Source organism: Methylophilus sp. DMC16 (genome assembly GCF_056314045.1).
Map to the genome: position 1 here is coordinate 170,967 of NZ_JBQUZC010000002.1, position 461,373 is coordinate 632,339.

At 51.8% G+C, this 461,373-nt stretch carries 424 protein-coding genes, 5 tRNA genes, 1 CRISPR repeat array and 4 riboswitches (2 of these 434 running past the window's edge); of the genes, 191 read left to right on the forward strand and 238 right to left on the reverse strand.

Features of this window, described 5'->3' with window-relative positions; all coding sequences use genetic code 11:
* The 5 genes from ACT53D_RS08995 to ACT53D_RS09015 all read right to left on the reverse strand — a co-directional run.
* Positions 1 to 404, reverse strand: partial view of a glutathione S-transferase N-terminal domain-containing protein gene (locus tag ACT53D_RS08995; RefSeq protein ID WP_194748746.1) — the 5' portion only. Its footprint begins 196 nt before the window's first position; the window shows 404 of its 600 coding nt (coding positions 1–404); the start codon lies at positions 402 to 404; its stop codon lies off the left edge, out of view.
* 65 nt (positions 405 to 469) lie between these two features.
* Entirely contained in the window at positions 470 to 1,180 is a 711-nt protein-coding gene (locus ACT53D_RS09000) for a cytochrome c1 (protein WP_313985429.1), read from the reverse strand.
* Positions 1,180 to 2,466: a cytochrome b gene (locus tag ACT53D_RS09005; protein ID WP_275357632.1), complete on the reverse strand. Its 1,287-nt coding sequence runs from the start codon at positions 2,464 to 2,466 to the stop codon at positions 1,180 to 1,182. The genes ACT53D_RS09000 and ACT53D_RS09005 overlap by 1 nt, the downstream gene beginning before the upstream one ends.
* A 5-nt stretch (positions 2,467 to 2,471) precedes the next feature.
* On the reverse strand, positions 2,472 to 3,092 hold the full coding sequence (gene petA, locus ACT53D_RS09010; protein WP_194748749.1) for a ubiquinol-cytochrome c reductase iron-sulfur subunit: 621 nt from the start codon (positions 3,090 to 3,092) through the stop codon (positions 2,472 to 2,474).
* 116 nt (positions 3,093 to 3,208) lie between these two features.
* Positions 3,209 to 3,955, reverse strand: coding sequence for a Nif3-like dinuclear metal center hexameric protein (locus tag ACT53D_RS09015; RefSeq protein ID WP_379074595.1), 747 nt, complete (start codon positions 3,953 to 3,955; stop codon positions 3,209 to 3,211).
* 67 nt (positions 3,956 to 4,022) lie between these two features.
* On the opposite strand from ACT53D_RS09015, the gene ACT53D_RS09020 reads away from it, so the two are divergent.
* Positions 4,023 to 5,180, forward strand: a complete 1,158-nt coding sequence (locus ACT53D_RS09020; RefSeq protein ID WP_194748751.1) for a S1C family serine protease — start codon at positions 4,023 to 4,025, stop codon at positions 5,178 to 5,180.
* Positions 5,181 to 5,193: 13 nt separating this feature from the next.
* Here ACT53D_RS09020 and tatC read toward each other — a convergent pair whose 3' ends face one another.
* The 28 genes from tatC to ACT53D_RS09160 all read right to left on the reverse strand — a co-directional run bounded on the left by tatC (position 5,194) and on the right by ACT53D_RS09160 (position 26,541).
* Positions 5,194 to 5,931 carry a twin-arginine translocase subunit TatC gene (gene tatC, locus ACT53D_RS09025; RefSeq protein ID WP_194748752.1) on the reverse strand — a complete coding sequence of 246 codons (738 nt, stop codon included), beginning with the start codon at positions 5,929 to 5,931 and terminating at the stop codon, positions 5,194 to 5,196.
* Between the two features lie 31 nt (positions 5,932 to 5,962).
* Positions 5,963 to 6,484, reverse strand: coding sequence for a Sec-independent protein translocase protein TatB (gene tatB, locus ACT53D_RS09030; RefSeq protein ID WP_194748753.1), 522 nt, complete (start codon positions 6,482 to 6,484; stop codon positions 5,963 to 5,965).
* Positions 6,485 to 6,497: 13 nt separating this feature from the next.
* Entirely contained in the window at positions 6,498 to 6,680 is a 183-nt protein-coding gene (tatA, locus tag ACT53D_RS09035; RefSeq protein ID WP_194748754.1) for a Sec-independent protein translocase subunit TatA, read from the reverse strand.
* 25 nt (positions 6,681 to 6,705) lie between these two features.
* On the reverse strand, positions 6,706 to 7,035 hold the full coding sequence (locus ACT53D_RS09040) for a histidine triad nucleotide-binding protein (RefSeq protein WP_194748755.1): 330 nt from the start codon (positions 7,033 to 7,035) through the stop codon (positions 6,706 to 6,708).
* The gene (locus tag ACT53D_RS09045) at positions 7,032 to 7,352 is read right to left on the reverse strand and encodes a phosphoribosyl-ATP diphosphatase (protein ID WP_194748756.1); all 321 of its coding nucleotides are present in this window, start codon (positions 7,350 to 7,352) and stop codon (positions 7,032 to 7,034) included. The genes ACT53D_RS09040 and ACT53D_RS09045 overlap by 4 nt, the downstream gene beginning before the upstream one ends.
* Positions 7,345 to 7,728 (reverse strand): phosphoribosyl-AMP cyclohydrolase, encoded by a 384-nt coding sequence (gene hisI, locus ACT53D_RS09050; protein ID WP_194748757.1) that lies wholly within the window; start codon positions 7,726 to 7,728, stop codon positions 7,345 to 7,347. Before hisI ends, ACT53D_RS09045 begins: the two co-directional genes overlap by 8 nt.
* On the reverse strand, positions 7,725 to 8,489 hold the full coding sequence (gene hisF, locus ACT53D_RS09055; protein WP_338655434.1) for an imidazole glycerol phosphate synthase subunit HisF: 765 nt from the start codon (positions 8,487 to 8,489) through the stop codon (positions 7,725 to 7,727). The genes hisI and hisF overlap by 4 nt, the downstream gene beginning before the upstream one ends.
* Positions 8,490 to 8,491: 2 nt before the next feature.
* Positions 8,492 to 9,235 (reverse strand): 1-(5-phosphoribosyl)-5-[(5-phosphoribosylamino)methylideneamino]imidazole-4-carboxamide isomerase, encoded by a 744-nt coding sequence (gene hisA / locus ACT53D_RS09060; protein WP_379074587.1) that lies wholly within the window; start codon positions 9,233 to 9,235, stop codon positions 8,492 to 8,494.
* 53 nt (positions 9,236 to 9,288) lie between these two features.
* Positions 9,289 to 9,933, reverse strand: a complete 645-nt coding sequence (gene hisH / locus ACT53D_RS09065; protein WP_338657607.1) for an imidazole glycerol phosphate synthase subunit HisH — start codon at positions 9,931 to 9,933, stop codon at positions 9,289 to 9,291.
* Between the two features lie 14 nt (positions 9,934 to 9,947).
* Complete coding sequence (gene hisB, locus ACT53D_RS09070; protein ID WP_194748760.1) at positions 9,948 to 10,538, reverse strand: imidazoleglycerol-phosphate dehydratase HisB; 591 nt, start codon at positions 10,536 to 10,538, stop codon at positions 9,948 to 9,950.
* A gap of 152 nt (positions 10,539 to 10,690) precedes the next feature.
* On the reverse strand, positions 10,691 to 11,575 hold the full coding sequence (gene hxlA / locus ACT53D_RS09075; protein WP_194748761.1) for a 3-hexulose-6-phosphate synthase: 885 nt from the start codon (positions 11,573 to 11,575) through the stop codon (positions 10,691 to 10,693).
* A gap of 216 nt (positions 11,576 to 11,791) precedes the next feature.
* Complete coding sequence (hisC, locus tag ACT53D_RS09080; protein WP_379074582.1) at positions 11,792 to 12,856, reverse strand: histidinol-phosphate transaminase; 1,065 nt, start codon at positions 12,854 to 12,856, stop codon at positions 11,792 to 11,794.
* A gap of 9 nt (positions 12,857 to 12,865) precedes the next feature.
* Positions 12,866 to 14,161 carry a histidinol dehydrogenase gene (hisD, locus tag ACT53D_RS09085; RefSeq protein WP_476156276.1) on the reverse strand — a complete coding sequence of 432 codons (1,296 nt, stop codon included), beginning with the start codon at positions 14,159 to 14,161 and terminating at the stop codon, positions 12,866 to 12,868.
* Between the two features lie 13 nt (positions 14,162 to 14,174).
* The gene (hisG, locus tag ACT53D_RS09090; RefSeq protein WP_275357652.1) at positions 14,175 to 14,816 is read right to left on the reverse strand and encodes an ATP phosphoribosyltransferase; all 642 of its coding nucleotides are present in this window, start codon (positions 14,814 to 14,816) and stop codon (positions 14,175 to 14,177) included.
* A gap of 2 nt (positions 14,817 to 14,818) precedes the next feature.
* Positions 14,819 to 16,084, reverse strand: coding sequence for a UDP-N-acetylglucosamine 1-carboxyvinyltransferase (gene murA, locus ACT53D_RS09095; RefSeq protein ID WP_275357654.1), 1,266 nt, complete (start codon positions 16,082 to 16,084; stop codon positions 14,819 to 14,821).
* A gap of 2 nt (positions 16,085 to 16,086) precedes the next feature.
* On the reverse strand, positions 16,087 to 16,395 hold the full coding sequence (grxD, locus tag ACT53D_RS09100; RefSeq protein ID WP_194748765.1) for a Grx4 family monothiol glutaredoxin: 309 nt from the start codon (positions 16,393 to 16,395) through the stop codon (positions 16,087 to 16,089).
* A 30-nt stretch (positions 16,396 to 16,425) separates the two neighbouring features.
* On the reverse strand, positions 16,426 to 16,671 hold the full coding sequence (locus ACT53D_RS09105; protein ID WP_194748766.1) for a BolA family protein: 246 nt from the start codon (positions 16,669 to 16,671) through the stop codon (positions 16,426 to 16,428).
* Between the two features lie 54 nt (positions 16,672 to 16,725).
* Positions 16,726 to 17,532 carry an ABC transporter permease gene (locus ACT53D_RS09110; RefSeq protein ID WP_194748767.1) on the reverse strand — a complete coding sequence of 269 codons (807 nt, stop codon included), beginning with the start codon at positions 17,530 to 17,532 and terminating at the stop codon, positions 16,726 to 16,728.
* Positions 17,529 to 18,443, reverse strand: a complete 915-nt coding sequence (locus ACT53D_RS09115) for an ABC transporter ATP-binding protein (protein ID WP_476155754.1) — start codon at positions 18,441 to 18,443, stop codon at positions 17,529 to 17,531. Before ACT53D_RS09115 ends, ACT53D_RS09110 begins: the two co-directional genes overlap by 4 nt.
* Before the next feature lie 75 nt (positions 18,444 to 18,518).
* A complete protein-coding gene (locus tag ACT53D_RS09120) occupies positions 18,519 to 18,812 on the reverse strand; it encodes an STAS domain-containing protein (RefSeq protein ID WP_476155756.1) in 294 nt (97 codons plus the stop codon).
* A 31-nt stretch (positions 18,813 to 18,843) separates the two neighbouring features.
* Positions 18,844 to 19,446, reverse strand: a complete 603-nt coding sequence (locus ACT53D_RS09125; protein ID WP_194748769.1) for an MlaC/ttg2D family ABC transporter substrate-binding protein — start codon at positions 19,444 to 19,446, stop codon at positions 18,844 to 18,846.
* 24 nt (positions 19,447 to 19,470) lie between these two features.
* Positions 19,471 to 20,016, reverse strand: coding sequence for an outer membrane lipid asymmetry maintenance protein MlaD (mlaD, locus tag ACT53D_RS09130; RefSeq protein ID WP_275357661.1), 546 nt, complete (start codon positions 20,014 to 20,016; stop codon positions 19,471 to 19,473).
* Between the two features lie 34 nt (positions 20,017 to 20,050).
* Positions 20,051 to 20,845 carry a lipid asymmetry maintenance ABC transporter permease subunit MlaE gene (gene mlaE, locus ACT53D_RS09135; RefSeq protein ID WP_194748771.1) on the reverse strand — a complete coding sequence of 265 codons (795 nt, stop codon included), beginning with the start codon at positions 20,843 to 20,845 and terminating at the stop codon, positions 20,051 to 20,053.
* On the reverse strand, positions 20,845 to 21,648 hold the full coding sequence (locus tag ACT53D_RS09140; RefSeq protein WP_194748772.1) for an ABC transporter ATP-binding protein: 804 nt from the start codon (positions 21,646 to 21,648) through the stop codon (positions 20,845 to 20,847). Before ACT53D_RS09140 ends, mlaE begins: the two co-directional genes overlap by 1 nt.
* A 129-nt stretch (positions 21,649 to 21,777) precedes the next feature.
* Entirely contained in the window at positions 21,778 to 22,416 is a 639-nt protein-coding gene (locus ACT53D_RS09145; protein WP_476155759.1) for a type II secretion system protein, read from the reverse strand.
* Positions 22,417 to 22,620: 204 nt separating this feature from the next.
* Positions 22,621 to 23,763 (reverse strand): c-type cytochrome biogenesis protein CcsB, encoded by a 1,143-nt coding sequence (ccsB, locus tag ACT53D_RS09150; protein WP_476155761.1) that lies wholly within the window; start codon positions 23,761 to 23,763, stop codon positions 22,621 to 22,623.
* Positions 23,764 to 23,787: 24 nt separating this feature from the next.
* Positions 23,788 to 25,707, reverse strand: coding sequence for a cytochrome c biogenesis protein ResB (locus ACT53D_RS09155; RefSeq protein WP_476155763.1), 1,920 nt, complete (start codon positions 25,705 to 25,707; stop codon positions 23,788 to 23,790).
* Positions 25,708 to 25,911: 204 nt separating this feature from the next.
* Complete coding sequence (locus tag ACT53D_RS09160) at positions 25,912 to 26,541, reverse strand: c-type cytochrome (protein ID WP_379074558.1); 630 nt, start codon at positions 26,539 to 26,541, stop codon at positions 25,912 to 25,914.
* Between the two features lie 110 nt (positions 26,542 to 26,651).
* Here ACT53D_RS09160 and yihA point away from each other — a divergent pair, with 110 nt between their 5' ends.
* Entirely contained in the window at positions 26,652 to 27,287 is a 636-nt protein-coding gene (gene yihA, locus ACT53D_RS09165) for a ribosome biogenesis GTP-binding protein YihA/YsxC (protein WP_313985370.1), read from the forward strand.
* 36 nt (positions 27,288 to 27,323) lie between these two features.
* Here yihA and trmB read toward each other — a convergent pair whose 3' ends face one another.
* Complete coding sequence (gene trmB / locus ACT53D_RS09170) at positions 27,324 to 28,034, reverse strand: tRNA (guanosine(46)-N7)-methyltransferase TrmB (RefSeq protein ID WP_379074554.1); 711 nt, start codon at positions 28,032 to 28,034, stop codon at positions 27,324 to 27,326.
* 172 nt (positions 28,035 to 28,206) lie between these two features.
* On the reverse strand, positions 28,207 to 29,376 hold the full coding sequence (locus ACT53D_RS09175; protein ID WP_194748779.1) for a class I SAM-dependent methyltransferase: 1,170 nt from the start codon (positions 29,374 to 29,376) through the stop codon (positions 28,207 to 28,209).
* Positions 29,377 to 29,416: 40 nt separating this feature from the next.
* Here ACT53D_RS09175 and ACT53D_RS09180 point away from each other — a divergent pair, with 40 nt between their 5' ends.
* From ACT53D_RS09180 to topA, 4 genes are all read left to right on the forward strand, one after another.
* On the forward strand, positions 29,417 to 30,169 hold the full coding sequence (locus ACT53D_RS09180) for a pteridine reductase (RefSeq protein WP_476155766.1): 753 nt from the start codon (positions 29,417 to 29,419) through the stop codon (positions 30,167 to 30,169).
* Between the two features lie 7 nt (positions 30,170 to 30,176).
* Complete coding sequence (locus ACT53D_RS09185) at positions 30,177 to 30,497, forward strand: hypothetical protein (RefSeq protein WP_476155768.1); 321 nt, start codon at positions 30,177 to 30,179, stop codon at positions 30,495 to 30,497.
* Positions 30,498 to 30,565: 68 nt separating this feature from the next.
* Positions 30,566 to 31,507, forward strand: coding sequence for a tRNA 2-thiocytidine(32) synthetase TtcA (gene ttcA / locus ACT53D_RS09190; protein ID WP_476155770.1), 942 nt, complete (start codon positions 30,566 to 30,568; stop codon positions 31,505 to 31,507).
* A 111-nt stretch (positions 31,508 to 31,618) separates the two neighbouring features.
* Complete coding sequence (gene topA, locus ACT53D_RS09195; protein ID WP_194748783.1) at positions 31,619 to 34,171, forward strand: type I DNA topoisomerase; 2,553 nt, start codon at positions 31,619 to 31,621, stop codon at positions 34,169 to 34,171.
* A gap of 49 nt (positions 34,172 to 34,220) precedes the next feature.
* Here the strand turns inward: topA and ACT53D_RS09200 are convergent, their stop codons facing one another.
* Positions 34,221 to 35,474: an HD-GYP domain-containing protein gene (locus ACT53D_RS09200; protein ID WP_476155773.1), complete on the reverse strand. Its 1,254-nt coding sequence runs from the start codon at positions 35,472 to 35,474 to the stop codon at positions 34,221 to 34,223.
* 113 nt (positions 35,475 to 35,587) lie between these two features.
* Positions 35,588 to 36,751 (reverse strand): methionine adenosyltransferase, encoded by a 1,164-nt coding sequence (gene metK, locus ACT53D_RS09205; RefSeq protein WP_379074541.1) that lies wholly within the window; start codon positions 36,749 to 36,751, stop codon positions 35,588 to 35,590.
* Positions 36,752 to 36,917: 166 nt separating this feature from the next.
* On the opposite strand from metK, the gene dapF reads away from it, so the two are divergent.
* The 4 genes from dapF (at position 36,918) to ACT53D_RS09225 (ending at position 40,272) form a co-directional block, all read left to right on the forward strand.
* Positions 36,918 to 37,748 (forward strand): diaminopimelate epimerase, encoded by an 831-nt coding sequence (gene dapF / locus ACT53D_RS09210; protein ID WP_194748786.1) that lies wholly within the window; start codon positions 36,918 to 36,920, stop codon positions 37,746 to 37,748.
* Between the two features lie 33 nt (positions 37,749 to 37,781).
* Positions 37,782 to 38,435 (forward strand): DUF484 family protein, encoded by a 654-nt coding sequence (locus ACT53D_RS09215; RefSeq protein WP_194748787.1) that lies wholly within the window; start codon positions 37,782 to 37,784, stop codon positions 38,433 to 38,435.
* Positions 38,436 to 38,624: 189 nt separating this feature from the next.
* Positions 38,625 to 39,506 carry a tyrosine recombinase XerC gene (xerC, locus tag ACT53D_RS09220; RefSeq protein WP_194748788.1) on the forward strand — a complete coding sequence of 294 codons (882 nt, stop codon included), beginning with the start codon at positions 38,625 to 38,627 and terminating at the stop codon, positions 39,504 to 39,506.
* Positions 39,507 to 39,690: 184 nt separating this feature from the next.
* The gene (locus ACT53D_RS09225) at positions 39,691 to 40,272 is read left to right on the forward strand and encodes a superoxide dismutase (protein ID WP_194748789.1); all 582 of its coding nucleotides are present in this window, start codon (positions 39,691 to 39,693) and stop codon (positions 40,270 to 40,272) included.
* A 192-nt stretch (positions 40,273 to 40,464) separates the two neighbouring features.
* Here the strand turns inward: ACT53D_RS09225 and ACT53D_RS09230 are convergent, their stop codons facing one another.
* The 12 genes from ACT53D_RS09230 to ACT53D_RS09285 all read right to left on the reverse strand — a co-directional run bounded on the left by ACT53D_RS09230 (position 40,465) and on the right by ACT53D_RS09285 (position 54,175).
* A complete protein-coding gene (locus ACT53D_RS09230) occupies positions 40,465 to 41,490 on the reverse strand; it encodes a Rieske 2Fe-2S domain-containing protein (RefSeq protein WP_476155776.1) in 1,026 nt (341 codons plus the stop codon).
* Positions 41,487 to 42,632 (reverse strand): hypothetical protein, encoded by a 1,146-nt coding sequence (locus ACT53D_RS09235; RefSeq protein ID WP_476155778.1) that lies wholly within the window; start codon positions 42,630 to 42,632, stop codon positions 41,487 to 41,489. The genes ACT53D_RS09230 and ACT53D_RS09235 overlap by 4 nt, the downstream gene beginning before the upstream one ends.
* A 24-nt stretch (positions 42,633 to 42,656) precedes the next feature.
* On the reverse strand, positions 42,657 to 43,811 hold the full coding sequence (locus tag ACT53D_RS09240; protein ID WP_476155780.1) for an ATP-grasp domain-containing protein: 1,155 nt from the start codon (positions 43,809 to 43,811) through the stop codon (positions 42,657 to 42,659).
* Positions 43,808 to 45,106 carry a F390 synthetase-related protein gene (locus ACT53D_RS09245; protein ID WP_476155782.1) on the reverse strand — a complete coding sequence of 433 codons (1,299 nt, stop codon included), beginning with the start codon at positions 45,104 to 45,106 and terminating at the stop codon, positions 43,808 to 43,810. Before ACT53D_RS09245 ends, ACT53D_RS09240 begins: the two co-directional genes overlap by 4 nt.
* Positions 45,103 to 45,909, reverse strand: coding sequence for an MBL fold metallo-hydrolase (locus tag ACT53D_RS09250; protein ID WP_476155784.1), 807 nt, complete (start codon positions 45,907 to 45,909; stop codon positions 45,103 to 45,105). Before ACT53D_RS09250 ends, ACT53D_RS09245 begins: the two co-directional genes overlap by 4 nt.
* Positions 45,902 to 46,912 carry an NAD-dependent epimerase/dehydratase family protein gene (locus tag ACT53D_RS09255; protein WP_476155786.1) on the reverse strand — a complete coding sequence of 337 codons (1,011 nt, stop codon included), beginning with the start codon at positions 46,910 to 46,912 and terminating at the stop codon, positions 45,902 to 45,904. Before ACT53D_RS09255 ends, ACT53D_RS09250 begins: the two co-directional genes overlap by 8 nt.
* Positions 46,912 to 47,892: a 3-oxoacyl-[acyl-carrier-protein] synthase III C-terminal domain-containing protein gene (locus ACT53D_RS09260; protein ID WP_476155788.1), complete on the reverse strand. Its 981-nt coding sequence runs from the start codon at positions 47,890 to 47,892 to the stop codon at positions 46,912 to 46,914. Before ACT53D_RS09260 ends, ACT53D_RS09255 begins: the two co-directional genes overlap by 1 nt.
* Positions 47,893 to 47,912: 20 nt before the next feature.
* Positions 47,913 to 48,221, reverse strand: coding sequence for an ArsR/SmtB family transcription factor (locus ACT53D_RS09265; RefSeq protein WP_476155790.1), 309 nt, complete (start codon positions 48,219 to 48,221; stop codon positions 47,913 to 47,915).
* A gap of 198 nt (positions 48,222 to 48,419) precedes the next feature.
* Positions 48,420 to 50,219, reverse strand: coding sequence for a hypothetical protein (locus ACT53D_RS09270; RefSeq protein ID WP_476155792.1), 1,800 nt, complete (start codon positions 50,217 to 50,219; stop codon positions 48,420 to 48,422).
* Positions 50,219 to 52,639, reverse strand: a complete 2,421-nt coding sequence (locus tag ACT53D_RS09275; RefSeq protein ID WP_476155794.1) for a TonB-dependent siderophore receptor — start codon at positions 52,637 to 52,639, stop codon at positions 50,219 to 50,221. Before ACT53D_RS09275 ends, ACT53D_RS09270 begins: the two co-directional genes overlap by 1 nt.
* Before the next feature lie 76 nt (positions 52,640 to 52,715).
* On the reverse strand, positions 52,716 to 53,675 hold the full coding sequence (locus ACT53D_RS09280; RefSeq protein ID WP_476155796.1) for a FecR domain-containing protein: 960 nt from the start codon (positions 53,673 to 53,675) through the stop codon (positions 52,716 to 52,718).
* Between the two features lie 2 nt (positions 53,676 to 53,677).
* Entirely contained in the window at positions 53,678 to 54,175 is a 498-nt protein-coding gene (locus tag ACT53D_RS09285; protein WP_476155798.1) for a sigma-70 family RNA polymerase sigma factor, read from the reverse strand.
* Between the two features lie 765 nt (positions 54,176 to 54,940).
* A riboswitch (guanidine-I (ykkC/yxkD leader) is annotated at positions 54,941 to 55,038 on the forward strand.
* A gap of 57 nt (positions 55,039 to 55,095) precedes the next feature.
* Between ACT53D_RS09285 and ACT53D_RS09290 the strand changes: the two genes are divergently transcribed.
* The 11 genes from ACT53D_RS09290 (at position 55,096) to eutC (ending at position 69,151) form a co-directional block, all read left to right on the forward strand.
* A complete protein-coding gene (locus ACT53D_RS09290; protein WP_476155800.1) occupies positions 55,096 to 56,157 on the forward strand; it encodes a putative urea ABC transporter substrate-binding protein in 1,062 nt (353 codons plus the stop codon).
* 98 nt (positions 56,158 to 56,255) lie between these two features.
* Positions 56,256 to 56,984, forward strand: coding sequence for an ABC transporter permease (locus ACT53D_RS09295; protein WP_476155802.1), 729 nt, complete (start codon positions 56,256 to 56,258; stop codon positions 56,982 to 56,984).
* Positions 56,981 to 57,763 (forward strand): ABC transporter ATP-binding protein, encoded by a 783-nt coding sequence (locus ACT53D_RS09300; protein WP_194748792.1) that lies wholly within the window; start codon positions 56,981 to 56,983, stop codon positions 57,761 to 57,763. Before ACT53D_RS09295 ends, ACT53D_RS09300 begins: the two co-directional genes overlap by 4 nt.
* 11 nt (positions 57,764 to 57,774) lie before the next feature.
* Complete coding sequence (locus ACT53D_RS09305) at positions 57,775 to 58,503, forward strand: urea amidolyase associated protein UAAP1 (protein ID WP_194748793.1); 729 nt, start codon at positions 57,775 to 57,777, stop codon at positions 58,501 to 58,503.
* Positions 58,504 to 58,516: 13 nt separating this feature from the next.
* A complete protein-coding gene (locus ACT53D_RS09310; RefSeq protein ID WP_476144516.1) occupies positions 58,517 to 59,152 on the forward strand; it encodes an urea amidolyase associated protein UAAP2 in 636 nt (211 codons plus the stop codon).
* A gap of 211 nt (positions 59,153 to 59,363) precedes the next feature.
* Positions 59,364 to 62,963 carry an urea carboxylase gene (gene uca / locus ACT53D_RS09315; RefSeq protein WP_476155804.1) on the forward strand — a complete coding sequence of 1,200 codons (3,600 nt, stop codon included), beginning with the start codon at positions 59,364 to 59,366 and terminating at the stop codon, positions 62,961 to 62,963.
* 11 nt (positions 62,964 to 62,974) lie between these two features.
* Positions 62,975 to 64,777 carry an allophanate hydrolase gene (atzF, locus tag ACT53D_RS09320; RefSeq protein ID WP_476155806.1) on the forward strand — a complete coding sequence of 601 codons (1,803 nt, stop codon included), beginning with the start codon at positions 62,975 to 62,977 and terminating at the stop codon, positions 64,775 to 64,777.
* A 169-nt stretch (positions 64,778 to 64,946) separates the two neighbouring features.
* Positions 64,947 to 65,264 carry a DMT family transporter gene (locus ACT53D_RS09325; RefSeq protein WP_476155808.1) on the forward strand — a complete coding sequence of 106 codons (318 nt, stop codon included), beginning with the start codon at positions 64,947 to 64,949 and terminating at the stop codon, positions 65,262 to 65,264.
* Between the two features lie 274 nt (positions 65,265 to 65,538).
* Positions 65,539 to 66,885, forward strand: a complete 1,347-nt coding sequence (gene eat / locus ACT53D_RS09330) for an ethanolamine permease (protein ID WP_476155810.1) — start codon at positions 65,539 to 65,541, stop codon at positions 66,883 to 66,885.
* Between the two features lie 66 nt (positions 66,886 to 66,951).
* The gene (locus ACT53D_RS09335) at positions 66,952 to 68,349 is read left to right on the forward strand and encodes an ethanolamine ammonia-lyase subunit EutB (protein ID WP_476155812.1); all 1,398 of its coding nucleotides are present in this window, start codon (positions 66,952 to 66,954) and stop codon (positions 68,347 to 68,349) included.
* Between the two features lies 1 nt (position 68,350).
* Complete coding sequence (eutC, locus tag ACT53D_RS09340) at positions 68,351 to 69,151, forward strand: ethanolamine ammonia-lyase subunit EutC (RefSeq protein WP_476155814.1); 801 nt, start codon at positions 68,351 to 68,353, stop codon at positions 69,149 to 69,151.
* 15 nt (positions 69,152 to 69,166) lie between these two features.
* On the opposite strand, the gene ACT53D_RS09345 is transcribed toward eutC, so the two are convergent.
* On the reverse strand, positions 69,167 to 70,153 hold the full coding sequence (locus tag ACT53D_RS09345; protein WP_476155816.1) for a helix-turn-helix domain-containing protein: 987 nt from the start codon (positions 70,151 to 70,153) through the stop codon (positions 69,167 to 69,169).
* A gap of 385 nt (positions 70,154 to 70,538) precedes the next feature.
* Between ACT53D_RS09345 and ACT53D_RS09350 the strand changes: the two genes are divergently transcribed.
* Entirely contained in the window at positions 70,539 to 71,423 is an 885-nt protein-coding gene (locus ACT53D_RS09350) for a TorF family putative porin (RefSeq protein WP_476155818.1), read from the forward strand.
* 164 nt (positions 71,424 to 71,587) lie between these two features.
* Here the strand turns inward: ACT53D_RS09350 and ACT53D_RS09355 are convergent, their stop codons facing one another.
* Positions 71,588 to 75,277, reverse strand: a complete 3,690-nt coding sequence (locus tag ACT53D_RS09355) for an EAL domain-containing protein (RefSeq protein ID WP_476155820.1) — start codon at positions 75,275 to 75,277, stop codon at positions 71,588 to 71,590.
* A 277-nt stretch (positions 75,278 to 75,554) separates the two neighbouring features.
* Between ACT53D_RS09355 and xth the strand changes: the two genes are divergently transcribed.
* On the forward strand, positions 75,555 to 76,331 hold the full coding sequence (gene xth, locus ACT53D_RS09360) for an exodeoxyribonuclease III (RefSeq protein ID WP_476155822.1): 777 nt from the start codon (positions 75,555 to 75,557) through the stop codon (positions 76,329 to 76,331).
* Here xth and ACT53D_RS09365 read toward each other — a convergent pair.
* The 3 genes from ACT53D_RS09365 to ACT53D_RS09375 are packed head-to-tail and all read right to left on the reverse strand — an operon-like array spanning position 76,328 to position 79,209.
* Positions 76,328 to 77,281 (reverse strand): hypothetical protein, encoded by a 954-nt coding sequence (locus ACT53D_RS09365; protein WP_476155824.1) that lies wholly within the window; start codon positions 77,279 to 77,281, stop codon positions 76,328 to 76,330. The two genes, xth and ACT53D_RS09365, sit on opposite strands and share 4 nt — an antisense overlap.
* Before the next feature lie 12 nt (positions 77,282 to 77,293).
* Complete coding sequence (locus ACT53D_RS09370; protein WP_476155826.1) at positions 77,294 to 77,722, reverse strand: DNA polymerase III subunit chi; 429 nt, start codon at positions 77,720 to 77,722, stop codon at positions 77,294 to 77,296.
* Positions 77,723 to 77,727: 5 nt separating this feature from the next.
* Positions 77,728 to 79,209 (reverse strand): leucyl aminopeptidase, encoded by a 1,482-nt coding sequence (locus ACT53D_RS09375; protein WP_194748807.1) that lies wholly within the window; start codon positions 79,207 to 79,209, stop codon positions 77,728 to 77,730.
* Positions 79,210 to 79,297: 88 nt separating this feature from the next.
* On the opposite strand from ACT53D_RS09375, the gene lptF reads away from it, so the two are divergent.
* On the forward strand, positions 79,298 to 80,407 hold the full coding sequence (lptF, locus tag ACT53D_RS09380) for an LPS export ABC transporter permease LptF (protein ID WP_194748808.1): 1,110 nt from the start codon (positions 79,298 to 79,300) through the stop codon (positions 80,405 to 80,407).
* Positions 80,404 to 81,498: an LPS export ABC transporter permease LptG gene (gene lptG, locus ACT53D_RS09385; RefSeq protein WP_194748809.1), complete on the forward strand. Its 1,095-nt coding sequence runs from the start codon at positions 80,404 to 80,406 to the stop codon at positions 81,496 to 81,498. The genes lptF and lptG overlap by 4 nt, the downstream gene beginning before the upstream one ends.
* A gap of 18 nt (positions 81,499 to 81,516) precedes the next feature.
* On the opposite strand, the gene ACT53D_RS09390 is transcribed toward lptG, so the two are convergent.
* The 3 genes from ACT53D_RS09390 to ACT53D_RS09400 all read right to left on the reverse strand — a co-directional run bounded on the left by ACT53D_RS09390 (position 81,517) and on the right by ACT53D_RS09400 (position 83,033).
* Positions 81,517 to 81,918 carry an RDD family protein gene (locus ACT53D_RS09390; RefSeq protein ID WP_476155828.1) on the reverse strand — a complete coding sequence of 134 codons (402 nt, stop codon included), beginning with the start codon at positions 81,916 to 81,918 and terminating at the stop codon, positions 81,517 to 81,519.
* 84 nt (positions 81,919 to 82,002) lie between these two features.
* Positions 82,003 to 82,545 carry a formaldehyde-activating enzyme gene (fae, locus tag ACT53D_RS09395; RefSeq protein ID WP_476155830.1) on the reverse strand — a complete coding sequence of 181 codons (543 nt, stop codon included), beginning with the start codon at positions 82,543 to 82,545 and terminating at the stop codon, positions 82,003 to 82,005.
* 47 nt (positions 82,546 to 82,592) lie between these two features.
* A complete protein-coding gene (locus ACT53D_RS09400; RefSeq protein WP_338655489.1) occupies positions 82,593 to 83,033 on the reverse strand; it encodes a GNAT family N-acetyltransferase in 441 nt (146 codons plus the stop codon).
* An 84-nt stretch (positions 83,034 to 83,117) separates the two neighbouring features.
* On the opposite strand from ACT53D_RS09400, the gene ACT53D_RS09405 reads away from it, so the two are divergent.
* The gene (locus ACT53D_RS09405) at positions 83,118 to 83,498 is read left to right on the forward strand and encodes a DoxX family membrane protein (RefSeq protein ID WP_194748817.1); all 381 of its coding nucleotides are present in this window, start codon (positions 83,118 to 83,120) and stop codon (positions 83,496 to 83,498) included.
* Between the two features lie 39 nt (positions 83,499 to 83,537).
* On the opposite strand, the gene ACT53D_RS09410 is transcribed toward ACT53D_RS09405, so the two are convergent.
* From ACT53D_RS09410 to def, 7 genes are all read right to left on the reverse strand, one after another.
* Positions 83,538 to 84,800, reverse strand: coding sequence for a sigma-54-dependent transcriptional regulator (locus ACT53D_RS09410; protein WP_194748818.1), 1,263 nt, complete (start codon positions 84,798 to 84,800; stop codon positions 83,538 to 83,540).
* Between the two features lie 9 nt (positions 84,801 to 84,809).
* Complete coding sequence (locus tag ACT53D_RS09415; RefSeq protein ID WP_194748819.1) at positions 84,810 to 86,972, reverse strand: sensor histidine kinase; 2,163 nt, start codon at positions 86,970 to 86,972, stop codon at positions 84,810 to 84,812.
* 4 nt (positions 86,973 to 86,976) lie between these two features.
* Positions 86,977 to 87,552: a DUF4390 domain-containing protein gene (locus ACT53D_RS09420; protein WP_194748820.1), complete on the reverse strand. Its 576-nt coding sequence runs from the start codon at positions 87,550 to 87,552 to the stop codon at positions 86,977 to 86,979.
* On the reverse strand, positions 87,530 to 88,819 hold the full coding sequence (gene rsmB / locus ACT53D_RS09425) for a 16S rRNA (cytosine(967)-C(5))-methyltransferase RsmB (RefSeq protein ID WP_476155834.1): 1,290 nt from the start codon (positions 88,817 to 88,819) through the stop codon (positions 87,530 to 87,532). The genes ACT53D_RS09420 and rsmB overlap by 23 nt, the downstream gene beginning before the upstream one ends.
* A 119-nt stretch (positions 88,820 to 88,938) precedes the next feature.
* On the reverse strand, positions 88,939 to 89,808 hold the full coding sequence (gene htpX, locus ACT53D_RS09430) for a zinc metalloprotease HtpX (RefSeq protein WP_194748822.1): 870 nt from the start codon (positions 89,806 to 89,808) through the stop codon (positions 88,939 to 88,941).
* Between the two features lie 84 nt (positions 89,809 to 89,892).
* Entirely contained in the window at positions 89,893 to 90,813 is a 921-nt protein-coding gene (gene fmt, locus ACT53D_RS09435) for a methionyl-tRNA formyltransferase (RefSeq protein WP_476155836.1), read from the reverse strand.
* Positions 90,814 to 90,827: 14 nt separating this feature from the next.
* Positions 90,828 to 91,343, reverse strand: a complete 516-nt coding sequence (def, locus tag ACT53D_RS09440; protein ID WP_194748824.1) for a peptide deformylase — start codon at positions 91,341 to 91,343, stop codon at positions 90,828 to 90,830.
* A 166-nt stretch (positions 91,344 to 91,509) separates the two neighbouring features.
* On the opposite strand from def, the gene ACT53D_RS09445 reads away from it, so the two are divergent.
* The 3 genes from ACT53D_RS09445 (at position 91,510) to ACT53D_RS09455 (ending at position 94,217) form a co-directional block, all read left to right on the forward strand.
* The gene (locus ACT53D_RS09445; protein ID WP_476155838.1) at positions 91,510 to 92,547 is read left to right on the forward strand and encodes a LysM peptidoglycan-binding domain-containing protein; all 1,038 of its coding nucleotides are present in this window, start codon (positions 91,510 to 91,512) and stop codon (positions 92,545 to 92,547) included.
* Between the two features lie 11 nt (positions 92,548 to 92,558).
* Complete coding sequence (gene dprA / locus ACT53D_RS09450) at positions 92,559 to 93,671, forward strand: DNA-processing protein DprA (protein WP_194748826.1); 1,113 nt, start codon at positions 92,559 to 92,561, stop codon at positions 93,669 to 93,671.
* 78 nt (positions 93,672 to 93,749) lie between these two features.
* A complete protein-coding gene (locus tag ACT53D_RS09455) occupies positions 93,750 to 94,217 on the forward strand; it encodes a Smg family protein (RefSeq protein ID WP_275357717.1) in 468 nt (155 codons plus the stop codon).
* A 71-nt stretch (positions 94,218 to 94,288) separates the two neighbouring features.
* Here the strand turns inward: ACT53D_RS09455 and metF are convergent, their stop codons facing one another.
* The 3 genes from metF to ahcY form a co-directional block, all read right to left on the reverse strand.
* Positions 94,289 to 95,116, reverse strand: coding sequence for a methylenetetrahydrofolate reductase [NAD(P)H] (gene metF, locus ACT53D_RS09460; RefSeq protein WP_476155841.1), 828 nt, complete (start codon positions 95,114 to 95,116; stop codon positions 94,289 to 94,291).
* A 58-nt stretch (positions 95,117 to 95,174) separates the two neighbouring features.
* A complete protein-coding gene (locus ACT53D_RS09465) occupies positions 95,175 to 95,525 on the reverse strand; it encodes a phage holin family protein (RefSeq protein ID WP_194748829.1) in 351 nt (116 codons plus the stop codon).
* A 102-nt stretch (positions 95,526 to 95,627) separates the two neighbouring features.
* A complete protein-coding gene (gene ahcY / locus ACT53D_RS09470) occupies positions 95,628 to 97,037 on the reverse strand; it encodes an adenosylhomocysteinase (protein ID WP_476155843.1) in 1,410 nt (469 codons plus the stop codon).
* Positions 97,038 to 97,130: 93 nt separating this feature from the next.
* Positions 97,131 to 97,213: riboswitch (S-adenosyl-L-homocysteine riboswitch) on the reverse strand.
* 226 nt (positions 97,214 to 97,439) lie between these two features.
* Between ahcY and ACT53D_RS09475 the strand changes: the two genes are divergently transcribed.
* Entirely contained in the window at positions 97,440 to 97,589 is a 150-nt protein-coding gene (locus ACT53D_RS09475) for a hypothetical protein (RefSeq protein WP_194749138.1), read from the forward strand.
* A gap of 83 nt (positions 97,590 to 97,672) precedes the next feature.
* On the opposite strand, the gene ACT53D_RS09480 is transcribed toward ACT53D_RS09475, so the two are convergent.
* The 5 genes from ACT53D_RS09480 to ACT53D_RS09500 all read right to left on the reverse strand — a co-directional run bounded on the left by ACT53D_RS09480 (position 97,673) and on the right by ACT53D_RS09500 (position 103,217).
* Positions 97,673 to 98,680, reverse strand: coding sequence for a S1 family peptidase (locus ACT53D_RS09480; RefSeq protein ID WP_476155845.1), 1,008 nt, complete (start codon positions 98,678 to 98,680; stop codon positions 97,673 to 97,675).
* A gap of 367 nt (positions 98,681 to 99,047) precedes the next feature.
* Positions 99,048 to 100,622, reverse strand: a complete 1,575-nt coding sequence (locus ACT53D_RS09485) for an FAD-binding domain-containing protein (RefSeq protein ID WP_338655514.1) — start codon at positions 100,620 to 100,622, stop codon at positions 99,048 to 99,050.
* Complete coding sequence (locus ACT53D_RS09490) at positions 100,609 to 101,487, reverse strand: alpha/beta hydrolase (RefSeq protein ID WP_476155847.1); 879 nt, start codon at positions 101,485 to 101,487, stop codon at positions 100,609 to 100,611. The genes ACT53D_RS09485 and ACT53D_RS09490 overlap by 14 nt, the downstream gene beginning before the upstream one ends.
* A gap of 58 nt (positions 101,488 to 101,545) precedes the next feature.
* The gene (locus ACT53D_RS09495; RefSeq protein ID WP_476155849.1) at positions 101,546 to 102,718 is read right to left on the reverse strand and encodes a GGDEF domain-containing protein; all 1,173 of its coding nucleotides are present in this window, start codon (positions 102,716 to 102,718) and stop codon (positions 101,546 to 101,548) included.
* A 34-nt stretch (positions 102,719 to 102,752) separates the two neighbouring features.
* Positions 102,753 to 103,217: an EVE domain-containing protein gene (locus ACT53D_RS09500; protein WP_194748834.1), complete on the reverse strand. Its 465-nt coding sequence runs from the start codon at positions 103,215 to 103,217 to the stop codon at positions 102,753 to 102,755.
* Positions 103,218 to 103,285: 68 nt separating this feature from the next.
* On the opposite strand from ACT53D_RS09500, the gene ACT53D_RS09505 reads away from it, so the two are divergent.
* Positions 103,286 to 103,645 carry a DUF2237 family protein gene (locus ACT53D_RS09505; protein ID WP_275357727.1) on the forward strand — a complete coding sequence of 120 codons (360 nt, stop codon included), beginning with the start codon at positions 103,286 to 103,288 and terminating at the stop codon, positions 103,643 to 103,645.
* A 283-nt stretch (positions 103,646 to 103,928) separates the two neighbouring features.
* Here ACT53D_RS09505 and ACT53D_RS09510 read toward each other — a convergent pair whose 3' ends face one another.
* A complete protein-coding gene (locus ACT53D_RS09510) occupies positions 103,929 to 104,231 on the reverse strand; it encodes a cell division protein ZapA (RefSeq protein ID WP_194748836.1) in 303 nt (100 codons plus the stop codon).
* A gap of 2 nt (positions 104,232 to 104,233) precedes the next feature.
* Positions 104,234 to 104,470: a hypothetical protein gene (locus tag ACT53D_RS09515; RefSeq protein WP_194748837.1), complete on the reverse strand. Its 237-nt coding sequence runs from the start codon at positions 104,468 to 104,470 to the stop codon at positions 104,234 to 104,236.
* A gap of 90 nt (positions 104,471 to 104,560) precedes the next feature.
* A riboswitch (cobalamin riboswitch) is annotated at positions 104,561 to 104,772 on the forward strand.
* Positions 104,773 to 104,909: 137 nt separating this feature from the next.
* Here ACT53D_RS09515 and ACT53D_RS09520 point away from each other — a divergent pair.
* From ACT53D_RS09520 to ACT53D_RS09565, 10 genes are all read left to right on the forward strand, one after another.
* Positions 104,910 to 106,841 (forward strand): TonB-dependent receptor, encoded by a 1,932-nt coding sequence (locus ACT53D_RS09520; protein WP_476155852.1) that lies wholly within the window; start codon positions 104,910 to 104,912, stop codon positions 106,839 to 106,841.
* A gap of 69 nt (positions 106,842 to 106,910) precedes the next feature.
* On the forward strand, positions 106,911 to 108,782 hold the full coding sequence (locus tag ACT53D_RS09525; RefSeq protein WP_476155854.1) for a TonB-dependent receptor domain-containing protein: 1,872 nt from the start codon (positions 106,911 to 106,913) through the stop codon (positions 108,780 to 108,782).
* 87 nt (positions 108,783 to 108,869) lie between these two features.
* Positions 108,870 to 109,439: a hypothetical protein gene (locus ACT53D_RS09530; RefSeq protein ID WP_476155856.1), complete on the forward strand. Its 570-nt coding sequence runs from the start codon at positions 108,870 to 108,872 to the stop codon at positions 109,437 to 109,439.
* A 12-nt stretch (positions 109,440 to 109,451) separates the two neighbouring features.
* Positions 109,452 to 110,057 (forward strand): cob(I)yrinic acid a,c-diamide adenosyltransferase, encoded by a 606-nt coding sequence (gene cobO / locus ACT53D_RS09535; protein WP_194748840.1) that lies wholly within the window; start codon positions 109,452 to 109,454, stop codon positions 110,055 to 110,057.
* A complete protein-coding gene (locus ACT53D_RS09540; RefSeq protein WP_476155858.1) occupies positions 110,057 to 111,358 on the forward strand; it encodes a cobyrinate a,c-diamide synthase in 1,302 nt (433 codons plus the stop codon). The genes cobO and ACT53D_RS09540 overlap by 1 nt, the downstream gene beginning before the upstream one ends.
* Positions 111,355 to 112,029 (forward strand): 5,6-dimethylbenzimidazole synthase, encoded by a 675-nt coding sequence (bluB, locus tag ACT53D_RS09545; protein ID WP_476155860.1) that lies wholly within the window; start codon positions 111,355 to 111,357, stop codon positions 112,027 to 112,029. The genes ACT53D_RS09540 and bluB overlap by 4 nt, the downstream gene beginning before the upstream one ends.
* Positions 112,026 to 112,829 carry a cobalamin-binding protein gene (locus tag ACT53D_RS09550; protein ID WP_476155862.1) on the forward strand — a complete coding sequence of 268 codons (804 nt, stop codon included), beginning with the start codon at positions 112,026 to 112,028 and terminating at the stop codon, positions 112,827 to 112,829. Before bluB ends, ACT53D_RS09550 begins: the two co-directional genes overlap by 4 nt.
* Positions 112,826 to 113,350, forward strand: a complete 525-nt coding sequence (gene cobU / locus ACT53D_RS09555) for a bifunctional adenosylcobinamide kinase/adenosylcobinamide-phosphate guanylyltransferase (protein ID WP_476155864.1) — start codon at positions 112,826 to 112,828, stop codon at positions 113,348 to 113,350. Before ACT53D_RS09550 ends, cobU begins: the two co-directional genes overlap by 4 nt.
* Positions 113,351 to 113,364: 14 nt before the next feature.
* Positions 113,365 to 114,180, forward strand: a complete 816-nt coding sequence (locus ACT53D_RS09560) for a DUF4198 domain-containing protein (RefSeq protein ID WP_476155866.1) — start codon at positions 113,365 to 113,367, stop codon at positions 114,178 to 114,180.
* 33 nt (positions 114,181 to 114,213) lie between these two features.
* On the forward strand, positions 114,214 to 114,432 hold the full coding sequence (locus ACT53D_RS09565; RefSeq protein WP_476155868.1) for an RNA-binding S4 domain-containing protein: 219 nt from the start codon (positions 114,214 to 114,216) through the stop codon (positions 114,430 to 114,432).
* Here ACT53D_RS09565 and ACT53D_RS09570 read toward each other — a convergent pair.
* The gene (locus tag ACT53D_RS09570) at positions 114,429 to 115,880 is read right to left on the reverse strand and encodes a cobyric acid synthase (RefSeq protein ID WP_476155870.1); all 1,452 of its coding nucleotides are present in this window, start codon (positions 115,878 to 115,880) and stop codon (positions 114,429 to 114,431) included. The two genes, ACT53D_RS09565 and ACT53D_RS09570, sit on opposite strands and share 4 nt — an antisense overlap.
* 2 nt (positions 115,881 to 115,882) lie before the next feature.
* Here ACT53D_RS09570 and cbiB point away from each other — a divergent pair, with 2 nt between their 5' ends.
* On the forward strand, positions 115,883 to 116,836 hold the full coding sequence (cbiB, locus tag ACT53D_RS09575) for an adenosylcobinamide-phosphate synthase CbiB (RefSeq protein ID WP_379074363.1): 954 nt from the start codon (positions 115,883 to 115,885) through the stop codon (positions 116,834 to 116,836).
* Positions 116,829 to 117,809 carry a threonine-phosphate decarboxylase CobD gene (gene cobD / locus ACT53D_RS09580; RefSeq protein ID WP_476155872.1) on the forward strand — a complete coding sequence of 327 codons (981 nt, stop codon included), beginning with the start codon at positions 116,829 to 116,831 and terminating at the stop codon, positions 117,807 to 117,809. Before cbiB ends, cobD begins: the two co-directional genes overlap by 8 nt.
* Here the strand turns inward: cobD and ACT53D_RS09585 are convergent.
* Both ACT53D_RS09585 and ACT53D_RS09590 read right to left on the reverse strand, forming a co-directional pair.
* Positions 117,795 to 118,436 carry an FMN-binding negative transcriptional regulator gene (locus tag ACT53D_RS09585; protein WP_476155874.1) on the reverse strand — a complete coding sequence of 214 codons (642 nt, stop codon included), beginning with the start codon at positions 118,434 to 118,436 and terminating at the stop codon, positions 117,795 to 117,797. The genes cobD and ACT53D_RS09585 overlap by 15 nt on opposite strands.
* Entirely contained in the window at positions 118,423 to 118,707 is a 285-nt protein-coding gene (locus tag ACT53D_RS09590; protein ID WP_476155876.1) for a hypothetical protein, read from the reverse strand. Before ACT53D_RS09590 ends, ACT53D_RS09585 begins: the two co-directional genes overlap by 14 nt.
* A 105-nt stretch (positions 118,708 to 118,812) precedes the next feature.
* On the opposite strand from ACT53D_RS09590, the gene ACT53D_RS09595 reads away from it, so the two are divergent.
* Positions 118,813 to 120,237 carry an aminotransferase-like domain-containing protein gene (locus ACT53D_RS09595; protein ID WP_476155878.1) on the forward strand — a complete coding sequence of 475 codons (1,425 nt, stop codon included), beginning with the start codon at positions 118,813 to 118,815 and terminating at the stop codon, positions 120,235 to 120,237.
* Between the two features lie 66 nt (positions 120,238 to 120,303).
* Positions 120,304 to 121,923: a CRISPR direct-repeat array (repeat unit 36 nt; unit sequence GTTCCGATACCCCACCATCGGAATGCCTGATAAGAT).
* Between the two features lie 40 nt (positions 121,924 to 121,963).
* On the opposite strand, the gene cas2 is transcribed toward ACT53D_RS09595, so the two are convergent.
* The 7 genes from cas2 to ACT53D_RS09630 all read right to left on the reverse strand — a co-directional run bounded on the left by cas2 (position 121,964) and on the right by ACT53D_RS09630 (position 130,643).
* Entirely contained in the window at positions 121,964 to 122,296 is a 333-nt protein-coding gene (cas2, locus tag ACT53D_RS09600) for a CRISPR-associated endonuclease Cas2 (RefSeq protein ID WP_476155880.1), read from the reverse strand.
* Positions 122,287 to 123,204 carry a type II CRISPR-associated endonuclease Cas1 gene (gene cas1 / locus ACT53D_RS09605; protein WP_338655556.1) on the reverse strand — a complete coding sequence of 306 codons (918 nt, stop codon included), beginning with the start codon at positions 123,202 to 123,204 and terminating at the stop codon, positions 122,287 to 122,289. Before cas1 ends, cas2 begins: the two co-directional genes overlap by 10 nt.
* A 2-nt stretch (positions 123,205 to 123,206) precedes the next feature.
* The gene (gene cas9, locus ACT53D_RS09610; RefSeq protein ID WP_338655558.1) at positions 123,207 to 126,506 is read right to left on the reverse strand and encodes a type II CRISPR RNA-guided endonuclease Cas9; all 3,300 of its coding nucleotides are present in this window, start codon (positions 126,504 to 126,506) and stop codon (positions 123,207 to 123,209) included.
* Between the two features lie 137 nt (positions 126,507 to 126,643).
* On the reverse strand, positions 126,644 to 127,225 hold the full coding sequence (gene cobC, locus ACT53D_RS09615; RefSeq protein WP_338655560.1) for an alpha-ribazole phosphatase: 582 nt from the start codon (positions 127,223 to 127,225) through the stop codon (positions 126,644 to 126,646).
* The gene (locus ACT53D_RS09620) at positions 127,222 to 128,013 is read right to left on the reverse strand and encodes an adenosylcobinamide-GDP ribazoletransferase (RefSeq protein ID WP_338655562.1); all 792 of its coding nucleotides are present in this window, start codon (positions 128,011 to 128,013) and stop codon (positions 127,222 to 127,224) included. The genes cobC and ACT53D_RS09620 overlap by 4 nt, the downstream gene beginning before the upstream one ends.
* Positions 128,010 to 129,056, reverse strand: a complete 1,047-nt coding sequence (cobT, locus tag ACT53D_RS09625) for a nicotinate-nucleotide--dimethylbenzimidazole phosphoribosyltransferase (RefSeq protein ID WP_476155883.1) — start codon at positions 129,054 to 129,056, stop codon at positions 128,010 to 128,012. The genes ACT53D_RS09620 and cobT overlap by 4 nt, the downstream gene beginning before the upstream one ends.
* Before the next feature lie 126 nt (positions 129,057 to 129,182).
* Positions 129,183 to 130,643, reverse strand: coding sequence for a DegQ family serine endoprotease (locus ACT53D_RS09630; protein WP_476144610.1), 1,461 nt, complete (start codon positions 130,641 to 130,643; stop codon positions 129,183 to 129,185).
* A gap of 247 nt (positions 130,644 to 130,890) precedes the next feature.
* Between ACT53D_RS09630 and ACT53D_RS09635 the strand changes: the two genes are divergently transcribed.
* Positions 130,891 to 132,000, forward strand: coding sequence for an HPP family protein (locus tag ACT53D_RS09635; RefSeq protein WP_476155885.1), 1,110 nt, complete (start codon positions 130,891 to 130,893; stop codon positions 131,998 to 132,000).
* On the opposite strand, the gene ACT53D_RS09640 is transcribed toward ACT53D_RS09635, so the two are convergent.
* On the reverse strand, positions 131,997 to 132,455 hold the full coding sequence (locus ACT53D_RS09640; protein WP_275357768.1) for a DUF2721 domain-containing protein: 459 nt from the start codon (positions 132,453 to 132,455) through the stop codon (positions 131,997 to 131,999). The genes ACT53D_RS09635 and ACT53D_RS09640 overlap by 4 nt on opposite strands.
* 292 nt (positions 132,456 to 132,747) lie before the next feature.
* On the opposite strand from ACT53D_RS09640, the gene ACT53D_RS09645 reads away from it, so the two are divergent.
* Complete coding sequence (locus ACT53D_RS09645) at positions 132,748 to 135,330, forward strand: chemotaxis protein CheW (protein ID WP_476155887.1); 2,583 nt, start codon at positions 132,748 to 132,750, stop codon at positions 135,328 to 135,330.
* Entirely contained in the window at positions 135,330 to 137,489 is a 2,160-nt protein-coding gene (locus ACT53D_RS09650; protein ID WP_228518846.1) for a sensor domain-containing protein, read from the forward strand. Before ACT53D_RS09645 ends, ACT53D_RS09650 begins: the two co-directional genes overlap by 1 nt.
* Positions 137,490 to 137,520: 31 nt before the next feature.
* Here the strand turns inward: ACT53D_RS09650 and sbmA are convergent, their stop codons facing one another.
* On the reverse strand, positions 137,521 to 138,753 hold the full coding sequence (gene sbmA, locus ACT53D_RS09655) for a peptide antibiotic transporter SbmA (RefSeq protein ID WP_476155890.1): 1,233 nt from the start codon (positions 138,751 to 138,753) through the stop codon (positions 137,521 to 137,523).
* 199 nt (positions 138,754 to 138,952) lie between these two features.
* The gene (locus ACT53D_RS09660; protein WP_476155892.1) at positions 138,953 to 139,327 is read right to left on the reverse strand and encodes a hypothetical protein; all 375 of its coding nucleotides are present in this window, start codon (positions 139,325 to 139,327) and stop codon (positions 138,953 to 138,955) included.
* Between the two features lie 200 nt (positions 139,328 to 139,527).
* On the opposite strand from ACT53D_RS09660, the gene ACT53D_RS09665 reads away from it, so the two are divergent.
* Entirely contained in the window at positions 139,528 to 140,544 is a 1,017-nt protein-coding gene (locus ACT53D_RS09665) for a trypsin-like peptidase domain-containing protein (RefSeq protein ID WP_476155894.1), read from the forward strand.
* 29 nt (positions 140,545 to 140,573) lie between these two features.
* On the opposite strand, the gene ACT53D_RS09670 is transcribed toward ACT53D_RS09665, so the two are convergent.
* The gene (locus tag ACT53D_RS09670; protein WP_194748867.1) at positions 140,574 to 141,008 is read right to left on the reverse strand and encodes a DUF3429 domain-containing protein; all 435 of its coding nucleotides are present in this window, start codon (positions 141,006 to 141,008) and stop codon (positions 140,574 to 140,576) included.
* A gap of 147 nt (positions 141,009 to 141,155) precedes the next feature.
* Between ACT53D_RS09670 and ACT53D_RS09675 the strand changes: the two genes are divergently transcribed.
* Positions 141,156 to 141,950 carry a MipA/OmpV family protein gene (locus ACT53D_RS09675; protein ID WP_476155896.1) on the forward strand — a complete coding sequence of 265 codons (795 nt, stop codon included), beginning with the start codon at positions 141,156 to 141,158 and terminating at the stop codon, positions 141,948 to 141,950.
* 38 nt (positions 141,951 to 141,988) lie between these two features.
* On the opposite strand, the gene ACT53D_RS09680 is transcribed toward ACT53D_RS09675, so the two are convergent.
* The gene (locus ACT53D_RS09680) at positions 141,989 to 142,909 is read right to left on the reverse strand and encodes a CE1 family esterase (protein ID WP_476155898.1); all 921 of its coding nucleotides are present in this window, start codon (positions 142,907 to 142,909) and stop codon (positions 141,989 to 141,991) included.
* A gap of 126 nt (positions 142,910 to 143,035) precedes the next feature.
* Here ACT53D_RS09680 and ACT53D_RS09685 point away from each other — a divergent pair, with 126 nt between their 5' ends.
* The gene (locus ACT53D_RS09685) at positions 143,036 to 143,635 is read left to right on the forward strand and encodes a nucleotidyltransferase family protein (RefSeq protein WP_476155900.1); all 600 of its coding nucleotides are present in this window, start codon (positions 143,036 to 143,038) and stop codon (positions 143,633 to 143,635) included.
* Here ACT53D_RS09685 and ACT53D_RS09690 read toward each other — a convergent pair whose 3' ends face one another.
* Genes ACT53D_RS09690 through ACT53D_RS09700 form a run of 3 tightly spaced genes read right to left on the reverse strand, consistent with a single transcriptional unit; the run spans position 143,636 to position 147,254 of the window.
* Positions 143,636 to 144,619: an XdhC family protein gene (locus ACT53D_RS09690; protein WP_476155902.1), complete on the reverse strand. Its 984-nt coding sequence runs from the start codon at positions 144,617 to 144,619 to the stop codon at positions 143,636 to 143,638.
* A 5-nt stretch (positions 144,620 to 144,624) separates the two neighbouring features.
* A complete protein-coding gene (locus ACT53D_RS09695) occupies positions 144,625 to 146,787 on the reverse strand; it encodes a xanthine dehydrogenase family protein molybdopterin-binding subunit (protein WP_476155904.1) in 2,163 nt (720 codons plus the stop codon).
* A gap of 11 nt (positions 146,788 to 146,798) precedes the next feature.
* Positions 146,799 to 147,254: a (2Fe-2S)-binding protein gene (locus ACT53D_RS09700; protein WP_194748873.1), complete on the reverse strand. Its 456-nt coding sequence runs from the start codon at positions 147,252 to 147,254 to the stop codon at positions 146,799 to 146,801.
* Positions 147,255 to 147,619: 365 nt separating this feature from the next.
* Between ACT53D_RS09700 and ACT53D_RS09705 the strand changes: the two genes are divergently transcribed.
* Positions 147,620 to 148,627 (forward strand): zinc-dependent alcohol dehydrogenase family protein, encoded by a 1,008-nt coding sequence (locus tag ACT53D_RS09705; protein WP_476155906.1) that lies wholly within the window; start codon positions 147,620 to 147,622, stop codon positions 148,625 to 148,627.
* Here the strand turns inward: ACT53D_RS09705 and ACT53D_RS09710 are convergent.
* The gene (locus tag ACT53D_RS09710) at positions 148,624 to 149,613 is read right to left on the reverse strand and encodes an AraC-like ligand-binding domain-containing protein (protein ID WP_476155908.1); all 990 of its coding nucleotides are present in this window, start codon (positions 149,611 to 149,613) and stop codon (positions 148,624 to 148,626) included. The genes ACT53D_RS09705 and ACT53D_RS09710 overlap by 4 nt on opposite strands.
* Before the next feature lie 153 nt (positions 149,614 to 149,766).
* On the opposite strand from ACT53D_RS09710, the gene ACT53D_RS09715 reads away from it, so the two are divergent.
* Positions 149,767 to 150,207: a hypothetical protein gene (locus ACT53D_RS09715; protein ID WP_476155910.1), complete on the forward strand. Its 441-nt coding sequence runs from the start codon at positions 149,767 to 149,769 to the stop codon at positions 150,205 to 150,207.
* On the opposite strand, the gene ACT53D_RS09720 is transcribed toward ACT53D_RS09715, so the two are convergent.
* Genes ACT53D_RS09720 through ACT53D_RS09730 form a run of 3 tightly spaced genes read right to left on the reverse strand, consistent with a single transcriptional unit; the run spans position 150,204 to position 152,846 of the window.
* Positions 150,204 to 150,383 (reverse strand): YgaP family membrane protein, encoded by a 180-nt coding sequence (locus tag ACT53D_RS09720; RefSeq protein WP_476144629.1) that lies wholly within the window; start codon positions 150,381 to 150,383, stop codon positions 150,204 to 150,206. The two genes, ACT53D_RS09715 and ACT53D_RS09720, sit on opposite strands and share 4 nt — an antisense overlap.
* A gap of 34 nt (positions 150,384 to 150,417) precedes the next feature.
* Positions 150,418 to 152,145 (reverse strand): SulP family inorganic anion transporter, encoded by a 1,728-nt coding sequence (locus ACT53D_RS09725; RefSeq protein ID WP_476144630.1) that lies wholly within the window; start codon positions 152,143 to 152,145, stop codon positions 150,418 to 150,420.
* Positions 152,142 to 152,846: an MBL fold metallo-hydrolase gene (locus ACT53D_RS09730; protein ID WP_476144632.1), complete on the reverse strand. Its 705-nt coding sequence runs from the start codon at positions 152,844 to 152,846 to the stop codon at positions 152,142 to 152,144. The genes ACT53D_RS09725 and ACT53D_RS09730 overlap by 4 nt, the downstream gene beginning before the upstream one ends.
* 174 nt (positions 152,847 to 153,020) lie before the next feature.
* Between ACT53D_RS09730 and ACT53D_RS09735 the strand changes: the two genes are divergently transcribed.
* A complete protein-coding gene (locus tag ACT53D_RS09735; protein ID WP_476144633.1) occupies positions 153,021 to 154,385 on the forward strand; it encodes a sigma-54 interaction domain-containing protein in 1,365 nt (454 codons plus the stop codon).
* Positions 154,386 to 154,390: 5 nt separating this feature from the next.
* On the opposite strand, the gene ACT53D_RS09740 is transcribed toward ACT53D_RS09735, so the two are convergent.
* From ACT53D_RS09740 to ACT53D_RS09755, 4 genes are all read right to left on the reverse strand, one after another.
* On the reverse strand, positions 154,391 to 154,810 hold the full coding sequence (locus ACT53D_RS09740; RefSeq protein WP_275357792.1) for a DUF6691 family protein: 420 nt from the start codon (positions 154,808 to 154,810) through the stop codon (positions 154,391 to 154,393).
* Between the two features lie 7 nt (positions 154,811 to 154,817).
* Complete coding sequence (locus ACT53D_RS09745) at positions 154,818 to 155,243, reverse strand: YeeE/YedE family protein (RefSeq protein ID WP_476155912.1); 426 nt, start codon at positions 155,241 to 155,243, stop codon at positions 154,818 to 154,820.
* Positions 155,244 to 155,301: 58 nt separating this feature from the next.
* Positions 155,302 to 155,523 (reverse strand): hypothetical protein, encoded by a 222-nt coding sequence (locus tag ACT53D_RS09750; protein ID WP_194748882.1) that lies wholly within the window; start codon positions 155,521 to 155,523, stop codon positions 155,302 to 155,304.
* A gap of 219 nt (positions 155,524 to 155,742) precedes the next feature.
* Positions 155,743 to 157,323, reverse strand: coding sequence for a Na+/H+ antiporter (locus tag ACT53D_RS09755; protein WP_476155914.1), 1,581 nt, complete (start codon positions 157,321 to 157,323; stop codon positions 155,743 to 155,745).
* Between the two features lie 281 nt (positions 157,324 to 157,604).
* Between ACT53D_RS09755 and ACT53D_RS09760 the strand changes: the two genes are divergently transcribed.
* Positions 157,605 to 157,844 carry a hypothetical protein gene (locus ACT53D_RS09760; RefSeq protein ID WP_476155916.1) on the forward strand — a complete coding sequence of 80 codons (240 nt, stop codon included), beginning with the start codon at positions 157,605 to 157,607 and terminating at the stop codon, positions 157,842 to 157,844.
* Between the two features lie 6 nt (positions 157,845 to 157,850).
* The gene (locus ACT53D_RS09765) at positions 157,851 to 158,165 is read left to right on the forward strand and encodes a KTSC domain-containing protein (RefSeq protein ID WP_476155918.1); all 315 of its coding nucleotides are present in this window, start codon (positions 157,851 to 157,853) and stop codon (positions 158,163 to 158,165) included.
* On the opposite strand, the gene ACT53D_RS09770 is transcribed toward ACT53D_RS09765, so the two are convergent.
* The 5 genes from ACT53D_RS09770 to ACT53D_RS09790 form a co-directional block, all read right to left on the reverse strand.
* On the reverse strand, positions 158,141 to 159,367 hold the full coding sequence (locus ACT53D_RS09770) for an MFS transporter (RefSeq protein WP_476155920.1): 1,227 nt from the start codon (positions 159,365 to 159,367) through the stop codon (positions 158,141 to 158,143). The two genes, ACT53D_RS09765 and ACT53D_RS09770, sit on opposite strands and share 25 nt — an antisense overlap.
* A gap of 10 nt (positions 159,368 to 159,377) precedes the next feature.
* Positions 159,378 to 159,725, reverse strand: coding sequence for a DMT family protein (locus ACT53D_RS09775; RefSeq protein WP_194748886.1), 348 nt, complete (start codon positions 159,723 to 159,725; stop codon positions 159,378 to 159,380).
* 145 nt (positions 159,726 to 159,870) lie between these two features.
* Positions 159,871 to 160,713 carry a hypothetical protein gene (locus tag ACT53D_RS09780; RefSeq protein ID WP_476155922.1) on the reverse strand — a complete coding sequence of 281 codons (843 nt, stop codon included), beginning with the start codon at positions 160,711 to 160,713 and terminating at the stop codon, positions 159,871 to 159,873.
* Positions 160,714 to 160,870: 157 nt separating this feature from the next.
* A complete protein-coding gene (locus ACT53D_RS09785; RefSeq protein WP_476155924.1) occupies positions 160,871 to 162,220 on the reverse strand; it encodes a sigma-54-dependent transcriptional regulator in 1,350 nt (449 codons plus the stop codon).
* On the reverse strand, positions 162,205 to 163,551 hold the full coding sequence (locus tag ACT53D_RS09790) for a sensor histidine kinase (protein ID WP_476155926.1): 1,347 nt from the start codon (positions 163,549 to 163,551) through the stop codon (positions 162,205 to 162,207). Before ACT53D_RS09790 ends, ACT53D_RS09785 begins: the two co-directional genes overlap by 16 nt.
* 226 nt (positions 163,552 to 163,777) lie before the next feature.
* On the opposite strand from ACT53D_RS09790, the gene ACT53D_RS09795 reads away from it, so the two are divergent.
* Positions 163,778 to 165,163: a DUF1800 domain-containing protein gene (locus ACT53D_RS09795; RefSeq protein ID WP_476155928.1), complete on the forward strand. Its 1,386-nt coding sequence runs from the start codon at positions 163,778 to 163,780 to the stop codon at positions 165,161 to 165,163.
* 2 nt (positions 165,164 to 165,165) lie between these two features.
* Positions 165,166 to 166,314, forward strand: coding sequence for a DUF1501 domain-containing protein (locus ACT53D_RS09800; RefSeq protein WP_476155930.1), 1,149 nt, complete (start codon positions 165,166 to 165,168; stop codon positions 166,312 to 166,314).
* On the opposite strand, the gene ACT53D_RS09805 is transcribed toward ACT53D_RS09800, so the two are convergent.
* Entirely contained in the window at positions 166,260 to 166,817 is a 558-nt protein-coding gene (locus ACT53D_RS09805) for a YgjP-like metallopeptidase domain-containing protein (RefSeq protein ID WP_379074253.1), read from the reverse strand. The genes ACT53D_RS09800 and ACT53D_RS09805 overlap by 55 nt on opposite strands.
* 43 nt (positions 166,818 to 166,860) lie before the next feature.
* Positions 166,861 to 167,127: a hypothetical protein gene (locus ACT53D_RS09810; RefSeq protein WP_379074250.1), complete on the reverse strand. Its 267-nt coding sequence runs from the start codon at positions 167,125 to 167,127 to the stop codon at positions 166,861 to 166,863.
* Between the two features lie 309 nt (positions 167,128 to 167,436).
* Between ACT53D_RS09810 and ACT53D_RS09815 the strand changes: the two genes are divergently transcribed.
* From ACT53D_RS09815 to ACT53D_RS09860, 10 genes are all read left to right on the forward strand, one after another.
* Positions 167,437 to 169,329 (forward strand): sensor domain-containing diguanylate cyclase, encoded by a 1,893-nt coding sequence (locus ACT53D_RS09815; protein ID WP_379074247.1) that lies wholly within the window; start codon positions 167,437 to 167,439, stop codon positions 169,327 to 169,329.
* 235 nt (positions 169,330 to 169,564) lie between these two features.
* Entirely contained in the window at positions 169,565 to 171,076 is a 1,512-nt protein-coding gene (locus tag ACT53D_RS09820; protein ID WP_379074245.1) for a sensor histidine kinase, read from the forward strand.
* 10 nt (positions 171,077 to 171,086) lie between these two features.
* On the forward strand, positions 171,087 to 171,491 hold the full coding sequence (locus ACT53D_RS09825) for a response regulator (protein ID WP_275357820.1): 405 nt from the start codon (positions 171,087 to 171,089) through the stop codon (positions 171,489 to 171,491).
* 2 nt (positions 171,492 to 171,493) lie between these two features.
* Positions 171,494 to 173,248, forward strand: a complete 1,755-nt coding sequence (locus ACT53D_RS09830; RefSeq protein ID WP_476144648.1) for a putative bifunctional diguanylate cyclase/phosphodiesterase — start codon at positions 171,494 to 171,496, stop codon at positions 173,246 to 173,248.
* A 157-nt stretch (positions 173,249 to 173,405) separates the two neighbouring features.
* Complete coding sequence (locus tag ACT53D_RS09835) at positions 173,406 to 173,585, forward strand: hypothetical protein (RefSeq protein ID WP_275357824.1); 180 nt, start codon at positions 173,406 to 173,408, stop codon at positions 173,583 to 173,585.
* A gap of 84 nt (positions 173,586 to 173,669) precedes the next feature.
* A complete protein-coding gene (locus ACT53D_RS09840) occupies positions 173,670 to 174,884 on the forward strand; it encodes a DUF2252 domain-containing protein (RefSeq protein ID WP_476155934.1) in 1,215 nt (404 codons plus the stop codon).
* A 213-nt stretch (positions 174,885 to 175,097) separates the two neighbouring features.
* Positions 175,098 to 175,586, forward strand: coding sequence for a BLUF domain-containing protein (locus tag ACT53D_RS09845; protein WP_275357828.1), 489 nt, complete (start codon positions 175,098 to 175,100; stop codon positions 175,584 to 175,586).
* A 335-nt stretch (positions 175,587 to 175,921) separates the two neighbouring features.
* Entirely contained in the window at positions 175,922 to 178,246 is a 2,325-nt protein-coding gene (locus tag ACT53D_RS09850; RefSeq protein ID WP_476155936.1) for an FdhF/YdeP family oxidoreductase, read from the forward strand.
* Positions 178,236 to 178,598, forward strand: coding sequence for a hypothetical protein (locus tag ACT53D_RS09855; protein ID WP_476155938.1), 363 nt, complete (start codon positions 178,236 to 178,238; stop codon positions 178,596 to 178,598). The genes ACT53D_RS09850 and ACT53D_RS09855 overlap by 11 nt, the downstream gene beginning before the upstream one ends.
* 141 nt (positions 178,599 to 178,739) lie before the next feature.
* On the forward strand, positions 178,740 to 180,173 hold the full coding sequence (locus tag ACT53D_RS09860; RefSeq protein WP_476155940.1) for an aminotransferase-like domain-containing protein: 1,434 nt from the start codon (positions 178,740 to 178,742) through the stop codon (positions 180,171 to 180,173).
* A gap of 52 nt (positions 180,174 to 180,225) precedes the next feature.
* Here ACT53D_RS09860 and ACT53D_RS09865 read toward each other — a convergent pair whose 3' ends face one another.
* From ACT53D_RS09865 to ACT53D_RS09875, 3 genes are all read right to left on the reverse strand, one after another.
* The gene (locus ACT53D_RS09865; protein ID WP_476155942.1) at positions 180,226 to 180,678 is read right to left on the reverse strand and encodes a DoxX family protein; all 453 of its coding nucleotides are present in this window, start codon (positions 180,676 to 180,678) and stop codon (positions 180,226 to 180,228) included.
* Complete coding sequence (gene bufB, locus ACT53D_RS09870; RefSeq protein ID WP_476155944.1) at positions 180,662 to 182,392, reverse strand: MNIO family bufferin maturase; 1,731 nt, start codon at positions 182,390 to 182,392, stop codon at positions 180,662 to 180,664. Before bufB ends, ACT53D_RS09865 begins: the two co-directional genes overlap by 17 nt.
* A gap of 72 nt (positions 182,393 to 182,464) precedes the next feature.
* The gene (locus tag ACT53D_RS09875; RefSeq protein WP_476155946.1) at positions 182,465 to 182,734 is read right to left on the reverse strand and encodes a hypothetical protein; all 270 of its coding nucleotides are present in this window, start codon (positions 182,732 to 182,734) and stop codon (positions 182,465 to 182,467) included.
* Positions 182,735 to 182,945: 211 nt separating this feature from the next.
* Here ACT53D_RS09875 and ACT53D_RS09880 point away from each other — a divergent pair, with 211 nt between their 5' ends.
* The 3 genes from ACT53D_RS09880 to ACT53D_RS09890 all read left to right on the forward strand — a co-directional run bounded on the left by ACT53D_RS09880 (position 182,946) and on the right by ACT53D_RS09890 (position 185,656).
* The gene (locus tag ACT53D_RS09880; protein ID WP_476155948.1) at positions 182,946 to 183,809 is read left to right on the forward strand and encodes a bestrophin family protein; all 864 of its coding nucleotides are present in this window, start codon (positions 182,946 to 182,948) and stop codon (positions 183,807 to 183,809) included.
* A 134-nt stretch (positions 183,810 to 183,943) separates the two neighbouring features.
* A complete protein-coding gene (locus ACT53D_RS09885; RefSeq protein ID WP_379074210.1) occupies positions 183,944 to 185,272 on the forward strand; it encodes a chloride channel protein in 1,329 nt (442 codons plus the stop codon).
* Between the two features lie 147 nt (positions 185,273 to 185,419).
* Entirely contained in the window at positions 185,420 to 185,656 is a 237-nt protein-coding gene (locus tag ACT53D_RS09890) for a DUF2789 domain-containing protein (RefSeq protein WP_194748910.1), read from the forward strand.
* Positions 185,657 to 185,721: 65 nt separating this feature from the next.
* On the opposite strand, the gene ACT53D_RS09895 is transcribed toward ACT53D_RS09890, so the two are convergent.
* The 3 genes from ACT53D_RS09895 to ACT53D_RS09905 are packed head-to-tail and all read right to left on the reverse strand — an operon-like array spanning position 185,722 to position 191,332.
* Positions 185,722 to 188,799 carry an efflux RND transporter permease subunit gene (locus ACT53D_RS09895; RefSeq protein ID WP_476155951.1) on the reverse strand — a complete coding sequence of 1,026 codons (3,078 nt, stop codon included), beginning with the start codon at positions 188,797 to 188,799 and terminating at the stop codon, positions 185,722 to 185,724.
* Complete coding sequence (locus ACT53D_RS09900) at positions 188,796 to 189,947, reverse strand: efflux RND transporter periplasmic adaptor subunit (RefSeq protein ID WP_476155953.1); 1,152 nt, start codon at positions 189,945 to 189,947, stop codon at positions 188,796 to 188,798. The genes ACT53D_RS09895 and ACT53D_RS09900 overlap by 4 nt, the downstream gene beginning before the upstream one ends.
* The gene (locus ACT53D_RS09905; RefSeq protein WP_476155955.1) at positions 189,944 to 191,332 is read right to left on the reverse strand and encodes a TolC family protein; all 1,389 of its coding nucleotides are present in this window, start codon (positions 191,330 to 191,332) and stop codon (positions 189,944 to 189,946) included. Before ACT53D_RS09905 ends, ACT53D_RS09900 begins: the two co-directional genes overlap by 4 nt.
* A gap of 218 nt (positions 191,333 to 191,550) precedes the next feature.
* On the opposite strand from ACT53D_RS09905, the gene ACT53D_RS09910 reads away from it, so the two are divergent.
* The 6 genes from ACT53D_RS09910 (at position 191,551) to ACT53D_RS09935 (ending at position 198,244) form a co-directional block, all read left to right on the forward strand.
* Positions 191,551 to 192,459, forward strand: a complete 909-nt coding sequence (locus ACT53D_RS09910) for a hypothetical protein (RefSeq protein WP_476155957.1) — start codon at positions 191,551 to 191,553, stop codon at positions 192,457 to 192,459.
* 202 nt (positions 192,460 to 192,661) lie between these two features.
* Positions 192,662 to 194,767 carry a 5-histidylcysteine sulfoxide synthase gene (ovoA, locus tag ACT53D_RS09915; RefSeq protein ID WP_476155959.1) on the forward strand — a complete coding sequence of 702 codons (2,106 nt, stop codon included), beginning with the start codon at positions 192,662 to 192,664 and terminating at the stop codon, positions 194,765 to 194,767.
* The gene (locus ACT53D_RS09920; protein ID WP_476155961.1) at positions 194,749 to 195,984 is read left to right on the forward strand and encodes a MalY/PatB family protein; all 1,236 of its coding nucleotides are present in this window, start codon (positions 194,749 to 194,751) and stop codon (positions 195,982 to 195,984) included. The genes ovoA and ACT53D_RS09920 overlap by 19 nt, the downstream gene beginning before the upstream one ends.
* Positions 195,985 to 196,015: 31 nt before the next feature.
* On the forward strand, positions 196,016 to 196,765 hold the full coding sequence (locus ACT53D_RS09925; RefSeq protein WP_476155963.1) for a tetratricopeptide repeat protein: 750 nt from the start codon (positions 196,016 to 196,018) through the stop codon (positions 196,763 to 196,765).
* A gap of 13 nt (positions 196,766 to 196,778) precedes the next feature.
* Positions 196,779 to 197,870: an ADP-ribosylglycohydrolase family protein gene (locus ACT53D_RS09930; protein WP_476155965.1), complete on the forward strand. Its 1,092-nt coding sequence runs from the start codon at positions 196,779 to 196,781 to the stop codon at positions 197,868 to 197,870.
* Positions 197,871 to 197,929: 59 nt separating this feature from the next.
* A complete protein-coding gene (locus ACT53D_RS09935; RefSeq protein ID WP_476155967.1) occupies positions 197,930 to 198,244 on the forward strand; it encodes a hypothetical protein in 315 nt (104 codons plus the stop codon).
* Positions 198,245 to 198,333: 89 nt separating this feature from the next.
* Here ACT53D_RS09935 and vapB read toward each other — a convergent pair whose 3' ends face one another.
* From vapB to ACT53D_RS09950, 3 genes are all read right to left on the reverse strand, one after another.
* Positions 198,334 to 198,534 (reverse strand): type II toxin-antitoxin system VapB family antitoxin, encoded by a 201-nt coding sequence (gene vapB / locus ACT53D_RS09940; protein ID WP_049637567.1) that lies wholly within the window; start codon positions 198,532 to 198,534, stop codon positions 198,334 to 198,336.
* A gap of 177 nt (positions 198,535 to 198,711) precedes the next feature.
* On the reverse strand, positions 198,712 to 199,122 hold the full coding sequence (locus ACT53D_RS09945) for a putative toxin-antitoxin system toxin component, PIN family (RefSeq protein WP_476155969.1): 411 nt from the start codon (positions 199,120 to 199,122) through the stop codon (positions 198,712 to 198,714).
* Positions 199,115 to 199,363, reverse strand: coding sequence for a type II toxin-antitoxin system Phd/YefM family antitoxin (locus ACT53D_RS09950; protein ID WP_194748922.1), 249 nt, complete (start codon positions 199,361 to 199,363; stop codon positions 199,115 to 199,117). Before ACT53D_RS09950 ends, ACT53D_RS09945 begins: the two co-directional genes overlap by 8 nt.
* Positions 199,364 to 199,526: 163 nt before the next feature.
* Between ACT53D_RS09950 and ACT53D_RS09955 the strand changes: the two genes are divergently transcribed.
* Positions 199,527 to 200,303: a DUF1223 domain-containing protein gene (locus tag ACT53D_RS09955; RefSeq protein ID WP_476155972.1), complete on the forward strand. Its 777-nt coding sequence runs from the start codon at positions 199,527 to 199,529 to the stop codon at positions 200,301 to 200,303.
* A gap of 16 nt (positions 200,304 to 200,319) precedes the next feature.
* Here ACT53D_RS09955 and ACT53D_RS09960 read toward each other — a convergent pair whose 3' ends face one another.
* The 9 genes from ACT53D_RS09960 to ACT53D_RS10000 all read right to left on the reverse strand — a co-directional run bounded on the left by ACT53D_RS09960 (position 200,320) and on the right by ACT53D_RS10000 (position 208,519).
* A complete protein-coding gene (locus tag ACT53D_RS09960) occupies positions 200,320 to 200,904 on the reverse strand; it encodes a hypothetical protein (protein ID WP_476155974.1) in 585 nt (194 codons plus the stop codon).
* 190 nt (positions 200,905 to 201,094) lie between these two features.
* On the reverse strand, positions 201,095 to 201,991 hold the full coding sequence (locus tag ACT53D_RS09965) for a hypothetical protein (RefSeq protein ID WP_476155976.1): 897 nt from the start codon (positions 201,989 to 201,991) through the stop codon (positions 201,095 to 201,097).
* A gap of 358 nt (positions 201,992 to 202,349) precedes the next feature.
* On the reverse strand, positions 202,350 to 203,210 hold the full coding sequence (locus tag ACT53D_RS09970; protein WP_476155978.1) for a hypothetical protein: 861 nt from the start codon (positions 203,208 to 203,210) through the stop codon (positions 202,350 to 202,352).
* Between the two features lie 32 nt (positions 203,211 to 203,242).
* On the reverse strand, positions 203,243 to 203,617 hold the full coding sequence (locus ACT53D_RS09975; RefSeq protein WP_476155980.1) for a lysozyme inhibitor LprI family protein: 375 nt from the start codon (positions 203,615 to 203,617) through the stop codon (positions 203,243 to 203,245).
* Between the two features lie 274 nt (positions 203,618 to 203,891).
* Positions 203,892 to 204,113 carry a DUF2188 domain-containing protein gene (locus ACT53D_RS09980; protein ID WP_476155982.1) on the reverse strand — a complete coding sequence of 74 codons (222 nt, stop codon included), beginning with the start codon at positions 204,111 to 204,113 and terminating at the stop codon, positions 203,892 to 203,894.
* Positions 204,114 to 204,449: 336 nt separating this feature from the next.
* Positions 204,450 to 205,004, reverse strand: coding sequence for an ImmA/IrrE family metallo-endopeptidase (locus tag ACT53D_RS09985; protein WP_476155984.1), 555 nt, complete (start codon positions 205,002 to 205,004; stop codon positions 204,450 to 204,452).
* A gap of 2 nt (positions 205,005 to 205,006) precedes the next feature.
* Positions 205,007 to 205,360, reverse strand: a complete 354-nt coding sequence (locus ACT53D_RS09990; protein ID WP_476155986.1) for a helix-turn-helix domain-containing protein — start codon at positions 205,358 to 205,360, stop codon at positions 205,007 to 205,009.
* Positions 205,361 to 205,470: 110 nt separating this feature from the next.
* Positions 205,471 to 206,163, reverse strand: a complete 693-nt coding sequence (locus ACT53D_RS09995) for a TSCPD domain-containing protein (protein ID WP_049637539.1) — start codon at positions 206,161 to 206,163, stop codon at positions 205,471 to 205,473.
* A gap of 190 nt (positions 206,164 to 206,353) precedes the next feature.
* Positions 206,354 to 208,519, reverse strand: a complete 2,166-nt coding sequence (locus ACT53D_RS10000; RefSeq protein ID WP_476155988.1) for an adenosylcobalamin-dependent ribonucleoside-diphosphate reductase — start codon at positions 208,517 to 208,519, stop codon at positions 206,354 to 206,356.
* 414 nt (positions 208,520 to 208,933) lie between these two features.
* On the opposite strand from ACT53D_RS10000, the gene waaA reads away from it, so the two are divergent.
* Positions 208,934 to 210,199, forward strand: coding sequence for a lipid IV(A) 3-deoxy-D-manno-octulosonic acid transferase (gene waaA / locus ACT53D_RS10005; protein ID WP_476156277.1), 1,266 nt, complete (start codon positions 208,934 to 208,936; stop codon positions 210,197 to 210,199).
* A gap of 788 nt (positions 210,200 to 210,987) precedes the next feature.
* Here the strand turns inward: waaA and metH are convergent.
* The gene (gene metH, locus ACT53D_RS10010; RefSeq protein WP_476155990.1) at positions 210,988 to 214,776 is read right to left on the reverse strand and encodes a methionine synthase; all 3,789 of its coding nucleotides are present in this window, start codon (positions 214,774 to 214,776) and stop codon (positions 210,988 to 210,990) included.
* Positions 214,777 to 214,991: 215 nt separating this feature from the next.
* Between metH and ACT53D_RS10015 the strand changes: the two genes are divergently transcribed.
* The 6 genes from ACT53D_RS10015 to ACT53D_RS10040 all read left to right on the forward strand — a co-directional run bounded on the left by ACT53D_RS10015 (position 214,992) and on the right by ACT53D_RS10040 (position 222,610).
* Positions 214,992 to 215,360, forward strand: a complete 369-nt coding sequence (locus ACT53D_RS10015; protein WP_194748945.1) for a CidA/LrgA family protein — start codon at positions 214,992 to 214,994, stop codon at positions 215,358 to 215,360.
* Positions 215,353 to 216,093 (forward strand): LrgB family protein, encoded by a 741-nt coding sequence (locus tag ACT53D_RS10020; RefSeq protein WP_194748946.1) that lies wholly within the window; start codon positions 215,353 to 215,355, stop codon positions 216,091 to 216,093. Before ACT53D_RS10015 ends, ACT53D_RS10020 begins: the two co-directional genes overlap by 8 nt.
* A 240-nt stretch (positions 216,094 to 216,333) precedes the next feature.
* The gene (locus tag ACT53D_RS10025; protein WP_313984976.1) at positions 216,334 to 216,669 is read left to right on the forward strand and encodes a hypothetical protein; all 336 of its coding nucleotides are present in this window, start codon (positions 216,334 to 216,336) and stop codon (positions 216,667 to 216,669) included.
* Positions 216,670 to 216,888: 219 nt separating this feature from the next.
* Positions 216,889 to 217,971 carry an efflux RND transporter periplasmic adaptor subunit gene (locus ACT53D_RS10030; RefSeq protein WP_275357881.1) on the forward strand — a complete coding sequence of 361 codons (1,083 nt, stop codon included), beginning with the start codon at positions 216,889 to 216,891 and terminating at the stop codon, positions 217,969 to 217,971.
* Between the two features lie 21 nt (positions 217,972 to 217,992).
* Complete coding sequence (locus ACT53D_RS10035; protein WP_476155994.1) at positions 217,993 to 221,181, forward strand: efflux RND transporter permease subunit; 3,189 nt, start codon at positions 217,993 to 217,995, stop codon at positions 221,179 to 221,181.
* Positions 221,171 to 222,610, forward strand: a complete 1,440-nt coding sequence (locus ACT53D_RS10040) for a TolC family protein (RefSeq protein ID WP_228518856.1) — start codon at positions 221,171 to 221,173, stop codon at positions 222,608 to 222,610. Before ACT53D_RS10035 ends, ACT53D_RS10040 begins: the two co-directional genes overlap by 11 nt.
* A 499-nt stretch (positions 222,611 to 223,109) precedes the next feature.
* Here the strand turns inward: ACT53D_RS10040 and ACT53D_RS10045 are convergent, their stop codons facing one another.
* The 3 genes from ACT53D_RS10045 to ACT53D_RS10055 form a co-directional block, all read right to left on the reverse strand.
* Positions 223,110 to 223,691, reverse strand: a complete 582-nt coding sequence (locus ACT53D_RS10045) for a hypothetical protein (protein WP_275357884.1) — start codon at positions 223,689 to 223,691, stop codon at positions 223,110 to 223,112.
* Positions 223,692 to 223,828: 137 nt separating this feature from the next.
* On the reverse strand, positions 223,829 to 224,188 hold the full coding sequence (locus tag ACT53D_RS10050; protein WP_476155997.1) for a DUF4186 domain-containing protein: 360 nt from the start codon (positions 224,186 to 224,188) through the stop codon (positions 223,829 to 223,831).
* A 16-nt stretch (positions 224,189 to 224,204) separates the two neighbouring features.
* Positions 224,205 to 225,437, reverse strand: a complete 1,233-nt coding sequence (locus tag ACT53D_RS10055) for an MFS transporter (RefSeq protein WP_476155999.1) — start codon at positions 225,435 to 225,437, stop codon at positions 224,205 to 224,207.
* 252 nt (positions 225,438 to 225,689) lie between these two features.
* On the opposite strand from ACT53D_RS10055, the gene ACT53D_RS10060 reads away from it, so the two are divergent.
* The 14 genes from ACT53D_RS10060 (at position 225,690) to ACT53D_RS10125 (ending at position 238,237) form a co-directional block, all read left to right on the forward strand.
* Positions 225,690 to 226,277, forward strand: a complete 588-nt coding sequence (locus ACT53D_RS10060; protein WP_379074137.1) for a hypothetical protein — start codon at positions 225,690 to 225,692, stop codon at positions 226,275 to 226,277.
* A gap of 27 nt (positions 226,278 to 226,304) precedes the next feature.
* On the forward strand, positions 226,305 to 227,213 hold the full coding sequence (locus ACT53D_RS10065) for a hypothetical protein (protein ID WP_476156001.1): 909 nt from the start codon (positions 226,305 to 226,307) through the stop codon (positions 227,211 to 227,213).
* 15 nt (positions 227,214 to 227,228) lie between these two features.
* Positions 227,229 to 227,867, forward strand: a complete 639-nt coding sequence (gene alkB, locus ACT53D_RS10070) for a DNA oxidative demethylase AlkB (RefSeq protein WP_476156003.1) — start codon at positions 227,229 to 227,231, stop codon at positions 227,865 to 227,867.
* A 185-nt stretch (positions 227,868 to 228,052) separates the two neighbouring features.
* Positions 228,053 to 228,379 (forward strand): ribosome hibernation-promoting factor, HPF/YfiA family, encoded by a 327-nt coding sequence (hpf, locus tag ACT53D_RS10075; protein WP_194748955.1) that lies wholly within the window; start codon positions 228,053 to 228,055, stop codon positions 228,377 to 228,379.
* Positions 228,380 to 228,511: 132 nt separating this feature from the next.
* Complete coding sequence (hprK, locus tag ACT53D_RS10080; protein ID WP_194748956.1) at positions 228,512 to 229,462, forward strand: HPr(Ser) kinase/phosphatase; 951 nt, start codon at positions 228,512 to 228,514, stop codon at positions 229,460 to 229,462.
* Between the two features lie 19 nt (positions 229,463 to 229,481).
* On the forward strand, positions 229,482 to 230,363 hold the full coding sequence (gene rapZ / locus ACT53D_RS10085; protein WP_338655754.1) for an RNase adapter RapZ: 882 nt from the start codon (positions 229,482 to 229,484) through the stop codon (positions 230,361 to 230,363).
* Between the two features lie 21 nt (positions 230,364 to 230,384).
* A complete protein-coding gene (locus ACT53D_RS10090) occupies positions 230,385 to 230,792 on the forward strand; it encodes a PTS sugar transporter subunit IIA (RefSeq protein WP_194748958.1) in 408 nt (135 codons plus the stop codon).
* An 11-nt stretch (positions 230,793 to 230,803) separates the two neighbouring features.
* The gene (locus ACT53D_RS10095) at positions 230,804 to 231,073 is read left to right on the forward strand and encodes an HPr family phosphocarrier protein (RefSeq protein ID WP_275357897.1); all 270 of its coding nucleotides are present in this window, start codon (positions 230,804 to 230,806) and stop codon (positions 231,071 to 231,073) included.
* Complete coding sequence (ptsP, locus tag ACT53D_RS10100) at positions 231,074 to 232,825, forward strand: phosphoenolpyruvate--protein phosphotransferase (protein WP_476156005.1); 1,752 nt, start codon at positions 231,074 to 231,076, stop codon at positions 232,823 to 232,825.
* Positions 232,826 to 232,951: 126 nt separating this feature from the next.
* Positions 232,952 to 234,982 (forward strand): M3 family metallopeptidase, encoded by a 2,031-nt coding sequence (locus ACT53D_RS10105; protein ID WP_476156007.1) that lies wholly within the window; start codon positions 232,952 to 232,954, stop codon positions 234,980 to 234,982.
* Positions 234,983 to 235,068: 86 nt separating this feature from the next.
* Positions 235,069 to 235,377: a hypothetical protein gene (locus tag ACT53D_RS10110; protein WP_313984937.1), complete on the forward strand. Its 309-nt coding sequence runs from the start codon at positions 235,069 to 235,071 to the stop codon at positions 235,375 to 235,377.
* A 198-nt stretch (positions 235,378 to 235,575) separates the two neighbouring features.
* Positions 235,576 to 236,823, forward strand: coding sequence for a hypothetical protein (locus ACT53D_RS10115; RefSeq protein ID WP_194748963.1), 1,248 nt, complete (start codon positions 235,576 to 235,578; stop codon positions 236,821 to 236,823).
* A 72-nt stretch (positions 236,824 to 236,895) separates the two neighbouring features.
* Positions 236,896 to 237,552, forward strand: coding sequence for a thiopurine S-methyltransferase (gene tmpT / locus ACT53D_RS10120; RefSeq protein ID WP_476156009.1), 657 nt, complete (start codon positions 236,896 to 236,898; stop codon positions 237,550 to 237,552).
* A 73-nt stretch (positions 237,553 to 237,625) separates the two neighbouring features.
* Positions 237,626 to 238,237 carry an XAC2610-related protein gene (locus tag ACT53D_RS10125; protein ID WP_476156011.1) on the forward strand — a complete coding sequence of 204 codons (612 nt, stop codon included), beginning with the start codon at positions 237,626 to 237,628 and terminating at the stop codon, positions 238,235 to 238,237.
* 14 nt (positions 238,238 to 238,251) lie between these two features.
* On the opposite strand, the gene ACT53D_RS10130 is transcribed toward ACT53D_RS10125, so the two are convergent.
* The 6 genes from ACT53D_RS10130 to ACT53D_RS10155 form a co-directional block, all read right to left on the reverse strand.
* A complete protein-coding gene (locus ACT53D_RS10130) occupies positions 238,252 to 238,911 on the reverse strand; it encodes an HAD family hydrolase (protein WP_476156013.1) in 660 nt (219 codons plus the stop codon).
* Positions 238,912 to 238,977: 66 nt separating this feature from the next.
* A complete protein-coding gene (locus ACT53D_RS10135; protein ID WP_338655763.1) occupies positions 238,978 to 239,868 on the reverse strand; it encodes a transglutaminase family protein in 891 nt (296 codons plus the stop codon).
* Between the two features lie 8 nt (positions 239,869 to 239,876).
* Positions 239,877 to 242,417 (reverse strand): circularly permuted type 2 ATP-grasp protein, encoded by a 2,541-nt coding sequence (locus tag ACT53D_RS10140; protein WP_476156015.1) that lies wholly within the window; start codon positions 242,415 to 242,417, stop codon positions 239,877 to 239,879.
* 75 nt (positions 242,418 to 242,492) lie between these two features.
* Positions 242,493 to 245,783 (reverse strand): transglutaminase family protein, encoded by a 3,291-nt coding sequence (locus ACT53D_RS10145; RefSeq protein ID WP_476156017.1) that lies wholly within the window; start codon positions 245,781 to 245,783, stop codon positions 242,493 to 242,495.
* 107 nt (positions 245,784 to 245,890) lie between these two features.
* Positions 245,891 to 246,736, reverse strand: coding sequence for an SPFH domain-containing protein (locus tag ACT53D_RS10150; protein ID WP_194748970.1), 846 nt, complete (start codon positions 246,734 to 246,736; stop codon positions 245,891 to 245,893).
* 27 nt (positions 246,737 to 246,763) lie between these two features.
* Entirely contained in the window at positions 246,764 to 247,210 is a 447-nt protein-coding gene (locus tag ACT53D_RS10155) for an NfeD family protein (RefSeq protein WP_476156019.1), read from the reverse strand.
* A gap of 82 nt (positions 247,211 to 247,292) precedes the next feature.
* Here ACT53D_RS10155 and ACT53D_RS10160 point away from each other — a divergent pair, with 82 nt between their 5' ends.
* Entirely contained in the window at positions 247,293 to 248,546 is a 1,254-nt protein-coding gene (locus ACT53D_RS10160) for an FAD-binding domain-containing protein (RefSeq protein ID WP_476156021.1), read from the forward strand.
* 73 nt (positions 248,547 to 248,619) lie between these two features.
* On the opposite strand, the gene ACT53D_RS10165 is transcribed toward ACT53D_RS10160, so the two are convergent.
* Complete coding sequence (locus ACT53D_RS10165; protein WP_476156023.1) at positions 248,620 to 250,131, reverse strand: esterase-like activity of phytase family protein; 1,512 nt, start codon at positions 250,129 to 250,131, stop codon at positions 248,620 to 248,622.
* A gap of 126 nt (positions 250,132 to 250,257) precedes the next feature.
* On the opposite strand from ACT53D_RS10165, the gene ACT53D_RS10170 reads away from it, so the two are divergent.
* Both ACT53D_RS10170 and ACT53D_RS10175 read left to right on the forward strand, forming a co-directional pair.
* Complete coding sequence (locus ACT53D_RS10170; protein WP_476156025.1) at positions 250,258 to 253,212, forward strand: valine--tRNA ligase; 2,955 nt, start codon at positions 250,258 to 250,260, stop codon at positions 253,210 to 253,212.
* A gap of 187 nt (positions 253,213 to 253,399) precedes the next feature.
* Entirely contained in the window at positions 253,400 to 253,609 is a 210-nt protein-coding gene (locus ACT53D_RS10175) for a (2Fe-2S)-binding protein (RefSeq protein WP_194748975.1), read from the forward strand.
* Here ACT53D_RS10175 and ACT53D_RS10180 read toward each other — a convergent pair.
* From ACT53D_RS10180 to ACT53D_RS10240, 13 genes are all read right to left on the reverse strand, one after another.
* Positions 253,588 to 254,349 carry a HesA/MoeB/ThiF family protein gene (locus tag ACT53D_RS10180; protein ID WP_476156027.1) on the reverse strand — a complete coding sequence of 254 codons (762 nt, stop codon included), beginning with the start codon at positions 254,347 to 254,349 and terminating at the stop codon, positions 253,588 to 253,590. The two genes, ACT53D_RS10175 and ACT53D_RS10180, sit on opposite strands and share 22 nt — an antisense overlap.
* Before the next feature lie 15 nt (positions 254,350 to 254,364).
* Entirely contained in the window at positions 254,365 to 255,081 is a 717-nt protein-coding gene (locus tag ACT53D_RS10185) for a type II secretion system protein (protein ID WP_476156029.1), read from the reverse strand.
* Between the two features lie 5 nt (positions 255,082 to 255,086).
* Positions 255,087 to 256,271 carry a hypothetical protein gene (locus tag ACT53D_RS10190; RefSeq protein WP_476156031.1) on the reverse strand — a complete coding sequence of 395 codons (1,185 nt, stop codon included), beginning with the start codon at positions 256,269 to 256,271 and terminating at the stop codon, positions 255,087 to 255,089.
* On the reverse strand, positions 256,268 to 256,888 hold the full coding sequence (locus tag ACT53D_RS10195; protein WP_476156033.1) for a hypothetical protein: 621 nt from the start codon (positions 256,886 to 256,888) through the stop codon (positions 256,268 to 256,270). Before ACT53D_RS10195 ends, ACT53D_RS10190 begins: the two co-directional genes overlap by 4 nt.
* Entirely contained in the window at positions 256,885 to 258,375 is a 1,491-nt protein-coding gene (locus ACT53D_RS10200; RefSeq protein WP_476156035.1) for a hypothetical protein, read from the reverse strand. Before ACT53D_RS10200 ends, ACT53D_RS10195 begins: the two co-directional genes overlap by 4 nt.
* Positions 258,376 to 258,377: 2 nt before the next feature.
* Positions 258,378 to 259,577, reverse strand: coding sequence for a type II secretion system F family protein (locus ACT53D_RS10205; RefSeq protein WP_379074092.1), 1,200 nt, complete (start codon positions 259,575 to 259,577; stop codon positions 258,378 to 258,380).
* 4 nt (positions 259,578 to 259,581) lie between these two features.
* The gene (locus ACT53D_RS10210; protein WP_379074090.1) at positions 259,582 to 261,276 is read right to left on the reverse strand and encodes a GspE/PulE family protein; all 1,695 of its coding nucleotides are present in this window, start codon (positions 261,274 to 261,276) and stop codon (positions 259,582 to 259,584) included.
* A 17-nt stretch (positions 261,277 to 261,293) separates the two neighbouring features.
* Positions 261,294 to 262,004 (reverse strand): tetratricopeptide repeat protein, encoded by a 711-nt coding sequence (locus ACT53D_RS10215; RefSeq protein ID WP_379074088.1) that lies wholly within the window; start codon positions 262,002 to 262,004, stop codon positions 261,294 to 261,296.
* Positions 262,001 to 263,923 carry a type II secretion system protein GspD gene (locus tag ACT53D_RS10220; RefSeq protein WP_379074086.1) on the reverse strand — a complete coding sequence of 641 codons (1,923 nt, stop codon included), beginning with the start codon at positions 263,921 to 263,923 and terminating at the stop codon, positions 262,001 to 262,003. The genes ACT53D_RS10215 and ACT53D_RS10220 overlap by 4 nt, the downstream gene beginning before the upstream one ends.
* 109 nt (positions 263,924 to 264,032) lie before the next feature.
* Positions 264,033 to 265,007, reverse strand: a complete 975-nt coding sequence (locus ACT53D_RS10225) for a GGDEF domain-containing protein (protein ID WP_194749129.1) — start codon at positions 265,005 to 265,007, stop codon at positions 264,033 to 264,035.
* A 142-nt stretch (positions 265,008 to 265,149) separates the two neighbouring features.
* Positions 265,150 to 265,225 (reverse strand) — tRNA-His (locus tag ACT53D_RS10230).
* 25 nt (positions 265,226 to 265,250) lie between these two features.
* Positions 265,251 to 265,327: transfer RNA gene (locus ACT53D_RS10235), tRNA-Arg, on the reverse strand.
* 40 nt (positions 265,328 to 265,367) lie between these two features.
* A tRNA-Pro gene (locus ACT53D_RS10240) sits at positions 265,368 to 265,444 on the reverse strand.
* A gap of 83 nt (positions 265,445 to 265,527) precedes the next feature.
* Between ACT53D_RS10240 and folD the strand changes: the two genes are divergently transcribed.
* Entirely contained in the window at positions 265,528 to 266,385 is an 858-nt protein-coding gene (gene folD, locus ACT53D_RS10245; RefSeq protein ID WP_338655789.1) for a bifunctional methylenetetrahydrofolate dehydrogenase/methenyltetrahydrofolate cyclohydrolase FolD, read from the forward strand.
* Between the two features lie 142 nt (positions 266,386 to 266,527).
* Entirely contained in the window at positions 266,528 to 266,950 is a 423-nt protein-coding gene (gene dksA, locus ACT53D_RS10250; RefSeq protein ID WP_018986915.1) for an RNA polymerase-binding protein DksA, read from the forward strand.
* Between the two features lie 86 nt (positions 266,951 to 267,036).
* Here dksA and ACT53D_RS10255 read toward each other — a convergent pair whose 3' ends face one another.
* From ACT53D_RS10255 to ACT53D_RS10290, 8 genes are all read right to left on the reverse strand, one after another.
* Positions 267,037 to 268,164: a deoxyguanosinetriphosphate triphosphohydrolase gene (locus ACT53D_RS10255; RefSeq protein WP_338655791.1), complete on the reverse strand. Its 1,128-nt coding sequence runs from the start codon at positions 268,162 to 268,164 to the stop codon at positions 267,037 to 267,039.
* A 12-nt stretch (positions 268,165 to 268,176) separates the two neighbouring features.
* The gene (aroB, locus tag ACT53D_RS10260) at positions 268,177 to 269,256 is read right to left on the reverse strand and encodes a 3-dehydroquinate synthase (protein WP_476156040.1); all 1,080 of its coding nucleotides are present in this window, start codon (positions 269,254 to 269,256) and stop codon (positions 268,177 to 268,179) included.
* Positions 269,244 to 269,786, reverse strand: a complete 543-nt coding sequence (locus ACT53D_RS10265; protein WP_476156042.1) for a shikimate kinase — start codon at positions 269,784 to 269,786, stop codon at positions 269,244 to 269,246. Before ACT53D_RS10265 ends, aroB begins: the two co-directional genes overlap by 13 nt.
* A gap of 81 nt (positions 269,787 to 269,867) precedes the next feature.
* Positions 269,868 to 272,120 (reverse strand): type IV pilus secretin PilQ, encoded by a 2,253-nt coding sequence (locus tag ACT53D_RS10270; RefSeq protein WP_379074080.1) that lies wholly within the window; start codon positions 272,118 to 272,120, stop codon positions 269,868 to 269,870.
* Entirely contained in the window at positions 272,117 to 272,647 is a 531-nt protein-coding gene (locus ACT53D_RS10275) for a pilus assembly protein PilP (RefSeq protein WP_476156044.1), read from the reverse strand. Before ACT53D_RS10275 ends, ACT53D_RS10270 begins: the two co-directional genes overlap by 4 nt.
* Positions 272,644 to 273,288, reverse strand: coding sequence for a type IV pilus inner membrane component PilO (locus ACT53D_RS10280; protein WP_194748990.1), 645 nt, complete (start codon positions 273,286 to 273,288; stop codon positions 272,644 to 272,646). The genes ACT53D_RS10275 and ACT53D_RS10280 overlap by 4 nt, the downstream gene beginning before the upstream one ends.
* A 6-nt stretch (positions 273,289 to 273,294) precedes the next feature.
* The gene (locus ACT53D_RS10285) at positions 273,295 to 273,885 is read right to left on the reverse strand and encodes a PilN domain-containing protein (RefSeq protein ID WP_194748991.1); all 591 of its coding nucleotides are present in this window, start codon (positions 273,883 to 273,885) and stop codon (positions 273,295 to 273,297) included.
* Complete coding sequence (locus tag ACT53D_RS10290; RefSeq protein WP_194748992.1) at positions 273,882 to 274,955, reverse strand: pilus assembly protein PilM; 1,074 nt, start codon at positions 274,953 to 274,955, stop codon at positions 273,882 to 273,884. Before ACT53D_RS10290 ends, ACT53D_RS10285 begins: the two co-directional genes overlap by 4 nt.
* Before the next feature lie 210 nt (positions 274,956 to 275,165).
* On the opposite strand from ACT53D_RS10290, the gene ACT53D_RS10295 reads away from it, so the two are divergent.
* Together ACT53D_RS10295 and ACT53D_RS10300 are read left to right on the forward strand one after the other, a co-directional pair.
* Positions 275,166 to 277,586 carry a penicillin-binding protein 1A gene (locus ACT53D_RS10295; RefSeq protein ID WP_476156047.1) on the forward strand — a complete coding sequence of 807 codons (2,421 nt, stop codon included), beginning with the start codon at positions 275,166 to 275,168 and terminating at the stop codon, positions 277,584 to 277,586.
* 26 nt (positions 277,587 to 277,612) lie between these two features.
* Positions 277,613 to 278,248, forward strand: coding sequence for a hypothetical protein (locus ACT53D_RS10300; protein WP_194748994.1), 636 nt, complete (start codon positions 277,613 to 277,615; stop codon positions 278,246 to 278,248).
* 631 nt (positions 278,249 to 278,879) lie between these two features.
* On the opposite strand, the gene ACT53D_RS10305 is transcribed toward ACT53D_RS10300, so the two are convergent.
* From ACT53D_RS10305 to ACT53D_RS10330, 6 genes are all read right to left on the reverse strand, one after another.
* Positions 278,880 to 280,622 (reverse strand): TolC family protein, encoded by a 1,743-nt coding sequence (locus ACT53D_RS10305; protein ID WP_476156049.1) that lies wholly within the window; start codon positions 280,620 to 280,622, stop codon positions 278,880 to 278,882.
* An 8-nt stretch (positions 280,623 to 280,630) separates the two neighbouring features.
* The gene (locus tag ACT53D_RS10310) at positions 280,631 to 281,944 is read right to left on the reverse strand and encodes an HlyD family secretion protein (protein WP_194748996.1); all 1,314 of its coding nucleotides are present in this window, start codon (positions 281,942 to 281,944) and stop codon (positions 280,631 to 280,633) included.
* Positions 281,937 to 283,619 (reverse strand): peptidase domain-containing ABC transporter, encoded by a 1,683-nt coding sequence (locus ACT53D_RS10315; RefSeq protein WP_476156051.1) that lies wholly within the window; start codon positions 283,617 to 283,619, stop codon positions 281,937 to 281,939. The genes ACT53D_RS10310 and ACT53D_RS10315 overlap by 8 nt, the downstream gene beginning before the upstream one ends.
* Before the next feature lie 108 nt (positions 283,620 to 283,727).
* Positions 283,728 to 285,131 carry an ammonium transporter gene (locus ACT53D_RS10320; RefSeq protein WP_476156053.1) on the reverse strand — a complete coding sequence of 468 codons (1,404 nt, stop codon included), beginning with the start codon at positions 285,129 to 285,131 and terminating at the stop codon, positions 283,728 to 283,730.
* Positions 285,132 to 285,146: 15 nt separating this feature from the next.
* The gene (gene glnK / locus ACT53D_RS10325) at positions 285,147 to 285,485 is read right to left on the reverse strand and encodes a P-II family nitrogen regulator (protein ID WP_018986930.1); all 339 of its coding nucleotides are present in this window, start codon (positions 285,483 to 285,485) and stop codon (positions 285,147 to 285,149) included.
* 60 nt (positions 285,486 to 285,545) lie between these two features.
* Positions 285,546 to 286,526 carry a TorF family putative porin gene (locus tag ACT53D_RS10330; RefSeq protein WP_476156055.1) on the reverse strand — a complete coding sequence of 327 codons (981 nt, stop codon included), beginning with the start codon at positions 286,524 to 286,526 and terminating at the stop codon, positions 285,546 to 285,548.
* Positions 286,527 to 286,783: 257 nt separating this feature from the next.
* Between ACT53D_RS10330 and ACT53D_RS10335 the strand changes: the two genes are divergently transcribed.
* The 3 genes from ACT53D_RS10335 to ACT53D_RS10345 are packed head-to-tail and all read left to right on the forward strand — an operon-like array spanning position 286,784 to position 289,094.
* Positions 286,784 to 287,032 (forward strand): accessory factor UbiK family protein, encoded by a 249-nt coding sequence (locus ACT53D_RS10335; RefSeq protein ID WP_194749000.1) that lies wholly within the window; start codon positions 286,784 to 286,786, stop codon positions 287,030 to 287,032.
* A gap of 45 nt (positions 287,033 to 287,077) precedes the next feature.
* Positions 287,078 to 288,577: a YifB family Mg chelatase-like AAA ATPase gene (locus tag ACT53D_RS10340; RefSeq protein ID WP_476156058.1), complete on the forward strand. Its 1,500-nt coding sequence runs from the start codon at positions 287,078 to 287,080 to the stop codon at positions 288,575 to 288,577.
* A 13-nt stretch (positions 288,578 to 288,590) separates the two neighbouring features.
* Positions 288,591 to 289,094 carry a DUF1993 domain-containing protein gene (locus tag ACT53D_RS10345; protein WP_476144728.1) on the forward strand — a complete coding sequence of 168 codons (504 nt, stop codon included), beginning with the start codon at positions 288,591 to 288,593 and terminating at the stop codon, positions 289,092 to 289,094.
* A 4-nt stretch (positions 289,095 to 289,098) separates the two neighbouring features.
* Here ACT53D_RS10345 and ACT53D_RS10350 read toward each other — a convergent pair whose 3' ends face one another.
* Entirely contained in the window at positions 289,099 to 289,506 is a 408-nt protein-coding gene (locus ACT53D_RS10350) for a hypothetical protein (RefSeq protein ID WP_476156060.1), read from the reverse strand.
* A 205-nt stretch (positions 289,507 to 289,711) separates the two neighbouring features.
* Between ACT53D_RS10350 and ACT53D_RS10355 the strand changes: the two genes are divergently transcribed.
* Positions 289,712 to 289,870, forward strand: a complete 159-nt coding sequence (locus tag ACT53D_RS10355) for a hypothetical protein (RefSeq protein WP_194749004.1) — start codon at positions 289,712 to 289,714, stop codon at positions 289,868 to 289,870.
* Positions 289,871 to 289,928: 58 nt separating this feature from the next.
* On the forward strand, positions 289,929 to 290,129 hold the full coding sequence (locus ACT53D_RS10360; RefSeq protein ID WP_476156062.1) for a hypothetical protein: 201 nt from the start codon (positions 289,929 to 289,931) through the stop codon (positions 290,127 to 290,129).
* A 72-nt stretch (positions 290,130 to 290,201) separates the two neighbouring features.
* Here ACT53D_RS10360 and ACT53D_RS10365 read toward each other — a convergent pair whose 3' ends face one another.
* The 6 genes from ACT53D_RS10365 to ACT53D_RS10390 all read right to left on the reverse strand — a co-directional run bounded on the left by ACT53D_RS10365 (position 290,202) and on the right by ACT53D_RS10390 (position 297,474).
* Positions 290,202 to 294,239, reverse strand: a complete 4,038-nt coding sequence (locus ACT53D_RS10365) for a pilus assembly protein (protein ID WP_476156064.1) — start codon at positions 294,237 to 294,239, stop codon at positions 290,202 to 290,204.
* Positions 294,240 to 294,314: 75 nt separating this feature from the next.
* Positions 294,315 to 295,010 carry a pilus assembly PilX family protein gene (locus ACT53D_RS10370; protein WP_379074054.1) on the reverse strand — a complete coding sequence of 232 codons (696 nt, stop codon included), beginning with the start codon at positions 295,008 to 295,010 and terminating at the stop codon, positions 294,315 to 294,317.
* Entirely contained in the window at positions 295,000 to 296,139 is a 1,140-nt protein-coding gene (locus ACT53D_RS10375; RefSeq protein WP_476156066.1) for a PilW family protein, read from the reverse strand. The genes ACT53D_RS10370 and ACT53D_RS10375 overlap by 11 nt, the downstream gene beginning before the upstream one ends.
* A 14-nt stretch (positions 296,140 to 296,153) precedes the next feature.
* Positions 296,154 to 296,558, reverse strand: coding sequence for a type IV pilus modification PilV family protein (locus tag ACT53D_RS10380; protein WP_194749008.1), 405 nt, complete (start codon positions 296,556 to 296,558; stop codon positions 296,154 to 296,156).
* Positions 296,552 to 297,064, reverse strand: a complete 513-nt coding sequence (locus ACT53D_RS10385) for a GspH/FimT family pseudopilin (RefSeq protein ID WP_194749009.1) — start codon at positions 297,062 to 297,064, stop codon at positions 296,552 to 296,554. The genes ACT53D_RS10380 and ACT53D_RS10385 overlap by 7 nt, the downstream gene beginning before the upstream one ends.
* On the reverse strand, positions 297,064 to 297,474 hold the full coding sequence (locus ACT53D_RS10390; RefSeq protein WP_194749010.1) for a type IV pilin protein: 411 nt from the start codon (positions 297,472 to 297,474) through the stop codon (positions 297,064 to 297,066). The genes ACT53D_RS10385 and ACT53D_RS10390 overlap by 1 nt, the downstream gene beginning before the upstream one ends.
* Positions 297,475 to 297,656: 182 nt before the next feature.
* On the opposite strand from ACT53D_RS10390, the gene lptM reads away from it, so the two are divergent.
* Positions 297,657 to 297,797 (forward strand): LPS translocon maturation chaperone LptM, encoded by a 141-nt coding sequence (gene lptM / locus ACT53D_RS10395; RefSeq protein WP_379074049.1) that lies wholly within the window; start codon positions 297,657 to 297,659, stop codon positions 297,795 to 297,797.
* Complete coding sequence (gene lysA / locus ACT53D_RS10400) at positions 297,794 to 299,038, forward strand: diaminopimelate decarboxylase (protein WP_476156069.1); 1,245 nt, start codon at positions 297,794 to 297,796, stop codon at positions 299,036 to 299,038. The genes lptM and lysA overlap by 4 nt, the downstream gene beginning before the upstream one ends.
* Before the next feature lie 90 nt (positions 299,039 to 299,128).
* Here lysA and purU read toward each other — a convergent pair whose 3' ends face one another.
* Complete coding sequence (purU, locus tag ACT53D_RS10405) at positions 299,129 to 299,983, reverse strand: formyltetrahydrofolate deformylase (RefSeq protein ID WP_379074045.1); 855 nt, start codon at positions 299,981 to 299,983, stop codon at positions 299,129 to 299,131.
* 117 nt (positions 299,984 to 300,100) lie between these two features.
* On the opposite strand from purU, the gene ispH reads away from it, so the two are divergent.
* Together ispH and ACT53D_RS10415 are read left to right on the forward strand one after the other, a co-directional pair.
* Positions 300,101 to 301,063: a 4-hydroxy-3-methylbut-2-enyl diphosphate reductase gene (gene ispH / locus ACT53D_RS10410; protein ID WP_476156278.1), complete on the forward strand. Its 963-nt coding sequence runs from the start codon at positions 300,101 to 300,103 to the stop codon at positions 301,061 to 301,063.
* A 65-nt stretch (positions 301,064 to 301,128) separates the two neighbouring features.
* A tRNA-Thr gene (locus ACT53D_RS10415) sits at positions 301,129 to 301,204 on the forward strand.
* A gap of 296 nt (positions 301,205 to 301,500) precedes the next feature.
* On the opposite strand, the gene ACT53D_RS10420 is transcribed toward ACT53D_RS10415, so the two are convergent.
* Genes ACT53D_RS10420 through ACT53D_RS10430 form a run of 3 tightly spaced genes read right to left on the reverse strand, consistent with a single transcriptional unit; the run spans position 301,501 to position 307,093 of the window.
* Positions 301,501 to 304,596, reverse strand: coding sequence for an efflux RND transporter permease subunit (locus ACT53D_RS10420; RefSeq protein WP_476156071.1), 3,096 nt, complete (start codon positions 304,594 to 304,596; stop codon positions 301,501 to 301,503).
* 3 nt (positions 304,597 to 304,599) lie between these two features.
* Positions 304,600 to 305,760: an efflux RND transporter periplasmic adaptor subunit gene (locus ACT53D_RS10425; RefSeq protein ID WP_228518865.1), complete on the reverse strand. Its 1,161-nt coding sequence runs from the start codon at positions 305,758 to 305,760 to the stop codon at positions 304,600 to 304,602.
* A gap of 4 nt (positions 305,761 to 305,764) precedes the next feature.
* Positions 305,765 to 307,093 (reverse strand): TolC family protein, encoded by a 1,329-nt coding sequence (locus ACT53D_RS10430; protein WP_194749014.1) that lies wholly within the window; start codon positions 307,091 to 307,093, stop codon positions 305,765 to 305,767.
* A gap of 177 nt (positions 307,094 to 307,270) precedes the next feature.
* Between ACT53D_RS10430 and nudB the strand changes: the two genes are divergently transcribed.
* From nudB to ACT53D_RS10445, 3 genes are all read left to right on the forward strand, one after another.
* Positions 307,271 to 307,726 carry a dihydroneopterin triphosphate diphosphatase gene (gene nudB / locus ACT53D_RS10435; RefSeq protein WP_194749015.1) on the forward strand — a complete coding sequence of 152 codons (456 nt, stop codon included), beginning with the start codon at positions 307,271 to 307,273 and terminating at the stop codon, positions 307,724 to 307,726.
* 75 nt (positions 307,727 to 307,801) lie between these two features.
* The gene (gene nadA / locus ACT53D_RS10440; protein ID WP_379074037.1) at positions 307,802 to 308,899 is read left to right on the forward strand and encodes a quinolinate synthase NadA; all 1,098 of its coding nucleotides are present in this window, start codon (positions 307,802 to 307,804) and stop codon (positions 308,897 to 308,899) included.
* Positions 308,899 to 309,327, forward strand: coding sequence for an HIT family protein (locus ACT53D_RS10445; protein ID WP_476156074.1), 429 nt, complete (start codon positions 308,899 to 308,901; stop codon positions 309,325 to 309,327). The genes nadA and ACT53D_RS10445 overlap by 1 nt, the downstream gene beginning before the upstream one ends.
* Before the next feature lie 102 nt (positions 309,328 to 309,429).
* On the opposite strand, the gene ACT53D_RS10450 is transcribed toward ACT53D_RS10445, so the two are convergent.
* The 4 genes from ACT53D_RS10450 to ACT53D_RS10465 are packed head-to-tail and all read right to left on the reverse strand — an operon-like array spanning position 309,430 to position 315,820.
* A complete protein-coding gene (locus ACT53D_RS10450) occupies positions 309,430 to 312,501 on the reverse strand; it encodes an efflux RND transporter permease subunit (RefSeq protein WP_476156076.1) in 3,072 nt (1,023 codons plus the stop codon).
* Positions 312,498 to 313,691, reverse strand: a complete 1,194-nt coding sequence (locus tag ACT53D_RS10455) for an efflux RND transporter periplasmic adaptor subunit (RefSeq protein ID WP_476156078.1) — start codon at positions 313,689 to 313,691, stop codon at positions 312,498 to 312,500. The genes ACT53D_RS10450 and ACT53D_RS10455 overlap by 4 nt, the downstream gene beginning before the upstream one ends.
* Positions 313,692 to 313,697: 6 nt before the next feature.
* Complete coding sequence (locus ACT53D_RS10460) at positions 313,698 to 315,164, reverse strand: efflux transporter outer membrane subunit (RefSeq protein WP_476156080.1); 1,467 nt, start codon at positions 315,162 to 315,164, stop codon at positions 313,698 to 313,700.
* Positions 315,161 to 315,820 carry a TetR/AcrR family transcriptional regulator gene (locus ACT53D_RS10465; protein WP_476156082.1) on the reverse strand — a complete coding sequence of 220 codons (660 nt, stop codon included), beginning with the start codon at positions 315,818 to 315,820 and terminating at the stop codon, positions 315,161 to 315,163. Before ACT53D_RS10465 ends, ACT53D_RS10460 begins: the two co-directional genes overlap by 4 nt.
* Before the next feature lie 165 nt (positions 315,821 to 315,985).
* On the opposite strand from ACT53D_RS10465, the gene ACT53D_RS10470 reads away from it, so the two are divergent.
* Positions 315,986 to 316,519, forward strand: coding sequence for a YaeQ family protein (locus ACT53D_RS10470; protein ID WP_476156084.1), 534 nt, complete (start codon positions 315,986 to 315,988; stop codon positions 316,517 to 316,519).
* A 120-nt stretch (positions 316,520 to 316,639) separates the two neighbouring features.
* Here ACT53D_RS10470 and ACT53D_RS10475 read toward each other — a convergent pair whose 3' ends face one another.
* From ACT53D_RS10475 to thiC, 5 genes are all read right to left on the reverse strand, one after another.
* On the reverse strand, positions 316,640 to 316,927 hold the full coding sequence (locus ACT53D_RS10475) for a hypothetical protein (RefSeq protein ID WP_194749024.1): 288 nt from the start codon (positions 316,925 to 316,927) through the stop codon (positions 316,640 to 316,642).
* 97 nt (positions 316,928 to 317,024) lie between these two features.
* Positions 317,025 to 317,288: a hypothetical protein gene (locus ACT53D_RS10480; protein WP_476156086.1), complete on the reverse strand. Its 264-nt coding sequence runs from the start codon at positions 317,286 to 317,288 to the stop codon at positions 317,025 to 317,027.
* A 236-nt stretch (positions 317,289 to 317,524) separates the two neighbouring features.
* The gene (locus ACT53D_RS10485) at positions 317,525 to 318,040 is read right to left on the reverse strand and encodes a hypothetical protein (protein WP_379074026.1); all 516 of its coding nucleotides are present in this window, start codon (positions 318,038 to 318,040) and stop codon (positions 317,525 to 317,527) included.
* Positions 318,041 to 318,150: 110 nt separating this feature from the next.
* Positions 318,151 to 319,806: a hypothetical protein gene (locus tag ACT53D_RS10490; protein WP_476156088.1), complete on the reverse strand. Its 1,656-nt coding sequence runs from the start codon at positions 319,804 to 319,806 to the stop codon at positions 318,151 to 318,153.
* Positions 319,807 to 319,965: 159 nt separating this feature from the next.
* Complete coding sequence (thiC, locus tag ACT53D_RS10495) at positions 319,966 to 321,846, reverse strand: phosphomethylpyrimidine synthase ThiC (RefSeq protein ID WP_476156090.1); 1,881 nt, start codon at positions 321,844 to 321,846, stop codon at positions 319,966 to 319,968.
* 27 nt (positions 321,847 to 321,873) lie between these two features.
* Positions 321,874 to 321,986, reverse strand: a riboswitch (TPP riboswitch).
* 149 nt (positions 321,987 to 322,135) lie between these two features.
* On the opposite strand from thiC, the gene ACT53D_RS10500 reads away from it, so the two are divergent.
* Positions 322,136 to 322,543 (forward strand): hypothetical protein, encoded by a 408-nt coding sequence (locus ACT53D_RS10500; protein ID WP_275357352.1) that lies wholly within the window; start codon positions 322,136 to 322,138, stop codon positions 322,541 to 322,543.
* Between the two features lie 342 nt (positions 322,544 to 322,885).
* Here the strand turns inward: ACT53D_RS10500 and gatB are convergent, their stop codons facing one another.
* The 3 genes from gatB to gatC are packed head-to-tail and all read right to left on the reverse strand — an operon-like array spanning position 322,886 to position 326,158.
* Complete coding sequence (gatB, locus tag ACT53D_RS10505; protein WP_476156092.1) at positions 322,886 to 324,331, reverse strand: Asp-tRNA(Asn)/Glu-tRNA(Gln) amidotransferase subunit GatB; 1,446 nt, start codon at positions 324,329 to 324,331, stop codon at positions 322,886 to 322,888.
* Position 324,332: 1 nt separating this feature from the next.
* Positions 324,333 to 325,823: an Asp-tRNA(Asn)/Glu-tRNA(Gln) amidotransferase subunit GatA gene (gene gatA / locus ACT53D_RS10510; protein WP_476156094.1), complete on the reverse strand. Its 1,491-nt coding sequence runs from the start codon at positions 325,821 to 325,823 to the stop codon at positions 324,333 to 324,335.
* Between the two features lie 47 nt (positions 325,824 to 325,870).
* Positions 325,871 to 326,158, reverse strand: a complete 288-nt coding sequence (gene gatC / locus ACT53D_RS10515; protein ID WP_194749033.1) for an Asp-tRNA(Asn)/Glu-tRNA(Gln) amidotransferase subunit GatC — start codon at positions 326,156 to 326,158, stop codon at positions 325,871 to 325,873.
* A gap of 128 nt (positions 326,159 to 326,286) precedes the next feature.
* Here gatC and ACT53D_RS10520 point away from each other — a divergent pair, with 128 nt between their 5' ends.
* The 13 genes from ACT53D_RS10520 (at position 326,287) to ACT53D_RS10580 (ending at position 339,840) form a co-directional block, all read left to right on the forward strand.
* A complete protein-coding gene (locus tag ACT53D_RS10520) occupies positions 326,287 to 327,330 on the forward strand; it encodes a rod shape-determining protein (protein WP_194749035.1) in 1,044 nt (347 codons plus the stop codon).
* A 29-nt stretch (positions 327,331 to 327,359) separates the two neighbouring features.
* A complete protein-coding gene (gene mreC, locus ACT53D_RS10525; RefSeq protein ID WP_313984473.1) occupies positions 327,360 to 328,469 on the forward strand; it encodes a rod shape-determining protein MreC in 1,110 nt (369 codons plus the stop codon).
* Positions 328,466 to 328,942, forward strand: a complete 477-nt coding sequence (mreD, locus tag ACT53D_RS10530) for a rod shape-determining protein MreD (RefSeq protein ID WP_194749038.1) — start codon at positions 328,466 to 328,468, stop codon at positions 328,940 to 328,942. Before mreC ends, mreD begins: the two co-directional genes overlap by 4 nt.
* Before the next feature lie 4 nt (positions 328,943 to 328,946).
* Positions 328,947 to 330,881 carry a penicillin-binding protein 2 gene (mrdA, locus tag ACT53D_RS10535; protein WP_275357360.1) on the forward strand — a complete coding sequence of 645 codons (1,935 nt, stop codon included), beginning with the start codon at positions 328,947 to 328,949 and terminating at the stop codon, positions 330,879 to 330,881.
* Positions 330,874 to 331,971, forward strand: coding sequence for a rod shape-determining protein RodA (gene rodA, locus ACT53D_RS10540; RefSeq protein ID WP_194749041.1), 1,098 nt, complete (start codon positions 330,874 to 330,876; stop codon positions 331,969 to 331,971). The genes mrdA and rodA overlap by 8 nt, the downstream gene beginning before the upstream one ends.
* A gap of 28 nt (positions 331,972 to 331,999) precedes the next feature.
* Positions 332,000 to 333,004 carry a septal ring lytic transglycosylase RlpA family protein gene (locus ACT53D_RS10545; protein ID WP_379074014.1) on the forward strand — a complete coding sequence of 335 codons (1,005 nt, stop codon included), beginning with the start codon at positions 332,000 to 332,002 and terminating at the stop codon, positions 333,002 to 333,004.
* Positions 333,005 to 333,089: 85 nt separating this feature from the next.
* On the forward strand, positions 333,090 to 334,187 hold the full coding sequence (locus ACT53D_RS10550; protein WP_476144942.1) for a D-alanyl-D-alanine carboxypeptidase family protein: 1,098 nt from the start codon (positions 333,090 to 333,092) through the stop codon (positions 334,185 to 334,187).
* Positions 334,188 to 334,228: 41 nt separating this feature from the next.
* Positions 334,229 to 334,516, forward strand: a complete 288-nt coding sequence (locus ACT53D_RS10555; protein WP_194749045.1) for an HP0495 family protein — start codon at positions 334,229 to 334,231, stop codon at positions 334,514 to 334,516.
* 13 nt (positions 334,517 to 334,529) lie between these two features.
* A complete protein-coding gene (lipB, locus tag ACT53D_RS10560; RefSeq protein WP_194749046.1) occupies positions 334,530 to 335,144 on the forward strand; it encodes a lipoyl(octanoyl) transferase LipB in 615 nt (204 codons plus the stop codon).
* Positions 335,134 to 336,117 (forward strand): lipoyl synthase, encoded by a 984-nt coding sequence (gene lipA / locus ACT53D_RS10565; protein WP_194749047.1) that lies wholly within the window; start codon positions 335,134 to 335,136, stop codon positions 336,115 to 336,117. Before lipB ends, lipA begins: the two co-directional genes overlap by 11 nt.
* Positions 336,118 to 336,175: 58 nt before the next feature.
* Positions 336,176 to 337,501: a glutamate--cysteine ligase gene (gene gshA / locus ACT53D_RS10570; protein ID WP_476156098.1), complete on the forward strand. Its 1,326-nt coding sequence runs from the start codon at positions 336,176 to 336,178 to the stop codon at positions 337,499 to 337,501.
* A 12-nt stretch (positions 337,502 to 337,513) separates the two neighbouring features.
* Complete coding sequence (gene gshB / locus ACT53D_RS10575) at positions 337,514 to 338,449, forward strand: glutathione synthase (RefSeq protein ID WP_476156100.1); 936 nt, start codon at positions 337,514 to 337,516, stop codon at positions 338,447 to 338,449.
* 119 nt (positions 338,450 to 338,568) lie between these two features.
* Positions 338,569 to 339,840 (forward strand): D-amino acid dehydrogenase, encoded by a 1,272-nt coding sequence (locus tag ACT53D_RS10580; protein ID WP_476156102.1) that lies wholly within the window; start codon positions 338,569 to 338,571, stop codon positions 339,838 to 339,840.
* Between the two features lie 65 nt (positions 339,841 to 339,905).
* On the opposite strand, the gene ACT53D_RS10585 is transcribed toward ACT53D_RS10580, so the two are convergent.
* A complete protein-coding gene (locus ACT53D_RS10585; RefSeq protein ID WP_379074007.1) occupies positions 339,906 to 340,826 on the reverse strand; it encodes a bestrophin family protein in 921 nt (306 codons plus the stop codon).
* Positions 340,827 to 341,020: 194 nt separating this feature from the next.
* Here ACT53D_RS10585 and msrB point away from each other — a divergent pair, with 194 nt between their 5' ends.
* Positions 341,021 to 341,467 carry a peptide-methionine (R)-S-oxide reductase MsrB gene (gene msrB / locus ACT53D_RS10590; RefSeq protein ID WP_379074005.1) on the forward strand — a complete coding sequence of 149 codons (447 nt, stop codon included), beginning with the start codon at positions 341,021 to 341,023 and terminating at the stop codon, positions 341,465 to 341,467.
* A gap of 87 nt (positions 341,468 to 341,554) precedes the next feature.
* On the opposite strand, the gene ACT53D_RS10595 is transcribed toward msrB, so the two are convergent.
* From ACT53D_RS10595 to ACT53D_RS10615, 5 genes are all read right to left on the reverse strand, one after another.
* A complete protein-coding gene (locus tag ACT53D_RS10595) occupies positions 341,555 to 342,547 on the reverse strand; it encodes a catalase family peroxidase (RefSeq protein ID WP_476156105.1) in 993 nt (330 codons plus the stop codon).
* A gap of 85 nt (positions 342,548 to 342,632) precedes the next feature.
* Positions 342,633 to 343,085, reverse strand: a complete 453-nt coding sequence (locus ACT53D_RS10600; RefSeq protein ID WP_476156107.1) for a MarR family winged helix-turn-helix transcriptional regulator — start codon at positions 343,083 to 343,085, stop codon at positions 342,633 to 342,635.
* A 263-nt stretch (positions 343,086 to 343,348) separates the two neighbouring features.
* Positions 343,349 to 345,808 carry a bifunctional diguanylate cyclase/phosphodiesterase gene (locus ACT53D_RS10605; protein WP_476156109.1) on the reverse strand — a complete coding sequence of 820 codons (2,460 nt, stop codon included), beginning with the start codon at positions 345,806 to 345,808 and terminating at the stop codon, positions 343,349 to 343,351.
* Positions 345,809 to 345,820: 12 nt separating this feature from the next.
* Complete coding sequence (locus ACT53D_RS10610; RefSeq protein WP_194749061.1) at positions 345,821 to 346,408, reverse strand: methylamine utilization protein; 588 nt, start codon at positions 346,406 to 346,408, stop codon at positions 345,821 to 345,823.
* A 19-nt stretch (positions 346,409 to 346,427) separates the two neighbouring features.
* On the reverse strand, positions 346,428 to 346,850 hold the full coding sequence (locus ACT53D_RS10615) for a group I truncated hemoglobin (RefSeq protein WP_476156111.1): 423 nt from the start codon (positions 346,848 to 346,850) through the stop codon (positions 346,428 to 346,430).
* 207 nt (positions 346,851 to 347,057) lie between these two features.
* On the opposite strand from ACT53D_RS10615, the gene ACT53D_RS10620 reads away from it, so the two are divergent.
* A complete protein-coding gene (locus ACT53D_RS10620) occupies positions 347,058 to 347,879 on the forward strand; it encodes a DUF3034 family protein (protein ID WP_313985771.1) in 822 nt (273 codons plus the stop codon).
* 16 nt (positions 347,880 to 347,895) lie between these two features.
* Here the strand turns inward: ACT53D_RS10620 and ACT53D_RS10625 are convergent, their stop codons facing one another.
* The 9 genes from ACT53D_RS10625 to ACT53D_RS10665 form a co-directional block, all read right to left on the reverse strand.
* On the reverse strand, positions 347,896 to 348,639 hold the full coding sequence (locus ACT53D_RS10625; RefSeq protein ID WP_476156113.1) for a hypothetical protein: 744 nt from the start codon (positions 348,637 to 348,639) through the stop codon (positions 347,896 to 347,898).
* A 138-nt stretch (positions 348,640 to 348,777) separates the two neighbouring features.
* Complete coding sequence (gene pqqA, locus ACT53D_RS10630) at positions 348,778 to 348,849, reverse strand: pyrroloquinoline quinone precursor peptide PqqA (protein WP_081624291.1); 72 nt, start codon at positions 348,847 to 348,849, stop codon at positions 348,778 to 348,780.
* 140 nt (positions 348,850 to 348,989) lie between these two features.
* Positions 348,990 to 351,224: a lipopolysaccharide kinase InaA family protein gene (locus tag ACT53D_RS10635; RefSeq protein WP_476156115.1), complete on the reverse strand. Its 2,235-nt coding sequence runs from the start codon at positions 351,222 to 351,224 to the stop codon at positions 348,990 to 348,992.
* A gap of 9 nt (positions 351,225 to 351,233) precedes the next feature.
* Entirely contained in the window at positions 351,234 to 353,222 is a 1,989-nt protein-coding gene (locus tag ACT53D_RS10640) for an LTA synthase family protein (protein ID WP_313984518.1), read from the reverse strand.
* A gap of 91 nt (positions 353,223 to 353,313) precedes the next feature.
* The gene (locus tag ACT53D_RS10645) at positions 353,314 to 353,682 is read right to left on the reverse strand and encodes a hypothetical protein (protein WP_194749066.1); all 369 of its coding nucleotides are present in this window, start codon (positions 353,680 to 353,682) and stop codon (positions 353,314 to 353,316) included.
* A 193-nt stretch (positions 353,683 to 353,875) separates the two neighbouring features.
* Positions 353,876 to 355,483: a hypothetical protein gene (locus ACT53D_RS10650; protein WP_476156117.1), complete on the reverse strand. Its 1,608-nt coding sequence runs from the start codon at positions 355,481 to 355,483 to the stop codon at positions 353,876 to 353,878.
* Between the two features lies 1 nt (position 355,484).
* On the reverse strand, positions 355,485 to 356,807 hold the full coding sequence (locus ACT53D_RS10655) for an MFS transporter (protein WP_476156119.1): 1,323 nt from the start codon (positions 356,805 to 356,807) through the stop codon (positions 355,485 to 355,487).
* The gene (aas, locus tag ACT53D_RS10660) at positions 356,804 to 358,939 is read right to left on the reverse strand and encodes a bifunctional acyl-ACP--phospholipid O-acyltransferase/long-chain-fatty-acid--ACP ligase (protein WP_476156121.1); all 2,136 of its coding nucleotides are present in this window, start codon (positions 358,937 to 358,939) and stop codon (positions 356,804 to 356,806) included. Before aas ends, ACT53D_RS10655 begins: the two co-directional genes overlap by 4 nt.
* Positions 358,940 to 358,956: 17 nt before the next feature.
* A complete protein-coding gene (locus ACT53D_RS10665) occupies positions 358,957 to 359,262 on the reverse strand; it encodes an ArsR/SmtB family transcription factor (RefSeq protein WP_476156123.1) in 306 nt (101 codons plus the stop codon).
* A gap of 161 nt (positions 359,263 to 359,423) precedes the next feature.
* Here ACT53D_RS10665 and ACT53D_RS10670 point away from each other — a divergent pair, with 161 nt between their 5' ends.
* The gene (locus ACT53D_RS10670) at positions 359,424 to 360,089 is read left to right on the forward strand and encodes a hypothetical protein (protein WP_476156125.1); all 666 of its coding nucleotides are present in this window, start codon (positions 359,424 to 359,426) and stop codon (positions 360,087 to 360,089) included.
* 3 nt (positions 360,090 to 360,092) lie between these two features.
* Here ACT53D_RS10670 and ACT53D_RS10675 read toward each other — a convergent pair whose 3' ends face one another.
* Complete coding sequence (locus tag ACT53D_RS10675; protein WP_476156127.1) at positions 360,093 to 360,848, reverse strand: uroporphyrinogen-III synthase; 756 nt, start codon at positions 360,846 to 360,848, stop codon at positions 360,093 to 360,095.
* Positions 360,845 to 361,780 (reverse strand): hydroxymethylbilane synthase, encoded by a 936-nt coding sequence (gene hemC, locus ACT53D_RS10680; protein ID WP_194749137.1) that lies wholly within the window; start codon positions 361,778 to 361,780, stop codon positions 360,845 to 360,847. Before hemC ends, ACT53D_RS10675 begins: the two co-directional genes overlap by 4 nt.
* 201 nt (positions 361,781 to 361,981) lie before the next feature.
* Here hemC and ACT53D_RS10685 point away from each other — a divergent pair, with 201 nt between their 5' ends.
* On the forward strand, positions 361,982 to 362,653 hold the full coding sequence (locus tag ACT53D_RS10685) for a mechanosensitive ion channel family protein (protein WP_194749073.1): 672 nt from the start codon (positions 361,982 to 361,984) through the stop codon (positions 362,651 to 362,653).
* A gap of 17 nt (positions 362,654 to 362,670) precedes the next feature.
* On the opposite strand, the gene ACT53D_RS10690 is transcribed toward ACT53D_RS10685, so the two are convergent.
* Together ACT53D_RS10690 and ACT53D_RS10695 are read right to left on the reverse strand one after the other, a co-directional pair.
* Entirely contained in the window at positions 362,671 to 363,417 is a 747-nt protein-coding gene (locus ACT53D_RS10690; protein WP_194749074.1) for a LytR/AlgR family response regulator transcription factor, read from the reverse strand.
* On the reverse strand, positions 363,410 to 364,429 hold the full coding sequence (locus tag ACT53D_RS10695) for a sensor histidine kinase (RefSeq protein WP_476156130.1): 1,020 nt from the start codon (positions 364,427 to 364,429) through the stop codon (positions 363,410 to 363,412). Before ACT53D_RS10695 ends, ACT53D_RS10690 begins: the two co-directional genes overlap by 8 nt.
* Positions 364,430 to 364,519: 90 nt before the next feature.
* Here ACT53D_RS10695 and argH point away from each other — a divergent pair, with 90 nt between their 5' ends.
* Together argH and ACT53D_RS10705 are read left to right on the forward strand one after the other, a co-directional pair.
* A complete protein-coding gene (gene argH, locus ACT53D_RS10700) occupies positions 364,520 to 365,938 on the forward strand; it encodes an argininosuccinate lyase (RefSeq protein WP_313984538.1) in 1,419 nt (472 codons plus the stop codon).
* 62 nt (positions 365,939 to 366,000) lie between these two features.
* Positions 366,001 to 366,672: a hypothetical protein gene (locus tag ACT53D_RS10705; RefSeq protein ID WP_313985775.1), complete on the forward strand. Its 672-nt coding sequence runs from the start codon at positions 366,001 to 366,003 to the stop codon at positions 366,670 to 366,672.
* 710 nt (positions 366,673 to 367,382) lie between these two features.
* Here the strand turns inward: ACT53D_RS10705 and hemW are convergent.
* The 3 genes from hemW to ACT53D_RS10720 are packed head-to-tail and all read right to left on the reverse strand — an operon-like array spanning position 367,383 to position 371,850.
* Positions 367,383 to 368,591: a radical SAM family heme chaperone HemW gene (gene hemW / locus ACT53D_RS10710; protein WP_194749620.1), complete on the reverse strand. Its 1,209-nt coding sequence runs from the start codon at positions 368,589 to 368,591 to the stop codon at positions 367,383 to 367,385.
* Positions 368,592 to 368,629: 38 nt separating this feature from the next.
* Positions 368,630 to 371,143: an ABC transporter permease gene (locus ACT53D_RS10715; RefSeq protein WP_476156133.1), complete on the reverse strand. Its 2,514-nt coding sequence runs from the start codon at positions 371,141 to 371,143 to the stop codon at positions 368,630 to 368,632.
* Complete coding sequence (locus ACT53D_RS10720) at positions 371,143 to 371,850, reverse strand: ABC transporter ATP-binding protein (protein WP_476156135.1); 708 nt, start codon at positions 371,848 to 371,850, stop codon at positions 371,143 to 371,145. The genes ACT53D_RS10715 and ACT53D_RS10720 overlap by 1 nt, the downstream gene beginning before the upstream one ends.
* Positions 371,851 to 371,852: 2 nt before the next feature.
* On the opposite strand from ACT53D_RS10720, the gene ACT53D_RS10725 reads away from it, so the two are divergent.
* Complete coding sequence (locus ACT53D_RS10725; protein ID WP_476156137.1) at positions 371,853 to 372,512, forward strand: arylesterase; 660 nt, start codon at positions 371,853 to 371,855, stop codon at positions 372,510 to 372,512.
* Positions 372,513 to 372,592: 80 nt separating this feature from the next.
* Here the strand turns inward: ACT53D_RS10725 and ACT53D_RS10730 are convergent, their stop codons facing one another.
* From ACT53D_RS10730 to ACT53D_RS10775, 10 genes are all read right to left on the reverse strand, one after another.
* Positions 372,593 to 374,200: a hypothetical protein gene (locus tag ACT53D_RS10730; protein ID WP_476156139.1), complete on the reverse strand. Its 1,608-nt coding sequence runs from the start codon at positions 374,198 to 374,200 to the stop codon at positions 372,593 to 372,595.
* A complete protein-coding gene (locus ACT53D_RS10735; protein WP_476156141.1) occupies positions 374,197 to 374,901 on the reverse strand; it encodes a hypothetical protein in 705 nt (234 codons plus the stop codon). The genes ACT53D_RS10730 and ACT53D_RS10735 overlap by 4 nt, the downstream gene beginning before the upstream one ends.
* Before the next feature lie 55 nt (positions 374,902 to 374,956).
* A complete protein-coding gene (locus ACT53D_RS10740; protein WP_476156143.1) occupies positions 374,957 to 375,265 on the reverse strand; it encodes an XRE family transcriptional regulator in 309 nt (102 codons plus the stop codon).
* Positions 375,249 to 375,623 (reverse strand): type II toxin-antitoxin system RelE/ParE family toxin, encoded by a 375-nt coding sequence (locus ACT53D_RS10745; protein WP_124552470.1) that lies wholly within the window; start codon positions 375,621 to 375,623, stop codon positions 375,249 to 375,251. Before ACT53D_RS10745 ends, ACT53D_RS10740 begins: the two co-directional genes overlap by 17 nt.
* Before the next feature lie 153 nt (positions 375,624 to 375,776).
* Positions 375,777 to 377,603, reverse strand: coding sequence for a DNA helicase RecQ (recQ, locus tag ACT53D_RS10750; RefSeq protein ID WP_476156146.1), 1,827 nt, complete (start codon positions 377,601 to 377,603; stop codon positions 375,777 to 375,779).
* A 9-nt stretch (positions 377,604 to 377,612) separates the two neighbouring features.
* A complete protein-coding gene (locus ACT53D_RS10755; protein WP_275357407.1) occupies positions 377,613 to 377,828 on the reverse strand; it encodes a hypothetical protein in 216 nt (71 codons plus the stop codon).
* A 25-nt stretch (positions 377,829 to 377,853) separates the two neighbouring features.
* Positions 377,854 to 378,477, reverse strand: a complete 624-nt coding sequence (rdgB, locus tag ACT53D_RS10760; RefSeq protein ID WP_476144825.1) for an RdgB/HAM1 family non-canonical purine NTP pyrophosphatase — start codon at positions 378,475 to 378,477, stop codon at positions 377,854 to 377,856.
* Position 378,478: 1 nt separating this feature from the next.
* Positions 378,479 to 379,198 (reverse strand): ribonuclease PH, encoded by a 720-nt coding sequence (gene rph, locus ACT53D_RS10765; protein ID WP_275357409.1) that lies wholly within the window; start codon positions 379,196 to 379,198, stop codon positions 378,479 to 378,481.
* 12 nt (positions 379,199 to 379,210) lie between these two features.
* Positions 379,211 to 380,128, reverse strand: coding sequence for a PP2C family protein-serine/threonine phosphatase (locus ACT53D_RS10770; protein WP_313984570.1), 918 nt, complete (start codon positions 380,126 to 380,128; stop codon positions 379,211 to 379,213).
* A 10-nt stretch (positions 380,129 to 380,138) separates the two neighbouring features.
* Entirely contained in the window at positions 380,139 to 381,074 is a 936-nt protein-coding gene (locus ACT53D_RS10775; protein WP_275357412.1) for a serine/threonine protein kinase, read from the reverse strand.
* Positions 381,075 to 381,219: 145 nt separating this feature from the next.
* On the opposite strand from ACT53D_RS10775, the gene ACT53D_RS10780 reads away from it, so the two are divergent.
* The 9 genes from ACT53D_RS10780 to recG all read left to right on the forward strand — a co-directional run bounded on the left by ACT53D_RS10780 (position 381,220) and on the right by recG (position 391,605).
* Positions 381,220 to 382,113 carry a YicC/YloC family endoribonuclease gene (locus tag ACT53D_RS10780; RefSeq protein ID WP_476156148.1) on the forward strand — a complete coding sequence of 298 codons (894 nt, stop codon included), beginning with the start codon at positions 381,220 to 381,222 and terminating at the stop codon, positions 382,111 to 382,113.
* Between the two features lie 182 nt (positions 382,114 to 382,295).
* The gene (locus ACT53D_RS10785; protein ID WP_476156150.1) at positions 382,296 to 383,789 is read left to right on the forward strand and encodes a circularly permuted type 2 ATP-grasp protein; all 1,494 of its coding nucleotides are present in this window, start codon (positions 382,296 to 382,298) and stop codon (positions 383,787 to 383,789) included.
* Positions 383,783 to 384,727, forward strand: a complete 945-nt coding sequence (locus ACT53D_RS10790) for an alpha-E domain-containing protein (protein WP_275357416.1) — start codon at positions 383,783 to 383,785, stop codon at positions 384,725 to 384,727. Before ACT53D_RS10785 ends, ACT53D_RS10790 begins: the two co-directional genes overlap by 7 nt.
* Positions 384,728 to 384,808: 81 nt before the next feature.
* Positions 384,809 to 385,645: a transglutaminase family protein gene (locus ACT53D_RS10795; protein ID WP_476156152.1), complete on the forward strand. Its 837-nt coding sequence runs from the start codon at positions 384,809 to 384,811 to the stop codon at positions 385,643 to 385,645.
* Positions 385,646 to 385,697: 52 nt separating this feature from the next.
* Positions 385,698 to 386,432 carry a proteasome-type protease gene (locus ACT53D_RS10800; protein WP_379073957.1) on the forward strand — a complete coding sequence of 245 codons (735 nt, stop codon included), beginning with the start codon at positions 385,698 to 385,700 and terminating at the stop codon, positions 386,430 to 386,432.
* Positions 386,432 to 387,043, forward strand: coding sequence for a guanylate kinase (gmk, locus tag ACT53D_RS10805; RefSeq protein WP_194749699.1), 612 nt, complete (start codon positions 386,432 to 386,434; stop codon positions 387,041 to 387,043). Before ACT53D_RS10800 ends, gmk begins: the two co-directional genes overlap by 1 nt.
* A 44-nt stretch (positions 387,044 to 387,087) precedes the next feature.
* Positions 387,088 to 387,303: a DNA-directed RNA polymerase subunit omega gene (gene rpoZ / locus ACT53D_RS10810; protein WP_194749635.1), complete on the forward strand. Its 216-nt coding sequence runs from the start codon at positions 387,088 to 387,090 to the stop codon at positions 387,301 to 387,303.
* 6 nt (positions 387,304 to 387,309) lie between these two features.
* Positions 387,310 to 389,526 carry a RelA/SpoT family protein gene (locus ACT53D_RS10815; protein ID WP_194749636.1) on the forward strand — a complete coding sequence of 739 codons (2,217 nt, stop codon included), beginning with the start codon at positions 387,310 to 387,312 and terminating at the stop codon, positions 389,524 to 389,526.
* Positions 389,527 to 389,541: 15 nt separating this feature from the next.
* Positions 389,542 to 391,605, forward strand: a complete 2,064-nt coding sequence (recG, locus tag ACT53D_RS10820; RefSeq protein WP_476156155.1) for an ATP-dependent DNA helicase RecG — start codon at positions 389,542 to 389,544, stop codon at positions 391,603 to 391,605.
* Here recG and ACT53D_RS10825 read toward each other — a convergent pair.
* Together ACT53D_RS10825 and ACT53D_RS10830 are read right to left on the reverse strand one after the other, a co-directional pair.
* Positions 391,602 to 393,578, reverse strand: a complete 1,977-nt coding sequence (locus tag ACT53D_RS10825; protein ID WP_379073952.1) for a putative bifunctional diguanylate cyclase/phosphodiesterase — start codon at positions 393,576 to 393,578, stop codon at positions 391,602 to 391,604. The two genes, recG and ACT53D_RS10825, sit on opposite strands and share 4 nt — an antisense overlap.
* A 271-nt stretch (positions 393,579 to 393,849) precedes the next feature.
* Complete coding sequence (locus ACT53D_RS10830) at positions 393,850 to 394,740, reverse strand: LysR family transcriptional regulator (protein WP_379073950.1); 891 nt, start codon at positions 394,738 to 394,740, stop codon at positions 393,850 to 393,852.
* A gap of 114 nt (positions 394,741 to 394,854) precedes the next feature.
* Between ACT53D_RS10830 and ACT53D_RS10835 the strand changes: the two genes are divergently transcribed.
* From ACT53D_RS10835 to ACT53D_RS10850, 4 genes are all read left to right on the forward strand, one after another.
* Positions 394,855 to 395,715 (forward strand): pirin family protein, encoded by an 861-nt coding sequence (locus tag ACT53D_RS10835; protein WP_313984601.1) that lies wholly within the window; start codon positions 394,855 to 394,857, stop codon positions 395,713 to 395,715.
* A gap of 100 nt (positions 395,716 to 395,815) precedes the next feature.
* A complete protein-coding gene (ycaC, locus tag ACT53D_RS10840; protein ID WP_338655925.1) occupies positions 395,816 to 396,448 on the forward strand; it encodes an isochorismate family cysteine hydrolase YcaC in 633 nt (210 codons plus the stop codon).
* A gap of 265 nt (positions 396,449 to 396,713) precedes the next feature.
* Positions 396,714 to 396,866, forward strand: a complete 153-nt coding sequence (locus ACT53D_RS10845) for a hypothetical protein (RefSeq protein WP_313984608.1) — start codon at positions 396,714 to 396,716, stop codon at positions 396,864 to 396,866.
* Positions 396,867 to 396,950: 84 nt separating this feature from the next.
* On the forward strand, positions 396,951 to 398,060 hold the full coding sequence (locus ACT53D_RS10850) for a catalase family protein (protein ID WP_379073947.1): 1,110 nt from the start codon (positions 396,951 to 396,953) through the stop codon (positions 398,058 to 398,060).
* A gap of 7 nt (positions 398,061 to 398,067) precedes the next feature.
* Here ACT53D_RS10850 and ACT53D_RS10855 read toward each other — a convergent pair whose 3' ends face one another.
* The 7 genes from ACT53D_RS10855 to ACT53D_RS10885 form a co-directional block, all read right to left on the reverse strand.
* A complete protein-coding gene (locus tag ACT53D_RS10855) occupies positions 398,068 to 398,379 on the reverse strand; it encodes a thioredoxin family protein (protein WP_379073945.1) in 312 nt (103 codons plus the stop codon).
* 5 nt (positions 398,380 to 398,384) lie between these two features.
* The gene (locus ACT53D_RS10860; protein WP_379073943.1) at positions 398,385 to 399,860 is read right to left on the reverse strand and encodes a type I restriction-modification system subunit M; all 1,476 of its coding nucleotides are present in this window, start codon (positions 399,858 to 399,860) and stop codon (positions 398,385 to 398,387) included.
* A gap of 151 nt (positions 399,861 to 400,011) precedes the next feature.
* On the reverse strand, positions 400,012 to 401,217 hold the full coding sequence (locus ACT53D_RS10865; protein ID WP_379073941.1) for an ATP-binding protein: 1,206 nt from the start codon (positions 401,215 to 401,217) through the stop codon (positions 400,012 to 400,014).
* A 199-nt stretch (positions 401,218 to 401,416) separates the two neighbouring features.
* On the reverse strand, positions 401,417 to 403,657 hold the full coding sequence (locus ACT53D_RS10870) for a restriction endonuclease subunit S (protein ID WP_476156160.1): 2,241 nt from the start codon (positions 403,655 to 403,657) through the stop codon (positions 401,417 to 401,419).
* Complete coding sequence (locus ACT53D_RS10875; protein ID WP_476156162.1) at positions 403,657 to 406,440, reverse strand: type I restriction endonuclease subunit R; 2,784 nt, start codon at positions 406,438 to 406,440, stop codon at positions 403,657 to 403,659. Before ACT53D_RS10875 ends, ACT53D_RS10870 begins: the two co-directional genes overlap by 1 nt.
* Before the next feature lie 80 nt (positions 406,441 to 406,520).
* A complete protein-coding gene (locus tag ACT53D_RS10880) occupies positions 406,521 to 406,982 on the reverse strand; it encodes a YiiD C-terminal domain-containing protein (RefSeq protein WP_379073935.1) in 462 nt (153 codons plus the stop codon).
* 29 nt (positions 406,983 to 407,011) lie between these two features.
* Positions 407,012 to 407,926: a LysR family transcriptional regulator gene (locus tag ACT53D_RS10885; protein ID WP_379073933.1), complete on the reverse strand. Its 915-nt coding sequence runs from the start codon at positions 407,924 to 407,926 to the stop codon at positions 407,012 to 407,014.
* A 133-nt stretch (positions 407,927 to 408,059) separates the two neighbouring features.
* Between ACT53D_RS10885 and ACT53D_RS10890 the strand changes: the two genes are divergently transcribed.
* Together ACT53D_RS10890 and ACT53D_RS10895 are read left to right on the forward strand one after the other, a co-directional pair.
* Positions 408,060 to 408,809, forward strand: coding sequence for a glucose 1-dehydrogenase (locus tag ACT53D_RS10890; protein WP_379073931.1), 750 nt, complete (start codon positions 408,060 to 408,062; stop codon positions 408,807 to 408,809).
* Positions 408,810 to 408,867: 58 nt separating this feature from the next.
* Entirely contained in the window at positions 408,868 to 409,602 is a 735-nt protein-coding gene (locus tag ACT53D_RS10895; RefSeq protein WP_476156165.1) for an alpha/beta hydrolase fold domain-containing protein, read from the forward strand.
* Positions 409,603 to 409,627: 25 nt separating this feature from the next.
* Here ACT53D_RS10895 and ACT53D_RS10900 read toward each other — a convergent pair whose 3' ends face one another.
* Entirely contained in the window at positions 409,628 to 409,999 is a 372-nt protein-coding gene (locus ACT53D_RS10900) for a hypothetical protein (RefSeq protein ID WP_338655913.1), read from the reverse strand.
* Positions 410,000 to 410,161: 162 nt separating this feature from the next.
* Here ACT53D_RS10900 and ACT53D_RS10905 point away from each other — a divergent pair, with 162 nt between their 5' ends.
* Positions 410,162 to 411,934: a monovalent cation:proton antiporter-2 (CPA2) family protein gene (locus ACT53D_RS10905; RefSeq protein WP_476156167.1), complete on the forward strand. Its 1,773-nt coding sequence runs from the start codon at positions 410,162 to 410,164 to the stop codon at positions 411,932 to 411,934.
* A gap of 94 nt (positions 411,935 to 412,028) precedes the next feature.
* Here ACT53D_RS10905 and gyrB read toward each other — a convergent pair whose 3' ends face one another.
* From gyrB to dnaA, 3 genes are all read right to left on the reverse strand, one after another.
* Positions 412,029 to 414,434 carry a DNA topoisomerase (ATP-hydrolyzing) subunit B gene (gene gyrB, locus ACT53D_RS10910; protein ID WP_194749655.1) on the reverse strand — a complete coding sequence of 802 codons (2,406 nt, stop codon included), beginning with the start codon at positions 414,432 to 414,434 and terminating at the stop codon, positions 412,029 to 412,031.
* 82 nt (positions 414,435 to 414,516) lie between these two features.
* The gene (dnaN, locus tag ACT53D_RS10915) at positions 414,517 to 415,620 is read right to left on the reverse strand and encodes a DNA polymerase III subunit beta (RefSeq protein ID WP_194749656.1); all 1,104 of its coding nucleotides are present in this window, start codon (positions 415,618 to 415,620) and stop codon (positions 414,517 to 414,519) included.
* A gap of 248 nt (positions 415,621 to 415,868) precedes the next feature.
* The gene (dnaA, locus tag ACT53D_RS10920) at positions 415,869 to 417,284 is read right to left on the reverse strand and encodes a chromosomal replication initiator protein DnaA (protein WP_476156170.1); all 1,416 of its coding nucleotides are present in this window, start codon (positions 417,282 to 417,284) and stop codon (positions 415,869 to 415,871) included.
* A 327-nt stretch (positions 417,285 to 417,611) separates the two neighbouring features.
* Between dnaA and rpmH the strand changes: the two genes are divergently transcribed.
* From rpmH to mnmE, 5 genes are read left to right on the forward strand one after another with little or no spacing between them, the layout of a single operon-like run.
* On the forward strand, positions 417,612 to 417,746 hold the full coding sequence (gene rpmH, locus ACT53D_RS10925; RefSeq protein ID WP_018987191.1) for a 50S ribosomal protein L34: 135 nt from the start codon (positions 417,612 to 417,614) through the stop codon (positions 417,744 to 417,746).
* Positions 417,747 to 417,777: 31 nt separating this feature from the next.
* Complete coding sequence (gene rnpA, locus ACT53D_RS10930) at positions 417,778 to 418,128, forward strand: ribonuclease P protein component (protein ID WP_476144805.1); 351 nt, start codon at positions 417,778 to 417,780, stop codon at positions 418,126 to 418,128.
* A 13-nt stretch (positions 418,129 to 418,141) separates the two neighbouring features.
* Complete coding sequence (yidD, locus tag ACT53D_RS10935) at positions 418,142 to 418,351, forward strand: membrane protein insertion efficiency factor YidD (protein WP_194749703.1); 210 nt, start codon at positions 418,142 to 418,144, stop codon at positions 418,349 to 418,351.
* Between the two features lie 17 nt (positions 418,352 to 418,368).
* Entirely contained in the window at positions 418,369 to 419,970 is a 1,602-nt protein-coding gene (gene yidC / locus ACT53D_RS10940) for a membrane protein insertase YidC (RefSeq protein WP_476156172.1), read from the forward strand.
* Entirely contained in the window at positions 419,960 to 421,315 is a 1,356-nt protein-coding gene (gene mnmE / locus ACT53D_RS10945; protein ID WP_476156174.1) for a tRNA uridine-5-carboxymethylaminomethyl(34) synthesis GTPase MnmE, read from the forward strand. The genes yidC and mnmE overlap by 11 nt, the downstream gene beginning before the upstream one ends.
* Before the next feature lie 9 nt (positions 421,316 to 421,324).
* Here the strand turns inward: mnmE and ACT53D_RS10950 are convergent, their stop codons facing one another.
* Together ACT53D_RS10950 and cycA are read right to left on the reverse strand one after the other, a co-directional pair.
* Positions 421,325 to 421,909, reverse strand: coding sequence for a cytochrome b/b6 domain-containing protein (locus tag ACT53D_RS10950; protein ID WP_194749661.1), 585 nt, complete (start codon positions 421,907 to 421,909; stop codon positions 421,325 to 421,327).
* A gap of 4 nt (positions 421,910 to 421,913) precedes the next feature.
* On the reverse strand, positions 421,914 to 422,348 hold the full coding sequence (gene cycA / locus ACT53D_RS10955) for a cytochrome c'' (RefSeq protein ID WP_194749662.1): 435 nt from the start codon (positions 422,346 to 422,348) through the stop codon (positions 421,914 to 421,916).
* A 210-nt stretch (positions 422,349 to 422,558) separates the two neighbouring features.
* On the opposite strand from cycA, the gene mnmG reads away from it, so the two are divergent.
* The 19 genes from mnmG to ACT53D_RS11050 all read left to right on the forward strand — a co-directional run bounded on the left by mnmG (position 422,559) and on the right by ACT53D_RS11050 (position 442,027).
* Positions 422,559 to 424,496 (forward strand): tRNA uridine-5-carboxymethylaminomethyl(34) synthesis enzyme MnmG, encoded by a 1,938-nt coding sequence (gene mnmG / locus ACT53D_RS10960; protein ID WP_313985784.1) that lies wholly within the window; start codon positions 422,559 to 422,561, stop codon positions 424,494 to 424,496.
* Positions 424,496 to 425,119, forward strand: coding sequence for a 16S rRNA (guanine(527)-N(7))-methyltransferase RsmG (gene rsmG / locus ACT53D_RS10965; RefSeq protein ID WP_476144799.1), 624 nt, complete (start codon positions 424,496 to 424,498; stop codon positions 425,117 to 425,119). The genes mnmG and rsmG overlap by 1 nt, the downstream gene beginning before the upstream one ends.
* Complete coding sequence (locus ACT53D_RS10970; protein ID WP_228518953.1) at positions 425,119 to 425,880, forward strand: ParA family protein; 762 nt, start codon at positions 425,119 to 425,121, stop codon at positions 425,878 to 425,880. The genes rsmG and ACT53D_RS10970 overlap by 1 nt, the downstream gene beginning before the upstream one ends.
* A gap of 48 nt (positions 425,881 to 425,928) precedes the next feature.
* Positions 425,929 to 426,789, forward strand: coding sequence for a ParB/RepB/Spo0J family partition protein (locus ACT53D_RS10975; RefSeq protein ID WP_476156176.1), 861 nt, complete (start codon positions 425,929 to 425,931; stop codon positions 426,787 to 426,789).
* A 148-nt stretch (positions 426,790 to 426,937) separates the two neighbouring features.
* Positions 426,938 to 427,330 (forward strand): ATP synthase subunit I, encoded by a 393-nt coding sequence (locus ACT53D_RS10980; protein ID WP_476156178.1) that lies wholly within the window; start codon positions 426,938 to 426,940, stop codon positions 427,328 to 427,330.
* Positions 427,331 to 427,359: 29 nt separating this feature from the next.
* Positions 427,360 to 428,196, forward strand: coding sequence for a F0F1 ATP synthase subunit A (atpB, locus tag ACT53D_RS10985; protein WP_124552423.1), 837 nt, complete (start codon positions 427,360 to 427,362; stop codon positions 428,194 to 428,196).
* Positions 428,197 to 428,243: 47 nt separating this feature from the next.
* The gene (gene atpE, locus ACT53D_RS10990) at positions 428,244 to 428,510 is read left to right on the forward strand and encodes a F0F1 ATP synthase subunit C (protein ID WP_018987204.1); all 267 of its coding nucleotides are present in this window, start codon (positions 428,244 to 428,246) and stop codon (positions 428,508 to 428,510) included.
* A gap of 79 nt (positions 428,511 to 428,589) precedes the next feature.
* Positions 428,590 to 429,060: a F0F1 ATP synthase subunit B gene (locus ACT53D_RS10995; protein ID WP_194749667.1), complete on the forward strand. Its 471-nt coding sequence runs from the start codon at positions 428,590 to 428,592 to the stop codon at positions 429,058 to 429,060.
* A gap of 17 nt (positions 429,061 to 429,077) precedes the next feature.
* Positions 429,078 to 429,614: a F0F1 ATP synthase subunit delta gene (locus tag ACT53D_RS11000; protein ID WP_194749668.1), complete on the forward strand. Its 537-nt coding sequence runs from the start codon at positions 429,078 to 429,080 to the stop codon at positions 429,612 to 429,614.
* A 16-nt stretch (positions 429,615 to 429,630) separates the two neighbouring features.
* Positions 429,631 to 431,172 carry a F0F1 ATP synthase subunit alpha gene (gene atpA / locus ACT53D_RS11005; RefSeq protein WP_194749669.1) on the forward strand — a complete coding sequence of 514 codons (1,542 nt, stop codon included), beginning with the start codon at positions 429,631 to 429,633 and terminating at the stop codon, positions 431,170 to 431,172.
* Between the two features lie 29 nt (positions 431,173 to 431,201).
* A complete protein-coding gene (gene atpG, locus ACT53D_RS11010; protein WP_275357504.1) occupies positions 431,202 to 432,071 on the forward strand; it encodes a F0F1 ATP synthase subunit gamma in 870 nt (289 codons plus the stop codon).
* Between the two features lie 67 nt (positions 432,072 to 432,138).
* Positions 432,139 to 433,575, forward strand: coding sequence for a F0F1 ATP synthase subunit beta (atpD, locus tag ACT53D_RS11015; protein ID WP_194749671.1), 1,437 nt, complete (start codon positions 432,139 to 432,141; stop codon positions 433,573 to 433,575).
* A 68-nt stretch (positions 433,576 to 433,643) separates the two neighbouring features.
* Positions 433,644 to 434,069 carry a F0F1 ATP synthase subunit epsilon gene (locus ACT53D_RS11020; protein ID WP_194749672.1) on the forward strand — a complete coding sequence of 142 codons (426 nt, stop codon included), beginning with the start codon at positions 433,644 to 433,646 and terminating at the stop codon, positions 434,067 to 434,069.
* Between the two features lie 97 nt (positions 434,070 to 434,166).
* On the forward strand, positions 434,167 to 435,537 hold the full coding sequence (glmU, locus tag ACT53D_RS11025) for a bifunctional UDP-N-acetylglucosamine diphosphorylase/glucosamine-1-phosphate N-acetyltransferase GlmU (RefSeq protein ID WP_476156181.1): 1,371 nt from the start codon (positions 434,167 to 434,169) through the stop codon (positions 435,535 to 435,537).
* 4 nt (positions 435,538 to 435,541) lie between these two features.
* Positions 435,542 to 437,377: a glutamine--fructose-6-phosphate transaminase (isomerizing) gene (gene glmS / locus ACT53D_RS11030; protein ID WP_476144793.1), complete on the forward strand. Its 1,836-nt coding sequence runs from the start codon at positions 435,542 to 435,544 to the stop codon at positions 437,375 to 437,377.
* Between the two features lie 102 nt (positions 437,378 to 437,479).
* The gene (locus tag ACT53D_RS11035; RefSeq protein WP_275357511.1) at positions 437,480 to 438,700 is read left to right on the forward strand and encodes an EAL and HDOD domain-containing protein; all 1,221 of its coding nucleotides are present in this window, start codon (positions 437,480 to 437,482) and stop codon (positions 438,698 to 438,700) included.
* 115 nt (positions 438,701 to 438,815) lie between these two features.
* Positions 438,816 to 439,280, forward strand: a complete 465-nt coding sequence (locus tag ACT53D_RS11040) for an Hsp20 family protein (RefSeq protein WP_275357513.1) — start codon at positions 438,816 to 438,818, stop codon at positions 439,278 to 439,280.
* Between the two features lie 225 nt (positions 439,281 to 439,505).
* Entirely contained in the window at positions 439,506 to 441,170 is a 1,665-nt protein-coding gene (gene ettA, locus ACT53D_RS11045; RefSeq protein ID WP_476156184.1) for an energy-dependent translational throttle protein EttA, read from the forward strand.
* Positions 441,171 to 441,262: 92 nt separating this feature from the next.
* Positions 441,263 to 442,027 carry an arylamine N-acetyltransferase family protein gene (locus tag ACT53D_RS11050; RefSeq protein WP_476156186.1) on the forward strand — a complete coding sequence of 255 codons (765 nt, stop codon included), beginning with the start codon at positions 441,263 to 441,265 and terminating at the stop codon, positions 442,025 to 442,027.
* Positions 442,028 to 442,081: 54 nt separating this feature from the next.
* Here ACT53D_RS11050 and ACT53D_RS11055 read toward each other — a convergent pair whose 3' ends face one another.
* Both ACT53D_RS11055 and ACT53D_RS11060 read right to left on the reverse strand, forming a co-directional pair.
* Entirely contained in the window at positions 442,082 to 442,303 is a 222-nt protein-coding gene (locus ACT53D_RS11055; protein ID WP_313984704.1) for a hypothetical protein, read from the reverse strand.
* 97 nt (positions 442,304 to 442,400) lie between these two features.
* The gene (locus ACT53D_RS11060; RefSeq protein ID WP_194749706.1) at positions 442,401 to 443,225 is read right to left on the reverse strand and encodes an SDR family oxidoreductase; all 825 of its coding nucleotides are present in this window, start codon (positions 443,223 to 443,225) and stop codon (positions 442,401 to 442,403) included.
* Between the two features lie 59 nt (positions 443,226 to 443,284).
* On the opposite strand from ACT53D_RS11060, the gene ACT53D_RS11065 reads away from it, so the two are divergent.
* Both ACT53D_RS11065 and ACT53D_RS11070 read left to right on the forward strand, forming a co-directional pair.
* Positions 443,285 to 443,659, forward strand: a complete 375-nt coding sequence (locus ACT53D_RS11065) for a DUF6394 family protein (protein ID WP_194749680.1) — start codon at positions 443,285 to 443,287, stop codon at positions 443,657 to 443,659.
* A gap of 13 nt (positions 443,660 to 443,672) precedes the next feature.
* Positions 443,673 to 445,364, forward strand: coding sequence for a potassium channel family protein (locus tag ACT53D_RS11070; RefSeq protein ID WP_476156189.1), 1,692 nt, complete (start codon positions 443,673 to 443,675; stop codon positions 445,362 to 445,364).
* A 40-nt stretch (positions 445,365 to 445,404) separates the two neighbouring features.
* Here the strand turns inward: ACT53D_RS11070 and ACT53D_RS11075 are convergent, their stop codons facing one another.
* The 3 genes from ACT53D_RS11075 to argS form a co-directional block, all read right to left on the reverse strand.
* Complete coding sequence (locus ACT53D_RS11075; protein WP_194749682.1) at positions 445,405 to 446,049, reverse strand: thiol:disulfide interchange protein DsbA/DsbL; 645 nt, start codon at positions 446,047 to 446,049, stop codon at positions 445,405 to 445,407.
* 66 nt (positions 446,050 to 446,115) lie between these two features.
* A complete protein-coding gene (locus ACT53D_RS11080; protein WP_275357522.1) occupies positions 446,116 to 446,709 on the reverse strand; it encodes an SPOR domain-containing protein in 594 nt (197 codons plus the stop codon).
* A 40-nt stretch (positions 446,710 to 446,749) separates the two neighbouring features.
* Positions 446,750 to 448,408 (reverse strand): arginine--tRNA ligase, encoded by a 1,659-nt coding sequence (gene argS, locus ACT53D_RS11085; RefSeq protein WP_313984719.1) that lies wholly within the window; start codon positions 448,406 to 448,408, stop codon positions 446,750 to 446,752.
* Positions 448,409 to 448,467: 59 nt separating this feature from the next.
* Here argS and ACT53D_RS11090 point away from each other — a divergent pair, with 59 nt between their 5' ends.
* The 10 genes from ACT53D_RS11090 to ACT53D_RS11135 form a co-directional block, all read left to right on the forward strand.
* A complete protein-coding gene (locus tag ACT53D_RS11090) occupies positions 448,468 to 450,735 on the forward strand; it encodes a primosomal protein N' (RefSeq protein WP_476156192.1) in 2,268 nt (755 codons plus the stop codon).
* A gap of 138 nt (positions 450,736 to 450,873) precedes the next feature.
* The gene (locus ACT53D_RS11095; protein WP_476156194.1) at positions 450,874 to 452,583 is read left to right on the forward strand and encodes a ShlB/FhaC/HecB family hemolysin secretion/activation protein; all 1,710 of its coding nucleotides are present in this window, start codon (positions 450,874 to 450,876) and stop codon (positions 452,581 to 452,583) included.
* 200 nt (positions 452,584 to 452,783) lie between these two features.
* Positions 452,784 to 455,837 (forward strand): two-partner secretion domain-containing protein, encoded by a 3,054-nt coding sequence (locus tag ACT53D_RS11100; protein WP_476156196.1) that lies wholly within the window; start codon positions 452,784 to 452,786, stop codon positions 455,835 to 455,837.
* A gap of 104 nt (positions 455,838 to 455,941) precedes the next feature.
* Positions 455,942 to 456,015: transfer RNA gene (locus ACT53D_RS11105), tRNA-Gly, on the forward strand.
* 11 nt (positions 456,016 to 456,026) lie between these two features.
* On the forward strand, positions 456,027 to 456,884 hold the full coding sequence (gene thiD, locus ACT53D_RS11110) for a bifunctional hydroxymethylpyrimidine kinase/phosphomethylpyrimidine kinase (protein WP_313984730.1): 858 nt from the start codon (positions 456,027 to 456,029) through the stop codon (positions 456,882 to 456,884).
* Entirely contained in the window at positions 456,868 to 457,494 is a 627-nt protein-coding gene (thiE, locus tag ACT53D_RS11115) for a thiamine phosphate synthase (protein ID WP_476156198.1), read from the forward strand. Before thiD ends, thiE begins: the two co-directional genes overlap by 17 nt.
* 70 nt (positions 457,495 to 457,564) lie before the next feature.
* Positions 457,565 to 458,935 carry a UDP-N-acetylmuramate:L-alanyl-gamma-D-glutamyl-meso-diaminopimelate ligase gene (mpl, locus tag ACT53D_RS11120; RefSeq protein WP_476156200.1) on the forward strand — a complete coding sequence of 457 codons (1,371 nt, stop codon included), beginning with the start codon at positions 457,565 to 457,567 and terminating at the stop codon, positions 458,933 to 458,935.
* Positions 458,936 to 458,950: 15 nt separating this feature from the next.
* On the forward strand, positions 458,951 to 459,904 hold the full coding sequence (locus ACT53D_RS11125; protein ID WP_275357535.1) for an energy transducer TonB: 954 nt from the start codon (positions 458,951 to 458,953) through the stop codon (positions 459,902 to 459,904).
* A gap of 31 nt (positions 459,905 to 459,935) precedes the next feature.
* The gene (locus tag ACT53D_RS11130) at positions 459,936 to 460,250 is read left to right on the forward strand and encodes a (2Fe-2S) ferredoxin domain-containing protein (RefSeq protein ID WP_476156202.1); all 315 of its coding nucleotides are present in this window, start codon (positions 459,936 to 459,938) and stop codon (positions 460,248 to 460,250) included.
* Positions 460,251 to 460,262: 12 nt separating this feature from the next.
* Positions 460,263 to 461,373, forward strand: partial view of a biosynthetic peptidoglycan transglycosylase gene (locus ACT53D_RS11135; protein ID WP_476156204.1) — the 5' portion only. The gene runs 173 nt beyond the window's last position; only the first 1,111 of its 1,284 coding nucleotides appear in the window; the start codon lies at positions 460,263 to 460,265; its stop codon lies beyond the right edge, outside the window.

Below are 461,373 nucleotides of genomic sequence, written 5' to 3' on the forward strand. Positions count from 1 at the left end.
CCAAAAATCGGCACCAACTGCGTCAGGTTATCGCGAATGACCTTGCGTGCACGATCCGCGGTTTCCTGATTATCAGATTCAACATCCTTGATATGACTGAACAAGTCTTTTTCAAAGTTATACAAGAACAGTCTTGCACGTGCGCGCATGACCGGGTCAGCTGGCATAAGCTGAGGATGCGGAAAACGCTCATCGATATACTCATTGATGATATTGGCTTCTGACAAGACCAGGTCACGCTCGACCAACACCGGCACTTCACCATACGGATTCAAAATGGCCAGATCTTCAGTTTTATTGGTCAAGTCCACATCAATGACTTCAAAGTCCATGCCCTTCTCGAACAGCACGATACGGCAACGGTGACTGTAAGGATCAACGGTACCCGAATACAATCTCATCATAATTTATTTTCCCTATAAAAAAAGACACCAAGGCCTCACGCCTTGGTGTCAGACTTGGTTGGCAATTAGCGAATATCTTTCCAGTATTCGGCTTTGATTTTTTTCACCAAGAAGAACAATCCTGACAGGAACAGCAACACTGCCACCCCAATCCACAAACGGGATTGTTTGGCTGGCTCTGCCATAAATGCGAGGAAGTTAGTCAGATCACCGACAAACTGGTCATACTCTTGCGGATTGAGCTTACCGGCTTTGTCCAGTTTAAGGGCGTGTGTTTCGTGATCGAGCACTTGCACGCCTTGCAACTCATATAGCACATGCGGCATGGCTACCTTGTCAAACACCAGGTTATTCCAGCCAGTGGGACGTGACTCATCCTTGTAAAAGCTGCGCAGATAGGCATACACCCAATCCGCACCACGCGCACGCACTTCAACGCTCAAATCAGGCGGTGCAGCACCAAACCATTTTTTCGCATCTTTAGGATTCATGCTAATGCGCATGGTTTCGCCCACCTTCTCACCGGCAAACAACAGATTGTCTTTAATCTCTTTGTCGGTCAGGCCAATGTCCTGCAAGCGGTTGTAACGCATGTAGTTGGCGCTGTGGCAATTCAGACAGTAATTTACAAAGATCTTGGCACCACGCTGCAATGACGCTTTATCCGTCATCTTGATTGGCGCCTTGACATCAATATGCACCTCATTTGCAAACGCCATCACTGACGCCAAGAGGGCCAGACCTGCAAAGGCCTGCAAAAACAATTTTTTCATCATTAGTATGTCACCCTTTCTGGCACAGGCTTGGTTTGATCTTTTTTGGTATACCAAGGCATCAAGACAAAGAATGCAAAGTACACCACTGAACAAATACGAGCCAACACAGTCGCGCGGTCTGCACGACCCATCCATGGTCCAAATTGACCCCAGACATCACCTGGCACGGTTCCCAGATAACCCAGGATCACGAAGCTGATCACAAAAGCAGCCAACCAGCGTTTGTACAACTTGCCACGGTAACGAATAGACTTCACCGGACTCTTGTCCAACCACGGCAAGAACGCAAAGGCCACGACTGACAAGCCCATGGCTACCACACCAGGGAATTGCGAGATACCGATAGGCGGCACTGCACGCAAAATGGAGTAGTAAGGCGTGAAATACCAGACTGGCGCAATATGCGGCGGTGTTTTCAAAGGATCTGCCGGAATAAAGTTATTCGCTTCGAGGAAGTAACCACCCATTTCAGGCATAAAGAACACAATCGCAAAAAACACCATCAGGAAGACAACTACACCCACCAGATCTTTCACAGAGTAGTAAGGGTGAAATGGAATGCCATCCAATGGAATACCGGTTGCCTTGTCTTTATAGGCCTTGATTTCAACGCCATCAGGGTTGTTAGAGCCCACTTCATGCAAAGCCACGATATGCACAGCAACCAGCCCCAGCAACACCAGCGGTAAGGCGATCACGTGGAAAGCAAAGAAACGGTTCAGGGTAGCATCGGAAACCAGATAGTCACCACGCAACCACTCAGACAAGTCAGGACCAATAAACGGCACAGTTGAGAACAGGTTCACAATCACCTGCGCACCCCAGTAAGACATTTGACCCCATGGCAGCAGGTAGCCAAAGAACGCTTCGCCCATCAGCACCAGGAAAATGCCCACACCAAACAACCAGATCAACTCACGCGGCGTGCGATAAGATCCGTAAATCAGGCCACGGAACATATGCAAATAGACCACCACAAAGAACATGGAGGCGCCGGTCGAGTGCATGTAACGGATAATGTTGCCGCCAAATACGTCCCGCATGATGTATTCCACCGAAGCAAAGGCCAACTCGGCATCCGGCTTGTAGTTCATGGTCAGAAAAATACCGGTGACAATTTGCAGCACCAGCACCAGCAAAGCCAATGATCCGAAGAAATACCAGAAGTTGAAATTTTTCGGTGCGTAATACTCGGTAAGGTGTCCCTTGATGGTACTGGTCAGCGGGAATCTGGCATCAAACCAGCCCAGTAAACCAGTGGCAGTTGTTTTTTTAGTCGTTGCCATGATAGTTAAGCCTCCGCCTTTTTGTCATCGCCAATCAGCAAGGTCGTGTCAGTCAGATATTGATGCGGCGGCACCAGCAGATTTTTTGGTGCCGGAGAGCCTTTGAACACACGGCCAGCCAAGTCAAATTTAGAGCCGTGGCAAGGACAGACAAAACCACCATCCCAGTCTGCTGTCATTGCAAAGTTGTCGTTTGGTGAACAACCCAGATGCGTACAGGTCCCCAACATGACCCCGAACTCTGGCTTGATAGAACGATCCTTGTTTTTACAATACTCAGGCTGTTGCGGCACCTCCAGATTCGGATCCGACAACTGGTCATCATGCTTGACCAACTTATCCAGCATTTCTGGCGTACGACGCACGATCCACACCGGTTGACCACGCCATTCAGCCGTCATTTTCTCGCCCGGCTTCAACTTGCTGATATCCACCTCGACAGGTGCGCCCGCCGCTTTGGCACGTTCACTTGGCAGCATGCTACCAACAAACGGTACCGCTACCGCAGCAACCCCAACAGCCCCGGTGGCGGCAGTCGCTTTCACCAAAAAATCGCGTTTTTGCAAATCCACCTCAGATGGCTGGCAAAACGACAAACAGTTGTTGTCAATTTTGTTTTCTGACATTGGCTTCCTTAATCTACCCTTTTGAGGTAACAGTGAGTATAAAACTTGAGTCGCGATTATACATTTTTCGCAGAAACAAGCCAAATTTATTTCAATAAGTCATTGATATTAATCAATTAAACAGGGTTACCCAACTCAACATAAACATGCTCCAAGCCATGCGTTTGTGCAAGCCACTGCCCAAGCGCCTGGACGCCATAACGCTCAGTGGCATGATGCCCGGCACTGAGGTAAGCCGTGCCTGATTCGCAGACGGTATGCCAGGTTTGCTCGGAGACTTCACCACTGATAAACAGGTCCATGCCAGCAGTGACCGCCTGTTGAATATAAGATTGGGCAGCGCCAGTACACCAGGAGACAGTGTGTACTAACTTATCAGGGGCCCCAAGCACTTGTGGCTGCCGCCCCAATCGTTGGGCAACATGCTCTGCCACCTGCGCCAGCGACATCGGTTGCGGCAAGGTGGTCACAGGCAGCATATTCTTATCATCGAGATAGCGTGTCACCGGCCAGCCGAACACCTGTCCCAGTTGCACATTGTTTCCCACCTGCGGATGTGCATCCAGCGGCAGGTGATACGCCAGCAGGCTGATATCATGTGTGAGCAAGCGCTTGAGGCGCTGACGCTTGAGCCCAGTCACCTCTGCTGGCTCGCCACGCCAGAAATAGCCATGATGCACTAGAATCGCATCCGCATTGGCGGCAATGGCCGCCTCAATCAGCGCCTGACTGGCAGTCACGCCACTGATAATGCGCCGCACTTGGGGCCGCCCCTCCACCTGCAAGCCGTTGGGGCAATAGTCCTGGAATTTGCTTACTTGCAAAAAATTAGCCAATTCACTAACAAGAAGATTCAATTCCATCTCTGAGTCTCATATACTAGTCGTTGTTAAAGACATTCACTTATTGCACATTTCTCTTTTGGCATCTATGCGACATCTCTGGTCTATCTTCTCACAAGCAGTCACCGTTTGTCTGGGCATTTTGTTTGTCTTAAAACTTTTTTATCCCACCCTGCTCACGCAACCCGTGAACAAAACCCTGGTGATCAAGGAAACGGCCGCCACTAGCCAGGCCATGGTCGCGAAGTCCGGCTACCGCAATGCCGTGAGCAAGGCCATGCCCTCAGTGGTGAATATTTTCACCACTGCCCGCATGAGCCAAGATCCACACCGCGCATTGAAGAATGACCCATTGTTTCGTCATTTTTTCGGTGATGAAATTGAAGAAGAGGATGAACAACCTGAAAACAGCCTCGGTAGCGGCGTGATTGTCAGTGCCGATGGCCTGATCCTGACCAATAACCATGTGATTAGCTCAGCCGATCAAATTGAAGTTGCGCTTAGCGATGGCAGCAAGTCCTCAGCCACAGTGGTCGGTACCGATCCCGAGACCGACCTGGCCGTGCTCAAAATAGACCGCAAACAACTCCCTGCCATCACATTCAGCAATAGTGACCAGATGAAGGTAGGGGATGTCGTCCTGGCGATTGGCAACCCGTTTGGCGTTGGACAAACCGTGACCCAAGGCATTATTAGCGCACTGGGACGCAACCATCTGGGCATCAATACATTTGAGAACTTTATTCAAACCGATGCCTCCATTAACCCTGGCAACTCCGGTGGCGCGCTGATCGACGTCAACGGCAACCTGATAGGCATCAATAGTGCCATTTATTCCCGCAATGGCGGCAGCATGGGGATAGGCTTTGCTATTCCGGTCAGCATCGCCAAACAGGTCATGGAACAAATTACTTTTAATGGGTCGGTGACGCGTGGCTGGATAGGCATAGAAGCGCAAGACATTACGCCAGAACTCGCGGAATCCTTTAACCTCAAGAACGTCAATGGCTCCTTGATTGCTGGTGTGTTGTTAGACAGTCCGGCTGATCGCGCCGGCTTGCGTCCTGGCGACATCCTCATTGCCATCGACAACAAACCTGTGTCTGACAGCCAGGCAATGCTAAATATAATCGCCATGCTCAAGCCACGTGACAAGGCAACATTGGCAATCTTGCGCGCAGGCAAGAAAATGGAGATCAGTCTGATCGTAGGTAAGCGCCCACTACCAAGCAAAGTAGCGCAATAAATAGAAAATGGAATTAAGTCGGCGTAGCACTGTCCGCTGGCGATTGCGGTAACCAGCGTACCACCAGCAGGCCCAGTTCATAGAGTAACCACAACGGGATGGCCAGCATGCATTGGGAGACAATGTCCGGGGGCGTAAAAATGGCGCCCAACACAAAAGCGCCTACGATTACATAAGAGCGCGCCTCCTTGAGTTGCGCCAAAGTCACCCACCCCATCAATGATAACAATATGACGGCGATGGGCACTTCAAACGCAAAACCAAACGCCAGAAACATGCCGATGACAAAGTCCAGATACTCAGCAATATCGGTCATCACCGCGACACCTGCTGGTGCGCTACCCACCAGAAAGCCAAACACAACCGGGAACACGGCAAAATAGGCAAAGGCCATGCCCATAAAGAATAACCCGATGGCCGCTGCAAGCAGGGGCCGAATCAATCGTTTTTCATGTGCGTATAACCCCGGTGCGATAAATGCCCAGCACTGATAAATCATCCATGGCAACGCGATTAAAAAAGCTGCCATCATGGTCACTTTCATCGGCACGAAGAAGGGCGTGGTGACTGCTGTCGCTATCATTTGCGCCCCTTGCGGCAACTTTGCCAGCAAGGGTGCCGCCAGCAAATGATAAATGCGATCAGCAAACGGAAATAAAGCCACAAAAATGACCAGCCAACCCGCAACCGCACGCAACAAACGGTTACGCAGCTCAATCAGGTGGGAAATAAAACTTTCAGTAGGCGTCATAATTTATAAAGCGCGATCAAACAACAAACGCTTAGAGGATGGGTTCATTCGGTGGCGTATCGTTTGCCGTCTTCGCCGCCTGCCGTGCGCGGCGCTGTCTCGGCTTTGCCGCAGGGGCTTCTGCAAATAACTCGGCTTGTGGCGCTGGCGCAGATTCAGAAACCACCAATGCGCTAGGCACTGCTGCTTCAGCAGGCTGCTCATCGTTCACCGGTGATGACTTGCGTTGACGTGGTTTGCGTGACGGTTTAACCGGCTCAACAACCTTCTCTGGCTGGACACTGGTTTCGGCGATCGAATTCTCAGGCAAAATATGCTGTGCCGCATCGTCATATACCGACTGCAAGCCCGATTTTACTTCGTCTTGCAGTTGTTGCAACTCGGCAAACCTGGCTTCACGATTAACCTCATCTTTTACCTGGCTGACAAAGCGTTGCATGCGCCCAAAAAAAGCGCCCGCAGTGCGGGCGACTTTAGGCAGTTTTTCCGGCCCGATCACCACCAAGGCAACCAGCGCAATCACCAGTAATTCTGAAAACGAAATATCAAACACAATCGGTCAGTACTCACTTACTTTTGTCAGAAATCTCATCAGGCTTAGAACCTTCTTTGCCGTCATTCATTGCTTTTTTAAACTCATTGACCGCGCCACCTACATCACCGCCAATATTACGCAGCTTTTTGGTACCAAACACCAGCACCACGATCAGTAACACGATCAGCCAATGCCATAAACTGAATGAACCCATTGCAATCTCCTTAACGCGTCAACTTTTAAGCGGCAGGCCCGCCACCAAAGACATGCAGATGGATATGGAACACTTCCTGGCCACCCTCACGCCCGACATTCATCACTGTTTTATAGCCAACCAACCCTTGCTCAGCAGCCAGCTTGGCACCCAGCAACATCATTTTACCAAGGAGCGCCTGATGCTCAGCAGTACATTCTTTAAGCGTTTCAATATGTGCTTTGGGGACAATCAGAAAATGCACCCGCGCCAGTGGCCGAATATCATGAAATGCGATGACCTCGTCATCTTCATACAGCAATTTCGCCGGAATAGTGCCAGCAACAATTTTACAAAAAATGCAGTCTGCACTCATTCTTTTCTGCTCGCTTTCTCAACGATGCCCGACAGCCCTTCACGCCGCGCAAGCTCATTAAGCACATCCTGCGCCTGCAAGCCGGCATGACTTAACATCACCAGGGTATGAAACCATAAATCGGCGGTTTCATAAATCAGCTCTTCCTTGTTGCCGCCTTTGGCCGCAATCACTGTTTCCGTCGCTTCTTCACCCACTTTTTTGAGGATGCTGTCCATGCCTTTGGCATAGAGTTTGGCGACATAGGAGCTGGCCGGATCGGCACTTTTACGCGCTTCCAGCAACTCAGACAAGCGGCTTAATACGTCATCACTCATGGTAAATCGCTTTCGGATCTTTGAGCACAGGCTCTACAGTCACCCAGGTATCGCCCTGTAATTGCTGAAAGAAACAGTTATGCCTACCTGTGTGACAGGCGATGCCACCCAATTGTTCGACCGTGATCAGCACGACATCATTATCGCAATCGAGACGAATGTCGTGCACGATTTGCGTGTGCCCAGACTCTTCACCTTTATGCCACAGTTTGTTGCGCGAGCGCGAATAGTAAACCGCATGACCAGAGTCCCTAGTCAATTGCAAGGCTTCGCGGTTCATCCAGGCAAACATGAGAATTTTACCTGTGTCTTTTTCCTGGGCGATGACCGGCACCAAGCCTTCTGCCGTCCAGGCCACTTGCTCCAGCCAGCTCATCGCACTTCTATCCCATGTTCACGCATATAGTCTTTCGCTTGCTGCACAGTGAATTCACCATAGTGAAAAATACTGGCAGCCAGAACAGCGTCGGCGCCACCAACGGTGACACCCTCCACCAGATGTTGTAGATTCCCCACGCCGCCGGAAGCAATCAATGGCACATCCACTGCTTCGCTGATCGCTTTGTTGAGCGGGTTATTAAATCCGATTTTGGTCCCATCGCGGTCCATGCTGGTGACCAGCAACTCACCGGCCCCCAGACTCACCATCTTTTGCGCCCATTTGACGGCATCGAGACCGGTCGGATTACGCCCGCCATGGGTGAACACTTCCCACTCAAACGGCTGGTTATCCACTTTTTTGGCATCAATCGCAACCACTATACATTGCGAACCAAAACGACCGGCAGCATCTTCAACCACTTGCGGATTAACCACGGCAGTGGTGTTGATGCTTACTTTATCGGCCCCCGCATTCAGCAGCCGACGCACATCTTCAACCTTGCGCACGCCGCCACCGACGGTTAACGGGATAAAGATCTGCTCGGCCACACGCTCAATAATGTGCAGAATCAAGTCACGATTGTCTGAGCTGGCGGTAATATCCAGAAACGTCAGTTCGTCCGCGCCCTGGTCGTTGTAGCGCTGTGCGATTTCCACCGGATCGCCTGCATCGCGCAATTCCAGAAAGTTCACGCCTTTGACGACACGACCGTCAGTCACATCCAGGCAAGGAATAATGCGTTTGGCGCAGCCCATTTTTATTGACCACTCAGCTGGTCAGCTAATGCTTGCGCAGCAGAAAAGTCCAGTGTACCTTCATAAATGGCGCGGCCGGTAATGGCACCCATGATGCCTTCATCCTGCACGGCGCACAAGTTGCGCACATCATCCAGATTGGTCACCCCGCCACTGGCGATCACCGGAATCGTTAATGCCTGCGCCAATGCTACAGTCGCTTCAATATTCACGCCGGTCAACATGCCATCCCGGCCGATATCCGTGTAGACAATACTTTCCACACCGTAATCTTCAAATTTCTTCGCCAGGTCAATCACGTCATGCCCCGTCAACTTGGACCAGCCATCCACGGCTACTTTGCCGTCTTTGGCATCCAGCCCCACCATGATCTGGCCTGGGAAAGCGTAGCAGGCCTCATGCAGAAAACCCGGATTCTTCACAGCGGCGGTCCCAATAATGACATAGCTGATACCATCATCCAGATAGCGCTCTATCGTATCCAGATCACGGATGCCACCGCCCAATTGAATAGGGATATCCCCACCTATTGCAGCCACAATAGACTTGATCGCACCTTCATTGACAGGCTTGCCCGCAAAGGCCCCATTCAAGTCCACCAGGTGTAAACGCTTACCGCCTTTATCTGCCCAATGTCTGGCCATCGCTGCAGGATTTTCGGAAAATACGGTGGACTCTTCCATCAGTCCCTGCTTCAAACGCACGCAGTGGCCATCTTTTAAATCAATTGCTGGAATGATTAACATGTTGTTTTCAGTAGATAAATAACGAGTAGTGACTAAAACGACTGTAGCCCGTCTTAGGGCTTCCAGTTTACAAAATTACGTAAAAGTTGCAAGCCTGCACTGGCGCTCTTTTCCGGGTGAAACTGCACGGCAAATACATTGTCACGTGCAATCGCGCCGGTAAAATCAAATGGATAGGCGGTGGTCGCAGCGGTCAATGCCGTCTCATCCGGGACCACATAGTAGCTATGCACGTAGTAAAAACGGGCCTGGTCAGGAATCTCCTGCCACAAGGCATGCGGCTGAGTCTGATGTACCTGGCTCCAGCCCATGTGCGGGACCTTGAGCTTTTCACCATGCACATCCACCATTTTTGCCTGAGGAAAGCGCTTGACCTCGCCGGCATACACGCCTAGCCCAGGCACATTGCCTTCTTCAGAATGCTGAAACAACATTTGCAAACCAATACATATGCCGAGGAAAGGCTTTTGCTGTGTTGCATCCATCACTGCCTGACGCAAACTGCGCGCATCCAATTCACGAATGCAATCCGGCATGGCGCCCTGCCCCGGAAACACTACCCGCTCCGCCTGGGCAATTTGCGCAGGATCGCTGGTGACTGCAACCGTGGTATCAGGCGCTACCGCTTTGAAAGCATTGGCAACTGAACGGAGGTTTCCCATGCCATAATCAACAATGGCGACTTGCAAACGATTCATCATAAACAATCGGGCTATAACGCACCTTTGGTTGATGGCATCAAGCCGGCCATGCGAGGATCCTGGGTGGCCGCCATACGCAAGGCACGGCCAAACGCTTTAAAAATCGTTTCCGCCTGGTGATGAGCGTTTTGGCCTTTGAGATTATCAATGTGCAGCGTGACCAGTGCATGATTGACAAAGCCCTGGAAAAATTCGTGAATCAGATCTACATCAAACTCACCGATCATGGCACGCGTAAAGGTGCAATCAAACGCCAAGCCCGGACGACCGGACAAGTCCAGCGCCACACGGCTCAAGGCTTCATCCAGCGGGACATAGCTATGCCCGTAGCGCGTCAAGCCTTTTTTGTCGCCCAACGCTTTGCTGAATGCCTGACCCAAGGTAATCCCGATATCTTCAACCGTATGGTGGGCATCAATATGCAAATCCCCCTTGGCATGCACTTTCAAATCTATCATGCCATGACGGGCGATTTGATCTAGCATGTGATCCAAAAAGCCCAGCCCACTGTCCAGTTCAGACTGCCCTGTACCATCGAGATTAATCGACACAGTAATTTGGGTTTCTAGCGTATTACGCGTAACTTCGGCTTGACGTGACATATGAGAGAGGAAGGTGATCACTGAGAGTTTGCAAGTATTACACGCATTTTACAGCAAGTCTTGGCAGACAGGCAAAACCAGTTGTGAAAAACAAAAAAGCAGCCCAATGGACTGCTTTTTTGAATCGTGCATTTATCAGAAATAAAAGCGGATTATTTTGCTTCTTCAGTCGCTGGTGCAGCTTCTGCAGCAGGCGCTTCAGCGGCTGGAGCAGCTTCTTCAGCAGCAGGTGCTTCGGCAGCAGGCGCCTCAGCAGCTGGGGCAGCCTCTTCAGCAGCTGGTGCTTCTGCAGCAGGCGCAGCTTCTTCAGATTTTTTACCCAACAAAGAGAATACCAATACTGCAGCAACTGCAGCAATAATCCATGGCAGCAACTTGTTACCACCTTTAGCAGCACCAGCACCTGCACCGTGTGCAATTTTGGTGATTTCTGTTGCAGCAGCAGCAGGATCAGCAGCACCGTAGATCGCTGCACCAGCAACGACGATATCAGCACCAGCGTCAACCACTTGTTTAGTCGTTGCAGCTTTTACACCACCAGCCACAGACACTTTAGCGCCTGTTTTCAGACCGGACACCAAGCCCAAGTCAGCGAATGGAGTTTGACCAGCCGCTTGTTGGTCCAAGCCAGTGTGCACGCCGATGATGTGTGCACCCAACTTAACAACTTCCAGCGTACGGGCTTTTTTGTCTTTTACGTTGATCAGGTCGATTTGCGCTTCTTTGCCATATTTGTTGGCAGCATCAATCACGCCTTTGATGGTACCGATGTCAGCAGTGCCCAAAACGGTACAAATGTCAGCACCTGCTTTGTAGAATGGCTCAGCTTCGTAGAAGCCAGCATCCATGGTTTTCAGGTCAACCAAAATTTTGTTGTTAGGGAATTTTGCACGCAGTGCTTTCAACAGTTCGATACCGTTGTGCTTGATGCAAGGGGTACCGATTTCCAAGATATCAACGTGTGGCGCCACTTTAGCTGCTAAAGCGATCGTCGCGTCAAAATCCAATGAGTCCAATGCCATCTGGGTTTGTGCCATTTTTCTTCCTCCGAGTTTGCTCTATTTTCAATCCAATGAATCTATGCGCAGCAATCATGCAAACGCAACCGTCACTGCACATTATGTACAATAGGGTGCATCATAACCGGATTTGCCACACAATGACAATATTCGCTGGATATTTTTATGTGCGATTACAATCAATTAACCGCGATTAGCCCGTAATTTAGTACAAATCCCGCGCTTTTGACGACATCAGGCTTGCACAAGCGCACGTATTGCCTGCATCAAGGCCTGATTTTGCGACTCGTTGCCGATGGTAATCCGTAAAAAATCGGAAATTCTAGCTGGTTTTTTGAAATGGCGGACGATCACGGCGCGTTCACGCAGCCCTGCGGCCAACTGCTCACCCACATACGCCGGGTGACGGGTAAAAATAAAGTTTGCCCCGGAAGGCAACACTTCAAATCCCAACGCTTCTAGTGCACTGACCAGGCTGGTACGCGACGTGATGACCTGTTGACGCGTTTGCTGAAAGTAAGCTTCATCCTGCAATGCCGCAATGGCACCCGCCTCGGCAAAACGATCAATCGGATATGAGTTAAAGCTGTCCTTGACCCGGATTAATGCCTCAATCAACGCGGCATTGCCCAACGCATAGCCCACGCGCAAGCCTGCTAACGAACGTGATTTCGAATAGGTATGCGTCACCAGCAGATTTGGGTAACGATGAATCAGTGCGACCGCGGACTCGGTGCCAAAGTCAACATAGGCCTCATCGACCACCACCACAGATTGCGTATTGTGGGCCAGCAAGCGCTCAATTTCGCTTAATGGCAGCGGAATGCCGGTTGGCGCGTTGGGGTTAGGGAAAATAATCCCGCCATTGGGGCGCAAATAATCGCCTATCGCCACTTCAAACTGCGCATTGAGCGCAACGGTTTCAAAGTGGATGCCGTACAAGCCGCAGTAGACCGGATAGAAACTGTAACTAATATCAGGAAACAACAAAGGCAAGTCGTGCTTGAGCAAGGCCTGAAACACGTGCGCTAACACCTCATCGGAACCGTTGCCGACAAACACCTGATTGGCTTGCAGCCCATGATATTCAGCCAACGCCGCCTTGAGGCGACTGGAATCCGGATCGGGATACAGGCGCAAACTGTCTGCAGCTTCTGCCTGCAAGGCAGCAATCACCTTGGGGCTGGGACCATAAGGATTTTCATTGGTATTAAGCTTGACCAGATTTTGCAACTTGGGCTGTTCGCCCGGCACATAAGGGGTCAACTCATGAACAATCTTGCTCCAATATTGACTCATGGCTGCCTCTTATTTCAAGCGATACTCAGCACTACGCGCGTGCGCCTGCAGGCCTTCGCCATACGCCAACGTCGCAGCAATCTTGCCCAGCGTTTGCGCCCCCGCAGACGACACCATAATCAGGCTGGAACGCTTCTGGAAATCGTAGACCCCCAACGGCGAACTGAATCGGGCGGTACGTGAAGTCGGCAGCACATGGTTGGGGCCGGCGCAATAATCGCCCAGCGCCTCACAGGTGTCACGCCCCATAAAGATCGCCCCGGCATGCTTGATCTGCTTACTAAAGGCCAAGGCATCGTCCATGGATAACTCCAGGTGTTCTGGCGCGATGTAGTTGCAAATATCGGCGGCCTCAGCCAGGTCCTTTACTTGTATCAGTGCACCCCGGTTTTGCAGCGAGGTACGAATAATCTCCTGGCGCGGCATGTCGACCACCTGACGGGCAATACTGGCCTCCACCTGATCCAGAAATTCTGCGTTTGGCGACAGCAATATCGCCTGTGCCAACTCGTCATGCTCCGCCTGACTGAACAGATCCATGGCTGTCCAGTCTGGATTGCTCTTGCCATCGCTGATGACCAGAATCTCAGAAGGGCCTGCCACCATATCAATGCCGACGACCCCGAACACCCGACGCTTGGCCGCAGCCACATAGGCATTGCCTGGCCCGACAATCTTGTCTACCTGTGGCACGGTTTCAGTGCCATATGCTAGCGCCCCCACGGCTTGTGCACCGCCAATACAGAACACGCGATCAACGCCACAGACCGCTGCCGCAGCCAGTACCAATGAATTTTTCTCGCCATTCGGCGTAGGCACAACCATCACCAACTCTTGCACGCCGGCCACCTTGGCAGGGATCGCATTCATCAGCACAGAAGAGGGATAAGCCGCCTTACCGCCAGGCACATACAAGCCCACGCGATCCAGCGCCGTCACCTGTTGACCAAGCAAGGTGCCATCAGCCTCGGTATATTGCCAGGACTGCATGACCTGCTTTTCGTGATAGCTACGCACCCGGTCAGCTGCTGCCTGCAAAGCCTCGCGCTGTGCCGCCGGCAGGCTGGTTAAGGCCGCTTGCAACTCCGCTTGAGGAATTTCCAATGCAGCCAGACTGGAGGCATTGGTTTTATCAAAGCGGTTGGTATATTCAAGCACAGCCGCATCACCGCGCGCCTTCACATCCTTGAGAATGTTGGCGACCACCAGGTCTATGCTGTCATCTTGCGCGGTCTCAAAAGCCAGCAATGCCTTCAATTCGGCATCAAAGCCATGATCCTGTGTATTTAAGCGTTTAATCTTCATCATTTTCTAAACATTAATCTTTGCGGACAGCGCCCGCAAAGCTATCAATAATCGGCTGCAACAAAGGCCGATTCACTTTGTAAGAAGCCTGATTGACCACCAGCCGCGAACTGATAGCACCAATCTCCTCTACTGCTTTGAGCTTGTTGGCGCGTAAAGTTCCACCCGTGCTGACCAAATCCACAATCGCATCGGCCAATCCAACCAACGGGCCCAATTCCATCGAGCCATAAAGCTTGATCAAATCCACATGCATGCCTTTGGCGGCAAAATGCTCGCGTGCGGTTTTCACATACTTAGTCACCACCTTGAGGCGCGCGCCCTGACGGATGCTGGCTTCATAATCGAAGTCATCACGCACCGCCACCATCATTTTGCAGCGCGCAATATTCAAGTCCAGCGGTTGATACAGGCCTTCTCCACCATGCTCATCCAGGACATCCTTACCGGCAATACCAATATCTGCTGCACCATATTGCACATAGGTAGGCACATCGGTCGCACGGACAATCACCAACCGGACATCCTCACGGTTGGTCGGCAAAATCAGCTTGCGGGAAGACTCGGGGTCTTCTAATGCCTGAATCCCTGCTGCGGCCAACAAGGGCGTGGTTTCCTCAAAAATACGCCCCTTGCTGAGTGCGATAGTAATCATGATTAGTTCGATCTGCGCACTTTGGCGCCCAGTTGATTCAATTTTTCTTCGAGTTTTTCGTAGCCGCGATCCAGATGGTAAATCCGATCTATCACGGTTTCCCCCTCAGCGACCAGGCCAGCCAGAACCAAGCCGGCAGACGCACGCAAATCGGTGGCCATCACATTTGCGCCTTCCAGTACGGAGACACCTTTCACCAAGGCAGTATTGCCCTGCACATCAATATTGGCGCCCATGCGCTGCAACTCTTGCACATGCATAAAGCGGTTTTCAAAAATGGTTTCAATCACCGTAGATACGCCCTCTGCCACCGTATTCATGGCCATGAACTGCGCCTGCATATCAGTAGGAAACGCAGGATGCGGCGCCGTACGCACATTGACGGCTTTGAGTTTGCCATCACTTTTGACCGTAATACTGTTTGCGTCATGACTGATCTGGGCACCGGCTTCACGCAGTTTTTCGATCACCGCTTCGAGCAAATCAGGACGTGCGTTTTTCAAGGTTACTTCACCACCGGTCATGGCAGCGGCTACCATATAGGTGCCGGCTTCAATACGATCACACACAATATGATGCTGTGCGCCAAGCAAACGCTCCACCCCTTCGATGGTAATCGTGTCTGTGCCAGCGCCTTTAATGTTGGCACCCATTTTATTCAGACACTCGGCCAGATCAACCACCTCAGGTTCTTTGGCGGCGTTTTCCAGCACTGTCGTGCCCTGCGCCAGCGCAGCGGCCATCATGAGGTTTTCTGTGCCGGTGACAGTGACCAGATCCATATAATACTTAGCGCCTTGCAGGCGACGGTTAGGCAAGTGCAAGGTGCTGGCCTGGATGTAACCGTGCGTGATATGCATGGCAGCACCCATGGCTTGCAGGCCTTTGATATGCAAATCGACCGGACGCGAACCAATGGCGCATCCGCCGGGCAAAGACACGCGGGCAGTGCCAAAACGGGCCAGTAATGGCCCCAGTACCAGAATCGAGGCACGCATGGTTTTTACCATGTCATAGGTGGCTTCAAACGAGGCGACATCGCTGGCATCCAGTATGACCTGATCCGCCTGTTTGCTGACCTTGACGCCCATGGTGTCCAGCAGCTTCAGCGTAGACGCCACATCACGTAACTCAGGCACCCCCGTGAGCGTAAAAGGCGTTTCCGCCAGCAAGCCAGCGCACAAAATTGGCAACGCGGCATTCTTAGCGCCAGACACGACGACTTCGCCGTGCAAAGGCACGCCACCTTCAATAATCAGTTTATCCAAAATTACGCTTTCGCCAACAGTTCTTGCAATTCACCACTCTGGTACATACTGCGCATAATGTCGGCACCACCGATAAACTCCCCGCCTACATACAGTTGCGGAATAGTCGGCCAGTTAGCAAATTGTTTGATGCCTTCACGCACCTCCATGTCTTGCAACACGTCTACCGCAACAAACTCAGCACCACAGGCGTTGAGGATTTGCGCAGCCACGCTTGAAAAACCGCATTGCGGAAACTTGGGGCTACCTTTCATATACAGCACCACCTTGTTGCTGGTCACTGTCTCTTTGATTTTTGCTTGTACATCCATGATTCATCACTCCATCGTGTTAAGAACGCTTCAGGCCTGCAGTTGCTGCCATTGCGTCGGGGTATAGGTTTGCATAGACAGCGCATGGATTTCAGCGCGCATCCGGTCTCCCAGTGCGGCATAGACAAGCTGGTGCTGCTGCACCATGCGTTTACCTTCAAATGCCGGACTGACTATCACCGCATCAAAATGCGTGCCGTCATCGCCATTGACTTTCAGGTAATCGCACTCCAACCCGTTGCGGATATAAGCCTCTAATTGCGCTGCTGTTAACACAAAACCTCTCTTGTTCTACAAAATACAGTTGAATCTAGCCAGGGGTCTGGCCAGCTAACTGCGTAATTTATAACCGGATTTTAACATCTTTAGGCATAGCCACGCCAATCCGAGCAAGAAGCTAGCCACCACTGCCAGACTCAGCCATGGCGACACGTCTCCCTGCCCGAAGAAGCCATAACGAAAACCGTCTATCATGTAAAAAAATGGATTCAATTGCGAGACCGCCTGCCAGAAAGGGGGGAGCGAGTGAATCGAATAGAAAACACCGGATAAAAACGTCAGCGGCATGATGACAAAGTTTTGAAAAGCGGCCATCTGGTCGAACTTGTCCGCCCAGATACCGGCAATCACACCAAACGTGCCCAGCAATGCGCTACCACAAAGGGCGAACGTGATAATCCACCCGGGATGCACTGTTGGTACCGACACAAAACACAACGCAACCAGATAAATACTCAACCCAACCACTAAACCACGGATCATGGATGCCGCCAGAAAAGCGATAAAAAACTCCATGGTCGTCAGCGGCGTAAGTAGCAAAAAGACAATGTTACCCATCACTTTAGACTGGATCAGGCTCGATGAGCTATTGGCAAAGGCATTCTGCAACAAGGACATCATCATCAGGCCGGGCACCAGAAACGCGGTATAACTGACCTGATCGTAGACTTTGACGTGGGACTCCAGCACATGCGAAAAAATCAGCAGGTATAATAATGCCGTCAGAATGGGCGAAGCAATGGTTTGAAATGCCACGCGCCAAAAACGCAACAGCTCTTTTTTAAACAGCGTATAAACGCCGCGACGCTGCGGGCTGATTTTGTCATCCAGCCAAAAAAATGGATTCAGCCACTTCATGCCAGCACTCCTTGCTGATTCCCCACCAGGTTAAGAAAGACATCTTCCAGATCCACCTCCTGCAGTTGCATGTCCAGCACCTGCACGCACGCCTGACGCAACGCAGTCAGCACCGCTTCCACCTGCGTTAACTCCGTGATCGCCAGGACGACCTCCTCCCCGTTTTGCTGCTTGAGTAGCGGCTGTAACACGGCAGGCAAGGCCGCCGACAAGCGTAACGACAACTGCTTTGCGGCATGGCTCTTGAGCAAAGCCCGCGTACTGTCTAGCGCCACAACGCGGCCTTGCTTCATCATTGCCACGCGCTGACACAAAGCCTCAGCCTCTTCGAGATAATGCGTGGTCAAAATAATCGTATGTCCTTGCTGATTCAGTTTTTGAATAAACGCCCACAGCATTTGCCGCAATTCGACATCCACCCCTGCGGTCGGCTCATCGAGCACGATGACGGGGGGCTTGTGTGCCAGCGCCTGCGCAATCAGGGCCCGACGCTTCATGCCGCCTGACAGTTTTCGCATATTGGTATAGGCTTTGTCAGTGAGCCCCAGCCCTTCGATAATCTCATCGACCCAGACATCATTCTCGGGGCCATGTCCAAAATAACCAGCCTGGAAACGCAGCATTTCACGCACATTGAAAAACGGATCAAATACCAGCTCTTGCGGCACCACGCCCAATGCCTGACGCGCACGCTGATAATCAGACTGCACATCGTGCCCCATGATGCGGATGCTGCCGCTCGTGGGTTGCAACAACCCCGCCATCAAATTGATCAGCGTGGACTTACCTGCCCCGTTAGGGCCAAGTAAGGCAAAAAACTCGCCTTGCTCAATCTGCAAATCCACGCCCCTCAGGGCTTCAAACTGACCAAACCGTTTGGTAATTCCTGTGATTTCTATGGCAGCGGCCACGTCTATCCTTTCGCTATCCCAAAAAAAACGAAACCCCACCTCGTCTGAGCTGGGGCTGTTCGATTTTGTGAGTGGTTAATTCAACAAGAATCCATCGACACCGTATAGCTGCATTAAACTTCGCAGATTGTCTGGCACCCCGACGACTAACATGTTACCCGGGTGCGTATAGTCATGATTAAGTCTGCGCTGTATCTCAAGAATCATACTGATCGCCACAGTATCCACCTCTTTCACCCCTGAAAAGTCCAGGGTCAGTGGCGAGGCCAGCTGCAGTTTTTGCAAGTCAGCTAAAGTTTCGCTGATATTGGCAATCAGCAAATCACCTTTAAAGTGCAAACTATTTTGTTGTTGCGTCAGTTGAGCCACCCGTTTCTCCCGATTTTTTCAGACCACGCAGTTATTTACCTGTGGCTGCCTTGTTCTTGTCCGCCAGTTTTTTCGTCAGGCTATCCAGACCATTTTGGCGAATTTCTTGTGCAAACTGGCTACGGTAGTTAGTGACCAGACTCACGCCTTCAATGACGATATCAAACACTTTCCAGTCGTCGCCTTTTTTACCCAACGTGTAATCAACGGCAATCGGATCGCCACCAGGCTGCTGTATCGCCGTTTTGACGGTTGCTGTATCCGCCCCGGACTCCATGCGGAAAGGCTTGTATTCAATTACCTGATTTTTGTATTTAGACAATGCAGTGGCATAAGTGCGTAACAGCAGCGTCTTGAACTCAGCCTGGAAAGCTGTTTTCTGATCTGGGCTCGCATTGGTCCAGTTTTTACCTAACACCAGACGTGACACTTTCTCAAAATCAAAGTTTGGCAGTATCTTTTCTTCTGCCAGACTGAAAATCTTTTGCTGGTTGCCCGCTTGAATATCCTTATCGCTTTTGATGACTTCAATCACATCGTCGGCGGTCTTTTTCACCAGTTGATCGGGCGCCATTGCTGCCATTGCTACACCACTGACCAACCACATGGCTGCTGCCATCCACCACTTTTTCATCGCTATCCCTTTATATCGTTTGAGTTATTTGCCCACTTTATCAAGCGGGCTGGCATCTAACGCATCAACTGTACTTTCGGTTGATGCAGCTGCCGTTTTATTTCCATTCTCGTTACTTTCTGTCGCCTTGCTATACAAGAACTGACTAATCAGTTTTTCCAGCACAACCGCATCCTGGGTCTGTGTGATCTTGTCCCCATTTTTGAGGTTGATTTCGTCACCACCGGCTTCGAGCCCAACGTATTGCTCACCCAGCAATCCTGCAGTGTAAATGTTGGCGAACGTATCTTTGGGGAATGCATAACGGGCATCAATGTTGAGACTGACGACGGCCTCATAAGTTTTAGGATCAAACACAATATCATTGACGCGACCGACCACCACCCCTGCACTTTTCACAGGGGCGCGAGGTTTGAGGCCGCCAATATTCTCAAAGTTCGCCGTCACGGTATAGGTCTGGCCAATATTACTGGTAGTGAGATTGCCCACTTTCATGGCCAAGCCCAATAAAGCGGCCAATCCTAATGCCACAAAGATCCCTACCCATAAATCAATTGTTGTTCTTTCCATTGCTGCTCCCGCAAATATCTCGTACGTTGTCCTGCTAAACCGCGATCATGAACGAGGTTAATATAAAATCCAGCCCCAATACCGCCAGTGACGAACTCACCACTGTGCGTGTTGTGGCCCGGCTGACCCCCTCAGCGGTCGGCGGTGCATCATAGCCCTCAAACAAGGCAATCATGGTACAAGCCACGCCAAACACCAGGCTCTTCAACACGCCATTCAGGATGTCATACTGCCAGTCCACATTGGCTTGCATCTGTGACCAGAATGCGCCAGCGTCAACGCCAATCAAAGGCACTGCCACCAAATAGCCGCCCAAAATACCCACCATCGAGAACAAGGCCGCCAATATCGGCATGGCAATCACCCCCGCCCAGAAACGCGGGGCAATGACGCGTGCGATGGGACTGACCGCCATCATTTCCATGGCAGAAAGCTGCTCTGTCGCCTTCATCAACCCGATTTCAGCAGTAATGGCGGTACCGGCACGTCCGGCAAATAACAAGGCCGTAACCACCGGCCCCAACTCGCGCACCAGGGCCAACGAAACCAATACGCCAATCGCTTCCGACGAGCCGTATTTTTGCAACGTGTTATAGCCCTGTAAGGCCAGCACCATGCCGACGAAAAACGCGGAGACCAGAATAATGATCAGCGAGAGGACGCCAGTAAAATAAACTTCGCGGATCGTGAGCCGAAAGCGGCGAAAACTCTCGCCGGAGGAAATCAGCGTTAACCACAACAAGCGACCACCCGCTCCCAGACGCCAGATTTTATTGATAAAGCCCGCCCCCAGCTTGGTCAGCAGCCGTTTGATTTTATGCACAATCATTAACGCGCCCCTCTTAACAAACTGGCATGATATTCAGGCGCCGCATAATGGAAAGGAACCGGACCGTCTTTTTCACCATGCACAAATTGATGGATAAACGGCAACTCGGACTGACGCAGCTCATCGGGCGTGCCCTCGGCAGCGACAATGCCGTCGGCGACGAAATAGACGTAGTCAGCAAACTGGAACGTCTCTTCAACATCATGCGTGACGATGATAGAAGTTGCCCCCAGCACGTCATTCAGGCTGCGAATGAGGTCGCAAATAACGGCCATGGAAATCGGATCCAGTCCGGCAAATGGCTCGTCATACATGATAATGCTGGGATCCAGGGCAATTGCGCGCGCCAGTGCAACACGTCTGGCCATACCGCCTGACAGCTCTGTAGGCATCAGGGCATGCGCACCCCGCAAACCAACGGCATTCAACTTCATCAGCACCAGGTCACGAATCATGCTTTCGGGCAAGCTGGTATGCTCGCGCATCGGAAACGCAACATTTTCATACACGGATAAATCGGTGAACAAGGCACCATGTTGAAACAACATGCCCATTTTCCGGCGCAGTCGATAGATGCCTTCACGATCTTGCTCATGAACGACCTCACCAACCACTTTGACTTGCCCCTTGGTCGGCTTTAACTGCCCACCGATCAAGCGCAACAAGGTGGTTTTACCGCTTCCACTGCCACCCATGATGGCAACCACCTTACCTTTGGGAAACGTCATGTTGATGCCTTTATGCAACAATCGGCCTTTGTAGCCGAAAGACAGGTCTTGAATTTCTACAATTGCGTTCGCCATAGGAAGTGGGAGTTGTAAATCGGCTCTTATTCTAAAACAGATTCAAATTGAAAAGATGTATGTAAACCTCATAATACAAAAAGCCTGAAAAACCAGGCTTTTTGTATCAGCAATCTGTTGTATTCTACACTAAAAACTCATGCACACTAAGTAGGCCGTGCCGGGTAGCGGAGCGGCAACACCGGCACTAGGTGTGCCATTTAGGACAACACGCATGGCGCCAGCATTGCCTACACCGTCATCCAGCATGGTATCCAATTGCGCCGCATAACGCCCTAAAATCGCATCGGAACACATGGCGTGCGCACTGCTAAACGCGCCTGCTGTGACCGCTGTTAAAGCAGTCACGTTGCTGACACCCAACTGCCCGCCTTCACTATTGCGCGGCACATATTGCGTACTGGTGGGGTCGGTTGATCCGGTAACCAAGCCCGCCAATCGCAGGTGTTGCCAGATTAAAAATGATTCATCCGTATCTGTGTTTGAATTCCAAGCCCCCTGAATCAAGCCATTTTGTGTTTGCCCGTTCGTAGTCGCATTGGTGCCGTTGACATGGATATCCGCCGAATGATCATCCCCGGGTAAGACGCGAAAACGGTCTTGATAGCCATAAAAATAAGTGGGGATATTTCTAAAGTCACTGGCGAGACTTTTCACCTTGGCGTTGGCAATCAATTCTTGCCCGCGCATCACCCCGGCCAATAGCAACCCGGCGATCACCAGCACAATCGCCAATTCAATCAAAGTAAATCCTTGTTGTGTTTTCATGTTAAATCCTCCTGATAGCTTAAACCTGTTGTTAAAAGCATGACCCAAGACGCATCTGCACCGACACTATGAATAGCCCGGCACAGCAACAACTTTAACATTAATTAAACATATTTAACAAATAAAACACCAGGAATCTAGCAAAAAGACCAAAGAAAACGGGCAGATGTTTACACATCTGCCCGTTGAAATGACTACTTAAACTTAAAGCGTACCGTAAGAATGCAGCCCGCTTAAAAACATATTCACGCCCAAAAATGCAAACGTTGTCACCAGCAAACCGACCAGCGCCCACCAGGCCAACATGCTGCCGCGCAAGCCTTTCATGAGACGCAAATGCAGCCATGCCGCATAGTTTAGCCAGACAATCAGTGCCCAGGTTTCTTTAGGGTCCCATGACCAGTAGCCTCCCCAAGCCTCTGCGGCCCACATTGCCCCTAAAATCGTTGCAATCGTGAAAAATGCAAAACCGACCGCAATCGCTTTATACATCAAATCATCCAGCACATGCGGCGCGGGCAAGCGACTCGCCAGAATGCCCCGCTTTGCCAGCAGGTAAGCCCCGGCGACCATCGCCGCCAGCGAGAAGGAACCATAGCCAATAAAGTTGGCGGGTACATGAATTTTCATCCAGTAACTTTGCAAGGCAGGCACCAACGGCTGAATCTCATTGGCATGACGATCGAAGGTATACCAGAGAATAAAGCCCACCGCCGCATTGATCACCACCAGCACAAAACCACCCAATTGGCGTGTTTTAAACAATTGCTCATAGTGCAAATACAACAAAGCCGTGATCAGGCAAAACAGGATAAACACTTCGTATAAATTGCTGATCGGAATATGGCCGATATCGGGTGCAATCAGGTAGGACTCATACCAGCGCACCATCAGGCCGACAAACCCAAACAAGGTCGCCGTCCATGTCAGGGCCGAGGCCACTTTGGCGGTGAACTCTGATTTTTGGAACATGGCCAGCCAATAGGTCAGCATAGCCAATACAAACAGCACATTCATCCACATGATGGCAGACTGGCTGGCCAACAGAAACTTGAGCAAGAAGCGTTGACCACCCTGACTCAAGTCGCCCTGATAAACGTAGACGCCAATCAGGCTCAGCACAGCCACACCCAAGACCAGGCGGGCAATGGCTGGCCAGCGCCAGCCCAAATAACTAAATACCGCGACTGCCCCAAACAGAAAGCTGACCTCGTAAATATCCATGAAGCCTGCATAGCGCTGATACGAAAACACCGCACCCGCCAGCAACAGAATGGCATAGACCCAATCAAACTTGCTTAACGACTGCCAGAAGGATACTGGCTTGGATAACGTTGACGTATTCATCTTATTCCCCGATTCAATAACGCATTATGCTGAAGGTGCTTGCAACAGCGTTGAAAGTTGCTGGCGCGCACGCGCAAAATCCTGATCCAAGTCCATATTTTTACGGTTAGACGACATGGCCACCAGGACTTCGTGCTGTGCAGGTTTGATCAATAACCACAAGCGACGTTCCTTAATATAGAACATGGCAAAAATACCCAGTACCAACATCACCGAACCCAGATATACCCAATTCTGCCCAGGCGAGCGCGTCAGTTGGAAACCACTGGCTTGTTTCAGCGTGTAATTCTTGAGCTGAAAATAATACGGTGTGCCATAAAAGAATAAGTCATTCATGGCATTCAGGCTATCCTGTATAAAGATGGCGCTGGTCTGATCCTCTGCGATAGGCTGCAAGTGACGTTGTGCACGGCTCATTTGATATGCCTGCATCGCTGCACGGTTCAACAATTTGAGATAAGTTTGTGCCGCTTGCTCGCGCTGGTCTTTGGGCACAGCGCTTTCAATAATGCGCGACAACTCACTGTAGCCGCCACGCTTGAAGGTCATCAGTAGCTGCTGCAAGCTTTGCTCAAACTGCGCTCGTAATGTGGGATTATTACCTGGCATTTGCGCGGCCACCTGCTGCGCGATCGCCTGAATAGACTTGTCATCGCGTAAGGTTTGGCGCAATCGCATAAAACCGGTGATTTCCATATCGTCATCTGCGGGAATGCGCAAGTACTTGAAGTCCTCCTGCACGGTCTCACGCATGCCAGAGACGAAATAAGCGCGGCCATCCAGCATCAGAGGCTGCATGTAATTGACATACTCACGGGCCTGGCCACTGGCATTGCGCAATTTGAACGTGGTGTTTGGCCCCACATTGTGCGGCTTACCTTTACCATCCGCCGACAGATTCAGGATATTAAACTGGCGAAACTCGTTGAATTCGACTGTCAGCTTTTGCGCGCCGTCACCGAGCGAGCCTTTTTGCAAGATCACGCCATCCACATCAAATCCATCCTGCTGGTTAGCGGCCAAATCCCAGAGTTTGAATTTGAGCTGTGAGCCACCATCCTGAAAGTCAGATTGGTAAATCGCAATCCCTTTGTAAATAAAAGGATGATTCACTCTGACCGTCGCCTCAATCGGTTGCTTCAGGTCTGAATCAGTGATGAGGATATCGCTTTCAAACGATTTCGGCATCCCGGTCGGGTAATGCTCGATACGAAAGTCCTTGAGCATGACCGTAAAAGGTAATTCTTGGACCAGATAGCCATCACGCACCCGCAAGAAAGACACGTTATCACGTTCGCCTTCCGGCAAGGTCATATTGGCGCGGAATGAAAGGTTGCCCACTCCCAGCCGACTCTCAGGCGGCACCTGGCGTGAAGGAATATCGCGCGTCTCAACCTTTTTGTAACTCAGCAATTCTTGAATCTTGAACGGCAAATTGCCATCGAGCAGGCCACCAAAACAAATCACCACAATCGCGGCATGCGTAAAGATATAGCCCAAGCGCTGATGAGTCCCCAATTTGGCCGCAATCAGCACATCGCCATTACTTTGTGGCGTGGTCTTAAAAGTGTAACGCTCTGCCGACAACCAGGCGGACAACTGTGACTGTAAGGCGGTTGCTGCCGAAGCCGTCGTCAGACTGGCCTGATGCTCAAATAAACGTAAGGACTTTTCAGTGGCATGCTCTTTATAGGTTTTCCATTCCTTGAGCATGAGCGGTGTATTCCGCAGCACGCACAAGGTGGTTGAAATCACCAAAAACAGTAAAATCACCAAAAACCACGCCGCATGATAGACATCCAGCAACCCCAGCAATTCGAACAATTCAAACCAGAATTGACCGAACTTGACGATGTAATTGGTATAGGGCTCATTCTGCTTGAGCACGGTACCAATAATCGACGCAACGCCCAACAGCGTTAACAAGCTCACGGCAAAACGCATGGAACTCAGTAACTCATAAACACGCCGGGAAAATGAAGCTGGAGATTTCAAATCGTTCTCGTCAAAAAGATGGATAAGTTTGGTTGCTGGTCAGTCACGGTCTTAACGCAAGGCCCGCTGTTGTGGACGACACAAAACTGCAAAGGTTGCATACGGCTACAGTAAAAAAGGTGGCCAAAGCCACCTTTTTCGAGCAGTCAAAAATTAACGCAAACCTTGGATATAGTCTGCAACAGCCTGCATCTCGGCATCGCTCATTTTACCGGCGATGGTCATCATCATTGGTGCATTGGCGCGCTCACCCGTGCGGAAAGTACGCAGTTGCTGCAAGGTGTAATCTGCATGCTGCCCGGCCAAGCGCGGAAACTGCTTGGGCAACCCGGCACCTGTTGCGCCATGACAAGCTGCACAGGCAGGCACTTGCGTTGCAGCAATCCCGCCGCGATAGATCTTCTCGCCCAGTGAGCCTTTGCCATTACTTTTCGCCTTGTTCAGCTTAATGCTTTGGGAAGAAAAGTATTTTGCCAAGCCTTCCATGTCTTCCTGGCTTAAGGCACCGGCCATGCCGGACATCACTGCGTTGGCACGCGTGCCTTCTTTAAAATTAGTCAACTGCTTGACCAAGTACTCAGGATGCTGACCCGCCAACTTGGGGTTGGTCGTAATCACACTGTTACCATCTGCGCCATGACAAGCCGCACAGACGTTCTGCACGATTTTCTCAGGGCCATTGACCGCTGGTGCCGCCGCCGCAGGGGCCGCTTCCTCAGCAAAAACAGGCTGCAAGCCAGTTGCCAGCAATAAAAACAATCCCGCTTTAAAACTCTTTAACATATCTGAATGCCCCAACGTTTTTATTCTGCAGCATTTTATCAAACAAAGCCTGTTCGTGATAGCATGCAAGCCTGAATAGTCCACAAATCTTGAGTCAGCTCAACGCCATCATGCCTGTTTTCCAAAATGCCAGCTTTCACCTCTCTGCACACCACCTGCGGGACTTGCCCCCAGCCAGTGGCATTGAAGTAGCGTTTGCCGGCCGGTCTAACGCCGGAAAATCGAGCGCGCTGAACACTTTGGCCAACCACAACCGGCTCGCGTTTGTGAGCAAGCAACCAGGCCGCACACAGCTGATTAACTTTTTCACCCTAGGCGATGACAAGCACCTGGTTGACCTGCCTGGCTACGGTTACGCCAAGGTGCCTGAAGCCATGCGCATGCATTGGCAAAACGTGCTGTCCCGCTACCTGAGCGAACGCAGCAGCCTGGCCGGCCTGGTACTGGTCATGGATAGCCGTCACCCACTCACACCACTAGACCGGCAAATGCTGGACTGGTTCTGCCCCAGCGGCAAACCTGTGCACGTACTGCTGACCAAAAGCGACAAATTGTCGCGCAGCGAATCTACTATCACCTTAGGTAAAGTCCGCAAAGAGCTCCAAGCCAACTGGGGAAATGCCATCACCGTGCAACTCTTTTCCAGCCTGAAAAAGCAAGGGGTGGATGAAGCAGAAAAAGTGCTGGGCGAATGGTTTTTTGGCGGCGACACCCAAACGGAAGCGGTGGCGCCAGCCAGCGAATAAAAAAGGCAGACGCACAGTCTGCCTTTTTAGTGGGCCTTAAACGCGCCTGAATACCAAATCCCACACCCCGTGTCCCAACTTGAGACCCCGGTTTTCAAACTTGGTGAGCGGACGGTAGGCCGGTTTCTCGGCGTAATCTGCCGCAGTATTCTGCAACTGTGGCTCTGCGCGCAATACCTCAAGTACCCACTCGGCATACTCCTGCCAGTCAGTCGCCACATGAATGTAAGCGCCCGCTTTCAATTTTGAGCACAACAGTTTTACAAACTCAGCCTGGATCAATCGACGTTTGTGATGACGTTTTTTGTGCCAGGGATCGGGAAAGAAAATGTGTACGCCATCCAGCGAACCGTCTGCCAACATCTGCTGTAACACCTCAACCGCATCATGCTGAATAATACGGATATTCTGGATATCCCCCTCCTGCATCAACTTGAGCAGACTCCCCACGCCTGGAGTATGTACCTCGACTGCCAGAAAGTCATAGTCAGGCAAGGTTTGTGCAATCTTTGCCGTCGCATCCCCCATGCCAAAGCCGATCTCAAGGATTTTTTTGCTCTCGCTGCGCGCGAATGCCTGATCCAAATCGAGCGGCTGCGCTGCATACTCGATCCCGAATTGCGGCCAGGCCGTTTGTAATGCGCGCTCCTGGCCCTTGGTCAAGCGGCCCTGACGCAGCACAAAACTGCGGATACGGCGTTGATAAGGCGCTTCGTCAATCGGGAGGGTTTGGTCTAATTCACTCATGGGGCGCATTATACTTGAGAGGCATGATTTTGATTTTGTGATTTTTACGGTCTGTGCTTTCAGCTTCATTGCAACCAGTCGCGAGACAACAATGTGTCAATCAAGGTTGCGTGCACTCAAGCGCAAACATGGCTGATTCAAGCATATACGGCCTCCATCAACCAGCCCAAACTTAAAGCTGATGCCGCTTATCCCCTTGCAAAAAGCCCAGCAATGGCAACGAGATCCCTTTACTCAAAGCCAATACCTTGAATAATTCACCCATCTCCGCTGGTGACAACAGCTTTTGCACCGCAGCCACCTGCGGCAAATAATGGGCACTGTCTTCGGGATTGATCTGCTGTAGCAATTGCAGAATGCCGCAATTGATCAAAAACTGGGCTTGATTGGTGTATCCCGCGCAATCGAGTCCATGTGCCAATGCCGTTTCGGCCATGGCGGTAAAATCGACGTGGGCGGTGATGTCTTGCAAGCCGGGATACCGCAAGGGATCATCATGCGCATAGTGCTGATAATGACACATCAGTGTGCCCTGGTTGCGCTGCGGGTGATAGTACTCGCGGGCACTGAAGCCGTAATCAGGCAGCAAGATCAATCCTTGCTGCAACATCGCGGCGAGACTGGCGATCAATCCTTGTGCTGCAGGATTGATTTCGGTGAGATACCCTTCTGGCAACTGAGCGGCGTCGATGTGTGCGACGTCTGCTTCATTTTGCAAAGGGCGCGTTTGCCATACAAAACCATGTTCATAGCCAACCCCGCGCTCCAGCCAGCGGCCGCCATGCCACTCCACCAGCTGTACCGGGATTGCATCCAGCACTTCATTGCCAATCACCACGCCCGTGAATTGCTCAGGCAAACGATCCAGCCATTGCACCCGTGCATAAAGTTCGGCTGGCAAGCCTGCCTGCAAGCTTTCTTGCTGGCGCATCCGTAAGTTGGCACTTACCTCAAGGATGTAGTAGTGTGGGTGCAGCTGGTGCTGGGTATGCAGCGCCCGCAGCAAGCCTTGCGCCAATCTGCCAGTGCCTGCACCGAGCTCCAAAATAGCCCCCCCGGTTTCTAACAACACTGGAGCAAGCTGGTTGGCGATGGCGCGCGCAAAAAGTGGCGAAATCTGCGGGGCGGTCACAAAATCGCCGCCTATACCGAACTTATTGCCGCCGCCGCTGTAATATCCGAGGTGTGGCGTATACAAGGCTTGCTGCATGTAATCCGCAAAGGAAATCCAGCCGCCTTGTTGCTCAATATGCGCTTTGATCTGTTGGTGCAGGGCGTCGCTGTGCGCCTGCATCAGCGCATCCGGCACAGGCAAGCGGGAAGAAGTGGGTTGAACAGTCATTCAATCATTATAATGTGAGCCGTTTAGAAAAGAGTACAACGTGAAATTCAGCCCTAACAATAAAGTAGTATTGATTACTGGCGGTGCCAAGCGGGTAGGCGCAGCCATCACCCGCGCCTTGCACCAGCAAGGGGCCAATGTGATGTTGCACTACCACACCAGTCAGCAAGAAGCCGAAACACTGCAAGCAGAGCTCAACCAGACGCGTGCCGACAGTGTAGCGATCATGCAGGCCAACCTACTGCAAACGGCAGATTTACCCAAACTGATCCAAGCCACCTTGCAACAATTCGGCCGACTCGATGCACTGGTCAACAACGCTTCCAGCTATTATGCAACCCCCCTCGGTGCCGTTAGCGAAGCAGAATGGGACGAACTCACCGGCAGCAACCTTAAAGCGCCCTTATTTTTAAGCCAGGCCGCCGCCGATGCCCTGTTCGCCAGCCGGGGATGCATTGTCAACATCACGGACATGCACATAGAGCGTCCGAAAAAGCATTACATCGTTTACAGTGCCGCAAAAGCCGGCCTGGTCAACCTGACCAAATCGCTGGCGCAGGAGTTGGCGCCTAATGTACGCGTCAATGCGGTTGCACCAGGGCCAGTGTTGTGGCCAGAAGACCATCAGGAGTTTGATGAAACCTACCGGCAACAGGTCGTCAACCAGACCCTGCTTAAACGCACAGGCGAACCGGAAGACATTGCCAAGGCGGTCAAGTTTCTGGTGTATGACGCGCCGTTTATCACCGGCCATGTGCTGGCCGTGGATGGCGGCCGCCATTTAAGTATGTAACTCAGCGATGCGGATTAAAGAGCAGACCATCACTATCCATGCTGCTGCGCCCCCCAAACCCGAATTGGGGGCAGCCTGTAATGGCTGTGGTGTCTGTTGTGCGGCCGAGCCCTGCCCGGTGAGTCTGACCCTGCTCTGGCCGCATCAAACCCCGTGCCGCGCCCTGATCTGGAGTGAAGTTGAAAAACGTTATTTTTGCGGCATGGTCAGTGCGCCGGCGCAGTTTTTAAGCTGGCTGCCGACCAGGTTCAACCGTGCGGCCAGCCGATTATTCAGGCGCTGGATTGCTGCAGATACGCGATGCGATGCAGATGTCACGCTGGAATAAACAAAATCACCTCAAATAATCAAACACTTACCATTTTTACGCCTGGCTTTCCGCTATAATGCGCGCCTATGAAGATCAAACATTACCCTGACGATGTCAGCCAGAATTTTTTAAAGCTGCGCAACCAGTTGATTAGTGCTACCGGCAAAGCGATTGGTGACTACAACATGATTGAGGAAGGCGATACCGTGCTGGTGTGCATGAGTGGCGGCAAAGACAGCCATGCCATGCTCATGATTCTGCTGGCGCTGCAAGAACGCGCGCCGATCAACTTCAAACTGATCGCGATGAATCTGGACCAGAAGCAGCCGGGCTTTCCAGCCGACATTCTGCCGGCCTACTTTGAAAAACTGGGTGTGGAATATCGCATCGTCGAGGCCGACACCTATTCCATTGTCAAGGAAAAAATCCCTGAGGGTAAAACCACTTGCAGCCTGTGTTCACGCCTGCGTCGTGGCATTATCTACACCACGGCGCAGCAACTGGGTGCCAACAAGATTGCGCTGGGACACCATCGCGATGACATTGTGCAAACCTTGTTCTTAAACATGTTTTACGGGGCCAAGATGAAGGCAATGCCGCCCAAGCTGGCGACCAACCGTGGCGAATTCATGGTGATCCGCCCGCTGGCCTATTGTGCCGAGAAAGACATTGCCGCTTATGCACGCGGCATGCAGTTTCCGATTATTCCGTGTGACTTGTGCGGCAGCCAGGAAAACTTGCAGCGGCAAAAGGTAAAAGACATGCTTAACAACTGGGAACGCGAGCAACCCGGGCGCATCAATAATATTTTCCGTGCCATTGGTAATGTAGAGCCCTCACACTTGGCAGATTTTGACTTGTATGACTTCAAGCATTTGAGCCAGGCCAAAGAGGAGGATGAAGATCCCATGTTTGACCATGAGAAATTTCCGAGCAACGACATGGCGCTGACCATTGCCACGCAAGACGAAAAACATATTGCCTTTGCGCGCAAACCGTTTCCAGTTGCGGTGTCCACTGAAGAATAAAACAACTATTTGAGGATGGCAGGTGTATAAAACGGCACTTTCTTGTATGGAAGGTTGTCTAGCCGTTGCAACGCTTGCTATTATCTAGCCAACGCTTAAACAGACTACGCAATGTCCAAACTACTGATTGTAGAATCCCCTTCCAAAGCCAAAACCCTAAAAAAGTATTTGGGCGGCGACTTTGAAGTCTTGGCCTCTTACGGGCATGTACGAGACCTGATTCCGAAAAATGGCGCCGTCGATCCAACCCAGCAGTTTGCCATGAAGTACGGCATTATCGACCGCAACAGCAAGCACGTAGATGCGATTGCCAAAGCAGTCAAAAATGCAGACAGCATTTATCTGGCAACCGACCCGGATCGCGAAGGCGAGGCCATCTCCTGGCATATTGCCGAGATTCTGGCTGAGAAAAAGCTGATCAAGAACAAATTGCTCAAACGCGTTGAGTTTAACGAAATCACGCAAACCGCCGTCAAGTATGCGATTGATCATCCGCGCGACATTTCGATGGACCTGGTCAATGCGCAACAGGCGCGCCGCGCGCTGGACTATCTGGTTGGCTTTAATTTATCGCCACTGCTATGGAAAAAGATCCGCCGCGGCCTCTCGGCTGGCCGCGTGCAGAGCCCGGCCTTGCGCCTGATTGTCGAACGCGAGCTCGAAATCGAAGCCTTTAGCAGTCAGGAATACTGGAGCATCCATATGGGTGCGCTCAAGCATGCGCATGGTTTTGAAGCCAAGCTGGTGCAGCTCAATGGGGTAAAAGTCGAACAGTTCACCGTCATCAATCATGACCAGCAAGCCGATATCGTCGGCAAACTGCTGCTGGCGTCTGCCGGCAAAACAACGGTCACCCGCGTTGAGAAAAAACAACGCAGCCGGAGTCCGGCAGCCCCATTCACCACGTCAACCTTGCAACAAGAGGCGGTGCGCAAGCTGGGCTTTACCACCAGCCGCGCCATGCGTGTTGCACAACAACTGTATGAAGGGGTAGACGTGGGTAGCGGCACCGTCGGCTTGATTACCTACATGCGTACCGACTCGTTCAGTTTGGCCACCGAAGCCGTCATGCAAATCCGCGACTACGTGAAAAAGCATTTTGACGCAGACTACCTGCCTAAAGCGCCCATCATGTACAAAACCAAAGCGAAGAATGCTCAAGAGGCGCATGAGGCGATCCGCCCTACCGACATTACACGGACGCCAGCCAGTGTGCGTCAATATCTCAATGACGAGCAGTTCAAACTGTATGAAATGATCTGGAAGCGCACGCTGGCTTGTCAGATGACACAGGCAAAATATGACGCGGTCAGCGTTGATCTGGCCGTCGGCTCCGAGGCTAACCTGTTCCGTGCCAGCGGGCAAACGCTGGTCTTCCCTGGCTTTATTGCCGTCTATATGGAAGGCAAGGACGACGACAAAGACGACGAAGATGCCGAGGCCAAACTACCGCACCTGGAAACAGGCGAAGTGCTGAACGTTGAGCGTATTTATGGCGAGCAACATTTTACCGAGCCGCCGCCGCGTTACTCTGAGGCCAGCCTGGTCAAAGCACTGGAAGAATACGGTATTGGCCGCCCCTCGACGTATGCGAGCATTATTTCCACCTTGCAAGACCGCGAGTATGTGCTGCTGGATAAGAAACGCTTTACCCCTACGGACGTAGGTCGTGTCGTCAACAAGTTTTTGACCGAGCATTTTACCCAGTATGTGGATTATGACTTTACTGCCAAACTCGAAAACGAGCTCGATGAAATTGCGGAGGGGAATTTAGACTGGGTGCCCGTCATGGACAAGTTCTGGCAAGGGTTTAACCAGCAGATTCAGGTCAAGGCCGATGTCGAACGTCCGGGCAATGAGCTCATCGATGAACAATGCCCCAAATGTGGCCGCCAGTTGCAGAAACAACTGAGCCGCTATGGTAGCTTTATCGGTTGTACCGGCTACAACGCCACCCCCAAATGTGATTACAAACGCAGCCTGGATGGTGAAACCAATGCCGCCGCCGAACCGGTCGTCATCGGTCAGGACACGGAAACCCAAAAAGACATTTACCTGATGAACGGCCCTTATGGCCCCTATTTGCAGGTAGGTCAGCCCGTGGAAGGCGAAAAGAAAAAACCAAAACGCGTCAGCATCCCCAAAGAGATCCCCCTCAGCCAGATCAACATTGATACGGCGCACATGCTGCTCAGCCTGCCTCGGGACCTGGGCGCACACCCGGAAACCGGTAAAAAAATTGTCGCCAATATTGGCCGCTTTGGCCCCTACGTCAATCACGACGGCAAGTTCAAGTCCATCCCAAAAACTGAAAGCGTGTTCAGCATTACGCTGGAAGGCGCAGTCGCACTGTTGGCGGCTGCCGGGGGCCCGGCACCGCTGGCTGATTTGGGGGCGCACCCTTCAGGCGAGGGGCGTATTGAGGTATTCTCAGGACGTTATGGTCCCTATGTACAACATAGCGGGATCCGCGCCACACTGCCAAAGAGTGTGACGCCGGAAGAGTTAACCGTTGAGCAAGCGCTAGAGTTATTGGCCGAAAAGGCAGCGAAAGACGGTGGCACTAAAACTGGTAAAAAAACGACAGCTAAAAAAGCGCCTGCCAAAAAGACAACAACCAAGACAACCACCAGCAAACGCACAAAAAAAACCGAAGCAGAATAAATAAAGGGAGCTAAGCTCCCTTTATTTATTGTTGCAGCGATGGCAAGGACTAATGATTCGTCCATAAATGATCAATGTTGTCTACACCCCAGGCTGCAGCGGACTCATTGCCTACAATCTCATCCATTCCCTTGGATAAATCTAATTCAACCACGGGAATACGCGTTTTGGATTTTGTGGAGAAAAACACCTTCACGACCGGCTTGAGTAAACTGTCAGGCGATTGCCTGACCACGACAGCCAAACGACCAGACTTCAAAATTACCACAGTCCCCACAGGATAAATACCCAAGCTTTTGACGAAAGCCTTAAAGATGACCGGATCAAAATGCCCGGCCCAACTGGCCATACGTTTGAGTGCCATACCTGGCTCCCAAGCCGGTTTATATGAACGGGTCGACGTAACGGCGTCATACACGTCACAAATAGCGCCCATCTTTGCAAAAATACTAATGCGGTCTCCAGACAGTCGCTTGGGATAGCCGCTTCCGTCCACTTTCTCATGATGATGCAAACAAACATCGAGCGTGACTTCATCGGCAACATTCGCTTTAAGCAACATATCGTAGCCCAACTGCGGATGCTGGCGGACGATATCAAACTCCTGATCAGAGAGTGCGCCAGGTTTATTCAAAATATCCAGCGGAATCGCAGCTTTGCCCATATCATGCATTAATCCGGCCAATCCGGCTTTACGGATATCTGCATCAGAAAGTTTGAGCTCTTTTGCCAGGGCCGCCATCAGTGCGCATACCGCCACCGAGTGCATATACGTGTAATCATCTACCGTTTTTAGCCGTACAAGACTAATCAGCGCATGCGAATTACGCGTAACAGAGGCAGAAATTTCTTCCACGATGGGCATCACTGCTTCCGCCTCTATTGCTTTACCCAGGCGCAAATCCTGAAACATTGAGTTAATGGCTTTGCGCGAAGAAGCAATGATCTTAACCGCTTGCTCTCGCTCAGCCTCCATCGTGGTCGGGGTGTGTCTGTTCGGATCAGGTGAGGCGGGCGGTGGGGAAGGTGCCGGACCATCCAGCTCAAGCATGACCAGCTCCTTATCGGACAAGGCTGGCTGCGGAGGGGGTTCGGACAAAGTTTTTCTGACCTTAGCAATATCCAGGCCTTGGCTGACATCAATCACCACTTCTTGGATGCGGCTGGCAAGAAGCTTCTGCAAGTCTTCCGGGTCCTTGAGCACAAACTTGCTGCGCCAAAATGGATGATCCATCCACGGCCCCTTGAGCTCATGAATGTACATGCCTAGGCGCACGTCCTTCACTTTAATTGTCTTAAGCATCCCGTTTACAACCCCCATACAACTGCTAACAATTTTACAATTGATTCAGGTCAAATAGCCATAAAAAAAGAGGGCAAATGCCCTCTTCAAAATTACTTTTACGTGAATGTTGTTTACAATCCTGCCGCCGCGCGCAGTGCTGCCGCCTTGTCGGTATTTTCCCAGCTGAACTCAGGTTCATCGCGGCCAAAGTGACCATATGCTGCTGTTTTGCTGTAAATAGGTCGCAACAGGTCCAACATTTTGACAATGCCTTTTGGACGCAAGTCAAAATGCTCGCGTACCAATTGTGTCAGACGTTCATCAGACACCTTGCCGGTACCATAGGTCTCGACCATGATAGAGGTCGGTTGCGCCACGCCAATCGCATAGCTGACCTGTACCAGACACTTATCTGCCAAACCTGCAGCCACAATGTTTTTGGCGACATAACGACCTGCATAAGCGGCTGATCGGTCGACTTTGGAAGGATCTTTGCCTGAGAATGCGCCGCCACCATGGGGTGCAGCACCACCATAGGTATCCACAATAATTTTTCGGCCAGTGAGGCCGCAATCACCTTGCGGACCGCCTATGACAAAACGACCGGTCGGATTGACCAGATACTTGATCTCGCCTTTGATCAATTCTGCGGGCAAGGTCGGTTTGATAATTTCTTCAATGACAGCTTCACGAATGGCTTCTAAAGTCATCTCAGGGGCATGTTGGGTAGACACCAGCACGGTGTCAATTTTATGCGGTTTGCCATCGACATACTGGATTGTGACTTGTGATTTGGCATCTGGACGCAGCCAAGGCAAACGGCCATCTTTACGCAGTTGCGATTGACGCTCCATGACACGGTGGCTCAACCAGATGGGCAAAGGCATCAGTTGTGGCGTTTCGTTCACGGCATAGCCAAACATCAGACCCTGATCACCCGCGCCCTGATCCAGAGGATCATCATTGGCGTTATCGACGCCTTGCGCAATGTCCGGGGACTGTTTGTCATAAGCCACCAGTACCGCGCAACCTTTGTAGTCAATGCCGTAATCCGTATTGTCGTAGCCGATGCGTTTCACCGTATCGCGCGCGACTTTGATGTAATCAACATTGGCTGTCGTCGTAATCTCACCGGCCAACACAATCAGGCCGGTATTTGCCAGAGTTTCCGCCGCCACACGTGCTGTCGGATCTTGGGCGAGAATGGCATCGAGAATGCTGTCGGAAACTTGATCGGCCAGTTTGTCAGGATGACCTTCGGAAACGGATTCCGAAGTAAAAAGATATTCACTCATGTTTGACGCCTTGAAAAGTATAAAGAGTTGATAAAAGCGATCGACTAAAGGCTAAAGCCGACCGCAAAATTGGGAACGAAGATTCTACCCGAGTTTAACGGCAACAAGGAATAAATATGCGGACCATGGATGCCTTCAACGGCGTGATAAGGTATTATCTTGAGCTATGAAATTAAGATTCACCAAAATGCAGGGCGCCGGCAATGACTTTGTCGTCATTGATGCGACTCGCGCCCCAGTCAACCTCTCCCATGCCCAAATCCAGCACATCGCCAACCGCTATTTTGGCGTGGGTTGCGACCAGTTATTGATGGTCGAGTCGACGACCACGCCTGACGTGGACTTTCGTTACCGCATTTTTAATGCAGATGGTGGCGAAGTTGAGCAATGCGGCAATGGGGCCAGGTGTTTTGTGCGATTTGTCGTGGATAAAGGGCTCACAGACAAACACGAAATCAAGGTCGAAACCGCCAGTGGCGTGATTACGCTCAAATTACAAGAAGACGGACAAGTCACCGTGAATATGGGCGCACCTCGTTTTACACCCGCGCAGATCCCATTTGAGGCTGAGCAACAAGCAACCACTTATGAATTGCCATTGGCGAGCGAAACCATCACAGTCAGCGCAGTATCCATGGGCAACCCGCATGCAGTCATGCTGGTAGACAATGTGCATACGGCTGAAGTCGCCAGCCTTGGTCCGCAAATAGAATCGCATCCTCAATTTCCGCAACGCGTGAATGCTGGTTTTATGCAGGTCCTGAACGAGCATGAGATCAATTTGCGTGTCTATGAACGCGGCAGTGGTGAAACGCTGGCTTGCGGCACTGGCGCCTGCGCGGCAGCCGTCAGTGGCATCCAACTGGGTACACTACAAAGCCCGATCAAAGTCCATACCCGTGGCGGCATCCTCACCATCCAATGGGCAGGCGGAGAGTCGCCCGTCTTGATGACCGGGCCGGCAGAGATTGTATTTGACGGCGAAATTGAAATTTAAAACAAAGAACTTAAGATAAAGAACAGCAGTATCATGGAAGAAAGCATTAACGAAAACGACATCAAGCATTACCTCAAAGCACACCCTGACTTCTTTGAGCGTCATGCCCACCTACTGGCAGAGCTGTTCCTGCCCAGTCCACATGGCAAAGGCACCATTTCACTGGCTGAACGTCAGCAAATTGCACAACGTGACAAAATCCGAGTCTTGGAGTCTAGATTTACTGAGCTGATCCTGACTGCTGAAGAAAACGAAACCACCGCCAACAAAGTACACGAACTAACATTAGGGTTACTTTATGCCAAAGACGTGCCGGCCTTGCATGCGCATCTGGTCGAGTTTTTGTCCAGCCAGTTTCAGTTGCCAAATACGCAACTCAAACTATGGGCCAATGACGCCCATGCGCCAGACAGCCTGTTTATTGCGGCAGAAGACTCGCTCAAAAACTGGGCCAAAGACTTGAGTCAACCTTACTGTGGCACGCTGCCGACGATGGATATTGCTGGCTGGTTTAGTGAAACCCCGGCTTCGCTGGCCGTGATTCCGATGCGCTACCAGGAAGTGACGTTTGGTTTGATGGCCATCCCCAGCGAGCAACGCAGCCGCTTTTATGCGGGCATGGGCACCCTATTCCTTAACCGCATTGGTGAACTGGTCAGCGCCTCGCTGGCACGCTATATCGTATGAAAGCCCCCGCTGAGGTTTCCGCCAAGAGGGATCTTCTTGCGGCAATTGTCAGCGTAAATCAACCATGGCAACGCGGCCAGATTGCCGCGTTAGCTGTGACCCAGAGTCCGCATGAACAAGCATGGTCACTCCAACTGCGGCGGGCACTGGCTGCCGCTGACTCATATTTAAAGTACTGCGGATACTCGCATGCATGAATTGCTAGATGACTACCTCGATTTTCTGCATTTCGAGCGTGGTCTCAGTGAACACACCCGCAACAACTACCAGCGTGACCTCGAACAACTGCTCGCGCAACACGGGCACACGCTGCAATCGATCACCCCGCAACACATCCGTCGAAGCATCGCCACCCTGCATAGCCAAGGCCTGAGTGGCCGCAGCATCGCGCGCATGCTCTCCAGCTGGCGCGGCTTCTTCCGTTATCTGGTCCTGCATCACCAATTCCCCTCCAATCCTGTCATCGGCTTGCGCGCACCCAAAGCCGCCAAAACGCTGCCACACGCGTTATCCATCGAGCAAACCATCAAACTGGTCGAACTGGAGGGCGATACCGCCATCATTGTGCGCGACCGCGCCATGCTGGAACTGTTCTACTCCTCAGGCTTGCGACTGAGCGAACTGGTCGGCCTCAACCTGGACCGGCTGGATTTAAATGAAGGCATGGTCACCGTCACCGGCAAAGGCAATAAAACACGGATGGTCCCGCTGGGTAGCAAAGCCGTTGCTGCACTGAAGGCCTGGTTGGCCCAGCGACCACTGTGGCTGCTCAAACAGCCACAGCAACCCGCGGTCTTCATTAGCCAGCAAGGTCGCCGCCTCAATGGTCGCAGCATCCAAAAGCGCATCAGTGACTGGGCCATCAAGCAGGGCCTGCATAACCAGGTGCATCCTCATATGCTGCGTCACAGCTTTGCCAGTCACGTACTCCAAAGTAGCGGTGACTTACGTGCCGTACAAGAAATGCTTGGGCACGCCAATATCAGCACCACCCAGGTGTATACACATCTGGATTTTCAGCATTTGAGCAAAGTGTATGACGCTGCACACCCGCGTGCCAAAAAAAAATAAATGGCTGAATCAATGGCCTAGCCTTTACCCTAGTCCTCACATGGTTTTGCAAGTGCATAAATTGTGGCAAAATAACCCTACTAAATTGGTAAACTTTCTACCAGTCTCGTGACTCTAAAGTCACATCGCCTGCGTTTAGTCATGACAGGCAGTTATTTCAATCAAACCTAAAAAAGGAAATTCCATGGAACACGTCTTACCAGCATTGCCTTTTGCAAAAAATGCATTAGCCCCACACATGTCTGAAGAAACTTTTGACTATCACTATGGCAAACACCACCAAGCCTACGTCACCAACCTCAACAACCTGATCAAAGGCACCGAGTTTGAAAATGCCAGCCTGGAAGAGATTGTGAAAAAATCTTCTGCTGGCATCTACAACAACTCTGCACAAATCTGGAACCATACCTTCTTCTGGAACTGCCTGTCTCCAAACGGTGGTGGTGAGCCAACCGGTGCATTGGCTGCAGCCATCAATGCCAAATGGGGCTCTTATGAAGAGTTCAAAAAAGCTTTCCAAGCTTCAGCAGTCGGCAACTTTGGTTCAGGCTGGACCTGGTTGGTGAAAAAAGCCGACGGTTCTGTAGACATCGTCAACATGGGCGCCGCGGGCACCCCATTGACCACAGGCGACACTGCATTGTTGACCATCGACGTTTGGGAACACGCCTACTACATCGACCACCGCAATGCCCGTCCTAAATTCGTGGAAACATTCCTCAATCACTTGGTTAACTGGGAATTTGCAGCAAAAAACTTTGCATAACGATTGATTAAGTATTTGGTGATAATGAATACGTAACTTAAGGCCCCAGATATAGTGGGGCCTTTGTTTTTCAGGTGTCAATCAAAGTATTTGAGTAGGAGTGTTGCCAAGAACAGATTAATCGCCACTAATTTTGTAGCCACTGATAAGCCGATTTGGACTGCTTAAGTCTATGGGAGCAATTTTTATAATTTATATTTTTATCAAAACTTCTTTATCAGGAAGTGACTCAGCGTTATTGCTGTCAAGTAATTTTCTAAGATAAGGGCCAATCAGATCATTTGAAGTATTTAAATTTTCAAGCAACTCGATTTGATTGATGTGAGCTTTGAACAAGTTTAAGTTTTTCTTAGTCTGCTCAAGTATTGCTTTGTCTTGATTTAAAATGATTTGGAAAAGCCTTTTCAAGACCGTCTTTTTAACAAATGCAGGGGTAATCCCTCGAGAAGTTGCAATACGAGCATTGATTAATAGTTTACTTTTATCAATTGGAGTAAACCATGTACTTACTACAAGTTGAATATTTCCTGATTTATCTCTGTATTCAATTTCAGCAAAATTAGGTAACTTAAAACGACCAACACTGACTCCTCTGTCTTTTTCGAATAGTCTTGAAATTAATCCCGACTGCAATGACTCGCCAAGATAGTGAACTTCTACGCCATTCGCAATATTTTTGATTTTTGCTAAAACGGTCTGTCTTTTATTAGCATGCCTTATCCAGCCCGAGTGAACAAAGTGAGTATGAAACCCATCTAGAAAGTTTTCTAGTGCATCGACAAGATCACATTCAACATTGTCGTGCATGAAGAAAACATCCATCTTGTTTTCTCCTAAAAGTGGCTGAGGTGGTGGATTTAATTTTTTATTTTCTGACAAACTCACCCAAATAAAGCCAAAATCCTCACGAGTGTTAATTGGCTTTATCAACGTCTTACTTGCACACGGATTATCGAGACCAGGCACCTTAGTGCAATTTCCATGCTTATTGAACTGCCAACCGTGATATGGGCATTGTATCTCGTCATCAATCACCTTCCCTAGACTCAATGGGGCCGACCTATGAGGGCATCGATCTGGCAGGCAAGATATCTCTCCTATATTGGAACGAAATATAACAATAGGTAAGCCATGAATGATAAAGGATAGGATCTTACCTTTGCCTAGATAATGAGAAGGTACAACAGGCCACCAGCCCTCAGAAAAGGTTGTATTCATAGCTTCATTTTCTTCATGATTGGTACTGCAATAGAATGTAATAATTTACCCAATATGATCCATGCAATACGCTTTCTCCAAGACAAATGACTTGCATAAACCATGCTGTATTCAATCTCTGGAACACCTCCACGCAGCCTTTTAAATTCTGAGGCACCAGAACTGAAGTTCAGTACTTTTTTCTGTTTAATTGCTTCTGATATGCATAAGTGTGTAAGTATTCGGTATAAGCCAATTTGTTTAGGAAGAGATGTGTCATAACCTACGATTGGCGCAGTAATAATTTCATTATTTTGAAAAAATCCTATTACCCCATCAATTCTTCCATGCTTATTTTTTAACACGAGATAGTTTAACCAACCAAGCTCTTGTCCAGCTTTTAACCAGGAGGACTTATATTGAGGATTAAGTTCAGTGTATTTTCTTAAATATAATGCATTGTAGAGTTCTTCAATACGATCAAAATCTGAATCCACTAAATGACTACCATCTACAACTTTGTATTCACTTTTTTCTAATATGGACTTATCCATTCGAAAGTTATGTCGAGCTTGAATGCTTAAGGTCGTATCCTTTCTACAGTCATATAAATAGACTTGACGACTTGGTATGCTTATATAGCCTAGTTTTTTGAAGCTATTTAATAAAGATGCATTGCAATACTTGTTCAGAGATCGAAAAGCTATAGCCTCATTCGGAAAGGCTTTTGATAGAAAGTTGGTGGTGTCATAGATGTTTTTGTCATCCCAAAAACTTGGATAAATATTTGTGGATAATAACCAGTTGTTAACATATACGATGCCGTCAATCTTTGACCATCTGAGCATGGCACCCACAATATGTATCAAGCGCTTCACAGTCAAACTTAGCAGCCAGTTGTTAATGCGATTAAGTTCTACTAGCGCATATTCAATATATGCAGACATGGGTGAAACCACATAACAATTTGCATCAGATGTATTGCTGAAATTGCTGCTTATAGGAAAAAGATGCTCATCAGTATCGATCACTGATATTGTTGTCTTAACATTATTGATTGCATTCGTAATGCCTAAAGATTGAAGCGTAGAAACGAATTCACAAGATTTAAAGTCTTTGTGTTTTGTGAATTGCTCGAACAGCTCACGACTAACTAATTTCACCCAGTTACTTTCACATTGTGAGCATTAGTGAATATCATGCCCATCCCACTCAATATCTGCAGTGGCTCCACTTAGCAATGAGGTTCGGCGCATGAAGGCCCTAATAAGAACCTCAATTAAACTGAACCCTTGAAACAATATTGGGGCCAGGTCATTTCTTCTTCCAATCACATCACGAGCTTTTTGGAAGTCCTGCCAAAATGTTTTTCTGCTTAAAAGTTTTGGGGCGGTCAAACTCAACATGGCCAGAGTTAGCATTCTAGAATCTTTGGATGGGTGCACCATTTTTTGGTGATGAGTATTGATAACGGCCTCAACGATGTCATCAGGGTGATCACCAAAAAGGTGAATCCCACTCGTGGCTCTTGGGTTGCATTCAAGTACAAAAAATTTGTCATTTGCATCTTGGATGAAATCAAAGCCAACCTGTCCTGTGTACTTTGTATCGGCACCGAATTGCTGTACTAATTGAAGGATGACGGGTGGGTTTTCCACTTCAAAGTAAATTCCTGAGCCACGGCCAACACGATAGCGCGGATGGTAACAAGCATGCGCAGTCACTTTACCTTTGTTTAGGACGCTAAAACTACAATACTCTTTACCATCAATGAATCGCTGCCCAACCCATGGATATTGAGAGGTTGCTTTAATGCTTTGTAATTCTTTTTCATTCGGTTTTATCAACGTTTGTGTTGCAAACCTTGAGTAGGCTGGTTTCAAAACCCATTCTGAGGGGTTTGATATCAAGGTTTTAATTTGTTCTATGTTTTCTAAAATATGCGTCTCAGGCGCCTCAACTTTCCAACCCTTTGTCAGCAGCGAGAAATGACCTTTATGGTGTATTTTGTTTAACAATGAGAAGTCGCTAGTAAAGATTTCACATTGAGGACATGCAGCACGAATGAGATCTTGCCCCCATGAAAGGTAAAACACCTCTTCACAGGTTGGCAGTATTAAATTAATTTTTTGATTTTTAACAATATTGATGATGGAGCTTATCCAGGCGTGAGGATAAGTTTTTGGTTCTGGTAGTCTGAAGTATTTTCTAACGGATGCGCTTGACCTCGTGATTGGCGCAAGCAATGAATCTGCAGCATATACTCGCCATCCATAGCTTGCAAAAGCTCTAGACCACTCTAACGCTGCAGGAGCTCTTGCCCCCAATATCAATACATTCACGACACCAACCCCTTCACCTTGATTATCCTTCTTCGCTTGTCTGTCAATGGATTTGGTGGCATCTCAAACGAAATATCCCATTGAAGCACACTGGTATTCACGCCCATTTGCTGCAAGTCATGATGAATACTATCGATGATTGTGTTTGTCTCTTTTGCGCTTATGTTTAAATGCAATTGCAAGCGAACATCAGATAGTTGCATTAATCGATAATCAGCGGTCAGCGGTAGATGTTTGGCGATAATACGTGACATGACATCTGCAAAAACCGGAATTTTATGACTTGAAACCCCTGGCAATTGCAGTAAGTCGTCACATCTACCTTCAATGGCTTTGATTGCTCTGCAAGGGCTTTTACATTGACATGAGCCGTGACTTGCAATAAGAATGTCATTTAAGCGGTAACGTATAATCGGTTGAGTCGTGCGGTTAAAGTCCGTAATGATAGGAATAAATCTCTCATGAGACTCGTCTAGCCACTCTGGTTCTATAAACACGTATTCTTCATTCAAATGTAGCGTACCGTATTCGCAGGTATACGCCAGAAAACCTTCAGTTGCCTGATAAATCTGATGAACTTTTGCTAAATGCTTTTCAATGATAGTTTTATCTTGTTCTTCCAACACCTCTGCTACGGATATCACCCTTTTAGGGGCAATATTTAAGCCCCCGTTTTCATTTTTTAATGCTAGGGCTCTAAGTACTTGCGCTGGGGCAACAATAATCGTTGGGTTGAATGTGCTGAGTTGGGCAGTCAGCAAATCGAAATGATCGAACAAATCGAAATAGCGAAAAGTTAACCAACGCGACTGTACTGATTCATAAAGATTACTATTTGCCCTAAGGAAAAATGCTACGCGTTCACCTGAAAAGATACCCTCAGGCAATGACTTTGATAGGATGATTCCCGCCCACTGAGCTGTTTCATTTGCGCTGGCAGCAAAAACGCCTCGTTGACCAGAGGTGCCTGAGGATAACCCTACCGTGACTCCATTCAATGTCGGCTTGAAATCCCTAGAAGATTCTGCATTTAGCGCCACTTCAAATACTTTTTCGAGCTTTAGTCCAGCCGTATTCATGAGGTCAAAGTTCGCCATCATGATGTTCTTATCCATCATTGGCCATTCGCTCAATGGTCGAGAATGATATTGCCTAAAGTATGCACTGCGTTTTGATATTGTTTTTAAGAACGTATTGAGTTTAAGCGTTTGATATTGCTCAAGACTTTCTCGGGTTGTGAACTGGGTTCTTTTTGCATGCCAATATGACCAAAGTACTTTTATGCGTTTCATCATGCAAGGGACTCACTTTGATGTGTCAGCATGATGGTGACTTGGTTTTGCGTATGCAATTGGTGTAATTGATTGAGGGTTTGATAATATTCTTTTCGATTATTCTGTATCAAAAATGAAAGTTCAGAAGGGCCTCTTAATGAGATGTAAGCCTCTTTGGTCCATGCCGCATCGGATGCCAGCAACACCCATCCTTGTTCGGTTGCTATAAATGCGCCTAAGTGTCCAATCGCATGCCCTGGCAACGCAACAATCAGCACTTCTCCATCCCCGGTTAAATCCCATCCAGCCTCAAAAGGACGTAATTCATTAGGCAATGCGATGTTGGGTAACTGTTCAACAAACGATAATCTAGTCTCAATATCTGTTGGGATTAAATCTGGTAGATGCCCTTTTTTTAATGCCAACATTCCCTTGAGGTTTTTGATGCTAGTCCACGCTTGATCAGAGCAGATAATGTTGGTGCCAGAGAAATCAAGCAAACCAGCTATATGATCAGCATGAAAGTGAGATACGATGATTCCATGAATGTCTTTTGCGCTGATTCCTTTCGACTTCAATTGCAACACAAGCGATTGTGCAGGGTTGAACGTGACAGGGGTTACCATGGAATACAGTCGATAAATGCCATGAGATGCATCCATAAAATGTTCAGCATATCCTGTGTCCCACAAGAAATAACCCACTTTAGTGCTAATCAAATAAGCGCTTGATGGAAAACACTGGCTTTTAAACCCTGCGCCTTTTAGTACCATGCACGCTGGATGCGTACAGAAACCAGCTTGAAATATTGAAATTTCAGCCATTTTCATTCTCTCTTAACCACTTGGCAGTGATTTTAATGCCTTCATCCAGACTAAAAATGGGGTTGTAATCTAGCATTGTTTTAGCTTTATCAATGCTTAAAGTCATGTCAAACGCTAAAATGCCAGCACTGTAAGATGTTAGCTTTGGCTCTTTATTTGTGACCTTAGCGATGATCTCTAACAATTTGGCCGAGATTGAGGCGACTGGGTAAGGGATATGTTTTACCAACATGTTGTAATGCAATTCATGTACAAATAACTTTTCAAGCACGTGACTGATTTTTGTGGGCTCATCGTTAGTGATATTAAATATGTTGCCACTGGCGATGTTGGTTGAGTTCGTTGCCAACCACATAGAGTGAACCACGTTACCGACAAATGTCATATCTATTACAGTTTTACCTGCCCTTGGCAGAGGCAGTTTTCCATTCTTTTGCTTCAGTAGCGTGAGTAATCTTGGCAACAAAACCCTATCATAAGGTCCAAAAATAGCTCTCGGCCTGAGTATTGTGTAATGAATGTCTTTGTTATTTGTTGCGGCCTCTAATACATGCTGCTCAGCTTCCAGCTTTGTTCTGGCATAATCGTTGACGGGTATTTTTGCTCTAAAGGACTCTTCTATTTCATATCGATGTTTGTAATCAAAATAAATAGCTGGAGTTGAGATATGAATAAATCTTCGAGTGTTTGATGTACGCGCAAAATCTAATAAATTAATCGTGGCCTTGATGTTATGCCGTTCAAAGTCTTCCGATTTGCCCCATGGCGATGATAGTGCTGCGCAATGCCAAATTGCATCAAATTGTTTGAATATGCCAAGCTGGTTTAGGCTATCTTTATTGCTTAAGTCAATCGCATAAAAAGTGGCACCTGCATCTGATAAAACCTCACCTTCGCTTACGTTTCTACCAATACAAGTCACTTCTACGTTATTTTTAAGAAGAAAATCAACACAATTTCGACCTAAACCGCTTGTGGCTCCTGTGACTAAAATTTTCATCATTAAAAATCCAATACAAGACCACCAATACTGATTCCCGCGGCTGTACCAAGCATGAGCGCTCTACTTCCCGACACAAAGCGCCCTGTAGTAAGCGCCTCATGCAAAGCCGTTGGCAACGAGGCGCCTACTTGATTACCATGTGTTTTGTAGATGTTAATAACCTTGTCTTCTTCTAAGTCCAAATGCTTAATCATGTGAGCCATTCCTAAATGGCTCGCTTGATGAGGGATAACTACATCGATGGTCTTTAAATCGGTGTTCGCTTGTTTTAGCAAATTTTCAAGAAATGCAGGCATGTGTTTCATAGCCAGCTTCATGACTTGCTTTCCATTCATTTTAAAAAGAAAATCTTTTTCGCTTAGCGATGTACTTGGATTCATTCTTGTACCGCCAGCTCGGATTTCACATAAATCACGGCCTTGTGTAAAAGTTTTCAGCTCGAAAGCTACGATACCTTGTTTGCTGTGACCTCTCTCAATAATTGCAGCCGCAGCACCGTCACCAAAAATTAATGAAGCCTCAGGCTCACTCCAATCCAGCCCCCTTGACGCTTGATCTGACGACACTATGGCAATCCTTTTATAGCTGTTTGTGTTTAATAATGATGCAGCTACTTGCATTGCCGTTAAAAAACTCAAGCAACTTGCGTTCACATCGAAAACAGGGGTTCCTGCTGGGAGATTAGCTTGATTAGCGATGGCGGATGCTGTTGTGGGTAACGCTTGCTCTTGCACTCCGCAAGCTGATATTAAGAGGTCAATATCAGTATTTTTTAAAGATGCATTGCTTAAAGCAGCGCTTAAAGCTTTTGCACCCAACCAACTCTGCGTTTCTCCTACTGGTGAAAATCTGCGATGTATGATCCCAGATTTTTTTAAAGTATATCCTTCTGGTTTATTCAACCGAAAATCGAGCATCTCAGAAGTAATGAGGGTTGCAGGATCTGCTTTACCTGTGGAGATAATCTTAATATTTAGCATCCCATCAGCCTTTTTATTTTTTAAGTATTTTGATTCACGTAATCAATCACGCGCTGGAGTACGTCCTTCATATTTTGCTTATTTATCCAAAAATACACTTCTTTCCCAACCTTTTCTGATTGAAGTACTTCCGCCTGCTTAAGTAGTTTTAGATGATGTGAAACTGCTGTTCTACTTAGCTTTGATACTGAAGCTATTTGAGTGACATTCAATCTTTCACCTGGCTCAAAAGTAAGCAATATTCTTTGTCGCTGCTCATCTCCGAGTGCTACAAACATGAGTGATACATCAAGCCATTCAGAAGGTAGTGTTTTTATATAACTTTTCATGACTAAATGTTTAAACAAATAGTTATGTTTGTCAACTTTTTTACAACTGAACTAATATTTAGTTAGGAAGTAGAAATGTATTGATATTCTGAGATTAGTGGCCGCTTGAGTTGCGTAAACCGCGGATTACGTATTTTTCAATAGCAAATAAATAGTTTCAAAAAAACCTCAAGCTTTCCGCATGAGGTCTTTTCGTCGTTAATGATCAAACGACACTATTCGAACATTAGAATAAATCGGCCCTCTCGTGCCTGCACCGCCAAAATGGGTACTGGTGCCTATGTGCAGATAATTGAATTTATCTACAGGCTCATACTGCAAACCTTCAAAGTGTAATACCTTGTCGTCGATCCAGGTCGTCACTTTGCCATCATGCCATTCCACCCTGAAACGATAGGTATGCTGCGGGTCAAACGGTCCATCAAAGGGCACCCATTCTTTGGCTTTACCAAACCCTCGGGCGTGATATTCGATCTTGAACTGTGCATGCGCTTTGCCTACCCTGAGTTCCCAATTGTCTGTTTCCGGCAGATTCATCCGCTCGTGATTATTAAAAAGGTTGCCCCATAACCCAAGGAAAATATTTTTATTAGCCGTCAATTGTGTTCGAGGATCAAAGTTACGGATATCAACTTCAAGCAATCCATGAGAAGACATCGGCGGAATTTTCCAGACGATCCGATCATTGTCATTGAGCAGTGTCCATCCTCCGCCATCAACAAACTGACCGCCTTGTACCTGCCCCTGGCTGTTGCCATGCAAGCTGTCAGAGAGTACCACCTTGCCAACTTCGTCCCTTAAGTGGGCTTTGTAAATTGCGGTAGAACCATCCTCAAATGCCACCTGAAATGCCAGACCATCGGATGTTGCAGACTCCAGACTGAGATTAAAGCTTTTTGGGGTTTTACCGGAAAGCTTGATTTCAGGATGCACGATGGGAAAGCGACTTCCCTTCTTCCAGGCATAGATACTCGCATGTCCCTGGGGATTTTTTCCAATAAAAAATACCCGATCCTTAAAGATATTGGGTTTGCTAAAGCTGCTGAAGTTGACTGAGCCACCGGCCATTTCTGCCTTGTTATCCGCTAACGTGTAGAGTTTACTGTCTATCCATGCATACATGCCGTTTAAGGTATTGTCTTTGGATGTCGTTTTGAACGCATAGTTTTGCGTCGCAAAAGAACGGTCTACAGTGCCGTCATTCAGGCCCTGAAAGGTTGCGTCAGGTGCATTGGGGATAGGGGTTGAAGCGTCGACCAGAGGAAGGAGCGCACCACTTTGTTTGACGTAGATCCCGGTTTTCCCAAGCTGGTCTGAAGCAGTCAACAACACGCGATCATGGCTGACTGTCACATCATCCATTGCGCCAAAATAGAGCGACTGATGCGGGATCTTTGTCTTCCAGTCTGCAACAACACTGAGCTGCCCTGTTTGAATATCGTATTGATAAGCACCCTGATATTGGCGCGTTTCTTTCTTCTCCTTGACGTCGCCCCGGCCGACAAATACAACTGTCCTACCATCGAAGACCGGGCGCTTGAAAGCGGTAAATCTGATTTCGCTATGGGGCATCAGGGTGTTGAGGTCAACAATTTTGCTAATCTTGCCTGCTGAATAGTGGTAAATGCCTTGTTGATGATCTGTTCCTACTCCACGAAAAACCAGTTGATCACCCACGCCCATCGGTGCGCCTTCAAAACTAATGAATTTGCCCACGCCTCCGGGGATCTCATCCAGCGAACTGACCAGCATATCGATATTGCCCAGCCTGCTTTTAAAAATACCGGTTAATCCGTTGTCCCGTGTGGCAGAAAAGAATATGGCGTCACCATCAACCACCGGCGCGGTTGCAAACTCTTTAAACTTGCCCCCTTCTCCCGAGAATATCGTGCTGGCATCGGCAATCAGCTCAAAATTAACCACAGGGACTGGGCCTTCTGCTGCGAAGACTGGATGCCAGGCCAGCATCAAAACCAAAAATAGTGTTTTACCAAACATCAAAACAGCACCTCCAGGCTCACCCTGGCATTGGCTGGCATGCCAGGGAAAATGGATTGTGCGCCATTGCCGAAGTAATAGACTTTATCCGTGATATTTTCTGCGTTAAAACGCCAAATTGCTTTATGGCTACCCAGATTGTGTTTGTAACTGGCACCTATATCGTAACGGGTATAACCACTTAATTTGAAGGTATTGGCCGGGTCACCAAACACCTCACTTTGGCTGAATGCGCCGCCGTAGATGGATAGATTCCTGAATGGTCCGCTGGTGAAATCATAGGAAGTCCACACCTTGAAGGCATTGGAAGGTGCCTGGTTCAGCGCATTGCCCTTGTTGGTGCCCTCTTTGATTTCGGAATCAAGATAGGCATAAGAGGCCATGATATTCCAGCCATCCGCCACTTCGCCAATCGCTTCCAGTTCAAAGCCTTTGCTTTGTACCTCGCCTACCAGCGTCACGGTGTTGGCAGCGACATCGGTAAACGTTAAATTGCCGCGGGTTAACTCATACACGGCGGCATTGATGGCCAGTTTGTTATCCAGCCACATTGTTTTAATACCAGCCTCATATTGCTTACCGGTTTGGGGGTCAAGCACCTGTCCGGCATTCGCAAAGGTTGGGCCCACACGCCCATTTGGATTGAAAGCACGGCTGTAGCTGGCATACAAGGTGACTGGCTCGAAAGGTGTGTAAAGGAGGCCTGCACGGGGAGTAAAGTCACTGTTCCTGACGGTGTCACTTGCCGCTCCTGTTGCTGGGAATTTTGAACCTTGACTGAACCGGTCATAACGCCCGCCAATCATCAGGTTGAGCTTGGAGGTCAGCCCTATAAAATCCTCAGCATATACCCCCTGAAATAAATTGTTATTTTCTTGGGTAGGTAAGGCAACCATTGGAAGAGGTCTGCGTACAAAAGTGGCAGGATTAAAAATATTGGATGCATAGACATTGCCACTCCCGCTTTGCGAGTGGATAGTACGCTCCAGATCCACGCGCTGATAGCCAAAAACCGTTCTGTGCCGCATGCCCCAAATTGTATTATCCCCGATCAAATCAAAGATATAGGAACGTGCATCCACATCCTGGGTCGAGCGTTGCTCGGTCACGTTGAAATTACCCGTCAAAACATTGGGCGCGGATTTGTTAGATTGATGTCGATCAATAAAATAATCCTGATAGGTATACTGATGTTTGAGCTTCCATTGATCGTTCAATTTCCAGTCTACCTCATACCCCAATGTGGTATTGACGGAAGATTGACTGCCCCATGGCAGCTCAAAGTAACGGCTTCTCGGCACATCATTCACGGCACCACGATAATAAAACTGGCCATTATCCCAAGGCGTGTCACGATTGACATAGTCGGCAAGCAAAGTGACTTTTAAATTATCAGTCACTTGCGCATCCAAGACCAAGCCAAGCACATCCCGATCTAAATAAACATTATCTCTAAAGCTGTCACTGCGCTCCCTCGCGACGTTAATCCTGTAGCCAATATGCTCATAATCCGGGACACGTCCCCCTGCGTCCAATTGCATGTGATTGTAGTCATAACTGCCCTTGCTCACCTTAAATGATGTAAACCTCTCTTGTGTTGGTCTTTTACGGATCAAGTTAATCACACCACCAGGTTGTGCGCGTCCATACTGAATGGATGCGGGGCCCCGCAAAAACTCCACCCGGTCCAACAGTTCAACTGGCTGATCAAGCAAACCATACAACGGCTGCCCATCGACAAAATACCCTGTTTCGTCGTCCAGCAGAAAACCTCGCGACCGAAGTGCAGCTTGTCGTCCTGCATTAAAACTTTCCTGATTAATTGAGGCAATATTTTTAGCCACATCAGCAAGCACTCTCACCGCTTGCTGATCCATGATTTTCTTTGGTATGACAGTGACTGAAACTGGAGACTCCTTAATTTCGAGCGGAATTCTGGATGCAGTTGAAGACTCCTTCTGCAAAAACTGCTGACCAGGCTCATCAATGATGAATTTATCAGTCACCTGGACTTCGGGTAAAACAGATACATTTTCTTCCGACTGTCTAACCGTTTTTTTGAGTAAAAAACTATTGGTTTCAATTTGCATGACCGACAGGCCGCTGCCTTGAAGCAAAACATCGAACCCCTGATGCAGACTGTAAGCGCCATTGAGTCCCATCGTCTGCTTGTTTTGAGTTAACTGAGGATCAAATGACAGCAGTACACCGGCCTGCGCGGCATACGCAGATAGCGCCGCCCCTAACGGACCAGCACTGATGTTGTAAGATTTTTTTGTAGTTTCTGCGACGGTGTTTTCAGCGGCGATCAGTGGCGTATGCCAGGACTGAGTCAACACCAAGGAAGCGGCAACCATCAAATGCAAGCGGCGCTTTTTGCCTGGTTTTAATGGAAGAAGATTTGAATGGGTAAATAACATATTGCACTCCTGAAAATATTGTTCTCATTAGCTATGCCAATCGAAAACTCAAAAGTGACAATACATTTATAAAAATTTACTGATTCAGAGGCAGGATCATTATCAAAAAGCGTGTGTAGCGCTGAATTCTGACTGGAAATGTGTGTGCCAGACTGCGTAATGAAGCGTCGACATCATCTACCGAAAATGATCCTGAAATCATCAACTGCTCAATATCTCTGTGGCATTTTATAATTCCGTAACGGTATCTTTCCATTTCTTCGGCAAAATACTTGAGCGGCATATTATCCAACTCCAGATACCCTCTCTGCCAAGAGGGGGATAAGACACTTAGCCGGCGCCTGAAAACAACACTACTGGAATACATGTCAATTTCTTGCTGAGGATGGATGAAAACGTGTTCACCACTTTGTTGGGGGGCTAGCTTGAGCACGCCCTCAAAAAGGGATACACGTGAAAATTGATCAAATCGCCGAACATTAAATGCAGTACCCAATGGAAGAATCCGACCATGACCGGTTTCAATCATCAATACTTGCGTTTTTTGATCTGACTTGGAAGTCGACACCAACACCTCACCATGATGCAATTGAACCATCATGGTGTGACGAGAAGAATGAATCGTGACCGCTGTTTTAGTGTTCAAAACAAGGTTGGTGCCATCCTTGAGGGTAATATTTTTTCGCTCTCCAACGTCAGTAGAATAGCCATCATTAATCTGTCCAAACAAAGCCTCTTTGAACACATATCCGGTTGGCAATAACACAGCGGCAAGTAATCCCAGCGTTTTGATTGCTTCTCTACGCTGACGATTCACTTTACTTGGTGGTCGGCTAAGTACCTCAACGCCAAGATTGGATGGAATCCCCTCAAAGATGGAGAGCTTGCGTTTAATGTCTTCCCAAGCTTGCCGATGCATATCGGATTCACACATCCACCTATCCCATGCCTGCCGCTCTGCGTCAGTCACATGCTCGGATGAAAGCAGTACATACCAATTCACCGCTTCCACAACGACGTCTTCATGGGAGCGCATATTTAATTTTTATGCTGCATCAGATGTAGTAATGCTGTTGAGATATATTTCCGCACACTACTCACTGACACTTGCATTTCATTCGCAATTACACCGTGAGCCATGCCTTCCAGTTGTGACAGCAGAAAAGCCTTCTTCACTTTTTGTTCCAGTCCATCCAGGATTAAATCAATTTGGTATAAGGTTTCTAAAATAATCGTCCGGGTTTCCACCGAATCATGAAAGTCTTCAGAATGTTGGCTTAAGAATTCCAGATACTTGGACTCAATCTCTTTCCGCCTGAAATGATTAACCATTAAGCCATGAGCAAGGTTGGTTAAAAAAGCGCGCGGCTCGATAATCTTATTTATGTCGCCCTTCAAAATTAACTTCAAGAAGGTATCGTTGGTTAAATCATAAGCATCTTCTACATTTCTGAGACGCTTTTTTAGATAAGACAAAATCCAGTGATGGTGGTCGGTATACAGTTGTGACACTAAAGTAGTTGACGAATGACTCATTTTCTAAACGCCCTATGATTATGAAAAATAATGAATCATGACTAGGAGCATAATCATTTAAAGGCACAAATCATTCCAATAAGCTAATCTATTGATTTGGTAAGATAAAAATTTGATTGCGATTAAAAATCGGCTGAAAGCATAAAATAAACTTCTGGAAGGTGGCTGCTATCAACCTTTTTTAAGGCAGATTATCGTTACACTTAGGATTCAAAAGGCGGGTTAAATTACGTATTAATTTTTTGAACTGATAGTGTCTTGTGAAGCACACTGACGAAAATTACGCATTTATCAAAGCTTGTCTATTTTTCTAAATCTCTAAACCCAATAAAACTGGACTGATGAATTACGTATTAATTAACGTTAAATAGTCGTTGGCGACAATAAACTAAAAGTCGCAAACATTAACCTGTATATTAAAAGCGTTGTTTGGTGATACCAAACACCTGCGCTAAAGCCCCGGACCTTCTTGGGCTTTATTTTTTCCTGGTTGATCAGTTTGAATAGAGACGCTTAGTAAGCATGCCTTTGTGAGGTGAGGCTGACCTTCTCTGAAAGTATTTTCTCTGTCATTTACCAGTGAGTGATTGCATTTTTATCGTATTGCACGATTTTAATCACGCCCAAACTTGGACTTAACGCACTATCAAAGTGCATAAATATTGATCACTTTTATAGGAATTCCATTTAAAACAAGGATTTACTGACTGGCATATTAGTTGCTAGTTTAGTCATGTGGGGCAGCAGGTATGAACGCTGCATTACCTAATGGTTGGCTAGGGTTCCGGCTTACGTGAGTGAGTGCTGGTCCGAGAGCTGACGACCTCCAAGAGGTTACACGGCGGGATAAAAGCCCGGGAGATAGCAACATTTTGAATGTTAGCTGCTCCCTTGCCGAATAATTTACTTGGAGTTCTCCTATGCTAGTTCGACGCTTTACAATCGCACTGACGCTGCTTTGCTTTTCTCTGTTCAATACCACAGCATTCGCTGCTGACTCAAAAAAACAATTCAATATTTGCTGGACCATTTATGCTGGATGGATGCCATGGGATTATGCGCAAGCAAAAGGCATCGTCGCCAAATGGGCAAAGAAATATGGCATCACGATTAAAGTCACTCAGTTGAACGATTATGCTGAGTCCATTAATCAATACACCGCAGGGCAATTTGATGGTTGCAGTATGGCCAATCTTGATGCATTGGTTGTGCCAGCGGCTGGTGGCGTTGACTCCACCGCATTAATTGTCGGCGACTATTCAAATGGTAACGACGGCATTGTCATTAAGGGTGCGAATAAACAGATCAAGGACCTCAAGGGGCAAAGCGTACACTTGGTTCAATATTCTGTATCGCATTACTTACTGGCGAGAGCCCTGGAACAGGCCGGACTCACCCAGAAGGACTTGAAGTTAGTCAATGTCTCAGATGCAGATGTTGTCGCCGCCTTTAGCACGCCGTCTGTCAAAGCCATGGCAACCTGGAACCCTCAACTCTCTGAGTTAGCCACGCTGCCAAATACTTCAAAAGCATTCACCTCCAGCCAGATTCCTGGCGAAATCATCGACTTGATGGTCGTCAATACAGACACTTTACGAAAAAACCCCTCGCTAGGAAAAGCTTTAACGGGTGCATGGTTTGAAGTGATGGCACTCATGAAAGCAAAAGATAAAGAGGCGTTGCAATACATGGCAAAGCACTCTGGCACAACCCTGGATTCATACATGCAGCAAATTTCCACCACCGCCCTGTTTTATGAACCTGCTGCCTCACTGGCCTTTGTCAGGGACGCGAAACTGCCAACGGTGATGCAAAAGGTCTCTAGTTTTTCTTTCGAGAATGGTTTGCTGGGGCCTGCAGCAAAATCCGCAACCGCCATTGGCATTGAATATCCCAACGGCGTCGTCACCGGTAACAGCAAAAATATCAAGCTCAGATTCACTGACACGTATCTGCAAATGGCTGTGGATGGCAAGCTCTAAACAGGTCAATCATGAGATTAATTAATCAATACCCCAGCAGGGGGACGAGATGGATGCTTGCCGCCACACCAATGATCTTGATCATTGTTGTGTATTTGGTGAACTCACATCTTCGCCTGGTTGAAAATCCAGAGGACAAGCTCCTGCCTAGTGTTTCTCAAATGTGGGAAGCCCTGAAGCTGATGGCATTTACAGAAGATCCCTCCACTGGGACCTTTCTGATGCTGGATGACACCTTGTCCAGTTTGAAGCGACTAGGGATGAGCTTGGCCATTGTTGCATCGCTTGGGTTAACGCTCGGTATTTTATTAGGGTCGATCCCGTTGTTACGGGCATCACTCTCCCCCTTGGTCGCGATTATCTCCATGGTGCCGCCGCTGGCGATTCTTCCCATCCTGTTTATCGTGTTTGGCCTGGATGAGCTCTCTAAAGTCATGCTGATTGTGATCGGACTCACGCCCATGCTGGCGCGCGACCTGGAACAACGGGCACGAGAACTGCCCAAGGAAATCATCATTAAAGCGCAGACCTTAGGCGCTAACTCATGGACGTTAATGATACGGGTGGTACTACCGCAATTACTGGCAAGATTGATGACTTCCCTGCGCTTACTGATGGGCTCAGCCTGGTTGTTTCTGATTTCTGCGGAAGCCATCTCATCCACAGAAGGCTTGGGATATCGCATCTTTCTAGTGCGTAGATATCTGGCAATGGATGTGATCTTGCCCTATGTTTTGTGGATCACCTTGCTCGCTTGGCTGACAGATTATGCCCTCAAAAAACTGCATCAAGTCTGCTTTCCTTGGGCTGAAGGAGCGGACGCATGAGTTTTATAGAGTTTAAGAATGTGTGGCGAAGCTACGGAGACCATGTCGTTTTAGAAGGCCTGAATCTGAAGGTTGAAGAAGGCGAGTTTTGCACGCTGGTAGGCGCTTCAGGCTGCGGAAAATCCACACTCCTGCGCATGCTGCTGGGCCAGGAGACCCCGACCAAAGGTGAGATTCTTTTGGATGGGCAAAAACTCCCGGCAGAGCCAGACCCCTCCCGCGGGGTGGTATTCCAAAAGTACTCGGTGTTCCCGCACCTGACGGTTCTGGAGAATGTGGTCATAGGCATGGAGTTTTCCGCATCGCCTTTTTGGGGGCGCCTGTGGGGCGCTAAAAAGAAAGAAGCAAGACGCAAGGCTACGCAAATTCTCAGCCGTGTCGGGCTGGATCACCATTTGCATCAATACCCGTCTGCGCTATCTGGCGGCATGCAGCAACGCCTCGCCATCGCGCAGGCTTTGATCGCTCAACCACGTATCCTGTTGCTGGATGAACCCTTTGGCGCGCTGGATCCTGGTATTCGCAAAGATATGCATGCACTCATGTTAGAGCTATGCAAAGAGACAAAATTGACGGTCTTCATGGTCACCCATGACTTGTCTGAGGGCTTTCATTTGGGCACCCGATTGATGGTATTTGATAAGGTCAGAGTCGATCCACATGCACCCAAAGCCTACGGTGCGCGTATCACCTACGACATCAAGCTCAATCAGGACAGACGCCAGCAACAAGCGCAGGTGGCGACCTTGCCCACCCATGTGCTTAATCAAACGAATTAAAAGGTTTACCGATGAACAACGATACAAATACATCTAGCATCCTCTACGAAGAGCTTGTTCCAGGCGGAGGTCACACCTCCTTCATCCTGAAAAAAGACCAGGTTTTGCGCATGACCGACGTCGAAGGTCACGCCAATGTCAGCCTCATGATGTTGAATGCACATCAACACAGCGAGCGGCTGAACTTACCAGACACCTTAAAAGCGCAACACACGGCCAAGCTCACAAAAGGACATTGCTTTTACTCGGACATGGGGAGAGTACTCGCCGCCATCACAGAGGATACATGCGGTTGGCATGACAGTTTGGGCGGGGTGTTAAACGCTCAAGAAGTCCTAGCGAAATATGGCGTTGGCCGCTATCAGGAACTCAGAAATAATTTCTATCGTAATGGCACGGATAATCTGTTGGTTGAGATGGGTAAATGGAACCTTGATCTTCAAGACTTGCTCATGGTCGTCAACTTTTTTAGCAAAGTGACCGTGGATGACGAGGGATCCCTGTTCTTTGAGCCCAACCATTCTTGTGCAGGTGATTACGTGGAGTTGTATGCACCAATGGACACCTTGGTGATTCTGACCGCCATTCAACATCCATTGGATCCCAATCCTGAGTATCACCCCCGCCCCGTGCAACTGTCATGGCGCAACGCAGAGAGCGAAAGTATCAGTGAAGTGTGTCGACAGTCACGGCCAGAAAACGGTCGTGCTTTCCATAACACTGAACGCTTCTACCTGTGAGGAAAGAATCAATATGAACATCATCTCAAGCCCATTAGCTGCTGAAAAAGCCTTTTTTCACCATGTCATTCCGGCAGGCGAACCTTATTTGTTTGAAGTCAAAGCAGGACAGACATTCAGGCTGTTAGACACTGAAGGTAACCAGGCCGTGGATACCCTTTTTTATAGCGCGAGCAATCCAAGAGAGCGTTATGACGCGCAACGGACCATGCGTAATCAGAACAAGGTTTACCTGACGACCGGTACAACGCTGTACTCAAATCTGGGCAATCCATTAGCCACGATTGTGGCAGATACCTGCGGTCGCCACGACACCCTGGGAGGCGCATGCGCTCAGGAAAGTAATACCGTACGTTATTCACTCGACAAGCGCTACATGCATAGTTGCAGAGACAATTTCATGTGCGCCTGTTTGCATGATGGCAGATTGAACAAGCGGGATATTGGCGCAAACATTAACTTCTTCATGAACGTTCCGGTCACTCCGGAGGGCGGCTTGACCTTTGCAGATGGCATTTCAGCGCCAGGCAAATATGTGGAATTAAAAGCGCACCAGGATTTAATTGTGTTGATCTCGAATTGCCCACAACTGAACAACCCATGTAATGGATGGAACCCAACCCAAGCGGAGGTGTTTGTATGGAACTAACATTCAAAAAGAAGATGATACGCGTCTTTCGAAAAGTGCTTGATGCCTTGTATCAAGGCATGACAGCAAGAGCAGACTTCTCTAAATAAACATGATTTAGTCAGTCACTTAACGGCTATCCAAATACTCACCTAGCCAGTGGATCCCGCTGTGGACGACCTCAGCGCGGTTTCGTATATGCGGGACGACCCGCCCTCAGAAGATCATTTGTATGTTCAATAAACTACTGATTGCAAATCGAGGGGCGATTGCTTGCCGCATCCTCCGCACCCTAAAAGCCCTGAACGTGAAAGGGGTGGCGGTTTATTCAGAATCGGACATTGCCAGTTTACATATTCAGCAGGCCGACGAGGCGATTAGCCTTGGGGAAGGTCCCGCTGCAAATACGTATCTCAATGTGGCGCGGATACTTGAAATTGCAAAAACCACCGGCGCGACTGCCATTCATCCTGGGTACGGTTTTTTATCTGAGAATGCAGCGTTCGCAGAAGCTTGCGAACAAGCGGGCATCGCCTTTATTGGCCCAACCCCGGAACAATTACGCGTATTCGGGCTTAAGCACACGGCAAGGGCCATTGCAAAAGCCCATCAGGTGCCCATGCTGGAGGGCACCGAGTTGTTGGAGAGCGTGCACGAGGCAACCGCTGCAGCCAAGCAGGTAGGTTACCCGGTAATGCTGAAAAGTACCGCGGGGGGGGGTGGCATAGGCATGCGCGTGTGCTGGAACGAACGCGACCTTGCCGAAGCGTTTGAAGCCGTAAGGCGCTTGGGACAAAACAACTTTAGTGACTCTGGTGTATTTATTGAAAAGTACATCGAACGCGCCAGACACTTAGAGGTGCAGGTGTTTGGGGATGGCAAAGGTGAGGTCATTGCCTTGGGGGTGCGTGATTGCTCAGTGCAGCGCAGAAACCAAAAAGTATTAGAAGAAACCCCGGCGCCCAACTTGCCGGACGGCATGGCGCAGGCGCTATGTGAAGCGGCGATTAAATTAGCAAAAGCGGTTAATTACCGCAGTGCGGGCACCGTAGAATTTGTGTATGACAGCCTTGCCGAGCAATTTTATTTCCTCGAAGTGAATACCCGCTTACAGGTAGAGCATGGTGTTACCGAGCAAGTATGGGGCGTTGACCTGGTGCGTTGGATGATTGAATTGGCGGCTGGCGACTTACCGCCTTTGTCAGACATTCGCCAAACACTGCACCCTCATGGTCATTCAATACAAGCGCGCCTGTATGCGGAAGATCCTGGAAAAGACTTTCAACCCAGCCCTGGTTTGTTGACCAATGTTGCGTTTCCTCCCGCGGATGGAAAAGCATTGCGTGTAGACACCTGGGTTGAGGCAGGGTGTGAAGTGCCACCCTATTTTGACCCCATGATTGCAAAAGTGATTAGCTGGTCAGCCACCAGGGAAGAGGCCAGAAAGCGCCTGGATGACGCGCTTGGTGAGACCGTGCTATACGGCGTAGAGACCAACCGTGACTACCTCAGACAAATATTATCCGACCAGCCATTTTCAGAAGGCCATCCCTGGACGCGCTGTCTTGAGGGTTTAGCCTATCAATCTCACACATTTGAAGTCCTTGTTCCGGGCACGCAAACGACCATTCAGGATTATCCTGGTCGCCAGGGATATTGGGCCGTCGGTGTTCCGCCCTCAGGCCCAATGGATAGCCTGGCTTTCCGTTTGGGGAATCGTTTGCTGGGGAACGAAGAACGTGCCGCCGGATTGGAAATCACCATGAGTGGTCCCACCTTGCGCTTCAATACGGATGCCGTTGTCGCTATCACGGGTGCAACCATCCCGGTAAAAGTGGATGGCGAGCAGGCGCCACAACATGTTTCTCTCCACATCAAGCGAGGGTCAACGTTAAGCTTAGGCAAAATTGCCGAAACAGGCGCCCGCAGCTATTTGCTTTTCAGGGGCGGCCTGGAGATTCCTGAATATTTGGGCAGTAAAAGTACGTTTACGCTGGGCCAATTCGGCGGGCATGCGGGGCGCGCTTTAAGGGCCGGGGATGTCATCCACCTGCCAGCATTAGAGGATGCTGCTGCGGGCATCGCGCTACCGCCAGACCTCTACCCTCCCCTTGCTGAGACCAGACAGATCCGAGTCATTTATGGGCCGCATGGCGCCCCGGAATATTTCACCCAGCGCTACATCGATCAGTTTTTAAACACAGATTGGGAAGTGCATTTCAACTCCAGCAGAACCGGTGTTCGCCTGATTGGACCGAAACCTGAGTGGGTCAGAGAGAGTGGCGGTGAAGCGGGTTTACACCCATCCAATATTCACGACAACCCCTATGCGATTGGTGCGGTTGATTTCACCGGTGACATGCCGGTGATTCTCGGGCCTGATGGGCCCAGCCTGGGCGGCTTTGTCTGCCCGGTGACGATGATTGAAGCAGATTTATGGCACTTGGGACAACTCAAGGCAGGTGACAAAGTTCGCTTTATCCCGGTGACCATCGCCACCGCCAGACAGGCTTTTAAAGAACAACAGCAACAAATCGCAGGCCTGAGTCCAATCACTGCATCTTGGCAGGCGGCAGAACTGCAGACCCCTATCGTGCTGGAAATTGGGGAAAAGGATGCCAAGCTCGTCGCAAGACTATCTGGCGATACGCACTTGTTGATTGAGATCGGCGCGCCTGAGCTAGACCTTGTTTTGCGATTCAAAGCGCATGCTTTGATGCAAGCCATCGAACAAAGTAATCCTGCCGGCATTATTGACCTCACCCCTGGCATACGCTCCTTGCAAGTGCATTACCAGCCTGAACAGCTGCCATTAAAAACATTATTGGCGTTGATCCAAGAAATTTGGGGCAAACTCAGTTCAACGCAAGACATTACCGTGCCATCCAGGGTAGTGCATTTGCCATTGTCCTGGGACGATCCCGCTTGCCAATTGGCGATCGAAAAATATATGACCACCGTGCGTAAAGATGCGCCTTGGTGCCCGAGCAACCTGGAGTTCATCCGCCGCATTAATGAATTGCCGGATATTCAAAAAGTGCAGGAAATCGTTTTTGACGCCAGTTACCTGGTCATGGGGCTGGGTGATGTTTACCTTGGCGCGCCAGTCGCGACCCCTTTGGATCCAAGGCACAGATTAGTCACTACCAAATACAACCCGGCCAGAACCTGGACGGCCGAGAACTCCGTCGGCATTGGCGGCGCTTACATGTGCGTTTACGGTATGGAGGGCCCAGGGGGTTACCAGTTTGTGGGCCGCACCCTGCAAATGTGGAGTCGCTATAAAAAGGTAGCTGCGTTTGAAGGAAAGCCATGGTTATTGAATTTCTTTGACCAGATTCGCTTTTACCCCGTGTCGGCCGAAGAATTACTTGTCATCCGGCGTGATTTTCCACTCGGTCGCTATCCATTAAAGATTGAAGAGACCAGCCTCAATCTCTCGCAATATCAGTCCTTCTTAGCGCGGGAAGCATCATCTATTCAAGCTTTCAGAACCCATCAACAAACCGCATTCGATGCGGAGCGTCAGCGCTGGATTGACACTGGCCAGGCCCATTTTGAAGTAGATGAAAATTTAGCCAGTGACACTGAAGAATCCACCTTAGCCGAGGGGCAGGTTGGCGTGGAAAGCCATATTGCCGGCAATTTATGGCAAGTCGTTGTGCAGATTGGGCAACAAGTGACCGCTGGCGAATCTTTAGTCATTCTTGAATCCATGAAAATGGAAATTGAAATCCAAGCACCTGTCGATGGTGTCGTGGCAGAGATACGCGTCTCCCCTGGCTCACCAGTCAAAGCCGGGCAATGTGTGGTCGTGATTAACGAAGCTTAAAGGACATTGAAATGAAACACCCATATAACCTGCAATTGGATGCCCTTAAAAATGCGTATGCCAACCATGCGCTCTCACCCCGTGAACTCATTCAAGCATTACGCGAAAGAGCGCTCCAGTTAAATCCAGAATACAAGCTCTTCATCCACATTCTGACCGAAGAAGAATTAGCGCCATATCTGGCAAATCTAGAAGCTACCGGGCCGGAAAGCTTACCGCTGTATGGCGTCCCGTTTGCGGTCAAGGATAACATCGACCTGGCGGGCGTTCCGACCACGGCGGCATGTCCTGCGTTTAGTTACATCCCGGCAAAAAATGCCACCATTGTTGCGCAGTTGATCGCACTAGGCGCGATCCCCATCGGTAAAACGAATCTTGATCAGTTCGCGACTGGTCTGAACGGCACCCGATCCCCCTATGGAGTCTGCCGCAATAGCGTCCTTGCTGAATACCCAAGTGGTGGTTCAAGTGCAGGCTCCGCGCTGGCAGTGGCATTGGGACTAGCATCGTTTGCACTCGGCACAGATACCGCAGGCAGCGGGCGTGTTCCAGCGGCGCTCAATAACCTGATTGGATTGAAAGCCACCAAGGGCTTGATTTCAACCGCTGGCGTGGTGCCCGCTTGCCGCACGCTGGATTGCACGACCTTTTTTACCGCGACCGCATTGGAAGCAAGCAAACTGCTCGCACTCACTGCGCATAAGGATCCGGAAGACGAATACAGTCGTGCCAATGTAGGCTGGAACACGGGCAGATCGTTTGGCATGCCCGCCACTGGATTTAAGTTTGGCGTCCCTAAACAATTAGAGTTCCTAGGTTGCGCTGAAAGTCAGGCCCTGTTTGAGCGTTCAGTCTCCACTCTTGAGACCATGGGAGGCATCGCCATTAAAATAGACTTCAGTGCCTTTCTGGAGGCTGCGAAGCTTCTTTACGAAGGCCCTTGGGTCGCTGAGAGATACAGCGTCGTTGGCGAGTTGATTGAGAACAATCCAGAAGCGGTGCTGCCCGTCATCAGAGATGTGCTGCAGAAAGCGCCAACTGCCACGGCGGTGCAAGCGTTTAAAGCGCAATACAAATTACAAGCGCTAAAAGTCAAGACGGATGCCATTCTTGCCAACCTGGATTTCATTATCACGCCGGCCTATCCGCGCCCGGTCACCTTAGCCGAGCTAGCGGCAGAGCCTGTAAAACGTAACTCTGATTTGGGGACTTACACCAACTTCATGAATCTGCTCGACTATGCGGCGGTAGCGGTTCCGGCTGGATTCATGCGGAATGGCCTGCCTTCAGGGGTGACTTTGTTTGGGCGGGCATTCTGTGACCAGTATCTTTTAAGTGTTGCGGACAGTTTTCAGCGCACCTCAAAACTACCGCTGATTGGTCAATTCGAATACATGGCCGCGCCCCCGACAACATTGGCAAAAAATGATCGCTCACAACTGCTGGTGTGTGGTGCGCATTTAGAAGGTTTACCCTTGAATTGGCAATTAAAAGACAAAGGCGGGCAATTGCTCAAGAAAACACAGACCGCCCCTGCTTACCAGTTTTTTGCCTTGGCGGGCTCACCGCCCAAACGACCAGGGTTAAGAAGAGTTGCAACCGGTGGCCGGTCATTTGAGGTGGAAATCTGGGAAATCCCCACCCAAGAGCTAGGCGCCTTTCTAAATGATATTCCGGCGCCATTAGGACTGGGCAAGGTTGAACTGATAGATGGCTCATGGGTCACCGGATTTATTTGTGAGGATTACGCCCTGGAAACTGCAGATGAAATTTCTCAGTTTTCTGGATGGCGAGATTACTTGCAACACCAGTAGCTTTGCTGGGTCTGTCAGCGAACCGTTGACGTTTCCCTGATTCATTCAAAAATCTTTTTTGCTTTTAATAGGGATGTTGCACAAAAAGATGACTATCTTTAGCGCAGTGGGGAAGCCATCCAGCCATTGCGTTTTCACAGGACAGCTTGGCTTCACTTTAGGACAATTTATGGCTTGGTTACAACTTTTCGCCGCTGGCATTCTGGAAATCATCTTCGCTTACGCGATCAAAGAGTCTGATGGTTTTTCAAAACTGCTACCGTCACTCATGACGCTGCTTACAGTGATAGGAAGCTTTTGGTTGCTGTCTTCAGCGATGCGCACCATCCCCATGGGCACTGCTTACACTCTTTGGACGGGGATTGGTGGCGTTGGTGCATTTATCGTTGGCATCACGGTGCTCTCTGAACCCATCACAATGTTGCGATTACTTGCAGCAACCTTAATCATTTCTGGGCTGATACTCATGAAAGTTGGCGGATCATAAACCATGAAATGTCAACAGCACTCGCCCTAAAGGGTCGCTCACTTAACGCTCACCTTGCGTGAGACGACGTATTTATTCTTTCAACATCGCGTCTGTGATCAAGCAGACTCTGCTGATGTAGCTTACTTCGTTGCAATTACCCAAGCTTGTACGATTCAAGCCCAACCTTAGGCAATCTACAGCGCGCAACCCATCATTGCGAAAATGGGATAGTTGAATTCACACGAAACTCGCATGATACGACCATGATTTTTAATTGCTAGGGGAAGCTGTCATGAGCGTATCGTTAAAGCCAACGCTGAATGGTTGGCATTTATGGGGACTGGCCGTCGGGCTGGTGATTTCTGGCGAATATTTTGGCTGGAGTTACGGCTGGGATAAAGCGGGAACCTTGGGTTTTTTGGTGACCACGCTCTTTATCGCGCTGATGTACACCACCTTTATTTTCAGTTTTACCGAACTCACTACTTCTATTCCACATGCCGGTGGGCCGTTTGCTTACGCCAGACGGGCTTTTGGTCCTAAGATGGCGTATGTTGCCGGTTATGCCACCTTGATTGAGTTTTTATTCGCACCGCCGGCCATTGCGATGGCGATTGGCGCCTATCTGAATGTGCAATATCCGGGCATAGACCCCAAGCTTTTTGCCGTGGGTGCTTATATTGTATTTGTCAGTTTGAATATTGTTGGAGTGCATATCGCTGCCACCTTTGAACTGCTGGTCACCTTGCTCGCGATTATTGAGTTATTGGTGTTTATGGGCGTGGTTGCCCCCGGTTTCTCGATGACAAACTTTGTCGCACATGGCTGGGCAGGTAATGACGTTTTTAGTAGCGCAGCGATTCCAGGCATGGTGGCGGCGATTCCATTTGCCATTTGGTTTTTTCTCGCCATTGAAGGTGTTGCCATGGCGGCAGAAGAGGCCAAAGATCCGAGGAGAACGATCCCCAAAGCCTATATTGCCGGGATTCTGACGCTGGTGTTTCTGGCTATGGGTGTCATGCTTTTTGCAGGTGGTGTGGGTGACTGGAGAACCCTGGCCAATGTCAACGATCCTATTCCACAGGCAATGAAAGTGGTGGTGGGTGAGAACAGTGGCTGGTTACATATGCTGGTTTGGATTGGCTTGTTAGGATTAATTGCCTCTTTTCACGGAATTTTGCTTGGTTGCTCACGGCAGATTTTTGCCCTGGCACGCGCCGGATTTATGCCGAAATACTTTGAAGCCACGCATGCGCGCTTTAAAACACCTCATCGCGCATTGGTTGCGGGGGCAGTGGTCGGCCTGGCAGCTATTTTGAGTGATGACTTACAGTTTAATGGCATGACGCTCACGGCAAACTTGATCACGATGGCGGTATTCGGGGCCATCGTCATGTATATCGTTTCGATGCTGAGCTTTTTTGCGCTGAGAAAAAACGAGCCTGCGCTGGATCGCCCGTTCCGCACCATGGGTTATCCGCTGTTTCCGGCAATTGCCTTGAGCCTTGCCGTGATCAGTTTGCTGACCATGGTCTACTACAATCAGGCATTGGCGCTGGTGTTTGCCGTGCTGATGGCAGTGGGCTATATTTATTTCAGCCTGACAAAAGGGCAACGCGACACCGCGACTGACCGTTAAACGCGGACAATCCATGCAAGGTACGTAAAGGAGTCCCCTGTTGATTCCTTGGAGAGTGAGAAAAAGATGGCTTACAGTTACAGCGTTGGCGTACACCAGTATCAGTTTAAAGACTTGAAAGAAGTGCTGGCAAAAGCCTCACCGCCGCGTTCTGGCGACTTTCTCGCAGGCGTGGCTGCAGAGACTTATGTCGAACGGATGGCCGCCAGAATGTGCCTCGCCAGTGTGCCGCTCAAACGCTTTTTAGAGGAGTTGTTGCTGCCTTATGAACAAGACGAAGTGACGCGCTTGATCATTGATACGCATGATGCGCAGGCATTTAGTGAAATCAGCCATCTCACCGTAGGCGACTTTCGAGATTGGCTATTGCTGGATACCACGGATACCGCCACGCTGTCACGGGTTGCCAAAGGCATCACGCCGGAAATGGCGGCAGCGGTCAGCAAACTGATGCGCAACCAGGACTTGATCCTGGTCGCCAAAAAATGCCAAGTGACGACCGCATTCCGAAATACCATCGGTCTGCCGGGTCGGCTGTCTGTGCGCTTGCAGCCCAACCACCCGACCGACGATGCCCGCGGTATTGCCGCTTCTCTGCTAGACGGATTATTGTATGGCTCCGGAGATGCGGTGATCGGCATCAACCCGGCCACCGATAGTATTCCTGGCTTGATGAACTTATATTACCTGGTTGATGAAGTCATTAATCAATATGAGATTCCCACCCAGTCGTGCATCCTGACCCATGTCACCAACCAGATTCAACTCATTGAAAAAGGCGCGCCGATTGATTTGGTGTTTCAATCGATTGCCGGCACCGAGCAAGCCAATAAAACGTTTGGCATTAATCTTTCCATTCTGGATGAAGCTTATTCTGCAGCCTTGTCACTGCAACGCGGCACGGTAGGCCAGAACGTTATGTATTTTGAAACAGGCCAAGGCTCGGCACTCTCGGCCGACGCCAATTTTGGCATGGACCAGCAAACCTGCGAGGCACGTGCCTATGCGGTTGCCCGCCACTTTTCGCCCTTACTCACCAATACGGTGGTGGGCTTTATCGGGCCTGAATACCTGTACGACGGCAAACAAATCATCCGCGCTGGCTTGGAAGATCATTTCTGCGGTAAGTTGCTGGGCCTGCCGCTGGGGTGTGATGTCTGCTACACCAACCATGCCGAGGCAGATCAAGACGACATGGACACCTTGATGACCTTGCTGTCTGTGGCAGGAATTACCTTCATCATGGGCATTCCAGGGGCGGATGACATCATGCTTAATTATCAGACCACTTCCTTTCACGATGCGCTCTATTTGCGTAAAACACTCAACCTGAAGCCAGCACCGGAGTTTGAGCAGTGGCTACAACGCATGAACCTGATGGATCACACCGGCATGATCCGCCCGGTAGACAATAGTCATGCCTTGTTACAAAATAAACCCAAGCAATTAATGAGTGCCCCTTAATATGCATCAGCCACCCGCAGACCCGAGCACAGGCATCGTCAGTGAAGATCCCTGGACGCAGCTTAAAAGTTTTACGCAAGCGCGGATTGCACTCGGCAGGGTAGGTAGCAGCCTGCCTACGCAAGAAGTCCTGGATTTCAGTTTGAGCCATGCATTGGCCAGGGATGCGGTTCATCTTGGCCTGGATACCCAGGCGTTGATGGCGCAAATTCAAGCGACATTGTCAGTCGATGTCCATCAGGTTCAGAGCAAGGCGCCAGACCGGGCTTCTTATTTATTAAGGCCCGATTGGGGCCGTCAACTGAGTGAGGACAGCGGGCTACACCTCAAAGCTGCCAAACCAAAACAAGCGATTGATTTATTACTGGTGGTGGCGGATGGCTTGTCTTCACTGGCAATCAAAAATCACGCGCTGCCGTTATTGCAAGAAATTCATGCGCAAGCCCCTGCGGAATGGCATCTGGGGCCGGTGGTGATTGCCTCCCAGGCCAGGGTTGCACTGGCCGATGAAGTGGGCGAAATGCTAGGCGCAAACATGGTAGCCATGCTGATTGGTGAGCGGCCTGGACTCAGCTCGCCGGATAGTCTGGGGATTTATTTGACGCATCAGCCACGGCGTGGCCGCAGTGATGCGGACAGAAACTGTATTTCCAATGTCAGGCCAGATGGCCTGGGTTATGCCGCCGCCGCAAAAAAATTGTTATGGCTGGCAAAAGAAGCCAACCGTTTAAAATTGTCAGGCGTTGCGCTCAAAGATGAAAGCGATGTCGTTATGATTCAAGACGCGCCTTCGAGCCAATAAAGCTAAATCACTGCATTACTCATGAAAGCGCTTGAAGGTTGTAGAGGGCGCTTCACCAAACATCTTTTTATATTCCTGCGAAAAATGTCCAAAATGCCAGAACCCCCATGACGTGGCTGCCTCCGTCACAGAATTGGCGTGCCTCAGCATTTGGCGGACACCATTGAGCCGCTCGGTGCGCAGGTAGACGATCGGACTTTTCTCCAGGGTTCTTTGAAAATGATATTGCAAGGTGCGGTGGCTCATGGCCAAAGACTCGCACAACTCGACGACGGTGATAGGATCATCCTGGCGTTCACGCACGATTTTTCGGGTTTTGGTGACCACTTGCCAGGATTGATGCTGATAATAAACGGTCCTCGGCGCCGAATCGTCACAGAGCAATGTATCGGCCACCATTTGCAAAGCCATCATTTGTGTTTCTTGCACCAGCGTAGGGTATTGAATAAAGCCAGGCAGGGCCTTGAGCGTCGTGAAAACAGAACGCACAAATCGGACCAGGTTCTGATACTTTGTTTGGCTCAAATATAAAATCTTGGCACTCTTGCACTGCTGGTCCAGTCGCTCCTGATCGTCATCTGACAAGTACTGCATCAGAAATTTTCTCGAAATCACAATCAGGCCGATGGTGAGGTTTGCGGGCGAGACAAACTCAAAACCGTTTCTGCCAGAAAAAATATGCACCGCCTGCTGTTCGCAGAGGCTGCCACAAAACATACCCTTTTGAATGCTATTCATCGGCACCCCGATGGAGATTTTTTCCTCATCCAGATAGCCTTGTTGATGGAGTTGCTGATTAGTAAACTCAAGGAATAATGACACCTCAGGCAAGTGCACATGGGTCAAAAAGCCATTAAAGTGCCCGGCCGAGAGCTGTGAGTAATCCTGATGCCAGCCTTGCAGGAACTGAGACTGCTCATCAAAATCCTGACTTTCCCTATGCAAATATTTTGACTGTGGCAGCGTCAATAATGCCGCAGTGCGCGCGCAGTGTTCTAACATTATGGTATCCCTGAGTCTGCTTTATTATTGTGTGAGCTAACTGTAGTGCTGTGTTAGCAAATAACATTCCAACTCTCCTGTTTTAGCACACCGCCCAGCATTCAGCTCGCCATGCAGGTTTACAAAGCATTTCCTGCGCGCTTTTATTTCGTAGCATTGGTTACCCTCATCACAAAGTTATCAATCCAGGTGCAATTAGGCATGCTGCGCCTATTTTTAGTGCATGGCATGGGCGCAAAAAGCACTGTCTGCGCATCAGGTTGCTCACCTAATCCTCAAACCTCCCATCGCCATTTTTATCTGCATCTTTGCCGATTTGGGATAGCCGCAGGGGGCTGCAATCCGCAGAATGAGCTCACATTATTCATTAACAGGGACCCTATTTATGCGTAAATCTATCCTTTTTGCTCTTGCACTCGTCTCCGCAAGTTTCGTCTCCACGCTTAGCCAGGCAGAAGAAAAGTCTGCCTGGACATTGTCCAGAAATGTGGCCTTTGTGTCGGACTACTACTCCCGCGGCATCTCTCAGTCATGGCACAAGCCTGCCGTTCAGGCCGGGATGGATCTTGCCCATGAGAGCGGCTTTTATGCAGGCGTTTGGGGGTCTAGTATCACGCCACAAACCTATGTCGACAGTACCACCGAGATTGATATTTACACGGGCTACAATGGCAATTTCGCTGCAGTTGAAAAGCTCGCCTGGTCAGCTGGGCTGATTGGCTACCTCTATCCAGGCGGCAATTGGAACAAATGTAACTGTAAACGCAGCGACGGGGTTACCAGAGTGGGTAGCCAGCGCTTTGACACTTATGAAGCAAATGTTGCCCTCAGTTATGACTGGATTAGTGCAAAAGCCTCTGTCACGCTCACGGACTGGTTTGGCGCCAATAAGAGTACCGGTTTTGACAGTGATAGCCGTGGCTCCACTTACATCGAGTTAAATGCCAACTATCCGCTGCCGTTTTATGACCTGATTCTGGTGGGACACGTTGGGATGCTTGATGTAGCGGCCAAGGTAACACCACTCTCTTATGGTGACTACTCTGCTGGTAAAGGGAATCCAGACAACACTGACTACAAAATTGGATTGAGTAAAACGCTGGCAGTAGCGAATACGACTGGGCTGAACCTTGGCGTGTACTATGTGGGGGCGAATGACACTGGCTACTGGAGTCCCCAAGGTTACGGTGGCTCCAGTTTTAATGGCGGAAGCCGGTCCAAAGACCTGACAGATAATCGCTGGATAGTCACGCTGAGTTCTACCTTCTGATCAACACCGCGTTTGATCCGTGGTCGCGCGTCAGTCTGATGCGACTGGCGCAGCCTGGAGCGCCACTCCAGGCCGTTAGCGACCACACACAGTCCTCTCTCATACTCCCGGTTGACCGGGAGTTTTTTTATGTAAGGTGCGTGAGAGGCTGGCGCTGCCAAGCATCAGCCTGTCATGACAGACCGTCCGGTTGCGACCAAACGTTCAAAATCCTGCGTACGCTGCGGAACAGAGAAATAATAGCCCTGGAACGTATTACATCCCAAACGTGTGAGAAGGTCGAGCTGCGCCTCGGTCTCCACCCCTTCAGCCAATACGTCGAGTTGCAGGCTGATCCCTAGTGAAATAATGGCATTGACGATACTTTGATGATCCTGGCCCTGCAACATGTCGCGTACAAACGACTGGTCGATCTTGAGCTGATCAAACGGGAAGCGCTTGAGATAAGACAGTGAAGAATAGCCCGTGCCAAAATCATCCAGCGAGAAACTGACACCTGCTGCTTTGAGCGCGGTCATTTTGGCGATGATATCTTCCACATTGTCGATCAACATGCTTTCCGTCAACTCAAGTTGAAGTCGGCCCGGGGCAATGTTGGCCTCGGTCAGCAATTGCTGCACCTCCGTGACAAATGCTGATTGCAGGTACTGCTTGGGGCTGACATTCATGGCCAGCACCATTTGACTGAGTTGCGGATGGAATGCCCACTGCTGCAATAAGGCACAGGCCTGCTGCAAGACCCAGCGCCCCAGGGCGACAATTTGTCCGCTAGCCTCGGCGAGGGCAATAAACTCACCGGGCATGATCAGGCCACGTTCAGGATGTTGCCAGCGCAACAGTGCTTCTGCACCGACCATCTGATGCTGTCTGTTATATTGCGGCTGCAAATGCAAGACAAACTCCCGCTTTTGTATGGCCTCATGTAACTCAGCCTCCAGCGCCACACGCTGCCTAAGCTCGGTTTCCATCTGCACATCAAAAAATCGGTAGCCATTTCTGCCGGCCTCTTTGGCTTTATACATGGCCATATCGGCGCGTCTGAGCAGTTCATCGGTCTGACTCATGTCAGGATCAAACAGGACGACGCCGATGCTGGGGGTCGTGTAATGCTGGTAGTGATCGAGTTTGAACGGCTTTTTAAAGGCGCCTACGATCTTTTCACAGATTTTGCGCGCCTGCTTTTCCGCTTGGTCCGCCGCGGATGACAAACTATCGAGCACCACTACAAATTCGTCACCGCCCAGGCGACTGACTGTATCCTGCCGCCGCACAGAGTGTTTAATGCGTTTGGCGACCTCAATCAGTAAGGCATCACCTACCGCATGGCCATGGGTATCGTTGAGTGTTTTGAAGTTATCAATATCGATAAACATCAAGGCACCACCGGTTTTTTTAAGTTGGGATTTATGGATATGGGCCGCCAGCCTGTCTTGCAGCAACAGCCGGTTGGGGAGGCCGGTCATGGTGTCGTAGTAGGCCAATTGGCGAATTTGCGCATCGGTGCGCTTGCGTTCACTGATGTCCCTGAGTACAGCCACCCAATGCGTCACACGGCCACGCTTGTCATGCAGCGGCAAGGCATCCATTTCCAATGAAATGCCGTTACCTTGATGATCGACAGTCACCACTTCTGTTTTAATCGGTAATTGCTGTTGCCAGGCTTCCTTAATGCGTTGCAAATCGTTGGCAGGCGTACTGTTTTTAAACAGCTCAAACGGCGAAAGATGATTGTACTGGTCCACGGCCAAGCCGGTGATACGTGTAAACGCTTCATTTAAAAAGACAATTTTTTGCTGTAACGGGGTGTGTACCGGCGCCTCAGTGATCATCACCATATCATTCAGCCGTGATACACCACTTTGTAACAGCTTCAATTGTTCATCGGCCTGCTCGCGCTCAATCGCCAACCCGAGAATATGGGCATAACTCTCGACCATGTCCAACTCGGCTGTCTCTGGCAAGTGGCGAGACTGACGATACATTGCCAGCATGCCAAGCACCCGTTGGCTGCGTGAGAAAATGGGCAGACTCCAGCAGGCACGCAAGCCATGTTTCAGCGCAAGGTCTGCATAGTCAGCCCATAGCGGATGCGTGCTGATGTCTTCGGCTATCACCCGGTTCTGCGTCAAACTGAGCATCCCATAGCCTGCAACAGGTAGCTGACTCATCGCTTGTGCGTAGCTGGCTGGCAAGCGGTGCGAGGCGGCATGATGCAGATGCCGCCCATCTTGGTCCATCTGCAAAATCACACAATACACCTCGGAAAAATGCGCCTCGATGAGCTGCACGGCCGCATGCAAAATCTCAGGTAAAGGGATATCCGCGAGCAGCATCGCCTGTATTTTGTCTTGTCCCTGCTTGATCGCTTCAAGTTGTTTTTGTACCGTAATATCCTGTAACGAGCCTTGCACCTGAACAATCCGGCCGTGCTCATCGCGCAACGCCTGCCCCATTGCGCGCACCCAGAACCGGCGGCCATGCACGGTGACCTTTTCCAGCTCCAGATCATAAGGGGTTCCCTCCGACATGCATTTCTCAAGCGCGCTGGACATGATCGCCCGATAGGCTGGTACAAAAAGACCCATGCCTTCCTCAAGGCTGGGAGAGTATCCAGGTGGCAATTCATGTAAGGCCGCCACTTCGTCAGACCAGCGCATACGCTTTGTAGGCAGGTCTATGACCCAGCCACCGATTTTTGCCACATTGCCCGCCACTTTGAGCAAATACTCAGTCTGGCGCCGCTGATCTATTTCCTCTTGCAAGGCCCGCGTTCGCTCAGAGACCTGCCGGCGCATTTGCAGGTTCCACAACACGGTGACAGCCACCACCAGCACGAGTGTAAACACCCCGCGTATCAGCCAGTTCACATAGGGGCGTTCTATAGAAACATCATGGTGGTAGATAAAGCCTTGTAGTTGCGCATTGGCAGGAACCAGCCCCAGCGCGGCATAGGTCTGGGCAATCGACTGCCAGCGCTCTTCATTCATATGTCCCCAGGGCACCACCTCAGACAACACATAAGGCGCCATTAAACGCGCCTCCTGCAACAGAGACTGTTGATTGATGTCGCGTTGCGCAACGCCAGGCATGCTGGCTATCGCATTGGCCATGGCCTCTTGATGATTGAACGCGTACTTCCAGCCTTTTTTGGTGGCGCGCAAAAAAGCCTCAACCCGTGCAGGATGTTGCAACAGCTCCTGTTCAGTCGTGAACAGTACATCGCCATAAAAATCTGCGCCATAGGCCTGGTTGCTAAGAATAGCGGGGGCATAGCCTCTTTGCTGTAATTGCATGGGCTCATCCATCGCATAGGCCATCATGGCGTCCACGCGCCCCTCAATCAAATCATCCAGATTTGAGCGATAAGGCAGAAGCGTCATTTGGTGAATATCCAGATGTTGCTTGAATAGCATGGCCTGAAATTGCAAACGGCCATGTTCACCCGAAAGCATAATGCGTTTGCCGATCAGGTCTTGAGGCCGCTTGATTCCGCTGTTTTGCAAACTCAGTAACACATACGGGGAGTGCTGAAAAATGGCGGCCAGAGCGATTAGCGGCTGGCCAGACAAGCGTGAAATCAGAATTTCGGAATCGCCGATGGCGTAATCTGCTTGATCAGACAAGACCTGCTTTAAGGGATCGATGGACTGGTTACCCTCGATAATCTCGACCGCCAACCCTTCATCACGGTAGTAACCCTGTTGCAAGGCAGCGTAATAACCAGCGAATTGAAACTGGTGATGCCATTTGAGTTGTAAGCGGATAGGCTCAGCCGGGGGTGCCGCATAGGCGAATGCTGACCAAACCATGGCCAGCAGCGAGGTGCAGACTAAAACAATCCATCGGCGTGTCATGCGGATCCAGACAACATGAAAGATATCCTGACTGGATGCGAGGTGTTCTGTCAGGCCCAACTGTATTTATACGGCAGTGGTATGCAAACAGATTGCAGAAATAAACACAGAATCCATGAGGTATCCGGAGAATTGATCTCATTAATGCTCCGGGTGTGAGTTAACAAGCCGGTTTAGACCGGCATGCAGGCATTGCCTGTGATCTCAGTTGCTCGTGTAAAATAGCGGCAAATCAACGTCAGCACGGCTTGTTGCACTGAATTTAAGGGGAAGATGGTTGAAACTCGCTACTTGGAATATTAACTCGCTGACCGTGCGTTTGCCGCATGTGCTGGACTGGCTCAGTGCGAATCAACCGGATGTACTGTGCTTGCAGGAAACCAAACAGGAAGATAGCAAGTTTCCGTATGCGGCGCTCAAAGAGGCTGGCTACAATGCCGTGCATAACGGCCAGAAAACCTATAATGGCGTGGCGATCCTAAGCCCGCATGCAATAGAGGCTGTTCACCTGGACTTGCCAGACTATGCTGACACGCAAAAACGCATAATTGCGGCCACCATACAAGGCATTCGGGTGATTTGTGCCTATGTCGTCAATGGCCAGGCAGTAGACTCAGACAAATACCATTACAAGCTGGCATGGCTTAATGGACTGCAAAGCTGGCTTCAAGCAGAACTGAGTCAACATGAAAAACTGGTAGTTCTTGGCGATTACAATATTGCACCAGACGACCGTGACTGCCACGACCCGCAGGCCTGGCTGGGCCAGGTGCTGGTAAGTCCGGCTGAGCGGGCCGCCTTTCAGCAATTGCTGGCCTTAGGCTTGCATGATAGCTTCAGGTTGTTTAATGATCAGGCAGGCGAGTTTAGCTGGTGGGATTACCGCATGGCCGCCTTCCGCCGCAATATGGGCATGCGGATTGATCACATTCTCGTCAGCAACGCCCTCAAACCACACTGCGAAAGCTGTGTGATAGATAAAACACCACGCAAGCTCGAACGCCCCAGCGACCATACGCCCGTGGTGCTGACCCTGGCCAACGCAAGCCCTTAAACCGTTGGCATCACAAACTTGATGCCCTGCAACACCTCCAGAATGCGTGACTTAAGCCGTTTGTTCATGTCTTCTTCCATCACCTGCAGTTGCATCGCCACCAAGGCAGCGACTTTTTCTTGCATGCTGGCAGCATTGACCGACAAGTCGTCCTGCATGCCCTGCTTGAAGGCCTCCAGTTGTTGTGCAGACAGTTCGTTAAACACTTGCTGCAACGATTGTTTATAGTCTGCAGCCAGAGTCGCCGCAGCCAGCTCGTGGCTGGCGGACAAGCGAGACTTGGCTTGTTCCTGTAATTGCTGCAAATGCGTCTCCAACGCTGCTTCCAGTTGGCTACGCAATGCCAATACTCTGCTTTCGAGTTCGGTTTGCTGTTGCGCCAACAAACTGGCGAGCCGTTCATCCAGCCATTGCTGGCTATTGGCCTCCAACCGCTCAAGCAGTGTTTGTTCGGTGGTGGCAAATGTGGCCTGCTGCGACGCATTCAGCTGGACCAGCTTATCTTCGACCGCCTGCAACTGTTGCTCGGACTGACTTTCCAGCGCCTCGGTAAACGCTTGTTCCCGTTGTTGCATCTGAGCGAGCTGCCCCTCTGTCAGCGCGCTCAGGCGCGCCTCCAGACCCTCCACCTGTTGCTTGCTGACATTGCCCATCGCTTCACGAAAAGCTTGCTCAATCGACTGTATGCTTTCGCCGATTTGGGTTTGTGCCTGTGACAACACGGTCTGTTGCAACGCGTTGGCATACTGGGTCAGCCCTTGCTGGTGCTGCGCGAGCGACTCACTGGACTGCTCGGCCAACTGCGTCGTGATGAGTTGCGTGATCTCAGGCAATAAAGCCTGTTTGAGCTGTGCCACCAGTTCGTTCATGTCTGGCATCACCACCTCGGCCACTGGCGCCGCAGATTTTTGAACAACTTTGGTTAACACCGGAATTTCTGAAGTTTCCACACACCCTCCCCGTTATGCTTGTGACTGCATGGACTTGATATGCTGAATCTCATAGCCCCGATCACGGTAAAACGCCCAGCGCTGGCGACCAGTCGCTTTTTCAGTTTCGTCTTGCCCAATGATTTCGAACACATGTCGAAAACGGCTAAAAAACTTGGGCAATGCTGTTTGGCAGTTAAACAATAAATCATCCTGCCGGATCTGCTCAGGCGCCCAGGCAATCTGCACAGGCGTCAGCGCTGCATGGTCGGCATCGGCGAGCACATGCGGTAAAAAGCCTTCAACCGGCTGCTGCCAAAGCTGAGTACTCAACTGCTCAGCCTGCTGACGATCTGACAAATAGACGGTGACACTGCGCTGCCTGGAAAACGCCTGCGATATTAAATGTTGCATCAATGCAGGCGTATCCGGCACATCCGTATAAAAACGAATTTTGGTCATGCCTTTTATTGTGCGGCTTGCGCCAACAGATAACTCATGAGCAAAGGCACTGGCCGGCCAGTGCCACCTTTTTCCTTGCCAGATTTCCAGGCAGTGCCTGCGATATCCAGATGTGCCCAGTCATACTTTTTGGTATAGCGCGACAGGAAGCAGGCGGCTGTAATACTGCCGGCGGCGCGCCCGCCAATATTGGCCATGTCGGCAAAATTACTGTCCAGTTGTGCTTGATAGTCATCCCACAGCGGCATTTGCCAGGCACGGTCACCGGCTTGCTCCCCCGCCTCCAGCAACGCTTTGGCCAGCTGGTCATTATTGGCAAACAAGCCACTGACATGATGGCCGAGTGCAATCACGCAGGCACCGGTCAAGGTTGCAATATCAATCACCGCGGCAGGCTCAAAGCGCTCGGCATAGGTCAAGGCATCACACAGAATCAAACGGCCTTCGGCGTCGGTATTCAATACTTCTATTGTTTGGCCAGACATACTGGTCAAAATATCGCCAGGTTTGGTCGCGCGGCCGCTTGGCATATTCTCACAGGTCGGGATCAAGCCAACCACGTTGAGTGGCAGCTTCAACTCACCCAAGGCCTTGAACACGCCAAACACGGATGCCGCGCCGCACATGTCATACTTCATCTCATCCATCTCAGCCCCTGGCTTGAGTGAAATGCCGCCAGTATCAAACGTAATGCCTTTACCCACCAGCACCACCGGTTTTTGCGATTTTTTACCGTGCAAATGCTGCATGACAATAAAGCGCGGCGGCTCTTCGCTGCCACGGGTCACGCCTAAAAATGAGCCCATATTGAGTTTTTCAATCGCAGCCTGATCCAGCACTTCGACCTTGAAGCCATATTCCTTGGCTAACTTTTCAGCCTGCTTGCCCAAATAGCTGGGCGTACAGATATTTGGTGGCAAATTGCCCAGGTCTTTGGCCAACGCCACGCCCTGGCCAACGCTCTGCCCTTGTTTCAGCCCCAGCTCGGCCTCGGCTTGTGCGGATTTTTCAAGCAACACGCTGACGGATTGCAGCGGATGCGGCTCCACCGATTTCTCTTTGACCGCATTCACTTTGTAAGTGGCATCGAGCGCCACCTCAGCCAAAGCTGCCGTTTTTTGCTGCACACTGACTTTTTTCAACGCAAGCGCGGCAAAGTCGGTGGCGAGGTGATCTACGCCTGCTGGCAACGCTTTAATCGCGGCGCGGAAACTGGCACGCAATCCTTTGAGATTCAGCTCATCGGCTTTACCCAAGCCGACCAGCAGCACTCTGGGCGCCGCGACGCCTGCCAACTGGCGCAACATCAGAGTGGTACCAGCCTTACCTTCCATATCGCCAGACTTGACGGCCGCCGAGATGGCTTTCTCAGTGGCGCCATCCAGCAGCTTGGCTAAATCGCTGAGTTTACGGCCTTCAAAAATGCCCACCAGCAAGCAATCTGTACGCAATTTTTCCGGGGAAGTGCTTTTTATGCTAAATTCCATCTTTATCCTTTTTGGTTCCATGCAACTAGCTTAAGTGATGGTTGTATTATCTAGTGTTTTATGCTGATTTCAAAGCGGTGCATTTAAATTGAAAATTTTCAAACGTGCATTGTCTGCAGAGCTCATGTCTTCTGCCTCTGCCATCTTCCTGATTATCCTCGGCATCGTTGTCGCCCAGCGCGCTGGCAATATCGTACGCCAGGTCTCCAGAGGCATTTTACCTAACGATGCCATTGGCACCATCCTGACCTTTAGCCTGGTGCAATTCATGCCCATGATGATGTCGCTCGCCGTTTTTCTGGCCGTGCTATTGACGCTGACACGCTGGCACCGCGACTCGGAAATGGTGATCTGGATGTCCGCAGGGCTGAGTTTAAGGCAATGGGTCTTGCCTATCATGCGGTTTCTGGCACCGATTGTGCTCATCATCAGTCTGTTCAGCCTGATAATTATGCCTTGGGCCAGTGGCAAGGCTGACAGCTACCGCGAGCAGCTCAAAAAACGGGATGAACTGTCATCAATCAGCCCCGGGACCTTTAAGGAGTCGAGCGCGGGCGATCGCATTTACTTTATTGAGAGCTTTGACAAGCTTGGCTACGAAGTCAAAAACGTGTTCGTCCAATCCAAACAAAACGGCAAAATTGGCATTATTACTGCGAATCGTGGCAGCCGCTACAAAGCCAGCAACGGTGATAATTTTTTACGGCTGGAACATGGCCGGCGTTATGAAACCACGCCCAACAGTCTGGAGGTCATGACCACCGAGTTTGAGCGCTATGATATCCGGGTCGAAGCCAAAGAGACTGCGCCCGCCACCACTACCGCGCAGATCAAGTCCACGCAATCGCTGCTGAGCGATGCCAGCGCCGCAGACCATGCCGAGCTGCACTGGCGCATGGCGATTCCGATCTCAACCATCGTCATGGTCCTGCTTGCCATCCCGCTCAGTTTTGTCGATCCACGTGCAGGCCGCTCGCTCAACATCATGTTTGCGATCCTGATCTTTATCATCTACAACAACCTGCTCAGCATTTTTCAGGCCTGGATTACGCAAGGCAAAATTTCGGTACTGGTGGGATTGTGGCCCGTGCACCTGAGTTTTATCCTGCTCGGCTGGTATCTTTACCACCGACGCAAACATCTGAAACCGTTGATGCCGGGCTGGCTCAAACGCACCCCCAAAATCGCTAAGCCATGACCCTGACCCGTTTAAACCGTTATTTCTGGCAAGAGATCAGCTTCAGCATCATGCTGGTGCTGTTGGGCCTGCTTGCCATGTTTTCGTTCTTTGACCTGCTACAGGAGCTGGACAGCCTGGGACGAGGTCACTATGGCATCAACAGCATGCTCACCTATGTCGCCCTCAGTATCCCTGGCCATATATACGAGGTGGCACCAGTCGCCGTATTGCTGGGCATCGTCTACACATTGGGCGCGATGGCCGGGAACTCGGAGCTGATTGTCATGCGCACCAGCGGCATTTCATTGCAATCCATTGCCATGATTCTGCTTAAAATCGGCCTAGTGTTTGCATTAGTGACCTTTCTGATTGGCGAGATCATTGCGCCCATTAGTGAAAAACTGGCGCAGCGCATCCGTATTCAAGCCACCGATTCCGTCGTCGCGCAGGACTTTCAATCCGGCCTCTGGATTAAAGACGGCAGCAGTTTTGTCAATGTCAGCTCGGTCATGCCAGACACCAGCCTGGTCGATATCCGCATTTATGATTTCGACCCCCAGTTTAAGTTAAAGCACATCAGCCATGCAGAGAAAGGCTACTTTCAGGATGACCACTGGGTGCTGTCTAACGTCACCCAGACCAATATCAATCACAGCAAACAGATTCAGGATAACTCGATCACCTCACAGTTTTTCAAGCAGACGCGCTGGGAGTCACTGATCCGGCCAGAACTGTTGAATGTGCTGCTGGTATTGCCAGAAAAAATGTCGGCCTGGAACCTGTATAGCTTCATTCAATACTTACATCAAAATGGACAACGCAGTACCCGCTATCAGGTCGCACTGTGGGCTAAGCTGGTCTATCCACTGGCCTGTTTGGTGATGGTGGTACTGGCCTTACCATTTGGCTTTTTGCAACAGCGTGCCGGTGGCATCAGCGCCAAAATCTTTGCCGGTATTTTTCTGGGCGTGGTCTACCAGATCATGAACCGCGTGTTCGTTCATTTGGGTGTGCTCAATGACTGGCCACCGCTGGTGAGTGCCATCAGCCCGACGCTACTGTTTTTGCTGGTCGGCCTGGGCATGCTTTACTACGTAGAGCGGCGTTAAAACGCGCCTGACTCGTGCTTATGTGATGCGGATTATCCGCGTGCCTAGCAGCCGGTCATGCAAAAACTGCTGCTCGCGATCCAGTACTGCCCACCACAATGTCAGCCCAGCCGGGAGCAACAACAGTGTTGCCACCCCATAGCGCAGCAAAGCCAGGCGCCAGTCCAGCAAGCTGCCCTCGGCATCTACCACTTTCAGCTTCCAGGTCTGGCTGGCCAGCGTTTGTCCGCTCACCACCCAACAGCGCACAAAGTAAGCGCCTATCGACAGCCACAACAGCATCTGCAAACCTACACGCCGCAAGCCATGACTGGCATCCCCCACCACCAGCACATAAGCGGCGGTCAGTGCCAGGGCCAAGGCCAGCATCAACAAGGCTTCATAAATCACGGCCAGATATCGTTTAATTAAATATTTCATTGCGCGTCTGCCCACTTTCGCCGGATAACAAAAACCCCGCACATGCGGGGCCTATTTCACACAGGATAAACAGGGGATCCTGACTTATTTCTGATCCCAGCTATCTTCCCACATGCAGTGCTTGATTTTGTGACGGTTAGCAATCAGCTCATCAATGCTAGGCTCGTCGTTCAATGCGCGCTTCAAGGCCAGCTTGATCGCTTCGTAGTTGTTTTTGTACAGATCGGCTTTGTCCAGATTGGCTTCTTTGGCACAGCCCGGATCAATCCACAGCAAGGCAATAATGCACAGATCATTGACCAGCTCTTTAGGAATAATGCCTTCGATCACTGCATCGGTAATGCCATCAGCCACACCGGCTTGCACCACACCACCGAACAATTCGATATTCAAGGAATCTTTCAAGGTGACTTTTGGCACCATCATGGTCGCTGGACGCACCATCTGGTTGATGTCACGCACGGCAAACATGGCTGTGTGGCCTTTGGTTTGCGCCATCATGTTCGCGAAAGCCGTACCCACTGGGCCGTCCACGGAACCGATCACGATTTCTGGCATCGCGGCAGTCACGTCCTTGCCTTCGGAAAACACGGTAGCTTCACCCGCTTTAAATACGATTTTTGACATGAGAATTCCTTTGTATGTCTGGATGTTGGAGAAAATTCAAACCGTGATTATATCAGTTCAAGCTGCATATCGACATGCAGGATATTGGCATCCAGATACGGCTCGCTGCAAACAACAAACCCGGCTTGCTCATAAAAACCAATTGCATGCCTCTGCGCCGACAAGCGCACATCGCTGAGCTCCCATTGCCGACAGATCTGTATTGCCTGCAACAGCATGGCCTCGCCAATTCCTCGCCGCCGCCATGCGGGCAATACCGCCATGCGGCCTATATAGCCCCCGGGCAGAACGCGGGCGCACGCCACGGCATCATGCGCGTAATGCGCTAACAGATGCACTGCAGTGTCATCCGCAGCATCCCACTCCAGCGCTTCGGGCACCTGTTGTTCATCTATGAAGACCTGTTGCCGTATCCGGCTACAGTCTGCCCATAAAGGATCTTGCTTACTCAGTGTACTGATTCGGAGCTCAACGCGCTTTACAGACATGACAGTCTCCAGAGCAAATATTGCAATTGTCACAGCCCGCAGGCATCATACATCCTTTATTAAAACAGGATTTGAGGAAAAGTTATGTGTCGTTTTCAAACCGCAGCGGCCAGGATTTTACTGGGGCTGGTGTTTTTTGGGGTGGTGATTTTAAAGCTGATGGCCATTTTAAATACGCCTGATGGTTATCTGCAATACCAAATGATGTTAGGGCAATTTGGCCTGCCAGCCGTGTTTGCACCATTGCTTATTTTCATTCAGTTTGTGTTTGGCCTGTTGCTGATCGTGGGGTACAAAACCCAACTATCTGCACGCGTTTTGGGCGTGTTGGCGGTATTTATGGCACTGGTGCTGGGCCAGGCTTCGCTGGACGCGTTTTTTGCCTACCTGGGCATCGCCGGTGGCATGTGGTTGTTGAGTATTTATCCGCAAACTGCTTGCAGTCTGGATAACCGCAACAAATAAACGATTCAGTCGTAAAAAGCCGGGTTAGCCCGGCTTTTTTTATCCCTTGATTTTGATCCCCAGCTGTTTGAGCTTGCGATAGAGGTGTGTCCGCTCCAGCCCCGAAATTTCTGACAACCGGCTCATATTATTTTTGACCAGCCGCATGTGGTACTGGAAGTAAAAACGCTCAAAGTCATCGCGCGCTTCACGCAAGGGCTGATCCAGATTAAGCGGCATATGCTGCTCGGACGACTCGCCGCGCTGTCCTTGAAAATTGGCCAGAACACGCTGCACATCGGTCTGGGTAATGCTTTCACCCAAACTGGTCATGAGCAGGTTCTGTACCACGGACTCCAGCTCGTCCAAATCACCTGGCCAGTCAGCATTGCGCAGCGCATTCAGCGCCGCCACATCAAACGCCTTGTAGTCAATCTTGCTGGCTTCAACCATCAGGGTCGCCATCGCATTGACCAGATCGGGAATATCCTCTTTGTGCTCATCCAGGCAAGGCACCTTCACCGCTGACCCGGCCAGCGTTTGCAGCAAGGCCTGCTCCAGCATGGCTTTTTCAATCAGTTGCGGCAAGCCATGCTCACTGGCGCAAATCACGCGTACCCCGTATTTTTCGGATTTATTGATGAGCAGGTGCAGGCCTTTTTGTTCGGTCTTGCCCAGTCTGGTGACTTCATCGACAAACACCACGCCTTCACGGGCCTGCTCGAGAATTTCCATCGGTGCGGTGACCAGCTTCTCATACTCGGTCAAGGCCACCCACGGCGTATTCTGCGGACGCAAAAACTTGGCGCACAATGGCACGCTGCCGCCTTTTTTACCAATCAGGAACAAGGTGTTTTTATGGCGCGCCAGCTGCTCCAAGCGCTGCTTGAGCTCCTGAATGACGGCACTTTTGCCAAAGCTGGACAGGTTAATTTCGGTATGCGCCAGATGCTCGGTATGTTTGATCGCTGCGCCTACGGTTTTGAGCAGCTTTTGCAAGGCAATCGGTTTTTCGAGGAAGTCGAACGCCCCGAGTCGAGTGGCCTCGACCGCGGTATCTATGGTGCCATGCCCAGACATCATGATCACCGGCATGGTCAGCAAGCCGGCATTGGCCCATTCTTTAAGCAGACTGATGCCATCGCAATCAGGCATCCAGATGTCAAGCAACACCAGATCCGGTCGCTGCTTGAGCCGCTCGTCCCTGGCAATTTGTGCATTTTCTGCCAGGCGCACGACGTGCCCCTCATCCCGCAAGATATCGCTTAATAACTCCCTGATGCCGATTTCATCATCGACGACCAAAATATTACGTGAAGCCATGGTACTTCCTTACACGATGCGCTCAACGCGCCGACGTTGTTGTTGTTTATCGACCGGCAAGCTGATGGTGACGCTGGCGCCCCCTTGTGGCAGATTATCAATGCGTATCTGTCCACGCTGCTCTTCTATCATTTTTTTGACAATGGCTAATCCCAACCCGGTACCGTGTGACTTGGTTGTGACGTAAGGTTCGAACACCCTCGCCATCACCTCGGTGGGAAAACCACTGCCGTTATCCGTCACTGACAATTTTATACGCTCGCCATCATAATCGGTCAAGATCACAATTTGCGGTTGTTCAGTTTGCACCAATGCATCCTGGGCATTTTGCAGCAGGTTATGCAGGATTTGGCGCATCATGGTGGCATCGGCATAAATCTCGGGCAGCTGCTCATGCAGGGACAGTACCAGCTTGACCACAGAGGCGTTATAAAGGCGGCTCACATCGCGGATCAAGGCATTCAAATCCAGCCTTACTAGTTGGGCGGCAGGCGTTCTGGCATACTCACTAAATTCGTTGACCATATTCTTCATCGCCTGCACCTGGTTGACGATGGTATCGGTAGACTTAAACAGCATCTCCGCATCCTTTTCTTCCAGTTTGTCGCGCAGCTTCAGCTGCAAGCGCTCGGCAGACAGCTGTATCGGTGTCAGCGGATTCTTGATTTCGTGCGCCAGCCGTCTGGCTACCTCGGCCCAGGCGGCATCGCGCTGGGCTTGCGCCATGGCGGTCACATCATCAAACACCACTACCAGGCCGTGCCCCGCCCCTTCCGGCAACCGCGTCACCCGCAGCATCAGCATCTGCTTGCCATGCACCCCTTCAATTTCGATCTGGCTGCTTAAATGCCGTTCATGATGGTCAAATTGCAACGTGTCTTCATAGTGCTGCATCACCAACGCTGTAAAAGGCGTGAGGTAATCATTTTCGGCCGCAATGTCGGTAAAGACTTTGTTTTTAAAACCCACCAGCGAAATCCCCAAAATATTGGTGGCAGCCAGATTGTAAACACGCAGCTCCGCCTGTTCATTAATGGTCATCACGCCTGAGCTTAGGTGCGACAAAATAGCTTCCAGGTAGGCACGTGCAGACTCCACATGCTGACGGCTCTGTTCAGAGGCATTTTTCGCTTCCTGCAACTGTCGCGTCATGCTGTTGAACGACTTCACCAGCACACTGAGCTCATCCTTGCCAAATGAGGGCAGCTGCTGCGAATAATCGCCACTGGCAATCAGCCGGGTCCCCTCCGCCAGTACCGTCAAGGGTTGCGCCATGCGCCGACTCAGTGCAAATGCGATGGTCAATGCGCCCAGCATGGACAGCAGCAAAATCATGGTCAGCGTCAGCATGAAAATGTCTTTGAGTGACTGCCGGCTGTACGACAAGGTCTGGTACTCGCGGTAGACCTCCTGCACCGATTCGGCAGTATTCGAAAGCGCCTTGGGCACCGGTTGCATCAATTGCAGAATCCGCATCTCGCCCGTGATGCCCAAGGTTTCCACTGGGATCAGCACGCGCATGTACAAGCCTTTGCCGGGGATAGGCTCGATTTTGCCGTAGATACGGCTACGTGCCTGGCGTAACTGCGGCACAGAAGGCAGCTCAGGTAAAAAGCTGCTGGGGTCAGAGCTGCTGACAGCCAGAATCGCACCTTGCGGGGTCAGTAATGCCGCGTCCTGGACGCCGGCTTTTTCACGCAGATCGTTCAGTTGTCCATAATGTGAGCGGGCCGTTTGCAGTGATAGCGAGACCGCCATGCTTTGCGCCTTTTCCTTGACGTCCTCCAGCATGATATCCAGCGCCCGTTGCCCCAGATTCAGCCCCCCATCCAGTGCGGATTCGACCTTAACGTTAAACCAAGACTCAATCGAGCGTGACAGGAAGTTCACGGAAACCAGATAGACGATCATGCCTGGAATCAACGCCATCAGGGCAAAAGACACCAGCAATCTGAAATTCAGCTTGCTGCCTACCTGTTTGGCTTTGGTGGTCTGGTAAAGATGGCGTAACTGATAGGCAATCACCCCCAGCAACAACACGGCGAGGCCAGCATTGATATACAGCAGGATCAGGTAATAATCCCCACTGATGGCGGTGTTGGCACTGGCGAGAGACAGCAGGTACAGCAGGGCTGCCGCCAGTAGAATGGACAAAATCAGGACATACCGCATAGGGCTAACGCTGGGTGTCCTTTACCCACCAGCTAAACGTCGGCGTGACCAGCTCCCAGTCACTTTCGCCCAGGGCATCCAGCTGCAAGGCTTTAGGCAGCTTGCTGGTATCCAGATGCATTTTGAGCGCCGCCTGATAGGGCTGATTTTTTTCTAGTGTGGCATGCGGCGTCAAGCGCCAGTCGCGGATCAGGCCCAACTCACGCCTGGCTTCAGCCAGGCTGTCGAATCCTTTTTGCTGTTGCGGATAATTAAGCAGATATTGCTTGGTCAGCGCGTGATAGTTGAGCGTGACGGCGCGACGCTCGGTCACCACCTCATCATCAAACCAGTACTTCATGGGTTTGATGATCTGGCATTCATACAAAAATGTCAGGGCGATGCCCTTACTCAAAGCTTCCTCAAGCGCGCGGCCAAAATGGATGTCCAGATCCGCATCCAGCGCCCAGGTATCTTCACGCAATACCAGCTCGGCACTTTTGACATGGGCATGATTGTTATTGGCAGCCAGTGCCAATGCTGTCATGGTCAGCAGAAAAAAAAGCGCCGAATAATATTTAATGTTTTTGTAAAAGCGCATAAAACAATCCGTCATGCGCGGCAGTGGGCAGCAATTGCCCGCCAATTGACTGCTGGCAAGGGAGGCCCGAGGCATCAAACTGCACTGGCAACCTGACCGCATCTGCATGCATGGTTAAAAACTGTTGAATCTGCATTTCATTTTCTTGTTGAAAAATCGAACAGGTGACGTACAGCAATTTACCGCCTTTTGCCAGCATATGCCACAAATTCAATAATATTTGCTGTTGCATCTGGGCAAATACCGTCAAATCCTGTGGCCGACGCAACCATTTCATATCGACATGCCTGCGCACGATGCCTGAGGCGCTACAGGGCACATCAGCCAGAATGCGGTCAAATAACTGACCATCAAACCAGTCGGCTTTTGCCGCATCGCCTGTCCTGACCTTGGCTTGCAAGCCCAGACGCTGCAGGTTGTCGTGGACACGGCGCAGGCGCTCTGCCTCCACATCCAGGGCAAGCAAGTCAATATCACCGGCTTCAAGCAAGTGACAAGTTTTACCGCCCGGCGCGCTACAGGCATCCAGCACACGCATACCTGCTTGCACATCCAGCAAAGGAACCGCCCACTGTGCGCCGGCATCCTGCACACTGAGCCAGCCTTGATCAAAATACGGCAGCTTGTGCACCGGCAACGGCTGCTGCAACTGAATCGCCGTACCGCCCAGCGCTTGCGCCGCAATCCCCGCATCATCCAGCGCCTGCATATAGCTGGCGACATCCGTTTTGCGCAGATTAATGCGCAACGTCATGGGGGGGTGGCTGTTGCCTATGGTCAGAATCGACTGCCAATGCTGAGGATATTGTTGTTTGAGGGTATCAATCCACCATTGCGGATAGTTAAATTGCACCGCTTCCGACTGACTCACTTGCGCCTGCAAGGCTGACCGTTGGCGCAAAAAATTACGCAATACCGCATTAACCAGCCCTTTTGCCCAGCGCAGCCCGGTTTTGCCCGCGGCTTCCACAGCCTGATTGACCACCGTAAAATCATCTTCGGCCCCATGCAACAGCTGCGACAGGGCAACCAGCAAAAGCGCGTGTACACGTGCATCCGTCACGGGCTTGGCCGTCAGCGCCTGCAAATAAGCCGCGGCTTCGGCATACAAGCGCAAGGTGAGGTAACTGTAATCCTGTGCAGCCGCCTGCTGTTGCGGCGTCGCTGACTTGACCCTGCGCAATGCCTTGGGCATGGAAACAGTCAGGTTATGTCCGGCCAACACTTCGGCCACCGCAGATGCGGCTATGAGCTGGGCAACTTGCAAAAGAAGACTCTGGTGAAAAAAAGACTATTCTACTTGATGCGCCCAAAATACACAGACAAAAACACACACAATAAAAAAGGCTTTCTTGCGAAAGCCTTTTTTGTCTGTTGAAATCGCGTTTAATACTGGTTAGCCAACGCCAGCAAACGGCGGATCCGCTCTTCGGTCTGCGGGTGGGTGCTGAACAACCCCGCCAGGTCTGCGCCTGATAAGGGGTTGATTATCATCATCTGCCCGGTTTCCGGGTGTTGCTCGGCAGTCATATTGGGAATCTGGTGCGCATAATTGTGAATTTTCTCCAGCGCGGCCGCCAAGGCTTTCGGGTCGCGGCTGATCTCAGCCCCCATGCGGTCTGCTTCGTATTCGCGCGACCGTGAAATCGCCATCTGGATCAGCGAAGCGGCCAACGGTGCCAGAATCATAATCAAAATACCAATAATGGGATTGGGTCGGTCTTCGCCCTCCCGATGCCCGCCAAACATCAGGCCAAATTGCGCAATCGATGAAATAGCCCCGGCCACGGTGGCGGAGATAGTAGAGATCAAGGTATCGCGGTGTTTCACGTGCGCCAACTCATGTGCCATCACACCGCGCAATTCGCGCTCACTTAAAATCTGCATGATGCCGGTGGTGGCTGCCACGGCCGCATTTTCGGGGTTGCGGCCAGTCGCAAAAGCATTAGGCTGGCTTTCATTGATCACAAATACACGCGGCATGGGCAGTTGCGCCCGCTCGGCCAGCTCTTTGACCATGTTGTAATAATTGCGGAACTGCCCATTGCCAAAATTATTTTCAGCATTGATCTCAACTGCGCCATACATTTTCAGCACCGCCTGGTCGCTAAACCAGTAGGCATAAAAGTTCATGCCGCCTGCCAGTAACAGCGCCAGCAACATGCCGCCCTGGCCACCCAGCGCGCCGCCCACCGCAACAAACAGGGCAGTAATCGCGGCCATCAACACAAAGGTTTTGGTCCAGTTACCTAACATAGTGACTCCTTCACAATTCGGTGAGTAATATCGACTTTAATATGCGGGGATGACAGGCATTTTTCAATGCCTGCACCAGATTGACTAGAAAAAGCGGTCGCCGACTTGCACATGCTGACCTTGCACAAACTGTTGTGCCGTTTGGCGCTTGGCACCCGGCATCTGCAACTCATGCAGTTCTAATGCGCCGTCGCCACAGGCCACCTGCAGCGGATGCGTCTGCAACACAGTGCCTGGCTCGCCTTGACCCGCCACGGCTTGAGCAAACCACAGTTTGCAGACTTGATCATTAAATTTGGCTGTAGCGACCGGAAAGGGATTAAATGCACGAACCTGACGAGACAGTTGCTGGGCAGATTGCGTCCAGTCAATGGCTGACTCGGCTTTTTCCAGCTTGTGCGCATAGGTCACCAGCGCCTCGTCCTGTACTTCAGAGGCCAGACGACCGGTAGCTTGCAAGGTCTGCATCGCCTCGACCATCAAGCGCGCCCCTTCGCGACTGATCGCATCATGCAAGGTCTGCGTGGTATCGGCTGCAGTAATCGCCACCGACCATTTACTGATCATATTGCCGGCATCCAGCTTGGGCACCACCTCCATGATGGTGACGCCCGTCTCGGCGTCCCCAGCCAGAATGGCCCGGTGGATGGGCGCAGCCCCGCGCCAGCGTGGCAGCAAGGAGCCATGGATGTTGTAACAGCCTCGCGTCGGGATGTTCAGCACCGCGGTCGGAATAATCAGGCCATAGGCCGCAACGATCAGCACCTCGGCGTTGACCGCGGCAATCTCGGACTGCACCTCGGCGGGCTTAAGGCTTTCTGGCTGAAAAACACGTAAGCCGTGTTGCAAGGCGAGCTGTTTGACCGGACTCGCTTTTAACTGCATGCCACGGCCCGCGGGGCGGTCTGGTTGCGTCAACACCATGACGATGTCATGGCCCGCGTCTATGAGTCCTTGCAAAGCCGGTACTGCAAACTCCGGGGTCCCGGCATAAATAATACGCATGCAACCTTCCTGACTTAATAACTGTTGCGCTCGATTTCACGCGCGTGCTTGACCATTCTGGTCCGGATACGGTTACGTTTGAGCGTGGAGAGATACTCCACAAACACCTTGCCCAGCAAATGATCCATTTCATGCTGGATACAGACGCTCAGCAATCCATCCGCATCCAACCTGAAAGTGTTGCCATGCACATCTTTCGCTTCGACGGTAATAAATTCAGCGCGCGTCACACTTTCATAGATGCCGGGCACTGACAGGCAACCCTCTTCATAATCCTGGCTACCTGACTGGGCAATGATTTTAGGATTGATCAGCACCAGCAAATCGTCTTTTTCCTTGCTCAAGTCAATCACGATCAACTGGATGTGCTGGTCGACCTGCGTAGCAGCCAAGCCTATGCCTGGCGCATCATACATGGTCTCAGCCATATCGCTGACCAGTTGCTGTAATGCCTCATCAAATACTTGCACCGGTTTGGCCACCGTATGCAGGCGTGGATCCGGATATTGCAAAATTGGAAGTAGTGCCATGCTCTACAAATCTTTCCATTCAAATAGTTTGTGCAAAAACAGGGCAAAACGCCTGCTTTTTCACCTTGATCAGAACTTTAAAGCCATGCTAGATTGGTTGATATTGCGCAGTGGCTGTGCGCAGGTACAGCCCATCCATTTGTGTCGCATAAAACAGAGACGCCACATGACGAAAATTGTTCAAATTATAACCTCGCTTGCGCTGGCTTGTAGCAGCTTATTGTTACAGGCAGAAGAAATTCCGTTGCGGCCGCAGCACCCCGACCGGCATGTCGTCGTCAAAGGCGATACCTTGTGGGATATTTCGGCCAAGTTTCTGAAAAATCCATGGCAATGGCCACAGATTTGGCAATTAAACCGGTCTAGCATTAAAGATCCGCACTGGATTTATCCGGGGGATGTCATCGTGCTCGACACCAGCAGCGGCCAACCCGTACTCAAACTGGTGCGCGAATCTGTCACCCTGGAGCCTGGCATGATCGTCACGCCAATCAAAGGCGATGCCATCCCCGCCATACAACCCAACATCATCCAGCCCTTTTTGACCAAGCCCATGCTGATTGCGCCAGAAGCGCTCAAGTCAGCGCCCAGAATTGTGGCGGCGCAGGAAGAACGTGAGATTCTGAGTCCTGGCACACGCATTTATGTGCAGGGCCTGCCAGACGCTCCACGCAACGCCTGGGCGATCTACCGCGAGGGGGAGGCGATCAAAAACCCTGAAAATGGTGAGCTGCTGGGCACAGAAGCGCATTATCTGGGGGAGGCCAAACTGCTGCGCTCAGGCCAGCCTGCCACCTTGACCGTAACCCAGGCCAAAGAGGAAATTGCGGTTAAAGACAAACTGATTGCGATGGAAGACTCCCTTAGCCCGCCTTATCTGCCGCATGCGCCCGAAGGCCAGATTGAAGGCCAGATTGCACGCGTGAGCGAAGGCATCAACGAGACTGGCTATGGCCGCGTGGTGGTGCTCAATCGCGGCGAAGCGCAAGGCCTGGAGCGCGGTCACGTGCTTTCGGTGCTGCGCAAAGGCGCCAGCATGGTAGACCCCGAATCCGCAGACCCTAAACATCCGGTCATGATCCAGTTGCCGGATGAGCCTGTCGGCTTGGTGATGGTCTTCAAAACCTTTCCCAAGCTGTCATACGCGCTCGTCATGCAAGCCTCGCAACCTATCCATGTAGAAGACGTGGTGCGCACCCCCTGATCTCAACACTGATGGTCACAGATCCTGAAGAGAGCGCAGCCTGGATTGCCTTAAGCCTGGTCGAAGGGCTGGGCAGTGTCACCTATTGCCAGCTATTGCTGCACTTTAAAACACCGCAGGCGATTCTGGCCGCCTCCTACAGCAGCTTGTGCGAACTGGTCAGCAAAGACGTCGCCGAAGGGATACAAAAAGCGCCAGAAGACCCGCATATTGCCAAGACACTAGACTGGCTCTCACAACCAGATAACCACCTGATCACACTGGCGGATGCCTACTATCCGCAACGCCTGCTCAGCATAGACCAGCCCCCGCCCGTGCTCTATGCCAAAGGCAACCTGCAAATGCTCAAGCGGCCTGGCCTGGCCATTGTCGGCAGCCGCCACGCCACACCGCAAGGCGAGTCTACCGCCGAACAATTTGCCGAAAGCTTGTGCCGGGCCGGATTTGCCGTGGTCAGCGGGCTGGCATTAGGCATAGACGGCGCCGCACACAGAGGCGCGCTCAAAGCAGATGGTGCCACGATTGCTGTGGTCGGCACCGGGCTGGATATTGTCTATCCCGCACGGCATAAAGCCCTGGCCCACCAGATTGTGCAGTATGGCTTGTTGCTCTCCGAGTACCCACTAGGGACGCCATCTTTGACGCACAACTTTCCCAGACGCAACCGCATTATCAGCGGCCTGTCTGAAGGCTGTCTGGTGGTAGAGGCCAATATTGATAGCGGCTCACTCATCACTGCACGCCTAGCGATCGAACAGGGCCGTGAAGTCTTCGCCATTCCCGGCTCCATTCATTCGCCGGTGTCCAAAGGGTGCCATGCGCTGATCAAACAAGGGGCAAAGCTCGTCGAGTCCACCGAGGACATTGTCAGCGAATTGAAGCATGTCCGCCTGCCCAACCCCGCACTTTCGATTAGCCCGAATGGGTCACTACCCGATTGGACTAATCTACCCGCCGAAGCCAGTCCTGTCCTGGCTTGCATGGGGTTTGACCCCATCTTTGCAGAGCTCATTGCGGCCCGCGCCGGGTTGACGCCCGAACAAGTTTCCACCATGCTAACACTACTTGAATTAGAAGGTGTGGTCAGCCATCTCGCCAACGGCCAATTCCAGCGATTGGTTTAAAGCTCGGCTCAGACCCACCCCAGTATCGCTGCTATTCGCTAATGATAGCGGAGCAGCGTGTTTGAGGAGAATTTAGACATGTTGGAAGTACTGATATTTATCTATCAAAATTATTGGGATAAGCATGATGCCTTTGAGCTGAAAGAAACAGACGAAACCATCATGGCCTATGAGCTCTCCCAGGCCGGGTTTAACCACCAGGATATTTTACACGCCGTGGGCTGGGTGAAAGACCTGCGTCGCTCGGTGCAACAGCCGCAATACCAGCACGACCCGTTTGCGATTCGCGTCTATTGCGAGATGGAACGCAACAAGATCAGTGACGACAGCCTGAACTTTCTGGGCTTGCTACAAAGAAGCGACATCATCACGGCTTATGAGCGCGACCTGATTATTGATCGTGCCATGGTCTTGCCGCAAGAAACCTTGAGTATGGAAGATATCCGCTGGATCACCATGATGGTGCTGTGGGACGAAACGCGCAAACAGGATTACCTGTTTGTTGAAGATGCCTTGTTTAACCCGCAAGGTTTGTCATTGCAATAACCCAACAGAACGACACAAAAAAAGCGCGGCTGATTCAGTCCGCGCTTTTTTGTTTGCCCGTATTGTTACGACTACAGTTGCCGGATAATCTGGCCAATAATGCCCGCCTGGTTCAGGGTGTAGAAGTGCATTTTATCTACGCCTGCCTCAATCAGTTTGGTACAGATATCAGTGACCACCTCCGCGCCAAAGGCGCGCAATGAAGCCATATCATCGCCATAGGCTTCCAGTCGCATACGCAGCCACCGTGGAATCTCGGCACCACAGACACTGGAGAAGCGCGCCAGTTGCGTGTAGTTATAAATCGGCATGATGCCGGGAATAATCGGTGCAGTGACACCCAGCTTCTGCGCCGCCTCTACAAAACGGAAATAGGCATCCACATTGTAAAAATACTGTGTAATGGCCGAATCCGCGCCAGCGTCGATTTTACGCTTGAAATTCTCAAGGTCTTTTTGTGCCGAGCCGGCCTCCGGGTGAAACTCGGGGTAAGCCGCCACCTCCAAGTGAAACCAGTCGCCGGTCTCGGCGCGGATAAAACTCACCAGCTCATTGGCATATTTAAAGTCCCCCGCACTTACTTCGCCTGAAGGAATATCGCCACGCAAGGTCACCAGTCTGTTGATGCCTTTCGCCTGATAGGCTTGCAGCAACTCGCGGATTTCTTCTTTGCTGGAAGAAATACAGGAGATATGTGGGGCTGCACCATGGCCTTCAGCCTGGATTTCGAGCACACTGTCCATGGTACGGTCGCGGGTTGAGCCCCCCGCACCAAACGTGACGGAGAAAAACTCGGGAGAGAATACGGACAGCTCTTTGCGTACTTGACGCAGGTTCGCCATGCCTTCTGCCGTTTTAGGCGGAAAAAACTCAAAACTATAAGCGATTTTTTGATTCACTGTTTTCTCTTTTATTTCTAAACGCGTGATTTCAGGCAGATGCGGGGATGGTCAGGTGTCAGTCTTTTTCGTTGAACACAATCGCACTCAGGATCCAGGCAATCACGCTATACACCAGGGCGCCTATGACGCCAGTCATCACACTATTGACGACAAAGCCTTGCAACAGATGGCCGACAAACCAGAAGAGCAAACCATTGATGACTAACAGAAACAATCCCAACGTCAGCAAGGTAATCGGCAAGGTCAACAGCACCAGAATCGGCTTCACCAGCATATTGGCCAGACCAATCACGACAGCAGCCACCAGCGCAGCGCTGAAATTGGCCACTTGAATACCTGGGACCAGATAAGCCACGGCCATCAGTGCCAATGCATTGAGTACCCAAACAACCAGTAGTTTAAACATGCCGCCTCCTTGGATGAAAGATGAGGCAAAGTGTACACCAAATCTGCGCCAGAACATCTGGCGCAGGGCGGCATGGTTTAGCGCACGCTGAAAAGCGCGTGATTAATAGCGATAATGCTCAGGTTTGAATGGGCCGGTTTTGCTTACGCCAATATAGGCTGCTTGTGCATCGGTCAAGGTGGTCAATTGCGCATTGAGTTTCTTCAACTGCAAGATCGCCACTTTTTCATCCAGATGTTTAGGCAGGGTGTAAACGCCAACCGGATACTTGTCGGCCTGGGTAAACAATTCAATCTGCGCAATGGTCTGGTTGGCAAAGCTGGAGCTCATCACATAGCTTGGATGACCTGTGCCGCAGCCCAAATTGACCAGGCGGCCCTTGGCCAGCAAGATGATGCGCTTGCCGTCCGGGAAAATCACGTGATCGACTTGTGGCTTGATCTCTTCCCACTGGTATTTTTCGATGCTGGCAACATCGATTTCATTGTCGAAGTGACCAATGTTACACACAATCGCCTGATCCTTCATTTTGGCCATGTGCTCATGCGTAATCACATGGTAGTTACCCGTCGCTGTAACAAAAATGTCCGCATGTTCAGCCGCATAATCCATGGTCACAACGCGGTAGCCTTCCATCGCGGCTTGCAGGGCACAAATCGGGTCAATCTCGGTCACCCAAACCTGGGCTGACAAAGCACGCAACGCTTGTGCAGACCCTTTACCCACGTCACCGTAACCGGCAACAACGGCAATCTTGCCTGCGATCATGACATCGGTCGCACGCTTGATGCCATCCACCAGAGACTCACGGCAACCATACAAGTTATCAAACTTGGACTTGGTCACAGAGTCATTCACGTTAATCGCAGGGAAAGCCAACTTGCCTTCTTTATGCATTTGATACAAACGGTGCACGCCCGTGGTGGTTTCTTCGGTCACGCCTTTAATCGCAGCCAACCGCACGGAGTACCAGGTCGGGTCTGTTTTCAGCTTGGCCTTGATGGCGTTGAACAAGCAGATTTCTTCTTCTGAAGTGGGGTTCGCCACCACAGACACATCTTTTTCGGCACGGCTACCCAAATGCAGCAACAGGGTCGCATCGCCACCATCATCCAGAATCATGTTGGAGTAGCCACCATCCGTCCACTCAAAAATACGGTGGGTGTAATCCCAATACTCTTCCAGCGTTTCGCCTTTCACGGCAAACACGGCAGTGCCCGTCGCGGCAATCGCAGCGGCGGCATGGTCCTGGGTTGAGAAAATATTGCAAGAAGCCCAGCGCACTTCAGCACCCAAGTCCTTCAGGGTTTCAATCAGTACAGCGGTCTGGATAGTCATATGCAGAGACCCAGTAATGCGCGCGCCTTTCAGTGGCTGTTGCGCCGCGTATTCTTCGCGGATTGCCATCAGGCCAGGCATTTCAGTCTCGGCAATCGCAATTTCCTTGCGACCCCAGGCGGCCAGGCCCATGTCTGCGACTACATAATCTTTGATATCAGCTACAGTATTCATGTTTCAAATCCTTAAAAAAATGAAAACTGAGCAGGAAAAGTTCGATAAGAACCGGTGGCAACGTTGTTCACCTTTTTTCCGTGCTCGCACAGTGAAAAGTGAACGCCGTTGAGATGCTTTACAGCAAATGCTCTGAGCCTGGGAGTCGAGTGACTCTCGCAGCGTTCCTCAGAAGTTGCGAATTATACGCGAACCCAAGGATTTTACAAAAAACAAATCCTGAGCAATCAAAGAACAACCACTGAAAAACTGCTCAAATAGCTGCCTAGAAATACCCTCTTTACCGATTCATTAAATTGACCGAATTACATGCTGCTACTCTGTCAAATCAGTTTCACCCGCCTGTGCCATGATGACATCACGTTCTCAAATATCCTCATTTAGTATAGAAAGGTGATTACTATGACCATGTATCAAGTAATGGATGAAGAAAATCATTGCATCGCAACCTTTCATCATTTTCAGGAAGCCATGTATACCGCACAAGATTTCACCCTGTGGGATGATGAACATTACTATCATGTCGAAGAGCTGGATTTGGCCGTCGCCTAAGCAAACCGTCCCGACATCAAAAGAAAAAAGCGCCAGTTAAGGCGCTTTTTTATTGGGGCTGACACAACACCGCCAGCCTCGCATCAAGGCAAGGTTTTCATCGCCACTTTGAGCTCTTCAGCCTTTTCGGCATCCAACTGTGTCAGTGTATCCACATTGGCCAAGGCTTCGATATGTTTACCGTTGGACTCCGCAATCAGTCCCAGGTAATAAAAAGCCTGACTATGCTGATCGTTCATGCTGACGACACGGTGCAAGTGTTGCTCAGCCATGGTGAGATCCTTGGTTTCATATTCAGCTGCAGCCAGATAAAACCAGGCTTCTGTATTATGAGGTTCCTGAGTCGTCCATTGCTGGGCAATCGCTTTCAGGCCATCCCAGTCCTTGTGCAGGTAAGGAAACACCACTTTCATGAAATAAGGCCATTCAGCTGCCGGCTTGCCCCAGAAAGGCAGCTCGCTTTTGACCACAATCGGGCCCGCTGGCTGCGCGATCAAAGCCTGAACCCAATCAATCGACATGTAATAGTAGTAGGCATCTTTACCAGGGCTCTTGAGTGTAATCAGGCCGATCAATGCGCCCGTCTCATCAAACAGACCGCCACCACTGGCGCCTTGCCTGAAGCTGCTGGTCGCACGCACAATCACGGAGTCATCCATGGCAAACAGCCCCTTCACCACCCCTTGGCTGCTTACAGGCGCGGCGACAAAACTCGGATAGCCGATATTAAACACTGCTTGCTCGTATTTGAGATCGCGGCTGGACTTCATGGTGACTGGGCTAATCGGCAGGTCATCCATTTGCAGCATGCAAACATCATGCTTCCAGTCCGGTTTGACACCCACGGCATGGTAAGCCGCCCCGCCACTGACCACGCTGATACTGGTGGCATTGGCGACCACATGGCAGTTGGTCACGACCTGATTTTCAGCCACCACGACGCCTGAACCCAGCCCGTATTGCCCATTTTTCAGGCCGACCTGCACACGTAGCACGCGGCTGTTCAACGCCTGCATGAGCTCGGCAGAAGGCTCTGCCATCAATGGGATTGCCAGGCAACCTAACAAACATCCGATCAACCATTTTGCCATGTCTTGCTCCAATCTGCGAAGGTAGGCAACAAGGAATGCACTACCTGTAATACGTTTTGGAAAGCTTCTTAAACTGTTAATAGCAAAACGTATTCCAAGCTGGAGAATGCGGCCTCATTTACCGCCAGACCATGGGGAGACCATGAGAAAGAAAGGAGAGATTTTATATTTATATATAAAAATCAATTAGATACGGAAAAATAACTGTCGTATCACTGTAGTCGCTCAGTCGACTGCTTGAGCGAGCGGCCAGAAGTGCCGCAGCAGACCGCTCAGCACACGCACAAAATCAGTGCGCAAAATCAGTGCATGCACTACCGAGTCGCACGCCTTATCGGTTTCGCAAACATCAGCAACGGGTGAAAGGCTAAAACTGCAGTGAAAGCTGGGATGCTGCCGGGCTTTGTGCACTCACGGAAGCCGTACTCCGATTTGATTTTTTGCGGAGACTGCCACGGTCTACCTTGGGAAAATGGCGCGATTTGCGCGAAGCATGCCGCTGCAAAATATCTGCGACAGCATGCGCTGGCATGGTCTGCCTGATTGCAAACCAATCCTGCTTGGCTGTCTGGATGGCCTCGCCAATATCAACCATGGGCGCAGGATAGTCGCGGCCAATCAGGCAGCCATACCGCCGCTGTAAACTCGGAGGCATGCGCCAGGGTTCAAAAATCCAGCTGTCTGGCACCTGTCGCAAAACAGGCAGCCACTGGCGGACAAACACCCCCTGAGGGTCCTGAGTCAAGGCTTGTTTAACCGGATGGTAAATGCGCAATGTATTGATGCCGGTCGTGCCAGACTGCATTTGCACTTGCGGCCAATGAATCCCCGGCTCGTAATCAACAAAAGCTCTGGCCAGATGCAACCCGCTTGGCCGCCAGGGCAGTTGCAACAAATAGCTGGCGGTACTCATGAGCATGGCGCGCATGCGAAAATTCAGCCACCCGCTTTGATTGAGCATCTGCATGCAGGCATCTACCAGTGGCCAGCCAGTCTGGGCAGCCTGCCAGGCTTGTAAACGTAAGGCGACCCCAGCATCGGGTAACCGGGACTGTAGTGCCTCGAAGCCCCGGTAAAAACTCTGGTGTTCAATCCGTGGTTCGCTTTCAAGCTTTTGCATAAAATGGCAATGCCAGTGCAAGCGGCTTTCAAAACTGTGCAGCTGACGGCGCTGTTGCACGTTTTCAGTCTGCTGCGCACGGGCCCGGGTAGCCTGTACCACGGTACGCAGGCTCACAGCGCCCCATGCCAGATAAGGTGACAGGCGGCTACAGGCTTGGACAGCACTGAGCGGGCTGGAAATCCCCCGCTGATAACCATGTACGCGGCGCGTCAAAAAATCCGCCATCACCGCCTCAGCCACTACTATACCGCCAACCTGACGTTCCGCTTGCGCGTGGCCAGCCACTGCTGGCAACCGCTCCAAGCCATGATCCGGTAACCGAACAGCAAGTCCGGATGCAGGCACCGCAATGACAGGGGCCTGCATGCGTAACGCCCACTGCGCTTGCCACTGTTGCCGGTCTGACAGGCGTCTCACCACCCCATTCTGCGGCCATTCCTGCCAGACGATGCCTTGCATCCTGCACCACGCTTGTACCTGCTGGTCGATGGTGTAGGTGTGTTGATTCCCGGTTTCTTCATGGCTATACAGTCCGGCGATCCCGAATTTTGCATGCAGCCTCTGTAACAGCGTCAAGGGGTCGTGATGATAGACATGCAAATGCAATCCCAGCTGTTGCAAGGCATGTGCAAGGTCCTGCAAACAGTCGCGCACGAACATGGCCTGACTGAGGCTGGCATCCTCTGCCGACCACACTTGTGGAGCCCAGATAAAGAGCGGCAAAACCGGCCCAGCCTCACAGGCGGCAGAGAGCGCGGCATGATCCGCGACACGTAAATCGCGCTTAAACCAGACCACATGCACATCACGCAGAGGCATGCTGGCCAATCCAGTCGCAAATATCTTGCAGCAATGGACTGTTGCCGCGCAGGGGTCTGGCCAGCTTGGCGACCATATCCACATGGTTGTAGTTGGCATAAGTCAGCAACTTGACCTCGCTGCCTTGCGCCTCAAGCGCACACGCCAGATTGATCGAGTTTCTAGGCCAAACAGTTTGGTCTTTCAGGCCGGCCAGCAGTAGTAAAGGCGGATGTTGGCCGCTGACAAAATGGATAGGCTGTGATTGCCACTCCTGCTCAGCAGGTGCAAAAATCGCGCGCAAGGTATCCGAGGTGAGCGGCAAAAAATCATAAGGTCCGGCCAGGCCTATGGTGCCTTTAATCGCCGTAGGCGATAATCCGGCAGCCGCCAGATAGGTGGCATTCAAGGTCAGCATGACGGCCAGATGTGCGCCCGCAGAATGCCCCATCAAGAAGACACGCGACGCATCGCCTTGATACTCGGCCACGTGTTGCTTGACCCATTGCAATGCCAGCGCGGGGTCTTGCATCAATTGCGGAAACTTAAGTTCGGGATAGAGCCTGTAATCGGCAATCACAACCAGCATGCCTTGCGACGTCAACGCCTCTGCCACAAACAGGTAATCTTGCTTGCTGCCAGACTCCCAGCTACCGCCATAAAAAAACAACACCACAGGGCGTGGTGTTGCAGCATGGTCACGTGGCTGATAAATATCCAGGCGCTGCCTGCTGTGCGGCCCAAAAGCGATATCGCGATGGATACGCATACCTTTATCGGGAATCACCGCGTTTAACAAAGTGACTGGCCGACAGGCCGAAAGCAGCAGACCGGCCAAGCCAGTCAACCAGCTACGCCGCGTCAATTGAAGATTTTGCAGATTCATAGGCATTGATGACCATGCCCAAGATAGAAAATTCCCGTCGCAATAATGATCGCTATCGTTAATGATTGGCAATATAGACGCGGTTACGGCCCTGCTGCTTGGCCGTGTACAAAGCAAAATCTGCCATTTTCATCAGCTGCGTCAAGCCATCCTGCGTCCCCAATTGCGCGGTAGACACCAGCCCAAAAGAGGCCGTGTAGTGAATTTGCTCTCCTTGCTCACTCATCACACTGTGATCAATTTCCGAGCGCAAGCGCTCAATCACATGTGCCGCTTCATGCAGATCCGTCATCGGCATCAGAATACCAAACTCTTCGCCCCCCAGACGCCCAACCATGTCGCTGGTACGCAAGGCACTCACGCAGCGCAGGCAGAAGTTCTGCAAAACCAGGTCGCCAGCATGATGTCCATATTGGTCATTAATCTTTTTAAAAAAATCGATGTCCACCATGGCGAATGAAAACGAGGAGCCATAACGCTGATAGCGCCTGATTTCTGACTCCAACTCATGAATGAAGTGCCGCCGGTTGGCGATCCCGGTTAAAAAGTCAGTAAAGGCAAATTTGTCTGCTTCAAGATGCAAATGGTATATGCGGCCCCCAACAAAGAGGCCTACCAGCAAAAACAGGGTCACCAGCAGCGCTGCGTAAGTGATGCCTTGATGGGTGTGCCGCTCCATGCGCTTTTCACTCTCGGCCACATACTCGTTGGCGCGCAAGTCCGCATGCGCGAGTATGGCTTCGTTGAGCTTTGCCACCTTGGCAAAGCGCGCATTCCAGGCCGTCTCAATCAGGGTGCTTGCTTCGGCATACTGCCCGTCAGCCAATTGCTTGATTACCGAGGCTGTCATTTCGTCCAGCGCTTGAATATTCTGTTTGAGCAGCGGTAATGGCGCGCGATCTCCCGAATAATTACGTTCTATGCTGGCGATTTTTTGTTGGGCAGCGGCCTCATGCCCCTTAATCGCCGCCACGGTATTGATCAAATGCACGCTGTCCGCCTGAATCAGCGTGGCATAGAGCAAATCGCTTCGGATCTGATGCAGCTGAGACTCCAGCGCCTGCGCAGCGTTGGAAACCGTAAAAGACTGCTCATAGAAATTGCGAGTGGTCTGGTGCATCTCCCGCATACTGGAAAAATAAATCCAGAGGAACAGCAGCACACCGATCAGAACGATCATAAAACCGGCGACAAGGATATACAAGACTGCTTTTCTACGCCTGATACTCATATCATGTACGCCGCCAAAGTCGCCAAAGAAAAGGTTATGTGCTGAGCAGGGCCGTGATAAACGCCCACTCTTTGGGATCGACCGGGGTAATCGACAAGCGGTTCCCTTTTTGCAAGACACGCATGGTGGCCAGGGCGGGCGTTTCCCGCATCTCTTTCAAACTCAGCAATCGCGTTTTGCGCACGAGCTTGACATCTACGTTCACCCAGCGTGGACTTTCCGGTGTAGACTTGGGATCAAAATACTTGTGCCCTTGCACAAACTGAAAGCGGTCGGGATAGGCCAAGGTACTGACCTCGCAAATGCCGACGATGCCAGGCTCAGCACAATTGGAGTGATAAAACAACACGCCATCGCCCACCTTCATCTGGTCACGCATGAAGTTTCGCGCCTGATAATTGCGTATCCCATACCAGTCTACAGTTTGATTGGGGAATCCCGCCAAATCATCAATGGAGACATCCGAGGGTTCGGATTTCATTAACCAGTAACGCGCCATGCCTGAAAACCTTCTTTACACATCTAAATGCCAGTATCATAAACCAAGTTAGAGCACAGTTGAAAATCATGACAAAAAACGTTTTAGGCACCCTTCTGATCCCTTGCAGTATGCAACCAGTCACAGGCTTTATGCGCGATGGTTGTTGCAGTCACCACCCGGAAGATTTAGGTAAACATACCGTCTGCGCAGAAATGACAGATGAGTTTCTGGCGTTTTCGCAAGCGCAAGGCAATGACTTGTCCACCCCCAGACCAGACTATGCATTTCCCGGGCTCAAGGCTGGTGATCGGTGGTGCCTGTGTGCGAGAAGATGGCTGGAAGCCAGTGAAGCCGGTTACGCGCCGCCAGTGATTCTGGAGTCTTGCCACGAAAACTGCCTGGAAATCATTAGCCTGGCGGACTTGAAATACCATGCCTTAAGATAACAAGACAAAGGTGCGAGAGGGGATGTGCTAAGGGGTTACCTGAGCCGCTAATCCTGAACCAAAAAAGTTCAGGTGGTAACAGCCTAAGGTACATTAGGTTCGCACGCCAAGGGCGTCTTAAAAGACCGCCCAACTTAGTGCGATCGCACCGCACCTGATGAGCCGAAACCTATAACAAAGACTAGTTCAAGGAATTTTGGACTCAGGCAACGCCTTAGCACACCACTTTTATGATACGTCATTTAATACTAATGACGGTTAAAATTTTGTGAAATGAAGCGGATTACAATAATTTGTGCTGGCCGGACAAAACATCATCGATCTGCTGCTGCATGGTAGAAATGCGCTTTTTCACATCGCCCACATCAACCCCGCCGCTACGCGTATTCAACAACTCATGGGTAATGTTCAGCGCGGCCATGATCGCAATGCGCTCCACACTCACCATCTTGCCCACATCACGAATTTCGCGCATTTTACCATCAAGGTAACCCACCGCCTGCAATAAACTGTCGCGCTCTTCGTCGGTACAGGTCACGCTAAACGCGCGGCCCATGATCTCGATATCAATCGGCTGTTTGGCCATGACTAACGACCTTCCTCAGGCAATGCCGACAACAACCGCTCCAGCTGTACACTGGCTTGCGTCATGTTCAGCTTTAGAGATTGTGACTCCTGATGCAAACGCGTGACCTCCTGACGTAACTCCACGTTTTCGTCACGCAGCTGGCTGCACAAAGCAATCAGCTTCGTCACACGCTCTTCAAGACTTTTTAAATCGGCATCCATCAGCCCATTATCTTTTAAAAAAACGAGTGTGGTCAATAGCTAAGCGCATTTTTTCAAAGTAAATTAAGAATTTGAAGCCCCTCGCAAGATACCATGCAACTGGTCAAAGTCACTGCTTTAGACTAGAATGCCGAACAGTTGTCAGGTGCCTGCGTCTGCGTTCTTGCAGACAAGGGTGAAACTGGGAAACAGGTGCGCGAACCTCGTTCGCAATGCCTGTGCTGCCCCCGCAACGGTAAGCAAGTGCGGGTCTATCCATATGCCACTGAGTAAAAACTTGGGAAGGCGATAGACCAAGACTTGCCAGCCCGGAGACCGGCCTTACAACCCAATTGCAATACCGCGGGGTGACGGTGTCTGATCATAATGAATGCATGGCTTGCCAACAAGCGATGCATTTATTCATTTTCTGTCGATTCCCCGGTATTGAAAGTCAACCCACATGCGGGGTCGCATGTGATACAGGGATAAGAAAATGAAAAAAAAGCTTTTTTATAGCGTCATGGCTACGCTATTCGCATCACCCGTCTTTGCTGAAGATTTAGAACTAGACTCAGTGAGTGTTAAATCTTCGGGCTTTGAGCGCAAAGAATCACAAACCACTTATGCCAGCGAAATTCATACAGCAAAACAAATTGCAGCATCAGGAGCCAGTACTCTCTTCGACTATCTTGCACAACAGAGCTCATTGAACATTAGCTCCAACTTCGGTAGCAAAGCCACACCAAGCATAAACTTACGCGGCTATGGGAGTGAAAATGGCTATCAAAATGTAGTGATTACCGTTGATGGTCAACGCTTAAATAATATCGACATGAGCCCACAACTATTGGTTGGCATTCCTCTTGCAAACATTGAAAGAATAGAGATCAGCAAAGGGAGTGGGTCAGTACTTTACGGTGATGGCGCAACAGCAGGCGCCATACAGATTTACACGAAAAGCCGAAACGGGGCCTCTGTCATGACCAGTGCTGGTAATTATGGGCAACGCAATCATGCTATTAGTGCTGGGTTTTCTAGTGAGCACATAGATTTATCGGCGAGTGCATCGCATGATAGTCACGACGGGTTTAGCGCCAAAGATAGAACAGGCCACCGCGATGCATACGACTCAAATACTCAACAAGTAAAACTTAGGATCAAACCAACAGAGCAACTAGCTGTTTATGCACAAGGCTCCAGCACTAAAAACGATCTGCGTTATCCCAATCCGATGTCCAAAGCACAATTTGAGGACAATCCATCCCAAAATGGTCGCCCGGCTACGTCATATACCCATCAGGAACTTAATTCAGACCAGTGGCAGATTGGCTTGGACTACCAGATCAATACAGATTCATCGATAGAGATTACTCACTTTCGTGAGGATAAAGCATCTATCTATCCGAGCTATCGGCCTCATTATGACTATGAAGGCACTAAAGCGACTTACAAGTACACGAATGATCAATGGTCAGTGATTTCGGGCTTCCAAGATTTTAATGGAGCAATTAAAACATCCTCAGATCTCACGAAAAAGAATAACCACGGATTGTTCATATCATCAGAATTCAAACCGCAATCCATTAAAGACCTTACACTATCAGCGGGATTACGCAAAGAACAGGTCTCTTACACTTATACCCCGAATGGAGGAGACTCCCTCAATCGCTCCATCCAATTGAGCGCATGGGACCTAGGTGCCAACTACCAATTGATGCCGTCCCTCTCATTATTTAGCAATTACAACTACGCTTTTGAAGCTCCAGACATTAATCGATTTTTCGGTTATGACGCGTCATTCAACGTTGTTTTCAATGGATTCATCAAACCACAAAAAGTGAGAACACTGAACATTGGTCTCAACCACACAACTACAAACAACCACCTCAAATTAAGCGCTTTCAGAGCCAATTTGGATAACGAGATTTATTATGACCCATCTGTACTTGGTATAAATACCAACTTAGACAAGAGCCATAAACTCGGCTTTGAGTTACAAGATATTTATCACCTGAGTAATGAGCTTAATGTAGGCCTGATTTATACATACACCAAGGCCATTATTGACAGGGAGCTTCAAGAAAGCGGCACCCTCATCAAAGATAAGAATCTGCCAGGCGCCCCCAGACAGTCTCTCGTTGCAAATATTAATTGGAAAATATTTACAAACACCAACCTCAATCTCAATCATGTTTGGCGCTCACAAGCTTACGTTTATAACGATTTTTTAAACAATGCTACGCAAAGGCAAAGTCGTTATGAGTCAACCAATCTTTCGTTAAATGTTAAGGTGCAGCAATACACCGTTTTTGCTGCAGTCAATAATTTATTTGAGCATCAAAACAATATTCAAACAGCAGTTGACTCTCTCTACCCAATAGATTTTGTTCGTACTTGGCGAGTAGGCCTAAAAGCCGACTTTTAATTCCATTGTTGATTAGCGTCACTCACGCCCCCTCTTGAGTGCCCTCCAACACTTGCTAAGGAAAATCAAATGAAAAAAAGAACATTATTAGGCATTATCACAACGATCTCTTTTAACATCTATGCCGCAGACAACACACTGACTTCCCTGGATGAAGTCGTAGTTACCTCCAGCAGAACGCCACAATCAACCAAAACAGTCACTGGTGATATTACAGTGATTGATAGTGAAGAAATTAACCGCCTACAAGGCGGTGCTTTGGCAGATTTATTGAGACTGCAACCAGGCGTTCAAACCTACACAAATGGTGGCATGGGGACAAGTAGCAACATTTCACTACGTGGTACCAATGACAATCAACTGATTGTATTGGTTGATGGCGTGCGCATCAATTCCGGGACGACTGGTACGACCGCCTTTGAAAATATCCCCTTGGCACTCATCGAGCGGATTGAAATTCTACGCAGCCCTGCTTCTAGCCTTTATGGCTCAGATGCAATCGGCGGCGTTGTTCAGATTTTCACGAAGCGTGGCAAAGGCAACAAAACCCATCTTTACGGCAGTGCGGGTGCCGGTAGCTATGACTCATATACTGGGAATGCTGGCTTCGATACTGCCTATAAAGCGCTAAAACTCGGTGCACAAATCAGCAATTACGACACGCGTGGGATTTCTGCAAAGAAACATCCCCCCTCTGTGATTGATAAAGATAGAGATGGATATTACAACTTTAGCAGTTCGACATACGCAAATCTGACATTCGCACCCGGCCACTCCTTGGGAATACACTACCTGGAAAGCAAAGGGCATAATGAATACGATAATGCTTATGCGGGCGGAAACTATCTGGAACGTCATCAACAAGGCTATGGTGTTGCACTCAAAAACGCGATGACTGAGCACTGGAACAGCAAATTAGAGTACAACATTGGTTTTGACCGATCATTTAGCGTCAGTAGCGCAACGCTCAATAGCAATATTGAAACTGAACAACGCCAACTATCCTGGCAACACGACTATAGCCTCACTCATGGGACTTTTACCTTCGCTTATGACAGGCTGGAACAAGATGTATTAACTCAATCGAATGGCAGCAACTTGCTGAAGAGGAATCGCAACAATAATGCCTTTGTTTTAGGCTACGTGGGTAGCTTTGAAGCACACAGCACTCAACTGTCACTGCGAAAAGATTACAACAGTCAGTTTGGCAATTACACAACGGGCGGCCTCGGTTATGGTTATGCTTTATCCCCAGAATGGCGCTTAACTGCCCAGTATGGCTCATCCTTTAGAGCACCAACCTTTAACCAACTATATTATCCAAGCTTTGGCAATGCCAACCTGCCCTCAGAAAAAGCAGACAATATTGAGGCCAGCGCTCGATACCAAGGTCAAACATTACAAGCCAAGCTGACAGTGTTTGATAACCATATCCGCAACTTTATTCAAACCCTCAACTCAGGTTGCCCAGCTGGATTCAGCAATGGTTGTGCAATCAATGCCGGCAAGGTAGAAGTGCAAGGTATCACGTTGGAAGGCAGTCTACCTATTGCTGAGCAATGGCTAGTCACAGCCAATGCGACAGTGCAGTCACCGCGTAGTGATGCCACTGATAATCTTTTGGCGAGGCGCGCTCAGCGTTATGGCAATTTTATCCTCCAGTACAAATCAGGACCATGGAACTGGGACAGCGAAGTTTCAGCTTCATCAATGCGTTACGACGATGCCGCAAACCAATTCCGCTTAAGTGGCTATGCGCTCTTGAATACAACTTTGGGGTATCAAATAAACCCTCACTGGAAACTGCAAATTAGAGCAAATAATATCTTGGACAAAGACTATGCGCTTGCATCAACTAAAACCGTTTCAAGACCCAACAACCCTTATTACAACACCATGGGCTCAAATGTTTTTATCAGCCTTAACTACGACCTGAAGTAACTCAGGAAAAGTGGATTTTGCCCAAGCCCGTGCGAATTGGGCTAAAATCCACGTCTTATAATTAACCTTAATTTTGGAGTCGTTGGCATGCCACGTAACCTTTCAACTCAGTCTCTGGCAATTGGCTTTCTCATTGCCTTGATGGTCATTATCACGCGTGGTCATCATTTTGCTTCGATTGATTTTTTACCGAGCGCTTCTTATGCAGCGTTTTTTATCGCGGGTTATTACCTGCGCTCAACGCTGGTGTTTGTGGCCTTGCTGGGATTGTGTGCTGCGCTGGATATGGCAGCCATCACCTGGGGCGGTGTGAGTAATTTCTGCGTGACCCCTGCTTATGGCTTTTTGTTGCCGGCTTATGGCAGCATGTGGCTGGCTGGCCGCTGGACTGCGTCGAACACTACCTGGCAATTTAGCAGCCTGTTCAAGCTGACAGGGGCAGTATTGCTGGGATCTGTGCTTGCTGAGCTGTTTTCCAGCGGTGGGTTTTACTTCTTTGGTGGCCGCTACGCCGAACCAACCCTGGTTGAGTTTGGCGCGCGTCTGGTCAAATACTTCCCGAAACAAATCGAAGCGATTGCATTTTGGGTCGTGGTTGCAGTGATTGCACATGTGGCATTTGGCCTGGCCAAGCGCTCCGTGCGCGAAAACGCTTAAGTATTACGCACCATGGAAACCAATGATCGCGACAGTCGCCACAAGGCGCGCATGATCCGCAAAAAAGCGGTCATTGATGAAAAAATCGAGCAGGCCAATCAGGAGAAAGGCCTGCTACTCATCCTCACGGGCAACGGCAAAGGCAAAAGCTCTTCTGCCTTTGGCATGGTGGCCCGCTCGCTGGGCCACGGCATGCGTGTTGGTGTCGCCCAATTTATCAAAGGCCGTTCAGATACGGGCGAAGAAGCCTTTTTTCGCCAGCACCCTGCTGTCACCTGGCATGTGCTGGGCGAAGGCTTTACCTGGAACACACAAGACCGCCAACGTGACACCGAAACCGCCATGCGTGGCTGGCAGATTGTGGCCGGGATGCTGCAAGACCCGGCCATTCAGCTGGTGGTGCTGGATGAGCTCACCTACACCTTCAAATATGGCTACCTCGATGAACAAATGGTGTTGGATGCCATCGCCAAACGCCCACCCATGCAGCACGTGGTCATCACTGGCCGCGGCGCTTCCGAGGCATTGAGAAACGCTGCCGATACGGTGTCTGAACTGATGGATGTCAAGCATGCCTGGCGTGCAGGCATCAAGGCCCAGGCCGGGATAGATCTGTAATGCAAGCAACCGCGGCAAGCTGCCGGGCCATGTTAATGGCGGCCCCGGCGTCTGGGCAAGGCAAAACCATGGCTACCGCGGCATTGGCGCGCGTGTACCGCAACCGCGGCTTACGCGTGCAGGCGTTCAAATGCGGGCCGGACTTTATCGACGGCATGATTCTGCAAGTAGCGACTGGCAAGCCAGTGTATAACCTCGACCTTGGCATGTGTGGTGAAGCCGATGCACAACGGCTGCTGCACAAGGCCGCCCAAGACAATGACGTGATTCTGCTCGAAGGGGTGATGGGGCTATATGATGGCAAGCCTTCATGCGCCGATATTGCCGAGCGCTTTGGCATCCCTGTCGCATTGGTGCTCAATGCCAAAGCCATGGCACAGACAGGTGCCGCGCTCGCCTATGGTTTGTATGGCTTTCGGCCCGCCCTGCAGCGCGCCGGAGTGATTGCCAACCAGGTCGGCAGCGAGGGCCATGCCAACATGATTAAAGAAGCGCTCCCCGCGGACATCCCCTGGCTGGGTGCCATGAAGTTTGACACGCAACTGAGTTTGCCAGAGCGCCACCTCGGTTTGCATCTTGCCCAGGAAATCACGGACATAGACCAGCGCATAGAAGCCGCTGCGCAACTTCTGGGGCAAGACATGCCATTGCCGCCGAGCGTGCAGTTTGCCGCACCCGAACAGCAGGCGATAACACCATTATTGCAAGGCAAAACCATTGCCGTGGCCAAAGATGCCGCGTTCTGTTTTACATATCAGGCCAATCTGGATCTGCTACAGACACTAGGCGCACAGATTGCATTTTTTTCACCCTTGCACGATACGCAATTACCGGCTGCGGATGCTTACTGGCTGCCGGGTGGCTACCCGGAATTGCATCTGGAGCGACTGCAACACAACCACAGCATGCGTGAAGGCTTACGCGCAGCCGCCGAATCAGGCAAACCCATATTGGCCGAATGTGGCGGCATGCTGGCACTCGGTGAAACACTAAATGGACAACCCTCCTTCGGCCTGCTGCCCGGCAACGCTGCGCTTCAGCCCAAATTGCAAGGCCTGGGGACGCAGCATGCAACCTTTTCAGCGGCTGACAACGGCGCAACCGGCGATGACGCGGCGACGATAGGCGCGCACACTTTTCACTATGCCCGCTTTGACACCGACTTGCCGGTCATTGCGCAAGGCAAAGGTAAATATGGCGCAGGCGAGCCGGTCTATCGCCATCAATCCATCACTGCCAGCTTTCTGCACTTTTACTTCCCGTCCAATCCGGCTTTAGCGGCCCAGTTTTTTCTGTCATGAGTTTCGCCTACCCTGATACCGACAAAGCGGCGATTTACAAAGTGATTGCCGAACGACGCGATATGAGGCATTTTTTGCCCACGCCTATCGCCCCCGAGTTATTGCGGAAATTACTGCAAGCCGCCCATCACGCGCCCAGTGTCGGCCTGATGCAGCCATGGCGGTTTATCCGCATCAGCGATGTCGCATTGCGAAAAGCCATCCACACGCTGGTCGATGAAGAACGCAAACTCACGGCCCAGGCCATCGGCGAAGTTGAAGACACGGCACGCATGGCCGAATTCATGCGGCTCAAGGTGGAAGGCATTCTCGACTGTGGCGAGGTGCTGGTCGCCACCTTGTGCGACCAGCGTGAAAAACATATTTTTGGCCGCCGCACATTGCCAGAAATGGACCTGGCCTCGGTCAGCTGTGCGATTCAAAACTTGTGGCTGGCTGCACGTGCAGAAGGCATAGGCCTGGGCTGGGTCAGCCTGTTTGACCCGCACCAACTGGCGCAATTATTGAATCTGCCCGAGGGCGCCAAACCAGTCGCCATTTTATGCCTGGGTTATGTGAATACCTTTTACAAATCGCCCATGCTGGTGGAAGAAGGCTGGACGACAGAAAAACCGCTCGCTGACATGCTGATGGAAAACGGCTGGCAACCTCATGAAAGTACACACACATGAAACGCTGGCCACAACGCATTGTCTGCCTGACCACCGAAACGGTGGAGGTACTCTACCTGCTAGGTGAGCAGGACCGTATTGTCGGTATTTCCGGCTTTACCACCCGCCCGGCCATCGCCCGCAAAGAAAAACCCAAGATCAGTGCCTTTACCAGTGCCAATATTGAGAAAATCCTGGCGCTGCAGCCTGATCTGGTGCTGTGCTTCTCTAACTTGCAGGCAGAGATTGCCGCGTCACTGATCAAAGCCGGTTGCCAGGTGCATGTGTTTAACCAGCGCAGCCTGGATGAAACACTGCAGATGATACTCACCGTCGGTGATCTGGTTGGGGCCAGCGAAAAAGCAGAAGATTTAGTAACACGCTACCAGGCACAACTGGCCGCTGCCCGCCAGCAGGCAGCCAATTGGCCGCGCAAACCCAAGGTCTATTTTGAAGAGTGGGATGAACCCATGATGTGCAGCATCCGCTGGGCGGCTGAATTGATCGCTGCTGCCGGCGGGCAAGATTGCTTCCCTGAATTGAGCGAGTTTCACAGTGCCAGGGACCGCCAGGTCACCGCAGCGCAAGTGATCGCAGCACAACCGGATATCATCATCGGCTCCTGGTGCGGCAAGAAATTCCAGCCGGAAAAAGTCAAAGCGCGCGAAGGCTGGCATGCCATCCCGGCCATCCAGCATGGCCATCTCTATGAAATCAAGTCGGTCGATATCTTGCAACCAGGCCCTGCGCTGTTTAGCGAAGGCCTGGTGCAATTGCAAACCATTATTCAACGCTGGCAACAACAAGGGGGTCATGCATGACTACGCACCTGATTTTAGGCGGGGCACGCAGCGGCAAAAGCGTCTATGCCGAACGGCTGGCCTCGGCACTTGAATGCCCGGTCACCTATATCGCGACTGCCCAAGTCTACGATGACGAGTTTGCCAAACGCGTGGAGCATCACAAAACCCGCCGTCCGCCTTACTGGGGATTGGTCGAAGCGCCATTCAACCTCGGGCAGACCTTGCTAGACAACGACGCACCAGACACCTGCCTGATTGTCGATTGTTTAACCTTGTGGCTGGCGCAATGCATCTGCCCGGACTGCGACAAACCGGAACGCTTGGACTGGCAGGCAGAAAAACAGGCGCTACTGGCAGCCTTGCCGCAATTGCAAGCACACGTATTTTTAGTGAGCAACGAGGTCGGCATGGGCATTGTGCCCTTGGGTGAAATCAACCGCCAGTTTCAGGATGAACAAGGTCGCCTCAACCAGCACGTGGCAGCGGTTGCAAACCACGTGAGTTTTATTGCCGCTGGCTTGCCATTAACGCTTAAATAACAAGAAAGACCTGTATGAAAAGATTGTCTCTCGCCCTGCTCGCTTTAGTCACCGCCTTGGCTGCAGAGGCGCATGTGCCCTTTTTAAAACCTAACCAGTTCAATGTGACGCATCACCGCCTGACCATTGAATCTGCGTTTACCGAGTTTCCATTCCAGGCCGACTTCGCCATGGACTCGCCTAACTTCACCATCACGTCCCCTGCCGGCGAAGTGACTGCCATCAAACCGATCGCCAAAACCAAAGCGGCGGTGTATCTGGAGCCCGAATTAAAAGAAGAAGGCAGCTACCGTATTAGCACCGGGCAGCGTGTCGGCCCGGTTTACAAAGCCGTCGAGACACCGGATAAAAAACTGTATTTTGCGGCCGACATGAAACGGGTTAGCGGCAAGCCGACCACCATGAACTATTACAGTTATGCCGACACTTATATTTTCAAAGGACAACAGAAATACAAACCTGTGCCTTTAAACAAAGGCCTGGAAATTATCCCCTTGGCCTCGCCCAATGGTGTGCAATTAGGGGGTGAACTCAGCTTGCAAGTCCTCGAACATGGCAAGCCGGTGCCTAATGCACGCATTATCGTGGTCACCGATAACGAGCACTTTAGTAAGCGTCGCATAGAGGACCTTTACGATGTCGAAAATGTCAGGCCGTCCAACCTCCATGCCAATCAGCAAGGCGAGTTTACCTTCAAACCGCATAAAGCCGGGTTGAACTTCCTGTTTGTGACGGTGCATCACCAGCTTAATGAACACCTGTGGGAAAGTCTGAATGCTTCACTGACCCTGGAAGTGAATTTACCGCCAGAGACGGCAAACAAGCCTTAAAATGACTGCTTTCAGGCATTGAAGGGAAACAGCATGCAAACGACGACTTTTGAACTGAGAGGCGAATACATCGCGCTCTGTGACTTGCTCAAACTCGAAGGGGTGGCCGACAGTGGCGGTCAGGGTAAGTCTATGGTGGCGGAAGGATTGATCAGGGTCGATGGCGAAATTGAGCGCCGCAAAACCGCCAAAATCCGCGCCGGGCAAGTGGTGCAGGCGTTTGAACAGACCATCCAGGTCGTGGCTGCTTAATCTGGCTTAAAGTCTTGCGGCAGATAAGCCGCCAGCGCGGACCAGTTGAAGTGCTGCTGCACACTGTCTGCCAATTTTTCCAGGCTCTGCTCGCGCAATTGCGTGTAATCGTAAGCCACTTGCCCAGACAAACCAGCCCATTGTAACCAGGCAGCGCAAGCTTGCGGATGGTCAAACAGGCCATGGATATAACTGCCTGCCACCTGGCCATCTTCGGATAACGCTCCCTCTGCCTGGCCACTCAGCAGATGCACCGGGCGTGCTAATGCCCGTCCGGTACTGACGCCCATATGAATTTCATAGCCTTGCAATTGGGCATTGGCAAACGCCAACTGACCTGACACCTGCTTGAGCTGTTTGTGCACCTCAAGGGTGGTTTCCATTTCCAGCCAGCCCAAGCCGGCACTACTACCTACCTCGCCCTCCAGCCCTAGTGGATCATGCAATTGCTGGCCCAGCATCTGAAAGCCACCGCAAATGCCCAGCACTTTGCCACCATAACGCAAATGGCGCGCTATCCGGGGCTCCCAGCCATGTTCACGCAAGGCCGCCAGGTCACCGCGTACATTTTTGCTACCAGGCAGGATGATAAGATCAGCCGCCGGCATCTCTTCACTCAACCGCACAAACCTGAGATCGACCTGCGGGTGCAAACGCAAGGCATCAAAATCAGTATGGTTGGCGATATGCGGCAATACGGGTACCACAACCGTCAGTTGTGTACCCACTTTTTTCGTGTCGCTCTTGGCAACCGCATCTTCGGCTTCCAGATGCAAGTCATGCAGATACGGCAATACGCCAATCACGGGCTTGCCTGTGCGTTGCTCCAGCCAATCCAGCCCTGGTTGCAGCAAGGCAAGATCGCCGCGGAATTTGTTAATCACAAAGCCGACCACTCTGGCCTGTTCGCTTGCCGATAACAACGCCAGCGTACCAACCAGGTGGGCAAATACGCCCCCCTTATCAATATCAGCCACCAGAATGACGGGGCAATCCACCGCCTCAGCAAAGCCCATATTGGCAATATCGTTAGCGCGCAGGTTAATTTCAGCCGGGCTGCCCGCGCCTTCGACCATAATGCATGCATATTGCTGCTGCAAACGCGCATAGGATTGCAGCACCGCTTGCATGGCGGTCTTTTTGTAGTCGTGGTAAGTACTCGCTTCCTGGTTACCCACCACCCGGCCATGAATGATCACCTGGCAGCCGGTATCCGAGTTAGGCTTGAGCAAGACCGGATTCATATCGGTATGCGGCGGCAATCCGCAGGCCATGGCCTGCACCGCTTGCGCACGGCCAATCTCGCCGCCGTCTTCAGTCACCGCCGCATTGAGCGCCATGTTTTGCGGCTTGAATGGCGCCACCGCCACCCCGCTGCGGTACAATACGCGGCACAATCCGGCCACCAGCGTACTTTTACCGGCATCCGACGTGGTGCCTTGAACCATTAATGTTTTCACTGCCTGCTTATCCATCCCCTGATTATCTCACACTCGCCGGGCTTGCCTGTGGCGCGGTGCTGCTCGATTTCTGGCTTGGCGAACCCAGGCGCTGGCACCCATTAGTCGGTTTTGGCTGGTTAGCGTCCAGGCTTGAAAAACGGTTGAATCCTTTATCTAGGCAACCGTTACGCGGCCAATATATCAGTGGTATCGTTGGTGTGCTACTGCTGGTGTTACCAGTGCTGATTGCGGTGGTATTACTGATGCAAGTCTCCGTCTGGCTCGCGCTCGCATTGCATGTGTATTGCCTGTATTTTGCCATTGGTCAGCGCAGCTTGCGCCAGCATGGGCTGGCTGTTTATCAGGCCTTGCTAGCCGGGCAATTTAAGCAGGCACAGCTTGCCACCTCGTATATGGTCAGCCGCGATGTGGAGGCGATAGAGCCGGTCAGCGCAACCATAGAATCCGTGTTGGAAAATGGCAACGATAGTGTATTCGGCGCCCTGTTCTGGTTTTTTGTCGCGGGCGGCCCGGGCGCGCTGGCTTACCGCCTTGTGAATACGCTGGACGCCATGTGGGGCTATAAAACACCACGTTATTTTTATTTTGGCTGGGCCGCCGCACGGCTGGATGATGTATTGAATTACATTCCGGCCCGCCTCACAGCCATCACCTATGCATTGCTCGGACACACCCGCCTTGCCTGGCAATCCTGGCGATCCCAGGCACCGTTATGGGATAGCCCGAACGCAGGCCCGGTCATGTCCGCAGGGGCAGGCGCACTCAACGTGCAGCTGGGCGGGCGCGCCCGCTACCATGGCGAATGGCATGAACGCCCACGCCTGGGCACCCACACACCGCCCACCGCCGAGGATATCCCACGCGCCTTGCAACTGGTGCGCAATGGCATGCTGAGCTGGCTGATGGTGGCGCTATTGATTGGAGGGTTAGCCTATGCTTGAGCACGGCGGCAACCTGCAGCAAGCTGCGCAGCAATACGACAGACCACTGGCCGACTGGCTGGATCTCTCGACCGGCATCAACCCGCAACATTACCCGATCGCCGCACTGCCTGCCGACTTGTTTCATCGGCTGCCTGCTGCGGCGGACAGTTTGCACGCCATGGCAAAAGCCTATTACGGCGCACCGCATGTGCTCGCCTGTGCGGGCTCACAAGCGGCCCTGCAAGTGTTGCCGCGTTTGCGCGCGCCTTGCCACGTCGCCATGCCGCGCACCATGTATCAGGAACACGCACATGCCTGGCAACAAGCTGGCCACCAAGTGCACTTTTTTGAACAGTCCCCAGACGACGTCCTGTTGCAACAATGCGAGGTGTTAGTGGTCTGCAACCCCAACAACCCGACCGGCCAGAAGTACGCCGCTAAGACACTGCTTGCCTGGCATGCCGCATTAGCGCGGCGGGGCGGCTGGCTGGTGGTGGATGAAGCGTTTATGGACAGCACGCCACAACACAGCCTCGCCAGCCAGAGCGGTCAGGCAGGGTTATGGGTGTTGCGTTCACTAGGCAAGTTTTTTGGACTGGCCGGGCTCAGGGTCGGCTTTTTACTGGGGGAGCCTACGGCCCTGGCGCAAGTGGCCGCCCTGCTTGGTCCCTGGACCCTTGCCGGCCCCAGCCAATACCTGGCCGAGTTAGCCCTGGCGGATCGGTCATGGCAGCAACAGATGCGTGCACAGTTGCCTGTGCAATCGGCGAACTTAGCGCAACTGCTGACGCAATATGGACTGACCCCTTACGGCGGCACGGATTTATTTCAATATGTACAACATCCTGGCGCGCACCAGTTTCACCAGTCTTTGGCCCAACATGGTGTGTGGACGCGTTATTTTGCCGCGCCACAAGCGCTGCGGTTTGGATTGCCCTCTGAGGTCGACTGGCCGCGGTTGGCGCAGGCGCTAGCATCACTTGCCGTTTAACCCATTCACCGCCTGCAGAATGGCAGCCAGGTCCCTGGCATGCGGCGCCTCACTTGCCTGCAAGCCCTGCCATACACCCTGCTGATTCTCCAGCGGCTGATTCTGGCTCACCTTCCATTTGCCAGTCAGTTGCGTGATTTCTATCGAAATGCCCACGGTCGCCTGCATCATCCGCTCAATATCGTCAGCCGGTGCATCTTCAAGCTGCCACGGCTGTTCAAACTCGGCCTCATGCTGCGCAGTCAGCGCCCGCAAATGCTCGCGCAACCAATCAGCCTCTTCAATCAACCGTAATTGACCTTGCACGTGGACCACCACGTAATTCCAGGTAGGCACCCCTTTTCCACGCTGCGTTTTGCTGGGGTACCAGGAGGGCGAAACATACGCATGCGGACCATGAAAAACCGCCATCACGGCTTGCGCTGACGCATTCTGTTGCCAGTGTTGCCAAAGCGGATTGGCACGCGCCAAATGCCCGCATAAGCGACCGGCCTGCAAAGACAGCGGCAGGTGGTTCACCTCCAGTCCGGTCGGCAACGAGGCAATCAATGTCGCAAAAGGATAGCGATGGATCAATGACAGCAGGGCTTCGTCACTCGGTGCAGAAAAATGTTTAGGGAGATACATTTGATTCATCCTGCGACTGAGCCTTAGCCTGTGACTGACTTGTGACCTGCGATTGATTGGTGACAGGCGATACCCACAACACCTGCCCCCTGACCATCACAGCCGCCTGTCGCGTTTGGTTACCAGGGTCGCATCCCAAAGGACGAGTCAGGTTTTTCAGGCATACCGGCGGCTGGCTGGGGGATAGCGCTTGTTGGTGAAAGGGATGTGCAGGGATCACACATGCAGCCAGTAGTGTCAGCACCAGCACACTGCTCAGAACCAAAGACATGATGACGCTCCTTCATGAAAGATAGCGTGATCGTAATCGCCAAAACCAGTACACTACATATACAATTTATGCATCAATCTACAAAACTGTACAGGCCCATCTACCATGCCAGTCACACAGCCGCTAATCACCATTAACCCGCTTGAACCCGTACCACTAGTTGAGCAAATTGTCAGCGGGATCCAGCAACAGATCGCACAGCGGGTGCTACGCACCGGTGCGCGCCTGCCGTCTATCCGTGATTTTGCCGCGCAACATGGGGTCAGTCGCTTTACCGTGGTCGATGCTTACGACCGCCTGGTCGCACTGGGCTACCTGCTGTCGCGGCGCGGCTCTGGCTTTTATGTGGCGCCCGTCACCCCCTTGCAAACGGCGGTGACGGACACGTCTTATCTGGAGCGGGCAGATGATGTATTGTGGCTGTTGCATAACACGTTCAGGGATGTGCCAGAGGCGATCCGGCCGGGCTGCGGCTGGCTACCCAAGGATTGGCTTGATCAAAAAGTCATTCAAAAAAGCCTGAATGAATTATCCAGAAAGTCTGGCGGTTTTTTAACCAGTTATGGCGACGTCAGCGGCTATTTACCGCTCAGGCAGTTGCTCGCCCAAAAAATCCTGGGCGAGATCGGTATCCACGCTGAAGCCTCGCAACTGCTCATCACCAACGGCGCTTCGCATGGGCTAGACCTGATCGCCAGACTGATGATCAAAGCGGGCGATGTGGTGCTGGTGGATGATCCCGGCTATTACACCTTATTTGGCCTGCTCAAATCCATGGGCGCCCAGATTGTTGGCGTGCCGCGCGGACTCCATGGTCCCGATATCGCACAGCTGGAGCAGCTGTTGCACATACACAAGCCCAAGCTATTTTTCACCAACACCGTGCTGCATAACCCGACCGGCACCAGCACCAGCCTGGCGGTGGCACACCAGTTGTTACAGCTGACAGAAAAATATGGTTTTTATCTGGTGGAAGACGATATTTATGGTGACTTTCACCCGCAAACGGCGGTCAGGCTCGCCGCCCTGGACCAGCTCAACCGCGTCATCTATGTCAGTAGTTACTCCAAAACAATTTCTGCCAGCCTGCGTGTGGGCTTTATCGCCTGCCAGGCAGAATTGGCGCGCAGACTGCTAGACCTCAAGCTCCTGACAGGGCTGACCAGCTCTGAAATCAACCAGCGCGTGATGTACCAGATCCTGGTGGAGGGCAGGTATCGCAAGCATATGGAGAAAGTACGCAACCGCCTGGCAGTCAAAAGAGGGCAAGTCATTCAGGCGCTGGAGCAATGCGGGCTGACGCTTTACACCGAACCGGCCGGAGGCATGTTCGTCTGGGCCAGCCTGGGCCATGGCAGACAGGCGGCCGAAATCGCCAGTCTGGCGACCAGACAGAACGTCATGCTGGCCCCTGGCAACTTGTTCAGACCGTATCAGGAGCCTTCGTCATGGCTGCGATTTAATGTCGCACATTGTGAGCAGGACAAGATATTTATCTTACTCCAAACAGTGTTAGCGAGCCGCGAGTGACTGGCGAACTCACCTCATCGGAATGCCTGATAAGATGTGCGCGTTGATGGTGATTGCCCCAAATGCGTTCCGATACCCGACCATCGGAATGCCTGATAAGATAGACTGCGGCCCTTCCATGCGAGGCATTTTGTTCCGATACCCCACCATCGGAATGCCTGATAAGATGGTTTTACCCATACTTGGGCGGCCAGCCAAGTTCCGATACCCCACCATCGGAATGCCTGATAAGATACAATCATCCAGCCAAAAAGAGTCAGCTGCGTTCCGATACCCCACCATCGGAATGCCTGATAAGATCCAGAGTCAGGTTCACCAGCAGCTTCAATAGTTCCGATACCCCACCATCGGAATGCCTGATAAGATGATTTGCAATACAGGTATGTACTTTGGTTTGTTCCGATACCCCACCATCGGAATGCCTGATAAGATGCCCTTCATGGGCGGCTCGCTCTCGGCCTTGTTCCGATACCCCACCATCGGAATGCCTGATAAGATCTCGACGGCCCAATGGCTACTTGTCAGATTGTTCCGATACCCCACCATCGGAATGCCTGATAAGATGATACGTAGCGATTTCTTGTTATAACCCACGTTCCGATACCCCACCATCGGAATGCCTGATAAGATCCCAGCTGCGCCAAATGCCCCAAACGCAGCGTTCCGATACCCCACCATCGGAATGCCTGATAAGATGCGGTTGATCTGTGAAATGATGAAGTTCAGGTTCCGATACCCCACCATCGGAATGCCTGATAAGATCATGACTCGCCGCGCTCCTGCACATTTTGAGTTCCGATACCCCACCATCGGAATGCCTGATAAGATAATGAACAAAAAACTACTGCAGCTAATTAAAGTTCCGATACCCCACCATCGGAATGCCTGATAAGATGATTGGCCTACTTTAACAAGTAATGCAATAGTTCCGATACCCCACCATCGGAATGCCTGATAAGATCTTTTCCGGCCACGTCGATCACTTTCGACAGTTCCGATACCCCACCATCGGAATGCCTGATAAGATCAGTTGCCCGGGGAGTATTTGTTAGCCTGCGTTCCGATACCCCACCATCGGAATGCCTGATAAGATAACCGTCGTAGCTCTTGTGACTGTAGTACTGTTCCGATACCCCACCATCGGAATGCCTGATAAGATATGCATTGTTTTGTGAGCATTTCAAACCAGTTCCGATACCCCACCATCGGAATGCCTGATAAGATCAACACCATCAGAGATAGCGGCATCGGTTTGTTCCGATACCCCACCATCGGAATGCCTGATAAGATGTTCAGCTCTGACTGGTCCATGCTGGTTCTGTTCCGATACCCCACCATCGGAATGCCTGATAAGATGTGTTCTGCGTCAACGACGGCAGCCCGTCTGTTCCGATACCCCACCATCGGAATGCCTGATAAGATGTCGAATACGCCTTGCACAGGCTCGCCATTGTTCCGATACCCCACCATCGGAATGCCTGATAAGATCACACTGCCTGTAACCGTGCCATTTGGCCCGTTCCGATACCCCACCATCGGAATGCCTGATAAGATTCACTTTCGCGAGTTGGTCGAACGGTTTAGGTTCCGATACCCCACCATCGGAATGCCTGATAAGATACGTAAGGCGGTGGCTAAAGCGCGAATGCAGTTCCGATACCCCACCATCGGAATGCCTGATAAGATAGATTGTTCGCAACCTATTGATTTAAAAGGGTAGTAGAAGTTAAAAAAGCTCAACTTGCTCAGGCATGCTGGGCTTTTTTCTTGTCGGCTTGGTCCCAAAAAACTCTTTGGTCATGCCATATTGTTTGTCCGTGACAATAAAAAATGCGACTTGTGCATCTTTTGGGATAAGCGGACGTAGCCTAACGATGGTCGCTTCTCCCACCGCAAGTGTTGGAAAGTGATGCACGTACAGTGAGTTTTGCAGTTGAACAAAATTTTCTTGTAACAAGCAGCGCCTAAACACACTGTAATCATGCCGCCCTTCTTTTTCGGTCATTGGGCAATCATATACACAAATTACCCACATAACTCGCCACCCATTTACGCCCATGTTTCGTCGTCAGTTTCCGTAACTAAATCTTCTGGCAAACTCAGTTGCTTTCCCCTCCCATCTAATACGCGTACAAAGCTGGCAATAGTCTCGTTAATTGCAGATGGCAATCGATAACCCGCACCATTGAACTTTACTTCTTGCATAACAAACCCCAAGATTTCTTTACGCGCTTGGCTATTAAATTCACCCGCATTGTTTAGGTAAACGTAACGCTCCACCACAAAACGGTATGGCTCAATAAAGTCATCAGCCAAGTTAAAGGGGTTTTCCATACTGCAATGCCCTAAACCTAGTGAGGGGTTTAAGCCAGCCATTACCAAGCTGCGCGCTATCATAGATCGCAAGACTGCATAACCAAAATTTAGGCGAGCATTTACAGCATCATCTGCCCCCTGTTTCTCACGAGAGAAATTTTCGTCAAATAAATGCGCCCAGTAATGCTTTGCGCCTTGTCCCTCACATTTTGTTTTGTCGGCAGGTTGAACCTCTTGCGCCAGACGTTCTAATCTTAATGCGCCTTTGCGGTTCAAAAAACGTAAATTAATGGCTTGCGTACTGAGTCTTGCTTTTACCAACGCTTGCCAAAGCTTTGCTTTACTTTCGGTGCCATCTAACACCATTTGTTGACGCAAGCGTCGGACTAAATCGCCATTGCCCACTTGTGGTAAAAACCATGCGCATGGATGGTGAGCTTCGTCAGTCACCATCACGCTTGCTCCTGCTTCGGCAAGACCACGTAATGCCTGCACAGAAATTTGAATAGTGTGATGATGTAAACACAGCACAGCAATGTCTTTTGGTAAGACATGGTGATCATCAAACCCGTCACGCCTAATTCGCAACCTGCCTAAATCAACTGAAATTGAGGCAGGATTTTCAATTAGCAAAATACGGTGCTCAGACAAAACTAGTCTATCCTTTTTAAGCGAAGCACTTGAGTAAAAGAAACTTTCTTCTTACCAGAACCTGGCTCTTTGATTGCATCAAATGCACGTGGGTCAACTATGGGTATTAAGAATAAATTTCCTTCAATTGTGAAATATCCTATACGGTATTTTTTACCAACTTTGCTATCTAACACCGTATCATTTTTATGTAGTCGCACCATATTTTCCGCTAGCGGCTGATGTTTACATTTCATAGCCTGATGCGTATTTACTAAAGTTTGCTTGCCTATGCGACCATCAAATATTTCCGTTTCAAGATAGGCATATCCTGCATTTGGCAGACGCTTAGAATGTTCACGCCCATCTTTACTTGTGTGGGCAATAATCGCTACATCATCTGCATAATTGCCTGTAAAGCATTTTACTTTTTTGATTTCTACTCGCTGCCCATATAAGGTTTGGTAAAAAGGCATAGCTAAAGCTTCTGGAGCAGTTTTTCCCGAGGCTACTCTCGCATCAAATGCTTTTAGAATAATCTCTTTAACTGTTGAGCTGACAATATTTTCAATTGCTTTGTGTGCTTGCTCTATAGTACCTTTTCTACGGTCAATTAAATCTGCAACCTTTATGCGCAATGTGAGCCTTGCTTTATCTTCGTTAGATTTAACCGCAGCGCCATAAGCTGTCTCTTGAAAAATTGCACCATCTGGATAACGATCTGGTTTAATCGAAATTGGACATTCACGCACAGCAGCCAATGCAATTTCCCGTATGTTTTTTATAGGTGGTTCAGCTACCTCCAACTTTGGTTTATAACCTCTCATCTCACGCTCAGAATCCAACTTGTATTGCCGCGCCATTTGTTGAAACAAACCACGCGAAGTGAGGCCGATTGTCATAGCGTCAATCAAATGATGTCTATGGTCTATACGCTTGTTAAGCTTGCGGTCCGTATGGCGCGCTTTATCTATATGTCCATGTGCATCTAAAACCTTATGCCCCTCCCACACATCTCGATATTTCTCAAAATCTTCAACGCTGACCACTTGCATTTCTTCATCTAAAACCGGTAAGCCTTCCTCAGTTCGTGCTTGTGGAATAACTGTTTCCAGCTTCCATTTGCGTCGTAACATTGCAGTGAGTTCTCCGCGAGAAACGGAAACCGGGGTTTTGCAGATGCCTTGCAACCATTGCGCGGCCTCTTTGGCAATCCAAGATGTTTGTTGAAATTGACGATCAGCAAACTCTGCAATCGACTCATCCGTGAGCACTTCAGACTCAAAGTCTTCCAACAGCAATAATTTGGACTTGCGATATTGTTTGTTATCTGAAAAGTACTTTGCCCGCACCTTGATGACTTGCCAACGCTCCGCATCATGCCCCCATGCTTGAGCAGGTGTTTTATTGCCTTTCTCCTGATTACAACTGCGGTGAGCCAATACAATTTCGCTTCGTTTTAAACCAACCTGTGTAAGCGATTTTGGCAAAATATGTTCGTATTCTGTTTCAGCACCACTCAGCGCGTCGCCCAAGCTGATTGGTTTTGTGCAATAAGGGCAATGGCCTTTGCCTTGCTCTACCCATAGCAAATAGCGGCGAATACGTGATGGCGTAACCGTAACGCCATGCTCACGGATTTCTGCTTCTGCATCTAGACGAGCTTTACGATTTTTATTGTTTTCACTTTCACGCTCATTACGTTTGCTGATTCCCACGCTCATTTCCCGGGACATTTCCACAACGATTTGCTCTGGCTGAGTCCCCAAATCTACCATCATACGATTAAGCACATAGCGCATTTGCCTTAACGAACCATCAACGACAGCATTACCTGTACTAGGCGCAAAATCCAAACTATCTTTTAGTGCTATTGGTTTGTTAAAGCTTTCAGGGTAACAGACACGTATCGCAGCATCTTCATCAGGTCGCATTTCGCCTTGCCATTCATTAGGCCACCATGGTGAATCCAACCACGCTGTAAGTTTATTTAGCGCTTTAATTGAGTATGAGGCGCGGCCACTTTCAAAGCCCATTTTGCTCAGCCGGTCAAATTTGTCATGGCTTTTTAACAAATTGATAAACTCCACAAGCTTCTCCGGCAATTTGCGCATAGTGCCATCAGCTTTTGCAAAGCGTGTGTACCACAGCGGATCATCAAGTTGCTCAGGTGAACCTAAATCCGCTAAAAAGTTAATGACTTGTATTTGAGTGCGCGCATCTAATGCCAACCATGCATCACCTAATTCTAACTTGCGAAATATATGGTTGGTTTTGTTACCAGGGATTTCATCGCGACTCAATCTATCTAAATTCAGACCTTTAGTGTCAGGCCTTGGGCAACCAGCAACATCCAGTGCTTTATAAATGGCATCAAACTTCACCACTTCTTTTTCATCGCACAATTGGCGAATAACTACCTTTTGTGCTGCGGATAGTTTTTCTGCTCGTTTACCCACACCCCAGCGTAAATCAGCCAGTGTTTTTTCAATTCGAAAATGCTGAAAAGCGAGTTGAGCGCGAGGTGCTCTTGCAAGTGTAGGTTCTAAGCTACATTGCCCAACCATACCGCCTACCGCTTTTAATGGGCGCTGGTGAAAAATGGCATTATAAAAAATATCCTTAAGCGGCTTGCCTTCATGCTTGGAATTAAGGACTGGATAAAAGGCAGATTGTGTTTGCCAAATTTGTTCAAACTCAGCCACCAACTGGCTTCTCAGCGCATACAAATTTTTGCCTTCAGTGGTTTTATCTTCAGGCTCTTTTATTTTGAGTTTGGTTGGTTTGCCATCTAGCCATCGCTGATATAAAAACTCACCAAGCGTCACCTCATCAAAACCTTTGCTTTGCGCCAGAGCTTGCATTTCAGTCTTAAGGTCATGGTTGCCGCCTTCAACCTCCCCAAGCTTTGCACCTTCCTTTTTTGGGCGAAACTCACCTCCGTAACCACGCCGTTTGCCTATACGAATAAATACACGGATTAAGTTGGATAAATCTATTTTCTCTCTGGCCGCCTTAGCACGAATTTCTAATAAAGTACGTCCGCTATCAATGGACGGCCCTAACTGGATGTAAAGCAAGGATGCCAATGCAGCAATCGCTTTGGTTCTTCCTAAACGTCTATCGATTTGGCGACGTTGCATGCGTGCAGCACGACGCCCCGCTTTTTTAGACTTAAGTCCTGACTGACTTTTTTCTAAAGGCTCATCGAAAATACGAACATGCTTCCAAACTAGTTCGAGCGGATTATTGTTTTCATCGAGTGAAAACGCCGCCACACCAAGTGAAGCGGTCCCTACGTCCAAACCAACTCTGTATCGCATGACACCCCCTTTTATTTGCAACTTGTTGTATTATGCAAATATATCAGGTATTCCGATGGTGGGGACTATCGGTAACAAGGGTTTAAAAACCCACCGATATAAGGGGCGAACTTAGGTTCGCCCTTTTCTTTTCGTGATTACCGATTCACAAACTCAACCTTGGGAATCACTCCTGACAAATCCAGCCGTGTAAGGCTGGCGTAATCGATATGCAACCGGAACAAGCCTTTGAGTTGCATATTCAGCACATGCGCAATCAGCGCGCGTATCATGCCGCCGTGGGTGACCACCAGCACATGTTCACCGGCATGGCGGGCTTGTATCTCTTGCAAAAAGTCCACACCGCGCGCCTGTAACTGGGCAAAGGTTTCGCCTTGTGGCGGCGAAAGTTCGGCATAGTTTTTGGCCCAGACATCAAATCGCTCACGCGGAATATCGTTCCAAGCCTGCATCTCCCATTCGCCAAAGTGCAGTTCCTTGAGGCGCACATCGGCCTGAATGTCTCCGGCATGCCCCAGGCCGTGGGCCAGACCCAGTGCGAGTTTGTGGCAGCGCTGCAAAGGGCTGGTATAGAGGGCGTGGAAAGCATCGGCTTGCAGCTTTTGCTGCACGCTGGCCAACTCGTGATGAAAGTTGGCCGAGACATCGACATCGCTTTGTCCGTAACAGATGCCTTCAGCGATTTGTAAACTGGTGTGTCTCACCAACGTCAATTTCATGCCAAGCGCTCCCAGGCCAGCAGGCCCAAATAAAAAGCGACTTCAGTCAGTTGCTGTGTCGCACCCAGCGTATCGCCGGTATACCCTTGAATCTGTCGTAACATCGTTTGCCGCCACATCTGCCAGACCACGAGCACAGGCAAGCTGGTGATCAGTAAAAAATGTCCGGCAGCCATCAATGACTGATTGATGCCCAGCATCAGGGCAAAGCCCAGCCAGCACAGCAGGCCGAAGACGCTGGCGTATACAATATCCTGCCGGGTCAGCGTAGTGGCTAGCGGTTTGGCCTTGCCCGCAGTGCGCACATAGTTGGCCGTCGCCATCACATACACCGCCGCCAGTCGGCTCAGGGCATGGCTGGCAATCAGTGCAAACGGCAAGATGGCGGGCGCAAGGGCAGACAAAGCCTCAAACTTGAACAGCAAGATGCCCACCAGCGCAATGGCGCCGTAGCTGCCAAGGCGAGAGTCATGCATGATCTCCAGCTTGCGCTCGCCCGTCATGCCTCCGCCCAAGCCGTCCGCACTGTCGGCCAGGCCATCTTCATGAAAGGCGCCTGTGGCAAGGATGGTGGCAGCCATGCTGCACAACACGGCCAATGCCGGGTTGAACAGCCCGTGCGCCAGCCACCAGACCATGGCGGCCAGTAAGCCCACCAACAGGCCGACTAGCGGAAAATAGCGGGCCGCCTGATTCAGATCACTTTCTTTAAAATCAGGCAGTGCGGGCACCGGGATACGGGTAAAGAAGCCCACGGCCAGCAAAAAGGAACGCCATTGCGATTTCACTGCACTTGCTCGCTGACGCCAGCACTCTCAAAGCTGGCCATTTCGGTGAGAAAGGCAACCGCTGACTGCAACAGGGGATAAGCCAGTACGGCACCGGTGCCTTCACCCAGACGCAAAGACAAATGCAGCAAGGGCTGCGCCTTGAGATGTGCCAGCATGATGCCATGGCCACTTTCGTCGGAACAATGCGCAAATACGCAATAGTCGACCACCTGCGGATAAAGCTTGGCGGCCACCAGCAAGGCCGAGGTGGCAATAAAACCATCAATGAGCAAGGTGACACGGGCTTCGGCAGCGGCAAGCAATGCCCCAACCATCATGGCGACTTCAAAGCCGCCAAAAACGGCCAATGCATGCAGAGGATCGCTGGCAGGCACATGATGCGCTTGCAAGGCGGAAGTGAGCACCGCCAGTTTGTGCTGCAACCCTTTGTCGCTGACACCGGTGCCACGCCCCACACATTGATGCATGGGCAAGCCACACAGCACACTCATGAGGCAACTGGCGCTGGAGGTATTGCCGATGCCCATTTCGCCCAGTGCCAGCACATTACAGCCCTGGGTAATGGCATCCCTGGCAATTTGCGAGCCGCGGTAAATCGCCTGTGCGCATTGCTCGGCCGTCATCGCCGGCTGATGCAGAAAACTGGCGGTGCCCATGCCCACCTTGGCATCAATCAACTTGGGGTGCGGGGCGAATACGGCATTGACGCCGCTATCCACCACATGCAGCTCAAATCCATGCTGGCGCGCAAACACATTAATGGCGGCACCGCCATTTAAAAAGTTGAATACCATTTGCGCCGTCACCGCTTGCGGATAAGGGCTGACGCCTTCGGCGACGATGCCATGATCACCTGCAAACACCAGCATGGTGGGCTGTTGCAACACCGGATGTACGGTTTGCTGGATCAGCCCCAGTTGCATAGCCAGGGCTTCCAGCCGCCCAAGGGCGCCTAACGGTTTGGTTTTTTGGTTAATCTGCTGAACCAGCGCGGCTTGCAAGGTCTGGTCTTCGATGGAGGGGATTTGAAATGTTTGCATATTGTTATTTTACCGGGCAAAAAGGTCAGTCTGGCAGAATTGTTAAACGCTTTGGCATCTACACCGCTGCCTGGATAAAAAAGCCCCGCAACTGCGGGGCAAATGACTAAGGAAACAACACGTAAATCAACCCATTTTGACGGGAACATAAAGTTTGCTGTCCCCACGCATGACCAATAGGGCCACATTCTTGCTGTTTTGCGTTAACTTGTCCTGTAGCTGGCTGACGCTCTTCACCTGATCGCCATTGACGGCCAGAATGACGTCACCTGGCTGGATGCCGGCATTGGCGGCAGGACCTTTGCCCACCTCTTCCACCAGCAGGCCCTGCTTAAGTTGCGTCTGCGCCAGCTCTTGCGAAGTGAGCGGGCGCACACTCACCCCTAATCTGGCTTGCTTGCTATCCATGCTGGCAGCAGGGTCTGCCTGCGCAGTTTGCATTTCATCAATACGCACAGTCAGTTTCTTCAGCTGTTTGTTGCGCCAGACTTCAACGCTGACCGTACTGCCCGGCTTGATACTGCCCACCATGGGCGGCAAGTCGCTGGAGCGGTCTATGCTCTGACCATTAAACTTCAAGATCACATCACCAGGTTCTAGGCCGGCTTTATCCGCAGGGCCATTTTTCTCGACATTGCTGACCAGGGCGCCGTTGGGGGCCTGCAAGCCAAATGAAGAAGCTAAATCCTGGTTAATGGCTTGTACGCCGATGCCCAGACGGCCACGACTGACTTTACCTTTTTCGAGCAACTGCTGCTCAATGCCCATGGCCACATCAATCGGGATCGCAAATGACAGGCCCTGATAGCCACCGCTACGGCTGTAAATTTGCGAGTTAATGCCAATGACCTCACCATTCAAGTTGAAGAGCGGCCCGCCAGAGTTACCGGGGTTAATAGCCACGTCAGTCTGCAGGAAAGGTACATAGCCTTCGTCTGGCAAGGCGCGGGATTTGGCCGAGATAATGCCTGCCGTCACCGTGTTGTCAAAGCCGAAGGGCGAGCCTATTGCCACGACCCAGTCCCCCACATTGCTGCTTTTGGTACTGCCAATACGGACAGTCGGCAAATCTTTGGCATCAATTTTCAGCACCGCCACATCGGTCAGCTTGTCCACACCAACCACCTTGGCTTGGAACTCACGCTTGTCAGACAGTTTAACGGTCACCACATCGGCTTTATCCACCACGTGGGCATTGGTCAGGATTACGCCATCAGACTTGACGATAAAGCCTGAACCCAAGCCATTCATCGGCGTTTCGGTTTGTGGCATATTGGGCTGAAAACGGCGGAATAACTCAAACATGGGGTCACTAGGATCCATGCCCGGAATCCCGGCGGTTTTCACGGTGCCACTGACGCTGATATTGACCACTGCAGCGCCCTGGGTAGACGCGATACTGGCAAAGTTAGGCAGCGTGATATAAGCACTTGGCGCGGTCATGGTTTTGGCCGACACCGGCGCAGTCGCCTGCGCATGATTCACCAGCGTGTAGCCTTTCATCCAGTAGCCAGCACCAAACAGTGCTGCCACGGCCAAAGGCACAGACACCCAATGCGTCAATTTTGATTGTAAGAACGATTGCATCACAGTTTCCTTTCTTCTGCATCAATCAAGTTGTGTCCTTTCTTGCAGGACCATTCAGCGCTTATGAGCTTTAAAACAGGGCCTAAGTTTCCGAATTTTTGTAACCGAATTGTATCGGGAGAAATTCCCGCTCACCGTCACACCAACATCACCCCTAAAAAGGGTCCGTGTTACACTGCGGTCTTTGCTTTTTTGAGTTGGAATGGCAAAGCTCGCCCGTTTTTTAAAGCCTTATTGGCCGCGGCGCATGACCGGGTCGATGCGCGACTACGCACGGGCGGCGCTGGGCGCGGGCCTGGGGATTTTGCTCACTGGCGGGATGGCCGGCCTGGTCATCGCAGAAGCGCCAGCTGCAGACTGGCATACTGCTGTGTTCCTGATTGCGCCCATGGGGGCCTCCGCCGTCATTTTGTTTTGTTTGCCATCCAGCCCGCTGGCACAACCGTGGGCCTTGCTGGCAGGCAATACGCTGGCCGCCTTAAGCGGGGTATTGTTTGCACAATGGTTGCCAGATTTTCCGGTCGCCGCCGCAGCGCTTGCCATGCTGTCGGCGATTGCGCTGATGTTTGCCTTTCGTTGCCTGCATCCTCCTAGCGGCGCGGTGGCCCTGACTGCCGTGCTGGGCGGCGAATCAATCCGGCAACTCGGCTTTGGCTTTATCTGGTGGCCTGTGCTGGCAAACAGCCTGTTACTGGTACTCACGGCCTGGATTTACCATCGTCTGACCGGCTATCGTTATCCGGTGGCGGATCATGACCATGCCGCAGCGACGCCCACGCACATGCGCTACCAGTTTGGATTCACGCCTGAAGATTTGCAGCAGGCACTGGGGCAGTCTCACGAAGTGCTGGACATTCACCCATCGCAATTACAACACCTGCTTGAGCAAACCGAATTGATTGCCTACCACCGTAAACTGGAAGCGATTACCTGCGAGCAGATCATGCGGCCAGTGGAGACCACCTTTGAATATGGCGACCCTCTGGAAGCCGCCTGGCACACCATGCTGGCGCAGACCGAGCCTGCGGTGCCTGTAGTAAACAAGGCAAAACTGGTGATAGGGATATTGAGCCTGTCAGACTTTGTGCGGCATGCCCAGGCGAGCAGTTATCGCGAAGTGGGGCCAGCCCTGCAGCGACTGATCCGCTGGTCACCCACCACCCATAGCGACAAAGCGGAAGTTGTCGGCCAAATCATGACCACGCCAGCCATCACCATCCAGGCCCAGATGCATCTCATGCATACCATTCCGCTCATGACCAGCCATCACTTGCAATTGCTGCCCGTGGTGGATGCCTCCAACAAACTGGTCGGCCTGCTGACACAAACCGACGTGATCCGCGCACTTTACCGCTAGGACTTGCCCGCCTGTTTACGCGCCGGTTTTTCCAATTGCTGATACGGCACGATCACTTCGCGTGAGGCAAGCACAATCTCGCGCAAGAAACAGAGCAGTCCCAATATCAGTGACGCCATCGAGATAATAAACGACACCATCACCAGGTGCGGCAAGCGCAAGCCGGTTTCCACCGAAATAAACATGCTGGCGATGGAGACACAAATACACAAGGCGGCAAACGTGGCCAGGCCAATCGCCCGGCGTAGCCATTTGGTGCGCCTGACAATAATCTTGAGCTCATCCTTGAACCGCTCACGCTTCTCCTCCGGCGTATCGGTTAAAAACCTGGCACGGTCAATCGAGCGGCCCAGGCGGCCAATTAACACGCCGAGAATCGACCCGATGCCAGTGAGTAAAAACACGGGCGCCACCGCATCACGGATCGCTTCCGACACACTGTGGATTTCTATCATGGTATTAATCATGCGCTGGCAAACTCAGGAAAAAGGAAGGCCTATTTTGACATGAAAAACACCAGACACGCGTGCACCATTTTAGCCAACTGCGCACCAACACAAGGCATGCGCGCAAAGCAGGTAGCGTTTATTTGACCAATCACCAGCGAAATCATGTCCCTCAGGTTTTAATATTTAAATAAAAGCATTTTTCTTGCCATTGTTTTGCAATTCGACCCCGCTAAATGGGAACCATTCTTGCTATAAATAGGCGGAATTAATTGCAATCATGGAAGAACACTAGAAATATATGCACCCACAACCTTTGACTGAAGAGCTCGCCAGCCATTTTAAAAAGGTCAACGATTTCCGTTCACACATCTACCAGCTACAAAATGCCTGGGACAGTCTTGCGCTGATGGCGCAACTGTCTGGCACAGGCTCCGAAATGGAAGAAACACGCACGGCATTCAACAAAATCTCGAATGCCGTGTTACGCCACCTGTCAGAAGAAACCTTGCACAAAACGGCGGCACAGCTGACATCCAAGGCATTTGAGGTCATTAACCTGCTGATCCGCAACCTGTTTGAACGCACGGCGGATATCGGCTTTTTTGCCACCGACGATGATGTCAGGGGCTACCTTGAAAAACATGCGGCAGGCGCAGTCACGGCGCATGAGCAATCGCGTATCACGCACCGTTTTCAGGAATATCAAAACAAATATACCGTCTACGAAAATATTGCCCTTTTTGACATGGCGGGCAACTTGCTGCATCAGCTGGATGCCTCTCAGCAGACGCTGGTAGACCAACACGCAATTTTCAAGCTGGCAGCACAATCCAGCGCGCCGTATGTCGAGTATTTTTATGAAACCGAAATCAACGGCAAACCTTACCAATCCCTGATGTATGCGCATGAAGTGCGCAGCAGTGATGGCCTGCGGTCTTTAGGCGTCCTGTGCTTGTGCTTCAAGTTTGTGAACGAACTGCAAACCATTTTTCAAAACCTGATTTCTGGCTCGGACTGGACCATAGGCATCCTGCTGGATGAGCATCGTCACGTGATTGCGTCTAGCGATCCGCACCAAATCCCCATCGGCATCACCCTCTGTGCAGACACGGACAAGGACTGGTTTGTGGCGCGATTTGCGGGCCGTGAATACCTGTGTGTCACCAAGCAGGCCGAGAATTATCAAGGCTACTCAGGGCCAGGCTGGCTGGGACAAGCCATGATTCCGCTTGAGTATGCATTCAACCAGAGCATGCAGGGCATGATCAGCAATATTGATGCGGAAATCTTGCGCAAGGTGATGCGCAGCCCGCTGATTTTTTCTGAAAGCCTGCTGAATATTCCAAAACAGGCGGCCAACATTCAGAGCAAGCTGAACCAGTCGGTGTGGAACGGCAATATCTGGCAGAGCAACTACGTCAACACCCAGCAAAAGAACTTCTCCAAAAGCCTGCTCTCGGAGATCAGCAACACCGGACATAAAACCCAGCAAATTATTGAGGGCATGGTCTCTGAGCTGTATCAGACCGTGGTCTCGGTGATGCTCGAAAACTCCAGTTTTTATGCGCAACTGGCGGTCGAGATCATGGACCGCAACCTGTACGAGCGAGCGAATGACGTCCGCTGGTGGGCGCTCACCCACGTCTTCAGAGAGTGCCTGGGTAATGCCCAGCTCTCTGCACAGGATAAAAACCAGATCAGCTCAATTCTGCGCTACATCAATGGCTTGTATACCGTTTACGACAACCTGATCGTCTTTGACCGGCAAGGCACGGTGATTGCCGTGTCCAACCCACGTTACAATGAGTTGATCGACAGCCAGCTCACCGAAGAATGGGTAGGCCGCACACGCAGCTGTACTTCCAGTCAGGACTATGTGGTGTCGCAGTTTGAACCGACGCCCTTGTACAACCATCAGGCAACCTATATTTACGCAGCGCCGATCCGGCATTTGGATGGCAACAGTATTGTCGGTGGCATAGGCATTGTGTTTGACAGCAAGCCGCAATTCCAGGCCATGCTCCGTGATGTGATTCCACGCGACAAAACCGATACCCCGGTCAGCGGCAGCTTTACGCTGTTTGTCAACGAACAGCTCAAGGTGATCTCCAGCACGCATGCAGACTTTGCCACCGGCGATGACTTTGCGTTGATGCCGGAAATCAGCAATCTCAATGAAGGCCAGCGACTGTTTGATATTGCCATTTACCATCACACCTACTATGCGGTAGGGGTGCACGCGGCGTATGGTTATCGTGAATTCAAGGGGGCAGAAGACAACTACCGGAATAAAATTTTTGCCTTGATCTTTACCCCGCTTGGCAATGTCAACGAAATCAACCAGCGCATCACGGCAGAGTCGCAGGTCATCCACAACAAATTTAACCCCAACCTGTTCCTGCAAAATGCTGAAGACAGCCAGGAGTACGCAACCTTTTATGTCGGCAACAGCTGGCTAGGGATAGAGGCCCGCTTTGTCCGCGAAGCGATTGACGAAGTGCAGTTACGCACGCTGCCAGAGTCGGCGCCGTTTATTGCGGGCATGCACCCCTATGGCGATCAGGTCATCCCTATTATTGACCTGGCGCGCATGCTGGGTCACGCGCACTACTTTACCGATTACCGGCAGATTGTGGTGATTGAAGACAAGGCAGCCGCCCTCAAATTCGGGGTCTTTGTCTCGGCGCTGGGCGAGATTCCTTACCTTGCCCCCAACCAGATTCAGCCCATGAATACTTTTTTCAAGGGGATTAGCAACAACCCCGGCATTGCCATTGCCAATCTCGCCCAGCAAAGCATGCTGACCCTCATGAATGCCCAAAGCCTGTGGGAAAAAGTCACTATCGGCCAGCAAAGGCAAACTGAACAGGCGATGCTGTAATGCGTGGCCAGATCAACTGGGACATGATGCAAACACAAATCGTCGATGCCTTAATGACCTCACAGCAACAACGGCTGTTGGATACGCTACTGGATAATCTGGATGGCATGATATACCGCTGCCTGTATGATGATCAGTGGACCATGATTTATGTCAGCAAAGGCTGTGAGTCGCTGACCGGCTATGCTCCGCAAGACTTGATCCTGAACAAGGTCAAGTCCTACGAACGGATCACGCACACTGAAGACCGTGCACAGGCGCGCAAAATCATTCATGAAGCGGTCAGTCGCAAACAACGGTTTGCACTTGAATACCGCATTGTGCGTGCCGATGGCGAAATCAGCTGGGTGGCCGAACGCGGCAGCGGCGTCTTTGATCCCGAGGGCAAACCCGTCGCCCTTGAAGGCATTATTCAGGACATCACGGAACGCAAACGCATTGAGCAGGCGCTCTACAGCACCGAGCAAAAATACCGCTCCATGTTTGAGAACTCGACGCTAGGCATGTTCCAGACCACAGAATCTGGCACCTACCTGAATGCCAACCTGGCGCTGGCCAAGCTCTATGGCTATGCCTCGCCGGCGGAGCTGATCAGCGACCTCAACAATATCAGCACGCAACTGTATGTAGAAGACAGCCGCCGTCACGACTTTACTGAAGCCATCCGCCTGCAGGGGCGTGTGCAGAATTTTGAGTCGCAAGTCTACCGGCTGAATGGCGAAACCATCTGGATCTCGGAAAACGCGCATGCCGTCTATGATGCACAAGGCAGTATTCTTTACTACGAGGGCACGGTCGAAGACATCACCGACCGTAAAAACTATGAGTTGCAAATCCGCCAACTGGCGGTGACAGACAACCTGACCGGGTTGTTAAACCGCCATGCTTTTAGTGGCAAACTGGCCAGCCTGATTGCAGAAGCCGACAAGTTTCACTACAAAATAGCGATTGCCTTTATTGACCTCGACCATTTCAAACTCATTAACGACACGCTGGGCCACCGTGCCGGTGACAAGCTGCTGGAGAACGTCGCACAACGGCTGATTCAAAGTACACGCCCGACGGATGCCATTGTGCGGTTTGGCGGCGATGAGTTTGTCATGCTCTACCCCGGCCTGCGCTCGGCAGAAGATGCTCAACCCTTGCTGTCACGGGTAATGGAAGCCATTTCGCAACCGATTGCCATTGGCGACTATGTGTTTAACATGACTTGTAGCGTTGGTGTCAGCATCTACCCGGACCATGCCCAAGACATTGATACCTTGCTGACGTGCGCCGACTCTGCACTGTATAGCGCTAAAAATGCCGGTAAAAATAAAGTGCAAATGTTTAGTGGCTCCCTGGCACAGCAACTGGGCGAACGTAACGAAATTGAATATGGCCTCGGACACGCCCTGCAACGGCAAGAACTCATGCTGTATTACCAGCCGCAAATCAATATGCAACACGGCAATATCAGCGCGCTGGAAGCCCTGATCCGCTGGCAGCACCCGGAGCGCGGGCTGATCCCGCCTGACCAGTTTATTCCGGTGGCTGAAGAAACCGGCCATATTTTTGCCATTGGTGAGTGGGTCTTGCAGACTGCCTGCAAGAAAATCAAAGCCATGCAAACCGAATGGGGCTATCTGGTGCCGATTGCGGTCAACGTCTCGCCTATCCAGTTTTTGCGGGGCAACCTGGTGGAGACAGTGCAGCGGGTCTTACGGCAGGAACGCGTCCCGCCACACTTGATTACGCTGGAAGTGACCGAGAATGCGCGCTTTAAGGATGAAGCCATGTTTACGCGGACATTGGAGCAACTCAAGCGTCTGGGCGTTTGTATTGCCATTGATGACTTCGGCATCGGCTACTCCAATATGGCCTATCTGAAAAACTATCCGATTGACGAACTCAAGATTGACAAAGCGTTTGTGCAGGACCTGGAACAAAGCGTGACCAATGGCAATATCCTGCTGGCATTGATCAACCTGGGTAAAAGCTTGCATAAATCAGTGACCGCAGAAGGCATAGAAAACGAGTACCAGCACCGCTTTTTATTGCACAGCGGCTGCGATGTCGGCCAGGGCTATTACTACAGCAAGCCCTTGTCGGATGAAGCGCTGGCACAGTTCATGCGCGAGCAACGGCCCAAGTTTGACCATTTGCAGGTGAGCCGCTAGGCGGTCACCTGCAGGTCTTCACCCATTGAGCTTAGGCAGAGGTGTTTTCAATCTCGGGTAAACTTTCAAATTTAATGGCAGACTCAAAAGTATCAAGCCGCTTATAAATAGATAACAATTCTATAATTGTGGTCCATGAATTGACTAGATACTGAAATGAATTACTTACCTCACTAAATGCTGTAAGAATTTGTTGCAAGATACCAAATGTTATTTTTCCTACAGCAATTGTTGGAACTAGGATAACAAAAACAAAAATATTATCAGCCTGAATATATAAACTTCTTGCGACATTAAAGTAAACATAATGGAAGTACATAATAAAATAATTATGCCGAACCTCTGAATATAACTGTTTAAGTGTCAAAGGCTGGGCTCGTTCAGGATTATCTTCGCCATATACTAATTCTTTTCTATAAGCAGCTTCAACACGTTGGTTCTTAAAATAAAGTCCTGGCAACTTAATACCAACAACCGCCAATAATGATGTTCCAAAAATGGACCATATTATTGCCGCGGTAAATAGAGGGGAAGGAATAGCCCCTACTATCGGCAACTCTGAAACATATTGGGATAAACCCCATAAAATAGGCAGAAAAGCAAATAAAGTCATAATCGCATCGACCATTTTGACTCCAAGGTCTTCCATGATGCTAGCGAAACGCATTGTGTCTTCCTGAACCCGTTGTGAGGCACCTTCAATATGTCTAATAGTGGACCACTGCGAGGTGTAATAATCATTCATTGCTGTTCGCCACCTAAAAATATAATGACTTACGACAAACTTAGTAAGCACAAACATCGTGACAGCTATAAATGCCACCTCAGCAAACTGTCCTATCAGTTTATAGAGCTCCAATGGAGTGACTTTTTGAGCCGCATTTTGGTTGAGTGCGATTTGAACGGTATCAAAGAATGGTCTGCGCCAGTTGTTAATAGCAACTGATACCTGAACGGAATAGTAAGTTGAGAACAGTATAAAAGCAGTACCGACAATCGACCACCATTGCCAGCGGCTAGGTTTAAGCTTGAACCACATCAGCGCAAAAATCGCGACGCTCACCAGGTAATACAGATAAAACAGCTTGAACGGGTCAGTGACAAAATGCCCGAGTCCGATCACCGGCTCCTTCTCTACCATGGATAAACCCAATGCCGTGCCAATGGCAGAAGAATACTCGAACCATATGCCGCAACAGACCATTGCCCACAGAATGACAGACGGCCAGAACCAGCGGGAGTCGGGAAAAAAGGATTTGAACATAGGCGATTGATATTCTTATTAACAAGTGTTCAGTGTATTGGCTCTTGCCCTGGCCTGCAACAAGGTCATGCAATCAGATTGCATCAAGTTTTGCAGATAAAATAACGTCCGGCAACAAAAAAGCCCCCATGTGGGAGCTTGAGTATTGTGCGGGCAAAATGTTCAAATCTTTTACATAGCCGATTTTAAAACGGTCGTGTTAACTGTAATTGCCTCTAAAACAGCACCCTAAAGGGGAGTTGCTTTGATAGCTGGCGCGTTGAAGCATGGCTTTAGCCTTGGGTGAAGATTTGTGGCTGACCAGCCGCCGTTTTACCGGCGTTTTTCTTGCAGGCTCCACCTTACCGGGTGTGGCTTGAACTGGCGTGGCTTGTGCGGCATCAACCATGGCTTCACTAGCCTCAGCCAATTGCACGTGCTGCTCAGGCTCAGGCTTAGCCCCTTCACCTGCATTCACAGCTTTAAGAAAATAACGGTTATCGGCAGGCGCTTCATGTTCAAAGGTAATCATCATCAAGGCCAACATGTTGAGGAAAATCAGTTTGGGAAGCATGTACGATTTGTGGGAATGCATTTTATGCTCAATATTTTAAGGTTGAGTCAGGCACCATCTTAATGGTAAGCGCCGCACTTAGACGTAGGCTGCCGCTGATTTGCCTGTCAGAAAATGCTTACTCGCACCGCACCGAAAACGTTTTTGATCCTGACAGGTCTTACCGCTTAAGAATTTGTTACTTAAACATCCGACAGACCTGAATAAAGAATAGAGGGGTTATGAAGTCAATCTTGCTCACCAGCTTGCTTTTGCTGACCAATGTTTTAAATGCTCAGCCCAGTATTGTTGATACGCTGGAACTCGGACACTCGATTGTCATGGTCACCACCGACTTGCCGGATGGCTCAAACGGCAGGGGCTCTGGTGTAGTGGTCAGCCCCGAATACGTGGCGACCAACTGTCATGTGATTGCCAATAGCAAAGGTGTGAATATCGCCAAATTTAGAGATGGTTATCAGCCGATAGGCCTGAAAGCCAACTGGAAGCGCGATGTCTGCCTGCTCAAGTTTGACCCGCTGCCATTCAAACCCATCCCCATGCGAGACAGTCAAAGCCTGCAATATGAAGAAGAAGTCTTTAGCATGAGTTTTCCAGCCGGTGCGCCAGTGCCCCAGCTGTCTTATGGCGCGATCAAGGGCATTTATCCGTTTGATGGCAGCCTGATTGTGCGCTCGAACGCCTCTTTTTACATGGGCTCTAGCGGCGGCGCCTTGTTTGACCAGCACTACAACCTGATCGGCCTGACCACGTTCAAAAGCCCGGGCCAACCAGCGTTTTATTACAGCCTGCCGGTCGAGTGGATCAAGGAGTTGATGGCGGCGCCTGAAACCACGTCACTCAAAACCAATGATGTCCCTTTCTGGGCGTTGCCGCTGGAACAACGGCCTTATTTCATGCAGGTGGTAATTCCCTACCAAAATGCAGACTGGCGTGATTTGAAAACCATTGCCGGACAATGGACGGGCCAAGAACCGGCTTCTGCCGATGCATGGTATTTTTTAGGGCTGGCGGAAGAAGGCTTGCAGCATTATGTGCAGGCAGAGCAGGACCTAAAAAAAGCCTATGACCTTAACCAGCGCGATGTTGATGCCATGCTTGCGCTGTCCAGAGTCGCTTTTGTGCAAAAAGATCTGGCGACATTAGAGTCTATCCAGCCAGCGATTCAGGCGATAGACCCGGAACAAGGCGAAAAAGTCACGCAACAAATCCAGGCCTTAAAGAAAGCCAGTCCCTGAGCTGGTCTAATCTGACGCTGGCCTGGCTTTTAAAACTGCAACACCAGCATCGCGCACAAACACACTGTCACCAGCAGCGTGATTTGTGTGCGCAGCTGGTAAAACCAGCGTTCAATCAGCCCCTCAGCCACCAGCTTGCGGTCTATCAGCCATAAAACGATAAAGGCGGCTATCTGCACCAGATATTGGGTGACCGGCACCACAAAAAACAGGGTAGCCCAGGCAAGTAGGGCCAGCAAATTGCTGGTGACCAGCAAATTCAGGCGGGTGTCTTGGGCATGGTTCAAAAACAAGCCCCAGTGTATCCCACATAAAAATGAGATAATAACGGCGCCATAGGTCAGCGCCAGATAGCCGGTATGATAATGCGCCATCCCCTGCATCTGCGCTACCACGGCGCCCGCAAAAGGCAGCGCGCCCATAAAGGTCAATGTTTTAGCCAGCTGAATATGTATAGGTCGCATGTGTTTTCTCCTCTTTGCAGCGATGTGACCATGGTCAATCATTTTGGTTTTGGGGCTGCAGACGAAAAAGCCTGCATGGCATGCGGGAACTAAATCAGCCGTTAAGCGCTCATGCCATCAACATAAAATAATACACGGATACACACCATGAACTTTCATCACGCATTGCCCGTGATTGGCACTTGTATGGCCATCACCTTCTTCAGTCCGCTTACATCTGCCGAATCCCGCATAGACCGGCAAACAGAAACTGCCGTACCCAGAGCACAAAACCTGTATGGGATTGGCGTTGGCGTCCTGCCAAAGACCTCTGGCTCTGATGAATACCGCGCGCTGGTGTTGCCGATTATTAACGCGAATTATGGCGACCGTTTTTTTATCAATGCCCTGCAAGCGGGCGCCTGGTTAGTGGATAGTGAGGATAAACGCTTACGCTTTGGCCTGTCTGCCGAGGCCAAGTTTGGGTGGGATGCCAGCAAGGGCGACCGTACGCGCGGCATGGATGACCGCGACTTTTCGATTTTTGTTGGGCCGCTGCTCCGCTGGCAAACCGACTATGGCACATTGAATGCGCAATGGACCACGGATGCCAGTGGCAACAGTAATGGCCAGCAGTTTCAGGTGCAATACATCAAGAGCCTGTTACGGTCGCCAAACTTGCGCCTGAATGGCCTGGTGGGGGCGACCTGGAACAGCCAGAAATTCAACAACTATTACTTTGGGGTGCGCAACAATGAGGTCAACGCCAGTCGGCCGTTTTACCGTGCGGGATCCGGCGTTGAATGGCAGGCAGGCATCAATGGCATGATGCCTGTGATGACCAATCACTCACTGCTGTTTGGTGCATTCATCACCCGACTCAGTGATGAACAATACGACAGCCCGATCACAGAAACACGCATACAACCCATGGCTTACGTCGGCTATAGCATCCCGTTTTAACATAAATCGCCCATTGCGGCGGACATGCCGACGGAGGCTTAATGGCGGCCATTGGCATTGAAAAAGGCCCAGATCACGTCGTTGGCGTCAATCGCCGTTGATCCAGCCTCCCCACCACGGGGTTTGCTGCCCCCCGGCCAGGAATGTCCGCCGCTGTCGGTGACACAAAGCTGCACGGGCGCCAACCCGCCACGATGCACCTCACAATAGGCACCGCTGACTTCAAGGATACGCTCTGCCTGTGGATTGGCCTGGTTGAGCTTTACCCATTTCTGGATAGTGGCAGGCACCGAATTAAAACTGACATCTGTCATGGATTTCTCGCCCGGACCACCATTGAATGGGACATGGTCATCGTCTTTGGCGTGAATATGCAAAATCGCCACCGGTTTGCTGGGCAGACATTGCCTGGTATTGTCTGTCCCGGCGACAGCCGCGATCGCGCTGATGGTGCCTGACAACTCGCAGGCCAGCCGATAAGCCATCATGCCGCCATTGGACATGCCATCGACAAAAATGCGGTTGGCATCAATGGCTGTCTTTTGCTGCATGGCTTGAATCATGGCCCGGATCACACCCACATCATCACTTTGTTTTTTGAGCGCTGGACCACAACAGTTACCGGCATTCCAGGTGGCGAACTTGCCGCCCGGCAACCGGCTGTAACCATTAGGAAACACGGCAATATAGCCATGTTTTTCGGCCGCAGAAATCTGGTGATAAAACCGTTCGGTGGCCTGCACCTGCATATTGCCCATCCCGCCATGCAGCACCAGCACCATGGGCAAGGCCTGGCCTGCGCCGACCTGCTTGGGCACATGCACGAGATACTCGCGCGTCTCACCACCAACATTGACCTCAAAGGCATAATCGCCAGAGGCGAGATTTGCCCGGCACAGGGCGGGCAAACAGGTTACACTGCACAGCAAATACACCATCAAGCGCCGAAACCAGGACATGGGGACCCCCTCAACCAGAACAGAATATTGTCATGAACGCTCAAGTATACGATGATGTTGACGCAGCGCTGTAGCTGAACCCACCGCCTTATGTTAGAAAAGCATTTTTTAGACGATCAGGCCCAGATGCATACGCACCTTCCCTCTGACGCCCCCCCTGTAGGCCTGCTGTTAGCCGCTGGCTTCTCCCGCCGGTTTGGTGCGCAAAACAAACTCTTACAGCCCTTGCCTAATGGTGAGTGCATGGCAGTAGTGGCCGCCCGCAGCCTGATCACCGCCTTGCCTCACAGTGTCGCCGTGATACGCGCCAATGTGCCTGAGTTGAGTGCCGCACTCAAGGCCTTGGGATTGATAGTGGTCGAATGTGGCGAGCAGGAGCAGGTCATGGCCGATAGTCTCAAGCTGGGGTTGAACACCGTGTTAACGGCCTTTCCGCAGTACGCCGGCGTGGTGATCGCCTTGGCAGACATGCCCTTTATCCAGCCGCAGACCATACAGCATGTCGCAAATGCCTTGGCTCAGCATCCATTGGTACAACCGGTCATGGCGGGCAAGCCCGGCCATCCGGTGGGTTTCAGCCGTGCACTGATCCCTGAATTACTTAGGGTGGAAGGTGACCAGGGCGCGCGGGAGGTGGTGCGCGCCCATCAGGCACAGAGCATACACATTGCGTGCGAGGACCCGGGCATCTTCAGGGATATTGATACCCCCGCCGACTTGAAATGATCAGGCCATCGCCAGCCTGTGCGCCCGTGAGACCAGACCCGTTTGCTGCAAGTGCGCGCGTTCCTGAATCAGCTCAGCCAGGATAGACACGGCAATTTCGGCCGGCGTGCGGCTGCCGATACGCAGACCGACCGGGCCGTGCAGGCGGTTCACCTCTTGCTCGGTGAGGTCAAAACTGCGCAAGCGCTGTTTGCGTTTTTCCTGATTTTTGACGGAGCCCAAGGCGCCAATATAAAACGCGTCTGACTTGAGCGCTTCAAGCAACGCCATGTCGTCCAGTTTGGGATCATGGGTGACGGCCACAATCGCCGTGTGTGGATCAGGCGCCATCTCCAGCACCACATCATCCGGCATGCCGGGCAACCAGTCTGCGCCTTCCACATGCCATTCAGCACGCATTTCCTCACGCGGATCGCAGATCATGACGTGAAAATCCAGCGCTTGTGCCATGGCCGCCAACACGGAGCCCAGTTGGTTGGCGCCAATAATCAGCAGCCGCCATTGCGGGCCAAAATAGCTGTGAAACCAGTCACTTTCCAGATAAGGCTGACCTTCAGGCAACACGTATTGATGCCGCACTTCGCCGCGATGCACATGCACCGATCGTTTGAGCAAGCGTCGCTGTGACAAGCTCTCCAGCATAGGCGTTAATTGTGCCGCCTGCGTCAGTGGCTCGGCAAAAATCTTGAGCTGGCCGCCGCAAGGGATGCCAAAGCGCTGTGCTTCCGCCTGGTCTACACCATAGTCGAGAATCGCAGCCCGCTGCGGCAATTGCTGGTGACGGGCTTTGTCTGCCAGGTCATCTTCGATACAGCCGCCAGAGACAGAGCCGACCAGATGGCCATCTTCGCGCACCACCAGAATGGCGCCCGGCAACCGGGGGGCCGAGCCCCAGGTCTGGATCACGGTAAACAGATGCGCGCCATAGCCCTGGTCCAGCCAGTCACGGGCACGTTGTAACACTTCCCAATCAGAGGACTGCATAGGGCTTAAGCCAGCTGATCACCAATCGGCAACCGGCGGATACGCTTACCAGTCGCAGCAAAAATGGCGTTGGTCACGGCAGGTGCCAGCGGCGGCACGCCCGGCTCCCCCACCCCACCCATTTTTTCGGTGCTGGGCACAATATGCACATCCACTTTGGGCATATCTTTCATGCGTAACACCTGGTAGTTGTGGAAGTTGGATTGTTCCACCTGGCCGTCTTTGAAGCTCACCTCGCTACTGAGCGCGGCACCCAACGCAAAGGCGACACAAGACTCCATCTGCGCTTTGACACCATCCGGATTCACAGCCAGCCCGCAATCAATCGCCATCACTACGCGGTGCACTTTGGCCTCACCGTCTTTGACGGAGACTTCGGCCACCTGCGCGACATAGCTGCCAAACGACTCGTGGACGGCAATGCCACGGAACACGCCAGTAGGCAACGGTTTGCCCCAGCCCGCTTTATCGGCCGCCAGATTCAGTGCCGCCAAATGACGGGGATGGTCTTTCAGCAACTGGCGGCGATACGCCAGCGGATCCTGTTTGCTGGCATGCGCCAGTTCATCAATCAGGCTTTCCATGACAAAGGCGGAATGGCTATGCCCGACCGATCGCCACCACAACACCGGCACATCACTTTGCACCGAGTGCAACTGCACCTCATGATGCGGAGTGCCTTTCACATAGGGCGAATCAGCCACGCCTTCCACCGAGGTGGCATCAATGCCGTCCTTGATCATGACGCCTTCAAAGGGCGTGCCTTTGATGATGGACTGTCCGACCAGCGTCTGCTGCCAGGCCAGCGGTTTGCCCTGTTTGTCGAGCGCGATACTGGCTTTGTGAACAAACATCGGCCGGTAGAACCCCCCCTTGATATCGTCTTCGCGGCTCCAAACCGTTTTCACCGGCATGCCTGCCGCTTTGGCCACTTCAACCGCTTCAGACACAAAGTCTGCACGGGGATTGGCGCGACGGCCAAAACCGCCCCCTAAAAACAGCGTGTGAATTTTCACTTGTTCTGGTTTCAGGCCCAGAATCTTGGCAGCTGACGCCTGGTCCGTGGTTTGCATTTGCGTCCCGGTCCAGATTTCACAGCCCTGATCAGAGATTTTGACGGCACAGTTCAAAGGTTCCATCGGTGCATGCGCCAGATAAGGCAACACATATTCCGCATGTATGGTTTGCTTGACCTGCTTGCTGGCCGTGGCAACATCGCCCGCTTTCGCAGCCTGCAAGCCTGGCTTTTGCGCCAGCGCCTGATATTGCTTGAGCAAGGCGGGGGTATCCGGTTTGTCATGCCCGGCTAGCGCCCACTCCAGCTTGAGGGCCTCGCGCCCCTGCTTGGCGGCCCAGTAATGCTCGGCAATCACGGCAACCCCCGTGGGCACTTTGACCACCTTGATCACGCCCGGCACTTTGCGTGCAGCGGCATCATCCAGGCTTTTGAGTGTGGTGCCAAACACTGGCGCACGTGCCACCATGGCGACTTTGAGTCCTGCAAACTGCACATCCTGACCAAACTTGGCCGTGCCATTGATTTTTTCTGCGCTGTCCAGACGCTTGGTGGCCTTGCCGATCAATTTCCACTGCTCCGGTTTTTTAAGCGTGACGCTGGTCGGTGTCGGCAATTGACTGGCGGTCTCCACCAGCTTGCCATAACTGAGCTTTTGCGTGCCGTTGATGACAAAACCATTTTCGGTGCGCAAGCCAGCTACTGGCACCTTCCATTGCTTGGCCGCCGCCTCCAGCAACAGAACACGTGTCAATGCGCCCGCCTGGCGATAGCGGTCAAACTCTGACCAGGTGGTGGAAGAGCCGCCGGTAATCTGGATACCATAGGCGGTATGCACATAAGCAGGCGCCGCAGGCGCATGCTCGACCTTGATCTTGCTCCAGTCGGCATCCAGCTCATCTGCAATCAGCATGGGCAAGGTGGTCCACACGCCCTGCCCCATTTCGCTATGCGCCAACATCACGGTAATACTGTCATCGGCGCCGATGCGCAAAAAGGCATTCGGCGCAGGTAGTGGCAGCGCTTCTGCCGCATTGGCTACGCCCATAAAGCGTTTGGCTTGCGGAATACTGAATGCCACCACAAGGCCGCCAGCGACCAGGGCCGTACTTTTGATAAAACTGCGGCGTGAGAGATTAATGAGATCATTCATGGGGTCTCTCCTTAAGCCAGTTTGGCAGCGGCTTCATGAATCGCTGCCCGGATACGTTGATAAGTCCCGCAACGGCAAATATTGCCACTCATGGCCGCATCAATATCGGCGTCGCTGGGTTTAGGGTTTTGCTTGAGCAGTGAGGTCGCAGACATGATCTGGCCGGATTGGCAGTAGCCACACTGCACCACATCAATCTGTTGCCAGGCGGCTTGTACGGCCTGGCCCACCTTGTCGTCATGCATGGCTTCTATAGTGGTGATTTTTTTACCCGCGGCCGCACTGACCGGGGTCACACAAGAGCGAATGGCCTGACCATCCAGATGCACAGTACAGGCTCCACATTGCGCCATGCCACAGCCAAACTTGGTGCCGGTCATGCCAGCCACATCGCGGATTGCCCATAAAAGAGGCATGTCATCGCTCACGTTGAGCTCGGTCTCTTTGCCATTGATATTGAGTTTCATCGTGTTTGTTCCTTTTTAAAATCTGATGCTGCAGTCGCAAAACCAATCTGAGGTTGGCTATCGTGAAAATATACTAACATACATGATTGTATGTATGGGCGTCCCGGAGCTGCATAAATTTAAATTTAATCGTGTTAAGTCTACAGTGTGCAGCCCGTGATTTAGCTGGTCGCACAGCCGCTTTACATCTGTCGATCCAATCAGGACGAGATCCTGAAACAGTCTTTACATTGGCTTCACTCCCGTCCGCCTGCTGGTGCCGGGCGATTTACTTTGTCTGCAAGTCAGGGCAGAATCAACCGCTTACCGTGAACACTCATCCCTATGAATACAATCCCCATGTCACGCTTGATTAGGAGAACGCCATGACGAAAGCCATTATTCTGCAACCGGGCGGCGGCTACCAAAATGTCACCGTCGGCACACGCGAAGCCCCTGCGCCAACTGCCGGGCAAATCACGGTCAGGCTGCATGCCAACTCGCTCAATTACCATGATTTTGCCGTGGTCAGCGGCATGTGGGGGCCCAGCGAGCCGCGTATCCCGATGGCGGATGGCGCCGGTGAAGTAGTCGCGGTCGGCGCAGGCATCACCGAATTCAAAGTAGGCGATGCCGTAGTCAGTACTTTTTTTCCCAGCTGGCAAGCGGGCGAACCGCTGGTTGAAGGCTTTGCCACCGTGCCAGGCGATGGTGTGGATGGCTACGCGCGTGAAATCGTTACCGCCAGCGCGGAATCTTTTACGCTGGCCCCCAAAGGCTGGAGCCATATCGAATCCTCCACCTTGACTACCGCCGCCCTGACGGCCTGGCGTGCGCTGATGTCTGATGATCAGCTCACCCCTGGCGATACTGTGCTGGTGCAAGGCACGGGCGGCGTTTCCCTCTTTGCCTTGCAATTTGCCAAGCTGGCAGGCGCAACCGTGATTGCCACCTCGTCCAGCGAAGCCAAGCTGGAAAAACTCAAGGCCATGGGTGCAGATCACCTGATCAATTACAAAACCACCCCGGCCTGGGGAACGCTGGCGCGCGAACTGACGGGCGGCCGTGGCGTCGATCACGTCGTCGAGGTGGGCGGTCCGGCCACCCTCGAACAGTCCATGCTGGCGGCGCGCGTCGGTGGCCACGTCTCTGTCATTGGTATTTTGACCGGATTGGCGGGCGACTTTCCTCTGGTCACAGCCCTGATCAAGCAACTGCGCCTGCAAGGCGTGCTGGTGGGTAGCCGCAGCATGCAGCAAGCCATGATCAAGGCCATAGATGCGAATGGCCTGAAACCGGTGGTGGATAAGGTGTTTGCGCTGGAGGAAATGGTGCAGGCCTTCCAGTATCAGGAGACCAATCAGCACTTTGGCAAAATTTGCCTGCAGATTTAACGGAGTAAAGCCCCCTGCTGCCGAAAAACGCGGGGGGCGTCGCCAAACTGCTGCTTAAAGGCTCGGCTGAAATGTGCAAAATCGTTAAAGCCGCAAGCCAGCGCGATCTCGGAAATGCTCCGGTGCTGCCAGGCCGGTTGCTTGAGGTATTGCGCACTCAGCGCCAGCCGCTGTTGCCAGACATAGCGCATCAAAGACGTCTGTTCATCGGCAAACAATTGATTGATATACCGGCTGGAAAATCCGGTGGCAGCGGCAATGGCGTCACTATCCAAGTCTGCATCCTGTAGATGCTTACTGAGCCACTGCTTGATTTGCAACAATGACAAACTGCGGCCAGGCGAACGCGGCAGCGCATGGTCTTGCAAGGTTTCAAGCGCATTGCCCAGCATGTCCAGCATAGGCGCCGCGCTGGCTTCAAATGCCTGCATGGAGAGTTGATTCAGCTGACGCGTGAGCTGTTGCAAAAACGGCGACAACATGGCGGTCATGCCGTGCTGCAATCGCATGGGCATCGCCGTCAGATGCCCGGCCTGCGGCAAACGCTGATGCAACAAGGTTCTTGGGATGGAAACAATCAGCTTGGAAAACGCCTCTGGACAATGGATATAGTGCGGCACCGTGGCATCATAAATAGTCATGTCGCCAGGGCGCAAAAACACTTCCCGCCCTTGCTGTTGCAGACAATACCGGCCTTGCAGCAACAGGACGGCAAAATAATTATCCAACTGCGGACGACTGATCTCTCGCGTCCCGCGCTGGATGGTCAGGCTGTTGGAATGGATCACGGATAGTTGCAACGCCTGCCAAGGATAGAGCGTCATCTCGTTGTAAAGTGGGGCTGCCGTGGGCGGGACGATGTCCACCTCTGCATATTCACGTCCAATCACCTCACACAACCATGCCTTGCGCTGACTGGGTGCGACCAGATCGGAGCTATATTTGCGACCTGTCGCTGCGACTACTGTCCTTGCTTGCTGCGCCATGACCCTCTCCTTTGCTGAGCGAAATTAAGTCACAAACAGCTAGATTTCGCAAGCGAGTCATCTCCGTTTCAGTCAAGCCTGAGCTCCGTCCAGGTCAAGCAGGCCATGACAGATCGGCTATGCTGGGGACACGATATCCCCCAGGAGACTTTGATGCAATCGACCCCACAAGCCCACCAGATGTTATTGAAAGGGGCCGCATGCTGGCTGCTGATGGCGTTGTTACTGGCATGGTGTATGGTGGGCCTGAACTTTGGTGTGGCCCCACTCAAGGCGATTTTCGCAGGAAAGTTCACGCGGCTGTTGCAAGCACATATCGATTTTCTGCTGATGACCGCCCTCATTTTTGGCATTGCGGCCAGCCGGGTCTCTTTGCCATGGCATGTACGCTGGGCGATGGTGATAGGCGCATTTACCAACTCCAGCCTGTTTTTACTGATGGCCATTTTCCCGGCGCTGGACAATCCTGAGCTCCCGCCGCCCTTGCTGTTTCAGGGTTATTTGTTTGCCAGCCTCTTTACCACCAGCTATGGTTTTGGCAAAGCCTCTGTGCTGATGTTAAAGTCTGGGTTGCAAGCAACGCCTGAAGCTTAGCGACGGTTAATCTTGAGCAAGGCATAAAGCGGACACCACTGGATCAGCCCAGTCGCCAGCGGCACCAGCCCAAACCAGCCCCAGGCTGGCCCCTGAAAAAACAGGGTCCACATCAGCAATCCGGCGCCAATAATCACTCTTAAATACTGTTCCAATTGCCCGATATTATCTGCCATGCCAGCCTCCTATATTTAGCGGCGCTTAACGCCGTTAATGACAGGACAGCGCTGCATAAGCCTGGTGTTGGGTCAGATAAATCTCACCATTGAGCTGCTGCCTGAGAGGAGCATGTTGCAACATATCCATCACCGGGCCTTTGACCTCGGACAAATGAAAGCCAATTCCCAATGCAGATAAATGGTGGTTGATGACTTCCAGCACCTCCAGGGCACTGCCATCTACCTCGTTGACGGCGGAGCACATCAGGATCACATGTTTCAATGCCGGGTTATCGGCGACCACTTCGAGCACTTTTTGCTCGAGATAGCGCGCATTGGCAAAATACAAACTCTCATCCACGCGCAAAGTGATCACATCCGGGCAGACACTGACCGCGTGCCGCGCCACGTTTCTAAAATGCTCGGTACCCGGCACCTGCCCGACAATGGCAATGTGCGGCCGACTGCTGCGGTATAGATGCATGGCCATGGACAGCAACACGCCTGCACTGATGCCATGTTCAATATCGACCAGCAAGGTAATCATAAAAGTCACCAGCAAGGCGGCAAAGTCGCTCCGGTTACGCCGCCAGGTCTCGATAAACACGCGCCCGTCCACCAGGCTCATCACCGCAACGATAATCGTGCTGGCCAAAATAAATCTGGGTAACGCACTGAGCCACGAGGCCAGAAAAACCGTGGCCAGCCACATGCCCAATGCAGTAAACAAGCCCGCTGCCGGCGTTTGCGCGCCCGCATCCATATTCACCACCGAGCGCGAGACGCCGCCGGTGACCGGCTGCCCCCCACTCAGACTGGCCGCCAGATTGGCGCCGCCCAAGGCAATCAGCTCCTGATCAGGGTCTATGCGTTCGCGCCGCTTCATGGCCAGACTCTGCGCGACAGAAATCGACTCCACCGTGCCGATGATGGAAATCAGCAAGGCCGGGGCCAATAAAGACTGCCACATTGCCAGACTCCCATGCGGCAAGGCCAGCGCAGGCAGCCCGGCGGGAATCTGCCCCACGGTCCGCACCCCGGTGAGCAGGGCCCAACCGGCATGCATGGCAATCGTCCCGATCAACACCAGCAGCGCAGGCACTGCCCGCACCAACACCTGCGCCCAAAACGGCGAGCAGCCCAGGCTTAGCAACAGCGATTGCCCTTGCCGCCTGGCCAGCACCAGCAATAGCAGGGTGAGCACCGACAGCATGGCCGTAGCAAGATGAATCTGCGGCCATTGCCCCAGCATACTCTGCCAGAGCGCCAGTACATGACTGCCCTCGGCCCGGATACCGAGCAAGGTGGGTAGCTGGCTACTGGCAATCACCAGGCTGGCGCCAGCAATAAAGCCGCTCATGACGGGGTGCGATAGAAAATTCGCCAGAAAGCCTAATTTGAACATCCCGGCCAGCATCAGAAACAGGCCAGACAAACACGCCAGGATCAGCGCCGCTTGCAGCCCCAGCGCGGGACTCTGTGCTGAATAAGGCGCCACTGCGGTCGCAGTCATCAGCGCCGCCACGGCCACGGGCCCCACCGCCAACGTCGCACTGGTGCCTAACAGGGCATAGACGATCAACGGCAACAGGCTGGCATACAGGCCAACTTGTGGCGGCAAGCCTGCCAGGATGGCATAGGCCAGCGCCTGCGGAACCAGCATCAGGGTCACCGTCAGCGCCGCCATCAGGTCATGCATGGCCTGCTCGCGCCGATAATGCAGCCCCCAGCGGAGGGCGGGCACGTAACGGGCCAGCCGAGTCAACATCGCTGTGCTCATGCCGACTGCTTGATCATCACTTGCCCACAGGCCTGGTTGGCAGGCAGGGCCACATCAATTTGCTTGGGATACGCCAGCTTGAGATTGGCCATGATATTGATAAATTCCGCGCGGGAAGTCTGCCCGCCCAGCCGCTTGTTTTCACGCTTCTCGTGGCCGACCGTGGAGACCGTCCTGCCTTGATAATCGTGGCCGGGAAAAATCAGCGTATCTTCTGGCAAGCTGAAAATTTTGGCATGTATGCTGTCATACAATTGCCCGGCATCGCCTTGCTGAAAGTCGGTGCGGCCACAGCCATCAATCAGTAAGGCATCGCCGGTAAAAATGCGGTCACCGACCAGATAACTGACGCAGCCGTTGGTGTGCCCGGGCGTGTAACGGACCTCGATATCCAGCGTGCCAACTTGCAAGTGCACGCCATCGGTCACCAGCACATCGCCGCATTGCGCGCCAGCATCACGATGCACCACACTTTTACTGCCCAGACGCTCGCGCAAGGTGGCGGCAGCGGTGACATGATCGGCGTGCACATGCGTTTCCAGGGTAAACACCAGCGTCAACCCATGCTGTTGCAAAGCCGCCACATACTTGTCTACCTCGCTGCCTACGGTATCAATCATCACCGCCTGCCGGGTTTCTTCACAGCCTAGCAGATAGGTATAAGTGCTACTTTCAGGCTCAAAAAATTGCTTGAAAATCATCCGCGTGCTCCTTATCAAGATGGCGTTGATTCAGCAAAACCAGTGCCAATGCTTCAATAAAAATTTAAAAACAGTCAAATCAATGACTTATATAAAAATATCACTTGCCCACCCCCGCCAAAAATGTTTCAATGAAACACAAAACCACAATCATGAAACGTTTCAAATAAAAAAATGGAACAAACCACCCCCGATTTTTTCAGCCAGCAGGCCGGTCTGAGCCGGGCACAGGGCGAATCGCTGGCCCGCATGATTTCATTGATCATGCCAGATGCAGCCGTGTTTACCGTCGATGCTCAAAAGCGGATCAGCTACTGGAGCCCGGGTGCCGAAAAACTGCTAGGCTTCACTCAGGCTACGCTCCTGGGTGAAAACTGCCTGACCGCCAACCGCTGCGAACAGTGTATGCGCGGCTGTGGTCTCACCGAGTCTGGCAAAGTCGAGGGCGCTCCCCTGCTGCTGCACCGGTCTGATGGTGAACGACAGGCAGTGTTGAAATATGCCATGGCCTACCTGCCAGAAGATGGCGCGTTTGCGGGCGGCCTCGAAATCCTGCTGCCCCAGCAGGCGGACGCAGGCAAGACCGCCGCCCAATCCTCGCTGGGTGAAAAATATGGCTTGATCAGCCATGCGCCCGAAATGCAAAAAGTGTTTGAAATGATACGCCGCGTGGCAGTGACAGACATCCCGGTGTTGATCCGCGGCGACTCCGGCACAGGCAAAGAGCTGGTGGCCCGCGCCATTCATGGCGAGAGTCCGCGTCACCGCGCCGCCTTCGTCGCCATCAACTGTGCCACGCTCAATGCGGGCATGCTGGAGAGTGAGCTGTTTGGCCACGTCAAGGGTGCCTTCACCGGCGCCATTCGTGATCACCAGGGCCTGTTTGGCCGGGCCGAGGGCGGCACGCTGTTTCTGGATGAAATCGCCGAACTACCTTACGAATTACAGGCCAAACTGTTGCGCGTACTCGAAACCGGTGAATACCTGCCCGTCGGGGCCAGTCAAGCCATGCAAGCCAATGTCCGCATTGTTGCCGCCACACATAAAGCCTTGCGCGAAGAGGTTAAAGCCGGGCGTTTCCGACAGGACTTGTTGTTCCGCTTGCGCGTGGTGCCCATCTTCTTACCCAGCTTGCAGGCGCGCAAACAGGATATTCCGCTCATACTGCGACATCTGCTTAAACAGCAATTTACCGGGGAACTACTGCCCGTAGTGAAGGCCGCCGCCATGGAGCAACTGATGGCCTATGACTGGCCGGGCAATGTGCGCGAACTGCGCAATGTGTTGAATTACGCACTGGTGATGTCGGATGGCAAACAGATAGCCACCGCAGACTTGCCGCCCGAACTGCAAACGATACCCGGGTCAACACAGGCAATGGCAGCGCCAGTCGCCAAACCAGGCCGCCAGGCGCTTTCAGAAGCCGCCATCGTGCAAGCCGTCACTGACTGCCAGGGCAACCTGACCCAGGCGGCCAAGCAACTTGGGATTGGCCGCACCACACTGTGGCGTTACCGCAAACTTTGGCAAAAAGACTGATACGGTCACAACCAGCCGCGACGCACCGCCAGCGTATGCACGGCCATTCCCGCCAGCATGCTGGCGACAAACAGCCAGACCGCCGGGCCACCCGTCAAAAGTGAGGCGATGGCTGGGCCGGGACAAAATCCGGCAATGCCCCAGCCGGTGCCAAAAATCACCGCCCCCAGCACCAGTTTGCGGTCAATCAGGCGCGTGCCTGGTAACTGCACAGGCAAGCCCAAGACACTGGTGGAGTGCCTGGCCGCAGACTTGAAGGCAAAAAAGCCTACAGCAATCGCACCCATCATCACAAATGCCAGTGACGGATCCCAGTCACCGGTCACATCCAGAAAGGCCAGCACCTTGGCTGGATTGGTCATCCCGCCCACAATCAACCCCACACCGAAGATCAGCCCGGCGATCAATGCCATCAGATTTGCCATCTTGCTTCTACCCTATCATCCACACATGGCGCCATAGCCAGACCACCAGCATCGCCACCAGCATAAACGTCAACGTCGCCACCAGCGAACGTGGCGACAGCCGTGACAAGCCGCAAACCCCATGACCACTGGTGCACCCCGACCCCAGGCGACTACCGAAGCCCACCAGCAATCCCGCCACGATCAACCAGGGCGTGGACGCCTGAATCTCCACCATAGGCAACGGCCGTGCCAGCAGATAAACCAATGGCGACAGCACCAGACCCGCGACAAAAGCCAGGCGCCAGGCCCGGTCACCGGCGGCGGCCGACCAGACCTGACCCACAATGCCACTGATGCCAGTGACCTTGCCCAGCCAGCGGATCATCAGCAAGGTGGAAAAACCTATGAGCAATCCACCCATCAGTGATTGCCAGGGGGTAAAAGAAATCATGCTTTTTTCTACATCCTCAACAGCGTTTATGAACAGGTCTAGCCAGCGCCATCATCCCTCAATCGACTTCGTCGGCCATGTCCTCATGGGCGGGTTCCGCAAGCTGGTTACATTCAAAACCGGCTTTTTCCAGCGCAACCCGATACTCGCAGCCGGGCAAATGCCCTTCCAGCTTGCCGTTGATATGGGTGGTTTCCTGCTTGCAGTAGGCGCAACGGTAACGGTGGGCCTGGCCTTCAAAGTGCTCTTGCGGATAGTCGATATAAAACAGTCGTTTCATGTTAATTGCTCCTCATCACAGCACTAGACAAGACCTATGCTACGCTGTCGACAGGAGGCTGGCAATACACAAAAAATCGCCTTGAGCAAGATTTTTCATCAAATAATTTTAACGTGCAGATTTTAATCAGGCCTAATTTCACACATAAAATCAAATAGTTAAGGCACTCACCCACAGCTCACCATAAAAGTTATCCACAAAAAATGTGGACAGGCACACTTAGCCACGACTATGTAAGGCAGCGATTTCCTGAATGTCCAGATCACGTTCCATCAGATGCAGCAACTCGTCATGAATCTGCCCCGAGCGATGCAGTCTAAGCAGCTCTTCACGACCGGCGGCTACGGCGGCCAGTACCACATTAAAATGCGCTTTGCGGAGGTCATCGGGCAGACTGTCTTCATGTTTATGTTTGTCTGACAGGCTTTGCCGGTAGCTGTATTGTTCCAGCAACCGCGGGTGCATTAATGCACCATGTTCGTTATAGGCCAGTTTGTTAACCACTGAAAACTGTGCCTGCTCAATCCGGGCCCACACCTGTGGCTCATTAAGGTAAATGTGCTCATGCTTGCTCGCCTTCAGTTTAAATGCCCGGATCACCTGACCAATTGTTGTCCCCTGCACCACCACCGTCACCAGGATCACGGCAAACGCGCACATCAGCATCAAGTCGCGTCCGGGCACCTGGGCGGGGACCGCCAGTGCTGCCGCCAGCGTGACCACGCCACGCATGCCTGCCCAGCTTTTGACAAAAGACTCGCCCCAGGTGCTGTGTCCATGCGCCGCATGCGGCTTGCGAATGAGTCTGGCCAACCCATCAACCATGAAAATCCAGACAAAGCGCGACAAGATCACCACGGCCAGCACCAGCAACACTTCCAGTCCATAAGCCTCCAGGGACTTGTCGGCATGGGCGACACGCTCCCAGACGCCGCGCAAAGAGAGGCCGATAAAGATAAATACCAGCGATTCAAAGATAAAAATCATGATTTCCCAAAACGCGGCACCGCGCCGGCGCGCTGTGGCCGACATGATTTCATGCTGGTGCCAGCCCAGCATCATGCCGTAGGTGACCGTGGCGATCACGCCTGAAACACCGATGTGCTCGCCCACAACATAACAAATCCACCCCGGCAAGGCCGAGGCCAGCACCATGAGTTTAGTGCCATGCAGATAGCGCAGGGTTTTAAACACCAGATAGCCCATAGCCGCGCCAAACAATACGCCCCCAACACTGAGCCAGGCAAAAGTTTCGAGCGCACCGCTCAGTGAAAACACGCCGGTCAGCAAGGCGACAATCGAAAACTTGTACAGCACCAGCCCGGTGGCGTCATTGAGCAAGCTCTCGCCTTCGAGCAACACCAGCAGCTTGCGTGGCAAGGCCACGCGTTGCAGCACGGCTTTGGCGGCAATCGCATCCGGCGGTGACACAATTGCGCCCAAGGCAAAACAGGCCGCCCACGGCAGGCTGGGATTGAAGCTATGCAAGGCCAGCCCCACCGCCAGCGTGGTGAACAGCACCGCACCAATCGCCAGCAGTAAAATGCCGCCCAGGTGCCGCCTGAACTCATGCCAGACCGTGAAATAGGCACCCGCCATCAGCAACGGCGGTAAAAACACCTCCATGACCAGGGCAGGATCAATCTCAAACGCCGGTAATTCTGGCACCAGCGCAATCAGGGCGCCACCCGCCAGCTGTGCTACCGCAGGCGGCCAGCGCAGCCGGTTGGCCAGGACTTCGAGTGCAATAATCGCCACCAGAAAAAACAGGATTAAATTGAAATAAAACGAATTACTCATGATAGACCGAGAGGGTCAGGCCCTCATGTAAACAGATGAAACCGCACCACTGAGGCGCGCCAGTGCCGCTAATCTAACACAGGCAGCTTGCGCCAGGCTTGCGTTAACAGGATTTGTCTGTTGTGAGTGTGCGGGGAAGCGCCTGTTTGACGCAGGCTTGAACTTGCATGCCCGCAATGGCTCAAACCAAAGAGCGCCCTTTTCAAAGATGAAGTGGCCGCACTGAATGCCATCAAGTTGGAGTAAGATGATGGCAGTCCGACACAGGATAAGGAGTAAACATGTTTAGCTTGAAAAAATGGATATGGCGGCAATGGCAGGCCTGGCGCGGTGCAGATCGGGCGTATGCCAAATATCTGGCGCATTTTCAGCATTACCAGTCGCAAGTGGTGGATCCCGTCTTGCAACAAAGCTTGCAACTGCAACCCATGAGCAAAGAAGCGTTTTTGCAAGCCTGGCAACAAAAAGGCCTCAAGCCTGCGGGTAAATCCTGCGGCTGCAAACCCGGCTGCTGCGGCTAGGCCCTGATGGACATGATCAACACGCATGCCGGCAAGTTGCGGGCAATTGGCTATGATGCAGGCAAGCGTGCATTGCGCGTGAGGCTGGAAGACGGCAGCACCCTCGAATATGCCAATGTCGGCGAAAGCGTCTGGCGTAGCTTCAAAAGTGCCAGTGCCCAATGGAGTGACTACCGCGACAACATTGAAGAAGCTTATTGTTACCAACGGGTGAGCCCCTCCGTTACCTCTGCCCCGACCGTGGGCCGCAACCTGCTGGATGATTTGTTCCAGTCACCGCGGGGACAAAGACGCATTCAAGCCCAGCTTGCCGCAGATTGAGCAGCCGTTTGCCTGGCCTGTTGCCACCATAACAATATCGCCAGCACCGCCACCCCCGTTAGCAAGGTAAAACTCATGGTGTAGCCATAACGCTGCGCGACCCAGCCTGCCATGGCCGGACTCAAGGCTGCCCCCAGGCCCTGGATGGTCAACACAAATCCCAGCCCGACATTGAAGTGCCCACTGCCTTGCAACATCTTGGCCACCAGTCCTGGCAAAGCCACCCCTAACAGCCCCGCGCCGACGCCATCTAGTAACTGCACGGGCACCACCGCCCAGGGCGAGTTCCAGGTCGACGCAATCACGCCGCGCACCGGCAAGGCAAGCAAGGCCAGCGTGACCAGCCGTTCGTAACTAAACTGCTCGGCATAACGCCCGGCCAGCAATGCCATGGGGATCATCACCAGTTGCGCAATCATCACCGTCAAAGCCGTAAACAGACTGGCGTTGACCAGACCTTGCGACACCATGGTTTGCCCCAGCAAAGGCAGCATGGCGGCATTGGCCAGATGAAACAGCATCATGATGCAAGCCAGCATCAATAAGGGGCGTGACTGCAGCAATGCCTTCCATACGGCACGGCCAGAATCACTGACCGCAGCATGTGACTCCAGACCGCGCGCCGCATGGTAATCAATCTCCTGCGGGCGAATGCGGCGGATGCACAGCAGCGCCAGCACCGCCATCACCGCCAGTAGCATAAAGACGGCAGACAAGCCCCAGAAATAGCCAAGCACGCCAGCCACGGAGACTGACACCAGGCTACCGGCATGACTCCAGGCCTCGTTCTGACCAAGCTGCCTGGACAAATATTTAGACCCGACCAGGCCCAGGCTGATACTGGCAATCGCGGGCCCAATCATGGCACGGACCACACCGGTAGCGGCTTGCGACAAGGCAATCGCCGCAAACGAGTGCCACAGCAACAACACCAGGCAACCGACCACCATCAGGATGGCGCACACGGACAGCCACAAGCGCTTGGCATGGGTGCGGTCCATCAGGGCACCCGCCGGGATTCCCGCCATCATGGTTGCCAACCCGCCTATGGTCATCACATAGCCAATCTCATCCGCCTGCCAGGATTGTGCCAATAAATACACGCCGAGAAAGGCGCCCAGCCCGTCGCGGACATCGGCCATGAAAAAATTCATCACCGCCAGCCATTGCCGTGAATCTGCAGGCATTTTGAATAGACGCATGCTTTTCTCCTTACACCACAGGGGCTTTAAAGATAAAAAAGGCGCCCAGACCAATGAGGGCAAAGCCGACAACATGGCTGGAGGTGAAATGCTCGCCGAGCGAATACACCGAAAACACGGCAAACACACTGAGCGAAATGACTTCTTGCATGGTTTTGAGCGCCGCCACCGAATACACGGTATGGCCGATCCGGTTGGCCGGCACCGCAAAACAATATTCAAACAGGGCAATCAGCCAGCTCACCACAATCACCACATACAGCGGCTTTTCGGTGAACTTGAGATGGCCATACCAGGCCACTGTCATAAACACATTGGAGATCAATAACAATAGAATCGGGGCTAATTTTGCAATCATGATGCATCCTGTCAAAAGAGTGAGTCCAGCGTGGGCGGCGGCCTTTGGGCAGCACCGCTGTTGCCCAAAGCGATTTAAGTAGCACCTAACTTGCTTAAAGCGCAGGCGACGTCGGATGAAGCGTTGGCCTTGGCTAAATCAGGGACTAGCACTGGCCGGCTACCGCAGCCGCTGGCTGGCAAGCGGGGGCCGCGGGCGCATAGAGTGGCTGCATCGTAGCGGCGGAGCTTCCCATGCGGATCGCCTCCAGCGACACACCATTGGCCGTCTTGGTCCCTAGACCAGCCACCGCAATACGCAGCCCTGGGCGCAACGGCACACTCAGGCTTTCAGGCGGAAAGTGAACAATGCTCTGGTTATCCAGGATGACACCATCGACTTCGCCGCGCGGACCATTCAGGATCAGATCGACCTTGCCTTCCACCTGCAACGGCTGCAATGACTGCGCCCGCAAATGTGGGGGTAACAATGGCAGGTTATTGGCGGGTGGCTGGTCCACCACAATATTGCCGGTGGTCACATTGATAATGGCATCGGCTTTAACAATGGCTGGCGTTTCAGCATGCCCGAGAATACGCACATGCTGACCGGGTTGCACGGCGCCTAGCAAGGCCTGCGAACGGTGCGGGGGGAATTTGACAATCACGTCATTCGCCAAGCGCAAGCCATCCGCTTCCCCATACGGATTAAACAGGATGGACTTGACAGTCGCCTCAGCTACCGCGGGCAGCGCCGCCGTCGCCTGTAAATCCAGCGCGCCTGCAGGCGCAAGCGGAGCGGGGACCATAGGCGCAGGCGCCAGTGGTGCTGATGCGCCTGGTCCCAGATTAAGTGGCGCAGGCGTCAGCGGAGAAGAATTCGCAGCTAAGGGCGGCAAGGCAAATGCTTGCAGGGTCATACTTAGGGTGGTGACGAGCAGCGCGGCACGCAGAGGACGACTGCCGCGTGCAAGATGGCTGCTACGTGTACATACAGAAGAAGTTAACATGAAATGCTCCTTGTCATGGATAGAGGTTATCTCCTCTATTGCAAGGGGCATGCCAGATAAAAAATCATTTTAAATCAATTACTTGAAAAATAAACCCTGGCACACTTGTCCGCTTTGGTGACACAACACTGTCCGCTGGGCGGACAGCTGTCAGCGCTTATGTCAGGCCATGCTCTTCGAGCTTGCGGTAAAGTTGCTGACGGGACAACCCCAGTTTACGCGCCGCTTCACTGCGGTTGTCACCGCTCTCGCGCAATGCGCGTTCTATCATCTCGCGCTCGACTTGCTGCAGGGTCTCGGCCAGCGTGCCGGTGGCGGCGCCACGACCAGAAGCGTCTGCCGCTTGAGGACGTGGCGTAAAAGAAATATGTTCAGCCTCGATCCAGGCATGATGACTCAAAATCTGCGCGCGCGCGATGGTGTTGCGGAGTTCGCGGATATTCCCCGGCCAATCATGTTGTACCAGCTGTTGTGCGGCTTCAGCGGTCAGACGCTTGGGGGTACCCGCAGCTTCACTGGCCAAAAAATGCTGCGCCAGCAGCAACAGGTCTTCACCGCGCGCGCGTAGTGGCGGCAAGGCAATCGGCATCACCTGCAGCCGGTACCATAAATCTTCACGAAACTGCCCGGCGCGGACGGCGGCAGGTAAATCTCTATGGGTGGCAGCAATGATGCGCGCATCCAGCGCAAGCACCGTTTGCGCGCCGACCGGGCTAAACTCGCGCGCCTCCAGCACCCGCAAAATCTTGGCTTGCAGCGCCAGCGGCATATCGCCAATTTCATCGAGGAACAAGGTGCCGCCAGTCGCTTGCCGCAAATAACCTTTACGGTCAGCCACCGCCCCTGTAAACGCACCTTTGACATGCCCAAACAGCTCGCTTTCCATCAATTCTGCCGGGATGGCGGCACAGTTGACGGCGACAAAAGGGCCATGGGCGCGCAAGCTGTTACGGTGCAGTGCGCGGGCCACCTCTTCCTTGCCGGTGCCGGTCTCGCCCAAAATCAGCACGGTTGCTTCGGTCGCCGCAGCCAGGCCGATGTGTTTGAACACCTCGCGCATGCATTCACTGTTGCCAATCAAGCGTTCCGCCGTTGGGTTATCTGCGGTTAGCGTGGCGTCGGCCTCCAGGCTGGACTCAAGGTCAGCGCTGCGCTCGGGCAGTGCGCGTTGCAAGGTTTCCATCAGCTTCTGCCGTGACACTGGCTTGGTCAAATGGTCAAACGCCCCCAGCCGCATGGCCTCAATCGTGTTGCTGCCACTGGCATAGGCGGTAAGCATGATGCAGGGCACCGCCTTGATCGCCTGCGCCTGACGCAAAAACGACAAGCCGTCTTCCCCGGTGAGTTTGAGATCGGTGATCACCAGCTCTACCGGCGCCGTCCGCAAGCAGTGCAGGCCCGCCTGCACATGACTGGCTTCCAGCACATGGTGCCCCAGGTCAGAGAGCATTTCAGCCAGGCTGCTTCTAAAGGCGGGGTCATCGTCAATAATCAGGAGGTGTGCCATGGCAACTCAATCTCAAAACGGGCGCCCGCGGCAGTATCGGCCAAGCGTAGCTCGCCGCCATGCGCCTGGACAATCTCGCGCGCCAGGGCCAGGCCCAGGCCGGTACCACCACTGCGCGCCGTACTAAAAGGTTCAAACACCTGGGGGCGCAAATGCGCGGGCACGCCACTGCCATTGTCGGCCACCCACAATCGCAGGTGCCCCGAAGTGACGCTCTCCAGCCCCAACTCAATCTCGCCTCCCACAGGGATATGCGCCAGCGCATTCAGGATCAGATTGTCCATCACTTGCGCCATTTTATCCGGGTCGAGCACGGCCTGCGCTTGAGCACGTGTCACCACGGCATCACTCAGGGTTAACTTCCAGCGTGCGTGCTGCGCAGTCAAGGTCTCTTGATGCAAGCGGGTCAGGCTGGTCAGCCAGGCGCGCAAATCCACTGCCTGCTTATGTAGTTGCAAGGGATGGGTCAGTGCCAGCAAACTGGAGATCAGGCTTTCGAGGCGCGAGGTTTGCGCCAGCACCGCCTCAAAGGCACTCTGGCTGCGTTGCTGATAGCGCTCAGGGGCCGCGGCCATGGCATTTTCAACCTTCATGCGCATGGTGGCCAGCGGATTACGGATTTCATGTGCCAACCCGGCAGAGACCCGGCCCAGCGTCGCCATGCGCTCAGACTGTGCCAGCTGTTGCATCAGTGTAGCCATCTGGCGCTGCCAGCGCAGCAGCATCCAGGCCAGCCAGGCGCCTGACATCACGACCAGGCCTATCAGCAGCGCTAACGCCAGGCTCAAATGATTGAGTACCTCGGCCTGAATCAGCAACACGCGTTTCATCACCCAGGCGACAGACGTGCCGGGGGCTTGGGTCAGTGGGCAGGCAGCAAACACAATGGCTTCACGCAAGCCGGGGCGCACCTCCAGAATCAACTGGTGGCTGCGGCTGGCTAGTTCGGCGGTGGCAGTGATTTTTTCAAGTTCGGCCACCGGTGGATCACGCTTGACGCCGGTGCCATCATAGGTGGGAAAGGCATATGCAAACACGCCTTGGCCTGGCCGCCAAAAGCCGCCTTCACTGCCAGGCTCTTCGCGCAAGGCAAGATCTATCACCACCTGCCAGCCTGCCTGCGCAGAAGCACTCTCCAGCCTCGCAAGGTGTACCCCATGTTGCATGGCCTGGCAGCTGGCAGCCGCATGCAGCCTGGCCTCAGCAATCTGCGAGGCCGCGCCCTGGCGGCTCAGTTCGATCAACAGCCAGACCAGCAACGCCGAGACGGCCGCAATCACAGCCCAGAGCAGGAGCAGGTCTCGGCGCACCTTGTGGGTATGGGTCTGCATAAAAAGCCTGTGTAGAGTCGATGGTGTGAGTAAGAAGGTTAAAGCGGCAACCACACGGTAGCACATCACTCACAGCGCTTCAATCAGGCTGGCGCTGACAAGCCTTGGCGGCTGACCAAGCGCACCGCAGGACTGTACCCCGTGCGATTGTAAGCCCGCTGTAATCCAGCTTTGTTAGTCTGGCCATGGCTGTTAGTATTTCTGTTCCCACTCACGTCTGGAGTCGATGATGACGGATGACGCATTGATCATTGATCAACGTTTTGGTCTGGGCGCACGCGCCGCGGCCACTACGCCCTCAAATAGTGTCTCGCAGGCATTGCTGGACGAATTTAGCCGTTACCAGGCCTTGCCGCCATTGTGGCAGCAATACCAGCAAGCGCTGCCGTCCATCGAGCAAGAGATGCAGGAAATGCGCATGATCAATCAGGCCGAATCGCCTGAGGACAAACTGCAGTTGCGCCGCCAAATGCGTAACGAAGCGCGGGACAGCTATACCGAGGCAGTCCAGGTGCGGGCACAAGTGGCGCAGCAGACCGATACCCCGTTTGTGGAAAGACTGGTGCATTTCTGGTCCAACCATTTTGCAATCTCGGCACAAAAATCGCAGGTCACACAACTGGCCGGATTGTTTGAACTGCAAGCCATCCGTCCGTTTGTACTGGGCACGTTTAAAGACATGTTGTTTGCGGTCGAGAAGCATCCGGCCATGTTGATCTACCTAGACCAGCAGCAATCACGCGGGCCACAAAGCGAAGCCGTACAACGGCAAATGCGCCGCCAGCCGGACAAGAAAAGCGGCCTCAATGAGAACCTTGCCCGCGAAATTCTGGAACTGCACACGCTGGGCGTGCGCAGCGGTTATAGCCAACAGGACGTGACCGAATTTGCACGCGCCCTGACCGGCTGGACCGTGTCCGGCCCCAAGCTCACAGGCGAGACCGATGCGCGCTATCCTGGCTTTGTCTTTAATGAGCGCGTGCACGAGCCTGATGTCCGTCAGTTACTCGGCAAAACCTATGCGCAACCTGGCGTGCAACAAGCCGAAGCCATCCTCACTGACTTGGCCGCCGCCCCGGCCACGGCCACGCATGTGGCGACCAAACTGGCCTGCCATTTTGCTGGCGACCAGCCACCGCCCGCTCTGATTAACCGGCTACGCGACACCTATCTGCAAACCGGGGGCCAACTTCCGGCACTGTATCGCGTGCTGATAGAAGCGCCGGAGTGCCGCGTGCCCACGCCGGTCAAGTTCAAAACCCCATGGGAGTGGCTGATTAGCAGTGTACGGGCGCTGGACATTGACCTTTCGCATGTCCGCGTCTCGCAAGTCATGACCCAGCTGGGACAACCGATCTGGAAACCAGGCTCCCCCGCCGGTTATGACGATGTGGCCGAAAGCTGGCTCGCCTCCAACGCCTTGTTGCGCCGGGTGGAGTATGCGCAGCGGCTGGCTTCGCTGACCAAGCTGAGCATGCCACCCGCGGTGCTGGCCAATACCGTCCTGCGCGGCAGGCTCAGCCAGGAGACCTTGCAGCAAGTGAGCCGCGCCGAATCTGCGCACACCGGTTTTGCCCTTCTGCTGGTCAGCCCTGAATTTTTAAGGAGATAGCCATGCAGCGCAGACAATTTGTGAAATTATGCGGTGCCGGGCTGGCCGCCTTCTGGCTCCCCAGCTTGAGTTTTGCGGCGGCGGCGACCGAACAACGCTTTATTTTCATCATCCAGCGTGGCGCGGCAGATGGTTTGAACACCGTGATTCCGTATGCAGATCCCGATTACCAGCGCTTGCGTGGCGCCTTGGCCGTGCAAGACATCAATGACACCAAGCTGGACAGCCTGTTTGCGCTACACCCGTCGCTGGTCACGGCCAAGGCGCTTTACCAGCAGCAACATGCACTGTTTGTACATGCGGTGGCCTCTGCCTACCGCGAGCGTTCCCATTTTGACGGGCAGAATGTGCTGGAAAGTGGGGGGACGCGTGCTTATCAGCTTAAAGATGGCTGGTTGAACCGCTTGCTCGGCCTGCTGCCGCCCGCCCAAAACGAGGCGATTGCATTCTCCCCCACCATTCCGCTGGCCTTGCGCGGCAACTATCAGGTCGATGCCTATGCCAGCGCCAAGCTGCCACAACCCTCCGATGATTTACTGTTAAGAGTCAGCCAGCTTTACCAGCAGGATGCCCAATTACATGCCGCCTGGGAAAGTGCGATGCAAGTCGAGAATATGGCGGACAAAGGCATGCAAGGACAAAACAGCCAGCAGCCAGCAGCGCTGGGTAAAATGGTTGGTGATTTTTTAAGCCGGCCAGACGGCCCGCGCATTGCCATGCTGGAAACCGGCGGCTGGGATACCCATAGCGCCCAAAACAGCCGTCTGAGCAAACAGTTGTCCGACCTGGACACTCTGCTCGCCAGCCTGCAAACCAATCTGGGGAGTCACTGGCAGCAAACGCTGATCATCGTCGCCACCGAATTTGGCCGCACCGCCGCCGCCAATGGGACAGGCGGCACCGACCATGGCACAGGCGCCGCCATGCTGGCGTTTGGGGGCGCCCTGCCCGCCATCACGGCAAGCAATCGAAGCTGGCCAGCCGGCAAAGTCATCGCCGACTGGCCCGGCCTCAAAGACAGCCAGCTGTATCAGGGGCGCGACTTGCAACCCACACTGGCGCTGGATAAGGCAATCACGGCATTGGTGAGCGCACACTATGGCTTGGAGCCAGGCAAGGTGGCCCGCACACTGTTTCCGGCATCCAGCTGATGTTTTTGCAGGGCGGCCCATAACAAATACACCCGGCAATCAAACTCATATTGCATGTAGTCGGGTTCCATATGCAGACAGAGCTGGTAAAACGCCTTGTCATGCTCGCGCTCTTTGAGATGTGCCAGTTCGTGTACCACGATCATGTTGAGAAATGCCAGCGGCGCCGTTTTAAAAAAAGCCGAAATCCGGATTTCTTTTTTGGCTTTGAGCTTGCCGCCCTGCACCCGCGAAATGGCGGCATTGAGCCCCAGTGTCTGCTTTTCTATGGTGAGCCGGTTGTCGAAATAGACCTTGTCGAGCAAGGGCGCGTTTTTCAAATAGCGCTGCTTGAGCGCATTACAAAAATCATACAGCGCCTTGTCACTTTGAATCGTGTGCGTCTCGGGATAACGCTGCTGCAGATAATTGCCCAGTTGGCCCTGGGCATGCAACTGGGCAATTTGCGCACGTAAATGCGCGGGATACCCCGGCAGAAATTGTTGAATCAAGGTCGCAGACATGCCGCCATTTTAAACGGCAACGGCCACAACATTCAAAAATCAGTTACATTGAAAAATCGGAAGACAAATCCATGGTGTTGGGACCAGTGTCCTCCTGATAGGTAGATGTCGTCACCGGCGGTGCTGACGCCCGTTTCCAGGCATCATATGCCTGTTGATCGACAGGACTCAGCTGCGCGATGGCCTCCGCATTCAGGCTCGCAAAAGGGCGGCCATCTTGCGTCGTCGCGCCCGCATCTGCCGCGCAGGCCACCCCGACCACTGCAGACAAGATCGTCGCCAATATCCATACATTAGTGAAAAGTCTCATTGTTGGCCTCTTGCATACCTATGACCGCATAGACTAAGCCAGCTGCCGCCAGGCCACAACGGGAAAGCTTCCTGTTAACAGCCGCTTAAACCAGTTCATCCTGCGTCAGGCCAATCAAACCATCACAGGCCGGCCAATTTTCTGCCTCATCTACCGTCGCGCATGCGCGGTATCCATCAAAAATGCCATGAACACTGCGTACGTGCAAAGACCATATAGATATCGCGTAAATATTGCAGTATGCTAATTACTCTGCTATGGACAATCGCACTTCGCCCTGGTCAACATTGGTAGCGCAAAAAACATCGCATGATCACGCATAAAAAGTTATTAACTCGCTTGACCGTTGTGCTCTGGATAGAACTTGTGCTCGCACTGTCTGTGCTTGGCGGCTTGATTGCGCTCAATATTTACCATGAGCATGCGCAAATTGAAGCGAATGAACGCGACCGCCTGATTACGCAAGCCAATGTCATTTCAAAAAACCTGGCCTTCCAGTTTCAAGGCGCCAATCAAGCCTTACTGGCCATTATTCAAGAAATCCCGGAGTGGAAACATCAACAGCAAGTCGCGACCAAACGCTTGACAACCATGGCGAGCACCATGCCAGGAATACGGGGATTTGACGTGTTTGATGCCGATGGAACACTGATATACACTAGTTTTCCAGAATATCTCGGCATGAACTTCAGTTACCGTGATTATTACCAGACCGCCCGGCGGGTTAGTGATCCCGACAGGCTTTACGTTTCCCCTCCTTTCACCGGCATGAGCGGTAACTATATACTCAACCTGACCCGGATCATTCCTGGCAAGCAAGGTGAATTTTCCGGGATTGTCACTGCCATCCTGGATCCCGAATACTTTAAACCGCTGCTAGCCTCTGTGTTATACACGCAGGATAGCCGCAGTTCCCTGATACACAGCAAAGGCGTGCTGTTCATGAGCGTGCCCGATAACGGGCTCAAGCCGGGCACAAATCTGGCAACCCCTGGTTCATTTTTTACCCGGCATATCCAAAGCGGCAAAGCGGTGACCGTATTTAGTGGTCAATTATATTCAACCCGGCAGCAGCGTATGGTGGCTCAAACCACACTGGCCCCCGGCGACCTCAAACTGCATAGCACACTCATGGTAGCGGTCAGCCGCGACCTTGAACGCATTTTTAGATACTGGTACGAAAATGCCATGATTCAGATCATCTGTTTCAGTATTTTTGCACTCTTTACATTCACTATGTTGTTTGTATTCCAACGCCGTGAAAGCAAACACGCGCGAATGGCGGCTGAACATTCACACGCCCTGTTTCAATCCGAAAAACTGTTTCGCTCAACCTATGACTCCGCAGCCATCGGCATGGCTTTGCTAGGCCTCGATGGCAGGTTTATGCAGGCAAATCGGGCCTTATGCCATATGCTGGGGGAAGATGAAGCGGCGTTATGCCAGAAAACCATCCAGCAGATCACCCACCCTGACGACCACCAACTTGACCATCTGCTGCTGGACTCGCTGCTCACTAGCCAGCGAGATAACTATCAGGTAGAAAAGCGCTTTTTTCATAGCCAAGGTCATACGCTTTGGGTATTGTTGACCTACTCCTCCATTAAAGATGAAGCCGGCCAGCTCCAGCACTTTGTCGTACAAATACAAGATATTACTGAGTACAAGGCGCTACAGGAAAAATTGCAGAAGCAAGCCAATCAAGACTTTTTAACCGGATTGCCCAATCGACGCCACTTTATCCAAGAGGCCAATATCGCGCTGGCAAGACTCAAACGCCGTGGCGGCGCCATCGCTTTATTGATGATAGACATCGATCATTTCAAGAAAATTAATGACAACTATGGCCACCAGGCTGGCGATGTTGTATTGCAAGCGTTTGCCCGGCAATGTCAGACGCAGCTGCGCGATATTGATTTGATCAGCCGCTACGGTGGCGAAGAGTTTGCGATCTTGTTGCCCGACACGCAGAAAGAACAAGCGATAGAAATCGCTGAGCGCTTGCGAACGACTGCAGCCAACACCGAAATGCACCTTGGAAATCACCGCGCTCTTCATCTGACAATTTCGATTGGCTTAGCTGCCACCTCTGATACCAGCACCAGCTTGGAAAAGCTGCTGGTCAAGGCAGATGCGGCCCTCTATCACGCCAAACAGTCAGGACGTAACGCCGTCAGTGTTGCGCAAGCAGACGCCCCCTGACAGCCCTGCTCCGCATGAAATAACCACCTCCGCAAGGGTAGTCACCCTTTTGGACTATCCCGGAGTCCGTCAGATGCGTGTAAAATTTAACGCATTACAAAAACAAAGCTTAGCCCGCTGCACGTTTAGATTTGCAGCAAAACCGGTGTCGCGACACGCAGATGACGCATGCCCCAAGTGAGTAATGAGTATCAATGATTAAAAACATAAATGCAGTCACCATGGGAGATTGGGTATGCATGATGAAAGTGGAGACGTTGCGCGTGCCAATCTGCGCTTCCGACAAGTAGTAGAAGCCGCCCCGACCGCCATGGTGATGGTAAACAGTCGCGGCCTGATCGAACTCGTCAATACACAGACAGAGCTCATTTTTGGCTACCCAAGAGAAGAGTTGCTGGGACAAAGCATAGACATTTTGTTACCTGAGCGCTTCCGCCAACAGCATCCGCATCATCGCGCCGCCTTTTTCTCAGACCTCAGACCTCGCGCTATGGGTAGCGGACGTGACTTGTATGGCCGCCGCAAGGATGGCACCGAGTTTCCTGTCGAGGTCGGGCTCAATCCCATCGAAACCGATGATGGCGTCAAAGTCTTGTCAGCCATTACCGACATTTCGGCACGCAAGCGCATGGAAGCGCGCTTTCGCCAGGTCGTCGAAGCCGCGCCCAATGCCATGGTGATGGTGAATAAAAATGGCTTGATCGAAATGGTCAATCCGCAAACAGAACGTATTTTTGGCTACCCGCGCGAGGAGCTGCTGGGGCAATCCATAGATATGTTGCTGCCCGAGCGCTTGCGCCATCAGCATGCCCATCACCGGGCCTTCTTTTTTTCCGAGCTGAGCCCGCGGGCGATGGGCACCGGGCGGGACTTATATGGCCGCCGCAAGGACGGCAGTGAGTTTCCTGTCGAGGTCGGGCTTAATCCGATAGAAACCGATGACGGCGTCAAGGTGCTGTCGGCCATTACGGACATTTCTGCCCGTGTTAAAGCCAGTGAAAAGCTGGCGCAACACCGTGACGAGCTGGAGCGCAGCAATAAAGAATTGGCCACTTTTGCCTATGTGGCCTCCCACGACCTCAAGTCCCCATTACGCGGCATTTTCCAAATTTCGCACTGGATCGAAGAAGATCTCAACCAGGGCAAAGTGGAGGCCATTAGTGGTCACATGTCCCTGTTGCGCGGACGGTTGCGCAGAATGGAACGCCTGCTGGATGATTTACTGGCCTATTCGCGCGCCGGACGTTTGGAAGGCAGCGTCAGCCAGGTCGACCTTGGCAAAGTAGCGCAGTCCATTTTTGAGATGCAAGCCCCGCCTGCAGGCTTTAGCCTGAAGATGGCAGACGATTTGCCCACGTTTTATACGCTGGCCACCCCGCTGGAACAGGTGCTGCGCAATCTGTTTAGCAACGCCATCAAACACCACGATCAAACACGCGGCAGCATTCAGTTGCAATGGCAGCAGGCCAACCCGCATTACTATGAGTTCAGCGTCATTGATGATGGGCCGGGTATCTCTCCAGAATACCAGGAGCGGGTTTATATCATGTTCCAGACCTTGAAGCCGCGCGATGAGGTTGAAGGCAGCGGCATGGGATTGGCGCTGGTTAAAAAAATCGTCGAAGCCTATGGGGGCAGTACCAGCATCCGCTCCGATGGTCAGCGAGGCTGTGCCATCACATTCACTTGGCCGATCAATATCGAAGAAAGGTTGATGCGTGCAAATCCCGCCCAAACATCGTTATAAGGAAATATCGTTGCTGATTGTTGACGATGACGACATTGATGCCATCTCGCTGGAGCGCGCATTACGCAAATTAAGACTGTTGAACACCCTGTTTCGTGCCCGCGATGGCCGTGAAGCGCTGGAGTTGCTGCGTTCGGGCCAGATTCCTGCACCCTATATTATCCTGCTTGACCTGAATATGCCGCGCATGAATGGCCTCGAGTTTCTGGAAGCCTTACGCACGGATCCATTATTAACCCATGCTGTGGTGTTTGTGCTGACGACGTCAAAATCAGACGAGGACCTGGTCGCAGCCTACCGCAAACATGTCGCGGGCTATGTCTTCAAGCAGCACATGGACCGCGACTTTATGGAAGTCATGGGGCTAATTGAGCATTATTGGCGCATTGTTGAGCTGCCAGCCACGAAGGAGTAACCATGCGCCTGCTACTGGTAGATGATGATGAATTGGACCGCATGGCGGTGGTACGGGTGTTGCAAAACCCATCACTGGTGAAGGATATTGTGCATGCAAATACCGCGGTCAAGGCCTTGAAACTGTATGAAGAAAACGATTTTGATATCGTACTGCTCGACTACCGCCTGCCCGATATGGAATGTCTGGATGTGTTAAGCCAACTCACACAACACACAGAAAAGCAGGCCGCCGTCGTAATCCTGACCGGCATGGAAGATAACGAGACCATAGAAAGAAATTGCATCTTCGCCGGGGCCCAGGATTTTTTACTCAAAAAAGAATTGTCTGAGAGACACCTGACCAAAGCGCTGGTACACGCGCAAGCCCGCCATGCCCTGAACAACAAGTTGATTGAAACGCACAAGCGATTGAAGTATCTGGCAGAGAATGACCCGATGACCGGATTATCGAACAGATATTATTTTGAAGAGCATTTGCGCAATGCCATGCAACGTGCGCATCGCCTCAACGTTCAACTCGGCTTAATTTATCTGGACATTGATAATTTCAAGTTGGTCAATGACAGCCTGGGACATGACTCTGGCGATCACCTGCTGAAGCAAGTCGCACAGCGACTGCAGGAAGTGGTCAGAGAAGGCGACATGGTCTGCCGCCTGGGAGGGGACGAGTTTGCCATTATCGTGCACGATCTGGAAAATGAAACCGCCATCGGCGCCTTATCGCAGCGCATCCTCGAACAGGTGCGTGAGCCTTTTGCGCTGAATCAAACCGAACAATTTATTACCTGCAGCATAGGCATTGCCACCTTTCCCCGCTGCGCAAGCACGGCAGAAGACATGTTAAAGCGTGCCGACCTGGCGATGTATCATGCCAAGCGTGCAGGGCGAAATGGCTTTCACTTTTTCAGCGAAGTACTGCAAGAGCAGATTATCCATCGCATGATGGTAGAGAACGAACTGCGTTCGCAACGCCTGCAAAACCAGTTGGTGCAGTACTACCAACCGGTATTGAATGCACAAGACTTTACCGTGTGCGGTGCAGAAATGCTCATGCGCTGGCAGCATCCCACGCAAGGTCTGCTGCCACCGGCGGTCTTTATCGATGTGGTGGAAGAGCTTGGCTTTTTTGCCGAGATCGACAGCAGAAACCGGCAACTGGCCTGCTTACAGTTTGCACGCTGGCGCCAGAACGGTCTGATTGACGCGGACTGCGTACTCGCAGTGAATGCCAGCGCGCAATGGTTACAACATGAACACATGCTGACTGAAATTGAGCGTGATTTAAGGCAGATTGACCTGCCTGGCAGCTGTTTGTTACTGGAGGTTACCGAAAGTGTACTGGTGTCTGACTTTAACAAAACCTCGGCAAGACTCCGTCACCTCAAGCAGTTTGGGCTCAAGGTGGCACTGGATGATTTTGGCATAGGCTACTCGTCCATGACCTATTTGAAACACCTGCCTGCCTCTATCCTGAAAATAGACCGCAGTTTTGTGCAAAATGTGCCAGAAAATGAGGCGGATTGTCGCCTGCTCAAAGCCATGATCGTCATGGCCAAAAGTCTGGATCTTGAAGTCATTGTCGAGGGCATAGAAACCCTGCCACAAGCCACCCTGTGCCGAGCACTGGGTGCAGACAAGCTGCAAGGATTCCTGTTTGCAAAACCCTTGTCGCCTGAGGACTTTGAACATTTTTTAAGCTCGCATCAGCCAGCCCGTTACCTGTCACTGTATGGCGAGCCAGACCAGGCAGGATGAGTTAACATTGATCAGGCAAGCGCCCAGCCATCCACACATCATTTTCAGCAGGCGCCACAAAACTTAGTGATCCGATTGATACTCGAAACAGACATACATAGATTGCAGCAGGCGCTCAAGCCTGTTCACAGCCCCCGACGATGATGGAGAATCCGCCATGACCCAAGACCTCAAAACATCCAAGCTCGAAGCGCACTTGCAAGCCATCGAGGCCCATAAAAGCCTGCTGGAGAAACTGCATTTACATGATAACCAACCGCTGGATGAGGTGAATGCCTCACTGCAAAGATTGACGCTGACGCTGGAGGAATATCTCAAGCTGGTCGGCCTGCCTTAAACCGTTGCGTGCTGAAAGCCCCTAGCATCCCTTTCAGAACCAGCCTCGCGCAGACAACGCTTTGTACCCTTTTCCGGAACCGCCATGCCTATTTTAGACAGAATCCAACACTACAACGCCGGCCGCGACCCTGAGCGTCTGCACATGAAACTGGCCGCCATGTGCAAAGACCCGTTTGTGTTTTTGCGCGGCACCTGCCATTTGTTTTATGAAGACTGGCACCCAGCCCTCGCAAAGCTAAAAAGCCCTGCCGCCTGGATTTGCGGCGACCTGCATCTGGAAAACTTTGGCAGCTACAAAGCCGAAAACGGCCTAGCCTATTTTGACCTCAACGACTTTGATGAAGCCGCCCTGGCGCCTTGCCTGTGGGAGCTGACGCGCTTGCTGACCAGCCTGCTGGTCGCCCAGGACACACTCAAGCTCAAACCCAAACAAACCACTGCACTGCTTGACATCATGGTGCAGAACTACGCGCAGGCACTGGCGGAAGGCAAACCCAAATGGGTAGAGCGCAAAACGGCCCGTGGCTCGATCAGGCATCTGTTGTCAGACTTGAGCAAGCGCAGCAATCAGGCCTTTATCGAAAGCCGGACCAATGCCAAAGCACCGGATACACTCCTGATAGACGGCAAACGTGCGCTGGCCTTGGACAAAGCGCAAAAACAAGCCGCTTTGGAAAAATACATGAAGGCCATGCAAGTGCAGGATAAAAAAGAATTCTTTTATCCGCTGGATATTGCGCGCCGCATTGCCGGCACTGGCAGCCTGGGCCTGGAACGCTATGTCGTGCTGGTGAACGGCAAAGGGCCAGAGCGCCGCGCACTTATAGACATGAAAGCCAGCAACCAGAGTGCACTGAGCCCTTACCTGAACACCGCAGCAATCAAACTCACGCAACCTGACTGGACACTGGAATCTCAACGCGTCGCGACCATACAGGCTGGCGCCCAAATCCTGCCGCCTGCCCTTCTCAAAGCCGTGTGCGTAGACAAACAGTCTTATTTGATCAAAGCGCTGCAACCCTCGCAAGACCGGGTAGACCTCACGCAGTGGGATGGCAAACTCAGCGTGCTGGATAATATTTTTGCCAGTATGGCCGCCCTCACCGCCTGGGCTCATTTACGCAATGCCGGTTATCTGGGCGCCGCCAACCGCGAAGCCTTGATGGCGTTTGGGGCGCAAGTCGCCGACTGGCGAGGCCCCGTACTCACGCTGGCTAAACAGGTGGCCGATCAGACCATTCATCAATGGCAGGACTATGTGAGCGCCTACCAGGCCGCCTTCAAGAAATCCTCTTAATTCTGAAGGATCAGTGACGCCCAAGGCTGCTTGAATACGGGTGCCGCCTGCTTTATGCCATGCGTCATGGCCGCACGCTTTTTAGTCCAGTCGCGAGCCGAGATGTGGTGCTTAAGTTTGTCTGCGTAGCTTCAGGCATGCGCTCCCATCCACCCAGAACCTTCGCCCAAGCAAACGGGTCATAGTGTTTGTCTGTTTCATCAAGGAACTGCCATGGACCATGATCCGATACAGGAAAACGACCTCGTAATGCTGAGCTATACCAGCATTGCCGACCACCTGATGTCCAGCCAGGAGCTGATCCAGCTTCTGGCGATGGCGCGAGAGAACAACCGCCACCTGCACATCACCGGCATGCTGCTGTATATGGAAGGATGTTTCTTTCAAGTGCTGGAAGGGGAGCGGGCGGTGATCGATGCCCTCTATGAAAAAATCGCGCATGATCAGCGCCACCATCATGTGATGAAGCTGATTGAAGAACCCATTGATGCGCGCAGTTTTAACGACTGGAGTATGGGGTATCGCCATGTGACGCGTGAAGACTTGGCTCATGTGACTGGATTGACCGACTTTTTGGATAGGGATCAACCCGGTTTTGACGGCATGCACAGTGAGCGGGCAAAAACCCTGATCAACGCATTTAGACAGGGTCGCTGGCAGACACGTAATACCCAACAATACCGTTATCAGCACGTCGCCTAAGTCTGCTGCTTCATCTACGTGCACACCTCAACCTCACGTGCACAACACAGGTCTCCACATGGGCGGTGTTGCCTGGGTCAAACACTCCCGCAACGCTGCTCGGATTCACGTTTAAGGAATGGCGTTTTGACTGAAAACCACGCCTGACCCTGCAGGAATCAGAATCGCTGCCGTAATAACTGTATCCTAAAAATTAGGGCGGTTCTGTGTCTGTTTTTGTTGCCTCAACCTGACTACGATAAACACCATCCGCAATCCGCGCAACCCACTGACAGACAAGTTGAATCTCGCCTGTTGTCACTGTTAAACGTACTGACGCAATCTTACTGGAAACTATGTCGCAATCCAAAGCTGTGATTAAACCGTATCACCACCCGGCCGCTGGCTGGGGCGCATTGAAGCAAGTGGCCGCCCAACTGGCGCTGCAAAAAATCCCGGTCAAAGGCGTGATGACGCTATTGTCACAAAACCAGCCCGATGGCTTTGACTGCCCAGGTTGTGCCTGGCCGGACAAAGAGCACACCTCTACCTTTGAGTTTTGTGAAAACGGCGTGAAGGCGGTGGCCGCCGAAGCCACGGCCAAACGTGTTCCACCGGCTTTTTTTGCCCAGCATACGGTGACGGAACTGATGGGCTGGAGCGACTTCGACCTGGAAAATGAAGGCCGCCTGACCCACCCCATGCGTTATAACGCGGTCACCGACAAATATGAAGAAGTGTCCTGGGACGAGGCCTTTGCGCTGATGGCAACACAGCTTAACGGTCTGGATCATCCAGATGAGGCCGTGTTTTACACCTCGGGCCGCGCCAGCAATGAAGCCGCCTTTCTCTACCAGCTGTTTGTGCGTGCATTTGGCACCAACAACTTTCCTGATTGCTCCAACCTGTGCCATGAATCCACCAGTATTGCCTTGCCTGCCACGGTGGGCATCGGCAAAGGCTCAGTGACCCTGCATGACTTTGAGCATGCCGATACGCTGCTGATTTTTGGCCAAAATCCGGCCACCAACCATCCGCGCATGCTGGGTGAGTTACGTGAAGCGGCTAAACGCGGCGCACGCATTGTCGCCATCAACCCGCTCAAAGAGCGTGGCCTGGAACGTTTTGCCGACCCGCAAAGCCCGTTTGACATGCTGAGCTTTAAAGGCAGCAAGATCAGCAGCCTGTTTATCCAGCCCAAGCTGGGCGGGGACCTGGCGCTGATCAAAGGCATGATCAAATTCGTCATCCAATGGGATGATGAAGCCATTCTGCATGGCACCGAGCGCGTGGTCGATGTCGATTTCATTGCCGAACACACCAACAACTTTGCCGAGATTGCCGCAGATGCGCGCCAGGAAAGCTGGGAGGTCATCGTTGAAGAATCCGGCGTCCCCTTGGCACAGATTGAGGAAATTGCCCGCATTTATGCTACCGGTGATCGCGTCATTGCGACCTGGGGCATGGGCATTACCCAGCACAAACATGGCGTCGCCACCATTAAAACCCTGGTCAACCTGATGCTGTTGCGCGGCAATATCGGCAAGGAAGGCGCAGGCCTATGCCCGGTACGCGGCCATAGCAATGTGCAGGGCAATCGCACGGTAGGCATTTATGAAAAAATGCCGCTGGAGTTTCTGCAACGGCTGGACCAGGTGTTTGACCTCAATGTCCCCAAAGCGCCAGGTTATGATGCGGTAGGCGCCATCGAAGCCATGATTGCAGGCAAAGTGAAATTCTTTTTTGGCCTGGGCGGTAACTTTTCAATCTCCACGCCAGATACTGACCGCACCTGGCAAGGCATGCGCAATTGCGAGATGACCGCGCATGTCACCACCAAGCTCAACCGTAGCCATCTGGTGCATGGTAAACAGGCCTTGATACTGCCCTGTTTGGGTCGCACCGAAGTCGACACGCAAGCCACAGGCCCGCAAGGCGTGACCGTGGAAGACTCCATGAGCATGGTGCATATTTCGTATGGCATGAACAAACCTGCTTCCCCGCACTTGTTGTCAGAGCCCGCGATTGTAGCGCGCCTGGCCGCAGCAACGCTCAAGGCAAGCAGCATCCCCTGGCTGGCGCTGATTGAGGATTACAGCAAAATCCGTGACCTGATTGAACAAACGCTGCCGGTGGCGTTTAAAGACTATAACGAGCGCATCAAACGCCCAGGGGGATTCCGCCTGCCCGTGCCGTCTAGCGAGCGCATCTGGAATACCGCCTCTGGCAAGGCTGAGTTCACGCTGCAAGCCATCCCTAAAAACTCGCCCATCCATCAGGCCCGTGAGCAATATGGCGATCAGTTATTTGTACTGATGACCACCCGCTCACATGACCAGTACAACACCACCATTTATGGCATGGATGACCGCTATCGCGGCGTCTTTGGCGAGCGCCGTGTCATTTTCATGAACCCGGCCGATATCACACGCCAGGGCCTGCAAGCCGGGGACTGGATCAACCTGGTCAGCGTCTGGCAGGATGGCATCACGCGCCGCGCAGACAGATTTTTGGTGGTGGCTTACGATATTCCGGCAGGCTGCCTGAGTGGCTATTACCCGGAAACCAATAACCTGGTGCCGCTGGAAAGCGTAGCCGACGATTCGCGCACCCCGACCTCCAAATCGATTCCGGTGATCATCGAGAAAACCACTGCCCCCGAGGTCGCCCATGCTGCTTGAACGTGACCACACCCTACAGTCCATGCTCGAGGCAGAGGTGACGCTGCCCACTGCGGTTGAAGACTCGCAGGCTCGGGAAGACAGTTCAATCAACCTGACCCCGCTGGACCCGAGTGCGGTCATGCTGCTCAGCATCCTCGAATGCCTGTATGCGGAACACAGCCAGGGCCGCGCGCACATGCCGCTGGCCGCGCTATGCAAACGTCTCGAGCTGCGCATGAGCACACTGCAGCGACTGTTAACTGCGCTCGATGACCAGGCGCTGGTCAAGGTATGCGCACAAAAGGACCGGCTGGTGGCCAGTCTGACTGCCACTGGGGCTGAGGTTGCGCTGGCCTTGCAAACAGCCTGATCTTTTTTAACTCACCCAGGTGCGTTTAAACAGGGCAAGCGTGTTTAAACGCAGGCTGTTGTATCGTTGTTCTGGAAAATCCTCGCCCGCTGGCTTCACGTATAATGGTGAACATCTTGATACTCGCAAGCCTTGCCATCCATGAAGCTTTACGTCTCGCTCGCCGCCCGCATCCGCGCCATGATAGACGAAGGCGTCTTGCGGCCAGGTGAAAAAATCTTCTCGGTACGGCAAGCCAGCCAGCAATATGGCTTGAGTATCAGCACGGTGTTGCGTGCCTATTTGTTGCTGGAGCAAGAAGGCGTCATCAGCAGCCATCCGCAATCCGGCTATTACGTCACCCCACGCAAACGCCTGCAGCAAAAGGCCGCCTCGCCGTTAGCCAAAGACCTGAATCTGGCCGAAGTCGACGCCAGCAAGTTAGTCCTCACTACGCTTAAATCCATCCGCGAATTTGGCACAGTGCCGCTGGGGTCACCATTTCCTGATCCGCAGCTATTCCCGCTCAAAAAAATCCACCAGTATGAAAAAGCGCTGACCGATGACCAGGGCGAATGGGGTGTCTTGAGTGATTTGCCCCCAGGCAACGAGTTATTACGCCAGCAGATTGCGCGGCGTTACCTGGCGCATGGCATGGATGTGTCGCCCGATGATATTGTCATTACCCACGGCGCAACCGAGGCGATTACCCTGTGCCTGCAAGCGGTGGCTAAAGCGGGCGATACCATCGCACTCGAATCGCCCGGCTACTATGCGCTGGCACATACGGTAGAACGCCTGGGCATGAAAGTCGCCGAGCTACGCACTGACCCACTGACGGGCATAGACCTCGACGCCTTGCAGGCCGTGAGCAACAACGTGCGCATTGCCGCCGTCATCCTCACCACAAACTTCCAGAATCCGCTCGGCTTTGCCATGCCAGAAGCCAAAAAGCAGGCACTGGTGAGCTTTCTGGCAGCGCAGCAAATCCCGCTGATTGAAGATGACGTGTACAGCGAGCTCTATTTCAGTGACACGCCGCCCAAGCCGGCCAAAGCCTATGACCAGCAAGGCATGGTGCTGCATTGTTCGTCCTTCTCCAAATCGCTGGCGCCTGGCTACCGCGTCGGCTGGACCGTGGCCGGACGCTACCGTCAGGAAGTCGAGCGGCTCATGTTTCTCAACAGTCTGTCACTGCCTTCGCCGCCACAAATTGCCATCGCCAAATTCATGCAGCGCGACAGCTTTGAGCAGCACCTCAAACAATTGCGCCACACCCTGCGCTCCAACTACGTGCTGATTCGCAACGTGATCGAGCAAAGTTTTCCGGCGGGCACTCAGCTGTCCGTGCCACAAGGCGGTTATGTGATCTGGGTCAAACTGCCACCCAGCATTGATGCGCTTGCCCTTTACCGTGCCGCGATTGATAACGGCATCACCGTCGCGCCAGGCACCATCTTCTCGCGCAAAAAAGAATTCACGCACTACATCCGCCTTAACTTCAGTCACTTGTGGACACTGGCCATTGAACAGGCCGTGCGTGAAGTGGGTGCGCTGGCGAGTGCCATGCTGGTCAACGATTCATCCGCGCAGTGACTACCCCCGATGCTTGAGGGCAGTGCACCAATGGCCGATGCACGGATGAGCATTAATGGTTTTTGTAGCGCCGCTCCAGCCAATCATCCAGCGAAGCCTTGCCTGCCCCGCAAATCGCCAGCCAGGTAAACACAGCAAAGTAAGTCGCCTCCTCAAAGCCGAGCAAGGTTTCCAGCGAATCGATATCGGCCAGTTTTGCCGAAATAATCGCTACCACCATCACCACCGCCAGTGCCCCGCCACAAATACGCGTCATCAAGCCCAGAATCAGGCCTAACCCACCGAAAAACTCCCAGCCGGCCACAAATGGCGTCATGAATTCTGGGAAAGGGATGCCCCAGCTTTGAAAGTTCTCAATAATGGCGGGTAGGTTATTCAGCTTGCCCCAGCCCGTGAGCATAAAGGTGTAGCCCACCACGACGCGGGCGACCAACGGGCCCAGCCATTCAAAATGCGCAGCCACTTTTTTCGGCCAAGCGATCAATCCCTCAAACAAGATATGCATGTGTTTCCTCCTTTTGCAGATGAGCGGTGTCAGCCGCGGTAGCGTCAATCGTCGCCGCCACCTGAGTTGCGGCCAGCAAGCCGTTTCTCATCCATTTTGAAAAATAGGCCATGACCTCGGGGCCTGCTGCGTCATCCAGACCAGCTAACGCCTCGCCCACGGTCGCCCCGCCAAACAAGGCAGTCAGCAATGCGAACTCCTGCGCCTCCAGCGTCATGCGCCAAACCACATCCTCATGGCGATACACCACCAGATACTCGTCAACGGCTTCGTCCATCGGCGTCGGCACCTCGTCCATCACGGCCTGATAGTATGCATTCACACCGTGGCTAAAGTGCGCCAGTGTTAACGCTGCTCTGGGCATCAGTTGCAAGTCCATCAATCCATCCGGCGTGAGCCCCTTTAGCTGCGAAGCTTCCAGCACAGGCGTTTCAGCCGGGTCCATCATTTGTGCGACCAGCGTTTCCAACTGGCAGAGCGCATGGGCAAAACCATGCTTAGGCAGCGCAATTTGCATAAACGCAGGCAGCTTGAGCGCAAAGCGGCCGATATTAAAATGGTCTGGTTGCACCGCCGCAATAAAATCCCACAGCAGCCGGTCAAAGACTGGTGGCGTTAAATAATGCGCCAACACCGGATAATCTTCGGCCACCACGTCAAACAAGCGGTAACGGTACGCCTCGGTATACACCGACAACTGTGCCTCTGGCGCAAACTCGGCCTTGGCGCGTATCCACTCTGTCGGACGACTGTCCATGCGATCGCCCAGCACAATGGCTTGCTGAAAGTGGGTTTGCGCCTGCAGTAAAGACGGTTGCATGGCTGGGGTAGATGCCTCAACCGACTTGGCTGACTCTGGCAAGGCATAGGCGCTAGCCTGGCTAGCCACTTGCCGGGCTTTCTCCAGCTCAGCAGCCAACACCGGAAACTCCGGGATCTGGTCATCCCACTCAATCATGGTATTCGGCACGCGGCCAGCCCGGTGCACCACATATTGGTACAGCCCCCACACAGCCTCCGTCACATGGTCATCGTGGGTATCAACGATGTGACTGCCTTTGTTGCGGTGCCCCGAAAGATGCACCTGAATCACCCGCTCCATTGGCAGGGCATCCAGATAGGCTTGTGCATCCAGCCGGTGGTTGTAGCTCGTCACATAGACATTATTCACATCCAGCAGCAAATGGCAGTCTGCCGCTTGCGCCATGGCCGCAATAAACTCGGCCTCTGGAATGGTGGAATGCTTGAACTCCAGATAGGTAGATGGATTTTCGAGCGCGATTCTGCGGCCCAGCCTGTCCTGCACCTGGCAGATACGCTGCACAATATGCTTGAGCGACTCTTCGGTGTAGGGCAGCGGCAGCAAATCATGGGTATTTTTATGTGCCACACCAGTCCAGCACAGATGATCCGACACCCAGGCCGGTTGCACCCAGTCAATTAGCGCCTTGAGCTTGGTCAGGTATTCAGAATTCAATGCATCTACACTGCCGATGGACATCGACACACCATGCATGACGATCGGGTATTGCTCCTTGATACGCGCCAGATTGCGCTTGGGCTTGCCGTCGGTATCCATAAAGTTTTCAGAAATAATTTCAAACCAGTCCACCTGCGGCTGCTGTTCAAAAATATACGGGTAGTGCGTGGGTCTGAGGCCCAGTCCAAAGCCCAGATTGGGGAATGCATTTGTTACAGGATTGGTCAGCAGCATGACAATTCACTCCTTGCAAAGCGGCAGGGCCACTGCCCCGCCACCTTGAAATGATTCAAGAAAATGACCTGCTTACTTACTGCCGTCCGTGGCGCATGAACCATGCCCTTTACACGCATTCTTGCCATCACCGCCCTGGCCTTTACAGGAATTTTTGCCTTTGCATGCATGCTTCTCTTTACCGTCAGCAGTTTTGCAATTGGCCTTTTCCATCTTGGCGTTATCTTTGCTATTGCAGCCAGACTTGCCTTCATCCCCAGCAAATGCAGGGCTGGCACTCATCACCGTTGCAGTGAACAAACCTAACAATGCTGCGCTGGCCAATTTTTGAGTCGTTTTCATACTATCTCCTAAGGATTCAATTAAAAAGTTAAACAGAAAATGTGTTCTGTAACCCTTAGTCGAGGCAAGCAACGCGGCCTTACAGATTTTTTGAAAATAATTTAAAAATAGTTGAGTGCTTGCAAAAGGCGGCCAGAACAGCGCCGTCCTGGCAACAAAGATTGTGTCAGTGCCATGTTAAACTGGGGCCAACATTTCACAGGCAATCGGCATGATTCAATACAACCCCAAAGACTGGCTGACCTTCATCTTTCGTTTTCACGAGTCAGATACCTTCCGCCAACTGATGCCGATGATGCTACTGATTGGCGCCTATGCCGGAGGCGTCGCCTATCTTGAAATCGAATACTGGAAGCTGGCCGACAGCAGCCATGTCAAAAATCTGTCGCTTATACATACCACCGTCGGTTTTGTCTTGTCCTTGTTGCTGGCCTACCGCACCAATACCGCCTACGACCGCTGGTGGGAGGGCCGCAAAGCCTGGGGGTCGCTGGTCAATAACAGCCGCAATCTGGCAATCAAGCTATCGGCTTACCTGGGCGATGACCACGACCGTGATTTTTTCAGAAAAATTATCCCCACTTATGCCACCGTGCTTTCCCAACACTTGATGAATGCCGAGGTGAGCAAAATGCTGTTTGAAGGGCTGGATCTGGACATTGACCACCATGAGCACCACCCGAACCAGATCGCCAAGCGCATTTTTCAACAAGCCAACTTGCTTTATACTTCAGGCAAAATCAGCGGTGACCAGTTTTTTATTATTCATGACGAACTCAAGTCCTTCACCGAAGTGTGCGGGGTGTGCGAACGGATCAAAAACACGCCCATCCCCTACTCTTATAGCGCGTTCATCAAAAAATTCATTTTCTTCTACGTGATGACGCTACCGTTCGGCTTTGTGTTTAGCCTGGGCTATTACGTGATCCCGGTGGTGGTGTTTATCTTTTACGTCTTAGCCAGTCTGGAGCTGATTGCCGAAGAAATTGAAGACCCGTTTGGCACCGACACCAATGATTTGCCTACCCCCAAAATGGCGGCAAATATCAAAAAGCACGTCGAAGAGCTACTTTAAACGTCATAACAAGTATTTATGCTCATCATATTTGTTATGATGTAAGTGCATTTTTGTTAAAGCCTGCGCTCATGAACTTAAGTTTAGTGCATCGCGCAAGCACCCACTCCCGGTAAACTGGCAGCGATACCTCCATGCTGAACGACCTGAAAAATATCCTCGCCTCCATCAAAATGACTGATGTGCATCTGTGGCTAGGCCGTCTGATCATCTGGTCGGCGGCCATCATCACCGGGCTGGTCATTGTGTTGTTTGCCCGTGCCACCGAGTATGCCATCGCCTGGTTTGATCAGATGCAATCGGCGCTCTGGTGGCTACCGCTCATCGTCATGCCCGTGGTAGGCATTTTTATAGTCTGGGCGACCAAGCGCTGGTTTGCCGGCGCTGCCGGCAGCGGCATCCCGCAGACCATGGCGGCGCTGTCGTACGCAGAACATCAGCCGATTGGCCATTTGGTATCGATTAAAATTGCGGTCTCAAAAATGGGGCTGGTCATCCTCGGCCTGGCCGCAGGTTTTTCCGCAGGCAGAGAAGGTCCTTCGGTACAAGTGGGGGCCAGCATCATGCATGCCTTTCGCCGTTTTTTGCCGCAAACCTTTCAAATCGACCCTAAACACCTGATTCTGGCCGGTGGGGCCGCGGGCATTTCGGCGGCGTTCAATACCCCGCTGGCAGGGATTATCTTTGCCATAGAAGAGCTCAGCCGCAAATTTGAGCAAAGAACCAATGGCGTGATGATTTCGGCCATTGTCTTGTCCGGGCTGGTTTCGATTTCATTGCAAGGCAATTACACCTATTTTGGCAGCCTCAGAGTGAGTCCGATTGATACGCAAATTTTGCTGCCCGTGCTGATTGGCGGGCTGGTATGTGGCGTGTTTGGCGGCATCTTCAGCAAAACCCTGATCGAACTCACAGAAAACCTGCCCGGCAGAATCACCCGCTTGCGTACCCGTCATCCGCTATACTGGACGGGCTTTTGTGCGCTGCTGGTGGCCGGCCTGGGCATTGTCAGTCATGGTGCCGCCAATGGCTCAGGGTATTCACTCACCAAGGCCATGCTCAATGGCTCCATCAATGAAACCTGGTACTACCCTGTGGTCAAATACCTCTCTACCATCTTCACTTATTTAAGCGGGATCCCCGGCGGCATTTTTGCCCCGGCGCTCTCTATCGGCGCGGGCATAGGCTATGACTTAGCCAGCATTTTTCATTACCACCACCTTACCATTGCCTTTAGTGCCTTGTGCATGGCCGGCTTTCTGGCCGGCGTAACACAAGCGCCCATCACCTCGTTTATTATTGTCATGGAGATGATAGACGGCCATGAAATGGTGATCAGCCTGATGGCGGTGTCACTGATTGCCACCGTCACCTCGCGCATCTTCAGCCGCCCGCTTTATTCGGTACTTGCTGGCCAGTTTACCGCTGGCCCGCCAGATCAAAAGCGGCTGGATCACCCCTGAGGCCAGGCAGCCGTCAGAGAACCACTAGCCGACCAAGTTTCGGCGTAGACTGGTGACCTCAATGACCGCGCAGGTAGGCAGGCGAATCGTTTGCCCGCCTCGCAGATGCCGTGCTTAGTCAACCTCACAACGTCAGGAGTCCGCCTTATGGAAGCGTCACTACACAGCCTCAACAATCTGTTTGCCCAACTCGGCTTGCCGAATAGTGATGCCGAGATTGAACAGTTTATCCACACGCATCGTCAACTGGCCGGCACCATTTCACTGGCGGATGCCCCGTATTGGACACCGGCGCAAGCAGCTTTTTTAAGAGAAGAAATATTGAAGGATGCGGACTGGGCAGAGGTCATCGACCAGCTGAATGCCAGGCTACATGCCAAATAAGGCGGAATGACTGTGCGGCTAAGCCTGTACAGCCTCTGATAAAAAAGCCGCACTAGGTGGCTTTTTTATCGGGCATGTCTGCCGTGCAAGGCCTGATACATCACCGGCAAAATAAATAGCGAAATCACTGACGAGAAGAACAGCCCCCACACGATCACTGTCGCCAGCGGGCGTTGTACATCCGAGCCCAGCCCCGTCGCAAGCGAGGCGGGCAGCAAGCCCAAGATCGCGACCAATGAGGCCATCATGACTGGCCGCATGCAAACGCTGGCGCCCTCAATAATCGCGGTATGCAAGGCCTGCCCCTGCGTTGAGTAGTTTTTAATGGTTTTAACCATGAGTACCCCGCTCATGATCGACACCCCAAACACGGCGGCAAAGCCAACCCCGGTAGACACATTCAGATGCATGCCGCGCATGAACAGCGCCAACAGCCCGCCCGCCAGCGCGGCGGGCAACACAGACAACACCACCAGCGTATCGCGATAGGATTTAAAAAAGAAAAACAGGATGGCAAAGATGATGGCCATGGTCAGCGGCACCAGCACCTTGAAGTGGTTGGCGGCACGGTCCAGATTTTCATACATGCCGATCCAGCTCATCCGGTAACCGTTTGGAATCACCATTTTTTGTGCCAGCAACTGTTGCGCTTCGGCGACGAAGCCGCCCTGATCGCGGCCACGGATGTCGCTGCGCACGGTGATTCTATGCTTGCCATCACCGCGGGCGATAATCGTTTGCCCATCTACCACACGGATGGTAGCGACCTGCGACAGCGGGATCGTCACGCCATCGGTGTTGGTCACCGGCAAGCGTTCTATGGCATTGACAGAGCTGATGGCCGCCTTGTCAAACTTGGCCACAATATCAAACCTGCGCTCGCCTTCGTAAATCACGCCCACGGGTGCACCGCCAATCGCATTATCAATAAACGCCGAAAGATCATGAATATTGACTTTGTAGCGCGCGCACAAGGCACGGTTGGGCGTAATCACCAGCTGCGGCTGCGGCCCCTCCTGCTCGATATTCACATCCACCGCACCGTCCACCGTTTTCAGCCAATCCTCGGACTGCCTGGCCAAGCCCAGTAACACATCAAGGTCTGGCCCGGAAAACTCCACCGCCATATCGGCCGAGGTGCCGTTGGAATCCTCGGTCACACTGTCGATAATAGGCTGGGTAAAGTTGAATCGGGTGGTTGGAAACTCATTTCTAAATGCCTGCCCCAGGGCAACAATCAACTCGGCCTTGGTGGCAAACTGCTGCCAGCGCTCATGCGGTTGTGGCACAATCATCATCTCGATCCGGCTTGGCGGATACGGGTCGGTGCCGCTGTCATTGCGGCCGGTCTGAATGGTGGCATACTTCACCTCCGGGTACTGCAGCGCAATTTCGCGCAAGCGCTTGCCAAACAGTGCGGTCTGCTCAAGCGATGTCCCCTCCGGGAAATTGGCGCGCACCCAGACCACGCCTTCATCCATATACGGTAAAAACTCGCTGCCGATTTTGGGCACCACCCAGACCAGCAGCAAGATCAGGCTGGCAAACACCGCCAACAGCGTTTTCGAGGCATGGCGCAACAAGTGCGTGATGCCACGGGTATACCACTGATTCACGCGCTCGAGGACTGGGTTGTGCCGCTCCTTGAATCCCTGTTTAAAGATCATCGTCGCCAGCACCGGCACCACAAAGAATGAGAATAAACTGGCGCCTATCAGTGCAAAAATAATGGTCATGGCCATGGGCCGGAATAACAAGCCCTCAATATGCGTGAGCGAGATCAGGGGCAAAAAGCCACCAATAATCAGCAAAATTGAAACGAATACTGGTTTTTCCACCTCCAGCGTGGCATTGAGCACCGTGAGCTCCACCGATGGCGGATCCGCGGCATGATTGCGCTCATCCAGACGTCTGGCTATGTTTTCAGAAATGATGATCGCCCCATCCACCAGCACACCGAAATCAATCGCACCCAAGGACAGCAAGCCAATCGGGATATCGGTCAAATACATCACCAGCAAGGCAAACACCAACGCCACCGGAATGGTCAAGGCCACCAGAATAGCCAGCGAGGGCCGTCCAAAAAACAAGAACAGCACCAGCAACACCAGCGCAATGCCTAACACCACGCTATGCGTCACCGTATGCAAGGTGCTGTTGATTAGCTCACTGCGGTCATAAAATGGCACCAGCTGGACGCCCTTGGGCAGCATGCCGTCGTTCAGCTCCTGTATCGCCTGTTTGACCCTGGCCAGCACCTCGGAGGGGTTTTCGCCTTTTCTGAGCAAGACGATGCCTTCGACGGATTCATCCACCGTATTCTTGCTAAAAATCCCGGCCGGAATCTTTTTGTTGATTTGCACACTGGCCACATCGCGCACGTAAATGGGCTGGCCATCGATATTCTTGAGAAAACTATCCTCAATATTTTTCTTGCTTTTGATCGCACCTTCACCGCGAATGACAAATGACATACTGCCTCGCGACAGCAGGCTGCCGCCCGAGTTGGCGTTGTTTAATTGCACGGCCTCAATCACATCATTCACCGACACATCGTAGCGACGCAATTGCGAGGGATTCAGAATAATGCCGTACTGTTTCTCATAGCCGCCGAAATTGGTGACCTCGGCTACCCCATCCGCCCGTAACAGCCTGGGGATCACCACCCAGTCATTCAGGGTACGCAACTGCACCAGGTCGCTGCCCTCACCGCCGGTCAGCTGATAGCGCACCATCTCCCCATACGCCGTCGCCAGTGGCCCCAGCTCGGCCTCAGCCCCCGGCGGCAGCGTAAACAGTGACAGTTTTTCCTGCACGCGCTGCCGCGCCCAGTAACTTTCGGTGCCTTCCTTGAAAATAAGCTGAATCACCGACAAACCAAAGATGGTTCGCGAGCGGACGGTCTCCACATTGGGGACATTTTTCATCAGGATTTCGAGCGGCACAGTGACCTGGCGCTCGACATCCTCGGGTGCCTTGCCCGGAAACACCGTAATGATCTGCACCATTTGCGATGAAATATCCGGATAGGCATCGATTTTCATGCGCGACAGGGAATACAGGCTCAACAGACTCAGCGCCGCCAGCACGCCGATGACGATCCATTTGTACTGCAATGCCTGGCGAATCAATTTCGCCATCATGATGCAGCACTCTCATCCGTATTCACAATCTCTACCGCCTTGATGGCCAAAGGCTTGAGCAAAATGGCGCCATGCGCAATGATGGTGTCGTGTTCTCGCAGCCCGGACAGGATTTCAACCGATTTACGGTCAAAATTATCGCCGATGGTCACTTCCACCAGCTTCCAGGTATTCGGCTGACTCAAGACAAAGACATAATCTTTTTTATTGAGATGAATCAGGGCCTCATTCGACACCAGCATTTTTTTGCGCTGCTCAGTGCCTAACTGGATATCGGCAAACATGCCGGGCCTGAGCTGATGCAGGCTGTCCTGCAGCGCATAGTAAATGCGTAAGGAACGCTTCTCAAATGACACCAGCGGAGAAATACTCGCCAGCTTGCCCGCAAAAGGTTTATCCGCATTGCCGTAAAACACGGTGGTCAGGGCCTGGCCCGCATACACCTTGCCGGCATTCATTTCCGGCACATCGCCCGCCACCAACACTTCATCCGCCTTCAGGCGGATCAATAAATCAATGTCTATGCCCTGCTGAAACAGCTGACGTTCCGCATCCGCACGGTTGTTTCTTGCCTGGTTTAAAGCGCTCTGAATATCAAACAGCGCTTTCTGCCCTTCCAGCTGCGCCTGTAGCAAGTTGGCTTCGGACAAGCTCAAGTCTCTGGCAGCTTCTGTGCCGATATCCACCAGTTTTTTCAGGCGCTCCACCTCTATCCGTTGCGAGTGCAACTTGGCCTCGTTCAACTCGGCAGTTTTCTTGTACTGCTTGCTCAAAAACTCGATTTCATTGCCATCGTTTTTCCAGTTGGCATACAAACTGGAGATTTGCTGATTGATGAACTCATACTGCTCATCGGCGGCCGCGCTGGTCGGTTTTCGTTTGGCAATAATGCTGCCTGTCACGGTCAAGTCCGGCAAACTGACCGCTTGCAGTTGCAGCTGCTCGCGCAGAATCTTGCGATTAAAGGTAGAAGCCGGATCAATCAGGATTTGCCCGTTCCGCAACAGCGTCACTGCCTGACCCTGCTGGGCCGGTGCCGATGCGACCGCAGGCTTGACCGAGCGTGTAGCCATGTAATAGAGGCCGGCACCTACTATTCCCAACAACACCAGTGCAACTAGGGCGCCTTTTTTTTGTAATTGACTCATTTTAAAACCTGCTTCCCAATGGCTGCATTCAAGGCGTAGAGCGAATGCCAATAGTTGGATAACGTCATAATGTGTACGCGATTGGTTTCCCGGTAGTTTCTTTGCGCATCCAACAACTCGAACAGACTCTTGCCGCCCAGCGCGTAAGCCGCTTTCATCTTGTCACGGATCACTTTAGAAACACCCAGCTTGGTGTCGGCCTCATTGACCAGCACCAGATACGAAGCGTCATAAATGTGGTAATTTCGCTCGATTTCAGACCTGAGCTCAATCAGCTGCGTATCCAGATCCAGCTCACTCTGTCTTTTGAGTGATTTGGCCTTGGCAATATTGCCCTGGTTGCGGTCAAATACTGGCAACGAAACATCCACGCCTATGCCCCAGGCATTCTGATCCGGGAAACCAATCGCCTCTTTCTGAAACTGGCGGGTCACCCCCAAATGGGTCACCACCGAGGGATAGGCCTTGACCTCTTCGAGCTCGATATTGCCGACTGACTGTTCGATTTGCCGCTTTAGCATGGCGATATCCGGCCGGTTTTCCTCGGCCATCTGGATCAAATACTCAGGATCACTGATCGGCTGCGGATGCTCAATCTCCAGGCTGCCAACCACGTGGATGGCTTTGTTCTTTTGCATGCCCAGAAAGGCCTTCAGGCGGCTAATGGCATTTTCCACAGCCACCCGTTTGGCGCGCAACTCGGTTTGGCTGGAGAGCAAAGACAAATTCACTCTATCCAGCTCGATAGACCCGGCCCCGCCGATTAACACCCGTTTTTCCGTCAACGCTTTCAGGGCCGCCAGCTCGGTGAAATCCTCCTGCGCCAGCGCTTGCAGATTTTGCGCCTCCAGCACATCGTAAAAAGCTGCAATCGCCCCAGCAATGCGCAACCGGATAGTGTCATTCACACTCGCCCTGGCCACCTCCACACCGAGTTGGGCAGCGCGCATCTCAGCCGCACGCTTGCCAAACACAAACCAATCAATCGGATATGCCACCCCGAGATCAAACTGCGGAGGGCCGCCTTGGCGATTGACGTTAAAAGACTGATTCAGCGGCATCAAGGTATTAGAGACGTTCATCACCGGGTTAGGCGGCAACTTGGCCGTGACCAGGTCCGCCTCGGCCTGATAAATGCCTTCCACCGCAGACTTGATTTGCGGGTCTGCCTGCAGCGCGAGATAGATGGTTTTGTTGAGATCGAGCGCCGTGTCTTCCAGCTGCTCAGCAGCCAGCGGTGAATGATTTTGATCGGGTAACCGGGCGGAGAGGCCGTCTTTGACAAAAGCGGGCGGCGCAATAACCTCCGCTGCAAAAGCAGGCATCTGCACGGCTGCCAACAGGAGCAGTAACAGCGGTCGGAGATGCGGAAACAATGACTTCATAAAGGCGGCATTTCAAATGTCGTCCATCATGAATCCATTTTGTGAAGGATTTATTACAACCGCCTAAAATGCCTGGTTTTCATGCCTAAAGCGCCTTTGCATGCCAGCCAGCATCGTAGCGAGATTGCAAGCCTGCAGCACTCATACAATCAGTGCGCTGACACCCTTGCAGAAAAACGGTTGAATGCTCACTTGTACCACACTTAAAATAGGTCACTATGATCGCCCGCTACGACTACAATCTACCCCCAGCACACAGCATCGTAAGGTTGCAAAACTTAAGCGTCACCGAGCAATCCCGGCTGCTGCCACAAGTGTTTGCCCTTGCCCGCGAGCAATACCCGGAATGGCCCGCAGAGCAGTTGCCTAATTGGCTGGCTGCCTTGGCGGGCGGCAATGCCAACGGCACCAAAATGGCTGTGTCGGTGGTGCTGGATGCGCAGGGTGAAGTCGCTGCCGCCAGTGCGCTGGAGCTGTATCGCAACGGCACCGCCATGATCAACTACAGCCTGGCCCGAAAAAGTGTCGAGCATGCTAGTGCCGAGCGTGATAGTGCCAAGCATAGTAGTCCCGAACAGAGCGCCGCGCTGATTTACGCCGCGACCAAAGACATGGCGGCGGGGATTCAAGCCTTGCAGGCACAAGGTGAACCCATCCACTTTGTCGGCAAAGAGCATCATTTGCAAAGCCTGCGCGCCATTGCGGGCTATTATGCGGTGGGCCAGGTGCCGATTGACGGCCCGACCTCTTTGCTCACGCGTGCGGTGAAATATTACGAGGTCGCCTATGGTGACCCGAAAGAAGTTGAAACTCAGGCTAGAATAGACCATGCGATGATGCTGGCTGACCCTAAAGCAGGCTACTCCCAAGAGGAGAATGTGCACCTGTGGCTGCTGGGTGACTTTATCCCCAGCGCGCCCAACAAGCCCTTGGCCGAATCGCTGCGAGCGCTGGCAGACACCTATGCCCAAGAGCACAGCATCTTCCGCGAAAAAGACATACGCTTAGACCCTGGCTACAGATCGCTACACCAGCTGGCTGACCATTTGCCAGCGACGGCCACTTATCAACAAGCCGTAGAGGCCTCGGCGGTAGGCGCGGCGCAATGGCTGGGTTTGATTGCATAACAGCCTTGCCGCCGTTTGCTGCGCACCCTATCCATCGCTACGACACCAATGCGTATCGTGCATTCAAATTGAACCAATCATTTCAAATGCTATTCAATAAACAAGCGCTGCCTGGGGATTTACATTCCTCTCTGTGTGCGTTTACTTTCCAATCTCTAAAGATGCGCTTGATAGACAGGCCACGAAACCAATCACGACAGACATGACCAAACCTCCTCATCGCAGCCTTCTACTCAGCCAGGATCACATATCGCTCACGCGTGAGCAGATACGGGCTTATTTTCATGAGACCTCAGATGTCTATGAAGCCTTGTTTACGCTGCTTAGCAACGAGCAAGCGTACTACGTGAAACCCATTGCGCTGAGACATCCGCTGATTTTTTACTACGGCCATACCCACACCTTTTTTATCAACAAGCTGATTCTGGCCGGGCTCATCACCGAACGCGTGAATCCCAGGTTTGAGTCCATGTTTGCGGTCGGCGTCGATGAAATGGGCTGGGATGACGTGAACGAGGCCCACTACCAATGGCCAACGCCAGCGGAGGTGAAGGCCTACCGTACACAGGTGCGCGAAGTGGTTGACCAACTGATCACGCGCCTGCCTTTTGAGCTGCCGATTGATTGGGAGAGCCCATGGTGGCCGATTCTGATGGGCATTGAGCATGAGCGCATCCATCTGGAAACCAGCTCGGTACTGATCCGGCAACATGCCTTACAGTATGTTCGCCCCTCCCCCGCATGGGCACCCTCTGCTGCGCGGGATGTGGTCGCCCCTGAAAATCGCTTGGTGCATATCCCGGCGCGTGAAATTGTGTTGCGCAAGTCAGACACGTATTACGGCTGGGATAATGAATACGGTCAATTTCACGGCCACTGCCCAGCCTTTGAGGCGGCCCAATACCTGACCTCTAATACCGAGTTTTTAAGCTTTGTGGAAGCGGGCGGCTACCAGGCAGAGGCCTACTGGCAAGAAGAAGGCTGGGCCTGGCGCACCTATACGCAAGCCGAGCATCCCACGTTTTGGATCAAACAAGCCTCCGGCTGGCAACTGCGCCTGCTGACGGAAGAAATCGACATGCCATGGAGCTGGCCGGTAGAAGTCAATTACCATGAGGCCAAAGCGTTTTGCAATTGGCTGTCTGCACAGCGGGGCAAACCAGTGCGTCTGCCCAGCGAGCAGGAGTGGTATAGTCTGTATGAACATGCAGGCTTGTCCGACGCCCAGGTCGCCAACGGCCATCATGCCAATCTGTTTTTAGACCAGGGTGCGTCTTCTTGTCCGGTCAATCAGTTTGCACACGGTGAGCTGTATGATGTGGTGGGCAATGTCTGGCAATGGACAGAAACACCCATTTTTCCGTTTGATGGCTTTAAAGTACACCCGTTGTACGATGACTTTACCACCCCGACCTATGATGGCCGCCATAATCTCATCAAGGGCGGCTCCTGGATATCAACGGGCAACGAGGCGATTAAAAGTGCACGCTACGCCTTTCGCCGACATTTTTTTCAACATGCAGGATTCCGCTATATTGTGACTGATACCCCCGTAGAAAATAACAGCTCGTATTACGAATCTGACAAGCAGCTGTCCGAGTATGCCGAATTCCATTATGGTGACAGCTATTTTGGCGTACCCAACTTCCCCAAAGCGCTGAGCGATTATGCCCTGCAGCATTTGCAAGCCAAACCAAAACGCACCGCACTAGATTTGGGCTGTGCCACCGGCCGTGCCACTTTTGAGCTGGCCACACAGTTTGATCACGTCACCGGCATAGACTTTTCTGCCCGCTTTATTGGCTTGGCGTTACAAGCGGCCGAACAGGGCGTGTTGCGTTACACCATGGTCAATGAAGGCGACTTGGTCAGCTACCAGGAGCGCACACTGAGTGCCTTAGGCTTAGACCAGGTGGTCGATAAAGTGGAATTCTGGCAGGGCGATGCCTGCAACCTCAAGCCTCAATTCACCGGCTACGACTTTATTCTGGCTGCCAATTTAATTGACCGGCTGTATAGCCCGCGCCAGTTCTTAAGCAGCATTCACGAACGCCTGAATATCGGCGGCGTACTCATGATCACCTCGCCGTATACCTGGCTGGAAGAGCACACCCCGCGTGAGGAATGGATAGGCGGCTACAAGCAAGATGGCGAAAATGTGACCACGCTGGATGGCTTGAAAGCGCTGCTAAGCCCACACTTCAAACTCATGCAAGCCCCGGTAGAGATTCCGTTTGTGATTCGTGAAACCCGCCACAAATTCCAGCATACGCTGTCAGAAGTGACGCTATGGGAGCGCGTGCGTTGAGCAGCCGCTTTGACCAGCCCATCGCGCGTGAAGGTAGCGGCGCATTAAAATACGATGGCCGCCAGCAGACCTTCGGCACCACCGAGGTCATGCCCATGTGGGTGGCCGATATGGATTTTGCCGTGCCCGCAGCAGTGACCGAGGCGCTGCAAGCGCGCATCGCCCATCCGGTGTTTGGTTATTCCCTGGCACCCGACAGCCTGTATCAAGCACTGATTGATTGGCTACAAATCAAGCACGGTTGGCCAGTCCAGCGCGAATGGATTGTGCTCACACCCGGCGTGGTGCCCTCGCTCAACCTGGTCGTCGCTGCCCTCACCGCCCCCAACGACGGGGTGATCGTGCAACCACCCGTGTATTTTCCGTTTTTTTCAGCGGTCACGGGCCAGCAACGGCGTTTGCTTGAAAACCCGTTACGCCTGACCTCCGATCACGCAAACCAGCCGCAATACCAGATGGATATGGATCACCTGACGGCGTGCGCGCAACAGGCGCGCATGCTGCTGCTATGCTCACCGCATAATCCGGTAGGTCGGGTGTGGCAAACGGCAGAAATGGAAGCCATTTTAAGCATCGCTAACCAGCACGACTTAGTTGTGCTCTCCGACGAAATCCATGCCGATTTAGTCTATGCAGAAGCGCAACACCAGCCCTTAAGCCGCCTGGCCATGCAAGCCGAAACCGCCGAGCAAACCGCGTTGTCCCACCGCGTGATTACCGCCGTCTCGCCCAGCAAAACCTTCAATATTCCAGGCCTGGGTCTCTCAGCCTTGATTGTGCCAAACACCGCGCATCGGCAAGCCATTCAACGCCAGCTCAACACGCTGGGCCTCTCAGTGACCAACCCACTCAACATGGCCGCCTTTGAAGCGGCCTATCGCGGCGGCGACAACTGGCTAAATGAGCTGATGCCTTATCTGCAAGCTACGCGCGATGCGGCAGTGGCGTATATTCAGGCAGAGCTGCCCAGTATCAAAGTCATCGCTCCGCAAGCCACTTATCTGCTATGGCTGGATTGCCGCGCCCTCAATCTGCATGACGCCGCATTAAAACGCTTTTTTATTGAAGAAGCACAACTCGGCCTCTCGCCCGGTGCGATGTTTGGTCATGGCGGCGAAGGGTTTATGCGCATGAACATAGGCACACCCCAAGCCAACGTGCTCGCGGCGCTGGCGCGATTAAAAGCCGCCTGCAGCCGTCACGGTCTCTCAACTTAACTACTCCCCTCACCACACGCTAGGAACAGCCATGACGCAAGCAGCTAAAACGATGTTGGCGCAGTTATTCAGCAAAGTAATCTCCACCGCATTGATGCTGTGCGTGCTGTGTGCAGCCAGCCTCGCGCAGGCAAACACGCTAGAAGAAGCCAGACAGAAGCTACTGCAAAAAGACTATGCCGCTGCCCACGCCATTTATCTGTCGCTCGCCAGTCAAAACGATGCCAAAGCCTGCTACAACCTGGGCCTGATGTCGCAGAACGGCGATGGCGTGCCCAAAAGCATGGACGAAGCGGTCAAGTGGTACACAAAATCGGCCGAGTTGAATTACAAAGAGGCGCAGTACACGCTGGGTTCACTGGTGTTTCAGCGCCAGATTCAAAGCATCAGCTACCCGCAAGCGGTGGCCTATTACGAGCAAGCAGCCAAGCAAGGTCATGTGAAATCGCAGCTCAATTTAGGCATGCTGTATTTGCGGGGCGAAGTGATTGCGCAAGACATGCCCGCCGCCGTGCACTGGTTAAGCCTGGCCGCCAGCAACAACAATAGTGAAGCCCAGGGCTACCTGGCCGAGCTTTACCAGCAAGGGGCCGGCGTAGAGCAAAATACCCTCAAAGCGGCGATGTGGTTGATATTGGCAACCCAAAACGAAGAAAAACGCCTGGTGAATCGCCACAGCAAAATGCTGAATTATCTTTATGCGCAAATGAGCGAAGAGCAAAAAGCCGCGGCCACCCAATTGGCCACGCAATGTAAAAGCCAGCAATTGCAAGGCTGTTAACCAAGGATCCCCGATGCCAATCACCACCCTCCAACGTGCAGACCGGATGCGCGGCGCCCTCTGGGGTATGTTTATTGGCGATGCGCTGGCCATGCCCGTGCACTGGTATTACAACATCGCCGCCCTCTGGCAAGACTTTGGTCAAATTCGCAACTATCAAGCGCCAAAAGCCAGCCACCCCAGCTCCATCATGCCCCTGGCCAGCACAGGCAAGGCAGGCCGCGGCACACAAGCGGGCGACATTGTCGGCAGTGTGATTTTAAAAGGCAAAAAACAATTCTGGGGCCTGCCTAACGGCCACTATCACCAAGGCATGCAGGCAGGCGACAACACGCTTAACCTGCTGTGCGCCCGTGTGTTGCTGCGCTCCCTTATCGCCCAGGGCCAGCATGATCCCGCAGACTTTTTGCAAGCCTATGTGCGCTTTATGACCGAGCCTGATCAGCACAACGACACTTATGCTGAGTCATACCACCGTGATTTTTTTGCCAACTATGCCAAAGGCGTGGCCCCGGAAAAATGTGCGGGCGACGAAGGCCACGATACTGCTTCTATCGGCGGCCTGGTGAATATTCCTATGGTGGTCATGGCCAGCGTGAAGGCGAACGACCTGGCCGCCTGCAACCAAGCCGCCTTAACGCAACAAAACCTCACCCACCGCTCAACCGAGTTAGAGCGCCATACGCTGGCACTGAGCCAACTCTTGTTTGAAATTTTCAACTCACCACACCCTGACAACGAACAACTCGCCAGCGCTGCGGCCAGTCAGTTAGGATTCCCGGCCGCCAAAGTCGTGGCGCAAGTGCGCGCCACACAAAAATCTGACCTCGACGTGATTGGTGGCCTACTCAGCCCCGCCTGCTACATAGACCAGTCGTTTCCATCTGTGCTCTACCTCGCCACCCGCTACCACGACGACTTTGAAAGCGCGCTTATTGCCAACACCAATGTCGGCGGGGATAACTGCCACCGCGGTGCGGTGCTGGGCGCGATTTTGGGTGCTTCGTTGGGGTTGGAGGCGATTCCGCCACGCTGGATCAAAGGCCTCACCGCACACGATGCCATTCACCGCGAGATTGAGCAGTTTGTGGCACAGTTTGCCTAAACATTTTGACTAATCAGGCGGTGAAAACCATGCTTACAAAAATATTAGCAATCCTCTTTATGATGAGCTGCAGCGTTGCCTTTGCTGCCAATGACTTAAGCTTTATGACTGAAGGCAAACCATACAACGAGGTCAAGCAAACGCTGATTGATCAAGGGTGGGCGCCAATCAAAAACACCAAGATTGATCGGGCTAGTCTATACGCGCAAGAAATCTACAACATGGGCATGACAGAGGTCACCGATTGCATCTCGATGGAAATTGACGGCTGCACATTCCTCTACCAAAAAGGCAAGCAGACACTGGAAATCAAAACCATCACCAGGCAGTTGAGTGTGGAGTCTTTCCGTATGTATAAGAAAAATACGCGGTGAATGCTTAAGGCAATTGTTTTTATGTAGCTCCCGCGCATGGTGCGTTGTATTTGAAATGAACCATGCTGCGCACTGAAAGCGAGTCCGCCCTACCGCGTTGGCATAAAATCATCGCTCACCGTCAAGTTAGCATTAAAAAAGCTATCCCAGGTTTCAGCAATCGGCGTGATAATGCGCTCGTTACCAAGTGCACGCACGTTCACCAGTTTCACATCCTCTGGCAAGCGCATTTCAGCAGGCAGGCGAACAGCTTGCGTGCGATTGTTAATGAACACCGTGCTTATAGCCATCGTTCATCCCTCTCGTCAAAACGTATGTAGCATTAGCGTATAGCAAGAAAAATATCGTTGCAAACCTGCTTGGGAGCCGCATGAAAGAATAGCGACCTGATCACGTCGCATGCGTCTTTAAGGTAATAAAAACGCGGAGATGTGGCTTGGCTTACAAGAGTGTGAGACCTGCTTAATTCAAAGCGCATTAAACTGTGCGGCAGTCAAAATAGAGATGCCTTGAAAAGGATGCAACACCAACAAGTCAGCATCGCCCGTGATGATCATCGATGCACCACCATTCACGGCGACTTCTAAAAATTGATTGTCTTTTGGGTCACGGCAGGCATTCACGGGATAGACAATATTCACACGTTCATACATGCGACTAAACAGTCTAAAAAAAGCTTGCCTGTCTTCAAGCGAAATATAGCGGTCAAACTTTGGGCGAGATAATACGTCCGCCAGTTCATTGAGCGTAGACTCAGACACCAGCAATACACCTTGCTCAAAAGCTTTACGCACGGCAATTGACGAAACGCTGTTCGGTAACAGCAAATAACGGATCAAAGTATTGGTGTCACAGACTACCCGTAACGCCTCACTCATTGGTCAGCAACTCGGCTAATTTGTCCTCGGTTAAGCCGTTTGCCACCGCCTGCTGCCCCACACGGTCACAAAATGATTGAAACTCAGCCAGATTCAGCCCGCGCAAGCGTTGATATTCAGCGGGAGAAAGCACAATCGCAACATCACGGTTTTGACGACGAATCGTCACTGGCTCGCGCTGTGCCGTATCAATTAAAGCCGCCATATTTTGTTTAGCATCTGTTGCAGAAACATATTGCATAATCAACTCTCCTGTTTGCCTAATCATAGTACAAAATGTCTATTTTGTACATTTTGCACAAACTATCACATTTAGTCTTGAAACTGCGTCGGAGAACAAATACGTGTAAGGCATCAACAAGTCACACGACCAATCCACTCCAGCCAATTGATGGAGTCTCGTCATGAACAAACAATCTCTGCTCACCGCTTTATGCGCCATCGTGTTTGCATCAAACGCCCTTGCGCAACCACAATGCAGTGCCGTCAGCGGCCCACAGACCAATGCCCTGGTGGAGCTATATACCTCAGAAGGCTGTAGCAGTTGCCCACCCGCTGACCAGTGGTTAACGCACCTGAAAACGCAAGGCAATCAGCTGGGCAACATCGTGCCGATGACCTTACATGTGGATTATTGGGATTACATCGGCTGGAAAGACACCTTTGCCAACCCTGCCTTTGCCAGGCGGCAGCGTGACATGGCCGCGTCAGGGCATGCGCGTGGTGTGTATACCCCACAAATTGCCATCAACGGGCAAGATAGCCGCAGCTGGTTAAGTGAATCGCGCTTTGAAAATGAAATTGCCAGCATCAATCGCATGCCCGCTAAAGCCGAAATTCGTCTTGCAGTGAATTCACCCACACCAAAGTCAGTGCAAGTATCCACAAACATCAAAACCGCTGAGGCAGGGCCATTGGTCTATTACCTCGCGCTACAAGAAAACAACCTGCAATCCACTGTCAATGCAGGTGAAAACCGTGGCGAGCTGCTGCGCCATGATTATGTGGTGCGCCAGTGGTTAGGGCCGTTTAAGGTGGGTGTCGATGGCAAAATAAGTGCTAGTCATGAAATTCAACTTCAACCAGCATGGAAGCAACGTGACTTGAGTTTGGTTGCCTTTGTGCAGAATTTAGCAACGGGGGAAATTTTGCAGGCTTTGGGGTTAGGGCTATGCGAATAATTAGCAGCATGATTCTTTAATCCGCAATAAACCCTTTTTGGGATAACTTGCGTATAAAGTCATGGGTAAAGTAATTAAGGGGAGTTTTCGAGCCCTCAAAATTAACTCCGACCAGCGTGTATTTTTCCTCTATCCCTTTCCCAATAATCATCGTGTCACCACCTTGCGGATTTTTACCGTATTGCACTGCGTTATAGGCGAGTTTTAGGTAAATAGTATTCTCAGAAGTGTTTTTGATATGGCTGATTCTGACTTGAATAAGCCCATCGACTCTTTTCTGCGCAAATTGTTGCGCTATAAAAGTGTTGGAATCGATCCGAGAGTTTAAATTTATAGCCTGTTCAGCATCTGTGTGATGTTCTTGTTCAATCTCAGTCTCTAAATACTCTGCTAACTTTTTTGAGGTCTCCAACCAAGTGGCTCTAACTTTTTGGTCCTTAGGATCATCATAGGTTGGATTAAACCCCTCACCCGCCATAATCAGGATACCCAGTTTGTTTTTATCAGGATTAGCGACATGCTCTGGGAGTGATGAACAACCCACCAATGTTAAGACCGATACAACAACAACCAATATGAGTGGTTTTAAAATGCTTTTCATAATTGAATTGGTTCTCTTTTTAATAACCCATGCAGAGACAAAGCAAAATAGCCTATGAATATTAATTAACTATGAATCGCATAGTCTGATTCTATAAGCGCTCGACGGCCCAGTAAGTCCCAAAAATGTTTAAAAATTCAGCCTAAATTGGCTCCCAGTGCTAATCAGAAAATCACGATTTGCGCCAGGATCAATAAGACTTATCTTCTATGAATGGGTGGGTTGATTGAATTTGCTTTGAATTCGTTTTAATTTCGATCTTGCCTTCTTTAGCAGTTTCGAAAATTATCGACATCCGCGTCTCAGTCTCACTATGTTGGAATATCTGAGCTTTTGTATCGTAAAGCATCATTCCACTTCCATCACCTACCGTAGTAGCTTTGAAAAGACCATTCGGCACAATAAAATCCATGGAATAAGTTTGGGAAATTCGGGCAATACCATTATCGATAGCCAGTAGCTTATTATCGATATGCATTTTAACGTCTATAACGACTATGTTACCGATCGGCACTTTGAGTGAAATTTCTTGAGGCGTGCTTTTGCCCAGTGATAACTTCAGCGTTTCAACATTTGTAATTTGTGACATGGTTGATGATGCTATTTTTTGAACTAGCTGATTGAGCTCTGGTGGCAATTCTTTCATTCCGGAGATTTTGACTGACTCTTCTAATATTTGTCCGGAAGCGTTAATTGAGCCTGAAACATGCATGCCTTTAACATCAATCGGCTGCTGAACCAGTGTATCTTTCCCAGATTGATCCTTTCTATATGTTTCTTTTTCCAGAAAGCTAACTTCCAATGGATATGTTTGATCTGCTTGCAAGCTACCAGTAATTATTCGAATTTTATTCTTCGTAACAAGGTGTTGGATTTTAGGCTCCATGGTTAGCTTACCTTTTGAGTTCGCAATGATTCCACGGTCCTCAAGTACTTGTAACGAATTCACTGATTCATTCGTAGACTCAGAGATAAAGTCTGTATTTGGACTTATCCTATATCGAAGCTCAATCTCTTGGGTTTCTGCCTTCAGGGTATGAGCAGTAAAGACAAGGAGTACTAAATTAAAACTAATCAGATTGCGCATAAAAAATGAAGTTACTTTTCTTAGAAAAGAATTGCTAAAAGAACGACTAGTGCAAAAATCAGAAAGCAAACTGATAAGGCCCAAAAGATTACATAAAACCTGTAATTCCTTGGTCGATCAAACACATCTCCAATCACTGGTGGAGTTTTGGCGTTAGCCATTACCCAGTAGTGCCAATAAATTGGATTCATCGGGAAAGTCGTTAGTTTGACTCTGGCGAGTAGCGCAGCAATTATCAAACATACAATACTCAAAGCGATGTAAATCCAGAAAAATCTCATTTCATCGGGGATAACGCCACCTCGAAAATAAGTAGGTCGATAAGATGAGTGAATATGCATGAGATGCTTAAGCTAAATTACTTATTGGTTTTGGCTTTAATGAGAGCACTAAGCGATTTAATTGAAAGTCCCTGTGTTACCTGTAATATTTTTTCAACCTGCTCAGAGCTTTTCTGTGTGGCTTCCCTAGATATATTTTCTTTAACTCGCAACTGAGTAGCTTCTTTTGTGAAATACGGACGAGCAGGATTACCGGTATTTTTGACGATCAGCATGTCTAGGAAATTACCTGCATAATCGATCGAAGCGCATTTAATAAATGCAGGTAGCCAGTGAGATTCTAGTGCTGCTGGATAGCAGCTTTTGAGGAATGCCTCGACACCATCTATGCCTTGTGCTGAGTATATTCTGTCAAAATCCCTTATAGCAAAATCGATGTTTTTATTAATATCGAAGGGCTCAAAACCCACCCCGTAAATCATTTCTGCATTGCCAGTACTTTCGAAGACAACTTTATAACTGTTTTTTCCATTGATGGTCGCTTCACAAGTAATCGTTGCTTTATTTGTAATGTCACCAGTCACTGAACATGAACCAACTGCAGGCCAAGATACTGGTGTTCCAGAAATAACCGTTAACACCTGATCTACTTCTAACTTGTAGTTATCTGCGGCAGGTTGCGCGTCTTTACCCCCTGAAAATGAAACCGGAAAATCAGAAACAAATGAAAATGCTGCTCGCCCATTTTGATAAGACGTATTCGTTGCTTTCCCTTTTTTGCATTGCTCGGTGATATCTTCATCGTTTTGCTTAGCTGAAATACATTCGCCATTTAAGAATGCCATGTATTTAATAAGTATGTCTGCACTTGCATTAGAGGATAAGAAAATACCCAACATTAGCAGGCATAAGGTAGCTCGGCCTCTGAGAATAAGCATCCATGACCCCCGTGTATGGATTAACTGATTGATTAGAGAAGCTTACTATTTTGGCAACCAGAGCTTAAGCACTCTCGAATTCGGTCTTGCAAAAACTGGGAGCGTTTTATGGTGATACTGGAGGCGCAATTCAGATTTACGAAGAAAGCTTCGCCATCGCGCTTGGAACAACTACTATTTCTTTCCGACATCCATGAAAGTTGGCCTGACTTTAAAGCCTTTTTACCATCAGCGTCCAATTTTGAATTTAGCTTTTTGAAGTTTTCATTCAACTCTTTATCTGCTTCTTGGTAAACCTTATTTAAGCAATACAAACCGTCGAAATCATCTCTTGGTTTATCACAAGCTGAGTTCGCAAATGCTACTCCTGAAATACAGAGTAATAGAAATGTTGTTATTATTTTCATGATGCCCCCAATGATAATTTTTGTTAGAAATTTAAGAAACCATACTACTGTTGGATCATGAAGTATTTATTAACGAAGACTAATAGATACATATCAACCCAAGATTTTCACTTCTTAAGTTTCATTCCGGATTAATTTACTGTGGCCCCACCCATTCTGATGATAACGCTTTGTTCCATAGCTACTCTTCTAAACTATAGCTTTAATCAATAAATTAAAAGCCGCAATCCGCGGCTTTTAATGAAATAAAAAATGTTTAATGATTGATTATGGCTTAACCTTTTGGTGGGTACGGGTCATTACCATAGCTATTTCTTTCACGTATTCTGCCATTTTGGCCATGAATAAATACTTCTGCATTTTGGTTAACTGCTATTGCCCGTGCCTTTTCAATTGCCTCACGTTGAGTAGGATGTACTGAAGTAACTTTATTATTACCTTCTCCTCTGACACCCCACCCACTCCCATGAGTTACTACATGTTGATTTTTTCCCATCGCATTCACCTCGATAATTAATATGGATATTCCAGACAGGGCATTTCAGCCCTGTCTTGACGCTCTAATTAACTTGGCATACTGCGCCAATGTTGACAAACATGTTCAATCTTGCCAAAACGGCGACGAACATACTTACGCACTTTGACGATTTTTGGTTTGATAAATGTAAACATTTAACACTCCTAATCAAATAGTTAGGAGAGCAATATATTGCCTATATCCACTAATTAGCGTATGCTGATTAGACGTCTTGTGGACGGTAATAGGGACAGAGGGGTGCTCTCACCACCATGTCTATAAGTCAGTAGCGCGCCAACGCTACTGACTTTTTTCTTAAATAAGCCCTTTACTTCTTAACTGCTCATATCTCCTTCTAGCAGCCGGCTCAGACACTCCAAACTGCCTTCTTATTAATTCAATGTCAAAGAGTTTTAACTCTAAAATCACGTCTAAAGGCATTGTCATTTCTGCAGCAAATTGATCGGCTTGCCACTCGGAGTCCATAAAAGGCTTCATGTCTTTGGGAATGTCTTTCCTGTGCAGCTCTCGACTATGCCCAAGTATTAAATGGCCTAATTCATGAAAAATAGTGAACCTTGTTCTGGGGTCATTTGAGCATGCTTTATCATATGTAAGCTCTGTAAGATAGATTGTTGCAGTCTCAGGAATACAACATGCTTCACTATGAAAAGAAAAGCCTGGCATATCTAAATCATCCACAACATCGATAGTTACACCATATGAAGATAACCGTTCTAAGAAGCCCTCCAGATCAATTGCATCGTTACCGAGACCAAGAGCGTCTCTCACAACCACCGCTTTTGATCTAATATCGTTAATACTTATCGGATTAACTACATACCCACGCAACTGATAAGGTTCTGTCATTATTATTTATCCTCTTCAAGACCTAATAATTTTGCAAATTTTTCTAGTGTTTCAGAATCAAAGCTCGACCTTGCAAACCCCGCGATTAACATTTGCTGTCGTGAACTTTTACCGGCAATCGATACACTTTGATTAGATATGTCCGCATATTCTGCAAGCTTCTCAACAACAATTCCTCGTTTCAAAAAATAATCATTAATTTTAGCTATCCACTCTTCAGAAATATTCTTGCGCCCCGTCTCAAGGCCACTCAGAAAAGCAGGTGATACATTTAGTTCTTCCGCCATAGTTGAAAGTGTTTCGTTTGCATCCAATCTAGCCTTTCTGACAACCCTACCAAAGTCAGTAAGTGCCATTGCGATCTCCTAAGTTAAGTTTATTGGCATAAGAAATATACAATAAAAGGTTAATTATTTCAACCAATTTGGTTTAAATAATTATCTTAAAAAAGGGCTTACGCCCTTTTTTAACCACACTTACTATCCCCGCAGTTCAAGCAAGTCATACATCCATCCATCAAAATACTTGCTTTGGTATTACACTTTTTGCAAAGCTGGGCACCTTTGGGGAAGCCTTCATCATTTGACTCTTCACCTGACTTGGCGTGTTTTTCCAGGTATTCGGCTTTTTTCTCTTCAACCAGTTTTTGCTGGTGTTCGTCTAAGCCTGGCTTTTTCAGCATGCCGATTTCTTGCAGGTGTTTTTCTACCACTTCACCAATCTCGGCCACCAGGCTAGGCACAAACTTGCCGCCTTTTTTGAAGTAGCCGCCGCTGGGCTCGAATACGCTTTTGAGCTCTTCAACCAAAAAGGTGACATCGCCGCCTTTACGGAACACGGCGGACATGACGCGGGTGAGCGCGACGATCCACTGAAAGTGCTCCATGTTTTTGGAGTTGATGAAGATCTCAAACGGGCGGCGGTGCTCTTGCGGCGTGCCTTCGTTCATGATGACGTCGTTGATGGTGATGTAGAGCGCGTGCTCGGTCACCGGGGTTTTGATCTTGTAGGTGTTACCCACAAGCATATCTGGGCGGCTTAATGGTTCGCCCATTTGGATAATATTCGTGACAGGCGCTGCTGCGGCCTCGGCTGCTTTTTTGTCTTCATCGGTCACCAGTTTGTAGGCGGTGATTTTTTTGTCGATCTTGATTGCCATGTTGTTCTCCCTATTGGAGCTTAATTTTTTAATAAATTCAAACTATTTCATCCAAAATTCTATGGATTGACCGTAGCGAGCGACTCGGGGGCTAGGCGCAAAGCAGTTTTAAACCGGAGTGTACAAGCAAGTACATGAGGATTTAAAACCGCTTTGTAACACCGCACCCGTGAGCGCAGTAGGTCAGGCCTTAGAATTTTCCGTAATAGCCTTCCTTGAAGGCGTCAAACAGGTTAGCCGCAGTGTGGATTTCTCCGTCATATTCAATCTCTTCATTCCCTTTGGCTTCGATCTCGGTGCCATCTTCCAGCGTAAACTTGTAAGTGGTGCTCTCTAAATCTTTCTCGGTCACCAGCACGCCCTGGAACGCCTCTGGGTTGAAACGGAAGGTCGTGCAACCTTTCAGGCCCTTGTCATACGCGTAGAGGTAGATGTCTTTGAAATCCTCAAAGTCGTAATCGGTGGGCACGTTAATGGTTTTGGAGATGGAGCTATCAATCCACTTTTGTGCCGCGGCCTGAATATCCACGTGGGCTTTTGCCATGATGGTGGATGAATCGAGGAAGTAATCCGGCAATTGCTCTTCTGGCTTGTCGCTGAACGGCATGGCGCTTGGGTTCACCAGCTCGCGGTAGGCCAGCAGCTCGTAGCTGAATACGTCCACTTTCTCTTTAGACTTCTTGCCTTCACGAATCACGTTACGCGCATAGTGGTGGGCAAAGCTCGGCTCGATACCGTTGCTGGCGTTGTTGGCCAGGCTTAAGCTGATGGTGCCGGTTGGTGCGATAGAGCTATGATGCGTAAAGCGCACACCCTTGGTGGCGATCTGGTTACGCAGGCCTTCTGGGAACTGCTGCATATAGCGGCTGTATTTGCCCAGCAACACTTTACCTGCCAGTTTCTGGCCGACCTTGATGCCATCAGCGGCCATTTCCGGGCGCACGCGCAGCATGTCGGCGGTGACTTCAAATTTTTCATCCATGATCGGAGCCGGGCCTTTTTCTTCAGCCAGCTGCACGCCGATTTCCCAGCCCACTTCGGCCATGATGCGGGTGACTTCTTCTGTGAATTTCACTGAGTCTTCTTCACCGTATTTCATTTTAAGCATGGTGAGTGTTGAACCCAGGCCCAGGTAGCCCATGCCGTGGCGGCGTTTGCGGGCGATTTCCTGGCGTTGCTGCTCGAGTGGCAAACCGTTGATTTCGACCACGTTGTCGAGCATGCGGGTGAACACGGCCACCACTTCGCGGTATTCGTCCCAGTCAAAATGCGCGTTGTCGGTGAATGGCTCGCGCACAAACTTGGTCAGGTTCACTGAGCCCAGCAGGCAGGCGCCGTAAGGCGGCAGTGGTTGCTCACCACATGGGTTGGTGGCGCGGATGTTTTCGCAGAACCAGTTGTTGTTCATCTCGTTGACGCGGTCGATCAGGATAAACCCTGGCTCGGCAAAGTCGTAGGTGGAAGACATGATCACATCCCACAGACGGCGTGCCTTGATGGTTTTGTAGATGCGGCAAGCCACTTTACCAGCCTCAGGGCCTTCGGTTTTGGTCAGGTATTTGTGTTTAACCGGCCAATCACGCCACACCACTTGTGATTCGTCGTTGACGTTAAGACCGTCAATAATGGCTTCTTTTTCAGTCACCGGGAAGGCCAAACGCCATTCGGCATCGGCTTTGACGGCCTCCATAAATTCTTTGGTGATGAGGCAGCTCAGGTTGAACTGACGCAAACGGCCGTTTTCACGCTTGGCCTTGATAAAGTCAGTCACGTCTGGATGCGAAATATCAAAGGTCGCCATTTGTGCACCACGACGGCCACCGGCGCTGGACACGGTGAAACACATTTTGTCGTAGATATCCATAAAGCTTAATGGGCCGGAGGTGTAAGCGCCCGCACCGGCCACAAACGCGCCTTTTGGACGCAGGGTGGAGAACTCGTAACCAATGCCGCAACCGGCTTTGAGTGTCAGGCCAGCTTCGTGCACTTTGCCTAAAATATCGTCCATGCTGTCTGCAATCACGCCAGACACGGTGCAGTTGATGGTAGAGGTGGCTGGTTTGTGTTCTAACGCGCCCGCATTAGAAGTAATGCGGCCTGCCGGAATCGCACCACGGCGCAAGGCCCACAAAAACTTTTCGTGCCATTCATTTTTCTTTTCTTCAGTGGTCTCGACATCTGCCAGCGCGCGCGCAACGCGGCGATAAGAATCGTCCATGTCCTGATCCACATGTTCGCCCGACTTGGTTTTGAGACGGTATTTCTTGTCCCAAATATCGAGTGAGACGGGCTGCACTGGAATCTCCACGGCAACGCCTTCTGACTGGACTTTCTTTTGTTCAACAGCTTTTAACATCGAGTTCTCCCACACCTTGGTGATTCTTATTGGTTTGACAAACAGGGTTATTACAACAAACATCCGCCACAAGCTTGGCAACGGCTGGGGCGGGATGCGTTTTGGAACGGGGCCAGGGTATGACAAGCTTTGTTGTGTATTTATGCCGCTTGCCCGGCCTGCACATCGACATGGGTGCGGGCCCTGACCAAACACAATATCTTGTGTTGCTGGCGATAATTTATGCCTATAGCTAGTTGCCGTCAACCGATTTTTTGCGCTTTTTTTGATGCTTTTTTTCGTGCAACATCTTGCATTTTTTTAAGCGTGATAGAAACAGGCGCTACGGCATAGGTGAGTCATCACTCACCTGCTTTTGCTGGTGTCGGCAATACGCAACAGGTCAGTGTTGGGCAAATATGCGAAAATACCGCCATGCCTAGATTTGTCTATACCCTGCTCATGACCGTGGTCGCCGTCCTGCTGCCGCTCAAGCTGTTCTGGCGCGGCCTCAAGCAGCCGGAATACCGCCAGCATGTGGCTGAGCGCTACGGCTTTTACCGCCAATCGGTGCGTGGTCCGCTGATCTGGGTGCATTGTGTCTCGGTGGGCGAAACACGTGCCACTCAACCGCTGATTCACGCCTTGCTGAGCACCTACCCGCAACACCAGCTGCTGATCACGCACGGCACGCCGACCGGCCGCGCGACCAGCAGCCAGTTATTCAGCGCCGAGATTGCCAGTGGCCGTGTCCTGCAAGCCTACCTGCCGGTAGACACGCCCGGCGCAGCCAGGCGCTTTCTCACTCACTTTAAGCCGGCATTCGGCGTGCTGATGGAAACCGAGCTCTGGTTTCATTTAATTGACCAGGCCAGCCGCCAGCATCTGCCCATGGCCTTGCTCAGCGCCCGCCTCTCGGAAAAATCCGCGCGCGGCTATGCCAAACTCGGCAGCCTCACCCGCCAGGGCTTGCAGCAACTCACCCTCATCGCCGCCCAAACCCAGGCCGATGCCGAACGCCTGCACACCCTGGGCGCCGCCCAGCCGATGATTTGCGGCAACCTCAAGTTTGATGTCACGCCCCCTGTAGACAGCACCGACAAAGGGACGGCCTTGCGCCAGCAACTAGGCCCACACCGCACGGTATGCATGGCCGCCAGCACACGCGAAGGCGAAGAATCGCTGATTCTCGACGCCGTGCAAAGCCTAAATGTGCTCACCCTTCTGGTGCCCCGCCATCCACAACGCTTTACCGAGGTGGAGGCGCTGCTCAAAGCCCGTGGCCTGCGCTATGTGTTGCGCACCGAACTGGTCCAGCCCTTGCCTGCCGATGTGCAAGTCGTGCTGGGCAATAGCATGGGCGAAATGTATACCTATTACGCCGCCAGCGACTTTGCCGTGATGGGCGGCAGCCTGCAACCGCTGGGCGGGCAAAACCTGATTGAAGCCGCTGCCATGGGCGTACCGACCATACTAGGGCCGCATATGTTTAACTTTGCGCAAGTGGCGCAAGCGGCGGTCATGGCGGATGCGGCGGTACAGCTAAAGGATGTAAGTGAGTTGCATGGGATGATTGCGGCACTGGCAGCGGATAAAGTGAAAGTGCGTACGATGGCGGAAGCAGCGAAGGGGTTTACCTTGCAGCATAGAGGGACAACGGAAAGGTTGATGGCGGCGATCGCGCCGTTATTGAAAAGGTGATTTTTAGGCAAATAGTAGATCACATCGTTTAAGCCACATTTTATTTCGCCCGTAGGCGAGTTACTTTCTGTTGCTTGCCCCACAGAAAGTAACCAAAGAAGAGGGCACCCAGCCATCACGGCCTAAAGGCTCCCTTGATTTCATTACTCGTCAGTCGCGGTTGCAGAACTCAACCTGGCAGCTTACACAACCCGTAAGCTGCTGCGGGATTCAAACAAGCTGCAACCTTATTCCGCCTGCCAAGCAATGAAATCAAGCGTGATGGGATGGGATTCATCTCGCCAAACGCTCACTGTTGAAGCTTGGACCGTTCAAAAACTCAAATTCGTTCTTTAATTCACAAAAGGTGGCGCTCACGGATTTTTCGGGCCCCTATCTGCCGCGCCGAGTAGCGCAGGCAAAACAAGAATAAAGGGAGCGACTGTTCGAGTCCCGCAGCAGCTCACGTATTTTGTGAGCTGCCAGGTCGAGTTTCGTGACCGTTTGTCCTAAGTCCAGCAAAGCAGCGGACGAAAGTCCTAAACTGAGCAACGCAGGGAACAAGCGGAAGCTAGGGTGCATTTCTTTTGGTGACTTATTCTTTGGGCAAGCAAAGAAAAGTCACTCGCCTAGAGGCGAAAAAGACCATTCCATACGACAAGAAATCATCCGCGTGGGCATGCATGCCCACCCTACCTCCTAAGAGTCTCATTTTGAGCCAATCAGCGGCCTGCCAATCCATATCATGACCTTTTAAACCCAACAAAAAAGCGCACTAGTGTGCGCTTTTTTATCTGCCATCAACCCCTTTACCCCAGGTTAGGCGCTAACCACCGCTCCAACCAAGCTTTATCCACATTCCTTCTCTGTGCCATGTCTTCCACCTGATCATTGCCAATCTTATCGACACTGAAATAGCGCGACTCAGGGTGCGCGAGATAGAAGCCACTGACGGCGGCCGCCGGAATCATGGCGTAGCTATCGGTGAGTTGCATGTCAATTTCTTCTGCCTGCAACACCTTGAACATCTCGGACTTCACGGTGTGGTCCGGGCAGGCGGGGTAGCCGGGCGCAGGGCGGATGCCGCGGTATTGCTCTTTGATCAGCGCTTCGTTGCTCAAGTCTTCATCGGCGGCATAGCCCCAGAAATCAGTGCGCACACGCTCGTGCATGTATTCGGCAAAAGCTTCAGCCAAACGGTCGGCCAGTGACTTGAACATGATGGCGTTGTAGTCATCGTGGTTTTTCTCAAACTCGGCCAGGCGTTTTTCCATGCCCAGACCCGCGGTGACGGCAAACAGGCCGATGTAATCATCGACCCCTTTAGGCGCAATAAAGTCGGCCATGCACTGATTGGGGCGGGCGACGCCGTCGATGACCGGTTTTTGCGTTTGCTGGCGCATACCGTACCAGGTCAAGGCGACCTGACTGCGGCTGTCGTCGGTGTAGATTTCGATATCGTCCGTATTCACCTGGTTAGCGGGCAGCAAGGCGATCACGCCATTGGCGCTGAGCCAGCGGCCATCAATGATGCGCTTGAGCATGATTTGCGCTTCAGCAAACACCTTGGTGGCGGCTTCGCCGACGACTTCGTCCTTTAAAATCGCCGGATAAAACCCGGCCAGGTCCCAGGTCTGAAAGAACGGACCCCAGTCGATATATTGCGCGATGAGGGCGAGGTCGATGTTTTTGAACACGCGGCGGCCAATAAACTTGGGTTTCAGTGGCGCATAATCACCCGTGAAAGTGAGTTGCGCGGCATTGGCGCGTGCTTCAGCCAGGCTTAGCATGGGCACGCCTTTTTTATTGGCGTGCTGCTGGCGGGCTTTTTCATAGTCGGCCTGAATCTCGGCCAGGTAAGCTCCGCGCGTTTCTGGCGTGAGCAGGTTTTGCATGACGCTGACCGAGCGTGAGGCATCGGGCACATAAATGACCGGGCCGGTGTAATTGGGCGCAATTTTCACCGCAGTGTGCGCACGGGAAGTGGTCGCGCCACCGATCAGCAAGGGAGTTTGCTGCTCGACAAAATGCGGGTCGCGCTGCATCTCTTTGGCGATATAGGCCATTTCTTCGAGCGATGGTGTAATCAGTCCACTCAGGCCGATGATGTCGGCGTTTTCACGCTTGGCCATTTCGAGAATTTCAGCGGCGGGCACCATCACGCCCATGTTCACCACCTCGAAGTTGTTGCACTGCAACACCACTGAGACGATGTTTTTGCCGATATCGTGCACATCGCCTTTGACCGTGGCGATCACTACCTTGCCCTTGGGCTTGGCGACCATGCCGGTGCGGCGTTCTTCAGCGGCTTTTTCTTCTTCAATAAACGGGATCAGGTGCGCCACAGCGGATTTCATGACGCGGGCGGACTTCACCACCTGCGGCAAAAACATCTTGCCCTGGCCGAACAGGTCACCGACTACGTTCATGCCGTCCATGAGTGGGCCTTCAATCACGTGAATCGGGCGGCCACCCTTGCTCATAATGTCCTGACGCACTTCTTCAGTGTCGGCGACGATAAAGTCGGTAATCCCATGCACCAGCGCATATTCGAGGCGCTTATTGGCAGGCACCGGGTTTTCAGGGGTGCCGCGCCAGGCCAGCGTCGCTTCCGCTTTTTTGCCGCCTGCGACCAACGTGCCGGCGATTTCTATCATGCGCTCGGTGGCCGCTAATGGATTGTCAGGATCCACCACGCGATTAAGCACCACGTCTTCGACGCGCTCGCGTAGCTCAGGCTCAATATCGTCATACACACCGACCATACCTGCGTTGACGATGCCCATGGTCATGCCGGCTTTAATCGCATGGTAGAGAAACACGGTATGAATGGCTTCTCGCGCTGGCTCGTTGCCGCGGAAGCTGAAACTGACGTTGGACACCCCGCCGGAAATACGCGCATAGGGCAGGTTCTGCTTGATCCAGCGTGTGGCTTCGATAAAGTCCACAGCGTAATTGTTGTGTTCTTCAATGCCGGTGGCAATGGCGAAAATGTTCGGGTCAAAAATAATATCTTCAGGCGGAAAGCCAGTGCTGACTAACAAATCGTAAGCACGCTTACAGATTTCAGTTTTGCGTTCAAACGTGTCGGCCTGGCCTTTTTCGTCAAACGCCATGACGATGACGGAAGCGCCGTAGCGGCGGCACAATTTGGCCTGGCGCAAAAACTCGGCTTCGCCTTCTTTCATCGAAATCGAGTTGACGATGGCCTTGCCCTGCACGCATTTCAGGCCGGCTTCAATCACGCTCCATTTGGAGGAGTCGATCATGATGGGCACGCGGGCGATGTCCGGCTCGGAAGCGACTAGGTTGAGGAAATGCGTCATGGCCTTAACCGCATCCAACATGCCTTCATCCATGTTGATATCGATGACCTGCGCGCCGTTTTCCACCTGCTGGCGCGCCACGCTGAGCGCTTCTTCGTATTGCTCGTTGATGATCATGCGCGCAAACGCTTTCGAGCCGGTGACGTTAGTCCGCTCACCCACGTTGACGAACAGCGACTGCTCATCAATCACAAACGGTTCCAGGCCTGACAACTTGGTCGTCACCGGTAAGGTTGGCAGCTGGCGTGGTGGCAGGTCTTTAATCGCGTTATAAATGGCGTTGATATGTGGCGGCGTAGTCCCGCAGCAGCCACCGGCAATATTGATAAAGCCGCTTTGCGCAAATTCTTTGACCAGGCTGGCCGTGATATCCGGCGTTTCGTCAAAGCCGGTGTCTGACATCGGGTTGGGCAGGCCCGCATTCGGGTAGATACAGACAAAGGTATCGGCGACCTTGCTCAGCTCTTCGGCATACGGGCGCATCAGGGCCGCACCCAGTGCACAGTTGAGGCCGACGGTCAGCGGTCTGGCATGGCGCACTGAATGCCAGAAGGCAGTCACGGTCTGGCCGGAGAGGATACGGCCAGAGGCATCAGTCACGGTGCCCGAGATCATGATCGGCCAGGTCCTGCCCTGTTCTTCAAAGAAACTGTCGATGGCAAATAGCGCGGCCTTGCAGTTAAGCGTATCAAAAATGGTTTCCACCATGAGGATATCGGCGCCGCCTTCGACCAGGCCACGGATTTGCTCCAGGTAAGCAGTCACCAGCTGGTCAAAGCTGACATTACGGGCCGCGGGGTCGTTGACATCCGGCGAGATGGAAGCGGTTTTTGGCGTGGGCCCGAGGGCGCCTGCCACAAAACGTGGCTTGTCCAGCGTGCTATATTTGACGCAGGCGGCCTTGGCCAGCTTGGCGGCTTCGACGTTCATCTCATATACCAGATGCGCCATATGGTAATCGTCTTGCGCCACACTGGTGGCACCAAAGGTATTGGTTTCAATGATGTCGGCCCCGGCCGCCAGGTATTGCTCGTGGATTTCCTGAATCACCTGCGGTTGCGTGAGGGTCAGCAGCTCGTTGTTGCCTTTGACAAACAGCTCGCGTTCGCCTGCCGGGCCCTGAAAATCCTTGAAGCGCTCGCCACGGTAATCGGCCTCGGTCAATTTGTAGCGCTGGATCATGGTACCCATGGCACCATCCAGAATCAGGATGCGTTGGGAAAGCGCCTCACGGAGCCATTGTTCAGTCGCGGAAACCGGCAGTTGCGTCATGCGTATCAACTTGAAAACAAAAGCGATATTTTATCACAAGCACAAGGCGGCTCCTTGCCTGTCGGCGCAAGGCGTAATCTGGAGCATTGGGTGGAAATCCCGAGCTCGCCTAAACCGGATAGGCGAAATAAAAAAATGCATTTAACATAGCGCTGACTCAACGGCGTATGGCTTTATCCATCACGCAGGGACCACACAGACAAACGGACTCACAGATGATTTCAGGCTTGGTACAACTTTTTTTATGGCAGGGGCTGGGCGAGCTGCTCAGTAAATTCTTTTTACCCGGCATCCCCGGACCGGTGCTGGGCCTGCTGCTCTTGCTGGTGTTTTTATGTGCCCGTGGGCAGGTGAATGCCGACCTCGGCCTGGTGGCCGACAGTTTCCGCCAGCATCTGGGATTGTTGTTTGTACCCGCCTCGGTCGGCGTGCTGCTGTTTTTGCCCGAGCTGCAAACGCATGCCCTGGCGGTAGGCACTGCCCTGCTGGTGAGCGTGATTCTGACCATTGCCGTCACCGCCATTGTGCTCAAACTATTCTGGTATGTTTCACTCAAGCGCAATAAGGGGCACCGCCATGAGTAAGCGCCTGCCAATTGCCGAAATCTGGGTCTACCTGTCGGGTGACCCACTGTTTGCGCTGATTATTACGCTGGCCAGTTACCAGCTCGGTTATCTGCTGTATGTGCGCGCCAAGCGTCACCCACTGGTCAATCCGGTCGCGATTTCGGTGCTGCTCACCTGCCTGACCATAGACCTGCTGGACATGCCGTATGAAAAATACTTTGAAGGTGCGCAGTTTGTGCACTTTTTGCTGGGCACGGCGACCGTCGCCCTGGCAGTGCCGATATACAACGGCTTCAAGCGCATGCAAGGCAAGATTTTTCACATCTGGGTGGCGCTCACCGTGGGCAGTACGGTGTCTATTGCCAGCGCGGTGGCGATTGCCAAGCTGATGGGCGCGACCGACAACATTGTGGGCAGCATGTATGCCAAATCGGTGACGGCGCCGATTGCCATGGGCATTGCCGAGCGCCTGAACGTGTCGCCGACACTGACGGCGGTGTTTACCGTGATCACCGGCATGCTGGGGGCGATTCTGGCCCCGTATATCCTCAATGCGGTCAAAGTTCAGCAGTGGTGGATACGCGGCACGGCGATTGGGGTGGGCGCGCATGGTCTGGGCATTACGCGCGCGTTTAGTGTCAATGAAGAGGCCGGGGTGTTTGCCAGCATGGCGATGGGGCTCAATGGCGTGATCAGCGCCATCGGCCTGCCCATCGTATTGACCTATTTACGGCCACATTTGGGCTTCTAGCTGACACCCAGCTTACAAACGGCCATTTTGGCCGAACTTGGCGCAAAATCGTATTGTCATTCCAAACGTAAAAGGGTTTAATGTAAGCATTGTAAATCCCATTTACGGCGATCAATGTGTGAAAGCGTCACCTGGCTGATCAAAACGATTAGCCAGTGAAAACAGTGCCTTATCACAGCAATAAACCGTAAACATACACCCCATACTAACAACCATTGATGATAGCCATTCACTGAATATATGGATAAACCTCTGAATACAGCCGCATACAAGCTCAGACTGTGGGTCGTCACAGTGCTGCTGGCTGTGCTCGGGGTGGCCCTGGTGGCAGAGTTCTCTGACCACTCCAGCTACCGTGATGATGTGGTGCGCGTGCGGATTGCCGAGATTAGCGAACCTTCCGCCGATGGTGAATCGCCGTTTCCCTCATTATTGCCTTTGATTAACCTGCCCGCAAGCTTCGTCATTGCCTGCGTGATTCCGTTTGCGCTACTGGCTTTGCCACGTCAGCGCCTGATCAAACACCGCACGGTGGTTCGCCACCTGCACTCACGGGCTCCCCCCGCATCTGTTTAGGCCACTCTGTGCCCATGCGCATGCTGTTACTACCCGATTCAAGTTGATAGTGTTTGTAACCGATGCGCCCTCCCTGTCCTGCATCATGCCCGGTGACATGGTACTGGCGCCCAGAGTCCAACGGTGGGTGAACATTCCCTGGCGGCATACGCCTACAAGATGCCAGATGGCTGTTTAACCAGTATTCCTCTTCAATTTAATTAAGATAAGAACACACTTATGATGAAACAGCACTTAATCGTTTTAGGCTTGCTTGGCTCCCTGCTAGGCGCTTGTCATAAAGAAGAAGCGCCCAAGGAAGAGCTTCCCAAACTGGAAGTCACCACCCCGATGCGCAAAGACACCACGCTGATTAAAGAGTATGTCTGCCAGATTCATGCCATCCGGCATATTGAAATGCGCGCGCTGGAGCGTGGCTACTTGCAGGATATCTTTGTCGACGAAGGCAAATATGTCAAAGCTGGCCAGCCCATGTTCAAGATCATGCCGAATATCTACCAGGCGGAATTGATGCGCGCCAAGGCTGAGGCCAATGCCATTCAGATTGAATACGAAAACACCAAGGCGCTGGCCGAAAAAAATGTTGTGTCGCTAAACGAGCTGGCGATTGCCAAAGCCAAACTCGACAAGGCGCTGGCTGAAGTGAACCTGCACCAGACGCACTTGAACTTTACCGACATCAATGCGCCGTTTGACGGCATCATGGACCACCTGTTTGTGCGGAAAGGTAGCCTGATGCAAGAGGGTGACTTGCTGACCACGCTGTCTGACATCAGCAAAATGTGGGTCTACTTTAACGTGCCAGAATCCGAGTATCTGGACTTTAAAGCCCGTCATGAAGATGAAAAACAGGTCAAGGTGCATCTGCGCATGGCCAATGGCCAGGTGTTTAACCAACAGGGGGTCATCGAAACCATCGAAGCCGACTTTGACAACAAAACCGGTAACATCGAGTTCCGGGCAGGCTTCATGAACCCTGAGCGTCTGTTACGTCATGGCGAGACCGGTAACATCATGATGGATATCCCTTACAAAAACGCCATGCTGATTCCACAAAAAGCGATTTTTGAAATTCTCGACCAACAGTATGTGTTCGTGGTGGGCAAGGATCACAAACTGGAACAACGACTGGTTAAAGTGGCGGCTGACATTCAAGACATGTCCATCATCGAGAGCGGCCTGCAAGACACCGATCATGTGTTGATTGAAGGCCTGCGCCGCGTCACCAAAGGTGACAAGATCATTGAGGACTTTAAAACACCCGACAAGGTTGTTCCTGAACTGAAGCTGTACGCAGAATAACGAAACATCAGGTGAACACATATGCTTAACATATTCCTCAAACGCCCAGTACTGGCCATCGTACTGTCCCTGCTCCTGACGTTTACTGGATTCTTGTCCATTAAAAGTCTGCCGGTCGAGCAGTTTCCAGACATTGCGCCACCGCGCGTATTGATCTTCCTGGCTTATCCTGGCTCCAGCGCCAGCGTGCTGGTGCAATCGTCACTGATTACACTGGAGCGCGCCATTAACGGTGTGCCCGGCATGAAATACATCGTGTCCGACGCGACCAGTGCGGGTGAAGCCACCATCCAGGTCTATTTTGACCAGGGGGTAGACCCGAACGAAGCGATGGTGAACACCAAGGTCAGGCTGGACCAGGTCATCAACCGTCTGCCACAGCTGGTACAACTGGAAGGGGTGATCCTGAACAAGGTACAGCCCAGCATGTTGATGTACGTGAACATGTACAGTACCGATAAAAACGCGGACCAGAAATTCCTCTACAACTACTCACAAATTAACGTGATTCCTGAAATCCAGCGCGTGAACGGCATTGCCTGGGCGCAGATTTTGGGTAGCCGCCAATATGCCATGCGGGTGTATTTAAACCCTGACCGCATGCGGGCTTACAACGTGTCTTCCAAAGAAGTCATGGATGCGATGTCCAACCAGAGTTTGATTGGTCGTCCCGGCCGTTTGGGGCAAAGCTCGGGGCTGCAGGCGCAAGCCAAAGAATACACCCTGGTGTATAGCGCCAGCCGCTATGAAAAGCCTGAGCAATACGAAAATATTGTGATCCGCTCCACACCCTCAGGTGAGATTCTGCGCCTGAAAGACATTGCCAAAGTCATGCTGGGCAGTGAGTTCTACGACATTTACTCCAACAAAGACGGTTATCCTTCTGCCTCGATTGTGTTGAAGCAAAACTACAACACCAACGCGAAAGAAGTGATTGAAAACGTCAAGAAAACGCTGGAAGAGCTCAAACCCACCTTCCCGGCTGGCATGACCTATGAAATCAACTACGACGTGTCACGCTTTGTAGATGCTTCTATCCACAAGGTCTTGCATACGCTGGTTGAAGCGTTTGTGCTGGTATCACTGGTGGTGTTCATTTTCCTCGGTGACTGGCGCTCTACCCTGATTCCGTTGATCGCGGTGCCCATCTCGCTGATCGGGGCGTTTGCCGTGATGAGCTCCTTCGGCTTGAGTATCAACCTGATTACGCTGTTTGCCATGGTGCTGGCGATCGGGGTGGTCGTGGACGATGCGATTGTGGTGGTGGAAGCGGTGCACGCCAAAATGGCTTCTGACCATGTCGGCCCTTACGCCGCGGTACAACGTGTATTGGGTGAAATCGGCGGCGCAGTGGTCGCGATCACCTTGCTGATGACCTCGGTATTTGTGCCGATCACCTTCCTGCCGGGTCCGGTGGGTGTGTTCTACCGCCAGTTTGCGATCACCATGGCGTCCTCCATCGTGTTGTCAGGCATTATTGCGCTGACCCTGACTCCCGTGCTGTGCGCGATGATCTTGAAGAATACGCATGGCCAGCCCAGAAGCCGTAACCCGATCAACCTGTTTTTGGATCTGTTCAACAAGGGCTTTGACAAGGTGACCGACTACTATACGGCCTTCCTCGGCAAACTGGTCACCCAACGTGCCTTGACCTTCCTCGTGATCGGGCTGTTCTCATTCGGGATTGTTTCCATCGTTAAAATCATCCCGGAAGGGTTTATTCCGGGCGAAGACCAGGGCATGATTTATGCGATTATCCAGACGCCACCAGGCTCTACCCTTGAGACCACCTATCAGGTGTCACAAGAGCTGCAAAAAGTAGCGAAAAAAATCCCTGCGGTGCAGTCTGTGACCGCCCTGGCGGGTTACGAGGTGCTGACCGAAGGGCGCGGCTCTAACGCGGGGACGTGTATTATCAACCTCAAGGACTGGGAAGAGCGTAAAGAGACCGTGGCTGACGTGCTCAAGTTGCTCGAAAAAGCCACCGAAAACTTTGGTGCGCGGATTGAGTACTTTGAGCCGCCTGCAGTGCCTGGTTATGGTACCGCTTCCGGTCTGGCCTTCCGCTTGCTGGATAAAACCGGCTCGCTGGACTACCAGAAGTTTGATGAGATCAACAAAGACTTCATGAAGGACCTGGCAAAACGCAAAGAACTAACCGGTTTGTTTACATTCTATGCGGCCAACTATCCACAGTACGACTTGATCATTGATCCGCAACGTGCCATGCAGAAAAAAGTCACGATTGCCGATGCCATGGACAACCTCGACGTGCTGGTGGGCAGTACCTTTGAGCTGGCATTCATCCGCTTTAACTACTACTTCCGGGTGTATACCCAGGCTGCGCCTGAGTTCCGCCGCTTCCCTAGCGACATCCTGAACTACTATGTACGCAATGAAGATGGCGAGATGGTGCCTTACTCAGCCTTCATGACCATGAAGAAACAGCAGGGTCCTAACGAGATTACCCGTTACAACCTGTTTAACTCTGCGGCTGTCCGTGCTGAACCAGCCGTTGGCTACACCACCGCCTCAGCGATTAACGCGATTAAAGAAACGGCCAAGTCATTGCCTAAAGGCTACTCGGTTGGTTGGGAAGGCCTGAGCTTTGATGAAGAGCGTCGTGGTAACGAAAACATCATTATCTTCATGGTGGTGCTGGTATTCGTCTACATGGTGCTGGCCGCCCAGTATGAAAGCTTCATTATCCCGTTTGCGGTCATGCTGTCCTTGCCCGCAGGTATTTTCGGCAGCTTCCTGTTGCTCAAAATGACCGGGCTGGCCAATGACGTGTATGCGCAGATTGGCCTCATCATGCTGGTAGGCTTGCTTGGCAAGAACGCGGTGCTGATCGTGGAATTTGCGGTGCAGGCGCGTGAAAAAGGCGCTTCCATCAAAGAGGCCGCCATCGCCGGGGCAAGAGCACGTTTCAGACCAATCTTAATGACCTCGTTTGCCTTTATTGCCGGCCTGATTCCATTGACGGTCGCGACCGGGGCCGGTGCGATTGGTAACCGGACCATCGGTACCTCGGCCTTGGGCGGCATGTTATTCGGGACGCTCTTTGGTGTGGTCGTGATTCCTGGCCTTTACTATATATTCGCCAGCTTGGCGGACGGTAAAACGCTGATCCGCAAGGAAGATCAGAACCCACTGACTGAGTCCTACGAGTACAACAGACATGAAGAAGAAGACGAACATGACCACTAATAAATATCTGTATTGGCTGGTAAGCGGTGCAGTTGCAGCCATGCTGCAGTCCTGTGCGATCCCCAACATCATGACCAAGGAGGCCGACACCGCCTTACCCGCGCAATATAGTGGTAAAGCGGCCGCGGCCGACACCCAAAGCAGTGCCAGTGTGAGCTGGAAAGAGTTCTTCCAGGACCAGAATCTGGTCTCTCTGATTGATACGGCTGTGGCCAACAATAAAGAGATTCAGATGATGGCGCAGCGTATTTCGATGGCGCAGAACGAAATTCAGGCCAGACGCGGTGCTTACCTGCCTTTTGTGAATGCCGGTGGTGGCATCAATTATGAAAAAACCAGCAAGTTTACCCGGCTGGGTGCGGTCGAAGATGGCCTCAAGATTCATAATCAATCCTTCCCGACCTTTCTTGGCGACTACCAGTTTGGGCTGGTAGCCTCCTGGGAAGTCGACATCTGGCACAAACTGCGTAATGCACAACAAGTTGCCGTGCTCGACTACATGGCAACCACAGAAGGCAAAAGCTTCCTGGTCACCAATTTGGTGGCTGAGGTGGCCAACAGCTACTACGAGCTGGTCGCGCTGGATAACCAGTTGCTGACGCTGCAAAAAAACATTGAGATTCAGCAGAATGCGCTGAATGTGATTCGTGAGCTGCAGAAATACGCGCGCTCAACCTCACTTGCGGTCAAACGGTTTGAAGCCGAAGTGAAAAAGAACCAGAGCAAGCAGTACGTGATCAAGCAGCAAATTACCGAGGCTGAGAACCGCATTAATATGCTGCTGGGTCGCACCTCGCAACCAATTGCACGCAACAGCGATGGCTTCATGGAACTACAGCCTAAAGCAGTCGAGACTGGCCTGCCTTCACAAATGCTGGCCAACCGCCCGGATATCCGTCGCTCCGAGCTCGAACTGGCAGCGGCCAAGCTGAATATTGACGTGGCCAGAGCCAACTTCTATCCCTCGTTCACCATGAACGCCGGACTGGGCTTTCAGGCCTTCAAGCCGCAGTATTTGCTGAATATCCCAGATGCACTGGGCGCTTCACTGGGCGCGGGCTTGATGGGGCCATTGATCAACCGGAACGCGATCATTGCCGAATATAAAAATGCCAGTGCCTCGCAAATTGAAAAAGCTTACGAGTATGAGCAAACCATCATCAATGCTTATATGGAAGTGGCGAATCAAATTGCCAACGTCGATAACCTGAGCAAAAACTTCAGCCTGAAAACCGACCAAGTTAACCAGTTGACGCAGTCGATTGACGTGGCCAACCAGCTGTTTAAAAATGCCCGCGCGGATTACGGTGAAGTGCTGCTGACGCAGCGTGATGCGCTGGATGCCAAAATGGAGTTGATAGACACCAAGCAGCAACAGATGTCTGCCATGATCAATCTCTATCGCTCTTTGGGCGGTGGCTGGCGTTAAACGTTACCCAAACCAAGTCTAAGCAGATCGCCCAGTCTAAAGCAGGCGATCTGACAAAACAAAGGGATTCCGCAAAACGGAATCCCTTTGTTTTTGCTGCCCTGCGAAATCAATCCACAACTTCAACCATCCCTTTTGCCTAAGTCAGCTAGACCACCTGAGCGTGGCAATGCTTGAGAACATTCAATCGACCTCGGCACGCAAGTAGGCTACATGGCACATGTGCTGTCTTAACGATGCATATGTTACACAGCCTAAGTTGAATAACGAGTAAACACCACTCAGCCAATCCGCTCAAAAGCGACCCTCCCCATGACAAATACCCTTGCTGCAGGATGAAGGCACGCCTGTTTAAACAGGCGTGTGCGTAACGAGCGCTGTAGCAGAGCGCCGGAGGGAGGAGTCGTGAAGAGATGCGCCGTATGTTGAGTGACGCTGACAAGCACTCATCCGTGCCCGACCAAACAGGCCAGACGCGGATAAGCCATTAGAAAGGTGCTTATTTACCGAGCAGGTTATCCAGTGAGCGCTGGTCCAGTGCGCCCAAATAGGTCGGGCATTGCTGGCTGATGACGGCGACCCAAGCTGCACAACCGTCCAAAGGTTGCTGGCTGGCTGGCACGGTCAAACCAAAATCTGCTGGTTTGCGCGGCGGGACTGATTTGTTGCCAAACCACATGACGCGCTTGTCCTTAGACAACGCGAAACAGCTCTTGGCCGCTTCACGCAAAGCCTCGCGCGCATCGCTCAGGCTGCCGCAAGCCGCACTGCCGTCAACTTCCATCAACTGCGCACCGACTTCATAGCGGGTTTGGTCCACAGTCAATATCGTACCGGCAGGCTTGTATTCATTCATGACCGCATAAAAACCGAACAGAAAAATCAGCATGCCCAGGGAAAGGCCGCGATGCTGCTTCTCAAATACCTCAATGCCAAAATAATTCACCGCCAGCGCCATCAGCGTCAAGGCAAATGCGGCCATAGCCACCATCTTGTGCGGAATCTGTATTTCATAAATCCCCCAGGCAAACGCAATTACCGCGATGGCAAGGGTGACAATCCGCATCATTTTTTTATTCATTGCAACACACGCTCCACTGACTAAAGATAGAGGCAGTAGTGGCCCTCGCCACCGCTCACCCACGCGCAACATCTTAACCGATTTGCCTGAATGATTGATATTGATGCAGCCCGAATGTTCGCAAAGACGGTGCCAAATTAAGCTTGCTGTAAGTTTGCCGCCAGCCAATGCTCAATCACCACCACCAGATACGCCTGTTCCTCCAGGGTCAGCGCTCGGCCAGCAGGAATCTGGTGCCATTTGGATAAACATCCTCGGCAACATGTGGCGGTAGCATGCTGCGCGACAAACACCGGATGTCCGCTCATCGGCGTTTGCTGACCGTCATTGGCCGGAGTAGCCGGGGCCAGCCGCTCGGCAATAAATTTTTCTGCATGGTCTAGCACCACCGCCAACCCTTTTTGTTGCAAATAGTGCTGGTCTTTGGCGTTGAGTTTGAAGCGGGCACGGAAATCGGAGCGTTGCAGGGCTTGAAACAAGGCTTCGAGATCGCGCATGGCCTACACACCACAATCAGTGCAACTGCGAAAGGTGCAGATCTCGCAGTTTTGGCGCCTTGAACGCCGTCACACCTACCACTGCCAGCGTCATGCAGCCCCCAAACACCACCGAGGGCACCAGCCCCATGAGTCTGGCGGTGAGCCCGGACTCGAACGCACCTAGCTCATTGGAAGAACCGATAAAAATGCCGTTGATGGCCGAGACGCGGCCGCGCATGCCATCGGGCGTGGCCAGTTGCAGAATGGTTTGCCGTAACACCACCGAGACGCCGTCCATCATGCCGGAGATGGCCAGGATCAGCATGGCTAATTCAAAATTGGTACACAAGCCAAATGCAATCATGCACACACCAAAACCAGCCACGGCAAACAGCAGCCAGCGGCCACTGTGCTCATGAATCGGGTGTTTGGCGAGCCAGACGCCGGACACTATGGCGCCCAGTGCGGGGGCGGCACGTAATAACCCCAGGCCTTCTGGGCCCATCTGGTAGATATCGTGCACAAAGGCAGGCAGCATGGCGACAGCACCGCCAAATAGCACGGCGAACATATCGAGCAGTTGCGCGGCGAGCACCACTTGCGTACGGCGGACAAAGCGCAAGCCTTCAGCGATGCTGGCAAAGACTTTCATTGGCTCATGGCTATGGTGCTCGGTCACGCGCAAGGCCAGCGCAGCCACACATGCGGCCAGTGCCAGCAGTGCAGACAGCCCATAAGCGATAGATTTGTCAGCAAACCCAATCAGCAAACCGCCGATGGCGGGACCGACAATGAGCCCAATCTGAAACATGGAGCTGCCGATGCCAGAGGCCTTGGCGATGGAAGCACGCGGGATGATCAAGGCAAATAACGTGTTATAGCTGGGAGAGATTAACGCACGGGCAAAGCCGGTCAGGCAGACCGTGCCATAGATCCACCAGGCAGTATGTGCTGGCTGTTGTTGCGTAATAATCACCAGTAACCCGGCGTTCACCGCCAGAAAAAAAGCCGACACGGCGGCAAAACCGCGGCGCGAGAAGTAATGATCCACGGCATGCCCCGCAAACAGCGCGCTACCCATGTAAGGGACCACTTCTGCCAGGCCGACCAGCCCCAAGGACCAGGGATCGTGTGTCAACTCGTAGATATGCCAGCCGATGGCAACCATCATCATCTGGTACGACAGCACCATGAGGATGCGGTAGGCAAGCAACTTGGGGAATGCATAGCCCTGATGGGCAAGAATCTGGCGGATGGACAAAGACATAGGCAAGATTATACGCTATCGCTTCACATGGCTGCGGCGTGCAAAATCGCCTACAATCTGCAAGCGGGTGCGGTGAATCAGGCAGTAGGCGGTAACGCTGATGAGCCGTCGTTGACTCCGTGCGACTCTGCCGATATAGATGGGGCGCACCCGCAAGTCTTAAGCAACCGATTAAATGCGGCAAGATTTAATCGGGTAAGATGCCGGCCTGCTATCGCAAGCAGTCTGCCCCTTAACTAAAGGTTTATTTTCATGACATCACGTATTTCAGTATTCAGTTTGTGTTTTCTCTGGTTTGTGACGCTTTGCGCACATGCAGAGGAAAGTTTCGTCACCAAAGAGCCATTCAGGCAACCGGCAAAAATGCCTTCGGCCATCGTGACTTTGCTGGCGCAAGAGCCGTCGGTGGCCAATAGTGCTAGTTGCGGGGAATCCAAGCCTGCCGCTTTACTGGAAACGCAAGTGTTACGCCTGAGCAAAACGGCAAAAGCTTATTTGGTGAAACCAGCACATGCTTGCCTGTGCCGCGATGCCGCTTGCCCGGTGTGGTTGTTTCAAATGAGAGGGGCGGCGGCCAAGCTCATTTGGCATACCCCTGCCGCAATCAAGGTGGCCGTATTAGACAAAAAATTTGATGGCTACCAAAAACTGGGCGAAACCGACGGCGATGCAGCGGCAGGGAGTGAGACGCACTGGTCTTGGGACAATACGCGTTATAAACAAACCTATAAAAATACCTGGACCATGGACGCCGACAATAAATGCCGCTTGGGCGAGGAAACGATCCATCTGGTGGATGGAAACATTGTGAACCATACCATCAAGTGTCCCCAGGACTAACCCACGAGAAGCTCATGCGAGGCTAAGATGCGCATCGTGATCCAGAGACTGTTGCTGGGACTGGCATTACTGCTGACATCCCCCGCCATGGCGGCGGACACCATGCAACTCTGGATCACCGTCGATTGGGAAGGCTTGTCGCTGGATGAAGACAATCTACAGGCCATGCAACGCTTTCGGCAGCAGTTTCCAGACATTCCGATGTTGCATTTGGTCAATCCGGTCTATTTTATCCAGCCTGGGGTCCATCGCGCCCAGGTAGGCAGCCTGATTCGCAGCACGTTTTTACCGCAAGACACGGTGGGATTGCATCTGCACCCCATGCGCACATTGGTTGAGTATTGCGGGCTCACCTATCAGGCCACGCCCTCGATTTCTGGCCGTGATGAACATTGCAGACAGGCTGGCTGCGGTCATTCTGTCAGCCTGGAGTTTGCTTACAGCGAGACCGAGCTGACGCGGCTGGTGCATTGCAGCAGTGATTTGATGGTGCAAAACGGCTTTAACCGACCCCGGCATTTCCGCGCCGGCGCCTGGCAACTGGGGCCCAAGTTGCAAGCCGCACTGGTTGCGAATGGCTTTTATTGGGATAGCTCGCGCATTGATGCGCGCTTGCTGACCTCGCGCTGGCCCAGCGACAGTCCCCTGATCAAGGGATTGCAACAGCTGCATGCGGGCAGCACACCGCTGGAACAACCGTATGCTTTGTCTTATCAATTGATGGAATACCCGGATAACGCCGCCCTGGCGGATTACACCAACACGCAACAACTGTTGCGCCTGTTTGAGGCTTTATTGAACCATGCCCCTGCCGTCATGGTCTTGGGATTTCATCAGGAATCGGCTGCAGACTACCTGTTGCAACTGGAGCGCGCCATTCCCCACATGCAGCGGCTGGCAAAACAGAAAAATGTCACGTTGGTGTGGATGCCCTAATCGCCGCGAGAACGCATGGACTTATTTGCACAAGATACTCCCTCTAAGGTGATGCTGGCCCCCGGTGCCTGCTGGCTATCCGGCTTTGCGCTGCCCTGCATGCCAGTGCTTTGGCCTTGTCTGGCACAGCATCTGTCTGCCCATCCGCCCCGGCAGATGATGACGCCCATGGGTTACCCGATGTCAGTGCGCACCAGCAGCATAGGTGATTGGGGCTGGGTAGGCAGTGCGGCTGGCTATGGCTACCAGGCGGCTGACCCCGCCAACCATCAACCCTGGCCAGCAATGCCGGAGGTGATTTTACAGCTGGCTGCGACCGCCGCGCAGCAGGCAGGCTATGCCGGCTTTGTGCCCGACAGCTGTTTGATCAACGTGTATGCTCCCGGCAGCAAAATGGGCTTGCATCAGGATAAAGATGAGCAGGATTTTACGCAGCCGATTGTGTCAGTGTCGCTCGGGCTGCCCGCCACATTTCTATTTGGCGGCCCCAGGCGGACGGACAAGCCGGTGAAAATCCCGCTGGTGCATGGCGATGTGGTGGTCTGGGGCGGCGCCAGCCGGCGCTTCTATCATGGCGTGGCGCCAGTCCAGCCTGGGCAGCACCTGCTCATTGGCCCGCAACGCATTAACCTCACCTTGAGAAAAGCGCGTTAGCATCTCGCCCTGACAACGCCTTAAGAATAGCCGCATAAACGCTGATGAAGATCAAAAACCCCGCTCACTTCCGGGTTGCATCTGTTTTTCAAAAGAGTAAACTGAAACTGTCTTATCTATCCAACATTTGCTGAATGATCCAGCAAACACTCGATAAGACCCTTTCCGAAAACAAGGAGTTTGTCATGAATTTACAACTTACAGGACACCATTTAGAAATCACTCCAGCACTGCGCGAGTACGTATCATCCAAGTTCTCGCGTATCAGCAATCACTTTGATCATGTGATTGATGTCAAAGTCACCATGTCTGTTGAAAAGCTTGCCCAAAAGGTTGAAGCGACATTGCATGTGCCAGGCAACGACTTACACGCCGCCTGCTCAGACGAAAACATGTACAGTGCCATCGACATGCTGACCGACAAACTTGACCGCCAGGTCGTGAAACACAAGGAAAAAAATGGCGACCACCACAAATCCGGTGGCGCTGTGAAACACCAGTTAAGCTCATAAGCCTTAACGCCATTCTCTACCCGACCGGGTAGAGAATTCACCCCGCCCCCGCTACTTTTACGCCGTTTCACGCCACCCGAATCAATTCAGTTGTAAAATGAGTCCAACACTTTGTTGATGCGTTAACAACTTATGGCTCAAATCTCTGTAGCCGATTTATACAAGCAGATTCGCAGCAAACTCAAATTGAAATGGGTAGCAGGCGAGTCTGGCGGTCAGAAAATTCTCAATTCAGGCACTGTGACCAAGCCTTCACTGGCACTGGTCGGGCATTTGAATTTTGTGCACCCCAACCGGGTGCAAGTGTTGGGCTGTGCCGAAATGGACTACCTCGGTGGGCTCAGCATCCTGGCCATGCAACAGGCGGTAAGCAACCTGTTTTCAACCGACCTGGCCATGGTCGTGGTCGCCAATGGCGAAAAAGTACCCTCGGTCATGCTGGAAGCCGCACAACAATCGCAAACCCCCTTATTCACGACGCCCATGATCAGCCCGCAACTGATGGAATTACTCAGCCATTATCTGGCGGTAGCGACGGCAGAAACTACCAGCCTGCATGGTGTGTTTATGGAGGTACAAGGCTTTGGCGTGCTGATTACCGGCAGTGCGGCGATTGGTAAAAGCGAGCTGGCGCTCGAGCTGATTTCACGGGGCCATCGGCTGGTGGCAGATGATATTGTGGATTTTTACCGGGTCTCGCCCGAACGCATTGAAGGCCGCTGCCCGGAGCTGTTGCAAGACTTTCTGGAGGTGCGCGGTCTCGGCATTTTGAATATCCGCGCACTCTATGGCGATAATGCAGTCAAACCAACCAAACCGCTGGATATGATGATACAGCTGGAGCTGGCCGACGAATTGAAGCCGCAGGACCTGGACCGGCTCAGTGCCAACCGGCAGACGCAACAAGTGCTGGATGTAGAGATCAGCAAGGTGATTATCCCGATTGCGGCCGGGCGCAACATTGCGGTACTGGTAGAAGCCGCCGTACGCAATCACATGTTGCTGTTGCGTGGTGTCAATGCCACCAAACAACTGACACAGCGGCAAAAACAGATCATGCTCAGAGAAAGCAAATTACGATGACATCCACAGGGTTAAGCACATGCAACTGGTGATTGTGACCGGGCTCTCCGGCTCGGGTAAAACCATTGCCTTGCGCGTGTTTGAAGACAGCGGCTATTACTGCATTGATAACCTGCCTGCCACCTTGCTGCCGCATATCCAGAGCCATGTGGCCAACCGTGATGCGGCCAAAGTGGCGGTGAGTATTGATAGCCGCAGCATTGCGATTGAGTCTTTACCCGACATCCTGAAAACCCTCAAGAGCCAGGGCATTGCCGCGCATCTGCTGTTTCTGGATGCCAGCCTGGAGACGCTGGTCAAGCGCTTCTCTGAAACCCGGCGCAAACACCCGCTCAGCACGCCAGATCAAGCGCTGGCCGAGAGCATTAAACATGAGCGTGATTTGCTGTCTGGCCTGAATAATCTGGGCCACCATGTGGATACCAGCAACCTGTCATCCAATGCCTTGCGCAACCACACCCGGGACTGGATGCTGCAAATTGAACAAAGCTATTTGCCCGCCCGCTCGCATTCGCTGGTGCTGTCGTTTATCTCGTTTGGCTTTAAACATGGCATTCCACTCGATGCCGACTTTGTGTTTGACGTGCGCAGCCTGCCCAACCCGCATTACGATCCGATTTTGCGACCCTACAATGGCACGCAGGCGCCGATACAGCAGTTTTTGCAAAATGAAGCACAGGTGCTTGAAATGCAGCAAGACATTCAGCACTATATCGAAAAATGGCTACCAAGCTTTTATCACGACCATCGCAGCTATGTCACGGTAGGCATCGGCTGCACCGGGGGGCAACACCGTTCCGTCTATCTGGTGGAACAATTGGGGGCGTATTTCAAGCAACAGCATCAAGTCATGATTCGCCACCGCGAACTGCAGGATGCCGCCGCGATCGCTACCCCGTAACGAGACTCTGAAAGTACATTTATGATTGGTGTTTTGATTATTGCGCACGGTAGCCTGGGACCCAGCCTGATTGACTGCGCCACACATGTGATGGGCAACCGCCCGGCACAGCTGGATTATCTGGAAATTTCAAAAAATGATGACCCGGCAACGGTACTGCCCAAGGCGCAGGCACTGGTGCAAAGCCTGGACAGTGGCCAGGGGGTGCTGGTGTTGTCAGATATTTATGGCGCAACCCCGTGCAACATTGTCACCAAACTGCTGACACCAGACGAGACCGAGGGCGTGGCTGGCGTGAACCTGCCTATGCTGGTGCGCGTACTCAACTACCGTCACGAGGGTTTGCACTCCTGCATCCAGAAGGCCCTCAGCGGTGGCCGCGACGGCGTTGTCCACTTTACCAAAACCACTTGTCATCACGCACAATAACCACATAAACCATGGCCAAACTTTCTTTAGAAATCATCAATAAACTCGGCTTGCACGCACGCGCCTCCACCAAATTCACCCAAACTGCCAGCCAGTTCAAGAGCGAAGTCTGGGTGGAAAAGAATGGCCGTCGAGTCAATGCCAAAAGCATTATGGGCGTGATGATGCTGGCCGCCGCCAAGGGCAGCACCATTGACATTGAAGCCACCGGCCCGGATGAAGATCAGGCGCTGGCCGCACTCGAAGCACTGGTTAACGACTATTTTGGCGAGGGTGAATAATTGACCAGCTTTAGCATGCATGGCGTCGGGGTATCGAGTGGCATTGCCATCGGCCATGCACACCTGATTTCGCATGCCCTGCTCGAAGTCGTGCACTTCAAAATTGAGGCGTCTGCTATCGACGAGGAAATTGCCCGCTTTGAACGTGCAATCGGTCTGGTCAAGCACGACCTGGAACAGCTCAAAGCACAACTGCCCAAAAATGCCCCGGCTGAACTGAGTGCCTTTATCAATACCCACTTAGCCATGCTGACTGACAAATCATTGTCAGAAGCGCCTAAAGCCATTATCCGTAATGAGCTGTGCAACGCCGAATGGGCGCTTAAACAGCAAATGGACGATATCGTCGCCCAATTTGACGCGATTGAAGACGCCTATTTGCGTGAGCGCAAGCAGGATGTGGTGCAGGTGGTGGAGCGTGTGATCAAGGTCTTGTTGGGCCGCGACCAACTGGCCGCCAGCGAGAAAAAACTGCAAGCCAGACAAGAGCGCGCCATGATTCTGGTGGCGCATGATGTCTCCCCGGCAGATGCCATCCAGTTCAAACATCACCAGTTTGCGGCCTTTATCACCGATGTCGGCGGTGTCACGTCACATACGGCGATTCTGGCCCGCAGCCTGAATATTCCGTCCATCGTTGCCTTGCAGCGCGCCCGTGACCTGATCAATGACGGCGAACTGATGATAGTCGATGGCAGCGAAGGCGTGGTCATCGTCAATCCTGACCCTGAGGTGCTGGCGGAATACCAACTCAAGCAAAACCAGTGGCAACTTGCCCAGCAAAAGCTGCAACGGATTAAAACGACCAAGGCCGTCACCGTGGATGGGGTGGCGATTGACTTGCTGGCCAATATTGAAGTGCCGGACGATGTGGTTGCCGCCAAAGCCTCGGGCGCCGTCGGCGTAGGCTTATACCGGACCGAGTTCCTGTTTATGAATCGCAGCGAAATGCCCGATGAGCAGGAGCAGTTTGAAGCCTACAAACATGTGGCGGAGGCCATGAAAGGCCAGCCGGTCACCATCCGCACGCTGGATATTGGCGCCGACAAACAACTGAACCCGGATGAAGTGGTGACGGCCATCAACCCGGCGCTGGGCTTGCGTGCCGTGCGCTATTGCCTGGCCGAGCCGCATATTTTTCACAGCCAATTCCGCGCCCTGCTGCGTGCCTCGCACTATGGCCAGGTGAAAATCCTGATTCCCATGCTGTCCAACCTGGCAGAACTGCGGCAAACCAAACTGCTGTTCGCCCGTGCCAAAGAATCGCTGCGCCAGCAAGGCATCCCGTTTGACGAGCAAGTGCCTATCGGCGGCATGATCGAAGTACCGGCCGCCGCCATCAATGCTGACGCCTTTGCGCAGGAGCTGGACTTTTTGTCCATAGGCACCAATGACCTGATTCAATATACGCTGGCGATTGACCGTGCCGACGATGCGGTGGCACATTTGTATAACCCTTTGCACCCAGCCGTCTTGCGCTTGATCCAGATGACGATTGCCGCCGCCGCCAAATATGACAAGCCAGTCTCTGTCTGCGGCGAAATGGCGGGTGACATCAAACTGACGCGCTTGCTGGTCGGCATGGGCATGCGCCAGCTATCTATGCATCCGGCGCATATCCTGAGCGTGAAGTCGCAAATCCTGCAGAGCGAAGAAAACGTGCTGGCCAAACAAGCCAGAAAAATTCTGTCGCTCAATGATCTGGAGAAAATTGACCCACTGATTAAAAAATTAAATGGCGAAGTGCACTAACGCTGCACGGATGCCCTTGTATTAAACAAAACTCATCACCATCATCAATATATACAATGAGCCAAATGCGAACATTTGGCGAATAATACGCCTCTATCATCTATCGCATTCAACAAAGGATTTGCTGTGAGCACCAACCCATTACTTGCTTTTAGTGGCCTGCCCAAATTTAACGATATCCGTCCAGAGCACGTCTCACCCGCCATTGACCAGTTACTGGCAGAAGGCCGCGCCCTGGTAGAGCGCCTGGCGACTGCCAGCGAGACGCCCGACTGGCAAAACTTTGTGCAGCCGATTGAAGACTACTCGGAAAGACTGTCTCGCAGCTGGGGGCCGGTCGGGCACATGAACGCCGTGGTCAACACGCCAGAACTGCGTGAAGCCTATAACGAAAACCTGGCCAAACTGACCGATTTTTACAGCGACCTGTCGCAGGATGAGCGCCTGTACGCCAAATACAAGGCCATCCAGGCCAGCGCGGGTTACGCACAATTGAGCCGGGCACAACGCAAGATTATCGACAACGAAGTGCGTGGCTTCAAACTGGGCGGTGCCGAGCTGCCGCCAGCCGAAAAAGTCCGCTTCAAGGAAATCGCCGAGCAACTCTCAAAACTGGGCAGCAAGTTTGAAGAAAATATCCTCGATACCACCAACGACTTCAAGCATCTGGTGACAGACGCAGCCGAGCTCACGGGTTTGCCAGAAGACGCGCTGCAAGCGGCCGCCGAAGCTGCAAAAGCTGAGGAGAAAACCGGCTATCTGTTTACGCTGCATTTCCCGTCTTACATGCCGGTCATGCAATACTGCGACAACCGTGCCCTGCGTGAAACGCTGTATCGGGCCTATGCCACGCGCGCCTCAGAATTCAGTAAACCCGAATGGGATAACACCGCCCTGATCGCTGACCTGCTCAAACTCAAGCAGGAAGAAGCGCAACTGTTAGGCTTTAAAAACTATGCTGAACTGTCGCTGGCGACCAAGATGGCAGATACGCCAGCACAGGTGATTGAATTTCTGGACACCCTGGCCAAGCGGGCCAAACCCTATGCCGAAAAAGACATGGCCGAACTCAAGGCCTATGCCGAAAAGCTGGGCTTTAGCGACATGCAGGCCTGGGATGTGTCCTACATCAGCGAAAAACTGCGCCAGGACAAATACGCGTTTTCCGATCAGGAAGTCAAACAATACTTCCCCGAAGACAAGGTGCTGGCAGGCCTGTTTAAAGTGGTGGAAACCATTTTTGGCGTGCAGGTGCGCAAAACCGATGCGCCGTTATGGCATAAGGATGCGGGTTTTTATGAGATCAGCGACCAGCAGCGCCAGCCAATTGCCTATTTCTATCTGGACTTGTATGCGCGGCATGGCAAACGCGGGGGCGCCTGGATGGATGAGTGCATTACCCGCCGCAAAATTGCCAATGGCATAGAGCTGCCGGTTGCCTACCTGACCTGTAACTTCTCGGCACCCGTTGGCGACAAACCTGCGCTGTTCACCCATGACGAAGTGATCACGCTGTTCCATGAATTTGGTCACGGCCTGCACCACATGCTAACCCAGGTCGAGGAATACAGTGTTTCCGGCATTAAGGGCGTGGAATGGGACGCGGTCGAACTCCCCAGCCAGTTTATGGAAAACTTTTGCTGGGAATGGGACGTGCTGCGCCATATGACGGCGCATGTCGACACTGGTGAGCAACTGCCGCGCGCACTGTTCGACAAAATGGTCGCCGCCAAAAACTTCCAGGCCGGCATGCAAACCGTGCGCCAGATCGAGTTTTCATTGTTTGATATGCGTTTGCACAGCAGCTTTGACCCGGCAGGCAAGCAGACGGCACTCGACGTGCTCGAACAGGTGCGTGATGAAGTGGCCGTGTTGCGTCCGCCGAAATGGAACCGTTTCCCCAATAGCTTTAGCCATATTTTTGCAGGCGGTTATGCCGCAGGCTACTACAGCTACAAATGGGCAGAAGTGCTATCTGCGGATGCCTATAGCCTATTTGAAGAGCTGGGCGTGTTGTCTGCCGAGGCAGGCAGCCGCTTTAAAAACGAGGTGCTGGCACAAGGTGGCGCACGTCCGGCCATGGAGTCTTTTGTTGCCTTTAGAGGTCGCGAGCCGAGTATGGATGCGTTGTTACGCCACAACGGCATGGCAAATTAATCACTTTGTACATCTAGCCAAGTGTCAGACACTTGGCTTTTTTACACGCACCCGCTATGCTAGCCAGATCGTTTTAAGGATTAAAAATGTCTCGTCTGCCCCTCTGTGTGTTACTGATTGCCTTGTTGCCGGCGGTGGCGTTTGCCGCCAAAGAAGAAGCAGATGATATTCAAGCCAAAACCGCCAATGGCGATGAAGTGGTGCTGCACGCCAATGGCTACTGGGAGTTTAAGGATGCCAAAAAAGCCGAGGAAGCCAAAGTCAAAGTCGAGCAATTTGAGCGGAGTAATAGCTGTCCCTTGGGTATGCGGCCCAGCTTTTTGGGTGTCGGCCGTTGCATCGCGTTTGACGATCCCATCCTCAAGCGGGGTTCACTGAGCGGCAAGGGCCGCTAATTTGCGGCCACGCGAACCTCAGACAAGCACTAAAACAGGGCAGCCATCGCTGCCCTGTGTCATTTTCAAATATCCCGCGCACAGCAAGTGCAGGGCACGGGCCGCAAGCACAAGCCATTGTGCGCAATATTTAGCCAACGTCCCCCAGTAGGAACGCCACTTGCTTATTTCAGGTTTTAGATGCATTGATGGAGCCTCATGATTAATTCTCTCGATTTTGCCCGCCACGGCGACAAACAAAACTCCGCCTTTTTTGAAGAGTATTTGCAAAAGCTGCTCGAAGAGCGCGACCAGCTCGGGCTGACCGACATGATTCAGGAAATCGATGCGCTGATGATTACGGTAGACCCTGATCATTCGATCCAGTACATCGCCGAACTGTCTTTAATGACCTCTTACCATTATCTGGTGACACTGGAGAGTGAGAAGCACTGGACGCATATTCTGCGCATAGACCTCGACTCACCGGATTTACTGGTCCGAGAGGTGAAAGACCCTAACTTCAGGGGGATTTTCCGCGCACTCAACGAGATCTATCCTGTTGGGGCGCGCAAACCAAATAGCCGCTACATGGGTGAAATCATCCGCGTCACCAATATGCACGAGGTGGTGAAGTTACAGGAAGAACGCGAATTCCGCTTTTTTACCCAGGACGAAGTGCGCAAACTGGAATTGCCGGGCAATGTGGCGATCAGCAAACCTTCGCCCTACACTCATAATATCGTTGGCTATATGAAACGCGAGCCGGATGAATTACGCGTGTATGCGCTTGGTATCAGTACCATCCGCGCCGATGTGCAAGCCGCGTATGAAGAGGCTAAAAACCTGCAGGCCAAGCTTCGCATAGACGATTTGATTTTGCCGGTGGATCACCTGGCCACCCGCGTTTATAGCCAAAACCGTGAGGTGGCGATTCTCGAATACCTGTCCTGGTCCAGCTACTTTTTCTGGGGCGCCTATAACATCTGGGACCAAAACTCCTCCACCAATGTCACCAAGAGCGTGCATGGCTTCCCGGAAACCAAGAGCCCAGCCAAAGTGTTTACCGCCAACAATACGCCTTACTTTGTCAACCACCTGGAAAAACTGCCCTCGCCGACCGAAACCTTTGTGCGTAACTATGGCCCACGCTTGCACCATATCGCCTTATCCGTCAAAGATGGCACCCGGGACGGCAAGGAAAATATCGAATTTGTCGTCGATGCCATTGCCAGCCAGGGCAAAGGCTTTCTGCTCGATGTGATTGGCTCCAAGGAAGAAGGCCTGAAACAGATTTTCTCTAATGCCTCTGAACACTCCTCGCTGATTATTGAATATGTACAACGCTATGACGGCTTTGATGGCTTTTTCACCCGGGATAATGTGGCCAAGCTAACCGAAGCCGCCGGGGTGGAAGAAGGCGTGCTGGAGCAACAGGCAAGATTGAGTCAGCGCGCTGGGAAATAACTGACGTGCACAGGTTGATCTATACTTAGACTCTTTACGCTCAGGCTTTGACGCCTAGACCAAGGATTTTGTATGGATCACGCATTCTGGCACAGTCGCTGGCAAAGCCAGCAGATTGGCTTTCATCTCGACCAAGCCAACCCACTGCTGGTCAGCCACTTTCATCATCTGGCATTAACGGCCGGGCAGTGTATTTTTGTGCCCTTGTGCGGAAAATCGCTGGATATCCCCTGGCTGTTAGACCAAGGACTACAAGTGGTGGGCATAGAACTGAGCCCACTCGCGGTGAAAGCGTTGTTCCAAGAGCTGGCGCTGACGCCAGAAGTAGAAGAGATGGGGGCGATCACCTGTTACCGTGCAGGGCCACTGACTGTGTTTAATGGCGACTTTTTTGCCCTCAGCCAGACACAACTGAAGCAGGCGCAAGTAGGTCAGATAGATGCGGCCTATGACCGCGCCGCACTGGTGGCCCTGCCCGCTGACATGCGCCCACGCTACAGCCAGCATTTGACCGCCTTGACCGCACACGCCAAACAATTGCTGGTGAGTTTTGACTATGACCAATCACTACAAGCCGGACCACCGTTTAGTGTCGATTCCCAAGCAGTGCAACAACTGTACGGCAAGGACTTTAAATTAAGCCTGTTGGCCGATGTGCCGCTGGCGGGTGGCCTTAAGGGCAAATGCCCGGCACAAGAACAAGTCTGGTTGTTGCAGGCCTTATCGTAAAATGCTGCTAATGATTGAATAATTAAATATCAAGACATACTAAAGTAATATGAGTCTTTGGCGAACCTCCAGATTGTATGTACTACCATTTTTATGTTTTTTTTCTTTCATCCTACATGCAGAAGAGGATAGTAACTGGTGTAATACTGCCAATACAGATTATGTTATTGAATGGGATGTAACAAACTCAAAAGATTTATTCGAAAGAACTTTGCTGGTAAAAAATAAATCATCCGGCAATATTTTTGCCACTTTAAATGGTGAAGCTAGTCCCACTCCGGAAATTAGCCAGAGTTTTTATCTTGATGATTATAACTTTGATGGATGCCAAGATATTTCATGGGTAAGCGGAATGAATGCAAGAGGCGATGTCACTTATACGGTTTTTTTATACAGTCAACACACCCGCAAATTTATTTATTCTGACGACCTGTCAGCAATATCCAATCTGAAAATTAGCCAACAGCCTAATTGCTTGTCTGAATCTGAGGCGAATACCTATGAAGACTTTTATGGTGGCACTAGCTCAACTTATTGTTGGATCAAAGGTAAACTTGTGGAGACAGAACGCTCTGAATTATCACTAGACTCTGAACACAAATGCGCAAAATTTCGACAATTTAGGCTTAATAATGATGGTTTTTTAAGTCTCACCGGGGAGTCTTGTGAGCGTTTTGTGCCCTAGCTGATTCGAAAGCTTCACGTCAAACAATTTATGAACGTCTCGTGATTCTGATGCCAGTGCTGCAAGCTTTCCACCACATGAAACGCCTGTGCCCGCACCAGATCGCCCGGTTGTTTTAAATCAGGCACAACAATCACGCGCAAGCCTGCGGCAATAGCGGCTTGTGCGCCGAGCTCACTGTCTTCAAACGCAATGCATTCGTCCGCTTGCAAGCCCAGTTTTTCCAGGGCCAGCAGGTAGATGTCCGGGTTGGGCTTTCCGCGCTGGACCTCCTGGCCACTAGTGACGTGGTCAAAGTAATCCAGCACGCCCGTATGGCTCAGACGGTGGGTAATATGCGGGATGGGTGAAGAAGAAGCGACACTGCAGGTGATACCTGCGTCACGGTAAAACTGTAATAGCTCAAGCACACCCGTTTTGAGCGGGAACACATGGTTGCGTGCATCAAGATAGGTGTTCAGGCCAGCAATCACCTGCTGCATATGATGTTCGCCGTTGAGTTGCTCTGCCATGATCCGGCTGGAGTCTGACCAGATCCGCCCCACCAGTTGCACATATTGCTGCTCGGTATAGGTAATGCCTATGCTGGCGGCGGCTTCAATACAACCTTGCATGATGATACGTTCAGAATCGATCAGCAGACCGTCCATGTCAAAAATTGCGGCTTTAATCACTGGCAAACCCGTTAGGCGAACAAAGCGTTATTTTATCGCGTCTTTGCAGGTGGGATCACAGGAATATCACGCTTGCTCGGCGTAGGCCAACGGCGTGACGGTGACACTGACCTTGAGTTGTTGCTGACCGCCGCCCAGCACCACGCCGCGCATAGGTGAGACATCACCAAAATCGCGGCCCCAGGCCACGGTAATGTGCTCTTGCTGGACCAGACAATTATTGGTCGGATCAAAGTCTACCCAGCCATAGACCGGGCAATAGACAGATACCCAGGCGTGCGATGCATCGGCGCCGACCAGGCGCGGCTGGCCTGCGGGTGGATGGGTAAGGATATAACCGCTGACATAACGGCAGGCCAAACCGATAGAGCGTAGCGCGCCTATCATCAGATGGGCAAAGTCCTGACACACACCGCGGCGGCCTTTGAGCACCGTATCCAGCGGGGTAGAGACATCGGTGGCTTGTGGGTCAAATTCAAACTCGGTATAAATTTTTTGCGTCAGCGCCATGGCGGCTTCTAGCAACGGTCGCTGCGGGGTAAAGCAGCTCAAAGCGAAACTGGCCAGCGCTTCGCTACAGGTCACGCGCCTGGTGGCATACACATAGGGCGCAGCATCCAGGTGGTGTGTGTCCTGATCTTTTAACAAAGTCTGCACCTGCTCCCAGGGCGGGCTTTGCACAAGCTCAGCCATCTTTGGCCGTGGCTGGATATCGACCTGGAATCTGGAGGTGACTTCGAGTGACTGGTGCGGTGTCAGTAGCGTGAAGTAGTCATTGTGATTGCCGAAGAAATCCAGCCGCCGCGACTGTTCCGCCGGCTGCGGCTCACAGGCCAGCGTATAAGAAACGCATTGCTGAAACGCGGTTTGCCGGGGCATTAAATGCAGTAATTGCTGCGATTGAATCACAGGCACATCGTAGCGATAAATGGTTTGGTGTTCGACCTGATAGCGCATGCGTGTCCTTAATGCCCAGAGATGACGACCGGACTGGCATAGCTGAAAAAGCGCAGGCTGAGGCGGTCAGACAGCGTTAAAGTCACCTCGTAGGTGTGATTGAGCCAGGCTGACAACTCTGGACTGCCTTGCATAAAGCAGGTGTCCGGGTCCAGTTGCAACAAGGCTTGCCAGCAGGCTTTCAGCTCGGCGGCAATGCCGCCTGCATTATCATGGGCATCCATCTCTTCGAGATATTTCACCAAGCCCTTGATTTGAAAAACGATGGCATTGGGATTATTGCCATCCATCAACAGTAAATCCAGCACAGGCAACCATTCGGGTTGCGAGGCGTAGCGGGCACGGTAAGTGACCAGGTTATTGGTCACTTGTAGCAACCACTCAAGATTACTATGTTGTGGCATTTGCAAGGCACGGCTTAATAACACACACATAAACTGCAAGCGCTCAATCCGCCGTCCGAGCGACATAAACCGCCAGCCCAGATCACGCGTCATCCAGTCCATGGCAAAGCCGGTCAAGGTGACAAAATGATTCACGGCCTGCTCGATATACGACATCGCATCCTGCAAGGTGGCATGCGCGTGCCGGGTAATAAACTGCCGTGACAATACGTTCACGGTCCGCCAGTGGTCATTGGAGATGCGCTCACGCAGGTTGAACGCCTGTTGATACAACTGCTGCACGCTGGTGGCCAGACTGCCGGACTGCTGCGAGAACACGGCCTGTACCAGCAACGGCTCAATATCATCATCACTGTACGGTTGCCATTTCGCCCATTCTTCATCATCTTTAGGCGAGGGCAACAGGTCAAACCACTGACACAAGCCCTGCATGGTCGGCCACTCGCCTTCGCGCGACTCCGGCGTGTATTCGAGCAAGGCGCGCAAGGTGGCGCGTAACATCATGGCTTTTTGCAGGTTGCGCACGGAATAGCGGCCATACCAGAACATGTTTTCTGCCATACGGCTGGAGAGCGAGGTATTTTCACGCACTAGGTCCTGACTGGAGGTGGTTTTGCGCAACAAACTGAACGCCGACTGCGTAAACTCCGAAAGTACCCAGGTGTCTTTGCTGGTGCCGCCACGCTGCATGGTCACCACGCGGCTATCTTTGCCGCTGGCGACGCGGGAAAGGCCGCCTGGCATCACCGCATAGCCATTGGGGGTGGCAAAGGCATAGACACGCAAACTCACTGCCAAGCTGCCCATTTGTGGCTGGTGATGATGATTGCTCAGCACAGGCGCATGTGAAATATCCACTTGTTCCTGGGCAATATAATGGCCGGGCTGCGCACGCAGCTTGGCAATCAGCGCCTCTTTTTGCGTGGCATTGAGATCCTCACCAAAAATGGGCGAAGATTGCATTTGCGGGTAAGCCGGTTTGATCACCAGATCATCCAGATGCTGGATCACATATTCAAGCGCCGCAGATTCGCCACACCACCAGGTCGCTACCGAAGGCATGTGCAACGACTCACCTAGCAGCGACTGGCACAAGTTGGGCAAAAAGCCCAGCAAAGCCCCAGATTGCAACAAGTTGGCGCCCAGCGCATTGGCAATCAGCACATTGCCCAGTCGGGCGGCCTGGGTCAACCCGGCCACGCCTAACAGCGACTCGGCGTTGAGTTCCAGCGGGTCACAATAATCATCGTCAATGCGGCGCAAAATGGCGTGCACAGGCTTGAGCCCGGCAATGGTTTTGAGCCAGACCACGCCGTTGCGCACCGTCAGGTCGTTGCCTTGCACCAGAGGATAGCCCAGATAACCAGCTAAAAATGACTGCTCGTGGTAGGTTTCGTTATACGGTCCTGGTGTCAAAATCACCACCAGTGGCGGCTCCCCCTGACTCAGTGGGGCAATGCCAGGGACAGTCTGTGCCTGATTTTGTGCAACGCGGTGCCCCCAATGTGCCAGACTGTCACGCATGCTGGCAAAAAAGCCGCTCAAGCGCTCAATATTGAGGTCGCGGAACATTTCGGGGAACACACTGGAAATAATAGTGCGGTTTTCCAGCGCATAACCAGCTCCGGTGGGCGACTGGGTCCGGTCAGACACCACCCACCACTGCCCGTTGGGCGAGCGCGCAATATCCACGGCATAGTTATGCAGGGCAATATTGTCGTAATGCGGGATGCCGACACAAGACGGCAAAAAGCCGTTATGACCGTAAATCAGCGCCGGCGGCAGTTGACCACTGGCAAACAGGCGCTGTTCACCATATACGTCCAGTAACACCTGATTGAGCAAGGTGGCACGCTGCGCCACGGCAGCAGCGATATGCTGCCATTCGTGCGAGGGGATAATCAGCGGCAAGACATCCAGATCCCACGGCCGCTGCACGCCGTGCGTGTCTGCATAGACGTTATACGTCACGCCATTATCACGAATCTGGCGCTGCACAGCCTCCATGCGCTTGCGCATGACGGCAGGCTCTTCACTCTCCAGCTGAGAAACCAGGGCCTGCCAGTGCGGACGTGGCTGGCCCCTGCCATCCAACAGTTCGTTATAGCGGTCAGAAAAATAAAGTTGATTAAGCACTGGTTGCATGCGTGGTTAGGCGAAGATCATGGTGCGACTCAAACGCGCGGCCTCTTAAACAAGACCTTGAGTGTAACAGGATGTTCACACATTCGGCTGCCATCGCAGGTCCAGCGTAAATGGAAAACGTGGATTCGGTGGTTCTTTTACCACAGTCACCTTGCCCGCCGTATGGCCATGCGCCCAGAATCGTGCAAAACGCCGTGCCTCAGCTTCATTAGCATTCACCGGGAACGTATTGTAATTGCGCCCCCCCGGGTGCGAGACATGGTAGGTGCATCCTCCCAGGGATTTTTCACTCCAGGTATCGACCAGATCAAACACCAGCGGCGCTTGCACCGGAATGGTCGGATGCAGCGCTGACCACGGACTCCAGGCACGGAAGCGAATGCCAGCCACATATTCCCCGGCATGGCCGGTTGGTTGCAGCGGCAAGGGTCGGCCATTACAGGTCACCACATGGCGGCCATCGGTCAGGCCCCGCACACGCAACTGCATGCGCTCGACGGAAGAGTCCACGTAACGCGCGGTGCCACCACCCGCCATTTCTTCACCCAGTACATTCCAAGGCTCTATGGCCTGGCGCAATTCCAACTCCACGCCATGATAGGCCGCGGTGCCATAGCGCGGAAAACGGAACTCGACAAAGGGCTCAAACCAGCGCTGTTCAAAGGCATAACCTGCATCGCGCAAATCGGCCACGACATCGGCGATGTCTTGCGTCACGAAGTGCGGCAACATCCAGCGGTCATGCAGCTCGGTGCCCCAGTGCACCAGTTTGCCGGTATATGGCGTTTTCCAGAAGCGGGCCACCAGCGCACGCAGTAACAGGCTTTGCAGCAAACTCATGCGCGCATGCGGCGGCATTTCAAAAGCACGGAATTCCACCAGCCCGAGGCGGCCAGTCGGGCCATCCGGCGAATAGAGTTTGTCGATGGAAAACTCCGAGCGGTGCGTGTTACCGGTTAAATCCACCAGCAAATTGCGCAGTAGCCGGTCAACCAGCCACGGCTGCTCGCTTTCTTTGCCTGCGGGTAAGGCTTGTTCCATCTGCTGAAAAGCAATCGCCAACTCATACAAATTGTCATCTCTGGCCTCATCCACGCGCGGTGCCTGACTGGTCGGGCCAATAAAGGTCCCTGAAAACAGATAAGACAAGGCGGGGTGATTTTGCCAGTAGGTAATCAGGCTACGTAATACATCCGGGCGCCGCAACATGGGGCTATCCGCCGGCGTTTCCCCACCCAGCGTGACATGGTTACCGCCACCGGTGCCGGTGTGGCGGCCGTCCAGCATGAATTTCTCAGTGCCGAGCCGACACAGACGCGCCTCGTCGTACAAGACGTTGATGTTTGTCACCAGCTCTTTCCAGGTTTTCGCCGGGTGGATATTCACTTCGATGACGCCGGGGTCCGGCGTCACGCTGAGCAACTTGAGCCTGCTGTCGCGCGGCGGGGGATACCCTTCCAGCCACAGCTTGAGTTTCAAATCGGCCGTAGTTTGCTCAATGGCACTTAGTAAATCCAGATAGTCTTCCAGTCGACTCACTGGCGGCATAAACACATACAGTCGGCCATTGCGCACCTGTACGCATAACGCGGTATGGACCACTTCCCGGGCCAGCGGCTGCACTGTTTTGTGCTTGATCCGCACCGTGGGTGATTTGGCGGTCGCCAACGCTGCCTGTGGCTCAAACGGGTCCAGGGGAAATTCTGGCTCCATCTCTGCAGGCAACTGCCATGGCAGCGAGGACAAGGGCAAGCGCAAGCCCATGGGCGAGTCACCACCCAGCAGATACAAATGTTCGCGGCGCAACGGCCACTTGCTGGTCAGCCATGCCCCGGCAGACTGGCTCTCGTCCGGCTTGAGCGGCATAACATAACCAACCACTTGCCCCAAGCCCTGGTTGAGCAAATCTGCCAGCCGTTTGCGCTCTGTCGCATCCTGCAAATCCAGCTTGAGCGGATCGAGATTCACCGGTAACTGCTGCTCTTGTTGCGCGAGACTCATCACATCTTCATATGCGGCAATCACACAAGCTTTGGGAAAGCCCAACATGTCGGCCAGATGCCGGGAAAAAGCTTCTGCCTGCGCTACGCCATAGCCGTCATTATGACCTTCGGCTGAAAACAGGCTGGCATCGCGCCACACCGGCTTGCCATCCGGGCGCCAGTAAATATTGATGGCCCAGCGCGGCAAAGGCTCACCGGGATACCACTTGCCCTGGCCATAATGCAAAAAGCCATCCGGGGCAAAGTGCGCTTTCAGACGCAAAGCCAGGTCACCGGCCAGCTGGCGCTTGTGATCTCCCAGTGCAAGAGTGTTCCATTGTGCGCCATCCATATCATCAATCGACACAAAAGTCGGTTCGCCGCCTTGCGTCAGCCGCACATCGTGCTTCTTGAGCTCAACATCCACCTTGTCACCCAGCTTGAGGATGGCCTGCCAGTCCGCTTCGCTGTAAGGCTTGGTCACGCGCGGGTCTTCGTGAATGCGCGTTACTGTCATCTCATGCGTGAACGTGACCTCGGCGATATCGGTAAAGCCAGTCACTGGCGCTGCCGAGGAAGGAATCGCCGTACACGCCAACGGAATATGCCCCTCTCCGGCCATCAGTCCAGAGGTAGGATCTAACCCAACCCATCCTGCGCCGGGAATAAACACCTCGGTCCAGGCATGCAAATCGGTAAAATCCTTGTCGGTGCCACTGGGGCCATCCAGCGCCGCAACGTCGGCCTTGAGCTGAATCAGGTAGCCGGAAACAAAGCGCGCGGCCAAGCCCAGGTGGCGCATGATTTGCACCAGCAACCAGGCGGAGTCCCGGCAAGACCCTGTGCGCTTCTGTAGAGACTCTTCCGGGGTTTGTATGCCCGGCTCCATGCGCACGGTATAGCCGATTTCAGCCTGCAAACGCTGATTGACGGCCACCAGAAAGTCGACAATGCCGACTTCGGGTTTGATCACGGCTTGCCGCATTTCCGTCATCCACGCCTGCAACAAGGGCCCGACCGGATCGGGCTGCAAATAGGCGGTCAGCTCGAACGCCTGCTGCGCGGTATAGTTAAAGGGGTAATGCTCGGCATATTTCTCGACAAAAAAATCAAATGGATTGATGACGGTCATATCTGCCACCAAATCGACCGTAAAGTCGAGCTCACGCACCATTTCGGGGAATACGTAACGGGCAATGTAGTTGCCGTAGGGGTCTTGCTGCCAATTGATAAAATGCTGTTCAGGATTAACCGTCAGCGAATACGACAAAATCGGCGTGCGCGCGTGGGCAGCGGGCTTGAGGCGGACTTCGTGTGGCGAAAGATTGACCAGGCGGTCAAATTGATAGCGGGTGCGGTGATGTAAAGCGACGCGTATAGCCACTGCTGATCCTCAATAATATTATGATTTTAAGCAGTGTGATGCAGGAAATATGCCAGCCACGCCAAAACCCAGCGCGTGGCGGCAATTAAACGCTAACCCTGATCGACTTACTTGCTGCCGCCTACCAGATTTTTGACCGCGCTCACCACATCGCCTGGCAGCACGACAATTTTGCTATTGTTGGAGTCGGCCATTTTTTGCATTGATTGAATATAACGGTCCCCCAGCAAAAAGGTGGCGGAGGTATTATTTTCCTTGACCGCCTCGGCAATCATTTTAATCGCCGCTGCTGAGGCTTGAGCCCCCACCATTTGCGCCTCTGCGTCTTTACGCGCGGCTTCCAGGCGGGCTTCGGCATTCAAGATCAAAGACTGCTTGGCGCCTTCGGCTTCTGTCACCACCGCCACACGCTCCCGCTCGGCCGCTGCCTGACGTTCCATCGCATCCTGCATATTTGCAGAGGGTTTGATGTCTTGAATCTCCACACTTTTCACGGTGAGACCCCAGTCCAGCGCCTCATCGGCAATCGCTTCTTTAAGCTCAGCCTTGATCCGGTCACGCGAGGTCAGCGCATGATTCAGGTCCATGCCACCGATGATAGAACGCAAACTGGTTTGTACCATATTGCGCATGGCTTCACGAAAGTTTTCGATGCCATAGACCGCACGCTCGATATTGGTCACTTTGATAAACGCCACCGCATTGGCCAGAATCACCGCGTTATCACGGGTGATCACCTCCTGCTCTGGGACATCGAGAATGATGTCTTTGGTAGTCACCTTGTAACTGACGTTACTGAATACCGGGTTGATCACATTGAGGCCTGGCTTGAGAATGCCGGCAAATTTACCGAGCCGCTCGACCACCCATTCTTCGCCCTGCGGCACAATACGTACCCCTTTCACGATGGCGATCACTACCAGTACGATGACAATGACACTGACTTCGGTCATAACGACTCCCCTCAATAATTAAAACGATTAACCGTGGTGGGCAGGCGCCACACGCAAGCTGTTGCCTTCCACGGCGACAATGATTGCCGCTTGTTGCACAGCCATGGTCGTATCGGCATAAGCTACCCATTCGCGGCTACCCAACACCCCTTGTGCAAACCGGATCTTGCCCGGTTGCATGGGAGAAATAGCCTCAATCACCACGCCTTCACGACCGATTTCCTCGCCCTGCGCCTGTCCAACCCGCAAGTCAGGCTTGCGTTTCTCCAGCTTGCGCATGATGGCCAAGGCCAGTGCCGCCAGCACGGCATAATTGAGGGCTTGCAAGGCTAATGACATCTCAGGCCAAAACAGGGTGAGCGCTGCCATTGCCAGTGCGGCAATGCCTAGCCATAACAAGTACAAGGTGCCGAGTAGCATTTCTGAGCATAACAGCACCAGGCCCAACCCGCACCACCACCATCCTGTCTGCATAACCCGCCCCCCCAAACCACGATGAATAAACGACCACGAATCTTTGAGCGCATGGTATCACTACTTGTGTCAAAATGGGGGAATGACTCAACCGCCTGTCCGCCTTACGCTTGCGACTGACCGCCGGGAACGGCTGGCACAAATCCGCACCTGCTTTCCGCAGGCCAGCGGACCAGATTTGGACGACCGCTGGCAAGGCGGCCGCGTCACGGCATTGCAGCGACTGGCGGCCATTGATGCCGATGCGTATCACCAGACCCGGAATCATCTGGATGGCGCAGCCACCCGGCTTTCGCCTTACTTGCGCCATGGCTGCCTGTCCTTGCAAGAGACGGTAAACAACGTCCGCCAAAGCGCTGGTAAGCGCGGTGTCAAATTGATTGCCGAGCTTAGCTACCGCGACTACTTCAGGCAAGTCTGGTACCGTTTTGGTGAGGCAATCAAACAACCCATGGAGTCACCTAAAGTGGCCCTGGGCACACAACCCTTGCCTGACTTTATTGCGCAGGGATTCACCGGGCTGGTATGCATGGATGAAATTGTGCGTCAGCTGCGACAAGAGGGTTACGTACACAACCATGCCCGCATGTGGTTTGCAGCCTATGTATTGCACTGGTTAAAAGTAGACTGGCGCCAGGCGGCAGACTGGTTTGAACAAAACCTGCTGGATGGTGACCTAGCTTCCAATCACCTCTCATGGCAATGGATAGGCGCCAGCTTTAGCCATAAACCTTATTTCTTCAACAAAGAGAATATCGTCAAATTCGGCGGCGGACACTGGTGCCAGCAATGTCCTGTGCGTTGCCCGTTTGATGCCAGCTACGAAACATTGCATCAACAATTGTTTGGCGCCCCTCCGCCGCAAACAGGTGATGAGGCTGCTGCCAGCCACAGCGCGTATTTGCCTGTGGAAATAACAGCGCAGCATTTGCCCCTTCGTGACGACAGTGCAGTGGTTTGGCTTCATGACGAAATGTTATCGCCAGAGCATGCTCTACTAAAGAGTAAGGCCCCTCGCGTCTTTGTATTTGACCCTGCACTTTATGGGCAATGGCCCCTGAAACGCCTGCAATTCATGGCCGATTGCCTGAGCGAAATCCCAGAGACAGACATATGGCTTGGCAGCACAGCAAAAGTACTGGCAAGCTATTCGCAGAGGCATATCATCAGCCAGAACACTCCGAACGCGCTGCTCAAAGCAGCGGCCGACGATGCACGACTTACTTGGCTACCAGAACCCAGCCTCTATGCCACCCACTTCAGCGACCATGAGCTGATGCGGTTTAGCCGCTACTGGAAAAAAGTTGAGCCGCTGGTGTTTGCCAACGACGATTAACGATTTTCAAACGATCCAGCCGCATAAGAAAAAGCCGCCCTGCAAAGGCGGCTTTTTACTCACAACAGCTCGATTAGCGCTGACGACGACGTTGCAACCAACCCATCAGAAACAGGCCAGAAATCAGCATCGAAACATTGGCTGGCTCAGGCACGGCACTGACGGACAATGCCTGGTTCACAAATTGACTGCCATTCAAGTCTGCATCGGTAAACTTGAACACGAAGAACTTGTTGTCCCCTGCGATGCCTGGCACAAAGTCATTATCATTGGCCACGTACAGGGTGTGATACAGCACGCCACCCTCCATGATGTCCTCGCCAAAAGTCATGCCTTCGAGCTTGGCAGGTATATTAGTATTGCTGATACCAGCATTCACAAGTGCTGTTTTCAGGTCAAGGAACAAGCTTTTTTGCACAGCATAGCTCTGCAGGTTATTTTGGCCACTGATGCCAGCACCACTGTTCAATGAGCCAATATCTACCGCTTGGTCACCCACGACGCCATCGCCATTTGCATCATTCAGGTCGATTTTGTAGATACGTTTCACATCCGCCTTGGAACCATCGCCCGCGCCCTTGCCATCACGCTCAAGCACAAAGAAGGTATGGTCATTGACCGCCAGAATCTCGCTGATGTTGTAGCTCTTGTTTTTATCAGAGAGGAAGTTGTCATAGACATACTGCTTGGTAGCACCCGTTTTCGTATCAATCGTCACGATACGGTTGGTACGACCACCATCGCCACCATCCTGAATCAGCGGGCTTTGCTCAAAGCCAACCAGTGTTTTGCCATCAGGCGTAATGGCCAGGCCTTCCATGCCTTTGTTGGCCACACGGCCGCTAGTATTGCCACTGATTTCATTCGCACCCTGGCTGCTCAAGTTTTGCGCAGTAAATGCAGAAGGCAAGTTGTAGACATTGGTTCTAGCGCCGGTCGCACGGTCAAACTGATAGACATAAGGGCCATATTCATCGCTGATATAAACGCTTTTGCCATCGTTAGAAACGCGGATGGCCTCTGGGTCGAAACGGCCATTATTCGAGTTGCTGGAGTTGGTACCCGCCAAAAAGTTATCTGAACGGCCATTGAAATAATATTTACCTGCATTTACCGTCGCGCCACTGCCCAATGTGTAGTTTTGGCCGCCCACGCTACCCGTGCCAGCAGCCCCGGTGCCGTAGTTAAGCGGCGTATTGCTGTATAACAGCGTGGTGCCAGTTAATGTCGGGGTCAGGTTATAACTGTAGCTCGTGCCATTGTAGGTTTGTTGCAAACTGAGGTTGAGCGTTTGAAAGCGCGAAATGTAAGAAGTGGTATTGTCTACCAGCGGGTTGTACTCGCTAGCATTCGGACCACGGTCTGGCAACGCCAGGAAAGTACTACCCCCCGCCCAAGCCAGGCCAGAACCCATGCCACCCAATACATTCTGATGATCCACACCGTTTTCCAGCATGCCAGTGAAACTGGACAAGTCCGTGGTCCCGGACAAACTGCCAATCGCGATCAATGAAGGGGTTGCATTTGCCAATGCAGGCAATGCCAGTGAAATCGCCACAGTCATGGCGGCTAATTTAAAAGTCATGTCAAAACTCCAGAATTAAAAAATTTTGACTAAATTAATCGCTGGCAGTGAATTTAATATGACAGGACTAGTGCTACGGGGACAGGTGCTCCAGAACAAGGGGGCGGCTGTGGTAAAATCCCGCGCATGACTACACAAACCAATACATCCAGCTCTACCCGCGAACTCGCTAAATCTTTTGATCCGAAAACCATTGAAAGCCAGTGGTATGCTTTTTGGGAAGGCAAAGGCTATTACGCCGCCGGCATGAACCCGGAGGTCAAAGATAATTTCTGCATTTTGCTGCCGCCTCCCAACGTGACCGGCACGCTGCACATGGGCCACGGTTTTAACCAGACCATCATGGATGCGCTGACCCGCTATCACCGTATGCGCGGGGATAACACCTTGTGGCAACCAGGCACCGACCACGCAGGCATTGCCACACAGATTGTGGTCGAGCGCCAGCTCGATGCGCAAGGCGTTTCCCGCCACGACCTCGGCCGTGAAAAATTCCTCGAAAAAGTCTGGGAATGGAAAGAATACTCAGGCGGCACCATCACCAAACAAATGCGCCGCCTCGGCACCTCGCCCGACTGGAGCCGTGAGCGTTTCACCATGGATGCCGGCCTCAACAAGGTCGTCACCGAGAGCTTTGTCCGTCTGTATAACGAAGGCCTGATTTACCGCGGCAAGCGCCTGGTGAACTGGGACGTGAAACTAGGCACTGCCGTTTCTGACCTAGAAGTCGTTCAGGAAGAAGAAGACGGCTCGATGTGGCATATCAACTATCCGCTGGCGGATGGTTCCGGCCATTTAACCGTAGCGACCACCCGCCCGGAAACCATGCTGGGTGATGTGGCGGTAATGGTGCACCCTGAGGATGAGCGTTATGCACATTTGATCGGTAAAAACGTGATTCTTCCATTGTGCAACCGCGAAATTCCGATTATCGCGGATGATTACGTGGATAAAGAGTTTGGTACGGGTGTGGTGAAAGTCACGCCTGCGCATGACTTTAATGACTATGCGGTGGGGCAGCGTCATAAGTTAGAAATGCATGTTGTTATTGGACTTGATGGCTTAATGCGAGCTTGTGCCGATATATACACGTATGATGGACTTCCAGTTGTAATGACAGATTTGCCATCAAAATATGCGACCTTGGATAGATTTCAAGCTCGCAAGTTAATTGTTGCTGACCTTGAAGAGCAAAACTATTTAATCAAAACAGAAAAACATAAGCTCAAAGTGCCACGCGGTGACCGCACCAATGTTGTGATTGAGCCTATGCTCACCGACCAATGGTTTGTTGCCATGAGCAAGCCTGGCAAAGATGGCAAGAGCATTACCGAAAAAGCGCTCGAAGTCGTTGCTAATGGTCAAATCAAGTTTTACCCTGAAAACTGGGTGAACACCTATAACCAATGGCTCAATAACATTCAAGACTGGTGTATTTCACGCCAATTATGGTGGGGGCATCAAATACCAGCTTGGTACGATAGTAATGGCGGTGTTTTTGTTGCTCACTCAGAAGAAGATGCAATAAAGCAATTTAAGTCGAAGTGTGAAAAACTTCTGGAGGCTGACCCAACTGATTCATATGCACTTGGCGGTCTCAAAGATCCAAAATTACATCTTACCCGTGATAACGACGTATTAGACACTTGGTATTCCTCTGCCTTATGGCCATTCTCAACCCTGGATTGGACCGGCGACGAGGCACTGGATGCGCAGAATCAGGCCTTGCAGCAATTCTTGCCGTCCTCAGTGCTGGTCACTGGGTTTGACATTATTTTCTTCTGGGTGGCCCGCATGGTCATGATGACCAAGCACCTGACCGGAAAAATTCCGTTCAAGCATGTCTATGTGCACGGCCTGATCCGCGATGCTGAAGGCCAAAAAATGTCTAAGTCCAAAGGCAATGTGCTGGACCCGATTGATTTGATTGATGGCATTGATCTGGAATCGCTGCTGAAAAAACGCACCACCGGCCTGATGAACCCCAAAGATGCGGAAAAAATCGAAAAACGCACCCGCAAGGAATTCCCCGAAGGCATTGCCGCCTACGGTACGGATGCTTTAAGGTTTACTTTTGCCAGCTTGGCCTCACCGGGACGTGACATCAAGTTTGACCTGCAACGCTGCGAAGGCTATCGCAACTTCTGCAACAAACTGTGGAACGCCACTCGCTTTGTGCTGATGAATACAGAAGGCAAAGACAATGGCTTTGGCGCCGAAAGTTGTGACGCGGGTGGCCGCAAGTTCAGCCAAGCCGACCGCTGGATTGTCAGCTTGTTGCAACGCACCGAAGCCGAAGTGGAACGCGCTTTTAACGACTACCGCTTTGACCTCGCTGCCAAGGCGATCTACGAGTTTGTCTGGGACCAGTATTGCGACTGGTATCTGGAAATTGCCAAAGTGCAGTTACAAGGTGGCACTGAAGCCGAACAGCGCGCGACCCGTCGTACCCTGTTAAGAGTGCTGGAAACCATCTTGCGGCTGGCACATCCGATTATTCCGTTTATCACCGAAGAGATCTGGCAGACGGTGGCGCCGATGACCGAACTCAAGGACAAGTCGCGTGGCACTGAGAGCATTATGTTGCAGGTCTACCCGAAAGCGGATCTGGAGAAAATCGACGAACAGGCCGAAGCCTGGGTAGCCACGCTCAAAACTGCAGTGGAAGCCTGCCGCAGTCTGCGTGGCGAAATGAGCATTTCACCTGCGGCCAAAGTGCCACTCATTGCCGCGGGCGATGCCGAGGCACTGACCGCCTATGCGCCTTACCTCAAGTCGCTGGCCAAGCTGGAAAATGTAGATATCGTCGCCGACCTGCCAGAAGCCGATGCACCTGTGATGCTGGCGGGTGACTTCAAATTGATGCTCAAGGTGGAAATTGATGTTGCCGCCGAGAAAGAGCGTTTAGGCAAAGAGATCGCCAGACTGCAAGGCGAAATCACCAAAGCCAATGGCAAACTGGGCAACGAAAGCTTTGTCGCCCGCGCCCCGGCAGCCGTGGTCGAGCAGGAAAAAGCCCGTCTGGCCGAGTTTAGTGCCAATCTGGAAAAACTGCAGGCGCAGCTGGCCAAACTCAGTTAATTGGCTCGTCGACATACCGCCTGAGTGCGAACAGCTTTGGCGGGTTGGACGTATCTGGGTAGATTAAACAATGAGATAAACCAATTGCTGTATTGGTGGTCTAGCTTGAAATGAACCCGTTAATTGTGAGCACGATCACACGATCTGTCTGCGCTTAGACACAATGGATTTGAGCACAAAAGGAAATATGGCTGACCTGCTTGAAAATGATCCCCGAGAGGTGCTGTGCAGTTGCAGCGGCACCACGCGTGGCCTGATTATCGAGTTGGTCAGGCAAGGCAAAGATCTGGATGGCATCTCGCGCTATTCTGGCGCGCTGTCAGGCTGCGCTGGCTGCGAATGGGAGATTACGGAACTGGTGGCGTCGTTACAGTCTCAGCCCACAGATTCCGCCTGACCACACACCGCGCAGGAAGGGTCTTTTTTGAGGCGTATGGTGCGCCATTCTGCACTGAGCGCATCCAGCAATAGCAACCTGCCTTTCATGGTCTGGCCCATATTGAGCAACACCTTAATGGCTTCAGCAGCTTGCGCTGTGCCTATCATACCCACCAGCGGAGCAAATACACCGTTGTCTGCACAACGCAACGCCTGGTCATCGCCGACGTCTGGATACAGGCAGTGGTAGCAAGGGCTGTCAGCATGGCGGAAATCAAACACACTCAATTGCCCTTCAAAGCGGATGGCCGCCCCCGAGACCAGAGGCTTTTTACTCTCAAAACAAAGCTGGTTGAGCAAGTAGCGCGTAGCAAAGTTATCCGAGCAATCAATCACGACATCTGCTGCCAAGACCCGTCCGGCAAGCGCCTCGTCATTGAGCCGTGTCGTTTCGACATGGACGTTGACTTCAGGATTGAGGGCCGCAATCGTGGCCTGGGCCGACAAGGCCTTGTTTTGCCCAACTGCTGCCGTGGTATGGATAATTTGACGTTGCAGATTGGTGAGGTCTACCTGATCAAAATCACAAATGGTCAGCGTGCCTACCCCGGCTGCGGCCAGATACATCGCCACCGGGGCCCCCAAGCCGCCAGCCCCCACGATCAGGGCATGACTTTGCGTGAGCTTTTCTTGCCCTGCATATTCAATTTGCGGCAACATGATGTGCCGACTGTAGCGTAACAACAAATTGTCTTGCATGTATTTTCCAATTATTCATGGCAGGCGTTGCGCTTGTACCATTTGCTGAATCAACACCTTGGGCGACAGCATGATCAGCCGGTCATCAAACACGGTCGTACCGGTTTGTTGTTGTGCCTGATCAACAAAGGCCAGGTCGCCATCTGCATTTTCACGCTCATCCGCGTGCTCGGGTGCGGGCATGGCATAGGCGCCGCCGCCAGACACGGATTGTATGCCACCCAGCCCGTTTTCGCCATGTGAAAGGATAATCGCCACCGGTCGGCTAGACCCGCTGGTGGCCGGGCCAGTCTCACTGCTGACTTGAATATTGCTGGCACCTTCGGCCGCGGCTACCGAGAACCACTGGCTGTGATGAGTAAACGTGCTGTCTGCGCGATAGCGAAAGAAACGGCCCCAGGCATCGGTGGCGACCACCCCTAATTGCTGCGATGGCAACCAACCCTCATCACTGGCGCAGGTCTGGTTGGATAATACATTTTCCCACCCATCGGGCGGCTGGTCGGTATCAGGACACGGCAGGTAATGATAAATCAGGGCATGGCCAAGCAAGGCCTGTTGCGCCGTATTCAGCCGCTGTTCGGTTTGCTGATACTTTTGCAATCCGTATTGCACCTTGAGGGGCGTCATGAGCCAGCCCATCATCAGGCTTAAAATCACCAAGGCGATCGCCATTTCAAGCAGGCTGAAGCCATACAGGGTGGATTGCGGTCGAGGAGAATATGCAGTCATGCCCTTCATCTGGCGATTTGCTCCAGTTGATCATTGCTGGGTGCATCCCATGCGGTGACGCCAGTCAGACCCAGCGCAGCGACTGTCGACATCTCGATAAAATTGGCATACTCACTTTTTTGCGTAGCCGTCTGTCGTAATTGCCCGGCTAACATCTCGCCGGACACAATTAAGAGCACTTGCGAGGACCGCGGCAGATAAAACACCTGCTCCCGCCAGCCATTTTGCTGAAACCAGTGATGCATGGCCTGACCATCCAGCGTGGCTTGATTTGCAAGTGGGCCATGCAGGTCGCCATCGACCGGCAAGCGGCCCAGCGTCGTTGTTTGAGCAGACATACATTGCCCAGCTTGCAATGATTGTGCACCTAAACAACTCGCGTCTGAAATGGATGCTGGCACAGGTAAAGGCGCACATGGCCTGGACGTGCAAGTAAATGCTCGCTTAAGCTCTGATAACACCTGCTTTTGCATGACTTGATGCATGCGACTTGCCGAGATTGGCCAGACCACGTCATTAAATTGTGTAGTCGGAGGCGACATGACAAAGCCGTGATCGCTGTGCTCTGTCGGGTTGGCATTATCCAAGGTCCCATCACTATCCAGATACTCCTTAGCACCATCGTCAGGCTGCAAGCGGCGTTGCTGCCAGCCATCCTGCCTCAACAGCGGCTGCATGGGAGCAATTACCACAGCCACAACGCCATTGCCCACACTTGCATCCCAAGTCGGCCCATTGTTGGCCATCACGCTCCAGCTGCCCTGCGTGTCCAGATTCAAAGGACGCAGGCGCGGATTATTTTTATAGCGCTCTGACACTGCGTACCACAAGCGCTCGCCACTGCCATCACGCAAGTCGCCTAAACCCAGTGTTTTCCAGGGTAACCTGCCCAAGCGGGCGGAGTTACTGCATGAGGTTTCGGCAATGCCGTCGTTATTGCGGTCTGGGCAAGGCAAATCGCCCGGGCGAGGGCAATTCAACTCACAAGGCGTGCTGCCCAAGGGTTGCTGCGCATAGGCAAGCAAGGCCTGCTCGGCCTTGGCCAAGGCCGTCATGGTTTTGTGCAACGACGCCTGACTGGAAAACTCACGGCCCACCAAGGGATAAACCAGCATGCCCGCCATGCCGGACAACAGCAGCAAAAGCGCCCAGATCGCAATTCCTCTTTGAAAATGTGAATAAACAATCATGGCTGTACAGATGACGGATTGGGAAACACGTCAGGGAAATTAAACAGATGAAGCTCACATTGCGCATCAATCTGAACAAATGAAGGCGTCACTGTCCAGACACAATGATGGACTTTAATCGCACCTGCATATTGTTTGGCCAACGCTTGTAACCATGCCAGCATATCTGCTTCATGCTTGACCGACCATGCGAGCTGTAGACGGCTAAGCATCACTTTGATGTCGGCTTGCTGGCCAGAAGATGCTTGCGGCAAACACAGGGCAAGGTCACAAGGAGTGGTCGGCAAGAACTCATAGCGAAGATGACTCAAGCCAGATGCCTGTTGCATTTCGGCAAGGGACTTTTCCCATGCAGGCACATTCAAGGGCGACATCACCCCGATGTTTTGCCATTGCTCGCGAAGCGCCAAATAGGTAGCGATCTCTGCAGCAAAATGCTGCTGATAAGCCGCTTGTTGTTGGCGTTGCTGCCACTGTGCCTCTAGTTGAGACAAGACTTGTTCGGCTTCTTCACGTCTTTGATACTGCAACAGGGTACACACCACTAACAAGCTCATCACGCCTAACCAAAACAAGAAGGTTTGTTTTAATGGCGCCCACACTTGCAGAACCATCACCACCCCTCCTGTTGCACGGCTGCCCAAGTCAGCGTGAGCATCGGCTGCAACCCCAGCATGGCTAGCGGATCTGTACTGCCCTGGCGACCATTCGTCGTGCTTTGCTGACTGGAGTTCTCTGTTTGCAGCTGCTTGACTGATGGCAACTGATTTAAACGCTGCATCAACTGTTGCCATTCAAGTACGGCACGCGTGTGCTGACTTGTTTCTCGTTGTTGAAAAGTCATTTTCAACAACTGAGTTTGATGCGCATCAGGGTCTGCTGATTCAGGAGGCTCTGCCTGCCATTCGAGTCGGATCAGTTGCCAATCACGCAAACCACTGAGTATCGGCTGCAAGTCATGCAAGGCTTGATCGGGCAATCGGGCGGAGGCGCTGATCGCTTGCATCGTGCGGGTTAAGGCATGAATCGCTGGCAATTGTTCAGCGCGCAGTCCCCCGGCGAATGGCATCGCCTCTGGCTCATCCAGCTGGGCCTTGACCAGCCCGGCTTGCGTATTCAGTTGCTGAGTTGCCAGCGCATTGAAGCCGGCTAGCAGCGCCAATAGCAACGCAAGCCCCACGCCTGCCACGTGGATATTTCGTTGTAACCGCTTGAGTTTCTCTGGCAAGAGACTGGCCTCAGGGGCCAAGTTAGGGAGCACCTGGTCTGCCAATATCGCATGCATGGCGACCCACTCGACCGCGCGGAGACCGGTAGGGAGCGAGCCTTGACCCACGGCCGCAATGAGCGCGGCCTCAGTCAGAGGTTGATATTGAAAAGGGGCGGGTAAGGTGAGCCTCTCAGCCTGCTGTATTTCTGCGATGATGCAAAACACCGGCAGACTTGCAGATTCGGATAAGCCAAACTGGCTGAACAGCTCACGATGCAACTGAGTCAGCGCCGGGATCACAGAAGCCACATCCTGCATCCCTTGTGTTGGCATTGAAAGGCGGCGCCTTAAACACAACCGTTGATGCTTGAAATAACTCAAGCACAGGGTCGTGTGCTCCGCGTGCACACAGATGCAATCACTCAGGCGTTGAGCGTTTGCAGGCAAGCAATATGGCAACAATATTGCTTGCGTATAAATGCCTTGCAGGCTGAGTGCTGCCGCTTGCAGCGCGTGCAAGCAGTGAATCAGTGGTGGGGAAAACAGCCCGGCAAACAAAAAGCGGTTTTCTAAACGGCTCGTCTTGATCGTTTCCAGTAGAAAGGCGGTATGCAAGCCTTGTGCATGTGGCCAAGCCGCCAGCTTGCGCTTGAGTAGTGCACGACCAGCCGCCCCTCGCACCACAGGCATCAGCTCAAGGTGATAGTGCTCCTCTGGCAGATCGGTTAACACCGCCACACGCGCGCCTGGGAAAGTTTGCAGCCACTCTAACATGGCCGCTAGCCCTGCCTCATCCGGACCAAATGAACGCAGCTCGCAATACTGATTGCGCTTAAATAAGACCAGCCGCCATGCTTGCGCATCGATCAGGAGAATGAAACGCTGGCCGGACATCTTTAGTACCTGATGGTTGAAAAACTGTCATAGACCGGCAACATGACGGCGGCCATCAAAAACAGCAACATCAAACCCAGTGAAATGGTCAGCGCGGGCTCCAACATACGCAATAGCGACTGGATCCGCACTTGCACGTCCCGGTCATAATAGTCAGCCAACTGAAACAACATGCGATCCAGTCCACCTGTGGTTTCACCCACCTTGAGCAGGTGTAGCATCAGTGGCGGAAACTGCCCGGTAGCCGCAAAGCTGGCGGTGAGGCTTTCACCGGCCTGTACGCGCGCAGACACATCCTCAAGTGCGCGGGCCATGACACGCTGCGTCAGCAAGGGCTGGCACCATTGCAATGCCTGTAACAGCGGAATCCCGGCCTGGTACATCAATCCAAGAAACCTGCACAGCCGCGTGATCACCCATGCTCTTAGCAAGCGGCCAAACACCGGCAATCGCAACATCATGCTATCCCATTTATAAGCCCATTTTTCCGAGTGCCGCACGATTAGAGTCACACTCACCAGGGACAGCAATATCGCCAATAGCAGATAAGCCCCATAGTGCATGACACCCTCTGACAGGGCTAACAAACATCGTGTACTCCATGGCAGAGACTGCCCCAGGCTTTGCAAAAAACCTGCCATTTGCGGCACCAGAAAGGTCAGCATCACGTATGCGGCAATCATCACCATCACGCATAACACAGCGGGATAGCTCAGTCCCCGCTTGATTTGCGCACTCAGCTCAAATTGCCACGTGAGGGTGGCCTTCAATTGGCCAAATGTTTCAGGGAGCTGACCCGTCCGTTCACCAGCATTGACCAGTTGATAAAACAAGGCTGGGAAGACCTTGGGCTGCGCTTGCAACGCTTGTGAAAGTAATTTGCCCGCCTCAAGATCGCGCAACAAACCACGTAAGGCCTCGGCCATCACCGCCTGTTCGGCTTGTTCTGCCGAGACCGCAATGGCCTGACAGAGAGGCAAGCCGGCTTGCAATAGCTGCTCCAGCTGCACACAAAACACGATCAACATTTTGGGGTGCACGCGTGGCTGTCGCCAGCGCAATGGCTCACCCAGCTTCACCGTCAGCAATTCCAAGCCTTGCTGCTGCAGGGATGCAGCCAGCGCCTCTTCAGAGTCGGAGGTGCCATAGCCCCGTGTTAAGTGGCCCGTCTTATCAATCGCGGTGTATCGGTAGCTTGTCATCGTTTTAAACAGGCCTGCTTACATCCAGCACATTGGCCTCAAGCACACTTAAATCGACCACTCTTTTTAATTCTTGCAGACTAGTTTCGCCTGCCATCACTAATCGCACCCCCTCCTCGGCCAGCGTGGTGTAACCATATGATCGTGCGTTCTGCTGTAACCTTGGCAGCGAGAGTGGCGTGAGCGCCTCCTCCAAGCCAGAATGCATGGACAAAATTTCCATCACCACAGTCCGGCCTTGATAACCACTTTGTCGACAATGCTGACAACCAACCGCTTCAAAACACGTGAAACTTTCAGGAATGCACGCTGAATCGATGTATTGAAACATGGCTAAAAGGTGTGGGTCCGGGGAAGCTTGGCGCTTGCAGTGTTGACATAAGCGTCGCAATAAGCGCTGGGCAATCACCCCAACTAGGCAACCGGCCAGGGTATGCGGCTGAATCCCCAAATCCTGCAAGCGTAAAAAGGCAGCTGCAGCATGATTGGTATGCAAGGTGGTCATCACCAGATGTCCGGTCATGGCGGCGCGCACCGCCATAGCGGCCGTGGCTTCATCTCTGACCTCGCCAATCAGCATAATGTCGGGGTCTTGTCGCAAAATGGCGCGCACACCAGTGACAAAATCCACCTTATTGGCTTCGTTGACGGAGGTTTGCCGCATTAAATGGTGCGGATACTCAACCGGATCTTCCAGGGTCATGATATTCACCCCGGTCTGATTGAGATGCCCAAGCATGGAATACAGTGTGGTGGTTTTACCGCTCCCGGTCGGGCCCGTCACGATTAACAAGCCCTCCGGTTTTGCCAGCATGGCTTTTAAAGACGCCAACTGCGCGCAGCGTATACCCATCTGCGACAGCGGAATAATGGATTTATGCCTGTCCAGCACGCGCAGCACCAAGTTTTCACCATGCAGGGTAGGATGACTGGAGACCCTGAAATCGACCTCGCGCCCGCACAAGAACAGATTCACGCGGCCGTCTTGCGGCATACGCTGCTCAGCGATATCCATGCCAGCCAAGACTTTGAGGCGCACACACATGGCGGGCCAATAGCGATCGTGCAAACAGCGGATCTGCCAAAGCACGCCATCAATGCGGTAGCGTATCCTGACAAACGCCTGTTCAGGCTCGAAGTGGATATCCGAGGCGCCTTGTTTGACGGCATCGACCAAGATGGCATCCACCAGCCGGATCACGGGATGAGAGGCGGAAGCCACCGGCGAAAGACTAACTGCAGCCTCTTGCTGCTCGATTTCCTGCAACAAGCGCTCTAGCGACAGGCTATGTCCATAACACCGATCCAGCGCCTGCTCTATCTGGACTTCGGTCGCCAGAACAGGCGTCAGTGTAATGCCACCACCTAATAAATGTTTCAGTGCTTCAATCGCGTGTGCGTTCTGGTGATCCTGTACCGCAATCCGCAACGATTGCTGATCTGGTGTCAGATCAAGCGGTAACAAGCGATGTTGCCTGGCAAAGGTTTCTGGCACTTTGGCAATCCACACCGGGTCGGGCATCACATGCTGCAAATCCACACTCTCTTGCACATGCAGTTGCGCCAGCACATCTCTCACCATGGCGTCGGTGACAAAGTGCAGCCTAACCAACTGCTGGCCAAGCAACAATTGCTGCTTGCGTTGCTCGATCAGTGCAATATCGAGCTGATCGCTAGTAATCATGCCTTTCGTCAGCATCCACTCTCCGATCCGCATCACTCTTGCTCCAGTAGTTGCGCAAATAAAGCAGCATTGGCTTCGACCCCTGGCATCAGTTGCCGAACGCGCAGCCAATAGTGCTCATATTGCGCCTGATCACCCAGCCCTTGACTGATATACAGCATGCCGACCAATGCCTCGAGTTGATGCGGATCTTGCGCCAACAGTTGCGCATAAAGAGGCTGCGCATTTTGCAGTTTCTCCTGCTGTAATGCCGTACGCGCCTGCGCCAGAAGACTGATGGAGGACAAGCTCGGCAATGGTCCACGCTGTACCTGCATGACCCAACGAGGCGGGGTATTTTGACGGGGTGAGGGTGATGGGCTCTGCGCAGGCTCACTCTGACTGGGTGTGGCTACGGAAGGTTGCTCAGCCTTTGCTGGCGCATGTAAAGCAAATACGCTAGGTTCCTCCTGCAATCGAGACTTTTGCTCACCGATTGGTGACGGCTTAACCGGAGTGACGAATGGCTTTGCATCTACCCATCTGGGCGCAGCATGATTGTCCAGCGCGGATGCCGCTGAAAAGATATCCCAGCCTTGTCGCACTACGCAGCAAGACGCAATGATCAGCATCAGCCACAACAATCCCATGATACGCCGCTCAAGCTGCTGCCAATCGGTGATCATCAGCGATTTTGCATATGCATTTTTATTTAAGCGCAAGGGGCGTTTTGAATCAGCCAGCCATGCTCGAACATCCATCATGATGGCTCCTCGACATTCATTTCAAATGCATCAGCAGGCAAAGCGTCTGGCAGCAAGGGTTGAAACGATCGCAAATCGCCCGTGTTAACATCGGCCCGACCAATCACAGTGGGCCGCAAAAACACAATCAGCTCGGTCTTTTTGGCGGCCTGATTTTTGCCAATAAATGCCTGACCGATGACAGGCAGTCGCGAGAGGCCAGGCACGCGGTCACTAAATTCACGCTGATCATCCTGCATCAGGCCGCCTAAAACAGCGATATGGCCGCTGGCAACATTGAGCACAGACTCCATTTCCCTTACCTGGATTTCGGGCACGCTACTCACAATCCGACTGCTGCCACTGCCTAATTGCGGATTGGGGTCTTCGACATAGCGCAGCACCTTGGACACCGTCGGCCTGACATTTAAATTGACGCGCTGGCGACTATTGATTTGTGCCGTGACAGCCATGACCAAGCCTACCGGCACCGTATTGGCCGTGGTCGTCACTGCTTGCAAATTAGCACCGCTATTACTACTGCTTTGCGAAATTTGCGACTGGATGGTGAAGTAGACCAAGTTATCGACCACCTTGAGAATGGCCGTCTGATTATTGAGCACCATGAGCTTGGGACTGGAGAGGACACGCGTTTTGCCAAACTGCTCAAGCAAGGTGACACTGGCACTTAAATTACCAAAGCGGCTGAGAGGATTTAAGTAGCTCAACATAAACGCCACGTTGCCATTGTTCTGGCCCAAGGCATTTTTACTGTTATTGCTCTCCCACTGACCAGTGGTGCGGTTAAACTGGGCCGCATCGCTGCCCAAAGATTGCGAAAGCAGCCAGCCCCGTTGTTGCGCCGAGGCTGACAGGCGACTCCAGTCTATGCCCATCTGAAAACTTTTATTGAGCTCAACTTCTACAATGGTAGCTTCAATCAAGACCTGCCTGGCGGCAACCTGCATCACAGATTCCAGATAGGCTTTGACTTGCGCCTGCTGACTCTGCGAGGCACGTATGGTCAAGATGCCGGTTTCGGCGTTTGCAATCAGTTTGGAAGCCCGCCAACGGCGTTGCGCTTGCTGCGACTTTTCTTGCAATGGTGATGGTAAGACGGATTCTGCTGTGGTTTTGAGTTCACTGACTGCGGCGCTACCTGGCGCGCTATCAGTACCGCTCGCTGGCATGATCACGGTTGCGGGCAGGTGATCCATCACTTCTGCCCGAGCACTACCGGCTTTATCTGTTTCATCCAGCAGAAGCTGCACATTGTCTACCACGCTCTCCCACAGGTGATAGCGGGATTGAGAGGTGACTGCGGTTCTGGAACTATTACTACTGCCGCCTTGTGCCGGCAATGCTTGCACCTGCGCATTACTGTTACTGGCTGCGGCCATGCCGCCACGGCCAGCGCCATTGATTTCACTGGCCACGCCAATATAGCCATAGGTATCGCGGCTCATGTTCACATAATTGAGTTTGTAGCTACGAATCACCGGCGTGTCCGGTGTCACCAGCCACACCCCGTCTGACCATTCATAATACATATCGACTTGCCTGGCCATGCGCGCAAGAATGGCGGCCACCGACTGCTGCTGGGCATTTAAAGTGACTTTACCGCTCAAGGCTGGATGCACATCAAAATTCAGGCCGCTTTCTTGGGCCAGCGCAAACAGGACCTCCTGTACGGGTGCTTCGCGGACGACCAGATTGATCAAGACGGTGGGTATAGCAGACTTGAGCGCGGGGGGCTTGATGGCTGGGGTAGAAACAATGTCTGCCGTATCAATTTCCGGGAAGCTAGCCGAACCGTTGTCGGCCTGAGGGGTTGAAGGGGTTGAGGGTAAATGCAACTGCGCATGCGTAGCGCTGCCCGGGGGCTGGCTTTTACAGGCAGCGAGTCCAATCACCAACCACAGGATGAGCGCAATACGCATCAACCCCCTCCAAATGATTATTGACATTTTTTAACATATATTAAATATAAGCAATGTTAACTGTCAATCCATCCGGCGCAATCTGGTCAACCAGTGCGAGAGAGGGTGTTTAAAAAAGCTCGATTTCGCCGCTAATGATGCTGTAGTTGAGTAAGCCTTGCTCAACCAGGGATTCGTAGCAGCAGACCTGGTCTCTGCCATGCTCTTTGGCATAATAGAGTGCTTCATCTGCCCGCTCTAGCACAGTGTTCGGCAGCAAATGCGGTGACATTTTGGAATAACCGATACTGATGGTAACTCGCCCGACTTGCGGGAAACGATATTCAGCAAGGGCTTGCTGGAAGCGCTCTAGCAGCATGACGATGTCATCTTTATCAGCACATGAAAATACGCCCACAAATTCTTCACCACCAAAGCGGAACAGCAAATCGCCATCACGAAAGGTTTCCTGCATGAGGCGGGATAAAAGCAGTAACACTTCATCACCAATCAAATGACCATAGCTGTCATTGATCTTTTTAAAGAAATCGATATCAAAAATCACCAGATAATGGTGTAACGGAAACCGGAATTCTGGCTTGTAGTCATTGAGCAAAATCTTGCTCACACACTTATCAAAGGTTTTGCGGTTAAGCAACCCAGTCAGTGCATCCCGCTCGTTTTCAATAATCAAGCCGGCATAGTGATTAAATACCTGCAAACATTGTTCGACCAGCGCGATCGCTTCTGCGGTTAACTGCGCATGCTGAATCAACAGTATGGCATTTTTATGGGCAACACTTTGTTTGAGCGGAAAAATGTGCAACTTGCCCGCTGCAGTGTCCAGGCAAACAGATTGCCGAGTTTCCTGATCCAGGTAATTTAAAAGCAACGCATAAACATCGCTAGGCCACGCTTCAAAAGCAGGATCCATCTCATCTTGAGAGTCCATCACCGAGACCAACTGCCGACGCGACAATACCTGCATCCGGATCGGCTTTTCCTCGGCAGCAAAAATACACATCCAGTGCTGCATCAACGAAAGCAGCGCTGGATCCAATGCAAGGCTCTCCCTGACCTGTGTCAGGCCGATCAGGCTTTGCATAAATTTTTTCAAATTTAAATGACTAGGCATGTGTTCGACAGATGTTGTTTCGAACACTTTAACAAAGGGAAGAATGATTCTTAATTAGGAAAAGAACCGATTTGTAGGACTAAATTGTGAGGTTGAAGCAGAAAAGTGAAAATGGGGTGGCTAATCGGGCTCGAACCGACGACAACCGGAATCACAATCCGGGGCTCTACCAACTGAGCTATAGCCACCACTGAGAGAAATTGGCTGAAATTTTGGCCTGCCCGACAGGAATCGAACCTGTAACCCCCAGCTTAGAAGGCTGGTGCTCTATCCAGTTGAGCTACGAGCAGATAAAGTAGTTACATGCCGATCAGGCAATCCAGAGAAAACTGGTCGGCGTGGAGAGATTCGAACTCCCGACATCCTGCTCCCAAAGCAGGCGCGCTACCAGACTACGCTACACGCCGAAAGCAGAAATATAACCGATTTCACGAATTTGTGTCAATCTCGATGTGATAAAATTATCTTTTTTACGACAAATTTTTTGCTCATGAGCGCTCAGATTATTGATGGCAAGCAAATTGCGAATCAACTATTAGAAGAAATCAAATCCAAAATCGACCAACGGCTAGTTGATGGCAAACGTGCTCCTTGCCTGGCCGTTGTCCTGGTCGGTGATGATCCGGCTTCGGCCATTTATGTGCGCAACAAGCGTCTGGCTTGCGAAAAAGTAGGGATCGTCTCAATTGCGCATAACCTGCCAGCCAACACCACGCAAGAGGCCTTATTCGCGCTCATTCAAACACTGAATGCCGACCCTGACACTGACGGCATTCTGGTGCAATCCCCGCTCCCCCATCATATTGATGAGTCTGCCATTCTGGCGCTGATAGATCCGGGCAAAGATGTGGATGGGTTTCACCCCTACAATATAGGCCGCCTGGCGGTACGCCAGCCCTTATTACGTTCCTGCACGCCTTACGGTGTCATCAAGATGCTGCAAGCCAGCGGGATCGCGATCAAGGGGCTGGACGCCGTTGTCGTTGGCGTATCTAACCACGTTGGGCGCCCCATGGGCCTGGAGCTTCTGTTGGCCGGGTGCACCGTCACCAGCTGTCACCGGCACACCAAAGACTTACAAAGCCATATTAGTCGTGCCGATCTCATTGTATCCGCGGTGGGCAAGCCTGGCTTGGTCAAGGGTGAGTGGATTAAACCTGGCGCTATTGTGGTCGATATTGGGATTAATCGCCTGCCTGATGGCAAGATCACCGGCGACGTTGACTTTGCGATTGCCAGCCAGCGTGCCAGCCATATTACGCCGGTGCCTGGTGGCGTCGGCCCAATGACTGTAGCCACGCTGATGGAAAATACCTTGAAGGCGCTGGAACTCAGTGAGCAAGCTTAAGCCGAAGCAGTCTTGCCCTTGCGAATAGGCTTTGCAGGGGTTTGAAACTGGTGTAAACTCGCGCGATTGTTGATTGACGTAATGCAATAAACCATGCCGCTACAGGCATTCACTATTCGAAGTTTCGTTCGTTGGAACCATCATGGCAGATACCGTTAACAAATCCTTTACCCCTTACCAGCCCGCCGCCGGTGAGGAATACATGAATAAAAAGCAGCAGGATCACTTCCGCAAAATCCTGAATGACTGGAAAGCAGAATTGAGTCACGATATTGATCGTACCGTGCATACCATGCAGGACGAAGTGACCAGCTTTGCTGACCCGAATGACCGTGCCAGCCAGGAATCTGACATGGCGCTAGAACTGCGCAACCGTGACCGTGAGCGCAAACTGATCAAGAAAATCGACGAAACCTTGCGTAACATTGACAGCGGTGACTACGGCTACTGCGAAGGCTGCGGGATCGAAATTGGCCTCAAGCGCCTGGAAGCACGCCCAACCGCCACCTTGTGCATAGACTGCAAAACGCTGGATGAAATGCGCGAGAAACAAGTCGCCAAATAAGGCTAAAGCTATCAAGCAATAAAAAAGCTGCCTAAGGGCAGCTTTTTTATTGCACTTGTTTTATTGCATCGCAATGCATCCACGCACTACCAGTGCTCCTCAACCGCAAACAAGCGTTTGTGCTCACGGATGGCATAACGGTCAGTCATGCCGGCAATGTAATCAGCCACCGCCCGCGCCTGATCCTGCTTGGCTGCCAATTGGTGCTCGTCAGGCATCAAGGCCGGATTATCCATAAAGGTCTTAAATAACTCTTCAATAATCCGCCTGGCCTTGGCACTCATGCGATTTACCCGGTAGTGCTGATAGAGGTGCTTGCGCAAAAACTGTTTTAATTCGTGATTCTTTTGCACGACCGGCTGGCTAAAGCCGACTAGGTAGGCGGGTGCTTTGCGCACATCGTCTACGCTGCCCGGATTCAACTGCGCAATCGCTTGCTGGCTATGCTGACATAAATCAACCACCAGCACATTGATCATGCGGCGGATGGTTTCATGGATGAGCCGTTTTTCCTCAATCTCGCCATATTGCTTTTTAACCTCATGCATATTTTCGGCAAATAGCTGGATATTGGATAGCTGTTGGATGGTGATGAGGCCGGAACGTAAGCCGTCATCCACGTCATGATTGTTATAGGCAATTTCGTCAGCAAAGTTGGTGACTTGGGCCTCAAGGCTGGGCGACTCACCGCGCAAGAAACGTTCACCGACATCGCCTAGAAGTTGCGCATTTTTGCGCGAGCAATGTTTGAGGATACCTTCACGGACTTCGAAAGTGAGGTTTAAGCCATCAAAACTGGCATAGCGGTTTTCCAGCAGATCGACCACGCGCAAGGACTGCAGGTTGTGCTCAAAACCGCCATAGTCTTTCATGCAATGATTGAGCGCATCTTGTCCGGCATGGCCAAACGGGGTGTGCCCAAGATCATGCGCCAGCGCGATAGCCTCGGCCAAATCTTCGTGCAAGCCCAAAGTGCGCGCGATACCGCGTGTCAGTTGCGCGACCTCGATACTATGCGTCAGACGCGTGCGAAACAGGTCACCTTCATGGTTTACAAATACCTGCGTTTTGTATTCGAGCCGCCTAAAGGCTGTGGAGTGAATAATCCGGTCACGGTCACGCTGAAAAACATTGCGCAACGGGGACTCCTGCTCGTCGACCTTGCGGCCACGAGACTGTTCTGGATGGGCAGCAAAAACGGCGAGTGTCATCATGGGCTTTCTGAATCAGGCCGCCAGCGACAGCGTCTGTTTAAGTTTATCTGCATCGTAATCAGCCGTGATCACGGCTTTGCCTATCGCCTGTTGCAGAATCAGGCGAATGCGGCCATCGGCCACTTTCTTGTCCAGTTGCATCAAACGCAAATACTCATCCGCGCCCAAATCAGGGGCAGTCACCGGCAAGCTGGCGGCTTGCATGATGGTTTTGATACGCGCGACTTGTGCCGCATCCAGCCAGCCCATGCGTTGCGATAAGTCAGCCGCCATCACGGTACCCGCTGCCACTGCCTCGCCATGCAGCCAGACACCGTAACCCATGGCGTTTTCGATGGCATGACCAAACGTATGGCCCAGATTGAGCAAGGCACGCTCGCCTTGCTCATGCTCATCCGCAGCCACCACTTCGGCCTTGTTCTGACATGAACGGTAAATAGCATAGCTGGCTACTGCATGATCCAGCGCCATCAGAGCGGACATATTGATTTCCAGCCAATTAAAAAAATCAGCATCCCGAATCAGCCCGTACTTGATAACCTCAGCCACGCCGGCAGACAACTCGCGTTGCGGCAAGGTCCTCAAGGTATCAATATCCGCCAGTACCAGCTTGGGCTGATAAAACGCGCCTATCATGTTCTTACCGAGCGGATGGTTGATGCCGGTTTTACCACCGACACTGGAGTCCACCTGCGAGAGCAGCGTCGTAGGCACCTGAATAAAAGGCACGCCCCGCAAATAGGTTGCCGCAGCATAGCCGGTCAAATCGCCAATCACCCCTCCACCCAACGCAATCAGCGTGGTATTCCGCTCGCAGCGGTGTTGCAGCAGATGATCATAAATCGTTTGCAAGGTCTCATTATTTTTATAGGCCTCGCCATCCGGCAAAATGATTTCAATCACGCTCACGCCTGCCTCTCGCAGCGGCTGGGCAATACTCTGCATATACAAAGGCGCGACCGTTGTATTACTGACAATCGCCACTTGCTTGCGCTTGAGGTGAGGCAATATCAGGTCTGCCTGATGTAACAGGCCATTCCCAATATGGATAGGATAGCTACGGTCAGCCAGGCTGACGGTTAAGGTTTGCATGACGGCTCCAACGCTTTCAGGGCGCTCTCAATTTTTTGGATAATCACTGCGACTGGCTGATGACCGGTATCGACGATCAGGTGTGCAGTCTCGGTATAGAGTGGATTGCGGGCATGGAACAATTGTTCCAATTTGGCTTTGACATCGACATTCTGTAGCAGCGGTCGGTTTTTATCATTGCGCGTGCGTAAATACAGCTCATTCACATTTGCACGCAAATAAATCACATAGCCATATTTTTTGAGAATTTCGCGGTTTTCCGAGGCGATGATGGCACCACCGCCGGTGGCCAGCACGATATTTTCCTGCTGCGCAAACTCCTCTAGCGTGGCGGTCTCGCGCTTGCGGAAGCCAGCTTCGCCTTCCAGCTCGAAGATGGTCGGGATTTTAACGCCCGTGCGCTGCTCAATGACATGATCCGTGTCGTAGAAGGTCTTGCCCAGACTTTTGGCAATCAATTTGCCAACTGTGGTCTTGCCTGCCCCCATCAACCCGATCAAAAAAATGTTATTTGGTATTTGCGTACCCATAAAAATGCCCAACTGATCAGTTGGGCATTTTAAGGCAAAGCCTGTCTGCTGTCAGTAATCGTTCAGCAAGCCATGCAATGATCAGTTCAAGGCCAGCGTCTCGTCCATGACTTTAGGCGTGATAAAGATCAGCAACTCAGTTTTATCTTCCTGTCTGGTGTTGCGCTTGAAGGCATAACCCACCACAGGCAAGTCACCAAAAAATGGCACCTTGTCCGTAGATTTACGCGACACTTGCTCATAAATCCCACCTAATACCACGGTCTCACCGTTACCCACCAGCACTTGCGTTTGCACGTTTTGCGTGTTGATCGCGACACCGCCGGGGGTATCCTCACCCTTACTATCCTTGCGCACATCGAGATCCATAATAATTTTCTGGTCTGGTGTAATTTGTGGCGTCACCTCCAGGCTCAACTCGGCCTTTTTAAAGCTGACGGCTGTCGCCCCACTGCTGGTCGCAGTTTGGTATGGAATCTCCACGCCTTGTGCAATACGGGCTTTTTGCTGATTGGCTGTGGTTACGCGCGGACTTGAAATCACTTTGCCGCGTGCGTCGGCTTCCAGTGCAGACAATTCCAGATTCAGCAACAAGTTAGCCGAGAGCTTGAGCAAACTGAGCGCGATGCCGCCATAAGCATTGGTGACCGGCAAATTGGACATGAGATCAGGCTGACCATTGGAGCTAATAATATAGTTGCCTATCGTGGCACTTTGTACCGTGCCTCCTTGAGCACCCAAGGTATAGGTCCCGTTACTACCCGCCGTCGTCGGTGCCGTGAATGCGGTTGCCTTGTTCCCCAAGCCTCCGCCGATAGAAAGATTGGTATTGCTACCCGGTGTACCGGTTTGTGAAATACCAAACCGTGCGCCCAACGCTTTGGAGAAGGTATTTGAAGCAATCACCATGCGTGACTCAATCATCACCTGCTTCACAGGTACATCCACCTTGTTGATGATGGCTTGCACCTCGTCCAGCTTTCTCGGCGTGTCCTGCACAAATATCGTGTTTGTCCTGGCATCAAAGGTCACACTGCCACGTTGAGACAAGATACGGTTCATCCGTCCGCCTGAAGAGCCGCCAGCACCACCACTCATAGACAAGCTGGCACCACCACTGCTTCCGGTGGTGCCCGTACCACCCCCCAGCAGCATATTTCTGAAATCCATGGCTTTCTGATATTTGAGCGAAAAGACTTCTGTACGTAATGCTTCCAGAGTCTCGCGCTCGGCTTCTGCGGTCAGCTGTGCCTTCTCTTTCGCGGCAAACTCCTCGGCCGGCGCAATCGAGATCACGCTGCCATTGACGCGCATGTCCAACCCTTTGCTTTTCATGATCACATCCAGCGCCTGATCCCAGGGCACATCTTTCAGACCAATGGTCACGCTGCCCGAAACCGCATCGCTGACCACAATATTTTTACCGGTGAAGTCAGCGATCACTTTCAACACATCCCTCACATCAACGCGCTGGAAGTTAAGTGATAACTTTTCACCTGCATAGCCCTGCTTGGAGCCTTGAATCAGCTTGTTCGGGTCTTTTGCCAACGGACGGATATCCACCACCAACCGTTTATCGGTCTGGTAAGCAGATTGCTCCCAATCGCCTTGCGGTTCAATCACGATTTGCGCTTGATGCGCGTGACGTAATGCATCCACATACAACACGGGGGTATTAAAGTTAATCACATTTAAACGGCGTTGCAGCGCTTCGGGTAACTCGGTATCGGCGAAGTCAATCACCACGGTTTTACCGGCATTACGCACATTCACGCCCACCCGGCTATCCGACAAATCAACCAGTATCCGGCCTTCACCATTTCTGCCACGCACAAAATCAATGTGCTCAATTTTATGTGCTGCACCCGACGCTTGCTCCGAAAAGCGTTTCGCTGCAGCCGCAGCGACTGGCACCTCCTGAGCCTCCTGAATCAACCCGACCATCAGGGATGCACCCTGTAATTGCAATTGGTGCTGTACAGATTTGGTTAAATTCAACACCACACGACTACGGTCATTGCTTTGCGCGATCTGTACCGATTTCAATACCCCCTGATTGATCGGGATCACATTTTTCCCTGTCGCATTGATGGCATTCGGCAGATCAAAAACCACTCTGGGCGGATTACTTAAGGTGAAGCTAACAGGCGCGCTTGCCAATGGTTGCGACAACTGCAACTGCACATTCAGCTTGGCTCCGGGTTGCAAGGTAGCTTCAACGGCCTGCAGCTGGGTTTTTCCGTCTGTTGGTTCTGCTGCCACAAAACCAATCTGGGCAGCCATGGCGATCAGCAATGCCAATCGGACAATATGATTAGGAAATATTTTCATCATTGATGTTCCTGCAGTTCCAACGTTGTCATTTGCTCAGACCATTCACCGCTAACCGGGTCTTGAATCGTCTCTTTTACCTTCAGTTCATATTTCAGGCTTTGTCGGTTCTCACCCAAAGCCGTGACCACACCAAACCGCTCTCCCAAATGAGACCCCGGCCTGACCTGGTAAATAAGGTTATCCGGCGTTTGGATGGTGGCAAACATAATGCTTTTCTTGCTCATCACGCCGACAAACTTCAGACTTTCGAGCGGATAGGCTTCCAGCGGCTCTTTAGGCCGTTTCAAGTCAGGCTGATTCGTGTTGTGTACCGCGGCTTTGCGGGGCACAAACGGATCATGCAACGCACCGTCTGCGTTGTATTGTTTGGGCGCAAACCCTTGTACCTGTGGCAATGCCTCTATCGGCGCCACCATGGTCTGGTTTGCTTCATTCATAAACTGGGTGAGATCATCATCCTGCTTACTACCGCATGCGGTCAGCAGGAGCGCCAATCCAACCAGAATCCATTGCAGATTGATCGTCATTTTTTAGCCGCCTTGCTTTCCAGTGCCTTACGCGCCGCCACTTCCTCGGCATCGAGATAGCGATATGTTTTGGCAACGGCCTCCATCACCAGCATGTCTTTATGTGGCTGCTTGTCATCTTTGCCTGCAGGCTGAATATGCAAATTATGCAAGGTCACGATGCGTGACAGCTTGGCGACCTCTGTCACAAATGCGCCCAGATCATGGTAATGCCCCAACACCTTGATATTGATGGGCTTCTCGGCATAAAACTCGGCAAATATTTCAGGCAAAGGCACAAAGCCTTCAAATGAAAGTCCCTGGCTTAATCCAGCCTGATTGATATCGGTCAGCAAGCCATCCATTTCGGATTTATCCGGCAATTGTTTCAACAACGTGCCAAAGGTATGCTGAATCTCGACCACCTGTTGCTCATAGGCATTCATTCTCAAAGCCTGGACTTTCTTGGCCAGGTATTCATCACGCAGCCCCTGCTCTTTTTCCTTTTCTGCTTTTAATTCCTTGAGATTGGGATTGAGCAGAAACAAGTAGCCAAGTAACAGCAAGGCAGCAGCCAGCATCGCCAGCAAGGCCGCCTTCATTGGCACCGGCAAGTTACCGGCATTTTTTAAATCAATATTGTTAAAGTCAGACAATTGCATACGAGGTCATCCTTTAGCTGGCACCGGGGTTTGCTTGTCCGCCGTAGGGGGAGCATCCCGCTTCAAGGTCACGCGCAAGACAAACTCATACTCCTTGATTGCTTGTGCGTTTGTGATGGCTTTGATTTCAACCAGGTTAGGGCTGTGCATAATGGTTGAGCTAGCCAGGTTATGCACCAGCGTCGCCACTCGGGCATTGGTATCGGCCACACCTTTGAGCTCAATTTCATCCTCAAGCTGTTTTACGCTCTTGAGATAGACACCTTCGGGTTGCTGTCTGGCCAATTCATCCAAAATGAGCACCGCCTGGTTACGGTCACTTTGCAAGCCCTCAACAATCTGCTTGCGCTCCAAAACATGCTTGATCTGGTCCTTCAGTTTGCCAATATTGGCAATTTCGGTATCCAGCCTTGCCATTTCGTCTTGCAGCCGCTGATTCCGTGCTTGCTGTGCCTGGATTTTGCTGTGGATATAGCTCCAGCTCACAAATAAAATGGCTGCGGCGGCGACGGCCACCAATGCCGCCATCAAGCCAAACTCACGTTGACGCTCGGCACGCCGGATCTGACGATGCGGCAACAAATTGACTTTAATCATGCGTCCACCCCGCGTAACGCTAGACCACAGGCAATCATGAGGGCTGGGGCATCTGTCTCAAGCTGGGAAGGTTTAATCTTGCTGGCCAGCGCCATGCCCTGAAAAGCATTCGCCACCAAACTATGCACGCCGGTTTTTTCTTCAATGAGTGCCGCCAAGCCATCGGTTGCGGCCACGCCACCGGCCAACAACAGATGATCAACTTTGTTGTATTGGGTGGAGTTAGTGAAAAATGAAACGGCTCTGGCAGCCTCAGCCGCCAGGTTTTGTAAAAACGGCTGCAACACTTCCTGCGCATAAGAAGCTGGCAATCCGCCTTGACGCTTGGCGATTTCGCTTTCTTCAGGCGACAAGCCAAACCGGCGCTGAATCTCTTGCGACAAGGTCGCCCCACCAAAGGCTTGCTCTCGTGCATAGACGGAGTGTGTGCCTACCATCACATTGATATGGGTCACAAAGGCACCGATATCCAGAATCATGGTCACGGTTTTTTTACTGTGATCAGGCAAATGTCTCAAAATCTGACGGTAAGCCGTTTCTGTCGCATAGGCCTCAACATCCATGATCTGCACCTTGAGCCCGGCTTCTTCAGCCACGGCCACCCGGTCATCGATTTTCTCTTTCTTGGCCGCCACAATCAGCACCTCCACTTCATCGGTGCTTTTCCCCATCGGGCCCAAGATCTGAAAGTCCAAATTCATTTCGTCGAGCGGGAACGGGATGTACTGATTTGCCTCAGACTCGACTTGCAGCTCCATGTCTTCTTCGCGCAATCCGGCAGGCATAATCACGCGCTTGGAAATCACCGCCGCAGTTGGCAAGGCCAAGACTACCTGACGTGCACGCGAACCCAGCAATCGCCAGGCGGCACGCATGCTCTCAGCCACCTGGGTGAGATCATTGATATTGCCGTCACTGATTGCGCCTTTAGGCAACGTGACATTGGCATAGCCATCCAGCCGGAATTGCTGCTTGCCAATGGCACTGAGCTCCACCATCTTGACGGCGGTTGCACTGACATCCACACCAATAAAACTGGTTTTTTTGCGCTGTAAAAAGCCCAGACTCAACGGTATTGCCCTTCATAAATAGTTACATGCCCGACTTGCTATGCATCATCCATGCCAACTCATGCATTCGAGTGGGTAAACAATGGCTTACATGTATTTTTGCGAGTCAGGGAAATCCTGATTATTTGCATGATTCCATAATTAACTGCCTATGAATCAGCAAAAAAAGATTACAATTCATAGGTAATTCTCTCGATGGCAGCAAGACGCATGAATTCAAGAACCTGGTTGCAGTCCCTTCTTTTTCTCTTCATTACTGGCAGTTTGATCGTCGCAGCCTTGCTGGTATTGATGATCAGCATCCTCTATCCTTCCCTGCCTTCGATTGATGCACTGACGGATTACCACCCCAAATTGCCCCTGCGGGTCTATGACGCCGATGGCGGCTTGATGGCTGAATTTGGTCAGGAGCGCCGCGCATTCGTACCGATTGAACAAACGCCCAAAGTCATGAAAGACGCCATTCTGGCGATTGAAGACCGTCGCTTTTACCAGCACAACGGCATTGATACCACAGGCATTTTGCGGGCGATTCGCAACAACCTGACCGGACGCGGGCACGAAGGCGCCAGCACCATCACCATGCAGGTGGCTAAAAACTTTTTCAGCAATCCAGATACGCCACGCAATCTATGGACCAAGATTAAAGAGGCCTTGCTGGCGATCAAAATTGAACATGCCATTAGCAAAGACAAGATTCTGGAGCTCTATCTCAACCAGATTTATCTGGGCGAACGGGCGTATGGTTTTGCGACCGCCGCCAAAACCTACTATGACAAAGACTTGAAACAACTGAACCTGGCCGAAGCCGCGTTACTGGCAGGCTTGCCCAAAGCGCCGAGCAAATACGACCCCTACATTCATCCTGACTACGCCATCAACCGTCAGCATGAAGTACTCCGCGACATGCACCGCTATGGCATGATCTCTGATCAAGCCTATCAAGAAGCATTAAAAGCACCGCTTAAATTCCAGTCATCCAGACGCCAAATCCAGGCACTGGGCGGGGAATACGTGGCCGAGATCGTCAGGGCAAGCTTGTATAAACGCTATGGTGAGAAGGCTTATACCAGCGGGCTGCGTGTTTACACCACTATCAATAGCAAACACCAGGCTGCTGCCAATACGGCCATGATTCAAGGCATCATCAATTTTGAGTTGCGGCACGGGTTCCGCGGCGCAGAGCAAATGTTGCCATTACCGGCAACACTCAGGGCGTCGGAAGCCGCTGATTTATTGCGTGATTTTGTCACTTACAACCAATTTGTGCCCGCCTTGGTCACCAAGGTGGAACCCAACCTGCTCACTTTGGTCACCAAGCGCGGCCAGGTGCTCAAGCTGCAGGACAAATCATTGCTGCTGGTCAAAAACCATATGCCGCCCGCCAAACCCACCCCCTTGTCACTCAAGCCGGGCGCGGTCATTCGCGTATATCAAAACGGTGAAGAATGGTCGGTAGTACAACTGCCAGAAGTGGAAAGTGGCTTTATGGCACTCAATCCTGAAACCGGACAGGTACAAGCGCTGATCGGTGGCTTCAGTTTCCAGCGCAACAAATATAACCATGTCACCCAGGGTCGCCGTCAACCCGGCTCCAGCTTTAAACCATTTATTTACTCTGCAGCGCTTGAAAAAGGCTATTCCCCTGCCAGTGTGTTTGAAGACGCACCGATCAGTTTCACCTCCACCGAGACTGGCAGCAACAGCAGCTGGGAGCCGCGCAACTACGATGAAAAATATGCTGGTCCGATGCGTTTGCGTGAAGCACTGGCGCAATCCAAAAACACCATCTCAATCCGGCTTATGAATGCGATTGGCGCGCGTTATGCCCAAAACTACCTGCGCAAATTTGGCTTTGACCCCAAGGATCACCCGGCCTATCTGTCTACCGCCTTGGGCGCTGGCTCAACCACGGTCTGGCAGCTGACGGCCGCGTATGCCACCTTTGCCAATAGTGGCTATCAGGTGCATCCTTACCTGATCGAAAAGATCACGGACAGCCGCGGCAAGGTGATTCAGGCCGTGCAACCAGGCAAACATGTCTCCGCCGAGCGGGTGATTGACCAGCGCAACGCCTTCATCATTACCACCATGCTACAAGACGTGGTGAGAGATGGGACTGCGCGCGCAGCACTGTCATTGCGCCGCCCCGACATTGCCGGTAAAACTGGCACCACCAACGACCAGTTTGATGCCTGGTTTGCTGGCTACCACCCAAAAGAGGTGGCAGTCGCGTGGGTGGGTTATGACAACCCGCACAACCTGGGCCGAGGCGAAACTGGTGGCCGCGCAGCTTTACCTATCTGGATACGCTATATGCAGCAAACCCTGTCAGGTCAGCCGATTTATCAATACAAAGTGCCTGAGGGCGTCTTGCAATTGAAAGTAGATGCTTACACCGGTGCGCAGATCAGCGAAGACGATGCGGGCATTTATGAGTATTTTTATGAAGAGCACTTGCCACAATCCAAACCCGAAACACTGCCTGGCTTGTTTGACCCGGAGGGTGAGCATGCGCCCGAAGAGGAAGAGCCCTCCTTTTTGGAGCGCCTGATCGGCGAACACAGTGGCAACAATGAGGATAGAAAACTGCCAGCCAATCCGGCAGCCAAGCTGCTGAGCCCGAATTAGCAATCAATCTACGAAAAGCCTAAAGTATGTTTGATGATTTTACGAGTGACTTGAGGCAAGAAATTGCCCAATCTGCCGCGCGCCTGATGTTTGAAGAAGGCATCAGTGACTATGCGCGCGCCAAACGCAAAGCCATCAAAGCCATGGGCATCACGCAAGATGCCCCCTTGCCGACCAACGGCGAAATTGATGCGGCCTTGCGTGAATATCACGCGCTTTACGCAGATGAAAGCGATGCAGCTCACCTGCTGGAACTGCGGCAGGCCGCGCTGCATACCATGCGGCTATTGCAGAAATTCCAGCCCTACCTGACCGGCGCCGTCATGGAAGGTACCGCCGGGCCCCATGCCGATACCGAAATCCATGTCTTTGCCGAGAGCGCCAAAGAACTGGAAATCTACTTGCTCAACCAGAATATCCCCTACCGCCTAGACGAACAGCACTACCGCATGTCAGACCGTCCGAGCAAACAAAAGCACGAATTGCTACGCAAACGGGTGCCGGTGGTACTGGTAGAAACCCGGTACGGTACGCAACGCATCAGTATTTTTGAAGCCGACGACCTGCGTACCGCCCCGCGTAAACACGGGGAAAAGGCGGGAATACACCGGATGACGCTGGCGCAGGTGGAAGCGCTGCTGAAACCGATCCTGACTGAATAATAAGATTGCCGCAGCTCGACTGCGAGTGACATCCCTCATTTAACAACTCAACCTGCTTGCAGAGATTCCCGTGCTCTTGCCTGAGGAATGCCTTCAAGTGCTGCTCTCCTCACCTCAACTGCATATTGAACGCATCGTCTTCAAGGGGCATTCATCGCCAGCGGACCGCTAGGATGACCAAGCACAAGCTGCGTGGGTGTTGCGCTTGCAGGATGAGGCTGGACTGACCTTTGAAGAAGGCACCCTCAACCTGAAAGCCGGAGATTGTTTGAATATTGCCGCTAAACACCGGTTGAAATGGACCTAGCCAAACAGAGAGACCCTCTGGCTAGCCGAGTTTTATGAAGGATAAGCGTTACTGGCCAGGTTGTTAGGCAGCATAGAAAATCGTTGCGTAGGGAGGCAGCCTGCACAGTAAACAATGCGTGTTTTCTTCTGATAGCCAATCCCATCGCAACAAGTATCTAAAGTGTGCGATCACTTTAGATACTTGTCCTCAGAGAATCCTGAGAAAAACCTGAATAAACGCCTGAGTTTTTCTGATCCAGGCATCCGCACCGCTTCTTAAATCACTCAGCGCATAGATTTGATCAAGTAGCCTCATCTGCCTTGCACGTCATTCGAGGCTACCCTACTGCATGCTAATCTGCGTATACCCCAACACCGTTCCGGTGGCAAAGGTCAGGTCTATCAGGGCAATCTGATAGTCATTAATGGCGCGAATTTCCTTGATCTGCGCCTCGCCTAGCCGGGTCAGCGTTTCCAGCACTTCGGTCATGGTACGCAAGCCTTCATTAAACTGCTTGAGTTCGGCTTCGTAGTTATAGCCGGCGATCATCACCTGCTGGCGTGCCGCGAGGATGCGCTGCCAGTTTTGCTCAAGCTTATCCAGGGCGTCGTGAATTTCGCGTTTGACGGTCAGCGCTTGCAGCGTTTTGTTTGTCAGGCGCTGCATACGCTGGGCAATCGCTTTATCCAGCTTGGCTTTGCGCGCTTCATTGCTCACCGGCATTTCAAACTTCAGGCCCACGGACCAGTCATTGTATTGGCCATTCAGCAAGTCCTGACCGATATTGCCTACCCGGTTGGCAGAACTGGACAGGGCGCCGTATTGGTAATCCAGCGTAAACATCGGCAGGGTCTGATTTTGCAGATAATCAATTTGTAATTGATCTGCGCTCAGTTTGAGCTCCTGATCGAGTAGCTCGATGCGGCTATCCAACGCATCTTTGAGCAGTTTTTCACGGTCGAACTCAAACTTGACCAGATTGGGCGTGGTAGAAGGTACCCACGGCAAACTAGTCATGCCTTGCTCCGGCAATTCGTTGAGCAGGAACTGTAACTGGCGCTGGGCCAGCTTGAGGTTGGTTTCGGCAATAATCAGCGCTTCCATGCGATCCGCGACACCAATTTCAGCACGGTTGACTTCAATCGCGGCGGTGAGACCCTCCTGCACGCGGCGTTTGACCATGGCCAGATTTTGGCTGGCATATTCGTACTGATTGCGGCGCACATCCAGGGCCGCCCAAGCCTCGTATAAATCCCAGTAGGCTTTATCCACCATGGTGACTATACGAATGCTTTGCAACCGCGTTCTGAGCTGGGCGCTATCCTGATCAAGTGCTGCAATGCGGATACTGGCCTCGTTCACCTGTCGCCCGGCATTACGCAACAACGGCTGGCTAAAGGAGAAGCGCAATGCACTGCGGTATTGGTCACTGGGCAGACTGCCCTTGCTCTGGTAGTTTTCCAGTGGCGCACTCAGGGTAACGCTACCACCCGTTCTTAACGGCACTTTGATGCCCGTTTCCAACTCCCAAAACTCCTTGTTTTGGGCTGCCGGATTCAGTTTGACCAGCTCGCTATCCAGCGCAGGATTATCCGACTTGAAAATCACTTTGTCGCCCGCCATCGCAGGCAAGTCTTTCTGGCCATATTTGGCGTAGGCAAAAATGACCTGGTCAAACTTGGCCTGCTCTTCACGCAACGATTGCGCGGCAATGGTCGGGTCGATTTTGGCCACTTGCAAATTAAGATTATTTTGCAACGCCTTCTGCCGCACATCCGCAATACTCAGTTGCGGCCCTTGCTTGGGCGCATTGCTGAGCATATTTGCAGTTTCTGGCGAGTCAAACGGTTGCAGCGCACTTTTCAGGTCTATCACTACCGACTTATTGCGTTGTTGCTGCTGCTGTTTGACCGCATCATGCAGCGGCACACCCTTGCCCTTGGCATATGGCTCCAGGCCGCGGCCTTCTGTGTTCTGCAATCGCTGGCGCGCCCGGCTGTCACTCAATGACTCATCCGCACCGACAACTGTGGCCAATAGCATACTGGCCAGACCAAACAGCCTGGTCAAAACCGGTATTTGCACACCACGCTTCATTTGCTTACCCCAACGCCAGCCGGTAGATTGAGTGGTGTCGGCTCATGCGGGATTCTGGGCGGGAAGCCATTGAGCAGGCGCCACAATTCATAGCCTATCGTCACTTTCTCCAACAATACCCAACCCTTGGCACTGATACCCTGACGCAAAAAGCGGGCTTCTGGCCATTGCGGCGTGCCTTCTTTATGGATCACCATGATACGGAAATGCCCGGTGCCATTGTCAGTCGGGTCGACGAAAGCAATTTTTCCCTCAAAAGTGCCCACACCGACTTGCGCCCAGCCAGGCACCTGAATCGCAGGCCACCCCTCAAATTCGAGACGCACAACACTGTCGCGAGTAATCAGTGGCGCATCGCGGCCATCAACCCATAACTCCACGGCACGCTGCGAGGTATGTGGCACAATAATCAGCAAGGGATCACCTTGCTTGATTATCTGGGATTGTGAATTGACCGGTAAACGGAAAATCGTGCCATCTCGGGGCGCGATGATTTTCTGCATGTTTTGCCGCGCCAGTGAAATCTCGGAGCTGTGCAGGCTGTTTTCAGCATCTGAGACCTCGCCTTTGATTTTGTTGATATTGGCCGTGACCGAATCCAGATATGCTTGCGTATCGGCACGCACCTGGCGGATTTCTGCTTGTGCCGACTGCGCCTCGGCCATGGCCGATTGCAGTTGCGCCTGCACGCTATTCAAGTTACGGCTGGCAATCGTATGGTCACGCTCAGCCACTTCGGTGTCTCGCTTGGAAACCAGGCCATCGCCCAGTAGGCGTTGCATACGCTTGACCTGCATCGTGGCAGCATCCAGCGTCGCTTGAGCAGAGTTCACCGCTTCACGTGCACTGAGAATTTTTTGGTTAGCGACATCCAACTTGTATTGGGCGGCGGTGATTTTGGCATCACGGCCGGCGGCCAGGTTGTCACGCTGCACCGAGTAAGCTGATAACTCGCTTTGCTTGGAAGCGAGTTTGTCCTCCAGGTTATCGCGCTGCGCTTGCAGGCGCTGCCTGAAGTTAGGATCAGTATCGCTGATTTCCAGCAATACATCGCCTTGCTTCACTTGCGAACCCTCTTGCACATACCAGTGCTGGATGAGCCCGCTCACGGGGGCATCGACGGTTTGCACCCGCTCGGAGGGAGAGTAGGCCGTGACCTTGCCCAGCGCGGTCACGTTTTGTTGCCATGGCAGAGGCAAAAAAGCAAGGGGCAGCACAACAAGCAGCCAGGCCATCCGTTTGATCCAAACCCTTAAATGCTCAGGGGTTTGTACGCTTTGTGTCAGCATACTTTCAACCGTATTACTCATGCTGACCTCCTGCCACGTCTGTCGCCGCTTGGCTTTGCAGATGAATGACTTGTTTGCATTGCTGGGCGATATGCTGATATCGCGTGGTGATCAACACCATCCAGTCCTGCTGGTGACGTTTAAGCAACATCAGCACCTGATCCAGCTCATGTTGCGCCAGTTGATCCAGCAAGCCATCAATGATTAATACATCCGGTTGACCCAGCATCGCACGGGCAAGCATTAACCGTTGTAACTGTGTATGCGTCATCGGTGCGCCAAAGTCAGTCAACACCGTTTCTACGCCATTGGGCAGCTTGCTGATTTCTTGCCACAACCCAAGCACCTGCAGTAACTCAATCACCTGATCAAGTGTCACCTCTGGCCGTTGCAACCTCAGATTATCCAGAATAGAGCCATGCTGCCACTCGACTTTGTTCGCCACGCCAATCCGGTCACGCAAATGTGCCAGGTCAAGCTGGCGCACATCAATGTCGTTGTAGCTGACATGTCCTTGCAGCGGCTGCCTCATTCCGGTGATCAGCTCCAGCAACGTCGTTTTACCGCTGCCTAAGCCACCGATTAACGCCAGGCTCTCACCACGTTGCAAGTTAAAACTCAGGTTGCTGACCAAAGCGGCTTGATCCGCGTGTTGAAAAGTCAGCTGATGCACCTTCAGGGTAGTGTAGCCTTCCTGACCTGACTGATGCTCCCCAGAGCGCTCTACAGGCAAGGTTTCCAGCACACCAAGTTTATCGACCGCCGCAAGCAGATCATAGAAATACTCCAGCTTGGTCACAAATCGCACAAACGCAGAAAGCACCCCAAAAATAATCAGCTCTGCGGCAACAAACTGGCCCAGATTGATCTGGCCTTTAATCACCAGTGTCCCGCCTAATATCAGCATACCCGTGCCAATCAAGGCATACAGACCCACCGCGCCTATCAGTTGCATCATGAGTACTTTAAAGTGCTTGGTCCTGACTTGCAGATAGCCTTCTGCAAGCTGCGCGGTATTCGCCGTGTTGCGCTGAGTCGCACCATAAAACTTTGAGAGCCATTTATTGCGGGCAATGGTTTCCAGCCAGGCCGCCATTTCATATTTGGCTTTAGACTCTTTGATCGATGTCTCTTCTGCCTGTTTACCCAGGCCAAAAATAATCACCCACAACACAATCAGCATGAGGATGACCAAAATGCCAAAATACAGACTATAAAAAAGCAGCACAATGCTGCCGATGATGCCTTGCAACAAGGCGGTCAAGCCAACCGTGAGCAAAGTCGCCATCGATTTCTGCACGGTTTGAATATCAAAATAACGATTCACCAGTTCTACCGGATTGAATTTGTCATACACAGAAATATGAATTTGCCCGGTATTTTGCGCAATCTGTAAGCTATACCGTACAAAAAGCCGTCGTTGAATCATCTCAACCAGAAAACTCTCAATGGCATAAATCGCACCAGACAACGCCAGCAAACAAAACAGGATAAACCCCACGACGTACAGCGGCTGCAATACGCCGCCCATGGTGACGATATTCACCATCGCCTGCACGGCAACAGGGGTCGCGATACCCAGCACACCATAAGCTGCAGTTAAATAAAACAGCAGCAAAATGTCCTGTTTTTCAAATGAGAGTAATTTGACGACTCTTTGAAAAGGGCTGAGAGATGTTGTATGAATGTTTGCCATAATAAGAATTGTTGTTAACTAGGCCCTGTAAATGGATAACAACCGTTTATATTAGTTCCCAAAAAAAAACGGCTCTAACTAGAGCCGTTTCTTTATACCACACAACGATTACAAGCTGTAAGCACGCTCGCCATGTTCAGTCGTGTCCAGACCTTCGCGCTCATATTCTTCACTCACACGCAGACCGACAACCGCATCTACCACTTTGTAAAGAATGACGCTCACAATACCTGTCCAGATCAAGGTCACGACCACTGCGATGATCTGAGTAGAGACCTGACCACCCATCGTCACACCTTCTGCGTAACCAACACCACCCAAACCTGGTGACATCAATACGCCAGTGCCAACAGCACCCCAGATACCGGCCAAGCCGTGCACACCGAACACATCCAGTGAGTCATCGTAGCCCAGTGCACCTTTCAGTTTAGTCACGCCCCACAGGCTGATAAAGCTGGCAGTGAAGCCGAGGATGATGGAACCCATCGGGCCGATAAAGCCGCAAGCAGGGGTAATCGCAACCAGACCAGCGACTGCACCAGAAGCGGCACCCAGCATGCTTGGCTTACCTCTGAACAACCATTCAGCAAAAATCCAGCCCAGTACAGCAGAACCTGTTGCCAATTGTGTATTGATCAGCACCATACCGGCAATGCCATCAGCAGCCAGTTCACTACCGACGTTAAAGCCAAACCAACCTACCCACAGCAAGGAAGCACCAATCATGGTCATCACCAGGTTGTGCGGAGGCATGGCTTCTTTACCGTAACCAATACGTTTGCCCAACATGATGGCACCAATCAAGGCAGCGATACCAGCGTTGATATGTACGACAGTACCACCAGCAAAGTCTTTGGCACCCAGCTCTGCCAGGTAACCACCACCCCATACCATGTGTGCGATTGGGATGTAGGCAAAAGTCACCCACAATGCCGTGAACAACAATACAGCAGAGAACTTCATACGCTCAGCAAAACCACCAACAATCAACCCCGGTGTAATGGCAGCAAATGTCAGCTGGAAGGTCAAAAACACGTATTCTGGAATGGTGCCTGAGAGGCTTTCTGGTGTAATACCCGCCAGAAACGCCTTGCTTAATCCACCGACAATCATGTTACCTTCGCTGAAAGCCATGCTGTAACCATACGCAGCCCACAATACAGAAATCATAGAGAAGACAACAAACACTTGCATCAGCACTGACAGCATGTTTTTCTGACGCACCAAACCGCCATAGAACAAAGCCAGGCCAGGAATCGTCATCAAAATCACCAGCACAGTGGCAACAATCATAAACGCGGTATTACCCACATCCAGGGTTGGGGCTGGTGCTGCTTCAGCAGCAGGGGCAGATTCGGCCGCTGCAGGCGCTTCGGCCGCAGGTGCCGCATCAGTAGAAACGGTTTCTTGTACTGTGATGGTTTCAGTCACAGTTTCTTCTGCATAACTGACTGGGCTTGCCGCCAGACCCATCACGGCGACCAGCGATAATATGGAAAGAATTTTCTTCATAACAGAAGCCCTTTCTTATAGCGCATCCGGACCGGTTTCGCCGGTACGTATACGGTAAACTTGTTCCAAATCGAAGACAAAGACTTTGCCATCGCCGATTTTGCCTGTTGCGGCTGCTTTTTCAATCGCGTCTACGACCTGATCCAGCATGTCATCTTTGATCGCAACTTCGAGTTTAACTTTAGGCAAAAAATCTACGACATATTCAGCACCACGATACAACTCAGTGTGCCCTTTTTGACGGCCAAATCCTTTGACTTCAGTGACAGTGATGCCTTGTACGCCGATATTGGACAAAGCCTCACGCACCTCATCAAGCTTGAATGGCTTGATTATTGCGGATACAAATTTCATTTGCTTCTCCCGTTGTTAACTCTGGCAGGCACATGCCCGCCAGATCTAAAACTTGCTTACTTAGAATGTACGGCCAAGTGTCAAAACAAATCGACCATCATTCAGATTTTTACCCTTAGCGCCGCCGTTAAAGCTTGAGCCTCCATAGCCACGATCACTCCAGTAACGAGAGTTATCCGACTCTACCCAATACACGCCAGCGTTCCAACCTTCTGTGGCACCAATCTTGAAAGCCTTACTTAACCCAATTTTCCAGTCTGTGTAGTCTGGATTATCCGCCATGGATGTGGAAGTGCTAGGACCACTGCCGCCACCGATACTTGAGAAATCAGCCGCAAGATTTAATTTACCAGAAACATTTAAACGCCCTACGTGACCAATCAGAGTTAAATCCCACCATGGCAATGGATAAGCCGCGTTAATTTCAAAATATGTAGATCCTTTTGTACTACCATCCCAGCCTGTATTTTTATCAGCACCGAACCAGTCAGTCAGAGTATAAGAAAGTTTAGCGCTAATCCAATCATATGAAATACCCGCATTAAATTCATATGTATCCCAACGCCCGCCTTTTGGAGTTTGACTGAAGCCTGCAGGATCACCGGCTAAGTTGTATTTTTTCCAAGAACCACCTGGATACAGGTAGCCATAAAGGCCAACCGTGTAACCCAACTTCTCAACTGTCGGAATTGTTCCATTAAAACCAGCATAAACATCAATTTCGGTGTTTGCATCAGGATAGGTATTCGGTGTTACACCTGAACCCCAGATACCGGCATAGAAACCGCTTGAGTGAGTAATGTCCATACCGCCTTGTACAGTCGGCTTATGCCAGGATTGTGAAATACCACGGAAGTAGTAGTCTGATACCACGCCGATGTTACCTGTGGCAGTCCAATCGGAACTGCTTTGTTTTTCTTCCATGTATGGTGCTTTTGCCTCTTTAAGCTCTTCATGCAAAACCTGTGGCTCATCGGCATGTGCGAAATTAGCGAAAGACAGTGTCGCAAGTACAGCTGTAATTAACTTAGATTGGCGCATTTATTTAGTCCTCTCTCTGTGAAAATCTTGATCGAATTGTTGTAAACGAGAATGAAACAACATTGACCTAAAAGCAAAGCACGTGCCAACCTATATAATCATTAAAAATCAATAAATTAATGAAATTATTTAATCAAGAAAGTTAAATTAATAGCGCAACAGTCTGTTATTTATTAAAAACATATAAAAATCAACTATTTGCATACACTTTTTTGATGTGCTTACATGCTAAAATAGCCTCACAAGGAGAGCCTGCCATGCTATTTTCAAATGAAAAAATTAAAGAATTATCTTTTAAAATCAAACAACTAATTGATTCAAGCCCCATTTCAGAGCTTGAAAGCAACTTGCATGCACTAATTCAGGGCATGCTCCCCAAAATGGAACTTGTTTCGCGCGAGGAATTTGATATTCAGGCCGCTTTGCTGGCACGCACGCAGCAACAATTAAAACAGCTTGAAGAAAAAATCAGCCAGCTAGAACAAGCCAACGCCGCCAGAAAGTAAAATTTAATTTACAATTGTTAGCATTCTTTGGTGCGGGAGTGCTACATGAGTTTGGCCGTGTTATACAGTCGGGCCCTGAGTGGGATGGATGCACCAGAAGTGGTGGTAGAAGTGCATCTCGCCAATGGCCTGCCCAGCTTCACTATCGTCGGGCTGCCAGAAACCGAAGTGAAAGAGAGCAAAGACCGGGTTAGGGCCGCGATTCAAACCGCACAGTTTGAATTCCCGGCGCGGCGGATTACAGTTAACCTGGCACCGGCAGATCTGCCCAAAGAGGGTGGCCGTTACGATTTGCCGATTGCGCTTGGGATTCTGGCTGCCTCCGGGCAATTACCTAAACAAGCACTGGCAAACTATGTTATCGCTGGCGAACTGGCACTGACAGGCGAGTTAAGGCCGATACGCGGCGCCCTGGCGATGACTTACCAACTGATTCAGGACCCGGCGCACAAAAGGGCGGCGATTTTGCCCCAGGAGAGTGCACATGAGGCAAGCCTGGTAGAGGGCTGTTCCATTTTTGCCGCGAATAGTCTGCTTGAAGTCTGTGCCCATCTATCTGGTAAACAATCGCTGTCCCCTCACCCGCTGGTGCTGTCAGAATCCTCATTAAGCTTTCCGGATTACTTCGAAGTCAAGGGTCAATTACGCGCCAAGCGCGCCCTGGAAATTGCTGCGGCGGGCCAACATAGTTTATTGATGAGCGGCCCGCCAGGCACAGGCAAAAGCATGCTGGCGAACCGGTTTAATAGCATTCTGCCTGACATGACTACGCAGGAAGCGCTGGAAAGTGCGGCAATTTTGTCACTGACCGGCCAGTTTCCGGCCAGCCAGTGGAAAAAGCGGCCATTCAGGGCGCCACATCACACCGCCTCTGCCGTGGCACTGGTGGGTGGCGGCAGTGTGCCCAGACCCGGAGAAATCAGCCTCGCCCATCACGGCGTATTATTTTTGGATGAGCTGCCTGAGTTCGATAGGAAAGTGCTGGAGGTGCTCCGCGAGCCGCTGGAAAGTGGCAATATCACCATTTCTCGGGCAGCCAGACAAGCAACTTTCCCGGCCCAGTTTCAATTGCTTGCAGCGATGAATCCTTGTCCATGTGGCTATTACGGGCACTATAACCAACGCTGCCGCTGTACGCCTGAGCAAATTCTGCGCTATAAAAACAAACTGTCCGGCCCGCTGCTGGACAGGATAGACATGAATATTGATGTGCCAGCACTCAAGCCAGAAGAGTTGTCACATGACCATCATGGTGAGCAGAGTGCGGCCATTCGTGCACGCGTGATTCAGGCGCGAGAGCGTCAACTGATGCGCCAACAGAAGCCGAATGCTGCCTTGGGTGCGCTTGAGATTTCCACCCATTGCCAATTGGGTGAGCAGGCGAATCATTTGCTGCAAATGGCGGTGCAAAAGTTTTCACTGTCTGCCCGCAGCTATCACCGCATCCTCAAGGTCGCCAGAACCATCGCTGACCTGGCGCAGGCCGAACACATTCTGGATAAGCACATTGCAGAGGCGCTACAATATCGGCGTCATGACTATTGAAAGCGTATTCCACATGCAACTTTATGATGCCAGTATCGCCCCGCTGATTCGTAACCTGCAAAATCTCGAGCACATCCTGCGGCAAGGGGAAGCCTATGCAGAACAGAAAAAAGTCGCACCAGAAGTGCTACTGAATAGCCGCTTGTATGTGGACATGTACCCATTAATCAAACAGGTGCAACTGGTGAGTGACATGAGCAAAGGGGCGGGTGGACGACTGGCAGGCATAGACATTCCGCAATACGCGGATGATGAAGCGAGTTTTGAACAGCTCTACGCCAGAATCGCCAAGACAGTCGCGTTTCTCGAAGCCATCAAGCCTTCACAGCTGGAAGGCGCCGAGCATAAAGAAGTGGTGTTAACCATACGTAAAGTGGATCTGACCTTCACTGGCTTGGATTATCTCGAAAAATGGGTCATGCCCAATGTCTATTTTCATGTCACCACGGCATACAACATTTTGCGCCATCTTGGGGTGCCACTGGGCAAAACCGACTACCTGGGTCAAAAGCGCTGATGCCTCAAGGCCGTTTGCGCCAGTAGCCCGGTTGCTGGTCTGACTGCAACATGGCTTTACGGCGCAATGTCTCATAGGCTTCGCTGTCTGAAATTCCTTGGGCAGAGGCCATTGCTTTCGCCTGCTTGTTCGCAGCAACCACCCAGTCAGGATTTTCCTGATAGCCCCGGTCTTGCATGCAATGTTCCAACACGCGTGACTGTCTAGCCGCTTTTTCCAGCTTCTGGAAGGGTAGTTGCTCTGGTAACGCGGCCGCTGCCTTACTGGCAATCAAATCACACTCATTGATAGTATGAGCCAGCGCACTTTGCGCAGGTGAAGACGCTGGCAACTGCAGCGATTGCCAATACCAATACCCCACCGCCGCCAGCATGGCCATTAACACAACCCACATAAACCGACTCGCACGCATGCATCCGACTCCTTTTTGTTGTTCAACCCTGCCAATATTTTAAGCCAAACCGGCCGACAGCCCTTATAAAATCTGGATTGCTTCATTAAAGCGTCATACAAGACCATTAACATAGATTTAAATGATCGCATGAACAAATTAATTCAAGAATGGAAACCTGATGACGTTAATACAAGTATACATAAACAGAACTAAAGGACGCCCCATGAAAGACTTGCAACAAGACGAGCCGCTGACTTATACCGCCAGCATGCCAGAATTGATGACGGCGCAGGACATTATGTATCTGGCTGAAGATATCACTGCAGACAGCAACATTCAGGCAATTTACAAACCTGCTGAGCTGACGCTGGAAGTCGTGTAAAACACACCGGCAGTTTGCCTCACACCGCTACGCAGTTCATAGCGTGGCATAGCATCGCATGTTGCTTGCCCAGACACCCAACTGGTCCAGCCCCCAACTGATAGACACCCGCCTGACGTTTGCCTACAATAAAACTTCTCTTCAACCGGACGAGAAGGAGGCAACCATGTTTTTAGGCGCAGCAGGCATCTACACACTGATTGGCATCGTCGTCGCAATTTGCCTGATATTGTATGTATTTGCAAAAAAGGTAAAGTAATCCGTATCACATAAAAAAGCCCCGTTTACGGGGCTTTTTTATTGCACACCTCAGATTGGTTACTGGGATTGGTTACTGGATCAATTCACGCCAGCTTTGCTTGGTGCCATAACTACCATTGCTTTTTTGCTTGAAAATCACCGTGGCCTTGCTGGATCCCGACAACCCAAATATCTGGTCATCCAGGCTTAATTGCTGCGGGGTAGGGTCATTACTGCCAGTCACCACAACATGCGGCACGCCATTCCCGTCATAGACAATATTAAACCCAACGGCGGGTGTGGTCATAGGCTCAGAAATGGCACCGCTAGGCAACAAAGAGCCGCCTTTTTTATAGTTAAAGAAGTTAAACCAGCCATAGCCGGCACCACTACAAGCCTCACTACTTGGCACGAGCGTTGGCATCATCAGGGCGCCATTCAGCAGCAATGGATCCAGATTGACACGTTCCCCTGCAGGAAAATCCAGCACCCAGCCATAGCCAGAATCAAAATTCACCGTGCCAGTGGAGGTCACCGTACGATCCCCGCTTAACACTTGCGTCGTTAACTGACTACGGCCAATTGGCGTGGTCTGGCCGCCATCCTTAAACACATAGACAGAGTTCTGAGGCGTATTGGTTAAATCGGCAGGCTCCAGAAACTTGCCGGTACCCACCATGACCACCATATTTTTATCGACCTTGCCCAACTCTGGCTGGGTAGTCACTTTTTGTGCAGTACCGCCACCCGCAGTCAAGCTCGCAATTTTATTGACGGTATTGGTATTGATATTAAAACGCCAGATATTGCCATTTAAATCGCCACCATAGACATTTAATACCGTGTTGTTCTCAAACATTTGCTCAGCGTAGCCGGAAATTTTTGCCAAGCCGCTCGGGTTGGCAGCATCCCCCTCGCCAGTCGTCAATGTTTTTAACAGGCTGCCTGTTCTGGCATCGAGGACATATAAATAGCCACGGCCATCGCCGACCGGATTGTTTGCAACAAAGGTGCCATCGTTGAGTTTGCGAGCATTGGTGCCGTTGTTGTACCCAGAAGTCAAAAGCACCACCCACCGCCCATCCAGCATTTTAGTCACCATCGGGTTACCAAAGCTGTAGCCTAGCGTATTGTTTATGCCATCTGGCTGAGCATAAAACTCCCAAAGGACTTGTGGGTTTTCCGGTGTGGTCACATCCAGCGCAAAATAGCCACGCCCGCCCCCGTTTAGCCCGGAAACCAAAATCGTACGCCACTCCGCATTGTCCCCGGTGCAAGCTGAGATACAGATATCCGTGACCACCGGGCTGCCATTGACATAATTGGTATGGTAATTGGCACCATATTCCTTATCTGCCAGATTGGCCAGATTCGGAATGACTGGAGATGGGATAAAAGCCCATAGCTCTGTGCCGTCATTGGCATTGAACGCATGTAGCATGCCATCGTTAGCCCCGACATAGACGGCGGCTGTACGTGTTTTAGCCCAAGTTTTGTAAGCTTTATAGCCGGGATCGAGATAATCAACGTTCGAAGCCCTGAAATAACTGGGGCGAGATTGTGAGATATCGCCCAGTGTTGCCTGCCGCTCTCTGAATAAGCGGTTGGCAGGCGCTGTATTCATACTGTTGTCTTCATAGGTCTTATTCCCAATCAGGTAATCAACCAGCTTGTCGGCTTTTTGAGTATCTGTCATTTTCGGATCGGTGGCAGGCAAGGCTTTCATCTGGCTTAAAGCGTTATAACCTTCTTCCAGTTTAGTTCTATACGCTGCCGGTAAATTACCAGGTTTAAAGTCAGCACGGGCATTGTTATTGTTAAAGTAAATTTTACGTTGCCCAATTTGCGTTTTGAGCTTGCCATCACAGCTACGGGCAATGGGCACATAGCATGCTGTTGCGTCACCAAAATTCAGCACTGATCCCAGAGAACCGTTAGCGTTGCTACAAGTTGAATCGGTGGAGTTGCTGGTTTTGCAATACAAGTTACTGTCTGGTCCGGTATAGGCTGTAGCTGGAGAGGTACAGGCCTCGGCCGCCACATTTTCCACACACCAAACTGCGGTTTCTGAGGTTTGCAAGGAATTGGTATTGACCGTCCGCGCTTCCAGGTTACCCGTCCATTTTACTGACTGATAACTGGCCACATACTGGAAGTTATCACCATTGGTCGGCGCCAGGCTACTGGCCGCAGCCGCGGCACTCGCACCCTGGATGGATTTAATCTCCGACAAACCCTTGGCCAAGGACTCGCGCAACAGTTTGGGGTTGCTGGCACTATAGTAGGTGCCGCCAGCATTCACAGCAGCATGCCATAAATCATCAATGCGGGTGCCGTTTTCCGCCAGAGTGGGATCAGGCCAGTTTTTGCGCATGGGCATCGCGCTTAAGTCTTTAAAGTCGCCCATGGTCTGCGTTTTATAATCATCGGTATAAAGCAGGGTCCCTGCAATGCCCAGGCCCAAGGTCAAGGTGACCATGTTTTGCTTGGGGTAATCCGTCGCCGTGCCACAAACGGATGAACCCAAAGATCCCGTGCAATTGGAGAGCGTGCTGTCACGGATATCCGTGTCATAAAAATACTTGGCCGTATCCGCCAAGGTATTGGATTTGTTACTGCTATCAAACTGTGGCGCAGGCGTACTGCCGCCATCCTGATTACCTATCGCAGTTGACCCATTAATGCGCGTAGGATTGCCGGTATCGTTCCAATAGCCGTCTGTGGTCAACAAGGTAAAGTTGGATTGGCAGGCATACTGCATCGGATCATCGGTTCCTAACGTCTTTTTGCCAGCATAGTGTTTGCCCACATTGGCAAGGGCAGTGCGCAACGGCGTCCCGCCACCAGGATTGACTGCAAACAATTTATCGTACCAGGATTGCTTTTGCGAGCTGTCAAAAGGAGCCAGCGGCAGATAATTAGAAGATGAATTATTAATCGTCACAAATCCCACCCTATACCTGGAATCCAGGGCTTTAAACGCTTGGCTGGCGGCAGTTTTCATCGAGAGCATGCGTGTACGATAATAGGTGACCCAATTAGCATAATTGGTAAACTCTTCGCTATAGGTGCAAGTAGCCGCAGCACAATCGGTTCGCTCGGCGCCTTTGCTGGTTGCCCCCGGCGCGCTATAACTGGTTTGGGCAGTCGTAATTTCCTGATATATCAGGCTGCCAGGAATATCCGTGTTATTTGTGGATAACTGTGTGGCCGTATAGCTGCCTCCCGACCCGGAAAAAGTCACTTGTATCGGACTGGCCGGGTTGAGGGCATCCCCGGCAAAGGTACTAAAATCAAAACTACTGCCATTGTTGCTGATGACAACATTGCCTGCCAATTTGCAAGCGCCTGTCATGGAGGAGTTACAGAGATTATTTTGTACGCGGCTAGAGACTGTCGAGGCGTTGGAACTCGAGGTGGTCGCGGCAGACAGCAACTCAATATTATTGATTTTGACGCTGGTCACTCTCACCGAACCACTGATACTAAAACTCAGCCGATACCGCGCGCTTGGTTCCCTCAAGTAAACATAGGTATTGCTATCATTCACTGTAGAGACATTATTGCGGATGCCCTGGCAACGGTCTTGCGTCCCACCACTGGAATCAAGTGTTCTTTTTTTAGAGGCAGCATCCGAGTTACACCAGCGCAAGGTGGCCGGATAATTATAGGCAACGCCATTCACCGTGGTTTTAGTTTTTGAAACTACACAACTGGTCAATGCAGGCGTGGTACAAAACTCACCCGGCACATAAGCGTAGTAATAGGCTGATGAGCCTCGCGTAATATTGCCATACACTGTGGTGACGTTTTCAGAAAAACCACTGAACGAGGTTTTATTGGCAAGGCTCGTCCCCAAGTAATTGAGCGGTGTACTGTAGGTCACTTCAGGGTTATAAAACTGTGTATTGTAGGCCGAGTTACTAAATAACCAGTCGGCGGCATCATAGGTATACCAGGACCAGCCGCTGGAATAGGAACGGCCATCAGGATCATCCGCGGCCCAGTCAGGGGTATAGTTGAAGCCCATACTGCCGGAGTTATCCAGCACAAACATCAGATTGGGTTTTACATCCGAGCTCCCGGAAGTTTGCAGCGGCATGGTGGCCAGGTCGAGAAACTCCGCCATGACCAAACCAGGCAATGCTAGTATCAGGAAAACAATTGTATGAAGGCAACGTGTTGGTTTCATCATTCCACCTGTTTAGTTGGAGATAAATGACTGCATATAAGTCACCGTATTTTTAGGGCCAGCGATACGCAAAGTAACGCGGTAGAGTGGCGAGTCCGAACTTGAGACGCAACGTTTGAACAGCTCCATGTTGTTGATATTGTGTGAGCAGTTTTCACCATTGTTGGGCGAGCTGGCCATCATGCAGCGCGAAGCATTGGTGGCTGCACTGCCTGCATTAATTTCGGCATTGCTGAAGTTACACATGCGCTCAATGACAAAGCGAATCTGATTACCCTGACGGTCCATGCCATTACGAATTTCGTCATTGCCGTCGGTCTGGTTAGGGACCTGGCTACTGTTGCTGTCATCCCAGGTCATGGTAGTGAGCTGCTTGCCATCACAAATTTGTGCATCCGGATTAGTATCAAACTGACTGCAGTTTGCGTAATAGCCAAGCTGCGGATGATGGGTGGTACTCACCTCAAGCACGACGTTTTTGGCAATATATTCAGTAATCCCTTCTAGCACGACATTGGCCGTGGTCGTCGCGGATTGGCGATAGACGAGGTTGCCGGACACCAGCGCATTGGTATCTACGCTACGGATCAAGGCAACGGCAGCAATAGACATCACTGCCAGCGCCAGCAAGGCAAAAAACAAGACGATCCCTCGCTGCGCTAAGGGCAGCCGGGCTTGATTGGAAGGGGTATACGGATCAGAGCGCATCACGATTCCAAAGAATATTTCTGAGAGGAATGTTGGCCTCAAAGGTCCGGTAGCGATACTGTTGCCATTGAGGCACCGCTGTTAAATCGACATTGGCAGGATTGGCATCTGCCTGCCAGACACAGACCTTGGCGAGCCCGGCAACGGAACCATTACAAGCCTGGCTAACGGCTTTTTTCTGTAGATTGCCATCCCTGGTCACCACCGCAATGCGGATGGCACGGATACGGTTTCTGTCGATGAGCGAAATCGTGTCACCAAAGATGCCGGTGGCATCCACCCAGCGGTCAACCCGGTTTAAAAAGCCGGCAGCCGTGGCCGAGGGCGATGCAGGATCAATGGTGTCAGAGATGCCATATTGCGCCTGCAAGCTCACTATGTCACTGGCAACAGGGATCGCAGCGGCATTGGGGAAAGGATCTGTCCCTGGCGTGCCGCCGCTCCTGGTCAACTCCAAGGTGCCACTAACACGGTACTCATACTGGTTCCAGGCGCCCAGGCAAGAGAATCGTACCCAGTCAGCCCCGTTCAAAATCGTTACCGGGCTGGCGGTGGGTGGCGTATTGAGCTCGCTCAGCGTATTGATGGTCCGGTCAGCGTTTAACTTTTTCAGCCTGGCCAGACTACAGTTGGGACTGCTCGGCGTTTGGTGATAGAGCACCACATCGTTTTCCTGGCAGCCAATCAGGCGGCCATCCAGGGTAGGCGTAGTAATCGTGCCCGTCGCACGCAGTGACGCACCTCCGCTGGCCGGATTACCATAGCGAATGCGCACAATATCACTGCCTGCGCCGCCATCCACAATCACCACGGGTGATAAATTGATGACGACGCCCCCTTGATTGATGGATGTCTCTATCGGGCACAACAACGGGGATGGGTCTGAGCTGTTATAAACCGGCAGTCCATATCCGGCATTCTGAGCATCACGCTGCATGTAGTACATGGCCAGCACGCCATTCGACTGAGCATCGCTACCGCCGGTAATGGCACGTTTTCTTGCTTCAAAACCGGTAAACAGGTTGCTGATCGCCAAAGTAGCCACCAGGCCAATCAGCAACCCGACCAGGAGCTCTACCAGGCTAAAGCCTGACTGCAACCGCTGTGATTTTGTGCCTACCCTATTCATCTGCTGGCCTTTGCTCAGGGTGTGACATCAAACAAATAGCTGGACGCATTAACTAAATGGCGCGTGCCGCCCGGTACTTGCCAGCCCACCGTGACGGTGATCATGCTGTTGGTGATGGCAGAAAAACTCAGGGTGCCGTTGGGTAACTGGGTTTTAATACTTTCCGTATCCACCTGGCTGACATAAGTCGCAGCATCACCGCCATAGGCCATCAGATTGGCAATATGGGTCTGTGCAATCAGCTGTGCCTCGGCACGGTAACGATTGTCACTGCTATTCTTGATCATGGCGCTTTGCAAGCCAACCAGGGCCAGCACCCCCATGCTAAAAATCACGACCGCCACCATCGCCTCAATCAATACAGATCCGGCTTGCTGGCCCAAGGTGCGTCGCGCCCTGTTAATGGATGTTTTTAACATGCGCGGGTATCCCCAACCGTGGTCACCGCAGGGTCGCAAACCTTGACGTTGCCGCCTGCCGCCAATGTCACTCTCAATGCTTTACGTTCTTCTGCCTTGACCTGGCTGTTACTCACATTCACCATGGTCAGCGCATCCGGGCTGGCCGGGTCGCGCGTACCAAAACTGCTAAACACCGCGGTATAGTTATCTGCAGTCACGGTGACATTGCTGGATGCGCCTTCGGTGGCACTTTTCTGGGTGATGACCGCTGGGCAGGCTGGCGTGATGGCAACGCAGCCAATCTGCCAGGCACTGTTGGTTTGCAATGTGAATTTCACTCGACTATTACGCTTGATCGCTTCGGCACGTGATTGCTGCAGACCGTTCCTGACAGACTCGGCCACGGTTCTGATTTGCGAATTGCCAATCGCCGTCTGAAAAGCCGGGATGGCAATACTGGAGACCGCCACCATCACAACCACGGTGACGACCAGCTCAATCAAGGTAAAGCCTTGCTGCTGCATTAGCAACTTCCTGAGGATGAAGTCAGCCAGCAAGTGGCGCCAGTGGTGCCGTCGTAAATAGAGGTCTTGGCGTTATCCTGGTTGACGGTAAATGAAAAATTACCCATGTTCTGCGCTGATTTGCCAGTCGCTTTCAGGGTATAAGTCGTTGCTGACTGGTTATCAATCGAGTAATCGAAATACTTGGCATCACTTGGGTTGCAGACAAAGCCCACATAGGTAAAATTATCCTGGTAAAACTGTTCGACCTGCACACGGCAATTGGCCAGATTGGCAGGTGCCTCGGCCGCATTGCCACTTTTGACATAATCCTGGTAACCCGGCACGGCAATGCTGGCGAGCAAGCCGATAATGGCCACCACCACCATGACTTCAATCAGACTAAAGCCTTGTTGTAAAAGACGCTTCATGAATATCCCCTTTTTGCACAGCCTTATCATGCAAACAGCGATTCTTCCTGTCTAGCAGTAGCCGACTAGCGGTTAACCCTGGCCGACAAACGGTAGCCTTGCCCCGAGCGAGCGCGACCAGGCATGGGCCTGCGCAGCTTTAGTGGTAAAATCTGGCTTTATTTTGATTGGACGCCAGGATCATGTTTGCCAGCTCTACAAAATTAATAGCACTTGCGCTGCTGTTATGCACACTGAGTGCTTGTGGCCTCAAAGGCAATTTGTATCTTCCTGAGCGTCAGTATCCTCAACCACAACCGCCATCAGACAAGTCGCCATCGTGATCCCGTTTTCAACCCAACAAGGCCTGCTGCATGCCGAAAATGTAGCCTTGCGTGATATTGCGCAAACCCACCAAACCCCCACCTACGTCTATTCGCGGGCAGCACTCACCCAGGCGTTTGAGCGTTTTGCCGCCGGGCTGCGTGGGCATGACCATTTGATCTGTTTTGCCGTGAAGGCCAACCCTAGCCTGGCGATACTGAATTTGTTTGCCCGCCTGGGTGCCGGCTTTGACATTGTGTCTGGCGGAGAGCTGGCCCGTGTAATTGCAGCTGGCGGTGACCCGAAAAAAGTCGTGTTCTCTGGCGTAGGGAAATCCCACGCTGAAATTGAGGCCGCCCTTGAAGCGGGGATTTATTGCTTTAACGTAGAGTCTATCAATGAGCTGGACCGTATCCAGCAAGTGGCGGCTCGCTTGGGTAAACAGGCCCCGGTTTCGTTGCGGGTCAATCCAAATGTGGACGCAAAAACCCACCCCTATATCTCTACCGGCCTCAAAAATAACAAGTTTGGCGTGGCATTTGAAGATGCACTGGCTTTGTATGAAAAAGCGGCGCAATTGTCCAACATTTCCGTGCATGGCGTCGATTGCCATATCGGCTCGCAGATTACCGAGCTATCGCCGTTTCTAGATGCGCTGGATAAAGTCCTTGGTTTAGTGGATGCGCTGGCGGCCAAAGGCATCCCTATTCAGCATATTGATGTCGGCGGCGGCGTAGGCATTACCTACAGTGACGAAACCCCGCCGGACTTTGCCGCCTATACGGCCGCCATCCTGCAAAAACTGGCGGGCAGAAACGTCAAGGTGCTGTTTGAACCCGGCCGCGCGCTGGTCGGCAATGCAGGCGTATTACTGACCAAAGTCGAATACCTCAAGCCAGGTGAGACCAAAAACTTCGCCATCGTCGATGCCGCCATGAACGACCTCATGCGCCCCGCCTTGTACGACGCTTTTCACAATATCACGACCATTGCCCCGTCTGCGGCACCCACTGCGGTCTATGAAATCGTAGGTCCCGTCTGCGAAAGTGGTGACTTTTTGGGCCATGACCGGACACTGGCAATTGCAGAAGGCGATTATCTGGCCATACACTCTGCCGGTGCTTATGGCATGAGCATGGCCAGCAACTACAACACGCGTGCACGTGCCGCAGAAGTACTGGTCGACGGCGATCAGGTGCATGTGATTCGCGAGCGCGAGCAGATTGCTGATCTGTTTAAACTGGAGCGCGTCTTGCCGTAAGATTGGCCGGCATTGCAATTTTCAGCAGTAATCAATAAAAAAACCGAAGCATTTGATTGCTTCGGTTTTTTTATTGTTAAAAGATACGTGTTAATCAAAAATCACGGTCTTGTTCGCATAAAGCAGAATACGATGCTCAATATGCCAGCGTACGGCTTTGGAGAGCACAACCCGTTCCAGATCACGGCCTTTCTGAATCAGGTCCTCCACCTGGTCACGGTGAGAAATACGCGCCAGATCCTGCTCAATAATAGGGCCCTCATCCAATACCTCAGTCACATAATGGCTGGTCGCACCAATCAGCTTCACACCGCGCTCAAAGGCACGGTGATAGGGGCGCGCACCGATAAAGGCTGGCAAAAATGAATGGTGTATATTGATAATCCGCTGAGGATAACGTGCGACAAACTCGGGGGACAGAATCTGCATATATCGTGCCAGCACAATCAGGTCAATCTTGTGTTGATCAAACAAGGCAAACTGCTGTGCTTCAACCTCAGCCTTGGTTTCCTTGGTCATCGGCAAATAGTGAAACGGGATGCCATAGAACTGCGCCAGTTTTTCCGTATCTTTATGATTACTGATAATGAGCGGAATCTCGCAGGCCAGCTCGCCACTATGATGACGGTGCAGCAGGTCTACCAGGCAATGATCATATTGCGACACCATGATCGCCATGCGCGTTTTTTGCTCAGACAATTTGAGTTGCCAGGTCATGGCAAAGCGTTGCGCCACCGGGCCAAATGCCTGCTCAAAATCGGCCACCGCCACATTGAAATTGGTCAGGTCCCACTCGACGCGCATCAAAAACAGATTATTTTCCGCATCCTGATGCTGGTCTGCGTGTAAAATATTGGCATTGTGCTCATACAAAAATTGCGCAATCGCCGCCACAATCCCTTTGGTATCCGGGCAGGTAATCAGCAAGGTAGCAGTGTTTTTCATAACATGGGCTTTAAGCGAGCAACAAAAATGCAGATTATACCTGATGCCTGCCAGCCCTTGTGGTTGAGCTTGGCAGTTGCAGGCGCAGACAGCAGCAGACTCTTGACGGAATTCATTATGCAAACAGAAGTGACACCTGAGATCGTATTGGCCAACCCGCGTGGCTTTTGTGCGGGCGTAGACCGTGCCATTATTATTGTCGAACAGGCACTCGAAAAATTCGGCGCGCCGATTTATGTGCGCAATGAAGTGGTTCACAACAAATTTGTCGTCGGTCAATTGCGCGACAAAGGCGCCATTTTTGTCGATGATCTGGAAAAAATTCCGGCAGGCAGCATTGTGATTTTTAGTGCGCATGGCGTTTCCAAAGCGGTGCGCGCAGAGGCAGAGTCGCGCGGCCTGACGGCGTTTGACGCCACTTGTCCGCTGGTGACCAAGGTGCATATCGAGGTCGCCAAAATGCGTAAAGATGGTCTGGAGATCATTATGATCGGCCACAAAGGCCATCCAGAAGTCGAAGGCACCATGGGCCAATCCGAAGCAGGCATGTATCTGGTGGAAACCCCGGAAGAGGTGACCGCCCTCACTGTCACCGACCCTGACAAACTGGCCTATGTGACACAAACCACCTTATCGGTGGATGACGCCACTCAGGTCATCAACGCCCTCAAAACACGCTTCCCCAACATTAAGGCACCCAAAAGCGATGATATTTGCTACGCCACGCAAAATCGGCAGGACGCGGTCAAAATCATGGCCAAAGACTGTGATCTGGTGATTATTGTCGGCTCACCCAATAGCTCTAACTCAAACCGTTTGCGTGAAGTTGCCAAAAACCAGGGCGTAGAAGCTTATATGGTCGATAATGCCAGCCACCTGCAAGCAGACTGGTTACAAGGTAAAAAGAAAATCGGCATTTCTGCCGGTGCCTCAGCCCCTGAGGTGTTAGTACAGGAAGTGATTGCTGCTTTGAAAAACATGGGGGCTAACCAGGTGGAAGAGTTGCAAGGGGTAGTGGAAAACGTCGTGTTCCAGCTGCCCAAAAACCTGGTCAATGCAGAGAAGCGCAGCACGGTTTAAACGCTTGCCGCATTGATTGGCTGGCCGTCCCTTGCTAAGATTGGCAAACAATGTTCGCCTTGTTTGCCGGTGTAGCTCAGTTGGTAGAGCGGTTCATTCGTAATGAAAAGGTCGGGGGTTCGATTCCCTTCTCCGGCACCATTCACACATCAAAAACTTCCGACCGGCCACCGGCAAAAAAAAGCCCAAGCCATTTCAGCTTGGGGCAAGCAATATCCTCGGGAAAGGATAGTCGGGAAACTCGCATGTGATTGTTGTTAACTGCCATTGCGATTGAATTCCACTACACTGATTCACGTATGCATGATTTGTGCCAAATCATTTAAACAGTCCAAGCACTTGATTTTAATTGAATAAATCTAGACATGGGGCGCACTCGCCCACACGAATTGATTGATATCAACCACCAATCTGGTTTAATAGAACCAAATTGGTGATTATGGAACGCGCGAACGGCGCAGGTCGGAAAACAGCGGGAACAGCAAAGGCAATAACAACAGCGTGAACAAGGTCGCGGTAATTAACCCACCGACAATCACCACCGCAAACGGCCGCTGGGTTTCGGAGCCAATGCCATGCGAGAGCGCCGCTGGCATCAAGCCCAACCCGGCCATCAAGGCCGTCATCAATATCGGGCGCAAGCGGGCAACCGCGCCTTCAATCACCGACTCTGACAGTTCTCTGCCTTCGCGCATCAAACTCTTGATCTGCTCGACCATGATCACCCCGTTTTGCACCGAAATGCCGGCCAGCGCAATAAAACCGACGGCCGCAGAGACGGACAAATGCAGTCCGGCCACGGCCAGCCCCGCCAGGCCGCCCACCAGCGTAAACGGAATCATCAGCAACACCAGCAAGGCGTTTTTGACCGACTTGAATGCCCAAAACAGCAAGACAAAAATCAACAACACTGACAAGGGCACAATCACCATCAACCGCTTCATTGCCCGTTGCTGGTTTTCAAATTGCCCACCCCAGGTCATACTATAGCCAGGCGGCAGTTTGACCTGTGCCTCGACCTGCTGCATGGCTTCTTGCACGAAACTGCCCTGATCGCGGTCTGTAATATTGGCTTTGATCGAGACAATACGCGAGCCTGATTCGCGGCTGACACGAGAAGCCCCTTCTTTGATGGTCACCTCGGCCACTTCGCTGAGCGGGATGCTACCGTTTCCATTTGGCAAGGCAATCGGTAACTCGTCAATATCATCCACAGAATCGCGGAAAGGCCTGTCCAGCCTTAACGTGACATCAAAATGCCGGTCGCCATCGTAAAACGTATTGGCCGGATTACCGGCTAAAGCGGTTTGTACCGTATTGTTAACATCGCCCGCCATCAGGCCATAGCGCGACAATTGGGCACGGTTCAGCGTGATATCGAGCTCAGAGTTGCCTGAAATGCGGACTGCCGCCACATCGGTTGCGCCACGGACGTGATTGATGACATCGACCACCTCTGCCGCTTTCTGCTCGAGAATCGTTAAATCGGGGCCAAAAATCTTGACTGCAATTTCACCTTTCACGCCAGACAACGCCTCCTCCACACTGTCCTGAATCACTTGCGAAAAGTTGGTAGGCACGCCCGGAATCTCGTGGATACGGCGCGACATATCCTTGATCAGCGATTCCTTATCGGCAAACTTCCATTCGCTGTGCGGCTTGAGATCAGCCAGAATCTCCATGTGATAAGGCCCCTTAGGGTCGGTGCCGTCATCTGGCCGTCCGACATGCGACACCACCAACCTCACCTCTTGGTAGCTATTCAGAATCTTGCGGATTTCTCGCTCGATCTCTTTGGTTTTTTCCAGGCCAGCCGAGGGTGGCAAATCAACGGTGAGCCAGATATTGCCTTCATCCAGCTTGGGGAGGAATTCCGAGCCTAACATGGGCGCAGAGAGCACGGATATAACCAAAATGCCCCCGGATAAAATGACTACCCATGCGCGGCATTTGCGGGTTTTAAGCAAAATATGACGATAGGCATTTTGCAAGCTTTGCATCCAGTGGCTGTGCTTTTCCGCCATATCCTCACGCTTCATGGTGTATGACAACAAGGCTGGCACCAGCGTCAAAGTCAGGATAATGGCGCCCAGCAAGGCAAAACTCAAGGTGAATGCCATCGGCGAGAAAATTTTTCCTTCTACGCGTTGAAAGGTAAAAATCGGCAAAAAGGCAGTGATGATGATGGCTTTGGAGAACAGAATCGGGTGCCCCATATCAATCGCCGTGCTTTTAAGCGTCTGCATGCGCCAGGCCAGCCCCATATTGCCTTGTGTTTTATCCACCTCAGCCACCGCCAGGCGCACCATCAGCGCCTCTACCAGCACCACTGCACTGTCAATAATAATGCCAAAGTCTACCGCCCCGAGCGAGATCAGGTTAGCGGAGACACCGCGTAAATCCATGACAATAAAGGCAAATAACAGGGATAACGGAATCACCGAAGCCACAATCAGGGCGGCGCGCCAGTTGCGCAAAAACACTACCAGAATCGTCACCACCAGCAACGCGCCGACAATCAGGTTTTCTGCCACGGTATGCACGGTGTGGTGAACGAGGCCGGTGCGGTCATAAAAAGGCACGATTTTGACGCCGGGCGGCAGGGTCTGATTGACCAGATCCACCTTCTCGCGCAAGGCGTCGATCACTTTGGCGGCATTCTGGCCCTTGGTCATCAGCACGATGCCTTCAATAATGTCATCCTGCTGATTAAAGGAAACGATGCCCGAACGGGGGCGATCACCAATCACCACTTGACCAAGATCGCTGACCAGAATCGGCTTGCCATCCCGCGTATCCACCACGGATTGCGCAATATCATCCAGACTGCGAAACAGGCCGATGCCACGCACCACCAGCGACTCGTCGCCTCTGTGCATGAGTCCGCCACCCACGTTACTGCTGTTGTTGCTGACCGCCTGGTTAACCTGATCAATACTCACATCAAACTTTTTCAAGCGGTAAGGATCCAGCTTGATTTGGTATTCCTTGACCGTCCCGCCAAAACTGGTGATATCGGCCACCCCTGGCACCATGCGCAATTGCGGGATAATTTTCCAGTCCTGGATAGCGCGGATTTCGCGTTGCGGCATCTCTGCCGGTGCTTCAACCAAATAGCGGTAAACCTCCCCCACCGCCGTCGTCAGCGGTGCCAGCGTGGGTTGCAAGCCGATGGGCAAGCTCACCCCTTGTAAACGCTCTAACACCTGCTGCCGCGCAAAATAATCTTGCGTGCGCTCGGCAAAAGTGAGGGTGACCACGGAGAGCCCGGTAATAGACACCGAACGGATTTGTGCCAGTCCCGGCACCCCGCTCATCCCATGCTCAATCGGCAGTGAAACGACGCGCTCGACCTCCTCTGGCGCCATGCCCGGCGATTGTGTCACGATAATCACGTGCACATCTTCAACATCGGGGAACGCTTCAATTGGCAGGTTTTGCACCGCAAACCAGCCAAAAATCATGAGCACAACCGCGCCAATCAGCAGAAATACACGCTGTTGCAGTGAGAAGGTGATCAAGCCTTTTAACATCGCCTATTTACTCACGGACAAATCTGAATTGAGCAGAATGGCGCCGCTGGTCACGATGCGCTCACCCGGGTTTAAGCCGGTTTTCACGGTGGCATATTCCCGCCGTTGTAAATCCAGCACGACTTTACGCTTGCTAAAATGCAAGGGCTGCTCTTCTACAAAGACATAGCTGTAGAGTCCCTCGGTAATCAGGGCACTGTTGGGCACGCGGATGACGCGATGCTGGCTGGTATCCAGCGGCGTGATGCGCGCATACATTTCTGGCTTGAGCTTGCCTTTGCTGTCGAGCAGGCAACGCACAGGAATCCGGCGCGTGGCCGGGTCTACCATGATGCCTATTGTTTTAATTTCGCCGTCAAACACCTCGTCAGGATAGGCATCCACCTGGACACTGAGCTTTTGCCCTTGCGAAATCCGGCTCAAGTCCCGCTCTGGCAAATCGATACTGGCCCAGACATGGCTGGGATCCGTGATCAAAAACAAAGGATCTGCCGCATCGGGGCGGACCTCGCTGCCAGGATTCACTTTCCGGTCAACCACCACCCCCGCGATTGGCGAGCGCACGACATAGCGATCACTTGCCCCGGTCGACACCCGCAGGTTTTTCAACCTCGCCATCGCGCGCTCATGTTCTGCACGCGCACTCGCCCAATCCGCCTGTGCGACTTCCATGTCTTTTCTGGCCAGCACCCCGCCTTCAACCAGCATGCGGCTACGCTCCAGCGCCTGTTGCTTGAGCCCCAAATCGGCCTGCGCCTTGCGCACATCCGCGACCGCCGCCCCCACATCCGGCGAGTCCATCACCAGCAAGGGCTGACCGGCTTTCACGGCTTCGCCGACTTGTGCCTGAATATTCAGCGCTCGTCCGGCCACTGGCGAATACACCCGTGCTGTCCGGTTTTCATCAAACACAATCTTGCCGTTGAGGGGCTCGGTCACCGGCACCGGGATCTCGGTGACGGGTTCAATTTTGAGACTGTTTAATTGTGGCGAACCCGACGTCAGTACAATCTGGTTGGCTGGTTGCGCGGGCACTCGGGCATTTTTGTCTGCAGCCATGGCTGAAGCCATGCAAATCCCTATCGCGCACAAGATAAATACGATCTGGCGCATCGCCTTGACGGTAGCAGGGGGGGAAGCCATGGAAGTGAATGAGCGCATCATAAAATTATTCTTGATAGACAAATGCCTGGCGGGTGGCCGCTAACCAGGCGGATAAGGACTTGGCATAATCAGCTTTGACGCTGACTGCCTCCAGTTGGAGCGTGCGTAAAATACGTCTGGCATCGAGCAAATCCATGACATTCATGGCGCCATGCTTGTAAGCAAACTCTGCCGCATCTGCTGCGTTTTGCGCTTCACGCAGAATGCTCTGGTCAAAACGTCGATTTTTATCAATCGCGGCATCCAAATCTGCTTTGGCCTGCCTCATTTCGGCAATCGCCGCCGCCTGCACACGCTCTCTGGCCTCGATTGCACTGGTATAGCCAACTTCAGCCCGTGCGGCCTCGCCCTCATACTGATAATTGGTAAACAAAGGAATACTCAATGAAGCGCCTATGGTATCTGGTGCCGATCCAGGCTCCTGCCCGGGAAAATGCTGGTAAGCAAACGACCAGGTAAAATCTCTGACCTTGAGCGACTCCGCAAGCTTTCTGGTCTGCTGGGCCTGCTCCATGCGCGCTTCAGCAGCCTTCACATCCGGACGTTGTGGTAACCAGCCAGTGTCTTTCTCAGCCGCTGGATTGGCCGAGGGCTCTGTAATCAGGGCGGGCCAGGGGTCCGTCACACGGAGCTTACTCGCATCCTGATCCTTGCCAAGCAAGTAAGCCAGCATGGCTTGCGCTTTTTGCACAGTCGCCTCAGCCTGGCGCAAATCATTGCTGGCCCGCAGGGCATCTACCCGGATGCGCGCTACATCCGCCGACGCCACATCGCCTGCTTTCAGACGCAATTGCGCTGCCTGCAGTGTTTTCTCGTAACTACTGACATTCGCCTGCTGAATGAGCAGACTTTCCTGGGCAAGTTTGAGATCAAAATAGGCATTGGCCATGGCCAACGCCTGTTGACGATAGGTTTCCCCCAGGTCGAGCCGGCTCGCTTTGACCGCACTTTCCGCCACGGCAGAACGCAGTGCCCGCTTGTCACCACGCTCATACAACTGAGTGACCTGCACCGCCGAGTTATAGGTTTGATCCAACAGGTCTCGTTTGCCGTTTTGGTTTTTATTGCCTTGGCCGCGATTGAGGTTGAGACTGGAAAGGCCGAGTGACAAGACCGGGTTTGGTTTTTGGCCAGCAATCAGGGTATCGGCTTCTGCACTTTCAATCGCCCGCTTGGCAGCGAGCAGATCACGGTTATTGCCTGCAAACACAAGTTCTGCCTGTTGCAGGCTGAGCTGGTCCCATGCAACTGCTGGAGCGACACCGGAATCCGCAACCGCCTCTAAACAGACCATCAGCAACACGCAAAGCCAGCCCTGCTGACGCCTCAACATAACACCTATCCCTGTGCTCATCACTTAAATTTTTATGGTATACACCTGATTATCCTTATCATAGTAGGCTTATCTGCTTACGACAATCTTTCACTGAACGCATCCTGACAAAAAAGAGTCTATTGTAAACACCGTCAGCCATGGACAAGGCCGCGGGCTTTATAGACAATCCTCCTTATGACACAACATTTCAAGATTCCCGTTTCCGCATTGGTATTGATTCATACGCCAGATTTGCAAGTCCTGTTGATGGAGCGTACGGACAAACCGGGATACTGGCAGTCAGTGACCGGGAGCATAGAAGCAGAAGAATCGCCCTATCAGGCAGCGATCCGCGAAGTGCGGGAAGAAACCGGCTTGGACGCGCTGGCTTACGACTTTGAAGATTGGCACGCCAGCAATGTGTATGAAATCTATCCGCATTGGCGTCACCGATATGCGCCCGGCGTCATGCAAAACACCGAGCACCTGTTTGGCTTGTGTCTGCCGGAACCACAACCAGTCACGCTGGCGCCAGACGAACACACGCACTATGAATGGGTGGACTGGCGGCAAGCGGCTAAAAAAGTCTTCAGCTGGACGAATGTGGATGCCCTTAGACGACTCGGTGAAAAACACCGTTTAACACTGTAATTGCCAGCTTTGCAATTGGGATAAATCCACATCGGTTGTAAAATAGCGTTTTACCCTCAACTAATGGCTATGACCATGCAAACCGCCACTATCAAATTTGAAAAGTTCCAGTCGGCCAAAGACGATGACTGTCAGGCCCGTATTCTGGCTGCCCGCGAAAAGCTGGGTAAGCGACTGGTGATTCTGGGCCACCATTACCAGCACGAGAGTGTTTACCGCCATGCGGATTACTCTGGCGACTCACTGAAACTGTCTAAATATTGTGACAGCCTGGATGCGGAATACATCGTCTTTCTGGGTGTGCATTTCATGGCCGAGGTGGCTGACATCTTGAGCCGCCCGGATCAGGTCGTGATCTTGCCAGACTTGGCCGCAGGCTGCTCCATGGCAGACATGGCCAATCTGGCCAAGGTTGAGCGTAGCTATCGCGAACTCAGCAAAGTCCTTGATTTTGATGAAACCATCACACCGGTCACGTATATCAACTCCGCGGCAGACCTGAAAGCCTTCTGTGGTGAACATGGCGGCATTGTGTGCACCAGCACCAATGCCCCCAAAATCCTGGAGTGGGGCTTCAGCCAGCGCGAAAAAATCCTGTTCTTCCCGGATCAGCATCTGGGCCGTTGGAGCGGCTACAAAATGGGTATCCCATTAGAGCAAATGCCTGTCTGGGATCCAGATCTGCCCATGGGCGGCTTGACCGAACAGCAAATCAAAGACGCAAAAATCCTGCTGTGGAAAGGTCATTGCTCAGTACACCAGATGTTCCGCAAACAGAATATCGACCAGTTCCGTGCCCAGCATCCAGATGGCAAAGTCATCTCTCACCCGGAAACGGCGTTTGAGGTCTGCATTAACTCAGATTATGTTGGCTCTACAGAATACATCTTGCGTACCGTGAGTGAAGCCGAGCCTGGGACGAAATGGCTGGTAGGCACCGAATTGAACCTGGTCACACGCCTGGCCGAAGAAATGAAACCGCAAAACAAGCTGGTTCAGTTCATGAGCCATGTGGTTTGCGAATGCTCAACTATGGCACGTATTGACCCGCAACACCTGGCCTGGTGCCTGGAAAACCTGGCCGAAGGTAATGTGGTCAACCAGATTAAAGTGCCCGCGCATGAAGCCAAACTGGCCAAACTCACACTGGATAGAATGCTGGCCGTTTCCTGATGCGTGATTGCCCGCTGTGCCAACCAACCCCCTACGACTTGCTATGGCAGGATGATTTTTGCCGGGTAGTGTTATTGCACGACGCAGATTACCCTGCCTATTGCCGGGTGGAATTAATTGCACACGTCAAAGAAATGACCGACCTGCCTCCCGCAGCGCGAGCACGCACCATGAAAGTCGTGTTTGCTGTCGAAACAGCGCTGCGGGAAGTCATACATCCGGATAAAATCAACCTGGCTAGCCTGGGCAATAAAACGCCGCATATGCACTGGCATGTGTTGCCAAGATTCGAGAGTGACAAACACTTTCCGAATAGCCACTGGGGCAGCGCTATGCGGGATTCCGAGAGTCAGCCTATGAGACAGGATGTTCGGGATCACCTACAACGCGTTGTAACTATGCGAGTGGAATGTGCGCTCAATAGCTAAAGCTTAAAGAGCTCCTCGATATTTAGGAGTTAGTGTTGCAACAGCTGTTGTAACGCATACCAACCCTCATCACTATCGTAATCACCATTTCGTGCGGGTGCACTAAGCATGCTTCTTAAGCCAGCTGCTTACGCCCCTCAACCATCCCAGTAAATCATCCACGTAGGTGTACAGCACCGGGATCACCACCAGACTCAGCACGGTTGAAGTAATTAATCCGCCAATCACCGTAATCGCCATTGGCGCGCGGAAGCTAGGATCCGCACTCCAGCCCAGTGCAATCGGCAGCATACCGGCAGCCATGGCAATGGTGGTCATGACAATCGGCCGCGCACGTTTATGGCACCCATCGATAATCGCATCAAACCGGCTTAACTGGCGCTCTTTTCTGGCCATGATGGTGTACTCCACCAGCAAGATCGAGTTTTTGGTCACCACACCCATCAACATCAACAACCCAATCACACTCGGCATGGAGAAGCTGTTGTGGGTGACCAGCAGGGCAAAGAAGGCCCCACCCAGTGACAAGGGCAGCGCCCCCAAGATGGTCACTGGTTGCAGAAAGTCGCCAAACAGCAAGACCAGCACCACATAGATGCACATCACGCCGATGACCATGGCGCCGCCAAAGCTGGCAAACAACTCGTTCATGCGTTTGGCGTCACCTGACTCCAGCTGCTTCACGCTGGGCGGCAGCGATTGCATGGCGGGCAGCTGTTGTACTTCACGCATGACCTCACCAATCTGACGCTTGTTGAGTTCGATATCGAAGGTCACATTACGCATGCGGTCCATACGGTCAATTTGCTGCGGCCCACTGCCCATGCGAACGGTGGCCACGGTTTCCAGGCTAACACTGCCGTTGCGTGCGGGTACCCGCAGTTGGGCAATTTCTTGCAAACTGGTGCGTACACTGGAACCCAATCGCACCCGGATTGGCACCTGGCGCTGAGGCAAATTGAGCTTGGGCATGGTATTGGAGAAGTCGCCAGAGGTAGCAATGCGAATCACCTGTGCAATCGACTCTACCGTCACCCCCAGCTCGGCGGCCTTGTCGATATCGGGGATGATCTGCACCTCTGGCCGTTGCAGGCTGGCACTGGATGTGATGTTGCCGACACCGCTCAAGGTACGCAATTGTTGCTCCAGCTGTTGGCTGGCATTACCCAGCGCAATGCCATCATCGCTGGCCAGTGTGATCTGCAGTTTTTCACCGGATTCCCCAATGCCGACGTTGACACGTGCGCCAGGCAAGGCCTTGAGTCGCTCACGTAACTCGGCTTCAATTTCGGATTGCTTCTGATGCCGCTCACTACGATCCGTCAGACTAATCACCAGGCTGCCCTTGCGCACATCCGTACTATTCTGCGAAGCATTGGGGCCACCCCCACCGGTACTGGCCGTGCCCGCGGCGCTAAACACCGCTTTCACTTCCGGGTGCTGCTTGACGATCTGCTCTGCCAGACTAACCACTTCGCGCGTCTGTTCCAGCGCGGTCCCCGGCTGCAACTCAATATTGACCTTGGTTTGGCTACTGTCAGAGGAAGGCACAAAGCCTTTAGGCAACAGTGGCATCAAACTCAATGAGCCGACAATGAACAATACAAATGCCAGCACCACGGTTTTGCGGTGGCGCAAACACCACTCCACACTGCGTAAGTAAGCGCGCATAAAGCCAGAAATTTGCTCTTCCTTGACTGGGTGCGGTTTTAACAAATAGGCTGACATCATCGGCGTCAACAAACGGGCGACGACCAGCGAGCCCATGATCGCAATGGCCGCCGTAATGCCAAACTGCTTAAAGAATTTACCCGGTATGCCGCCCATAAATGCGGTGGGCAGAAAAATCGCCACCAGCGTAAATGTGGTGGCAATCACCGCAAAGCCGATTTCATCAGCGGCCTCCATGGCAGCCTGATAAGGGGATTTGCCCATGCGCAGGTGGCGGACAATGTTTTCGATTTCCACAATGGCATCATCGACCAGAATCCCCACCACCAGCGCCATGGCAAGCAAAGTAAGAATATTGAGCGAGAAGCCGAAATATTGCATAAATGCAAAGGTCGGGATCATGGATAAAGGCAGAGCGACGGCGGCAATAATGGTGGCGCGCCAGTCGCGCAAAAACCACCACACCACCAGAATAGCGAGCAATGCCCCCTCGTACAGCAATTGCATGGAGCCGTGATAGTTATCTTCTACCGGCTTGACCATGTTAAAAGCCTCCACAATCTTCACTTGTGGATGCAAGACCCTGAATTTTTCCAGCGCGGCACGCACATCTTTGGCCACCGTCACCTCACTGGTGCCTTTGCTACGCGTAATTTCAAACCGGATGACTGGCTTGCCATCATAGCTGGCATAGGTGGTGCGCTCGGCATAGGTATCAATCACCTCCGCCACTTGCGACAACTTGATGTGGCGACCATCGCCGATGGGAATATCCAGATTGCGGACTTCATCCGCACTATGCAAGGCGCCCAGGGTGCGTACCGACTGAATATTGTCGCCAATATCCCCTCGCCCGCCCGAGGCATCCTGCTGTACGCGTTTGAGCTGTGCAGACACATCGCTGACATTGACACCCAAACCCGCCATCAAGGTCGGATCAAGATTAACCTGCACTTCGCGGTCTACGCCACCGGTACGCGTAATCTTGCCCACGCCATTCACTGCCAGCATGGCCTTGCTCACTTCGTTGTCGACAAACCACGATAGCTCGCCTTCATCCATATTGTCAGCCGAGGCGACGAAAGTGAGGATCGCGCTGCCCGAGGTCGTCACTTTGGACACGGTAGGCGTCAGTACCGCAGCGGGCAACTCCGAGCGCGCGCTATCAACCGCATTGCGTACCAGATTCAGTGCCTCTTCACTGTTGGTATCTATAGTGAACTGCACACTGATGCTGACACTGCCATCGGTAATTTTGGTGGTCATATGCTCGATCCCACCAATGGTCGCAATCTTGTCTTCAATCTTGCGGGCCACTTCGGTTTCCAGCTGTGGCGGGGCCGCGCCCTCCAGCGTCGCACTGACCGAAATCACCGGCAGCTCAATATCCGGAAAGTTCTGTTTGCCTAATTGATTAAGTGATTTGAGACCAAGAAAGCTCAACACCACGAACAGCAGAATGGCGGGAACCGGACTGCGGATAGACCAGGCTGAAAAATTCATTTTGCAGCCTCAGGTTTGGTCACCGTCACGATTTTGACCCTATCCCCATCGTTGAGAAAAGCGCCACCACTGAGCACCAGCGCGGCCCCTGCCTCCACGCCACCAAGCAACTCTATCAGCTGCTCGCGGGTACGGCCGGTTTGTACCTTGCGCTGTGCGACCTGGCTGATACCGTCAGCCCCGGATGGCGCCAGTTCAAACACATAGGCAAAGCCATCGCGGTAGGTGACGGCACTCAGTGGGACCGCCAACCCTTGCTGCTGGCCGATATCCACCTGCCCCTGCACATACATGCCAGGTTTGGCACTGCCTTTGGGAATATCCACATACACCAGCGCATTACGGGTATTGTTGTCGACGGTCGGCGAAATCAACCGCACGGTCCCGGCTACCTTCTTGCCGCCCGGCAAACTCAGGTTGACCGCTTGTCCGGCATGCAAAGCGTTTTGCTGATCTGCATTCACCTCACCGCGCCACTCAATACGACTTTGCCGCACCAGCCTGAATAACTCCGCCCCGGCCGACACCACATTCCCCAAATTGGCAGAACGTGATGAAATGACGCCATCGTCAGGCGCCACCACTTTGGTCTGGCGCAAGCGGATTTTCTGGTTCTCCAGCTCCGCCTCGGATAAAGCGAGATTGGCGCGTGCCGTCTGCTCGGCAATCATGTATTCATTGATTTTTTGCGCCGATAGCGCGCCACTGTCCTTGATTTCGCGCGCACGGTCTGCATTACTTTTTGCCTCGGCCAGCGCGGCCTTGTCTTTTTCAACCGTGGCGAGCTGTTTTTGCAAATCCGCCCTGACGGTTTCATCGGCCAGGACAACCAGCAACTGCCCCTTGCTCACTTGCGCGCCGACATCGGCCAGCACTTGCTGTATGCGCAATCCGGCAATTTCCGCACTGACCAGGGCCTCTTGCCAGGGATAGACGCTGCCATTTAGCATCAGAGTCGTCTGCCATTGCACCTTCACGGGCCGGGTGACCTCCACGCTCAGGGCGGCTTTGCCCTTGCCCGCTGACTGCGGCGCATGTTCTGTTTCAGTTTGATTGACGGCCGCGCGGTTAGCACGTTTTTCTGCCAGCTCGGCCTGATGCCGCGGATGTTGCCAGAACCAGGCACTCACACCCACCAGCACGGCCGCAATGATTAAGAATTTGGTTTTTTTTGTCAGTCTGCTCGCCATTTTGATTTACCTTTTTTCCATGGGCTTGAGGATGATGGGTTTCACCGTCGCCTGTGTTTCCAGCCAGTCACCACCAAATGCCTTGTATAACGCAATCCACTGCAACACACGGTTTTTTTGCTGGGTGATAAGGTTCAGCTCGGCATTAATTTTTTGCCTGCGGGCATCTTCGAGTGACAATAAATCCAGCCCGCCTGATTTCCAGTTGATCTCGGCGGCCTTGAAATATTGCTGATATTGCTGGGCACTGGCCTGCTCGGAGGTGGCACGGCGGGTAGCACTTTCCAGATTCACCAAAGCCTGCTCTACTTCTTTGACAGCATTACGCACATCCTGCTGATAGGTTGCCAGCAAACTATCGTAATTGGCACGCGCTTCTGCCAGATCCGCACGCAAAGTGCCGCCATCAAAAATCGGCAACTTGAGAGAAGGGCCATACGACCAGGAGTCGGTGCGTGTCACCGTGCCATTAAAGTTGGTGCGGCGATAGCCGATCGATCCGGTCAGGGTCAGGCTAGGGTACATCTGGGCTTTGGAGACGCCGATATTGGCACTGGCTTCCGCCAAGTTGCGCTCATCAATGGCCAGGTCTGGGCGCCGGGTCAGTAAACTGGCCGGCAAGGCCTGCACGTCAAACATGGCAGGCTCTGGCAAGCTTTTGCCTTTCGCCAACCATTGACGCAACTCAGGCTCAGGCAAATTGGTCAACGCCACCAGCGCTTTTACCAGTCCATCACATTCGGCTTGCTGCCCATCCAGCGTAGACTCACTGGCGCGTGTCGCTGCCTCTGCGAGTGCGAGGTCTGACGGAGCGGAGAAACCAGCCTTGGCAGAAATGCCTGTCAAACGCGCGGTCTCTTTACGAGAGTCATAGGCCTGTTGCAGGGCGTCTACCGATGCCTGGCAGGCACGGTAATTGACATAATTATTTGCTACCTCGGCGGCCAGGCTCAAGCGTGCATCGTGCCAGGCAATTTTCTTGGACTCCAGTTGCGCTTTGGCTGCCTGCTTGGCGGCTTTCACCTTGCCAAACAAATCCACTTCCCAGCTGGCATCCAGTGAAATCGAATCAACTTCAATGGTACTGGCCGGAAACGCGCCACCACCACCGCCTTTACTCTTGGTGGCACTGCCGGTGCTAGTTAAATCAGGGATCCCTTGCGCACGGGCAGACAAGACATTGGCGCGCGACACACGGATATTGGCCAGCGCAATTTCAAGCGAGGGACTTTCTTTCTGTGCCTCAGTGAGCAGATGGTCAAGCACAGGATCGTTGAATTGCCCCCACCAATTGTTCAGCGACGCCAGATTGCCGCCATGCGGCAACGGCGCTTGCCATTCTGTAGCTACCTTGGGTTTTGGGCGGATGTATTCATCCATCACCGAGCAACTCGCCAGCGGCAAACACACGACAGCCAACCATAGCGGCAGGCGACGCAGGTTTACCGCAACCTTTAAGACAGGCTGCTTCATTTTTGTTCCATCCCGTGTAATCCTCTCAAGAATAACTGCACCACAAATGCAATGTGTGCTTCTGCATCCCAATCTGCTTCTTGCACCCCGAATAATGCTTTATGGCGAGGGCCGGCGATCAGTAGCTCGCAATAAGACTCAGCCGCCCGCATAAAATTCAGTTGTGGCAACTCGCCTTTATCCGCATACGTTTTAAAGATATTTGCCAACATTTGATAAATGCGCTCCGGCCCCACTTCTTTCACAGCACGCGTCAACTCTGGCAAATGAGAGACTTCTGAAACCGCAATCCTGAAAAAAGACACCATGCGCGGTTCAAGGACTTTTTTCAACATCAGGCGCCCGATATGCGTGAGCACCATGGCCAGCGACGGGTCGGCTAACTGGTCAAGATTGGTCATGGCACGCACATCCTGCTCCACCATGTGCTTGAGCGCCGCGATCAATAACGCATCCTTGTTGCTGTAACGCTCATAAATGGTTCGCGTCGAGACGCCACAGGTTGCGGCAATCCGCGCAATACTGGTCCGTGCCACACCCTCGGTCATAAACAGTTCGAGGGCCTGCGCCAGAAATTGGGCGTGACGCTCCTGTGTTGTCCCGGTTTTTGGCCGCCCCACCTTAGGTTTGGCTGCGGCTGTGCGTGTAGAAGGCATGTCGTCCTGCGTATCCATAAAATAAAAATAAAACGTTTTATTTTCAATTTTATGAAGATTCTAAAAAAGCGCAAGCAGTTTGTTGTATCTGGCTGGCTACAAAGCGCTTAAGAGCATAGTTTAGTTTGTTATACTCGCTGCACTTTTTAATCGCAGGCAGTCGCCATGGCTCTCAAATCCACCATTTATAAAATCAATCTCAATATTGCGGATATGGACAGGCATTACTATCAAACGCATATGCTGACCTTGGCCAAGCACCCCTCGGAAACAGAAGAGCGACTGATGGTCAGACTGCTGGCGTTTGTGCTCTATGCGGATGAAGCCTTGCAATTTGGCAAAGGCCTGAGTGACGACGATGAGCCGGATCTCTGGCAAAAAGACCTTACCGGGGCAATAGAACGCTGGATAGGCGTCGGCCTGCCTGACGAGCGTGAGATTCGCAAAGCCTGCGGAAAAGCCAAGCAAGTGGTGCAAGTGCTTTATGGTGGCAGAACTGCAGAGATGTGGTGGGAGCAACACCAAAAAGCCATGCTTAAACTGGATAATGTCACGGTGATTAACCTGCCGGAAACCCAGGCACTCACAGCCGCTGCCTCACGCAGCCTGAGCATGAGCGTCACCATACAAGATCAGCAATTATTAGTGAGTCATGACAACGGGAGTTTTGAGCTTTCTCCCGTCATCCTCAAGGCCTAGCATCCTTCTTCCGCCTTGGAAGCTGATTGAGCACAGGCTCAAAAACAAAACCCTCCATGGATCACATGAAGGGTTTTTGTTGCACCGGCACAGCCGACACTCAACAGCACTCAATTAAATTCAGTCTGCCGGTGAGCCCATGTATGGACGCTTGCCAATAAAATTCAGGCGCATTTGCTGGTGCTTATCCAGACCTTTATCCGGGTTATCTGTGATCAAGCCTGTGCCTTCCCATTTATCTTCAGGGCTTTGCTGTTTTGCCTGTGGGGCTTTACTGTAAGGCCGCTTGCCGAGGAAGTGGTTCTGATGCAGATTGTGTACACCACTCTCAGCGTCAGAGGTATCGCCTGCTTGAACATTCGCCATGAAGCCAAATGTTACCAGTACTGCTAATAACAATTTACTCATTTTACGCTCCTTAAATCGCTCATTCTTTAATAGTTTTTACCGTTAGGGTGAGTACCGGTCAGGTTTATGGTGGCATAGTTACCTGACAACTACCTGACTAAAACGCACGTTTGGACAATTGATGCATTTTCATCACTTGCTGCGCTTGTGCGGGTGCAGGATTTACAACCAAAGTCGCACCTACCCAGGCTTGATCAGCCGCTGCGCTAGCCACCACGGCAGGTGTGGCATAAGGCCGTTTGCTTAAAAAATGCTGTGTATGCGCGGTTTGTTGAATATTTTTCTCACCTTCAAATGCCACGGCCGTTGAGGCCACGAACAAACTTGAAACCATAAAACCCACAGAAATAAATTTACGCATCATGTGTCTCCTTATACGGTTAATGTGATTCATGTCTTCTCGTTTACATGTTTGCTCAATCACGATGGTTTGCATATTGCCAGCCAGCAGACAAGAAAGAATCTCTCGATATACGTAGTTTGGTATATACCTAACGGCATATATCATTATTTATGATGGCTATTGAAAGTAAGTGCCTAGCCAACCAATGCGCTGAAATTGCTCGCCAGGTGAATGCCAGCAAACCAGAGGTATGCTCAAGGAAACAAGCGATGCTCGGCGGGCCAAACACCGCCATACAAGGCTTCAGGATGGCGTAGCATCAGGCGCTGCCTGATCTCGCGTAACCTGCGCAATGGGACGGATACAACCATGAGGATATTGCCTTGCTCCAGCTGTTGACTGTGGGCACGCAAGCGATACCCTGGCGCCGCAGTCGCGATGGCCGCTGCCCACGCAGCACAGGCGAGTGCTCCAATGACCATGCAATACGGAATCACGGTGAAAGCAACTTCGCCAAACCACCACGGGAAAAAGCAGGCGAGTAAGCCGCTTAACAAGCCAACGATTGCGCCAAAGACAAACCCGGCCATCGCACTATAAAGAACATCGGATTTTTCTACGGCACCGGCTTTTGGTAATTGCGCTAGCAAATGTTCATGCCGGGCATGAAAATGGATGTGATTTTCATCAATGCGATCAAGCAGTAATTCATTCATCACGGCCTGAGCACTGTGAAGATTGGGTAAAACAAAATAGAGTCTGCGTCTCATCGTGTTCTCCTATCCATATTGTCATCAATATATTGATGGATAGAAGAATGCGTTGAAGATTCACTTTTTAACACCTGTATGGCTGAAACAGGCTCACGCCAACAGAATCACTAACGGTCCTCTAATTGGCCGCTCCATACACGGGCCAGTTTTGATAATTTATAGCGCATGCCTGTGCTCTCATTAGAAAGCGCATCCAGAAACAATGACAGCCGACGCGATTTAATCACAGTATAAAAAGTAAGCAGGCTGACAGGCACAAAGACGATACCAAAATATGCCAGCTTCTCCAGCAGAGTGGTTTGGGTCAGGTCGATTAAATTCATGCCCAGCAAGCCACTGGTCATGGTGCCGATGAGGCCCAGAATAGTGACCACGGTAAGGCGGACGACCGTATCCGCCTGCCGCTTGATTTCTTCGCCTTCCAGATATTCGGCCATATCCATAATGCGGCGGCGAGTTTTCTCAAACAGGCTGACCGAATCAAGTTGCTTGAGCATCAAGGCAAACAGGTCTTTGGCGACGGCCTGATCAGACACATTTTCAAACCAGTAGCGGTGGGTAAAGCGCAGAAACACGGCCGTGACATGCCGGATATTGTTGCGGAAAGATTTGACCGAGTCCTCACTCTGCATATTCAGGCGGCTGATGGCTTGCACCATGCGGTCTGACAGCATCAGCAAGGCCGCTTTTTGAAAATGGGCGATTAAGAACAATAGAAAATACTGGTTTTGGTAATGGCGCTTGATGCCGTTTTTGTCATTGCTGAACACGCGGTGCTGATGACTGCCGACCACGACAAAATTCTGGCCAGTACACATTATGCGCGTGGTGCTCCAGGGGTCTTGGCGGACCTCATCCCAGTAGCGGTCATAGCAATGCTGTTGCTCAAAGTCTTGCAAAAACTGCTCACTAAACGGCAAGGTATCTGAATGCCAGGGCTGGCAAACCAGGCCCAGCCGGATCAAATCTCCGCGCGACAAGGTACTCACATCGTCAAACGCCAGATAAGCCATCAAGGGCATGCGCTGATATTCAATTTCACGGTAACGCAACTCGCCAGACTGGCCGGAGTAATGTTGTACGAGCGGCGACATCAGTGCTGACCAGTGCAATGAGACACAAGGGACGTGATTCTCTTTCACAAAGGCCAGGTAGCGGGCCTTGTCTTCATAATCAGAGGCAGCAATGACCTGATCGTGCTGATCCAGCCACTCAACCCGTTTTGCGCAATGCCCGCCCTCGCCGGTATCATCCCAGTAATTGGGATAGGTGCGGCCCAGACGGTAGAGGATTTCCATAGCGTCGTTAAGCGCGAGATCACTGGCGGTCACTTCTAGCGCCAGCATGGCAACATCAATATCAAAAAAGAAATACAGCTCGATATGCGCGACGCGCAAAGTGAGCGGGGTCGCATGCTCCGGCAAGGTGATACGGACGGCACGGATATCCTGACGGCTAAATATATGCAGTGGCGATTCGCCATAGCCGCCAGAAGCATGTCCATGCTTACCCTCGCCATATAAAAAACGCTGGGCAAAAGGCATAAAGGTGACGAACTCTTGATAGCGCGTTTCACTTAAGTGCGGGGCGCTGTGTAAAAAATCGTCCTCAATTTCTACCCAGGGCGAATCCTTGATGGCCTTGAGTGTTTCCCAGGGCGCATCTACGGCGCCGGGGACAAGATGATCAGTCATCAATTGCACGGGCCACAGCAAAGTTTGCCGAAAATCCCTGACGATACTGGTGTGCAGATTGTCTGGCATGTGCAGTCTCCTGACCGCGATTGTGATGGCAAACTATAGCGCGTTTGACCATGGCGACATGGCGCAAAAAACAGTCATTTTGTGGACTAAATGACAAGATTGCTGGCCATAAAAAAACCGGCACGAGGCCGGTTTTTACAAGCTTAAGGCACCAAAAAATTACACTTTTTGATAAACCTCAGCGCCTTTTTTCACAAACTCGATGGCTTTTTCCTGCATGCCTTTTTCCAGCGCCACCTGTTCATCCACCCCCAGTTTATCGGCGTAGTCGCGCACATCCTGTGTAATTTTCATTGAACAGAAGTGCGGTCCACACATGGAGCAGAAGTGTGCCTGTTTGGCGCCTTCTTGCGGCAAGGTTTCATCGTGGAATTCCTTGGCTTTTTCAGGATCAAGCCCGAGGTTAAACTGGTCTTCCCAGCGGAATTCGAAACGCGCCTTGGACAAGGCATTGTCCCGGATCTGGGCGCCAGGATGGCCTTTGGCCAGGTCAGCGGCATGCGCCGCTATTTTGTAGGTAATGATGCCTACGCGGACGTCTTCCTTGTCCGGCAAGCCCAGATGCTCTTTCGGGGTCACATAGCACAGCATGGCGCAGCCGTACCAGCCGATCATGGCCGCACCGATACCGGAAGTGATGTGGTCATAGCCAGGCGCAATGTCGGTGGTCAATGGGCCCAGCGTGTAGAACGGGGCTTCACCACAGTGCTCCAGTTGCAGGTCCATGTTTTCCTTGATCATGTGCATAGGCACATGACCAGGGCCTTCGATCATGCATTGCACATCGTGCTTCCAGGCGATCTGGGTCAACTCACCCAAGGTCTTCAGCTCGGCAAATTGGGCTTCGTCGTTGGCATCGTAGATAGAGCCTGGACGCAAGCCGTCACCCAGCGAGAATGACACGTCATACTGCTTCATGATCTCGCAGATTTCTTCAAAATGCGTGTACAAGAAAGACTCTTTGTGGTGAGCCAGACACCATTTGGCCATGATGGAGCCGCCACGTGACACGATACCGGTCATGCGTTTGGCGGTCATTGGAATGTAAGCCAGGCGCACACCGGCGTGAATCGTAAAATAGTCTACGCCCTGCTCTGCCTGTTCAATCAGCGTGTCACGGAAGATTTCCCAGGTCAGGTCTTCGGCCTTGCCGTTTACTTTTTCTAGCGCCTGATAGATAGGCACGGTACCAATTGGCACGGGTGAGTTACGGATAATCCATTCGCGCGTTTCATGGATGTTTTTACCAGTGGACAGATCCATCACGGTATCGCCACCCCAACGGGTGCCCCACACCATTTTTTCCACTTCTTCAGAGATGGAGGAACCCAGCGCCGAGTTACCGATATTGGCATTGATTTTGACCAAAAAGTTACGGCCAATAATCATGGGCTCGATTTCCGGGTGGTTGATGTTGGCAGGGATAATGGCACGGCCACGCGCCACTTCGTCACGCACAAATTCTGGCGTGATCACAGGGGGAATGCTGGCACCGTAGTTCTGGCCAGGGTGTTGCGTTTGCAGCAGCTCGCTCATGTTTTCACGGCGTTGGTTTTCGCGGATGGCGATAAATTCCATCTCGGGTGTGATGATGCCTTGCCGCGCATAATGCATCTGGCTGACATTTTTACCCGCTTTGGCACGCAGTGGCTTGCGATGCAGGTTAAACCGCATTTGTGACAACTCTGGATCGACCAGGCGCTGATGACCGAATTCAGACGTCGGGCCATCCAGCTGCTCTACATCACCCCGCTCCATAATCCATTGCGCACGCAACGCTGGCAGACCGTTACGGATATCGATCTCTACATTCGGGTCAGTGTAAGGGCCGGAAGTGTCATACACAACCACAGGTGGATTGGTATCCCCACCAAAGCTGGAAGGGGTATCACTCAGTGAAATTTCACGAAATGGCACACGGATATCAGGGCGTGAACCTTCAACGTAAATTTTGCGCGATTTGGCAAACGGTTTGGTAGCAGCTTCGTCAACTTTGGCATCCGCGTTGACGAATTTGATGTTCTTATCAATAGCGTTCATTAGGCATCCTTAAAAGAAAAGACGTAAGGATGCGAAGACTTGCATTCCCTACGGCGGTATGACCCGCATCAGGTTCGAAGGGTAACTCTCACTGCAAAAACCTCACAAAATGAAGTATTTACAGACCCCTAGCAACGGACGAATTGTGCGGGAAAACGCCTGATAACGCAAGTAAAACAAAGTTTTGCGTCTGCCTGCGCTTGACAAGTAGACAGACCTGTCTACAATTCACCTGCCCGACACAAAAAACATCACGGGTTAATTTTTTAATAGGCTCAGGAGAGAAAATATGAACGTGTTATTAATAGGTGCAGTGGCTTGTATCACTGCGTTGATTTTGTCTGCATGGCTGATGACTTTTGCCCGCTGGTTTCCGATCAAGGGTATAGATGGCGAGTTTTTGGTGGACTATAAAACCATGATACGCGCCCATGTCGACTACGCCCTTATGGCCCTGTTTGGACTGGGATTTTATGGCGCAGCCAAGGCCGCAGGCATAGAGTTGCACTATTTTGCCTGTGTCTGCGTGGCCATTGGCGGCTTTACCAACCCGACCGTGTTTGTGATTGCAGCATTTGATCCCGACTTCTGGAACAAAACCAAATGGAAAGTTTATTCTGCCATCAGCTTCGTGCTCACGACCATCGGCTTTATGACCATTTCATGGCAGCTGATTTGCCATGCCTTTGGCCAATAGCGAATAGATGAACTGAGGTCTCTAACCCGGGTTTATCCAGTTTTAGTTTGATGCTTGCCTGCCGATAACTATTTATGCGTGTGACGAACGTCATGCGCAGGCAGCAAATGACTTTACACTTGAAATGCTAACAGGAGATCAGAATGAAAAAATTCGCAGCTTTAGTATTGGTAATGATGGCCGTATTCTCAAATGTTTCTTTTGCAGATGAGCATTGCAAAGACCATCATGACAAAGAGCATTGCAAGTAATCCTGAGCCACAAAGCTTAGAGAGTCGTGTCAAAAAAACAAACCCCGCCAAAAGCGGGGTTTGTTTTTTTATCCAACTGCCAATTAAGGGACTAGCCCAACATCTTCTTGAGAAGATCATTGACCTGCGCCGGATTCGCCTTGCCTTTAGAGGCTTTCATACACTGGCCTACCAGCGCATTAAAGGCTTTCTCCTTGCCAGATTTGTACTCATCGACCATGGCCTGGTTCGCCACCAGCACCTCTTTGATGATGGCCTCAATCGCGCCTGTATCAGACACTTGCTTGAGTCCTTTGGCTTCGATAATGGCATCTACTTCACCCTCGCCTGCCCACAAGCCTTCAAACACCTGTTTGGCGGCGTTGTTGGAAATGGTATTGTCTGCAATACGCTTGAGCAAGGCAGCCAACTGCTGGGCAGAGACAGGACTGTCAGCAATCGCTTTTTCTTCCGCATTCAGCTTGGCAGAAAGCGCGCCCATCACCCAGTTAGCCGCCTGTTTAGGCTCAGCACCTGCTTGTACCGTGACCATAAAATAATCAGCCATGCTGCGTGAAGCCGTCAATGTGCTGGCATCATAAGCAGAGAGTTGGTACTCGCTCACCAACCGCGCCTGCAAGGCTTGTGGCAACTCTGGCATCTCGGCACGCACGCGTGCTTTATCGGCCTCAGTCACTTCCAGCGGCAGCAGGTCCGGGTCAGGGAAATAGCGATAATCATTGGCTTCTTCCTTGGTACGCATGGCACGCGTTTCACCGGTGTCCGGGTTAAACAGGACAGTTGCTTGCTGGATGGTGCCGCCATCCTCCAGCGTTTCGATTTGCCACTGGGTCTCATACTCAATGGCTTGCTGCATGAACTTGAACGAGTTCAGGTTTTTGATCTCGCGGCGGGTACCGAACTTTTCAGTTCCCTTGGGGCGCACCGAGACGTTGACGTCGCAACGGAAAGATCCTTCCTGCATATTGCCGTCGCAAATGCCTATCCACTGCACCAGTTCATGTAACTTCTTGGCATAAGCGACCGCTTCGGCGGCACTGCGCATATCGGGTTCAGTCACGATTTCCAGCAAGGGCGTCCCCGCACGGTTCAAGTCTATGCCGGACATGCCTTCGACGGCACCGTGCACAGATTTACCAGCATCTTCTTCAAGGTGCGCACGCGTGATATTGATCACCTTCTCATAGGCTTCGGTATTTTTGCCGGCTGGGACCTGAATGGTCAGCTGACCTTTACCCACTACCGGCAGCTCAAACTGGCTGATCTGGTAGCCCTTGGGCAAATCGGGATAAAAGTAATTTTTACGCGAGAATACGCTGCGCGGCGCCATTTCGGCATCAATCGCCAGGCCAAACTTGATCGCGCATTCCACGGCTTTTTTGTTGAGCACAGGCAACACCCCTGGCAGCGCAATACTCACCTCACAGGCTTGCGTATTTGGCGCCGCCCCATAAGTGGTGGAGGCCCCGCTAAACTGTTTGGAATTAGTTTGTAACTGTACGTGGGTTTCCAACCCGATCACGACTTCCCACTGCATGTTAGATGTTCTCCAAACCGGCTGGCATGCGTGTATGCCAGTCTGTGACTTGTTGATAGGCATGGCCAACATTGAGCATGCGCGCCTCATCAAAATAATTGCCAATAATCTGCAAACCAACCGGCAAAGCCTTGCCCTCACTGCTGGTGGTAAACCCGGCCGGGATGCTCATGCCTGGCAAGCCCGCCAGGTTCACGGCAATGGTGTATAAGTCTTCGAGATACATGGCGACGGGGTCGCTGGTTTTTTCACCGGCTTTAAAGGCTGTTGAAGGCGCGGCCGGGCCCATGATTACATCACACTGCTTGAAGGCTTCCACAAAGTCCTGGGCAATCAGGCGACGGATTTGCTGGGCCTTGAGGTAGTAGGCATCGTAATAACCAGCACTGAGCACATAGGTACCAATCAGGATACGGCGCTTGACCTCGGCACCAAAACCTTCTGCGCGCGACTTCATGTACATGTCGAGCAGGTCATTGTATTCCGCCGCACGGTGACCATAACGGACGCCGTCATAGCGTGACAGATTGCTCGATGCCTCGGCTGGAGCGAGCACGTAATACACCGGAATCGACAGATTGTTGTTTGGCAAGCTGATCTCGACAATCTCTGCACCCAGCTTTTTGTATTCTGCAATCGCCGTTTCAATCACTTTAGCCACGTCAGCATTCAAGCCTTCGGCAAAATATTCTTTGGGCAGGCCAATCCGCAAGCCTTTGAGTGGCTGCGTGCCTTGCATGGCGCTCAAGCCACGGGTGTAATCTTCTTGCTCGCGCTGCACGCTGGTGGAGTCACGCTCGTCAAACCCGGCCATGACATTGAGCATGAGCGCACAATCTTCGGCCGACTTGGCCATGGGCCCTGCCTGATCCAGCGAGGAAGCAAACGCGATCATGCCGTAACGGGAGACCAGGCCATAAGTTGGCTTCAGGCCAGTAAAGCCGCACAATGAAGCGGGTTGGCGGATGGAACCGCCGGTATCCGTCCCGGTGGCCGCTGCACATAAGCGGGCGGCCACAGCCGCCGCGGAACCGCCAGAGCTACCGCCAGGCACACGATCAAAGTCCCATGGATTTTTGACGCTGCCAAAATAACTGGTTTCGTTGGAGGAACCCATGGCGAACTCGTCCATATTGGTTTTGCCCAGATTGACCGCACCGGCCGCATCAAACTGGCTGATCACATGCGCGTCATAGGGGGCAATGAAGTTTTCCAGCATTTTGGAGCTACAGGTAGTGCGCCAGCCCTGGGCACAAAAAATATCTTTTTGCGCGATGGGGATGCCAGTGAGCGGGCCGGCTGTACCGGCGGCGATGCGGGCATCTGCCGCTTGCGCCTGCGCCAGGGTTTTTTGTTCGTCTATGGTGACATAGGCATTGATGCTGGGGTTGAGTTTGGCCATGCGTTGCAAATAGGCCTGCGTTAACTCCACGCTGGAAACTTGTTTGCTGGCCAACTGCTGGCCCAGCTGTTTTAAACTACTGTTTATCATAATGGAAACCGTAAAAATGAACCGTCAAAGCAGGGGCTGGCAAGCGCTTATTCAATGACTTTGGGCACCAGGTATAAGCCATCTTGCGTGGCTGGTGCAATGGATTGAAACAGTTCGCGCTGGTTGGTTTTAGTCACCACGTCCTCACGCAGACGCTGTGTCACGTCTTGCGAGTGCGACATGGGGGTGATGCCGGTGGTGTCCACCGCCTGCATTTGCTCAATCAGCCCCAGAATACCGGAAAGTTTGCTTAGGGTTTCTTGCGCTTCACTGTCGCTGACCTCGATGCGGGCCAGGTGCGCGATACGCTTGATATCATCTAGATTCAGTGCCATGTGTGGTTAATTGTCTATAAGATTTTGAAAACACATCTTAATTTCATGTGCGTTTTGCGCTATTATACCTTGATTTTATGCCGCACCCAGCGGGCAGCACCAAAGTCAGAATTTTCACAGGATAAAACATGTTCGGTTCAATCAACAGCTACTTCTCCAATGACCTTGCCATTGACCTTGGCACCGCCAACACGCTGATTTACGTACGCGGCAAAGGGGTGGTGCTGGATGAGCCCTCAGTGGTGGCGATTCGTACCGAAGGCGGCCCCAACGGCAAAAAAGTACTGCTGGCAGTCGGCTCTGATGCAAAAAGCATGCTGGGCCGCGCGCCAGCCAACATTCAGGCCATCCGCCCGATGAAAGACGGTGTGATCGCCGACTTCACCATCACCGAGCAAATGCTCAAATTCTTTATCCGCAAGGTACACGAATCTCGCTGGTTCTCACCCAGCCCACGCATCATCATCTGCGTCCCCGTGGGCTCCACCCAGGTAGAGCGTCGTGCCATTAAAGAATCTGCCGAGCGCGCAGGTGCTAAACAGGTGTTCCTGATTGAAGAACCGATGGCCGCTGCGATTGGTGCCGATATGCCTGTGGCGGAAGCCACCGGCTCCATGGTCGTCGATATTGGTGGCGGCACGACTGAAGTTGGCGTGATTTCACTGGGCGGCATTGTCTACGCCAAGTCCGAGCGCGTCGGTGGTGACAAGTTTGACCAGGCGATTATTGACTACATCCGCCGTAACTACGGCATGCAAATCTCCGAGCCCACCGCTGAAGCGATCAAGAAAAAAATCGGCTCCGCCTTCCCGGGCTCTGAAGTGCTTGAAATGGAAGTGACTGGCCGCAACCTGGCTGAAGGCTTGCCACGCAAATTCACCATCTCCAGCAACGAGATTCTTGAAGCCTTGACTGAACCACTGAATGCCATCGTCGGTGCAGTGAAATCCGCACTTGAACAAACGCCGCCAGAGCTGGGCGCAGACATTGCCGAAAAAGGCATGGTGTTGACCGGTGGTGGTGCTTTGTTGCGCGACCTGGACCGTTTGCTGGTAGAAGAAACCGGCTTGCCAGTCATCGTGGCTGAAGATCCACTGACCTGTGTCGCCCGTGGCTGTGGCCGCGCACTTGAGGAAATGGACAAGCTGGGCAACGTATTCGCTAGCGAATAAATCCGCACCCAGTTGGCGCGACCCTGACTATGCTTAAAGGCATCCACCAACAGCTTGATCCGCAAGAGTCGCCGGCCTTTTTTATCCAGGGGCCCAAGCCTTTCTCGCGCCTGATGTTTTTTTGTACGCTGTCTTTGGTCATGATGGCGGTCGATGCACGCTTTGATTATTTGAGCCAGGTAAGGCAATGGTTCAGTACCGCCCTGCACCCGCTTGAAGTGATCGCTAGCGCCCCTAACGAATGGGGGCGCAACATCAACACCTACTTTACCTCGCATAACCAGCTGATTCAGGATAACTTCAAGCTCAAACAGCAGGCGCTGATCGATCATGCAGCCTTGCAGCGCCTGGCCACTGTCGATGCCGAAAATGCGCATTTACGCACATTGCTGGCCGGGGATGCACCGATTATCCCGGAAGCCACACTGGGTGAAGTCATGCATATGGGGCGCGACCCATTTAGCAACATCATCACGCTGAACCGCGGCAGTCACCACCACATCACCCCCGGGCAAGCGGTGGTTGATGAACAGGGCGTGGTGGGTCAGATCACCCGGGTGTATCCGTTCACCAGCGAAGTCACGCTGATCACGGATAAAAAACTGTCGATTCCTATTCAGATCGAGCGCAACCAATTACGCGCAATTGCCTTTGGGGAGGGCAAACGCAACACGCTGGACATCCCCTACCTGCCCACCAGCGTCGACATCAAGGTTGGTGACAAACTGGTAACCTCGGGCATTGACGGCGTCTATCCCGCCGGTTTGGCAGTGGCCATCGTCACCCAGATCAAGCAAAGCCAGGATTCGCCGTTTGCCAAGATCATCAGCCGCCCGATTGCCGGCGTGAATAACCACAAACATGTGCTGATCCTCAAAGTGCCAGAGTCTCCGGCCACCAATCCGATGTCCGAAAGCCGCCCCATGTTGCAACGCAACAACGCGCAGCACCTGGATCAATCCGTGGTGGATGTCTTGCAAAAGAACAACGCACTGGTTGACCCCAACCCGGTCACCACACCGCCCGTACTGGATGCCGGACAGCCACCAGACACCGAAATGACCGCACAACCAGACAGCGCAGTGCCTACTGACCCAGTGGCGCCGCCCACTCCACCAACCACACCGGAGCGTCGATGAAACCGGTTAAGTTCAGCACGTTCTTTTTCACCTTGCTGGTCGGGTTGATTTTTCAACTTTACCCCTGGTCAAATGCGGGCATTATTGTGCGCCCGGATTTTCTGCTGGTTATCATGCTGTATTGGCTGTTGCAAGCCCCCTACCACTGCAATATTGGCTGGGTGTGGTTTGCTGGCTTGCTGGTGGACTTATCCACGGGCAGCCTGCTCGGACAACATGCCCTGACATTTGCAATCACCGCCTTTCTCGGCCTGATCTATCAACGCAGGCTGGTGCTGTTCAATCGCTGGCAACTCTATTTATATGTGTTGTTTTTGTTTGGCGTAGAGCGCGGGCTGATTTTGCTGCTCAAGCTGTTTGCCGGCGGCGAATTGCCCGACTGGACCTACGCCTTCCCCATCGTGTCTGACCTGATACTGTGGCAATTCATGATTATCTGGTTTGGCGAACTGACCCGCCCGAAGAAATTGTAAGCACATGGGGTATAGCACTGAACTCAAAAACCATCAAAACGAACAGCACAAGTTCCGGGTTCGTCTGGTTTTTCTGGTACTGTTGGTTTTAGCAGCGTTTTCTGCGCTGCTGGGCCGTTTTTACTTTCTGCAAGTCTTTCGCTATGACTATTATCAAACACTGGCAGAAAACAACCGGATTTCGATTGTCCCCATTACACCGAACCGTGGCCTGATTTCTGACCGCAACGGCATTATTCTGGCGCATAACTTTTTTGTGTATACGCTGGAAATCACGCCCTCCAAAACCGAAGACTTGCAGGACACAATTGCCGAGCTGGGCAAACTGGTCGAGATTTCTCCAACGGATCTCAAGCGCTTTAAAAAACTGCGGGCGCAAAGCCATACGTTTGAAAGCATTCCGATCCGCACCCACCTTAATGAATACGAAGCCGCCAAGTTTGCCGTGAACCGCTTCCGGTTTCCTGGCGTTGAGCTCAAATCGCGCCTGTTCCGCCATTACCCCTATGGCACCCTGGGCACGCATGGTATCGGCTATATCAGCCGGATCAATGAACACGATCTCAAGCAGCTCAAGGAAAACAACCAGCTATCCAACTACAAAGGCACTGAGCATATTGGCAAGGCGGGCGTCGAGCAAGCCTATGAAACCGAGCTGCATGGCGTCACCGGCTTTCAGCAGGTAGAGATTGATGCCGATGGCCGGGCTGTGCGCGTGCTGTCAAGCGCCTCGCCCACATCGGGCAACAACGTGGTGCTGTCCATGGACGCCAAAATGCAAGAAATCGCCGAGCAGGAATTTGCCGGACGTCGCGGCGCGTTGGTAGCGATCCAACCCAAAACAGGGGAAGTCCTGGCCATGGCCAGCATGCCTTCATTTGATGCCAACCTGTTTGTGGATGGCATTGATTTTGATAACTGGAACCTGTTGAACAATTCGCTGGATAAACCGCTGATCAACCGCACCTTGAAGGGGATTTACCCACCTGGTTCCACCTTCAAGCCCTTTGTCGCGCTGGCCGGGCTGGAATCAGGCAAGCGGCAACCGCCGTTTACCATCAGCGACCCAGGCTACTACATGCTGCCCAACAGCCATCACCGCTACCGTGACTGGAAACCATCCGGCCATGGTTCGGTCGATATGCGCAAGGCGATTACCGTGTCTTGCGATACGTTTTTTTATGGGCTGGCCGTCGAGCTTGGTATAGACCGGCTGACCGACTTTGTCAGACATTTTGGTTTTGGTGAAAAAACCAATATTGATATCCAGGGCGAACTGGCGGGCTTGCTGCCGACGCCGGGCTGGAAGCAAAGACGCTTCAAACAGCCCTGGTATATGGGTGAAACTGTCATTGTAGGCATTGGTCAGGGGTATACGCTGGTCACGCCCATGCAATTGGCCTACGCCACGGCCACGCTGGCCAATAGTGGCAAGGCCATCCAGCCGCATCTGGTCAATGCGATTGTGAATGCCAAAACCAACGAGGTCAGGATGTTGCCGCATAAAGTGGCGGACCAGTTGAACCTCAGCCCGGAGAATCTGGAGATTGTGAAACTGGGCATGATGGATGTGACACGCCCGGGAGGCACAGCCGCGTCAGTAGGCGCCAATGCAGGCTATGACATCGCTGCCAAAACCGGTACGGCGCAAGTGGTAGGTATCAAGCAAAATGAAAAATATAACGAAAAAGCCACGGCAGAACGCCATCGCGACCACGCCTGGTTTATTGCTTACGCACCGGCTGAAGACCCCAAAATTGCCGTGGCCGTCATTGTGGAAAACGGTGGCCACGGTGGCTCGGCGGCGGGGCCGATTGCACGCAAAGTAATGGACTATTACCTGCTGGGCAAAATACCCGCAGTGGCAGCCCCTGCGGTGCCCGCCGAAACACAAGCACAGAACCCACCCCCAGTCGTTGAGGAGGAAGAGCATGATTAAACAGTGGATCGGCCATTTTATCCGCCATATTGACTCCATCTTGCTGGCCACCGTCCTCATGGTGCTGGTGGTTGCGCTTATGGTGCTCTATAGCGCCTCTGGGCAGTCCCTGCTCAAGGTTAATGCACAGCTGATTAATATCCTGGTGATGATGGGCGTGATGTTTCTGGTTGCAAACACACAGCCGCAACACATTGAACGCATTGCCCTGCCCGCCTATTTGTTCGGGCTGGCATTGTTGATTGCGGTAGCGCTGGTCGGCGATATTAGCCATGGCGCCAGGCGCTGGCTCAATCTGGGCGTGACCAAAATCCAGCCCTCGGAACTCATGAAATTGGCGGTGCCAATTATGCTGTCCTGGTATTTTTCAAAACGTGAATCCTTGTTACGCACCACGGACTATGTCGTCGCCGGGGTCATTTTGCTGGTGCCGGTCTTGCTGATTGCCAAGCAGCCCGACCTCGGGACCGCCACCCTGGTCTTTGCCGCCGGTTTTTATGTGATTTTTCTGGCCGGTCTGAGCTGGAAATTTATTTTTGGCAGCGCGATTGCCTTTGGCGCGGCGCTGCCCATTTTATGGTCCATGCTGCATGACTATCAGCGGCGTCGGGTGGAAATTCTCATCGACCCTAGCCAGGACCCGCTTGGCGCGGGTTATCACATTATTCAGGCCACCATTGCCATTGGCTCTGGCGGCATGACCGGCAAAGGCTGGCTCAACGGCACCCAGTCACAGTTAGACTTTGTGCCAGAACGCACCACAGACTTTATTTTTGCCGTGTTTGCAGAAGAGTTTGGCCTGGTAGGCTGCAGCCTGTTATTGCTGCTGTTCGCCATTATTATTGGCCGAGCGTTCATCATCGCGTCACAAGCCAAGAGTACTTTTTCCCGCTTATTGGCAGGCAGCATTGCCGCCACCTTTTTTACCTATTGCTTCGTCAACATGGGCATGGTGAGCGGCATTCTGCCTGTGGTCGGCATTCCCTTGCCGCTGGTCAGTTATGGCGGCACCTCACTCTTGACCTTAGGGCTAAGCCTGGGTTTGCTGATGAGCGTGCAGTCGCATAAACGGCTGGTAGCCACCGATTAACGTGGCCAGAAACCACTGAAGGACCTCGATGTCATTGTCCCTACAAAGACTCTTTATCGTGCTGCTGGCTGCCGGGCTGGTTGCCTGCGAAAGCAGCATGCCGTCACGTCCAACGGCGCCTGCGCCAATAAAACCCGTGCCCACGCCACGCCCTGCCGCGCCCGCAGCCTCGCCTGCGCCGCCTGCGGTATTGCCGGGCAGCAGTGCGCCGCTAGGTGCACCCAAAGTCATTAATATTGACCCCAAACCCGAGAGCTCTGGCAATGCCACCGAAGGCATTGATCCAAACATTCCACTGGAAACCTCGGTGACGCCCAAGTTGGAGCCCATCGTGAAAGGGACCACCAAGCCTTATATCGTGAATGGGGAACTGGTGTCGCCAATGTCGGAAATTACAACGCCATTTACGCAAACCGGACACGCTTCCTGGTATGGTAAAAAATTTCATGGCCGCCGTACCGCCAGTGGTGAGCCTTATAACATGTATAAACTCAGCGCCGCCCACCGCACACTGCCAATTCCAAGTTATGTGCGCGTCACCAACCTGAGCAATGGCAAAAACCTGATTGCCAGGGTCAATGACCGCGGCCCTTTTGGCCGCGACCGCATCATCGATTTATCCTATGCCGCGGCCAAACAACTCGATATCACCCAGCATGGCTCGGCCCAGGTAGAGATCACTTTAATTGACCCCAACCAGCCGGAGATAGCTGCGGCCCCGAGCAGTGCAGGCGTCGCCAGAGACATTGCGCCGGCAAGCATGCCCAAAGCATCGGCAAAACCAGCTGCCTCACTCGACAACACCGGGGTGTATGTACAGGTCGGCGCCTTTGGCGTTGAAGAAAATGCCGACCGCCTGCAGCAGCGCATTTCCAATGCGGTACCCGAGACACAAAGCCTGCTGAACAAAGTGTATAATGGCAAGATGTTCCAGGTTGTTCTGGGCCCATATCCTGATCACGCCATGGCCGCGCAAGCAGCCAATCAGATGCGTGACCAATTGCAGTTGCCAGCGCTTGTTTTTTCCCGCTAGCACCGTTTTCTCGTTAAGTATTTTTTCTCGTTAAATGATGACCATGTGGCGTTCTTGTATTGCTTTTCTACTTTCCATTCCTTTAATGACGGTGGCGGCTGAAGCCATTACCGGCAATGTACCTGTACCCACGCTGGCGGCCAAAGCCTTTGTGCTGCGCGATGCCAATACCGGCAATCTGCTGGCTGCGAACAACCCCGATATGCCGGTGGAACCTGCGTCACTGACCAAAGTAATGACCGCTTACCTGACCTTTGAAGCGGTCAAGCAAAAGCGCTTGTCACTGACACAGACCTTGCCCGTGAGTCAAAAAGCCTGGAAGGTCGAAGGCTCAAAAATGTTTATCGACACGACGATGACCGTCACTGTGGATGAGTTGCTTCATGGCCTGATTATTCAGTCAGGCAATGATGCGGCAATTACCCTGGCCGAAGGCATTGCGGGCAGTGAAGAATTGTTCGCCACGCTGATGAACAAAAAAGCGGCCGCGCTGGGCATGAAAAACAGCCACTTTATGAATGCGACAGGCTTGCCAGACCCGGCCCATGTCACCACCGCACGTGACTTGTCCATGTTGGCCAATGCGCTGATTCGGGACTTTCCGCAAGACTACGCGCGCTTGTATTCGCAAAAGTCTTACACCTATAACAATATCACCCAGCCTAACCGCAACCGCTTGCTGTTTATAGACCCCACGGTCGATGGCATGAAAACCGGCCATACCGAATCCGCCGGTTACTGCCTGATTTCTTCGGCCAAACGCAATGACTTCCGCTTGATTTCTGTGGTACTTGGCACCACCTCTGACAATGTACGCGCCGCTGAGAGTCAAAAATTACTGAATTTTGGCTTCCAGTTTTATGAATCCAGACTGATTTATGCGGCGGACAAAGCAATTACGCGGCAAAAGGTATGGAAAGGGACAGAAAACCAGGTTGACCTCACAGTGGTAAAACCGGTTTACCTGACGCTGCCCCAGGGTGAATATGCCAATATGAAAGCGAATCTACGCGTGCCCAAACCGCTTGAAGCGCCGTTAAAAGCACATCAAACGGTTGGTGCGGTGGATTTCAGCCTCAATGGCAAGGTGGTGCATAGCGTGCCGCTGGTCACCATGCAGGCAGTCGAGGCCAGCAATATCTTTTCACGCATGATCGATCAGGTCCGCTTGTATTTGCAATAAACAGGCTGACCGTCACTCACTGTTTAAAAGGTAGGTAACATATGACCAAGTTCGAGCAATTACCGGAAATAGAAGAGACCCTGATTGAGTTTCCCACCAATTTCCCGATCAAGGTCATGGGTGAAACGCATGATGATTTCGCCAGCGAAATTACCCGCACCATCCAGTTGCACTGGCCAGACTTTGATACGCACCTGATTGAAATGCGTGGCAGCAGCAATGGCAAATACCTGAGCCTGACCTGTCTGGTGTATGTCACCTCCAAGCCACAACTGGATGATATTTACCGCAGCCTGACCGCTCACCCCATGGTCAAGGTTGTGCTATAAGCCTTTTTCGATCATGCCTGCCTTGGAAATCCGCCAGTTGGGGCTGACTGATTATGCAGCCACGCTGGCTGCCATGCAGGCATACACTGCCCAACGCACGACCAGTACTCCTGACCAGCTCTGGGTCACCGAACATCCGCCTGTGTATACGCTAGGCCTCAACCGCCGCGGCGTGCGCCTGCCACAGAATGCAATTCCGGTGGTGAATGTAGACCGCGGTGGCAAAATCACCTACCACGGCCCGGGCCAACTCATTATTTATTGCCTGATCGATCTGGCACGCGGCCACTTGAATGTCCGGCAACTTGTCTCCATCTTGGAACACAGCCTGATAGAATGGCTGGCCGCACAAGGCGTGGTGGCTGTTGCCCGCGCGGATGCGCCTGGCGTGTATGTAGACGGCAAAAAAATTGCCTCGCTGGGGCTACGCCTGAAAAACCAGTGCTGCTACCATGGCCTGAGTTTGAATATAGACATGGATTTACAGCCGTTTGCCGATATAGACCCGTGTGGTTATGCCGGCATGCAAATGACGCAAACCCGGGAATTAAATATTGCGCTGCAAATGTCTGACATTGCCGCCGATTTAACCCAACGATTGAAAGAGAAGCTGACGCATGTCAGATAATTCGTCCCCAATAGATACAAGCAGCGCCCGTCCGGCCAAAAAAGTCGCTGGCGTGAAAGAAATCGACGCAGCAAAAACCTCGCGTATCCCGATCAAGATCGTGCCGCAACCCATGCTGCGCAAGCCCGAATGGATACGCATGAAAGTGCCGGATTCGGCACGGTTCCAGGAAATCAAGCAAGTCCTGCGCGACAACAATCTGCATACCGTCTGTGAAGAAGCCAGCTGCCCTAATATTGGCGAATGCTTTAGTGGCGGCACGGCGACCTTTATGATTCTGGGCGATATCTGCACCCGCCGTTGCCCGTTTTGTGATGTGGCGCATGGAAAACCCTTGCCGCCTGATCCAAATGAGCCAGAAAACCTCGCCCGCACCATCGCACAGATGAAACTGCGCTATGTAGTCGTCACCTCAGTAGACCGCGATGATTTGCCTGACGGTGGCGCGCAGCATTTTGTCGACTGCATCCGCGCCATTCGCGCCCAATCCCCAGCCATTAAAATTGAAATTCTGGTGCCAGATTTTAGGGGCCGCCTCGACATCTCGCTCAAAATTCTGCGTGAAGCACCGCCAGATGTCATGAACCATAACCTGGAAACGGTGCCGCGTTTGTATAAACAGGCGCGCCCTGGTTCTGACTACCAGCATTCGCTGGATTTGCTCAAACAGTTTGGTGAACTGTACCCAACGGTGCCGACCAAATCTGGCTTGATGCTGGGCCTGGGTGAAACGGATGAAGAAATTTTAGAGGTCATGCGTGACCTGCGCGCACATGGCGTCAGCATGCTTACCCTGGGGCAATACTTGCAACCCAGCGTCCATCACTTGCCGGTGTTGAGATATGTCACGCCAGAGCGTTTTGAATGGTTTAAACAACAAGCCGATGCCATGGGCTTTGACAATGCGGCGAGCGGGCCCATGGTGCGCAGCAGCTATCATGCCGACCAGCAGGCGCATGCGGTCATCGCCTAATCATTGCATTAGCAGTGCCGGGTAACCGGTGAATAAAATAACAAGCACAGGAGCAACCATGGTTCCACACTTAACCACGGCTTTAAGCGGCCCTCTCTACACACTGGAAAAACGCGTTTTGCAAGCCATGCCGGATATTGAGCACTGGTTCCGCACCAAATGGCAGGAAATTCCCGCCCCGTTTTATGCCAGTGTGGACCTGCGCAATGCCGGCTTCAAGATTGCCCCGGTGGATACCAACCTGTTTCCAGGCGGTTTTAATAACCTGAATCCCGAATTTTTAAGCTTGGCTGTGCAAGCCGCACAAATGGCGGTCGAAAAAATCTGCCCAGATGCACGCCGTTTACTTCTGATCCCCGAAAACCATACCCGCAACACCTACTACCTGCGTAATGTGGTTGAGCTCTGTCACATTCTCAAGACCGCAGGCATGGAAGTCCGTGTCGGCAGCTTGTCGCCAGAGATTACAGAGATCACCAAACTAGAAACCCATGATGGCTTGCCGCTGGTACTGGAGCCGCTGGTGCGCGTAAAAAACCGCCTGCAACTGAAGGCGGCAACGTTTGAAGGCGTGGAATACCCTGCCTTTGACAGCTGTGCCATTCTGCTCAATAACGATTTGTCCGGTGGCGTGCCCGACCTGCTGCAAGGCCTGGAGCAAACCCTGATTCCACCGTTACATGCAGGCTGGTTCAGCCGACGCAAATCGCAGCACTTTAGCGCGTATAACACTGTTGTCGATGAGTTCTCGCAGTTGCTGCAGATTGACCCCTGGTTGTTAAATCCTTACTTTGATACCGCCAGCGGCCTGGACTTTCACGCCCGGGTAGGTGAAGACCTGCTGGCCGATAAGGTCGAAGCCATCCTGAAAAAAACGCAGGCTAAATACGACGAATATGGCATCACGCAGCCACCGTTTGCGATTGTCAAAGCCGATGCAGGTACCTATGGCATGGGCATTATGAGCGTGAAATCTGCTGACGAGGTACGCGACCTCAATCGCAAGGCGCGTAACAAAATGTCGGTGATCAAAGAAGGCATGCAAGTGTCTGAAGTGATGATCCAGGAAGGCGTTTATACCTTTGAAAGCATCAATGACGCGGTAGCCGAGCCAGTGGTGTATATGATGGATCACTTTGTGATTGGCGGTTTTTACCGTGTGCACACCGGCCGTGGCGTCGATGAGAACCTGAATGCGCCCGGCATGCACTTTGCCCCGCTCGCGTTTGAAAAACCCTGTACCCTGCCCGACTGTGCCGGCGCCCCCGACGCGCCCCCCAACCGCTTCTATGCCTATGGCGTGGTCGCAAGACTGGCCCTGTTAGCGGCTGGTCTCGAGCTGCAAGCGCGGGACCTGTCGGAAAACGACCTGCTCACCGCATAGCAAAGGTTCATCATGAAACTGCTGTTTATTCTTGATCCACTGGCCTCACTCAAAAGTTACAAAGACACCAGCCTTGCCATCATGCGCGCGGCGCAAGCGCGTGGACACGTGCTATGGGTCTGCGAACAACACGACTGGCACTTGCAGCAAGCCGAGGTCAAGGTGGATGCGCAGACATTTGCGTTCAATGCAGACGGGCACTGGCAAACCGGTGACAAAATCACACAAGCCCCCGCAAGTTTTGATGCGGTGCTGATGCGTAAAGACCCGCCGTTTGATAACGAATACCTGTATAGCACCTATTTGCTTGAGCTGGCGCAACAGCAAGGGGCACGTATCTTTAACGACCCGTCATCCATTCGCGGCTGGAACGAAAAACTATCTGTCGCGCGCTTTCCGCAATTTGCCCCGCCGTTTATCGTCACCAGCCTGCAAAGCAAAATTCTGGCCTTTCTGGCCGAGCATCAGGACATCATCGTCAAACCGCTGGATGGCATGGGTGGCAGCGGTATTTTCCGCTTGCGTCAGGACGACCCCAATATTTACGCCATCCTGGAAACGCTGACCCGATTTGAAGCACAAACCATCATGGTCCAGCGCTATATTCCAGAGATCGTCAAAGGTGACAAGCGCATCCTGATCATCAACGGTGAGCCCCTGCCCTACGCCCTCGCCCGCATCCCAAAAACCGGCGAAACCCGTGGCAACCTGGCCGCCGGCGGCAAAGGCGTGGCCCAGCCCCTGAGCGCCCGTGACAAAGAAATTGCCGAGACCGTCGGCAGTGTGCTGAAACAACACGGCCTGTTTTTAGTCGGGCTGGATGTGATTGGCGACTACCTGACCGAAGTGAATGTCACCAGCCCGACTGGCATGGTAGAGATTGCGGCACAAACAGACTGTGATCCGGCCAGAGTGATGGTAGAGGCGCTGGAAAAGCAGATGGCCTGACTTGCCCGTCTCATCCTTAACGCGATCATATTCCCCCTGCTGACAGCCGATTTTGTTAACATCATCCAGTGCGGGTAAGTCCATCATGACTGCCTCGCTATCGTTGCAGGAGTGTCATCATGCGGGTCTTAGTGCTGGGTTCCGGGGTGATAGGCGTGACAAGCGCTTATTATCTGGCGTTAAAAGGCTTTGAAGTCACGGTCATAGACCGTCAACCAGCGGTCGCCCTGGAGACCAGTTTTGCCAATGCAGGGCAAATTTCACCAGGTTATTCCGCCCCTTGGGCCAGCCCGGATGTGCCCCTCAAGGCGCTTAAATGGCTGTTTCAGCGCCATGCGCCACTCTCACTCAAACCGGATCTCACGCGTTGGCAATGTCAATGGATTGCACAGTTTTTAAGCAATTGCTCCCTCGAACGTTATGAATTGAATAAATCGCGCATGGTGCGTCTGGCCGAGTATAGCCGCGATTGTCTGCGTCGTTTGCGCGCAGAGACGGGCTTGCATTATGAGCAACGCAGTCAAGGGACCTTACAGGTGTTCCGCACCAAAAAACAACTTGCCGCCGAAGCCAAGGATATTGCCGTACTTGAACGCATGGGCGTGCCGTTTGAGCATTTGGATGCGGCAGGCTGTGTACGCATTGAACCTGCCCTGATTCACGTCCAAGATGCGTTGCTGGGTGGGTTGTATCTGCCTGGGGATGAAACCGGGGATTGCCAGCTATTTACCACGCAACTGGCAGCCAAGGCGCAAGCGCTTGGGGTGAAGTTCAGACAAGAAACGCAAATACACCGCTTGCTGACACAGCAAAGCCAGTTGCTTGGCGTAGAGGTGCAAACGGCAAATGGCGTAGAAGTATTGCAGGCAGACCATTATGTGGTCGCCCTTGGCAGCTACTCGCGCCAACTTTCGCAGGCGTTGGGACTCAATCTGCCGGTCTATCCCGTAAAAGGCTATTCTTTGACCGTGCCCCTGATCAACGCTGCAGCCGCCCCCGTGTCCACCGTGATGGATGAGACTTACAAGGTGGCCATTACGCGCTTTGATCAGCGCATCCGGGTGGGCGGGATGGCGGAATTGCATGGGTTTGATTTAAGCCTCAACCCAAGCCGCCGGGCCACGCTGGAATTTGTATTCAACGGCTTGTTCCCGTATGCCGGGGATGTCGCACAAGCGCGATTCTGGACGGGGTTGCGCCCCATGACCCCGGATGGCACGCCGCTGATCGGCCAGGCAAGCGCGGCTTACCCCAATGTGTGGCTCAATACCGGGCATGGCACGCTGGGTTGGACCATGGCTTGCGGCTCCGGGCAAGTACTGGCCGATTTGATGGCGCAGGAGACACCGGCCATCGAGACGCAAGACCTGCAACTTTCCCGCTATCTCTAGCAGCGGTCACCCAATCCATCGCTGCTACTGAGTAAAATCACTCAGTAGAGAAATCCTCTGTGCAGTTACATTAGTACAAATTCTTTGGCGGTCGGCAACGCGGGCAAATCACTTTGCCCCAAGGCTTCCATGAGCTCAATGTCTATGACTTCAGTCAGCGCGTTGATCGGCAGCGCATTGGCAATCGGGGCAAAAGGCTCTTCGAGTTCATTACCGAGGGCATCGAGTCCAAACAGGGTATAAGCTGCCAATGCAGTCACAAACGGCGTGGCCCAGCCCAGGGTATTGGCAAAACAAAAGGGCATCAAAAAACAAAAAGTATAGGCGGTGCGGTGCAACAATAAGGTGTAGCCAAACGGAATCGGCGTATTCTGGATCCGTTCACAGGCGGCTTGCGTTGCCGCCAGCTTCTGAATCAATTCTTCGAGCAAATTAAACTGTATAGGCTGGATGCGGCCCTCCGCCAATGCCTGAATCAGGATGCGCTCCATGGCACGTAAAATGACTTCTGGCGGATTTTTGCTCTGCAAGTATGCTTCTGCCACGGGCTCGGCTAACAGTTGCTTGATCCGTGGCAGTTGATCCCCTGGACGCAGCTGCTTCAGCAACGCGTGCGCGTAAGCAATATTGCATTCCAGCAATTGCTTGCGGGCGGCACTGAGTTCACCCTGGGTATCCAGTATCTGGCTCAAGCGTGCCAGGTTTCTCGCGGTGAGCATCAACTCACCCCACACCTTTCTCGCCTCCCACCAGCGCTCATAGCAGGCGTTGTTTCTAAAGGCGAGAAAAATAGACAGCGTGATGCCAAGCAAGGCGAACGGCCCGCCATCAAACTTGGGTAACCAGTCGGGCTTCAAGGTATAAATCGAGACCACGATGGCTGACAGTGTTGCTACAAATGTCAGCAGCGGCATGATCTTGAGCACGATAGAACCTTTGATGATAAAAAACAGTTCAAACAAGTGCGGTCTTGGTCTAACAATCAAGGCATGTCTCCCATCTGGTGAACTATCACACCAGTGATATACTCGATAGTTTGTAGTTTATCTGTCAGTGCTGGCAGCAAATGTGGCGATAAGACATGGAAATGCATGATTTAACGCCGTTTTCCCAGTGCTAAACAAGATGAGAACCTTCAACAGTAACAAGTCACCGGGTTGGAAATTGATGGATGGATACCATGCTTAAATGGAAAGATATACTTAAACTCTCGCGCGAAGGGAATCTGCCCCCAGAACGCAAATTGCAAAAATCCGTGCGTGCCTGGCGAGAGATTTTGGATGAAGAGGTGTTTGCCATTACACGTTTAAGTGCCACCGAGCGGCCGTTTTCGTCAGAAATGTGTGTGGCGTTTACGCCAGGGCGCTATGCCTGCGCCTGTTGCGCGCAAACGCTGTTTGATTCTAGCCAAAAGTTTGACTCTGCCTCGGGTTGGCCTTCCTTTGACCAGCCCCTTGCAAAGAATGCGATTGCTTATTACGCCGACGATAGCCATGGCATGCAACGCGTAGAAGTGAAGTGCAATGTGTGTGATGCGCATTTGGGCCACGTCTTCCCCGATGGCAAAACAGAGAGTGGACTGCGCTATTGCATCAATGGCAAAGCGATTGCATTTGTCGCCCAGTAATTGGCCGGCGTTAAAAGCAAACGGCGCGGTTTGCTCACGCAAACAACGCCGTTTCAGATTCAACTCGCCATGCTTTTCTGAATAAGCTTAATGCGCCAGTCTTCTGCCATAACTGACGGCATAAGCCGCTGGTCTGGCCAGCAAAATAGGATCTTTGCTAGGCGCAATGCCGTCTGTCAGCTGTAGCGGATTGAACATGATGGGCTTTTCAGCCGCTTTACTGTCTGCCACAGCCTTATTCAAGGTCAGTGTTCCTAACTCAATCACCTTGCGGCTGTCCGGCCAAACGACGGTCGCATTGTTGACTTCATCCCCGGCTTCAGCCAGTTGCAGCAATAATTTATATTGCACCCCGCCTGTTTTTACACGCTCGACAATATCGGTCATCAGGTAGTCAGGTGCGGCTTTGTCAGCCGCTTCCTGGCTCAAAAATTTGGCGCCGGCCACGGGCACAATCTGGTAACGGCCAAAGACGGTTTTACCTGCAGCATTGGTAAACTCAAACGCGTTCACGCCATAAAAAGGTTGCGTCGCAAAACTCACAGGCGCCGGTTTGGGTGTGGTCACAAATTTGAGTGCAGCCGGATGGCTGCCTAAAAACTGCTCGACTGGGCTAGGCTTGGCCGTACTGCCCTGAGAGTCACGCACGGCATTGAGCAAGCCCAGAAAGTCTTCTGGCGTCGCCGTTGGAAAAGCATTCACCGAGATACTGACGATATCCGTTGCGGTGCCATCCGGTAATTGAAAGCGGATCGCAATGCCTTTAGGAAACGCATTGCCATTGGCATCCGGAATATTTGGCACGCCGGTGGCATTCGAGTAGCGGACCAACACCGGCGTTGCCTTTTGGAAGTGTGTTGCTTTACTGACCGAAGCCGCCTGTGCAGAAGGGGTAAATGTCCCCTCCACCATCACGCCTTTGGCATGGTTGGCGCGGTAGCCGGCATGAGGGCCGCCGGATAAAGTGGTCAAGGTGTCCACCAATTGTTCGGTCACCGGTTTTTCCTCTGCAAATACCGACGGGCTGGAGACAGTCAATGCTGTGGCAAATAACACGGCAACTAACGCTTGTATCTTCATGTTGAATCCTTTCTATGAAAATTCATATTGTTTAAAATTAAATCGTACACTACTTAAAACACCATAAACCATTTGTTTATGTTTACTACGCTTGATGCTGAATCAAATGGTTGCGCAGCGCGTTTAAGCGCTCGCGTAACTCACCGACCTCTTGCAATGAGCAGCCCATGGCACACAACATGTCATCCATAATCCCGGCGGCCTTCAGCCTCAGCTGACGGCCGGTCTGCGTCAGGCAGATAATCACTTGCCTTTCATCTTCGGTCGAGCGTACACGCTGCAAAAATTCAGCGGCTTCCAGCCTTTTCAACAAAGGGGTCAGCGTTGCCGAATCCAGAAACAACTGCTCACCAATATCACTGACAGTACGCTGATCGCTCTCCCATAACACCAACATGACCAAATACTGCGGATAGGTTAATTCCAGTGTTTTGAGCAGTGGGCGATATACTTTGTTAATCGCCAGCGACAGCGAATACACAGAAAAACATAACTGCTCATTAAGCAATGGCGTTTGGGTTGATGCAGAATTATTCATATACTGCGATTATAAATCGCGTGCTATTATATTTTCAACAACTTTTTAATCTTATTTGTTCAGCCACTGCATCATGTAGTGAATGATGAAGTTGGCTTTCTTGTGCATTCTGATTTGGCTCATCTTGCGCTCCTTTCATGTATGAAGTGCATGATAAAACGCTTTTATTTTTAAATAAAATTGAATTATTTAATTCAATCAATAAATAATTCTTATAGACAGGCCAGTTGCCTTGAAATCAAGGGCTGGTGCGCAGCATTGAATTAATTGAGGTTATCCAGCGTGTAAGGGTCTTGAGGCGCCGGCTCGATATCGAGCGGATTGACGGCATAGTTAAAATCATCGCCGATATCAATGTCTATGTCGTTTTGACCTTGCCAGCGCTCGAGCCAGATCGAAAAGTCTTTTTCTGGCATGGGCTTGCCAATAAAGTAGCCTTGCCCCTCATTGCAACCGAGCTTGGCCAACTGGTTGAGCACCAGTTCGTTTTCTATGCCTTCGGCCACCACGATCAAGCCCAGATTGTGCGCCAGATCGATGGTCGATTTCACGATGCTGGCATCGCCGGCGTTTTTATCCATAAACATGACAAATGAGCGGTCAATTTTAAGCTCTTGCACCGGCAGTTGACGCAAATAAGCCAGCGAGGAGTAGCCGGTACCAAAGTCATCAATGGCCAGATGCAATCCCATAGCCGCCAGTTTTCGTACGACAATTTCCGCCCGCTCTGGATCCTGCATCAAGCTGCCTTCGGTGATTTCAAGCTTGAGTGATTTGGTGGTCAAGCCATGCGCAGCCAACAAATCGGCAATCTGTTGCGGCAACTCCATGTTGTTGAGGTCGCGGGTTGAAAGATTCACCGCCAGGCTGATATGCAAGCCTTGTTTTTTGAAATCTGCCAACGCTTCACAGGCTCGGCGCAACATCCATTGCGTGAGGTCACTGATAATACCGGTCTGTTCGGCAAACGGAATAAACTGGTCAGGGAAAATCATGCCTTTTTGCGGATGCACCCAGCGAATCAGGGCTTCACCGCCCAGCGCACGGCGTGTCGTCACATCGACCTTAGGCTGGATGTAGAGCAATAACTGGTTTTGCTGGATGGCTTCCTTGAGGTCAGAGATCAGGGTCAATGTCTCGGACTGGTCAATTTCCAGCGAGGTATTGTAGACAATCCAGGGCGTCTTTTTGAGTCTGGATTCTTGCAGTGCCGTCTCGGCGTGGTTGAGTAAAGACTCTTCGTCCATGCCATGTTCGGGATACAGCGCAATCCCCATGCCCGCCTGTACATCAATGGCCTGGCCCTGCACCTGCACCGGTTGCTCAAATACCTGTTGGATGGCATCTGCAAAGCGGGTGGCTTGCGCCTGATCGGCATGTTGTAACAACACAGCAAATTCATCAGCATCAAGGCGCGCCACCATGTCTTGCTCACTCAATACATGCTGTTTGAGCACCTGACCGACGTGGCGCAGCAAATCATCGCCAAAATCCCGACCTAGCGTTTGGTTAATGGGCTTGAAGCGGTGAATATTGATGACCAGAATACTCAGCTTGGCATTGGTCTGGGCATGGGCCAGCATAGCCTGATGCACGCCTTGGGTAAACGCCAGCCGGTTGGAAAGACCCGTCAGCTCATCATTAAATGCCAGCCGCTGGATGCGCAAGCTGCGTTGCAACACCGCTTCACGCATGCTGTTGAGGGCGGTTGCCAGCAATCCGATCTCATCCGTACTGGTCACCTGAATTGGCTGATCATAATTGCCCATGGCAATGTCATCGGCATTTTTAACCAGCGTCGCAATCGGTTCTGTGGTTTTGCGCGAGACATACCAGATCAAGGCGGCAAAAATGACCACACCAAGCAAGGTCAGGAAAATCATCACTTTAAACAGCGTATGCAAATCCTGCAGGTAAGGTTCTACCGAGCCCTGCAGCACCACCAGCAAGGCTTCATCCTTGGTTTCATGCAAGGAACGTATTTTAAGATGGTAGGTAATGCCATTCAGATCGACCTTGTGCAAAGACAGCTTCTGCGCATACACATCGGAAACGGTTTTGACCAGCAGGTTTGAAAGTTCGTGGTTGGCGGTCCCCGTAACCAGCGCCCAGTCACGCTGATGGGTTTTTTGTACAAAGGTGACATCCAGATGTGTCAGTTGCTTGATTTGCGCGGCCAGGCGATTATCCACAGCAAAGCCCATCACAATCCAGCCAATGACATCTGGCGCTTTGACCGGCACGGCTATCAACTGATAAGGCTTGCCATCCACAAGATCAAACTTGAGTGTGCCGGTTTGATTCTCAGTAATGGCCTGTACAAACTCCTGATGGGCTGCACTGCCAGAAATGGCAGACTCGCTTTCCTGGGTGCCGATGACCATCGCTTCATCTTGACTGACGAAATAGGCGACCTGGGCATGGATGCGGCCCTGGTAGCTTTCCAGTGCGGAGGCAATCGTTTCCGCATCGTTGGTGGCAACGGCTTCCCTAAAGGCATAATCCGCGGCCAACACTTGCGTCGCCTGTTTGAGACTTTGCGTGTTGTGTTGCAGCAAATTGACAAATACCCGTTCGCCGACCTCCATCTGCTCTTCGGCCAGACGGTTGGCATGTTTTACCAGGGCATATTTAAGCGGAACCAGACCTGCCAACTGAATGGCAATGACCACGGTTAAGAATGTAAAAGCAATTCGCGAACGAATGTGTTTGAACTGGATCATGCAGTGAGAATGTTAGGGAAGCGCAATTTTCAGCTCGGTTGCGGCCCCTTCAATATTTACCTTTTGTTCTGTACCAGGTTTATTTTGTCCTGGTAGCCAGGCTTGATAACTGTATTGACCATCACTGAGCTTGATCATGGCCTTGCCTTGGTCGTCCGTTTTGACAAAAAACGGGGTATCGACGACATAAATATACCCTACCATAGAATCATGAATGTTGCACCCTAATGTCACCAATCCCGCCTGATCAAACAACACGGGGTCCGTTGGCACGCCGGAATACAACTTCAGCTCGAATTTTTTGGCAGGTGAAAATGAGTAGACATGGTGCCTCACCGTATCTTCATTCGGAAAATTCACCTTGGTACCGGTCTGGATTACGGTTACCTTGGGGTTAAACATTTTGTTTTTTTGCACGATCTTGCCAGGGGCTGGACTGATTGCCGGGGTTTTCTTGTCATAAAACGCGACGACCGCATCGGTGACCGGCCGGCCCGCAGCATCCGTCACAGTGAGCGTCACTTCCGCGGCGTGCGCAGACAGCCCCAGACAGAGTAACCAGAGTCCTGCGCCAAGCAGCGGCCTGCTCAAAAAACGCATGTTTTTATCCTTTGCAAACTTAATCACTGACCACGTCCCGCTTCATGGGCGCCAGTATCTTCAACAGCTCATTCTTTTCTTTGGTGCCTACGCCATTGATATCCATGCGCTCCCGCAATACCTCAACCATGATTTCGAATTCTGCCATGGTGATATGGGCATCGGCATGCGCATTTTTCATGGTCTCGCCCTCATACTCACATTGCCCGCCAGTTTTAACACATAAAAAATTGGTCAGGCTCTGTTTAAGCGTGACCATTTTCACCCCTTCAAATGAGCGGGCTGTACGTGGATCCTTGCTGACAATATCCAAAGTTTGATTCGACAAGCGGCTCAGCATCGGCAGGCCACCAATACGGCTGAACAAGCTTGCATCAGGCTTGGGCTGGGCGGGACACCCCGCCATGCACAGCAACAAGCCAATCCAGATCCACCTTCGCATTTCTTCCTCCGTTAAATTGCCACACTATCAGCATATTACGTGAGCTTAAAAAGTTTGAAACCATGAAAAAGCCAATCAAATCAATCGCTATTTTCGCAATGATTCTTATCGCGAAAACGAGATAATGATGCTATTCGATCAAATTTTGAAAGCGTTATCATGCATTCTTCTCCCCTTCTGATCGGCTGCATTACAGTGGCAACAGCAATGACCTTGCCTTTCGTAGCCAACGCAGGCGATCGCCTGTTAGCGACCGGTGGCGTCACCCAGATTGAGGGGGCGGCAGGCGGTGGCTTGATGCCTTGGGCTGTGATTAGCGGTTATGGCACAGACAAACAAATTGGCGGCTCGGCGTTTTATACGCATGCACAAACCAAGGGCGACTTTAAATTAAATACCTCTGGGATCGCGATTGGTGCTTTCAATCGCATCGAACTCAGTGCCAGCCAGGCGCGGTTCGGCTTGAGCGATACGGTGCCTGGCGAGGAAGTCCGTCTGAACACATTAGGCATAAAATTACGCCTGATAGGCGACGCCGTCTATGAACAGGACAGCTGGCTGCCACAAATCTCGGTGGGGGCCCAATACAAATATAACGAGGACTACCACTTTGTGCCCAAGGCGCTGGGCGCCAAAGATCGCGATGGCATTGATTATTATGTAGCCACCAGCAAGTTATTTTTGGGTGCGATTAATGGCTACAACTTGCTCATCAATGCCAATCTGCATGCCAGTAAAGCCAACCAGTTTGGCCTCTTGGGATTTGGCGGTGACCGGCATGACCGCTATCGTATCCTGCCAGCCGCCTCGGCAGCGATCATGCTTTCGGATAACTGGCTCATCGGCACTGAATATCGCGGAAAACCAAATAACCTGTCGGTATACAAAGAAAACAGTGCGCACGATATTTTCATGACCTGGTTTCCGCACCGCAACGTGTCTATCACTGGCGCCTATATTGATTTGGGCAGAATCGCCAACAAGGACGACCAGACCGGTTGGTACTTCTCAGGCCAGTTAAATTACTAAGCGAACCGACAAGTCATTATTTGAGCGTCTGCAGACCGCAAGTCGCCTGCAAGGCTTTGTCCAGTTGCTTGTAAGCCGCACCATTGCCGGTCGCAAAAGCATATGGATTGGTCAAAAGATAGTGGTTGTAACGCACTTGCCGGTAACTATACTTTTGCGCAAGACCGAGTGCATAGCAGTCGCAGGCCTGCGTCATATCGTCGGCATGGTAGCGCTGCTGGCAAGTCTGCTTCAGTGCCTGCTGATCCGCACCCGTCCAGGGCTTGGGCGTGGATACTGCATCGGCCCTGGCCTGGGTCAACATCGCATACATGAGTTCCACGCTGGCGCGCAATTTACCCAGTGGCGCAGTCTGCAAGGTATCGCGATGCAGCGGCTGCAAGCTGGCCGCATCTAGACTAAAATCAGCCTGATTGTCTGTCGTCTCGGGCACTTGATAGCCTTGCGCAGCCAACATGATTTGCTTGGCCGGATCGGCTTGCAACAAGGCGTGTGCTTCGGCGAGGTCTGCCGCTGGCAGTTGTAACTGCCAGTGGATCTGACAAGGTTGCGTCGTGGTGACGGACATGCTGCCACTGACCTGCTGATCAGCCACTGCATCCGCAAATGCAGGTGGGATACGCTGCAGCATGTATTGCATTTCCTTGTCTGCCAGAGTTTTTAAAGACTGCTGATCCAGACAAGCAATGACGGTGGCATGGACCATCCATAACACCAGGGTGGAGCAGATTTGAGTCAGGCATTTATTAAGGCCAGGCATAGTGAATTCTCTCAAATGATTCTGGCATTTGAGCAGGCTTGACCAGAAAAGTTTTGTGCGGCATCTTTTATCAAGATAACAGAGTCGCCGGAAATGAAAACGGGCGCTAAAGCGCCCGTTCATGCCATCAGGAACAAATTATTTGTTCATAACGTACATAGTTACTTCAAAGCCGAAACGCATTTCGGTAGCAGCTGGTTTAGTCCACATAGTCATTTCTCCTTTATCCTAAATTCGTCTTAGCAGTTGCTATCAACGTGTGACCATATTAAAACTCGGCTAAAAGATTGTCGTGATTAAACTGCGCAACATGCGTTCATGATTTTCATGAGTATCGCCTGATATACCCCTTAATCCGCCCGTGACTTGATCTGGCGCAACAATTTGCTGATGCCTTTGCGGCCGATGGTGCGCTTGAGGCTCACCTTGAAGTCATAGACGTAAAACGGCCATAAAAACTGCCAGCTCAGGCGGCGACCGCTCATGCCGAGATATATTTGCAAAAACTGCTTGCGGCCTTCCCAATGCAGTTTGTTCAAGGCGCGCGTCAAGTCGGCCAGACGATTTGACATCGGCGTCGCTCTCGGCGTCGCATGCAAGCGGGCGGTATCTATCAGCACAAACTGTAACTGATCTCCCTCACGCTGCACCAGAATATTGCCCCCGGAAAAGTCGCGGAAATAAATCCCCGAATGGTGCATATGCAGGCAAAACCGGGCAAAGGCCTGATACAAATGCTCGGCAGTCAGGCCCTCGTATTCGGTCGCGCCCTCGCGAAAAGCCAAAAACGCCTTGGAAATGGCAAACTGATGCGGCACAAAATCACAGATATAAAAATTGCGGCGCAATGTAGTGTCATGCGTATGCTCGATGAATGCGACAGGCATGGCGGTGCCCACGCCTCGCCGCAGCAATTCCATCGCCCCGTTCCAGCTGCGCTTGGCTTTGCTGGGTTTAAATCTGTCCAGTAGCGTTTTATGCCAATACATGCGCACCGGTTTTTTCACAGTCACTTGCTGACCGAGAGTTCTCGGATCAGGCAAGGACCAAATCGCATTTCTGGCATGGCGCAACGCCTGCTGTTTGGCAGGCGGAGTCAGCGTTTCCGGATGCCAAGCCTGCCATAATTGTCTGGCTTCTTCGGCATCCTTGGCCAGAATCAAGCCGCGCCAATCGCCTTCATGTACCGGAAAATACTGTTTACCGCCTATATGCGCATGAATCACCGTGCCACTCAAGGCAGGTTGCGCCGTACGCAGCAACATCTGGTCCGGCTCTGGCCACACCAGATACACCGGTGACTCGGTCACTAATTGCCGGTCTGGTACCGGTTGGCCGTCACGGTCAAAGATTTGCGCGAGCTGCAAACAATGCGGGGAATAGACTTGGTCGAGCACTGCACATTGACCGTTGACGGTCCAGGCGATATGCACGGTTTTCCCATGCTGCTGTAATTCGTGGATTTCGAGTCCATGGCCGGTACTCACAGGCGCAATATAGTGCGCCCCGTTCAGCCAGTCGCATGCCGTTTTAAATGCCGCAAAACTGGGTCTGTGCAGATAGTGTTCGCGCTGGCCATCGGCCGATTTGTAATAGGCGACGCGCTCCAGTGCCGGATACTCTGCATCCTTGAGGCCATCATCAATCAAGCCTTCACGGTGACAAATGAGGGCGCCCCAGTTTGCGTGCTGCAAAGCGCCAGAGGCGGCCAACAAAGTAAAGTAGCGTGCCACGTAATCGGCCTGTTTTTGCGCGCCATCCGGCAAGTGGCGTTTGATGCGGTAAATCGCCCAGAAGGCCACCGGCGACACCAGCGCAGGCACACCAAAATCTTCCCCCACTTTTTGCAACAAACGGGCTTTTTTGATCAGGTTAAACTTGAGGTGTCGGGTCCACTGATATTTGAAAATACGCTCATCGGACAGCTCGGGCTCAATCACGCGTTCCACAAACAGGTTGTTGCTGTGCACATCGGGCAAGCGCCGGGTCTGAGCCAGCGTTTTCAGCAGACTGACGTTATACAGCGGCTCAAAATCCTGCACATTCGGGCCCACCACCCGCACCTGATATTGTCTGGCCAGATCGTAAGCCAGCTGCCAGGCTAACATAAAGCCAGGCATGTCATAGCCCGCCCATTTTTTGCGGTTGACCGTGTTACCAATCTCCAGCGCCGCAATGCGTCCCGCATAGGCTTGCAATAGCTCAGACACAAAAGTTGCCCACGCTTGCTGCACACTGGCGTCACGCATATTTCTGGCCGCGGTAAATGGCTGCACCACATGCAAGGTCACCGAGAGGCCAGCCGCTAACAAACGGCGCAAAAAACGCTCTTGATGGGGGCGTGCATCATCATCGCTGATATCCAGCCGTACCCTGGTCACACCCAGCATCTGCAATTGCGTCAAGACGTAATCATCTGTGGCAGGATCCTGATTACTCGCGACACAGATCCCGATAAAGTCGTCAGGGATGGCATGGTCGAGTTTTGGTAAGTGGCTGTGTTTGAGCCAGAAACCACCTGTGGCCAGATATTTCAAGCCATCAAGAATGACCTGTCGGGTCAGCATGGAGGGTTGTTTTTTCAAAGTCAGCCCTTACTCTGGCAAGCGATAACGCTGCTCTTGATACAACAAGGCAGGCAACAGGCTGTTAGCTAGGGCGCGTTCAGCCAATGCCGCGGCATCCGCTGGCGGTGCGGTATTCTGCAACTGCTTACTGAGTGGATTGTAGTGACCAAAGGCAGGCGCCTTGCCCTCACGCAACACCACCACTTCGTTATCTGCGACCGTTGGGCCAGTTTGCTGCATCCAGCCAAAGTTGTAGTTGTACTGCATCATGGCGCGACCACGATAGTCAGCGCTCACATTGGACAAATCATGCCCGGTCATCGGATGCTTGGCGTCTATGCCCATCAGTGACAACACGGTCACCGGCAGGTCAATCTGGCTGGCAATTGCTTCAACGGTTTTAGGTTGCACCGCCCCGCCCAGAATCAACGCCGGGATATGAAAGTGTTCGATCGGCACCAGCGAATCGCCACGCACGCGAATGTCATGGTCGGCCACAATCAAAAACACGGTATCGTTCCAATAAGGGCTGGCTTTGGCTTTTTTAAAGAACTCGCCGATGGCGTAGTCGGCATATTTCACTGCATTGTTGTCAGTCGCCTTGGGCTGCTCATACAGCTCGATACGCCCATCCGGGAACTCAAAGGGTGCGTGGTTAGACGAGCTGAACGCAAGTGTAAAAAACGGCTTGCCGCTGGCGTGGTGTGCCATCAGCTGCTCATGCGTTTTGTTGAGCAAATCTTCGTCAGAAGCCCCCCAGCTGGCAACAAACACCGGATTGATGAAATCCGGTTGGTCCGTGATCTGCTGAAAACCATTGCCCATGAAAAAACTGCGCATATTGTCAAAATGGGATTCCCCCCCGTAAATAAACTCGGTCAGGTAACCACGTTTGGACAATAGCGAAGCCAGCGTAAAAAAGTTCTTCTGGCTCAAGTCCAGCTTGACGGTACTGTCTGACGGCGTCGGCTGAAAACCGGTAACGACCGCCTCAATCCCGCGCACCGAGCGCGTCCCGGTCGCATACAGATGCGTAAACCAGATGCCCTCAGCTTTGAGCTTTTCCAGATTTGGCGTCACCGGCTTGCCGCCCAGAGATTCGACAAAGCCTGCGCCCAGACTCTCTTGCAGCAAAATCACCAGGTTCAATGGTTTGTCTCGCTGCACACTGGGTGTCAGCGTGGTCAGGGTCGGGATATCGGTATCTTGCGCACCGGTCAAGGCAAAGATTTTTTCGCGCGGCAGTTTGCCGTAAATGGCACTGGATTTTGCCTCATGCTGCAAACTGTAGGCGGCATAAAATACCGAATAGCTTGAGTTTAAAATCAGGCTGTTGACCATGCTGTCCTGGGTAATGGCAAACAAGGCCGGATTGGCCGGGCGGTGGCCCAGGCTAGAGCGGATGCCGAAAATCGTCAACACCAGCAATAATGGCCAGACCAGCCATACCGCCAAATTATTCCATTTAGGCTCGGCTTGACGCCAGGGTTTCAATAAACGCGCAACCAGTGCAACAGCCACCAAGCTCATGGCCAAGCCAAAAAACAGTTCGACTTTAAAGCCTTGCCACAACATGCCAAACACTTCATGCGGATACTTGAGATATTCGACAAAGATGCGGTTGGGGCGGACATCATACTCAAGAATAAATCCTGGCGTGGCCGCCTCTAAAAACACCAACAACACCAATGAGAGCAACACCCACCAAAAGGTGAATCGGCGCCAAAACTTGAACAGGCCACGGGTCGCCAGCACCGGCGACACTAACACCGGGATCAAGGCCAGCAAACCAAGCTGAATGACATCCACACGCACGCCCTGCAACAAGATCTGACAAAGTTCACCGGTCGCCTGTACGCGCTCCCACTTCCAGATCACCAGCCCCAGGCGCGTGAGAGAAAGCAAGACCAGCCCACTGATAAACATGACAATCAGCGGTGCATAAGGGCCAAACCAGTGGGCAAATCTCCACAGTTTTGAAGACGGGCGAGGCGTGCCGAAATAGATAGGTTGCATAAAGGCTTAATCTGTTTGAATCAAGCTTGGAATTATAACGGGTTATCTCGTTTATGGCCCTACCGGCAAGCATCCGCCTGCAGATGTGCGATTAAAAGGATTTTTTACGTAAATCGAGGTAGACCATCGACAGCAAAGCGACCGGGATCACAAAGCCCACCAGCAAAGGCACCAAATCCACCAGCATATCCACCATACCGGTCTGGCTGGTGAACAGGCTCCAGCCTTTAGCCAACAAAGGTACGACCGTGAATAACAGCGTGGGAATCAGAAACCAGACGGTGCTGCTTGCCCCGCGTTTGGCCAAACGCGCACAAAAAAATGTGACCAGCGCCACAATAATGGCAGCCCCGGCACCCCAGATAGCCCCGGCAACGATCGTAATCCAGGTCCCTACCTGATACAGCAATAAACAAATGATGGCGGTTAGTATCAGCTTGCGGTTCATCGCAACTTGCATGTCACACTCCTCTGAATGAATGGCTTGTTTTAATGATAAGTGTGACAACAGAGGCGTTAAAAGTTGCAAACAGCCCTGCGTGTTTGAGTACGCTGATCCTGAAAGCCAGCGTCGGCTCCACCGGGAATTCAAGTTCGCCAGCCAGGCCCATGGCCTATACACGCATTAGCCAGGCCAGCTGCCCTTGGATGCCTTAACGTTTTCTGTGTTTTAGCCATCTCACCATCTGCATGCCCAACAGCACCAAGACCCCGATCACACTAAGCAAACATAGGATTGCAGGCAATGGAATCAGACTCACAGCTTGCGGCTGACGCGCAAGCCCCTCTTTTAAAGACGCCGGCAACCGGTTTGGCGTCACTGGAATCACTTTCCATTGGCTGCGATCCGCTGGCGCTTGTTGCAGATACTGGGCAAAGCTATATACAGGCGCGAGACCAAACTCACGGCTGGATGGAATTTGCGGAATACGTACAAAGTAAATGGCTTCAAGCTGATCGGCCAGAGGCGCCATACGAGGTGAAGTTAATGTGGACCGGTCACCAGTTTGAGCCATATTGAGCAGGTCATGCCCGATGGCGTCAAATGCTACCGCAGGAAACAGCCGAGTCATTTCAGTATTCAGGTAATCATAAATGGCACGGCCTTTTTGCAGACTCTGCTGCGTGGCAGCCACATACCAGTAAGCGGCACTGGCCTTGAGCAGGCTCTCGACTCCACGCCGGGGCACTTGCCAGCCCAGTTGGCGTAAAGTATCTATGCTGATGCCAGCACAGTTATCCCTGGCGTGATCATATACAAAGTCATTGTGGTAAAAATGCTGCATGACCCGGTTATTCAATGCCTGAACTTGCTGGGGAATCGTCGTCTGACTGAACACCGCCACCAGCATATAGGATGGCCGGTAAAATGCCTGCCCACTATTGAGGTCGCCCATGTATTTATCGAAAGGCGTGACCCCGGCAATGACGCCCTTTTCACTATTGATGGCCAGGTTATAGTAGTTATTGACCAGCCAGTTTGCATATTCGCCTTGCGCACCGACGATCCCGGTAGCCAGGGCAAAGTGACCGCCATGGGCCTCATCATCATCGCCCTGGGCACCATTGAGCAAAATGCCGACGGCTGTTTTGCCTGACGACTGTTGCGCCAGGCCTGGTGACCTCTCCCATAACAGCCGGCTTTGATAGGGGCTGCGGGCACCCCCGTTGGCAAACTGTACCAGGGATTGCAAGGTTTCATCATTTTGCAACGGTTGCGGGTCAGCGGTTAAATCAAGCTTAAACGCATGTGGCCATACGGTGCGCGCCGTCAAGGTCTCGCCCTCTAACTCGCCGCGTATCCACAGTTTGGACTGGCTGAAATAAGCACTCGTATCCGCATTCCAGTAAGATCGGTTACTGGCAAGTTTGGGCACCAATTTAAAATGGAAGCGCTCGCCTGTTGCGCTTGAGACCGAACTGCCTGCAGCGGTTAGCGTCATTTCTGACCAGCGTTGAGTTGCGCCGGTCCAGACCAGTGACGGTAAAGCCACAGGATTGAGTGCCGCACTATCCTCGACTCCACGCATCTGGGTGTCGATGCGTGTTACTGGCTCGCCATCAGCCGGGACAGAAAACGTCTCATGGCGGAAATACCATAAGGTTTGCGGCAACGTCTGGCAGTGCTGGCAAGCCCCCCGCATCGTTTGAAATTGCGTGTTGGCATAGGGTCCTAATTTATCCACTTCGGACTCCGCATGAACAAACGACGACATCAAGCCGATGCCGAATCCAAATCCGACCCCAACCATACGCCGCATGCTATCGCCCCCAAACACGCAAGTAATTGCACACACTGACCCAATATTCTGGCTGGCGCCAGCACAAATAAATTGCCACCAGCACATTGAGCATGGCCGTGATACCAAACAACTGCGGGATGCTGACGCCCATACCAAACAGCATGACCGAGAATCCAGCAGAGAGCACCATAAACAGTGCATTCATGATGTTGTTAGACGCAATCACACGGGATTGATAGCCTGGTTGCGCGCGACTCTGTAGCAACACGTACAAGGGCACAATATACAAACCGCCACAAATGCCGAGCAAGGCCACATCCAGCAACATGCGCTCATCGCTCCAGCCTGGCAAGCGATGCAAAGTCAGGCCCGGATGTGCCAATAACTGTTGCTGGATATCACCAGTCACCTGGGCAAAATCCCAGGCAAACACAGACATGCCAGCCGCCCCCAGCATGACTAAGCCTAGCTCCTGTTTGCCTTTGGAGAGCTTTTCACACCAGACAGAACCGACGCCTACCCCCACCGAAAAGATCGATAACAGACTGATAAAGTCACGCTCCGTGCCCTGCAATACATGCTTGGCCAGGTTGGGAAATTGCGCCAGCAAGGTCGCACCAAAAAACCAGAACCAGGAGATCGCAACAATCGCGACCCACAACGTTTGCTGCGCCCAAAAGGTCCGTACGTTCTTGATGGTCTCGGTCACGGGGTTCCAGTTCACCTGGATCTCGGGCACCGGTGGCGGAGAAAGTGGAATGCTGCGGCTCAAGTGATAGCCAGAAATCGCAATCAACAGCACACTCAAGCTGGTGAACAAGGCATGTTGCTCCAAACTGCCTAACCATGCCCCCAACACTTGCCCTAATAAAATAGCAACAAAACTGCCCATCTCTACCAGGCCATTGCCAGCGGTCAACTCGTTGACCTGCAGATGTTGGGGCAAGTAAGAGTATTTGACCGGCCCGAACAAGGTCGAATGCACTCCCATTAAAAACAGCGCCAATGCCAGCATGAAAAGACTGTTGCTTAAAAAGCCTATGCTGGCAAATAGCATAATGCCTATCTCCAGCATTTTTACCCAGCGGATCAGTTGTGATTTTTCATACTTATCCGCCAATTGCCCGGCCGATGCCGAAAACAGAAAAAACGGCAGAATAAACAGGCCGGGCAACAAAGTCGCCAGCATCTTGCCATCCAGGGTGGTCAGGCTGGCCGTATTAAACGCCACCTGGGTAATCAATGCGGTTTTAAACACATTGTCATTAAACGCCCCCAGACCCTGCGTCCAGAAAAAAGGGCCAAACCGCTGTTGGCTTAGTAATTGGAAAGGACTCTTCATGCCGCTTTTTCCGCCATTTGTTTGAGGGTGACGTAGTCAGTTTTACCCGTACCCAATACCGGAATCTGCTCCACCACCACCAATTTACGGGCAATGGCGATTTCTGGGGAGCCAAGGTTTTTCGCCACAATCTGCAAATCCTCACGCTTGAGTCTGGCATCGGTGGTGAACAGCACGATATTCTCGCCACGGCTGGCATCGGCGACTGTCGTCGCGGCATGCTGATGCTCGGGTGCGGCGGTATGGGCGATTTTCTCGACGACTTCGAGCGAGACCATTTCACCGGCCACTTTGGCAAAGCGTTTCACCCGGCCCTTGATGTGGATAAACCCCTCGGTATCGACCTCTACCACATCGCCGGTTTCATACCAGCCATCCTTGGGCGAAACCAGAACGCCAGGCTGGTCATACAGATAGTAGCCCTGCATGATGTTGTCGCCCTTTACATAGAGCAAGCCGCCTTTGTCGATGCCTGGCACCGGCTCCAAACGGTATTCGATCCCCGGGAAAAACTGGCCTACCGTGCCATGGCGATTCGCCATCGGCGTATTTGCCGCGAGTACTGGGGCACATTCGGTCGTGCCATAGCCTTCGAGGATGCGGATGCCAAATTTTTCGTGATAGATTTTGCGCACTTCTTCATTGAGTTTTTCAGCCCCGGCAAACACCACGCGCAACTTGTAAAAATCATAGGGGTGCGCAAACTTCGCATAATTGCCCAGAAAGGTGCTGGTAGAGAAAAACACGGTGCAGCCCTTGTCATAAATCACTTCCGGGATCAATTTATATTGCAAGGGCGACGGGAACAGCAAAATCGGGATGCCATTCAGGAAAGGCAACAAGGTGCCGGTAAAGCCAAAGGCATGAAACAGTGGCAATGCCATCATGAATTTATCAGTAGGATTGAAATCCAGCATGGCCAGAATCTGGTGCGTATTCGCCACAATACTTTTATGGTTATGCACCACGCCTTTGGGCTTGCCCTCGGAGCCGGAAGTAAACAGGATGACTGCGGTGTCGTTTTCTGTCGCGGGCTCCATAGCGGCACGCGGATAATGCAAGGCATAGCCCATGAGCCAGGCGCGATCCAGCATGCCAAACTGGGCACGCAAGTCTTCAAGATACACAATATTCAGATCACGCATTTTAGCGATGGTGTCTTCAAGCTTGGCGGCTTCAATAAACTTGCGCGAACTGATAATGGTGCGGACATTGGCGGCAATACAGGCGTTACGCATGCCCTCTGCCCCTGCGGTGTAATTGAGCATGGCCGGGACACGCCTAAACGCGGTCATCCCTAATAGCAAAGCCAGCGTATTGGTGATATTCGGCATCAACACGCCAACCGCCTCATCCCGCTGACTGACTTTGGTGGCAATGCGGCCTAGCGCCAGGCTGCGTTTGAGCACTTCCTGATACGTCTCTTCGACCTGGTTCATGTCTTCGATGATGCGCGTTTTGGCACCATATTTATCCATGGCATCCAGCATGGCTTCAAACAGGGTGGTGGTGCGCTGCGTCTTGAACAGCATGTGCTGCATGATATTGCGCATGGCTTCACCAGCTATGCGGCGGCGCTGCTTGGCCGTCAACGGCGCGTGATGCCCGTGCGGCTCAATCTGAATCTGGGTGGGCGGTAAAATGGTCAAGGTGACTTTAGGCAACAGCTTGCGTGGATGCGCATCTGACAAGCGGCCAAAATAAGACTGCGCCGCACCCTCTACCCTCACGGGCAAAATCTTGACGCCGGTTTTTGCCGCGACAAAACCAGGGCCGTCATACACCTTCATCAAGGCCCCCGTCAGCGTGATGCGGCCTTCAGGAAAAATCACCACATTTTCACCGGCATTCAGCCGCTGAATGACTTTTTTCATCGCCAGAGGGCTGGCGGGGTCCACCGACAAATGCGGTGTCATCTTGAGCCATAGCCGGAAGAAGAAATGCTTTAGAACCCCGGTATGCACAACAAAAGTGGCCCGCTTGGGCAGAAACAGGCCAAGCAACAGGCCGTCCAGAAAAGATTCGTGGTTGGCAATAATCAACAACCGGTCTTCGTTTGGCACATTTTCGAGGCCAGTAACACGAACTCTGAACAATAAACGACAGATACCCCTTAATACACTGACTAGCATATTCACTTCCTACCCTTTTATATTTCGTTTTTTATATAGTCCAGCACATTTTCCAGTGCTTCTTGCATGAACGCTTTATTGACCCAGAAAAAGACTTCGCGTCCGATTTTTTCACTCTGTAACGCGCCACCACGCTCCAGCACCTTGAGATGGTGGGTGACGGCTGTGCGGCTTAATTGAGAGCTTTCCACAATCTGCAGGATGGTCAACCGCTCGTTTTTTTCAAACGATAGCAAAATCCGTTGCCTGTGCGCATCCCCAAGCGCCTCAAAGAGGGCCGAGATGTCTGTCCAGGCTTCTGGAATGTGAGTGACTGTTTTCATATAACTAAATAATTAGTTATTTAGTTTATTTTGTCAAGCGCTGACCGCAAAATATTTAGTCCCCGCCCTAATCCGGTTTTCATTAAATCATCATTTACCGCAAAACAGAGGCCGTTACACTATGTTAAAACATTTAAACATAAATAATTCAGGGAATAAAAATGGGACGATACGCCGCACTTTTTTCATTGATGGCAGCACTGCCTGTAGCGGCGCATGCCAATGCAGTGATCAACCTTGCCAGCACTAGCTGCAGTGGTGCGTTGTCGATTTCATCACTCGCTGGCGCCTCGCTCAGCTGTGCAGGTAACTTGACCTTGAAGGGCGGCTGGATAGACTCTGACGATAGCATCTTCATTCGTGCAGAGGGGGATTTGCTGCTTGAAAACCTTACATTGAATGCACAAGAAATTTCGCTTTCGACATTCCAAGGTGGCATCCAGATCGCAAATAACGTGAATATTAACGCCGTTCAAAACGATGGCAGCGGTGGTGGGCAAATTGTGATCAATGCAGGTAACAACAGTCTCTTCCCGACAACCCCCATCATTCATTGGCAAGCTTTTGACCCGTCATTCAATGCCGGTGGCACCGTGCACTTCAATATGCCAACCACACACACAAGTGCGCCCTCAGGCGTGATTGCAGTTGGAGGGCAAGTCGTGATCAAACCAGGCGGCGCTATTCAAATCTCATCGAGTCAAATTTCGTCACCCCTGATCAACATCCCGCTCACGGCTTCTGTTTCGGCTGTGCCAGAGGCAAATCGAGCGGCGATGCTGTGGCTGGGTTTGGGGTTGCTGGCGTTTAGACGCAGGCTGCTTTGACGACTACGAAAGCTGACGTTGCAACAAATTCAGCATGGCGCTATCCCCGGAAACGCCACTGCAGTAAACCGTCAAACCCGCCGCACTTGCCTGCTCGGCAATACGGGCATGGTTAACAAACAAAGGCGTGGCTTGCAGCCAGGCTGCATCCTGCGCCAGGTCGAGCAAAAAGCGCAAAGCCTCACTGCTAGTCACGACGATACCCTGCAATTTGCCTTCATCATAAGCCTGCGCCAGCACTTGTGCACTGCTTTGCGGATTGACGCGGCGGTAACATTCACCAAACACGACCTCCGCCCCGCGCTGTTTCAAGGTCTCGGCCAGTACTTCGCGTCCGCCCACCCCGCGCACAATCAACACGCGTTGCCCTGACATCGCCTGAAAGGCCTCTAATGCCAGCAGCGACTCACTATCAAACCGGTCTTGCGGGGTCAGTACTTGCGGAATACCAAACGCCTGCAAACTGGCTGCAGTCGTTGGGCCAATCGCGGCAAACTTGAGGCTGGGTGGGATGCCTGCCTGCTGCAGTAAAGGCATGCCATTTTGCACGGCATTGCTGCTGATAAAAATGACCCAGTCAAACTGGGCCAAGGGCGTGATGGCTTGATCAAAGCCACTGAGATCAGGCAATGCCTGAATATCCAGTAGCGGAAACGAGATCACCGCACCGCCGGCGGCCTCGATGGCGGCCGTTAGCTTGGTCGCTTGCTCGGGGGGGCGCGTGACTGCAATCCAGCGTCCGGCCAACGGCAGGGTCATTTTATGCCATCCAGCAATGCCAGAATCTTGTCGGCACCGCGCGCCACCAATTGCAGGGCCAGTTGCTGACCCAGTTTTTCAGCCTCTGCTGCGGATCCCGTGACGGTCTCTTTCAGCATTTGCTGACCATCCACGCTGGCGACAAATCCCTGCATGGTGATAGTGTCATTTTGCTTGGTGGCATAAGCGCCCAGCGGCACCGTGCAACTCCCCGCCAATGCGCGGCTAAAGCCACGCTCTGCCAGCACGCAAAGCTCGGTGTCGGGGTGATTAAGCGGTGCCAGAATAGTTTTCAAGTCTGTCCGCGCGGCATTGATTTCAATGCCCAAGGCACCCTGACCTACTGCCGGAATGCTCTCTTGCGGAGAAATAAACTGGCGGATGCGATGACCCAATTCGAGACGGATCAATCCAGCCGCCGCCAGAATAATCGCGGCATATTGGCCTTCGTCCAGCTTGCGTAACCGGGTTTGCAGGTTACCGCGCAAGGATTCAATCTTAAGCGTGGGAAAACGCGCCTGTAACTGGCTTTGCCTGCGTAAACTGGAGGTGCCCACCACACTGCCAGCGGGCAGGTCATCCAGGCGGGCATAGTCATTGGAGACAAACGCATCGCGCGGGTCCTCGCGCTCGCCCGTTGCCACCAGCGTAAAGCCCTCTGGCAAGTGCATGGGCACATCTTTCATGCTGTGCACAGCCAAATCGGCACGACCATCTGCCAGCGCGTTTTCAAGCTCTTTGACAAACAGGCCTTTACCGCCAATTCTCGATAACGGCGAATCCAGAATTTGATCCCCCATGGTCGTCATGCCCAAAATACTGACGTCGCATTGTGGATACAAGGCCTGTAATCTGGCCTGGATGTGCTTGGCCTGCCACATGGCAAGTGCGCTTTCGCGGGAGGCAATGACCAACTTGGCGGGAGAGTTCAGTGTGCTCAAAATGAATAACCTGTGATGAAGTTAGCTGGATTAAGCTGCGCATTTTAACACGGCATGTCCAGATAGCCGCGCAAGCAGCGTAGATGAACCTTTGAGCCACAAGGGAGTCGGATTGAGTTATGCTGAGCATTCGGCAAACACCTCAAGTGGCGATAAAAGTCATGCTTTTAAACATAAAGAGGAGGACTACTCATGCAGTACCAAATCGAAATTTTTCTTTCTTCTCTCAATCAATTCTGGATCGAACTCGTACATTTTGTGCCCAAATTACTGGCAGCCATGGTGATCCTGTTTTTTGGCTGGCTGGTAGCCAAAGCAGTCCGGTTGGGCGTAAAGCGCATTCTGGAACTCTCGCATTTTGATACCTTTGCGCAAAAGTCAGGCCTGGAAGCCTTTATGCGTAGCGCTAATTACAAAGTGAGCCTGAGCGGCATTATCAGCCAGGTGGTGTATTGGCTGGTGATTCTGCTGTTTGTCATTACCGGTGCCAATTCGCTGGGCCTGAGTGAAGTGGCCGCCCTGTTAAAAGAACTGGCCAGCTATCTGCCACACATCATTGTGGCGATTTTGGTCGTGATCTTTGGGACGCTATTTGCCCGCTTTATCAATCGCCTGGTGTTTGCCTGGCTGCACAGCATCAAATTTGACCAGGCGCTAGTGATCAGCACTTCGGCCGAGTATTGCATCCAGATTCTGGCGATTTTCATCGCATTGGAGCAATTAGGCATCGGCATGCAGCTGATACATTCATTATTCGTGATTGTGTTTGGCGCGGTGTTTTTAGCGCTAGCCATCGCCTTTGGTCTGGGTGGCCGTGATTGGGCCGCAAAAGTGATAGACCAGGCGCAACAGAAGAAAAAATAGCGGCATACGGCCACTACTTAAGTGGCCTTAATGATGTGCTGGTGACGGCGGCTGACCATCAGGGTCTCGGGAATACCCTTAAGCAAGACCACCCAGGCTGCCTCGCCCGCCTCATCGCCCTCGGTCATGCGTTGTTTTTCAAAGCCGCTGATGGCTGCGCGTGCCACCAGTGCGTTGCGGTGTATACGGACGAACAGATCGGGATAACTTTGCTCCAGCTGTGTGAGCGAGCCCTCGAGTAAATAACTTTTTTCGCGCGTGCGCACGGTGATGTATTTAAGCTCAGCGCGCAAATAAAGCACCTCGGCGATGGGCACCAACATGATTTTGCCACGTTCGTGGATGCTTAAATGATCATGGGTTTGCTGCAAAGGCTGCAATGCTTGTGACTGCGCCGCTGGCAAAGGCTGCGCTTTGGCCAAGGCCGTTGCCAGGCGCTCACTTCGAATCGGTTTCAGCAAATAATCAATCGCATTGAGATCAAAGGCTTGCAGCGCATAATGGTCATAAGCCGTGGTAAAAATCAGTTTGGGCGGCGTTGCCAGGCCACGCAAATGCTGGGCCAGCTCAATGCCATCCATCACGGGCATGCGGATATCCACCAGCACAATCTCGGCTGCGTGTTGCTGCAACAGCGATAATGCCTCCACGCCATTGGCTGCCTCACCAACAATCTCATAACCACCGATATCCCCCACCAGGTCGCGCAAGCGCTGCCTGGCCAAGGGCTCATCGTCTACAATCAACAGACGCTGGCTAGCCATGCACCACCTCGGACAAGGGCCGGGTCGGGATGACGATTTCAACGATATAACGTTGATCCGCTTCGTACTGACGCAACTGCGCCTCGAGATCGTAATGCAAGCGCAGGCGTTCACGAATGTTCTTGAGCGCCATTTTATTGCCACTCGCCCGGTTGCTTGGCGGGGGGAGTGGGTTGCTTATCCTTAACAGCAAGCTTTTGCCGCTGGGTTTGATCTCAATATGCACCACGCCGCCTTGCGGCTGCGGCTCAATGCCGTGATAAATGGCATTCTCAAGCAAAGGCTGCAAAATCAGCGGCGGAATCATCATCTCTGGTGGCAGCTCAGACAATTGCCAGTCACATTGCAGCCGTTCATCCAGACGCAGTTTTTCGATATTGAGGTATTGGTGACACAAGGCAATTTCTTGCGACAACGGCACCAGGTCACGGTTATCCGCCATCAGCACGCGGAATAGTTCAGCCATATCCTCCAGCGCCGTTTCAGCACGCTGCGGCTGGCTGCGGATCAATGACAAAGCTGCATTCAGGCTATTAAACAAAAAATGCGGGCGAATGCGCGCCTGCAAGGCCTGCAACCGTGCCTCGGCGATGGCAGGCGAATACGCCCGCTGCAGCAGATCGAGGTAATACAGGCACAGCAGGACATCGGAGGCAGAGAGCAACAGCACCTGACACCATTGCGCGGCACGCAAAGGGACAATCCACACATGGTAGCCTTCCGTGGCCAATGCGGTCAGGCCAACCGCCAACAGCACAATCCCTGCCAGGGCCGGGCGATACGCCCAGCGGCTCATCCACGGATAAGCCAGGGTCAGCGCCCCCATCACCAGCAACAATGGCGGCAGCCACTGACTACTGATCTGCGTCAGTGCGTTTACCCAGGCGCTAATACTTCCGTCCGGCTGTCCATCGTAGACCACCAGCAACGCCAGCAAACACAGATGCAGCAACAGCACACGTAAGTGTATGCCTAGATTGCGGAAATTGGGAATGCGGCTAGTTTTACGCACAGCGTGATGTTCATTTATAATGTGGCTCCAGCATCATAAGTATTCAGCGCCTCGCGCGCAAGCCAGCCTTATTGGCAGAAAGAATTTGTTTTGACCGCACCCAAACCGACAACCCAGTCTTCTTTGCATCAAAAAGACCAAGCCTGGTCCGGCCGCTTCAATGAGCCGGTCGCCGAACTGGTTAAACGTTATACGGCCTCGGTCGACTTTGACAAACGTCTGGCCAGGTTTGATATTGAAGGCTCGATTGCCCACGCCACCATGCTCGGCGCACAAGGCATCATTTCGGCGCAAGATGTAGAAGAGATCAAACGCGGCCTGGGCGAAATTCTGGCAGAGATTGAAGCAGGCCAATTTGAATGGCTGCTTGATCTTGAAGACGTACACCTGAATATCGAAAAACGCCTGACCGAGAAAATCGGCGATGCTGGCAAACGCCTGCACACCGGCCGTTCACGCAATGACCAGGTAGCCACCGATGTGCGGCTGTGGTTGCGTAGCGTGGTCGATGACGCGATTGCTGGTATCCGCGCCCTGCAAACCTCCTTGCTGGATTTGGCCGAACAGAACGCTGCCACCATCATGCCTGGCTTTACCCATCTGCAAGTCGCGCAACCGGTGACCTTTGGCCACCACCTGATGGCCTATTTTGAAATGCTCAACCGCGATGCCGAGCGCTTTGCCGATGCCCGCAAGCGGATCAACCGCCTGCCCTTGGGCGCGGCCGCACTGGCGGGCACCAGCTACCCGATCAAGCGCGAGCTGGTGGCCGAACTGCTGGGGTTTGACAGCGTATGCCAGAACTCGCTCGATGCCGTGTCTGACCGCGACTTCGCCATCGAATTTAATGCCGCTGCCTCGTTGCTCATGATGCACTTGTCGCGCTTCTCCGAAGAGCTGATTCTATGGATGAGTCCAAGATTCGGCTTTATTGATATTGCCGACCGCTTCTGTACCGGCTCGTCTATCATGCCGCAGAAGAAAAACCCGGATGTGCCAGAACTGGTGCGTGGCAAAACCGGCCGCGTCTATGGCCATTTAATCGGGCTGCTGACTCTGATGAAAGGCCAGCCACTGGCCTACAACAAAGACAACCAGGAAGACAAAGAACCGCTGTTTGATGTGGCTGACACGCTGCTGGTGACCTTGCAGATTTATGCCGACATGCTGCGTGGCATTACCGTCAAGGCCGACAATATGCGCCAGGCGGCGCTGGAAGGTTTTGCCACCGCCACCGACCTCGCCGATTACCTGGTGAAAAAAGGCATGCCGTTCCGTGATGCGCACGAAGTCGTCGCGCATGCCGTCAAAGCGGGTGTGGAATCTGGCCGCGACCTGGCCGAATTCAGCCTGGCTGAGTTACAAGCATTTAGCAGCACCATCAGCGACGACGTGTTTGAAGTGCTGACGCTCGAAGGCTCCGTCGCCAGCCGCAACCACACTGGCGGCACCGCCCCAGAACAAGTGCGCCGCGCCATTGCGCAAGCCAGAGTACAGTTAGGGCGCTGATGATCCTCCGCCACCCTCACCAATGGAATCTCAGATCATACTTGGTGATGATGGCGGGCTTGATGATTGTCATCGGCGTGATGCTCCGGCTATTTAACCATCCCGTGCAGGCCGCGTTTGGCATCGCCAATCCCAAGCAAGAGCAATCCATGCTCTGGCCCTTGCTGCCCGGTGAAAGCGTCAACAGTCTCGCCGCCAAACTTTACCCGCAAAGCCCCGTCCTCCAGCAACGCTTTGTGCAGCAATCACTCACGCTGAGCCGCAGCCGCGGCATCCTGCTCAAGGCCGACCAAGCGGCCAAGTATGCGCAATTAATCGCTGTGCCCAATGCACAAACCCTGCACACCATCACCCACCGCATCAAAAAAGCCGATGAAGTCGATCCGCAAACCTTTGTCACACCCGGCCTGGTAATGAGTGTGCAACTCTCGCAAGGCGCCCAGCAAAGCTCGGGGTGGCATTTGCCAAAGCTTTCGCTGCCAACCGTGCACCTGCCAGAATTACCGGCACTTAAAGGCTATTCCTTCTCGGTGGATCATTTAACGCGCCGTGTCATGGCCGTGAGAACGCATGTGGTAGACACCTACCAGGCTAATGCAACAGCGATTGCTAACACCCCGCTCAACAAGCTTTATCAAACACCGCAATTGGCGGTGATTGTATTGAGTGCGCTCTTGTTGCTGGTGTTGAGTTTGGTTTGGGGTGTTTTGGAAGAGCGACGGCCTAAGCGGTAACCTTTGCATTACATTCTTTTTCGCCTTTAGGCGACCGTTCTTTCTTATGCTTGTCCATAAGAAAGAAGGCAAAGAACAAGACGCCCTAGCTTACGCTTGTTTCCTGCGTTGCTCATCAGCGTGGGCGGCCATTGAAACTCGCCCTGACAAGCCACATACTTCGTGGCTTGTTGTGGAACTCAAACAGGCAATGGCCGACAGCTCCCACGCTGATTGCGCTACTCGGCGCGTCAGATAGGGGCCCGTTTAAACCCACCACAATGAAACGTTAGTCGGGCATGTTGAATTCAGAGCGCTAGGTTACTTTTCTATTTCAAAACTGAAACTACAAACCATTTTTTCACGGTGATCGAGCGGGCTGCGATGTTAAAAGTTTCGCATAGATGAAGGCGTGTGGTTTTATGGGCCCCTATCTGACGCGCCGAGTAGCGCAGGCAAAACAAGAATAAAGGGAGCGACTGTTCGAGTCCCGCAGCAGCTCACGTATTTTGTGAGCTGCCAGGTCGAGTTTCGTGACCGCTTGTTTTGGTGAGCAACGCAGGAAACAAGCGTAAGCTAGGGTGCACTTTCTTTTGGTTACTTTATCTTTGTGCAAGCAAAGAAAAGTGACTCGCCGAGGGGCGACAGAGAGCGTGACAACCAATCACCGATCACACGCGTGGGCATATATGCCCACCCTACCACTTTCAAACTCCTGCTTGCGTCAGGTGTTACGGTAAAAACATCCCCAATAACTCATTCAAAAACCGCTGCCCTTTCAATGTCGGTGCAATTACCCCACTCTGCTCCGCCAACAACCCTTGTTGCTGCGCCGCCAGCAAGGTCGACTGAATAGTCCTTAATGGCAATCCCGTCCGTTGCTGAAACAAACTAGCCTCCACCCCATCCACCAGCCTTAACGCATTCATCATAAATTCAAACGCCAAGTCCTCACGCCCAATCTGCCATTCACTATCCACCATCTGGCCAGTGGCGATAGACTCGAGATACTTTTTCGGATGCTTATGCCGACTTTGGCGAATGATCTTGTCATGAAAACTGAGTTTGGAGTGCGCGCCTGCGCCTATGCCCAGGTAATCGCCAAACGTCCAGTAATTGAGGTTGTGCTGGCACTGCTGGCCAGGCTGGGCAAAGGCGGAAGTTTCGTAATGCTGGTAACCACTCCCAGCAAGTATTTTCTCGATTTCTTCCTGCATGGTGGCGCTGGTATCGTCGTCGGGCAAGCTCGGTGGCGTGCGGTGAAACGGTGTGTTGGGTTCCAGCGTCAGGTGATAAAACGAGAGGTGCGCGGGTTTGATCTGGCAGGCGGTTTCGGCATCTAGCAATGCATCTTCAAGGCTTTGTTCTGGTAGTGCATACATCACATCCAGATTAACCTTTTCAAAGGTATTCAGCGCCAACTCGGCGGCGGCCAGCGCTTGGTCGCGGTCATGAATGCGGCCCAGCGCTTTGAGGTATTGCGGCTGAAAGCTTTGAATGCCGAGCGATACGCGGTTGACGCCTGCTTCTCTGTAACCCTTGAAGTTGGCGATATCCACTGTGCCCGGGTTGGCTTCGAGCGTGACTTCAGCGCCATATTCCAGCGGCGTGAGCATACGCACATGGCTCAAAATCTTATCAATCGACTCGGCAGAGAAAATACTGGGCGTGCCGCCGCCAAAAAACACGCTGCGGATTTTGCGGCCCCACACCAGCGGCGTCGCTTGTTCAAGGTCGGCAATCAAGGCATCCACATAAGCGGCTTCCGGGATTTCCTGCCGTGCTTCGTGCGAGTTAAAGTCGCAATAAGGGCATTTGCGCACGCACCACGGGATATGGATATACAACGAAAGTGGCGGCGGATTGGTGAGGCCGCTCAGCGTGATGTCGCCTTGTAGCGGTGCATCTTTCAGGCTATTGGCAGGATAAATCGGAATCATGCGCGTATTTTAACCTGTATCCATCCAGGCACAGGGACTTAAACACTTTGCAACAAGGCTCTGGGTGGCTGGTTAAACTGGTTGCGCGCCACCAGCCAGGCAGACAAGGGCACCAACACCATCGCCGCCAGCAAGGCCTGCATGGTCAGCCAGGCGTTGAACTGATAGTCCATCTCCAGCACCCCCGTCGCCAGATAATAGGCCGCAATATTGGTGAAAATATTGGCGACAACGCTGGCGAGTACGCCGATACATAAGAACTCCACCAGCATGGCCAGCACCACCTGCTTTCTTGAAGCGCCAAGCACCCGCATCAAGGTGCTTTCGCGCACGCGCTCTTCGCGGGTTGCCATCAGCGCGGCATACAGCACGGCCAGGCCAGCCAGCAGGCTAAAACCAAACACAAATTCAATCGCATAGCTCATTTTGCTGATCAGGCTTTGAATCTGCTCCAGCACCGCCGCCACATTGATGATGGTTAAATTGGGGAATGTTTTGACCAGCTGGTTCAGGGCGTCCTCTTTGCCCGCTGGCAGGTGAAAGCTGGTGAGGTAATTGGCAGCATAATGATCCAGCACTTTCGGTGGCGTCACCGCAAAAAAATTCACATGCATGCTGTTCCACTCCACCTTGCGCAAACTGGTGATGGTGAGCTCTAGCTGGGTGCCGGCCACATCGTAAGACAATTTATCGCCCAGTTTTAAATTGAGTGTTTCAGCCAACCCCTGCTCTAACGACAACAGCGGTTTACCAGCATCCTCAGCACGCCACCACTGCCCTGCCACCAGTTCGTTATCGGCCTGCATTTGTGCAGCCCACGATAGGTTGAACTCCCGCTCGGCCAGGCGCTTGGCGCGGTCATCTTTGTACGCTTCAATATTAAGTGGCTTACCGTTTACTGAGATCAGCCTTGCGCGCACCATGGGAAAAATATCCGCATGCTGAATAGCATGCGCACTTAATAGCGCATTGATGCCGGGAATCTGGTCGGCCTGGATATTGATGACAAAACGGTTAGGCGCATCTGCGGGTAACGAGGTCTGCCAGTTTTTCAGCAGGTCATTACGCACAAATGCCAGCAGCAAGATCGCCATCAGGCCCATGCTTAAGCCAACCACCTGGGCGATGGTCAACATCGGTCGCCGTCTTAAGCCCATGAACCCGAGCTTGATCACACCGAAATCTCGCACACTGAACGTCTGCACGAAACGCATGCCCGCATAAGCCAGCAAACCAGCCACCACGACCAATCCAAATAGCGCAGCCAATACAATCCCGGCCAGCTTGATATCCCCCGCATGCCAGAACACCAGCCCGGCCAATACCAGCAATGCGGGTAAAAACATCAGACCATGGCTGCGCAAATTGCCTTCTAAATCCTGACGCAAAATACGCAGTGCAGGCACCGCCCGTAAACGCTGCAATTGCGGCCACACCACTGTCAGCAAAGTAGCAAAGCCAGTGGCGAAACCCAACAAGACTGGCATCCAGCCCGGGGCTGGCAACGTTTCGAGAAACAGGCGGCCAGCAAGGATCGCCAAGCCATATTGCGCGGCAAAGCCCAGCACACACCCGATCACGCTACCCACCAATGCCAACAGCAAAGTCTGGTAAAGCAGAATCTGTGTAATCAGCTTTTTGGTCGCGCCAAAACAACGCATCAAGGCATACGCATCCAGGCTCTTTTGCACATAGGGGATACTCGCCAGCAACATGGCCACCATCGCCAGAATCACGCCGACCATGGAGGCAATGCCGAGGAATTGTTGCGCTTTGTTGAGCGCACTGCGCATTTCCGGGCGCGCGCTGCGGATATCGTCTACCCGCTCACCGCGGGCTAATTGCGGTTTCAGCCATTCGGCGTAGTCTTCCATAGCCTGATTTACCGCTGCGCCATCGGTATTGGCAGCCACCAGCAACTGGTATTTCACCCGGCTACCAAACTGGACTAGGCCCGTCGCAGGCACATCGGCGCTATTCATAAACAGGCGCGGCGCAATGCTGAACATATCTCCGCCCCGCGACGGTTCCTGCAATACAAAGGCCGCGACCGTAAACTGGCTGTCACCGACGCTGATCTTGTCCCCTATTTTCAGTGCAAGTTTTTGCGCCAGCCGTGGCTCAATCCACACTGCTCCGCGAGCAGGGATCTCTGTTGAAAGAGATTCTTTCGGCGCAGTCACTGACTGCCTGCTAATGCTCAACTGTCCCCGTAGCGGAAACCCCGCTTCCACCGCCTTGATCTCGGCCAGCTCACTACTGTCGTCTTTCAACACCATGCTGGAAAACTCCAGCGCCTGCGTGGTCTGGTATTGGCGCCGCTGTGCCTCGGCAAGATATTTTTCCGGGAGAACATGGTCTGAATTCACCACCAGATCCGCCCCAAGCAGCACATTGCCCTGGGTTTGCATGCTGGCTTTGATACGGTCCGTGAAAAAGCTGACTGAGGTGGTTGCCGTCACCGCCAGGATTAGCGCAAACAGCAATACGCGGATTTCACCCGAAGACCACAGGCTGCGGCACTGACGCCAGGCGATGGAGAAGGCCAGCATTAATGCGCCCCTGCCTGCGTGTCGGCTATCGTGATCTCGCTGAGCACGCCACCCTGCAAATTCAACACACGCTGGCAACGCCTTGCCAGATTCATATCATGCGTGACCAGCACCAGCGTGGTGCCGCTCTTGGCGTTTAAATCAAACAGCAATTTGATAATCGCCTCGCCGGTCGCCACATCCAGGTTACCGGTTGGCTCATCGGCGAATAAAATCGAAGGCTTGGCTGCAAACGCCCTGGCGATCGCCACCCGCTGCTGCTCGCCACCCGACAATTGTTTTGGGTAATGCGTGGCCCGTGCTGCCAGACCTACACTGTCGAGAGCAGCGATGGCAATCGCCTGCGCATCCCGCTGTCCCGCCAGCTGCAATGGCAGCATCACATTTTCCAACGCGGTCAGTGAACCCAGCAATTGGAATGATTGAAAGACAAATCCCATGTATCTGGCACGCATCGCCGCACGGCCATCTTCATCCATCACGCCGATATCTTCACCCGCAATCAGGACTTTTCCGCTGCTTGCCGTGTCCAATCCAGCCAATAAGCCCAGCAATGTCGATTTACCCGACCCAGAGCTGCCAATAATCGCCAGCCGCTCACCCTGCGGCACGGCCAGATTCAAACCAGTCAAAATAGGGAGTGTTGTATCATTGCTAACAACCGATTTACTTAACGATACCGCTTCAACGGCATAAGGACTTTGCATTAATGATGTTCCGATTTCTCAAGATATTAAGCGTTTGCACTACTCTAGTTTTTCCATTTTTTGCCGATGCCGCCCTGGCTGAAACAACATCTAAACCGGTGATTCTGGTGTTTGGAGACAGTTTATCCGCCGCCTATGGCATCCCCAAAGAAAAAGGTTGGGTGAATTTATTGGCGCAAAGAATAAAAGACAAGCAATTACCCTACGAAGTTGCCAACGCCAGCGTCAGTGGCGAAACAACCGCGGGCGGCCTCAGCCGTTTGCCTGCCGCAATTCAGCAGTTTAAACCCAGTATTGTGTTAATAGAACTAGGCGCCAACGATGGCCTGCGTGGCTTACCGCTCGATGCTATGAAAAACAACTTGGAAAAAATGATACAGGCCAGCAAGCAAGCAAATGCACGGGTCGTGTTGTTGGGCATGTTGATCCCGCCGAACTATGGCCCCAAATACACAAACGGCTTTAAGCAAGTTTATCTGGATTTATCACAAACCCACAAAACACCATTCGTGCCATTTTTTCTGGATGGTGTGAGTGGCCACAGTGATTTGGTGATTGAAGATGGACTGCATCCTAATGTGAGTGCACAACCAAAGATATTAGAGAATGTTTGGCCCACGCTAAAACTGTTACTCATTAGTCAACGCAAAACCACCCAGTAATTTTTTGCATAGGTTTAATTTATTCAAACATCAAACCATTATCGTCCTTGTAATGACAGACTATGTATTTCTTGAAAATTTTATCCTGATATATATTCCAATAACTCTGCAGTAGCAGCATTTTTCATAACTCTGGCCCTAGCAGGACCAACACCATAAATATTCACCATTAAACTTTCTTCCGTATTATTGTGTAATTGTTCAATAGTATTTATACCTGCATCTTTTAATGTTTTTTTCTGCCATTTGGTTAAACCGACTAAAACATCAATTGATTTTTTAAGTAAAGACATTAATGACTCTTCATATTGCTCTTCGTCATCATTTTTGAGTAATCTCTCACAACCTGTATATGCACTATGGTTCTTACCAAACTCAGGAAATTTTTTTATGGATAAACTTTTATAAAATTCCTGAGATTCCCCATGTGGGTTGCTTTCAAGGGAAAGAATGCACCCATACTTTATTTCAAACCTTGCTCCTAATTCAGCCCTTGTAGCTCTGACCGCATTATCAATTTTACGAATGATTCCTGTATACGTAAGTAATCGCAATGATTCTTTAACAGCTTCTGGAGCATCCTTATGAATCCAAAAGTAAATCGTAGACTCGCTGATTCCTTTATCTTTTCTAGCTTTGTTGTAATCTTCGACACGAGGGATTACAGTATTTTCAAGAAAATCTCTGCCCCAATCTACAACTCCACGATGACCTTTATATTTCTCGCCAAGGTCCGTATGCTCCGCCCAAATTTGATTACGATAGAATGACTTGAGTTCACTATTTACGTTTGTGATATTAATTTTCTGCAACTCTTGGATCGTCCTTAAAAGCATTCGAGGATTTCCTCCGGAGGAGAGAGCAAGTGTATTAAATAAATCTCTATTTCTGTCTATTTCTGCAGCCAAACTCTCATCAGATTGTTTTAGGACAATATCCTTAAAGTATTGGAGGTAATCTGGATCAGAAATATTTCTGTCCAGTTTTTTATAAATACAATCATGAATTGGCTCAAAAGAATCACCAAAGTGAGTTACTCCAGGGTAAATTGCTGCGTTACAAGTCACATATGGAGACCTTAAGTCTTTGAATAAATTGAAGAATTGCCGCTGCTGTTCGGGGCGAAAGACATGTGCCGCTTCATCAAAGAAAAATATTACCCTTTCAAGTTCATTTTCTTCACAAATTAACTGTATTGCTTCTTTAACATCTTCAATATCTGGTAAATCTGATAGATCAACCTTTACCTTACCTTTATAGGACTCCTCGTATTCCTTGACTATTTGAGTGAGACTTTCTTCGACTTGCTCGTCTTCACCCTTCGAGTCATTACTTAACAAACTTGCAGTTAAATTTGATACAAGAATCCCCTTTTTGCGTAACTTATTTACCAATGCTTTTAAAGTTTTCGCCATCATCCAGTGATAGAACTGAAGATTGTCATCAGTACTAATTAGCGAGCTTACGTTAAAAGCAACAAATACAGTTACACAAGACTCATTCTCTTCAAGCTCTAACTCAGCAACGCGCATTAAGAATGATTTGCCTGTTCCTCGAGAGCCTTCTATCAAACAAGGTTCGTTTGACTTTAAAGCATCCAGAATAGCTCGATCAGCACTATTAACAACGGACAGATTCAAAATTTCAGACTGTCTTATACTTTCCGTTCTTAAGAAAAACTCGCTCATTTCCACCTGTGTCCAAATAATGTTGTTATTTCAGTAATGTGATTAAATTCTTCAGATACGAATTGCAAAGACTCTCTTGTGGATGCATCAAATAATTTTGCATATCTACAAACTGCTACAAACAATATCACTTCAGCAGCTACCTTGTAATAATTAAAATAATTGTCCAATAAGCTTTCATTAAAACTAAACTTTATTTCGGTTTTTTCCCATGTTTCATTGTTGCCATGAACATATTCCGAAAGTTGTCTATAAACTTTTATTGCCTTAGATCTATAGCCATCAACTTGACCAGTTAAATCTTTAAAGAAGGCACTACAAAATCTTTTAGATAAAACTCCATTATTCTCATCAACAAGAACTGACCATTTAATATCCAATTTCCCATCGAGCCACTCTTGAAGTTCTAATTTATTAACAGAAAAATGAAAAGTAGCTAACCCAAGCTCTAATGCCAGCCTCAGAGATGTAAAACCTTGTCTGTATAAACCTAGTGTCACATTAAAAGTTGCTGACTCTAATTGTGCACACACAATTTTAAGAATTGAACGCTCTTGAGGATCTATTACACATTCTGAAAACTCATATAGGCACGAGGATAAATGATGTAATTCTCCAAGAGATTGTTTACGCTTAATCGTTTCGTGAAAAATATTTTGTGAACCTACATTTAAATTGTCAAAGTATTCTTGTATATCCATAACTTGATATAATTTTCCTTGTATGAATGGACAATTTTAGGAAGCCATCTGGTTTTTATAAATCAGAAAAATTCTGAATCTTGACCGAACCTTCTGGAAACCTTGCCACGATCTCCAACTCCCCACCCATGGCCTGAATATGGCTACGCAGGGTAGATAAATACATGTCGGTGCGTTTTTCGATTTTTGCCACAGCAGGTTGCTGAATATGCAGCGCTTCTGCCATCATTTTTTGAGACAGGCCGCGCGCCTGACGCAACTCGTGCAAAGGCATTTCTTGCAACATTTGTTGTGTTTTTTGAGCGACCTTGGTTTGCGCTTCTGGTGAGAGTGCTGTCTTAAGCGTACTAAAGTTTTTTGCCATCTATCAATCCTTCCTTTATCAATGCCTTGATATGTTCATCATAGAGTCGATCAGCAACAGGAATGTATTTCTCATACCATCGATCATCACCCGTTTTGTCGCCACCAATCAGCAAAATAACTGCTCTGCGAGGATCAAATGCATATAACGTCCTAAATGGACGGCCATCGTGCTGTGTTCTCAATTCACGCATGTGGCCATGCCGTGACTGGTTAATTGCTGATGAATGTGGAAAAGGTAACTGGGTGCCCAACGATTCCAGCAACCCAACAGAAGCGGCAATAGATACTTGCTCATCTTCATTCAGAGAATGCCACCAAGCTTCGAATTCATCAGTATATTCAACCAACCATGCCATCTTAGCCCCCTTACAATATTCCGTCAATGGAATATTTGTGTTCATATCTTAAATTAAATTATTAAAATATGTTAACAAAATGATGGGCTAAAAGTACTGTTGATTTTTACGGCTTGTGCAATGGAAGTTTTAACGCGCATGCTTTTTTTAGATTTAAGCCATTTCTTCAAGCACCTGCAAAAATGCATCCCCATATTTCTGCAATTTCGCCTGCCCTATCCCGCTAATCTGCCCCATCTCAGTCAATGTCTGCGGTTTGCGATTATGAATTTCGAGCAAGGTACTATCGTGAAAAATCACATATGGTGGTACACCCTGTTCCCTTGCCAATTCTAACCTTTTAGCTTTAAGCGCTTGCCAGAGCGGATCATCATTCGCACCTTCAAAGGCTTCTTTGGCGCGGGCGCTGCGTTCGGCTTTGCTCATCCGTTTTTCTGGTTCTGCATCGCGGCGTAGCCAGACTTCTTGCTCGCCTTTTAATACTGGCCTTGCAGCTTCAGTGAGTTTCAAGCCGCCATAGGCAGCCATGTCTGCTTCCAGTAACCCGGCCGCAATCAGCTGGCGATAAACACCGCTCCACTGGTTTTGATTGAGGGTTTTACCGATGCCAAAGGTGCTGACTTTCTCGTGACCAAAGCGCTCGACTTGTGGCGTGACTTTGCCTATCAGCACATCAATTAGATGGCCGACGCCGAATCTTTGCCCTGTGCGGTAGACGCAGGAAAGCGCCATTTGCGCGACCTGGGTGGCTTGCCAGGTTTCGACCGGGTGCAGGCAGTTATCGCATTGGCCGCAGGCACCTGGGTGGCTCTCGCCAAAATAACGCAGAATACTTTGGTGACGGCAGGCGGTGGATTCGCAGTAGCCTAGCAAGGCATCCAGTTTTAAGCGCTCCAGCCGTTTGCGTTCTTCTGAGGCTTCGCCGCTATCGAGCATTTGCCGCATGGAGACGACATCGCCCATGCCGTAGACCATCCAGGCATTGGCTTGCAGGCCATCGCGCCCAGCGCGGCCGGTTTCCTGGTAATAGCCTTCCATGCTTTTGGGCAAATCTAAATGCGCGACAAAGCGGACGTTGGGTTTATCAATGCCCATGCCGAACGCGATGGTTGCTACCATGATGATGCCTTCTTCACGCAAAAAACGTCGCTGATGCAGCTCACGCAATTGCGCAGGCAACCCGGCGTGGTAAGGCAAGGCAGACCAGCCTTTTTCAACCAGCCAGGCGGCGGTTTCTTCGACTTTTCTGCGCGACAGGCAGTAGATAATGCCAGCGTCGTTGGGGTGTTCTCGCTCTAAAAAGGCCTGCAATTGCTGGCGGGCATTGTTTTTAATGCCGACGTGGTAGTGGATATTCGGGCGGTCGAAACTGGAAACGAACTGGCGGGCGTTTTCGAGGTTGAGCTGGCTGATGATCTCGGCACGGGTCGGTGAATCGGCAGTTGCGGTGAGCGCGATACGGGGCACCTCTGGGAAGCGGTTGTGCAGTACGGTGAGCTGGCGATATTCGGGCCGGAAATCATGCCCCCATTGCGAGACGCAATGCGCTTCATCAATCGCAAACAGGGCGAGGCCGGTGTGCTGCTGCACTTCATCGAGCAGGCTCAAAAAGCTGCTGACCATCAGGCGCTCGGGGGCGACGTAGAGTAATTTGATTTCACCGCTGACCACCTGGCGGGTGATGCGGGCATTATCTTCTGCGCTTAAACTCGAATTCAGAAATGCTGCGTTGACCCCAAGTTGTTGCAGGGCTTCGACCTGGTCTTGCATCAGCGCAATTAAGGGCGAGACAACAATGGCCAGGCCATCACGCGCCAAGGCTGGAATTTGATAACAAAGCGATTTGCCACCACCGGTGGGCATGAGCACCAGCGCATCCTGCCCGCTGATGACATGTTCTACGATGGCTTGTTGCTGGTGACGAAACTGGTTGTACCCGAAAACGTCTTGGAGGATTTGTTGTGGTGAGAGGCTTGCCATTTGGCAGGCCTAAATCTTGTTATAAGGATTAACTAAGGCGTCAACAAGCTCGTGCAACGCTTTACGCATCTGCGCTTCGCTGACCTCCATCAGCAAGCCGTCTTCCAGCGCGTCTTGGGCAATTTGTTTCAGCTCGTCAAAATTTTCGGCCATGACTTTGACCTTTTCGGTGCAGGACACCACCGAACCGTCATCGCGTACCCATTTTGGCCATTCATTACTCATGGTCTTGTTTACTCATCTTGTTTGTTTAATGACTGAGTGTTTTCAGTTGTTGCAGCAGTTTGGCCATCGCTTGACCGCGGTGACTCAACTGACTTTTGATCTCAAGCGGTAATTCTGCCACGGTTTTGCCAGTCTGCGTATCAAGAAACAGTGGGTCGTAGCCAAAGCCTTCGGTACCGCGGAACTCACGCAGGATTTCACCGCGCCATAGGCCATCGGCAATGATCGGTTGCGGATCTTGCGGATGGCGCACCAGCACAACCACGCTGTAAAAATAGGCACGGCGGTCGGCGATGCGTTCCATGGCTGTGAGCAATTTATCGTTATTGCGCTCGTCTTGTGTGAGCAGGCTTTTCGCTGGCTGTGGCCCGGCAAAGCGTGCAGAAATCACGCCTGGTGCGCCTTGCAAGGCCTCGACACACAGGCCGGAATCATCGGCCAGCGCGGGCAAGCCAGTGTGTTGGCTGGCATGGCGCGCCTTGGCGAGGGCGTTTTCAATAAAGGTGCCATACGGCTCGGGGCACTCTGGCACATTAAACTCGGATTGTGGCAGCACCTCGATATTCAAGGGTGCCAGCAAATGGGTGATTTCACGGAGTTTGCCTTTGTTGCCAGAGGCAATCACCAGTTTTTCAAACGGCAAGGCCATATTAAGCGGCCAGTGCGGTTTGCTGAATCACGGCAATTTCGCTGATGCCCTTGGCGGCAAGGTCCAGCATCTGGTTCATGGTTTCGCGGGCAAAGGGCTCGCCTTCGGCGGTGCCCTGAATCTCGACAAAGCCACCGTTGCCGGTCATGACCACGTTCATGTCTGTATCGCAGTCAGAGTCTTCGATATAGTCCAAATCCAGCACGGGTGTGCCTTGGTAAACGCCGACGGAAATGGCGGCCACAGAGTCTTTGATCGGTGTTTCGGTCAAGAGGCCTTTTTGCAGCAAGGTAGACACCGCATCGACCATGGCGACATAGGCGCCGGTGATACTGGCGGTGCGGGTACCGCCATCGGCCTGAATCACGTCACAGTCAAAGTGAATGGTGCGTTCACCGAGTTTTTCGAGGTCGATGATGGCGCGCAGACTGCGGCCGATCAGGCGCTGAATCTCTTGCGTGCGGCCAGTTTGCTTGCCTCGCGCCGCCTCACGGTCCATGCGGGAACCGGTAGACCGTGGCAGCATGCCGTATTCTGCCGTCACCCAACCCTGGCCTTTACCTTTTAAAAAGCCTGGGACTTTTTCTTCTACGCTGGCAGTACAAATCACCTGGGTATCGCCAAATTTAACCAGTACTGAGCCTTCTGCATGCTTGGTGTAATGGCGAATGATTTCGATGGCACGCAACTGGTCGTTGGCGCGCTGGCTGGGTCTGGTCATGGTTACTTTCTCTTATTTAATCAATTGCCGGGTTCTGCCCAGCGCTTCCTGAATCTCGGCAATCGCCTTTTCGATTTCTTCGTCAGTCAGGTCTAACGCATACGGACTGGGCGTGACCGGGCTTTCATTCATCATGGTGGTGGTGACGTCTAGCGGTAAATCCAGCGTTGAAATCGTCAGCGGGGTGACGATGCGTTCGCCCCACTGCAGCGCAATGGCGCTCATGTTATCACCAACGGTAATACTGGCGGCATCAGCATCGTCGAGCAAACGAGTGACACCATCATGGATATCCGCCGCCAGCATGTGTTGCGCCATACTGATCTCGGACACCACGTTCCAGACGCCATCCGAGCACAGCAACACCACATCGCCCTCCCGCAACGGAATCGGCGCAGTCAGTTCGACCTGCGGTTCACGATCCCCGCCGACGCAATTATAAATTTTATTGCGGTGCGGGTGATGGTTGACCTCGTCAGCGCGGATTTTACCCTCGCGCAACAAGGATTGCACCACAGAATGATCTTCTGTTTGAAACTCGACCAGGCCGTTACGGTAGAGGTAGGCGCGGGAATCGCCGACATGGGCGCAAAACAGTTTGTTGTGTTGAATCAAAGCCACGACGATGGTGGTACGCGGCGACTCTTGCAAACGCTTTTGCAGGCGGACGTTTTCGATCACCTCATGCACCTGTGCAATCTGCTCGCGCAAAAATTGCGCGGGTTGCGCAATCATAGGCTTTGATTCGCGCTGAAAGGCATCGATCATGGTTTTGACCGCGATTTCGGCCGCCACATCGCCATGCTGGTGCCCGCCCATGCCGTCTGCCAACACCATGAAAATGGCATGCCGATGGTAAGAGTAGGCCAGCCGGTCCTGATTATAGGGTCGCGGCCCCTGGCGACTGCCTTGTGCAATGGTGAATTTCATAGGATGAATTTCATAGTGGCTTGGTCAACACTTTAATAATTTTATCCACCAGCGAGCCACGCGGATCTTCAGCCACATGGATGCCGATCATTTTTTTCTGCAATGAAAACACACTTTGCGGTCTGAGCATGTAATCCAGTTGCATGCACTCATCAATAATCGCCAGCAGTTTTTCAGAGTATATCTGTTGCCCCAACTCCACGGCCGGCACCAGCGTATCGTGCTTGAGGCGCTGGTTGGCCGCGATCGGCGAGGCCCGGTGCAAACAGGCATACATACTGGCGCCTATGCTGTAAATATCACTCCAGGGGCCCAGGTGTTTGCGGTCTATATATTGCTCAGGCGGGGCATAGCCCGGCGTGTAAGTGGGCGCCAGCGTCACCTCGGACAAAGCCTGGCGCGCCGAACCGAAGTCCAGCAGCACTGGCGAGCCATCCAGGCGGATATAGATATTGGCCGGTTTGATATCAAGGTGCAGCAATTTGCGTGAGTGCACCTCACGCAATCCATTGAGCAACTCAACGAACATGCGGATCAGAAAATTCTCGGGCACAGGCTGCGCTAACGCCATGATGTAGTCTTGCAGCGATTTGCCACGCTCATATTTCATGACCATATAGACGGTGCTGTTGGCGCGGAAGAAGTTTTTCACGCGCACGATGTTTTTGTGCTCGATATTGGCCAGCGCCAGACCTTCTTCAAAAAAGCACTTCATGCCATGTTTGTAGGCGGCTTCATTTTTGCCATTAGAGCGGATATGCGTATCTCCCTCGCGCTCGGCCAAGGTCACCGGCATGTATTCCTTGATAGCAACCGTGGTTTTCTGCGCATCTTGCGCCAGATAGACGAAGCTGAACCCGCCCAGACTCAGCACCTTGGTAATGGTGTAGTCATGCAGCACAGTGCCTACCGGCAAGGCAAAATCGTATTTATGAGCGAGCTTCACTAGCGCTTTAACGTCACAATCATGGCTTTTATTAAGGGCATGGCATCAGCAGAGGCTGTGATTTCTTCTGCGCGCCGCCTTGTTTGTACCATTTTCGCATAACGATACCGCATTTGATACAATCAGTGAGTTTGCCAGGAGCCAGATGATGACGATAAAAAATTCCCCCGCTAGCCAACCGATGTTGAGCATGACCGGCTTTGCGGCCACCGAAAGCCGCTTTACTGGCGGGCTGCTGCTGATTGAGCTGCGAGCAGTCAACCACCGTTATCTCGAGCTCAATGTCAAAATCGATGACAACTTGCGCCAGTTTGAGGCGCAAGTACGTGAATTGCTGCAGTCCCGCCTGGGACGTGGCAAGGTGGAATGCCGCATCAATCTCAAAAGCGATGCCGCGGTGGCTAACCTGACGCTCAACCCTGAGATGGTCGGGCAGATCTCGCAAACCCTGGCCGCGTTACAGCAACATTTTCCGCAGGCGCAACCCGTCAATCTGGTTGAAGTGCTCAAGCTGCCCGGTGTTTGCCAAACGGAGAGCATCGATACCGAGGCCATGGCGCAGAGCCTGCTCAATGGCTTGTCGCAGGCCATTGATGAACTGATTGCCGCCCGCCAGCGCGAAGGTGAAAAACTCAAGCAAGTGCTGCTCGACCGTCTGCAAGGCGTCCGTGAGCAGATCAGCATCGTCAAACCGCTGTTACCTGCCCTGATCAGCCAATATCAGGATAAACTGACCACCAAACTGCGTGAAGCCATGCAGGCAGAGGATGACCGCGTACGTCAGGAAATCGTGCTCTATGCCCAACGGATTGATGTCGATGAAGAGCTGGCGCGGCTCAATGCCCACATTGTTGAAATGGACCGCATCCTCACGGCTGGCGGCACCATGGGCAAAAAGCTGGACTTTTTGATGCAGGAAATGAACCGGGAAGCCAACACACTGGGCTCCAAATCGGTGGCAATTGAAACGACACAAGTGTCCATGCAACTGAAAGTATTGATCGAACAGATGCGTGAACAGATTCAGAATATTGAATAAGCCCTATTTAACACACGGTTTGCACCAAAACCGTGATTCGAGAGTGCACCATTTAGGTGCGCTTTCTTTCTGAAACCCGCTCATATAAAACATAAACTCATGATTTAAATGGGTTTTACAGGCTGGCACACGGCTTGCTCTTGTTTAAATGAATTTTACAAGTAAGGCAAAGGTCCAGCACGATGACGCAAACGGCCAAACAGTTTTTTGATGAAATGCAGGGCTATGGGGGCAATGTAAGGGCGATTTACCAGGCCTATAACCGCTGGTTGGCGAATGTGCCTACCCAGCAACTGGCGGCCAAACGCGCAGAAGCAGAAGTCCTGTTCCGCCGCGTCGGCATCACGTTTAATGTGTATGGTGAAGAAGATGGTGCCGAGCGCCTGATTCCATTTGATGTGATTCCACGCATGATTTCGGCCAGTGAATGGGCGCATTTGTCCAAAGGTGCCGTCCAGCGCGTACGCGCCCTCAATATGTTTCTGCATGATATTTATCATGATCAGGAAATCATCAAGGCCGGCATTGTCCCGCACAGCATCCTGACCAATTCGCAATACCGCCCGGAAATGGTGGGTGTGACTGTGCCTAACCAGGTGTATGCGCATGTGGCAGGGATAGACCTGGTCCGCACCAGCGAGTCGCAGTTTTACGTGCTGGAGGACAACCTGCGTACCCCTTCCGGCGTGTCTTATATGCTCGAAGACCGCAAGATGATGATGCGGCTGTTCCCGGATTTGTTTAAAAAATACCCGATTGCCCCGGTGGAGCATTACCCCAGTGTACTGCTGAACAACCTGCGCTCGGTCGCCCAGACCGGCGTCACTGACCCGACCGTGGTATTGCTCTCACCTGGCGCTTACAACAGCGCTTACTTTGAACATGCCTTCCTCGCCCAGCAAATGGGCATAGAACTGGTGGAAGGCCAGGATTTGTTTGTCCGTAATAACGCCGTCTATATGCGCACCACGCAAGGCCCGCAAAGGGTGGACGTGATCTACCGCCGCATTGACGACGACTTCCTCGACCCTCTGGTGTTCAAGCCCGATTCCCTGTTGGGCGTGCCAGGTCTGCTCTCCGTTTACCGCAATGGTGGCGTCACATTGGCCAACGCTGTAGGCACCGGCGTGGCCGATGACAAGGCGACGTATATTTACGTGCCGGAGATGATCAAGTTCTACTTGGGTGAATCCCCCATCTTGCAGAACGTGCCTACGTATCAACTCAGCAAGGAAGATGATCTGGCCTATGTGCTGGATCATCTGCCCGAGCTGGTCGTCAAGGAAGTGCAGGGCTCTGGCGGCTACGGCATGCTGGTAGGCCCCACAGCCAGCAAACAGGAAATTGAAGAATTCCGTTTACGCATCGTCTCCAAACCCGCTAACTACATCGCGCAGCCGACGCTGGCGCTGTCAACCTGCCCGACGCTGGTCGACCAGGGCATTGCACCGCGTCATGTGGATTTACGGCCATTTGTGCTGTCTGGCAAAACGGTCAGCGTGGTGCCGGGTGGCCTGTCGCGCGTAGCGCTCAAAGAAGGGTCACTGGTGGTGAACTCCTCGCAAGGGGGCGGCACCAAGGATACCTGGGTGCTGGAGCGGGACGATATCAGTGCAGAAACCGTGCAGTCGCAAATGGCTGCCCAACAAGCAACGCAAGAGGCCGTCATATGTTAAGCCGTACCGCAGATCATTTATATTGGATGGCACGTTATATCGAGCGTGCTGAAAACGTGGCCCGTGTGCTGGACGTGACTTATAACATGTCCCTGTTGCCTTCAGACAGCAGCAACGAAGCAGAACTCTGGGATGCCGTGCTTGAAATTGCCGGGATCCGCGACATTTATGACAGCAATTACAAAGAACTGTCGGCCGCCAACGTCATCAAACATCTGGTCATGGATAGCCAGAACCCGTCCAGCATTTACAGCTCATTGCGTAGTGCGCGTGAAAACGCCCGTGCCGTGCGTGTGGCCATGACCACCGAGACCTGGGAAAACATGAACACACTGTGGATTGAGTTTGGGCAATATATCAAACAGGACCTGACCCAATCCGGCTTGAGCGAATTTTGCGAATGGGTAAAAAGCCGTTCGCACCTGTTCCGTGGCGTCTGTTTTGGCACCATGTTGCGTGACGAGGCCTTTAGCTTTGTGCGCCTGGGCACCTTTATGGAACGCGCAGACAATACTGCCCGCCTGCTGGATGTGAAGTATGAGTACCTGATGCCCATGCAAGAAGCCAATGACGGCGCGGTGGATTACTACGAATGGAGTGCGGTGTTGCGCTCGGTCTCGGCATTTCAGGCTTACCAAAAAGTCTACCGCGATGCCATTGAACCGACCAAGGTGTCTGAATTATTGATTCTGCGTGAAGACATGCCGCGGTCTCTGCATGCCTGTTACGCCGAGATCATGCCGATTTTGCGCCAGGTCGCCGGCAGCCGACACACCGAAGCCGAGCGGCTGGCTGGCCAGATGCATGCCAGACTGCATTACGGCCGCATGCTGGATATTTTAAAAGATGGCGTACACCATTTTCTGGATGAATTTATTCTGGCCAACCGCAAACTGGGCGAGGAAATACAACGTAATTTTTTAAGCGCCACGGCCTGACGCCTGACACACGATTGCCATGAACCCCTCATGCGCAGATTGCTCTAAGACAGCACTGCGCTTTTTTATTTGGGAAGCGACATGCGGTTAATCATCGAACATCAAACCCAATATGTGTACAGCGAAATGGTGCCATACACCATACAGCAACTGCGCCTGACACCCCGCACCGACCCGCGCCAGCAAGTCAGACATTGGGAGATCAAGGTAGCCGGGCAGCTGACCCCGTTTGCAGATGCGTTTGGCAACCTGGCGCACACACTGGTCGTCGACCAGCCGCACCAGGCTTTATTGATCACGGTGAGCGGTGAGGTCGACACAGGTGCCGCGACCAGCGCAGCCACGGCAAGCTTGCCAGTGACTGTTTTTTTGCGAGACACGCCACTCACCCAGCCCGATGATGCCATCATGGCCTTTGCCAAAGACTTTGCCCATGCGCCCGCGCAAGCGCTGATGCAGGCCTTGCGCGACCGCATGCAATACAGCAAGGGCGCCACCGAGGTGAACACCCCCGCCGCACTCGCCTTTGAGCTGGGCAAGGGCGTCTGCCAGGACCATGCGCATGCTTTTATCGCCTGCTGCCGCAGCCTGGGCTGGCCCGCCCGTTATGTGAGTGGTTACCTGTTTACCGAGGATGGCAGCCTGATGCAAACCCATGCCTGGGTAGAAGTCTGGCAACAAGAGACATGGCTGGGGCTGGATGTCTCCAATGGTATTCCGGTGGATGAAACCCATGTCAAACTGGCGGTCGGTCTCGACTACCGCAGTGCCAGTCCGGTGACTGGCTCACGTATGGGTGGCGGCCAGGAAGGCATGGCCAGCATGGTGAGCGTCAACCGCCAGACAGCGCTGAGCGAAGCGCAACGGCAGGCACACTTACAGCAATTACGTGAGCAGGCACAAGCCGCCCAGCAATAGCAAGTACTCGCATGCTATGATATTTGTTAACTTGATAAATGACTGACTCGAGATGACTTACTGTGTAGGAATCCTGCTTGAACAAGGTCTGGTATTGGCCTCAGACACGCGCACCAATGCCGGGGTGGACCAGGTGGCGATTGCACCCAAGATGCATGTGTTTGAAGTGCCGGGCGAACGTATGATTGTGCTGCTGACCGCAGGCAATCTGGCGATCACGCAATCCGTGGTCAACCTGTGCCGCGAACAACTCAAGTCGGCAGAAGGCCATGCCAACCTGCACAATGTGCACTCGATGTTTGAAGCCGCCAGCGTGGTAGGTGCAGCCATGCGCAGCGTGCATCAGCGTGACGGCAAAGCACTCAAGGAGCACGGCATAGACTTTAGTGCCAGCGTGCTGGTCGCAGGGCAAATCAAGGGCGAAAAGCCACGGCTGTTTAATGTGTATGCCGCCGGTAATTTTATCGAAGCGACCCCGGATACGCCTTACCTGCAAATCGGCGAAACCAAATACGGCAAGCCGATCATTGATCGTGTGATCAAACATCAAACCAATGTCGCAGATGCGGTAAAATGCGTGCTGATTTCTTTTGACTCCACCATCCGCAGCAATATTTCTGTGGCCTTACCGATTGATTTGATGATATACCGAACTGATACTTTAAGCGCCGGCAAACGGCAACGCCTGACAGAAGATGACCCTTGTTATGCCAGCATCCGTAAAGGCTGGAGCGAGGGCCTGAAAGCCGTGTTCTCTTCCTTGCCTGACCCTGAGTGGTGTGCATGATGAGTCACGGCCATTTATTTATTATCTCTGCCGCCTCTGGCGCCGGTAAAACCAGCCTGGTGCGCGCCATGCTGGCGCAAGACCCGATCCTGAAACTGTCTGTTTCGCACACCACGCGTGCACCGCGTCCGGGTGAAGAAGACGGCATCCACTATCATTTTGTTTCAGAGCCCGCGTTTCTGGAGATTCTAGACGCCGGCGGTTTTCTGGAAAGCGCGCATGTGCACAGCGCCCGCTATGGCACCGCGCAAAGCGAAGTCGAGGGCGCCCTGGCTGCCGGCCGCGATGTGATCCTCGAAATCGACTGGCAAGGCGCACAGCAGATCAGAACCTTATTCCCTGACGCGACCTCTATTTTTATTCTGCCGCCTTCCATCGAAGCGCTGGCGCACCGCCTCAACAGCCGCGGCCAGGACAGTGAAGCCGTGATTGCACAACGGCTGTCCGCCGCGCGTGAGGAGATGCGTCACGTGCATGAGTTTGATTATGTTACAATTAATGATAATTTTGACGTGGCCTTGCAGGATCTGATGGCGATTGTTCGCGCCCAGCGCTTGCAGTTAAACCGCCAGGTAGCCTGCCACGCGTCATTGATTCAATCCCTTACCTAAGCCGGCGCACGCCGCACTTCAGGTTCACACAGATAGAGGTTTTTATGGCACGTATTACTGTCGATGATTGCTTGGACAACATCCCTAACCGTTTTCAACTGACGCTGGTCGCGGCTTATCGCGCCAGACAATTGGCCAATGGTTCCGATCCACTCGTCAGTGGTTATTCACAAAAAGACAAACCGACCGTGATTGCCTTGCGTGAAATTGCTGCCGGTAAAATCGGTGTAGAGATCTTAGAGAAAAAGGGCCACGCTTAAGCAGCCATGCCCCACACCCAAGGCGACCATGCCCATCGCAAGTCCAAACCGCCGCTGAGCGAAGCGGACTTGCTCCCCGCTGACCGTGAGGATTCCCCCCTTACCCAGCTGATCCGCAAATATCTCAACGAAGAAGAAGTGCAACTGGTCTGGCAAGCGTATCGCTATGCCGACCAGGCGCATGCGGGACAAACCCGCAAAACCGGTGAACCGTATATCTCGCACCCGGTGGCGGTGACCTGTATTCTGGCTAAACTGCACCTGGATCTGCCTACCCTGCTGGCCGCATTGCTGCATGATGTGGTCGAGGATACCGAAGTCGACAGTGCCGCCATTGCCGAGCGCTTTGGCAAACAGGTGGCTGATCTGGTAGACGGCCTGACCAAGCTGGATAAGGTCGAGTTGCAAACTGCCATGCAGGCACAAGCGGAAAACTTCCGCAAAATGCTGTTGGCCATGAGCCAGGATGTCCGCGTGATCCTGGTCAAGCTGGCCGACCGGCTGCATAACATGCAAACACTGGACGCCATGCGGCCAGAAAAGCAAAAGCGCATCGCCCGTGAAACGCTGGATATTTATGCGCCCATTGCCAACCGGCTGGGCCTGAACCCGATTTACCATGAGCTGGAAGACCTGAGCCTCAAGTATTTATACCCCAACCGCTACCACGTGATCGACAAAGCCATCCGGCTGGCACGCGGTAACCGTAAAGAAGTGATCAGCAAGATCCTGGAGGCCATCCAGAACCAGCTATTGCAATACGGCATTGAGTACGATGTACAGGGCCGCGAAAAGCATCTGTTCAGTATTTACAAAAAGATGAGCGAAAAGTCGATGAAATTGTCGCAAATCAACGACATTTACGGTTTTCGCGTCATCGTCAAAGACAACGCCGCCTGCTATCTGGCGTTAGGGGCGCTGCATGCGCTTTACAAACCTATTCCCGGCCGCTTCAAGGACTATATTGCCATCCCCAAGGCCAACGGTTATCAATCGTTGCACACCACCCTGTTTGGCCCGTTTGGCACGCCGATTGAGGTACAAATCCGCAGCCAGGAGATGCACAACATTGCCGATGCCGGGGTGGCCGCGCACTGGCTGTATAAAACCACCGATGCCCACCTGACCAAGCTGCAACAACAAACCCACCAGTGGCTGCAACGCTTGGTGGAAATCCAGACCGAAAGCGACGATAGCCACGAATTTCTGGAGAACTTCAAGGTCGACCTGTTCCCGGACGAGGTCTATGTGTTTACGCCCAAAGGCAACATCATGGCCTTGCCACGTGGCTCGACGGCGGTGGATTTTGCCTATGCCGTCCACTCTGATGTGGGCAATAGCTGTGTCGCGGTCAAGATCAATAATGAGCTGGCACCGCTACGCAGTGAAATGCGCAATGGCGACCATGTGGAAATCATTACTGCCCCGCTGGCCAAACCCAATCCGGCCTGGCTCAATTATGTGGTGACCGGCAAGGCACGCTCGCATATCCGCCATTACCTGAAAACGGTCAAGGTGGAAGAGTCGGCACAACTGGGCGAGCGTATGCTTAATGTGGCGTTACGCGCCATGCATATCGAGCCTGGCGACATTAGCGACAAACAATGGCAAAAAGTCATGAATGACTATGGCAGCAAAACGCGCCAGGCCATTCTGACCGATATCGGCCTCGGCAAACGTAACAGCCTGATGGTAGCGCACCAGCTGCTGGCCCATCCAGCCGAAACCGAAGATAAAACCGGCAAGGTACTCGATACGATTACCATCCGCGGCTCCGAGGGGATGGCGGTTCAGTTTGCGCCCTGCTGCCGCCCGATTCCTGGCGACCCGATTCTGGGCTTTATCAATAAAGATAAAGGCCTGGTCATTCACACGCATGATTGCCCCGCCATCCGTAAATTCCGGCTGGATCCGGAAAAATGGCTGGATGTGGAATGGGATGCGGATCCGAAAAAACTGTTCAGTGTCAACTTGCGCATCACGGTGGTGGATGAGCGCGGCATGCTGGCCAAGATTGCGGCCACCATTTCCAATGCAGAAGCCAACATTGACAATGTGAGTGTGGAGACCAGCGACGGCAGCCAGTACTCCAACGTCAACTTTACCTTGCAGGTCCACAACCGCGTGCATCTGGCTACCTTGATCCGCAACCTGCGCAAGATCCAGCAGATCGTGCGTATCAACCGCGTCAAAGGCAACCAGGTGGAGCAGCGCATCCAGTAAGCCTGACTTGACCGCATGCGTCCCTTGAGCGAAATCAAAGGTCTGTCGCCTGCCCTGCGCAGCCAGTTGGGTAAACTGGGGATTACCTCGGCCGAAGCCTTACTGCTGCACTTGCCCTTGCGTTATCTGGATGAAACGCGCATCACCGCCATCCGCGATTTGCGTCTGGGTGAACAAACGCAGGTTGAAGGTGTGGTGGTGCATCAGGAGGTCAGCTACAAACCGCGCAAAGCCCTCAATGTCAGCCTGCAAGATGACACCGGCATCCTGCATTTGCGCTTTTTACATTTTTATCCCAGCCAGATCACCCTCATGCAACCAGGCCAGCGCTTGCGCGTATTTGGTGAAGTGCGTGGCGGCTTTTTTGGCTATGAAATGGTGCACCCCACCCAACGCAAAGTCAGCGAAGAAACGCCCGTCAATCAGACACTGACGCCCGTCTACCCCACCACCGCAGGTTTGAGCCAGAATAGTCTGCGCAAAGCAGTCAATCTAGTATTGCAGCCTGCATTGTTAACCGAAACCCTGCCCGCCTGGGTATATGCCTCCCTAGCCCTGCCAGACTTTGCCAGCAGCGTACACTTGCTGCACCAACCCTCGCCAGACAGCCCGCTCCCCAGCCTGGAAGAACGCAGCCATCCGGCCTGGCAACGCCTGGCTTACGACGAGTTGCTGGCGCAACAGTTATCCATGCGCCAGCATTATGCCCGGCGCAAACGCGCCACGGCCCCCGCCATTGCAGACACCCATGCGCTGGCTGACCGCCTGCTCGCCATGCTGCCGTTTGAACTCACCGCAGCGCAGCAAAAAGTAGTGAAAGAAATCCGCCAGGACCTGGGCCAACCCTACCCCATGCAGCGCTTGCTGCAAGGCGATGTTGGCAGTGGCAAAACCATCGTCGCTTGCCTGGCCGCGCTGCAACTGATCGAACAGGGCTGGCAAGTGGCGATGATGGCGCCCACGGAAATCCTGGCCGAACAACATTACAAGAAACTCAGTAGCTGGTTACAGCCCTTGGGCATCACGCTGGCCTGGCTGACAGGTAGCCAGCCGAAAAGGGAGCGTGAGCATTCACTGTCAATGATTGCCAATGGTGAAGCCATGTTAGCCGTAGGTACACATGCGCTGTTTCAGAACGAAGTGCAGTTCAAGCAACTGGGGTTGGCAATTGTGGATGAGCAGCACCGCTTTGGTGTCGGCCAGCGGTTGGCCCTTAGAAAAAAAGGTGCGACCAGCGGACAAGCCTCTGCGCTGGAACCGCACCAGCTCATGATGTCGGCCACGCCGATTCCGCGCACCTTGTCCATGAGCTACTACGCCGACCTCGATGTGTCGGTGATAGACGAACTACCGCCGGGCCGGACCCCTATCGTCACCAAACTGGTGGCGGATGACAGACGTGAAGAGATTTTGCAGCGCGTCTATGAGGCCTGCACGCAAGGACATCAAGCTTACTGGGTGTGTCCGCTAATTGAAGAGTCTGAGGCCTTGCAATTGCAAACCGCCAATGACACGTTTGCCTATATGCAGCAGGTGTTCCCTACCCTCAAGGTCGGGCTGGTGCATGGCCGGATGAAACCGGTAGAGAAGCAGGCCGTCATGCAGGCGTTTGCGGGCAATGAGATTCAGTTGCTGGTGGCCACCACCGTGATTGAGGTCGGCGTGGATGTACCGAATGCGAGTTTAATGGTGATTGAACACGCCGAACGCATGGGCCTGAGCCAGTTGCACCAGTTACGTGGACGCGTCGGCCGCGGCGCTGCAAAAAGTACCTGTATTCTGCTATATAGCAAACAGCAATGCTCACAAATTGGCCGCCAACGGCTGAAAGTGATTTATGAGAGCAATGATGGCTTTGCCATTGCGCAAGCCGACTTGCATATTCGCGGCCCGGGCGAGCTGCTAGGCACGCGTCAGAGCGGCGTGCCCATGCTCAAAATTGCCGACCTGGAACGGGACGAGCACCTGCTTGACGCGGCGAAGCCCGTGGCCGAAAAACTGCTGCAGACAGACCCTGCAGCGGTGAGCGCACATTTGCAACGCTGGTTAAGTCAGGCGGAAGAGTGGATCAAGGTTTAATAGAGGCCAGTCTGCAATCTGGCCAAAGCCTCAGGCTGCGTCAGAATCGCCTGCAAGCAGGCTTCAAACTCGGCCAGTGGCACCGGTTTGCTAAATAAATAGCCCTGAAAACGCTGGCAGCCCATTTGCTGCAACATGGTCATCTGCTGCTGTAACTCCACGCCTTCGGCAATCACAGAGTGACTCAGATTTTTGCCCATATTGATGATGGTTTGCACAATGAATGAATCGTAGTTGTTATGTGCAATATCTTTAATAAAGCTGCGGTCGATCTTGAGTTCATCCAGCGGCAAACGTCTTAATACCGACAGTGAGGACTGGCCTATGCCAAAGTCATCCAGCGAGAAGGTGATGCCGAGTGCTTTGAGCGCCTTGATCTTGCCGATCACCTCATCAATGTTTTTCACAATCAGACTCTCGGTCAACTCCAGGCACAGGTGGCGCGCATCACAGCCACTGGCCAGCACAATCTCTGTCACCTGCCGCACAAAGTCGGGCTGACTAAACTGCTTGGCACTGACATTGACGGATAGTTTAAGTCCCGCCGTGTGTGCAGAATCTGCCCAATGCTTGAGTTGCTGGCAGGCCTGAGCCAGCACCCAATGCCCGATGGGCACAATGTCGCCCGTCTCCTCTGCAATCGGGATAAACTGGTCGGGCGGAATCATGCCCAGTGTAGGGTGTTGCCAGCGTAACAAGACTTCGGCACCAATGGGTTGCTGATCCGCATTCACCTGCACCTGGTAATACAACAACAGTTGATTGGCCTGCAAGGCAAATGCCAGCTCATTCTCAAGCGACGCACGTTGCTCGATGGCGGGATGGAGCGTCTCGTCATACATCTGGATACTGTTGAGCTTATCCGATTTTTTGGCCTGATACATGGCAATATCTGAACGACGCAACACCTCGGCTTCGTCGAAGTGATCCCCCATAAACAGGCAAATACCGATACTGGGCGAGGTGCGGTACAAACTGTCTTGCAGCTCAAACGGCGCAGAAAATACCGCCATCATATTCTCGGCCGCCCGATGCGCGGCAACCACCGCCTCTGCCTTATCCTTAGAGAGATCATCCAGCACGGCAATAAATTCGTCGCCGCCCATGCGTGCAATCGTATCGCGTTTGCGCAAGCTCAAGGATAAACGCGCCGCCACCTGCTGTAGTAATTCATCGCCAGCCTGATGGCCTTTACTGTCGTTCAAGCCCTTGAAATTATTCAGGTCCAGGCAGATGACCGCGCCATAACTTTTATGCCGTGCACAGCGGGCAAATGACTGGTTGAGCCTATCCGTTAACAAACGGCGGTTAGGCAGCCCGGTTAAAAAATCATAATAGGCCAATTGGTGGACTTTTTTATTGTCCAGGTTAGAGGCAATGCGTAGCATGATATTGTCACGCAAACTGCTGGCCAGGCTGCGACCAGCCACCGTCACATAAATCACATAGACTATAAATAGCACCGCCAGCGCCAGCGACAACTGTGTGCCATGTAGCACAAAACGTGGAATCATGAACAACAAAATCCCACCCGTGAACAGATTACTCGTCGTGGTATCCACCGAATAAATGACGATGCCTGCCCCGCAGACCCCCACCAGCGCAAAGATTAAAAAGGCCTGATGTTCGGTATCGCTCTCGGGAAACAGCAGGATCCCCGCAAGACCCCAGGCGATGCCGCAAAACAGAGAGGTGGCGCGAAACCACTGCAACCATTGCCGGGTGTGTGCCTCACGCACCGGGTCTTTGGCATATTGGTAGGTTAAAAAGGCACGTGCGCCATAGGCCAGCAGAAAAAGTACGCTCCAAATCAGCAGAATCGGTGAGGCGATCAAATGCCGTTGCACGAGCAGCAACGCAGCCATGACAATAAACGCAGCCAGTAATGACCTGCGGTTATTGCCATACAGCATATCCACAATTTCAATGTGTAGCGCTGATGATTCTGCCGTGGTGTTGTTCAACGCACGCATCCCCCTGCCTATAATTGTTAATGTCTTAACAACGGTTAAAAGCGGCTGATACTTTAATTGCTTATCTTGGTATCATGCGCCAAAAAACGCAAAATGACAGCAGCCAAGCCACGATTTTTAGCTGAAGAATGGCAAAAAAATACTAAGAAATGTCAGTGATGCAAGCGTAACTTCAGTCGCCCCGGGTCACGGGAGCATCAACAGCGCCTATAGAAATAAAGTGAGGCCCCTCAAGGGATTGCGGGAGGCAGTCTTTAGAATTCGTGTCCGGCTAGGCCACAAACAATGGCTTCAGGGCAGTCACTGCCAGGTCAATAAACCCGCGTAGCTTGGGTGGCATAAAGCGCTGCTTAGGATACACCAGGTGCACCGCATCAGCTTGGCCACGCCACTCTGGCAACAGACGTTGCAAGCCACCCTGCCGCACCGCCGCCTGACAAATAAAGGTTGGCAACAAAGCCACCCCCTGCCCGCTCTCGACCATGGTTTTGACAACACCGATATTATTGACCAACACCTGACCCGGCAAGGGCACCCTGATCTCATTGGCGCCCCGCTGCAACTCCCAATGATGCCGCCCCATGGGCGTAAACTGCACACAGGGATGCTGTGCCAGCTCGGCCGGAGAGTTGATAGGCGCGGCCTGCTGCAAATAAGCCGGGCTGGCAAATAATGCCCATTGTATGGTTCCCAGCGATTTGGCAATCAGGCTGGAGTCGCGTAACTCCCCCATGCGGATCGCTACGTCCACGCCTTCTGCGACCAAATCGACATACCGCTCGGTCAACCACAGCTCCAGTGACAATGCCGGATACCGCGCCTGCGTTTCGGCTAGCAAATGTCCCAGCAGCGCATCGCCCAAATCCGCCGGAGCCGTCATTTTCAATGTCCCTTGCGGCTGTTGCCTGGCCTCATCAAGTGCGGCCTCTGCCTCCATTAAATACCCCAGCCCGGTCGAAGCATGTTCAAAATACAGGCTGCCCGCCTCGGTCAGGTGCAAACGGCGCGTGGTGCGTTGCAGCAAGGTCACACCCAGCCGCCGCTCCAGTCTTGCCACCCGCGTGCTCACTGTCGACGTCGGTAATCCCAGTTGACGGGCGGCCGCGCTAAAGCTTCCTGCCTGCACCACCCTGACAAACACCGCCGCTTCGTTAAAGTCCATGATTATTCAATTAAATGAAAAGTAATTTCACATTTAACCATCTAGTCACCTGATTGTCATCTGTCTATAGTGTGATCCATGCAATCACGCACACCCCTGAACAAGGAGCAAACCATGAAAAAACTGGCATTTATCAAACGCAGTAACGGCAACCACTGGGTCGGTGACGGCTTTCCGGTACAAAGCATTTTTTCTTACCGCGATATCGCCAGTGATATTTCACCCTTTTTGCTGATGGACTATGCAGGCCCCACTAGCTTCGAGCCAACAGCACATAGACGCGGCGTCGGCCAACACCCGCACCGTGGCTTTGAGACGGTCACCATCGTCTACGATGGCCAAGTCTCGCACCATGACTCCACCAACGCGGGCGGCACCATTGGCCCAGGTGAAGTCCAGTGGATGACCGCGGGCTCAGGCATTATTCACGAGGAGTATCACGGCGATGACTATGCCCGCACGGGCGGTCCGTTTGAAATGATCCAGTTATGGGTCAACCTGCCTGCCAAGGACAAAATGACCGCGCCAGGCTATCAAGGCATTACCCATGCCCAGATTCCTGAGGTCACTCTGCCGCAAGAGGCAGGCAAGGTACGTGTCATTGCCGGTGAATATGACGGCAACCCAGGCCCGGCAAAGACCTTCACGCCAATGAACGTGTGGGATGTACGCCTCAACGCCGGGACACGCACTACCTTCACCTTGCCTGAGGGGCACACGACGGCGATTTTTGTGTTGCATGGCGCAGTGAAAACCGGTGAAGTGCATACCATCCGCCCTAGTGAGCTGGCCGTGATGCAGCGTGAAGGGACTGAACTGGTATTGCAGGCCCAGCAAGACACCACGTTGCTATTGCTCAATGGTGAGCCGCTCAATGAGCCGGTGATCGGGCATGGTCCTTTTGTCATGAATAGCTGGGAGGAAATCGACCAGGCCATTAATGACTACAACCAGGGCCGTTTTGCCACGGCTTAAGGGCCAGGCATCTTTATCACATTAAAACAGCAGGCACCGCCGTCAACCAGCAGTACTGTCGGCGGTGACCCAGCCAACCACATCTCGAGAGGATTACATTATGAAAAATACACCCTACACCCGTCTGGACCGTGACAACGCTGCCGTATTGTTGGTAGACCACCAAGCTGGCTTATTATCACTGGTACGCGATATCGAGCCAGACCGCTTTAAAAACAATGTGCTTGCATTGGCCGATGCCGCCAAATTTTTTAACCTGCCCACCATCCTAACCACCAGCTTTGAAACCGGCCCCAACGGCCCGCTTATGCCAGAGCTCAAGACACTGTTTCCCGATGCGCCCTACATCGCTCGCCCCGGCCAGATTAATGCCTGGGATAACCCGGACTTTGTACAGGCCATCAAGGCGACAGGTAAGAAGCAGCTCATTATTGCTGGCGTCGTCACCGAGGTTTGTGTCGCTTTTGTCGCACTCTCAGCCATTGAAGCCGGTTTTGAAGTATTTGTGGTCGCCGATGCCTCAGGCACTTTTAACGCCCTCACCCGCGATGCCGCCTGGCTACGCATGCAAGCCGCCGGGGTACACATGATGACCTGGTTTGGCGTGGCCTGTGAACTGCAGCGCGACTGGCGCCACGATATTGAAGGCCTGGGTGCCCTTTGTGCCAACCATATTCCAGATTACCGCAACTTGATGACGTCTTACCATGCTTTGTCTGCCGCCAACCCTTAAGGCTTTGCAAGCGTAAAGAATCCCGGTTTAAGGATTTTTTTAGCCTAAATGCGTTCAAAAGCTTATGACTGGCAACCCGTGGCATAAAGCGCTTCCTACAGTCGCTTAAGCCTGAACCGGATGCCCTACCGCCAATTACCCGCGTAATCTGCAATTGTCGCGTTTGAAAATGAAGGTTGAATGAATTTTCGACTTCAGTTTGATAACAAGACAATACGGCAGCCATAACGGCTGCCGTTTGCACTCACGCAAAAGGAGGTGTGACATGCCCAGAGGTTCCAGCCCGAAACGGGAACGTGAATATGAAAAACTCAAAGAGGAATTTAAAAAGGATCACCGCTATCCTGGCCGCGAAGAAGAAGTCGCTGCACGTATTGTGAATAAACAACGCAAAGAAGCCGGTGAGACCAAAGAGTAATACCAGAGTGGGCGGTACCCCGCCCTCTAGAAATCAATGTGCTTGGCACTGATCCGATAAACCCAATTGCAAAAGGGGGTTGTGATGCAGCAAACAGATCAATTTGTAGTCTCGCCCCTAAGTTACCAGCCCGATTACGAGGTGGTAGCCACCACCGAACGCACCTGCCAGCAGCACCTGCAGCAAACTCTGCACAAGCTCTCAGAAATCAGCAGCCAGGCCGCTACCCATGCTGCACGCAGTGTGCACCTGAAAAGCCACGGCCTGCTCACAGCAGAAATGCAAATCTATGACCAACTGCCGCCTGCCTATGCACAAGGCCTGTTTGCACGCCCGCAAACCCTGCCGCTGATTATGCGCTTTTCCACTGTCCCTGGTGACATCCTGCACGACAAACCCGGTACGCCCCGCAGCCTCGCGCTGAAGGTGGTAGGTGTAGAAGGCGAGCGCCTGCCAGGCAGTGAAGACGCCATCACGCAAAATTTTTTATTTGTAAACGGCGCCAGTTTTTTATCCTCCAGCGTGCAGGTGTTTTTAAACAACCTCAAACACTTAGCGTGTTCGCCCAACACCAGTACAGAACTCCGGCATTTCCTCGCGCAATTGTTCCGTTCTACCGCACATTTGGTCGAGTCGCTCAAATATGGCCAGCAATCGCAGCTTAACCACCTCTACCAGTCGCAAGAAACTAACTTGCTCGGTGAAACCTACATCAGCCAGGACCCGATCATGTATGGTGACTACATGGCTAAAATCGCGGTTGTCCCCATCGCCCACGACCTCATCGCCCTCAGCAACAAACCCATAGACCTATTCGCCTCAGACGGCCTCAGAAAATCCATCGTCGATTTTTTTATCAAGCGCACCGCCGTTTGGGAGCTACGCGTACAACTCTGCACCGATCTCCAAACCATGCCCATCGAAGACGCCACCATCATCTGGCCAGAAGAGCACTCCCCTTATATCCCGGTCGCCCGCATCACCGCCAAACCACAAATCGCCTGGAGTCCTTACCGTTCAAGGCTAATCGATGACGGCATGCTGTTCTCTCCCTGGCAAGGTCTGGCCTCGCACCGGCCGTTAGGCTCAGTCACACGCCTCAGAAAAATGAACTACGAAATGGCAAAAAATCTGCATGCACTGCAGGAAAATGGCCGCATCTGCGAGCCAAAACATCTGGATGATTTGTGTTAAACAAGTATCAGCGATCGCTAATGCTTAAAAGTGCAGCTTTTAATTCAGCAGGTTCAATATCCCTGACCAAGCGCGCCACTTCCACGCCCGCTTTCATAAAAATCAGCGTCGGCCATAGTTTCACGTGAAACGACCGCCCCAACCTGCGGCCTTTACCATCTTCAATTTTAAGGTGGCGGATATGCGGGAACTGGATGAGTTCAGCGCTGATTGTAGATTGCGCCGCCTTGCAGTAACCGCACCAGCTGGCGCCAAACTCTAGCAGCGTAGCGCCAGTCAGGGTGTTAATTTGTTCAAGGGTGGGTTCGGGAGATTGCATCGGGTTTACAAAGCATTCGCGATTGCTCTAAAACTACTCAATCCGGCTTCTATATTTTGAATAATCTCATCGGCCAATATATCTGGCTCAGGCAAGTTATCCAGGTCAGCCAGACTTTTATCTTTGAGCCAGAAAATATCCAGGCTGGTTTTGTCACGTGCAATCACTTGCTCGTAACTAAACTTACGCCAACGCCCTTCAGGGTTATTTTCGTGCCAAGTTTCTTGTCTTACATGGCGATTTTGCGGGTTGTAGCAGCCAATAAACTCAGCCAGATCTTCAAAGCGCAAAGGTTTTTTCTTTAAGGTGTGATGAATATTGGTGCGGTAATCGTAATACCAAATTTCTTTGGTCCAAGGGTCTTTGCTGGCTTCGCGGTTATCAAAAAACAGCACATTCGCTTTTACGCCATTGGCATAAAAAATCCCTGTTGGTAGCCGCAAAATCGTGTGTAACTCTGTAGATTCCAGCAAGCGCTTGCGCACGGTTTCACCCGCCCCACCCTCAAACAGCACATTGTCTGGCACCACCACTGCCGCTCGGCCTGTTGTTTTAAGCATGGTGCGGATATGCTGTACAAAGTTGAGTTGTTTGTTAGAGGTGGTGGCCCAAAAGTCCTGACGGTTATAGGTGAGGTCGTCTTTTTCCTGCTCGCCTTCTTCGTTAGTAAAACTCATGGAGCTTTTTTTACCAAACGGCGGATTAGCCAACACATAGTCATAACGCCGCCCGTCATCCGCCACCAGCGCATCATTGGGTGACACCATGCTTTCGCCATCAATCTCTCCAATGTTGTGCAAAAACATATTCATCAAACACATGCGGCGTGTACCCGCCACAATCTCGTTCCCAAAAAACGTCTCGTGTTTTAAAAACGCCTTTTGCGGCTTATCCATGGCAGGATAGCTCTGTACCAAAAAGTCATACGCGGCCAAAAAGAAACCACCAGTGCCGCAGGCCGGATCGGCGATGCTTTTATTAGGCTCTGGCCGCACACATTCCACCATGGCCTTAATCAAGGCACGCGGCGTAAAGTATTGCCCAGCGCCAGACTTGGTGTCCTCAGCGTTACGCTCCAGCAAGCCTTCGTAGATGTCACCCTTCACATCCGCGCCCATGGTTACCCAGTCGGTTTCGTTAATCATCTCAATCAGGCGCGATAACTTTGCCGGGTCTTGAATCTTGTTTTGTGCTTTGGTGAAAATCTGCCCCAGCATGCCAGCCTTGTTCGCCAACTCGCGTAGCAGGGTCACATAGTGCACCTCCAGCTCCGCACCACGCTTGGCCTTGAGGCTTTGCCAGCTATATTCGGGCGGAATACCTACCTTGCGATTGTGCGGCGGCTGGCTATATTCATCCGCCATTTTTAAAAAGATCAGGTAAGTCAGCTGCTCCAGATAGTCGCCATAACCCACGCCGTCATCACGCAGCGTATTACAAAAACTCCAGACTTTGGAGACAATAGAAGCAGTTGCATTCATAACAAACTAGATACTTTCAATGTTAGGCTTTTAATTTTAATAAGCTACTTCGATTTGCGATGAAATAAGAATTCTTATAAAAATCATCATGTTATTTATCTTTACGGTTTATTTCATCAATAGCTTTGAAATAAAAAAGAGACCTTCTGTGTCACAACCACAATCTATTCATGGGCACGGCAAAGCAATCTGCTTGTTTTAACGGTAAACAACTTGCTCCCGTATAAAGCAATATGCCACCTTTAAAGTGGGTGCCTGCTTGCGCAGCCAATTTAGCTAAACCTGCACCATCTTTTTCATTAAAACTACTGGCGCGTTTAACTTCTACGCCCCAAACCTCTCTACCGCGCTCAATCACTAAATCCACTTCCACTTGGTCTTTATCCCGGTAATGCGAGAACCTTAAATCCGCATCCACCCAACCGGCCTGACAAATCAACTGTTGCACTACAAAGCTTTCCAGCAAAGGGCCAAACTCATCGCTATGGCTATGCCACTGCTCAGCATTTAAGTTATTCAAAACTGCCGCCAAACCGCTATCCACCACATGTACTTTTGGCGCTTTGATTAACCGGCTAGCATTGTTGCGATGCCAGGCAGGTAATACCCTGACCAGAAACAAGCGCTCCAATACGTTCAGATATTTTTCAATGGTGATACGGCTCATGCCTAAATCATTAGCCATACCATTCACATTCAACAAATTGGCCGTGCGGTAAGCCAACATCTGCATCAGCTTTGCTACATCGTCTGTATCTTTAATGGCCGCAATATCACGTACATCGCGTTGCATCACTGCATTTAAATATTGCCGAAACCACTGTCGTGCTCGCACTGGGGTACGCGTAAGCGGCTCTGGGTAGCCCCCACTGCAAATGGCTTCTGATACGCCTTCCACCACACCATCAGGACTAATCAAGGTACTCAGTTTGTTTTCGATAAAATCCTGCAACAAACAGCGTGTACTCCCATGTTTTTCCATCTCTGAGAGTGGCTGCAAAAGCACCACCTCCATCCGGCCTGCAAGTGACTCTTGCACGTTAGGCAGCAATAATAGATTGGCCGAGCCCGTGAGTAAAAAACGCCCAGCGGTTCTATTTTTATCCACTTCTGCTTTAATTGCCGGAAACAATCCAGGCACACGTTGCACTTCATCTAATACAACCGCTTCAGGTAGACCACGCACAAATCCTAAAGGATCATTCAGCGCAGCAGTTACCAAGTTCTGGTCATCAAAACTGATATATGGCCTATCTGGCGTCACCCATTTTGCCAGCGTGGTTTTGCCCACCTGCCGTGGCCCCAGCAAACAAACCACCGGCGTATCTGCCAGTGCGGCCTGTAATGCTGTCATCATGTATCGATTGTATGTGCCCACTGTTTTTATAAACTTATCAGAATATTCGTCCAATTGTATATTAATAGCACGTCTATTTGTATATTACAAATTCGTCCAATTGTATATTTTATTATCGTCTGACTGTATATTATATTGGTTAACCTGTAGGCAATATAAACATTGACTGGCTTTTATGACGCACTTGGCTGAGATTTACTCAAAACTTATTCGCACCCTCTTCTGGGTCCCATATGATGTTTGAGTCTGTTAACTTTTTGGGTACATTTCTTTGACTTTTCTTAGCCACAAAAGCACCACGCCCCAGTGGCACCAAGCCATGCTTGCGCATCCAGATCAGGCAACGAGAAAATCGCTCTTTTCTGATTTTAAGTTTATCCTCGTGCCAACGCTCCCTAGCCTCTAGCACGATCTCCTCATCATTCGGTTTATGGGCAGACAACAACAAATTGTTCCATGCCGCAAACAAGGTAGCCACAATTTCTGAGCTGGTCGTATCCAGGTTCACAAATAATTTAATCAATGCATTCACCTTTTCAAGATGCTTACCTAGCGCCTTCTCTGTTCTTTGAATCAATGCATCAAAACCGGATAGCTTGATTAGAAAATATCGCCCATTAGCGTGCTTTCTCACATCAAACCATTGCTTCTGACGAGCAAGCGACTCCACCTCAAGCAACCTTTTAAAATCATTTGGCCCAGCAGCATCTTGAATAGGCATACGCTCAAGATCAATTCCAATGAATGATTCGATCATATGCGAGATTTTTTCTGCCTTTACATGGCCAAAATACCACGACGTTTTATGCTGCTCATGACAACGATAAGCCAATGCCATCAATCCGGCATGCAACTCAGTTGTGTCAATCGTTGGCACTTTGGTTGGGAACGGCACCACATTATCTTTCGGTGGTTTTGCTTTTTTCGATCTGGCTTTAGCAGTGGATGTTTGTTGGCGTGCTTTTTCAGCCTTAATCTTTTCCAACAATATTGAAGCAGGCTCATCTTCAATATTTTGCGGCACCAGCTCGCCAGAAAATGCTTTTTTGAGGATAGATTGGCGTAAGGCTTCGGCTTGTTGCAGGGATGTGGTGATGGTTTGGTCAAGTTGGTCTATTTCGGAAAATTTTTCCTCCAGACACGCTTGCAAACTAAATTGCTCATTTAGCGCACAATAAGGCACAACTAAATTTTCTAATGTTTCTAGGTTTATATTTTTTTGTGCAGTTGCTGGAGCGTAAGCTTCAACTCTTGAGCGGACTGCCTGAATAAAATAATCAACATAATCAGGTGAAACTAATTTCTCATTTGCCGTGAAGCCCACAACACTATCTGGGAAACATCCATCAAATCCCAAAAAAGCTGTTTCAGCAATATTTGCTGCAATCGTTATACACAACGTCCCTTTAGGCCACAATTTACTCTGAGCTAGTCCAAACTCGCTGTATGTTTGATTATATTCAGTAATAATTTTCTTTGCCGCTTTGACAACTCCTGTTTGAATAAACGGATAGCTTCCTCCAAATAATTTTGGATCGTTTCTTGGTCTATGTTTTGACTTTCCTCTACCTAAATCCCCCACTTCAGCCAAATACACGTATACCCACCCTTCCGGCAATTCTGGCAACTCCGCCAACTCTCCTACAGTGAGCGGTGTAATTGGTTTAGGTGCTTTGGGTTTGCTGCCTCGTTTTCCATTGGCTTGCCACTCGGCGAGCTGTTGCTCGTAGCGTTGCTCGCGGGCGTGTTGGATGCGTTGTTGCAGTGCGCTGGCGCTTTCGAGTTTGTCGGCGTTTTGGGCGCGCCATTCGGCGGTGAGTTTGCCTTCAAAGGCGTGTTTGAGCAGGGCTTGGCGATAAACTTTAAGCTTCGCTTGCGCGGTTTTAAGGTTGTTTATGCCTTGGTCTAGCTCAGAAAATAACTCTTCGATTTTGGCGACGATGCGGTGTTGTTCGTTGAGGGGTGGTAAATCAAATTCAAAATCTAATATATGCTCACGCTTAAGATTGTTAATGTTTGACCCCTTGGCGATCTCACTTATTAATCGCCTAAAGCTATTTGCTTGAAAGACATAATATAAATAATCTTTGTTTATTGCATTACAAGGTCTTAATAACGCGCAAAAAGCCCCATAACTGCCATCAAAGTCTAATCTTGCTCTAGCTGATTTACCAACTAGGTGCTTACTTCCACTAGACATTGCAAAAATTATATCGCCAGCCTTTATTAGTTGTTCACTTGAAATTAGTTTATTTGGAACATAAACAAGATTTTCAAAGTTCAAATCTGTGTTTATGTTATTGCCTCTCAAAACAGGCTTAAAATTTTCCAAGTGTGTGCTTGCTGATTCTGATTTGTTATAAGTTATTCCTCTGATTAAAGTCCCTAACTCAGCTACCTTAACTTCTACCCAACCCTTATCGTTAACTTTCAAATTCATTACGCAACCAACACTTCATTCAATTCATCCAACAAGCTATCCATCTGCTGCCCAAACAATTTGTACATTTTGCCCAATCCGCCTTGCGCATTAAACGGGGCCATGTCTAAATCGTCTCGCTCGATATGAAATGAGCTGGCCACATGGTCGCGCACCATGCGTAGCCATTGCATTTGCGCTTCGTTAAATTTTTGGCTGTCGCCGGAGTGGTGCTGCATGATCCAGGTTTGAAAGTTACGGCGCACGGTGGCGTCAAAGGGCGCGAGTGTAGCATCTAAGCCACAAACACGACGAATTAAGGCGACCAGTGCAGTAAGTTCGCTCACAGGTTGCTCGCCTTTGTAGTCATCGAGCTGGCTGTAGGCTTGCCAAATGCGCATGGGGGCGAGTTTGGGTTTATCGGCTTTGAGTTTATCCAACACCTGGCGAATCATGTCAAAGCTCAGTTCGCGCCTGCGGTAAGGCTGGCTAAAAAAGATGGTGAGTGCGGTGATGCTGTCTTGCTGTTGGGTGAGGTATTCGGCAAATTCGGTGACCATGGTTTGGGCGTGGTCGGCGGCTTCTTTATCCCAGCCTGCATAGGTCACGGTATCCAGATTTTCGTGGTCTATGGTTTGCTCGTGGTCGCGGCGTATGCTGTCGATGAGGTCAATTAACTCGCCAGTGAATACGTTGGCGCTTTGCGCGACTAGCTGCTCTTGCGCTTTGGCGCGGTTAATATCACCCGGGTCTGTGCCTATAGGTTGGCCTGCGATTTCTAATGCTTTAGCTTCTACCATATCTGCATCAATGGCATTAAACAGGCTGCCGATGATATGCGTCAGCTCAATGCCGCCGGTTTTGGCTTTAATCTGTTGTTGTTCGTCTTTACTAAGTTGTTTATTCAGCCGCGCCAGCCTCGCTGCAAGCGAGCTGACGGTGTCTTCGTCATGCGCCCCCATCATCACCCCCATGGCGAGGTCTTTAAGCGGCACGGTGGGTTTGGTGATCAGCGGTTGGCTGGCGGTTTTGAGTGATTTGGTCACGCCGATGGCATCGACAATCACATAATGTGTTTTGGCGCTGGTGGCCGAGGGTGTGACTTTGCGCAGGTCGTCTAAATCGAGCGTACGGGTGCCACGGCCTTTCATTTGCTCGAAGTAGTTGCGGCTTTTGACATCGCGCATAAACAACAAACATTCGAGTGGTTTGACGTCTGTTCCGGTGGCGATCATGTCTACCGTGACAGCGATACGTGGATGGTATTCGTTTCGGAACTGCGCCAGCACAGATTTTGGGTCTTCATCAATTTTGTAGGTGAGTTTTTTGCAAAACTTGTTTTCCTCGCCAAACTCTTCACGCACGATTTGAATAATGTCATCGGCATGGCTATCGGTTTTGGCAAAAATCAGCGTTTTTGGCACTTCTTTGCGGCCGGGGAATATCTCGGGCCAGCGTTCTTTAAAGGTGCGAATAATGGTGCGGATTTGGTCTGGGTTAACCACTTTGCGGTCTAGCTGAGTGGCTGAATAAGCTTCGTCTTCATCGGCCAGCTCCCAGCGTTTTTTGCGTGTGAGTTTTTCACGGCGCTCAACCAGTTGATTGGCCGATAACTTGCCACCTTGCTGGCTCACTTCAGTATTGATCAGATAGACTTCGTTACCCACATTGACACCATCGGCCACCGCTTTTTCGTGACTATAATCACTCACGACATTTTTCTTAAAAAAGCCGTAGGTACGGTTGTCCGGCGTGGCGGTCAGCCCGATTAAACTGGCATCAAAATAATCGAGCACTTGCAGCCACAGGTTATAAATCGAGCGGTGACATTCGTCGATGAAAATAAAATCAAAAAATTCGGGCGGGATCTTTTCGTTATACACCACCGGCATAGGTGCCTTACCATGCACCAACTCTGCCGGGTTAATCTCCTCAGTGGCCTCGTCCAGCTCTTTGTCTTTGAGTATGGAGTACAGCCGCTGAATCGTACTGATACACACATGTGCACCCTTATCGACGAAGCTCGATTTTAGACGCTGTACCGTATATAGCTCGGTAAATTTGCGGTTATCGTCTATGGGCAGGTATGACATCATCTCCTGCTCGGCTTGCTCCCCCAGGTTTTTGGTATCGACCAAAAACAAGATACGTTTGCCTTCTGCATATTTTAATAATCGGTAAATCGAGGTAATCGCAGTGTAGGTTTTACCAGCGCCCGTCGCCATTTGAATCAAGGCGCGAGGCTTATCTGCTTTAAATGAAAGTTCAAGATTGCTGATCGCGGTTTCCTGGCAATCCCTTAAACGCAATTCGCTGGCTGGTTTATGCTCTGGATTGAGCGGGGGAATATCTTGCAAACGACCACGCAGACTCTTAGTCTGACTTAACCACTCTTTGAGTGTCTCAGGGCGGTGAAAATTAAAGATCTCTCGTGAGCGTGGCTTAGGATCACGGCTATCTGTAAAACGGGTGATCACCCCTGTGCTTTCATATAGAAATGGCAAAGGCGCTTGGCTGTTTACCCATTTAAGCTTTGCTTTTGCATAACCTTCAGTTTGTTGCTCGACCGAAGTGATGTTTTGTGCCAAGTCCTCACGCTTGGCCTCAATCACACCAACCGCCTTTTTATCTATAAACAACACGTAATCAGCAGGGCCGATATCGGTTAAATACTCTCTAATGGCAATGCCAACCCCACAAGAAAAATCTATTTTCTTATTATGCTGAACAATCCAACCCGCTTGTTCTAGCAAAGCATCAATTTGATCTCTCGCTTTTTGCTCAGGATTTTGGTTTTCAGTCATTTCGTTGAAATATATTGGTTTTCAGTGATTCTAATCTAAACCCCGAATACCAAGGTAATACTGTTTTAGAACCGCACAAATCACTCTTTGTGTGATGCCTGGTACAACACAAACACGCCCTTAAACCTCGACGTGACTTTGGATTCGCTAACGATCTGTGCCGTCACGTTGATTCTAGCCCGGCCCTTTTCCTGATAAGTCTTTTTAAAACTGTCCCAATCATCAGCTGATTGAAAGCTCGCCACACATTCAAAGTCTGTTTTCACTGGCAATAGATAATCAATCTCTTGCCGCTTGATGACCAGGCTGCCTTTAAGCCCGGCTTGTTCAATTTTGGACTGCACCAGTGACCAGGCCGTGGTAATCGAAATAGCAGCGATGCTGCCACCAAACACGATATCGAGGTGGTTTTTGTTGGGCAAAAAATCGCCGTGGGCGGTGAGTTGGTGTTCCTCCATTTTGGCAATGTGTATCCCCAGGTTTTTAGTTTGGGGGATGCGTTGAAACAAGGTTTCTTCAAAATTTTGTTCGCGTTGGCTCATTTTGCTTCCTATTCACTAGGCGATTTCAGTTAACTGGTTTTTTGCAGTAAACGACACCCTTCAAACAACTCTGCCACCCACTCGATAAATGCCCGCACTTTGGATGAGAGGTGACGATTTTGTGGATAGAGTGCGTTAATCGGCAAACTCCCGGCCGGAAAATCGGCCAAGACCTTTTCTAATTTACCCTCAGTTAAATACCCTTGCACCATGAATGCGGGCAGCTGACTGATGCCTAGCCCTGCCAGCGCAGCGGCGACGATAGCATCACCATTGTTGATGGCGAGTTTACGCATGGCGGGGATTTCTTGCTCGGTGCCTGCATGCGTGAGCATAAAGGGGCGGATTTTGCCGGTTTTGGAGGAAAAAAAGTGTACGCCCTGGTGGTGTTGCAACGCCTCAGGGTACATAGGCCTGCCATAAGTGTTGAGGTATTGCGGGGCGGCGACCAGTAAAAACTGCATGGTGCCTACGCGCCTGGCAACCAGGCTGGCGTCTTGCGGATTGCCGACGCGGATCACGCAATCGACGCCCTCCTCCAGTAAATCAATTGGCCTGTCGTCACAGCCGATCTCAAGCTGGATCTCGGGATAGCGTTTAAAAAACTCGGCCAGGGCAGGAATAATCACTAACCGCCCCAAAGGCGTGGGCACGTCTACGCGCAAGCGCCCTTTTGCGCTGGCGGTGGACTGCGTGAGTGCGGCTTCGGTTTCTTCGAGCTCGTTTAAAAGCCGAATGGCGCGCTCGTAATAGGCAGCGCCATCCGTAGTCACGCTGATGCGTCTGGTAGTCCGGTGCAACAGTTTGACGCGCAAGCGTTTTTCCAGCGCCAGCACCTGGGCCGAGACCGTGGTTTTGGGCAGGTTGAGCGACATGGCGGCTTTGGTGAAGCTCTCTAGCTCGACCACCCTAGTAAAGGCCAGCATGGTGTCAAAACGGTCCATATCCATCCTTGTTTGACTTGATTGTGCAATAAATTAGCACAGTGATTGCATTTTTAGGTGATTTATCTGGGGTTTTTATTTATTTATAGTGGTCACCAGTTTTAAACCACTTTATTAATTGAGGAGTATCAAGATGAGCAAGAAACTGGAAGGAAAAGTCGCTGTAGTCACTGGGGCCTCTAAAGGCATAGGGGCAGAAATTGCCAAACGCTTTGCCCGCGAGGGTGCAGCGGTGGTGGTGAATTATTTATCGAGCAAGGCTGGGGCTGACAAAGTAGTGGCCGAGATTACACAAGCGGGTGGCAAGGCGGTAGCGGTGGGCGGCAATGTCAGTGAGGTGGCTGATGCACACGCGCTGGTAGACGCAGCGATCACTCACTTTGGTAAGCTGGATATTTTGGTCAATAACTCCGGGGTGTATGAATTTGCCACCCTAGAAGAAATCACGCCTGACCATTTTCACAAGCAATTCAACATTAATGTGCTGGGCCTGTTGCTCACCTCGCAAGCCGCGGTCAAACACTTGCCTGAGGGCGGCAGCATTATCAATATTGGTTCGGTAGTGAGCCGTTTAACCCCCCCTGCGAGTGCCGTGTATACCGGTACCAAAGGCGCAGTGGATGCCATCACCGGCGTGCTGGCCAGAGAGTTGGGCCCACGCAAGATTCGCGTCAACGCCTTGAACCCTGGCCTGGTGGAAACAGAAGGCACGCATACCGCCGGGGTGATCGGTTCAGAAATGGAGTCCGCCTATGTGGCACAGACGCCACTGGGGCGCAGTGGGCAACCGAATGATATTGCCTCTGTCGCAGTGTTTCTGGCCTCTGAGGATGCTTATTGGCTGACAGGTGAGCAATTGCTGGTGGGGGGCGGTTTGCGCTAGTGGATGCCCAAATGCAGGCACGCAGTGCCTGCCTTATCGTTTGCATCAACCCTACACCATGATGTGGACTACTGCCTTTGAATATGCCGCCACTGGCAAAAGTATCAGACTGCAGGTGTTTGGCCGCCACCACTGCCATAAGCGAGGGCCAGCACTGCTGTATTTTCATGATGGCCTGTTTAATCAGGGCCAGATTGAGAGCGCGCATGCACTGGCTGAAGCCCTCTCAGATGGCTGTGTCGTGGTATGTGTAGATTATCCGCTGGCGCCGGGTGTGCAGTTTCCACACAGTATAGAAGTCGCCTACCAGGCCTTGCAGTGGCTCAGTGAACATGCAAAAGTATTAGGGGCAAATGCGAAGCTGCTATTTGTAGGTGGCGAGCGCGCTGGCGGCAATCTGGCTGCCGTCACCGCCCTGCTTTACAGAGACCGCGGGCTGCGTGCACCTGCGCAACTGCAAGGGCAAGTCTTGATTAACCCCATGCTGGATGCCTTGCAAACCTCGCCGTCGCTCGCTAGCCTGACCGAGAGTCCCTGCCGGGCGGCATGGGCTGACTATGCGCCCTGCCCCAGTTTGGCCTGGCATCCTTATGTTTCGCCTGTCCAGTCATGCCGACTGGCGGGGCTGGTTAATGCGCTCATCATTAGCGAACAAGGCCATCCGCTTGTGGATGAAGCAGCCGCCTATGCGAAAAAATTATTATTGGCGGGCGGGCAAGTACAACACTGGTGTGTAAGCGAGAAAGGTTGGACGCAACATGCGCCGCTGATCCGGCAGTGGATGACTCTCTAAAACGCAAAGGCCGTCTTAAACGGCGTTATGCGTAGGAGAGCTCATCCCAAGCCGAGGGGTCGTTAGCCGTGAGCGGTTCATCAAAGCTGTTTTGATGAAAGCGCTGCATTTTGTCTTGAACAGACAGGGTGAGCTCAAACTTGCTCACACCAGGCAGGCGGCGGAAAGGGCCGGAGGGGTCAAACGAGCGGTAATGCAGGCTGATGAAAATCTCGGGGGAGACTTCCAGGTCAAAGCGCTGGGCGTAGGCAAAATCACTGGAGACATCGGTTTGGCTAAAGCCAAACGCGAGAGCATCGCGGCTGACGTTAAACCACTCTTTTTCATGGCAGGCTAAGTCAATCGAAAAACTTAATACATCAAAAATCTGATCAGCAAATTCTTTAGGCGTCTGCATAGCGGTTAATTCTTTAAAATGGCGTTTATGAATGGCTGATAGACACTTTAAACAAGCGTTTGTCAGTAATATATTGGTAGCAATCTGATAGTTATGTCAGATTTATCTGGCAAAGCATTTTTAGCAGCCGTTATTTCAATCTTTATTTCTCTTAAGGGCATCATGCATTCCACTTCTGACTTTCTGGTGCAAGCGGCCATTTACCTGTCTTTCGCCATTATTCTGGTGCCATTGTTCAAACGGCTCGGCCTGGGTTCGGTGCTGGGTTATCTGATTGCTGGGATTTTGCTGGGCCCTTATGCCTTGAAGTTGATTGCCGACCCGGAGCAAGTGCTGCACTTTGCCGAGTTTGGCGTGGTATTGATGTTGTTTTTAATTGGTCTGGAGCTGGAATCGCAAAAAGTATGGGAGTTGCGCAAGCTGTTGTTTGGCCTGGGTGGCTTGCAGGTAACACTGACCATCGCCGTGGTTGGCAACATCGCCTACTTAATGCACTTTTCATGGCAGGAGGCGCTGATTATCGGCATGGGCGTGGCGATGTCATCGACCGCCATTGGATTGACAGCGCTGATTGAGAAAAAGCAGTTACACACGCCGGGCGGACAAGCGGCCTTTGCCACTCTGCTGTTTCAGGATTTATCAGTGATCCCGCTGTTTATGATCCTGGCCTTGATTGCCCCGCATCACGCCAGCACCGGGTTTGATGTGATGGCGGTAGGCAAGGCCATTGCCGTGATTGTTGCCATTATTTTTGCCAGCCGCACGCTGTTGCCCCCGGTCATGCGCGTGATTGCCCAAACCGGCTTGCGCGAAATGTTTGTCGCTTTTTCATTGTTACTGGTGATCGGGGTCTCCCTGGCCATGCAATCGGTCGGCTTGTCGATGGCCCTCGGTACCTTTCTGGCGGGCGTGTTGCTCGCAGGCTCTGAATACCGTTATGAACTCAGGCTGGACATTGAACCAGTCAAGGGTCTGCTGTTAGGGCTGTTTTTCATTTCGGTCGGCATGACCGTCGATATCTCACTGGTCACACAACAGCCTGGATTGATTTTTGGCTTTGCCCTGCTCATTGTGGCGATCAAAATGGTCGTATTGATGGGCCTGGGTCAGGTCTTCAACTACTCGTTGCGCGACAAACTGTTATTGGGCCTGTCTATTTCGCAAATTGGCGAGTTTGCGTTTGTGATTTTTGGCTTGGCGTTAAGCCAGGAATCCTTGTCTCGTGACAGCTATAACACCCTCAATGCCATCGTCGCCGTGTCTATGCTCATCACCCCGCTGCTGCTGTTATTGTATGACCGCTTTTTAACCCTGCAATGCGGAGAACGTCCACGCGATGCCATCCCTGAAAATAATAACGTCATCATTGCCGGTTTTGGCCGCTTTGGCCAGATTGTTGGCCGTGTACTGTTAGCCAAAGGCATCAGCGCCACCCTGATTGATAACGACCCCAACCAGGTTGATTTAACCCGCCAGTTTGGCTGGCGATGCTACTACGGTGATGCGTCACGACTGGATGTGCTTGAAGAAGCAGGCATTGGCTCGGCCAAATTGCTAGTCATTGCTTTGAATGACTCCCATGCCACACTAGAAATGGCCCGCCTGGTCAAGGAGCGTTGGCCACAAGTCAACATTGTGGTCAGGGCCAGAAGCCGGACGGATGCGTTTGATTTGCGCGAGCTGGATTTGCAACCCATCCGCGAGACGTTTTACTCCTCACTCGAAGCCGCCAGACAAGCCTTATTGGTCATTGGTGAAACAGCCACAGCGGCGAATCACATCATTCAGCAATTTGAAAAGCATGATGTGGAACAACTGGAAACCACGCTCAAAATCCGCCATGACAGAAAAGCCTTGTCGACCGTCATGGCGCAAGGGCGTGAGGATCTTAAAGCCCTGCTTGAATCAGAAAGCAGTCTGTTAGATAAAACCTAAGCTTTAAACTGGCGGCTTTACTGCTGCGTTTCATAAACTTATGACAAATAAAAAAGGCTCCCTCAGGAGCCTTTCTAGTGAAACACTGATGCGCTTAAATATCCAGTGAACTGACGCTTAAGGCGTTGCTTTCGATAAAGGCGCGGCGCGGTTCCACGTTATCACCCATCAAGGTAGTGAAGATTTCATCGGCACCGATGGCATCTTCAATCTGTACTTTGAGCAAGCGACGTACGGTCGGATCCATGGTTGTTTCCCACAGTTGTTCCGGGTTCATTTCGCCCAGACCTTTATACCGCTGAATATTCAGGTTATGTTTGGCTTCGCCTAGCAACCAGTCTAACGCCTGTTTAAAGGTGCTGACTTTTTGCTCTTTTTCACCGCGCTTGATCATGGCGCCTTCACCCAGCAGGTTATTCACCATTTGTGAAGTGCGGTTGATCTGGCGGTAATCGCCGCTGCCTACAAACTCGGCATCAATGACGCAACTTTGCAGGTTACCGTGCACGTATTTGTTCACTTCCAGACGATAGGCGCTGGTCTCTGTATCTTGTGACACAATCACTTCTGAGCCGACTGCACCGAGGATAGGACGCAGTTTTTCTGCCACATTGTTAGCGGCGGCCTCCGTGCTCAGGTCAACCTCGCCCACATCCTGAATGGCGCGCAAAACGCTTTCGTCATACAGATTAGCAATGCGGCGGATTACAGCTTCGGTCAGCACCATTTGTTTGGCGATGCTGGTCAAGGCTTCATCTTTCAGAATCTCGCCGCCCTCTTTGGTCACCAGTATGGCATCGCGCAAGGCTGAATTAAGCAGGTATTCATCGAGCTCATGCTCATCTTTGAGGTAACGCTCATCACGGCCTTGTTTGACTTTGTATAGCGGTGGCTGTGCGATGTAGATATGGCCATTTTCAACCAGCTCTGGCATCTGGCGATAGAAGAATGTCAGTAACAAGGTACGGATGTGCGCACCATCAACGTCCGCATCGGTCATGATGATGATGCGGTGATAGCGCAATTTTTCCAGGTTAAAGTCATCTTTACCAATGCCGGTGCCCATGGCCGTAATCAGTGTGGCAATTTCGGCAGAGCCCAGCAATTTGTCAAAACGTGCTTTTTCCACGTTTAAAATCTTACCCTTGAGTGGCAAAATAGCTTGGAATTTACGGTCACGGCCTTGTTTGGCAGAACCACCCGCAGAGTCCCCCTCGACCAGATAGAGTTCGCAGAGCGCCGGATTTTTTTCCTGGCAATCAGCCAGTTTGCCTGGCAGGCCCATGGTGTCCATTACGCCTTTACGGCGGGTGATTTCACGGGCTTTACGGGCTGCTTCGCGCGCGCGCGCAGCTTCGACAATCTTGCCACATACAATTTTGGCATCAATCGGGTTTTCTTCTAGAAACTCAGCCAGTTTAGCGGACACAATTTCGGAGACCACTGGTTGCACTTCACTGGACACCAGTTTGTCTTTGGTTTGTGAACTGAACTTTGGATCTGGCACTTTGACCGAAAGCACACAAGTAATGCCTTCACGCATATCGTCACCGGTGGTTTCGACCTTGGCTTTTTTAGCAAACTCGTTTTGCTCGATATACTGGTTCAGCGTCCGTGTCATGGCGGTGCGCAAACCGGTCAAATGGGTGCCACCATCACGTTGCGGAATATTGTTGGTGAAACATTGCACGGTTTCTGAGTAGCTGTCATTCCACTGCATGGCTACTTCTATCGTGATGTTGTCTTTCTCACCAATGGCATAAAACACTTTAGGGTGCAAAACCGTTTTGCTGCGGTTCATGTACTCCACAAACCCTTTTACACCACCACTGAAGGCAAAGTTTTCTGACTTGCCGGTACGTTGATCAATTAATTCAATCTTGACGCCGTTGTTCAAGAAGGACAATTCGCGAATACGCTTGGCCAGGATTTCAAAGTGATATTCAACCAGCACAAACGTGTCTACAGAAGCCAGAAAATGTACTTCTGTCCCGGTTTTATCTGTGGTTCCAGTCACGGCCAATGGCGCTTGCGGTACGCCACGATGGAATTCCATCTGATGTACCTTGCCTTTGCGGTAAATCTTGAGTTTTAACCAGTCTGACAGCGCATTAACGACAGACACACCCACACCGTGCAGACCACCAGACACCTTGTAAGAGTTCTGGTCAAACTTGCCGCCGGCATGCAACTCGGTCATCACGATTTCAGCCGCGGAGCGTTTGGGCTCATGTTTATCGTCATCTTTGACATCGGTCGGAATGCCGCGACCGTTATCAGAAATACTGATGGAATTATCCGGGTGGATAATCACTTTAATATCGTCACAATGCCCGGCTAGTGCTTCGTCAATGGCGTTATCCAGCACTTCGAATACCATGTGGTGCAAACCAGAACCGTCTGACGTGTCACCGATGTACATGCCAGGACGCTTACGTACAGCGTCCAAACCTTCCAAAATCTTGATACTGTCTGAGTTATATTCTTGTGGCTGTGCCATAACAAAAGTTTCTTTAATTGAGAGTTAAAAGACCATCACCCTAACATTGGCCGTGTTTCACGTGAAACACGGGCTACCCGCATTATATGCGCATTGGCATCACAACATATTTATAGTTGGCATCGCTGCTTGCGGTGATCAGGCAACTGCTGTTGGCGTCTGCGAACGCAAATTGAATTTGTTCATCACTCAGATTGTTGAGCACATCAATCAGGTAAGTGACATTAAAGCCAATATCCAGTGCGGCATTGCTGTAGTCGATATCAAGTTCTTCTTCTGCTTCTTCTTGCTCGGTGTTGGTGCTAATCAGTTTGAGCTGATTATTGGTGATGACCATGCGGATACTGCGATATTTTTCATTCGACAGAATAGACGCACGTTGCAAGGCGCTCAGGATTTGTGTGCGATTGACCAGAAAAGTATTTTGATGACCATTGGGAATGACACGGTTGTAATCCGGAAACTTGCCATCAATCACTTTACTGATCAGTTGGATATCACCAAATTCAAAGCTGACCTGTCCGTTCAAGACTTCAATCACGACAGGCGAATCTGACTGCTCATCCAGCAACTTCGTCAATTCCAGCACTGTTTTACGCGGCAAGATCACTTCTGTTTTTTCAAAGCTTTGCGCCAGGGTGGTATTGGTATAACTTAAACGGTGTCCATCCGTGCCCACCACGTGCAACTGGTTGCCGTTTACTTCCAGCAACAAGCCATTCAGATAATAGCGGATATCTTGTTGCGCCATGGCAAATTCTACTTGCTTGAGCAAGCGTTTGAACTCGGATTGCGCCAGACTGAAACTGATGTTTTGGCCACTGGCTTTGCTCATCAAAGGATAATCTGCTGCAGGCAGTGTTTGCAGGTTAAAGCGGCTCTTGCCTGCTTTCAGTGTAATGCGATTATCCTGATTATTCATTTCTATCGTGGTGCTGTCAGGCAATGAACGGCAGATATCCAGCAGTTTTTTTGCTGAAATCGTTGTACTCAATTCACCTTCAATGCCGCCATGTACTTTCAGAGAAATCTGCATTTCGAGGTCGGTGGCGGTCAAATGCATTTCATCCTGTTTGATATTAACCAACAGGTTAGAAAGGATAGGTAATGTATGCCGACGCTCTACGATGCCAGTCACACTATTGAGTGGTTTAAGCAAAACCTCACGGTTAATTTTGATTTGCATGGCCTGACCTAATTAATAACTTTATTTCAATATATAAAAGATAAGAATAATAGTAATGTTACGTTTTTTTGTGGGTAAGTCTAAAAATATAAATAATTCAATGACTTATCCGAATATTGCCTTGTGCATAAATTGCGGTTTAAACCTGCATCGTTTGTGGCTGATATTGTAAACTGATTTTATTCAGTCTATACGCAATATTTAAGCACACGTCATTCTCAACTTATCCACAGCATGACTTGCTTGTTTTAATCCCTGATCACTTGTGTGAGTAAACCAATATCACGTGCCAGCGTCTGGTCATTCAAGCGTAATTGTTCAATTTCTTCGCAGGCGTGCATCACGGTTGTGTGGTGACGGCCGCCAAAAGCTTCCCCAATCTCTGGAAAGCTATGATTGGTAAGCTCACGCGCCAAAGACATGGCGACCTGGCGGGGTCTGGCGACATTGCGTGAACGTTTTTTGCTAAACATATCGCTGACTTTGATTTTGTAATAGTCAGCCACTGTCTTTTGAATGTTTTCGATGGTGATCTGGCGGCCGCGCACGGCAATCAGGTCGCGTAGTGCGTCTTTGGCCAGATGCACATCAATGGCATGACCGGTAAAGTTAGCCATGGCAATAATACGATTCAAGGCGCCTTCAAGTTCTCGCACGCTAGAGCGTATCTGTTTGGCGACAAAAAAGGCTACATCTTCATGCAGATCTATATTCAGGTTTTCAGCCTTTTTTCGCAGAATGGCTACCCGCATTTCCAGCTCTGGTGGCTCCACCGCGACGGTAAGCCCCCAGCTGAAGCGGGTACGTAGCCGTTCATCCATGTCGGCGATTTCTTTAGGATAGGTATCGCAAGTGATGACGATTTGTTTTTTTTCTTCGATCAGCGTATTAAACGCATAGAAGAACTCTTCCTGGGTGCGTGTTTTTTTGGCGAAAAACTGAATATCATCAATTAGCAATAGATCCAGCGAATGATAAAGTTGTTTGAACTCATCAAACGCCTTGTTTTCATAAGCCTTTACTACATCGGAGACATAACGTTCTGCGTGCAGGTAACGGATATTCGCTTCTGGCTTAATCTTCTTTAATTCGTTGCCGATGGCTTGCAGCAAATGTGTTTTGCCCAAGCCGACGCCGCCATAAATAAACAGTGGGTTATATGCCTGGCCAGGATTGCCTGCCACCTGTATTGCCGCTGCGCGTGCCAGCTGGTTTGCACGGCCAGTGACATAGTTATCAAACAAGAAACTGTCATTAAGCCCACTACTCTTCTCGTTTTTAACCGGTTTTGCGCTTGCTCGAGGAATCGGTGGGCGATTTGGTTTGGTAACGGTTTTTGTCGGTGCTGTTGCAATGGCGGCTTCAACCGGGTTTTCGCTCACACTGGCTGCCTTGTTAACCACGGCGGGGGCTGCCGGTTCCAAGGATTCACTACTGTCGACAATCAGTTCAAGAATGGCTGTTGGAGAGAGTTCGGTCGCGATCGTCTCTATGCGTGAAAAAAACTTGCTTTTGACCCATTGCATGACAAATTTGTTGGGCGCAACAATTTGCACGGATTCCCCATTGATGCGTGCTTTCAGGGGTTTGATCCAGGTGTTGTATTGTTGTGCTGACAGCTCTTGCTCGAACTTTAACAAACAATAGGCCCAAAAATTTTCCATTGCTCCAGTGCTTTTTTAAAAGTAATTGCAACACATTGATCGCGAAGACGGATCATCGTGTTGAATATTTATTCGTTATAATTGCCAGGAAAGAGTGGCAGAAGAAGTGGTCTTGTCTTGGTTGTTGTCATGACCATCTGTTGAGTATTCTAAACGTTTTAAGGCGAGTTATCCACAGCCCGCCATCATAAAAAATTAAAAAAAATCATTGACATAAACTCTGAATTTGATGTTTAATTAAGGGTTTTTGAAATCGGCAAATATTGAGCGTAATAATCAAGCTTGCCGGATTAGAGTTTAATTGCCATTTTTGGCCGGAGTTTAATAATGAAACGTACCTATCAACCATCTAAAACCCGTCGTGCACGTACCCATGGCTTTCTAGTACGTATGAAAACCAAAGGTGGCCGCGCAGTGATTGCTGCTCGTCGCGCTAAAGGTCGTAAACGTTTAGGTCTGTAATCCCTGACGATGCATTGCGGATACTCAATGCATGACATTGTATAAGCTAAAAAAAACGGATGAATTTTCATCCGTTTTTAGTTTCAGGAAGCGGTTTTATGGTGAATGGTTATTTGCCAATATCAAACCAAATCAGCTTTCACATCACCGCTACGGTCTGGTTGTTTCAAAAAAAGTGTCCAAACTGGCGGTCAGACGCAATTACATGAAACGGGTGTTGCGAGAAGTCCTGCGTGCTCACCCAGCAATGGCGCCTGTTTGTTTTGATGTGGTGGTGCAAGTGCGTAAGCCGTTCAAACAAGGTGAATTTGCTCAAGTGCGTCAAGATGTAGAGACTTTGCTACGCCGTTTAAGCAAATCCGTGCATGTGCATGCTTCCTGATTAATCCTTGCCGATGAAGACGTTATTGATATTCTTGATCAAGTGTTACCAATGGGGACTCAGTCCCTGGTTGGGAAGACAATGTCGTTTTCACCCTACCTGTTCACACTATGCCATTGAGGCCTTGCAACGCTATGGTGCGTGGCGTGGGAGTGTGTTAGCCTTACGCCGCATTGGTCGTTGTCATCCCTGGCATCCAGGTGGTGTAGACCCCCTACCCTGACTTTTAAACGAAATCTTATGGATACTCGCCGTCTAATTCTGTTCGTGATTTTTTCTTTTTCCATCATGTTGCTGTGGGATGCCTGGCAACAAGACCATTCACCACAACCAACTGCCGAGCAAGTGGCACAAGCGCTGCCTGCAACTGCTGATAAACCGCAGGTAGATGGGTTTCATTTAAATAAAGGCACACGTATCGCCGTCACAACTGATCGTTATGCGGCGGTGATTGACACTGCCGGCGGTGATTTGCGTCAATTATCCTTGTTAGAACATAAAGCAGATAATGGCGCTGGCCCTTATGAGTTGATGAGTGATAGCAGTAAAGACAAATTATATGTTGCGCAAACCGGCCTCAAGGGTGAAGGCTTGCCTACGCATTATGAAAGCTTTACCGCTGAGGCTAGCACCTACCAAATGCAAGCGGATCAACAAACGTTGGATATCCGTTTAACTGCCCCGGAGAAGAATGGTATTGCAGTAGACAAGATTTACCGCTTTCATCGTGGTGAATATGTCATTGATGTGTTGTATGAAATTAAGAATAACAGCGAAAAAGCCATTTCGCCTTCGGTGTATTACCAAATCATTCACGATAATGAATCCAATCAGGGTTCTAAAATGATGCCGACCTTTACTGGTGGCGCTTATTTCACCCAAGCAGACAAGTACAACAAGGTGAAATTTGATGAAATGGCCAAAAAGGACGTTTCTATCAATGCTAAAGATGGTTGGATTGGCTTGGTACAACATTACTTTGTCAGCGCCTGGATTCCACAATCAAAATCTGAACGCAAGTTTTACACGACAAAACTCAGTGAGCATGACTTCTCAATTGGTACCATTTTGCCTGTAGGCGAAATTGCACCAGGAACAATTAAAACAGTAGACGCAAAATTATTCAGTGGACCGCAAGTTCAGCAAGCCTTGGAAGCGACGGCGCCAGGCTTGGAATATGTGGTCGATTACGGCATTTTGACCGTGATTGCCAAACCGTTAATGTGGTTGTTGAGTCATATCCACGATCTGGTGAAAAACTGGGGTGTGTCGATTATTGTGCTGACCATCCTCATCAAGGCAGCTTTCTTCAAGTTGTCTGCATCTGGCTACCGCAATATGGCGCATTTGCGTGAAATTGCCCCACGCATGCAAGCACTGAAAGACAAGTTTGGCGACGACAAGCAAAAGCTGCAGCAAGCCATGATGGAAATGTACCGCACCGAAAAAATTAACCCGATGGGTGGTTGCTTGCCCATACTGGTACAAATCCCAGTGTTTATTTCCTTGTATTGGGTATTGTTGGGCTCTGTAGAATTACGGCATGCCCCATTTTTTGGCTGGATACAGGATTTGTCTGCGACCGATCCCTATTTTGTGTTGCCCATATTGATGGGTGCCACCATGATTATTCAAACCTTCTTGAATCCACCACCTACTGATCCGATTCAAGCAAAAGTGATGAAGATCATGCCTGTATTGTTCAGTGTATTCTTTTTCTTCTTTCCTGCCGGCTTGGTATTGTACTGGCTGGTCAACAATATCCTGTCTATCTGGCAACAATGGGCGATTAATCGCATGATCCACGCCGAAGCGCTGGCGAAAAAAGGACATGGCAAATAATCTTCCGATTGCCAACGATACCATTGCCGCGATTGCAACCGCCCCCGGTGCAGGCGGCATTGGTGTCGTCAGGGTCTCCGGCCCGCTAGCAGCCAGTATTGCTGCTCAAATTCTCGGGCACTGCCCTCCCCCGCGTCACGCAGCGTATCTTTCTTTTCTACAAGCCGACGGTGTATTAATAGATCGTGGCATTGCTATTTTTTTCCCCAATCCTCATTCCTATACAGGTGAAGATGTGCTTGAGCTACAGGCGCATGGCGGGACTGCGTTGATGCAAATATTGCTTGCGCGTTGCATCGAATGCGGCGCACGCCATGCGATGGCCGGCGAGTTCACACAACGCGCATATTTGAATGACAAACTGGATCTCGCCCAAGCTGAAGCAGTGGCAGATCTGATTAATGCCTCTACTGAGGAAGCGGCCCGCAGTGCAGTTCGATCGTTGTCTGGCGAGTTTTCTAATGCGGTACAGGACTTGTTGCATCAATTGATTGATTTGCGCATGTATGTCGAGGCTTGCCTGGATTTTCCTGAGGAAGAGATTGATTTCATCACGCAAGGGCGAGTGTTGGAAAAGCTTCAACAAAATCAGGTCACCTTGCATAGAATTTTCCACCAGGCAAAACAAGGCGCTTTGCTGCGTGAAGGCATGAATGTGGTGTTGATTGGGCAGCCCAATGTTGGCAAATCCAGTTTATTAAATGCCTTATCTGGTGAAGAGGTGGCGATTGTGACACCGATAGCTGGTACGACACGTGATACCATCAAAAACGTCATTCAAATCCAGGGTGTGCCTTTGCATATCATTGATACTGCAGGTTTGCGTGAGACCGAAGATACCGTGGAGCAATTTGGCATAGCCCGGACCTGGAAAGCAATTGCAAGTGCGCATGTGGCTTTGTTACTTGTAGATAGTCAGCATGGCATTGGTGCATTTGAAAAGTCCATTCTTGAAAAGTTACCGAGTCAGGTCAAAAAAGTTTGGGTACATAACAAGATAGATGTTTCACGTGAAACATCGCGCACTGATGTTATTGATCATGAGCAGCACGTGTTTTTATCAGCCAAGACAGGCCTAGGTATTCCTTTGTTGCAAAAAACCCTGCTGGAGATGATTGGTTATCAACCTGGCGGTGAAGGTGTGTTTATGGCAAGGGCTAGACACTTACAGGCTTTGCAAGCCGTATCAGAGCACTTAAGTTGTGCAGTGAGTCAAATGCATGCTGCCGAGCTCATTGCAGAAGAGTTACGTTGTGCGCAAGAGGCGTTGGGTAGTATCACTGGCGAGTTTACGCCGGATGATTTGCTTGGGGAAATATTTAGTCGTTTTTGTATAGGTAAATAAAAACCCGCTTCAGCGGGTTTTTTTTCGGGGGAACGGTGTATTTTTTTGATCAAACCGTTCTTCAATACTACATACCCGTTTACACCCTGTAATCATCGCCCAGATCAGGTTATCACGATTGATGATGCTTTCAAAAATCACACCGAAGACATGGACCACCACCACACCGAGCCATGTCCAAGTCACATAGTGATGTAAGGTTTTGGCCATTTCATCATCAATAAAGTCCCAGCCATTGTTATAAACAATACAGCCGGAACCTACCGTCAGGATGCCTAGGCCCAGCATCGCATAAATTGCTATCGCACCTGTGGGATTGTGGCCGATATAGTGCTTGGCTGTTCCATGGATAAGCTTGTAGAGATGTTTCAGCGCCCACACAGGGTTCAGCGGGAAGCTATGAAAGTTGGCATAACCTGTGGAAATAATGCCCCAAATAATGCGCGCCACGATCAGAGTGCCGGCCACATAACCCGCATAAGCATGATGTAGCCGATCCCACATCGAGTCGTGCGTATAAAAGGCATAAGCAAACGCCGCGACCAGTGACCAATGGAAGATCCGTATAAACGGATCCCATACGTAACGTAGCATTGAATTATTTGCTAGGTTTTGTTTCGGTTAACAGATAAGCGATAAAGTTTGCCTTTTCTGAAGGTGAGCAGTCTGCACCCAAAATATCATTGCAGTGTTTGGTGAACTCTTCTTCTACTTTATCAATATCGGTAAAGCGCTTGGTATTCACGCGTGGTGCCAGTGGAGGGATTTCCTTGCCAGTGACGATGTTCTTGCCAACGTTAGCAGGGTTGTTAGTGTGGCAAGAGGCACATGCCGCTTCTTTACCACTTGGTGTTTTGAATTTGCGGTTAAAGAAAATTTTACCATCAGTAATGGAGGGGGCTTCGTACATGGAGTTTGCAGAGTGTGCAATGTTGGTATATTTGTATACCAGTTTTTCAGCATTGGTGACATCAGCCAATGCGTGCGCAGAAAAAAGAACCCCGAATACAGCAATGATTGTTTTGATTTTCATGGTAATAGCTCCTTGGTTGTTTTAGGAAAAATTCTATTCTTGTTATGTTAAGCAAATATGGCCTGCTTGTTATTGATTTGTATTAAACCGTAAATACATTGTATTAAATCATAGTTTAGGTGTAACAATGCAGTGATTTAAATGACCATTTAGTAAGTTTAAGCTAAAATCATAAATCTTTTTAAATCAAACAGTTCAAGATTCTTTATGATGGACTTTCCTGATCGATTCGATGTCATTGTGGTGGGTGGTGGACATGCCGGCACCGAGGCTGCGCTGGCGGCTGCCCGTATGGGTCAAAAAACCCTCTTGTTGAGCCACAACATTGAAACTCTGGGGCAAATGTCCTGTAACCCTTCTATTGGTGGCATAGGCAAGGGTCACCTGGTCAAAGAGGTTGATGCCCTCGGTGGCGCCATGGCGGCCGCCACTGATGAGGGAGGTATCCAGTTTCGTATCTTGAATTCTAGTAAAGGCCCGGCTGTGCGTGCCACGCGTGCGCAAGCCGATCGCATTTTGTACAAGGCGGCCATTCGACGCCGTCTGGAGAACCAGCAAAATTTGTGGCTGTTTCAGCAGGCTGTAGACGATATCATTCTTGAGAATCATCGCGCTGCGGGAGTGGTAACGCAGATTGGTTTGCGTTTCTATGCAAAGTCGGTGGTGCTCACTGCAGGGACATTTTTGGGTGGCTTGGTGCATGTGGGTTTGCAAAGTTATAGCGCCGGGCGCGCCGGAGACCCGCCCGCAATCTCCCTGGCGGCTAGGCTAAGAGAAATTGGTCTCCCGGCTGGCCGGCTAAAAACTGGAACACCACCACGTATTGATGGTAGAACCATTGATTACAGTGTGATGACTGAGCAGCCTGGTGATACACCAGTGCCGGTGTTCTCCTTTTTGGGTAATATAGCCCAGCATCCGCAACAGTTACCTTGCTGGATTACGCATACCAATCAGCAGACGCATGACATTATCCGCAGTGGATTGGATCGTTCGCCGATGTACACGGGTGTGATTGAAGGTGTGGGCCCGCGTTATTGCCCCTCTGTTGAAGACAAAATTCATCGCTTTGCCGACAAAGAGTCTCATCAGGTATTTCTTGAGCCTGAGGGGTTGACCACCCATGAGATCTATCCGAACGGCATTTCCACCAGTTTGCCTTTTGATATTCAGTTATCGTTGGTGCGTTCGATTCGCGGGCTGGAGCAAGCGCATATCTTGCGCCCCGGATACGCCATTGAATACGACTATTACGATCCAAGAGGATTAAAATCGACTCTCGAAACCAAGGCTGTGCAAGGCTTGTTTTTTGCCGGACAGATCAATGGGACAACCGGCTACGAAGAGGCGGCAGCACAAGGGTTGTTAGCGGGCGCAAATGCCGCACTTTATGCGCAGGATAAAGACGGTTGGTGCCCCTCCCGTGAACAAGCCTATTTGGGTGTGTTGGTGGATGATTTGATTACAACGGGGGTGAATGAGCCATACCGGATGTTTACTAGTCGTGCAGAGTACCGTTTGCAGTTGCGTGAAGATAATGCAGATATGCGCTTGACCGAAGTCGGTCGTCAACTGGGGTTGGTTGATGATGTGCGCTGGGCGGCCTTCTGTAAAAAACAGGAAGCGATCACGCGTGAGCAAGCAAGATTGAAGCGCACGTTTTTACAGCCTGACCAAGGTCAACCCCTGGGCAATAGCCAAAATAAAATTGTTTCACGTGAAACACAAACGTTGGTTTTTGGTAAAGCTTTGGAGCATGAGTATTCGTTATTTGAATTATTACGGCGTCCAGAGGTGAGTTATCAATCATTGCTGGAGATTGTTCCCTCCTCTGAAGTGTTGGCCGAAGATGTGATGGAGCAAGTAGAAATTGCTGCCAAGTATCAAGGCTATATTGATCGCCAAAATGAGGAAATTTCACGCCAAAAAAATAGTGAGCACGTCAAGTTGGGCGATGCTATCGATTATAATGATGTGCATGGCTTGAGTATTGAAGCGCGGCAAAAACTACTGGCACAGAAACCCGAAACAATTGGCCAAGCCAGTCGCATCCAGGGGATTACCCCTGCCACGATTTCTTTGTTGATGGTTTATCTCAAGCGTAAACAGAAAAAGCAGAGCCAGTCTGGCGATATTGCAGCAGCATGATGGACTTGGCTTCAAAGTTAGCGGCCGGTGTCGAGGTGCTCGGTTTGCAGGCGATGGTTACGCCTGAAATGCAGCAGAAGTGTCTCGCTTATATGGCGCTGATGCAAAAGTGGAACAAGGTCTATAACCTGACTGCGGTCCGTGATTCAGAAGAGATGCTGGTGCTACATGTGCTGGATAGTTTGAGCGTTCTGCCTTTTGTAGAGGCCGGTAATGTGCTGGACGTAGGCAGTGGTGGAGGCTTGCCGGGGTTGATAATCGCAATTACGCGTCCCGAGGTCGAAGTCACCACGATTGATACTGTACAAAAAAAAGCTATCTTTATGCGGCAGGTCAAGGCTGAGCTGGGATTGTCCAACGCGCAAGTGGTGCATGGCCGGGTTGAAGCGTATGCGCCCCCTACTCGCTTTTCACAAGTGATCTCGAGAGCCTTTTCCGATATTGCTTTGTTTAAGCAGTTGACTGCACATTTAATTGCGCCACAGGGGCGATGGTTAGCCATGAAGGGAGTGGTGCCAAGCGATGAGTTGGCGCAGGCAAAGGTCATCCCCAAAGAAGTGATCCGTCTTCATGTGCCCTACTTGCAGGCCGAAAGACATTTAATCGTGTTTGAGAATACATAATGAAAATAATTGCCATCACCAACCAAAAAGGGGGCGTCGGTAAAACCACCACTTGCGTCAATCTGGCTGCCAGTTTGGCCGAGCACGGAAAAAAAGTCTTGTTAGTCGATCTGGATCCACAGGGTAATGCCAGTACTGGCAGTGGCATTGATAAATCACATTTAAAAGACAGTATTTATCAGGTGTTGATTGGTAACAAGACACTGCAGGAGGTGGTGATTCATGCTGAAGCTGCTAAGTATGATGTGGCGGCTTCTAATCGCGACCTTGCTGGGGCTGAGGTGGAATTGGTCAATGAAATGGCACGTGAAACGCGGTTGAAAAATGCAATTCTCAAGTTGGGTGATGATCGCTACGATTTTGTCTTGCTGGACTGTCCGCCTTCATTAAATCTGGTGACCGTTAACGCATTAACTGCAGCACACTCAGTCATGATCCCGATGCAATGTGAGTATTATGCCCTGGAAGGCTTGTCTGATCTGGTCAATACTGTCAAGAAAGTGCGCGCTCACTTAAATCCAGTTCTGGAGATAGAGGGTTTGCTGCGTACCATGTTTGATAACCGCAATATGCTGGCACAGCAAGTGTCAGCCCAGCTGGTCAATCACTTTGGCAAAAAGGTGTATCAAACCATTATTCCGCGCAATGTCAGGCTGGCTGAGGCGCCCAGTTACGGCATGCCTGTTTTGCTGTATGACCGTTCTTCCAAGGGCGCGCAGGCTTATCTTGAACTGGCGCAAGAAATTATTCAAAAAAATTAATTATTCATCCTTTTCATTTCAGACATACATTTATAAGGAAGTAGCAGCATGGTGAAGCCCAAGGGACTCGGTCGCGGACTCGACGCATTGTTATCAGGGGATGCGGAAACAATTGCCCAGTCAGACATGTTGCGCACATTGCCTGTAGGGCAGTTGCAGCCAGGCAAGTATCAGCCGCGTTCCTATATGAACGAGGAAGCCCTGCAAACATTGGCTGACTCGATCGCGGCACAAGGCATTATGCAGCCGATTCTGGTACGTGAAATTGCCCCGGAAAAATTTGAGATTATTGCCGGTGAACGTCGCTGGCGTGCTTCGCAAAAGGCGGGCCTGACCGAAGTGCCCGTGCTGGTGCGGGAAATTGCCGACGAAGCGGCACTGGCGATGGCGCTGATTGAAAATATTCAGCGTGAAAACCTGAATCCACTCGAAGAAGCCATGGGCATTAAGCGCCTGATTGATGAATTTGAGATGACGCACGAAAAAGCGGCACAAGCCGTGGGTCGCTCGAGAGTGGCGGTGTCCAACTTGTTGCGCCTGCTGACACTGACCCCTATGGTGCAGGATATGTTGCTGGATAACCAGATCGACATGGGCCATGCCCGTGCGTTGGTGGGCATAGAGCCGGCCCAGCAAATCTTGTTGGCAAACAAGGTGGTTCAGGATGGCTTATCAGTGCGTGAAGTAGAGCGCATGATTCAATCCGAGCCGGCGAGCGGCAAAAAAGCCAAGCCTGCCGTGCATCCAGATGTGGCGACTCTGCAAAACCAGCTCAGTGAGCAGTTGGGGGCTGAGGTCAGTATTAGCAGTAAGGCGAACGGCGCAGGTATCTTGAAACTGAGTTTTGCAAATCTGGATCAGCTTGATGATTGGATAGCGAAACTGACCGACAATCACCTAAAATCGTAAGCAAAATGACGTAGCCAACCTGCAGGCCTCGATTTTTCCAGCTCATTCAGGCAGTTATGGCTAGTTTGGTGCTTGACTTCGTCGGGTGAATAATTCAAAATCTCGCGTCTTTGTAGTATTTTGTCTTGAATTTTTGCGGGCTAACCCCATGAGTGGTCTCGAAACCCAAGCGGCTGGCATGTCGCTTTACCGTAACATGCTGCGCTGGCAACTCATGGCGACAGCGGCAGTGACCATAGCAGCATTTGCATTGGCAGGGATCAATGCAGCATTATCAGCCTTGATGGGCGGCATTTCCGTTGTGATCGGTGCCTGGTTTTCTGCAAGAATTGCAGCCAAAGGTCAGCTGAAAACAGATCCCACGGCGGTATTACTCAATTTACTCAAGGCAGAAGCAGTAAAAATATTAATCATCGCGATTATCCTGTTTGTGGTTTTCAAGCTGTTTCATGCATTGGTGCCTTTTGCATTGATTGCAGGCTTGGCAGCCGCTGCGCTTTTTTCTGGCGCCGCGCTCGCAAAATCACAAGCAAATGTGTAGACCAGTTAACTTAAAAATAGTTTGAACATATGACAACCGAACACGCACAACACGCAGAACTGACTCCTTCTGAATATATCGCGCACCACCTGAGCTTTAATGCGCAAGGTGTGAATGGCAATGCCACCTCTGAAGGCTTTTGGGTATTGCACTATGACACCCTGCTGACTTCAGTCGTGCTGGGTTTGCTGGTGATGGGGCTGATCTGGTGGGTGGCACGCGGAGCGACCGCTGGCGTACCGACTAAGCGTCAGGCGTTTGTTGAATTGTTATTCGGTTTTGTCGATGACCAGGTTAAAAACATTTTCCACGGTAACCGTCATTCCTTTATTGCGCCAGCTGCACTGACCGTGTTTGTTTGGGTGCTGGTCATGAACGCGATGGACTTTCTGCCGGTAGACCACGTAGCAAATGTGGCATCAGCAATTGGTGGCGAGCATACAAAATGGCGTATCGTCCCTACTTCTGACATTAACACCACGTTTGCTTTGGCATTGGCTGTGTGGTTCCTGATGATTTTCTTCTCTATCAAAGCCAAAGGCCTGGGTGGCTGGATTCACGAATTGTTCTGTGCGCCATTTGGTAGCAATCCTTTGGTATGGCCTGCCAACTTCTTGTTTAACCTGATTGAATACGTTTCAAAACCACTTTCTCACTCATTGCGTCTGTTCGGTAACATGTACGCTGGTGAAATCATCTTCTTGCTGTTGGGTATGTGGGCTGCCACTGGCCTGACTGGTACCGTTGCCGGTGCTGTACTGGGTGCTGGATGGTCTATCTTCCACATCCTGATTGTGGCCTTGCAAGCGTTTATTTTCATGATGCTGACTGTGGTCTACCTGGCCATGGCGCATGAATCGCACTAATTTTTAACTTTGTCGTTGTTTTAATTCTTTATAAGAGAGGGTATTAAATGGAAGCATTAGCATTGATTCAAGCCTACACAGGCGTTGGTATTGGTTTGATCATTGGTTTGGGTGCCGCTGGCGCTTGTATCGGTATTGGTATCATGTGTGCAAGTTTCCTGGAAGGCGCTGCTCGTCAACCAGAAATGATCCCTGCCCTGCAAGGTAAAGTATTCCTGCTGTTGGGTTTGATCGACGCTTCTTTCATTATCGGTGTTGGTCTGGCAATGATGTTTGCATTCGCAAACCCATTGTTGAGCGTTGTTGCCAAGTAATTTTTACTCGGTAATCACCGCCCGGTAGGGTTTAAGTAGTGACTTAAACCTTTCAACCAATCAGTATGATGGATCCAACATGAATATTAATTTCACACTCATCGCGCAAGCTATCGCATTTGCAGTGTTGATCTGGTTCACAGTGAAATTCGTTTGGCCGCCGCTGTTAAAAGCGATCGAAACACGCCAAAAGGAAATCGCAGATGGTTTGGCTGCTGCCCAAGAGGGCAAGAGCGCCCTGGAAGTGGCTGCCAAAAAATCTGAAGCAACATTGAACGAGGCCAAACAAAAAGCAAGTGAGATTATTGGGCAAGCCGAAAAACGCGCCGCTCAAATCATTGATGAAGCCAAAGCAAATGCCAAGGCTGAAGGTGATCGCATTATTGCCGGTGCCAAAGCTGAAATCGATCAGGAAGTGAACCGTGCCAAAGAGGGTCTGCGTGCACAGGTTTCAACACTGGCTGTGGCTGGTGCAGAAAAAATCCTGCGCAAAGAGATTGATGCCAAAGCACATAGCGAAATGTTGTCTAAACTCGCTGCGGAACTATAAGGTTAAAGGGATAAAACATGGCTGAACTCTCAACCATTGCAAGGCCTTATGCTGTCGCTGCCTACAAGTTGGGCAAAGAGAAAAATGCATTGGCAACATGGTCTGATATGTTGGCATTGGCAGCCGGAGTGGCTTCTAATGACCAAATGAAAACCCTGATTGATAACCCCAAACTGAATGCTGCAGATGTTGAAGGCGCATTCCTCAAAGTCTGTGGCGACAATCTTAACGAGCATGGTCAAAATTTGATCAAGACTTTGGTTGAATATGGCCGTTTATCCTTATTGCCTGCCATTGCTGAAGCCTTTGAGGCTTTAAAAGCGCAAGATGAAGGCACCTTGGACGCACAAATCATTGCCGCTGCCAAAATCACGGCAACGCAAACCAAAGATTTGGTCAAGCGTCTGGAAGCCAAGTTCGGCAAGAAAATTGAAGCAAGCGTTTCCGTTGATCCGGAAATCATCGGCGGCATCAAAATTATTGTTGGCGACACCGTTATCGACGCGTCTGTCCAAGGTCAGTTACAAAATTTAGCCTATACGCTCACAGCATAAGGCATAGGAGAATTAAATGCAGTTATCTACATCAGAGATTAGCGAGCTTATTAAGAGCCGTTTGGAAAACTTCTCTACCGCCGCAGAAGCACGTACCCAGGGTACTGTGATTTCTGTGACAGACGGCATTGTGCGCATTCACGGCCTGTCTAACGTCATGGCTGGTGAGATGATCGAGTTTCCAGGCAACACATTCGGTCTGGCATTGAACCTGGAGCGTGACTCCGTGGGTGCCGTGGTGCTGGGTGAGTATGAACACATCACTGAAGGCGACGTCTGTAAATGTACAGGCCGTATTCTGGAAGTGCCAGTGGGCCCCGAGCTGATTGGCCGTGTGGTGAACGCGTTGGGTCAGCCGATTGATGGCAAGGGTCCAGTCAACACCAAGCTGACAGACAAAATTGAAAAAATCGCCCCAGGTGTGATTGCACGTAAATCCGTGTCACAGCCTGTACAAACTGGTTTGAAGTCTATTGACTCCATGGTGCCAGTGGGTCGTGGTCAGCGTGAATTGATCATTGGTGACCGTCAGACAGGTAAAACAGCGGTTGCTGTCGATGCGATCATTAACCAAAAAGGTCAGAACATGACCTGTATCTACGTTGCGATTGGACAGAAAGCTTCTACCATTGCTAACGTGGTACGCAAACTTGAAGAGCACGGCGCGATGGCCTATACCATCGTGGTGGCGGCAACCGCTTCTGACTCGGCTGCCCTGCAATTCCTGGCACCCTATGCTGGTTGTACCATGGGCGAATACTTCCGTGACCGTGGTGAAGATGCATTGATTGTCTACGATGACTTGTCCAAACAAGCCGTGGCTTACCGTCAGATTTCCCTGTTGCTGCGTCGTCCACCAGGCCGTGAAGCTTACCCAGGTGACGTGTTCTACATCCACTCCCGTCTGCTGGAGCGTGCTGCGCGCGTCAATGAAGAATATGTTGAAAAATTCACCAACGGTGAAGTTAAAGGCAAAACAGGTTCATTGACTGCCTTGCCAGTGATTGAAACACAAGCTGGTGACGTGTCTGCATTCGTTCCAACCAACGTGATTTCGATTACCGATGGTCAGATCTTCCTGGAAAGTGACCTGTTTAACGCTGGTGTCCGTCCTGCGATCAACGCCGGTATTTCCGTGTCTCGCGTGGGCGGTGCAGCGCAAACTAAAGTGATCAAAAAACTGGGCGGTGGTGTCCGTCTGGCTTTGGCGCAGTATCGTGAATTGGCTGCGTTTGCGCAGTTTGCTTCCGACTTGGACGAAGCGACCCGCAAACAGCTGGACCGCGGTCGTATGTTTACCGAGTTGATGAAGCAAGCCCAATACGCACCTTTGAGTGTGGCGAATATGGGTATCAGCCTGTTTGCTGCTAACAAAGGTTACTTTGATGATGTGCCAACCAACAAAGTCTTGGCCTTTGAAAACGCATTGCACGGTTTCCTGAGCTCCAAGTACAAAAATATCGTTGATACGATCGAATCCAGCAAGGATTTGAGCGGTGATAACGAAAAAGCACTGGAAGCAGCAATTCAGGACTTCAAAGCGACCAACGCTTATTAATCTCTGACACTTCGACTTAGGAAACGCATATGGCAGGAAGTAAAGAGATTAGAACCAAGATCAAGAGTGTAGAAAATACACGCAAGATCACCAAGGCGATGGAGATGGTGGCCGCCTCTAAAATGCGCAAGGCGCAGGATAGAATGCGTGCCTCCCGCCCTTATGCGGAAAAAATCCGCAATGTGGCGGCTCACCTTTCCTTTGCACAATCAGAATATCGTCATCCGTTTTTGATTAAACGTGACGTGGTGAAAAACGTGGGTCTGATTGTCGTCAGCTCGGACAAAGGGTTGTGCGGTGGCTTGAATACCAACGTACTGCGCATGTCGGTGAACCAGATGAAAACCTGGGAAAGCGAAGGCAAAGGTATTAGCGTCAGCGCCATTGGTAACAAAGGCTATGGCTTCATGAACCGGGTGGGCGCACAAGTGAAATCCCATATCACCGGTTTGGGCGATACTCCGCATCTGGAAAAACTCATCGGCACCATCAAGGTGATGCTCGATGCGTACATTGCCGGTGAAATTGATCAGCTTTACATCTGCTATACCAAATTCATCAATACCATGAAGCAAGTGCCAACCATGCAACAATTGTTGCCTTTGACTGGCGAGCAACTGGGCAGTCCTAATGGTCATTGGGATTACATCTATGAGCCAGAAGCAAAACCGGTCGTAGATGAATTGATGATGCGTTACATTGAGTCATTGATTTATAACGCAGTGGCTGAAAACATGGCGTCTGAGCAATCTGCCCGTATGGTAGCGATGAAATCAGCCTCGGATAACGCTAAGAGCGTGATTGGTGAACTGAAACTGGTCTACAACAAGGCGCGTCAGGCTGCCATTACCAAAGAGATTTCTGAAATCGTCGGCGGTGCAGCTGCGGTTTCGTCCTAAGGGTGCGTTTTAGGGCAGCAAGTTTAAGAATTCAATTAGATCTGACTCATACAGTTAGGAAAAGAAAATGGCAAAGGCAAATCAAGCAGTAACAGGTAAAGTAGTGCAGTGTATCGGCGCTGTGGTTGACGTGGAGTTTCCACGCGATCAAATGCCTAAAGTATTCGATGCATTGATTATTGATGACAAAGATTCCAAAGCTGAGACTGGCTTGACTTTGGAAGTGCAACAACAATTGGGCGACGGCATTGTCCGTACCATCGCCATGGGTTCCTCCGATGGTTTGGCACGTGGCACTGCGTTCAAAAACACAGGTGCAGCGATCTCTGTGCCAGTCGGTGAAGGCACATTGGGCCGTATCATGGACGTATTGGGCCGTCCAATTGACGAAGTCGGTCCTATCGACTCACAAGAGTTCCGTTCTATCCACCAGAAAGCGCCAGCGTTTGAAGAGCTGTCTCCTTCTGTTGACCTGCTCGAAACAGGCATCAAGGTGATTGACCTGGTGTGCCCGTTTGCTAAAGGCGGTAAAGTGGGTCTGTTCGGTGGTGCGGGTGTAGGTAAAACCGTGAACATGCTGGAACTGATTAACAACATTGCTAAACAGCACTCCGGTTTGTCCGTATTTGCCGGTGTAGGTGAGCGTACCCGTGAAGGTAACGACTTCTACCACGAGATGGCAGAAGCTGGCGTGATCAAGCTGGACAACATGAAAGAGTCCAAAGTGGCGATGGTGTTCGGTCAGATGAACGAGCCTCCTGGTAACCGTTTGCGCGTCGCGTTGTCCGGGTTGACCATGGCTGAAAAATTCCGTGACGAAGGCCGTGACGTGTTGTTCTTCGTAGATAACATTTACCGTTACACACTGGCCGGTACAGAAGTATCTGCGTTGCTGGGCCGTATGCCATCTGCCGTAGGTTACCAACCTACCCTGGCTGATGAAATGGGCCGTCTGCAAGAGCGTATTACTTCAACCAAAGTCGGTTCTATTACATCTATCCAGGCCGTTTACGTACCTGCGGATGACTTGACTGACCCATCCCCAGCAACCACATTCCAGCATTTGGACTCCACCGTGGTTCTGTCTCGTGACATTGCTTCATTGGGTATTTACCCAGCGGTTGACCCACTGGATTCAACTTCACGTCAGCTGGATCCACAAATTGTGGGTGAAGAGCACTACTCTGTTGCACGTGCGGTGCAGTCTACACTGCAACGTTATAAAGAGCTGCGCGACATTATTGCGATTCTGGGCATGGACGAGCTGTCACCTGAAGATAAACTGGTGGTTGGCCGTGCACGTAAGATCCAACGTTTCTTGTCACAGCCTTTCCACGTGGCAGAAGTGTTTACCGGTGCGCCTGGTAAATATGTACCACTGAAAGAAACCATTAAAGGCTTTAAAGCGATTGTAAATGGTGAGTATGACCACTTGCCAGAACAAGCCTTCTACATGGTAGGTGGCATTGAAGAGGCTGTTGAAAAGGCTAAAACACTGAACTAATAGATATGACTACAGGCAGATGGGTGCCATCTGCCTGTTTATTTCAGTGATATAGAAAAGAGAACATTATGGCAAATACAGTGCATGTCGATGTGGTGAGTGCCGAAGAATCTATCTTCTCCGGCGAAGCCGAATTTGTCGTGGCCCCGGCAGGTGCAGGTGAAGTGGGTATTTACCCAAATCACGCACCAATGATTACCACGATCAAGCCCGGTGCATTGCGTATCAAGCAATCTGCAGAACAGGAAGAAACCCTGATCTTTATTTCTGGCGGCATGCTGGAAGTGCAACCAGGCATGATTACCGTACTGGCGGATACAGCCATTCGTGGGCAGGATCTGGACGAAGCCAAGGCTATTGCAGCTAAGGAAGCGGCCGAAGAAGCATTGAAAAACCGTTCTTCGGAGATTGACTATGCCGCAGCGCAAGCTGAGTTGGCAGAGGCTGTTGCACAAATCCAGGCAATTCAGAAATTGCGTAAATCAGTCCACTAGTTGTTGCATTAGCGTTTAACATTAAATTTAATGCAGACAATGACAAATGAGGCGGCTTTCAAGCCGCCTTTTTTTGTTTCTGAGATAAAATAATCGCATGACTGATTTGAATATTGTAATTCTGGCGGCAGGCAAAGGCACTCGTATGCGCTCAGACCTGCCTAAGGTACTGCACGCCATTGGCGGCACACCGATACTGCATCATGTGATCAACGCCGCTCGCAAACTCAATCCTCAAAAAATCATTGTGGTCTATGGTTTTGGGGGTGAACAGGTCCAGCAACAAACCCCGGGCGAGGATTTGGTGTGGGTTTTACAAGCCGAGCAACTGGGGACCGGACATGCCGTGCAGCAAGCCCTCCCTCATCTGCCTGCACAAGGAAAAACACTGATTCTGCTTGGCGATGTGCCGCTGGTCGATGTTGAGGCCTGTCGCAACATGCTGTCGCAGGCAGATGCACATCTGGTTGTGCAAACGTTTATCAAGGATGATCCGACCGGCTATGGCCGTATCGTGCGCAATGCACAAAATCAGGTTGTGGCCATTGTTGAGCATAAGGATGCCAGTGAAGCACAACGAGCCCTTCAGGAAGTGAATACCGGCATTATGGCCATGCCTAACGCAGCACTGAAGCATTGGCTGGCTCAACTGCAAAACAACAATGCGCAGCAAGAGTATTATCTGACAGATATCATTGCAATGTCTGTGAGCGAAGGACGGGCGGTACTACCACATGTGGTCGCCGATGCCTGGTCTGTTACCGGCATCAATTCCAAGCTGGATTTACAACAGATGGAGCGTGAATATCAACACAGACAGGCGCTCAACTTGATGACGCAAGGCGTCACCCTCATGGATGCGCAGCGAATTGATATTCGAGGTCACCTGAACTGCGGCCGTGATGTGCGTATAGATGTGAATTGTGTCTTTGAAGGGGAAGTCACCTTGGAAGATGGTGTTGATGTCGGTCCAAATTGTGTGATCAAAAATGCCGTGATTGCACGCAATACCACATTAGCTGCATTTACCCATATAGAAGAGGCCAGGATCGGCCAGGATAGTAAAGTCGGCCCATTTGCGCGTTTGCGACCAGGTACGCACCTGGCTGCCGAGACGCATGTGGGTAACTTCGTCGAACTTAAAAATGCCAGCGTCGGCCTGGGTAGCAAGGTCAACCACTTGAGTTATGTGGGGGACGCCACTGTCGGGGCAAACGTCAATATTGGTGCAGGAACGATTACTTGCAATTATGATGGGGCCAATAAGCATCAGACTGTGATAGAAGATGATGTGTTTGTGGGCTCTGACAGTCAATTGGTCGCTCCTGTGACCATAGGCAAAGGGGCGACGATTGCCGCAGGCTCCACCATCACTAAAGATGTGCCGGCAGAGACATTAACGCTCTGTCGTGCACGTGAGCAACGTTCAATTCAAGGATGGAAACGTCCGCAAAAGGTGAAAAAATAAACATATGTGTGGCATTGTCGGTGCAGTTTCAAACCGTAATATTGTTCCCTTGTTGATTGAAGGCCTTAGCCGGCTGGAATATCGCGGCTATGACTCAGCGGGGATTGCTGTACTCAACCAGTCCATCGTACGTGTGCGTGCGGTCGGCCGCGTCTCTGAATTAGAGCGCAAAGCTCAGGGCTTAACCAGCCAGATCGGCATAGGCCACACGCGATGGGCCACGCACGGTGGCGTCACCGAACAAAATGCACACCCGCATGTTTCGCCTACGCAAGAGCAGGCTGAAATCGCCGTGGTACATAACGGCATTATCGAAAACCACGATGAACAGCGTGACCGTTTACAAGCCTTGGGTTATCACTTTACTTCACAAACTGATACCGAAGTGATTGCCCATCTGGTGCATTATTATTACCAGCAGAGCAAAGACCTGCTGGTGGCTGTCAGACAAGCGATCAGTGAATTGACCGGCGCGTATGCGATCAGTGTGATCGCCCTGGCCCAGCCACAAACCATGATTGTTGCCCGCTTGGGCTGCCCGCTGTTGATTGGCTATGGAGAAGGCGAAAATTTTGTCGCTTCGGATGTGTCTGCGGTGCTGTCAGCCACGCGTAAAGTGGTTTATCTGGAAGATGGCGATGTCGCCACCTTGCAAACTGATCGCGTGACGATTATCGATAAGCAAGGTGAAACCGTGCAGCGCAAAGTGCACATGAGTGATGTCTCTCTGGCCTCATTGGAATTGGGCCCATATAGCCATTTCATGCAAAAAGAGATTCATGAGCAACCACGCGCGATTAGCGATACCATTGAGGCGCTTATTGATGATGGCGCTTTCAGGTGTGAATTGTTTGGTGCGACAGCAGCTGACATTTTCAAACAGATTGATAGCGTATTGATTTTAGCGGCGGGGACCAGCTATTACGCGGGCATGACCGCCAAATACTGGCTGGAAAGCATCGCAAAAATTCCAACCTCAGTCGAAATCGCCAGCGAATACCGGTATCGTGATTCGGTGCCTAATCCCAAGCAGCTGATCGTCACCATTTCGCAATCCGGTGAAACGTTGGATACGATGGAAGCGCTCAAACATGCCCAAAAACTGGGGCATCCTTTCAGTCTTGCCATCTGCAACGTGCAAGAAAGCGCCATCCCACGGGCATCATCCCTGATTTACTACACACGTGCTGGTGCAGAAATCGGTGTGGCCAGTACCAAGGCGTTTACCACGCAATTGATTGCATTGTTTGTCCTGTCCGTTACCTTGAGCAAAGTGCGCGGTCTCTTGACCGATGCGCAAGAGCAACAATACCTGGCCGAGCTGCGCCAACTGACTGGTAGCGTGCAAATTGCGCTGAATCTGGAGCCGCAGATTCGCGAATGGGCCCATCGCTTTGGCGATAAGGAACATGCCTTGTTCCTCGGTCGTGGCATCCATTTCCCGATTGCGATGGAAGGCGCGCTCAAGCTTAAAGAGATTTCCTACATCCATGCCGAAGCCTATCCTGCCGGTGAGTTAAAACATGGCCCCTTGGCGCTGGTTGATAGCAACATGCCTGTGGTGGTGATTGCCCCAAATGATGCTTTACTTGAAAAGGTCAAGTCCAACATGCAGGAAGTCCGGGCGCGCGGTGGTGAGTTGTTTGTGTTTGCGGATGCAGATAGCCACTTTCATGCGTCTGAAGGCGTACAGGTCATCCGCACGCCGCGCCATGTCGGCGCGCTCTCCCCGGTGTTGCATGTGATTCCGGTGCAGCTGCTGGCGTATCACGCCGCCTTGTTTAAAGGCACCGATGTAGACAAACCACGTAACCTGGCCAAGAGTGTGACCGTCGAATAATCATAAACCCCAGAAAAGCCCCGAGATTCGGGGCTTTTTTTTCAATACAAAATGGCGATGACTGCCATAAACTGGTAATCGGTGCTAATCAGGAATGCAGTCATGACCACGTCACAACACAGTATTATCGGTCGCCAGCCGGTTGTTAATGATCAACAACAAATCATAGGCTACGAGTTTTTCTTCCGTAATGAGACGGATGGCAGCAACACGCCATTTGAGGAAGATATTCAAACCTGCGCGCGTATCCTGAATACCACCATGGACGAAATGCATGAGAGCTGGTTACTCGGCCAGCAGCTGGCATTCATCAACGTCGATCATGTCATGCTCAATAGCGTGTTTCTCGAATTGATGCCGGCTGAAAAAACCGTGCTCGAAGTGGTGCATCACCTTCAGGTCACCCCAGAAATCCTGGCACGTTGCCAGGAGTTGAAACAACTAAAATTCCGTATCGCATTGGATAATCCGCAACACTATCCGCATTTGGAAGCCTTGTTGCCTTATGCCGACTTTATCAAGATCGATATGCGCAATGTGGACATTGCACAAGCTAAACAATGGTTAAAAAAATACCAGCACGATCAATGTTCCCTCATTGCAGAAAAGGTGGAGGAAAATAACCAGTTTCAGGACCTGCTGGATGCGGGTTACCACCAGTTCCAAGGCTATTTTTATGCCAAGCCAGAAAATATCAGCAGCAAGGTCATTAATCCAAGCTTTGATGGCGTGTTGCATTTGTTGAACCTGGTCAGCCAGGAGGCAGAAAACAAGGACATCGAAAATGGGTTTAAACGTGATACCACGCTGAGTTATAAACTGCTGCGCTATATCAACTCTGTGGGCTTTGGCTTGTCATGCGAAGTGCAATCCATCGGTCATGCTTTGACCATCTTGGGTCGCAACCAGCTTTATCGCTGGCTGACTTTACTTATGGTCACGGCGGGAAACAACAGCAGCTCCCCTGCCCTGATGAAAACCTCAATTACACGTGGCCGCTTGACCGAGTTATTGGGCGAACCGTTTTTTGAAAAGCGCGACCGTGACAATCTGTTTGTGGTGGGCGTATTTTCGCTGCTGGATGTGATGCTTAAAGTGCCGATGGAAAATATCCTCGAAAAACTACAATTACCTGAGACGATCGTCGATGCACTGGTTGAGCGCCAGGGTATTTTTGGCCCTTTCCTCAAGCTCACCGAAGCTTGCGAAGATGCCAACAATGAAGAAATTTTAGAGATGGCTGCCATGCTGCAACTCAAGCCGGAAAAAGTAAATCAGTGCCATATGGAGGCCCTGGCCTGGACCGAGGCTCTGGGAATATAAATCAATACCTGACCCTCTTGAAAAGATAAAGCGCATACCCATTTACACGATACAGATGCTTGCAGTTTGAGGTCTGTGAATCATGTTAATCGCTTATTTTTGAAAGGATCAACGTATGCGTAGTTATGACTTAACCCCCTTCTACAGAACCGCAATTGGCTTTGACCGTTTGGCTAAAATGCTCAACGAAAGCCAGCGCAGTGAAAACGAAATCAGCTATCCACCTTACAACATCGAACTGGTAGACGAAAACGCCTACAAAATCGTGATGGCAGTGGCTGGCTTCCAGCAAGATGAGCTGGAGATTGAAACTGAACACCAGGCTTTGCGCGTGACTGGCCGCAAAGCCAAAAAAGAACAGGAAACCACCTATTTGCACCGGGGTATTGCCACCCGGGACTTTGAGCACAAGTTCCAGTTGGCCGATCATGTGAAAGTGACCGGGGCACAGCTCGAAAATGGCTTGTTGACGATTGCTTTGGTGCGTGAGATTCCTGAGGCACTCAAGCCACGCAAAATTGAAATTGGCACCGCAGTCCCAAATGCAAGCGCTAACTTGATCGAGCAAAAAGCAGCTTAACCAGAGGGTATAAAAAAGGGCCAGTTGGCCCTTTTTTCATATTTAGCTGCAGAATAGAAATCTGTTTAGTCGCTGAGCAAAGGCATCCAGTCAACCGGCTTGCATGCGCATGTCACTGTCCGCCAGCCACGCTCATCCGCGGTTATCTAACGCTAAAGAATTCCTTGTTTATCCTCGCTCTGCGTTAAAATAGCCGCTTCCAACCATACTCTGGATGTAATACAAATGGCGCAATATGTGATGTCCATGCTCCGCGTGAGCAAAATCGTGCCGCCCAAACGGCAAATCATCAAAAATATTTCCCTTTCATTTTTCCCGGGCGCAAAAATTGGCTTGCTGGGCTTAAACGGCTCAGGCAAGTCGACCGTGCTGCGCATCATGGCGGGCGCGGATAAAGAGTTTGAAGGCGAAGTGCAATGGCAGCCGAATATTTCGATTGGCTATCTGCCACAAGAGCCACAGCTGGATGCTGATAAAACCGTGCGTCAGGAGGTCGAAGCCGGCTTGGGCGCTATCATGGAAGCCAAGCAAAAGCTGGAAGAAATTTATGCCGCCTATGCTGAACCTGATGCCGATTTTGACAAACTGGCCGAAGAGCAGGCCAAGTACGAAAATATCCTGGCCGCCAGCGGAAGTGATGTCGAGCAGCAATTAGAGATTGCCGCCGATGCACTGCGCTTGCCACCCTGGGACGCAAAAATCGGCCCGTTGTCAGGCGGTGAAAAACGCCGCGTGGCCTTGTGCAAATTGTTACTGTCAAAACCTGACATGCTGTTGCTGGACGAGCCGACCAACCATTTGGATGCGGAATCCGTCGAGTGGCTGGAACAGTTTCTGGTGCGCTTCCCCGGCACCGTGGTGGCTGTCACCCACGACCGCTACTTCTTGGATAATGCTGCTGAATGGATTCTGGAACTGGACCGCGGTGAGGGTATTCCATGGAAAGGCAACTACTCCAGCTGGCTGGAACAAAAAGAAGACCGCTTAGCGCTGGAGCAAAAACAGGAAGACGCCCACCGCAAAGCCATGAAGCAAGAGCTGGAATGGGTGCGCCAAGGGGCTAAAGCGCGTCAGAGCAAGAGCAAGGCGCGCTTGGCACGTTATGAAGAAATGTCCAGCGTCGAATACCAGCGCCGCAACGAGACGCAGGAAATCTTTATCCCGCCCGGTGACCGTCTTGGCAACCAGGTGATTGAGTTTAGCAACGTCTCCAAAGGCTTTGGGGATCGCTTGTTGATTGATAACCTCTCTTTCACCATCCCACCGGGCGCGATTGTTGGCGTGATCGGCCCCAACGGTGTCGGTAAGTCCACGCTGTTCCGCATGCTGCAAGGCAAGGAGCAGCCTGATAGTGGTGAAATCATCACCGGCCCAACGGTTAAACTGGCTGCAGTCGACCAGACCCGTGATGGCCTGGACAACGATAAAACCGTATTCGAAGCGATTTCTGGCGGGCTGGATGTGCTCAGTGTTGGTAAATTTGAAATGCCTAGCCGGGCTTATATTGGCCGCTTCAACTTCAAAGGCGGCGACCAGCAAAAAATCGTTGGTCAACTCTCGGGTGGTGAACGTGGTCGCTTGCATTTGGCCAAGACCCTGATTTCCGGGGCTAATGTCTTGCTGTTGGATGAACCCTCGAATGACCTTGATGTGGAAACCCTGCGCGCTCTCGAAGATGCCTTGCTTGAGTTTTCAGGTTGCGTACTGGTGACCTCGCACGACCGCTGGTTCCTGGACCGGATTGCCACGCACATTCTGGCAGCCGAAGGCGACTCGCAATGGACGTTTTTCAACGGCAACTATCAGGAATACGAAGCTGACAAGAAAAAACGCCTGGGTGAAGAAGGTGCCAAACCCAAACGTATCCGCTATAAACCGATTACGCGATAAAAGACAGCCCACCCGCAAGGTGGGCTTTTTTATGGTGATCGTGTTACTGTGGAGCGCACTTCAGAGCAACTTGTTCACAGGATCCTATTCACATGCAAGCAACCAATTTCAAACTGCAGGATTATTTCAACCGCATAGGCTATGTGGGACAGCCTGACACCAATATCGAGACCTTGCGTGCACTCATGCGCTGTCAGCTATTCAGTGTGCCGTTTGAAAATCTGGATGTACAGGCTGGCAAGGTGGTTTCCATGGTGCCAGAGGAGATAGTCGAGAAAGTTATTTATCGGCAACGCGGGGGATATTGCTACGAAGTGAATGGGGTCTTTGCCATGGCATTACAGGCGCTGGGCTTTCGCTTTCAGCTGGTCGCGGCGCGACCAATGTTTTATCCGGTGCGCAGACCCAAAACGCATATGGCAATTGTGGTACATCTCGAGCAACAAGCCTGGTTATGTGATTTGGGTTTTGGCAGCTATGGTATCCGCGCACCACTGGCCTTAAATAGGCTGGATACGGAAACCATGCAGGACCATGATTGCTTTATGTTGCGTACCCAGGGCGAGCACGAGTTTTTAGTACAGGCACGCGTCGATGAGGGCTGGCAAAACCAGTTTGCGTTTGACCTGCATCCCTGGGAGTGGATTGATTTTTATCCGGCAAACTTTATGAACTCCACTCACCCTGAGGCGATTTTTGTGCAGAGATTGCTGGTCGTATTACATCAGCCGGCAGGCAGGGTAATTTTATTTGGCGACACCTTGAAAACCATCACCGATGGCGTGGTGACAAAAAGGATCATACCGAAGAGTGAGCGTAGCGATACGCTTAAAACCCTCTTTGGGTTGTCGACGTAAAAACCTTTACCCCATGCATCCTGACCTGGCAGGACGTCGCAGAGGCTGGTTTGACTAGCGTGGAGCAGATTGCTCTTTGTTCACCAGTTTACGTATCAGCCGGTTGGCATTAATGGCTGCCAGCGTGGCACCGAATTCGTAATCGTCAAAGCGTGACGCTTCAATATAAGGCAAGGCAACCAGCTTGCCGTTAATCAGGCAGATGCGGCATTGGTCTTGCCAGACCTCGTGTGCTTGTGGCTGTAGAGGGTGTTGGCGGGGTTGGGTGTTGTCCATACTTCTCTTAAAACAAGGTGGGTTTGTTTGATTATCTCCAACTGAAATATCTACTCAATAGCCTGTTCGGGCTAATCGACCTTGATGGCGGCTAAATTTAATCGGGTAGCCTGGCTTTATGCGGTGCTTTTTTCATGATCCAGTCCCACAGGCCGGGCGGGATCAAGCGGAGCAGGCGTGCGACGATACCCATTTGCCAGGGGATGACACTAAAGCGGCGTTGTTGGGCAATCACGCGCATGGCTTTGCGGGCGAAGACATCGGCATCCATGAGAAAGGGCATGGGGTAGGTGTTGATGTCGGTCATGGGCGTGCGGATGTAGCCGGGGGCGATGGTGGTGACGGTAATCGCATATTGCTGCATTTCGACGCGCAGGCTTTCGAGGTAGGTAATGGCCGCTGCTTTACTCGCGCTGTAAGCGCCGGCGCCAGGCAAGCCGCGAATCCCGGCCACACTGGCGATGCCAACTAGTTGCGCCATCTTGCCCTGCTCTGTTGCCTGTTTCATGGCCTCGATAAACGGTTGAAAAGTGTGCACCAGTCCCATGACGTTGGTATCAAACACGGCTTGAAAGGCGGGGATGTCGTCCTGGTATTCGGTGAGGGTGCCACGGCTGACGCCGGCATTGCCGATGACGATATGCGGGGTGCCATATTGCTGGATGGCGGCTTGCGCCATGGCTTGCATCTGGTCTGCCTGCCTTACATCGACGCTGTAAGTTGTACAGGCAACCTGATATTGGCTGCTCAGCTGACTGGCAAGCGCTTGCAGGGCGCCCGTATTGCGACCGCACAGACTTAGTTGCAATTGTTGCCGATAATGTTGGGCATAGGCCGTGGCCATGGCGGCGCCAAGGCCACTGGAGGCACCGGTAATCACAATATGCAGGCAGTCAGAATTGGTTTTCGCCATAAAATACATTGCAGTAAACAAATTTTAATCGGGTAGAATGCCATAAAACACTGGTCGGGGAAACGTAGATGAATTTGGAAAAAGTGATTTTTGGCTTTTTTATTATTCTAGCCATGACGCTTAACTTTGGATTTTTTGTTGGTGATATTGATAACCCGCAACATCACTTGCATTACGAGTTGTATGTCGCCATTGTGGTGAATTTGATCGCCACCGTACTTAAATTTGGTGACCGGACGCAGATTGGCGCGATCCACCTGGCTACCAGCCTGGTCGCCGATTTACAGTTGATTGGCGCAGCAATTATCTGGACCGTTGCTGGCAGCAACGGCGCGGATACTGAGGTGATTGTCGGGGTGGTTTCTTTGTCTGGTGGTGCATTTCTCGCCAATATCACGTCGGTCATTTTGCTGATTTATGAAACCGTGACCTTGCGTCGCTAAGCACGTAGTCAGCATGACGCTCAATCAAATTGTGTTCTGGATTTTGCGGCGCATGCGTGCGCCGCTGCTGATGTTGATTGTCAGCTATGCCATTGCGATGATCGGCTTTGTGTTGATCCCCGGGGTGAATGACCGCGGCCAAGCCTATCATCTGAATTTCTTCGATGCCTTTTATATTCTGAGTTATACCGCGACCACCATCGGTTTTGGTGAACTCCCCTACCCGTTTACCACGCCACAGCGTCTGTGGATGACTTTTTCGATTTATGTGACGGTGATCTCCTGGTTTTACGCCATCGGGGCGATTATCGGGTTGTTTCAGGAGGGCGCACTCAAGCAGGCGTTTAAAACTGCGATTTTCCAGCGCGATGTCAAAAACCTGATGGAGCCGTTTTACCTGATTTGTGGCTATGGGGAAACCGGCGGCGAGCTGGTCAGGGCGCTGGATAGAAACGAGTTGCGGGTGGTGGTGCTTGAACGCTCGCCAGAACGCGTGAATGAACTTGAGCTGACGAATTACCAGTTTCATATTCCGCACTTATGCGCAGATGCAAAGTTATCCGAGGTGTTGCTCTACGCCGGCATTAAAAATCCCATGTGCCGCGGGGTGGCGGCGCTGACCGATGATGACCATGCCAACCTGGCAATCTCGGTGGCGGTGAAACTGATCAAGCCTGGATTGCCGGTGCTGGCGCGTGTACAGGATGATGTCATCGCCGCCAATATGGCCTCATTTGGCACAGACCGCATTATTAATCCTTACCATATTTTTGGGGAACACCTGGCCATGCGGCTCAATGCATTGGGCACTTACCTGCTGCATGAGTGGTTGACGCGTGCACCGGGCGATGCGATCGAGACCCCGGCAGCCATCCCGCAAGGCCACTGGATTGCTTGTGGCTTTGGTCGCTTTGGCAAGTCCGTCGTCAATAGCCTGCAAAATGAGGCCATGCATGTCACGATCATCGAGGCAGATCCGGCAGGCACGCAATGTGAGCAATGCATTATCGGCAGCGGTGTGGAGTCGCACATCTTGAAACAGGCCGGGATTGAGCAGGCGGTGGGCATTGTAGCGGGTACCGACAATGACATTAATAATCTGTCTATCGTCATGACGGCATTGGAACTCAACCCTAACCTGTTTGTGATCATCCGCAAGAACAAGCGCCATAACGAACCGCTGTTTCAACACTTTGATGCCGACATCACCATGCAGCCCAGTGATGTGATTGCACACACCTGTTTGTCTTATATGGTTTCACCCATGTTGGCCGAGTTTCTGGCCACGGCGCGGCATCAGGGCAATGCCTGGGCCAATGCCGTCATTGCGCAACTGGTTTCCAAGCTCGGTGAGCAAGTGCCAGATACCTGGGATATTACGATTGCGGATGACATGGCCGTGGCGGTGTGTGGCCTCATGCAGCAAGGCATGCGGCCAGCGCTCAAGCATTTACTCATGAATCCTGCCGGTCAACAGCGGCATGAAATGCCGGTGGTGCCGTTAATGTTGCTGCGCGCGGGTGAAAAAATGTTATTACCGGACCTGGCGACGCCGCTGGAGATGGGCGATAAAATTTTATTCTGTGGTCTGGATCAGGCCAAATCGATCCAGCGCTATCTGCTGCACGACCTGAAAACCTTGCATTATCTGGTGACAGGCAATGAGATGCCTGAAACCTGGATTGGTCGCTGGTTGAAACAATAAAAAACCCTGCCTAAGCAGGGTTTTTTATTGTCATTGGTGCTTATTTTTTACCCGCTGCGCGGTCCTTGCGCACGTTCTGGATAATAAAGTCCGCTGTTTGCAAGGCAGCTTCATTGCCTCCGGCCATGGAGCTGCCGGTGATGTATTTGCCATCAACAATCAAGGCAGGTACGCCTGTAGCGCCGGAAGCGCGGAACACCTGCATGGCTTTGTTCATTTGCATGTTCAGCGCAAACGACTTAAAAGCTTTTTCAACTTTAATCTTGTCCAGGCCACCTTGTTTGGTCACCCAGTCAATGGCTGCAGCTTCGTCCGCCGGGTTCAAGCTTTTTGTTTTATGAATGGCGTCAAACAATGGGGTATGCAGTTTATCCAGTACGCCCAGTTCTTGCATGGCAAAATAGGTTTTGGCCATGGGCGCCCAGCTGGCATTGGGTAAGGCTGGCATGCGTTTGAAATACACATCCGCAGGTAATTTTTTCACCCAGGCTTCCAGCGGATGCTCCATGTGATAGCAGTGCGGACAGCCGTACCAGAATAACTCCATCACTTCGATTTTGGCAGGTTGATCGGTCGTTATTTGCTGTGCAACCTGATCAAATTGCTCACCCATTTGCGGCTCAGCCAAGGCAGCAGTGGCGGTGAAGCCTGCCCAGAGCATCAAACTTAACAACATTTTTTTCATGATATTCGTTTCCTTATGTGTGGAAAGTAATGGTTTAACGTGACAGTTGGCGATACGATGACAGCATTAATGCGATGCTGAAGATTCGATATTGACCTTGATCAGATTAGGCTGAAAGCCATTGGTTTCCAGGTCATGGCTGATTTTTGTAATTTTTGCCAGATCGTTGAGCGGTCCAATGCGTACACGGTGCATGGTGCCCTTGTTCGGAATTTCTGCCGTTTGTACAACGGCCTCAAAGCCTACCAGTGCCAGTCGGGTTTTGAGATTGTTGGCATCATCCTCTTTGGCAAACGCGCCCACCTGAATAAAGTAGCTTTCTTGTTTGATAGTCGGGTTCTTTTTCACTTGCTCTTCACTGATTTTGCTCTCGGTATCCGGCAAAATGGTGTAGAAGTCAAATTTGTTAGGGTCCTCAATCGAGGTGCTCCCAGGTTTGACTTCTTCTTCGGTGACGGTGCTTTTGATCGGCAGCTCTTGCGAGCCGCTGTCATTCTTGAAGGCGCTGGAGAACGGGCTGTGGTCACCTTTGATATAAATGATGAGCGCGACCGTCAAGGCGACGCCCAAAAACAAGCCGACCAGCAGGCCGTTAAAGAAGGTGCTGCCGCTGCTCTTGCTTTTTGCTTTGGCTTGTGAGGGTTTGTAGTCGCGACTCATAGATAATTTGAACCAATCAATTCGGGCACTTTTCAGGTGCTTACATTTTATCCGGGGCGCTTACCCCCAGCAAAGACAAGCCATTGCGAAGGACAACGCGGGTTGCGGTAATCAGCGACAGGCGTGCCAGTTTGACTTGTGCATCATCCACCAAAAATTTGGTGTCATTGTAATAACTATGCAGGGCACTGGCTAGCTCCTTGAGATAGTTGGCCACCATGTGCGGTGCCAGTGCCTGGCAGGCGCTGCTGACCACTTCAGGGTATTGCCCCAAGGCTTGCATCAGGGTTGTTTCTGCTGCGCTGTTGAGTGGTGACAGGTCGGTGGTGGTGAGGCTGCCAACATCGCCGCCCCATTGATTCAATACGCTGCAAATGCGCGCATGCGCGTATTGGATATAGTAAACCGGGTTGTCATTGGTTTGCGCACGTGCCAGATCGATGTCGAACACCAATTGCGAATCCGGGCTACGCGCCGCCAAAAAGTAACGGGTGGCATCACAGCCAACTTCTTCAATCAGGTCGCGCAAAGTCACATAGCTCCCTGCACGTTTGGAGAGCTTGACCTCTTCACCGCCGCGCATCACCGTGACCATTTGGTGCAGCACGTATTCGGGCCAGCCTTGCGGAATGCCAACATTGAGGGCTTGCAGCCCGGCGCGCACGCGGGTAATGGTGCTGTGGTGGTCTGCGCCCTGCTCGTTGATCACACGTTTGAAACCGCGCTGCCACTTCTCACGATGGTAAGCGACATCCGGCACAAAATAGGTGTAGCCACCTTCTTTTTTGCGCATGACGCGGTCTTTGTCATCACCAAAATCCGTTGTGCGCAGCCATAAGGCGTCGTCTTGTTCATAGGTGTGACCACTGGCGATCAGCGATTGCACGGTGTTGTCTACCTTGCCTTCGGTGTATAGCGCGCTTTCGAGTGAGAACACATCAAATTTGATCTGGAATGCCTGCAAGTCGAGATCTTGCTCATGGCGCAAATAAGCCACCGCAAATTTTCGGATAGATTCCGTATCATTGACATCGCCGCTGGCGGTCACCTGCATGTCGTCAGCAGTCACCGTCGCTTTGGCTAAAAAGGCCTCTGCAATTTCGAGGATATAGTCCCCACGGTAACCATCTTCAGGGAAGCTTGCATCGTCTGGCGTTATCCCTTGCGCGCGCGCCAGCACCGATTTGGTCAGGTTATCGATTTGTGCGCCCGCATCATTGTAATAAAACTCACGCGTCACTTCCCAGCCATTGGCGGCCAGTAAGCGGCATAAACAGTCGCCGACCGCAGCACCGCGGCCATGGCCCACATGTAACGGGCCAGTGGGGTTGGCAGAGACAAACTCCACCTGGACTTTTTCACCTTGCCCCGCCGGGTTGCGGCCAAACTGGTCGGTTTGTTTCAAAATATCGTGCACGATGGCCTGTTTGCTATCTGCCGACAAAAAGAAATTGATAAAGCCTGCACCTGCAATCTCCACCTTGCTGATCACCTGGTTGGCGGGCAAGCCGTCGATAATCTGCTGGGCAATCATGCGCGGATTTTGCTTGAGCGGTTTAGCCAGTTGCATGGCGATATTGGTCGCGAAATCCCCATGCTCGGCAGATTTTGGCCGCTCAAGGATGATATGGAGACTGGAGGTGTCTGCCACCAGCGGCGTCACCGCTTGCAGAATCAGTTCTGTGATCGTTTGTTTCAAGGTTAAAATGATGTGTTATCGTCAAACCGCCATTTTAACCTAATTAAGCCTTTTCACCCATGTGTTCAACATCCGCCGCTCCTCAGGTCACCACGTCCGCCAGCATTGTGCGCGTCGTGCTTGATGTGCCGCTGGACCGTGAGTTTGATTATCTGAATCCTGGCCTGGTGATCAAAGTGGGTAACCGCGTGGTGGTGCCATTTGCCGGACGGCAACTGGTGGGTATTGTCATGGCACTGGTCAATGAGACCGATATCCCCTTGCACAAGCTCAAAGCGGTATTACAAGTATTTGACGACGTGCCGCTGGATGCTGCCAGCTTCAAATTATTGCGCTTTTGTGCAGACTATTATCACTATCCGTTTGGGCAAACCGTATTATCCAGCCTGCCATTGCGCTTGCGGCAAATCAAGCCGGCGGTTTCGCGAAAAATGTGGCTTTATCATCTGGCACAAGCGGTGCCAGATGCGTTGATCGGCAAGCGGCAACAAGTCTTAGCGAGGTTGCTGGCCTTGCTGCAGCAGCACACCGAATGCAGTGAGGCCATGCTCGCTGCGGTTTCAGCCACTTGGCGCAAAGCGTTACAGCCCTTGCTGGATGGCGGCTATGTAAACAGGCGAGAAGTCATCGCGACCCGGCCCTCCATGCCTGCCTCCGCGCAGGTCCCCGAACTCAATGACGAGCAGGCCGCGGCCGTTGAGGCGATTCTGGGCCGCCTGCATAGTTTTCAGCCCTGGCTACTATTTGGGATCACGGGCTCGGGTAAAACCGAGGTGTATATTCGCTTGCTGGAAAAAGTGTTGGCTGATCCGCAGTCGCAAGTGCTGATTATGGTGCCCGAAATCAACCTGACACCGCAGCTGGAAAGCCGGTTTCGTAGCCGGCTCAGTGAGTACGCATTGGTTACCTTGCATAGCCATTTGAGTGAGAGTGAGCGCTTGCAAAACTGGCAAGCGGCACAGTCTGGCGCCGCACGCATTGTGATCGGGACGCGCTTGAGTGTGTTTACGCCCATGCCTCACCTCAAACTGATGATTCTGGACGAAGAGCATGACAGCTCTTACAAGCAACAAGATGGCATGCGCTATCATGCCCGCGACGTTGCGCTGGTGCGTGCGAAGCAGCATGGTGTGCCCGTGGTGCTTGGCAGTGCCACGCCTTCGCTGGAAAGCTGGTACAACGCAACGGGCGATCAGGAGCACGCAGGCGGCAGAAAGCCGATTTATCGCTTGCTCACATTAAACAAGCGGGCGGTGTCACAAGCCACATTGCCGCGTATTTTTTGTATAGATACTGCGCATCCGCCGCCAGAAGCTGGGTTGACGCCCCTGTTGAAGCAGGCGATAGAGCAGCGTTTGCAGCGTGGCGAACAAAGCTTGTTGTTTATTAATCGCCGTGGCTATGCCCCGGTGCTGCATTGCTCGGCCTGCCAGTGGCTGGCTGATTGCCGTCGGTGCTCTGCCAAAGCGGTGCTGCACTTGCGGCAGCGTGTGCTACGTTGTCACCACTGTGGCGATGAGCAGCCTATTCCGCTGCAATGTCCAAGTTGCGGCAATCCGGATTTGCGCCCCGTTGGTCAGGCGACGCAACGCATCGAGGAAACGCTGCAGCAGGTGTTTCCGCAGGCGCGCGTCGCGCGCGTGGACAGAGATACCATTCAGGCCAAAGATGCTTTAACTACATTGCTTTCCGAGGTGCATGCCGGTGAAATCGATATTTTGGTGGGCACCCAAATGCTGGCCAAAGGCCATGATTTTGCTAATCTGACCTTAGTGGGTGTGCTCGATACCGACAGTGCATTGTATAGCCCGGATTACCGCGCCAGCGAGCGCTTGTTTGCCCAATTAATGCAGGTGGCCGGTCGTGCCGGCCGTGGTGAAAAACCGGGTGAGGTGTTAATACAAACGGCCTTCCCGCAGCACCCTTTATTTGCCGCCTTGCGCGAGCAGAATTACGCCGAGTTTGCACAGGCTTTGTTGCAAGAGCGAATGGCGATGCAGTTCCCGCCTGCTACCTATATTGCCGTGATGAAAGCAGAAGCCACTGAGTATGCTCTGGTAAACCAGTTTCTGACGGAGTTTAGTTTGGCCGCTAGAGCCTATGTCGATCAGCATGCTGCAACTTTGCCTGACCAGCCGCTAATTTATGACCCGGTAAGACCTGGGCTTGCACGCCTGAACCGTATGGAGCGTGGCTATGTGATGATGCAATCTGCACATCGCAACGCCTTGCAGCAGCTACTGCAAGTGGCCGTCGCCTGGGTAAGAGCACATCCATTACAGGCGAAAATTCGCTGGGTATTGGATGTCGATGCCCTGGAATACTAGCAAATTTGCAAAAGTGGTCTTCAATGACAGGGTGTTTTGTAAAAAAGGGTTAGTGTTTGATTGTTTTTTAAGGTAAATTTAAGGGTTGCGATATTATTTGTAGCATATTGATTTTAATAAAAGTTTTGGGGAGTCATCTTGAAAAAACACACGACAGGTATGCGCCTGATTCCTTGGCTGGTCATGGGATATTGCTCGCAGGTTTTGGCAGGGGGCGTTTCGTTCCCTGAGCCCTTGCAGCCCAATATCCCTAGACCGATTATTCCAGAGCCACGGCCCATTATTCAGGTGCCACAAGAAACGCCACAGCCAGAAAAAAAACAAAAGAAATCCAGTCTGAAGATTGTGGTAAAGGCGTTCAAATTTTCTGGCAACAAACAGTTTTCAGATGAGGTTCTTGCAGCACAAGTCGCCTCGCTGACTGGTCATGAAGTTGGTATGCGCGAGCTAAATGAAGCCGTGGGCACCATTCGGAACTATTACCGCCAACGGGGCTACTTGTTGACGCAAGTGTATTTGCCTACGCAAGATTTGCAAAAAACTACTGAAGCAGAAGCTGTGGTTGAGTTGGCGATTCTGGAAGGTACTTTGGGCGAGGTGAAAGCCGAAACAGGTGCGGGGCTGGATCAGTCCTATTTCCAGTCTGTTTCCGAATACGGCTTGAACAAGGGGGATGTGCTCAATGAGCGCAACCTCGTGCGCAATATCATGGTGATGAACGGCTTGCCGGGCATTCAGGTCACCTCTCAGCTCAACCCGGGTGAGGCTGTGGGCAGTTCAGATGTGGCTGTGTCTGTTGAACCCAGAGCGCGTTACAGTGGGTATGTTGCGGCAAACACTTACGGCAACCGTTACACCGGTCGAGAAACATTAGGTTTTGGCGGTGCCGTCAACAACCTGAACGGTCGTGGAGATCAATTGGCGGTGGTGGGTAAAGTTTCCAGAGATGAAGGTCAGCGCTCATTGAGTGGATTGTATCTGACCCCTGTTGGCAGTGCAGGTAATATTTTAAATCTGGCTTACAGCTATGTAGATTATGAGCTTGGTCGCGATTTCAAACAGTTTGATGCGTCGGGCGATGCACATTATTTTTATGCGTCTTTAGAACATCCCTGGTTACGTGAAACCAAAAAAAGCATTTCATTCAAAGTGGGTAGCAACTACAAAATTCTGGATGACGATGTGAAGGCATTTTCTATTAACAACCGCCGTAACATTAGCAGCCTTGAGCTCGGCGTGTTAGGTGATTGGATCAATGAGACCGGTGACGTTGCTTATCAATGGAGTTTGGTGCTCACGCAAGGGAATGTTTCATTCAAGGATGCCTCAGCAAAGGATACGGATAGGTCTCAACTTGATACCCAGGGCAGTTTTACCAAATGGAACTGGACTTCCAGCCGTACGCAGGTATTCGACAATGGCGTTAACTGGATTGTGCGGGCAGATTACCAAGGCACAAATAGTAACCTTGATATCGCAGAGCGCTTTGGTATTGGGGCCATTAACCGCTGGCGTCAATTCTCTGATATCCCCAGCCAGGCAGACCAAGGCTGGATGGCTGGGACAGATTTGCGCCGTACTTTTGCGACCACGGGCGCTGACGTGACTCCCTACATCCAAGCTGTGACGCCGTTTGTTTTTTACGATGCGGGTCGTGGCAAGTTAAATCATGACCCGATTGGCAGCACTAACTATGTCCGCTCCCAACATGTGGGTATCGGTACTGATATCCAGATTCCAGGGCAGTGGGTATTAACGACCACCTACTCCCAGCAAAAGCGTGATCTGGATGGTTCGGGTAGTAATACTGAATACCAGTTGTGGGGGCAGCTAAGAAAGAGTTTCTAGTATTTCTAGCAGTCAATAAACAGGCTTTGAACCTGACATAAATCATAAGTAGCCCAGATGAATAGCGTTAGTCATACTGGGCTACATACAAAAAAAAATTCCTGAATCAAAATTACATCCATATCAGGAATATGAGAGAAGTGATGGTAACCCACTGATCATGAGATCAGTGGCGTTTATTATTAACAAGGAGAAGTGTCATGAAAGCAGCATCCTTAAACCACGTCTACAGATTGGTGTGGAGTCATGTGCAAAATGCATGGGCTGTAGTTGCAGAGACAGCGCGTAGCAAAGGCAAAAAATCGTTGTCCGTAAGTAGCAGAATACAGAGTCAAAGCCTTACTTTTAGTGCTCGATTAAGTAAGTCAGCTAAGCTTGGATTAAGAGTGAGTTTAGGAGTCGCCGCGCTCACAGCCTCAGGCGTTTCTTATGCGCTCCCTTCTGATGCAAAGCTGGACATTGGGCATGCAACTTTTGATGTGAGTAACAATGGCACCACGCTTGACATCAATCAGACAACCTCCGCTCTCAAGGCTTCTTGGCATAGCTTTAATATTGGGTCAAACGAAACAGTTAACTTGAATCAGCATGCTGGCGACCGAGCAATGTTTATGATTACCGGGCCTGATGCTTCGCAAATTGAAGGCAAGTTTAATGTTAGCAATATGCTTTTATTTGTGAATCCCAACGGCATTTATTTTGCCAAAGGTTCTGAAGTTAATGTTGGAAATATTATCCTCTCCACATTAAAAATTACCGATGATGATTTTCTGGCCGGACGTTATAAATTTACAGGCACTGACAATATGGGGTCTATTGTCAATCATGGTGTTATTAAAGCTAAAAATGAAGGTTATATCGTTCTGCTTGGTAAATCAGTAGAAAATACCGGTACGTTGGTCGCAAATAATGGCAGTGTTGTGCTCGGATCGGCACAAGAGGCAACACTGGATTTCTTCGGTAATGGTCTTATAAAGGCGAAGCTCTCGGGGGATGCTCTCGAGGCCAATATCAAAAACAGCGGCGCTATCTATGCCGATGGTGGCTTTGTGCAAATGGCAACCAATGCCCGTGCTTCTGCAATCAATATCTCCGGGATTGTTGAGGCTAATCAATTGGTCGAACGTAATGGCGTCATCCGTCTGGAGGGTGGAGATAATGCCAAGGTTGAAGTGTCTGGTCGCCTGATTGCGAAAGGTCTTAACACTACTGGCGGCACCATTGAGGTCACAGGTGAGCAAGTGGCTTTGATGAACGGCGCTGTGCTGGATGCCTCCGGCGATAAAGGCGGCGGCAAAGTATTGGTAGGGGGTGATTACCAAGGTAAAAATGACGCGGTTTACAACGCAAGAACCACTTATGTCGCCAGCGGTGCAACGATCAAAGCGGATGCCATTGAAGAAGGTAATGGCGGCAAAGTGGTGGTCTGGGCAGATGATTTAACCCGTTACTATGGGGATATTTCTGCACAAGGTGGTGCGTCAAAAGGTAACGGTGGGTTTGTTGAGGTTTCTGGCAAGCAGTATCTCGCCATGCTTGGTGATGTCAATGTTGGTGCAGCCAATGGTATTGGCGGCTCGGTTTTATTTGATCCCACGAATATCGTTTTAGGTAGTAACTCGACTAAGGTGCCAGCAGATGTAGCAGGGCCTGACGTTGCGTTTGCTGATAATACTGGGGGTGTTGATACTTTTATAGACGTTAAAGATGTAATCGGCTTTAGCGAACTATTTTTGCAGGCAACTAATGATATTACTGTTAGTAGCGCTTTGAATATGACTCAAGCAACTGGCAGTGTTCGAATGGAAGCAAATAACAATATTAATGTAAATGCAAATGCAAATATTCAATCAGGGCCAATTGGCTCGATTAGTTTGACAGCAGATAAAGATGGTCAAAATGGCGGCGATATCAATATCAACGCAAATATCACGAGCGGGAGTGGAGGGGTATTTCTTTCCGCAGCGAACATAGCCGTAAACCAGCCCGGTGTGAATATCAACACGACAGGCAATATATTCAATGGTATTGCTGGGAGTGTAAAAATGGAGGCTACAGGGGATATAAACCTTGGCAATGCCAATATTAATGCTGCTGGTGCAGGAGTTGGTCCTGGTACTGGTGCCAATGGTGGCAATGTTGAGATTAAGGCCAACAGTCTGACCATGACGGGTAATATCAATACAAGTGGTTCAGTTTCTAATCAAACATTAGGCAGCGGTGGACAAGGTGGAGTGGTTACCATCAATACAGTAAATAATATTACTGTTGGCAGTATTACTACCAGTGCTGGAGATGCTGGCTCAACATCGGCGAGTTCAACGCTATCTGGAGATGTAACCCTGGCTAGCTCAGCAGGCAACATAACTACGGGCAATGTTAACGCCAATGGTGGAATTAATAATCTCGGTGCTAAAGTCACCATGAATGCAGCAGGAGAAATTAAAACGGGTGATATCAATACCAGTGCTGGTGTGGGGCGAAGTGATACTGATGGTAAGAGCGCGGGGGATATAAATATTACCGCGGGCACTAGCCTCACAGTTGGAAAGGTAACTGCATCTGGTGCAGACGGTAATGGTACGAATAAGTCTGGTGGCGTTGCGGGTGCCGTTAATTTGGTAGCAACCAGTGGCGATGTCACTTTTGGTGGTATCACCAATAATGCGGGTGCTAAAACTGGTACTGGTGTGAATGGTAACTCTGCAAATATTTTTGTCCGTGCTGGTCAAGATGTGATTCAAAATGGGGATATCAACACAACAAGTACCTCTACTAATGCAGTAACACAGGTCGCTGGCCGTGATTACAGAAATAGCAGTAACTCTGATATTTCAACAGGCACTAATGGTCGGTGGTTGATCTATTCAACCTCGCCAGATAGGAGTCAACCTGGTTCTAATGTGTTGGCTAAAGTTAACTTTCAACAGTTTGGTACAAGTTATGATGCAGTTAAAAATAACATTCAACAACTAAACTCTTCTGGGAATGGCTTGATATATACGGCGCTACCAGTTACTCCTCCAACCACGCTGTTGAATATCTCTCCCCGTGACAACGCTGGTTTAGGTGGCCTGGTCGGAACTAACCCTGCTTTGAATACGATGACCATCGTTTCTCTGAACCCTGCTGCGGGTGATGACGATGATCCTGATGCAGTGGCTTGTCCAGTGAATGAAGATCACCTGGGTAGTACCCCTATCCTGAGTTCTGGGGTTAAATTGCCGGATGGCGTGAACTCAAATTGTATTTAATCACTTGAGTGCGAATAAAGCCGGACAGTTGTCCGGCTTTATTTTTATGCTGAATAATGTTTTGTATTCATGCTAACACCAAGTAAAATAGAGCCCGTTCATCTGCGGCTGTAGTTCAATGGTAGAACGCCAGCTTCCCAAGCTTGATACGCGGGTTCGATTCCCGTCAGCCGCTCCAAAGGATTTTTCATGGCAAATACCCCTCCCACCGTTTTAACGTTTGCGGCCACAGATCCCAGCAGTGGTGCAGGTGTGCAGGCCGATATTCTGGCGCTCTCCAGCATCGGGTGCTACCCCTTGTCAGTGATTACTGGCATTACCGCGCAAGACACAGTGGGGGTAGAGAGCGTGATGCCACTGGATGCAGACCTGATCAATGATCAGGCACGCACCATTCTGGAAGATGTCTCCGTCAGCGCGTTTAAATTGGGTTTGCTGGGGAGCGTTGAAAATGTGGCAGTGATTGCCGAGATTGTGGCTGATTACCCGGATGTGCCGCTCATCATCGATCCGATTCTCGCGTCTGGCCGCGGCGACGAGTTGTCGAATGAAGAAATGCAGGCCGCGATGTGCGAGCTCTTGTTCCCGCAAGCCACTCTGATTACGCCTAATAGCCTGGAGGCCCGTCGCCTGGCCTATTACGATGAAAGCGACGAGGTGAAGCATAGCTCGCTTGAAGAATGTGCGCTACGCCTGCTGGGCATGGGGGCTGAATATGTGATGATCACGGGCACGCACGAGCGTTCAAATGACGTCGTGAACAGTTTGTATGGTTTACAAAATGGCGTGCCTGGCCTGATCAAGGATTATCACTGGGAACGTTTGCCTGGCAGTTATCATGGCTCTGGCTGCACGCTCACCAGTGCCATCACCGCATGTTTGGCACATGGCTTGAGTATGGAAGAAGCCGTGCACGAAGCACAGGAATTTACCTGGCAAACCCTGCGTCACGCCTTTAGGCCGGGCATGGGGCAGTTTATTCCCGACCGTTTCTTCTGGGCACGTGAGTCCGAGGTACAGGAAAAGGCGAGTGAGCTTCAGCATTAAAGGTTTGTATCTGGTCACGCCAGATTGTGATGACACTGCACTGTTGTGCGAACAGGTGACGCAGGCCTTGCGTGGAGGCGTTGCCATTGTGCAATACCGTCATAAAACGGCCACCGAGGCCTTGCGTCTGGAGCAAGCGGCAGCCTTGTTGGCATTATGCCGTGGCGCTCAGATTCCCTTTTTGATTAATGACCATGTTGATCTGGCCGCTCATCTGGATGCAGATGGCGTGCATGTGGGTCAGCATGACCGTGCCATCACGCAGGCACGCGCCCTGCTCGGTAAACAAAAAATCATTGGCGCTTCTTGCTATAACCAGTTTTCGCTGGCGGAACACGCGCAAACTGCGGGGGCGGATTACGTGGCTTTTGGCGCCTGTTATCCTTCTTCTACCAAGCCGAATGCGCCGCGTGCCGAGACTGCGTTGTTTGCGCAAGCCAGGCAACAGTTGTCTGTGCCGGTGGTTGGCATTGGGGGGATAACGCTGGAGAATGCCCGTCCATTGATCACGGCTGGCGCGGATGCACTGGCCGTGATCAGCGATATTTTCCAGGCGGACGATATCACTGCCCACTGCCGGGCATATCAGTCTTTATTTGCGTCAAATTGAATCACATCACTACCGTTTTGCCAGACGTTGTTTGGTAAAATGCATGCGTTAATCTGTTCTGGTAAATTCTATGCATATTCACATCCTTGGCATTTGTGGCACGTTTATGGGCGGCATCGCCGTGCTGGCCAAGGCGGCCGGGCATCGGGTCACTGGCTGTGATGCCAATGTGTACCCGCCTATGAGCACCCAACTCGAGGCTCAGGGCATTGAGTTGATCCAAGGCTTTGATCCTTCGCAAACGGGCTTGCAGCCTGATATTTATGTGATTGGCAACGTGGTGACGCGCGGCAATCCGCTGATGGAAGAAATTCTCAATCAGGGATTGCCTTATATTTCTGGCCCACAGTGGCTGGCAGAGAATGTGCTGCAAGGTAAATGGGTACTGGCGGTGGCCGGGACACACGGCAAAACCACCACGTCTTCGATGCTGGCCTGGGTGCTGGAGTACGCCGGGTTGGCGCCTGGCTTTTTGATTGGCGGCGTGCCTGAAAACTTTGGTGTTTCTGCGCGGTTGCCACAAACACCCAGGCAAGATCCGCAATCGGTCTCCCCTTTCTTTGTGATTGAGGCCGATGAATATGACACCGCTTTCTTCGACAAGCGCTCAAAGTTCGTGCATTACCGTCCGCGTACAGCCGTACTGAATAATCTGGAATTCGATCATGCAGATATCTTTGACGACCTTGCCGCCATTGAAAAGCAGTTCCATCACCTGGTGCGCACCGTGCCTCAGCAAGGTCTTGTGGTCGCGAACCAACAAGAAAGCCTGGACCGGGTACTTGCACGCGGGTGTTGGAGTGCCGTGGAGCGTATAGACAGTGCGAGTGGCTGGCAAGTGCAACATGTGGACGCCCAAGGTCGTTTTGATGTGTTTTTTAACGGTGAGCGCCAGGGTAATGTGAGCTGGGACCTGCTCGGCGAACATAACCGTAATAATGCGCTGGCTGTGATTGCCGCCGCCCGCCATGTCGGTGTTGCACCTTGCATAGCGATTGAGGCCTTGAGCGAATTCAAAAACGTCAAACGCCGCATGGAAGTCAAAGGCGTGGTTAACGAAATCACGGTGTATGACGATTTTGCCCACCATCCTACCGCGATTGCCACCACGATTGCAGGCTTGCGCGCCAAAGTGGGCGCAGCTCGCATTCTGGCCGTCCTCGAGCCGCGCTCTAACACCATGAAACTAGGTGTAATGAAAGAGGCCCTGCCCGACAGCCTGCGTGATGCCGATGCCGTATTTTGTTACGCCAGCAACCTGGGCTGGGATGCTGCAGCGGCGCTGGCGCCGATTCAGCACAAAGCCCAAACCTTTGATGACCTGACACAGTTAGTGGCCGCTATCAGCGCCATGGCCAAACCTGGCGACCATGTGCTGGTGATGAGCAATGGCGGGTTCGGCGGCGTGCACCAGAAATTATTGCAGGCTTTGCCGGGATAAACAGGCAGACGCCGCATGGGCCTCGTGAAAGGTTTCAGCAAACAGTCACCACTGGTATGGGCCTTGTGGGCTTCTTTACTGGTGCACGCCGTATTGCTGACTCTCCATTTTCAGCCCGAACTCAAGGCGTTTAAAGACCAGATTCCCTCTTTGCAGGTGATGCTGGTCAACAGCAAAACCCGCAGTGCGCCAGAAAAAGCGGATGCGCTGGCACAAGCCAACCTTGATCGCGGCGGCAATACCGATGAAAAGCGGCAGATGAAAAGTCCGCTGCCCAGCGTGCAGCAATTACAAGCAGCCTTGCCCGCTACGCCACAGGCAAACACCGCCTCAGCAACGCCTGCCGCGGCCCCGCAAGAGTCTGAGCTGGTTCGAGAAAAACAGCGGGTGACCCAACTGGAGCAAGAAGCACAGGCACTACTGACGCAACTAAAAGCCAGTACATCGGTCACTAGTCTGCAGGCGCCGTCCACATTGCCGCATCCATCCAGCAAAGAGCAACCGCCGGCAAAATTGCTGCCAGAGCAATCACAGCCGCAATTGGCTGCCATGCAAGAAATGGCCAAGCTGGAAGCATTGATTGCCAAGCAGCAGGAGGCCTATGAAAACCGCCCCAAGCGACAGTTTATCGGCGCCCGCACACGCGAATATCGCTTTGCGAATTATGTGGAGCAATGGCGGCAAAAAATTGAGCGTGTGGGAAACCTGAATTATCCGCAAGCAGCCCGAACACAAAAGTTATATGGTCAATTGCAGATGACGGTGTCGATCAAGGCTGATGGGTCGATAGAAGATATTCGTATTCATCGCAGCTCCGGGCACAGGTTGCTCGATGAGTCCGCACGGCGCATTGTGCAATTGGCCGCGCCGTTTCCGGTATTCACTGAAGACATACGTCAGGATACCGATGTGCTGAGTATTACCCGTACCTGGAACTTTACCAGGGATGACCAACTTTCGACTGAGTAATGTGCAGTCCCTATTTAATGAGGCAATTTAGATGACTCCAAGCCACTTTCAATACCATGTCTTTTTCTGCCTAAACCAGCGTGAAAACGGTGAAGACTGTTGTATGAACAAAGGTGCCGAAGCGGCTTTTGATTACATGAAAAAGCAGGTCAAACAGCAAGGCTTGGCTGGGGCTGGCAAAGTGCGGATTAACCGTGCCGGTTGCCTGGACCGTTGTGGCGTTGGCCCGGTCATGGTCGTCTATCCAGATGCGGTCTGGTATACCTTTGTCGATGAAAGCGATATTGACGACATCATTGAAAATCATCTGCAGCAAGGCAAGGTTGTGGAGCGCCTGGTGGTTTAAGCATCGCTCAACATGGTCAGACTCTGGTGCAAACGCCTGTTACTCACGCTCTTGGCAGCTGTCCTGCTGACAACGCTCGCCGTCACCGTCTGGATTTGGCAGCCCTATGATAAAACTGCCTGGCGAATAAAGCTGCCGATAGGCAGTGGCGTTCAGGTTCGTGTGTTGCCGCTGTTCATGCTGGCGACCTCGCCAGTTGGCCGCTGGTGGCTGGACCACAAGGCATTTAGCCTGCACCATGGCCAGATCCGCTTGTATGATGCAGACGGCTTGCGTGTCCACTGCCAGCAATGCTGGTTAATCGCTAAATCGGTGAGTGATAAGCCCCTGATGCTGGAAAGTGTCGATTTATGGCTCAAGCTCAATGGCCAGCAACTTCGCGGACACCTGGTTGCGCACTCCTCAGCGCTCCCCAATACCCCTTCCGCAGTGCCCCCGCCCGCCTTCAAAATTAACTTTGAAGGCAAAGTCACCATGCACGCCTTAAAGCTTAACTGGACGCTGCCTGCTACCCCCTTAGCGAGCTTGCTGGCGCCTTTGGCCAGTCATTCCTCCAGCATCGCGCAGGCGCATGCCTCAGGCATTCTTAGCGCCAGCGGCACCCTGCGCTGGCCCAAGCAGAGCTGGAGTGCACAACCTCAGCTTGAACAGCTGCAAGTGACAGGGCTTGATCTCAGCAAAGTCACAGCGTCGACGGTGCAGTATGATTGCCCCTTGCTTGATGAGCAAAAACATCCTGAAAAAGTCCACTGGCTCAGTTATGACAACATGGGGCATTGGCTGCCGATGGCGGTGATCATCGCCGAGGATGCCGAGTTCAGGCACCATCCCGGCTATGTGCTCACGCAAATGCGGCAGCTATTAGGTAAGGAAAGCACGGATAAAGCGGTGGGCGGCAGCACCATCACCCAGCAGGTCGTGAAATACATGTTCACCAATGGTGAACGGACCTGGAAGCGTAAAATTGAAGAATTGCTCTACGCGGTGCAGCTCGAACACACTTTAAATAAAACACAAATTCTTAATTTGTATCTGAATACGGTGGATTGGGGCCCGGGGCTGTGTGGTGCACACGCAGCGGCCAACTATTATTTTGGCCTGGAGCCTGCCAAGATGAATCCGA

What these genes read in the sequence shown, in the direction of transcription:
- gshB (WP_476156100.1), top strand. Translation starts at nt 337,514, where the DNA reads ATGAAACTGCTGTTTATTCTTGATCCACTGGCCTCACTCAAAAGTTAC.
- lipB (WP_194749046.1), top strand. Translation starts at nt 334,530, where the DNA reads ATGCCTGCCTTGGAAATCCGCCAGTTGGGGCTGACTGATTATGCAGCC.
- ACT53D_RS10950 (WP_194749661.1), bottom strand. Translation starts at nt 421,909, where the DNA reads ATGCTACGTTACGTATGGGATCCGTTTATACGGATCTTCCATTGGTCA.
- ACT53D_RS10285 (WP_194748991.1), bottom strand. Translation starts at nt 273,885, where the DNA reads ATGATTAAAGTCAATTTGTTGCCGCATCGTCAGATCCGGCGTGCCGAG.
- ACT53D_RS09665 (WP_476155894.1), top strand. Translation starts at nt 139,528, where the DNA reads ATGAAGTCAATCTTGCTCACCAGCTTGCTTTTGCTGACCAATGTTTTA.
- ACT53D_RS09455 (WP_275357717.1), top strand. Translation starts at nt 93,750, where the DNA reads ATGTTGGAAGTACTGATATTTATCTATCAAAATTATTGGGATAAGCAT.
- ACT53D_RS09140 (WP_194748772.1), bottom strand. Translation starts at nt 21,648, where the DNA reads ATGGCGAACGCAATTGTAGAAATTCAAGACCTGTCTTTCGGCTACAAA.
- rnpA (WP_476144805.1), top strand. Translation starts at nt 417,778, where the DNA reads ATGACATTGTATAAGCTAAAAAAAACGGATGAATTTTCATCCGTTTTT.
- hisH (WP_338657607.1), bottom strand. Translation starts at nt 9,933, where the DNA reads ATGAATCGTTTGCAAGTCGCCATTGTTGATTATGGCATGGGAAACCTC.
- ACT53D_RS09410 (WP_194748818.1), bottom strand. Translation starts at nt 84,800, where the DNA reads ATGGCTTCACGTAATATTTTGGTCGTCGATGATGAAATCGGCATCAGG.
- rodA (WP_194749041.1), top strand. Translation starts at nt 330,874, where the DNA reads ATGATTAAACAGTGGATCGGCCATTTTATCCGCCATATTGACTCCATC.
- ACT53D_RS09570 (WP_476155870.1), bottom strand. Translation starts at nt 115,880, where the DNA reads ATGGTTCAAGGCACCACGTCGGATGCCGGTAAAAGTACGCTGGTGGCC.
- ACT53D_RS10815 (WP_194749636.1), top strand. Translation starts at nt 387,310, where the DNA reads ATGCCCCACACCCAAGGCGACCATGCCCATCGCAAGTCCAAACCGCCG.
- ACT53D_RS10455 (WP_476156078.1), bottom strand. Translation starts at nt 313,691, where the DNA reads ATGGCGAGCAGACTGACAAAAAAAACCAAATTCTTAATCATTGCGGCC.
- ACT53D_RS11020 (WP_194749672.1), top strand. Translation starts at nt 433,644, where the DNA reads ATGGCAAATACAGTGCATGTCGATGTGGTGAGTGCCGAAGAATCTATC.
- ACT53D_RS09765 (WP_476155918.1), top strand. Translation starts at nt 157,851, where the DNA reads ATGGACATGATCAACACGCATGCCGGCAAGTTGCGGGCAATTGGCTAT.
- gatC (WP_194749033.1), bottom strand. Translation starts at nt 326,158, where the DNA reads ATGGCACTGAATCTAGATGATATCAAGCGTATCGCGCACCTGGCCCGC.
- ACT53D_RS09885 (WP_379074210.1), top strand. Translation starts at nt 183,944, where the DNA reads ATGCTGAACGACCTGAAAAATATCCTCGCCTCCATCAAAATGACTGAT.
- ACT53D_RS10620 (WP_313985771.1), top strand. Translation starts at nt 347,058, where the DNA reads ATGACCTTGCCTTTCGTAGCCAACGCAGGCGATCGCCTGTTAGCGACC.
- ACT53D_RS10335 (WP_194749000.1), top strand. Translation starts at nt 286,784, where the DNA reads ATGCTATTTTCAAATGAAAAAATTAAAGAATTATCTTTTAAAATCAAA.
- ACT53D_RS09630 (WP_476144610.1), bottom strand. Translation starts at nt 130,643, where the DNA reads ATGCAATCGTTCTTACAATCAAAATTGACGCATTGGGTGTCTGTGCCT.
- ACT53D_RS10850 (WP_379073947.1), top strand. Translation starts at nt 396,951, where the DNA reads ATGCAGCAAACAGATCAATTTGTAGTCTCGCCCCTAAGTTACCAGCCC.
- xerC (WP_194748788.1), top strand. Translation starts at nt 38,625, where the DNA reads ATGCATGAATTGCTAGATGACTACCTCGATTTTCTGCATTTCGAGCGT.
- ACT53D_RS09785 (WP_476155924.1), bottom strand. Translation starts at nt 162,220, where the DNA reads ATGGCACACCTCCTGATTATTGACGATGACCCCGCCTTTAGAAGCAGC.
- cobU (WP_476155864.1), top strand. Translation starts at nt 112,826, where the DNA reads ATGACTACGCACCTGATTTTAGGCGGGGCACGCAGCGGCAAAAGCGTC.
- ACT53D_RS10090 (WP_194748958.1), top strand. Translation starts at nt 230,385, where the DNA reads ATGATTGGTGTTTTGATTATTGCGCACGGTAGCCTGGGACCCAGCCTG.
- ACT53D_RS10315 (WP_476156051.1), bottom strand. Translation starts at nt 283,619, where the DNA reads ATGGCAAACATTCATACAACATCTCTCAGCCCTTTTCAAAGAGTCGTC.
- mpl (WP_476156200.1), top strand. Translation starts at nt 457,565, where the DNA reads ATGCATATTCACATCCTTGGCATTTGTGGCACGTTTATGGGCGGCATC.
- ACT53D_RS10375 (WP_476156066.1), bottom strand. Translation starts at nt 296,139, where the DNA reads ATGAATAGGGTAGGCACAAAATCACAGCGGTTGCAGTCAGGCTTTAGC.
- ACT53D_RS09420 (WP_194748820.1), bottom strand. Translation starts at nt 87,552, where the DNA reads ATGCGCTTTTACAAAAACATTAAATATTATTCGGCGCTTTTTTTTCTG.
- ACT53D_RS10890 (WP_379073931.1), top strand. Translation starts at nt 408,060, where the DNA reads ATGAGCAAGAAACTGGAAGGAAAAGTCGCTGTAGTCACTGGGGCCTCT.
- ACT53D_RS09255 (WP_476155786.1), bottom strand. Translation starts at nt 46,912, where the DNA reads ATGATGAAAATTTTAGTCACAGGAGCCACAAGCGGTTTAGGTCGAAAT.
- topA (WP_194748783.1), top strand. Translation starts at nt 31,619, where the DNA reads ATGTCCAAACTACTGATTGTAGAATCCCCTTCCAAAGCCAAAACCCTA.
- ACT53D_RS10180 (WP_476156027.1), bottom strand. Translation starts at nt 254,349, where the DNA reads ATGCAAGACAATTTGTTGTTACGCTACAGTCGGCACATCATGTTGCCG.
- ACT53D_RS09175 (WP_194748779.1), bottom strand. Translation starts at nt 29,376, where the DNA reads ATGACTGTTCAACCCACTTCTTCCCGCTTGCCTGTGCCGGATGCGCTG.
- ACT53D_RS10615 (WP_476156111.1), bottom strand. Translation starts at nt 346,850, where the DNA reads ATGCGAAGGTGGATCTGGATTGGCTTGTTGCTGTGCATGGCGGGGTGT.
- ACT53D_RS09125 (WP_194748769.1), bottom strand. Translation starts at nt 19,446, where the DNA reads ATGAAAAAGTGGTGGATGGCAGCAGCCATGTGGTTGGTCAGTGGTGTA.
- ACT53D_RS09735 (WP_476144633.1), top strand. Translation starts at nt 153,021, where the DNA reads ATGGAACAAACCACCCCCGATTTTTTCAGCCAGCAGGCCGGTCTGAGC.
- petA (WP_194748749.1), bottom strand. Translation starts at nt 3,092, where the DNA reads ATGTCAGAAAACAAAATTGACAACAACTGTTTGTCGTTTTGCCAGCCA.
- dksA (WP_018986915.1), top strand. Translation starts at nt 266,528, where the DNA reads ATGGCAGATACCGTTAACAAATCCTTTACCCCTTACCAGCCCGCCGCC.
- ACT53D_RS10275 (WP_476156044.1), bottom strand. Translation starts at nt 272,647, where the DNA reads ATGACGATCAATCTGCAATGGATTCTGGTTGGATTGGCGCTCCTGCTG.
- ACT53D_RS10330 (WP_476156055.1), bottom strand. Translation starts at nt 286,526, where the DNA reads ATGCGCCAATCTAAGTTAATTACAGCTGTACTTGCGACACTGTCTTTC.
- thiD (WP_313984730.1), top strand. Translation starts at nt 456,027, where the DNA reads ATGGCAAATACCCCTCCCACCGTTTTAACGTTTGCGGCCACAGATCCC.
- yidD (WP_194749703.1), top strand. Translation starts at nt 418,142, where the DNA reads ATGAAGACGTTATTGATATTCTTGATCAAGTGTTACCAATGGGGACTC.
- ACT53D_RS10465 (WP_476156082.1), bottom strand. Translation starts at nt 315,820, where the DNA reads ATGCCTTCTACACGCACAGCCGCAGCCAAACCTAAGGTGGGGCGGCCA.
- ACT53D_RS09635 (WP_476155885.1), top strand. Translation starts at nt 130,891, where the DNA reads ATGACCGGGTCGATGCGCGACTACGCACGGGCGGCGCTGGGCGCGGGC.
- ACT53D_RS10480 (WP_476156086.1), bottom strand. Translation starts at nt 317,288, where the DNA reads ATGCGTAAATTTATTTCTGTGGGTTTTATGGTTTCAAGTTTGTTCGTG.
- ACT53D_RS09530 (WP_476155856.1), top strand. Translation starts at nt 108,870, where the DNA reads ATGCCACGTAACCTTTCAACTCAGTCTCTGGCAATTGGCTTTCTCATT.
- ACT53D_RS10740 (WP_476156143.1), bottom strand. Translation starts at nt 375,265, where the DNA reads ATGGCAAAAAACTTTAGTACGCTTAAGACAGCACTCTCACCAGAAGCG.
- msrB (WP_379074005.1), top strand. Translation starts at nt 341,021, where the DNA reads ATGCTTAAATGGAAAGATATACTTAAACTCTCGCGCGAAGGGAATCTG.
- ACT53D_RS10640 (WP_313984518.1), bottom strand. Translation starts at nt 353,222, where the DNA reads ATGCAACCTATCTATTTCGGCACGCCTCGCCCGTCTTCAAAACTGTGG.
- vapB (WP_049637567.1), bottom strand. Translation starts at nt 198,534, where the DNA reads ATGGCTATAAGCACGGTGTTCATTAACAATCGCACGCAAGCTGTTCGC.
- hisC (WP_379074582.1), bottom strand. Translation starts at nt 12,856, where the DNA reads ATGAGTCAATATTGGAGCAAGATTGTTCATGAGTTGACCCCTTATGTG.
- ACT53D_RS09810 (WP_379074250.1), bottom strand. Translation starts at nt 167,127, where the DNA reads ATGAGACTTTTCACTAATGTATGGATATTGGCGACGATCTTGTCTGCA.
- ACT53D_RS10675 (WP_476156127.1), bottom strand. Translation starts at nt 360,848, where the DNA reads ATGACCCTGCCGTTGGCCGGACGCTGGATTGCAGTCACGCGCCCCCCC.
- ACT53D_RS09270 (WP_476155792.1), bottom strand. Translation starts at nt 50,219, where the DNA reads ATGTTTGGTAAAACACTATTTTTGGTTTTGATGCTGGCCTGGCATCCA.
- ACT53D_RS10135 (WP_338655763.1), bottom strand. Translation starts at nt 239,868, where the DNA reads ATGCGCTATCAGGTCGAACACCAAACCATTTATCGCTACGATGTGCCT.
- ACT53D_RS09690 (WP_476155902.1), bottom strand. Translation starts at nt 144,619, where the DNA reads ATGCAGTCCTCTGATTGGGAAGTGTTACAACGTGCCCGTGACTGGCTG.
- ACT53D_RS09795 (WP_476155928.1), top strand. Translation starts at nt 163,778, where the DNA reads ATGATGACGGATGACGCATTGATCATTGATCAACGTTTTGGTCTGGGC.
- ACT53D_RS10845 (WP_313984608.1), top strand. Translation starts at nt 396,714, where the DNA reads ATGCCCAGAGGTTCCAGCCCGAAACGGGAACGTGAATATGAAAAACTC.
- ACT53D_RS09645 (WP_476155887.1), top strand. Translation starts at nt 132,748, where the DNA reads ATGCACCCACAACCTTTGACTGAAGAGCTCGCCAGCCATTTTAAAAAG.
- ACT53D_RS10705 (WP_313985775.1), top strand. Translation starts at nt 366,001, where the DNA reads ATGATTGTCATCGGCGTGATGCTCCGGCTATTTAACCATCCCGTGCAG.
- ACT53D_RS10355 (WP_194749004.1), top strand. Translation starts at nt 289,712, where the DNA reads ATGAAAGACTTGCAACAAGACGAGCCGCTGACTTATACCGCCAGCATG.
- ACT53D_RS10605 (WP_476156109.1), bottom strand. Translation starts at nt 345,808, where the DNA reads ATGATCCAGTTCAAACACATTCGTTCGCGAATTGCTTTTACATTCTTA.
- ACT53D_RS09955 (WP_476155972.1), top strand. Translation starts at nt 199,527, where the DNA reads ATGAACAAACAATCTCTGCTCACCGCTTTATGCGCCATCGTGTTTGCA.
- eat (WP_476155810.1), top strand. Translation starts at nt 65,539, where the DNA reads ATGAGCGTATCGTTAAAGCCAACGCTGAATGGTTGGCATTTATGGGGA.
- ACT53D_RS10040 (WP_228518856.1), top strand. Translation starts at nt 221,171, where the DNA reads ATGACCACTAATAAATATCTGTATTGGCTGGTAAGCGGTGCAGTTGCA.
- ACT53D_RS09465 (WP_194748829.1), bottom strand. Translation starts at nt 95,525, where the DNA reads ATGTTTAAACTACTGGTTGTTTGGGTACTCAATGCATTGGCACTGATG.
- ACT53D_RS09640 (WP_275357768.1), bottom strand. Translation starts at nt 132,455, where the DNA reads ATGATAGAAATCCACAGTGTGTCGGAAGCGATCCGTGATGCGGTGGCG.
- mlaD (WP_275357661.1), bottom strand. Translation starts at nt 20,016, where the DNA reads ATGGAAAGAACAACAATTGATTTATGGGTAGGGATCTTTGTGGCATTA.
- ACT53D_RS10790 (WP_275357416.1), top strand. Translation starts at nt 383,783, where the DNA reads ATGTTAAGCCGTACCGCAGATCATTTATATTGGATGGCACGTTATATC.
- mlaE (WP_194748771.1), bottom strand. Translation starts at nt 20,845, where the DNA reads ATGATTGTGCATAAAATCAAACGGCTGCTGACCAAGCTGGGGGCGGGC.
- ACT53D_RS09875 (WP_476155946.1), bottom strand. Translation starts at nt 182,734, where the DNA reads ATGAAAACGACTCAAAAATTGGCCAGCGCAGCATTGTTAGGTTTGTTC.
- ACT53D_RS09800 (WP_476155930.1), top strand. Translation starts at nt 165,166, where the DNA reads ATGCAGCGCAGACAATTTGTGAAATTATGCGGTGCCGGGCTGGCCGCC.
- ACT53D_RS09895 (WP_476155951.1), bottom strand. Translation starts at nt 188,799, where the DNA reads ATGATGGCGAAATTGATTCGCCAGGCATTGCAGTACAAATGGATCGTC.
- bufB (WP_476155944.1), bottom strand. Translation starts at nt 182,392, where the DNA reads ATGCTGCTGACCAATCCTGTAACAAATGCATTCCCCAATCTGGGCTTT.
- ACT53D_RS09835 (WP_275357824.1), top strand. Translation starts at nt 173,406, where the DNA reads ATGACCCAAGACCTCAAAACATCCAAGCTCGAAGCGCACTTGCAAGCC.
- hisG (WP_275357652.1), bottom strand. Translation starts at nt 14,816, where the DNA reads ATGATTACTATCGCACTCAGCAAGGGGCGTATTTTTGAGGAAACCACG.
- aas (WP_476156121.1), bottom strand. Translation starts at nt 358,939, where the DNA reads ATGCTAGTCAGTGTATTAAGGGGTATCTGTCGTTTATTGTTCAGAGTT.
- ACT53D_RS09750 (WP_194748882.1), bottom strand. Translation starts at nt 155,523, where the DNA reads ATGAAACGACTGTTTTATATCGACTATCCGCAAGAGCACTTTGAAGGC.
- ACT53D_RS09695 (WP_476155904.1), bottom strand. Translation starts at nt 146,787, where the DNA reads ATGAATGATCTCATTAATCTCTCACGCCGCAGTTTTATCAAAAGTACG.
- ACT53D_RS10995 (WP_194749667.1), top strand. Translation starts at nt 428,590, where the DNA reads ATGAATATTAATTTCACACTCATCGCGCAAGCTATCGCATTTGCAGTG.
- ACT53D_RS10430 (WP_194749014.1), bottom strand. Translation starts at nt 307,093, where the DNA reads ATGTTGAGGCGTCAGCAGGGCTGGCTTTGCGTGTTGCTGATGGTCTGT.
- ACT53D_RS11060 (WP_194749706.1), bottom strand. Translation starts at nt 443,225, where the DNA reads ATGTATTTTATGGCGAAAACCAATTCTGACTGCCTGCATATTGTGATT.
- mrdA (WP_275357360.1), top strand. Translation starts at nt 328,947, where the DNA reads ATGGGGTATAGCACTGAACTCAAAAACCATCAAAACGAACAGCACAAG.
- ACT53D_RS10800 (WP_379073957.1), top strand. Translation starts at nt 385,698, where the DNA reads ATGACTTACTGTGTAGGAATCCTGCTTGAACAAGGTCTGGTATTGGCC.
- ACT53D_RS09845 (WP_275357828.1), top strand. Translation starts at nt 175,098, where the DNA reads ATGGACCATGATCCGATACAGGAAAACGACCTCGTAATGCTGAGCTAT.
- glmU (WP_476156181.1), top strand. Translation starts at nt 434,167, where the DNA reads ATGACTGATTTGAATATTGTAATTCTGGCGGCAGGCAAAGGCACTCGT.
- ACT53D_RS10735 (WP_476156141.1), bottom strand. Translation starts at nt 374,901, where the DNA reads ATGGATATACAAGAATACTTTGACAATTTAAATGTAGGTTCACAAAAT.
- ACT53D_RS10175 (WP_194748975.1), top strand. Translation starts at nt 253,400, where the DNA reads ATGGCTGACCTGCTTGAAAATGATCCCCGAGAGGTGCTGTGCAGTTGC.
- ACT53D_RS09740 (WP_275357792.1), bottom strand. Translation starts at nt 154,810, where the DNA reads ATGGCAAATCTGATGGCATTGATCGCCGGGCTGATCTTCGGTGTGGGG.
- ACT53D_RS09905 (WP_476155955.1), bottom strand. Translation starts at nt 191,332, where the DNA reads ATGAAGTCATTGTTTCCGCATCTCCGACCGCTGTTACTGCTCCTGTTG.
- ACT53D_RS10970 (WP_228518953.1), top strand. Translation starts at nt 425,119, where the DNA reads ATGAAAATAATTGCCATCACCAACCAAAAAGGGGGCGTCGGTAAAACC.
- ACT53D_RS09685 (WP_476155900.1), top strand. Translation starts at nt 143,036, where the DNA reads ATGCATACGCACCTTCCCTCTGACGCCCCCCCTGTAGGCCTGCTGTTA.
- ACT53D_RS10855 (WP_379073945.1), bottom strand. Translation starts at nt 398,379, where the DNA reads ATGCAATCTCCCGAACCCACCCTTGAACAAATTAACACCCTGACTGGC.
- ACT53D_RS10825 (WP_379073952.1), bottom strand. Translation starts at nt 393,578, where the DNA reads ATGCGTGCGTTGAACAACACCACGGCAGAATCATCAGCGCTACACATT.
- alkB (WP_476156003.1), top strand. Translation starts at nt 227,229, where the DNA reads ATGGACTTATTTGCACAAGATACTCCCTCTAAGGTGATGCTGGCCCCC.
- ahcY (WP_476155843.1), bottom strand. Translation starts at nt 97,037, where the DNA reads ATGAATACTGTAGCTGATATCAAAGATTATGTAGTCGCAGACATGGGC.
- ACT53D_RS09250 (WP_476155784.1), bottom strand. Translation starts at nt 45,909, where the DNA reads ATGGCTGAAATTTCAATATTTCAAGCTGGTTTCTGTACGCATCCAGCG.
- ACT53D_RS10115 (WP_194748963.1), top strand. Translation starts at nt 235,576, where the DNA reads ATGATTAATTCTCTCGATTTTGCCCGCCACGGCGACAAACAAAACTCC.
- ACT53D_RS09830 (WP_476144648.1), top strand. Translation starts at nt 171,494, where the DNA reads ATGCGCCTGCTACTGGTAGATGATGATGAATTGGACCGCATGGCGGTG.
- dnaN (WP_194749656.1), bottom strand. Translation starts at nt 415,620, where the DNA reads ATGCAAATCAAAATTAACCGTGAGGTTTTGCTTAAACCACTCAATAGT.
- ACT53D_RS09805 (WP_379074253.1), bottom strand. Translation starts at nt 166,817, where the DNA reads ATGTCTGCGACCTTGATTCAACAATTTCTGCCGGGGTATCCCGCGCAT.
- ACT53D_RS10310 (WP_194748996.1), bottom strand. Translation starts at nt 281,944, where the DNA reads ATGAGTAATACGGTTGAAAGTATGCTGACACAAAGCGTACAAACCCCT.
- uca (WP_476155804.1), top strand. Translation starts at nt 59,364, where the DNA reads ATGTTCAATAAACTACTGATTGCAAATCGAGGGGCGATTGCTTGCCGC.
- ACT53D_RS10000 (WP_476155988.1), bottom strand. Translation starts at nt 208,519, where the DNA reads ATGTTAAAAGCTGTTGAACAAAAGAAAGTCCAGTCAGAAGGCGTTGCC.
- atpE (WP_018987204.1), top strand. Translation starts at nt 428,244, where the DNA reads ATGGAAGCATTAGCATTGATTCAAGCCTACACAGGCGTTGGTATTGGT.
- ACT53D_RS09900 (WP_476155953.1), bottom strand. Translation starts at nt 189,947, where the DNA reads ATGAGTCAATTACAAAAAAAAGGCGCCCTAGTTGCACTGGTGTTGTTG.
- ACT53D_RS09445 (WP_476155838.1), top strand. Translation starts at nt 91,510, where the DNA reads ATGACGAAAATTGTTCAAATTATAACCTCGCTTGCGCTGGCTTGTAGC.
- ACT53D_RS10875 (WP_476156162.1), bottom strand. Translation starts at nt 406,440, where the DNA reads ATGACTGAAAACCAAAATCCTGAGCAAAAAGCGAGAGATCAAATTGAT.
- ACT53D_RS10420 (WP_476156071.1), bottom strand. Translation starts at nt 304,596, where the DNA reads ATGTTAAAAGGCTTGATCACCTTCTCACTGCAACAGCGTGTATTTCTG.
- ACT53D_RS09775 (WP_194748886.1), bottom strand. Translation starts at nt 159,725, where the DNA reads ATGATTGCAAAATTAGCCCCGATTCTATTGTTATTGATCTCCAATGTG.
- grxD (WP_194748765.1), bottom strand. Translation starts at nt 16,395, where the DNA reads ATGGATGTACAAGCAAAAATCAAAGAGACAGTGACCAGCAACAAGGTG.
- ACT53D_RS09550 (WP_476155862.1), top strand. Translation starts at nt 112,026, where the DNA reads ATGAAACGCTGGCCACAACGCATTGTCTGCCTGACCACCGAAACGGTG.
- hxlA (WP_194748761.1), bottom strand. Translation starts at nt 11,575, where the DNA reads ATGGCACAAACCCAGATGGCATTGGACTCATTGGATTTTGACGCGACG.
- ACT53D_RS09215 (WP_194748787.1), top strand. Translation starts at nt 37,782, where the DNA reads ATGGAAGAAAGCATTAACGAAAACGACATCAAGCATTACCTCAAAGCA.
- ACT53D_RS09290 (WP_476155800.1), top strand. Translation starts at nt 55,096, where the DNA reads ATGCTAGTTCGACGCTTTACAATCGCACTGACGCTGCTTTGCTTTTCT.
- fmt (WP_476155836.1), bottom strand. Translation starts at nt 90,813, where the DNA reads ATGCGTATTATTTATGCCGGGACCCCGGAGTTTGCAGTACCGGCTTTG.
- ACT53D_RS09950 (WP_194748922.1), bottom strand. Translation starts at nt 199,363, where the DNA reads ATGCAATATGTTTCTGCAACAGATGCTAAACAAAATATGGCGGCTTTA.
- ACT53D_RS09855 (WP_476155938.1), top strand. Translation starts at nt 178,236, where the DNA reads ATGCTGCTTGAACGTGACCACACCCTACAGTCCATGCTCGAGGCAGAG.
- ACT53D_RS10150 (WP_194748970.1), bottom strand. Translation starts at nt 246,736, where the DNA reads ATGACCGAAGTCAGTGTCATTGTCATCGTACTGGTAGTGATCGCCATC.
- ACT53D_RS09890 (WP_194748910.1), top strand. Translation starts at nt 185,420, where the DNA reads ATGGAAGCGTCACTACACAGCCTCAACAATCTGTTTGCCCAACTCGGC.
- rpmH (WP_018987191.1), top strand. Translation starts at nt 417,612, where the DNA reads ATGAAACGTACCTATCAACCATCTAAAACCCGTCGTGCACGTACCCAT.
- ACT53D_RS11055 (WP_313984704.1), bottom strand. Translation starts at nt 442,303, where the DNA reads ATGGACAACACCCAACCCCGCCAACACCCTCTACAGCCACAAGCACAC.
- purU (WP_379074045.1), bottom strand. Translation starts at nt 299,983, where the DNA reads ATGAAAAACACTGCTACCTTGCTGATTACCTGCCCGGATACCAAAGGG.
- cycA (WP_194749662.1), bottom strand. Translation starts at nt 422,348, where the DNA reads ATGAAAATCAAAACAATCATTGCTGTATTCGGGGTTCTTTTTTCTGCG.
- ACT53D_RS10650 (WP_476156117.1), bottom strand. Translation starts at nt 355,483, where the DNA reads ATGCGGCGTATGGTTGGGGTCGGATTTGGATTCGGCATCGGCTTGATG.
- ACT53D_RS09370 (WP_476155826.1), bottom strand. Translation starts at nt 77,722, where the DNA reads ATGACCAAAATTCGTTTTTATACGGATGTGCCGGATACGCCTGCATTG.
- ACT53D_RS09675 (WP_476155896.1), top strand. Translation starts at nt 141,156, where the DNA reads ATGAACTTTCATCACGCATTGCCCGTGATTGGCACTTGTATGGCCATC.
- ACT53D_RS09780 (WP_476155922.1), bottom strand. Translation starts at nt 160,713, where the DNA reads ATGTTAACTTCTTCTGTATGTACACGTAGCAGCCATCTTGCACGCGGC.
- ACT53D_RS09925 (WP_476155963.1), top strand. Translation starts at nt 196,016, where the DNA reads ATGACGCAAGCAGCTAAAACGATGTTGGCGCAGTTATTCAGCAAAGTA.
- ettA (WP_476156184.1), top strand. Translation starts at nt 439,506, where the DNA reads ATGGCGCAATATGTGATGTCCATGCTCCGCGTGAGCAAAATCGTGCCG.
- ACT53D_RS09965 (WP_476155976.1), bottom strand. Translation starts at nt 201,991, where the DNA reads ATGCGCAATCTGATTAGTTTTAATTTAGTACTCCTTGTCTTTACTGCT.
- ACT53D_RS09200 (WP_476155773.1), bottom strand. Translation starts at nt 35,474, where the DNA reads ATGCTTAAGACAATTAAAGTGAAGGACGTGCGCCTAGGCATGTACATT.
- ACT53D_RS10045 (WP_275357884.1), bottom strand. Translation starts at nt 223,691, where the DNA reads ATGAATAAAAAAATGATGCGGATTGTCACCCTTGCCATCGCGGTAATT.
- ACT53D_RS10320 (WP_476156053.1), bottom strand. Translation starts at nt 285,131, where the DNA reads ATGAAGAAAATTCTTTCCATATTATCGCTGGTCGCCGTGATGGGTCTG.
- ACT53D_RS11075 (WP_194749682.1), bottom strand. Translation starts at nt 446,049, where the DNA reads ATGAAAAAAATGTTGTTAAGTTTGATGCTCTGGGCAGGCTTCACCGCC.
- ACT53D_RS10885 (WP_379073933.1), bottom strand. Translation starts at nt 407,926, where the DNA reads ATGGACCGTTTTGACACCATGCTGGCCTTTACTAGGGTGGTCGAGCTA.
- ACT53D_RS10600 (WP_476156107.1), bottom strand. Translation starts at nt 343,085, where the DNA reads ATGAATAATTCTGCATCAACCCAAACGCCATTGCTTAATGAGCAGTTA.
- ACT53D_RS09935 (WP_476155967.1), top strand. Translation starts at nt 197,930, where the DNA reads ATGATGAGCTGCAGCGTTGCCTTTGCTGCCAATGACTTAAGCTTTATG.
- ACT53D_RS10190 (WP_476156031.1), bottom strand. Translation starts at nt 256,271, where the DNA reads ATGATTGTTTATTCACATTTTCAAAGAGGAATTGCGATCTGGGCGCTT.
- dapF (WP_194748786.1), top strand. Translation starts at nt 36,918, where the DNA reads ATGAAATTAAGATTCACCAAAATGCAGGGCGCCGGCAATGACTTTGTC.
- rdgB (WP_476144825.1), bottom strand. Translation starts at nt 378,477, where the DNA reads ATGGCCTTGCCGTTTGAAAAACTGGTGATTGCCTCTGGCAACAAAGGC.
- lipA (WP_194749047.1), top strand. Translation starts at nt 335,134, where the DNA reads ATGTCAGATAATTCGTCCCCAATAGATACAAGCAGCGCCCGTCCGGCC.
- ACT53D_RS10545 (WP_379074014.1), top strand. Translation starts at nt 332,000, where the DNA reads ATGTCATTGTCCCTACAAAGACTCTTTATCGTGCTGCTGGCTGCCGGG.
- ACT53D_RS09730 (WP_476144632.1), bottom strand. Translation starts at nt 152,846, where the DNA reads ATGATTTTCAAGCAATTTTTTGAGCCTGAAAGTAGCACTTATACCTAT.
- ccsB (WP_476155761.1), bottom strand. Translation starts at nt 23,763, where the DNA reads ATGAATACGTCAACGTTATCCAAGCCAGTATCCTTCTGGCAGTCGTTA.
- thiC (WP_476156090.1), bottom strand. Translation starts at nt 321,846, where the DNA reads ATGAACGCTATTGATAAGAACATCAAATTCGTCAACGCGGATGCCAAA.
- gyrB (WP_194749655.1), bottom strand. Translation starts at nt 414,434, where the DNA reads ATGGCACAGCCACAAGAATATAACTCAGACAGTATCAAGATTTTGGAA.
- ACT53D_RS09300 (WP_194748792.1), top strand. Translation starts at nt 56,981, where the DNA reads ATGAGTTTTATAGAGTTTAAGAATGTGTGGCGAAGCTACGGAGACCAT.
- ACT53D_RS09670 (WP_194748867.1), bottom strand. Translation starts at nt 141,008, where the DNA reads ATGCGACCTATACATATTCAGCTGGCTAAAACATTGACCTTTATGGGC.
- ACT53D_RS10625 (WP_476156113.1), bottom strand. Translation starts at nt 348,639, where the DNA reads ATGCCTGGCCTTAATAAATGCCTGACTCAAATCTGCTCCACCCTGGTG.
- ACT53D_RS10860 (WP_379073943.1), bottom strand. Translation starts at nt 399,860, where the DNA reads ATGAATGCAACTGCTTCTATTGTCTCCAAAGTCTGGAGTTTTTGTAAT.
- ACT53D_RS10450 (WP_476156076.1), bottom strand. Translation starts at nt 312,501, where the DNA reads ATGAATTTTTCAGCCTGGTCTATCCGCAGTCCGGTTCCCGCCATTCTG.
- ACT53D_RS09930 (WP_476155965.1), top strand. Translation starts at nt 196,779, where the DNA reads ATGCCAATCACCACCCTCCAACGTGCAGACCGGATGCGCGGCGCCCTC.
- ACT53D_RS10300 (WP_194748994.1), top strand. Translation starts at nt 277,613, where the DNA reads ATGTTTGATGATTTTACGAGTGACTTGAGGCAAGAAATTGCCCAATCT.
- ovoA (WP_476155959.1), top strand. Translation starts at nt 192,662, where the DNA reads ATGACCAAACCTCCTCATCGCAGCCTTCTACTCAGCCAGGATCACATA.
- ACT53D_RS10690 (WP_194749074.1), bottom strand. Translation starts at nt 363,417, where the DNA reads ATGGCTAGCCAGCGTCTGTTGATTGTAGACGATGAGCCCTTGGCCAGG.
- ACT53D_RS10770 (WP_313984570.1), bottom strand. Translation starts at nt 380,128, where the DNA reads ATGAAATTCACCATTGCACAAGGCAGTCGCCAGGGGCCGCGACCCTAT.
- ACT53D_RS10220 (WP_379074086.1), bottom strand. Translation starts at nt 263,923, where the DNA reads ATGCGTATTGCGCTCATCCTGTGGTTGGTGATTGGACTCGCTGCCTGT.
- tmpT (WP_476156009.1), top strand. Translation starts at nt 236,896, where the DNA reads ATGGATCACGCATTCTGGCACAGTCGCTGGCAAAGCCAGCAGATTGGC.
- gshA (WP_476156098.1), top strand. Translation starts at nt 336,176, where the DNA reads ATGGTTCCACACTTAACCACGGCTTTAAGCGGCCCTCTCTACACACTG.
- dnaA (WP_476156170.1), bottom strand. Translation starts at nt 417,284, where the DNA reads ATGGAAAATTTTTGGGCCTATTGTTTGTTAAAGTTCGAGCAAGAGCTG.
- ACT53D_RS09590 (WP_476155876.1), bottom strand. Translation starts at nt 118,707, where the DNA reads ATGTCTTTGGTTCTGAGCAGTGTGCTGGTGCTGACACTACTGGCTGCA.
- ACT53D_RS10725 (WP_476156137.1), top strand. Translation starts at nt 371,853, where the DNA reads ATGATGTTCCGATTTCTCAAGATATTAAGCGTTTGCACTACTCTAGTT.
- cobT (WP_476155883.1), bottom strand. Translation starts at nt 129,056, where the DNA reads ATGCAAACATTTCAAATCCCCTCCATCGAAGACCAGACCTTGCAAGCC.
- ACT53D_RS10895 (WP_476156165.1), top strand. Translation starts at nt 408,868, where the DNA reads ATGATGTGGACTACTGCCTTTGAATATGCCGCCACTGGCAAAAGTATC.
- ACT53D_RS09705 (WP_476155906.1), top strand. Translation starts at nt 147,620, where the DNA reads ATGACGAAAGCCATTATTCTGCAACCGGGCGGCGGCTACCAAAATGTC.
- recQ (WP_476156146.1), bottom strand. Translation starts at nt 377,603, where the DNA reads ATGGCAAGCCTCTCACCACAACAAATCCTCCAAGACGTTTTCGGGTAC.
- ACT53D_RS10035 (WP_476155994.1), top strand. Translation starts at nt 217,993, where the DNA reads ATGCTTAACATATTCCTCAAACGCCCAGTACTGGCCATCGTACTGTCC.
- aroB (WP_476156040.1), bottom strand. Translation starts at nt 269,256, where the DNA reads ATGCAAACCTTAACCGTCAGCCTGGCTGACCGTAGCTATCCTATCCAT.
- ACT53D_RS10835 (WP_313984601.1), top strand. Translation starts at nt 394,855, where the DNA reads ATGAAAAAACTGGCATTTATCAAACGCAGTAACGGCAACCACTGGGTC.
- ACT53D_RS10460 (WP_476156080.1), bottom strand. Translation starts at nt 315,164, where the DNA reads ATGAAGCAGCCTGTCTTAAAGGTTGCGGTAAACCTGCGTCGCCTGCCG.
- ACT53D_RS09520 (WP_476155852.1), top strand. Translation starts at nt 104,910, where the DNA reads ATGAAAAAAAAGCTTTTTTATAGCGTCATGGCTACGCTATTCGCATCA.
- ACT53D_RS09145 (WP_476155759.1), bottom strand. Translation starts at nt 22,416, where the DNA reads ATGAAAACACAACAAGGATTTACTTTGATTGAATTGGCGATTGTGCTG.
- ACT53D_RS09405 (WP_194748817.1), top strand. Translation starts at nt 83,118, where the DNA reads ATGTGTCGTTTTCAAACCGCAGCGGCCAGGATTTTACTGGGGCTGGTG.
- ACT53D_RS10785 (WP_476156150.1), top strand. Translation starts at nt 382,296, where the DNA reads ATGACGCAAACGGCCAAACAGTTTTTTGATGAAATGCAGGGCTATGGG.
- ACT53D_RS09350 (WP_476155818.1), top strand. Translation starts at nt 70,539, where the DNA reads ATGCGTAAATCTATCCTTTTTGCTCTTGCACTCGTCTCCGCAAGTTTC.
- ACT53D_RS11125 (WP_275357535.1), top strand. Translation starts at nt 458,951, where the DNA reads ATGGGCCTCGTGAAAGGTTTCAGCAAACAGTCACCACTGGTATGGGCC.
- ACT53D_RS10445 (WP_476156074.1), top strand. Translation starts at nt 308,899, where the DNA reads ATGCGTGATTGCCCGCTGTGCCAACCAACCCCCTACGACTTGCTATGG.
- ACT53D_RS10780 (WP_476156148.1), top strand. Translation starts at nt 381,220, where the DNA reads ATGATGACGATAAAAAATTCCCCCGCTAGCCAACCGATGTTGAGCATG.
- gatB (WP_476156092.1), bottom strand. Translation starts at nt 324,331, where the DNA reads ATGCAGTGGGAAGTCGTGATCGGGTTGGAAACCCACGTACAGTTACAA.
- ACT53D_RS10595 (WP_476156105.1), bottom strand. Translation starts at nt 342,547, where the DNA reads ATGAAGATACAAGCGTTAGTTGCCGTGTTATTTGCCACAGCATTGACT.
- ACT53D_RS09505 (WP_275357727.1), top strand. Translation starts at nt 103,286, where the DNA reads ATGACAAAAAACGTTTTAGGCACCCTTCTGATCCCTTGCAGTATGCAA.
- ACT53D_RS10490 (WP_476156088.1), bottom strand. Translation starts at nt 319,806, where the DNA reads ATGCCAGACAATCTGCACACCAGTATCGTCAGGGATTTTCGGCAAACT.
- ACT53D_RS10225 (WP_194749129.1), bottom strand. Translation starts at nt 265,007, where the DNA reads ATGCAAAGCCTGATCGGCCTGACACAGGTCAGGGAGAGCCTTGCATTG.
- ACT53D_RS09390 (WP_476155828.1), bottom strand. Translation starts at nt 81,918, where the DNA reads ATGAAATATTTAATTAAACGATATCTGGCCGTGATTTATGAAGCCTTG.
- ACT53D_RS09275 (WP_476155794.1), bottom strand. Translation starts at nt 52,639, where the DNA reads ATGTTATTTACCCATTCAAATCTTCTTCCATTAAAACCAGGCAAAAAG.
- bluB (WP_476155860.1), top strand. Translation starts at nt 111,355, where the DNA reads ATGAGTTTCGCCTACCCTGATACCGACAAAGCGGCGATTTACAAAGTG.
- ACT53D_RS10720 (WP_476156135.1), bottom strand. Translation starts at nt 371,850, where the DNA reads ATGCAAAGTCCTTATGCCGTTGAAGCGGTATCGTTAAGTAAATCGGTT.
- cas9 (WP_338655558.1), bottom strand. Translation starts at nt 126,506, where the DNA reads ATGCGATACAGAGTTGGTTTGGACGTAGGGACCGCTTCACTTGGTGTG.
- ACT53D_RS09850 (WP_476155936.1), top strand. Translation starts at nt 175,922, where the DNA reads ATGTCGCAATCCAAAGCTGTGATTAAACCGTATCACCACCCGGCCGCT.
- rph (WP_275357409.1), bottom strand. Translation starts at nt 379,198, where the DNA reads ATGACCAGACCCAGCCAGCGCGCCAACGACCAGTTGCGTGCCATCGAA.
- atzF (WP_476155806.1), top strand. Translation starts at nt 62,975, where the DNA reads ATGAAACACCCATATAACCTGCAATTGGATGCCCTTAAAAATGCGTAT.
- sbmA (WP_476155890.1), bottom strand. Translation starts at nt 138,753, where the DNA reads ATGTTCAAATCCTTTTTTCCCGACTCCCGCTGGTTCTGGCCGTCTGTC.
- ACT53D_RS10830 (WP_379073950.1), bottom strand. Translation starts at nt 394,740, where the DNA reads ATGGACTTTAACGAAGCGGCGGTGTTTGTCAGGGTGGTGCAGGCAGGA.
- ACT53D_RS10980 (WP_476156178.1), top strand. Translation starts at nt 426,938, where the DNA reads ATGAGTGGTCTCGAAACCCAAGCGGCTGGCATGTCGCTTTACCGTAAC.
- ACT53D_RS09710 (WP_476155908.1), bottom strand. Translation starts at nt 149,613, where the DNA reads ATGGCGCAGCAAGCAAGGACAGTAGTCGCAGCGACAGGTCGCAAATAT.
- ACT53D_RS09680 (WP_476155898.1), bottom strand. Translation starts at nt 142,909, where the DNA reads ATGTCCTGGTTTCGGCGCTTGATGGTGTATTTGCTGTGCAGTGTAACC.
- ACT53D_RS09865 (WP_476155942.1), bottom strand. Translation starts at nt 180,678, where the DNA reads ATGCATATCTTGTTTGAGGGATTGATCGCTTGGCCGAAAAAAGTGGCT.
- metK (WP_379074541.1), bottom strand. Translation starts at nt 36,751, where the DNA reads ATGAGTGAATATCTTTTTACTTCGGAATCCGTTTCCGAAGGTCATCCT.
- ACT53D_RS10140 (WP_476156015.1), bottom strand. Translation starts at nt 242,417, where the DNA reads ATGCAACCAGTGCTTAATCAACTTTATTTTTCTGACCGCTATAACGAA.
- ACT53D_RS09725 (WP_476144630.1), bottom strand. Translation starts at nt 152,145, where the DNA reads ATGAGCACAGCGATGTTGACTCGGCTGGCCCGTTACGTGCCCGCCCTC.
- ACT53D_RS09310 (WP_476144516.1), top strand. Translation starts at nt 58,517, where the DNA reads ATGAACATCATCTCAAGCCCATTAGCTGCTGAAAAAGCCTTTTTTCAC.
- ACT53D_RS09015 (WP_379074595.1), bottom strand. Translation starts at nt 3,955, where the DNA reads ATGGAATTGAATCTTCTTGTTAGTGAATTGGCTAATTTTTTGCAAGTA.
- ACT53D_RS10645 (WP_194749066.1), bottom strand. Translation starts at nt 353,682, where the DNA reads ATGCAAGTTGCGATGAACCGCAAGCTGATACTAACCGCCATCATTTGT.
- recG (WP_476156155.1), top strand. Translation starts at nt 389,542, where the DNA reads ATGCGTCCCTTGAGCGAAATCAAAGGTCTGTCGCCTGCCCTGCGCAGC.
- ACT53D_RS10185 (WP_476156029.1), bottom strand. Translation starts at nt 255,081, where the DNA reads ATGACTGCATATTCTCCTCGACCGCAATCCACCCTGTATGGCTTCAGC.
- ACT53D_RS09110 (WP_194748767.1), bottom strand. Translation starts at nt 17,532, where the DNA reads ATGAAGTGGCTGAATCCATTTTTTTGGCTGGATGACAAAATCAGCCCG.
- ACT53D_RS09790 (WP_476155926.1), bottom strand. Translation starts at nt 163,551, where the DNA reads ATGCAGACCCATACCCACAAGGTGCGCCGAGACCTGCTCCTGCTCTGG.
- ACT53D_RS10160 (WP_476156021.1), top strand. Translation starts at nt 247,293, where the DNA reads ATGACTCAACCGCCTGTCCGCCTTACGCTTGCGACTGACCGCCGGGAA.
- trmB (WP_379074554.1), bottom strand. Translation starts at nt 28,034, where the DNA reads ATGAGTGAATTAGACCAAACCCTCCCGATTGACGAAGCGCCTTATCAA.
- ACT53D_RS10670 (WP_476156125.1), top strand. Translation starts at nt 359,424, where the DNA reads ATGGGACGATACGCCGCACTTTTTTCATTGATGGCAGCACTGCCTGTA.
- ACT53D_RS10755 (WP_275357407.1), bottom strand. Translation starts at nt 377,828, where the DNA reads ATGAGTAATGAATGGCCAAAATGGGTACGCGATGACGGTTCGGTGGTG.
- nadA (WP_379074037.1), top strand. Translation starts at nt 307,802, where the DNA reads ATGCAAACCGCCACTATCAAATTTGAAAAGTTCCAGTCGGCCAAAGAC.
- ACT53D_RS09720 (WP_476144629.1), bottom strand. Translation starts at nt 150,383, where the DNA reads ATGGCAGATAATATCGGGCAATTGGAACAGTATTTAAGAGTGATTATT.
- ACT53D_RS10975 (WP_476156176.1), top strand. Translation starts at nt 425,929, where the DNA reads ATGGTGAAGCCCAAGGGACTCGGTCGCGGACTCGACGCATTGTTATCA.
- fae (WP_476155830.1), bottom strand. Translation starts at nt 82,545, where the DNA reads ATGTCAAAAATCGTATTTAAAGCGGGTGAAGCTACCGTGTTTTCCGAA.
- ACT53D_RS09860 (WP_476155940.1), top strand. Translation starts at nt 178,740, where the DNA reads ATGAAGCTTTACGTCTCGCTCGCCGCCCGCATCCGCGCCATGATAGAC.
- eutC (WP_476155814.1), top strand. Translation starts at nt 68,351, where the DNA reads ATGCATCAGCCACCCGCAGACCCGAGCACAGGCATCGTCAGTGAAGAT.
- ACT53D_RS10155 (WP_476156019.1), bottom strand. Translation starts at nt 247,210, where the DNA reads ATGCAGACAGGATGGTGGTGGTGCGGGTTGGGCCTGGTGCTGTTATGC.
- ACT53D_RS09660 (WP_476155892.1), bottom strand. Translation starts at nt 139,327, where the DNA reads ATGCATTCCCACAAATCGTACATGCTTCCCAAACTGATTTTCCTCAAC.
- ACT53D_RS09160 (WP_379074558.1), bottom strand. Translation starts at nt 26,541, where the DNA reads ATGTTAAAGAGTTTTAAAGCGGGATTGTTTTTATTGCTGGCAACTGGC.
- ACT53D_RS09490 (WP_476155847.1), bottom strand. Translation starts at nt 101,487, where the DNA reads ATGAATCTGCAAAATCTTCAATTGACGCGGCGTAGCTGGTTGACTGGC.
- ACT53D_RS09820 (WP_379074245.1), top strand. Translation starts at nt 169,565, where the DNA reads ATGCATGATGAAAGTGGAGACGTTGCGCGTGCCAATCTGCGCTTCCGA.
- ACT53D_RS10880 (WP_379073935.1), bottom strand. Translation starts at nt 406,982, where the DNA reads ATGAGCCAACGCGAACAAAATTTTGAAGAAACCTTGTTTCAACGCATC.
- gatA (WP_476156094.1), bottom strand. Translation starts at nt 325,823, where the DNA reads ATGATAAACAGTAGTTTAAAACAGCTGGGCCAGCAGTTGGCCAGCAAA.
- rpoZ (WP_194749635.1), top strand. Translation starts at nt 387,088, where the DNA reads ATGGCACGTATTACTGTCGATGATTGCTTGGACAACATCCCTAACCGT.
- ACT53D_RS10385 (WP_194749009.1), bottom strand. Translation starts at nt 297,064, where the DNA reads ATGCAGCAGCAAGGCTTTACCTTGATTGAGCTGGTCGTCACCGTGGTT.
- hisB (WP_194748760.1), bottom strand. Translation starts at nt 10,538, where the DNA reads ATGTCACGTCAAGCCGAAGTTACGCGTAATACGCTAGAAACCCAAATT.
- metH (WP_476155990.1), bottom strand. Translation starts at nt 214,776, where the DNA reads ATGACGCAACTGCCGGTTTCCGCGACTGAACAATGGCTCCGTGAGGCG.
- ACT53D_RS09755 (WP_476155914.1), bottom strand. Translation starts at nt 157,323, where the DNA reads ATGAGTAATTCGTTTTATTTCAATTTAATCCTGTTTTTTCTGGTGGCG.
- ACT53D_RS10870 (WP_476156160.1), bottom strand. Translation starts at nt 403,657, where the DNA reads ATGAATTTGAAAGTTAACGATAAGGGTTGGGTAGAAGTTAAGGTAGCT.
- ACT53D_RS10580 (WP_476156102.1), top strand. Translation starts at nt 338,569, where the DNA reads ATGCGGGTCTTAGTGCTGGGTTCCGGGGTGATAGGCGTGACAAGCGCT.
- hisF (WP_338655434.1), bottom strand. Translation starts at nt 8,489, where the DNA reads ATGGGCTGCGCCAAACGCATTATTCCTTGCCTGGATGTGACTGACGGT.
- ACT53D_RS09510 (WP_194748836.1), bottom strand. Translation starts at nt 104,231, where the DNA reads ATGGCCAAACAGCCGATTGATATCGAGATCATGGGCCGCGCGTTTAGC.
- ACT53D_RS10025 (WP_313984976.1), top strand. Translation starts at nt 216,334, where the DNA reads ATGGATAAACCTCTGAATACAGCCGCATACAAGCTCAGACTGTGGGTC.
- ACT53D_RS09920 (WP_476155961.1), top strand. Translation starts at nt 194,749, where the DNA reads ATGGGAGCGCGTGCGTTGAGCAGCCGCTTTGACCAGCCCATCGCGCGT.
- ACT53D_RS11035 (WP_275357511.1), top strand. Translation starts at nt 437,480, where the DNA reads ATGACCACGTCACAACACAGTATTATCGGTCGCCAGCCGGTTGTTAAT.
- ACT53D_RS09280 (WP_476155796.1), bottom strand. Translation starts at nt 53,675, where the DNA reads ATGCGCTCCCATGAAGACGTCGTTGTGGAAGCGGTGAATTGGTATGTA.
- ACT53D_RS10500 (WP_275357352.1), top strand. Translation starts at nt 322,136, where the DNA reads ATGAACGTGTTATTAATAGGTGCAGTGGCTTGTATCACTGCGTTGATT.
- atpD (WP_194749671.1), top strand. Translation starts at nt 432,139, where the DNA reads ATGGCAAAGGCAAATCAAGCAGTAACAGGTAAAGTAGTGCAGTGTATC.
- ACT53D_RS09345 (WP_476155816.1), bottom strand. Translation starts at nt 70,153, where the DNA reads ATGTTAGAACACTGCGCGCGCACTGCGGCATTATTGACGCTGCCACAG.
- ACT53D_RS10555 (WP_194749045.1), top strand. Translation starts at nt 334,229, where the DNA reads ATGACCAAGTTCGAGCAATTACCGGAAATAGAAGAGACCCTGATTGAG.
- hisD (WP_476156276.1), bottom strand. Translation starts at nt 14,161, where the DNA reads ATGAAGATTAAACGCTTAAATACACAGGATCATGGCTTTGATGCCGAA.
- ACT53D_RS09595 (WP_476155878.1), top strand. Translation starts at nt 118,813, where the DNA reads ATGCCAGTCACACAGCCGCTAATCACCATTAACCCGCTTGAACCCGTA.
- ACT53D_RS09560 (WP_476155866.1), top strand. Translation starts at nt 113,365, where the DNA reads ATGAAAAGATTGTCTCTCGCCCTGCTCGCTTTAGTCACCGCCTTGGCT.
- ACT53D_RS10210 (WP_379074090.1), bottom strand. Translation starts at nt 261,276, where the DNA reads ATGCTGACGAAAGGCATGATTACTAGCGATCAGCTCGATATTGCACTG.
- ACT53D_RS09760 (WP_476155916.1), top strand. Translation starts at nt 157,605, where the DNA reads ATGTTTAGCTTGAAAAAATGGATATGGCGGCAATGGCAGGCCTGGCGC.
- ACT53D_RS09815 (WP_379074247.1), top strand. Translation starts at nt 167,437, where the DNA reads ATGATCACGCATAAAAAGTTATTAACTCGCTTGACCGTTGTGCTCTGG.
- ACT53D_RS10165 (WP_476156023.1), bottom strand. Translation starts at nt 250,131, where the DNA reads ATGACTTTTAAATTAGCCGCCATGACTGTGGCGATTTCACTGGCATTG.
- ACT53D_RS09305 (WP_194748793.1), top strand. Translation starts at nt 57,775, where the DNA reads ATGAACAACGATACAAATACATCTAGCATCCTCTACGAAGAGCTTGTT.
- ACT53D_RS10255 (WP_338655791.1), bottom strand. Translation starts at nt 268,164, where the DNA reads ATGATGACACTCGCCGTTTTTGCTGCCCATCCAGAACAGTCTCGTGGC.
- ACT53D_RS11000 (WP_194749668.1), top strand. Translation starts at nt 429,078, where the DNA reads ATGGCTGAACTCTCAACCATTGCAAGGCCTTATGCTGTCGCTGCCTAC.
- mreD (WP_194749038.1), top strand. Translation starts at nt 328,466, where the DNA reads ATGAAACCGGTTAAGTTCAGCACGTTCTTTTTCACCTTGCTGGTCGGG.
- ACT53D_RS10065 (WP_476156001.1), top strand. Translation starts at nt 226,305, where the DNA reads ATGCGCATCGTGATCCAGAGACTGTTGCTGGGACTGGCATTACTGCTG.
- cas2 (WP_476155880.1), bottom strand. Translation starts at nt 122,296, where the DNA reads ATGGGCGTAAATGGGTGGCGAGTTATGTGGGTAATTTGTGTATATGAT.
- ACT53D_RS09005 (WP_275357632.1), bottom strand. Translation starts at nt 2,466, where the DNA reads ATGGCAACGACTAAAAAAACAACTGCCACTGGTTTACTGGGCTGGTTT.
- cobC (WP_338655560.1), bottom strand. Translation starts at nt 127,225, where the DNA reads ATGAAATTGACGTTGGTGAGACACACCAGTTTACAAATCGCTGAAGGC.
- ACT53D_RS09230 (WP_476155776.1), bottom strand. Translation starts at nt 41,490, where the DNA reads ATGAATACAACCTTTTCTGAGGGCTGGTGGCCTGTTGTACCTTCTCAT.
- ACT53D_RS09475 (WP_194749138.1), top strand. Translation starts at nt 97,440, where the DNA reads ATGACCATGTATCAAGTAATGGATGAAGAAAATCATTGCATCGCAACC.
- ACT53D_RS10470 (WP_476156084.1), top strand. Translation starts at nt 315,986, where the DNA reads ATGGCTCTCAAATCCACCATTTATAAAATCAATCTCAATATTGCGGAT.
- yidC (WP_476156172.1), top strand. Translation starts at nt 418,369, where the DNA reads ATGGATACTCGCCGTCTAATTCTGTTCGTGATTTTTTCTTTTTCCATC.
- ACT53D_RS10055 (WP_476155999.1), bottom strand. Translation starts at nt 225,437, where the DNA reads ATGTCTTTGTCCATCCGCCAGATTCTTGCCCATCAGGGCTATGCATTC.
- ACT53D_RS09540 (WP_476155858.1), top strand. Translation starts at nt 110,057, where the DNA reads ATGCAAGCAACCGCGGCAAGCTGCCGGGCCATGTTAATGGCGGCCCCG.
- ACT53D_RS10265 (WP_476156042.1), bottom strand. Translation starts at nt 269,786, where the DNA reads ATGGGTACGCAAATACCAAATAACATTTTTTTGATCGGGTTGATGGGG.
- ACT53D_RS10425 (WP_228518865.1), bottom strand. Translation starts at nt 305,760, where the DNA reads ATGATGCGCTCATTCACTTCCATGGCTTCCCCCCCTGCTACCGTCAAG.
- ACT53D_RS09495 (WP_476155849.1), bottom strand. Translation starts at nt 102,718, where the DNA reads ATGAGTATCAGGCGTAGAAAAGCAGTCTTGTATATCCTTGTCGCCGGT.
- ACT53D_RS10380 (WP_194749008.1), bottom strand. Translation starts at nt 296,558, where the DNA reads ATGTTAAAAACATCCATTAACAGGGCGCGACGCACCTTGGGCCAGCAA.
- ACT53D_RS09995 (WP_049637539.1), bottom strand. Translation starts at nt 206,163, where the DNA reads ATGGCAATCAAGATCGACAAAAAAATCACCGCCTACAAACTGGTGACC.
- ACT53D_RS10485 (WP_379074026.1), bottom strand. Translation starts at nt 318,040, where the DNA reads ATGAGACGCAGACTCTATTTTGTTTTACCCAATCTTCACAGTGCTCAG.
- ttcA (WP_476155770.1), top strand. Translation starts at nt 30,566, where the DNA reads ATGAAGATCAAACATTACCCTGACGATGTCAGCCAGAATTTTTTAAAG.
- ACT53D_RS09715 (WP_476155910.1), top strand. Translation starts at nt 149,767, where the DNA reads ATGCAATCGACCCCACAAGCCCACCAGATGTTATTGAAAGGGGCCGCA.
- ACT53D_RS10050 (WP_476155997.1), bottom strand. Translation starts at nt 224,188, where the DNA reads ATGCGCGATCTCGAAGCCTTGTTTCAAGCCCTGCAACGCTCCGATTTC.
- ACT53D_RS10900 (WP_338655913.1), bottom strand. Translation starts at nt 409,999, where the DNA reads ATGCAGACGCCTAAAGAATTTGCTGATCAGATTTTTGATGTATTAAGT.
- tatC (WP_194748752.1), bottom strand. Translation starts at nt 5,931, where the DNA reads ATGACGCCTACTGAAAGTTTTATTTCCCACCTGATTGAGCTGCGTAAC.
- dprA (WP_194748826.1), top strand. Translation starts at nt 92,559, where the DNA reads ATGGTCACAGATCCTGAAGAGAGCGCAGCCTGGATTGCCTTAAGCCTG.
- ACT53D_RS09375 (WP_194748807.1), bottom strand. Translation starts at nt 79,209, where the DNA reads ATGGAATTTAGCATAAAAAGCACTTCCCCGGAAAAATTGCGTACAGAT.
- ACT53D_RS09985 (WP_476155984.1), bottom strand. Translation starts at nt 205,004, where the DNA reads ATGACAGAACCTTATCAGTTGCGTGGGTATGTAGTTAATCCGATAAGT.
- ACT53D_RS09000 (WP_313985429.1), bottom strand. Translation starts at nt 1,180, where the DNA reads ATGATGAAAAAATTGTTTTTGCAGGCCTTTGCAGGTCTGGCCCTCTTG.
- ACT53D_RS09770 (WP_476155920.1), bottom strand. Translation starts at nt 159,367, where the DNA reads ATGCGTCTATTCAAAATGCCTGCAGATTCACGGCAATGGCTGGCGGTG.
- ACT53D_RS10365 (WP_476156064.1), bottom strand. Translation starts at nt 294,239, where the DNA reads ATGGCGGAGTTTCTCGACCTGGCCACCATGCCGCTGCAAACTTCCGGG.
- ACT53D_RS09970 (WP_476155978.1), bottom strand. Translation starts at nt 203,210, where the DNA reads ATGCTTATTCTCAGAGGCCGAGCTACCTTATGCCTGCTAATGTTGGGT.
- def (WP_194748824.1), bottom strand. Translation starts at nt 91,343, where the DNA reads ATGGCACTACTTCCAATTTTGCAATATCCGGATCCACGCCTGCATACG.
- ycaC (WP_338655925.1), top strand. Translation starts at nt 395,816, where the DNA reads ATGAAAAATACACCCTACACCCGTCTGGACCGTGACAACGCTGCCGTA.
- htpX (WP_194748822.1), bottom strand. Translation starts at nt 89,808, where the DNA reads ATGTTAGGTAACTGGACCAAAACCTTTGTGTTGATGGCCGCGATTACT.
- ACT53D_RS09960 (WP_476155974.1), bottom strand. Translation starts at nt 200,904, where the DNA reads ATGAAAAGCATTTTAAAACCACTCATATTGGTTGTTGTTGTATCGGTC.
- rsmG (WP_476144799.1), top strand. Translation starts at nt 424,496, where the DNA reads ATGGACTTGGCTTCAAAGTTAGCGGCCGGTGTCGAGGTGCTCGGTTTG.
- glmS (WP_476144793.1), top strand. Translation starts at nt 435,542, where the DNA reads ATGTGTGGCATTGTCGGTGCAGTTTCAAACCGTAATATTGTTCCCTTG.
- ACT53D_RS11050 (WP_476156186.1), top strand. Translation starts at nt 441,263, where the DNA reads ATGCAAGCAACCAATTTCAAACTGCAGGATTATTTCAACCGCATAGGC.
- ACT53D_RS10205 (WP_379074092.1), bottom strand. Translation starts at nt 259,577, where the DNA reads ATGACAAGCTACCGATACACCGCGATTGATAAGACGGGCCACTTAACA.
- ACT53D_RS09400 (WP_338655489.1), bottom strand. Translation starts at nt 83,033, where the DNA reads ATGTCTGTAAAGCGCGTTGAGCTCCGAATCAGTACACTGAGTAAGCAA.
- ispH (WP_476156278.1), top strand. Translation starts at nt 300,101, where the DNA reads ATGCAAACAGAAGTGACACCTGAGATCGTATTGGCCAACCCGCGTGGC.
- ACT53D_RS09155 (WP_476155763.1), bottom strand. Translation starts at nt 25,707, where the DNA reads ATGCGTTTTGCCGTGAGCTTGTTAACGCTGTTGGGCGTTGCGTCGATT.
- ACT53D_RS09225 (WP_194748789.1), top strand. Translation starts at nt 39,691, where the DNA reads ATGGAACACGTCTTACCAGCATTGCCTTTTGCAAAAAATGCATTAGCC.
- ACT53D_RS09565 (WP_476155868.1), top strand. Translation starts at nt 114,214, where the DNA reads ATGCAAACGACGACTTTTGAACTGAGAGGCGAATACATCGCGCTCTGT.
- ACT53D_RS09840 (WP_476155934.1), top strand. Translation starts at nt 173,670, where the DNA reads ATGCCTATTTTAGACAGAATCCAACACTACAACGCCGGCCGCGACCCT.
- ACT53D_RS10610 (WP_194749061.1), bottom strand. Translation starts at nt 346,408, where the DNA reads ATGCGTTTTTTGAGCAGGCCGCTGCTTGGCGCAGGACTCTGGTTACTC.
- lptG (WP_194748809.1), top strand. Translation starts at nt 80,404, where the DNA reads ATGACCCTGACCCGTTTAAACCGTTATTTCTGGCAAGAGATCAGCTTC.
- ACT53D_RS10110 (WP_313984937.1), top strand. Translation starts at nt 235,069, where the DNA reads ATGTCTCGTCTGCCCCTCTGTGTGTTACTGATTGCCTTGTTGCCGGCG.
- ACT53D_RS09485 (WP_338655514.1), bottom strand. Translation starts at nt 100,622, where the DNA reads ATGCCTCTGCGTGATGTGCATGTGGTCTGGTTTAAGCGCGATTTACGT.
- ACT53D_RS10655 (WP_476156119.1), bottom strand. Translation starts at nt 356,807, where the DNA reads ATGAAGAGTCCTTTCCAATTACTAAGCCAACAGCGGTTTGGCCCTTTT.
- ACT53D_RS10370 (WP_379074054.1), bottom strand. Translation starts at nt 295,010, where the DNA reads ATGCGCTCTGATCCGTATACCCCTTCCAATCAAGCCCGGCTGCCCTTA.
- atpA (WP_194749669.1), top strand. Translation starts at nt 429,631, where the DNA reads ATGCAGTTATCTACATCAGAGATTAGCGAGCTTATTAAGAGCCGTTTG.
- ACT53D_RS10345 (WP_476144728.1), top strand. Translation starts at nt 288,591, where the DNA reads ATGCAACTTTATGATGCCAGTATCGCCCCGCTGATTCGTAACCTGCAA.
- ACT53D_RS10295 (WP_476156047.1), top strand. Translation starts at nt 275,166, where the DNA reads ATGAATTCAAGAACCTGGTTGCAGTCCCTTCTTTTTCTCTTCATTACT.
- ACT53D_RS09260 (WP_476155788.1), bottom strand. Translation starts at nt 47,892, where the DNA reads ATGCTAAATATTAAGATTATCTCCACAGGTAAAGCAGATCCTGCAACC.
- tatA (WP_194748754.1), bottom strand. Translation starts at nt 6,680, where the DNA reads ATGGGTTCATTCAGTTTATGGCATTGGCTGATCGTGTTACTGATCGTG.
- ACT53D_RS10095 (WP_275357897.1), top strand. Translation starts at nt 230,804, where the DNA reads ATGGCCAAACTTTCTTTAGAAATCATCAATAAACTCGGCTTGCACGCA.
- ACT53D_RS09525 (WP_476155854.1), top strand. Translation starts at nt 106,911, where the DNA reads ATGAAAAAAAGAACATTATTAGGCATTATCACAACGATCTCTTTTAAC.
- ACT53D_RS10020 (WP_194748946.1), top strand. Translation starts at nt 215,353, where the DNA reads ATGAGTAAGCGCCTGCCAATTGCCGAAATCTGGGTCTACCTGTCGGGT.
- ACT53D_RS09585 (WP_476155874.1), bottom strand. Translation starts at nt 118,436, where the DNA reads ATGTATCTCCCTAAACATTTTTCTGCACCGAGTGACGAAGCCCTGCTG.
- atpG (WP_275357504.1), top strand. Translation starts at nt 431,202, where the DNA reads ATGGCAGGAAGTAAAGAGATTAGAACCAAGATCAAGAGTGTAGAAAAT.
- ACT53D_RS10865 (WP_379073941.1), bottom strand. Translation starts at nt 401,217, where the DNA reads ATGATGACAGCATTACAGGCCGCACTGGCAGATACGCCGGTGGTTTGT.
- ACT53D_RS09500 (WP_194748834.1), bottom strand. Translation starts at nt 103,217, where the DNA reads ATGGCGCGTTACTGGTTAATGAAATCCGAACCCTCGGATGTCTCCATT.
- ACT53D_RS10475 (WP_194749024.1), bottom strand. Translation starts at nt 316,927, where the DNA reads ATGAGTAAATTGTTATTAGCAGTACTGGTAACATTTGGCTTCATGGCG.
- ACT53D_RS10215 (WP_379074088.1), bottom strand. Translation starts at nt 262,004, where the DNA reads ATGATGGATGTTCGAGCATGGCTGGCTGATTCAAAACGCCCCTTGCGC.
- folD (WP_338655789.1), top strand. Translation starts at nt 265,528, where the DNA reads ATGAGCGCTCAGATTATTGATGGCAAGCAAATTGCGAATCAACTATTA.
- ACT53D_RS09480 (WP_476155845.1), bottom strand. Translation starts at nt 98,680, where the DNA reads ATGGCAAAATGGTTGATCGGATGTTTGTTAGGTTGCCTGGCAATCCCA.
- ACT53D_RS10795 (WP_476156152.1), top strand. Translation starts at nt 384,809, where the DNA reads ATGCGGTTAATCATCGAACATCAAACCCAATATGTGTACAGCGAAATG.
- ACT53D_RS09040 (WP_194748755.1), bottom strand. Translation starts at nt 7,035, where the DNA reads ATGAGTGCAGACTGCATTTTTTGTAAAATTGTTGCTGGCACTATTCCG.
- ACT53D_RS09245 (WP_476155782.1), bottom strand. Translation starts at nt 45,106, where the DNA reads ATGATGAAACGCATAAAAGTACTTTGGTCATATTGGCATGCAAAAAGA.
- ACT53D_RS09020 (WP_194748751.1), top strand. Translation starts at nt 4,023, where the DNA reads ATGCGACATCTCTGGTCTATCTTCTCACAAGCAGTCACCGTTTGTCTG.
- ACT53D_RS09880 (WP_476155948.1), top strand. Translation starts at nt 182,946, where the DNA reads ATGATTCAATACAACCCCAAAGACTGGCTGACCTTCATCTTTCGTTTT.
- ACT53D_RS10030 (WP_275357881.1), top strand. Translation starts at nt 216,889, where the DNA reads ATGATGAAACAGCACTTAATCGTTTTAGGCTTGCTTGGCTCCCTGCTA.
- hpf (WP_194748955.1), top strand. Translation starts at nt 228,053, where the DNA reads ATGAATTTACAACTTACAGGACACCATTTAGAAATCACTCCAGCACTG.
- ACT53D_RS09990 (WP_476155986.1), bottom strand. Translation starts at nt 205,360, where the DNA reads ATGGCACTTACTGACTTTGGTAGGGTTGTCAGAAAGGCTAGATTGGAT.
- ACT53D_RS09415 (WP_194748819.1), bottom strand. Translation starts at nt 86,972, where the DNA reads ATGCGGTATGTCCTGATTTTGTCCATTCTACTGGCGGCAGCCCTGCTG.
- ACT53D_RS10170 (WP_476156025.1), top strand. Translation starts at nt 250,258, where the DNA reads ATGACTACACAAACCAATACATCCAGCTCTACCCGCGAACTCGCTAAA.
- ACT53D_RS10340 (WP_476156058.1), top strand. Translation starts at nt 287,078, where the DNA reads ATGAGTTTGGCCGTGTTATACAGTCGGGCCCTGAGTGGGATGGATGCA.
- ACT53D_RS09745 (WP_476155912.1), bottom strand. Translation starts at nt 155,243, where the DNA reads ATGATTTCTTTTACCCCCTGGCAATCACTGATGGGTGGATTGCTCATA.
- ACT53D_RS10685 (WP_194749073.1), top strand. Translation starts at nt 361,982, where the DNA reads ATGCAGTACCAAATCGAAATTTTTCTTTCTTCTCTCAATCAATTCTGG.
- ACT53D_RS09700 (WP_194748873.1), bottom strand. Translation starts at nt 147,254, where the DNA reads ATGAAACTCAATATCAATGGCAAAGAGACCGAGCTCAACGTGAGCGAT.
- ACT53D_RS11065 (WP_194749680.1), top strand. Translation starts at nt 443,285, where the DNA reads ATGAATTTGGAAAAAGTGATTTTTGGCTTTTTTATTATTCTAGCCATG.
- ACT53D_RS09975 (WP_476155980.1), bottom strand. Translation starts at nt 203,617, where the DNA reads ATGAAAATAATAACAACATTTCTATTACTCTGTATTTCAGGAGTAGCA.
- ACT53D_RS10905 (WP_476156167.1), top strand. Translation starts at nt 410,162, where the DNA reads ATGCATTCCACTTCTGACTTTCTGGTGCAAGCGGCCATTTACCTGTCT.
- ACT53D_RS09185 (WP_476155768.1), top strand. Translation starts at nt 30,177, where the DNA reads ATGCGGATTAAAGAGCAGACCATCACTATCCATGCTGCTGCGCCCCCC.
- ACT53D_RS09325 (WP_476155808.1), top strand. Translation starts at nt 64,947, where the DNA reads ATGGCTTGGTTACAACTTTTCGCCGCTGGCATTCTGGAAATCATCTTC.
- lptM (WP_379074049.1), top strand. Translation starts at nt 297,657, where the DNA reads ATGTTTGCCAGCTCTACAAAATTAATAGCACTTGCGCTGCTGTTATGC.
- waaA (WP_476156277.1), top strand. Translation starts at nt 208,934, where the DNA reads ATGCCTAGATTTGTCTATACCCTGCTCATGACCGTGGTCGCCGTCCTG.
- ACT53D_RS09980 (WP_476155982.1), bottom strand. Translation starts at nt 204,113, where the DNA reads ATGGGAAAAAATCAACATGTAGTAACTCATGGGAGTGGGTGGGGTGTC.
- yihA (WP_313985370.1), top strand. Translation starts at nt 26,652, where the DNA reads ATGCCTGTTTTCCAAAATGCCAGCTTTCACCTCTCTGCACACCACCTG.
- mnmG (WP_313985784.1), top strand. Translation starts at nt 422,559, where the DNA reads ATGGACTTTCCTGATCGATTCGATGTCATTGTGGTGGGTGGTGGACAT.
- ACT53D_RS10280 (WP_194748990.1), bottom strand. Translation starts at nt 273,288, where the DNA reads ATGCAATTGTCTGACTTTAACAATATTGATTTAAAAAATGCCGGTAAC.
- ACT53D_RS09945 (WP_476155969.1), bottom strand. Translation starts at nt 199,122, where the DNA reads ATGAGTGAGGCGTTACGGGTAGTCTGTGACACCAATACTTTGATCCGT.
- cobD (WP_476155872.1), top strand. Translation starts at nt 116,829, where the DNA reads ATGCTTGAGCACGGCGGCAACCTGCAGCAAGCTGCGCAGCAATACGAC.
- ACT53D_RS09045 (WP_194748756.1), bottom strand. Translation starts at nt 7,352, where the DNA reads ATGAGTGATGACGTATTAAGCCGCTTGTCTGAGTTGCTGGAAGCGCGT.
- hisA (WP_379074587.1), bottom strand. Translation starts at nt 9,235, where the DNA reads ATGTTAATCATTCCAGCAATTGATTTAAAAGATGGCCACTGCGTGCGT.
- ACT53D_RS10360 (WP_476156062.1), top strand. Translation starts at nt 289,929, where the DNA reads ATGTTGCTTGCCCAGACACCCAACTGGTCCAGCCCCCAACTGATAGAC.
- rapZ (WP_338655754.1), top strand. Translation starts at nt 229,482, where the DNA reads ATGCAACTGGTGATTGTGACCGGGCTCTCCGGCTCGGGTAAAACCATT.
- ACT53D_RS10015 (WP_194748945.1), top strand. Translation starts at nt 214,992, where the DNA reads ATGATTTCAGGCTTGGTACAACTTTTTTTATGGCAGGGGCTGGGCGAG.
- ACT53D_RS10715 (WP_476156133.1), bottom strand. Translation starts at nt 371,143, where the DNA reads ATGCTGGCCTTCTCCATCGCCTGGCGTCAGTGCCGCAGCCTGTGGTCT.
- hemW (WP_194749620.1), bottom strand. Translation starts at nt 368,591, where the DNA reads ATGATTCCGATTTATCCTGCCAATAGCCTGAAAGATGCACCGCTACAA.
- nudB (WP_194749015.1), top strand. Translation starts at nt 307,271, where the DNA reads ATGACACAACATTTCAAGATTCCCGTTTCCGCATTGGTATTGATTCAT.
- ACT53D_RS11070 (WP_476156189.1), top strand. Translation starts at nt 443,673, where the DNA reads ATGACGCTCAATCAAATTGTGTTCTGGATTTTGCGGCGCATGCGTGCG.
- ACT53D_RS10390 (WP_194749010.1), bottom strand. Translation starts at nt 297,474, where the DNA reads ATGAAGCGTCTTTTACAACAAGGCTTTAGTCTGATTGAAGTCATGGTG.
- ACT53D_RS11130 (WP_476156202.1), top strand. Translation starts at nt 459,936, where the DNA reads ATGACTCCAAGCCACTTTCAATACCATGTCTTTTTCTGCCTAAACCAG.
- hprK (WP_194748956.1), top strand. Translation starts at nt 228,512, where the DNA reads ATGGCTCAAATCTCTGTAGCCGATTTATACAAGCAGATTCGCAGCAAA.
- mnmE (WP_476156174.1), top strand. Translation starts at nt 419,960, where the DNA reads ATGGCAAATAATCTTCCGATTGCCAACGATACCATTGCCGCGATTGCA.
- ACT53D_RS11080 (WP_275357522.1), bottom strand. Translation starts at nt 446,709, where the DNA reads ATGAGTCGCGACTACAAACCCTCACAAGCCAAAGCAAAAAGCAAGAGC.
- mreC (WP_313984473.1), top strand. Translation starts at nt 327,360, where the DNA reads ATGCTTAAAGGCATCCACCAACAGCTTGATCCGCAAGAGTCGCCGGCC.
- ACT53D_RS10060 (WP_379074137.1), top strand. Translation starts at nt 225,690, where the DNA reads ATGACATCACGTATTTCAGTATTCAGTTTGTGTTTTCTCTGGTTTGTG.
- glnK (WP_018986930.1), bottom strand. Translation starts at nt 285,485, where the DNA reads ATGAAATTTGTATCCGCAATAATCAAGCCATTCAAGCTTGATGAGGTG.
- ACT53D_RS10745 (WP_124552470.1), bottom strand. Translation starts at nt 375,623, where the DNA reads ATGGCATGGTTGGTTGAATATACTGATGAATTCGAAGCTTGGTGGCAT.
- ACT53D_RS10200 (WP_476156035.1), bottom strand. Translation starts at nt 258,375, where the DNA reads ATGTCCGGCCAGCGTTTCATTCTCCTGATCGATGCGCAAGCATGGCGG.
- ACT53D_RS09265 (WP_476155790.1), bottom strand. Translation starts at nt 48,221, where the DNA reads ATGAAAAGTTATATAAAAACACTACCTTCTGAATGGCTTGATGTATCA.
- cbiB (WP_379074363.1), top strand. Translation starts at nt 115,883, where the DNA reads ATGTTTTCACTGCCTGCTTATCCATCCCCTGATTATCTCACACTCGCC.
- ACT53D_RS11040 (WP_275357513.1), top strand. Translation starts at nt 438,816, where the DNA reads ATGCGTAGTTATGACTTAACCCCCTTCTACAGAACCGCAATTGGCTTT.
- gmk (WP_194749699.1), top strand. Translation starts at nt 386,432, where the DNA reads ATGAGTCACGGCCATTTATTTATTATCTCTGCCGCCTCTGGCGCCGGT.
- ACT53D_RS09910 (WP_476155957.1), top strand. Translation starts at nt 191,551, where the DNA reads ATGATCGCCCGCTACGACTACAATCTACCCCCAGCACACAGCATCGTA.
- ACT53D_RS10730 (WP_476156139.1), bottom strand. Translation starts at nt 374,200, where the DNA reads ATGAGCGAGTTTTTCTTAAGAACGGAAAGTATAAGACAGTCTGAAATT.
- ACT53D_RS09650 (WP_228518846.1), top strand. Translation starts at nt 135,330, where the DNA reads ATGCGTGGCCAGATCAACTGGGACATGATGCAAACACAAATCGTCGAT.
- ACT53D_RS11100 (WP_476156196.1), top strand. Translation starts at nt 452,784, where the DNA reads ATGAAAGCAGCATCCTTAAACCACGTCTACAGATTGGTGTGGAGTCAT.
- ACT53D_RS09355 (WP_476155820.1), bottom strand. Translation starts at nt 75,277, where the DNA reads ATGACACGCCGATGGATTGTTTTAGTCTGCACCTCGCTGCTGGCCATG.
- cobO (WP_194748840.1), top strand. Translation starts at nt 109,452, where the DNA reads ATGGAAACCAATGATCGCGACAGTCGCCACAAGGCGCGCATGATCCGC.
- atpB (WP_124552423.1), top strand. Translation starts at nt 427,360, where the DNA reads ATGACAACCGAACACGCACAACACGCAGAACTGACTCCTTCTGAATAT.
- ACT53D_RS10550 (WP_476144942.1), top strand. Translation starts at nt 333,090, where the DNA reads ATGACGGTGGCGGCTGAAGCCATTACCGGCAATGTACCTGTACCCACG.
- ACT53D_RS11090 (WP_476156192.1), top strand. Translation starts at nt 448,468, where the DNA reads ATGTGTTCAACATCCGCCGCTCCTCAGGTCACCACGTCCGCCAGCATT.
- ACT53D_RS10350 (WP_476156060.1), bottom strand. Translation starts at nt 289,506, where the DNA reads ATGCGTGCGAGTCGGTTTATGTGGGTTGTGTTAATGGCCATGCTGGCG.
- ACT53D_RS09335 (WP_476155812.1), top strand. Translation starts at nt 66,952, where the DNA reads ATGGCTTACAGTTACAGCGTTGGCGTACACCAGTATCAGTTTAAAGAC.
- ACT53D_RS10665 (WP_476156123.1), bottom strand. Translation starts at nt 359,262, where the DNA reads ATGAAAACAGTCACTCACATTCCAGAAGCCTGGACAGACATCTCGGCC.
- hisI (WP_194748757.1), bottom strand. Translation starts at nt 7,728, where the DNA reads ATGAGCTGGCTGGAGCAAGTGGCCTGGACGGCAGAAGGCTTGGTGCCG.
- ACT53D_RS10270 (WP_379074080.1), bottom strand. Translation starts at nt 272,120, where the DNA reads ATGATGAAAATATTTCCTAATCATATTGTCCGATTGGCATTGCTGATC.
- ACT53D_RS09285 (WP_476155798.1), bottom strand. Translation starts at nt 54,175, where the DNA reads ATGAGTCATTCGTCAACTACTTTAGTGTCACAACTGTATACCGACCAC.
- ACT53D_RS10520 (WP_194749035.1), top strand. Translation starts at nt 326,287, where the DNA reads ATGTTCGGTTCAATCAACAGCTACTTCTCCAATGACCTTGCCATTGAC.